The organism is Pelistega ratti, from assembly GCF_009833965.1.
GTDB classification, from domain to species: Bacteria; Pseudomonadota; Gammaproteobacteria; order Burkholderiales; family Burkholderiaceae_B; genus Taylorella; species Taylorella ratti.
On the sequence record NZ_CP047165.1, the window covers coordinates 1,787,819 to 2,249,191 of the forward strand.

A 461,373-nucleotide genomic window follows, 5' to 3' on the forward strand; every position below is an offset into this window, starting at 1 on the left:
GGTTTCTGGTTTTTTCAGTTCCTGCTTTGATAGAGTGGGGGATTATTAATGCGAATTTTGTGGCTAATACTGGCAGTGAATGTCAGCAGACAACAGGTGCTTGTTGGTCATTTTTAACGCATAAATACCGTATTATTTTATTTGGTATTTACCCTTTTGATGAGCAATGGCGACCTTTTGTGGTGGTGCTATTACTTATTGCCTTACTGGTCTATAGTGCTATTCCTCGGTTTTGGCATAAATCCCTTATCGCTATTTGGCTAGTGGTGATAATGCTTTGCGGTATGTTAATGATGGGCGGTATTGGGGGATTAAGTTTTGTGGAAACGGCAAAATGGGGCGGTTTACCGATTACATTAATACTGTCTATTTTTGGGATTCTTTTTGCGACACCTATTGGTATCTTATTAGCATTGGGTCGCCGTTCAGAAATGCCTTTAATCCGATCGCTTTGTATCGTTTATATTGAGTTAATTCGGGGTGTTCCTTTTATCAGTTTATTATTTATGGCATCTGTGATGGTTCCTTTGTTTTTCCCTGAAGGAATGTCTATTGATAAATTATTGCGTGCGCAGATAGCGGTTATTATTTATGTATCGGCTTATATTGCTGAAGTCGTACGAGGAGGGCTACAAGCTATTCCTAATGGTCAGTATGATGGTGCTAAATCATTGGGATTAAGTTATTGGCAAATGATGCGTTTAGTGATTTTGCCACAAGCACTTAAAGTTGTTATTCCACCCTTAGTCAGTATTTTTATTTCTATTTTCAAAGATACGTCTTTGGTCGTGATTATTGGTATCTATGATTTAACCTTATCCGCCAAAGTCGCTCTAGCCGATCCTTTGTGGCAGGGATTTAGCGTAGAGGCTTATCTTTTTATTGGGTTTATTTATTTTGTCTTCTGTTATGCAATGTCTAAATATTCTCAGTTTATTGAACAACGTTTAACATTGAACCATCAGCATTAGGAGTGTGTCATGTCTAAAATAATGATTGAACTAAATGATGTGAATAAATGGTATGGTGATTTTCAAGTATTAAAAAATATTAATTTACACGTTAAAGAAGGTGAAAAGATAGTGATTGCAGGGCCTTCTGGTTCAGGTAAATCCACTTTAATCCGATGCATTAATGGGTTGGAACACCATCAGTCAGGGATAATTAGGGTGGATAATACGATCCTTGACCATAATATTAAGCACTTAGAAGCTATTCGCAAAAAAGTAAGTATGGTTTTTCAGCACTTTAATTTATTTCCACATTTAAGTGTGATAGAAAACTTAACTTTAGGGCCTATTTGGGTATTAAAAAAGAGTAAAAAAGAGGCCTATGATATAGCGATGCATTATTTGGAACGTGTCAAAATTGCCGATCAAGCCAATAAGTTTCCGGGGCAGTTATCGGGCGGACAGCAACAAAGGGTAGCCATTGCACGCTCTTTGAGTATGTCGCCATCCGTGATGCTTTTTGATGAACCAACCTCTGCTTTAGATCCAGAGATGGTGAAAGAGGTGCTAGATGTCATGGTAGAGTTAGCGGAAAAAGATAAAATTACGATGCTATGTGTAACGCATGAAATGGGGTTTGCTCAGCGAGTAGCAGATATGGTTATTTTTATGGATCAAGGGGCAATAGTGGAACAATCTTCACCTAAAGAGTTCTTTCATCAACCGAAAACGGAAAGAGGAAGACAATTTTTGGCACAGATTTTGTAGTGAACTTAGGCATAAATTGTCTGCTGTTGCTTTATTAAATTGCTTAGTAGTGCTTCTGCCATATTTTAGAAAGTTTACTTTATTATCAAAGATTTTTAGGTTTTTCTAAGAACCTATTTCTATCAATTGATATAAATCTCTAGCAGAAATTCCAAATAATTTAGTATTTGAGGGTGATATAATAAGCACTTCACTATCTTTTTTAGAGATTCATCATGGCAAACAAAAACTATGAATCAGAAGCAACCTTGTTTTTGAAACAGTACAAAAAAGATCACCCAGAGACAGATACTAAGCAGCTTGAAGGTCGAGCGCGTTTATGGGATAAAAACGTTGATACAGAACAGCAAGAGCAATTTGCGGCTGCTCGTGTTTATCAAAAGCCCTATGTTTATCAAACCAATAAAGAATGAATCCTGTACAGGCTGAATTAGATGCCTTAATGGAACCAAGTGTAGATAGCACTCCCGATGTGGTTGATTCGGTGGCTTTTGCTCGTCTGTACGGAGAACCTTTATTTAATCTTCCCCATGATTTATATATTCCGCCTGATGCCTTAGAGGTTTTTTTAGAAGCCTTTGAAGGACCTTTGGATTTATTGTTATATTTAATCCGCAAGCAGAATTTTAATGTACTCGATATTCCTATGGCAGAGGTAACTGCTCAATATATGCATTATGTAGAGCAAATTCGCCTTAAAAATTTAGAATTAGCCGGTGAGTATCTTCTGATGGCAGCGATGTTGATTGAGATTAAATCACGAATGCTATTGCCTGTTAAAAAGAGTGATACAGGGGAAGAGGTTGAAGACCCAAGGGCAGAGCTTGTTCGCCGATTATTGGCATATGAACAGATGAAGCTGGCGGCAAAACAATTAGATGAAATGCCATTGTTGGGGAGAGATTTTGAACGCGCTAATGCACAGCTAAATATCAATATTCAACAGATGAAACCTGATGTCAATCCAGAAGATTTACGATTGGCATGGTTGGATATCTTAAAACGAGCCAAACTGAATCAGCGCCACCATATCAGCAGAGAGCAGTTATCGGTAAGAGACCATATGACGCATATCTTACGGCGACTATCGAATGTCCGTTTTATGGAGTTTACCGAGCTTTTTATGGAGCGCATTAATGAGGGAGCGCCACCTGCGGTTATCGTGGTGCATTTTATTGCAATGTTAGAACTCAGTCGTGAGTTATTAGTAGAAATTACACAGGTTGAGCCGTATGCGCCGATTTATGTACGCTTAACCTATACCGCCAATACCACTATTTAAAAGGACAGATTGTGAAAGTTGTTCATACTATTGAAGAATTAAGAGACCAATTACGAGGGCAGTTAAGAACGGCTTTTGTACCAACTATGGGAAACTTGCATGAGGGACATTTATCCTTAATGCGTTTAGCACGTCAGCAAGGTGATCCTGTGGTCGCCAGTATTTTTGTCAATCGTTTACAATTTGGGCCGAATGAGGACTTTGATAAATATCCGCGTACGCTACAGGAAGATATTGCTAAGTTAGAGGAGCGTAGAGATGTGTATGTCTTATTTGCCCCCAATGAACAGGAAATGTATCCAGAACCACAAACCTATCGTGTACAACCGCCGACTGGTTTAGGGGATATTTTAGAGGGTGAGTTCCGTCCTGGCTTCTTTGAAGGGGTGAGTACCGTTGTATTAAAACTCTTCTCTTGTGTACAGCCGAAAGTTGCCGTATTTGGTAAAAAAGACTACCAACAGTTAATGATTGTGCGTAGTATGTGCTGTCAATTTCAATTACCCGTACAAATCTATGCCCATGAAACCGTGCGTGAGGCAAATGGTCTTGCTTTGTCTTCTCGTAATCGTTATTTGAATGCGACAGAGTATGCCGAAGCACCTATGCTATATGCCACATTAAATGAGGTCAAAAATCGGTTGTTAGCAGGTGAATTTAATCGAGAGGAGCTAGAGTATCAAGCCACCAAAACCCTTAATGATAGAGGTTGGAAAGTCGATTATGTTGCTTTGCGTAAACAAAGTAATCTGCATATTCCTACACAAGAAGAGATCGCTAATAAAGAACCTTTAGTAGTATTAGCAGCCGCTAAACTGGGGCAAACACGATTGATTGATAATTTGGAAATTTTTTAATCGTATTTTATGGATGATATTTCCGTATAAAAAGTATCTTGTGGTAAATTAATGATCCTTGATTTTACAAGGTAATTACCATTTTTATAAACAAAAGCATTATCCTGTTAGAATGGGATAATGCTTTTTTGTATAGCCTAAACCTAGATGGGAAATAAGTAAAATCAATTCCCCCTCAAATAAATATTCTCTAATAATTTATATACCAATAATACCCTTTTAGCCGTAATCGCTTGCCACGGGCGATATAAGTAATATGCCCATTTTTGGGATTCACTACGTGGAAAAATATTTACCAATTCGCCCGTTTCAATATAAGGCTGACAATCCATATAAGGAATAGGTGCAAAGACTCTACCCGCTAAAACGGCTTGTAGTAACGCTTTATTATCATCTGTAATAACATGGGCTTGATAAATAGGAAATAATTCATCATTGATATATAAAGGGTAAGGACGGTTAGTCTTGGTATTTAGTAAACTCCCAACAGGAAACCGTTCAACTAGCGCATTGATATTTTCTGGTCGCCCTACTTTTTCAATCAGTTTAGGTGATGCCACAATAGGCTCATTAAACATACGAATTTTCTTTACTATCCAGTTTTTATCAGGGGATTGGGTAATTCTTACACCAATATCAATTTGATCCTCCACTGGCTTTAAGACATTAAACCCTGTTCGCCAGTCAATACGGATATTAGGATAAGGGGCTAACTCTATTAATAACTGCTTTAATACCCAATCGCTATACGCGGAAGGAGGGGCTGTAATCCGTACAATACCAGATAGTTCACTATCATTGGTTTTTGATAGCCCAAATAAGGAATGTTCTTGTTGTAAGAATTGTTCTGCTTTAGGTAACCATTGTTCCCCAAAATCAGATAATCGGATAGAACGGGTATTGCGTTTAAATAATAGTTCTCCAAGCTCAGTTTCTAATTCGCTGATAACACGTGTAATCACTTGTGGTGATACAGAGAATCGTTCTGCCGTTGCTCTAAAACTAAGCGTTTCTGCAGCAACAATAAAATATTTTATTGCATCTAATCTATTCATAATCTCATTTTTTGGAATTGTGTTTTCTATATTTATTCATTTTAATGAGATTAAAAGAGTTTTACAATAGAATAAGTTAGTCTAAAAGTAGATAGTTAATTGATATTTTTATTCACTTAATAAGGAAAATACAATGAAGAATATTCAAGGTAAAGTAGTTATTATCACAGGTGCATCTTCAGGTATTGGTGAAGCAACTGCCTACAAATTAGCAGAGCAAGGTGTAAAGCTAGTGTTAGGGGCTCGCCGTGAAGAAAAATTAAAAGTGATTGCTAATAATATTTTAGCCAAAGGTGGTGAGGCGGTTTACCGTGTAACGGATGTCGTAAAAGCAGAAGATAACACCGCATTAGTAGCGTTAGCTAAATCAACTTTTGGTAAAGTAGATGCTATTTTCTTAAATGCAGGGTTGATGCCAAACTCTCCTTTTTCTGCCTTAGAAACAGATAATTGGAATGCGATGGTTGATGTGAATATCAAGGGGGTATTAAATGGTATTGCTGCCGTATTACCTACGTTTGAAGCACAAAAATCAGGTCATATTATTTGCACTTCATCGGTGGCAGGACTAAAAGTCTATCCTGGTGGGGGCGTGTATTGTGGGACTAAATGGGCGGTTAAGGCGATTATGGAGGCTTTACGTATGGAATCTGCTCAAGCAGGTACTCATATCAGAACCGCTACTATTTACCCTGCGGCGGTACAATCGGAATTAGTCGCTGGTATTAGTAATGAAGCGACATCAAGTGCCTATCGCCAACTTTATGATACATATGAAATTCCAGCAGAGCGTGTTGCCAATGTTGTAGCATTTGCACTTGCTCAACCTGATGATACTACTATCAGTGAATTTACTATTGGTCCAACAACACAACCTTGGTAATAATGATGAAGCATTACTTAAAAACTTTTATGATTTTTACCTCTCTTTTGGCATTGAATACAACAGATGTTGTTGCTCACAATACGGATCAGTTATCTACTATCACTCAACAAGGAGTTAAGCAAATGGCTCTTTCAAATAAACAATATCATCTTGCTCAAATAGCTACCTTTACATCAACAGGTGATATGGCAGGTTTGAAGAAGGCAATTGATGAGGCTTTAGATAATGAATTAACCGTCAATGAAGTGCAAGCAGCAATTGTACAACTTTATGCTTATACAGGATTTCCTCGTAGTTTAAATGCACTGACTGCCTTATCAGAGCGAGTGAAAGAAAGGCAGGCTCAAGGTTTAAAAACAGCGCAAGGAAAATCTGCTACTCCTTTAGCAGAAGATACCGATTTGTTGATGTTGGGGACAAAGACACAGACAGCACTTGTTGGGCAGCAGGTTGATCTTTCAGGATTATCGCCCGATATTGACCGCTACCTCAAGACACATTTATTTGGTGATATTTTTGCAAATGATTTACTCAATTGGCAAGAGCGAGAAATTATTACGATCGCTGCATTAAGTGCAATGCAAGGTGTTGGGAATCAGTTAGAGGCACATATTCATATTGGTAAGAAAAATGGTTTAACAGATGAACAAATCAAGGAAATTATTCAATTACCAAAACAAGAAATGAGCCAGTTTCCAATGGGTGATGATAATACAGCGTATGCAAAATATTTTGTCGGTAAAAGTTATTTAAATATGCTTTCTACTGATCAAATACCGATAGGGAATGTTACCTTTGAGCCAGGAACACGCAATAATTGGCATATTCATCATGCCAGTAAGGGTGGCGGACAAATCTTATTAGTAACGGCTGGTCGAGGTTATTATCAAGAGTGGGGTAAACCAGCACAGGAACTTAAAGCGGGAGATGTTGTTCATATTCCTGCTGAGGTTAAACATTGGCATGGTGCAGCACCAACAGAGTGGTTTCAACATTTGTCTATAGAAGTACCCGGTGAAAATACACGAAATGAGTTTTTAGAACCTGTTGCTGATGCAGATTATAATCAATTGAAATAAGGCTCTTTATAAATGGGTTTCTATAACCTTTAATGAGAATATGATTTTAATTTCTTAGGTAATAGCGATATGAAGAAGGAGAAGTAGTGTATGAACCGCCGTCATTTAATCAAAGCGGGTGCAGTGCTTACGGCTTCCGTCTTAGCTAGCCGTTTTATAGAGGCAAGAGAACGTACTATGATTAAAACTTTAGTGATTGTGTCGCACCCTTATCCTGAGCGTTCTACCTTTACCAAAGCACTACAGCAAGCCGCAGAAAGTGTAGAAGGAGTAACGGTACGTAATTTAGAAACGCTTTATGGCTTTGATACTCGTGCTATTGATGATGAGAAAGAACGCCAAATAACGCGTGAGCATGATCGAGTGGTATTTATTTTCCCTACACACTGGTTTAATATCACCCCCATGATGAAAGCCTACATGAATGATGTATGGGGTAATGTGGGGCCTGGGTTATGGGAGGGAAAAGAGTTTTTAGCTGTTACACAGGCAGCTGGCGGGTCAAGTACCTATGGTAAGAATGGGCGAATTGGTGTGGACTTAAAAGATGTGTTTCTACCACTTAAAGCGAGTGCATTACATTGTGGTATGACATATCTTGAGCCTCTTGCTTTTGAGGCAGCAGACAGATCAAAGATTCCTGATTATCAACAAGCGCTAATAGCACGTTTACAGCAATAGAGGAGGTAAAATGTTTAAACAACTTTTACTATCTACTTTACTGACATTAGGTTTAGGAGTGATGCCCTCAAGTGAGGCGCAGACAACTAAACCACAAGCTAAAGCCCCTACGTTTAATTTTGAAAAACGTACTGTTACCTTAAATAATGGTCAAGAAATGCCGATTATTGGACTTGGTGTACTGATGCTGTCAGATGAACAAACAGAGGTCTCTATACTGGCTGCTTTAAAAAATGGCTATCGTCTTATTGATACTGCTCATGCTTATAATAATGAAGTAGCCGTTGGTCGTGCTATTAAAAAATCAGGTGTACCACGAGAAGAAATCTTTTTAACTTCTAAGCTATGGATGGATGATTTTCCAAATGCAGCAACAGAAATTGATCATATGTTAGAGCGATTAGATACCCCTTATATCGACTTATTATTACTGCATCACCCTGCTGCACATGATAAAGAAGCATATAAAGCTATGGAGCAAGCGGTAAGAGATGGTAAGGTAAAGTCTATTGGTTTATCTAACTATTATGAGAAAGAGTTTGCAGAGATTATGCAGATTGCAACCATCACACCAGCGGTCGTGCAAAATGAAACGCATCCATATAATCAATGGATTTCACTTAAACCTTATTTTGATAAATATGGTACGGTGATTGAGTCTTGGTATCCGCTTGGAGGACGTAACCGTTGGGGGCGTGGTGGTAAAGAAGATTTATTTCATGATCCTGTTATTGTAGATATAGCGAAAGCGTACCATAAAACACCGGCACAGGTTATTCTAAGATGGCATTTGCAGTCAGGTTATATTGCGATTCCTGGTTCTAGTAATCCAGCACATATTAAAGAAAATATTGATATTTTTGATTTTGCACTCAGTGACAAAGATATGATGGAAATGCGTAAATTAGATAAAGCACGTCGTTTTTCAACCTTTTAAATAAAATAGTGTCCTAGGGTGATTGTAAAAGGATACGTACCATCCCTAGGACAAAATTATCATATTGAATACCTGTATATCCTTTGATATAGTAAATCTCTATCCCTATTAATTAAAAATAATATTTAGTTTTCCATACATATTCTAAGATAAATGGGGGTGCTTATTAAAAAAGGGAGGTTTTATGTCGTGGTATTGGTATTTCTTAGTCGTTATGATGGGTATTGCTGTAAGTGTGGTATACCGATACACGGTTTTAAGTTTTTATCGGGCTTACCCTAAAGACCCACATTTTTACCAAAATAAAACCTATCAGCGTTCGTACCATCACTTATTTTGCAGTGCTTTATTCTTTCTTTATATATTGGTCTATATTATTTTTGCTTATCTATCCATTATTCCTAATATCGGCATAAAGCACTATATAGCATTACCATTCGCTTTTTTCCTAACCATTATTGCCTGTGTTGATTGTAAGCTTTACCTTATTCCCTTTTGGTGTTTAGTAGGGGTATTAATAATAGGTGGTTTATATCATTTAGGGCAGGTACTATTTATTGATACGGAAGTATCGCTGATAGACTTAATGTATATAGGGTTTCAAGAAAAAATCCCTTTTTTTATCGGTATAGGTGTGCTTTATTGGCTTGTTCTCAGAAATCGTATCGGTTTGGGCGATATTTATTTTTTAATGATTTTATTAATTCTTTTCTCGGTAGAAGTTTGGTTATATGCAGTCCTTCTTGCTTGTCTGTTAGGCATACTCTTTGCGTGTATACTAAAGATAGTTAAAAAATCCATAGGGTATATTGCTTTTGGTCCTTGGATAGCGTTATCAACATGGTTGATGTTTTTGGTGGTATTAGATGGAAAAATATAATCAGTTTTGTGTCGGTTTAACAGGGGGAATAGGTTCTGGCAAGTCAACAGTAGCTGGATTACTGGAGCAATGGGGGATTAAAGTTATTGATGCAGACCAAATTTCACGGACATTAACACAGGCAAATGGGCAAGCTATTCCTGCTATTCGTGAAGTATTTGGTGATGGAGTAATTGCTCCTGATCATAGCTTAAATCGAGATGCTATGCGACAGCTTATTTTTTCTGATGTGTCGGTTAAAAAAAAATTAGAAAATATCCTACATCCCATGATAAAACAAGAAATGCAAAAACAATGTCAGCAAGAAAAGCAAAGCCCTTATATTGTCTTTGATATCCCCTTACTAGTGGAATCAATTGATTATTATCGTTCATGGTTAGACCGTATTTGTGTTGTTGATTGCGATGAAGCGACACAAATTAAACGAGTTAGTAAAAGAAATGCACTTTCTCAAGAAACAATTCAGCGGATTATCCAACAGCAAGTACGGCGAGAAGAACGATTATTATATGCAGATGATATTATTTTCAATGGTGAGGGTATAACTTTGGATAATTTACAAGAACAGGCATATAATTTTCATATGAAATGGTCATTGATGGTCAATAAAGGAGTTTGAGTTGATTTTATATGAACATCCTTTCAACGAAAGAATACGCTATATGATTCGTTTGGAATATTTATTCCAGCAATTATTGACATTTAGTAAAAGTCCTTCAGCAGAGGGTTTGCACGTTGCGTTTGCCATTCTTTTTCAGATTATGGATGTTTGTGATCGTGGTGATTGTCGTAACTGGGTACTTCAAGAAATTGAGAAACAAAAAGCAAGTTTAGAAAGCTATCGTACGTTTCCTGATATTGATGAACAGGTATTGAATGCAACAATCCAAAAATTAAATCAAGTATCTCAACAATTAGCGAGTGCTAGAAAACCGGGTAGCCATATCCGAGAGAATGAATGGTTACTTTCTTTAAAAAATCGTTTTTTAACTCCCGGCTCTACCTCTGCTATGGATATTCCTTCTTATACAGCATGGCTAAATGGGAATCATCAAGACTGCTTACATATTTTTCATCAACTGATAGTGCCGTTTATGCCACTTTATAATGCGGTGAGCCAAGCACTTTCTGTGATTAGAGAGGCTGCGATTCCCCATATGGAAAGTAGTAAAACCAATGGTTTTTTTGAGAAAAATATTGGAGGAAGAATTTATCAGATGGCAAGAATTTGGCTCTCTGCCAATCAAAGGATTTATCCCGAAATTAGTGCGAATAAACATGTTGTAATGATTCGTTTTTTTCGGATTAATGATCATTTTAAACAAATTCTTATGACTGAGCCGATTGGTTTTAAAATAGCGCTATGCCAGATTTAGGTTTTATATAAGGAAATGTTTTTGTTTCAATGCATTGCCCCGTCTAGTATCTTTTTCTTGAATAAGGGACAATAGCAGCCAATCATTTATGTGATATTTCATTTGTACACGGTATGCGTAAATATCTTTTATTACTTTTAATAGCCATCTTAGGGTTTGGCTATTATTTTTTTATTGTTTCGTCTCGTGATAATAATACCTCATCATCAGATACGAACACTAGCCCAAATAAACCCTCTACACAGACGAATAATACCGCTAAACCGACTACACAACGCGGAAGGGGAGCAAATAACTTTCAACGTAGCCTTGTTAAGATTGTTTATGCAGAGGAAAAACCAATTCAAGAAGTGGTATCTAGTCTAGGTACTGTTATTCCTTCTCAGTCTGTAATAGTTAATAGTCAGGTAGGCGGTGTTTTACAAGCTATTTTTTTTGAAGAGGGGCAATATGTTAAAAAAGGGGATTTATTAGCTAAGATTGATCCCAGAACCTATCAGGCAGCACTTGACCAAGCAAAAGGTTCTTTAGCAGAAAACCAAGCAAGACTAGTGAATGCTCGTCAAGATTTAAAACGTTATCAAACTCTGTATAAACAAGATTCTATTGCACGCCAGCAAGTAGATACCCAACAAGCATTAGTTCGTCAGTATGAGGGATCTTCTGTCAATTTACAAGCAGCGGTTGAGCAAGCACAAATTAATCTTAACTATACAGATATTGTTGCGCCTATTGATGGAAGAGTTGGTTTACGCAAGGTAGATGTTGGTAATCTTATTGCTGCAAATAGTACAGATGGATTGGTGTTGATTACACAAAATCAACCAATTGATGTGAGTTTTTCCGTCCCAGAAATATATATTGCTAAATTAGCAGCCCCTTTTTATCAAGGTAAGTCATTAGCAGTGAGTATTCTCAATAAAGAAAATGCAACGATTCTAGCAGAGGGAGTGCTGGTTTCTATGGATAACCAAGTTGATACCACAACGGGGAGTGTTAAATTAAAAGCACGTTTTGATAATCATGATTATCAACTTTTTCCCAACCAATTTGTTAATGCCAAAATTATCTTACAACAAGTTGATGATGCCATTGTATTAAGTAATGATGCTATTCAATATAGCGATGCTGGTGCTTATGTGTATATTGTGCAGGAGGATAATACCATCAAAACACAAACGGTACAGACTGGCATTGTAAATGAGGGGTATACACAAATTTTATCGGGACTAAGCCTTACAGATAAAGTAGTCATTGAGGGGCTTGATCGTCTGCGTAGTGGTTCTACCGTAGAGATTGTGCCGTGAATATTTCTCGTCAGTTTATTTTAAGACCTGTAGCAACTGTTTTATTAATGATTGCTATTGTTATGGGTGGTTTATTAGCTTATAAACAATTATCTGTTTCCGCATTACCGCAAGTTGATTACCCAACGATACAAGTAGCGACACAGTACCCCGGTGCAGGCCCTGAGGTGATGCAAGCGTTGGTAACGAGTCCACTTGAGAAGCAATTTGGTAAGATGGCAGGGCTAACAGTTATGCGCTCCTCAAGTTCAGAAGGGTATTCATTGATTACACTACAGTTTTCATTAAATATATCTATGAATGTGGCAGAGCAACAGGTACAGGCGGCTATTAATGCGGCGAGTAATTTATTACCCTCTGATTTACCGAGTACCCCTGTGTATAACAAAGTTAATCCTGCGGATACACCGGTGATGACATTAGCCATTCTTTCTCATAGCCTTCCCTTATATGAGGCACGTGATATTGTTGAAACAAGGATTGCACAGAAAATTGCCCAAGTAGATGGAGTGGGTTTGCTTAGTATTTCAGGAGGACAAAAACCAGCCATTCGTGTACAAGTGAACCCACACCAATTAAATAGTGCTGGTCTTAGTCTAAGTGATATTTATACCAGTATTACTAGTAATAATGTGAATTCACCGACAGGTAATATTGATGGGGAGAAAAGGGCAACAACCATTTATGCTGACGGACAATTACGAACACCAGAAGCCTATAAAGAATTAATTATTCATTACAATAATGGAGCTGCCTTAAAACTAAAAGATATTGCTCAGGTGGTGAGTGATGCCGAAGATATTCGACAAGCAGCGTGGTATGGTACACAGCCTGCACTTTTACTCAATATTCAACGACAACCCAATGCGAATGTCATTGAGGTGGTAGAACAAATTCAGCAATTACTTCCTACTTTAGAAGCTAGCTTACCAGATTCAATTGATATTGCAGTGGTATCAGATAGAACGGTATCTGTTAAACAATCTATCAGTCATGTACAAAATGAATTAATAATGGCGATTGGTTTGGTGGTATTGGTAACATTCGTTTTTTTGAGAAGTTTTACGGCAACATTTATTCCCTCTATTGTTGTGCCATTGTCTATCATAGGGACATTTGGCGTGATGTATTTTTTAGGCTATAGCTTAAATAATTTATCCTTAATGGCATTAACGATTGCAACAGGTTTTGTGGTAGATGATGCGATTGTGATGATTGAGAATATTGCAAGGTATATGGAACAGGGAGATTCGCCATTGCAAGCGGCTTTAAAAGGTTCTCAAGAGATAGGGTTCACTTTATTATCATTAACTATTTCTTTAATTGCGGTATTAATCCCTCTTTTATTTATGGGTGATGTTATTGGGCGATTATTTCAAGAGTTTGCCGTTACATTAGCCGTAGCTATTTTAATTTCACTGGTCATTTCATTAACATTAACCCCTATGTTATGTGCCAAATTATTAAAGGCAGAACATCATCAGCAAGAAAAACCGTGGCAACAATGGCTACGCCGAGGGGTAGATAAAATTTTTCAAGTGTATGAGTATGCACTAAATAGAGTATTGCAACATCAAACAGTAACCTTATTGGTATCGCTAGGGACACTACTCTTGACAGCAGTATTGTATATAGTGATTGATAAAGGGCTTTTTCCAACACAAGATACAGGTTTAATTCGTATTGTAACGGAAGCACCACAATCCGCTTCTTTTAAAAGTGTAGCAGAACGACAATTAAAAATTGTTGAAATGATACAAGAAGATCCAGATGTTGATACCGTGTCATCTTTTGTTGGGGTAGATAGCACTAATGCGACCTTAAATACAGGGCGTATTCTTGTGCAACTACATTCTGATAAAGCGAGGGATTCTGCTCAAGTTGTTATGGATCGCCTACAAGAAAAGTTATCACAGCAACATGAAATGCAGGTCTTTATGCAAGCAGTCCAAGATTTAACGATTGATACACAAATATCTAGAACACAGTATCAAATGACATTAAGTGTGGTGGATAATCAGCTTTTAAAAGAGTGGGTGCCTATTTTTGTAGCAAAAATTCAATCTTTATCAGGGTTATGGGGTGTTACTGATAATTTTCAGGTAAATGGTGCACAGGTAACGGTTACGGTTAATCGAGAAGAAGCCTCTCGCCTTGGTGTATCGATGTCTGCTGTAGATGATGCATTGTACAATGCCTTTGGACAACGACTCATCTCAACTATTTTTACTCAATCCGCACAGTATCGTGTCATATTGGAGGTAGAGAATCACTTTAGCCAATCACCCGATAATCTAAAGGATATTTATGTGAAAGGGACAAGTGGCTTAGTACGTTTAGATCAGATTGCACAGATAACATTAGAGAATGCTCAACTCGAAAAACAACGTATTGATCAATTTCCTGCTGCCTTAGTTTCCTTTAATCTGGAAGAGGGATATGCTTTGTCAGAGGTCGTTGATGAGATTTTTGCGGCTGCACAAGCAATAGGACTTCCTGCAAGTATTGATTTACAGCTACAAGGATCGGCAAAAGCCTATGAAAGCTCATCAAGTAATACCCTATGGCTTTTATTAGCGGCTGTTTTTACAATGTATATTGTACTGGGTGTTTTATATGAGAGCTATATACACCCCATTACTATTTTATCGACTTTACCCTCTGCAACAATTGGGGCTTTTTTAGCTCTAATGCTGACTAATCAAGGGTTAAATATGATTGGGATTATTGGGATTATCCTGTTGATTGGTATTGTCAAGAAAAATGCGATTATGATGATTGATTTTGCATTACATACCGAAAGAGAAGAGGGCTTATCACCACGAGAGGCGATACATAAAGCGGCCTTACTACGATTTAGACCTATTTTAATGACAACATTAGCCGCTTTATTTGGTGCTATTCCATTAATGTTATCTTCAGGGTTAGGGGCTGAGTTACGAGCCCCTTTAGGATTAGTATTAGTAGGAGGGCTATTGTGTAGCCAATTATTAACAGTCTTTACAACCCCTGTTATTTACTTATTTTTCCATCGTTTTCAGCAAGTAGGTCGTTTAAAAACAGAGTAAGTATGAGTTTATCCACCCCTTTTATTCAACGACCGATTGCGACCCGATTACTGGCATTGGCAATTAGTGTGATGGGAATAATTAGTTTTTTCTTATTACCCGTATCACCATTGCCTAATATGACCATTCCAATGATTTCTGTTAGTGCTTCTTTATCAGGGGCGAGTGCAGAAACAATGGCAAGTAGTGTGGCAACACCCTTAGAGCGTTCATTAGGGGGGATTGCTGGGCTAAATGCAATGAGTTCTAATAGTTCAGAGGGGAGAACAAGTATCTTTCTAGAGTTTGACCTGGATAAAGATATTGATGAGGCAGCACAAGAAGTACAAGCAGCGATTAATTCAGCTCGTTCTTTATTGCCTAGTGGGATGAAAACACCACCTACTTATGAGAAATTAAATCCTTCTTCTATGCCCATCATGGCATTAGCAATTACCTCTGATGCCTATAACCCCGGGCAATTATATGATTTTGCCAGTAGTTTATTGAGTCAAAAAATTGCACAAATAGAAGGGGTGGGATCTGTTACTGTTGGCGGAAGCTCATTACCAGCGGTTCGTGTTGATTTGAATCCTTATTTGGTGAGTGCCTATGGTGTTTCATTAAGTGAAATTAGGCAAACTATTACGCAATCGAATACCCTCGGGCCGAATGGTATGATTGAGAATGATCAATACCGTTGGCAGATTAAAACCAATGCTCAGTTACGTAAAGCGGCAGATTATCGTGATTTAGTGGTGAGATGGAATGGAGAGAATGCGTTAAGATTAAAAGATATTGCCCATGTCTATGACTATATTGAAAATGAGTTCAATAGTGGTTTTTATAATGATAAACGCGCTATTACCATTCTTGTAAGGCGTGAGGATCGAGCCAATATTATTAAAACAGTGGATTTGATTAAAGCAAATATACCGGCTTTACAAGAAATGCTACCTGATGATGTTGCTTTAACCTTGGTTCAGGATAGAAGTCCCAGTATTAGAGCGACACTACATGAAGCTGAGCTAACATTGATGATAGCCATTATATTAGTTATTCTGGTGGTGTTGTTTTTCTTGGGTAAGTGGCGAGCAACCTTTATTCCAGCAATTAGTGTACCGGTTTCTTTATTGGGGACTTTTATTGTTATCTATTTGCTAGGTTATTCCTTAAATACCATCTCTTTAATGGCGCTGATTGTTGCAACAGGTTTTGTGGTTGATGACTCTATTGTTGTTCTTGAAAATATTATGCGTTATATAGAGCAGGGGAAAAGCACCTATGAAGCCGCTTTAATTGGGGCAAAAGAAGTTGGTTTTACTGTATTGAGTATGAGCCTTTCTCTGATTGCTGTTTTTATTCCTTTATTATTTTTGAATAATTTGCTGGGTGTTCTTTTTAAAGAGTTTGCTGTTACGTTGTCAGTAGCGATTTTAATTTCATTAGTTGTTTCACTGACACTAACACCTAGTTTATGCGTACGATGGTTAAAAGAAGAGAAAAAATCTCAACCCTTTATTCTGTTTAGGGGATTTGAATATGCTTTTGCATCTGTTCAGCAATTTTATAAAAAAACATTAACTATTGCTTTAAAGTTCAAGTTTATTACTTTATTCGTTTTTTTGGCAACAATTGTTTTAAATATATACTTATTTATAGTAGTGCCTAAAGACATTTTTCCTACTCAAGATACAGGTGTTGTGATGGGATTTTTCCGTGTAGATAAGGGGACATCTTTTCAAGCAATGATGCCAAAACTGGATTATTACCGTCAGATTATTCTTGATGACCCTAATGTAGAAACAGTAATGGGATATGCAGGGGGTAGAGGGGGATCTAATAGTAGCTTTTTATTAATTCAATTAAAGCCCTTTGAAGAAAGAACACTCTCTGCACAACAAGTGATTGATGGCTTGAGAACTAAATTTGGTAAAGTAGCGGGTTCTCAAATATCTTTAGTCGTTCAACAGGATATTCATACGGGAGGAGGCCCACCAGGCGGTTCTACAGGCTCTTATGATATCGTATTGAAAGCAGGTGACTTAGAGGTACTAAGAGAATGGACACCTAAGGTCAAAACCGCTTTAGAACGTATTCCTGAGATTACAGATGTGATGCAAGGCATACAAGATAGTGGGCGGCGTTATGAGTTAAAGATTAACCGTGATGCAGTGACTCGTTTAGGGTTAAGCATGAATTTAGTAACGAGTACGATAGGTGGTTTTTTTGGTAGTGCACAAATCGCTGTCTTATATGAAGATTTAAATCAATATTATGTTGTTATGCGTGCTGCGCCAGAATTTGCACAAGACCCTACTATATTGAAAGATATTCATTTAATTAATAATGAGGGTAAGATTATTCCTTTAAGTGCGGTAGCCGAGTTTACCACTGGGAGTGCGCCTTTATCTGTACGACATCAGGGATTACAAGTATCTGATTCTCTTTCGTATAACCTTATGCCTAATGTTACTTTAGAGCAGGCGATGCAAGTGATTCAAAGAGCGATACAAGAAATAGGTTTACCCTCCCATTTAATCGAAGTAGGATCTAGTGGAGATGCACAGTTACTTCAAGAAACGGAAAAGCAACAACCTCTTTTAATTCTTGCGGCTATTGTGGTGATGTATCTGGTCTTGGGTATTTTATATGAAAGTTTTATTTTGCCATTAACCATTTTATCTACCTTACCATCGGCAGGTGTTGGGGCTTTACTTGCATTATTGGCGATTGATATGGAATTTTCACTCATTGCTTTAATTGGTGTGTTTTTATTAATTGGGATTGTGAAGAAAAATGCCATTATGATGGTCGATTTTGCGGTGAGTAGAGAAAGAATGTTTGGAGAAACGCCTGAACAAGCAATTTTTACAGCATGTTTAATCCGATTTAGACCAATTATGATGACGACCATTGCGGCTATTTTTGGGGCAGTTCCTCTTATTTTAGCGACAGGTGCCGGTGTAGAAATGCGTCAGCCTTTGGGTGTAACGATTGTGGGAGGGTTATTGTTGAGTCAGTTACTTACACTTTATTCTACGCCAGTTATTTATTTGTTATTGGATAAAATGCGTCACCGTTTTATTCGTCAATCATCAGCTTCTTAAAAAGTGAGCCATAGAATGCGAAAAATAAGCCTTTTTTTATTCCCTTTTCTACTAAGTGCGTGTGCAGTTGGTCCTGATTATAAGGAAGCTCCTTCATTAGATATTAGGCAAAACTATAAAGCTTCTACTCTTCCAGAGTGGTCACAATCAACAAATGATTGGGTGCAAATTACCCAAGATGATTTATCTCAAGGGGATTGGTGGCGACGGTTTCATGATTCAACATTGAATACTTTAATGGCTGAATTGAATCAATCTAATTTTCAGATTGAGCAAGCATTAGCAAGTTATGATGTTGCATTAGCCTCGTTAAGATCCTCTCGTGCCGGTTTATTTCCTGCTTTAAACACTAATGCTAGTGCAACACGTTCAGGAGGGGATAATCAAATAACTAATTCCGCTTATAGTGGTAGTATCAGTGCTGCTTGGGAGCTTGATTTATGGGGAAAAATTCGCCGAGAAGTGCAAGCAAGTAAAGCTTCTGCACAAGCCAGTGCAGCCGAACTCGCTAATATGAAACTAAGCCTACAGGGGCAGTTAGCAAAAGCTTATTTTAATTTACGGTTAGTGGATGCAGAATTAGATTTGCTGAATCGTATCGTGGGTAGTAATGAGCGTTCCCTCAAGGTAAATGAAAACCGCTATCAACAAGGTGTATCAGCAAGAGCAGATGTTGTCAGTGCGATGAGTGCCTTAGAGCGAGCAAGAGTCAGTGCGATTAATATGAAGGCTTCTCGTCAGCAATATGAAAGTACCATTGCTGTTTTACTGGGTAAAGCACCGAGCCAATTTAGCCTAACTCCCGAACCGTTTATGGCAAATATACCAACAGTACCTGTTTTACTACCTTCTGCTTTATTAGTAAGAAGACCGGATATTTATATAGCAGAGCGAGCTGTCGCAAAAGCGAATGAAGAAATAGGAATAGCTCAATCAGCATGGCTACCTACCTTGAATCTGAGTGCAAGTACTGGTTTAAGAGAAAGTTCATTTTCTGATTGGCTATCTGCCCCTTTAAACTTTTGGTCATTAGGCCCTGCTTTAGCGTTGAGTATTTTTGACGGGGGAACTCGTCAAGCGGCTATTGCCAGTAGTAAAGCAGAATATAGGGGACGAGTGGCAGCTTATCGCCAAACGGTACTGAATGCCTTAAAAGAGGTAGAAGATAAAATGACCCTTATCAGTGTATTAAATGAACAAGCACTTGCTCAACAAAGGGCATTATCCTCTGCTCAAGAGTTTGCCAAAATTACACGAAATCAGTATTTAGCAGGATTAGTAGATTATTTGAGTGTTACGCAAGCGGAGGATACTGCTAACAATACCGAGATAAGTACGCTACAATTAAACAATCAACGTTTAGAAGCGACAATAGATTTAATCATGGCTTTAGGAGGTGGTTGGTCTGTGTCTCATGATTCTACCAATCAATAGGGAAGAGAGAATATGCCTTTTTATAAATGTGATGGACAACACCCTTTAACTTTTGATCAGGAAGAAATTGTTAAAGGATTGAGAGAAGCACGTCAAGCATGGCGAGCGCAATATAATCGTTTAGATGAAGTGGGTGAATGGCATTTACCCTCACCGCAAGCGGTTGATCAAGCGATTAAACAATTGAGTGGTGCTTTATTCCCTATGCGTTTAGGGCCCGATGGTTTGGTTAAGGAAAATGAAGATTTTTATGTAGGTTATACCATTGGGGTAGCACTTAGTACATTATTATCTCAAATTAAACACGAAATTAAACACCGCCACCATGAAGAAGAAATTGATGAGTGTGAGGTAGATAACTGTGCCTCTAAGATTGTCAGAGAATTTGCAAAGCAATTGCCCCGTATTAGAACATTATTAGATTCTGATATTAAAGCGGCATATGCAGGTGATCCTGCTGCACGTAGTGTTGATGAAGTCTTACTATGTTATCCAGGGGTGCAAGCGATGATTTATCACCGTTTAGCCCATGAATTATATAAATTGGATATGACACTAACTGCACGTATTATTGCTGAATTATCCCATAGTATGACGGGTATTGATATTCATCCCGGTGCACAGATTGGTCCTGGCTGCTTTATTGATCATGGTACAGGTGTTGTGATTGGCGAGACAGCTATTATTGGTCAAAATGTTCGTATTTATCAAGCCGTAACATTAGGTGCAAAAAGTTTCCCGGCTAATGAAGATGGTACATTACACAAAGGTCTTGCACGTCACCCGATTGTAGAAGATGATGTGGTTATTTATGCCAGTGCTACGATTTTAGGTCGTATCACGATTGGTAAAGGTGCAGTGATTGGGGGTAATACTTGGGTAACACAGGATGTAGCCCCCGGTGAATTTGTCAGTATGAGCGGTTCTTCTCGTACCAAAAAACAAGACTTTTGGGGAAGTGGTTTTGGTGAAGGGATTTAACGAAATAGGTAGGGTATGAGAGAAAAAGAATATAGATTTCTATTTAATCTAACCCTACTTTAATCCTTATTCCCCACTCAATATAGCCACCCCATGTGCACCATAGGTTTTCGCTTGGGCGAGTGTTTGGCTTGTTTGTCCGCCGATAGCAAAAACAGGTCGCCCAGCTTCTATTGCTAATGCACTAAACTGTTCCCAGCCCAGAGGTGCTTGATTAGGGTGAGAGGCGGTTGCTCCAACATGACCTAGTATAATAAAATCTGCTTTTAATTGATGAGCATATAAAATATCGGCTAAGGTGTGGCAAGAAATCCCTAATAATTTATCTTCAGGGATAGGGCGTTCATCTAATTGAACAGCATCTTCTGCGCGTAATTGTACCCCATCTGCCAATGCCCACCAAGATCTAGGATGACGACTATTTATTAATAGCTTTACACCATGCTCATGGCATTTTTGTCGTGTTTTTTCAAAAAGATGGTGTAAAGAACTTGAACCAATCCCATCTGTCCAGAGAGGTTCTCTGAATTGAAAAAGTTGAATGCCTGAGGCAATAAGACGGTTGAGTTTTTCCCAATAAACAGCTTCATTTTCTACTTGCTGAAAATGTGTAATAGCATAGCGATCAGGAAGTTGTAGCCATTTTAAAGGAGTGAGTGAGGCAGGTAATAAATCACCTAGCTCATGTGCTTGTTGTGGTGTTGTCCATGCAAATGCTTGTTTTTCTAAGCCTTTAATATCCCCTTGCCAAGCATATGTCTTACGAAAATGCAGTTCAACAATAGTGGTAGGATACTCATAAACAAAACTCACCCAAGGATAAGATTGATCAATACTAATCCCTAACTCTTCTTTTAACTCACGGGCGAGTGCTTGATGTATGCTTTCGTCTTTTTCAATCTTTCCACCGGGAAATTCCCACCAACCTGCCCAAGGTTTGCCTTCTGGCCGTTGAGCGAGTAAAACTTGCTTTCCTTTTAAAATAACGCCAACAGCAACACGAAGATAAGGTTTATTTGACATAAATAGATATTCCTTTAAATAATCATTATGCTTTACTTTAGTCTATATGTCGGGCTGTCCAATCACTGGCAAAATGACGAGCAACCCGACCAGATCGAGAACCACGCTGAATCGCCCATTGTAAAGCTTCCGTATGGCTTTCTTCAATATATTCTTGAGGACAACCTAAGGTATTTAACCAATAATCAACAATGGCTAGATAATCCTCTTGTTTAAAAGGATAGAATGCTAACCATAGACCAAAGCGTTCGGATAAAGAAATTTTTTCCTCAATGGCTTCCCCTGGGTGTATTTCCCCATCTGCTTGATGATGTGTAGAAAGATTTTCACGCATATACTCTGGCATTAAATGACGGCGATTAGAGGTAGCATAAATCAATACGTTTTCACTGCGTGTAGCAATAGAGCCATCTAATGCTGATTTTAGGGCTTTATAACTGACTTCTCCTTCATCAAAAGAAAGGTCATCACAAAAGATAATAAAGCGTTCAGGACGATGACTGATTAAATCAATAATATCACTTAAATCACCCAAATCTGATTTATCCACTTCAATAAGACGAAGCCCTGCGGATGCATATTTGGTGAGCATTGCTTTGACCAGAGAGCTTTTACCTGTACCTCTTGCACCTGTCATTAGGATATTATTAGCTGGTTTGCCTTGTAGAAAAAAGCGTGTATTGGTGTCAATGGCTTGCTTTTGTTGAGTAATATGTAGCAGGTTATCCTCTTTAATCGTATCAATGACTTTGATAGCCTCTAGCCATGCTGTTCCTCCCTTTTTTCGCCAACGAAAGGCTTTAGCATTCCAGTCTATTGCTTGGGGTGCAGGAGGAAGCCACGCCTCAAGTTGTGCTAAAACACCAATCGCTTTTTGTATCAGTTGTTGTATTTCTTCTTGTTGCATATAAAATCCTTCTGTCAAATGATTTACCTTACTTTTATAGTAATGTTAATCCCTATTTTGTTTCATCTGTAAAATGCATATAGTAGAATATACAAATATTTTATTTTTATCATAGGTTTGCCGTGAATATTCAAGAAATTATTAGCCCTATTGCTGAGGATATGCAAAAAGTCGATACGGTAATTCGTAATCGCCTAAATTCTGAAGTCGTGATGATTCGTACGATTGGAGAATATATTATTAGTGCTGGGGGTAAGCGTATGCGTCCAGCAATGGTGCTAATGGTTGCTAATGCGTTAGGCTACAAAGGTGATTTGCATCATATCTTAGCAGCGGTTATTGAGTTTATCCATACTTCCACGCTTTTGCATGATGATGTGGTGGATGAGTCTGATATGCGGCGAGGAAGAGAAACGGCTAATGCTGTTTTTGGGAATGCAGCGAGTGTATTAGTGGGGGACTATCTCTATTCACGCTCTTTTGAAATGATGGTTGAAGTTGATTCTATGCGTGTGATGCAGATTATATCGGGAGCAACAACTGTTATTGCAGAGGGTGAGGTATTACAGTTATTGAATATTCATGACCCTGATGTGTCGGTTGAACGCTATTTGCAAGTCGTACGGTATAAAACAGCTAAATTATTTGAAGCCGCGACACAGGTAGCCGCGGTGATTGCTGGTGCTAGTGCTGAAGTAGAGCAAGCGGCAGCAGCTTATGGTCGCCATGTGGGAACAGCTTTTCAGTTGATTGATGATGTGTTAGATTATTCAGGTTCAGCCGATGCTTTGGGTAAAAATGTGGGTGATGACCTTAGAGAAGGTAAACCTACTTTACCCTTAATTCGTGTTATGGAAGTGGGTACACCAGAACAACAAGCGATGATTAAAAAGGCGATTGAAACAGGCGAGGCTGATTTTGAAGCGGTAGTTGCTGCTATCCAAGCAACAGATGCACTAGATTATACGCGTCAGATGGCGATTCAGGAAGCAGAAATTGCTATGCAAGCATTAGCCCATTTCCCTGATTCTGTTTTTAAACAATCATTGCGAGATTTCTGTCAATTCTCTGTAGAACGTGATAGATAATAGATACAATTGACATACACAGATTATTTGTTTAAATAGTAAGTATTGTAAATATTAGGTGCTTTGAAGGATAAAAGGTCTTACTTTTGCGTAAGACCTTTTTTATTAGGTAGAAACAGTATTAATCTATTAAGGTGATAAACGTACAAGATGCCATTCACCATTCGATTGGCGGATAAATTTAAGACGATCATGAAGACGAGAAGGGCGACCTTGCCAGAACTCAATACTTTCAGGTACAACACGATAGCCTCCCCAATTATCGGGTTTGGGAACATCTTGAGCAAATTGTTTTTCATATTGTTGGTAGCGTGTTTCTAATTCTTCTCGGCTTATTTCTTGGCTTTGTTTTGATGCCCATGCCCCAATTTGTGATCCTAAGGGTCTTGACTTGAAGTAAGCGGTAGATTCCGATTCAGAAATCTTTTCTGCACGTCCAATAATATGTACTTGACGTTGTTGAACCATCCAAAAAAACAATAAACTCACATAAGGGTTTTGAGCAATATTCTGTCCCTTGGCAGACTCATAGTTTGTAAAAAAAACAAATCCGTTTTCATCAAAGTCTTTTAATAGGCAAATACGAGAGCTTGGTTTCCCTTGCGTATTCACAGTAGAAACAGTCATTGCATTTGGCTCTAATCCACCCTCTTTGGCGGCTTGGTCAAACCAGCGTTGAAATTGCACAAAGGGATTGGGATCAATACTGGTCTCTAATAGAATATCTTTGTCATAATTTTGACGTAAATCAGCAATGGACATAACAAATACCTCTCAAAAATCTAGTAATAAGAGTATAAGCCTAAAAAAGAAAGGATGCTAGTTATTAGCTTATTTTATTTTTAATGGGTAGGGAGAAACAATAATTGTTTATATATTAATAAGCATCATAAGAGGTTTTGTTTTATTATAGTAGGGAAATGTTTATATCATAAAAAGTATTCCTTATTTTTCCAGGATTTATCATGTGTTCAAATAAATTACTGAAAACCCTCTTGATAAGTTTCACTGTATTGCTTATGCCTACTCAACTTTTTGCTGATACACAAGCAGATATGAAGCAAGCAGAGCAGTATCTTGATCAAGAAAACTATAGTAAAGCATTCACTATTCTTCAACCATTAGCAGAGCAAGGGAATGTAGAGGCCCAATTTTATGTGGGAACAATATTGTTTATAGGGGCGGGTGTAGAGCCAAATTATGAAGAAGGATTAAAATGGTATAAAGCTGCGGCGGATAAAGGGAGTGTACCTGCACAAATAAGATTAGGAGAACTATATAAAGGAGGAGTAGGGGTACCTAAAGATTATCAAGAAGCATTAAGATGGTATCGAGCAGCGGCTAAACAAGGAAATAAATATGCACAATATCAAGTCGGTCTTATGTATGATGAAAGTAAATGGGGTTTTCAAAATTATACGGCAGCAGCGATATGGTATAAAGCAGCTGCCGATCAAGGTTATGCTGAGGCTAAACTAAAATTAGCCCGTTTATATGCAAGAGGTAATGGTGTTGAAAAAAATAATGAGGAAGTACTTAAATGGGTTAAATCAGCTGCGGAGCAAGGATATACAGAAGCTCAGTTTTTATTAGGGACTGTTTATGAAGATGGTGATATCGTTAAACCTGATTATACAGAAGCGATTAAATGGTTTCAGGCTGCCGCAGAACAAAATCATGCTGAAGCCCAATTGCATTTAGGTATGCTATATAAAGAGGGTAAGGGAACAGAGAAAAATCTTACTCTTGCTAAAAAATGGATTAATAAGTCTTGTGAAAATGGGCGACAAAAGGCATGTGATATAAAAGATACGCTTTAATACTATGCCCCTGTCGCTAGCCTTGCTTTAATTTTTTGGCTAAGCTGAGTAAGCCCCTCATCTTTAATACCTGCTGCGGTTAGTGCTTCGGCAGTTTGGGTAACATATTCATGACATGGGCCATAAGTACCACTTGCCGTAAGGGCAATAGCAATCATTTCTTCTTCGCTGAGTTCACCAGTATAAGCACAGCTTTGGGTATCCATGACAAAAACAAGTGCTTTAACAATCCCCTCTGGTGTTTGACAGTCTAACCACATAGGAATATAGGATTCTGATGGCATTTCTCGTTTCCATAAGGCACGGAATTGTCCCACTATATCTTCATTAGGTAGTCTGAATACACGTCCCTCACATATTCCCCCGGATTTAAGCCCGAAGACTAAACCGGGTTGTTCTGGTGTGCCTCTATTAATACATGACCATAAACATAATGACCGGCTATAGCCGTGTAAGGTAGCAGGTCTTGCTTCTTCAAAAGCAAATTCTGGTCGCCAAATTAATGAACCATAGCCAAATATCCAAATATCCTTTTGTTCTTCTAACGCACTAAGTGTATCAAACATGGAGGTTTCTCGCTCTTCTTCTGTCCATGTACGAAAGGTGAGTAAATGCTTTTGAGCTTTTTGGATAGCGGAGGTTTGATAAGGTGACACGATAATTTTCAAAATAAAGCTGATACAATAAGGGCATATTATAGTCAATTCTGTAGATGATGGAAAATACAAAAGAATTAATCGCCCGCCGCTTTAGTAGTTTAGAAAGATTATATGGTGAAAAAGCAACAAAACAACTTGCTCAATCGCATATTTTTATTGCAGGTATTGGCGGGGTTGGATCATGGGTGGCAGAAGCCTTGGCTCGATCTGGTGTGGGTACATTAACATTAGTGGATTTGGATCATATCGCTGAATCAAATATTAATCGTCAGGTACATGCTTTGGGTAGTACGATAGGTAAGGCAAAGATTGAAGCGATGAAGGAACGTATTCTGGATATTAATCCATTCTGTACGGTAAATATTATTGATGATTTTGTAGAAGAAGATAATATTGGTTTATATTTAAATCAATATAAGCCTGATATGGTCTTAGATTGTACGGATCAGGTTAAGGCAAAGGTAGCGATGTTATTGGCGGCTAAAGAAGTGAATATTCCCTTTTTAATGTGCGGTGGTGCAGGGGGAAAGATGGATGTGTTTAGTCTGCGTTATACCGATTTGGCTTTTGTAAAAAATGATCAGTTATTAGGGCGTATTCGTCAGATTTTACGAAAAGACTATCAGTATCCTAAAGGATCGGATCAAAAGGGACGTGCTTTGAAGAAACCGCCTAAGATGGGGGTGTCTTGTATTTGGTATGATCAGGTGGCTCAGCTTCCTACCTTGTGGGCTAGTCCTGATAAAGCACCGCAAGGGCTATCATGTGCAGGGTATGGGTCAAGTGTGACGATTACGGCAAGTATGGGATTAGCGGCAGCTAATTTGGCAATAGAGGCTTTATTGCAAAAAGTAGCGTAAGCATTGTTGAGTTAGGTGTTTATTTTTTAGCAATAAAACGGTATTTATAAAAGCACTGCAAATAATGTTGAGTCGCAGTTGCTCGCTATGCTCGCAAAACTCGCTTTGTCATTCATTATTTTTCCGTGCTTTTGATGTAATTTATTTTTACTTGATAAAAATAGGATTAGAAGCTTATTTTTAGCAATAAAACGGTATTTATAAAAGCACTGCAAACAATGTTGAGTCGCAGTTGTTCGCTATGCTCGCAAAACTCGCTTTGTCAATCATTATTTCTCCATGCTTTTGGTAAAGTTTATTTTTCCTTATTATAAAAAATTATCGCTTATTACCAAGGATGATAATAAGCGATAAATATGAGGCAAATTATGCCTTATCTTTTTTCGCTTTTCTTGCTGGTTTCTTTGTAGTAGTTACTTGATGACTATTCTGCATAAACTCAGCTAAAACAGCCCCTGTATGGGAGTGTTTTTTCTGTTTAATTAGTGTTTCTGGGCTACCACTAGCAACTAATTGTCCACCACCAGTGCCGCCTTCTGGTCCCATATCAAGAATCCAATCTGCTTCTGCCATAATATCAAGGTTATGTTCAATAACAACAACGGTATTGCCGGTATCCACAAGGCGGTGAAGAACATGGATGAGTTTCTCTACGTCTGCCATTGATAAACCCACTGTTGGTTCGTCTAAAACATAGAGGGTATGAGGCTGACGAGAGGCTCGTCCTGTTTTTATCACACCTGTATCTAAACGTGCTTTTACAAGTTCTGAAACGAGTTTAATACGCTGTGCTTCACCTCCTGATAGGGTAGGAGAGGCTTGTCCTAGGGTGAGATAACCTAAGCCAACATCTTGCATGAGTTGTAATGGGCGTAATACTTTAGGATGGGCTGCAAAATAAGGGATAGCATCATCAATTTCCATACGAAGCACTTCGCCCACTGTTTTTTCACGAAGACGTACATTTAGGGTGTCGGGGTTAAAGCGATTGCCATGGCAGGCTTCACATGGTACTTTAATATCAGGTAAGAAACTCATTTCTACCGTCCGCATACCTTGTCCTTCACAAACAGGGCATCGACCAGCCCCTGTGTTAAATGAAAAACGAGAGGCTGTCCATCCGCGGATTTTGGCTTCTTGTGTTTGTGCAAACTGTTGACGAACATCATCCCAAAAACCAATATAGGTAGCAGGGCAAGAGCGAGGTGTTTTTCCAATCGGGGTTTGATCGACCTCTAATACTCGGTCAATCTGTTCCCATCCGACTATTTTTTGACAACCAGTCCATGATGGTTTGTCTTTACTACCCACAACTTGTTTAAGGTTATGGAGCAGAACATCTCTTGCTAAGCTAGACTTACCAGACCCAGAAACCCCTGTAATGACACTGAGTTTCCCTAAAGGAATCTGTGCATCCACTTGTTGTAAATTATGTAAATTAGCCCCTTTAATTTGAATCCATGCTTGATCATCCGTTATTTCCCGTCTTGGTTTAATGGGGTGTTGAATAGGGTGTGCTAAGAATTTACCCGTGAGTGATTGAGGATTATTAATAATATCTTCATAACTTCCTTGAGCAACAACCGTCCCACCTCTGACACCAGCACCGGGGCCTATATCAATAATATGCTCTGCCTTACGGATAGTATCTTCATCATGTTCAACCACCACTAAGGTATTACCGTTACCTTCTAGTTTGCTAAGTGCTTCTAAGAGAATACGATTATCCCTAGGGTGTAAACCAATAGTAGGTTCATCTAGAATATAGCAAACCCCTTGTAAATTAGAACCCAGTTGAGCGGCAAGGCGAATACGCTGAGCCTCTCCTCCCGATAAGGTGGGTGATGAACGGTCTAGTGTTAAGTAATTTAACCCTACAGATTGCATAAAACGTAAACGATTTTTGATTTCTACCAGAATATCCCGAGCAATCTCTGTTTCTCTTTTATCAAGCTGAACATGCATGAAGAAATCTTGAGCCTCTTGTACAGAGAATTGGCTAATATCGGTAATGGATTTATCTTGCCAACGAACGGCACGAGCTACAGGATTAAGACGAGTGCCTTGGCATGATACACAAGTACCTAGATATTCTCCGTTTTCTTCATGTTGTAACCAAGCGTTTTCTTCCCCGGTTTGTTCTGCATCAAATCCTGCAATGGTTAAACCTGTACCAAAACAACTCGTACACCAACCATGTTTAGAGTTATAAGAAAATAAACGTGGATCAGGTTCAGGGTAACTGGTATGACAAGAGGGGCAAACACGCTTACTAGAAAAATGCCGTTGTTCGCCATAAAGCTCGGTAAAAGAGGCTTTTTTGAGGAGTTGATGTAAGATACTCATTACCCCCTCACCATGTTGTAGGCTAAGAGCTATCCCTTGAATAAGTGTTTTTTCTTGCTGTGGTGAAACCATTGTATCGAGTACCGGTAATTCAATGGTATGTTCCTTGTACCTATCAAGACGAGGCCAAGGAGATACAGGAATAAACTCACCATCTACCCGTAAATGTGTGTAGCCTGCTTTTTCAGCCCATTTAGCGAGATCCGTGTAATACCCCTTACGTGCAGTAACCAGTGGTGCAAGTAAAATAATACGTTCACTCTTATAGTCATGCATAATATGTGCAAGGATTTGTTCTTTGCTAGAGGGAACAACAGGGACATTACAATTAGGGCAATATTGTGTACCAAGTTTAACGTAGAGGAGACGTAAAAAATGGTGAATCTCAGTCATTGTTCCAACGGTTGATTTTCGACCGCCACGACTGGTTCTTTGCTCTATCGCTACAGTAGGTGCAATACCGTAAATGGCATCAACATCCGGTTTACCTGCAGGTTGTACAACGGCTCTTGCATACGCATTAAGTGATTCTAAATAACGGCGTTGTCCTTCATTAAATAAAATATCAAAGGCTAAGGTAGATTTACCTGAACCTGATACACCCGTAATGACCGTAAATTTCTGATGAGGGATATTCACAGAAATATTTTTAAGATTATGTTCTCTTGCATTAAGAATTTCTATCTCTTTAGGCTGATTATGCTGTATTTGATAAGAAATTGTTTGATCAGATAAATATGCTTTGGTATGAATAACAATCTCTTTTTCGTAATTTTTAAGCGCAACGCCTGTGAGGGATTGAGGATGGTGACTTAAATCAATCGGTGTTCCTTCGGCAACAATCATCCCACCGTTTTCACCGCCCTCTGGGCCAAGATCAATAATCCAATCTGCGGCACGAATAACATCAATATTATGCTCAATAATAATAAGAGAATGCCCTGCTTCCAATAGCTTACGGAAGGCTCGCATTAAACGTGCCACATCATCAAAATGTAAACCAGTAGTAGGTTCATCAAATAAGAAAAGATTACCTTTATAAGCAAGGGTCTTGGCTTTAGCACTAAGTTTTTCTGCTTCTACTAAATGCCCTGCTAATTTTAACCGTTGTGCTTCCCCTCCAGATAGGGTAGGAACAGGCTGACCAAGGCTAACGTATTCTAAACCGACATCAATGAGAGGTTGTAATTTACGTTTAATTTCTTTTAATCCTTTAAAGAAATCCAGTGCCTCACTGACTGTCATAGCTAATACATCAGCAATAGAGGCAGAATGACCAAGGTGTTCTAGTTTAACCTCTAATATTTCAGGTCTAAAGCGTTTTCCATCACAATCAGGACAACGTAAATACACATCAGAAAGGAATTGCATTTCAACGTGTTCAAAGCCTGTTCCACTACAGGTGGGGCAACGTCCATCACCACTATTAAAGCTAAATGTTCCCGCAGTATAGCCTCTTTCTCTGGCAAGTGGTGCTTGTGCAAATAGTTGACGAATTGTATCAAATGCACCGACATAACTTGCAGGGTTAGAACGAGTTGTTTTGCCAATAGGTGTTTGATCGACCATAATCACATCAGCGATTTGCTCTGCACCTAATAGTTGCCGGTATGCACCAGGTGATTCGGTGGGTTTGCTGAAATGTTTGAGTAAGGCTGGATATAACACATCTTGGATAAGTGTTGATTTACCTGATCCTGATACACCTGTTACGCAGACAAGACGATTGAGCGGAAAGGCAACATTAATATTTTTGAGGTTATGTTCTTTTGCTCCTTCCAATATTAGTTTGGGTGTATTGGGTAGCACTTTCATAGGAAGGGGAGATTCAACCCGTAACCGTCCACCTAAGTATTGTCCTGTTAATGTATTGGCTTGGCGTAATTGTTCGGGTGTTCCATCAAAAACAATTTCTCCGCCACGTTCACCGGGGCCAGGGCCCATATCAAGAATACGGTCAGCAGCAACCATCACTTGTGGGTCATGCTCAACGACTACTAAGGTATTACCTGCTTGACGTAAGCGTTTCATGACTTGCACAATTCTGTCCATATCATGAGGGTGTAAACCGATAGAGGGCTCATCTAACACAAAAAGTGTATTGGTTAAGGATGTTCCTAAGGCGGTTGTGAGATTAATTCGTTGAACCTCTCCGCCAGACAGGGTGCGACTTTGACGATCAAGACTGAGATAAGAGAGTCCTACATCATTAAGGTAGTTTAAACGTGTACGAATTTCTGTTAAGACAAGTTCAATGGTGCTATCTTCGCCAAAATCCTCTTCGTTAAAGAATTGTTGAATATTCGCAATGGGTAATCTCATTAAGTCATGGATACATAGCCCGGGTAAAGCATCTAGTTGCTCTGGTGTCCATGCCGTACCGACTGGCATAAAGCGAGTATAATTTGCTTGTCTTTCTGCTGTTTGTGTGCCAATTCGCCAGAGGTTGGCTTCTGGTTTTAAACGAGAACCATGGCAGGTTTCACAAGGCTGATAACTCCGATACTTAGAGAGCATCACACGGATATGCATTTTGTAGGATTTACTTTCTAAGTAGTCAAAAAAACGAGCTACCCCATACCACTGGGTTTTCCAACCTTGCTTGCTATCCACAAAGTCTTCATCCCCTTGGATAATCCAATGTTTTTCAGCTTCTGTTAAGTTTTTCCATGGAATATTGGTACGAATACCTGCTTTTTTAGCATATTTCATCAGTTCATCTTGGCATTCGGCATAGGTGGGTGTTTGCCAAGGTTTAATAGCACCCTCTGCTAGTGTTTTATTTTCATCAGGGACAACTAAACCGTAATCAATCCCCATTGTGCGTCCAAAACCTCGGCAAGCCTCACAAGCACCTAATGGTGAATTAAAGGAAAAGGTGCTAGGAAGTGCTTCTGAATAGGAAATATCACATTTAGCACAATGTAGATGTTGGCTAAAGTTCCATTGATAAGCATTGCCCCCCTCATCATTAAGGGCATAGATACGGAGTTTGCCTTGTCCGTAAAGAAACGCTGCTTCAATAGCTTCTGTTACGCGTGTTTTTTCTGCCTTGCTAAAGCGGAAGCGATCTTGTACAACATAGAGTTCACGGAAACTTTCTTCATTTTTTTTCTTAGCGGTAGAGGTTGTTACAGTATGAATCTGTTCATCATGAATGCGTGTATAACCTTGTTGCTCTAAAAAACTTTTAACTTCTTCTTCGGTGTAATTATTAGGGATACGAATAGCAAATGTCAGAATAAGACGGGGGTCTCCTGCGGCTTGACTTAATGTTTTAAGTTGTGTGTAAATGGTCTCACTGTTGTCGTGCTTTACTTCTTGTGCACATTGTCGGCAGTAGAGTTTAGCGGTACGGGCAAATAATAGTTTGAGATGATCATTTAATTCGGTCATTGTCCCTACCGAACTACGAGAGTTGCGGACAGGGTTGGTTTGGTCAATAGCAATTGCTGGAAGAATACCATCAATATGATCCACATTGGGCTTATCCATCCGATCTAGAAACTGTCTAGCATAGGGGGAGAATGTTTCTACATATTTACGCTGACCTTCTGCATAGAGTGTATCAAAGGCTAAGGAGCTTTTTCCTGACCCTGAGACACCAGTAATAACGGTTATTTCACCCGTATTAAAAGCAACATTAAGGTTTTTTAGACTATTTTGTTTTGCGCCGAAGAGTCGAATTTGATGATCTGACATAATGCGTATTGATAAGGTGAAAGTAAAGGGTTATTTTAACAGATGGGTAATTTATAGATAAAGAATATATGGGAGATAATGAGGGATATTAAAGAGAAATTTTATGTGTAATCGTTACAAATTGTTTGGGTGTATATTATTATTGAGTATATAAAGAGTAGTTAAGAAAATTATTATAAATAGTTTAAATATAAATTTTAAAATTAAACAGATCATTTTATGAAGAAAACGCTTTATAAATAATGTTGTTTCTCTGGTTGTTTTTTGTGCTACTGACAAAATTTGTTTGATTAATGGCTATTACGTTGTGTTTTTTATCAATAGTATTGATTAGAGTGAGTGGGTTTTCTTTATATACTTTTATTTGAATAATAGAAAAATTTATAGTGCTATTTAAAATATATATCCTAATTTTGAGTGAATAAATAGCCATTTTATAAAAGTGTTATAACAAAAGTATCACTATAGTGATAGACTATATTGACCAATGGATAAGGGGAAAATGATGCATAAAAGATTACTTGGTATTACGATGGGTGATCCGGCAGGGATTGGTCCAGAGCTAATTGTAAAGTTACTGTATAAGGGCGTTTCTGTTCCTTTTGTCGTGTATGGTGATGAACAGAGTCTTTATCGTGCGGCGGCATTTTCAGGTTTACCCTGTCCATTTATTTATCACTGCCAATCGCCAGAGGAAGCAAGTGCTGTATTATTAGATGCTTCAGAACAGTTTATTATTCCCTTAATAAATGCAGGTATCGATTTAGGACAAGATTTTGTATTAGGGCAAACAAGCCGTGAAGGGGGGGAAGCAAGCTATGCTTTCTTAAATAAAGCGATTGATCATGCCTTGAGTGGTGAAATTGATGCTATCGTAACAGCCCCTTTACATAAAGTATCTTTAAAATTAGCTGGATATCATTTTCCCGGTCATACTGAAATCTTAGCGTATCGAGCTGGTGTGGATCATGTGGGTATGATGCTCTTAAATGATGAAATCCGGGTTATTCTGGTAACGATTCATATGGCATTGGCTGATGTCCCCCACTATATTACCCCTGAAAATGAAGCGATAGCAATTCGTTTGGCACACAAAGCTTGTCAGCAATTAGGTTTAGTACAAGGGCGGATTGCCGTTGCTGGCTTAAACCCACATGCAGGGGAAGAAGGACGTTTTGGACGAGAAGAGATAGAAGTCATTAAACCGACCATTGAAGCGCTACAAGCAGAGGGAATTTTAGTCAGTGGGCCATACCCGGGAGATACTATTTTTATGCGAGCCAGACAAGGTGAGTTTGATATTGTAGTGGCACAGTATCATGATCAGGGTTTAATTCCCGTGAAGTATTTGGGGGTTGATTCTGGTGTAAATGTAACGGTAGGACTTCCTTTTATTCGGACTAGTGTGGATCATGGGACGGCATTTGATATTGCGGGTAAAGGTATGGCGGATGAATCTTCTTTGCGAGAAGCCTTTATGTTAGCGGTAAAAATGCTGGGAAGTGCCTAGTGTTTGTTTCACCATAAGCGATTATTTTGTACTCAATAGGCGATAAAACAACATATTTCGGTGTAAAGTATCAGAAAATATCCTTTTCTTTTAAAAATAGGCTAAACTAGAGGATTACTTAGTCTGATGTTCGGAGAAGAAAATGGCAGAAGTTAAACGCAATCGCCGTAATACTCTAGAGCGCCGTTGTTTAAGCAAATCTTTCAAACGTTTGTTTGTAGGCTCTCCAAAGGGTACATTTAAAATGCTAGAAAAAGTTAAACGCGTATAATTGGGTTTAGCATCTAGTCGATAACACATTGTATTGACAATGTTGTTAGTAGAATTGAAAGCCAAGATTCCTTGTGATTCTTGGCTTTTTGCCTTTGTTTTATATACTTTTAATCTTATGCTACTATAAATATCGCTTGCTTTTATCTCGATTGGACTGAATATGCTACCCTTTACGGTGATGACACCTACTTTTAATCGGGCAACGACTTTGCCTCGTGTTTATGAGAGTTTATTAGCTCAAGATTTTAAGGATTTTGAGTGGTTGATTGTGGATGATGGTTCTACCGATCATACGAAATCACTGGTGGAATCTTGGATAAAGGAACAAAAAATAAAGATTCGCTATGTTTGGCAAGAGAACCAACATAAAAAAGTTGCTTTTAATCATGGCGTGCGAGAGGCAAAAGGGGTATTACTTGTTGCCTTAGATAGTGACGATACCATGTGCCATGATGCCTTAAAGCATATGTGGTCAATATGGTTATCACTAGAGAATAAAGAGAACTACATTGGCATTACAGGGCTTTGTGCAAGACCTACAGGTGAAGTAGTCGGTGATGAGTATCCACAAGATAAAATGACACTAAGCTCATTGGATATGTATTTTAAATATAAAGTAAGGGGTGAGAAATTTGGGTGCTTGCATACAGCCGTTTTACGACAATTTCCTTTCCCAGAAGATATACAAGGTTTTGTACCTGAAAGTCTTGTTTGGAGAGCCATTGCTAGAGCAGGGTATAAGACATTATTTATTAATCATATTTACCGTATTTATTTTGAGAGTGGAGATTCTCTTTCTCATGAGGGGAATATTAATGTGGAAAAGCATGCGCTGGGTTTGTTATTACTTGCTAAAGATATGGTAAATGATTGCTTGCCTTGGTTTCGCTATCAACCTAAAGAATTTATTAAGGCGGCTATTCGTTATAACCGCTTTGTGCGTATCTTAAAGAAAAGAGGGGATACTATTCCTCCTCAAGCCCAACTGACACATTGGCAAGCCAAATTATTGGTGGGTATGACTGCGCCTGTTGCTTATTTCTTGTATAAGTAGTGTTACTTGTTATATTACTCGATAGGGTTCTTTTATTTACAAAGATTTAAATGTAGTTAATAATTATCATTTTTATTTATATAAAGGAGAACTTATGGTGGGTATAGAAATAGTATTAGTATTGATTAAGGCTTTCGTGCTGTATCTTATTATTCCACTTTTTCTAATAAGAATGGTAGGTGACAAAATTATTGCTTTTCTGTGTATAGATAGAGAAGATCAAAAGAGTACAGATTTACTGTTTATGGCTATTGGTATAGTTGTGCTAGTAGGTATATCTTTTTTAGATTCTAATGTAGAGTCTATGAGGCGGGGTTTTATTATTGTAAGTTTATCCGTAATAGTAACTATTATTCTTCATAAATCTATACTAGGGTTTATGGTGTCAAATCTGGATAAAGAGTATATCGACTCACAAAAGGGAAGGGTATTATTTTTTGTACTGCTTTTTATAACAGTGTCGGTAAGTACTGTTATTACTAGAAAATTCTATCTGCTTTATCAATAAAAATATTTTTTGACCGTAAAGGAGGAAGAAAGCGCAGGACTATACAAATATTAATTTAGGGTTAATCAAATAGAATTCTGTTTTACTTTCTTTTAAAGAGAATTCATTTGTCATATTTATAAAAATAATTTAGTATTAATTGGTTTCTTTTATTTACAAAACATTAAAAAATAATTATAATGAGAATTATTTTCATTAACGAAATATTACATGGGAGGGTTAAATATGGGGCAAGAAATTGAATATAGTTTATATCTTATTGAAAATATTAAATTTCTCTTCCTTTGTGTTTTTCTTCCTGCTTTTATAACTCGTATTATTATAAAGGGAATAATGATTTTACGGTATGGAGAAGAAAATAATAAAAAAATACATGAAAATTTAGTGTTATTTATTTTTCCTTTAATGGTGGTTTTGTCTATCTTTTTAACAAAAGATTCTGTTTTTAGTTAAAAATAGATGAATATTATAAGGTAAGTATATGAATTATTAGATTATATGAATGTAACAAGATAGTAGGTTATTTTAGAAGAAAGCCTTTATTGGATATTTTTAGTATGGAATATTTAAAGAATTTAGTTATTGGTTTTATTATACCGATAGTTTTGACGATTTTTGTTGTTAGAGGAGTAAGTTTTATATTATATGGTAGTAAATCGGATATAGATATAAGAGTAAGAGGGAGAAAATTTATGGAGATGGTGCTATGTGGATTGGTATTAGGAGGCTTTCATGGATTAAGTAAAAAATTCCATTTGATTAAAGATGTATTTCCTTTTTTTTAATATCAAGTATAGCAAAGGCGATGGATGTAGTTATTGCTAGAGATAAGGATGAAAAATGTTAAATGATTTATTCACTATTATATTTAGTTTTGAATATTTTAAACGAGTTATGGTCTTTATTATTCTAGCTGTTATAACTCGAATAATTACCAGAGGAATAATGTTTAAATTATATGGAAGTGAAGATAATAAAGAAGTTAAGGAAGTTTTAGGAATCTTTATATTTTTTATTGTTATATTATGTGCCCATTTTATTAATAGAACTTTTCATTTAATAGAACTCTTCATTTTTTGATTAAGTAAAAATAATAGTAAATACAATAATATCAGCTAGTTAGTAGATTTTATATAAATTATTATTATAAATAACCATTTATATAAAATATAAATATTTTGTAACTTTAAGTGTTTTATTTATCAGTATTAAAGGGAGGAATAAATGTTAATTAACATTCCTGTATCGGTTAAGCAGTTTAGAGAAGAGTATTTTTAGTAAAAAACTTTTTTGATTCTAACTTATAAAATTAAACTACTAGGGTTTATACTTATTCACAAATTATTTATAAAAATTAATAATTATACAAATAAAAATTATTTGCAATAATTTATTATATTTTTATTTTGTGTAGTTTTTAGTATAGTTAATAGCTTATTTTAGGAGGCTTTATGAGAGAACTAAGAATAGATGAGTATCAATTAGTTGTGGGTGGATTGATTCCTTTAAGTGCGGGTGGTGGGGGACCTGCAGGAGGAGGTGGTGGAGGTATTGGAATTTCGGCTGGTATAGGTGCATTTACAGGTGCAGGATCTTATATGGGGGGTTCAGGAAAGAAAGATCCCATAGAATTAAGTACTGCGATGCTTAGTGGTGCGTTAGGGGGAGCTATTGCTGGTATTTCTCAATCATTTGGGACTGTAGGTGCAGGTGCAGTAGGAGGTTTTGTGGGAGGTTATGCTGACAGTATTTTAAAAGGGATGTTCCAAAATAATAATACATCTAATAAACCTGAGCATGGAGAGGGAGATGGGTGTGATTATTGCTAGATATAAGATTGGGGGAAAGTATGTTAGTGGATTTTTTCTTTGCTATTTTTAGTTTTAAATATTTAAAATTTATTGTTATTGCCGCTGTTATTCCTGTTATGTTAACAAGTTTTATTACAAAAAAGATAATGTTTTGGTTATATGGAGATGAAGGAGATTTTCAACTTAGAGATTCTATATCAGGAGTTGTCGTTATTATTATTTTATTTTTTGTACAACTCTTAAATGAAAAATTTCACTTATTTTGATAGAAAAGTTATTGACGGTTAATTTTATCAATTATGAAGAAATCTTGCGAAGTTGCTTATTTCAGGATGGTTGTTAGTTGGGATATACGCATTCTGTTTGTAGTAGGTATTTTCAACAGTGTTATCTATCAATAATTAATGGGAGGAATAAATGTTAATTAACATTCCTGTATCGGTTAAGCAGTTTAGAGAAGAGTATTTTTAGTAAAAAACTTTTTTGATTCTAACTTATAAAATTAAACTACTAGGGTTTATGCTTATTCACAAATTATTTATAAAAATTAATAATTATTGCAAATAAAAATTATTTGCAATAATTTATTATATTTTTATTTTGTGTAGTTTTTAGTATAGTTAATAGCTTATTTTAGGAGGCTTTATGAGAGAACTAAGAATAGATGAGTATCAATTAGTTGTGGGTGGATTGATTCCTTTAAGTGCGGGTGTGGGGGACCTGCAGGAGGAGGTGGTGGAGGTATTGGAGTTGCTGCTGGTACAGGTGCATTGGCAGGTGCAGGGTCTTATATGGGAAGTTCTGGAAAGAAAGATCCCATAGAATTAAGTACTGCGATGCTTAGTGGTGCATTAGGAGGAACTGTCTCCGGAATTTATCAATTAGGAGGTGTAGTTTCTGGTGCATTCGGTGTTTTTTTTGGAAGTTATACTGAAAGTGTTTTAAAGGGTACATTCCAAAATAATGATACATCTAATAAACCTGAGCATGGAGAGGGAGATGGGTGTGATTATTGCTAGATATAAGATTGGGGGGAAAGTATGTTAGTGGATTTTTTCTCTGTTATTTTTAGTTTTAAATATTTAAAGTTTATTGTTATTGCTGCTGTTATTCCTGCTATGTTAACAAGTTTTATTACAAAAAAGATAATGTTTTGGTTATATGGAGATGAAGGAGATTTTCAACTTAGAGATTCTATATCAGGAGTTGTCGTTATTATTATTTTATTTTTTGTACAACTCTTAAATGAAAAATTTCACTTATTTTGATAGAAAAGTTATTGACGGTTAATTTTATCAATTATGAAGAAATCTTGCGAAGTTGCTTATTTCAGGATAGTTGTTAGCTGGGATATACGTATTCTGTTTGTAGTAGGTATTTTCAACAGTGTTATCTATCAATAATTAAAGGGAGGAATAAATGTTAATTAACATTCCTGTATCGGTTAAGCAGTTTAGGGAAGAGTATTTTGAGCAAAAACCCTTTTTGATAAAGAATGCAGTTAAAAAGGAGAATTTACTTTCTTGGAAACATATCAATGAAATACTACCAAGATGTAATCTTATTTCTGAGAGTAAAATTAAGCTGATGTACCAAGGGAATAAGCTCGCTAAAGAAGCGTACCTAGAGCAATATGATGATTTAGGAACTATTCGATATAAGTTTCATCAAGAATCCTTGTATAACTTTATGCGTGCAGGGGCAACTTTAGTCGCTAATGGTATTGTAAATGAACCTCACCTAGATATATTTTGCCAAGAGATATCATCTTTTTTAGGATGTCATACTTTTGCCAGCCTGTATATTGCTTTTAATTCAGAACGTTCTTTTAAAAATCATTGGGATAGTCGAGATATTTTTGCGATACAGATGAAAGGTAGAAAAAGATGGTTAATCTATAAGCCTACTTTTCCTAATCCGCTCTATATGCATAAAAGTAAAGAAATGCCTTTATATCAGTGTGATACTTCAGAGGTTTATATGGATATTATGCTAGAAGAAGGTGATGTCTTATACTTACCTCGTGGGTGGTGGCATGATCCTATTCCTGTAGGAGAAGAGACTGTCCATTTGGCAATTGGTATATTTCCTCCTTATGCAAATAATTATTTAAACTGGATTACTAAAAAAGTAGTAGATAATGAGGTAGCAAGAAAATCATTACACTCTTTTGCTCAAGATGAAGTGTTGCTTGAGGAATTAGCGAAAGTAACAAGTGATAGCATAAAGGATAGAGCAAACTATATGAGATTCTTAGAGGAGTTTTATGATTCAAAAAGAATAGAATCTCCGTTAAATCTTGAAATATTTGCCAATCATAAAAATACTTCATTGTCAGAAGATACAAAGATAGGGTTTATCAGTAAAAATCATTGGCATGATAAATACCAAAAGATTATTGCGAATGGGTATGGTATTGCTATTGATGAAAAATTTAAACCTATTTTAGAACACTTACAACAGCCATCAAGTATTGCATTACCTGATTTGCTTAATTCGATAGAGAATGAAGAGGATAAACAAAGTATTTTGGATTTACTTTGGAGTCTTTCATACTTAGGTATTTTAAAAATACAGAGTTAATTTATTCATAAAATTGTCTTATTGATTTTACTTATTATTTATTAATCATTTTATGTTGTTTAGACAAGAAGCTTTAGATAATCGTAAGTGGAAAAGTAGGGCAATTTTAGACTCTAAAATACCTGCTTGGGTAATATGTACAGTTAGTTTTTCATTCATTATATTCTTTATTTTATATCTCATTTTTGGTAGCTATACTCGAAAAGAAGCCGTATTAGGTGAGATTGTTACAGATCCTCATGCAATTATATTGCCATCGCTCAAGTCAGGATATATTTCTGAGGTGATAGTATCTGTAAACCAATCTGTTCAGAAAGGTCAGGCACTATTTAAAATTAAAGTAGAACGGGTGACTGATAGAGGTAATATTGATAGTAATTCAATAGCATTTTTACAGCATCAAATAGAAGAAATAGAAAAAACAATTACATTGTTAAAAGAGAATAAAGAACAAATGATTGTAAATATGGAACAACAGTTAGCCAATAATAGGTCTGTATATCAGGATACTAAAAATTACTTAGAGGAAACCAAGAAAACAGCGATTAGCCATCAGAAATTAGCTGATAAATATCGGCAGTTACTCAAGCAAGGTATTATCAGTAATGATGAATATCAATTGCAAGTCAGTCGATATTTCCAAAGTAAGGATACAGGAAGTGATTTACAGATACAGCTGATGCAACTAGATGCCACAAAGCTTAATCTGCTTAATGATGTAGAATCTAAAAAGATGGATTTTGATAATCAAATACTTCAGTATGCTGTACAAAAAAGTAATTTACAAATTCGGTTAATGGAACTAGAGGCATCTTCTGAAATAGTTATTAACTCGCCATCTGCAGGAAAGATAGAGTCTGTTAGTGTTACACAAGGTCAAATGATTAGAGAGTCTGATACATTGGCACAAATTATTCCTGCTACGAATAGTGAATATAAATTAATTATATGGGTTCCTAATAGTGCAATTCCTTTTGTAAAAGAAAATGATAAGGTAAGTATTCGTTATGAGTCATTTCCTTTTGAGAAATTTGGGCAGTTTAAGGGAGTTATAGAATCTATTTCGACCTTACCAGCTACTGCACAAGAGTTGTCTTTATATAAAAATGTTCCTCTTTTAGAAAATCCAAATAATTCATTATACAAAGTCATTGTTTTAATTGATGATCAAATTGTTCGCTATCAAGATAAACAATTTCAGTTTATTAATGGTATGAAAGCAGAGGTAACTTTATTTTTAGAAAACCGTAAATTGTATGAATGGATATTTAAGCCTATCCACCATTTAACAAAAAATATGGAATAACTACTATGCATAAATTAAGTTTTGATTTTTTTAGAAAAGTACCTGTTATTCTTCAATCAGAAATTAATGAATGTGGATTAGCTTGTTTAGCTATGGTAAGAGGATTTTATGGGGATAATTTAAGTTTATCTGATTTAAAAAGGCAATATGGTTTTTCGTTATCAAGAGGTATGAATTTAAAAAATCTTATTGATATAGCTCAACAACTAAATTTTATGACGAGGGCAGTGTCATTAAATTTAGAGGAGCTTTATCAATTAAAGTTACCTTGTATATTACATTGGGATTTTAATCATTTTGTGGTATTGGTAAAAGCAAGTAAAAATACCTTTACTATTCATGACCCTGCATTTGGAAAAAGAAAAATAACAAAAAATGAATTATCAATGCATTTTACAGGGATAGCACTTGAGATATGGGCAAATATACAATTTAATAAGAATTCAATAAAATCAGACAAAATAAATCTTTATGAATTATTTAAAAATATTGTAGGTTTAAAGTCCTCATTGTTAAAGATTTTTGCTTTGTCATTATTAATTGAATTAATTGGCTTACTTATGCCAATGGGAATGCAGTTAGTAACTGACCATATTATGCATGCAAAAGATAAACCTTTATTGCTTGTTGTTTGTCTAGGTTTATTTTTCTTTATGTTTTTTCGTAGTAGTGTGAGTATGCTTCGGGCTTGGATATCTTTAAAAATGAATTATTTAATAGATTTTCAATGGACAGCTAGTTTTTTCTCTCATTTGCTAAAATTACCTTTAGATTTTTTTGAAAAAAGACGAGTGGGTGATATTCAATCAAGATTTGCTTCGTTACGAACAATACAAAAAACGCTAACAGGTAGTGTGGTCTCATTTATTATTAATACCATTATGGTTATTAGCTTATTTACCATGATGCTTATTTATGGTGGATGGCTAACTTGGATTATTTTTGGTTTTTCTTTTCTTTACTTATTATTACGTGCATTTACTTATTTTACTTATCGTCGCTTGAATGAAGAGCAGATCATTAAACAGGCAAAAGTTAGCTCTCATTTTATGGAAAGCTTATATGGTATTACTACTTTAAAATTAGGATTAAATAAAAAAAGAGAAGAATATTGGATGTCCCTAAATGCTGATACTTTTAATACATCTATACGAATAGCTAAGTTCGATATGATGTTTTCAGGGATATATACTTTTATTGAAACTTTTGAACAAATATTAGTTCTAGGGTTAGGTGCTTTATTGGTAATAGAGAATCAAATGACATTAGGAATGTTTATTGCTTTTAATGCATATAGAGGTTCTTTTTCAGGAAGGATAGAGAGTTTAATTAATATTATTTTCAGTCTAAAAATGTTATCTCTTCACTTAGATAGAATTTCAGATATAGCATTACAGGATACTGAAAAGGATAATCTAAGATATATTGTGGATAATAATGAAGGTAGGCAATTAGGTAAAATAGAAGTAAGGAATTTATGCTTCCAATATGATCAACTAGGTAAAGAGCTATTTTCTAATCTTAATCTAACGATTGATTCAGGAGAGAGCGTAGCTATAGTAGCACCTTCAGGCTATGGTAAAACAACTTTATTAAAATTAATGGCTGGATTATTAATTCCTAATAAAGGAGGAGTTTATTTTAATGAGAAAGATATTATTCATCAAATAGGCGTTAATAATTACCGTCAATATATCGCTTATGTCCTACAGAATGATAAATTCTTCTCTGGGACTATTTTAGAAAATATTACTGGTTTTGAAGATGAATATGATATGAATTGGGTAATAGAATGTGCAAGGATAGCTAATATACATGATGAAATTATGTTAATGCCTATGCAGTATGAAACAATATTATCAGAGTTAGGTGGTAACTTATCTGGAGGACAGCAACAACGTTTATTTATTGCAAGAGCAATTTATAAGAAGCCCCAAGTCATTTTTATGGACGAAGCGACTAGTCATTTAGATAGAGAAAATGAAAAAATCATCAATAAAGCTATCAAAAATCTAAGTATTACACGAATAATTATTGCTCATAGAGAATCTACTTTACAATCAGTTGATAGAATTATTCATTTGCCAACCTAATAAATGAAAAGAATACTACCTTAATTAATAGTATTCTCTATTTTAAATTTAGAATATATTTTATCCTAGAAATATGCTTTATTATTTTCACCTATTATCTGTAATTGGGTTTATCACACATTAATACTTCTAATGCCAAATCTTCCTACCTAAATAAGTCCCCTTATTCGGCTGAGAAGCTGATTCTTCAGCGTTATCCTCATCAAGATCATCATCGTCAAACTCACCATAATCATCTAGCTTATCTTGTAGTGCCATTTCTTCTATTAAATCGGTGTCTGTCATACCAAAAGGTAATAATAAGCTAATATCATCTGACCAATCGACTTCTTCGCCTTGGTAGTCAATACGTGTATAGGTGAGAGGGGGTTCACCAACTTGGATCCCCCAAAGAAATTCACAGTTATAAATACTACGATTAAAGTCTTCTAATAAGGCTGACGCACCAATTAGGCGGGCAGAGGGACCTCCCATTTGCATAATAACCGCTTCTGGATCAACGTCTTGATTAACCTCTAATGGGGTACCAAAAGCAATCCATTCATAACCCTCTTCGGTTACATCTATTTCAGCCAGTACAGGTTTACCCATATAAGCACTGAGTGCTTCAACGGTTTTAGAAAGGAGTTCAATATCTTCTTTGGTAAATGTTTGGTTCATTGTTTTACAACCATAATAAGCAATAGTTAAATTGTAGCGAATCTGTCAATACTTTACCATACCTGAAATAGCAGAGAGAGTGATCAATAGTTTGGTAAAATAGGCTTTTATAGACAGGTATGTAATCGTTTTTATAAAAACAGTACCATCATATATTATTAGATTAATTTATTTTTAGTGATTAGATATGGCTCAATACGTTTTTACTATGAATCGTTTAGGTAAGATTGTTCCGCCTAAGCGTCAGATTCTTCGTGATATATCGTTATCTTTTTTCCCGGGTGCTAAGATTGGTGTATTAGGGTTAAATGGTTCTGGTAAATCAACACTTTTAAAAATTATGGCAGGTCTTGATAAGGACATTGAGGGTGAAGCTACCCCTATGCCTAATTTGAATATTGGTTATCTACCACAAGAGCCTCAATTAAACCCTGAGCATACTGTCCGAGAGGCGGTAGAGCAAGGGTTGGGTGCTGTCTTTGCAGCGCGTAAACGATTAGAAGAAGTCTATAATGAGTATGCCGACCCTGATGCTGATTTTGATAAATTAGCTGCGGAACAAGCTGAGTTAGAAGCCATTATTGCAGCAGCGGCTTCTAGTGGAGCAGACGATATTGAGCATCAAATGGAAATTGCGGCAGATGCCTTACGGTTACCGCCGTGGGATGCGGTAGTAGGGCATTTATCAGGTGGTGAAAAACGCCGTGTTGCTTTATGTGCCTTACTTTTATCTAAACCAGATATGTTGTTATTGGATGAGCCGACTAACCATTTAGATGCAGAAAGTGTGGATTGGTTAGAGCAATTCTTACAAAAATTCCCGGGAACTGTTGTTGCTGTTACGCATGATCGTTATTTCTTAGATAATGCGGCTGAGTGGATTTTAGAGCTTGACCGTGGTCATGGCATTCCGTGGAAAGGTAATTATAGTTCTTGGTTAGAGCAAAAAGAAAATCGCTTAAAACAAGAAGAAAACCAAGAGTCTGCTCGTCAGCGTACGATTAAAAAAGAGCTGGAATGGGTACGTCAAAATCCTAAGGGTCGTCAAGCAAAATCTAAAGCACGTCTTGCTCGCTTTGAAGAATTGTCTTCTTATGATTATCAAAAACGTAATGAAACACAGGAAATTTTTATTCCTGTCGCAGATCGTTTAGGTAATGAAGTGATTGAGTTTAAAAATGTGAGTAAAGCCTTTGGAGATCGCTTACTCATTGATAATCTAAGTTTTAAAGTGCCAGCTGGGGCTATTGTCGGGATTATTGGTCCTAACGGTGCGGGTAAATCGACCCTCTTCCGTTTAATTACTGGAAAAGAACAACCCGATTCAGGTGAAGTGCTTATTGGTAAAACAGCCAATATTTCTTTTGTAGATCAATCCCGTGAAGGGCTTGAGAATGAGAAGAGTGTCTTTGAGTATATTGCAAATGGGGCAGATTTATTAACTGTTGGTAAATTTGAAATGCCTGCTCGTGCCTATTTGGGACGTTTTAATTTTAAAGGATCTGATCAGAATAAACAGGTTGGTTCATTATCGGGTGGTGAGCGTGGTCGTCTGCATATGGCAAAAACCCTTATTAAAGGGGGTAATGTTTTATTATTAGACGAGCCTTCTAATGACCTTGATGTGGAAACATTGCGTGCTTTAGAAGATGCTTTACTTGAATTTGCAGGTAGCATTATGGTGATTAGCCATGACCGTTGGTTCTTAGATCGTATTGCTACTCATATTCTTGCTTTTGAGGGAGATTCGCAAGTGGTCTTCTTTGATGGTAATTATCAAGAGTATGAAGAGGATAAAAAACGTCGTTTAGGGGTAGAGGGTATTCAACCTAAACGTATCCGTTATAAAGCCTTGAAGTAATTTATTTAGTGTTAGAAGGGGAAAGCATATTTCCCCTTCTTTAATGGAAGATAGTATTTTGATAATAGATTGATACAATTTTTTGTTACTAAGGCTAGCATAGAAAGAAAATTTTTGTTAAGCTAGTCAGGTAGATAGATGTTATTCCTCAAGGAGTTTATGATGAAAATATTTACTAAAATTGTATTGGTTTCAACCGTTGCAGTAGCATTATCAGCATGTGGTAATTTGAGTACTCGTGATAAAAGCACTATTGCTGGTGCAGGTATCGGTGCTGTAGCTGGTTCTGTTCTTTCTGGCGGTAGTGGCTGGGGAACTGCTGGTGGTGCTGCGGTAGGCGGTGTTATCGGTAATCAAGTGGGTAAATAGATTTATCCTTTAGTAAATAGTATAGTTAAAATACCCTGTAAGATAAAATCATTTTACAGGGTATATTTTTGGGAAGTTGCTCATAAAAATACATTGGAAAGTTTGTATTGATACTAAGTCTGTAGGGTTTCGATATATTGGTGAAATAAGGGGGTTAAGCGTAAACCATAGGTTTAATACAATATATTTTTTAACCTTTTACAGCAATAATAATTTACTAAAGATAAACTTTAATCCTAAAAATAAGGTTTTATTCTGATGATAGGGTTAAATCCAATGTACAATGAATAATTAGCTTATTGAATGTTATATTGAACGCTTATGTTGCAAGAATTGGATCAAGTTACTGCCCGTGTGGTGCAAGTTACCGAAATGAGTCATCGCTTACTTACAGAGCGAAATCATTTATTAAATCTTCTCAAATCGACTGAAGAAACCGTTAGTCAATTAAAAGAGCAATTAACGGCTCAGCATCAAGAGATTTCTGTTCTAAATAGTGAATTGAGTACACAGAAAGAGACGGTACTAAGTGAAAACCAGTCTCTGCATCAGCAGGTAGAAACGCTTACTCATAAGGTACAAATGTTAGAATCGACACTAAGTCAAGCCAAGTCAGAAATACAACATTTGCGTGAAAATGCGCGTTCAGTCCGAAATCGAGTATCTCATGTTCTTGAAAATTTACCGCATAATAGTGCAGCAGAAGGGGTATAAAAATGGAACGTGTAGAAGTGAGTATTCTTGATCGTCAATTAACATTGAGTGTAGAGAGTGCAGAGAAAGAGAAATTACTATCTTCTGTCAAGCATGCGGATCAGTTGATGCAAGCGATTAAAGCCTCTTCACCTAATCTATCACCAGAGCGTATTGCGATTATGGCAAGTATTAAATTAGCCTCTGATTTAATGAGTATGGAATCAGGCGATGGCCCTTTTAAAGGCGTGCAATTTGGTGATTTTAAGAGTAAAATAGAGGATATCAATGCAATGCTTGATAAGAGCATTAATGCATTAAAAACCATTGAATAATGGTACATACTGTTTTGCCCTGCTGTAGTCGTGACCTTGGTCATTCATCTCTTACCTATGCGTATGGCACAAGGTGGTACATTTGTGAAGTGGGAGCGATTGTCGTTTACCGATGAACCCGAAACTTTACTCTATTCCGCTAAAATTGAACTTTAGGGTTCGAGGTGCCGACCTTGACGCTATAAGCGGGGCTTCTTAATTTATATAGCGAGTCCTTTTTAGGGCTCGTTTTTTTTGATTTATATTGTTTTTCAAGGAGTTTTTATGCGTCAAACAATAGCAAAAAAAATAGTAATGGGAGCCATTCCTTTTCTACTATGGCAAAGTTCATTAATGGCTCAACCCCTTGTAGAGTCTGCTGATTCACGAACAGAATTAAATTTTATAACAACAATTTCTGAAGAAGTAGATGCAGATACCGTTAAACTGACTTTTTCAAAAAAATTAACAGGTAAAAATCAAAAATCTCTGACAGAAGAATTAAATAAATCCATTAATGCAGTTATCGAAAAAGGTAAGCAAAATCCAGCATTAACAGTGCGTACGGGTGATTATAATTTCTGGAGTCGTAGTGATAAAGATAAAAGTATCATTTGGGAAATGCGAGGTGAGGTAGATGTGATCAGCCGTGATTTTGAAAAAGCACGAGAATTTATCGTGAGTACCAAAGATGATATGACGTTAGATGGTATTCATTTTAGCTTATCAAAAGAGGCTCAAAAAAGTACGGAAGATGCTTTGCTAACTAAAGTAGCAGAGGCCTTTAAAGTAAAAGCAGATGCAAGTGCTAAGGCATTTGGTTTTCAAAATTATACAATTAAATCCATCCGTTTAGATACAAATTCAGCACAAAACCGCCCCTTGTTGATGAGTGCGCCTAAGATGATGAGAGCCGCCTCATTTGATGCTGAGGCGGGAGATGCGGTGCGTTTATCTGGTGGTAAGATTGATGTAACGGTTAGTGCTGATGCTTCGATTGTTTTGTACTAAGTACAAAGATAGCTATTCCAGCCAGAATCATGGGCAATGATAACCATTGTCCCATGCTAAACCCTAGTGCTAAAAAACCAAGGTGTGCATCAGGTTCACGGGTAAACTCTACAATAAATCGGAAGAAACCATACCCCATTAGGAATACCGCACTGACTTGACCTGTAGGGCGTTTTTTACTTGAAAAAATCCAAAGAATAATAAAAAGACTAAACCCTTCTAATGCCATTTGATAAAGTTGAGAAGGATGACGAACAGCCCCATCACTATAAGGGAAAATCATTCCCCAAGGTGCATCAGTTACTCGACCCCAAAGTTCCCCATTGATAAAATTACCAATACGACCAGTCGCTAGTCCTAGAGGCACGAGAGGAGCAACAAAATCACTGATTTGGAAGAAAGTTTTTTTCTCTTGACGGGCAAACCAAAGCATAGCGATTAATACACCGATTAATCCACCATGAAATGACATTCCCCCATCCCATACTTTGAATATATCAAGAGGATTTTGTAAATAAAACAAAGGTTTATAAAATAGGACATAGCCTAAACGACCACCAAGGATAACGCCTAAAATACCATAAAAAAGTAGGTCTTCAAAACGGGTTAGACTAATATCTAATGCCCCTTGCTTCACACGGTAGCGTCCTAATAACCAAGCAAAGAAAAAGGCTAATAGGTACATAAGTCCGTACCAATGCACAGGGATATAGAGTGTGCCGATAATGGGTAGCTCAAAAGGACCTATAGCAATAGCAACAGGATTAATATGAGGGAAACTTAGCATAGGGTCTATTCCATAGAGATTGATGGTATGATTAAAGATTAAAGTAAAGAGCCTACCATTTTAGCAGAGGATACTATGATGATAAGATTGTTTTTTAGACTTGCCTTTCTTTTTTTCTGCTGTTCACCGCTTGCCTATGCAACAGATAATGATGCGGAAATGTTGAAACTTTTTAAAAATAAAATTTGTTTAGGCTGTCATCAAGTGGATGCTAAAAGAGTAGGGCCTTCATTCAATATGGTACGCGAAAAGTATCAACAAGATAGTGAGATGACAACAGATATATTAGCAACCCGTATCCGTAGGGGTGGTAGTGGTGTATGGGGGGCATTACGGATGCCACCACAACCTAAAGTTTCTCAAGAAGAGGCGCTTTTAATGGCACAGTGGATATTGGGAAAGGGAGAGTAACTATTTCCCGGTATTTTTCTTGGGCTAGATTGAAGTAAATACAGAAACGACTAATATGTTATTTTGTTTAAATAAGTATTGTCTGTGTTCAAATGAGAGTGGTATTGTTTGAATAAGCTGTTTTTACCATATTACTTTATAATGAGAATATTAATACTTTCAGTAAGTAGGGTTGATAAATTCAATAAAAAGGATAGTTAAGATGAAAGAAAATATAGCAGTTTTTGGTGGTGGGTGCTTCTGGTGTACAGAGGCGATTTTTTCTCGCTTAAAGGGTGTGCATCAAGTTGTTCCGGGTTATTGTGGTGGTCATGTTGAAAACCCTCGCTATGAAGAAGTCAAAGCGGAAAAAACAGGACATATTGAAGTAATTAAGATTACTTTTGATCCTACCGTTATTTCGTATGGGGAATTATTAGAAGTATTTTTTAATACACATGATCCAACCACTGTAAATCGTCAGGGTGAAGATGTGGGATCGCAGTATGCTTCTGTTATTTTTGCACAAAATGAAGAACAAGCACAGTTAGCTGTTGAGGTAAAAGATAAGATACAAACAGAATTTGAAGCCCCTATTGTGACCAAAATTTTACCAGCAGAGACATTTTGGACGGCAGAAGAGTATCATCACCGTTATTTTGAACAACATCCTAATCAAGCCTATTGTTCATTAGTCATTGCACAAAAAGTACAAAAATTTATGCAAAAATATGCGGATAAATTGAAATAAGTATTTTGGTTTATGCTTACTACACCATAAACGGTTGCATAGAAAGAGAATAATTCGTGTATTTTATGCTCTCTACCACTTTAGATAAGATAGTGATAGAGAGCTAATCATATTACTTAGGGTAGCTTTTCTTATTTGTATCTTTTTCCATAATAGAAAGCACTTCAGCGGCACTTAGTGTATATCGATTGTTCCTATAGTGTAGTGAGGCTTCATGTAGAGTAATTAAGGCATCAGGAAGGTCAATTTGTAATAGTTCCCTCTTGAGTGGTTCAAAGGTCGTATCACTATACAGTTGAGTCACCTCTAATCCATGTTTTTTAAATATGGCTTCAATATGTTGATCGATTGAGAAAGTCAGTAAGGTACCTTTATAGTCAATAGTAATGATTCCTTGTGGATCAGGTGATATAGATAATGAGACAGGATAAATGATACGTTTAAAGGTATCTAATTGGTCTTGCTCAATCACCCAATCTTGTCTATTTTGCGTATAGAAAAAATTAGTATAAAATCCTGTTGTGGTGGGTTCAATGCTAGACTGACAATGGTTACTTTCAGTGCATTTCTTGAGATCTATCCTTTTTAAGGAAAGAAGTTGTTTAAACTTTTCTTCCCCATAAGTTAATACTAAGTTGTCTATTTTACGCTCATAATCTTTATAATATTTTGCCAATACCAATACATTAGCCGCTCGACTAGCATATAGTAGGTTTTGTGTATGATGAGGTTGTTGATATAAGGCGAGTAAATCTATCTCTTTAATACGCCCAGATGAATCGACTATATCGGCTTTTTTCAAATAATATGCTAATCGCTGTGTTTGTAATTGATAGCTCAAAGAACGGGTATCGAGTATAAAACCAAATAGAATAATAAAAATAATGCTAATCCCTGCTAGTTGACGGTATTTTATCCAAGAGAGAGAAAGATTTAAAAAGGCATAAATACTGATATAAAGTAAAATAGCACCAAGAAAAATACGTTGGCTACTAAATCCATAAGACTGAATACGAATATAAAAACTGAACCACGCTAGTCCTAAAGGCAGTAGTATTAAATAGCGATTTAAGCGCAGAATAAAATGATTTTCTTCTTTAAGTAAATAAGCCAAATATTGTGCTAAAAAACTCAGTATAAAATAAGGTATGACAACCATCATAATACGGTTAGATGGAAGCTCCCCTGCTAATAAAATACGGATAGTATAAAGTGTTAAAAACTCAAGCGTTGTTTACACTATTTGCAAAATAAATTTCTAAATATTCGTAAGGTGTCAGTGTCCGTTTATGACCAAGTTGATCTTGGTAAACAAGAGCACTATGTGGTTTTACGGTGTTGTAGAAATTAATAAATCGGGTAAGCTCCTGTTTTCTATGCTGGCTATCGGTAAATTCATGTTTATCATGCCACATTTGCATCAAGGTTCTAATTACCCGTTCTGCTTTTCCATTGGTTTTAGGATTGGCGACTTTAGTAAATTTTTGATTGATATGATGTTGATAACAAGCTTTACCAAACTCATGTTCTTTTGTTCCTTTATATTCTGTTCCATTATCTGAGTAAATAACCTCTATGGTATAAGGACAAGGGTCTATCAGATGTTGGGTTAAGAACGTAGCTGCGCTAAAGGCGGTTTTATCTGGCATAATAGCCGCATATAATTCACGCGAGTAATCATCGATAGCCACAAACAGATATTCCCTTTGACTTTGCGTGTGTTGTCCTTTCAGTAAAGGCAAGCGTTTTGTATCGACATGAACCATTTCGCCAGGATAGGATTTATTATAGCGTTTAGCTTGTTTCTTTAATCGTTCTTGGATGGACTTTTCTACTTTAGCTAAGCGCTTAATCCCAAATTTAGCCTGTCTAAACCGATTATTGATACTGGTCTGAGGTTTTAATAATCGACCACGAGCGAGTTTGAGTATCTTATAGATAGTGGGGCGAGAAACCTTGTATTCTTTCGCTAAAGAAGTGACATTTTGTTTGTTTTGAGTATAGGCTAGCCAAATCTCTTCTCTTTGGCGAGGTAATAAGCGAGTGTTTTTGTGTATATTCATCGTACTATTATCTTAAAATAATGTAAACAACGCTAGTTTATTCTACATATAAAGATATAAGACAAGTGTATAAGCAATCAGAGAGGGGAAAAAAATATACTTTACGATAATAGAAAGAAAATTATTCTGATTGGTAGAAGTGCTAGATTTATTTTCAAGTATAAGGAAAAAGAAAGGTAGTGCCAGTGATAAGGTGACGAAAGCACTTCTAAAATAAATAAATTCTCTGATGGTATTTTTTAGAATGAGTGTGTCAATGCTGAATAGAATTAATAGCACAATAGTCGTAATAAGTCCGCTAGCAATATATCCTAGTGCAAAGTGAATAAAGGTCTTTAGGGACTGTTGAATAAAATAAAGATTATTTTTATCCCAATTATTAGCAAGCAAGAGAATAAAAGCCATTAAGGTAGCTGAATAATAATATGAACTCTCCAGTACATCTTGTGCGGTAATATCTAATGAAAAGAGGAATGCCGTCCCTATCAGTGGTAAGAGTGCAGAAAGATAATAGTATCGTTTGAAATAGGTTGATTGATGAATTCTATAAATAATGGCGAAATAGATAGGACATAATAACCAAATAGATAAACGAGTATCATAATAATACTCAGGTAGAAATAGTAATCCTATAGCGAAAAGGATTGTCCAGATGAGTTCTACGGGATATTGACGTAAAAGAGTTATCGTCTTGTTGAGTGAAAAAAATTGTGCCATATATTTATTTTTCCCTTAGTTTATGTTTTAGCTATTTAATAATATAGCTTTTTATTAAGAGTATATATTATTCTATAACCTACTCGTTGTGTAGGCGGTGATGTATCTTATTTAGTAAAGTAGGGGGGTAAGAAAGTTTTATTGGTTTTAGTGTATTTATATACATAAATATTTTATCTATTATGAATAGCTTGCCTAAGATAAACGGCATAAATAAAAAGTAATTAAGTTATGTATCTAAAAACAACAGATCGTTAAAAAAGCGACTATTGCTAAAAAGCAACAGGTTAAAAGAAAGTATGTGTCTTTTTAACGACATTTTATGGAATACTAAAAAGAGATGATAAATCAAGGTATTACAGCATTACTTTGAGGTGTTAAACGGAAGGAAAATCTACCTGATAGCAAGGTTTTCGATCGAAACCACTTGCTAAAGCGGGTAGAAGTTGGCATAATTACATTTCTTCGCTGCACAACAGTGTTTGTGCCAAGCGGTCAAGTGAAAAAAGAATCGTCGTAATGTGTTGTTTCTTTTTTCGTTTTTTAAAAAAGATTTTAAATTTTTTAAAAAAACACTTGACAGAATGTAGTCAGTTAGTTCATAATTACATTCTTTCGTTGCTCAACGCAACGTCGCCTCAAAGCGAATCTGTTCTTTAACAACTAACAGCCGATAAGTGTGGGTGCTTGGAATGCAAAGCTCATTACCCTATCACGGGGTAAGCTTACAAGTTATTTTAAGTGCTTACACTACATATATGAAGAAGTAAGGTTTTATACATAAAACGTTATTTCTTTTGAGTGAAGCAGCGATGATAGATTTTTCTATCACAAGAAAACAGGAATTGAACTGAAGAGTTTGATCCTGGCTCAGATTGAACGCTAGCGGGATGCCTTACACATGCAAGTCGAACGGTAACAGAAGAGAGCTTGCTCTCTTGCTGACGAGTGGCGAACGGGTGAGTAATGTATCGGAACGTACCCAGTAGCGGGGGATAACTACGCGAAAGCGTAGCTAATACCGCATACGCCCTACGGGGGAAAGAGGGGGATCGCAAGACCTCTTACTATTGGAGCGGCCGATATCGGATTAGCTAGTTGGTGGGGTAACGGCCTACCAAGGCAACGATCCGTAGCTGGTTTGAGAGGACGACCAGCCACACTGGGACTGAGACACGGCCCAGACTCCTACGGGAGGCAGCAGTGGGGAATTTTGGACAATGGGGGCAACCCTGATCCAGCCATCCCGCGTGTGCGATGAAGGCCTTCGGGTTGTAAAGCACTTTTGTCAGGGAAGAAAAGCTTTTTGCTAATACCAAGAAGTCATGACGGTACCTGAAGAATAAGCACCGGCTAACTACGTGCCAGCAGCCGCGGTAATACGTAGGGTGCAAGCGTTAATCGGAATTACTGGGCGTAAAGCGTGCGCAGGCGGTTCGGAAAGAAAGATGTGAAATCCCAGGGCTCAACCTTGGAATGGCATTTTTAACTCCCGGACTAGAGTATGTCAGAGGGGGGTAGAATTCCACGTGTAGCAGTGAAATGCGTAGAGATGTGGAGGAATACCGATGGCGAAGGCAGCCCCCTGGGATAATACTGACGCTCATGCACGAAAGCGTGGGGAGCAAACAGGATTAGATACCCTGGTAGTCCACGCCCTAAACGATGTCAACTAGCTGTTGGGTCCTACGGGACTTAGTAGCGCAGCTAACGCGTGAAGTTGACCGCCTGGGGAGTACGGTCGCAAGATTAAAACTCAAAGGAATTGACGGGGACCCGCACAAGCGGTGGATGATGTGGATTAATTCGATGCAACGCGAAAAACCTTACCTACCCTTGACATGTTCGGAATGCTAAAGAGATTTGGCAGTGCTCGCAAGAGAACCGAAACACAGGTGCTGCATGGCTGTCGTCAGCTCGTGTCGTGAGATGTTGGGTTAAGTCCCGCAACGAGCGCAACCCTTGTCATTAGTTGCTACGCAAGAGCACTCTAATGAGACTGCCGGTGATAAACCGGAGGAAGGCGGGGATGACGTCAAGTCCTCATGGCCCTTATGGGTAGGGCTTCACACGTCATACAATGGTCAGGACAGAGGGTTGCCAAACCGCGAGGTGGAGCTAATCTCATAAACCTGATCGTAGTCCGGATTGCAGGCTGCAACTCGCCTGCATGAAGTCGGAATCGCTAGTAATCGCGGATCAGCATGTCGCGGTGAATACGTTCCCGGGTCTTGTACACACCGCCCGTCACACCATGGGAGTGGGTTTTACCAGAAGTGGCTAGTCTAACCGCAAGGAGGACGGTCACCACGGTAGGATTCATGACTGGGGTGAAGTCGTAACAAGGTAGCCGTATCGGAAGGTGCGGCTGGATCACCTCCTTTAAGAGCAAGAGCTTTAAAGCCAAAGCATCCACATTTATCGGTTGTTCATGAAAAACGTAGCTAGAATTTGGGTCAGTAGCTCAGTCGGTTAGAGCACCGTCTTGATAAGGCGGGGGTCGCTGGTTCGATTCCAGCTTGACCCACCAATCACGGGGGATTAGCTTAGTTGGTAGAGCGCCTGCTTTGCAAGCAGGAGGTCATCGGTTCGATCCCGTTATCCTCCACCACTCTATTCGGTGACTAGGTAGCGTTTTTTAAAAAACAACGAACAAGTTTTTATTGTCTATTGCAGCAGGATATGCTACAATAGTCGGCTGTTCTTTAACAATTTGGAAGAAGCACAACAAGTAAATAAAGTGAACTTAAATTTCACCAGGAATTTAAGCCAACTTATTGATGGGTTGTGATTGCATTATTATTTTTGAAGTTCTCAACGCATATAGGATAACCCCTATATGAATAAACATTGATGAACGGCATAAACACGCAAACTCAAGCAAATGGGTGTTAACGGGTACGAACCAGTACCAAAAAGGCGTTAATATCCAAGGTAAATGGAAAGATGAGTGTATTTTACTTAATTTTTATTTATCTAAAACCGTAAAGTTAACTTATGCTATAGCAAAGTAGGCATTAAGCCGATAAAGTTATAGGATCAAGTGACTAAGTGCACATGGTGGATGCCTTGGCGATCACAGGCGATGAAGGACGTTATAGCTTGCGATAAGCTGCGGGGAGCTAGCAAATAAGCTTTGATCCGCAGATTTCCGAATGGGGAAACCCACTGCTTTTGCAGTATCATTATCTGAATACATAGGGTAATGAAGCGAACCGAGTGAACTGAAACATCTAAGTAACTCGAGGAAAAGAAATCAACCGAGATTCCGACAGTAGCGGCGAGCGAAATCGGAAGAGCCTAGACGAGATAGCGTAAAAAGCAGTCGAAGGTGTTGGAAACCACCGCCGTAGCAGGTGATAGCCCTGTAGACGAAACTTTTTACGTGGTACTAAGCGTCAGACAAGTAGAGCGGGACACGTGTAATCCTGTTTGAAGATGGGGGGACCATCCTCCAAGGCTAAATACTCGTGATCGACCGATAGTGAACCAGTACCGTGAGGGAAAGGCGAAAAGAACCCCGGGAGGGGAGTGAAATAGAACCTGAAACCGTGTGCATACAAACAGTCGGAGCTCCAGATTAAAGCACCTTGGGTCTTTAGGAAAAATGGACGAAGGCCATTTTTTCAAAAGATATAAAAGGAGTGAATAGCTTCTTAATCCTTTAGGAAAAATGGACGAAGGTCATTTTTTTAAAAGAGATAAAGGGAGTGACAATTGGCATTCAAGTCAGGATGCTTTAATCTGGAGTGACGGCGTACCTTTTGTATAATGGGTCAGCGACTTACATTCAGTGGCAAGCTTAACCGAATAGGGAAGGCGTAGCGAAAGCGAGTCCGAATAGGGCGATTTTAGTCGCTGGGTGTAGACCCGAAACCAGATGATCTATCCATGGTCAGGTTGAAGGTATCGTAACAGATACTGGAGGACCGAACCCACTAATGTTGAAAAATTAGGGGATGAACTGTGGATAGGGGTGAAAGGCTAAACAAATCTGGAAATAGCTGGTTCTCTCCGAAAACTATTTAGGTAGTGCCTCATATATTACTGTCGGGGGTAGAGCACTGTTATGGCTAGGGGGTCATGGCGACTTACCAAACCATGGCAAACTCCGAATACCGACAAGTACAGTATGGGAGACAGAGCACTGGGTGCTAACGTCCAGACTCAAGAGGGAAACAACCCAGACCGCCAGCTAAGGTCCCTAAAATTGGCTAAGTGGGAAACGAAGTGGGAAGGCATAGACAGTCAGGAGGTTGGCTTAGAAGCAGCCACCCTTTAAAGAAAGCGTAATAGCTCACTGATCGAGTCGTCCTGCGCGGAAGATGTAACGGGGCTAAGCCAGTTACCGAAGCTGCGGGTGCATAGGCAACTATGCGCGGTAGGAGAGCGTTCTGTAAGCCTGAGAAGGTGGCTTGAAAAGGCTGCTGGAGGTATCAGAAGTGCGAATGCTGACATGAGTAGCGATAAAGGGAGTGAAAAGCTCCCTCGCCGTAAGTCCAAGGTTTCCTGCGCAACGTTCATCGGCGCAGGGTGAGTCGGCCCCTAAGGTGAGGCAGAGATGCGTAGCTGATGGGAAGCTGGTTAATATTCCAGCACCGACATTAAATGCGATGGGGGGACGGATTGCGAAATGTTATCGAGTGATTGGTAGTACTCGTTGTTGATTTTAAGGTGGCTGTTAGGCAAATCCGGCAGCGAAATCCAAGAGATTGACCCGAAGGGGATTTATTCCCCGAAGTAACAGGCAGTGGTCCCAGGAAAAGCCTCTAAGCTCTAGTTTAATGTTGACCGTACCGCAAACCGACACAGGTGGACGGGATGAATATTCCAAGGCGCTTGAGAGAACTCAGGAGAAGGAACTCGGCAAATTGATACCGTAACTTCGGGAGAAGGTATGCCTTTGTAGCGTGTAAAAGCGCCAAGAGGCCGCAGAGAATCGGTGGCTGCGACTGTTTATTAAAAACACAGCACTCTGCAAACACGAAAGTGGACGTATAGGGTGTGACGCCTGCCCGGTGCTGGAAGGTTAAGTGATGGGGTGCAAGCTCTTGATCGAAGCCCCAGTAAACGGCGGCCGTAACTATAACGGTCCTAAGGTAGCGAAATTCCTTGTCGGGTAAGTTCCGACCTGCACGAATGGCGTAACGATGGCCACACTGTCTCCTCCTGAGACTCAGCGAAGTTGAAGTGTTTGTGATGATGCAATCTCCCCGCGGCTAGACGGAAAGACCCCATGAACCTTTACTGTAGCTTTACATTGGATTGTGAACCGGCCTGTGTAGGATAGGTGGGAGGCGCAGAAGACAGAACGCTAGTTTTGTTGGAGCCGTCCTTGAAATACCACCCTGGTTTGTTTGCGGTTCTAACCTAGGCCCGTGATCCGGGTTGGGGACAGTGTATGGTGGGCAGTTTGACTGGGGCGGTCTCCTCCCAAAGTGTAACGGAGGAGTTCGAAGGTACGCTAGGTACGGTCGGAAATCGTGCTGATAGTGCATTGGCATAAGCGTGCTTGACTGTGAGACTGACAAGTCGAACAGGTGCGAAAGCAGGACAAAGTGATCCGGTGGTTCTGAATGGAAGGGCCATCGCTCAACGGATAAAAGGTACTCTGGGGATAACAGGCTGATACCGCCCAAGAGTTCATATCGACGGCGGTGTTTGGCACCTCGATGTCGGCTCATCTCATCCTGGGGCTGTAGCCGGTCCCAAGGGTATGGCTGTTCGCCATTTAAAGAGGTACGTGAGCTGGGTTTAAAACGTCGTGAGACAGTTTGGTCCCTATCTGCCGTGGGCGTTGGATACTTGACGGAGGCTGCTCCTAGTACGAGAGGACCGGAGTGGACGTACCGCTGGTGTATCGGTTGTCATGCCAATGGCATTGCCGAGTAGCTAAGTACGGAAGAGATAACCGCTGAAGGCATCTAAGCGGGAAACTCGTCTGAAGATAAGGTATCCCGGGAACTAGATTCCCCTAAAGGGTCGTTCGAGACCAGGACGTTGATAGGCTGGGTGTGTAAGTGCAGTAATGTATGCAGCTAACCAGTACTAATTGCCCGTGAGGCTTGATCCTATAACTTTATCGGTTAACGAGAAAAGTGTGGGTATGCCCCATTAACAGAAAACTTCAAAATAACCATAACCCTCAATTCCTACAAGCTGTGTTTCTTCCAAAGGGCTAAAGCAACAAGCCTAATCCGTTTACGCTTGACGACCATAGCAAGGTGGACCCACTCCTTCCCATCCCGAACAGGACAGTGAAACGCCTTTGCGCCGATGATAGTGGGTGGACACCTGTGAAAGTAGGTCATCGTCAGGCTCTTATTCCCTAAACCTCTCAATCCTAGACCGATTGAGAGGTTTTTTATTGCCCATCTTTTCCTCCCTGCCCCTTATCGTATCGCCACGTTATATCTATCTCGTTAATGGGTGAATCGTAACGCTATCGCCACCAATAAATCGATATCTCTGATTATCCCTACCTCCTTCGATAACCTCATCGCCCAGTTTAGCCATCTCTCTATTCCCTAACACCTATACCGCTTTCTCAGTGAATCATCATGTTTTATTATTAATTGCTATACAGTCCTTATTGTATACTCCCATTATATTTATTTAATCCTTGTAGGTATACTCACTAGGCTATAATGCTGCTTTCTACTATTCGCTTCCACTTACTATTAATAACCCCTCATATTCTTTCTATATATCTTTATTCATATGACCTCTCTTGTCAGAGTCAATATCGTATAGCTCATATTGTTCATTCATAATTTGAAATCTTGCCCCTTTATCTTGAATTTAAAGTCATTTTTAATCCCCTCTAATTATTAAATAAATTTATGTAATGTAAATTAAATGTTTTTTTTCGTAAAATTACAGAAAACCTAGTAGAAACCCTAATTACTGAAAAATTTAGATAAAGGTATTATGCTAGGCACTTAATTATTGGATATACCAATCATGAATTGGTAATACCAATTCATACTGTTTATTTATTAAATGCCTTGGAGGGCAATAACAATATGCAATGGCAACAACTCTATGATCCATTTGGGAATATATGGCTATCTAGTTTAGTCGCACTTATCCCAATTATTTTCTTTTTCTTAGCATTAACTGTTTTTCGTCTAAAAGGTTTGATGGCGGGTACGATTACCGTTATTCTTGCTATTTTAGTCGCTTTATTTGCTTATAAAATGCCTGTAGGAATGGCATTATCTTCAGCTGTATATGGTTTCTTCTACGGTCTATGGCCGATTGCATGGATTATTATTGGTGCGGTATTTCTTTATAAAATCTCTGTTAAAACAGGGCAATTTGATATTATCCGTTCAAGTATTTTATCTATCACAGAAGACCAGCGCATGCAGATGCTCTTAGTTGGTTTTGCGTTTGGAACATTCTTAGAGGGGGCTGCCGGTTTTGGTGCGCCTGTTGCGATTACAGCTGCTTTATTAGTGGGCTTAGGATTTAACCCTTTATATGCCGCAGGTCTTTGCTTAATTGCTAATACTGCCCCTGTTGCTTTTGGTGCAATGGGTATTCCAATTATTGTGGCAGGTCAAGTATCTAACTTAGATCCTATGCACATTAGCCAAATGGTAGGTCGTCAATTACCGTTTGTTGTACCAATTGTTTTAGTATGGTTAATGGCGATTATGGACGGTTGGCGTGGTGTTAAAGAGATGTGGCCTGCTATTTTAGTGGGTAGCTTATCATTTGCAGTTACACAATGGGCTACATCAAACTATTTAGGCCCAGAGCTACCTGATATTACCGCATCTATTGCGACTATCATAAGTTTAACTATTTTATGCCGCTATTGGCAGCCTAAAACGATTTTCCGTTTTAACCAAGATGATAAATCATCTGATAAACATTCTTATACAACGGCTCAAATTATGAGAGCATGGATGCCATTTGTTATTCTAACCGTTGTAGTAACTGTTTGGAGTCTTAAATCTTTTAAAGATTTATTCAAAGCAGGTGGAGCGTTAGAACACTTTATTATCAATATTGAAGTGCCAGGGTTACATAATTTAGTTCAGAAATTACCACCTGTCGTTGCTGAAGTAACAAATTATGCGGCAGTTTATAAGTTTGACTGGTTATCGGCTACAGGTACAGCTATTTTAATTGCGGCAATCATTACAATTATTTATTTACGTATGAAACCCTCTCAAGCCGTTGCTACTTTTGGTGAAACATTAAAAGAATTACGTGCATCAATTATCTCTATCGGTATGGTGCTTGCGTTTGCTTTTATCGCTAACTACTCAGGTTTATCAACAACCTTAGCCTTAGCGCTAGCACATACAGGCGGTGCGTTTACGTTCTTCTCACCATTCTTAGGTTGGTTAGGCGTATTCTTAACTGGGTCAGATACTTCTGCAAATGCCCTATTTGGTGCATTACAGGCAATGACAGCACATCAAATTGGTGTATCTGATATTTTATTAGTAGCAGCGAATACAAGCGGTGGTGTAACAGGTAAAATGATTTCACCACAATCTATTGCAATTGCTTGCGCAGCAGTTGGTATCGTGGGTCGTGAGTCAGATTTATTCCGTTTCACTGTTAAACATAGCTTAATTTTTGCGGTAATTATTGGTATTATAGTAACTGTACAGGCATATTTATTGCCCGGAATGATTCCTCACTAATTTCTCTAAGGCAGGTTTATGGTTGCAACAGAATCACTCATTGCTTCTCTATGTGATATGATTCAATCTCAAGGAATTGAAGTTGGAGACCGTTTACCTGCCGAAAGAAAACTATGTGAGATATTATCTGTCTCTCGTACAAGATTAAGAGAATTATTAAAGCAATTAACGGCTCAAGGTATTATTGAAACCAAAGTTGGTTCTGGTACGTTTTTAAAACAAAATCCTGTTATCCAGAAGATGGATGCTAATCTACAACAGATAGATAATCTTTTATTACAGGATCCTGATTATCGCTTTGATGTACAAGAAGCCAGAGCTGTATTAGAAAGTGGTGCAGCATGGTATGCGGCACTTCGAGCGACAGATGAAGAAAAAAACCATATTCGGGCAGTGTATGAAGAGTTACAACACTATCAGAATATAGGCGACTTAGAAAAGGCGGCTCATGCAGATGCTAAATTTCATCTAGCCATTGCAGAAGCTAGCCATAATATTGTGCTGATTCAATTAATGCGCAATGTGTTTGAACTATTGCAACATAATGTCGTCTTAGCACGTCATAAAATGTATACCGATACGTTGATGGTTGATCAATTAAATCATCAACATTCGACACTCTTAACGGCGATTGAGCAAAAAGATGCGACCAACGCTTTAAAGAGTGTACAACAACATATTCATTATGTAATTGACCAGGTAAAGCAAATTGATGAGGAAATTGCTCGTCAAGAACGTAAAAACCGGTTAAAGAAATTTTAGGATAGAAAAAATGATTATTTCATCAACGAAAGACTATCGTGAAGCGGCTAAACGCCGTTTACCTCCCTTTTTATTCCACTATATTGATGGTGGTGCTTATGATGAAGCCACATTAAGAAATAATGTGAGTGATTTATCAACAATTGCTTTACGGCAATTAGTGCTTCGTGAGGATATGACGAATGTTGATACTTCTACCCAAATTTTTGGAGAACAATTTTCTTTACCTCTAGCATTAGCACCTGTTGGTTTAACGGGTATGTATGCAAGACGTGGTGAGGTACAAGCTGCTAAAGCCGCTGATAAAAAGGGTATTCCCTTTACGATGTCAACGGTATCTGTTTGTCCGATAGAAGAGGTTGCGCCTGCGATTAATCGTCCTATGTGGTTTCAACTTTATGTACTACGAGATCGTGCCTTTATGAAAAATGTCCTAGAACGAGCTAAGGCAGCAGGATGCAGTACATTGGTCTTTACGGTTGATATGCCTGTTCCAGGGGCACGTTATCGTGATGCACATTCTGGTATGAGTGGCCCTAATGCGGCAATGCGTCGATATATGCAATCGGTTTTCCATCCACATTGGGCATGGGATGTAGGTGTCAATGGTCGTCCGCATGACTTAGGTAATATTTCTAAATATCGTGGACAGCCAACAGGCTTAGAGGATTATATCGGCTGGTTAGGTGCTAATTTTGATCCTTCTATTTCATGGAAAGACTTACAATGGATTCGTGAGTTCTGGGAAGGCCCGATGATTATTAAGGGAATTCTTGATCCAGAAGATGCCTTAAAAGCAGCAGAATTTGGTGCGGATGGTATTATTGTGTCTAATCATGGTGGTCGTCAATTAGATGGTGTTTTATCGAGTGCAAAAGCCTTACCTGCTATCGTAGATGCGGTTAAGCCTAAGTATCCAGAGTTCAAAATTTTTGCAGACTCTGGTATTCGTAATGGGCTAGATATTGTGCGTATGTTGGCATTAGGGGCTGATGCGTGTTTAATTGGTCGTGCCTTTGTCTATGCCCTTGGTGCAGCAGGTCAAGCAGGTGTAGAAAATTTACTTGATTTAATGAAAAAAGAAATGCACGTTGCGATGACGCTCACAGCAGCTAAAACTGTCTCTGAAATTACGCGTGATAGCCTCGTTAGAACAGAGAAACAACTTGTTGAGGCAGCCAGTGATCTTACTTAACAAATAAATAGTTTAGATATAAAACAATCGGTTGACTTATACTATGACATAATAGGTAATCAACCGATTTTTTATTTTGATGAAGGATAAGAAAATGAATACCTCTATAATTGATGTATTAAAACAAATCGTAGGTCAGAAATATGTTTTAACAGAGGATAATCAAACCCGTCTTTATCGTCAGGGTAAACGTTATGGGTCGGGTGAAGTATTAGCCGTTGTTCAACCCGGAAGTTTATTAGAGCAATGGCAAGTGCTAAAAGCAGTAGTGCCTCATTGTATTGTTATTATGCAAGCAGCAAATACAGGGCTGACAGGCGGTTCGACACCTTTTGGCAGTGATTATGATAGACCTGTTGTTATTTTAAATACTACTCGATTAAAAGGGGTGCAGTTAATTAATCAGGCAACACAAGTAGTTTGTTTACCAGGGGCAACCTTAAATGAATTAGAAAAAGTGCTTGCACCACATAATAGAGAGCCGCATTCAGTGATAGGTTCTTCTTGTATAGGAGCTTCTGTGTTGGGTGGTATTTGTAATAACTCAGGCGGTGCTCTTGTCAGACGAGGTCCTGCCTATACCGAATTAGCTTTATATGCAAGGTTGAATGAAGACAATGAATTAGAGTTAATTAATCACTTAGGGATTGATTTAGGTGATACCCCAGAAGAAATTTTACAACGCTTATCTACTGCTCATTATAGTGAACAGGATATTGATAATAATACTCAACGGGTTGCTTCTGATCATCGTTATGCACATGATGTGAAACAAGTTGATGCGGATACTCCGGCTCGGTTTAATAATGATCCTTCTCGCTTATTTGAAGCATCAGGCTCTGCCGGTAAAGTTTGTGTTTTTGCAGTGCGATTAGATACCTTTGAAAAAGTAGCGAGTGAGGTTTTTTATATTGGGAGTTCAACACAAGATGATTTAACCGCAATTAGACGGTACCTTTTAAAAGAGTTACCCAATTTACCGATTGCTGGTGAGTATATTCATCGCACTGCCTATGATATAGGGGCAGAGTATGGTAAGGATACTTTTTTATTTATTGAGAAATTTGGTACAGATAAAGTGCCACAAGCGTTTGCCCTAAAAGCAAAAGTAGATGGTGTATTAGAAAAATGTAAACTTAAAGGATGGGGTGATAAACTGATTCAGTTTTTCATGAAATTCTTACCAAACCATTTACCTGAGCGCATGAATCAGTACCGTGATTTATATCCGCATCATTTAATTATTCGTATAGAAAAACAAGATGTAGAGCAAGTCAAAGATTTTTTGACTACTTATTTCAAAGAGCATACAACAGGAAATTTTTTCCTATGTAATGCCGATGAAGGAAGAAAGGCTTTTTTACATCGCTTTGCTATAGCAGGGGCGGCTATTCGCTATCGGGATTGTCATCAAAAAGAAGTAGAAGATATAGTAGCATTGGATATTGCTTTGCGTAGAAATGATAGAGAATGGGAGGAAGAGTTACCAGAAGAGTTGAATAAGGATATTATTCATAAGCTCTACTATGGTCATTTTTTCTGTCATGTATTTCATCAAGATTATATTGTTCGTAAAGGGGTTGATCCGCTTGCTATGGAGCATAAGATGTGGACCATATTAGATGGTAGGGGGGCAGAATACCCTGCTGAACATAATGTAGGGCATTTATATTTAGCAAAAGCTGCCTTGGTGAACCATTATCGCCGATTAGACCCAAGCAATACGTTTAATGTCGGGATTGGTCATACCAGTAGAAAGCGTTATTGGAAAGAGTAGGGGAGTGGAGGATTATTTTATAGAAAGTATCGCTACTTGTATTTATTATGATTGATGGTATAAGTCAGATGATGTCTAAATTATAGCGTAGATATTGATAACCTTTTATGGGGTTTAAAGCGTTTTCAATATCTACGATAATATTACAGAAAAATAATTTAAATATAAACTACTATTTAATTAATAATACAAACCTATTGCCTTGGTGTACGAATAGATTGATCATAGTGAGTATTCGCTTGTATAGGTACAAAATTAGGGCTTTGGCGGCGAGGGTTAATATCTAATCCCCCACGGCGAGTATAGCGAGCATAGACCTCTAAGGCGACAGGATTACATTGTTGCATAATATCACAGTAAATCTGTTCTACACATTGTTCATGAAAACCATTATGATGGCGATATGACACAATATATTGCAGTAATGCTTTGTGATCAATCGCTGATCCCTCGTAACTAATCACAACTGTTCCCCAATCGGGCTGGGAAGTAACAGGGCAATTACTTTTGAGTAAATCAGAGATAAGTACTTCTTTAACAATACGTGAATCATCTTTTTTTAATAAGCTCGCTGTTGGCTCATAGATATGGCATTCAATATCTAAGTCATCTAGCAGGATAGCGTGAAGAGAGGGGGTAATAGTAAGTGTGTCAGTATCTGGTGTAGCTTGTTCTAAAGCAGTATTTTGAACAATAGCCGTATGTGCTTGCTCTCGTTTAATGCTTACTTCTGCTCCTGCTGCTTGGCTAAGATCTTTTTTTAACCTTTCCAAAAGCACTTCCCATGTTATTTTTTCTTGGTTAAAAGAATTAAGATAAAGTTTAAAAGATTTGGATTCAATAATATAGGTTGAAGAGGCAGGAATGCTAAAGGTTAAGATAGCAATCTCTGGTTTGCCTTTATGATTTAACCAAGAAACTTCAAATGCTCTCCATATATCTTCCCCTATCCATTCGGGTGTTGGCTGCATACTCAAATACTGGCGACCAATAGAGCGAGGGATAGGGTAAAGTAAGCTAGGATCATAGTGATCTGGGTATTCACTACTTTTACCAAGTGGTGCGTGATTAAGTTCTTGTTCGATAGTCATAAGGTTTCCTTACTTTATACTTAAAGTTTTTGGATGCTAATAATTTTTTGACGAGTGGTATCAGGGGGTGTTGTAGAGGAAGTAACCATATTCTCTGGTGAGTCTTCGTCTTGATGATCAGGGAATGTCTCTTCATCAAATGCTTTATCCCCATTCTCATCTGCAATACCTGTAGGACGCAAATTGATAAAATCAAAAAGATTTTTATCCATTAAGTGAGAAGGAGCAACTGCTGCCAGTGATTTAAAAATATTCCATACTTTTTTGGGGCTTTCTTTTTCCCATGCTCTAAGCATATTAGCGACTTCTTTCCGTTTAAGGTTCTCTTGTGAACCGCATAAATTACAGGGAATAATAGGGAATTTTTTCAATTCTGCATAGGCGATTAAATCTTTTTCTGTTACATAAGCTAAAGGGCGAATGATAGTATGCTTTCCATCATCACTCACTAATTTAGGTGGCATGGTTTTTAATTTAGCCGCATAAAATAGGTTTAAGAAAAAGGTTGCCAAAATATCATCACGATGATGCCCTAGTGCAATTTTTGTACAGCCTAGTTCATCTGCCACACGGTATAAAATCCCTCGTCTTAAACGTGAACAAAGTGAACAGGTTGTTTTCCCCTCGGGGACAAGACGTTTGACAATAGAGTAGGTGTCTTTGTTTTCAATATGAAAAGGAACACCTACTTGGGTAAGATAGGTGGGTAGGACTTCTTCAGGAAACCCCGGTTGCTTTTGATCAAGATTAACGGCAATTAAATCAAAGTGAATAGGAGCGCGTGTTTTAAGCGTCATTAACACATCTAGTATGGCATAGGAGTCTTTACCGCCAGAGAGACAAACCATTACTTTATCACCGTCTTCAATCATATTGTAATCGGTGATGGCAGTGGCTGTTTCTCGAATAATACGTTTACTTAATTTATTATTATCTTGGCGTAATTTTTCTTTTAAAGCAGGATCAATAGTCATATAAAAATTATTTATTTAAAATTAACGGGAAGCAGAAAATTCAAGCCCTACAGCATCACAATCTGAAAAAGCGGCAGGTTTACTAATACGCAATTTAACGTGTTTAACTTCAGCAAAATCATTTAACAGTCGGCGTGTAATCTGACGGCCAAGCACTTCGACAAGGTGGATATGTTGGCGAGTCGCTTCTTCAATAATGGTTTCACGAATTTTACGATAGTCTAAGACGGTTGATATATCAAGGTCATCAGGCTCACCCATTTCATCAATATCAAGTTCTACATCAATATAAATAATTTGGGTTGCTCGTAATTCATGCTCTAAAATCCCTATACGCGCATCTAGTCGTAAGCGATTAAAAAAAATCTTTTGTGTTGGTGTCATGATATAAAAATAATGCTTAATATCTAAGAGTAAATTGTAATGTTTTCTATCTCTAAATTGGCTACAATACGGCTTATTAATAAAGAAACTTTATATGTGAGCGACTATGAACGCAATGATTTATGATGCGGTAATTATTGGTGCAGGCCCAGCGGGTGCGTCCTGTGCTGTTTGGCTATCATTATTAGGGTTTAAACCGATTATTATTGATAGAGCCTCAACAGTAGGAGGGTTATGCGCTTTAAATCCTTTTCCTGATCCGTGGAATATTACTGCCCCTGATTTGACTGGTGAGGAGGTTTCTGTACAAATTAAAAAGAGTTTAGAGTCTGCGCGTGTACCTGTTCTATTGGAACAAATGGTTAAAAATATTCAACGTGAAGAAGCAAGTGAAACGCTTTTATTTAAAGTTTTCTTTGAAGATAAAGAAAAACAACTTCATGCTATTAGGGGGCGTAATATAGTGATTGCGAGTGGTGTTAAACATAAGCGCCCTGTGCAGATGAAAGAAAATGAACGTTATCCCAATATTCTACTGGGGCCGGGAAAACATGTCTATAAGCAAGACTTTGTGATGAAAAAGGTTGCTATTCTTGGTGGTGGGGATAATGCCTTGGAAAATGCAGTATATGTGATGGATAGGGGCGTTCGGACGGTTGATATTTATGCGCGTAGTATTCGTGCTCAGAAAAAGTGGTTAAATAGTATTAACCCTAAACAATTACATATAGGTGAATATGAATTTGACCCTGATAATATGTGTATTAATGGGGAAAAATATGAGATTATTATGGTTTTTTATGGCTATGAACCTCAGTTAGATGGGATTACGCATTTAAATTTAAAACTGAAAGAAATGGGATATATTTGGACAGAAGAAAAAACAGCACAGAGTAGTATCCCCGGAATTTATGCGATTGGTGAATCTGCTAATCGTATGCACCCTTGTGTGGTAACGTCAATGGCTGATGGTATTGTCGCGGCTAAGGCAATTCAGCGGTCTTTAGAGGGAATCGAGAGGTAAATAGCTTATAAAATATTAGCTAGCGTTAAGTCGCTCGAGCGGTTTCTTGCTACGTTCGTAAAACTCATTTTGTTAATCACTATTTTTCCGTACTTTGGGGAATAGTATTATGATGGGTTTTGTGAAAAATTAGTTTAAATATTAAATAAATAGATTGCTATTGCTCTACTTTGTGTTGTTGTATCGCTTCACATAGTTGAGGTAGATGATTTAAGAAACGAATACTGGGTCTAAATAAAATATCTTCATCAAAGAGTAAAATATTATTTGAATGAATATTAACACCAATTTTTTCAAGTGCTTTTTGTATTTCTGCTTGTTTGGTTGGATAATGCTCAGAAGAGGCTATACCGGCAATAATGATGTCGGGAGGATTAAGGATAAGTTCTTCTGCGGAGAGAATAAAGGCACTTTGTTTGATATGAGGAAACATATTTTCAGCACCACAGGTTTGTAGGCTCTGGCTAAGAAAGGTTTCTTTCCCTAAGGCATAGATAGGTTGTGTGCCTAAGAAAACAAATGCTTTTTTCTTTGGTGCTTGGGTATATTGTTTTTTAAGTGTATCCCATCTGTGTTGCCATTGTTTAATGGATTGTTGTGCTTGTTGTTGATTATGGTTTGCTTCTTCCGTAGGCTGTTTGGTTTTTGTTATTTGTTGTGCCAAACGCTGTGCTTGTGTGAGTAGTTCATCGATGTTTTTAGGTTGCATGATGAGTAGCTTAAATTGGAGCTGTTGCTGTGCTTGTTCAATAACAGGAGATAATGAAAAGCTAATAACGATATCAGGATTTAGTAGAGTGAGTAATTCTCTATTAGGTGAAAAGGCATCACCGATCGATTGAAGTTGTTTGGTTTGTTCAGGGTAATTACTGTTTTTATCAATAGCTAGCAAATGGTTTTCTAAACCAAGGTCATAGATTAATTCTGTTGCGGCGGGTGAAAGGCTGATAATACGTGGACTAACAGCTAATGTAGTAGCGGTATTTTCTACTGCTGAATGGTTTATAGTAGAAATACCCTGCTGATCTATTAACGTATCAGCAGCGTTTGATGGGGTATTTGCAAAAGCAGATACCCCAAAGGATAGTAGTAATAAAACTATTCCTTTTTTCATCATTAGTGTTGATAAGCTAAGTTTAAGAAGTAGGTACGCCCTTCGCCTTTATAGCCGTAAGCAGGGGTGTAGTGCTTATCGAAGAGGTTGTTAATGCTGAATTGAGCAGATAGCTGTTCATTGAAGTTTACAGATGCTCGAAGATTCACTAAACCATATCCTCCTAAGCGTACAGTACGACTTGTATTGAAATCAGTATCTGTACGATGACCTACAAATAAATAGTCAGCACCTACTTCATAGTTGCCGATTTGTTGTGTGATACCTGCTCGGTAAATCGCTTTAGCTCGGCGAATTAAGCGTTCACCCGTAATATCATTTTTGGCATTTAGAAAATCAGCACCTGCATAAATCTGGGTACTACCAAAATCATGTTCAGCGGTGAGACTAATACCTTTTATTTTTGCTTTACCAATATTTTCTAGGCGATTGTTAGGATAAGATTGCCCATTAGAAATAATGAGATCTTTGATGGTATTATGGAAAACCGTTGCTTGTAAGGTAGTGCTATCTGTACGGTAAGTAATATGTGCTTCTATATTACGTGATTTCTCAGGGGCAATGGTTTTGTTACCACCATAAGTTCCAAATTGTTCTTGGAATGTAGGTGCTCTAAAACCCGTATTACCTGCTATACCGATAGATAAAGCGTTAGTAATATCAAAATCATAACCCAAACTACCTGTTACTTTATGACCATAGTCAGAAAAATTATCATTACGAATACTAGCTTGAATATGATGGCGGTTAAAGTGTCCTCGATAGATTAGTCCTAGTGCGTTTGTGGTTCGATGAGATTTTGTAGGAGCATAGTTATTTGCGACACCACTCTCAATATTACGTTCTACGATTGTTGATAGGGAATTATTAGCATCTAAACTAAAATTATTTTGCCATGTGAGTTGGCGTTGGTAAGAATTAGCTCTATAGGCGGGATTTGTACTTACACCGTATCCGTAATCAGCATCATATGAAGGGGTAAAATAGCTCGTTTTACTAAAGCCAAAACGAAGAATACTTTGCCACCATGGTGTTATTTGATTAGTAGATGTAACGGTATAGACTTGTTGGCGAGTTATATCATAGATATTGTTGGTGAGTAATCCTGCATCATAGTCATTATGGCTATAACCATTAAAAAAAGTAATACCAATATGCTGACCATCTGCCCATTTATATCCTAAAGCGCCATTAAGCGTAGCTTGTTTATAACCATCCCTATCTGCATTATAAGTAGAAGTACCGCTTTCTGGTGTGGTTGCATTAAAACCATCTGCACGAGCAAAAGAACCTGCTAGATGGTAGTCAAAATTGCCTTGTACACCATTAACACCAGCATAGGTATTGACTTTGCCTCGGCTACCTGCACCGATACCAGCAAAGAAATGATTACCTTGTTCTGTTGTATCTGCAGGTGTACTAATGGCATTGATAACACCACCTAATGCACTAGAACCATATAAACTGCTGCTTGCACCACGGACAATTTCTAAACGGTTAAAAGTGGCTGGGCTAAGTGCTGACCAGTAAGCCCCCCCATTAAAGGTTTCATTAATGCGAATACCATTAATCATAATAAGGGATTGTTTTTCAGCGACACCACGAATAAAAACGCCTGTTGTTGTTTGTGAACCGCCATTGTTATAGGTTTGTATCCCTGCTTGTTTTTTGAGAATGTCGGCAATAGTCAGTGAGTGGCTATTACGTAGTTGATAACTATCTACAACCGTTACATCCCCCACCACATTCTTCAATGTTTCTGGTGTGCGAGAAGCGGTTACAACAATAGGATCTAATTGTTCAGATAATGGCGTTGTATTTTCTTGTGCAAAGGCACAGACAGGTACAAAGGCTGCCATAATGGCAACTTTTAAAGGAGAAATATTCATAAAAAGGTATCTTCTAAAAATGTGCGTCCCCGCACAAAGTTAAAGGAAGTATCACTGATGTGATTATCTTTAAAAGGCTGGTATCGGACTCGCTTTTATGAAAAAAGCCTACCGTTGCGGGGGCAGTACAGGTTAATTACATTGAATATCTGTTTCCCATTTACTTTTACCCCATAGTCGTTACTTTTGGCTATGTTAAAAGCACCTCTAAAGATCATTGATGGAGGGTGTAAAGTTGTACGACATTTTTATCACCCAACCGAGTATCAATTGAGATGATGTATTAAAAGATACGTAGAATTGGATTTACTCTTTTTCTGTTTTCTTCGCTTATATAGGACACAAACCCATAAGCATAAGACTTTTAATACATCATCTTTTACAAGAGGTTACTATTGTAGCGTAAACTGTTTTACCTATAAAGCATTGAATGTGAATAACAGCACTCTATAGGGAAATTATTAAGTTTTTGTTGTGTAAATGGTAAAATTTTCTATCGTTAAAATTTTAGAAGTGATGATTATCGTGAAATATCCTAGCTTACCTTATCCTATTGATGCTTATACACATGGTGCTGAGTTTGCACGCCGTTTGAATCAAGGCAAGATCCTGATTCTGGATGGAGCAATGGGTACAATGATTCAACGCTATAAGCTAACCGAGCAGGATTTTAGAGGGGAGCGTTTTGCCGATCATCAACAAGATGTCAAAGGTGATAATGAGTTACTAAGCCTTACACGCCCTGATGTTATTTTAGAAATTCATCAACAATACTTAGCGGCTGGTGCAGATGTGATTGAAACAAATACCTTTGGGGCAACTTCTGTTGCGCAAGGGGATTATGATTTATCTCATCTTGCGTATGAGCTAAATGTGGTATCGGCTCAATTAGCGCGTCAGGCTTGTGATCAGTATAGTACCCCTGAACACCCTCGTTTTGTCGCTGGTGCTTTGGGCCCTCAGCCTAAAACGGCTTCTATTTCCCCTGATGTGAATGATCCGAGTGCACGTAATATCACGTTTGATGAGTTGGTTGCAACCTATACTGAACAGCTAAATGGTTTATTAGATGGGGGTATTGATATTGTTTTAATTGAAACAATTTTTGATACTTTAAATGCAAAAGCAGCTATTTTTGCGGTTGAAACGGTTTTTGAAGAAAGAGGTATTCGTTTACCCGTTATGATTTCGGGTACGGTTACTGATGCATCAGGCCGTATTTTATCAGGGCAAACGGTTGAGGCATTTTGGAACTCTGTTCGCCATGCTCGCCCCATTACGATTGGTCTAAACTGTGCTTTAGGGGCAGCATTAATGCGCCCTTATGTAGCAGAGCTTTCTAAGATTTGTGATACTTTTTTATGCGTTTATCCTAATGCCGGTCTGCCTAATCCTATGAGTGAAACGGGCTTTGATGAAGGGCCACAAGATACTTCCGCTCTTTTACAGGAATTTGCTCAAGCAGGTTTAGTCAATATGGTTGGGGGGTGCTGTGGTACAACACCAGAACACATTCAAGCTATTCGAGAAGCGGTGCAGTCCCTTGATGCCAGAGAAGTACCAGAAGTTCCTATCAAAACACGATTATCAGGTTTAGAACCTTTAAATATTGATGATCAAACACTATTCATCAATGTAGGAGAACGTACTAATGTGACGGGTTCTAAGATGTTCCTACGACTTATCAAAGAAGAAAAATTTGATGAGGCGTTGGCAGTGGCTCGACAACAAGTCGAAAATGGTGCGCAAATTATTGACATTAATATGGATGAGGCGATGCTAGATGCCAAATCCAGTATGCGTCGGTTTTTAAATCTTATTGCTTCAGAACCTGATATTTCTCGTGTCCCTATTATGATTGACTCTTCTAAATGGGAAGTGCTAGAAGAGGGGCTTAAATGTGTGCAGGGCAAGTCTATTGTAAATTCTATTTCTATGAAAGAGGGGATTGAGCCTTTCTTGGCTCAGGCTCGTCTTTGTCGTAAATATGGGGCTGCTGTTGTGGTGATGGCATTTGATGAGCAAGGGCAGGCGGATAATTATGAAAGACGAAAAGAAATTTGTGCTAAGGCTTATCACACCTTAGTAAATGAGGTGGGCTTCCCACCAGAGGATATTATTTTTGACCCGAATGTCTTTGCTGTGGCAACAGGTATTGAAGAGCATGATAATTATGCACTTGATTTTATCCATGGGGTGAAATGGATTCATGAGAATCTACCTTATGCACGCATTTCAGGTGGTATTTCTAATGTGAGCTTCTCTTTCCGTGGAAATGAACGTATGCGAGAAGCGATTCATACGGTTTTCCTCTACTATGCAATTAAAGAGGGCTTGACAATGGGGATTGTCAATGCAGGGATGTTGGGTGTATATGCCGATTTAGATACAAAAACACGTGATTTGGTTGAAGATGTGATTCTTAACCGAAAAGACCCTGTAGGAAAAACTGATGCCAATGATGACCGTACCTCTACAGAACGGTTGGTTGAATATGCTGAACAGATAAAAGGCTCTACAGAGAAAAAAGAAGAAAACCTTGCTTGGCGAGAGTTACCTGTTGAAGAACGATTAACCTATGGGTTAGTCAATGGTATTACCCAGTTTATTGTGGAAGATACAGAGGAAGTCCGTTTAAAAGTGGCTGAAAGAGGGGGACGTCCTATTGAAGTGATTGAAGGCCCTCTGATGGATGGAATGAATGTGGTGGGTGATTTATTTGGTGAAGGGAAAATGTTCCTTCCTCAAGTGGTGAAATCAGCTCGTGTGATGAAGCAGGCGGTTGCCCATCTTATTCCTTTTATTGAAGAAGAAAAACGTCAGATCCAAGCTGCAGGTGGTGATGTTAAGGCAAAAGGCAAGATTGTTATTGCAACAGTTAAAGGGGACGTACATGATATTGGTAAAAATATTGTTTCTGTTGTTCTACAGTGTAATAACTTTGAAGTAGAAAATATGGGGGTGATGGTACCTTGTGCTGATATTTTGGCAAAAGCTAAAGAAGTGAATGCCGATATTATTGGCTTATCAGGGCTTATTACGCCAAGTCTGGAAGAAATGGCTTATGTTGCCTCTGAAATGCAACGAGACCCTTATTTTAGAGAGAAAAAAATCCCCTTAATGATTGGGGGAGCAACAACGAGTCGTGTACATACAGCGGTTAAAATTGCACCTAATTATGAAGGCCCTGTTATTCATGTCCCTGATGCTAGTCGTTCGGTTGGGGTATGTACTAATTTGGTATCAGACAATAAAGAAAAGTTTCTTAAAGAATTAGCGATTGAATATGAGCAAGTGAGACAACGCCATGCTCATCGCCGAGCGAACCCTGTTATTCCTTTAGAAGAGGCGAGAGCAAATAAAGAACCTATTGATTGGGCTAACTATACACCACCTAAACCTAAATTTATTGGTCGCCGTATTTTTGAATCGTATGATCTTAAAGAAATTGTGAAGTTTTTAGATTGGTCGCCTTTCTTTATGACATGGGGATTGATGGGTAGTTTCCCTAAAATTCTGGATAATGAAACGGTTGGAGAGCAAGCGCGTAAGATTTATGCTGATGGGCAAGTGATGTTACAGAAAATTATTGATGGTCGTTGGCTCACAGCAAGTGGTGTGGTTGCTTTTTATCCTGCGAACTCGGTGAATGAAGAAGATATTGAAATTTATACGGATGAAAGTCGTACAGAAACTCTCTTTACATGGCATTTACTTCGTCAGCAAAATAAAAAACGCGATGATATACGCAATAAATCGTTAGCTGATTATATTGCACCTAAATCATCAGGTGTTAAGGACTATATTGGTATGTTTGCGGTAACGGGTGGACTTGGTATTGAAGTGCATGAAGAACGATTTGAAAAAGATATGGATGATTATTCCTTAATTATGGTTAAGGCATTGGCAGATCGTTTGGCAGAGGCTTTTGCTGAGTGTTTGCACCACCGTGTTCGTACAGATTTATGGGGTTATGCACCTAAAGAGGATTTGTCTTTACAAGCTATTATTGGTGAGGAATATCAAGGTATTCGTCCTGCTCCCGGTTATCCTTCATGCCCTGATCTAAGTGTTATGATTCCGATGTTTGAGGCAATGCACCCTGAGGATGTGGGTATTCATGTTACAGGTAGTCATGCTATGATTCCGGCTTCAAGCGTATCAGCTTTTTATTTTAGCCACCCTAAAGCTAGTTACTTTAGTATTGGTAATATTGGACAAGATCAATTTGATGATTATTGTGAACGAACAGGTTTTGAAGTCGCTAAGGCTAAACGTGTTTTACATAATGTATTGGAGTAATTGAAAGCTTGCTGATGGATAGAGAAAAAGATGAAAACTTCTCGAAAAAAGCAACTACTGGGTGAATTTGTTCGCCATGCTCGTGCGCGTATTACCCCTCAGATGGCAGGATTGAGTGGTGGACAGCGTCGGCGAACACCGGGGCTTAGGCGAGAAGAGGTTGCCTTGCTGTGTGATATTAGCGTTACTTGGTACACATGGATTGAGCAGGGGCGAGATGTTGCCGTATCTGCTCATGTTTGGTCAAAGCTAGCAGATGTATTACATTTAAATAAGGTAGAGCGAGCGTATCTTTTTGAGTTAGCTGATGTTATAGATCCTGATGTTGCTAAATCACAGTATGGTAGCCTGCCAAGCCATTTAGCCGAGTGTGTTAATGCGGTAAATGGGCCTTGTTATATTCTGGATAAATATTGGAATATTCTCTATTTTAATCCGCAATTAGACCAGCTTTTTGATGGTTGTCTCTCTCAAGTAGAACAGGCTAATTTATTGGTCTTTATTTTCCAAGAACCTAAGGCAAAAAGTATTGTATTAAATTGGGAAGAACGTGCCAAGCGAGCTGTATCAGAGTTTCGTGCGGATATAGTCGCAAGTATTGAAGAGCCTGAGGTGGTTCGCTTTATTGATGATTTATCCCAAAAAAGTGAGACGTTTAAATACTGGTGGGATAGACAAACAGTATTGGCAAGGGAAGGAGGGTTGAGAGAGTTTATGCACCCTGTTTTAGGGTATCAGGAATATGAGCAATTAACCTTCCGATTAGCAACGCATTTAGAATATAAATTGGTAATGCTATTGCCTCATTAGTCTTATAGTTGAATGGTTTAAATATCAAATAGCTATTTAGTTTGAGTATTAATATTAAGTTAGCGATTGTACTTAATTCGCTTAGAAATGATTTAACATAATGCTACCCTATAATCTATCTTATAGAAAATGCTATGTGGTAATATTAAATGTTATATATTTTTATAATTTGATAGTGATGAAACTAGCAAATTATGGATAGGTATTTTATCGTCATTACTTGTATAGCTAGTTATCAAGTGAAATTGTCTCTCTTTTTGGAGGTTTTATGAAATATACAAAATTAACCGCTCTTTTATTAACGACCACCATTTTTGCCGGTTGTGCTTCAACTGCTGGTAATACAGCAACAGGTGCTGGTGTTGGTGCAGCTATTGGTGCTGGTCTTGGTGCATTGATTGGAGACTCTTCTAAATCAGCTTTAATTGGTGCGGGGATTGGTGCTGTAGCAGGTAGTATCACGGGTTATAACTGGGATCGTCTTGTTGGTAAAGTAGATGAGACAGGTTCAAAATTGGGTGTTTCAACCACTCAATTACCTGATGGTAGCCTAAAAGTAAATTTCCCAGAGGGAGCTACATTTGATAGTGGTAGTTATCAACTTAAATCTGGTTCTTTCCCAGTGTTAAATGCCCTAGCAGAAGAGATGCAAAAATCACCCCAATTACGTGTAAAAGTAGTTGGGCATACAGATAATACAGGTTCTGCACAATTAAACCAATCTTTATCTGTTAATCGTGCGAATAGTGTGGTGAATTATTTATCTTCTCATGGTATTGAGGCATCTCGTCTTTCAACGGAAGGTCGTAGTTTCCATGATCCTATTGCTGATAATGCAACCGTAGAGGGTCGTGCACAAAATCGCCGAGTAGAAGTTTATTTATATGCCGTGAAATAAGTATTCATACATTTTTCCTCTTTTGATTTCAAACGGTTTTTTACTGAAAAAGAGGATCAATATACTAAGCAATCAAAAAAAGTGGATGTTATAAGTCCACTTTTTTTATGTCTGTTAGTAATGTAAAAGAGATGTTTTCTCACCATTTATTCTACTTTTATTATGGTTATTACTATTAAGGTTAATACTAAGTGGATTTCTTTTCTGTTTCGATTAAGATGGTGAAATGTATTTTTTAGGAGTTTTTATTATAAGTTTAAGCCTTGATTTTGTCGGCTAGTTAGGTACATAACATATGAAACTTGCTAATCAACAAAATTATCTATTTAATTTAATTTGATGATGGAGGAAGATAATGCGTAATCATCAAGAACTTAAAGAAGAAGCTGTTGCTGAGAAGATTCTATCTCATCCAAAATTTCAGCAAATGTCACGCCAAAAAAGTGTATTTGGCTGGAGTTTCTCTTTTATTATATTTGTGATGTATGTTGCTTTTATTTGGGTAATTGGGACAAATCCCGAATTATTTGCGACTAAAGTAAATCCTGATGGTGTTACTACTTGGGGTATCTATGTTGGGATATTTGTGATTATTTTTTCGTTTGTGATAACCGCTATTTATGTATATTTTGCAAATGGTAAATTTGAAAAAATAACACAAGATGTTGTTAAAGAAGTCATGGGAGCAGAAGATGAAAAATAAATGGATAACAACCATAGCAGGATTACTCTGTTCAGGTGTGGTATGGGCAGATGCTTTTACAGGTGAAGTTGAAAAACAAAATCTTAATATAACCGCTATTGTCATGTTTATTATTTTTGTGGGTGCGACATTAGTGATCACAAAATGGGCAGCGGCTAAAAGTAAATCGACCAAAGATTTCTATACAGCAGGCGGTGGTATTAGTGGTTATCAAAATGGTCTGGCCATTGCAGGCGACTTTATGTCAGCGGCTTCATTCCTCGGTATTTCCGCTATGGTATTTACCAAAGGGTTTGATGGTCTTATTTATTCGACAGGTTTCTTGGTTGGTTGGCCAATTGTGTTATTTCTTGTGGCTGAGCGATTACGAAACTTAGGTAAATTTACTTTTTCAGATGTGATTGCCTATCGTTTACAAGAGACCCCAGTGCGTTTATTTGCAGCGACTTCTTCGCTTATTGTGGTACTTTTATATTTAATTGCACAGGTGGTAGGTGCTGGTAAGTTAATCCAACTATTATTTGGAATGAATTATCTTTCAGCGGTCATTATTGTGGGTATCTTGATGGTTGCCTATGTATTATTTGGTGGTATGCTAGCGACAACATGGGTACAAATGATTAAAGCTGTCCTTTTACTAGGAGGGGCAACCTTTATGTCATTTATGATTCTTTATACATTTGACTTTAGCTTTGAAAGTATGTTCCAAAGAGCAACAGAAATTCATGAAAAAGGGATTGCTATTCTTGCACCTGGTGGTTTAGTGCAAAATCCCATTGATGCTCTTTCTTTAGGTCTCGGTTTGATGTTAGGAACAGCTGGATTACCGCATATCTTAATGCGTTTCTTTACTGTACCAGATGCACGAGAAGCACGTAAATCAGTTGTGGTAGCAACAGGTTTGATTGGTTATTTCTACTTATTAACCTTTATTATCGGTTTCGGTGCTATTGTCTTTATTATCAAAGGAAATCCTGAATTCTTTACGGCTATTTTCCAAGATGGTAAAACCGTCTATGAAATGATTGGTGGTACAAATATGGTTGCTGTCCACTTATCTGGTGCATTGGGTGGTAATACTTTCTTAGGCTTTATTTCTGCTGTTGCCTTTGCGACAATCTTAGCGGTAGTAGCTGGTTTGACTATTTCGGGTGCATCAGCGATTAGCCATGATATTTACTCTTCTGTTGTCCGTAAAGGTAAAGCCACGCAACGTGAAGAAATCCGAGTGACCAAGTTAGCGACCTTAGGTCTTGGCATTGTTGCGATTGTTTTAGGTATTACATTTGAAAATCAAAATGTTGCCTTTATGGTGGGACTGGCTTTTGCGGTTGCTGCTTCGGCTAACTTCCCGATTTTAGTGTTAAGTATGTTCTGGAAAGGACTCACTACACGTGGTGCGGTATTAGGTGGTTTTGCTGGTTTAGTAGCGGCTATTGTCTTGATTGTATTAGGACCAACGGTATGGGTGAGTGTATTACATTACCAAGAGGCGATCTTCCCTTATAGTAATCCGTCCATGTTCTCGATTCCATTAGCGTTTATTGTGGCATGGGTAGTTTCTATTACGGATAAATCAGCTCAAGCAACTAAGGATAAAGCAGGTTTTGTAGCACAATATGCTCGTTCAATGACAGGTATTGGTGCAGCAGAAGCGAGTGACCATTAATAATATTATTCTTTAGCTTTAAACTAAAATCGCCCAGATTATTATTTGGGCGATTTTTGTTTGTTATTAAAAGAGTGGGTATTTACTGGAAGTTATGGGTTTGCGAGGTTTAATTTTGTTTTAAGTTATCGATAAATATTCAATAGGAATGGCATTATTTTATAAAGTTTAAATTCAAGATAGAAATGTAATTTTTTAAAAGATTTTTATAGAAAATAAATAGTATATTGTCCTTGGTTATTAATATTATCTAACAAGATTTACATTTCATTAAATAATTTAATAATAACACAAATGATATTGAGAATTGTTTCTATTCTATTTAAAATATTATTGACTACTATTAATACAGTATAGGTAGTGCTTTATTAAAGAAAATCAAATTTCTTTATGTCTATAAGAGGTAATGAATTCTAATGAATGGTTACCTCTTGTTTTTTTAATATGAATATAGAGGAAATATTGAATGTTATTCAGTAAGCAAATTAAGTATAAAAAAGTAATAATAGCGGTAACTGGTGTGTTTACACAGTTACCCTTTTCTTATGTTTATGCAAATGTGCAGGAAAAGGATGTAGATAATCCAACAGAGTTAGCGGAGATTAGTGTTACTGCAAATACGGAGGAGCTTTTAAGTAATTCAAAGATTGTGAAAAATATTGAACAATTAGAAAAACAACAGGTTAATAATATTAGAGACCTTATTCGCTATGATGCTGGGGTATCGGTTGTTGAACAAAATAGGGGAGGATCTGCAGGTTTTGCGATACGCGGTGTGGATAGTAATCGAGTAGCTATTAGTGTCGATGGACTTCCTCAGCTTCAATCGTATGTAGCCGCTGGGAGTGCTTATTATTGGCAGCCAGCAGGTAGTGGAGCAAGAAATGAAGTTGAACTGGAAAATCTTTCAAAAGTCGAAATTAATAAAGGGGGAGATTCTTTAACAACAGGGAGTGGTGCATTAGGTGGAAGTGTTAATTTTAGAACTAAAAATGTAGATGATATTTTATCACCTGGAGAGAAATTTGCATTGACGAGTAAAACTGCTTATAGTGGAAAAGATAGTCAGTGGATGCAATCGGTAGGTGTTGCGTTTGACATGGATAAACTAAAAGGGCTTTTCCAATATACTTATCGTAATGGTAAAGAAACAAAAGTACATGATAATGTGGCGAATAAGAAATATGAGATTCAACGATTGGGTGCTTTTGTTGATAAATATAAGTTATATACTGATAAGCCTAATGAAACTTGGGGGAAAAATAGTCTATTTTATAAGTGTGAAACGTGTACAGACCCTTTTTATCTCGCTAAATTAACAAGGTTTCATACATTAGAGGAGGCGATGAAAGAGTATAAAAGTCAACATCGTGATCCAAATAGGCAGTTTACACCAGAAGAATTAGAACAGCTAAAACAAATGGTACATCCCAAAGAGGTTGTTTCTGCTAAAGATTATACAGGTCCAGATAGAACAATGCCTGATCCATTGAAGAGTACTAGTCATTCTTATTTAGCTCGCCTCACCTATCAACTAACGCCTAATCAATCCATCGAGGGGATTTTTGAAGATACAAAACAGCGTTATCTGACGCGTGATATGACACTTCAGGCTTATTATGATATATCACCTCGCCGTCCAGATTTTGATGATCCGCGTCCTAAAAGACCGAGAGAACCCAAATATGATGACGATATTTATAAAGACCGTAATTATCCTGATGGATTTAACTGGGATTTATTTGAAAAAGATATTCAAGAATTTATGAAAAAAAATAGAGAGTTTTATGCCAAAATGAAAGAATATAATAAAAATCATATTGATAGCAAGGAGGATAAGGCTTGGCGAGAATATGACAAGAGAAAACAAAGATATGATGAAATGATGAGTGACTTCTTAAATACGACACCAAATCCTAGTAGTGGGGGAAAATATCTTGACGATATTATGATGGGTGCGTATGCTCCGATGGTTTATACAAAATCTCGCTTTAGTACAGAAGTACACCGTAAACAACGCCAAAGTCTAAGATACGTTCTTGAACCGCAATCTAAATGGGGAGATAGGCTTGAATTAAGTTTAGATTTCCAAAAAATTGGTATTAATTCAGATTACCGAGAGCTTAATTGTAGTAAGTACCCTAAAGCAGATAGAAATTGCCGTGCTAGTAAGGATAAACCAGGGTCTTCTGAGGATATTCAACAGGTAAGTTATCAAGAAACACATAAACACGTTGGTTTAAAATACAATAAAAGTTTTAACTTTGATAATTGGGCTTATCGTCTGAATATTAGTGGTGGTGGATCGCACTATAAAGTTAAAGAAAATGAAGCCTTTTATTTTATTCGATATGGAGGATTACCTGACGAGAAGAATAAGAATGGTGATATATATGTTCCTGGTCCTTTAGGGCGAGAAGATGCACGGATTATAAGAAATGCGGATAGATGTCAGTGGCAGAGAGATCTTTGTTCCTTTAAGATTAAAGGGAAAAATAGATATTTCAGTATAAATAATCAAATTACTATTGGTAATTGGTTGGATATTGGTGCAGGTTTCCGTATAGATCGAGATAAAGTATGGGGGAATAGGGTATTTTTAACAAAAAGAAAGTATAAAAATACATCGTATCAGTTTAGTACGATAATAAGACCAATAGAGAATATTAGTATCGGTTATAACTATTCTACTGGTTTTAGAAACCCAAGTTTCCAAGAAATTTATGGTTGGTCAGGATTGGATAAACATCCAACGGATCATTTGAAGCCAGAAACATCTACTCACCATGAGTTTAATGTAAGTGTTAATGGCAAGTGGGGTTATATAGAAGCAAATAAATTTATTAGTAATTATAAGGATTTAATTAGTTTTGCTTTTCATAAAACTAAACCAATTGCTCAAAGCTATAATTTTTCTAATGCATCTATTGAGGGCTATGGTATTCAGGGATGGTTTGATCTTCATTCAATTATTAGTGCCATTCCGTCAGGGTTTAGTACACGGATTACTTATGAGCGAACAAAACCTAAAAAAGCAAGTGTTGTAAATGATGAACTAAAATTGGGATTATTATATCCGTTTGATGCGATACAACCTCCTCGCTTTGTGGTATCACTTAATTATGATGACCCTTCAGAAAAATGGGGAGGTTCTTTAATTGTGACACATTCAAAAGAAAAAGATGTAAGGGAATTAGCAACAAGACGAGTTAATCCTAAATATCAAGATCATTCATCTACACATGTTAAAGTAACTAATTTTGATTCTAAACCTTGGACAACGGTAGATTTACTAGGTTATTATCAAATAGGAAAAAATATGACACTGAATGTAGGTGTTTATAATCTCTTTAACAAAGAGTATAGCACTTGGGAGTCTGTACGCCGTAGTTCTAGTAGCTCAGTACATAGGGAAAGAGAGGGTGATATTGCACGCTATACAGCCCCGGGGCGGAACTATTTTGCGAGTTTTAGCATGAAGTTTTAGATAGGTTATTATTACTATTATCTAATATACTAAAAAGGTAGATAATAATTTTAAGGCTATGTTTAGTTAATTACTAAACATAGCTTTTTAAATATCCCTCTAGTTTACCAATGGTATGCCATACCTAACCAAAATTGACGACCTAATTCATAGCTTGTAGGGCTTTGGGTTTCTGTTCCGCCTAGGTATTGAGAGTTTGGGCTAGCGGTGGCTACTCGGCTATTAAGTACATTGAGAACATCAAGACTAACTTCTAATTTTTGCTGTTGATGAATGGTCAGCGTCCACTGTAAATGCCAGTCTAATGTTGCTTTACCTTTATACTTTTTAAGTCGATAATCATAAACACCGCCTGTATGATTACCGCAGGCTTGAGGTTGGCTAGATAAAGCACAATTTTCTACGGTATAACGATTATAGGATTTGTAGCCTGTTCGATAATTTAAAGAATGTGTCCATTTAAGATACCAGCTCGGTATATCGGTTTGTAATTCTAAGAAAGCTTCCCATGGTTGATTAAAGTTAAAAGGAGGTAGATCACTGGCTGACTCATAGCGTTTTCCCTCAAATAGATAATAGGGGTAGCGACTATTGGTGACATCAGCTACTAGGCTTTCATCATAGTTACCGTGGTAATTTGTCTTACGATGTTGATAACGAGCACCTAGGCGATAATTGAGTACAATACCACCCACTTGATAGGGTTGGTTATTTTGTAAACTAAGTGTAAGGGTATTCGTAAGCCCTTCACCATCATTTGACATGATTTTTTTACCTTCTTCAGTGGTAAATGGTGTAAATTGGCGCTGGCTCTTACGGTGTACCCAGTTAAAGACGACGGTTTGGTTAGCAAAAGAATAGTTAAAGCCTACATTATATTCATTACTATAGGGTGTTTTTAAATCTTGTGCATTTGCCCAAGAAGGAGAGTTTTTTGTACAATCTCCCATCTGCCATTGTCCCTTACCTGTTTTATCCACAAAACGATGCATTTCTCGGTTGCAAGGAATATTTGCTCTAAGTGCGTAGGTGAGTAAGTTGCCAGCAAAATAACGATTAAAGCCACCTGTAATATTAAAACTATCATCTTTTAATACATTGATATTAAAGGCAAAGCGGGGAGCAATATTAAGATTTTTTAAGAAACTATCATAATTAATATTTACCCCTGGAATGAGTTTAAAACGATTCCAATATATTTCATCTGATAAATAAAGATTATAGTTATTGACGTTGGCTTTTGCTCGGAATGCTGGATAATATATCATTCGGTTTTGAAATTGCTCGCCAGGAATACAATCTACACAATCTATTGCTGTATTTTTGGAAAGTGTGGAGTAATTAGGGGCAATTTTGATTGTTTTATTCTTGTTATTTTTATAATGAAGTATAGATTGCATATATCGTACTGCTTCAGGGCGTTCTGATTGAGCTCGAGAAAAATCAACTGACCAACCAAAAGAAAGTAGATGTTCCGTATTACCTAAATTAAGGGTATTAAGTTCATAATCTTGTTTAAGTGTCCACGTATTTAAGTGAGAAGAGAGTTCTCCAATACCGCCCTCACGTTTATATAAGCATTTACCTGTTTTGGCATTTTTTGTAGTGCACCATGTTGTATTTGCTTTAGGTAACAACTGATTGCCAACCCAGTTATAGTAATTAGCCCCTGCATCATAAGCAATTTTATTTAAATTATATTGGTAGGCAAGATCAGATTTTACCGTTCCCCAATCAGCATGGTAGCGTGAGTGTAGATTGACTCGCCAACCCCCGCCTTCACTCACATAACGTCCATTTTTCACATTGTCATTGTAGTAAATATTTTTATGGGGTGAGTAGAGGATAGTACCTAATAGCGTATGGTTATCATGCAGTTGGTAAGAACCTTTTAATAAGTAGGTTTCTGCTAATCGCCTTTCTTTTTCCCAACGATCTAATCCTTGATGATATTCAGGCATTTTAGACTGTGTACGGTTATAGCTAAATAAAAGACCGCTTTTATCTGAAAGTGGGTGATTGAGTGTTAAATCAACAATATGTTTGGTAAATTGTGGTTGAAGATTATTTTCTGCAAAGGCATTTTCAAAGTCTATTTGTTCTTGTTCATTAAGTTGGAATTTTGTCCAGCTATCTCGAGTAGTACGATAACTAATAGAGCCACTATGACGGGATAATTCAGGGTCTTTAATTTCTGCATCAATTACGCCGCCCGTGAATCGAGCGTATTTGGCAGGAGCATTGCTATCATAGACGGTAATATTTTTGAATAGAGAGCTATTAATATAAAAGGATTCAGGAGAGCCAGGGGCAATATACATAGAGGTTGGTTGTGTGAAATCTTCTGCCGATTTATAGCCTCCATTGCTAGACCCAGGATTGAGTAGGTCATTATTAGATAAACCATCAATCAAGTAACTATTATTATAGTAAGGCTCACCATGAAAACTGACTAAATCAGGAGCAATTTCACCTGCTTGGGTTGAACTATTACTTGTTCCGCTAAATTGAACGGCTGGATTATTTTTTAATAGCTCGGTAATATTTCCCGTTCGTGTTGGTTTGCGAGCAATATCTTCAGCTAGCATGACGGATGCACCTGCCTGAATAGGCGCTGTATTACTAACAACAGAAATTGTTTCTAATGTCTCTGAATTATTTTGTGCGTAAGTGGGTATATTGATAAGAAAAGTGCTGGAGATAAGGAGTGTTATTGTTGATTTTTGCATTGAAAAGAATACCTTTACATAGTTTAAATGATAACCATTCTCATTCTAAGATATAAATTAAATTGTTTCAACATAATTAATTACAAATTAAAATAAATTTTGTGCTTTATTTATAAAGGAAATAAATATTTTTACAATGCGATATAAAAAGAAGATGTTTAATTGAATAATACAAGGTAGAGGGGTAAGGACTTTTAGGGTAGGAGGAGTTATTTCTAGGAAATTATCTAAATAATTTGAATTTGACAAGATATAAGAAATTGTTTACTGTTTAACTATTTGTTTTTATTAAGTGTTTACCATATATCAATTAGAGGAGATATGATGAAAAAATTAATGAAAAAATCTATAGTTAATACCTTAGTCATTGCTATTGCATTAAGTGGTTATACGGCTGTAGCAAGTACATCCAATAATTCTCTTTCTAGTACCCAGTTAGCGGCAGCTCGTTATGACAGTGCACATGATATTTTTTATCCTGTTTATGCTAAAAAGGGTATGGTTGCGAGTGAACAAGCATTGGCAAGTGAAGTAGGGGCGATGATTTTACAGCAAGGAGGAAATGCTGTTGATGCTGCGGTAGCGGTAGGGTTTGCTTTAGCAGTTGTTCTGCCCAATGCAGGAAATATTGGCGGTGGTGGTTTTATGGTCTTACATGATGCCCAAAGTGCTGAAAGTTTTACAATTGATTTTCGAGAAACTGCCCCAGCTAAAGCAAGTCGAGATATGTATTTAGATAAAGAGGGGAATGTTATCGATGGCTTATCTTTATATAGCCATATGGCAGTGGGTGTTCCCGGTACGGTAGCAGGATTAGAGTATGCCTTGCAGAAATGGGGTTCTTTATCGCTTGATAAGGTATTAAGTCCAGCGATTAAATTAGCTGAACAGGGATTTATTGTTGGTCCTATGCTTGCAAAAACATTTGAAAATGAAAAAGATAATTTAGCTAAATGGGAAGAAACAAGAGCTATTTTCTTTAAAGATGGAGAGCCTTTAAAAGAGGGTGATTTACTTGTACAGAAAGATTTAGCCAACTCTTTAAAATTGATTGCCGAGCAAGGTTCTCATGCTTTTTATCAGGGGGAAATTGCCCAAAAGATAGTTGCTGAAATGCAAGCTAATAAGGGCTTAATTACGTTGGAAGATTTAAAAAATTATAAGGTTATTGAGCGTAAACCCATTATAGGAGAATATCGAGGTTATAAAATTGTCACAATGCCTCCGCCAAGCTCAGGTGGTATTCATTTAGTACAAATATTGAATATGTTAGAGCATTATCCTATAACGGAATATGGTGTTAATAGTGCAAAAAGTATTCATTATCTTGCTGAAAGTATGAAACTTGCCTATGCGGATCGTTCAGAATATTTAGGTGACCCTGATTTTGTAAAAATTCCTGTGTCTGGATTAATCTCTAAGCAATATGCTAATACATTAGTACAAAATATAAGTGACAATATACGTCCTGCATCAGATATTAAACCTGGTAAACCACAACCTTATGAAAGTGATCAGACAACACATTTTTCAGTGATGGATCAATATGGTAATGCGGTTGCGGTAACCTATACACTCAACTTTAATTTTGGTAGTGGTATTGTGGCAAAAGGGACGGGAATTTTATTAAATGACGAAATGGATGATTTTTCTGCTAAGCCAGGTGTTCCTAATGGTTTTGGTTTGATTGGGGGTGATGCGAATGCTATTGCGCCTTATAAACGTCCACTTTCTTCTATGACGCCAACTATTGTGATGAAAGATAATAAACCTTGGTTAGTAACAGGAAGTCCGGGAGGGGCTCGTATTATTACAACTGTTTTACAAAGTATTATTAATGTGATTGATCATGGGATGAACCCAGCAGAAGCTATTGTTACGCCACGGGTACATCATCAATGGTTGCCTGATGAGTTACGGGTAGAGGAAGGGCTAAGTCCTGATACATTAGCCTTACTGAAAGCCAAAGGCTATAATGTCAAAGAAAAAGCACCAATGGGAAGAGTACAGATTATTCAAGCAGGACGTAATGGATTTTACGGATATTCTGATCCAAGAAATCCAGAAGGTAAAACTATTGGTTATTAAATGGGATAGTGATATAAATCTCCCTAAAAAATCCCCATCAATTGAATATCAATGATGGGGATTTTTGTATAACTATTTGATAGTTTATAAGATATTTTTCTTGGCTTTATGATTAACAAGCTCTATCTTAACTTTATCTGATCCTTTTTTATCAATCCCTAACTTTTTGGCTGCAGCATAAGAAAGGTCAATGACACGATTACCATGGAAAGGCCCACGGTCGTTAATGCGTACGATAACACTTTTACCTGTAGAAACACGTGTTACTTTTACAACACTGTTAAGCGGTAATTCTTTGTGTGCCGCCGTTAGGGCATGTTGATTATAAGATTCACCATTGGCTGTCTTACGTCCATGAAAACCAGGTCCATACCAAGAGGCAACTCCTTCTTGTGAGAACTCACTGATTTTAGCAAATGGTACATAACGTTTTCCATTAACGGTATAAGCCTTACCGCGTTTGGCATGAGAGGCATTTAAACGAAGTTTAGGCTCATTATGTGGTTTAAGTGCTGAATTACTTAGTGAAACAGCCACCTCTTTGCTATCGATAACCTCATCGTCTTCTGATGATAAATCAATCCCTTGAAAGCGTTTATCTGCATAATCAGGTGATTCAGGGAAGATACCATTTACGGTGATACGAAAATGGTTTTTATTGCCTGCCTCAACTGTGGGTGAGTTTTGGGCAAATACTGTACTTGAAAGAAGTGTACAGGTTAGTATCATTAAAAATTTATTTATCATAATATATCACTATAAAACTGTGCTTGGGCACGGTGTCTTACGCATAATGGCTGATGATGACTAAAGCGTTTTGCAAGTGCTTCGGCAACGTAAACGGATCGATGCTGACCACCAGTACAGCCAATTGCTACGGTTAGATAACTACGAGTATCCTGCATATAAAAAGGAAGCCATTTTTGAATATAGGCAGTAATATCGTTAATCAGGTCATGTACGCAATCGTACTGGGATAACCAATCTACTACTTCTTTGTCCCGACCTGTTAGTTGTCTTAAATTAATATCATAATAAGGGTTAGGTAAACATCTTACATCAAAAACAAGATCAGCGCTACTAGGTAGCCCTTTCTTAAAAGCAAAAGATTCAAAAGTGAGTAACATTTCTCCTGGTTGAACTTCGCTTAATTCTTGTACCCATGCACGTAACTGGCTAGGAGCAAGGGTTGAGGTATCAATGGTATGTTCTGTTTCTTTTAGTGGTTGTAATAATTTTTTTTCGTGTTTGATGCATTCTTCCAACGATGGTGTATATCCTAGCTCGTGTTTGAGCTTTTGCGTAAGAGGGTGAGCACGTCGTGATTCAGAATAACGGTGCAATAATGTCTCGGTATTGGCATCTAAAAAAATTACTTTAATGGGAATGCCTTTTGCTCGGAGTTTGTTAATAATTTCTGGTAGATGATTAATATTGCCATGAGAGCGAATATCAATGGCTACAGCAATTTGAGAAATATCATTTTCAAGGGTTTGTTGAATATAGGCTTGGAGTAGTGCAACAGGAAGATTATCTACGCAGTTATAGCCTAAATCTTCGAGCTTTTTAAGGGCAACAGATTTACCAGAGCCAGATATGCCTGTAATTAAAACGACAGAACTCATTATATATCCTTATAAACGGGTATTTTCCAGAATAGCTTTTGATTGACGCTCCATAAACTCACTGAGTGTATCAATCCCTCTTAGTTTAAGAATAGTATTGCGTACAGCCGCTTCAACCAATACAGCTAAGTTACGTCCAGCTGCCACCTGTAGCATTACACGACGTACAGGTAATCCTAATAAATCTTGTGTTTGATCCTGAATAGGTAAACGTTCAAATTTTTCATTATTCGCACGGACAAGATGCACAATTAATTTTAACGACATTTTGCGGCGAACAGATGTTTCACCAAAGATTGTACGAATATCAAGTAGCCCTAACCCTCTAACTTCTAATAAATTACGGAGCAATTCAGGGCATTGTCCCTCTATAAGTGTGGGAGTTGTGCGAGAAAACTCTACTGCATCATCTGCTACTAAACCATGCCCACGGGAAATAAGTTCTAAAGCAAGCTCACTTTTACCTAAGCCAGACTCACTTGTAATGAGTACGCCAAGCCCCAATACGTCCATAAAAACACCATGTACGGTTGTTGTGGGAGCATAACGGCGTGCTAAATAAACACGCAAAACATCAATGACTTTGGCTGAATTGAAAGGAGAGTAGAGTAAAGGGATTTTGCTTCGTTGGCAGAAGAGAATGATATTTTGAGGGGCTTCTGATGTCTCTGCCATAATTAATGCAGGAACGCCTCCTTCTGCCAAATCAATTAAGGCTCTCTCTTGATGAACGGGGGAAAGTTGATTAAAAAAGTCAATTTCCTCTTTTCCAAAAACTTGAATGCGAGCAGGGTGAATAAAATTAAGGTGTCCTACTAAATCAGCAGCGGCATCAATTGATTTTGGTAAAGATCGCCCAGCGGATACTTGACCCGCTTTCCATGAAAATTTAAGGGCTTCAGCGTTGTCATCAATAAGTTCTTGAATAGATAGCATAGCGATAGCTCACTCAAAAGAAAAAATAAAGACCAACGCTAAAGGCATTGGTCTGTCTGAATTAGCTTAGTAGGTTAAGAATGGTTTGAGGATCTGTTTCAGTGAGCAGTTGCTGATAAATCGTATCATCAGAGAGTTTCTGCGCAATAGCCGCTAGTAAGTCTAAATGCTGTTGTGTCGCACTTTCAGGTACGAGTAAACAGACTAATAATTGCACATTCTTACCATCAGGTGCATCAAAAGGAATAGGTGTTGATAGACGAACAAAGGCGGCATGGGGTTTTTCCAGTTTTGGAATACGTCCATGCGGAATAGCCACACCGTGTCCTAGGGCTGTTGAGCCTAGGCGCTCACGAGAAAATAAACCATCAAATACTGTTGAACGGGCAATCCCTTCATTATTTTCAAACAGTAAGGCCACTTGTTCAAAGGCTCGTTTTTTGCTTGTCGCAGTAATATCCAATAGGATATTCTGGAGCGATAATATAGAAGATAATTGATTCATGACCATGATTATAAGATGAATTTCCTCAGAAAGGATAAAAAAATAAAAAAAGCTGTCGTTTGTTTACACTATTGTCGTATAGATGTCTCAGAAGAATTAAAATAAATGATTATGACAGCATGGTTAAATCGTATCAATATACTTAGCTAACAATAACCAATGAATGATAACAAGCCTTTATACCATAAAATATCGTAAAGTAAAAGCATACCCATTAGTATGACCACTAATGGGTATTTTTGAGTATTTAAAAAAGTATTCAGTGAATGGTATCTTGAGTAATCAACAAATAAGCGAGTGTTGTTGATTAAACAAAAATACGACTGAATAAGGGTTTAGACAAACTTTTTCTGTTTTTCTTTGTGTTTAACGACAAGACGATCAATCTTGTCAATCAGTAAATCAATGGCAGCATAAAGGTTGTCATCAATAGATTCAGCATGAATATCTTTACCCGGAACGCGTAGTGTCATTTCTGCTTTTTGTTTAAGTGGTTCTTTTGAGAGAATGACTTGTATATCAATGATATTATCAATATGTCGTAGTACACGGTCGAGTTTTTTCTGTACATAATCATTGATGGCAGGGGTAATGTCAAGATGATGACCAGAGATGTGTAAATTCATAAGAATGCTCCTTTATGATGTTATTTGTCAGAATAAATTACTGACGTAAATCATAATGAATGAATGCCACTCATTAATTTGAATACTACTCCTCTAGTTTATACTGATTCATAGATTTATCAAGGGTGTTGATAGGGGAAATAGGGTTAGAAGAACGTTACAGTAGCAAAAATAGGAACTAAGGTATTGATTTATCAATCTATTTATTGAAAAAATTAAATTGTAAATAAATAATAAGTAGTTATAAAATTTCTTATGCTATCGTCATAAAGAGGTAATAGTCGGCTTATTACCTCGTTTTCTGGTGTGACAGAGTATTTTTACACCATCTAAAAGGGGAGAATAATTTTTTACCTGTGTGGTACTGGATGTTATTCATCTAGGCAAGATCATTAAAACCTACTTTTTTGCCGTTATTTTGCAAAAATAATTTTGTATTACCTAAAGGCTCTTATAGGAAGAGAGCCTTTTTACATCTTAAAGTGTTCACCAAGGTAAACTTTGCGTACATCTGGGTTATTGATGATTTCATCAGGTGAGCCACTAGTTAAAACTGTTCCTTCAGAGATAATATAGGCACGATCACAAATACCAAGTGTTTCTCTTACATTGTGGTCGGTAATTAAAACACCGATATTACGTTCTTTCAGGAAACGAATAATCCGTTGAATTTCAATGACAGCAATAGGGTCAACGCCAGCAAAAGGTTCATCTAATAAAATAAAACGAGGGTGTGTGGCAAGTGCCCGAGCAATTTCGACACGGCGGCGTTCGCCACCTGATAAAGAGAGGGCTTGGTTCTCACGAATATGCGTAATTTGTAATTCTTTGAGTAAATTCTCAAGCTCTTCATTAATTTGTGTTTTATTAAGTTTTTTTCCTGTTTGAGGGTTTTCACGAAGCTCTAAAACCGCACGAATATTTTGTTCAACACTCAAACGGCGAAAAATAGATGCATCTTGAGGTAGATAGGATAAACCGATTCTCGCACGGCGATGAATTGGAAGGGCAGTAATATTATGCCCATCAATTTCAATGCGACCAAAGTCAGCAGGAACAAGCCCTACAATCATATAAAAGCTGGTTGTTTTTCCTGCCCCATTTGGGCCAAGTAAACCGACTACTTCACCGCTAGATACTTCAAGGGTTACATCTTGAACAACCGTCCTTTTGCCATAAGTTTTACGTAATCCGACTGCGGTTAATTTGCCTGAATCGGTATAATGATCTAGTGTAGCTGTCATAGTAAATTATCGAGTAAGTTTTGAGGGCATGGGTTTGCCTTGGTATCGTTTTTGGCATTCAGCAATAGCGGCATCTGCTTTAGAACGAGCTTGGAAAACAGAGCGAACACGCGTTTTATCAGGCGCATTAGCACCACCTGTGGCAAGATATGTCCCTTTCTTGCTATTGTAGGTAATGGTATCGCCTCTTAGCAGATCAATTGTTTTTCCACAGATTTGACGTGTAACAACAGCTTGCCCTTTAAGATGCATGATTTCGGTGTCTTCATCATATGTCGCTAGTTTTCCCTCAGCATTGATGATTTCATAGGTATCGGGGCGTTCCTCATAAATGGTAATTTTGGGAGAGGTGGATACGGTTGCTTGAGCGTGCTGAGCCCCCTTATCATCTGTAGTGATATGAAGTGTATCTGCAGTTAGGCGCATTAATCCTCTGGTGAGAATAACATTTCCCGTAAATTGGCTTGTTTTATTAATATCATCATAGCTAAGTGAATCAGAAACCACTAAAATTTCTGGCTCTTCAGGTGCTGTTGTTTGTGCATTAACCAAAAACGGTACACTCATTAGGCTTAATGTTAGTATAAGCTTCTTCATTATGGTTTATCCTTGTTTGCTTTATTAATATCTTGTGGAGAAATAACAACATCCGTATTGGCAAATACTTCTAAACGACGTGTCTTATTATTGTAAATCATTCCTTTCCCTTGCATACGAGAATTGCCTTGAAGTACATCAGCTGGTTTATCTGTTTTAATAATACTCTCATTAGGTAAAACGGTGAGTTCTTCACTACGAATATCTAATGCGGAGGTATCTTCACTAGGGAAGCGGTGAATATGGGCATTACCTTGCATTAGAATAAAATCACCTTTGTCTTTTAGTGTTACTTTATCGGCACTTGCTTGTGTACGAGGCGTATCAGGACGAATCCCAAATAAGGTAGCATGACTTGCTTCATAAGAATCATCATCAGGATAGTGTACCAACTGTGTTCCAGTTAGCCGATTGGTTGCAATACCTTGATTATCAGATGAAATCATTACAAAATTACCTGACCATGCATCAGGTTCATGGGTAATTTGCACAGGTGGTTCAATAGGTATGGCTCTTTGTGTATAATCCGCAGCCCACCATGTTGCAATAACAAGGATAATCAATAAAAATAAGGCAATAAACGTAGGAAGTCTTTCTTTCATAGTATTTATTGTATCGCGATACCACGGACAAGAGTGCTACCTTGTAAAAATGCACCTAATAGCCCTTGAGCAGAAAGAATAATATCAGTTAGTTCTCGAGCTGCCCCTTGCCCTCCTGCAATCGTACTTACCCAGTGAGAGGCTTGTTGAATATAGAAAGGAGCATGAGGAACGGTTGCTGCCAGACCGACTTTGCGTAAGGCTTCTAAATCAATAATATCATCACCCATATAGGCAATTTGCTCAAGCGTGAGTTGATGCTCTGTCGCAATGTCTTCAATTAGTTTGCCTTTATCGCGTGCATCTTGGTAAAGTAAACTAATCCCCAGTTCGGCAGCTCGGCGAGTAACAATGCCGCCACTTCGACCTGTAATCAGTGCGACTTTAATTCCACTTTGTTGCAGCATTCGGAAACCATGTCCATCTAAGGCATTAAAGCGCTTTAATTGTTCCCCTGTATCACTATAAAAAAGTGAGCCATCGGTGAGTACGCCATCTACATCAAAAGCAATAAGACGGATATTTTCAGCACGAGAACGGATCGTTTCTGGAATTTTAGAGAGAATAAGTGTTTCAGAAGGATGTCGTAGTTTAGTCATTTATATTTGCCTCTAAATTACTTTTTTAACCATAAGGTCATGCATATGAACTGCACCAACTAGCTTACCCTTGGTATTAATAACAAGAATATGTGAGATTTTCTCAGATTCCATTATACTGGCTGCTTCTATAGCAAGGGTGGTATCAAGAATAGTTTTAGGAGATTTAGACATCACTTCTCCCAGTGTATAGGGGCGAATATCCCCTTTCTTTTGGATGAGTCGCCGTAAATCACCATCTGTAAAAATACCCATTGGCTCGTTATCTGGATTGATAATAATCACCATTCCCATATGTTTTTTAGACATAACCTCAAGGGCTTGGGTTAGTGGTGTATCGGGTGAAACAATAGGGAGAGTATCCCCTTGGCGCATCACATCATAGACGTGTGTTAATAAACGTCTTCCTAATGCACCGCCGGGGTGAGAGCGAGCAAAATCAGATGCACCAAAATGACGTGCTTCTAGGCAAGCGACTGCTAAAGCATCGCCTAATGCCAGCGTTACTGTTGTACTAGCGGTGGGTGCAAGACCAAGAGGGCAGGCTTCTTTCTCAATATGAGCATTTAGGAAAATATCACTTAATTTTGCTAAATCAGAGTCCTTATTCCCACAGATACAGATGATTTTAGTACCTAAACGGCGAATAACAGGAAGAATAGTCGATAGCTCATTGGATTGTCCTGAATAGGAAATGGCAATAACAACATCTTCACCAGTAATCATACCCAAATCACCATGTACGGCTTCTGCAGAATGTACAAAAAAAGCGGGAGAGCCTGTAGAGGCAAGGGTGGCGGCAATCTTACGACCGATATGACCTGATTTACCAATACCCGTAACAACAACCCTCCCTTTGCAATCAAGTAAGGTTTGAACGGCTTGTGTAAATGCCTCATCTAAGCGATTTGCTAGTAACAATAAGGCCTCTGCTTCAATCGTGATAGTTTGACGACCTGTTTGGAGGTATTGTTGAGAAAGTTTCATAACCCAATATCCAGTTTGTTATTGGCGATTATTTTACCCTAGATTAGGAGAAAGAAACAAAGAGAATGGTATTGGTAGAAATGCAAGTGATATGCTTTTGTTTCAATTGATGTTAGCAGAAAGTTACTATGATGCTGGGTGAGATGTGATGTGGTAGAAAAAGTAGTGTATGACAGTTAGTGTTGGTTGTATAAATACCTTTAAAAATAGTTTGGTAACTTAGTATCAATAGCGTGTTTTATGCTAGCTCGGTGTAGTTGTTTATATGTAGTAAATATACCCTCTTATCAAAATCTGGTAAATAGCTTGTTTTTACTGCGGAATGAATTGCTACAGGCTATAATTTGGCGTGAATTTTTAGGAACGATACCATGCAATATAATCCTGTAGAAATGATTGGTCAATCTATTCGCTCTATTCCTGATTGGCCTAAACAGGGCATTACTTTTAGGGATATTACCCCTGTCCTTCAAAACCCCCGTACTTTCCGTATGCTGATTGATATTTTTGTAGCTCGCTATATGCAGCAACAATTAGACTTGGTGGCTGGTGTTGATGCAAGAGGGTTTATTATTGGAAGCGTTATCGCCTATGAGCTTAATCTTGGCTTTATTCCTATCCGTAAGAAAGGTAAACTTCCTTTTGAGACGGTTGGTGAAGAATATCATTTAGAGTATGGGCAAGCCTCGGTTGAGATTCATGTCGATGCGGTAAAAGAAGGGCAACGTGTTTTATTAATTGATGACTTAATTGCAACGGGTGGAACGCTACTAGCGGCTAATCGTCTATTAAACCGTTTGGGGGCTAATGTCGTAGAAGCGGCTTCTATTATTGATTTACCCGATTTGGGTGGTTCTACCTTGATTAAAGAAACAGGCTTACCCGTATTTAGTCTTTATTCTTTTTAAAAAGTGTGTGTGGGTGTTTATTGAAAGAAAAGTATTTGAATTAAATACCCTTATCAATAGAAGCGTAAAAATAATATAAAAATATTCAAATACAGGAAAAATAGGGTTCGCATACTTATATTTTCCTACTATAAATTGAGAAAACCAGATTAAACGTTTTATCCTATATTTAATCTGGTTTTCAAGAGTGAGCTTACTTTAAATTCTGAGTATCAATATATCTCTACTGACTATAAGAATAAACGATAAGCAGGGTTATTGGATTCATTGATATAGGGATACCCTAAATTATTGAGAAAATCCTTAAAGGCTTGTTTATCCGAAGGAGGAACTTGCATACCGACTAAGACATGACCAAAATCACCGCCCATATTACGATAGTGGAAAAGGCTAATATTCCATTCTGGACTCATTGAGTTTAAAAAGAGTGATAATGCACCGGGACGTTCAGGGAACTCAAAGCGATAAAGCACTTCATGTACGGCTAAATCTGATTTTCCGCCCACCATATAACGTAAATGTGTTTTAGCTAAATCGTCATTGGTAAGGTTATAGACAGTAAATTTGCGTTTTTCGATTTGTTTACGGATTTTATCTGCTTCATCAGGATGGCTAATTTGCACCCCTACAAATACATGTGCTAAAGATTCATTGGAAATGCGATAGTTAAACTCTGTGACGGCACGATTATCTAGGGAAGCCAAGAGTTGTTTAAAACTCCCCTTGATTTCAGGCATAGTAACAGAGAAAATTACCTCTTTATTCTCACCGACTTCTGCTCGTTCAGCCACATAACGTAAACGATCAAAGTTCATGTTTGCACCAGAAGTCACTGCTATGAGCTGTTTCCCTTCCCAGTGATGTTGTTGAGCATATTTTTTTGCCCCCGCTACCGACAAAGCACCAGCAGGTTCTAAAATATTTCGTGTATCTTGAAATACATCGCGTAGTGCGGCACAAATCTCATCGGTATTAACGGTGATATAGTCATCTACAAGTGTTTTACAGAGTTTAAATGTCTCTACACCGACTTGTTTAACGGCAGTCCCATCAGAGAATAAACCTACATCATTGAGCGTAATACGGCGATTACTTTTAACGCTCTTAATCATGGCGCAAGAATCTTCAGTTTGTACACCAATGATACGGATAGTGGGGTCTAATGCTTTAATATAAGCTGCAACCCCTGCAATAAGACCGCCTCCACCAATAGCACAGAAAATTGCATCTGGTTTTTTATTGGCTTGACGTAGAATTTCTATTGCTACTGTCCCTTGCCCTGCAATGACATAGGGATCATCAAAGGGGTGGACAAAGGTTAATTTTTCTTTTTTCTCTAGTTCAATGGCATGATTATATGCATCGGTATAACTTGTTCCCGCCAGCACCACTTCTCCGCCTAGTCGTTTAACCGCATCAATTTTAACCTGTGGGGTAGAGATAGGCATGACAATGACCGCACGACAACCTAGTTTTTTGGCTGAAAACGCAACTCCTTGTGCATGATTTCCTGCTGATGCAGCAATCACCCCTCTATCGAGTTCTTTGCGAGAAAGATGAGCCATTTTATTGTAAGCCCCTCGAATTTTGAAACTAAAAACTTGTTGTTTATCTTCTCTTTTGAGGTAAATATCGTTATTAAGTCGAGCTGATAAAAGTTTGGCATAATCTAGGCTTGTTTCTTGCGCAACTTCATAAACTTTTGCCGTAAGAATTTTTTTTAAATAAGTTTCGTCCATTCTGGTATCTCTGTTTTTATGGTGAGTAGCATTTTGTTGGATGAATAATAAAACAAGCCTTGTATTTTGGGATAAAAGGTTTTGTCAATATATTCAGGGGAGAGAAACTATTATAAACAGTTTCATTAAAACGTCAAATACTTATATTCAAAACAATATATAAGCCTACTTTTTATATATGCTCATTACATAAGTGTATTTAATAAGTATTTATAAAGTGTACTATGAGATAAGTATATATTAAAAAGAAGTCCTATTATGGATATTATGCCAATAGGTGTTGTGGATAGTGTAGTATAAGAATGAATAAAAAAAGATTTATGCTTAAAATAATTTACTGCATCTGGTTTTTATATGAAAGTAATGGCATCAGTAAGTGTTAAGTGTGATAAGAATATTTTTCTGAATTTATATTATCGTTTAATGATAAGAATAGTTGAGGGCATAATAGAGTACAATACAAGCAGTATATAAAAGAAAGATAGGTGTAAAGGTATAGTGAGTGATGTTACCGTCTATCTTCTTATCAGAAATGTAATTGCTATCATCTTGATGGTCATTGAGTGTGAGTATTATGGATATTGAAAATAAACCATCTGAACAAGAAACAACCCATTTTGGTTTCCAAACAGTAAAAGAGGGAGAAAAAGCCCAAAAGGTCGCTAATGTTTTTCATTCAGTGGCGCAACGCTATGATGTGATGAATGACTTTATGTCAGTAGGATTACACCGCATTTGGAAAGTATTTACGATTGGTAAATCACATGTTCGTCCTGGTATGAAAGTATTGGATATTGCGGCAGGAACGGGTGATTTAACCCTTGCTTTTGCCAAAAAAGTGGGTAAAACAGGCGAGGTATGGCATACCGATATTAATGAGTCTATGCTGAGTGTTGGGCGAGATCGTCTTATTGATAAGGGATTTAGCTTGCCAAGTGTTGTCTGTGATGCAGAAGCGTTACCTTTTCCCGATAACTACTTTGATATTGTAACGGTTGCTTTTGGCTTACGAAATATGACGCACAAGGATAAAGCATTAGCAGAAATGTATAGAGTGCTTAAACTAGGTGGTAAGCTACTGGTGCTAGAGTTTTCGCATATTTATAAACCACTTGCTCCTGCTTATGATTGGTATTCTTTTAATATTCTTCCGTGGTTAGGTAAAAAAGTAGCGCAAGATGAAGAGAGTTATCGTTATTTAGCGGAATCTATCCGTATGCACCCTGATCAAGAAACATTAGCGAAGATGATGCAAACGGTCGGGTTTGAGCGTGTTAATTATCATAATATGACTGCTGGTATTGTGGCATTGCATGAGGGGGTTAAATTAAAATAGCTGGCGGTTAAAAGTCGAAATCACTTGAAAAACAATTGTCAGCACTTATATACTGTTATAAGCAGGTTATGATAAACTTGTGTGAAATTAACGAAATTTAAAGGATATTCATGCGTCATTCTTGGACTAAATTTTTATTAGCTGCAATGGTTGTTGTTTCTTCGGTTACTGTTGTGAGTGTAGAGGCAGAGGCAGCTCGAATGGGGCGAGGTGGTAGTTTTGGTCGCCAATCAAGCAATATTATGCGTACACCAGCTACACAAGCACCTACAGCACCGGCTATGCGTAATAATGCAAACAATACGAATAATGCTGCTACTTCTCGTGCTACACCGAATACTGCGGCGACACAGCCTAGAAGTGGTTTTTCTCGCTTCTTAGGGCCTATTGCCGGTATTGCTGCAGGTTTAGGTATTGCGGCTCTTTTATCTAGCCTAGGATTAGGGGCTGCAGCGGCAGAATTTTTCTCTAGCTTGATTTTAATCGGTCTTGTGGTGTTTGGTGTTATGTTTATTATTCGCCGCTTACGAGCTAATTCTTCCCCTCGTTATGCCGCAAATGGTCCACAAGCGAGTGCTTATGCGCAGGATAATACTGTACAGGCAAAGGATTTTTTCCAGCAACGTACTACAACAACATCTCCAAGTGTAAATGAAGGAATTAATACCCTGTCTTCTCCTTCGGTTGCAGAGACGGTTTCACAGGCTATTGATAGTAATTGGTTTATTCCTAGCGATTTTGATAAAACGGCTTTCTTACAAGAAGCTAAAAAGCAATTTATGCATATCCAAGCACTATGGGACAAAGGGGATGTTCAACAATTACATCAATACCTTACTGATGATTTGCTTAAAGAGTTAGCCCCTCAGATTTCTGCACAAACAGGGACAACACAGACAGAAATTGTATTATTAAATGCAGAATTACTGGGTATTGAAAAAATTATGGATACGGACGGAGAAGGGCATTTAGCTAGTGTGCGTTTCTCTGGCATGATTCGAGAAGAAGCTAATCAACCGACAATGCGATTTGAAGAAGTATGGAACCTTTATAAAACAGCACAAACAGGTTGGTTGCTTGCAGGTATTCAACAAATACAATAACCGTATTTTTTAACTTATCTATCTATTCAATCCCATCAGTATCTTTCTCTGGTGGGATTTTTTGTTAAACTAAACGCTTATTGTATTTAATGAGTAATCACCATGTTTCCTACTTTTTTTCGTCCACAGTCCGTTGTGGTTAAAGTATTAAATAGGCTTATTTCAAAAGAAGAATGGGCACTTAAAAAAACAAAAATACATGCCAATAAAAATATTCGTTTTAATATGGGATCTTTCCATATTATGCTGACAATTTTACCGAGTGGACTCCTTACATTAGCACCAGATACGGTAAAAGCAAATGTAATCTTAACAGTACAAGATGAAGCAATAAAATTATTTCCAACGATACTTTTTGAGAAAAAGGGTATCGATGAATTTGATGCGTACTTACATATTGAAGGTGATGCAGGATTAGCTCGACTGGTATCAGAGTTAGCCCATGATTTACGCTGGGATATTGAAGCAGAAATAGTGTATTTATTTGGCCCTTTTATAGGATATTTATTGGTGGATAGTTTTAAGAAAACTAAGACGCTAGGTGCAAAGGGCTTAGAGAAAACAAAAGATTTTTTAAGTCAAGACTACCATGTCATTGTACAATCACCCGTAGTGCAACAACTCAAAGAAGAAACACTTTCTTTACAACAACGTTTAACTCGCTTAGAACAACGACTCCAACGATTACAGAAGGTATAGATGAAAATTTTACGATTAATACGTATCAGCTTTATTTGCTGGCGTTATGGGTTAGATGAACTGTTATTAGAAAATATCCGTCATCCCTTTGCGGCTAAACTACTCAAAATTACACGCTTTGGTCGTCAATATACGAAATCAAGGGGGCAGCGACTAAGAGAGGCTCTTGAAACATTAGGGCCTATTTTTGTAAAGTTTGGGCAAGTGCTATCAACCAGACGAGATGTAGTACCGCATGATATTGCTGATGAATTAGCCCTTTTACAAGATAAAGTACCACCATTCCCCTCAGAACAAGCGGTAGCCACCATAGAACAATCACTAGGTAAGCCAATTAGAGAATTATTTGCTGAATTTGAGCTAACACCTCATGCGTCTGCTTCAGTCGCGCAAGTGCATATTGCTTACTTATTTTCAGGGCAAAAAGTGGCTGTTAAGGTACTTAGACCGGGTATGCTGAACGTCATTGAGAAAGATATTGCTTTAATGCGTACGTTTGCTCGCCTTGTTCAGCGTTATATTCCTGATGGAAAACGTTTAAAACCCAAAGAAGTGGTGGATGAGTTTGACCAATATCTACATGATGAATTAGATTTACAGGTAGAAGCGGCAAACTGTAGTCAATTACGCCGTAATTTTAGCCATCCTAAACGAGCAGGCTTATTGTTAGTACCAGAAGTCTTTTGGTCATATTCTTCCAAAGAAGTTTTTACGATGGAGTGGATGGAAGGTATTCCTATCAATAAAGTCGAAGAATTACGAGCAAGAGGTGTTGATATTGCCAAATTAGCCAGAATGGGGGTTGAGATTTTCTTCACGCAAGTATTTGAAGATGGTTTCTTTCATGCTGATATGCACCCTGGCAATATCTTGGTTTCTTTAGATGAAAAAAGCTTTGGGCAATATATTGCAGTGGATTTTGGGATTGTAGGCTCTCTCTCTGAATTTGATAAAAACTATTTAGCGCAAAATTTCCTTGCTTTTTTTCAGCGTGATTATCGCCGTGTTGCTCAATTACATATTGAGTCAGGGTGGGTACCTGCGGATACACGAGAAGAATTATTAGAAGGAGCTGTGCGTACAGTATGTGAACCTCATTTTGATCGACCCTTATCTGAGATCAGTTTAGGACAGGTATTGTTACGACTCTTCCAAACATCTCGCCGCTTTAATGTAGAGATTCAACCGCAGCTTGTACTGCTTCAAAAAACACTATTGAATATTGAGGGAATGGGTAGAGAGCTTGATCCTAACTTAGATTTATGGAAAACGGCTAAACCTTTCCTTGAAAAATGGATGTGGCAACGGGTAGGCCCTAAAGGCTTTATGGAGCAATTACAGAAAGAATCTACACAATGGGCAAATATCTTGCCAGCATTGCCTCGTTTATTACAACAACGCTTACAGCAAGAAAATCATTCGGAAGCATTACTTCAAACATTAACTAAAATCCAAAAACAACAAGAAAAAGCAAATCTATTAAATGCTGTTGCGATAGGTGTTTTTATGGTAAGTATTGGGGGGCTTGTCTATTATTTTTTAAGATAATGGAGAGATGTTTAAATGGATAGTGTAGAGAAATAAAATACAGGTAGAGAATATTTATGATATAAAACGTTGTACTTTTATTTTAAATGTAAACCTAAGGAATAAATATGGTGAGTTTTGAAAGAAAAATACTGCCCCCATTACAATTAAAAGAGCTTATTCAGCAAGGACAGTTAGCTCGTCCGATTATTTTTACAAATGGTGTATTTGATATTCTCCACCGAGGTCATGTGAGTTATTTGGATCAGGCTAAGCAATTGGGTGGCTCTTTAATTGTAGCGGTTAATACAGATGCCTCAGTCAAGCGATTAGGTAAAGCGCCTGACCGCCCTTTTAATACGATGGAAGACCGTCAAGCCTTATTAGCTGCTTTAGAAAGTGTAGATGCGGTAACCTATTTTGCAGAGGATACCCCCTATGAATTAATTGATCTTTTACGTCCTGATGTGATTGTAAAAGGAGGGGATTATGATATGCAAAAATTACCTGAAACAGCTTTAGTGGCATCATGGGGAGGTAAGGCAATCGCTATTGATTTTGAACATGATCGCTCAACGACTGCTTTGGTGAATAAAATTAAACAATAAATTAACTCCGTTTTATAGGTAATTTATTTATTGCTTAAATTAAGTGAGCTATTTAAAAAGGTCTTTTTTATAGTGGGGAAATCTTATAAGAAAAATCATTGACGCTATTGTTTATCTACTTATGGTTAAACAGAAAATCACTGCAAATAACGTTGAGTCGCTCGAGTAGTCCTTACGCTACGATCTAGAAAACTCGCTTTGTCAATCGTTATTTCTCCGTTCTTTTCCTTGCCCATATTGGGATGAAATAGAGTATATAAATTTGATTAGCTTAATTGAACAAATTGGGCAGCATATAGTTTCACATTTATCCTATTCACACCATACAACTAGCACTTTGTCTTTTATAAAAGGGTGAGGGATAGTTTTTCCTGTTATACCATACGTTTGTAGAAGATTTTGGGGGGTAAGGACTTCTTTGGGTGTCCCTTGAGCAATTAATTTTCCTTCTGCGAGCAGAATAAGGCGATCGCAGTATAAAGCGGCAAGATTAATATCATGTAATACAATAAAGATACCCATATTGAGTGTATGGGCGAGTTTTTGAAGTGTTTTTAATAAAGTTTGTTGGTGTTTAGGATCTAAACTAGATGTGGGTTCATCTAATAAACAATAGCGTGGTGCTTTTTGTGGATGATATAAAGCAAAAAGTTGTACTAAGATCCGTGCAAATTGAATACGTTGTTGTTCCCCTCCTGAAAGTGTTTGGTAAATACGATTTTCAATGTTTTTAATATCTGCCCATTCTATTGCTTGCTGAATAATTTGCTTAACTTCTGTTTTATTTAGTTCAGGAAAAGGATAAGTACCCATTTCTAAAATATCATATACACTTAAATCAAAATTTAAGCTAGGGGATTGAGTGAGTACAGCTCGATAACGTGCGAGATCTTTTTCTGGTGTGTTGAGTACTTCTATATTGTTAAGAAATACCGTGCCTTTTTTTAAAATATTTGAACGTATATCACCTGCTAATACACTGGATAAGGTTGATTTACCTGCACCATTAGCGCCTAGTAAAGCAACTACTTCGCCAGCATGAATGGTTAAATTAATATCCTTAATAATCGGTTGATGTCGTTCAACAATAATGTGTGTCGCTTGAAGATGATACTGAGGCATAATATATAAATAATATCGGCTATTGGATAGTGAAAAGAGTATCTATTTAGTTATTTTGTTTATGGCTTAATAATAAATAGAGGAAAAAAGGCCCACCAATAAGACTGGTGAGTAATCCTACGGGTAATTCAGCAGGACTAATAAGTGTTCTGGCAAGAGTATCAGCTCCTAAAAGTAATAATGCTCCTCCAAGCATACTAGCAGGAATAAGATATTTATGATTAGCCCCAAGTATCATACGCATGATATGTGGAACAACAAGACCAATAAAGTTTATGCCACCAGTAATGGCTACTAGAGGCCCTACCAATAAGGCTACACTAAGGATTAAGTGACGACGTAAATTTTTGATGTTAAAACCGAGATGAATAACTTCTCTTTCACCTAGCAGTAAAGCGTTTAATGATCGCCATTGAAAACTTAATATACTTAATAAAATAAAAGACCAAGGTATTAAAAAGAGTAATATTGTCCAAGAGCTTGTGGCTAAGCTACCCATACTCCAAAAAATTAAATCGCGCAACTGATGATCATTGGCCATGTAGGTGAATAAGCCAATGATACTAAAGGAAATCGCATTTATAGCAATCCCGGCGAGTAATAATCCTGCAGAATGCCCAAACCGTTTTCCGATAAGGTAAGCGAATAGTGTGGCAACTAAACTTCCTGTAAAGGCGAAAGTTGTTATCATAATAAAGCCAGAGCCTAGCAATACAATAGCGATAACAGCTCCGAGTGAAGCACCCGATGAAATTCCCATTAAACCTGGCTCTGCGAGAGGGTTTCTAAATAATGCTTGCATGATCACCCCAGCCACGGCAGTAACAGCGCCTGCTACCATAGCGAGTAAAACGCGAGGAATACGAATGTTTAGCAGTAAATTTCTTAATGTTTGTTCTGTATCAGCTATATCACCAAAGAGTAGATAGGGGAGATTATTTAAGGGTGTATTAACTGTTCCTATACTGATAACCCATATCGCACATAGCAAAAGTATTATACTCGTGATGAGTATGAAAGTAATTTTATATTTAAATGTTTGTATCATATCCTGAACTATTGTGAGAGGTAGTGTGTTGATAATAAGGAAATTATAGCAATGCTTTAGTGGGTAAGAATGGCTTAGAAAATTCTCTTATAAAATGAATAGGGTATTTATACTTTTTGTAAAAATTAAAAAATGAATATCAAATCCTCATGAATCAAAAGGCTCTTGGGGATTTTTATTGATATTACGACTATGTTTTAAGGTAAAAATTATTTATAAAAATAGGTATATATGGTGAATTTTTAGCTTGTTTGCCGGTTAATTCGTTTATATAAAGGTAGTATTTTATAAGTGGTTGCTATATTAAACTCTACTATATTTTTGATTGTTTAGTGATAATACATCATTATCTTACTATCAGAAAAAGCATGATAGAATTTTGTCAAATAGATAGTGATATAGGAAAAAGCATAATGAATTCATTAAAAATAGTCTTTGCTGGAACACCAGAATTTGCTCGAATAGCGTATAAGGCAATGATAGATGCAGGATTTTCTGTTCCTTTAGTAATGACACAACCTGATCGCCCTGCTGGTCGAGGGATGAAACTACAGGCAAGTGCTGTTAAACAAGAAGCTTTGATACAGGGGGCTGAGGTGTTACAACCATTAAGTTTACGCTTAGATGGTAAATACCCTGAAGAGGCTGCTTATGCCAAAAAAGTGCTTGAACAATTACAGCCTGATGTAATGGTAGTAGCCGCCTATGGGTTGATCTTACCGCAATGGGTACTAGATCTTCCTAAATATGGTTGTTTAAATATTCATGCGAGTTTATTACCACGTTGGCGAGGGGCAGCACCTATTCAGCGAGCGATTGAGGCAGGGGATACACAGACAGGTATTGGCATTATGCAGATGGCTTTAGGTTTGGATACAGGTGATGTATTATTGGAGAAAAGCCTATCAATAGACACACAAAATGCGACACAACTACATGATCAATTAGCCGTATTGGGTGCTGAAGCAATTATTGAAGTATTACACCAGTTAGGTAAAAATACGCTAGTGGCTAAGCCTCAAAGCGAAGAGGGGATAACATATGCGCATAAGCTAGAAAAAGCAGAAGCACAATTAAGCTGGGATATGGATACGCTAACGTTATGGCGTAAAATCCGAGCATTTAATCCTGTGCCAGGAGTAACATTGCCTTTAGTGGGACTTCAAGATCCTGTTAAAGTATGGGAGGCGGAGGTATTATCTACTGAGCCTAAAGCGGAGGCTGGTACTGTGTTATCAGTAAGTGCAGAAGGGATTGATGTGGCAACCGCTAATGGTGTATTGCGCTTATTAGTTTTACAAAAAGCAGGATCAAAGCGACAAATGGTGAAAGAGTTTGTCAATGGCTATCGGATAGGGTGAGTGGTTTTATTCTTTATGTGTATTTTTTAATGAAATATTAATGTCTTGTTTTTCATCTAATAGTGTTTTACAATGCAAATAGATTTACGTACAATGTGAGTGCATTATGACTACTTCAAATTTAAATATCCGTATTGATGATAACTTGAAAAAACAAGCGAAGATAATTCTAGATGGTTACGGTATTTCACCCTCTCAAGCGGTTAAAATGCTGTTTTTAGAATTAGTGGCTACACGAAAATTTCCCCTGAATCTTAGTTATCAAGCAGAATATGAACCAAACTTAAAAACTATTTCGGCTATGAGAGAATTAGATAATGGGGAGGGTGTGTCTTACGTCAATCTTACTGAATTTTTGGCGGAGCATGGCAATGCTACAAATAAAGACAAGTAAGGATTTTGAGCGTGATATTCGTAAATTTAAGATAACCACAAACTTGGTAGAAGTCTTGGCTTGTTTAAGTCGTAGAGAAACTTTACCAAAAAGGTATAGAGACCATGCATTAACAGGGAATTGGCAAGGTTGGCGAGATTGTCATATAAAGCTAGACTTGGTATTAATATACAGGGTTGATGATGAAATATTATATTTAGCTCGTTTAAATACCCATTCAGAGCTTTTTGGATAAATTAGAAATAATTCAAGTAGTTTTAAAGGGTTTTCATGTTTATCTATATAGGTTTCCCAATACCGTCCAAATTATAAATTTAAACTAGATAAAAGATTAAATGAAATATTTATAGCTTAAAAAGTAAGTCTGATAAAAATAGAGTTTAAGTAGTAAATAGGGTGTCTAAATATAATAGACACCCTATTTACTTTAAATTATACGAATAATATCGGCAAATAAATCATATTCATCGGCATCCATTACTTTGGCATAGACTTTATCGCCTACTTTGACAGGGATTTCTTTGTCAAGGTAAACAACGCCGTCAATTTCGGGTGCATCTGCACTAGAACGACCAATGGGGAAACCCTCTTCATCTATTTCATCAATCACAACTTCAATTTCTTTTCCTATCTTTAATTGAAGACGTGCTGCAGAAATAGCTTGTTGATGTGCCATAAACCGTTCCCAACGCTCTTGTTTCACTTCTTCAGGAACATGGTCTGGAAGGTCATTGGCACTTGCACCTTCTACATCAGAGTATTTAAAACAGCCAACACGATCAAGCTGTGCTTCAGTGAGCCAGTCTAGTAAGTATTGAAAATCCTCTTCTGTTTCTCCTGGAAACCCAACAATAAAGGTTGAGCGAATGGTTAAGTCAGGACAGATTTCTCGCCATTGTTTAATCCGAGCAAGAGTTTTATCCTCAAAAGCAGGGCGTTTCATTGCTTTAAGGATTTTGGGGCTTGCGTGTTGGAAAGGAATATCCAGATAAGGAAGAATTTTACCGTCTGCCATTAAAGGAATAATTTGATCAACATTTGGATAGGGATAAACATAGTGAAAACGTACCCATACCCCAAATTTGCTTAATGCTTCAGCTAGAGCAACCATATTTGTTTTGATAGGACGACCATCCCAGAAACCACTACGGTATTTTACATCTACACCAAAAGCACTCGTATCTTGAGAAATGACGAGTATTTCTTTGACTCCTGCATTTACAAGACGTTGTGCCTCTTCCATAATATCGCCAATAGGACGGCTGACCAGCTTGCCCCTCATGGAGGGGATAATACAGAAACTACAATGATGATTACAACCCTCAGATATTTTTAGATAAGCATAATGGCGAGGGGTTAGTTTAATGCCTTGTGGTGGTACTAAATCAACAAAAGGATCGTGTTCGATATTAGGGGGGACAACTTCATGTACTGCTCTAACCACTTCTTCATATTCTTGTGGCCCACTGACAGATAAAACACTAGGGTGAACTTTACGAATGGCGTTCTCTTCTACACCCATACAGCCAGTCACGATGACTTTACCATTTTCAGCAAGTGCTTCTCCAATCGCATCTAACGACTCGGCTTTAGCGCTATCAATAAAACCGCAGGTATTGACGACCACAACATCAGCACCATCATAGGAGGCGGATATTTGATACCCTTCTGTACGGAGCTGAGTCAAGATTCTTTCTGAATCGACTAATGCTTTGGGACAGCCTAAGCTAACGAAACCTACTTTGGGTGTAGAAGACATACAAAAACCTTTATAGTAAAAATAAATATGAGAATACTTATACGATAAATAGATTGATACAAAACTATCGAATACGACAGTGGCAAAATAGAACCTATTTTATCAGATTGCTATCTAAAATACCGTTCTTTAAAGAGGATAGTATGGGGTATTTATCTTTTTTCTTATGGGAATAAAAACTATTTTATCATTTGATAAAGCGTGATAAGTGGTACACTAACAAAGGCTTATTTAACGAGAAAATCTTGATAATATAAAGAGATTTCTTGGTGTTTAATATCCTTTCTTCTATGATTCACACTAATATATCGATGATGAATAACGATAGGAAGAAAGGATATTTTAAGGTTTAATCATCAAAGGTGTTATAGCGGATGAATACGGTTGTATCTCCAACATTATCAGTAGCGATTTTTGCTGCCGCACAAGCGGTTAAATCGGTACTGGCAGGACAGTCATTAACAGAAGTATTAACAACAGTACCTAAAGAGCAAAAGGCTGTGGTGCAATCGATTAGTTTTTATAGTATGCGTCATTTGATGTCGGCGCAAGCCCTTGCTCAGCAGTTATTAAGTAAAAAAGCACCGAATACATTGGTACATGCTTTATTATTAGTGGGTCTCAGTTTATTAATAGTCCCTCGTAAGCGAATACATGAGGATTTTACACAAGGTATTCCTTTCTATCAGGATTTTACGATTGTAGATGAAACCCTAAAAGCGGCACAACGACATAAAAAGTCCGCTTCTTTTAAAGGTTTACTTAATGCCTGCTTACGCCGTTACTTACGAGAGCAAGATAAGCTCTGGGAGATAATTGGTCAGCAGGAAACAGTACAGTTTGACTATCCTCAATGGTGGATTGATCTCATCAAAAAAAGCTATCCTCAAGAATGGAAAGCGATTCTACGCACTGCAAATATTCCGGGACCTTTAACCTTACGGGTGAATCGCCGAAAAATAACACGAGAAGCCTATTCAGCGGAGTTAAATCGTTTGGCGATTGCACATCAATGCGTAGGAGAAGATGCCATCATACTGGAAAAAGCTGTTCCTGTTGATCAAATTCCATTTTTTCAGCAAGGCTATTGTGCCGTACAAGATGCGGGTGCACAGATAGCTGCGAGTTTACTTCCTTTGCGAGATGGTCTGCGAGTATTAGATGCGTGTGCTGCGCCAGGAGGTAAAACGGCTGCAGTATTGGAGCGAGCTAATATTGATATGACAGCCATTGATATTGAAGAAAAACGCTTAGCACGTGTTGCTGAAAACTTAAAGCATTTAGGACTTTATAGTGATAAAGTGAGTTTATATACAGCAGATGCGACAACACAGTCTTGGTGGAATGGAGAGCCTTTTGATATCGTGATGGCTGATGTTCCTTGTACGGCTTCTGGGATTGTTCGCCGACATCCTGATATTAAATGGTTAAGAAAAGAAAGTGATATTGCCAAAACAGCTCGCTTACAACGAGAGATTGTCCGTAATCTGTGGTCTGTTTTAAAACCGGGGGGGTATTTTTTATATATTACTTGTTCGGTCTTTCCTCAAGAAGGGCAAGAGCAGGCGACTTTTATTGAAAAGTACTTTTCAGATGCTATTCGTTTGGAAGCACCGGGGCAATTATTACCTTTAGCTACAGATCAGCAACCAAGACCTTGGCATGATGGTTTCTTTTATGCTTTATTCCGTAAAGCAGAGGGTACGCATGTCTAGAATAGGATTGATAATAAGTATGGTGATAGCATTATGCTTTTCTCCTTTATCCTATGCGGAAACAAATTCGCAGGCATTCTTTCATCGAGTAGAAGCAAAAGTTATTAACCCACAACAGCTTCAACTGGGTGTAGATATTGATTTGCAGTTAAGTAATGAGCTAAAGTCTGCCTTACATAAAGGGATGCCTTTATTTTTTACATTAGATGTGAAATTATATGAACCACGACAATTTTGGTTTAATCGATTAATTCACCAAGATTCCTATACAATGGGGCTTCGCTATAATATGCTACTAAGGGAGTGGCGTGTTTCTTCTAATCAACGAGAGTTTAAAGCTTTTTCCCTAGAAGATGCGGTTAAATATATTACGCATTTAAATAATTGGCGAGTATTATTAACGCAATCATTACAAACATCGCAAATGTATGAGGGAGATATTCGTCTTCGCTTAGATACCTCTTTATTGGCAAGACCTTTTCAGATAACCGCTTTTAATAGTAGTAGTGCTTGGTCATTTTCATCATCATGGGTAAATTTCAATTTTCATTCTTTGGATCAAAAGCAAAACAAGTGATTAAGTGGTCACTCAGGATTTGTTTTTTTGTTGTACTTATCGCTGTATTTGTCTTGTTGGCACTCTTGATTGGTGCGGCAGGCAATACCTCTCGTTTTGCCGAACAATTTGATATTTTATTTTTACTAAATGGTGTGTTAGCACTTGCTTTGCTCATCTGGGTGGTGAGTTTGGTGATGGGGCTGTATAAGCAAATTAAGAATAAAAAATTTGGGGCTAAACTCACCTCTCGTTTTGCCTTTTTCTTTGCGATGATTGCCATTATTCCCGGAGTGATGATTTACTTATTATCCGTGCAATTTATGTCTCGGTCAGTAGAGTCTTGGTTTAATGTAAAAGTGGATAGTGCGTTGGCTTCTGGTCTAACATTAGGGCAAGCATCACTTAAAACAATGACAGATGATCTATTAATTGCTGCACGCCGATTAGCGATTAATTTGAATAATGTATCGGATAATAATCTGCCAGCGGCACTTAATCAATTAAGAGGTGATAATCAAAATACGGATATTTTGGTATTTGCGGCAAATGGTACTAAGGTAATTGCTTTTTCTTCTTCTACTTTTGGATCGCTTCTTCCTCAGTTACCCCCCTCTAATGTATTGAATCAATTACGATTATCACGCCAATATGCTAGTACAGAAGAGGTGCTTGTTATGGGTGAAGATGCTGAAAGACCCCAATATCAAATACGAGTGATTCTGCCTTTATTCACCAATCGTTTAGACTCTTCGCTAAGTGCAGGTAATGAACCTCATTGGTTACAGCTTACGCAACGAGTGCCAGAGGATTTTGCCAATAACTTAAATGAAGTGCAAATGGGATACCGTAATTATGAGGAATTGGCTTTATCGCGTGTTGGTATTCGTCAGCTATTCTCAATTACTCTAACGATGGCATTATTATTAACAGTCTTTGCTTCGTTAGGAATTGCATTATGGCTAGCTAAGCGATTGGTCGAACCGTTATTAACCTTAGCAGAAGCGACGCAAGATGTAGCGGCTGGCGTTTATTCACAGATTCCAGAACCAAAACAAAGTGATGAGGTGGGGCAACTGAGTCGAGCCTTTAACTTAATGACAAGCCAATTAGAAGAGGCAAGGCGTCAAGCACAAAATAATCGTTTAAAACTTGAACGTTCACATTTATTTTTAGAGAGTATATTGGCAGGGCTGACTACTGGTGTTGTTGTATTAGATCATGAGTTCTTGGTAACGATGGCAAATAAAGGTGCTCAAGCAATATTGCATGATGATCTTTCTTCTTTAAAGGGGTCTCCATTAAGTTCAAAGGAATCATTAAAGGCTTTTGATCAACTGCTTCGCCGTGCTTTTTCTCTGCATACAGCGGTGGGATCAGAACGGCTTTATTGGCAAGAGCAAATGGAGCTGCAGCAAGAAGATAGCCAAGGGGAAATGCGAGAAGTAACACTCTTAGTAAGAGGAACACAGTTGAAAAATACAGAAAATCTTACTAACTATTTATTAGTTTTTGATGATATTTCTGAGGTAATTTCTGCAAATAGAGCCGTAGCTTGGGGTGAGGTTGCTCGCCGTCTTGCACATGAAATCAAAAATCCACTAACACCTATTCAGTTATCTGCAGAACGTATCCAGATGAAATTATCACCAAAATTAGATGAGCAGGATAGGCAGTTCTTAGATCGTCTGACGAATACGATTGTTAATCAGGTATTTTCACTCAAAACGATGGTAGATGATTTTCGTGAGTATGCACGAACACCACCAGCACAATTTCAATCTGTTAATGTCAATGAGTTGATTACCGATATTGCCATTCTTTATGGTTGGACACCAGAGGGGCAACAAGAAGAGTTGTTATATCGTCAGATTAAGTTAGAGTTAGATCCTACTATTCCTTTAGTTGAGGCAGATGTCACGCAATTAAGACAAGTTTTTAATAATCTGTTATCAAATGCTCGTGATGCAATGGAAGACCTTTATCTGTCAGGTGATGAACCGGGTATTTCTATTCAGACGCAATGTACTATTATGGAGGATTCTTTATCAGAGGATAACCGAGCTGTATTAATTACAATTAAAGATAGAGGAAATGGTTTTCCTGCACAAATATTACAAAAAGCATTTGAACCTTACGTTACCACTAAGCCACACGGCACAGGGCTAGGTTTAGCGATTGTTCGTAAAATTATTGAAGAGCATCATGGTAAGATTGAACTCTCTAATAGTCGAGAAGGGGGGGCTAAGATTTCTATCCTTTTATCACGGATTGTTAAAAAATAATATGTGCCTTTGTTATAATCAAAAGGACGACACTTGAAAACCGAAAAGGATGTGTTGTCAGTCTATTTTAATTAAAAATATATAGGTAGGTTATTTATATGGCCAAGATCTTGGTGGTAGATGATGAGATTGGTATTCGTGAGCTTTTACAGGAGATTCTGTATGAGCAAGGACATGCTGTTGAATTAGCGGAAAATGTTGCTCAAGCACGCAACGCACGCTTAAATGGTCGTCCAGATTTAGTTCTTTTGGATATTTGGATGCCTGATGCGGATGGTGTGAGCTTGCTCAAAGAGTGGAGCTCTCAAGGTTTATTGGATATGCCTGTTGTAATGATGAGTGGGCATGCTACCCTAGATACTGCTGTAGAAGCAACGCGTATTGGTGCGGCGGATTTTTTAGAAAAGCCCATTACATTAACCAAATTATTGACAACAGTTCAACAGGTGCTTCAGCGTCCTGTCGTGGTTCGCACACCTAATTCGCCAACACCTACTTATAAGCCTGTTACGCCTGCCAGTGTCGCTGCTCCTGCTACTACGGGTGTTGCTCGCCCTGCACAACCTTCTGTACCTGTTAGTCCAGTTGAAGACGTTGCTCGTCAAGGTTTCTTAGGCAATATCACGTTGGATCAACCATTGCGTGAGGCACGTGATGAGTTTGAACGTGTTTATTTTGAATATCATTTACAAAAAGAAAATTATAGTATGACACGCGTCTCAGAAAAAACAGGTTTAGAACGGACGCACTTATACCGTAAGCTTCGCCAATTGGGGATTGATTCTTCTCGTAAACGTAATGCTTAAATATCATTATGAAAATTCTGCTAATTGGAGCAGGGCGAGTAGGCTCTAGTGTTGCTGAAAACCTTGTTTCTGAGAAAAATGATATTACGATTGTTGATACGAATAAAGAACAACTAGCTTATCTTCAAGAACGCTTTGATTTAAAAGTTATATATGGAGATGGCTCGTCACCTGATATACTAGCACAAGCAGGCGCAGAAGATACCGATTTAATGGTTGCCTGTGCCGCCACTGATGCGGTTAATTTGGTCGCATGTAAGTTAGCTAAAGATATTTTCAATATCCCACGTCGTATCGCCCGAGTGCGTGGACGTTATTATGCAAAACATCCTAATATCTTGCAGGATCATTTTGGGGTTGATTCTACTATTAGTCCTGAGGATAGTGTTACACAGTATTTACAAGGGTTAATTGCGTTCCCTGATGCATTACAAGTAGTTAATTTTGCAGATGGCAAAATTAGTGTTGTTATTATTAAAATTAGTAAGCGAAGTACCTTACTAGACTATCAAATTGATAAGCAACATTTAAATCTACCGCATGGACGAGGACGTATTCTTGAGTTGGTGCGTGATGGTGAATCATTACCTTTAGACAGATTATTTAATCTTAAAGTAGGTGATGAATTGGTTTTATCTATGGATACCACTGAAATTGATAAAGCCGTTGCACGATTAACGAAGGCAAATAAAAAAGCACGATCAGTCATGATTGCTGGTGGTGGAAATATCGGTGCTCAGTTAGCGATGGTTTTAGCTCAAACAAATTATAACGTCAGAATCATTGAGCAAAACCGAGAACGTTGTGAACAACTTGCTTCTATCCTTCCTGAAAATGTATTGGTACTGCATGGCAATGGAACAGATGAGTCTTTGCTCGTCAGTGAAAATATTGATGAGATGGATACATGGGTATCTACAACCAATGATGATGAAGACAATATTATGTCAAGTCTCTTGGCTAAGCGTTTAGGTGCGCATAAGGTGATTGCATTAATTGCGCGGCATGCCTATGGAGAGCTAATGGAGGGGAGTATGATTGATGTAGCTGTTTCTCCTTCTCAAGCCACTATTGGTGCATTGTTACATGAAGTAAGGCAAGGAGCAATTGTAAAAGGGCATCGCCTTCGTCAAGGGAAATCAGAGGTGATTGAGTTTGAAGTAATTGGTGATGAGAAAAACTCTAATGTTGTTGGTCGTACCGTTGAGGCTATACGTTTACCTTCTTCTTCAGAAATAGCGGCTATTTTGCGTGATAATGATATTATTATTCCAACCAGTGATACGGTTATCCAAAGTGGTGATCATGTTATTGTTTATGCGGCAAATAGGAATACGATGAAGCGAATAGAGAAGCTTTTTCAAGTATCCCTTATGTTTTTCTAAGGGTACTGAAGGTGAAACGCTTCTTTTATATATTTCATTCTTTAGGGATACTAACGCTCTTTTGGGCGGTGATGTTGGTTATTCCCTATATTTTCTCATTGATATATGAAGATGGTTGGGATAAGAACTTTCTCTATGCGATAGGGATTACGGCTGGTATTGGTGCATTTTTCTATCTTATTGGTTTCCCGTTTCATCGTGAGTTGAGAATAAAAGATGGGCTTTTGCTGGTTTTCATGGTGTGGCTACTGTTTCCTGCGGTAGGAACGATTCCTTTTATGTTGCCTTACCACCCCGGCGATTTTTCTTTAAGCTTTACACATGCCTATTATGAAGTGATGTCAGGACTAACAACAACAGGCTCAACCGTTATTGCTGATGTTAGCAGTTTGCCCAAATCGATTAATGCGTGGCGACATGCTTTGATTTGGGTCGGTGGTATGGGTATTTTGGTGTTAGCGGTTGCTATATTGCCTTTATTGGGGATTGGTGGACATCAAGTGATGCGTAGTGAAGCAACAGGCCCAATGAAAGAAGAAAAATTAACACCTCGTATTGCAGGGACTGCCAAGATTTTATACATGCTGTATTTATCTAGTACATTATTCTGTGTATTATGCTACCGTTGGGCAGGATTAAGTTGGTTTGATGCATGGTGTCATGCAGGTTCCACAATGGGATTAGGTGGGTTTTCAACTTATACCAATGGCTATGCGGATATTAATAATCCTAGAGTAGAGTTAGTTGCTTGTATTTTTATGCTTATTGCAGGGATTAATTTTGCAACCCACTTTACTGCTTTGAGAACGCGTAGTTTAAAAGCCTATCTACAATGTCCTGAAGCAATACCATTTTTAACAGTGGTATTATCAAGTGCTTTTTTAATTAGTATGTACTTATTTTTATCAGGTTACTATACTAATATAGAAAGTGCGTTTCGGTATGGTTTTTTTAATACTATCTCATTAGCCACAACAACAGGTTATGCGAATATTGATTATGCTTTATGGCCTATTGTATTACCGATTTGGATGTTGATATTAGGTAATTTCTCTAGTTCTGCTGGTTCTACTGGTGGTGGTGTCAAAATGATCCGTATGGTCATTTTGTGTAAGCAAATAGGTATTGAGTTAAAAAGTCTTATTCATCCTCGGGGTGTTTTTCCTTTAAAGATTAAAAAACGTATTATTGATCGTTCGGTTGTTGGGTCAATTTTGCTCTTTTTAATTCTTTATACCTTGATATTTATGCTTTTTTCTATACTCTTATTAATTAGTGGTTTGGATTATGAAACAGCTTTGTCTGCCACATTAGCGAGTATTAGTAATATAGGACCAGCATTGGGAGAAGCGGGTCCAATGGGTAATTATGGGGTATTAAATGATTTTTCTATTTGGGTATGTACCTTTGCGATGCTCGTTGGGCGGTTAGAGTTATTTACAGTGCTTATTATTTTTACACCTGTCTTTTGGAGAAAGTAAGGGTAGTTATTAGGTGTTGTTATTATAGTATTGTTAAAGCCCTATAAAATACTTTGTGAGAGGTGTTCTTCTGCTTTTTCCCAGAAAATTTGTTGGTTTATCGAAGATTTTATGGGCTTTTTGGGTACTTTTTATAAACGCACTATACAGCACCTTCAAAGTTAATTTGTCGCCATGCATCGTAAATGGTAATGGCAACAGCATTAGAAAGGTTTAGGCTACGAGAGTTTGCTTGCATAGGGAGTCGTATAGCCGCATCTCGTCCAATGATGTCCCATTCTTCAGGTTTTAAGCCTGCTGTTTCTCTCCCAAAGATAAAGCAGTCTCCTTTTTGGAAAGGTATTTCACCTATGCGTTTTTGCCCCTTGGTGGAAATGGCAAATACTCTATGGTTTGCTGCGCCTGTGGATGCAATTGCCTCGGGTAAACTATCATGTACTTTGAGGGTGGCATATTCATGATAATCTAAACCAGCCCTACGTAGTCGTTTATCATCTAATGAAAAGATAAAGGGGCGAACAAGATGCAGTTGTACACCTGTATTGGCAGATAGTCGAATAATATTACCCGTATTAGCAGGCATTTCAGGGGAAACAAGAATAATATGAAACATGATTTTATTTGTATGGTTTTGATCAGATTTAAACTACCTAAATCCCAAAAGAGAGTATCTTTTCGACAGGGAGTTTTCCCATATTGGTTTATTCCTCTTATTATAAGCAATTCTTAATAGGAATAAATAATAAAGAGTTAATTGATAAAGGATCTCTATTAACTAAGTAGTACCTGTATAACTATTAAGGGGTTTCGCTGTTCTAGCGATGACAAAGGCATCTACTTTTTCTACTCCAGCGGCAATTAATGCTCTAGCGGCACAATCTAATGTGCTGCCTGTTGTTAAAATATCATCGATAAGGATAACGTGTTTTTTAGGATAACGTTTAATGCAGTAATATAAGTGACTACTTTTGGCGAAGCGATCTTCTCTATCAAGTGATTTTTGATGATGTTGTGTGGGATGTTTATAAAGTAGGCTTACATCAAGCTGACAGCCTAATTGTTTTGCTAAGTCTTTGGCAAATAAAGTTGCTGGATTAAAACCTCTTTTTTGTAGAGATTGTTCACTACTTGGAATGGGTATTAGTATATCGGTAGGGGATAAGGATATATTTTGTTGTTTAAGTTGCTGATGAAATAGATGTGCAAAGGCTCGGCTAAGATGAGGTTGATAACTATTTTTGAATCGCAGTAATAAGCTATTTAAAGGCGGGATATAATCAAAACCTATAAAAATACGATGTAGAATAAGGCGATGTTCACGGCAGTTTTCACATGGGGTTTCTTTATCAAGAGGTAAAAGGCAATGTGAGCAACGATGGGGGTAGTGGTTAAGACTATATAAAATATCGTGCTGGCATACAGAGCAAAATAGCCCTTTTGTGCTAGGTTCTTGACAGAGAGGGCAAGGAGTTGATAAGAAATTCATCCAACTTTTAAACATAATACCCTTTTATAAAGTGAACATTTTAAAATAGTGGCTACACGCTTTTTAGGTATAACTTTGTATAAGCCTAAAGGATTTTTTTAGTAATTACTAGCCCTAAGGATAAAAATGTCCGACCATTTATCGCCAGATACTTCATCTCTTCAGGAACGTTCTATTAATGCTCGCCATGTTGCTTTACAGTTTGCTCGGCGGCGGTCTTTAGCACAGGCAAGATTTATTCTGGATGAAATTGCTCAGCGAATGATAGATCGCTTATCGTATATTCGTATGCAACCTACCACTTTAATTGATATGGGGTGTGGACCGGGTTTACGTCTTTCTGCCTTACAAGAAAAATACCCTAAGATGAATTATATTGGTGTTGATAGTTGCCCTACTTTTATCCAAGAAGCAAATGATATGCTTAAGAAAAAAGGGGTTAAATCTTTGTTAAACCATATTTTATCGTCTAAATCAGTCTCTTTTATTCAGAAAGATATGGCGGAGACAGGGTTAGCACCAGAGAGTGCCGATATTATTTGGTCTAATCTTGCTTTACATTGGCACCCTTTACCTGAGCGAGTGATGGCTGAATGGCGACGACTATTAAAAGTGGGGGGACTGTGTATGTTTTCTTGTTTTGGTCCCCATACTTGTATTGAGGTCAGGGAAGCCTTAGGGCGAGCAGGGTTGGTGACACAAACCATGGACTTTGTTGATATGCATGATTTTGGTGATATGATGATTGATCAAGGGTTTTTAGATCCTGTGATGGATCAAGAAATTATTACCTTAACTTATAAAACCCCTGAGAAACTACTAGCAGATGTTTATCATTTAGGTGGTAATCCATGTATAGGACGCTCTGATGGATTAAAAGGTCGTCAATGGTATCAAGCCTTACTCGACGGACTAGAGCAAGGACGAAAAGAAGATGGTTTATTACACCTTACATTAGAGCTTTGCTATGGTCATGCTTGGCGAAGTGCAACGACTAAAGGAAGCCAACCTGGGGAAACGCGTATTTCGATTAGTAGTATTGGTTATCGATCATAACGGTATTAGGGAAAAACATACTAGGTTTTTTTCGTAAGAATATAGTATAGTAACAGAATGTGTGAAGAAAATAGTAGATACTATTTTATTTTAATCCTATATGAATATGTTTAACGATGCATGAGAGTGAAAATATGGAGAAAAAATCATTAATTGAGATGTCACCTCGACAAGCCCTTTTCTTTGCTACGATTATTGTGGCAATTCTGGGTTATACGATGATTAATTTAGAATGGGCACCACAGATTTCACTTGTTCTAGTGATCTGCTTTCTCTTGTTATTAGGTGTCGTTAAAAAAGTACGATTTAAAGCGATGCAAGATAGTATGGCTGATGGTGTGATGACAGGTATTGGTGCTTTATATCTATTCTCATTTATTGGCTTATTGGTTTCAGCTTTAATGATGAGTGGGGCGATTCCAACGCTTATGTATCATGGTTTTGACTTTATTTCACCTCATCTTTTTTATGTCTCTGCTTTTGTATTGACTTCTATTGTGGGTGTGGCGATTGGAAGTAGTTTAACCACGTGTGCGACGATTGGTGTGGCATTTATCAGTATGGCAGGTTTTTTTGATGCGAATCTAGCGATTACGGCAGGGGCAATTGTATCGGGTGCTTTCTTTGGGGATAAGATGTCGCCTTTATCGGATACGTGCAGCATTGCATCTTCAGTGGTAGGGATTGATTTATTTGAACATATCCGTAATATGATGTACACCACTGTACCTGCGTGGATTTTAACCGTGCTTTTCTTATGGTTTTTATCGCCAGAGGCTGGTGTAACAGATTTAAGCAAAGTAACCGTTTTACAAGACCAGCTAATAAATAGTGGTTTAGTACATGATTATGCCTTGATTCCTTTTGTTGCTCTTGTTGTATTGGCAGTGCTTAAAGTTCATGCTATCTATACAATCGCCTTAACGATTGTCTTATCCATTATTATTACCTATATACATAGTAGCCCCTCTATGGAACAGTTAGGTGCTTATTTTTTTGTTGGATATAGTTTACCAGAGGGCGTTGATTTGGGTGATGTGGGTAAATTACTCTCTCGTGGTGGCTTAAAATCTATGTTCTTTTCTCAAGTATTAATTATCTTTGCATTGAGTGTAGGGGGATTATTACAAGCACTAGGTATTTTACCCGCGTTATTACGAGGTATTCGTCATCTTATTACAAGTGCTGGACGGGCAGTAGCTGCCGCCGCATTAACTTCTTTAGGAGTGAATGTATTAATTGGTGAGCAGTATTTAAGTATCTTGTTATCAGGAAATGCGTTCCGACCAGAGTTTATTCGATTAGGATTGCATCCTAAAAATCTAGCACGAACGATTGAAGATGCGGGTACGGTAATTAATCCACTCGTGCCATGGAGTGTATGCGGGGTGTTTATTAGTAATGTATTGGGTATTGCTGTATTAGATTATTTACCTTATGCGTTCTTTTGTACCCTTTCGTTAGTATTAACGCTAATATTTGGCTTTACGGGATTAACGATTAGTCGCTTATCACCAGAGGAACAAAGGGCTTTGGCATAGAATAGTGAGTATATGCTATGGTGTTATTGGTATTTATCACACCTTAAATAGGGTATAGCCTATTTTTCCTTATCTAAAGAGGGGAGTTGCTATATTGTTGCTAGCGGAGTTTGGGTAATTATCCTATTCCATAGATAATACAACAACTATATGTAACTCTCTTTTTTTGGGCTATATCGTGTTGTGTTAGGTATTTTTATCCATAAAAATGCCTATATTAAGTTTGACGAGCAAATGGGCTTAATAATAATGCTTGAATAGAGTGTACTTTGATATCAACATAAGATGGTCTGCCATCATAAGCTGTACTAAAAGGGGTATATTGATTAAAAATATGGGCACACTGCATACCAAGATATTTGGCGGTTTTTAGATTTTTAAGTGTATCTTCAACAAGGGTAATATGGTGTGCAGGACAGTTTAACTCTTTTAAAAGTGCTTGCATAAGCTGTAAAGAGGGTTTAGGGCGATATTGACCATTTAAACACATTTGATCAATTGCACAGATACCTTTAAAGCAGTGCTTGATATGTAATGCCTCTAATACTGTTATGGCATAATGATAGGGTGCATTTGTTAGAACGTATTTAACCCCTGGCGTTTGTTGGAGTAAATAGGCTAATCGTGGTTCAGGTTTAACAAAAGCGGTAATATCAAAATCATGGCTTTGCTTTAAGAATTCTATCGCATTAACACCATGGTGTCGTTGCATACCAATCATTGTTGCGCCATAACGTTCCCAATAGCGTTGGCGTAATTGAGTAGCTGCCTCAAAATCTATCTGTAATGCTTGCATAACTGCCATTGTCATACTTTTATCAATTTGAGAAAATACGGCATGAGAGGCATCATGTAAGGTATTATCAAGATCAAAAAGCCATACTCGTTTGGACGTAGGCGATGATTTTATGGTGTTAGATAGTGGGTGAATTAATCGCATTTGTCTTGTTTAAGCGGTAATCATTGTGCCAACATGATTATCTGTTAGCATTTCTAAAAGTAAACAATGAGGAATACGCCCATCTACAATATGTACGGATGGTATGCCTGATTGTGCCGCCTCTAATGCGGATGTAATCTTGGGTATCATTCCGCCAGAAATAGTGCCATTTTTAATGAGATTATCTATTGAGGCGGTAGAGAGATGGGTTAGTAAATTCCCGTCTTTATCTAAAACACCGGGAATATTTGTCATCAGGAGTAGTTTTTCGGCATGTAGTATTTGAGCCATCTTACCCGCAACAACATCAGCATTGATATTATAGGTTGTACCTTCTTCTGGATTAAATCCTATCGGGGAAATAATAGGGATAAATTGGTTTTCTACTAGCGTGTGGATAAGAGAAGGGTTAATCGCCGTTACCTCACCGACATGACCAATATCAAGGGGTTCAGTAGGGTTTTCTTTATTGGACATAAGTTTTTTGCGTGCTTGAATAAGATTGGCATCTTTTCCTGTTAAGCCAACTGCTTGCCCACCTGCTTGATTAATCATACTCACAATATTTTGCTGTACTTGCCCACCTAGTACCCACTCTACCACATCCATGGTTTCTTTATCAGTAACACGCATTCCTTGGATAAAATGACCTTTTTTCCCTAAGCGATTGAGAGCCGAATCAATTTGAGGCCCTCCACCATGTACGATAATGGGATTTAAGCCAATGAGTTTAAGAAATACAATGTCCTGAGCAAAGCTTTTTTGAAGATGCTCTTCTGTCATGGCATTGCCACCATATTTTATGACAATGGTTTTCCCATAAAAATGTTGGATATGAGGAAGCGTATTGGCCAAAAGCGTTGCTTTTTCTGTAGGTGATAGAGTGGTTGTCATTGGCTATCCTTATGATGGTTTGGCTAATGTTTTTTCAAGGGTTTGGATAAACTCTTCTTTATCATATGCACCAATATAGCGTTTGACAATATTACCTTTCCTATCTATTAAAAAGGCAACGGGGGTAAAGCGAATATGCCCAAAAGCCTTAGCAATTTCTCCTGTTTTATCATGTACAATGGTAAATGGTAACTCACGATCTTGGCGGAATTTTTCTATAGCAGCAGGTTTGTCATAGTTCATTGCGACAGCGATTGTATCGTATCCTTGATCTTTATATGTATTGTAGTAGTGGATGGTATCCGGCATTTGGCGAATACAAGTGACACAAGTAGTTGCCCAGAATTTAACCAGAACAACCTTACCTTTTAAATCATTAGACGTAATATCTTTCCCATCTATTGTATGATAGGTGATGGTGGGCTTATCTTCTTGAAAAGCAAAATAAGCCCCTGCAGCAATAGCAATAATAGTGATAAGGGATAAAATTATTTTTTTCATTACTTTATCATTAAATTAAAGTTTAACGTAATGGAGAGGTTGTTACGCTAGAAGATTGATTGGTATTTGTTGAGGTAGTGGCATTACTACTAGCAGCGGTATCTGAAATAATATCAAAAACCTTAACAACACGAACAACACCATCAATAGAGGCAGCGGTTTGTGCTGCAATATTCCCTTCTTGCTGAGTAACTTGCCCCATCAAATAAACAACTCCTTGTGAAGTGGTAATCACAATAGTGCGAGAAGGAATTCCTTTGGTAATAATTAATTCACTGCGTACTTTGGAGGTAATCCAAGAGTCTCTTGAGCGAGAATTAAAGTCTGCAGGAGAGGAGATAACCAGTTCATTGACGACATCTTTTACATCTGCTACGCTTCGTGCAATTTGTGTGACTCGCTCTTTATCTGCTTGTGAGGCGACTTGACCAGTAAGGAGTACTCGTTGGTTAAATGATGTCGCAATGACACGGGTAATATCTGTATTGAGTTGGTCTTTCACTCGGTTTTCAATCGTAATCCCATTGGTTTGATCGGTTAATTGCATCCCTGCTGATCGGCGATCTGATAATACGACACCTGTTGTAGCGGCAGCACCTGCAATCAGAGAAGTGACACACCCTGCTAATAGGGTTGTACTAACTAATAAGGCAATTAAAGAGGGGCGAGAAAAGGTTTTCATCTTAGTTATCTCCTAGAATGACGGCATCTAATCCATCACACATAATGTGAAGTAAAAGAATATGAATTTCTTGAATACGCATGGTGCGGTTATGTGGCACACAGAGATGAATATCAGAGGGTTTTAGAATATCATTTAAAGCACCACCTCCTTTGCCACTTAGGGCAATCACAGTGAGTCCCTTTTGATGGGCGGTATGAATTGCTTTAATGACATTAGGTGAATGACCACTTGTACTAATAGCTACAAGAAGATCGCCTGCTTGTCCTAAGGCACGAACTTGACGCTCAAAAACATCATCAAAACCATAGTCATTGCCCACCGCAGTCAGAATAGAGGTATCTGTATTTAGTGCAATCCCTGCTAGAGGCATACGGTCTCGTTCAAAGCGTCCTACTAATTCAGCGATAAAGTGTTGTGCATCGGCTGCTGAACCACCATTACCACAAGCGAGAACTTTTTTCCCTTGCTGAATAGTTTGAGTCAGTTTTTCTGTGGCTTGGGCGAGAGGTGTACTTAATGCTTCTGCGCTGAGTTGAAGGGCTTTAGCATTATCTTCAAAATGCATTGAGATACGAGTCAGTAAATCCATGTCTTGGTTATGTGATAAGTTTAGAAACTATTAGTATAACCCTGACAGTGTATAAGGTCTGTAAAATTCTTATTTTCGCTTAAATCAAATCTTTCAATAAATTCCTATGCCGAGTGATTATTGGCTATCAAAAGCATATACTAAACATATAGGGTATATTCGATAAGTTCATAGGTAAACAGGGTATAGTTTCTTGCTTATATTAGGTAAGATAAATATTATGTTAATAGTGAGATGCGTTTTTTTGAGCCATTCTTTAACAGGTTTATGCGTATGTTTTATTCATCACTATTTTCCTTACTTTAATAATATCTGGTTTACAGAAAAATAATAGCATGATAAAAACCTATATTTTAATCTCTAAAAAGTAATATTTTTAAGCCAAATTTTCTCGTTATTTTCAATACAAACGGCATCAAAACGACAAAAGGGAGTTTTTTGCTGAAAATAGGTATAAGAAAGAAAGGGGAGAAAGTATTCTGCCGTACGGATAAGACGTTTGATTTTATGAGGGGTGATACTTTGGATAGCACCACCATAGCGATTATGCTGTCGAAAGCGAACCTCAATAAAAACAAGCGTTTGTTTATCTCTCATCACTGCATCAATTTCACCAAGAGGGCAGGCTAAGTTTTTATGGAGTAATTGTAATCCCTGTGATTGTAAATACTCAATGGCGATATCCTCATAGGAAAATCCCTTTTCTTGGGATATAGAGTAATGGTGATTTTTGAATAAGGTGTGAGGTTGTGTATTTTTTGAGTGAGAAGGTTTAATCGTACGGAGTTGATTTTGCTGGAATATCTTTGTCATTGAGGTTATCCTAGGTGCTGATGAATAAAAGTAATAAATAACTTAAATAAGTGCTAAACCTATCAAATATCTGCAAATTTCCTAGGTTTCGCCCATAATACTATATCTATCTTTTATTGGATTGAATACCCTATGTCAATGTGTACTGGACAATTTAGTCCTATTATTGAAAAAAATATTGAAGAGTTATCACGACAATATTGGTCTGAAGCGACTTTATATGTCGTGGCAACACCTATTGGTAATTTAGGTGATATATCCTTACGAGCGCTATACACTTTGCAGTTGGTTGATGTGATTGCATGTGAAGATACAAGAACGTCTAAGGCGTTATTAAATAGCTGGGGGATTGAAAAGCCTTTAATGGCAGCGCATCAACATAATGAAGTACAAGCGGCACAACAGATTATTATGCGTTTATCACAAGGACAGCGAGTTGCACTTATTTCGGATGCGGGTGCACCGGCGGTAAGTGATCCCGGTGGAAAATTGGTCTCTTTAGTCAAAGAGGCTGGGTTTGAGGTAAGAGCTATTCCAGGGGCTTCAGCGGTAATTACCGCATTAATGAGTGCAGGTGTAACAAGTGATGAAAATCCTGCTTTTACCTTTGCAGGATTTGTTCCTCCAAAGGCAAAGGCACGTCAGCAGTGGTTTGATCAATGGTCAAAAAGCGCTGCCGTGGTATTGATGTTTGAGTCACCTCACCGTATTGTGGATAGTGTAAAAGATTTTATATCCATATGTGGTGAAGAGCGCCCATTGGGGATTGGAAGAGAACTGACTAAGCGATTTGAGCAGGTCACTATATTACCAGCAAAAGCACTGTTAGCATGGTTAGAGGAAGATATAAATCACCAAAGAGGAGAGTTTGTATTAATTCTACCGCCTGTGAATCATCAAGCTACTATTGATGAGCAAATGGGTGAGTTAGATCGTTTATTAAAAGTGATGCTCCCTGTTGTGTCAGTCAAAGATGCAGTGAGTATGGCGACATCATTAAGTGGTTTATCAAAGGATATTGTTTATAAAAGAGCATTAGTATTAAAGGATAAGTGAATTTTTTTAGGTTAATACTTAGTTTTTTATGAGAAACGACTGATTAAAGTGGTGGTAAATTGGTTTTCGTTTAATGAACTTGTGATATAGTAAGATTCATTCAGTAAGGATATTTCGGTTTAACTGTAGTCACTCTACTTTATATAACATTTTTAGGTAAACATGAAAAAGGAAGAATTGCTTGAACTGCTTCAAAACGGAGAGAATTCAGGTATTGAATTTAAACGAGATGATATTCGTCCAGAACAATTAGCCAAAGAAATTGTTGCCTTAGCTAACTTTCAAGGAGGTAAGATTCTTCTTGGTGTAGAGGACGATGGTTCGGTCTCAGGGATTCAACGAGAAAATCTTGAAGAGTGGGTAATGAATGTTTTTCGAGATAAAATTCATCCAACAATTCTACCCTTTTATGAAATAGTCAAGTGGGATAATAATAAATCAATCGCTATTATTTCATTTCCTCAGGGTACGGCAAAACCTTATGTTTTAAGAGATAAAGGGCGAGAAGAGATTTATATCCGTATGGGTTCTACCTCTACACTGGCAACAAGAGAGCAAATTGGTCGTTTATATGAAATTGGAGGTATCTTACACACTGAATTATTGGCTGTACCACGGACGGATATGCAATGTTTGGACTTTGTCCGCTTAGAAAATTATTTGAGAGAAGTTTTGCATGACCCAAGTATTCCTATATCTGAAAAAGAATGGCAAGATCGGTTGCTGGCATTAGGTTTTTTGACTGAAGTGGCAGAAACCGTTTACTGTACCATTGCTGGGCTTGTGCTGTTTGGTAAGCGTCCTCGGCGTTATTTACGACAAGCAGGTATTAGAGTAATGGCATTTGATACCTTAGATAAAGACTATAAAGCAAAACTAGATGTTATTCTTGATGCCCCACTCGTTGCCCGAAAAGAAGTAGATGGACAAATTATCGATGGTGGACTGATTGAAAAAGTAATGGAGACTATTATTCCTTTTATTACAGAACAAACAGATAATATTACACCAGACCTTAGAAGAGAAATTATTAGGTATTATCCTCTTGAGGCAATCCGTGAAATGCTTTTAAATGCCTTTGCGCACAGAGATTGGACAAGATTTGAAGATATTGAGCTAGTTATTTATGCTAATCGGCTTGAGCTACTTAGCCCTGGACGATTACCTAATTCAATGACGATTGAAAAGATGAAAGCAGGGCAACGCTCTCCCCGTAACCCGATTATTATGGAAGTTTTAAGAGATTATGGTTATGTGGACGCACGAGGAATGGGTGTAAGAACCAAAATTATGCCTTTAGTGAAAGCAGCGAGCGGTAAAGAGCCAGAGTTTGTTTTAACCGAAGATTATTTGAAAACAATCATCTATCGATAAAATTAGTTGTATTTTTGTAAAAACTAACAATATTATTTTGTAACGACACAACCTGTCACTTGAATCGTTATACTAGCTTATATGTAATAACACGATTTATAAGGAAGTTTTATGTTAGGTGCAATTATAGGTGATGTGGTAGGATCTCGTTTTGAGTTTAATAATTACAAAGCAACAGATTTTGAGTTAATAACACCAAATTGTCGGTTTACAGATGATACGGTATGTACGATTGCCGTAGCAGATTGGTTAAACCACGGCGCAAAAGAAGACTTAGTAGAGAGAATGCGTTATTGGGGACAGCAATACTATAATGTAGGATATGGTCCAACGTTTTATCAGTGGCTTAATCCTGCCATTGAGCCACAACCTTATAATAGCTGGGGAAATGGTTCAGCAATGCGGGTATCCCCCGTAGGGTGGGTATTTAATACACTCGAAGAAACTCTTGATTATGCAAAGCGTTCTGCTGAAATTACCCATAATCACCCAGAAGGGATTAAAGGGGCGCAAGCGACTGCGGCAGCTATCTTTCTAGCGAGAACAACAAAAGATAAAGCTAGAATCAAAACATATATTGAACAAACTTTTGGCTATAACTTATCACAGACGTGTGATGACATTCGTCCTACCTATGTGTTTAATGAAAGCTGCCAAGATACTGTACCACAAGCGATAGTGGCATTTTTAGAAAGTGATGACTTTGAACATGCTATTCGTCTTGCTGTTTCTTTAGGTGGAGATAGTGATACGCTTGCAGCGATTACAGGGTCAATTGCAGAAGCCTACTATCAGCAAATTCCAGAAGAAATTGAAGATAAAATAAGAGCGATGCTTCCTCAACCCTTTTTAGTTGTTCTGGATAATATGTGTAAGGAATAAGGATTGATAAAGGGTTGATATTGGTATGGCTAATTCAGCCCTTTTCTTTTGAAAGCAAGTTATTAAGAGAGTCATCCGTATCATCAAAAATAAATAAGCGAGTAAGTATTATTTTACTCGCTTATATTCATTTTGAGATAGGGTGTATTATTTACGCTTTATCATCAATAAGTTATCTTTTTAGATAAGGTTTATTAATATTTTTAACGCTTGGCAAACCCTTGCTTTTGTAGGAAAGGTAGAATACCAGGACGTACTTCTGTACAAAGATTATTACGAATCTGATCGCTCCAACTGAGGTCTAAATTACTACGCTCTTTGTAGTATGTTTTAACAACATCATCATATGTTTTTAGTGCTTCTTCTGGTGCGGCTTGATAGGTATTTTCAGAAACAATAACATTAGCCGGTAAGCGAGGACGTTGGTTGGTTTCTTGGTCGGGATAGCCTAGGCACATACCGAATAAAGGAACAACTCCTTGAGGAATAGAAAGAATATCCGCCACACCTTGTATATCATTACGAAGGCTACCAATATAAACACCGCCTAAACCGAGTGATTCGGCTGTTAATAATACATTTTGTGCCAAAATTCCTGTATCAATTGCACCGATAAGTAGCACTTCTGTCCAGTCCACTTGTGCATCAGGCGCAAGTTGAAGATGGCGTTTAGCATCTAAGCAAAATACAAGAAATTCTGCACAATGCTCAACATAAGCATGTCCCATTTTACCTTGGTAGGCATTGGCACAGATTTGACGAATTTTTTTGCGTTTTTCTATATCTGTTACACGAATAATACTGACGTTTTGCATATAGCTAGAGGTAGAAGCCATTTGTCCCGCTTGAATAATAGCGGCTAAAACATCAGCAGGAATGGCTTCATTTTTAAAACGGCGGATAGAGCGGTGTGCTAGTGCAGTTTCTAGTGTAGGAAGGCTTTTTAGCATAAGGTGTCCTTTATAAGAAAATATATTCTAATCACTATTCTACTTAATATAAAAATAAGTATTGTTGTTATAGCTATGTACTGCGTATAAGATAAGCAATTATACTTTTTAAAAAGTCATTGATTGATAAAAAATAGGTGTTACTTAGGTAAAAATATGTAGATTTACTATTCTTTTTAGCGGCTATCTCTCCCATACTAAGAAATGGTGTATATGAAAGAGAAAAAAGGTAAGAAAGTGTATTTCCTACCTTTTAAATTGATCATAAATTATGCCATTTGGCTAAGAACGGTATCATAAATAGCCAATGCCTGATGAATTTGTGCTTCTGTTACGATAAGTGGTGGAGCAACATGGATACGATTTTCTGCGATAAAGGGTAGTAAACCATTATCAAGACAGAGTTGTTTTACCTTATTCATTTCTGCTAAGGTGAATTTAGTTTTTTGTTCTGGGTTGCTCACTAACTCAATCGCCCAGAATAAACCAATGCCACGAACTTCACCAATAATAGCGTGTTTTTGTGCCAATGTTTTTAAGCCTGTAGCTAGGATTTCACCCATTTTTTCGGCATTTTCTACCATTTTTTCTTCTTGCATGGCAGTGATATTCGCTACAATAGATGCCATAGCAAGAGGATGTCCTGAGTAAGTCAAACCACCGGGGAAATATTTATCATCAAAATATTGACTAATGGCATCAGAAATAATCACACCACCTACGGGAATATAACCAGAATTGACACCTTTTGCAAAAGTGATCAAATCAGGTGTTACGCCTTCATAGTGTTCTTGTGCAAACCATTTACCTGTACGACCAAAGCCAACCATCACTTCGTCAAGAATGAGCATAATACCAAATTCATCACATAATTGACGAACGCCTTGTACATAGCCTTTGGGGGGTACAAAAACACCCGCTGTTCCAGGAATGCTTTCAAGTAGAATGCAGGCAATATTAGCAGGGTTTTCACATTCTACGATACGACGTAAATGGTGTAATGCTCTTTCGCATTCTTCTTGTTCAGTAGATGACCAAAATTCTGAACGATAGAGATAAGGTCCAAAGAAATGGACATGATCCTGTGCATATTCATTATTAAAGCGGCGAGTATCGCCTGTTGCACTAATAGCGGCACCTGTATTGCCATGATAAGAACGATAGGCAGATAAAACCTTACGTCTTCCTGTAAATAAGCGTGCCATGCGGATAGCATTTTCAATAGCATCGGCTCCAGCATTCGTAAAAAAGATTTTCTTAAACCCCTTGGGCGCAACTTCTAGAATCTTTTGTGCGGCTAATCCACGCGCTTTATTAGCATGAGCAGGGGAAATAGTACATAGTTCTTGTGCTTGTTGGATAATACCTTCAATGACTTTGGGGTGTTGATGCCCTACATTGGTATTGACGAGTTGGCTACTGAAATCTAAATATTCTTTACCGTCATAATCAATGAGTACGCAACCTTTACCTGTTTTGAACGCTAAGGGGTTGAGTTGGTTTTGCACTGACCAAGAGTGAAAAACATGATGAATATCGGATTGAATAATAGATTGATTGGTATCTGCTGACATAAGTAAGCTCCATGAATAGTTGTCTCTACCATAATATAGTAAGCCTAAGTCATTTACTTGACAAGTAAATAAGTTAGGCTTTAGGGTTAGTGCTAGGGCAGTAAAGCCTTATTCTACTGTAACGCTTTTGGCTAAATTACGCGGTTTATCAACATCAGTTCCTCGAGAAACAGCAGTGTGATAAGCCAATAATTGTAGTGTGATAGTGTGTAGAATAGGGGATAATTTACCATAATGCTCAGGCATACGGATAACGTGTATGCCCTTACTATTGGTCATTTGGGTATCTGTATCGGCAAAGACGTAAAGTTCACCGCCTCGTGCAGCAACTTCCTGCATATTTGATTTAAGTTTTTCTAAAAGCTCATCATTAGGGGCAATGATAACAACAGGCATCGCTTCTGTAACAAGAGCGAGTGGACCATGTTTTAGCTCTCCTGCAGGGTATGCTTCGGCATGAATATAACTGATTTCTTTGAGTTTTAATGCGCCTTCTAAGGCAATAGGATAGTGCATCCCCCTACCAAGAAAGAGCACATTTTCTTTAGGGACAAAGCGATCTGCCCATGCCATAATCTGTGGTTCTAAGGCAAGTGTTGCGGTAATAGCAGAGGGTAGATGTCGTAATTGTTTGAGGTAACTGTCTTCTTGCTCTACAGAGAGATAACCTTTAACTTTAGCTAAGCACACTGAAAGCATGAATAAGGCAACGAGCTGTGTTGTAAAGGCTTTGGTAGAAGCAACACCCACCTCAACACCTGCTCTTGTAATATAGTTGAGCTTACATTCGCGTACCATAGCACTACTGGCGACATTACAAATAGTGAGGGTATTTTCCATGCCTAGCTGATGAGCGTGTTTTAAGGCGGCTAAGGTATCAGCCGTTTCACCTGATTGGGAAATGGTGATAACCAGTGTTTTAGGGTTAGGTACGCTATCACGATAGCGGTATTCGCTGGCGATTTCAACATTAACAGGTATTTTTGCCATTGACTCTATCCAGTAACGGGCAGTCATTCCTGCATAATAAGAAGTACCGCAAGCAAGGATCAGTATATTATCAATATGTTTGAACATAGTATTGGCTTCTTCACCAAATAAAGCAGGTACGATATCATCTACATCTTGTAAAGTATCGGCAATTGCACGTGGTTGCTCAAAGATTTCTTTTTGCATATAGTGACGATACGGCCCTAAATCTGCGGCAGCGGTATAGGCAGTAACGGTATGTACTTTGCGTTCAACAGCTTGTAATTGACTATCAACAATCCAGACATTAGAGACTTGTAAATCAGCAATATCGCCATCTTCCAAATAAATAATTTGATCCGTTGTGCCTGCTAAGGCAAGAGCATCTGAAGCAAGAAAATTCTCATGTTGACCAATCCCAATGACGAGAGGAGAACCTTGACGAGCACAAATAATACGGTGAGGTTCATCACGGCAAAGTACAGCAAAGGCATAAGCACCTGTTAAGCGAGAAACCGCTTGTTGTACTGTATCAAATAAGTCGCCGTTGTATAGATGGTTGATTAAATGAGCAATGACTTCGGTATCGGTTTGACTTTCAAAAACAAAGCCTTGAGCGGTTAGTTCTGCTCGTAGTTCTTCGTAGTTTTCAATAATGCCGTTATGAACAAGTCCAATACGAGGTGAGCCTTTGTCTTGCCCTGAAAAATGGGGGTGTGCATTATAAGTAGCTGGTGCACCATGTGTTGCCCAACGGGTATGGGCAATGCCTGTAAAGCCTTGGATATGATCTTTTTTGACTTGTTCATCAAGTTCGGCGACACGGTGGGTGCTACGAGTACGGCGTAATTCTCCATCCATATATACTGCAACACCGCAAGAGTCATAACCTCGATACTCTAAACGACGTAAGCCTTCTACTAAAACTGGGGTAATATCTCTTTGTGCTACAGCACCAACAATTCCACACATGGTGTTCTCCAAAAAATAGATATGCCTATTATGCTATAAAAATAAGAAATTTAATTTTATTTTTTAATTAAATTATTTTAATTTATTTCATTGTATAATATAATGGAATATTAATACATAATATTTATATTTTATGAAAGATTATTTCTTATTTTAATAGATGAACTTTCTAATAATAAAAGTTAATAGAAGTGGTTTTTGGGGAGTCCATGCCCTATATAAAAATAAATACTTAGTAAATATTTCATAGCTGATAGAGAGAAAATACAATGGTGACATTAGATGATTTAGATAGACGTATATTAGAACAGTTGCAAAGAGATGCTTCTTTAACGAATCAAGAATTAGCAGAAAAGGTATTTGCTTCTGCTCCTACCTGTTTAAGAAGAGTGCGTTCTTTGGAACAGATGGGGATTATTAAAAAGCGAGTGGCTTTATTAGATAGTGATAAACTTTCCCCTCGTTTAACAGCTATTGTTGAAATTAATTTAACACAACAATCAGCTGAAGTCTTTAACACATTTGAGGCTTTATTGGTCAAAGAAGAGGCGATTAAACAATGTTACCGTGTCTCTAGTGGGCCTGATTTTATTGTTTTTATGCAAGTACCTCATATGAATGCTTATCATGATTTGGTCAGTCGATTATTTACAAGTATGCATCATGTGCGTAATATTCGTACCTTTTTTTCGACTCATTGCAGCAAATTCGATACCAGTGTGGCTATTGAAGAATATTAAGAATATGTTTTGTTATTACTTTGTCGTATAATCTCTTGCACCAAAAATAGCACTACCTATTCGTACTTCTGTTGCACCCTCTTTAATAGCAAGAGCATAATCACCACTCATACCCATCGATAAAACAGGTAAAGGAAGCCCTGTTTTTTGACGCATTTTTTCTGCCAGTTCACTTGTTTGGCGAAAGCAAGCACGAACAATATCAGGGTTATTGCTATTTTCGGCAATGGTCATAAAGCCTTTAATATGTAGGGTATCAAAAGACTTTAGTTGCTCAAGGAATATGGGTACTTCCTCTGGATTTATCCCACTTTTACTTTCTTCTGTACTTGTTTTTACTTGAATCAAGGCGTCTAAGACTCGACCCTCTTGTTGTAAGCGTTTATCTAGGGCAATGGCTAAATCTAAACGATCTAAAGATTGAATTTCACTGGCATATCTAGCAACCTCTTTGGCTTTATTGGTTTGAAGATGGCCGATAATAACCCATGAAAGAGGATATTGTTGAAGCTCGATTGCCTTTTGTTTGAGTTCTTGTGCTTTATTTTCACCAAACCGTTGATAACCGAGTGCAATCGCTTGCTCAATAATAGAGGAAGGAAAAGTCTTGCTAACAGGTAATAATGACACAGATTGCGGATCTCTTCCTGCGTTAATACAGGCTTGTGCTAATTGTTGTGTGATGCGGTTAAAATTCTCAGCTAGCATATTTTCTCCAATCTCTAACGATTTTATATGGATAGATAAGTTTATTCAGTTATGAACGATACATTGCATCAATTTGTGTTTTGTATCGTTCTAGAATGACCTTACGTTTTAATTTAAGGGTAGGGGTAATTTCATTTAATGCGGTTGAAAAGGCTTGGGGTAATAGGGTGAATTTTTTGATTTGCTCAAAAGATGCTAGTTCTTTTTGATGCTGTTGAATACGTTGCTCAATAAGTTTGAGTATCTCTGTATTTTTGATTAAATCAAGGCGTGTTTGATAATGAATATTGACTTGTTTTGCATAGTCTTCTAGGGCTTCAAAACAAGGAACAACTAGAGCTGATACGTATTTTTTAGCATCAGCAATAATAGCAATTTGCTCAATAAACTTATCTTTACAAATAAGATTTTCTATACGTTGAGGAGCAATGTATTTACCCGTAGAGGTTTTCATGAGTTCTTTAATACGGTCAGTCATGTAGAGATTGCCTTCGCTATCTAGTTTACCGGCATCTCCTGTTTTAAAAAAACCGTCTGTGGTAAATGCCGCTGCTGTCGCTTCAGGGTTTTTATAATAACCACGCATGACGATATTGCCACGGACAAGAATCTCATCCTCTTCTCCAATGCGAACCTCTACTTCAGGAAATAACTTACCAATAGAGTCAAAGTGCGTTTCTCCATCTTTCCAACAAGAAATACTGGCGGTTGTTTCGGTCATTCCATAGCCCGACTTAATATTAATGCCTATACTGTGAAAAAAGAGAGCAATTTCAGGTTCTAATCGAGCACCACCACTTGGCATAATACGGATTCTTCCTCCTAAAAGAGATCGTAATTTGGATAAAACAAGTTTATCGGCGATCGCATATTGTAGGGAAAGTAAGGGTGAAATGGTTTTTTGCTGGGCTTGGCGTAAGAGTCGCTTTTTACCTACATTAATCGCCCAAAAGAATAACCCTCGCTTAAAGAGAGAGGTTTGTTGCACCTTATCTAATACGGCGGTATAAATTTTTTCATATAAACGTGGTACAGCACACATTAAAGTAGGACGAAGCTCGGTGAGTGCGTATCTAACTTGATTAGTATCTTCTAAATAGCAGTTTGTAATACCCGAATGTATCATAACGGCTAACCAACCCCGTTCAAAAATATGAGAAAAGGGAAGAAAAGAGAGAGAAAGATCATCTTCTCGCAAATCAATCGTTTGCTCATGAACGCGTAATTGATGTCCAAGATTAGCGTAATCTAGCATAACTCCTTTAGGTTCGCCCGTTGTCCCTGAGGTATAAATTAAGGTGAAGAGGTCATCCATTTGTTTGCTATCAAGGCGTTGTGTTAGGGTAAGTGGGTTGGCTTGTGTACTTTCCGCTAAAAAGTCTGACCAATGGATACCAATAGGGCAATCTTTTAGCTGAATGCTGTCCTTCATGGCAACTATTCTTTGGAGTTGAGGGCATTGATCAAGAATAGTAATAATATGATCCCATTGTGTTTGATCGCCAATAAAGAGGATTTTAATATCCGCATCATGAATAATAAATTGTGCCTGTTGTGCGGTATTGGTCGCGTAAATGGGAACGGTAACTGCACGGATTTGTAAGCTGGCAAAATCAGCGATAGTCCATTGTGGCATATTATTGGCAAAAATACCGATTTTGTCTTGAACATCAATATGATTTGCTAATAGTGCAAGCGATAAAGTATCTATTTGTGTTTGAAAATCTGTCCAAGATATATCATGCCATTGATTATCTTTATGATACCGTAAAGCTGTTTTTTTGCCAAGTTTTTGTGATTGATAACGGATACGATTAACGAAATGGAAATCAAGCGCGTTCATGGATTACTTATATTCCTACAGAGGCTAATGGCTGACAATATACATGGAATAGTGTAAAAAAACCAGTCAAAGCGTAAATAGTCGTAAAAATAGAAAAAGCCTTGAAAAGAGAAAAAAGACGAGTAAAACATCCATCACTCTTTTGTCATGCTAAGTTAAATTTAGATGGTATATGTGGTAATTATACACCTTAGAGAATTACTTTCTACGAGATAATTTAAGTGAGTAATAGTAACTAACGATTGTAGCAAAAATAATTGAGTGTGGTCGTTTTTACTAGGTTTAAGAAACTTACTTTATTATCTACTCTTTTCTATCTCTTTAGTGATAATGAATATATTATATCAATAAGAATAAACCTTTCTCATATATTAATCTAGGTTAAAATCAATAGCATCTTTATTTATTTGAATGATAGTAGAAATGACAAAAGCACTTGAGACAATGATCAAGCAATTATCCCTAGAACCCGTTACTACAGATATTTACTTGGGAGAAAGTCTGGATATTTTAAGATCTGGGCGTATCTTTGGTGGGCAAGTTTTAGGGCAAGCCTTAATGGCATCTTCATTAACAGTTGTTCCTGAGCGAGATATTCATTCTTTACATGCGTACTTTATCCGTCCAGGCGATGTGAATATTCCGATTCGCTTTGAAGTAGAGCGTGTGAGAGATGGTGGCTCTTTTTCTAACCGTCGTGTGGCGGCTTATCAACATAATCGTCATATTTTTACAATGGATGCGAGCTATCATATTGAAGAAGAGGGATTTGAACATTATGATGCTATGCCTGATGATATTAAAGGCCCTGAGAACTTTATTAGTGAGCGGCAATTAGTGGAACAACTTGCTGATAAACTTCCCCCATCAGTAGTTAAGCGTTATTTAGTAGATGGTAGCCCTATAGAAATTCGTTTGGCTCACCCTGAACGCTATTTAAAAGGTGGAGATTTCCCTGCGAAAACATATTATTGGTTTAAAGCAGATGGTCATATTGAAGGGACAAATAGTTTGATTCATAAAGCTGCTTTAGCTTATGTGAGTGATGCTTATTTTATGTTTACGAGTTTATTTCCTCATCATCAAAGTAGTTTTGATCCTCATGCACAATTAGCCAGCCTTGATCATGCTATTTGGTTTCATCGCCCTATTAATATGAATGAATGGCATGTCTATGTTATGGAATCATCAAATGCGGGTAGTGCGAGAGGGTTGACATTTGGGCGTATTTATAATCAGCAAGGTGTGTTAGTTGCTTCAACGGCACAAGAAGGGTTGATTCGCCATCCTGTACGATTTGGAAATGTGAAATAGATTATGTTAGATTTACTGATTATCTTCTGTTTAATTTTTGTCAATGGCTTATTTGCTATGTCAGAAATTGCTGTTGTGTCTTCCAAGCGATTACGATTACAAAAATTAGCGGATGAGGGGAGTAAGGCAGCTAAAGCTGCGTTAAATCTTGCTGATGTGCCAAGCCGTTTCTTATCAACAGTACAAATAGGGATCACCTTAATTGGCATTTTTAATGGTGCTTTTGGTGAGGCAGCATTAGTTTCTCGTTTAGAGCCTGTATTAGTGCCTGTATTTGGTACGTTTTCCTATCAAATTGCCTTGGGACTTGTTGTGATAGGAATTACTTTTGCCTCTTTGATTTTTGGGGAGCTAGTTCCTAAGCGTATTGCCATGCATTATCCTGAACGTGTTGCAATGTTTATTGCTATTCCTATGACGGTATTATCGCGTTTGGTATCCCCTTTTGTGTTTATTCTTTCGATTAGTACAGATTTTATCTTACGTCTTTTGGGCATGTCTGGGGATAAAGGTGATACACTGACGGAAGAGGATATTAGTGGTATTCTCAACGAAGGGGCAACAGCTGGTTTATTTGAGAAAACAGAGCATGAGATTGTTGCGCGTGCATTAAGTTTAGATGATAAGCATATTGCAACAATTATGACACCTAGAAGTGAAGTGCATTATATTGATATTAATGCACCGTTAGAGGAAACCTTAAATATTATTGCAGATAGCCCGTATTCACGCTTTCCTGTTGTTGAAAATGAATTAGATAATATTCTTGGTATTGTTGATGCAGGGAGTTTGTTTGAGCAGCAAATTCGTGGTGAGACAACGAATATTCGGGCGGTTATGAAACAGGTGCGTTTTGTGCCAGAAACGATTAGTGCTATGGACTTACTAGAGTCTTTACAACAAAATCGTTCTGAAATTGCTATTGTTGTTAATGAATATGGCGAGGTAGAGGGGGTTGTAACATTAAGGGATATTCTGAAAGTATTGGTGGGCAATAGTATTCCTATCAATGAGGATCAGCATTCAGATGCTATTCAACGCAAAGATGGTTCTTGGTTGATTGATGGGGCAATGTCTTTAGATCGATTCAGAGAGGTATTTAATATGAAATTATCTTTCCCTGATGAAGCGTTAGAACATTATCATACGTTGGCTGGTTTTGTGATGTATCAGCTAGGACATATTCCTAAAGAGGCGGAAAGTTTTACATGGCAAAACTTTTATATTGAAGTAATGGATATGGATAAACATCGGATTGATCGTTTATTAGTGAAAGAGGAGTCTCAAGAAAAATTGCATCATGGGGAAAATGAATAGGGGGATAAGAGGATTAGTAAAATTTTCTTAGCCCTTTGATATATTTTCCTGCTTAGCTTCTCGCATTAATAACTGTTGCACAGCCTCTTTAGGTGGCATGGCTTCAAATAAAACACGACAAATCGCTTGTGTGATAGGCATTTCAATGCCTAAATGTGTTGCGCGTGCTAAAGTATCCCTCGCACAGCGAACCCCTTCTGCGGTAATCCCTGAATCCATAATGGTTTGAAGTGTTTTACCTTGAGCAATAGCTAACCCTACTTGACGGTTTCGAGATAAATCGCCAGTTGCTGTTAATACTAAATCCCCCAGCCCTGTTAGTCCTGTAAAGGTAGAAGGCTCTCCTCCCATAGCAGAGCCTAAACGAGTAATTTCAACTAAACCACGGGTAATGAGTGCTGCTCTTGCATTATTACCTAGTTGTAAACCATCGGCTATACCACAGGCAATAGCAATAATATTTTTGAGTGCGCCACCGACTTCGACCCCTATAATATCTTGACTATGATAAATACGACAAAAAGAATTATGTAGAATATCTGTTGTCCGCTGTTGTACTAGATAGCTATGGCTTGCTACAGTGAGTGCAACGGGTAAATGTTGAACCACTTCCTTGGCAAAAGATGGGCCAGATAAAACACCTGTATGTGGAAAATGGCTAACTTGATGGATAATCTCATGAGGCAAAGCCCCTGTAGATTGTTCAAATCCCTTACATGTCCAAATAATGGGAATGTGTTCTAGTTGTGCTTGTTGTAATAGAGTAAACCATTGTTGACAGGTTTCTCTCATAGCGATAACAGGGACACCTAGAATAATTAATGATTGTTGAGGGGCTTGTTGTAAATGATGGATTGCTACAGAAATATCACTGGTGGCATGTAACGTAAGGGGGAGTAAAAGATCACTAAGATAACGAGGGTTATAGTGATGCTTTTCTATGGTTAAAGCTTGATCAGGATGACGACAAAACAAAAGACTATGACTATTATGAGTCGCCGCGGTAGCAAGAGCGGTGCCCCAGCTACCTGCACCGATCACGAGTGTTCGTAAGGGTGGTGTGGCGACAGTCATATTATTGTTTCGTTTCTTCTTGTGCTGCTTGTAGATTTTGCTCATACAGTGCTTGGAAGTTTACCTCTGCTAAGTGTAATGGAGGTAAGCTAGCACGATTGATTAAATCGGCAATATTAGCACGAAGATAAGGGAATAACATAGAAGGGCAAACAATACCAAGTAGCGGATCAACTTGATCTTCTGGGAAGTTAGCTACTTCAAAAATACCTGCTTGAGTGGCTTCGATAAGGTAAACCACTTTATCACCAATTTTGGTTGTTACGGTTGCACGTACAGAAGATTCATAAACAATTTCTGCTAAACGTTGAGCACCAACATTTAATGATATTTCAACTTGAGGTGCTTCTTGCTCTAGAAAAATCTGGGGAGCGTGAGGCATTTCTAGTGAAACGTCTTTCAAATAAACACGTTGTAGTGAAAATGAAGGCTGTTGTTCAGCTTCAGGAGCGGCTTTTGTTTCTTCAGACATTTCGTTTCCTTTTGTCAGTAGTCAATAATAAATTAAGTGAATGTTATTTATAGATAAAAATATCCACTTAATATGAATTTAAATAGCTTATGCTTCGAGCATTGGTACTAATTTACCTTGGGCATCTAGTGCATGAAGATCATCACATCCCCCCACATGAACACCATTAATAAAGATTTGAGGTACAGTGGTACGTCCACCTGATCGTTCAATCATCTCTGCTCGTGCTTCACGGTTAGTATCAACGCTAATCTTTTCAAGATCAGTAACGCCACGTTCTCTTAGTAGCTTTTCTGCGCGAATACAGTAAGGGCATGTAACTTTATAATACATGGTTACTTTGCTCATGATCTTTCCTTTAAATATAAAATAATTGGTTAAATAAGAAAAATTAAATGGATATACTCTCTATATCATAGTTGTATTAAGATTTACTACTTTTAAGGGGAAGTCCTTCGGAACGCCAAGCCGCTAATCCATCTTGAATCCAGAATACTTGTTCAATATTCTTTTTCTTGAGTAATTGTGCGGTTTGTTGAGCGGTGCGTCCATCTTCACCAACCAAAATTAATGGCTTTTTAGGTAAAGCATTTATTCTGTCTTCAATGCTTTCCTTTGGAAAGTTTTTAGATTGGGGTATAGAGGCTTTTTTAAAGTCCTCTGGTGAACGAATATCAATAAATTGTGCGTGTTCAGTATTGCTTAATTGAATAGCCTCTTTGGCACTTAATGCGCCCGATCCTGCTTGGGAACGTTTGCTTGTTGCTAAGAGAATTCCCCCTGAAATCACTGCAAAAATTAAGAAATAAATCGTGTTTTGGTAAAATAAAAAATCCACAATAGGTCCTATTTTAATCGTGTTTTTAAAACTTAATTTAGAGATTATAAATGAGCTAAAGACTTATGGATAAGAGTTCGCTAAAATATAAGAAAAATTGTTTTAATTATCTGTGGTGTTTAAATGTATAAAATCGTACTTATGCGTCATGGCGAAAGCCAATGGAATCTTGAAAATCGCTTTACGGGCTGGGCAGATGTTGATATTACTGAAACAGGCCGTCAGCAAGCGTGGGAAGCAGGGAAATTATTAAAAGCAGAAGGCTATCAATTTGATATAGCGTATGTTTCTGTATTAAAGCGTGCTATTCGTACCCTCTGGACGGCACTTGATGCAATGGATGCTATGTATCTACCAGTGGTTAAAAGCTGGCGTCTTAATGAGCGTCATTATGGGGCATTACAAGGGTTAAATAAATCAGAAACAGCAGCTCAGTATGGTGAAGAGCAGGTTTTAATTTGGCGACGTGCATATTCCATTGCGCCTAATCCATTATCATTAGACGATGAGCGCCATCCTCGTTTTGATCCTCGTTATGCGGCGTTAAAACCAGAAGAATTGCCCGCAACAGAATGCCTTAAAGATACGGTCGCGCGTGTGATTCCTGTGTGGGAAGAGTCAATTGTGCCTGATATTAAAGCAGGTAAACGCGTTCTTATTACCGCACATGGTAATAGTTTACGTGCATTAATCAAGTATCTTGAGGATATGACAGAAGAAGATATTCTTAAACTGAATATTCCAACAGGGCAACCTTTGGTTTATGAATTAGATGAAAATCTTAAACCTATTCGCCACTATTATTTAGGTGATCAAGAGGCGATTGCGGCAGCATTAGCCGCAGTAGCAGCTCAAGGTAAAGCAAAACAGTAAAGATATAGCGGTGAAGAATAAACTTTTTTTATTGTGTTTATGGGTATTGACTGTGCCAGTGCAAGCACAGTCAATTTCTCGTTTAAGTGAACAGCAAGCACAGGTAGAAAAACAACGAAAAGCCTTGCAAACACAAATTGAGCAGTTAAATAAGCAGATTAATGCACAAGAGTCAAACCGCAGAGATGTATTGAGTGATTTACGCGAAGCTGAAAGTACGCTTTCGACTATGGAGCGTAAGCTAGATCGTTTATTAGACCAGGAACAAGCGGCTAAAGATGATTTGGTTGATATTCGTCAAGAAGAAAAAACACAACAACAAGTTTTGCAAAGTGTTCAAGAAGAATTATCTGAACAGCTGTATTTACAATATACGAATGATTTATCCCCTTGGTCAGCTTTGTTGTCTGGGCAGGATGTGCAGAAGATCAGTCGAGATTTAAGTTATCTTGGTTATGTATCTAAAGCGAGAACAAGAACAGTTGCAACCCTAAATAAAGAGGTTGATAGACTAGCTCAGGTCCGCAAGAAGGCACAGGAACGTCAGAAACATTTAACCAAGCTAACAAAAGAGGCAAAGCAAGCAAAATCAGATTTAGAGAAAGAACAAAAAAGCTATCACCAAAAATTAGCCAAAATTGAGGGTGATATTAAGCAAAGACGACAAAAAGCTAGCACGCTTAAAGAAGATGATGCTCGTTTAAATCAATTAATTACTCAAATTGAAAAAAATATTCGTCAGCAACGAGAAGCATTACGTCGTGCAGAGATAGAGCGGCAAAAGCAAGCAGAAGCCCGTCGTAAAGCAATGGCAGAAGAGCGTAAGCGTCAAGCTGAAAAAGCATTAGCACAAGCAAAAGCGGCACAAGAACAAGCCGAAAAAGCAAAAGCCCTGCGTGAGAAAGCTCGTCAATCTCAATTACAAGCTATTGAAGAGCAAAGACGTGCGATAGAGCGAGTGCAGAAAGCAGAGATGGCAGTGAATAGGGCTGTCAATCCTGTTGAACAAAAGCAGGCAAGAGGGCGACTACAACAAGCGTTGTCTTATCAAGAGCTGACAAAATTATCATTAGATAATGCACGTCAGCAAGCAGAAGATGCAGAGATTGAACGTGCTAAAGCGAAAATGGCACAAGAAAAAGCGAGAGAATCTCAACGGCTATTACAAAAAGCAAAAGAGGATGAAAAATTAGCAAGTGCGGCGGCAAGCACTGATATTAGTGCTGGGTTAAAGAAAGGAGCGCCTTGGCCATTGCGAGGGCGATTATTAGGACGTTTTGGGCAAACACGGCCAGATATGGGAAGTGCTTGGAATGGGATTTTAATTGAATCATCAGCCGGTGCTGCGGTAAAAGCCATTGCTTCAGGGCAAGTGGTTTTTGCAAGTTGGGTGCGTGGTTTTGGTAATTTAATTATTGTTGATCATGGTCAGGATATGTTAAGTGTCTATGGTTATAACCAAAGTCTGTCTTATGGTGTAGGTGATAATGTGCGAGTAGGGCAGACAATTGCTAGAGCAGGCTCTACAGGGGGACAGGTTGAACCTGCTTTATACTTTGAAATTCGTCAGGGAAGTCGTCCTGTTGATCCATTGCAGTGGTTGGCGAAGTAAGGGGGTATTGGATGAAAAAAAGGATTTTTTGGTTAAGTATTTTCTTCTACTGTATAACAACACATACGATATGGGCAAAAGAAGAGATTGATAGTACACAAGTCCCTCAACAAGTAGCCTCAACCTTAAATAATCAAGAGGATGAGCCTCCTACTTATGAAGAGTTACGGCGATTTGCCAGAGCCTATGCATTAGTTAAAAATCAGTATGTAGAGCCCGTCAGTGATCAGCAATTAATTGATGATGCGATTGAGGGGATGTTACGAAAACTTGACCCTCATTCAAACTATCTTAATAAAGAAGATATGATTGATTTACAAGAAGAAACAGAGGGAGAGTTTGGTGGTTTAGGGATCGAAATTGGTAATGAAGAAGGTGGATATTTTAAAATTATTTCACCTATTGAAGATACCCCAGCGGCAAAAGCAGGTATTTTACCGGGGGATTTAATCGTCAAAGTCAATGGCACTAGTATGAAAGATAAGAGCTTGCGTGAAATGGTTAAGTTCTTACGTGGAGATCCTGGGACTAAAATTACGCTAACGATAAGACGTAAAAAAGAAAATATTGATGTGAATATGATACGAGAGCTTATTAAAGTAAAAAGTGTTCGTAGTAAGATGATCGGAGATATTGCCTATTTTCGCTTGACGCAATTCCAATTGAATACTGTTGATGATTTGGTAAAACAAATTAAGGCAATTAAGGGAACTCCGCGAGGAATTATTTTAGATCTTCGTAATAACCCTGGTGGGCTATTAAATACATCAGTTGGTGTAGTGCAAGTTTTTAGTAACCCTAATAAGGGAGTGATTGTTTCAACTAAAGCACGTCATCAAGTGGTTGAAGAGTTTTCTCATTATATGCCAGATAATATCCTACAGACGGATACCTATCTTAAAAATCTACCTGCTTGGCTAAAATCTGTACCGATGGTTGTATTGATTAATGTAGGATCTGCTTCTGCCTCTGAAATTGTAGCAGGTGCTTTACAAGACTTTAAACGTGCAACCATTATGGGAAATAAGAGTTTTGGTAAAGGTTCTGTACAAGTCGTTATGCCGATTGATAATGAGACAGGCATTAAGATTACGACTGCACGATATTACACGCCAAATGGTCGTTCTATTCAGGCGATGGGCATTACCCCTGATATTGTGGTTACGGATACAGAAAAAGGGGATTTATTTAGTTTTCCTCGAGAGGTAGATTTAGAGGATCACTTGAGTAATGATACAGTTGCAGAAGAAGAACAAACGGCTGATAATAAATCGGTTAAAACAGAAATTTCTGATCAACTTATTGAATTTGGTTCAGATAGTGATTTTCAGTTACAACAAGCTATTAATCACCTTAAAGGTAAGCCTGTTAATAGCGGGGGAGCGCCTTTAAAGGAAAAAAGTACAACATTGTCTATTGATAAAGATGCATCGTCCATAACGGCTAAAGAAGTATTGCCTACACAAGATAAAAAGGAAAAAAATCAACCCAACATAAGAGAAGGGCAATCAACTTTCCAAAAGGGGAAAGATAATACCGCTTATCATACCCCCATTATTCCTAACTTGTCTATGCCTCTAGAAGCAATAAATATCAATAGTGAAACAATTGTTCCTTTATCGAAGCAGTATCCATCCGATATGAATACTCCTACATTGGATAAAGCCTTGGATAAGGTAAGGGTGCTAGAACCAAAATGAATGATAGTCAATTACTGCGATATGCACGCCATATCATGTTAGAAGAGTTTGGCTTTGAGGGACAAGAAAAACTTGCTAGCAGTAAGGTATTAATTGTCGGTATGGGAGGACTTGGTTCTCCTGCCGCTATGTATTTGGCTGCTGCGGGTGTAGGTACATTAATACTAGCAGATGATGATAAGGTTGAATTAAGTAATTTACAGCGACAGATTATTCATCAAACTAATAGTTTAGGTTTGATGAAAGTGGATTCTGCTTCTCACCGGCTTAACGCATTAAATCCTGATATTCAAATACAGACTATTGCAGAAAGAATGACGGAAGAAAGGGCGCAAGTCTTGTTGCAAACCGTTGATATGGTATTGGATTGTAGTGATAATTATGATACTCGACAAGTATTGAATCGCTTATGTTTTAATGCTCATATTCCTTTGATAGCAGCAGCAGCTATTCGATGGGAAGGTATGGTAACTAGCTTTGATTTTCGACAACAAAGTAGTCCTTGCTATGCCTGTTTATTTGATCCTGATGATAATCTTAATCCCGATAATTGTGCTACATTAGGGGTTGTTTCTCCCTTGCTTGGTGTTATGGGGAGTATGCAGGCATTAGAAGCAATTAAGTTATTAATAGGTGCTGGAGAGAGTTTGGTTGGGCAATTAGCCATGTTTAAGGCTAAAACAAGCCAGTGGCAATACTTGAAAATTAATAAAAACCCACATTGTAAAGTATGCTCAAAATCATCTTAAAATAGTGTTTTACTTTAGAAAATACAAAAAAATAAAATAGGTGAGATATAAACAATTATTATTTAAACTAAAAGTAGGGAGATAAAATGACAGGGATGAACTGATACTTTTCTTCTCTTATAGAAAGTTTGTATTGGTGCTTTAACTGCTTTAACTGCTTTAACACAATCGTGGCTATAGTGTTTGAATTCAATATTTTTATGGATGCTATGAGTTGAGTTGATAATTTTTTGCTAATAAGATAGAAGACCAATAGAATATGTATTGGTCTTCTGTAGGGATAGTAAATACGATAATGTACTAAGGAATACGTTTAAGGGTATAGCTTGTTAATGCCGCTAATAGTTTAATATTAAACTTTCTAAGTTCGTCTCTACGGAAAACATAAATTTCTACAGTATCATGAATACGATAACGATTTAATAATATATCGAGATTTTTATCATCTACACGAATCCCATCTATCGCGACTAATATATCACCAGCAGAAAGTCCTCCTTGATGGGCAGAACCACCTTCAAATACTTGGCTAATTTGGCAATAATTATGCTGTGTTTTTGTCCGAATATGGAGAGAGGGCTTATCACTTTCCTCGGCAGATAAAAGAATCCCATGAGGTAAGCATAATTCTGCTAAAGGAATATCTTCTGTTCCGTAGGCATAACGTTGTATAAAAGCTGTTGTATCGACACCTGTTGCTTCTTTAATAATATTAATAAATTCTGTTTCGCCTAACCCTTTAGACGCTGTTTGACGGTAGAAATGACGACCATATTTTTGCCATAATAAGCGCATGACATCATCAAGCGAGTAAGAACTATGTTGTCGAATGAATAAATCTAATCCGAGCGCGACAAGAGAACCTTTGGTGTAATAGCTAACAATACTATTGATAGAGTTTTCATCTTGTTTATAGTATTTTGTCCATGCATCAAATGAGCTTTCTGCGACACTTTGCTTGAATCGTCCCGTACCTGAATAGACACTGTTAATGTTTTTTTGAACTAAAGATAAATAACGATCCTCATCAATAAGTCCTGCTCTAAATAGGATAAGATCATCATAGTAAGATGTAAATCCCTCAAAAATCCATAGTAAATGGGTTGGTGTGGCTTGGGATAAATTGTAGGGTGCAAAAACTTGAGGTTTGATACGTTTTACATTCCATGAGTGAAAGTATTCATGACTGACTAAACCAAGAAATTGGCAATATGCTTCACTCATTGTTTCTTGCCCTATTACGGGAAAATCTTGACGTGATGCCATTAAGGCTGTGCTGGCACGATGTTCTAAGCCACCATAATCATTACCTGTTACCATTGTCATAAAGACATAGCGATTACTGCTATCAAGGAAGGGTGCTTGATGGGTTTCTGGTTCAAAGAATTTAATTTGGTATTCACAGATTTTAGCAATATCATGTGTTATACGTTCGGTATCCATATTGGGAATTAATCCCGTAAAGACCATTTCATGCGGTATGCCACATACGTCAAAAGATAAAACAGTCGGTGTGCCGATTTCAACAGGATGATCGATTAGTGCGTCATAATTAGGTGCGACATAAAGACCAAATTGGTGGTGTTTTGTATTTTTAGCTTCCGGTAAACTGGTATAAACCTTCCAGTATTGTTTCTGAGGATGAGGGCAAATATCAACATAGCAAGGCTTATCCTCTTGTCCATGTACTTGTAGAAATACACTGGTTCCATTAAAGAATGCGTGTGTTTCATCAAGATGAGCGGCACGAACAGATAAATCCCATGCATATACAAGATATGTAATAGTAATGGGTAAGGAGCTAGGTTGGACTTGCCATGTATGGTTATCTTGTTTTTTTATCGAAAGAGGTTGCTGGGTATTGTTAGCTCTTACTTGTTGTATATGACGAGAGAAATCGCGCACAAGGTATGAACCGGGAATCCAGGTAGGAAGGCTTAAATATTGTCCATTAGGATCGGGATGCTGAATTTGGAGTTCTACCGAAAAAAGATGTCCAGCTAGGTCAATGGGTGTAATACGGTATAAAATATCTTTCATAGTAATGCCTTAAAACAAGCGTAACAACTACCGTTATGGGTAATAGTATTGCTTAGTAGAATTTTTTAGTCCATAAATGATTTTTTTCATTAGGGTTTTTACAAAAATATCTTTTGATGATAATACGAAAAAGTATTTTTACTTCATTCTAGCTATATCGTGTGTTTCATGCAACATCAAAAATAAAAAATAGTAAGCGCGTTATTGTATGAGAGAATTAGATATAAGCTTTAAAAATATGTAAAAACCTTTTCATGTATTTACTTTAATTCATAAAACACGCTATAATTGACGAGATTGATGTTAATTAGCCTAATTGCGTGTAGATTTGCAGAGATGTTAATGATAAATGCAAGTTTATATGTATTGGATAATAGGCATATTTGATAGATTACAACATAGGACCCAGTTTATTGGAAACCGTTACACTTAGTTCAGAAGAGCGTGCTCGTATGAATATACAAGCAGCCAAGGGTTTACGGAATATACTGGTCGCCCAATTGATTCTGTTAATGATTATTACTTGTTTGGCAGGATTATTTGGAGGGTGGATGTCGATGTTGTCTGCTTTTGCGGGAGGGATGGCTTATGTATTACCCTCTACCTTTGTGATTGTGCGAATGCTGATACGGTTATTCGCCAATACAAACGCTTCAGCAGGTGCTCTCTTTATAGCAGAGGCAATCAAAATAGCAGGGACAATCGTTCTGCTTCTACTTTTTGTGAAGTTGGCAGGAAGTCTAATCGTGTGGCCTGCTTTGCTACTTGGATTAATATCAGTCATGAAAGGTTATGTGCTACTACTTATTTTTAATAAATTATAAGTAGTGGTCTTTGGAAAGTTGCTTACCTAACTTGTGTAAATAAGTTAGTATTTTGGAGAGTAAATCAAATGGCTGCAGCAGGTGTATCGCCACAGCAAGATTATATTCAGCACCACCTTGTGCATTTTAATAATATTGCTGAAAAACAAACCCAAGTAGTAAACTTTGATATTGTTAACTATGACTCATTGTTTTGGTCAATTTTAATGGGTTTGATCGTTATTACATTTCTTTATCTTGCTGCTCGTAAAGCGACTAGTGGCGTACCAGGTCGATTCCAAGCAGGTGTTGAGATGGTTGTTGAGATGGTAGCCGATCAAGCTAAAAATATTGTACACAATGCTGAGTCTCGCCGTTTTGTTGCTCCTCTTGCACTAACCGTGTTCTTATGGATTATCCTAATGAATGCTCTTGACTTAGTGCCAGTAGATTTGGCAGGTCAAATCTTTACATGGTTAGGTTGGGCTGGTGATCATCACCATCATGGTGTTCTTTATTATCATCGTATTCTGCCTACTGCGGATTTAAATATTCCGTTAGGTATGTCTCTATGTATTCTTGTGCTTTCTTTCTACTATGGTATCAAGGTTAAAGGTGGTGGCGGTTTTATCAAAGAACTGTTTACTGCGCCTTTCCATGCTCATGGTATAGCTGCAATTTTTTTAGCACCAGCAAATTTTGCCTTAAATTTAATTGAATATGGTGCCAAAACTGTTTCACTTGGTATGCGGTTATTTGGTAATATGTTTGCAGGTGAGTTAGTATTTATGCTTATCGCCTTATTAGGTGGTGCATGGACAGGTTTCAATGCGTTAAGTGTTGGATTAGGTGTCGGTCACATTGTGGCTGGTTCGATTTGGGCAATTTTCCATATTATGATTGTGTTGCTTCAAGCGTTCATCTTTATGATGCTGACTTTAGTATATATTGGTCAAGCTCACGAGGGGCACTAATAGGTTTGGGGTACTGATTTTAACGAATGAGTACCCTCTAAATTTGATAATCATCTGGTTATCGTTAAGTAGTTTTTATCTTTTTATTAATTTTTGGTTCATTACCACAAGGAGTTGTTATGGCCACATCAGCTTTCGTAGCTCTTGCTTGCGCTTTTATTATTGGTTTAGGTGCTATCGGTGCGTGCATCGGTATTGCTATCATGGGAGGTAAATACCTCGAAGCTTCTGCTCGTCAACCTGAGTTGATGAATGCATTACAAACCAAAATGTTCTTGTTAGCTGGTCTTATCGACGCTGCCTTCCTAATCGGTGTTGGTATTGCCATGTTATTCGCTTTCGCAAGTCCATTTGGTGCTTAATTAAGCAAATAATAAGGTTTAACCATCGCTTGATGGTTTGTGAACTGAATCAAGTGGTGTAGGGTGTTTTCTCTACACCTCATAAATTCAGTAAAGGATTCCAGGTGTTGCACGTTGTAGCACCTTAACATAGCAAAAGGGAAACGACCGTGAATTTAAACGCGACGCTCTTTTTCCAGATGATCGTCTTCTTTGTGTTGGCATGGTTTACGATGAAATTCGTATGGCCTCCTCTTATCAAAGCAATTGACGAACGTCGTCAAAAAATTGCAGAAGGCTTAGCTGCTGCCGATAAAGGTAAGACAGACTTAGCTCAAGCTCAAGCTCGTATTAGTCAAATTGAACAATCAGCCAAAGCTGATAATCAGGCTCGACTCGTTGAAGCTGAGAAGCAAGCGACTTCTATTGTTAGCGCGGCTCGTGAAGAAGCTGAAGCCGAGCGTGCTCGTATTATTGCTCAAGCAAGACAAGATGCTGAAGTAGAAGTGGAACGCTTACGTGGTAGCTTACGTGATGAAGTAGCTGTACTCGCTGTTAAAGGTGCAGAACAGATTCTTCGCCGTGAAGTTGATGCAAAAACCCATGCTGAGTTGTTAAATCAACTTAAAGCACAGCTTTAATCCAGGATCATCATGGCTGAATTATCAACAATTGCTCGTCCATATGCAGAAGCCTTATATGCCACTGCTCGTGATAAAAACACAGTAGCACAGTGGTCTTCTGTACTCAGTGAATTAGCTCAAATTTCTTCTAATGAAGACGTTCGAGAGGTGATGGCTGACCCACGATTGTCAAAGACTCAGCGCAAAGATTTATTGCTTGGTTTAGTAAAAAATACACTACCAGCAGACGCATCTAACTTTCTTGATCTTTTAGTAGAAAATGATCGAGTAATTACTCTTCCCGAAATAGCAGAGCAATTTGAAGATTTAAAAAATCGCCATGAGGGTTCTGCCATTGCCAAGATTGTAACGGCTTTTGAATTGTCAGAAACTCAAGTGCAAGAACTCTTAACGGGATTAGAGAAAAAGTTTGGTGTTAAACTCAAGCCCGAGATTACAGTCGATAACTCAATTATCGGTGGCGTTCGCGTTACCGTGGGTGATCAGGTATTAGATACTTCGGTGCAAGCACAATTAACTCGCTTGCGCGATACATTGGCTACTCAATAAGTGGCCGTATAACAGGATTTCAGGAGTCTGAATATGCAACTCAATCCGTCAGAAATCAGCGAATTACTCAAAAGCCGTATTGAAGGCTTGGGTGCTTCAGCCGATATTCGTACACAGGGGACTGTCGTTTCAGTAACCGACGGTATTACTCGTATCCACGGTTTATCCGATGTGATGCAAGGTGAAATGTTAGAATTTCCTAACAATGTATTTGGTCTTGCGCTTAACTTAGAGCGTGATTCCGTAGGTGCGGTAATTTTAGGTGACTATACTGGTGTGTCAGAAGGCGATGCTGTTAAAACAACAGGTCGTATTCTTGAAGTACCTGTTGGTCCAGAATTACTAGGTCGTGTGGTTAATACACTCGGTCAGCCTATTGATGGTAAAGGTCCTATCAACGCAAAAGAAACAGATATTATTGAAAAAGTAGCGCCAGGTGTTATTGCGCGTAAATCTGTGGATCAACCATTACAAACAGGTGTTAAATCAATTGACTCAATGGTACCCATTGGTCGTGGTCAGCGTGAGTTAATCATTGGAGACCGCCAAACAGGTAAAACGGCTGTTGCTATTGACGCTATTATTAACCAAAAAGGTACTGGCGTTAAGTGTGTATATGTAGCGATTGGTCAAAAAGCCTCTACCATTAATAATATTGTTCGTAAATTAGAAGAGCATGGTGCATTAGAGTACACTATTGTTGTGGCTGCTGCTGCTTCTGATTCTGCTGCGATGCAATATTTAGCCCCTTATGCGGGTTGTACAATGGGTGAGTATTTCCGTGATCGTGGTGAAGACGCATTGATTGTTTATGATGATCTGACCAAACAAGCATGGGCATATCGTCAAGTATCACTTCTATTACGTCGTCCTCCTGGTCGTGAAGCATACCCTGGTGATGTATTCTACTTACACTCTCGTCTATTAGAGCGTGCGGCTCGTGTAAATGCTGAGTATGTAGAAAAATTCACAAAAGGTGCTGTAACTGGTAAGACAGGTTCATTAACGGCATTACCTATTATTGAGACACAAGCAGGTGACGTATCTGCATTCGTACCTACTAACGTGATTTCTATTACTGACGGTCAAATCTTCCTTGAAACAGACTTGTTTAATGCAGGTGTACGTCCAGCGATTAATGCGGGTATTTCTGTTTCTCGTGTGGGTGGTGCAGCACAAACTAAGGTAGTTAAGAAATTATCGGGTGGTATCCGTACTGACTTAGCTCAATATCGTGAGTTAGCTGCATTTGCTCAGTTCGCATCTGATCTAGATGAAGCAACCCGTCGTCAATTAGAGCGTGGTAAACGCGTTGTTGAATTGCTTAAACAACCTCAATACGAGCCTCAAAAGGTATGGGAATTAGCTGTTGTACTATATGCAGTGAATAATGGCTACCTAGATGATGTTGAAGTAAGTAATATATTAGCTTTCGAGAAAGCCTTCAAAGACGATATTAAGCATAATCACGCTGATTTAGCTGATCGCATTGAGAGCACAAAAGAGCTATCTAAAGATGATGAAGCTAAACTAAAAGAAATTTTAGTAAACTTCAAAAAAACGAGCTCTTTCTAAGACTCAAGGTGGAGCATGTCTAAAATAGATTTAGGCATGCTTTTGTAAGCAATATCCTAGGAAAGCAACATGGCTGGAATTAAGGAAATCCGTACTAAGATCAAAAGTGTACAAAATACACGTAAGATCACCAAAGCAATGGAGATGGTCGCTGCTTCTAAAATGCGTAAAGCGCAAGATAGAATGCGTGCTGGTCGTCCATATACGAAAAAAGTACGTGAAATTGCCATGCACATGATGCAAACCAACCCTGATTATTCTCATCCTTTTTTAGAAGAGCGTAAAGAAATCAAGAGTGTTGGTGTTGTGCTGGTAACAACAGATAAAGGTTTATGCGGTGGTTTAAATACCAATATCACGCGTTTAGTATTAAACCGTCTTAAAGAATTTGAATCACAAGGCATTAATGTTCAAGCAACCGCTTTTGGTAACAAAGGTTTAGGCTTCTTAACTCGTTTAGGGGTTCACTTGGTTTCTCAACAAGTTAATCTTGGCGATAAACCAAATTTAGAGGCATTAATTGGTGCGCTTAAAGTGCAACTTGATGACTATATCAATGGTAAGATTGATGCACTTTATATTGCCACAAGTGCTTTTGTTAATACAATGCGTCAGGTGCCTACATTTGTACGTATCCTACCATTACCTGATGGGTTGGCTGATCCATTTGCAACAGAAGAGACACTTCTTAAAAACGATCAAGAAAAGTCTAACTATACTTGGGACTATATTTTTGAGCCTAGTGCTAAAGAAGTTATTGATAATCTTCTACACCGCTATATTGAAGGTGTTGTCTATCAAGCTGTTGCCGAAAATATGGCATCTGAGCAGTCTGCGCGTATGGTTGCGATGAAGGCAGCATCAGATAATGCGAAAAAAGTTATTGGTGATTTACAATTGGTGTATAACAAAACACGCCAAGCCGCAATTACCAAAGAAATTTCAGAAATCGTGGGAGGAGCCGCTGCAGTTTAAGCGGTTACTTTCAAGCGTTAAAAGTAAGGAAATAACATGAGTAACGGTACCATCGTTCAGTGCATCGGCGCCGTGGTGGATATTCAGTTCCCACGCGACAATATGCCTCATATTTATGAAGCTCTTGTACTTGCAGATACCAATGAATCTGGTTATGCAGAAAAAGGTCTCACTCTTGAAGTACAACAACAACTCGGTGATGGTGTTGTGCGTACAATTGCACTTGGCTCTAGTGACGGTTTACGCCGTGGTATGACGGTAGAGCGTACGAATGCAAAAATTTCAGTACCAGTGGGTAATGGCACCTTAGGTCGTATTATGGACGTATTAGGTCGTCCGATTGATGAAGCTGGTCCTATTGAGCACGATGAAAAACGTAGTATTCATCAACCAGCCCCTAAATTTGATGAGTTATCACCATCCGTTGAATTATTAGAAACGGGTATTAAAGTGATTGACTTAGTTTGCCCATTTGCAAAAGGTGGTAAAGTGGGCCTATTCGGTGGTGCTGGCGTGGGTAAAACCGTCAATATGATGGAATTAATTAATAATATCGCTAAACAGCACTCTGGTTTATCTGTATTTGCCGGTGTAGGTGAACGTACCCGTGAAGGTAATGACTTCTATCATGAAATGGAAGAGTCTAACGTACTTGATAAAGTAGCGATGGTATTTGGTCAGATGAATGAACCACCAGGAAACCGTTTACGTGTTGCGTTAACCGGTTTAACAATGGCTGAAAAATTCCGTGACGAAGGTCGTGATATTCTTTTCTTCGTTGATAATATTTACCGTTATACGCTAGCAGGTACAGAGGTATCAGCACTTTTAGGTCGTATGCCTTCTGCGGTGGGTTATCAACCAACACTTGCTGAAGAGATGGGGGTATTACAAGAGCGTATTACTTCAACCAAAACAGGTTCTATTACGTCTATCCAAGCGGTATATGTACCAGCGGATGACTTAACAGACCCATCACCAGCAACAACTTTCTTACACTTAGACTCTACTGTGGTATTATCGCGTGATATTGCTTCTTTAGGTATTTATCCAGCGGTTGATCCATTAGATTCTACTAGCCGTCAGTTAGACCCACATATTGTTGGTGAAGAACACTATGCTGTAGCGCGTGCCGTACAACAAACACTACAACGCTACAAAGAATTGCGTGATATTATTGCGATTCTTGGTATGGATGAGTTATCTCCAGAAGATAAGCAAGTTGTTGCGCGTGCTCGTAAGATTCAGCGTTTCTTATCTCAACCATTCCATGTAGCGGAAGTGTTTACAGGTTCTCCTGGTAAATATGTTCCTCTATCAGAAACAATCCGTGGTTTCAAAATGATTGTAGATGGTGAGTGTGATGCTTTACCAGAGCAAGCATTCTATATGGTTGGCTCTATTGACGAGGCTTTTGAGAAAGCTAAAACCTTATAATAAGGATTGATTATGTCGGCTAAAACACTACATATTGACGTGGTAAGTGCAGAAGAATCACTTTATTCTGGCAAAGCCAAAATGGTTGTTCTTCCAAGTGTTTCTGGTGAACTAGGTGTTTTACCAGGGCATACGCCACTGATTTCTCTTATTCGTCCAGGGCAAGTAAAAATTGTTTGTGAAGATGATTCAGAGGAATATGTGTTTGTTGCAGGTGGTCTATTAGAGGTTCAGCCTAATGCGGTTACTGTATTATCTGATACAGCAATTCGTGCAGCAGATCTTGATGAAGCGAAAGCAATGGCAGCACGTGAGAGAGCAGAAGAATCTCGCCGTAATGCTAAGACGAAAGAAGAGATTGCTGTGGTTGAAGCTGAGCTTGCTATGTTGGCAGCACAAGTACATGTTGCTCGACGCTACCATCAAAGCAAAAATCGCCACTAAACCGCGATAGCGAAACGCATAAAAACTCCACATCATTATGGTGTGGAGTTTTTTATTGGGTAGTTTTTATTGATAGCGTTTTAATAAATTCCCTAGAAATGCCTTTGAGAAGATAAATAATATTATGTAGATGATGGTTTTATTATTTTGAGTATTGATTTATCTATAAGCATTCATATAGCTATTATGGAGTTAGTAAGTAGTTATGACCTATATAAGCTACAGTAAACTTCCTTATTCGTATCCATCTCTTAATGACTATAAAAATACAATTACTCTTTTATGGTTTTTGAATCATCTGCTTTAGTTGAGCTAAACGCTCTTTTGCACTCATTCCTTTAAAAGGGTCGCTGAGGCGCTGTTGCTTATCTTCTAGCCCCATTTCTGCAATAAAACGAGAGGGTTCTCGATTAAGTTCTTCTCTATTACGTTTGCGTTTCTTACACCAAGTCAGTGTGAGTTCATATTGTGCTCGTGTAATCCCTACATACATTAAACGGCGTTCTTCTTGAATACGTTGAATATATAATTCTTCATTATCTTTATTCGGATCTCCATATTCGTCTTCCTTTCCCATATGGGGGAGAAGCCCTTCTTCTATACCTACCATATGGACATAGGGAAACTCTAAACCTTTAGAGGCATGGAGTGTACTTAGGGTAACCGCGTCTTGCTCCTGTTCTTGTTCATTACGTTCTAGCATGGTGATTAAAGCAATATGCTGTACTAAATCAATTAATCGCATATCGTCTTCTTCTGCTTTGCGTTTGAGCCATTCATTTAAATCTAAAACATTTTGCCAACGATTTTGGGCCGATCTATCATCATGATGTTCATAAAGAAAATCCTCATAGCGAATATATGCCATCAATTCATCTAGTAAAACAGTAGGATTTTGTATTTCAACAGCTTGGTGGGCTCGTTTTTGTATATCTTGAATAAAATCAGCAAAAAGGCGAAGGGATTTTAATTGTCGTTCTTGAATAACTGTATCGACATTTTCATGAAAAATAGCTTCAAATAAGGCACATTGTTTACTGACCGCAAATTCACCTAGGTGCTGTAGAGTCGTTTGTCCTACACCACGTTTAGGTGTCGTAACGGCACGAATAAAGGCAGGATCATCTTGATGATTAGCAATAAGACGAAGATAAGCAAGAATATCTCGAATTTCTGCTTTATCAAAAAAACTTTGTCCCCCTGAGATGGTATAGGGAATTCTAAGTTGTCGAAAGGCTTTCTCAATAATTCTTGCTTGGTGATTCCCTCGATACAATACGGCAAAGTCTTTCCATTGTGCTTTTTTATTAAAATGAGCGGCAGAAATTCGCATACCAACGGTTTCTGCCTCAGCCTCTTCATTCTCCATACTAATAACCTGAATAGGTTCACCCTTACCTAAGGTTGACCAAAGTGTTTTTTTAAAGAGGTTCGGATTATTAGCGATGACTTGATTTGCTGCGTTTAAGACAGTATCGACTGAGCGATAGTTTTGTTCAAGTTTAATAATTTTTAAATCAGTATAATCCTGAGTAAGTTTGGCAAGATTTTCGATAGTTGCACCACGCCAAGCATAAATAGCCTGGTCATCATCACCGACGGCTGTAAACCGGCGATGCCAAGCCGTGAGTAATTTTACCCATTCGTATTGGCAAATATTGGTATCCTGATATTCATCAACAAGGAGGTATTTAATACGTTTTTGCCAACGGTCACAGACTTCTTTATTATGGCGCATTAATAGGACAGGTAAACGGATTAAATCATCAAAATCAACAGACTGATAGGCTTTGAGAGTGGCTTCATAGTTACGGTAAATCCGTTGTGCTTCTTTCTCATCAGGTGTTGCTGGTTGAATATCATCTGGTTCTAAGAGATTATTTTTCCAGAGAGAAATTTGTTGTTGAATAATACGGATACGAATTTTATCGGTTGTCCCTACCATTTCTTGGATAATCTGTCCTGCATCGGTTGTATCTAAAATAGAAAAATGTTCTTTTAGTCCAAGGTGTTTTGCTTCTTGTCGTAAAAACCGTACGCCTAAAGCATGAAAAGTACAAACGGTTAATCCTTTACTCAACCGTTTATCAACAATTTGGCTAACCCGTTCCACCATTTCTTTTGCTGCCTTATTTGTAAAAGTAAGTGCAACAATAGATCGAGCCTCATAACCACATTGATTAATCAAATAGGCAATTTTCTGGGTAATAACACGCGTTTTTCCACTACCTGCACCCGCAAGAACAAGGCAAGGTCCATCTAAATAAATGGCTGCTTCTTTCTGCGATGGATTTAATTGATTAATCATAAGAATGCGTAGGATAAGAAAAGGAATACAGGTTAGATATTATATGATGAAATTTATCTGTCGTAATAAAAGTCTTATAAAATACGGTGTGAGTTTAAATGCTAAAAAGTGGAATCTTTACTAAGGATCGTTTGCTAACTTATACTGTTCTTTTGTGTGCTTTAGAAAATATACTTGATAATTAATATTTTTACGCTGTCATTAGGATTAAATATCTAAAGGATCGACTTCAACAAAGTATTTGACTTTTGGCGTTCTAAAAAATTGATAAACACGCTGTAACCAAATCTGCATAAAATGGTGTAAGCGAGTACGAGATTCACTCTCAATCAGTAGTTGAGCTCTTTCGATATTGGCGACTCTAATAATTTTAAGTGGTATGGGATCATAGAGTTGAATGCCCTCCAGATAATCAGGCATATCTTCTTTTGCCATATGGATAATAGTTTTTAGAAAATCAATAGCATCTTCTACTTTTTTTGCTTGTGCTGAGATAAGCACTTGATAAGAAAAGGGGGGAAGTTTAGCGATTTTTCGTTCTTCTAAGGTTGTTGAGGCAAACTCAGCATAATCATGTTTTAATAAGGATTGATAGAGATTATGCTCAGGAAACTCTGTCTGTAATAATACTTCGGCATCTGGGAGATGGCGACCTGCTCGTCCAGATACTTGTATGAGTTGTGCGAATAAGCGTTCTGGTGCACGGAAATCCCCACTAAAAAGCATCATATCCGCGTTTAATATTCCTACAAGACTAAGCCGCTTAAAGTCATGCCCCTTGGCAATCATTTGTGTTCCTACAATAATATCAACATCGCCTGAATGGGCTTCAGTAAAGAGTTTCTCTGCACTTCCTTTTAAACGTGTACTATCTGCATCGATACGTTGAATTTTGGCGTGTGGGAATAAGTGTCCAAGCACTTCTTCAATTCGTTGTGTTCCATAACCTAAACCACTTATATCTTGATTACCACATTCAGGGCATTTATAAGGAACACGAGTGGTGTAACCACAATGGTGGCATTGTAAGGTTGCAGGTTTTCCTGCAGATTGATGTAAAACGGTATGTACAGAGCAACGAATACATTCACTCGTCCATGAACAAGAAGAACAACGTAGGACAGGTGAAAAACCGCGGCGGTTAAGGTAAATCATGGATTGCTCGCCACGCTGTAACCGCTCATCAATAGCACTTATTAAATCAGGTGATAAGCCTTGATTTAATGGCATTTTCTTGGTATTAATGAGTTTGATATGGGGGAGATGTGTTACCTTAGCCCGTTGAGTAAGACAGAGTTTTTCATACTTTCCTGTTAAGGTATGTTGCCATGATTCCAGTGATGGAGTTGCTGAACCCAGTACCACAGGAATCGTTAATTGTTTTGCTCGCCATATAGCTAAGTCGCGTGCAGAATAACGTAAGCCATCTTGTTGTTTATAGGAGGCATCATGTTCTTCATCGACAATAATTAAACCAATATTTTCAAGTGGTGCAAAAATAGACATTCTTGTCCCTAAAACAATCTTGGCTTCTTGGCGTTGCATACGTAACCAAGCGAGTAAGCGATCTCCATCTGATAAGCCACTGTGCATCGTAACAACGGTATTCTCACCATAAAGAGGGCAAAATCTATCTTTAAGAATCTGCTCAAATTGAGGGGTCAGATTAATTTCAGGTACGAGAAAGATAACTGATTTTCCTTCCGCTAATTTCTGTGCAAGGGCTTGTAAATAAACCTCTGTTTTGCCGCTACCTGTAATACCATGTAGTAAAAACGTTTTAAAGTGTTGTGTTTGGCTAATGACTTCTACCGCAATACGTTGTTCTGTATTGAGCGTAAGGGAGGTAGAGTGAGCAGAGGGGGTGATCGTTTGATGTGTGCTAGATTGTTTTTTTTGTTGCTCTTTTTTTTGTTGATTTCGTATTTTTTTATCTAAACGCTCTACAGGACTACTGGCTGTTTTACCTGTATAAGCGGTAATTTTGCGTAAAGGAGGAGGTAAAACAGGAAGAATAACTTCTCCGATAGGACGTAAGTAGTATTTGGCAGCAAACTCACATAAATCAATCCAAGTATCAGAAAAGGGAGGGAGATCGTCAAGAACTTGAATAATATCTTTTTGTTTATCCAGAGGAATATCGGTTTTATCTAAGATAGCCGTAACAACCCCAATAATTTGTTTTTGATGTCCAAAAGGTACGATAACGCGTTGCCCTCTTTGTGGTGAGAGGGTGGGGGGAACATGATAATCAAAAAAAGTTTCCAGAGGAATATCAAGAGCGACTCGTACCCAGTAATTACGCATGGATTATCTTCTTATTGGTGTTTTGTTTTACTGTACTCATGTACTTCATCAATAAGATAAGCAACATGATCAGGATTGGTAAATTGAGAAATACCATGTCCTAGATTAAAGACATGACCACCATTACCAACCATACCAAAATCATCAATAACACGGCGGACTTCTTGGCGAATAGCTTGTTCAGTACCAAAGAGTGCCATTGGATCAATATTGCCTTGAAGAGCGACTTTATCATTTGTTAATTGGCGAGCTTTTGATAGGCTCATTGTCCAATCTAAACCGACAGCATCACAACCACTATTCGCAATCTCTTCAATCCAAAGCCCACCACCTTTCGTGAAAACAATAGCAGGAATAGCTTGTCCATCGTGATGACGAATTAATTGATCTAAAACCATTTTGATATAGTGTAGAGAAAACTCTTGGTATTTTCCATCTGCTAATACACCGCCCCAACTATCAAAAATCATAACGGCTTGCGCTCCTGCTTTGATTTGTTCATTGAGGTATAAAGCAGTTGATTGAGCGGCAATAGTTAGAATACGTTTTAAAAGGTCAGGCTGTGCGTACATCATTGATTTGATAATACGGTATTCTTTAGAGCCTTGACCTTCTACCATATAGCAACTGATTGTCCATGGACTTCCTGCAAATCCAATTAAAGGGACTCGACCATCTAGGGATTGGCGGATAAGGTGAACGGCATCAAATACATAACGTAATTTTTCCATATCTGGTACAGCTAATTTGGCTATCTCAGCTTCTGTACGAAGAGGGTGCGCAAATTGAGGGCCTTCGCCTGCGACAAAATCAAGTCCTAGTCCCATCGCATCAGGAATCATCAGAATATCAGAAAATAAAATAGCGGCATCAAGTGGATAACGATCAATAGGTTGTAGTGTTACTTCACAGGCAAATTCAGGATTTTTAGCAAGACCTAAAAAAGAGCCTGCTTTTTGGCGAGTTGCATTGTATTCTGCAAGGTAGCGACCTGCTTGACGCATTAACCAAACAGGGGTGTAATCAACTTTTTGTCGTAATAATGCACGTAAAAAGGTATCGTTTTTTAAAGAAGCGAACATATCATATTCTCCGAAATTCTGCTTTCAACGATTATATGCGATTTGCTATGTATTTGGTTTATCTTATTTAAGAAAAAGAGAAGTTTGTTTATAAAATATTGGTGGTATGTCTTTATTACTTTTAAGAAGATAAATAGATAAGATGATGCTATAAAAAGTGCTTTTGTAAGGAAATACTTAGCTATATAAGAGGTGGAATAGTTTTTTTATGAGTTTTTAGGGTAAAATCATACCGTTAAAATTTTAATGAATCTCATGTCTGAATTTTCTATTGTTGCTCAATATATGCCAAGGATATTGAGTGGAGCGGTCTTGACTATTCAACTGGCTGTTCTCTCACTTTTCTTATCAATCCTAATAGGGCTGGTAGGTGCGACGATGCGTCTATCAAAAAATGTATTTTTATCAGGTATCGCTACAGTGTATTCAACCATTGTTAGGGGAGTGCCTGATCTTATCTGGATGTTAATGGTTTACTATAGCGCTCAGATAGGAATTAATGCTTTGACAGAAAGTATGGGGTTAGGGTCATTTGAAATTAGTCCCTTCTTTGCGGGTGTGTTTACGTTAAGTTTTATCTTTGGGGCTTTTTTTACAGAAACTTTCCGAGGGGCAATGTTAGCTGTGCCATATGGACAGATTGAAGCTGGTTATGCGTATGGATTTAGTAAGGTTGCCGTTTTACGCCGTATTACTTTTCCTTTGATGATGCGGTATGCTTTACCTGGAGTTCGTAATAATTGGTTGGTACTCACTAAGGCAACAGCATTGGTTTCTATTATTGGCTTAGATGATATGACAAGAATTGCTCATCAAGCAGGAAGCTCTACACAGCTACCCTTTTTATTTAATATGATATCAGCAGGGTTATTTTTGGTACTGACCTTTGTGTCTTTACGCGCTTTTAATTGGCTAGAAAAACATTATCAACGTGGTGTTAGACAGGGGGTGAGTGATGAGTGAGAGTCTTGACCTTTTCTGGATTGCTTTGCAAGATTGTATTGCTGCATTACCTGTTACCTTATTTTTAACAGTGGTATCTGTTTCGATTGGCTTATTATTAGCTATCCCTTGTGCGGTAATGGTTCAAAAGAAAAATACCATTCGAGCTAAACTAATTAATGGTTTTGTCTATTTCTTTACAGGAACTCCCTTACTGATTCAGTTATATATCTTTTACTATGGGATTCCTAGTTTGAGTGTTGTGAATGAGCTGATGCACCAACCAGCTTTTAGCTTTTTAAAGGGAAGTTATATTTATGTATTAGCAGCATTGGCATTGAATACAGCTGCCTACTCAACGGTTATTTTCTCTGGTGCGATTCGTAATACTGATAGGGGAGAAATTGAGGCTGCCTATGCTTATGGTATGTCCCGTGCTCAAGCAATGCGACGGGTTATTTTACCCTCTAGCTTACGACGTGCTTTACCAGCGTATAGTAATGAGGTGATTATGACGATGCACGCAACAGCATTAGCTTCTACGGTAACCATTATGGAAATTACCGGTGCTGCTAGTTTTTTTAATAGTACCTATTACGAGCCTTTTATTGCCTATGCGGCAGCGGCGGTATTATATTTTGTATTAAATGGTTTATTGGTATTAGGGTTTAGACAAATCGAGAAACGTTATCTTGTACATCTTAAAAGTCGCCTCGTATCTGCCTAATTACTCATTTATGTAGTAGGATATAACCTAATTATTGAAGTATGAGAAAATAATATGCTGTTTTCTCATACTTTCTTTAAATATAAAATATATTAATAGCATAATAGCATAATAGAATAAGACAGAATAAGGACTATCCATGCGAAGAGAACAGATTCTACTAGAGCGTATGCCACTTGGCTCTCAAGCGTCTATTACGGCATTACATTTTGGTGATGAGTCTCTACCCAAAGTGTATATTCAAGCTAGCCTACACGCAGATGAAATGCCAGGGTCTTTGGCAGCTTATTATTTGCATCAACAGTTTTTACAACTCGAAAAAGAAAATCGTTTAAATGCACATATTGTGCTTGTGCCTCTCTGTAATCCGCTAGGGTTAGGGCAGCTGATAGATTATATGCCTATTGGTCGATTTCATTTGGGGACAGGACAAAACTTTAACCGTTTATTTACCGTACCTTTAAAGCAAAAACTAGAAGAGTACCTTGAGAAAAAAGCCCTTGTATTGTGTCATGATGCACGTAAAAATACGGTTGCTTTACGTGAAGCGATAGGGAATATTTTGGTAGAAATAAAGCCAAATAATGCGGTTCATTCTATGCATCTATCTTTACTACGTCTTTGTTATGATGCAGATATTGTGCTTGATTTACATTGTGATAATATTGCGACTGTTCATCTTTATACCTTACCGAGTACATGGCATGACTTTGAACCTTTGGCTCGTTATTTAGGATCAAAATGTCAGTTATTATCAATGGATTCAGGGGCTGATTCGTTTGATGAAATCCTATCAACACTATGGGTAGGTTTGCAAGAGCGTTATCCTAGTATTCCTATTTCTCAAGCATTGATAAGTGCAACTGTTGAGCTGCGGGGAGAACGTGATTTAAGCCATGAGATGGCACAAAAAGATGCTGAGGGGATTATTCAATTTTTAGCCCATAAGCAGTATATTTCACTTGATAAGGTGTCTGCTTTACCCCCTTTACTTAATCCGCCTCATCCATTGGAGGGCTTATATTATGTACCTTCCCCTTGTTCAGGTATTATCGTCTATCGTGTTGGAGTAGATGAATGGGTTAAGGTAGGACAGCCATTGGTGGATATTGTTGATCCTATTTCACTACATATTACTACAGTCAAAAGTCCTTATGAGGGATATATCTTTGCTTTGAGTGGCGTGCGAGTAGCTCATGCCGAGAATAAGCTATTAAGTATTTCTTGTTCTCATGATATTGGTAGTCAAGGATTGTCGCCTTAGGAGGTGATATTTAGCCCCAATCTGTTGGTATTGGTAGGCTAAGTTTCTAATCTGCTATTTTCCTGTTAATAATATACCTCCTCTACAAATCTATCACTTATCGTTAAACCTATTGTGAAAGTGATATTGTATCTATTGAAAGATGGGAAGATGATTTATAGTTATTTTCAAGAGAGTATAAAGTGTATTACTTAATAGATGAGTAGCAACGTATAACGATATCAATTATTTTAATTAGTGAAATATTAAAAATTATCTGAGTATCTGGAGGTAATTAACCAGGTATCAGTCTTAGTACTTTTGGAAAAATCTGTAAGGAGTAGATGAGTAGTGAAGGAAAACAATTAACCACCTAAGAAAGGTGGTTTTTATTACCTTTTTTCATCATATATCTTGATTCTTGATTAAATGAGGTATAATATTGTATAGACATTGTCATACACTTTAGGAGTATATTATGAGTACAAGCGTTATTGTTCAAGCAAGAGTAAACCCAGAGATTAAAGAAAATGCTTCTGTTGTACTGGAAAGTATAGGTATGAGTTTATCAGATGCCATCCGAATTACTTTAACGGCAATTGCCGAAGAAAAAAGTTTCCCTGTTAAATTCTGTTCCCCTCGAGAAGAGACTTTACTTGCGATTAAAGAGGCACGCGAAAATAAATCAGCAAAACGATATTCTGATTTAAACGCATTAATGGAAGATTTAAATGCGTGATGTAATCTTTACTTCTCGTTTTAAAAAAGACTTTAAACGTGAAAAATCTAGTGTATATAAGTTATTTTTAGAGTCTGATGAGTTTATGGATATTCTAACGCTATTGCGTACAGATACTCCATTAGCTGAGAAGTATTGCGACCATGCAATGAAAGGACAATTTAAAGGGTTAAGAAATTGTCACCTAAGACCTGACCTTGTATTGCTATATGAGTTACCTGATAAAAATACGTTGATATTGGTTCGAATGGGCTCGCATTCACAGTTGGGTATTTAATGCATAGCAGACCTATGTTTTCATCTTTTAATCATAACCGACACTAGGTACTTGGAAAACCATTGAGATGGTACAAAAATATGCTCACTTATCGGCTAATCATTTAGAGGAACATGTGAAAAATGTCACAATTTGGACACATAGCTCATAAATGATAATGGAGGAATAAAAAAGAGACTTTTCTAATTTATTGATTTTATTAGAAAATTTGATGGTGCCCAGGGCCGGAATCGAACCGGCACGCCTTGCGGCGGGGGATTTTGAGTCCCCTGCGTCTACCAATTTCACCACCTGGGCAAATAGGAGTGAATAGGTTGTTAATTATACTATACTTAAATGAAAATATCTTTAAAAATTATTATTTTGAAAAATAAGTAACGATTCCCTTGAAAATAAGATGACCTATCTCTATCTATAAGGACATCTATTTAAAGAGGAATTAATAATGTCAACAACTATGGGTTTTCAAACAGAAGTAAAGCAATTACTTCAGTTAATGATTCATTCACTTTATTCTAATAAAGAAATTTTCCTCCGAGAGCTTGTCTCTAATGCATCAGATGCTTGTGATAAATTGCGATTTAATGCTTTAGATAATCCAGCTTTATTATCGGAAGATAGTGATTTGCGTATTCGTATCAGCTTTGATGAAGCGGCTAAAACAATTACTATTGATGATAATGGTATTGGGATGAGCTATGATGAGGTCATTGCCAATCTGGGTACGATTGCACGTTCAGGAACAAAAGAATTCTTTGCTTCTTTAACAGGAGACCAACAAAAAGATGCGCAATTGATTGGTCAATTTGGTGTAGGTTTTTATTCTGCTTTTATTGTGGCACAAAAAGTGGAAGTCCTTACACGTAAAGCAGGGCTTAATGCAGATCAGGCAGTCCGTTGGGTATCAGAAGGGCAAGGTGAGTTTACAATAGAACAAACAGAAAAAGCGAACAGAGGTACGACCATTACCTTATATGTTAATGAAGAGGGAGAAACATTCTTAAATGAATGGAAATTGCGTGATGTGCTTCGCCGATACTCTGATCATATTTCTATTCCTATTCAGATGGAAAAGAAAGAGGAGGACAAAACAGAATGGGAAGTGGTTAATCAAGCAAATGCTTTATGGACACGTAGTAAAGCAGACATTACTGATGAACAATACAAGGCCTTTTATACGCATTTAAGTCATGATTATGATGAACCACTCGCATGGACACATAACCGTGTAGAGGGACGTAGTGAATATACACAATTATTATATATTCCTAAACATGCTCCCTTTGATCTATGGGATCGTGATGCGAGACGAGGTGTTAAGCTCTATGTTAAACGTGTTTTCATTATGGATGATGCGGAGCAATTATTACCTAGTTACTTACGTTTTGTACGTGGGGTGATTGATTCTTCAGATCTACCACTTAATGTATCACGTGAAATTTTACAAGAAAGCCGAGATGTTAAATTGATCCGTGAGGGGTCTGCAAAACGTGTGCTTGGTATGCTAGAAGATATGGCAGAAAACCGCCCTGAGGATTATGCATTATTCTGGACAGAGTTTGGTCAAGTCCTTAAAGAGGGGCTAGGTGAGGATATGGCAAATCAACAACGGATTGCCAAATTAATTCGTTTCTCTTCTACCTTTGATGATCAGGCAACACAGACGGTGTCATTAGCAGATTATGTTGCTCGTATGAAAGAGGGGCAAGATAAGATTTACTATATGGTTGCCGAAAGTTTTGCCAATGCGAAGAGTAGTCCCCATCTTGAAATCTTCCGCCAAAAAGGTATTGAAGTATTATTGTTATCGGATCGTGTGGATGAGTGGATGCTAACTTACTTTAGAGAGTTTGATGGTAAATCCTTAGTTTCTGTTTCTAAAGGTGGTTTAGATTTAGACCAATTTAGTAATGAAGAAGAGAAAAAGCATCAAGAAGAAGTCACAGAGGCATATAAACCACTAGTAGAACGTTTGCAAGAAACACTTAAAGAGCGTGTAAAAGAAGTTCGTGTAACAACACGCTTGGTGGATTCTCCATCTTGCGTTGTGGTGGGGCAAAATGAATTGAGTCCGCATTTACTAAGAATGTTAAAGCAAGCAGGTCAAGAAGTGCCTGATGTTAAACCTATCTTAGAAATTAATCCTGACCACCCTTTAGTACAAAAAGTGAAGGATTTAACCGATGCAGACTTTACGGATTGGGCGAGTGTATTGCTTGATCAGGCGATGTTAGTAGAGGGTGCTCAAATTGATGACCCTGCTGCTTTTGTGAAAAAATTGAATAAATTATTGATTCAAGCATAAAGTAAATAAACGACTTAGCCAAAAGCCCCTTATCTTTTTAGGTAAGGGGCTTTGTATTTATACGATTATTAGGAAGATATATTAAAAATGCACCGCTATTGGTATATTTTATAGCTGAAATGCAGGGGTTGATGAAATTTAAATTACCGCATTATTGATCACCGAATATAGTTCCATTATTTTAGTGTAAATAAGGTAATTCTCTCCAAGACCAGTGTGCGGATTGACGATAACGATTCCAATCAAAGAAAGGGCCGGGATCTGTTTTTCGATGAGGGGCTATATGTTCATGCCCCCTGACGGCTCGTAAGGGATAACGAGCACGAAGAACAGTGCTTAGTGCCGCTAATTGATGGTATTGTGCATCTGTAAAGGGGGTGTAATCACTTCCCTCTAACTCAATCCCTAATGAGAAATCATTGCACCCATCCATACCATTAAAATGTGATACACCAGCGTGCCATGCTCTTTTTTCTGTACTGACAAATTGTATGATTTCACCATCACGGCGGATAAGAAAATGAGCGGATACACGTAGATGTGCAATCGTTTGAAAATAGGGGTGTTCCTCGCTTATCAACGTATTTGTAAAGAGCTGTTCAATATAAGGCCCACCAAATATACAAGGGGGTAGGCTGATATTATGGATCACTAATAAGATAGGTGCTTGGCGATAAGGACGCTCATTATAATTAGGAGACGGAACTAACCGTACCCCTTGTTGTGGTAGTAACCAACCATGGCGATCTAAATGGAGAGGAGGCGTACTCATCATTGTTGTGTTCCCCTTTTCTCATGATCTGCATTACACCAAATATGACCGTGGCGAATAAGGGCTTCATTTTCAGGTAGGTGGATACCGCAATATTCACATTGAACCATTTTTATGGTCAGTGGATTAGGTTTGGTGGTTGATTGAGGGCGTGGCTGCTTTTTAATACGAAAGAAGTGCCAAACCAGACCTAAAAAAAGGATAAGTAATAAATACTTCATTTAAGCCCCACGGTGTAAAATTTCTTCAAAAATAAGTCGAGTACCTGTATAGGCAAGCATCAGTAAAGCAAATCCTAATAGTGTCCAGCGAAGTGCAATACGTCCTCGCCACCCCCATATGGAACGACCGAGTAAAAGAATACCAAAAATTGTCCATGAAATGAGTGTAAAAAATGTTTTGTGATCATTGGGAAGAAGTTCTCCAGATAATCCCATTGAAACAAACATACCCGTTATGATGGAAATGGATAGCAGTATAAATCCTACCCAAATTAAGCGAAATAGCAAACGCTCTTGCACCAGTAACGGCGGTTGAGCATCCAGTACACGAGATAATAGATTAGGCTTTTGGCTAAAATGCTGAGGGCGATGAAGATAGTTATCTAGGCTTGTCATAATCAGTGCCTGTAATGCCCCTAAAGCAATAAGACTATACGCAAATAAAGAGGTAACCAGATGCACCATAAAGAGTTGTGTATTTAGAAAAATAATCGTGCTTGCTTCTGATGTAGGGATAAGGGCGGCTAATAAACAAATAATAAAAGCAATCGGGAAGAGTAATAAGAAGAAGCCCCCCATTTTTCCGCGGTAGCTCTCTACCCAATATACCATTAAACCTAACCATAGGGTGAATGATAAACCAAGTGTCCAATTCAGGTGAAGTTGATCGCCTGAAAGCATACCAATATGAATGGCAATACCTTGAATAATAATCACAAATAGGAGGAAAGCAGACATAATCAATGGTCGCTTATTTAAATCTTTATTGTTTAATAATGCGAACCAAATTGAGATGCCAAGCCCAAGATAGACCACTGCGGCTAAATAGTGCAATACAATATCGTATGACATAGATAAAACGAGCCCGAAATTAAAAAGGGAATTGTTTACAGTATAACACTTACATTTTACCGAAAAAATATGTTTGATAATTTAACTAATCGTCTTTCTAAAATTATGAAAACCATGCGAGGTGAAGCTCGCTTAACAGAATCCAATACAAAGGATATGTTGCGTGAAGTTCGCATGGCACTTATTGAGGCAGATGTTGCCTTGCCTGTTGTTCGTGAATTTATTGAACGCGTCAAAGATAAAGCGATGGGGCAAGAGGTTGCGAGTAGTTTAAACCCGGGGCAAGCACTTGTTGGCATTGTACATAAAGAATTAACAGCTTTACTAGGGGGCGATTTAGGTGAATTTGCGTCTGAGTTATCACTTGCTACCCAACCACCAGCAATTATTTTGATGGCAGGCTTACAAGGGGCAGGTAAAACAACGACAACAGGTAAGTTAGCTAAATTATTAAAAGATGCTCAGATTAAGCAACAAGGGCGTAAGATAAATACCAAAAAAGTTTTGGTGGTGAGTGCTGACGTTTATCGTCCTGCAGCGATTGAACAATTAAAAACAGTGGCTGAACAAGTGGGAGTGGATTTTTTCCCATCTGATCCTACACAAAAGCCTAAAGAGATTGCGATATCAGCACTAGATTATGCAAAACGTCATTTTTATGATGTTTTACTCGTGGATACAGCAGGTCGTCTAGGAATTGATGAAGCCATGATGAAAGAGATTGCGGAGTTGCATCAAGTGCTGAATCCTATAGAGACACTTTTTGTGGTAGATGCGATGCAAGGGCAAGATGCAGTCAATGTTGCTAAGGCTTTCTCTGAAGCATTACCGCTAACAGGGGTTGTACTCACGAAATTAGATGGTGATGCACGTGGGGGGGCGGCATTATCCGTTCGTCATATTACAGGAAAACCGCTTAAATTTATCGGGGTTTCAGAGAAAATTGATGGTTTAGAACCCTTTTACCCTGATCGTATGGCACAACGTGTTCTTGGTATGGGTGATATTGTTTCGCTTGTAGAGCAAGTGCAGAGCAATATTGATATGGCTGAAGCCGAAAAAATGGCGAAAAAGCTAAAAAGCGGTGATAAATTTGATTTAAATGACTTTTTAGAACAGCTACAGCAAGTTAAGAAAATGGGCAGTATGAGTAGTTTATTAGAAAAACTCCCCGGACAATTTGCACAAGCTGCCAGTCAATTACAAGATGGCGCAGCTGAAAAGCAATTACGCCGAACAGAGGGTATTATTCATTCTATGACTCCACTAGAGCGCCGTAAACCTGATATTATTAATGGGAAGCGTAAACAACGTATTGCCGCAGGTGCTGGTGTACCAGTACAAGAAGTAAACCGCCTTTTAAAACAATTTGATCAAATGCAAGGAATGATGAAACAATTTAAAAAAGGTGGTATGGGTAAACTCATGCGTGGTATGGGGGCATTAAAAAATATGGGTGGTTTTAGTGGCTTCGGAAGAAAGCATTAAGATAGTAACTTAATCTAAGTTGCTATTTAATAAATATTATTTAAATATAAACTATATTATTAATGATTGATATAGGTATAAAGCTCACCAAGGTGAGCTTTATTTATGAAGAAGAGGTTTAGTATTCGTAAAAATAATGTCTATATCAGCTAGGAAATATTACTTTCTATCTAAAGCAAAAGCACCAGGACCTGTAAATACAAATAAAAAGAATACGACAGAAAATAAGATGGCTAATTCACCGCTATTGAGTATAGGCATACCAATACTACCGTTGGCGGCATGAATAAAGAAATAAGCATAAGCCATTTGACCCGATAGAATAAAAGCGACTGGGCGAGTAAATAAACCAAGTGCTAATAAGATACTTCCCACAATTTCTAAAATACCCGCAAATCCAAAGATAGAAAATAAGGCTACAGGGCCATGACCATTTGTCATTGACATAGGATATTCTGTAAATTTAGCAATACCATGCCAGATAAATAAATAGGCAGTAATAAGACGTAAAAGTGTGAGTGCATAAGGGGCATACTGATTTAAGCGGTTATCCATAGCGTGGTTCTTTAAAAAATAATAAATGAGTGGAAGTATTGTACAGAAAAAAGGAAAAGAATAACGTGATTATGTATTGAAATGTGCTTTCCTATAAAGGAATGTATATTCAAGAGGGTAGAAAGTTCATTATATTCAGTTAAGGTATATGACTATAATTTTTGTATTTCCATTTTATAATTTTAATTTGTTAAATTGGGAAGAAAAATATATATCCAAAAGAGAGGGAAAATAAGATGAAAAAAGACGAGTTATTTATTGAAAGTATTATTTAGTCCGAACTCGTTTCACAAGTAAAGCGAACAGAGGAGATAATAAAAAAATACTTTTTTCTTAATGAAAGGGAGAAAAAAATAGCGCTTTATTTTATAAAATCATCCGTTATTGACTGTCTAGGAAAACTCTTTGGAATAATAGATGGTGTAAGCCCTTTAAGTGGTTTATCTGAAAATGATAAAATTAAATTACTGATTAACGATAAAGAAATACAAGGTGATTTACATGATATTTTTAATGAAAAAACAGATTCCTTCCTAAATGAATTAAATAATGACCTATTGAAATAACTAGTATGACAAACAAAGGTAACAAAGCAAATCAAATTGCTAAAGAGGTAGGTATTCAAGCCGAGTTAGTAAAAAAGTTCCGATGTATTTGTTAGACATCCAAAAACTAGAGAACTAATTCCAATTCAAGGTACATTTAAAGTAATAGGAGTTCGCTAAATGAGTAATTTTATCTTATATGATTATGCTGCTTTATTATCAGCTAACCCTAATAAGTGGTGGCAAGATTATATTATCAATTCAACAAATATTTTGTTTAAATTTTTATATAAGGAAAATTTAATATCCGTATTTCCTTTTGATGAAAATGGAAATGTTATAGAAAATTTTATATTAAATAGTTGTGATGTTGATAGTGCATGTATTGAGTTATTTCGAAAAAGTGTCCCTAATTGGAGAAAGGCTCACGATCGTGGAACACCTATTGAAAAGATCACTATTCTAGAAAAAGGGCTAGCCAAAATTAGAACTGCTAATAGTTTAAAGTAATAAAATCTTAATGGTAGACAAATTGGCTAATACAATCAGTGTATATCTGTAGGAATTTCAGTAGAAGTGAGCGACCAGACGCATTAACTGATTTCTATAAAACAACAGGAGGCAAATACGCTGAAGCTACTAGTGCTTTTTAAGCAACATCCAAACTTGAGGTAAATAGTATGATTATTGGTTATGAATTAAACGGAATAGACAACCACTCTTATTTTTTTGATAATGCGCCTAATAATATTTTTTGTAATATTTGTGGGAGCTGTATAGATAGAAAATATTTGGAAATTTTAATGAGTTATTAACAACTAAATATGTAAATGACCTAAGATCTCAAACCATAGATTTTATAAAAGCTAGTAATATTATTTCTTGTAGAGGGTAAAATTATGAATAACGAATATTACAGCGATGTTGTTGAATATGATCAAAACTATTTAGGGCGTATAGGCGGAAATATTCCAGAGTCACTAATTTCAATGGTAAGTACAGAGTATTATTTTTATGCAACCCTACCATATCCAAACAAAGAAAGAATAATGTTTTCTATTTTTACACCTAAAAATTTTGAAGTAATGAATGATAAAAATATTTACCCTGACTGTTCGATTAAAGTTATAACACATGTATTCAGTCCAGAAAGTCTAGAACCATTATTTAATAATCCAGACCTAACTCGCATGTCTATCACCAGCTATAGTACATTAGAAAGTAACTATTATTCTGTACGAGAAGAGAACCAAAAAAATTTTGATTTTGGTGATGACTTTGAAGAGTTAGATGAACCATATCATTCTATTGTTATTGGAAGAAAACCGATGCTGATTCAAGAAGATGATATATATACGTATGCCCTCAATAAAGATGACTATACATTCTTTATGCAAATTGATGAATCAGGAATGCCTAGTGATTTATTTAGGAAAAATTATATTTTTGGGTATGGTGCATTGTATTTGTATATGAATCCTAAGAAAGAAATTATTGCGGGATTTTGGCAAAATTAATACCTGTTCACAAAAAAGCAGTGATGCTGTCTGTAGGTTTTAAAACTTTAGTAATGTAGATTTATTCTATACCTAGAGAAATACAAAATAAAATACACAATAGGATTGAAATTATGACTAAAAAGAAATTAGATAAAAAACAAGCAATAGAGGATTTTGACTTATTTTTATTCCACATTGATGACTATCTAGATGAATTAGTTGAAAAAGCTGAAAAGTAAGGTTTTAATTTGGATTATTCTTTAGAGAGTCTTATTGATTTGGCAAAATATATAAGAAAAAATAAGATTATTAATGACTGACATCATATTGCTGATTTTGCAAATTGTTAGGTCTATTTAGGTGAAGTTTTTAGAAAAAAGGCAGAAAATTCGTATTGGACAGTTGGAATTGATGATATAAAAAATATGAATTATGGTTTATATTTTCTAACTGGTTACGATGAGGAAATGTCAGAGTTTATTCCTATTCTTTATGTAAATAATTTTACATTAAGTAGTATAGAAGATTTAGATAATAAATTTTTTTATGAACTTATTGAGTTTGAGCTAAATCCAGTTATACCAGATTTCGATGATTTTCCCCAATAATTAGAAATGTAGCAAATAACTATGAAACAAATATATCTAAGAGAAGTGTATCTCAATCCTAATATGAATTTTAATTTAAACTTTAAATTTATTAAATTTTTAAGAGAAAAACTAAATGAATTTATTTATATTGAAAAGATTCCCTATAGAAAAGGATTTAAAACCGATACTTCGGATTATTCTCTGACATTAAATATAAATTGTCATGATAAAGAATTTGAAGTAACTGGACCAACTATCTATAGAAAAGACAAAGAAATTGATTCCTATTTAAACATACCGTATAAAGAAATTAGTGATGTAAAAGAACAGGCTATTTATCTATTAAATTATTTAGAGTTGGGATTAAACAAAATATTACTAGATGATGCCTTTAAATATGATTTAAAGAATACTTTTTCTAAAATTAACCACGAGGTTGTATCTATTGATGATTCTAGTGAATTATTGATACCATTTAAGTCTTACGAGGGGGAATTGTAATACTATAAATATGATGCAGTCGAATTTCAAAAGAATATCCGCAACAGCACCTACGCATTGAATCGCTGTGGGACGGTAACCAAATCGCCTACACCTAAATATTTAAAAATGATCCAAAATGAGGAACTACAAAATGTCGGAAATAGTATTAAATTTTATTAAGAAATCTAGACCAAAATTAAAATGTGGCGATGTTTTTTATTATCATATTGATAATAAATTCTATTATGAAACCAATTATACTGATTTTAATGTAGATAGGTTTAAAGAAAAAATAATCCTCCGAGATATAATTGCACCTCCTATTATCATAAATAAAAGAGCATGGACTCAGGGTTATTTTTGTAGTTATACCAACATAAACTTATCTTTTATGAAAGATATCCTAAGTGATTGTCGTTTTGCCTATTTTGATGAATTATATGATGTTAATTACAAAATAAAAGATGATCTTCCTGATTTAAAATTAGTTGGGAAAATTGGTTTATTCGGATACGAAGGAGTTCAATATCTTATTCAAATAGGGCTAGGGTTATATATTGATAAGGAAGAAATAAACTTTACTTATCGTCAATATCGGGATCTTGAAAAATATATAAAAGGACGTGAAATTCCTTATTGGTACTATAATGCTATCGGACAAGCTAAAATAAAACCTTGAATTTTTATCTCTGATAGAGAAAAAGCTAGTTTGTTAGCGTTTGAAAAACTGGAGATATAAAGATGGCTTTATTGTGTAGGTTTTATAGGAATTTATCTTAGGTACTAAAGAATAAAAAAGTAAGCTGTACTAGTTTAATATCTAGAACTAGATAAGAATTAGCAAGAGATATAACTCTTATGAGAGAAGGAAAATTGGATAGTGTAGAGTGGGTATTTACAAGAAGCCCAACAACAGGGAAAATAGGTCCTACAGCCACTCTAGAAAGCAAGTTAAATAAATTTGGCATACCTATAATATACAGGTGATTAAATGAATGATATAAAAAAAATTTTATTACAAGAAGGATATCAGCAGATAAATAGAACTAATAACTTTTATAAGTTAAATAATGATTTTTATATGGTTGTTTATCTTCAACGAAAATCAGATGGGAGTTTGTATTTTTTTAATGTTGGCATTCATCCAATGTTTCTATTTGATAGTACAAATGATGTTATTGAAGAAGTTGATTGTGCGCTAAGAACTAGAATTGGAATGTTGAGCGTTGTTGAATCAGAGCGAAAAGAAAATTTAAGTAAATTATTAAATGATTTACATCAATTTTCTACTCATTATTCAAACTATAAATCTATTTTTATTAGCCATAATCCTAATGATTTAACCTCCGAAGATAAAATCTTAAATGAATTCTCAATAACACAGGTGAATTTGTGTAAATTATATGTTGAGTATTATGATTTTTTAAATAATAAAGATACAGCATTGCTCTTCGCAAATTATGGGTTATCTATTGCACCTAAACTTGCAGTAATCCCTAAAAAGTTTTTTAAAGAATATATTAGGCTATATACTCAATTTGAAAATGAGTAAAAATCTACCCTAATTACTAGACTATATCCACAATGACTTTCTGACTTACAAATCATTTCATACTTATTTGATGAGTATTGTTACTTCTTTCCCGCTGATTTTATCATTTTGCCCAATTAAAATAATCCTTTGGGAAAAAAATTATCTTGTCAATTTCTTCAACACCTACATCAATATTAAGTAGTAATGCCAATACCGCACTTTCAAATGACCAATAGCCGAAAAATAATTTCCCCTTATTGCTTCGATGGTAATCATACCAATAGGTATCTTTATTACTCTTATACCAACTTTTAAGATACTTTTTCAGCAATTCCCTTTTTTTATTTGCATCTGCTTCAATCATTTCGGGAATTAAAGGGTAAACGGATTTCGGGAAAAGGGCTTTTTCTTCAACTTGCACTTGCCCTTGATAACCCACTAAATCTAAAAAGGCTTTCATCGGTTTATCCACAAAAGGCAAATCAGTATGTTCATCTTCCGAACCAATCCATGTAGGAATAATTTGAAGATATTCTGGACTATCCGATAACACGGCTAAACTTAATAGCCAAAGGATATAAATATAACTGTCTGCTTCCCATAAATATAATTTTTCTTTGGGAAAATCTTGACTAAAATGTTTTTCAAAGCGAGCTAACATAGATTTTGTTTCTTCTGTAATCTCGTTCATCTCAATACCAGCAGAATATTTTAGCTGCATAAATTCTAAATGATTAGAAATTTGTCGCCAACTTAATCCTCTATAATAAACATAAACCGCTTCTTCCCCTCTATTTTGGATATATTCAGGTGGAATAATGGAGAAAACATCTTCTTCTTTATCTTCTAAGAAATAAGGATATAGATAGTTAAATTTTTCTTCTGTTATAAAAGCGGTTCGTTTTTTTATTTCAAATTCACTCATTTGTAATCCTCTCTGTTTTTGATAGTTTTTATCTTTATCGATATTAAGAAAAAAAGCTATGCTTAATAAATAAGGAATTAAACATAGCCTTTTATGGTTGTATATAGTATAAATTCCTATACTTTTTTAAATACAACATCCCATGAATGATGTCCTAGTCTAAATCCTCGTGTTTCAAATTTAGTCTGAGGACGATAATCAGGTTTAGGGGCAAAGCCTTCTGCGGTATTTTCTAATAAAGGCTCTTCACTAAGTACCGCTAACATTTGCTCTGCATAATTTTCCCAGTCTGTGGCACAGTGAATATATCCTCCCTTTTTTAACCGTTGGGCAAGGAGATGCACAAAAGGTGCTTGAATTAAGCGGCGCTTATGATGACGCTTTTTAGGCCAAGGATCGGGAAAATAAATATGGATACCAGCTAGGCTGTCTAGTGGAATCATATGGTTAATGACATCAACGGCATCATGCTGGATAATGCGAACATTATTTAATTGGCTATTCTCAATACGATTAAGCATAGCACCAACACCCGCATTAAAAACTTCTACCCCTAAGAAGTTTTCTTCATGACGTAACTGGGCTATTTTTTCAGTGGTTTCACCCATACCAAAGCCAATTTCTAGTATGGTAGGGGCATGACGCTGAAATACCGTATCAAAATGAAGCAATTCTGCGTGATATGGTATTGCCCATTTTTGCATTAGGGTATCAAGTGCTTGTTGTTGCCCCGGCGTAATATGTGCTCGGCGGTGTACAAAGCTACGAATTCGACCAAAGTTAGGGTGCTGATGTGTAGAGGATTCGGTTTCCTGTAAATTTTTATCGTCAACAGCAGAGGTGGTTCCCTGAAGTTCTTTACTCATATTATTTACCCTTAACGTACTCGCATACCCGGTGTTGCCCCTGTAAATGGCTCAAGTACATAGATACCGGGGTTGTTTTTCTCGTCTGCATCACTAGCTGCCAATACCATTCCTTCTGAAATACCGAATTTCATTTTGCGTGGGGCAAGATTGGCGACCATTACAGTGAGTTTACCAATCAGATCCTCAGGTTTATACATAGATTTAATACCAGAGAAAACATTACGGTAACGACCTTCTCCAACATCTAAAGTGAGTTGAAGTAGTTTGTCAGAGCCTTCTACATAGCTACAGTCAATGATTTTAGCGATACGCAAATCAATTTTAGCAAAATCGTCAATTTTGATGGTATCGGCTATCGCTTCACCACCCGGTTTGGGTGTTTCTACAATAGGAGCAGGTGCTTCTAATAAAGCATCAACTTGTTTTTCATCGACACGTTGCATGAGATGTTTAAATGGTGCAATATGACGAGGAAGATCCGTGGCATCAGACCATATAAAGGTACGGTTAATGCCAAAAAGCTCTTGTGCAATACGCTCAGATAAAGCAGGTAATACTGGACTTAATGCAACAGAGAGTGCTTTAAACCCAGCAATAGCACGAGAACAAATATCTTGTAACTGTGCTTTTGTTGCTTCATCTGCTGTACTGATGCCTTTAGCGAGTACCCATGGTTGTGCTTGGTCAAAGGCTTGATTCACACGATCTGCATAAGCCATAGCGGTACGGATAGCACGGCTATATTCTCTGGCTTCTAAATCGTTGCTAACGCTTTGAATAAGGGTATCAATCTCTTGTTGTAAAGCGTGTTCATCACCGATATAGGCAAGTTGTCCGCTAAAGTGTTTGCTGATAAAGTTGGCGGCACGACTGGCAATATTAATGTATTTTCCAATTAAGTCTGCATTAACACGTGCGATAAAATCATCAGGGTTAAAATCAACGTCTTCTACTTTGGCATTTAGTTTGGCTGCAATATAATAGCGCATCCATTCTGGGTTCATACCAATATCGAGATAGCGTAAAGGAGAGATACCTGTTCCGCGGCTTTTTGACATTTTTTCACCGCTGACAGTAATAAAACCATGTGCACATAATTGATCGGGTGTTTTGCGACCAGAGAATTTCAGCATGGCAGGCCAGAATAGGGCATGGAAATAGGTAATATCTTTACCGATAAAGTGAATTTGTTCTGTATCGCCATTGGGATCTAATAAAGCATCAAAATCAATCCCTTTTTTATCACAATAGGCTTTGAGTGAAGCCAGATACCCTACAGGTGCATCTAACCATACATAGAAGTATTTACCTGTTTCTCCCGGAATTTCTATGCCAAAGTAAGGGGCATCACGCGAAATATCCCAATCATTAAGGTTATTGTTCTCAATACTTTCCCCTAACCATTCACGCGTTTTACCAAGAACTTCACTTTGTAAGTGTGCATACCCAAATTTACTACTGCCTTGTGTCCATTCATGAAGGAATTGAACGCAACGAGGATCTGAAAGGTTAAAGAAAAAATGTTCAGATGTTTTTAAAACAGGGGTTGCATTCGTAAGGGTAGAGTAGGGATTAATTAAATCGGTTGGTGCATAAACAGAACTGCATACCTCACAAGAGTCACCATATTGGTCCTTAGCATGACAGGTAGGGCATTCTCCCTTGATATAGCGATCAGGAAGGAACATTCCTTTTACTGGATCATAAAACTGTTCAATGGTACGTTGGCTAATAAGCCCATTTTTTTTGAGACTAGTGTAAATAGCACCTGATAATTCGATATTTTCTTTGCTATGCGTGCTATGCCAATGGTCAAATTTGATATGAAAACCATTTAAATAAGTAGGGCGTTCTGCCGCAATACGGCTAACCAGTGCTTCGGGTGTAATGCCTTCTTTTTCTGCTTTTAGCATAATAGGAGCGCCATGAGCATCATCTGCTCCTACAAAATGTACGGTATGACCTGACATACGCATGGCTCTTACCCAAATATCTGCTTGAATATATTCCATAATATGACCAATATGGAAAGAACCGTTTGCATAAGGAAGTGCTGTAGTAACAAAGATAGTACGCGTCATCATGAATAATTTGGTAAAAAAGTAATGTGTTATTGTAAACGAAAAAAGCTCTCTGGTAGAGAGCTTTCTTTTATTATAAGGAATAAGTATAAAGGGATAAAGGTTTATTTTATCTCTCTAATCTCGGCATCACTCACTTCTTGTTGTGGGCGGCGACTATAATTAGGTTGCTGGAAGCGAGCATTAAATTTTGAACGTGTTTGCTGGGCTCTTGCACGTGATTGTTGCCAATAGGAAGCAGCAGAAAATTGTTTCCCTCTAAAAAGACTCATAAAGTACATAGCAATAAGGGTAAAAAGCCCAAACACCAACAATAAAAAAGCAATACCAAGACCGACTAATGTTAGTATAATAAATAAGACACCTCGGAATAAATTGCTTAAAAAATCCATAAAAAACTCCAGTGTTATTAGGGTGTTTAAGGACAGATGGCATTAAACACGTTATGATTAACCAATTTTAACACCTACTTTACTGTATTATGTCAGCAACTCTCAATTCAACACATATTCTTGAACAATTAAAAGTTATCAAAGATCCTTTAATTGGAGAAGTCATTGGTCATAACATTAAAGCCAGTGATATTCATATTACGGGTACATCAGTGGCTATTCAGTTTGACTTAGGTTATTACCTTAGTACAGAAGAACAGCAAGATATACAGAAACAATGTATTGAATGTTTATCACCTTTAGGCATCAGTCAAGTCAATGTCAGTTTTATAGGTGGTGTACAAATACATAAAGTTCAAGATGGTTTAAAACCAATTGAAACGATTAAAAATATTATTGCGGTTGCCTCTGGTAAGGGGGGAGTCGGTAAAAGTACGACTTCAGTTAATTTGGCCGTTGCTTTAGCTCAATCAGGTGCGAGAGTGGGTATATTGGATGCGGATATTTATGGCCCATCCCAACCCTTACTATTAGGGGTTAAAGGTAAGCCAGAACTCAATGCAAAACAACATATGATTCCACCTAAAGCACATGGTGTTTGGGTCAATTCGTTTGGTTTTTTAGTAGAAGAAAATCGTGCTGCTATCTGGCGTGGTCCTATGGTTGTACAGGCAATGAATCAATTATTGAGTTTAACTGAATGGCCTGATTTAGATTATCTCATTGTCGATATGCCACCAGGGACAGGGGATATTGCATTAAGTCTTGCCCAGAAAGTACCCGTAGTAGGGGCTGTGATTGTAACAACCCCTCAGGATATTGCGCTGCTAGATGTCCGTAAGGGAGTGTCTATGTTCCAAACGGTCAATGTTCCTGTCTTAGGAATTGTGGAAAATATGAGTGTTCATATTTGTAGCCAATGTGGTCATGCTGAACATATTTTTGGTCAGGATGGGGGTAAAGCATTAGCAGAAAGCCAATCTATTGATTATTTAGGTGGTTTGCCCCTAGATATTAAAGTACGTGAACAGTCTGATGGTGGCGTACCTATTGTTGCAGCAGATCCTCAATCAAAAATTAGCCTTATTTATCGACAAATGGCTCGTCGATTAGCGTTGAATATTGCATCTTTACAAAAGGATACTACCCATAAATTCCCACCCATTGTCATAAAGCGTTAAAATTAGGCATTACCTTGGTATAGTGATATACCACTGATTAAATGTTTACTTTTTATTGACTTTGAATGCATACGCTTCGTCTCTTATTTTTTTTATGTTTATTTGGTGTGCCGATACTCTCATTGGCACAAGCAGCAGAGGAACTCCCTAAAAATGTAAAGCCTGAAGTGGTGATTGATCCGAGTGGTCTTTCACCCGATACGTTGGTTGCTGTACAGAAAGGTATTTCAGCGATTGTTCGTCAAGCAGATGATCAAGATGCTGGAGAAGCAGAAAGGATTCGCCGTAAAGGGCGGGATGCCGTTATTTCTGCTTTGGCAACCAAAGGTTACTTTTCCCCTGAAGTAACCTTAGAGGTAGGGGAAGATATTGGTGGTGATACATGGGATATTTCTATTGAGCCGGGTGAGGTATCTAAGGTTAGTTCTGTTAATAATATCTTTTTTGGTCGTATTACCGAGCCAGCTTATACCGATAGGGTTGAGGCATTACGCCAGTCATGGGGATTACCTGTTGGTGAAGATTTTATTAATGAGAAATGGAGCAATTCCAAAACGGCTTTGCTAGATAAGACACAAGAAAAAGATTTTTATCTTGCCAGAATGACACAAACACAGGCAGTCGTCAATCCTGCGACAGCAACAGTAGAAACAACGACTATTGTGGATAGTGGGCCAAGTGTGACATTAGGTCATGTGGAAGTAATTGGATTACGACGTGTACCACTTAGCTTAATTCACCGCTATATTCAATATACTCCTGGTATTCGGTATGATCAGGATCAAATTGATGAATGGCAATCTAAACTTCAATCGACTAATTTTTTTAGGGGTGTTTTTATCCATCCCAAAATACCGAGTGGTGAAGCGATTTATTCAGAAGCAACGGCACAACTACCTTTGCAGGTGCGTGTAACAGAAGCACCAGCCAAAACGATTACAGGCTCTTTGGCGGTGGATGATTCTGTCGGACTTCGGGCAGAGGCGGTTTATCATCATCAAGTGGTATGGGGTAAGCCTATTACTTTAGAAGCTGGTGCAGGGGCAGATATTGAAACACAGCGTGCATACCTTGATTTTTATTTACCCCCTAATCAAAATGGTTCGGTTGATAGCTTTGGGTTGATGTTACGCCATTCCGATATTAATGATGAAGAGGTTTATCGATTAGGGATTGGTTGGCGACGTAAGCGAGAGTTTAAATTAGACCCCAATAGCCGTGTTGAATTTGAAAATAGCTGGGCTGCGATGTTTAATTATGATAGGGTAAGACGTAAAGATGATCCTTTACACCCTGATTTTATATTGCCAGCACCTGTATTAACTTATGATATTTTGCGCCGAGATGTGGATGATAAATATAATCCTAGATCAGGTAATCTTATTGCTTTAGGTGTGGGTGTTGGTAGAAATCTTAATCAGCACAAAAATTTCTACCGAGCAGCAGCAAGAACACAAGTATGGTTTCCTGTGGGTAAACGGGATATTATTACGGCAAGAGTCGAAGTGGGTAAAGTTTGGGCAGATGAAGATGCCTTATTCCCTGATGATTTTGGTTATCGTACAGGGGGGGCAAGAACTATCCGTGGCTATAAGTATTATGGAATTGGTGATAGAGCAGGGCGTGCCATTATTGGTACAAGGGCTTTAGCCGTGGGTAGTGTTGAGTATATGCGCTACTTTAATGATACTTTGGGTATGGGCGTCTTTGTGGATGTGGGTGATGCTGCACCTTCTTTCCGAGAAATGAGTATGCATATAGGATATGGGGTAGGTGCTTTAATTAAAACACCTGTTGGCCCACTTAACTTAGATTTAGCTTACGGACAAAAAGATAGACGAATTCGTTTGCATTTTTCATTAGGGATTGCGTTTTAAATGAGTGGATTAACGCGAAGTTTAAAAATATTGGGAAAGTCGTTTTTTTTCCTTTTATTGTTATTGTTGCTTATTCTTATTTGGATAATTAGTTCAGCATCAGGGACTAGCGTTTTATTCAAACATATCCTACCCCATGTGGGGATCCAAACTGAAAATGTACGTGGCTCACTTATGAGCGGAGTACAGGTTGAAAAGTTTGCTCTTAAACTATCATCTGTAGAAGTATATATTGATAATATTGATTTAAAAGTACAGTTGCAAGATTTATTAACGCGTACAGTCTATGCTAAAAATCTAGCGGTAGATAATGTAGAGGTACGTTTATTACCGAGTACTGAGGCAAAAGAAACGGTGAGTAGTTCCTCAGATACTTTATTCCCTCAGTTACCTATTAATCTGAAAGCAGATAAGGTTGCGTTAGGTCATTTCTCTTTATTACAGGCTAATGCAGAGGCACTACCTATTACATTTTCTCAATTAGAGGCAAATGATTTTGTGTGGAATCAGCAAGTTGCTAGGCTTGATTTAGTTAATTTAAATACACATCATAAAGAGGCAGATAGTCAGCTTAAAGGGTATATTGAATTTAGTGATATTACACAAAATAATCTACCGTTAAATATACAGCTATCAACACAACATAGTACACAAAATCCACAATCTTTCCTTTGTATGAGTTTGCCAAAACCTGTTACAGAGATGTTAGATGATGCCAGTTGTGCTTTAGATCTACAAATCGTGGCAAAAGGTAATCTGGATGCATTAGATCTAACACTTGATGGAAATGGCAAGGATATCACGATACAGGGTCAAACTTTACTCAGTCTATCGGATATTATTCCTGTTCATACTTTGCAAGCGGATATTGCTATCCAGAATGTTGCCAATATTAAGGCAAATGCACAGTTACAAAAGGATAGTACGGCTAATCGACAGTTAGTAGCGGATATTGTGGTTCGCCAAGCTAATTTAAATGGAGTCATGCCTAAGTCGCAGCTGAATGCGGATATTCATTTACAAGCAAATAGTCCTTCAACAACGCAATTAGATACCTTAAATACGCAGGTTAATATTCATGATGGTAGTCTTTGGAATGGAGAAGTTACCAAGGGTACAGTAGATTTGGGGTTAGATTTTAAAGAAGTTTTTTCAGTAGAGAATGCACAAACTCTTTTAGAAAATCTTCATATTCATAAAGCAGATATTGATTTATCACTTGGGAAAAATACCCTTAAAACAGAGGGACGTTTAGGGCATGAAGATGATATATTTTCTTTGAAGGCTCAATTCCCTACACTATCCACTATTTATCAAGGTATTGGGGAGTCTGCATCCGCTGAGATATATGCCAAAGGGGCATTAAGCAAACATCAGTTAAATGCCACAGTAGGCTATACGCCCGGGAAAACACAAGATTTTGGGAGTGCTCCTATTACGGTAGTGCTAGAAATGCAAAATCGATTAAAAAATTTATTGCAAGATTTTCAATGGGATGCAGAGATTGTTGCATTAAATGCTCAACATAAAGATTATCGTTTAGACTTAGAAGATAATTTGGCATTGAGTTTTCAAACGGGAGATATGCTTAAATGGTCTCTAGGTAAGACTACTTTTTCACTACGCCCACCGCAAGGAAAAACGGCTAATATTGTCCATTATGCGTCTTCTCAGGAGGGGGATAGGATTACTTCTTCGGGAGAGGCTCAGAATATTACCTTTGAAAAGAGTATTTATAATGCCACTTGGGATATTCAGCAACAAGCGGACTTACAAGCAGGAATAACTATTCATCGACAAGGTGAGCAAACCTTAGGTTTACAAGCAAATCCATTGGCGAATATTCGTCAATTAGTCGTTAAGGCAAACTCAACAGGACAGCGTTATCATTTAACAGCAGAAGGAGAGGGGGAAAATACAGTTATCCATGCTATTGTAGATGCTAATATGGATAAACCATTAGTGCTTGATAAAGCTGATTTTAATATTACCTTATCAGATGGTACCCAATTAGTGGGGAATGCAGTTATTCAACCTACTGAAAATCAGCAGGGGGATTTGATTGATATTGATCTTCAGGCTCAAAAATTGGTACTGAATAAATGGACAACAATCCCTTTAGTGTTTAACGGTAAGATTAAAGCGAATGCCCATCTTTCTCAACAGCAATCCTTGGTAGATGTTAAGGTAAATGCTACTGTTGATGAGGGTAGTACATGGAATAAGCAAAAATTACAAGGAAAGATGGATGTTCTTATTAAACAAAAATCACCTGAAGTGCTTACTGCACAGCATTATGAGCCATCTGAAAAGTTGGTAACACGTTTTAATCCTAACCTTTATCATATTGAACAATTAGATACAGATATTCGTTTAGGGCAGTCTTTATTATTTACTAAAGGAAGTTTTGGGCAGGAGGGGGATACCTTATTGCTAGATGTTCAGTTGCCTAAATTTGCTGATATTGACCCCATATTAAACGGAGGATTAATGGCAAAAGGAACGCTATCAGGATCTATGCAAAATCACCTAGTAGATGTATCAGCAGAGTATGCTCTAACAGGGCAAGTCAGTGCAAAAAGTAGTGATTTAATTCGAGCCAGTGTGAAAGCAGAGGGTGGTTGGCAGACCTTGTCTGATCAGAAAAATGGTTGGTCAGGGCGTATCCAAACACTTGATGGTAGTTATGAAGGTTATCAACTGAATCAACAAAAAACACTTGATTTAACCGTTATTCCGATGGGTGAAAATGATCTGCCAGAGTGGAAAGTGGGTGAAACCATTTGGCGAGTTTACTTAACCCCTAAAGATTTTGTTGATATTCAGCAGCTTGGTTCTACAGGACAAAACGGTCAATGGACAACGAAAGGGGCTATCCATGGTTTTGTATTTAATCAGCGCTTGATTGATACCTTAAACAAGTTTATGCAGGCAACAGAAAGTAATAACGGTATTGTTATTCGTAACCAACATAAAGTGTCTGTCCCTAATCTTGTTTTTGATGTGGATTGGGATTTGGCATTTAATAAAGCACTAAAAGGAACAGCAAATATTGTTCGGCGATCTGGGGATTTTATTGTTCCTCTCCAACAACAGCAACTGGTACTTGGTTTAGAAAACCTAGCTCTTCATTTAACCACAGAGCCTAAAGGGGCTGAAAATAGTCTTATTCATGCGCAATTAATTGTGGATACTAAGGAAAAAGGAGATGCGCAGCTCACATTACAATCTATGCTGAAAGGGCTTAATCCTGACTTGAAAGGAGGGACACAACTCTCTGCTAAAGGGGGAATTAAGGATATTGCTTGGGCTTCTGTTTTTACGAATGATTTATTGTCTTTAGGGGGAGCGGTTAATTTTGATCTTGCATTAAAATCAACACCTCAAGGGAAATGGGTATCATCTGGTTTTTTAAATGGAGAGAAGTTAAGAATTGTTGAGGGTGAAAATGGTGTGCGTCTCTTAAATGGTACATTAGAAGCAAGTTTTCATGATTCAACTGTCCGTGTGAATAAGCTCCATTTCCCTGGTATTATTCGTGTTACACCAAATGAGTGGCGTACACGTCAATGGATTGAAGAAAATCCACCTGCTCAAAATGGTAGTCTTGATATTACTGCAGAATGGGATATTGATAAGTCAAAAGGTTTTGTAAAAACAGTGTTAGATCATTATCCTATTGTACAGCGATCAGATCGTTTTGCCATGATGAGTGGGGCTGTGGATATGGATATTGATTTACCTAAAATTAAGTTGGATGGTAAAGTAACGGCTGATGCAGGTTGGGCAAGTATTGACATTAGTGAAACAGCGCCTAGTGTTGATGGTGATGTGATTGTTCTTAAACCAAATCAGGTGCAATTAGATGCAGCACAATCCAATACGTCAAATCAATTAGATATGCGTTTAACCGTTGATTTAGGCCCTCGATTTTACCTAGTGGGTATGGGGCTAAACTCAGGGCTTATTGGAGCGATTACATTAGTACAGGAAAAGGGACGTTTAACGGCAGAGGGACAGTTTAGAACGCGTGGTGGTGCAATTGAGGCTTATGGTCAGCGACTACAAATTGCAAGAGGGGAAATTGATTTTAGTGGCAATATTGCTAACCCTTCTTTAAATATTGAGGCAATTAGACGAGGACAAGAGGTAGAGGCAGGCTTGCGTGTACAGGGAACTGCCAAGAAACCGAAGATTGTGCTTGTTTCTTATCCTGATGTAAGTGATGTAGAAAAGTTATCCTGGTTAATTATGGGGCGAGGGCCTGATAGTAGTGGGGCAGACTTGGCTTTACTTTTTTCTGTGGGTAGTTCATTAATTGGTGGTAATTCAGAACCTCTTTATAAGCGAGTGGGTATTGATGAGATTGGTGTTCGTTCGGGAGGGGTTGGTGATACGGATAATATTCTACCTGATAGAACGGTGGCAGATAGCACTGCCTATAAGGGATCTGATGAGGCGAATCAGCTTTTCTATGCGACTAAAAAATTTGGTGAAAATTGGCGAGTGAGTGTAGAGCAAGCCTTGACAGGTACGGGTACGGTAGTTAGGGGTAGTTATAATCTGATGAAATATTTAACGGTGGATTTAAAATTTGGTACGTTAAATGGTTTAGAGTTGGTGTATAGACGTATTTTTAAAGATTAATATAAAACTTGTTAAAGTTATAAGGTATTTGAGTAGCAACGTAAATGAAAGGCGGTAAAAGCACTGCAAATAGTGTTAAATCGCTCGAGCAGTTTCTCGCTTTGCTCGAAAAACTCGCTTAGTTAATCACTATTTCTCCGTGCTTTTATAAAACCTTATTAAGGATAATTTGCATATCAAAAAATAGATAGATTTTAAAAAATAGTTTGATGACTTTTTATAAAAATTCGTTAAGGGTTATTAAGGTATTTGAGTAGCAACGTAAATGAAAGGCGATAAAAGCACTGCAAATAGTGTTAAGTCGCTCGAGCAGTTTCTCGCTTTGCTCGAAAAACTCGCTTAGTTAATCACTATTTCTCCGTGCTTTTATAAAACCTTATTAAGGATAATTTGCATATCAAAAAATAGATAGATTTTAAAAAATAGTTTGATGACTTTTTATAAAAATTCGTTAAGGGTTATTAAGGTATTTGAGTAGCAACGTAAATGAAAGGCGATAAAAGCACTGCAAATAGTGTTAAGTCGCTCGAGCAGTTTCTCGCTTTGCTCGAAAAACTCGCTTAGTTAATCACTATTTCTCCGTGCTTTTATAAAACCTTATTAAGGATAATTTGCATATCAAAAAATAGATAGATTTTAAAAAATAGTTTGATGACTTTTTATAAAAATTCGTTAAGGGTTATTAAGGTATTTGAGTAGCAACGTAAATGAAAGGCGGTAAAAGCACTGCAAATAGTGTTAAGTCGTTTGAGCAGTTCTTATGCTTTGCACCAGAAAATTTGCTTGGTTATCAGATATTTTTATGGATTTTTTATTTTTATGGATAATTACTCAATTAAAAATAGTATTGTTCTAATGCGTAATTTGTATTAAATATTCTATAATAGTTGGAATAGTTATTAGCACTTAGTAAATAGAGAGTGGATATGAGTATTAAAAATGATCGTTGGATTCGTGAGCAAGCACAAAAGGGTATGATTGAGCCGTTTGAGCCTAACCAAGTACGCAGTATTAATGATAATAAAATTGTGAGTTATGGTACAAGTAGTTATGGTTATGATGTCCGTTGTGCGAGAGAATTTAAAATATTTACAAATATTAATTCTACGATTGTTGATCCTAAGCAATTTGATGAAAAATCATTTATCGATTTTGAAGGGGATGTCTGCATTATTCCGCCTAATTCTTTTGCATTGGCCCGTACGGTTGAATATTTCCGTATTCCAAGAGATGTATTAACTATCTGTTTAGGCAAAAGCACTTATGCACGTTGCGGTATTATTGTGAATGTAACACCTTTAGAACCTGAGTGGGAAGGTCATGTTACCCTTGAGTTTTCTAATACAACACCGCTACCTGCTAAAATCTATGCTAATGAGGGATGTGCTCAGTTCTTATTCCTTGGTGGAAATGAAGTATGCGAGACTTCTTATAAAGATCGTGGTGGTAAGTATCAAGGTCAGCAAGGTGTTACTTTACCACGGACATAATCTAATCCTATTTTTAATCTTAGTGCAGATGATGAAAGGGTACGCTTTTATACTTTTATAGCGTACCAATTTTTTGCTGTGTATCATTTATTACTTATCGTAGCTTCATCATTATCGGTGGTGATGACTTATTAAAAATCCTATTTCTTCGGAGGAAATAATACATGAAATTTCGTTTCCCTATTGTCATTATCGATGAGGATTATCGTGCAGATAGTGCGTCTGGTTTGGGTATTCGAGCATTAGCAGAAGCTATTGAAGCAGAAGGAGTAGAGGTTTTAGCGGTAACGAGTTATGGGGATTTAAGCTCTTTTGCTCAACAGCAAAGTCGGGCAAGTGCCTTTATTCTGTCTATTGATGATGAAGAGTTTGATGTGGATTCTCCAGAAGATGTTGCATTAGCCATTAAAAATCTTCGACAATTTATTGGTGAGTTACGCTTTCGGAATGCGGATATTCCTATCTATTTATATGGTGAAACACGCACGTCAGAGCATATTCCTAATGATATTTTGCGTGAATTGCATGGGTTTATTCATATGTTTGAAGATACCCCTGAATTTGTGGCGCGACATATTATTCGGGAAGCAAAGAGTTATTTAGATACTTTAGCCCCTCCTTTTTTCAGAGAGTTAGTAAAGTATGCTCAAGATGGTTCTTATTCTTGGCACTGTCCGGGACATTCCGGTGGTGTAGCTTTTTTAAAAAGTCCTGTGGGTCAAATGTTTCACCAGTTTTTTGGTGAAAATATGTTGCGTGCAGATGTATGCAATGCGGTAGAAGAATTAGGACAATTGCTTGATCATACTGGGCCTGTGGCGGAATCAGAGCGAAATGCTGCGCGTATTTTTCATGCAGATCATTGCTATTTCGTGACAAATGGTACGTCCACCTCTAATAAAATAGTGTGGCACGCTAATGTGGGGGCAGGTGATGTTGTCCTTGTTGATCGTAACTGTCATAAATCTATTCTTCATGCGATTACGATGATTGGTGCTATTCCTGTTTTCTTACGTCCAACGCGTAATAATCTAGGTATTATTGGTCCAATCCCATTAGAAGAGTTTGAACCTGATAATATTCGCCGTAAGATAGAAGCAAACCCTTTTGCTCGAGAGGCTGTCAATAAGAATCCACGTATTCTAACCCTAACACAAAGCACTTATGACGGGGTTATCTATAATGTGGAGATGATTAAAGAAAAATTGGGTAGTATGGTGGATACACTACATTTTGATGAAGCATGGATTCCTCATGCCGCTTTCCATGAGTTCTATCAGAATATGCACGCAATTGGAGAAGGTCGTCCTCGTCATAAAGATGCTGTTGTGTTTGCAACCCATTCAACGCATAAATTATTAGCTGGGATTTCACAAGCATCACAAATTATTGTACAGGAATCTGAAAATCGTCAATTAGACCGAAATATCTTTAATGAATCCTTTTTAATGCATACCTCTACCTCACCGCAATATGCCATTATTGCTTCATGTGATGTTGCTGCTGCAATGATGGAACCGCCTGGGGGAACAGCACTCGTTGAAGAAAGTATCAAAGAGGCATTAGATTTCCGCCGTGCGATGCGTAAAGTAGCCTCTGAATACGGGCGAGATGATTGGTGGTTCAAAGTATGGGGGCCTAATCGTTTACCCTCTGAAGATATTGGAACACAAGAAGATTGGATACTAGAGTCGAATGCAGAATGGCATGGTTTTGGGCCATTAGCAGAGGACTTTAATATGTTAGATCCTATCAAGGCAACGATTATTACACCGGGGCTTGATGTGAATGGGACATTTGCTGAACGTGGTATTCCTGCTTCTTTGGTGAGCAAATATTTGGCGGAACATGGTATTGTGGTTGAGAAAACAGGGCTATATTCTTTCTTTATCATGTTTACTATCGGCATTACAAAAGGACGTTGGAATACTTTATTAACTTCCCTACAGCAATTTAAAGATGATTATGACCGTAATCAGCCTTTATGGCGAGTAATGCCTGATTTTTGTAAAGCCTTTCCTCGTTATGAACGTATGGGATTAGCGGACTTATGCCAAATGGTACATCAAGCGTACCATGAGCATGATGTTGCACGTTTAACGACAGAAGTTTATCTGAGTGATATGATTCCTGCCCTTAAACCATCAGATGCGTTTAACCGTATGGTACACCGAGAAGTAGAACGAGTGGGTATTGATGATTTAGAGGGGCGTGTAACGGGTGTGCTATTGACCCCTTATCCTCCGGGAATTCCTTTACTTATTCCCGGTGAGCGATTTAATAAAACAATTGTGCAATACCTACAGTTTGCACGTAAGTTTAATAAACAATTCCCCGGGTTTGAGACGTTTATTCATGGTCTGGGTACTGAAATCCTACCGGACGGGACAGAGCGACTCTATGTGGATTGTTTGATTGATGAGTAAATTGTGAAGCAATCTGATGTGATCGTGATTGGCGCTGGCGCAGCGGGTATGATGTGTGCTGCTCAGCTAGGTGCAAAAGGATATAAGGTTAGACTTATAGACCATGCCCATAAGTTAGCAGAAAAAATTAGAATTAGTGGGGGTGGTCGGTGTAACTTTACGAATATAGGGGCAACATGGGAGAATTATGTTTCTAAAAATCCTCGGTTTGCTAGATATGCACTGAATGAATATACCCCTCAAGATTTTTTATCTTTACTAAAATCATATGGGGTAACTTGGCATGAAAAACACCGAGGGCAACTCTTTTGTGATGAAAGTAGTGAGGTAATTATCCATGTGCTTTTTCAAGAGTGCCAAAAGAGAAAAGTGAAATGGCATATGCCTTGTTCAGTATTAAGTGTTCAGCAATATGATGAAGGATTTATATTAGATACAAGTGAGGGACTTTTTCAGGCAAGCCACTTAGTGATGGCAACGGGTGGTATGGCTGCACCAGCGATTAAATCGACTGATTTTGGTTTGGGTATTGCTCGTCAATTTGGTCTAAAGGTGGTAGAGCCTCGTCCTGCACTTGTTCCTCTTATCTTTGATGGGGAAGAGTGGGCTGCTTATCGGGAATTAGCAGGGATTTCTCTGGAGGCATGTATAGCCACTGGGTTAGATAAGAAAGCAGTAAGTTTTATTGAAGATATTTTATTCACACATAAAGGATTATCTGGACCGGGGATATTACAGATTTCTTCTTATTGGGATGGTCATTCGCCCTTATATCTGAATTTATGTCCTGATAAGGATTTAGCCAAGGTTCTTACTGAGCAAAAGCAGGGGAGTAAACAACAATTATTAACGGTACTTAGTCATTATTTACCTAAGCGTTTGGCAGAGCATTTTTTACAACAACAAGGGTTAAAAGAAACACTTAATTGGGCAGAAGTACCTGATAAGCAGTTACGACAATTAGCATTAGCTATTCAATCATGGCAAATTCAGCCTAAAGGTACAGCAGGTTATAAAAAAGCAGAAGCCATGCGTGGAGGGGTAGATACGGCAGAGCTTAATCAAAAAACGATGGAGAGTAAAAAAGTTCCTCAACTGTATTTTATTGGTGAGGTGGTAGATATAACCGGTTGGTTAGGTGGATATAATTTCCAATGGGCTTGGTCTAGTGCAGTGGCGTGTGCGAGAGGGATAGGGGTGTCTGCTCGTTATTCCATTAATGTTACTTAAAAACAACATTATTTTACCTAAAAGATAATTTTTAAAATAAATGTAACAAATTATTGATAAATTTATCTATTCTTTCTATGATACTTTTGTTTTTATGTGTAGTTGTTGTTACGTAGATAAGAAATAGAAAATTATTCCGTTATTTTTATTCCTTAGTTTGTCTCTTTATGTTGAACCATCGTCCCCTCTTATTTATTCTCGGTATATTGGGTTGTCATTCGGTAGCATTAGGGCAATCCATTGATTTTAAATTAAGGCAAGAGGTAGATGCTCAGCAGCAGCAACAACAGAAGCAATTAGATACAGCTATTTATACGCAGCAAGTACAAAGACCTACTATTCACTTAGATACGCCAAAAGATTCTTCCTACACTTTTCCTCTACAGGAATCCCCTTGTTTTCCGATTCATCACATTACGCTCACCGATTATCTTTCCGCTGATTTTCCCCATACTTCTTCTATAGATACACATTTACAAACAAGGGGACCTAGTCAATTTCAATGGGTATTAAAAACGGTCTATACTTCACAGGACTTTGTTTTGCCGCATTGTATAGGGGCTGAAGGTATTAATGTATTATTACGACAGATTCAAAACCGTCTGATAGAAGCAGGTTATGTGACAACGCGTGTTGTGGCTGAACCGCAAGATTTACGTTCTGGTCAATTAATATTAACGGTTATTCCCGGAAAAGTGGGAGATATTCAACTACAAGACCATAGTGCTATCCCCTTTGCTACCCGTGGGACGTTATGGTTTGCAATGCCGTTATCAAAGGGGGATATCTTAAATATAAGAGATATAGAGCAAGGCTTAGAAAACCTTAAGCGTGTACCAAGTAGTGATGCAAATATTGAGCTAGTGCCGAGTGAGCAGATTGGTGAAACAGATATTATGGTGACGTACCAACAACGTTTTCCTTTTCATTTGACCTTAGGACTGGATGATGCTGGATTTAAAGCAACGGGGCGTTTACAAGGGTCAGCCACATTTTCTTGGGATAATGTTTTCACCTTAAATGATATGTTTTATATTAGCGGTACACGTAGTTTTCGCCGGGGCAGTGATGATGCGATGGGTAATTATGGTAGTAAAAATATCAGTTTATATTATTCTATTCCATGGAAAAATTATTTATTAACACTTTCCGGCTCTCGATACTATTATCATCAAACGGTTGCAGGGGCTTTTGAATCTTATACCTATTCAGGTAAAAGTCAGCAAATAAAAGCGACTCTCAGTCGATTATTGATGAGAGGAAGTCATTATAAAACCTATATGAATGTGGGGTTATGGGCAAAACAATCATCTAATTATGTCAATAACGTAGAGGTGGCTGTACAACGTCGTCGTACAGCAGGTTGGGAAGTGGGTTTTCATCATACGCAGTACATTGGGGATATAACATTACAACTTTGGGGAAATTATAAAAGAGGGACAGGGGCTCGTCATGCTTTAAAAGCACCAGAAGAACTCTTTGGTGAGGGTACTTCACGCATGAAAATCATCACAGGCGGTGTTGATATAACTTATCCCTTCAAAGTGGGGCAACAGTTATTTCGTTTTAATACCGCATGGAATGGACAATATAGACGAACACCGTTAGTACAGCAAGATAAATTCAGTATTGGTGGACGATATACGGTGCGAGGATTTGATGGTGAGCTTACTTTAAGTGGTGAATCGGGTTGGTTATGGCGTAATGAGCTCGCTTGGAATGTGAACGGTAAAGGACATGAACTTTACGTAGGTATTGATAAAGGGGTTGTGCATTCCCACCAAGAAGAGTTACAAGTAGGTAATCGACTGGTAGGGGGAGTGATAGGGGTGCGTGGTAACCTATGGGGACTACAATATGATTATTTTGTAGGTACACCCCTTAAAAAACCAAAAGGATTTAAAACAAGTCATATCACCACAGGTTTTAATATGAGTTATCGTTTTTAAGTTGTATAGCAAACGAGCGTGTTATATCACCGATGGATGATAAAAGCGTAGCGTATTTTACCCTATCATTTTAGAAAGAGGAAAAGTGGGTTTTATGAATAAACATTGTTATCGGGTTATCTTCAGTAAGGTATTAAATCAGTTTGTAGTGGTATCAGAACTTATTAAATCCCGGGGTAGAATAGTACAAGCCTCAGCGCAAATGAGCTACCCAACTCAAAATAGTCTATGTAGTAGTGTGATAAAAACAATATATTTCGCTCTTATGCTAGCATGGGGTGCTGTGGTCATATCACCTGTTTATGCTGATGAGAGGGCGATTCGAGCAGATAAGCAAGCGCCTGGACATCAACAGGCGACTATTTTACAAACGGCAAATGGATTGCCACAGGTTAATATTCAAACACCCAATGCACAGGGACTCTCTCATAATCAATACAGTCAGTTTGATGTAGCAGAAAAAGGTGCTATCCTCAATAATGCACCTAAAGCGGTACAAACCCAACAAGCAGGTTGGGTGCAAGGGAACCCTAACCTTGCTAGTGGTGAGGCAAAGATTATTTTAAATGAGGTCAATTCAAATCATCCTAGCCAACTAAAGGGCTATATTGAAGTAGCAGGTAAAAAGGCAGAGGTGATTATTGCCAATCCATCAGGTATCCATTGTGATGGTTGCGGTATGATTAATGCGAGTAGAGGTACTTTTACAACGGGAAAACCACAATTTCATCAAGGAGAATTACAAGGTTTTCAAGTGGAAAGAGGGACGTTGAGTGTGGCTAAAGGAGGGATGGATAATAGCCGAGTTGATTATACCGATATTATTGCTGAAAAGGTTCTTATAGAGGGTGGTATATGGGGAAATGATCTTAAAGTGACAACAGGCAAAAATAAGGTTAATCGTACCCATGAAAAAATAGTACATATTGCACCCTCTCAAGAGAAAAATCAGTTAGATGCTACTTCAAATTCACCGACTTATTCGGTTGATGTCAGTCAGCTAGGCGGTATGTATGCACAGCGCATTCAATTGATTGATAATGGTGATGGGTTGGGTGTGCGTAATACAGGACATATTGGTGCATCTGCTGGTCAAGTGGTGATAGATTCACAAGGCAATATTACGAATAAGGGTATTATTAATGCCAAAAATCATATTGTTCTTAATGCCAAAAAGCAGATTCATCATCAAGGGGATGTAGATAGTCAGCAAGGTAATATTCGTTTACAAGCAAAAAATATTACACAGCAAGGACTCGTGATTACTCGTCAAGAAAATATTGATATTAAAGCAAATGATATGATTGAACAACAAGGGATAACGGTTGCAAAAGGTCATATTCATTATCAAGCCCCCTTTATCCAAGCAAGCAAAGAATCTGCTATTGCGGCGGGTGTGAGTCTTCAAGAGGAATATGGACAAACACATCTTACCTTTGACCCGTCTTCTCAATCACGTGATATATTACTAGAAGCAAAACAGGATTTGAGGGCAAACGGAAAAAATATCGCAACAGGGCAATTCAAGGCAAGTGCTAATAAAGTCGATCTGGCAGAGAGTCAAACCCGTGCAAAAGCCATTATACTTGATGCACATCAATCGACAATGACTTTAGATAAAGCGACAGTAGTAGCGAGTGATACATTACAGTTAAATACACCTCAGTTACTTAGTACCCAGCAAGCTAAGCTAAAAGCAGAATCAATTAAAGCCAATGCAAAGCAAGTAGATAACCAACAGGGACAATGGGTAAGTAAAGGTAGTCATCCACTGACGTTATCATTAGCGAAAGGATTAAATAATCAGCAAGGGCTTATTTTTACGGGAGGCAACTTTACCTTATCACAACAAGCAGAACACTTGAATAACCAAGGCGGTAGTTTATTAGCAGGTGAATCACTGACTATTAAAGCGAAATCGCTGGATAATCAAGAGGGTTGGATGGTATCTGATAAAAATATGCAATTCAGTATTACACAGCATATTAATAATCAAAAAGGTCATGTGGCAAGTGCAAAGCATTTGGATATAGAAGCGATACGTTTGGATAATAAAGAGGGATTTATCATCGCAGATGAAAATGCCCGTTTAGCGGTAACGCAACAAATTGATAATCAGAAAGTGGCTGAAAAAGGTTCATTTATTCAAGCCCAACAACAACTTTCTATGACGACACAGCACTTGAATAATCGAGATACTAAAACACAGCAGATAGTTCTAAAACAGGGGGTATCTGGTGATCATATTCAAATAAATACGGCTACATTGGATAATAAGGGAGGAGGCATTTATGCACTCTCTGATATGGTACTGACACTAGCCGATACGTTACAGAATACTCACGGTGAATTACTGGCTACCCAAAACCTTACCCTGACAGCACCTAATGTGTCTATTATCAATACAGAAGGTATTATTCAAGGTGTCGATTCATTAAAGATTAATGCCAAATCTCTAACGGGAGATGGTGATATTGGCTCTGAAAGAACCCATATTCTTTTAAAAGAGGATATGGAGGTACATAAAGATATTATCGGTCGAGCGTTATTGTCTATTCATACTTTAGGTCAATTTATTAATCGTGCAGGACTATTATCCGATGGGAAAGTAGAGGTGACCGCTCAAGCGATGAATAATACACCAACAGGGAAAATACAAGGAAAATCAACAACCCTTGTTACTCAATATGATATCGTCAATCGAGGGCTTATCCTGGGTACAGAGCAAACCATACTTAAGACAGGAAATAACCTTAGTAATATCGGTACAGGGCGTATTTATGGTGGAAAAGTAGCCTTACAAGCCGGGCATAAGATTATCAATACGGATGAATTACAAGCCGATGGAGTGATAAAGTCTGCTGTGATAGCGGCTAAAAATCGTTTAGATATAGCGAGTGCTGAGATTGAAAATAGTAAAACGGTTTTTACACAAGATGATACCTTTAATGGTGTGGGCGGTACGATAACGTCTCAAGGACAACTTGTTTTTGGTCGTACACTTGATACGCAACACCAAGCGCAAGGGCAAAGTGATCGCCTCACTAATCTGGGCGGTTTGATAGAGGGGCGTGGTGTCATATTAAATAGTAAAAAGGTAGAAAACCAAAATGCCCGTTTGCGTACAGCACTCGAAGAGGTAGATAATCAGGAGGTTGATGAACATTATTTAGTCAGTGATAGAGATCCCCAATCAAAAGAGCGTATTTCTTTTGACCAGTTACGCTGGGCACCATATAGCCGAGCGGGTAAAGTGGTGTATAAAAATGCTAAACCCAAAAAGCGACCTGCTGATGGTAGTATTGATGGTGTGATGTTACCTATGCCGAATGAAGAGGTATGTGCAGATGAAGCAACCCGTAGTGGTTGTGCACCCTCACCAGAGGCAATTTATAAGACTAATGACCCTGTTTGGGCAGCATTTAATATTACACCACCGAAGACAGATATGCCTAACTTACCCTCGTTATCACAGGAGCTGCATGAGTTAGAGGAACCTGAAGAACCTAAAAAACCGAGAAGAAAAGGTAGAAGAGAGAGTAATGAAAGCTATCAAAAACGCGTAAAAGCGTATGAAAATGCGGTAGAGCAGTATAAGAAAGCCATGGCAGACTATATGGCTAAATTGATAGCCTATTCAGAAGAGATGAAACCCTATATGGATTGGATGGCAGAAAATGGGGAGGTATTTGAGCAATTAAATAACGCTATTGATCAACATAATCGAAAATTAGCCGGTAGAGAATTTTATGATTTTTGGGATATTTATATTACACAGCGAATTAAGCGACAAACGCAGGTAAAAGAAACCCATCCCGGTAAAATAGTGAGTGAGGGAGATCTTACTTTTAGCGGTGATATCGAAAATAATCGTAGCCAAATAGTCGCATCGGGACGTATCTACAATCCTGATAATTTTACAGCAATGGTTCATAATGAAGAAGAGTGGGGCATTATCCAAGTGGATGATATTGGTAATCAAGAATGGACACGAACAAAGTGGAGAGGAGGCGTCAAACGTTATCATCAACGCAAATGGGGTGGTCGTCAGTCGCATTTAAGAAGGACAGAAACACCGTTATCACTTAATCAAGCTTCAACCCAAGCCTATACCGTGATGACCCCTATTACAGAAAAGGCTGATCTACAAAAAGAAACTATTTCAATCATTTCTCCACAACACGTGATGGGAGAAAAAGATACGGTGCATACAGATAGACAAAAACAAGAAATTCGTTATATGCGTGCGGATACGCATTTACCGACAAGTAGTTTATATCGACTTAACCCAGCCGTAAATAGTCATGTATTGATAGAAACAGACCCCTACTTTACGAATCGTCAAAAGTGGTTAAGTAGTGATTATATGTTTAAAGCCCTTCGAGTAGATCCAACCAATGTGTTAAAACGATTAGGAGATGGATACTATGAACAACGCTTAGTGAGAGACCAAGTCCATCAACTGACAGGGAGAATGTTCTTAGGTAATTACCGTGATTTAGAAATGCAATACAAAGCCTTGATGGATAACGGCATTCATTTTGCGCAGCGGTTTAATTTAACACCGGGTATTGCCCTAAGTGCCACCCATGTTGCTCAACTGACTTCAGATATCGTGTGGTTTGAAGAGCAAGCTGTTAGCTTACCCACAGGAGAGAAGATTAAGGTTATCGTGCCTCGGGTCTATGCGGTTGTACAAAAGGGAGATTTAAATGGACAAGGTAGTTTACTGTCAGGTGATGTGATTGATTTATCTGTGCATGCCTTAGCAAATAGGGGTACGATTGCCGCCAAAAAATTAACACACTTAACCGCAAAAAATCTATTAAATGAAGGACATATTCAAGGGGATACTGTCAGTATTAAAACAGTAGAGAATCTGGTCAATAAAGGCGGTGTTATCGAAGGCACTGATGCCGTATTGATGCAAGTAGGGGGTGATTTTACCCATGAAAGTACGAGTATAACAAACCATATTAACCTATCACACTTTACGCGGAGCAGTACCCACTTAGCCCGTCAAGCCTTAGTCTATACCAAAGGAGAGAATGGGACACTTCAGATCCAAGCAGAAAATATTTATACTAAGGGTGCGGATATGATTAATGCAGGAAAAGGGCTTACCTATCTTGGCGTGAATCAAACCCTTAAGCAAGATACACTGCGTGTCGGATTTGATGAAAAGATGGGTAAAGGAAACCACTACCGCCATGAAAAAGAACAAAAGGCAATCATTAGCCATATTAAGGGTGGCGGTAGTGTTGTGTTAAAAGCAAAAGATATTCAGACAGAGGGTGCGAGTTGGGAAGGAGCTCGTCTTATTGCTCATGCAGAGAATGATATGGTGCTGAAAGGGGCAACCACTCACCAAGAAGTAGAAACCTATCATCATTATAAAAGTGGAAATACGGTTGCTAAGCGTAGTGAAACAGTCTTTAACCAACACCAAGCGATAACCCAAGAAGGAACACAACTTCAAGCAAAAGATATAGTACTTTCCGCAGGTCATAATATACAAGCAACAGGCTTACAAGCGATAGCGGATAATGACCTCTTTATCCAAGCCGGCAACAATATTGACATCACTGCCGATACCAACTACCAAAAAGAGATCCACTATACCCAGAAAACCCGTTCAGGTATTTTACCGAGTAGTGGCGGTGGTGTAGGCGTTACCATTGGCAAACAATCCCAATCACGCCGTACCGAACAAGAGGGTTGGACACAAAGTGATGCCAGAAGTGTGGTAGGCAGTATTGGGGGTAATGTGACCGTACAAGCAGGGAATCACGTCAATGTTATAGGTACGGATACCATCGCAGGCAATACCCTTACCCTACGAGGTAAAACCCTGTCGATAGAAGCAGGCAAAGACCATTTTAAACAGAAAGAAGAGCATATCGTTAAACAATCAGGCATCAGCCTATCACTTTCTGCGCCAGCGGTGGACATGATACAAAAAATGAACCGGAGTCTGCAACGTAGCCAATCGGTGAAGAATGATAAATTGAGTAGCTTGTATAAAGTCAAAGCCGCTCAAGAGCTAATACTGGCAGATAGAGCCGCTGGGGCAGCCGTCAATACCCTTGATGCCTTAATGGGTAATGAAGCGATGAGCAAAGGGGATATTAGTAATCCCTCCTTTAAACTGGCGGTGAGTATCGGGTCAAGCCAATCTAAGCAAACGAATCAAGTGGAACAAATCCTGCACCAAGCGAGCAATCTTAGTGGTAAACAAGTGCAGCTTACGACCACCCAAGGGGATATACAGCTTAAAGGGGCTAACCTGACAGCCCAAGATACCCTTGATATAAACAGTGCCAACGACCTACACCTACAATCGATTGCCGATACAGTAAGCCAACGTAGCCAGAGTAAGCACAGTGGTTGGAATGTAGGTGGCTTTGTGGCGGCATCAGGCTCACACTATGGTGTAGGGATAGAAGCCTCTGCGCAAAAAGGCAAAGGGCGAGAAAACACCGATACCGTTACCCATCAGTTGACCGAATTAAAAGCCAATACCCTAAACATCAGTACACAAGGGGATACCACCCTTAAAGGGGCAAGCATTCAAGCCGATACCATTAAAGCGGACATTCAAGGCAACCTCACCATTGAAAGTGAGCAAGATACCCATCGCCATAAGAGTAAACATACCCAAGGCAGTGTCGGGGCAAGTGCCGTTTTCTCAGGCACAGGATCAGGGGCATCCTTTAATGCCTCACATAGCAAAGCCAAACTGAACTACCAACAAGTACACACCCAAAGTGGTCTTACCGCAGGGCAAGGGGGAATGACGATTACCGTAGGGAATAATACCCACCTAAAAGGGGGTATGATTGATAGCACTGCTCCAGCGGATAAAAATACCTTTACTACTCAAACCTTAACGGCAGAGAATATCCTGAACCAAAGTGAAATTAAGGTACAAAGTGCCAGTGTAGGGGTATCCACTAATCCTCTACAAAATGCCTGGTCAGCGGTAGGAACAGCAGCCAGTGTTGTAGGAGGTAATATCCATCAAGAGGATAGCAGTACCACCTATAGTGTGATAGGTCAAAATATCTCGCTCAATGTGAAAGAAGGCTCAATCCCTGATCATCTCAGACGAGATAAAGAAGGAGCAAATAATAAGGTACAGCTCTTCGATAAAGCAGATGTGCAAGAGCGAATGGAGATGGCACAAGTGATAGGTGAAATCAGCCAAAATACAATCACGATTGCCTTACAACCCATGTTGGATAAAGCCGAAGCACAAAAAGCAGAGGCAGAAAAAGCCCTAAAAGATAAATCGCTAACCGCTGCTCAAAGAGCGTACTATACAGAGCAACTTAACCGTAATATAGAAACAATTAATACCTATGGCAAAGGCAGTGACCTACAACTGGGTATCCGAGCAGCAACGGGTGTATTACAAGGCTTAGCTACCGGTAATACCAATGCGGCAATTTTAGGAGGCTTATCGCCATTCTTGAATAAAGCGATTAAAGAAGCCACCACCGATAAAGCGACCAATAAAGTGAATCTCTTTGCCAATACCGTCGCCCATGCCATACTGGGTGCAGTAGAAGCTAAGATGCTGAATACCAATGTAGCGGCAGGTGCAGCCGGTGCCGTGGTAGGAGAAACAACCGCCCATATCATTGCGGATAAACTCTACCAGAAATCCCCAGAAGCCCTCACGGAACAAGAGAAAGAAACCATCTCAGCCCTCAGCCAAGTGGTGGCAGGATTAAGTGGAGTAGCGGTAGGGGATAACTTCCAGAGTGCGGTGGTGAGTAGTGAGATTGGTAAACGGGCGGTTGAGAATAATTTCCTAAGCCAACAAGAGCTGAAAGAACGTAATCAATTAGTGGATACTGCTTCTCGAAGAGGTACATTAACTGAGCGGGAGGCAGAAAAATTACTGCAACTCAATGATAAAGATAATATATCGGATATGCTATTAGCACGGTATCAAGAAAACCCTAATAGCTTAACAGCACAGGAAAAAGAGCAACTTGCTATTTATCTTGATGTTGCCTCACAAGGTAATGTAGAAGAGGTACAACGTCTTTTATCAACCCCTGTTAAATGGGGTAAAGTAGAAAGAGGCGAATTAAGTAAAGCCTTAGAGGCGGCAAGAAAGAGAATCGGCTGGTCAACTACGTGGGAATATAAAGTATCCAATGAGCTTAGTCCTTTTATTTTAACGTCTAGCGGAGGTACTTTAGCTAAAGTAGGTGCAACAATTGATGTTGTAGCAGGTAGTTATATACTAGGGCAAGGGGTAAGCCAAATTTATAAAGGTAATGTATTAGAGGGTACAGTACGGGTTATAGAAGGTGCGCTAGTGGTAGCCCCTGCAGTGCCTGTTGTTAATAAAGTAGAACAATTTTTAAAACATACCACTACACAGATAGATAAGTTACAGGTTTATCCTAAACCTAATGTAAATGTTGCATCTCAGAAGAAAATGAGTGAAATATGCCCTACTACAGCATGCTTTGTAGCAGGGACAATGGTACAAACGAAGAAAGGCTTAAGACCCATTGAACAGATCCAGCTTGGAGAATTAGTCTGGTCACGAGATGAGTTTGGAGAGATGTATGACTATAAACCCGTTATTGCCCATAAAGCAACACCAAACCAATCCTTATATGAGGTAGTGATTGAAAATACACAAAGAGAGGTAGAAAAACACTATACCACAGCAGAACACCCGTTTTATGTAGAGGGGGAGGGCTGGGTAAAAGCTGCTTTACTCAAAGAGGGAATGGTACTACTTGACCGAGACGGTCAAGAGGGATTACGAATTGTTAGCCAAAAAGCGTTAGAGGAAAAAGCAACAGTTTATAATATAGAAGTGGAATCTTTTAGAACCTACCATATTGGACAATGGGGAATCTGGGTTCACAATGCTAATTGTTGTGATTTTAATCAACGATATGGAAATCTGGATGAGAAGTGGCATGGTAGATGGGTGAATGAGAAAGGACAAGTAATGTATAGAGACCCTATTGATGGTCAGTTAAAACCATTTCCAGATGGCTCAATACCCTCAGTGGATCATGTCTTATCGAGAGATTATATTAAAAACTATATCCCTGATTTTCATAAATTATCAAAAGCAGAACAGAACCAATTAATTAATCATGCAGATAATTTGCAACCTATGCCTTTACCTCTCAATATATCAAAAGGAAAAAAAGTTGAGTTTATTAATGGCGGTTGGACAACGATTAATCAAAATGGTCAAAGAATACCTGTGAGTCCTGAATATAAAATGATTCTTGAGGGACAGCAAAGATTAATAAAAAAGATGATTGAAGATGAATTAAAGCAAAAAGGAATTAAAAAATGACTTATTTTAATCAAGAGAAGCTTGAGAAATCGTTTGATTATGTTTTTTGGGATTTACAAAAAGCTTTAGAAGCTGAAATTTATTGGCGAAATGATTCTGATAAATCATATGATCCAATTAATTATCTTTTAGAATATGACAATGTAAAAGATAGCTTAATTGAACCCTTTAAAACATATCAACCTAAAACTTATCAGGTATTATTGGAGTCTCAATTTTTTTATGCGATTAAGAAAATAACACCTGAGAATCGTCCTTTTATTAGTGATATTACCCAGATGGGGTTTTTAATAAATGAAAAAATATTTTATATAGAATATACAAAAAATCCTTATGAAAAAATAGGGAATTCATTAATATTGGATGATAAAATTATTCCAAAAGAAATCCTAACCTCTTGGCTCTATCGTATTGACGAATGGAATCAGGCAGAAGATGTTACTATGCCTATTTTTAAAAGTCGCTTACCAAAATCTTCTCAAGGTCTATTAGGGGGGGTGTTATATTGTAATGAAGAAGCAGATGCCTTAAAGATAAAAGAATATGCTTTTTTAGAAGAAAAGTTTAATAAAAAAGTTGTTTCATTGAATAATTTTGATGATTATACAGCGCATGAAGAGAGATATATTTGTTTACGAAACCTCTTTGATTCACGACCCAGTGCGAGTTTTGATCCTATCGGTTCGCAAGTTTTTGTTAGTTCATTTGTAGGACAAACTTCTCCTGAGTTGTATGTTATTAAAAATGCAGATGTTTTTACTATTAAAAAATTAGTTGATCCTGTAACAGCTATTGATCACTATGGTGCACATATTTTTTCTGGAAGTAATGAGGAGTTTGATTTTTCACCTTATATGGAAAATTTTTAGTAAAAGTGCATTATATCCTATGCTATATAATACTAACCAAAAAATCAGTTATATTAAGGGGAAAGGCTTTGTGGCGGTATCAGGCTCAAATTATGGTGGCGGTATAGAGGCAAGCGCCCAAAAAGGCAAAGGACGAGAAAACACCGATACCGTTACCCATCAGCTGATAGCACTTAAAGCCAATACCCTAAACCTTAGTACCCAAGGGGATACCACCCTTAAAGGGGCAAGCATTCAAGCCGAGACTATCAAAGCGGATATTCAAAAAAATCTGACGATTGAAAGTGAGCAAGATACCAATCGCCATAAGAGTAAACATACCCAAGGCAGTGTAGGGGCAAGTGCGGTTATCTCAGGCACAGGATCAGGGGCATCCTTTAATGCCTCGCATAGCAAAGCCAAGCTGAACTACCAATAAGTACACACCCAAAGTGGTCTTAACGCAGGACAAGGGGGAATGACGATTACCGTAGGGAATAATACCCACCTAAAAGGGGGTATTATTGATAGCACCGCTCCAGCGGATAAAAATACCTTTACTACTCAAACCTTAACGGCAGAGAATATCCTGAACCAAAGTGAAATTAAGGTACAAAGTGCCAGTGTAGGGGTATCCACTAATCCTCTACAAAATGCCTGGTCAGCGGTAGGAACAGCAGCCAGTGTTGTAGGAGGCAATATCCATAAAGAGGATAGCAGTACCACCTATAGTGTGATAGGTCAAAATATTTCGCTCAATGTGAAAGAAGGCTCAATCCCTGATAATATCAGACGAGATAAAGAAGGAGCAAATAATAAGGTACAGCTCTTCGATAAAGCAGATGCGCAAGAGCGAATGGAGATGGCACAAGTGATAGGTGAAATCAGCCAAAATACAATCACGATTGCCTTACAACACATGTTGGATAAAGCCGAAGCGGACAAAGTAGCGGCAGAAAAAGCCCTGAAAGACCAACCACTGACCTCTGCTCAAAGAGCTTACTATACAGAGCAACTTAACCGTGCTACAGAAACGATTAACAGTTATGGCAAAGGCAGTGACCTACAACTGGGTATCCGAGCAGCAACGGGTGTATTACAAGGCTTAGCCACCGGTAATACCAATGCGGCAATTGTGGGTGGATTATCCCCATTTTTAAATAAAGCGATTAAAGAAGCCACAACCGATAAAGCCACCAATAAAGTAAATTTCTTTGCCAATACCGTCGCCCATGCCATACTGGGGGCAGTGGAAGCCAAGATGCTGAACACTAATGAACTAGCAGGTGCAGCAGGTGCCGTGGTAGGAGAAACAACCGCCCATATTATTGCCGATAAACTCTACCAGAAATCCCCAGAAGCCCTCACGGAACAAGAGAAAGAAACCATTTCAGCACTTAGCCAAGTGGTAGCAGGATTAAGTGGCGTAGCCGTAGGGGATAACTTCCAGAGTGCTATTACCAGTAGTGAGATTGGTAAACGGGCGGTGGAGAATAATGCACTTGTACCTAATTATGGAGCATGGAGCAATATATCCAATTGGGGACCTGGAGCTACTTCTTTAGTACAAGTAGGTATTGAGAATGGAAAAACAGTAGAACAAATTAATCAGGATTTACAAGCCTATACAAGAAGAGATGGATTTGATGCCGGCATGAAAGATGGTATTCTTGTAATGGCAGGTATCCCTACAGTGGCAGGAACATTGGTCGTACCTGGATCTTGGGTAGGATATAGTAGATTCTTAAGTCCTTCTATTATTAATGGAGTATTAAATGTAGGTAAATCATATGGTGTAATGGCATCTGAATCAGTATCATCAGGTATAGCAACAAGTTATATTTTGAATTCTGATTATAAACAATCTAACTTATTATATGATTTATCTCTTGGTATATTAGTAGGTAAAAAATATGATGTAATGCAAAAATCTATGGGAACATCTAATTTCCTTATTAATAAATCTATGAGTGGATTAGGTTTTATAGAAAATTATTTTCTTGGTGAGGGGGTTTCAAAAAGTGCCTCTTATTATTTAGATGATAAAGATAAGATAATTTTTAATTTTTCTAAAAAAATAGAGGATAATGAATAAAATGTTAGTCTATCAGTCTCAAAGTAATAAAAGCAAAGGAAGGTTATCCCAAATTGCAGATTTTTTTGTAGGGGTAATAGTTTTTTTATTATTAAAACTTATCAATATTATCCAAAAACCTATTCAAAAAGATATTTCTAATAGTTTAAAATTAGCAGTATTTTTGTCCTTGATAATAGTCTTTTATGCAATACATTGTATAGCAATACAGACGTATAAAATTGAAATTGAAAAAATAATTTTTATTATTGTGTTAAGTTTTTTATTATGCTTTTTGGGGAGAGGACAGTTCCCTATTTGGATAAAAGTGAGTGACTTTCCAGATTTAATTCAAATTAAAGAAAATAATATTTCTTATCTTTCACATAGAAATAAACAAAAAACTATTGAAGAAAGTTTATATAAAATATTGTCAGAATTATACCCTGATAATATTGATACTAAAATTTCAGAAATAAATAAACTGTTTTTTAAAGGAATAACATTATCAATAGTTAGAAATGTTAGTTATTATATTTTGCTTCCAGAAAGAATTGATAATCAAAAAATTACTTATGATGATATCTATTGGTTTGATGAATTGATGCTTTCTAAATTAAAAGAGTATCCTTTTATGGTTAATTTTTTATCTTTTATTCCTTCAACGGTAAATACTCGATATGAAATTTTAGAAATTAAACCAAAATATTTATCAACTTTAAGTATTTTTAAAGGTGATATTTATTTTGAAAAAAAGATAGAAAAGTTAAACGAAAATATAAATATAGCATTCCCTAATGTATTATCTGTTGCAATTATTCTTGACTATCAAAAGTGGACAAAACCGACTCATAAAGGTTATTTATATTGTGGTTTATAGTTAAATCATATATTTAAGAGTGTATTTTATAAAACTTTCTTTTAGATATTTTATTTAAGATAGTAGCCCCCTACTTTTTATAAACCCTAGGGAAATCCCTGTAATACAAAGTAAAAACACCATAGAAATCGTGAAAATAGATTACAATATGCTTACTTATGAAATGCTGTGTGGGAGAGTGCAGTTTAGCTGCCACCGAAGGCGTAAAAACCCATAATCGCTCAGGTAAAAGTACGGCACAGCAAGCATAAAAATACTTCCCTATACTTTGAGTATTTTCAATGCAATGAGTACTCTGGAGAGACTTGCGTATAGCAAGCGCCGAAGGTGAATCATAAACTCTCAGGCAAATGGACAGAGGGGGCTTTTTTATATACAAGAGCTAGTCTCTATGTATCCTCTATAGTTTTTGTTTAGGAGCTTTTATGACTTCTGCTTCTTTAAAGCGTACAGCTTTATTTGATACCCATTTAGAATTTGGTGCCAAAGTAGTTGATTTTGGTGGTTGGGAAATGCCTATTTCGTATGGTTCACAAATTGAAGAACATCATGCTGTACGTAATAAGGCGGGTATGTTTGATGTTTCCCATATGCTTAATGTTGATGTGGTAGGGGCAGATGCTTATGCTTTCCTACGTAAATTGGTGGCTAATGACGTACAAAAATTAATTGCAACACCAGGTAAAGCACTTTATAGCTGCATGTTAAATCCATCAGCAGGTATTATTGATGATTTGATTATTTATTTCTTTGCTTTAGACCAATGGCGTGTAGTTGTCAATGCGGGTACAGCCACAAAAGATTTAGCATGGATGCAAGAACAAGCAAAAGGTTTAGATGTAACTATTACACCACGTCATGATTTGTCAATGGTAGCTGTTCAAGGACCACAAGCGCGTGAGATTGTATGGTCTATTCGCCCTCAATGGAAAGCAGCTTCAGAATCACTTACCCCTTTTAACGCTGCTCGTATTGATGAAAATACGATGGTAGCACGTACAGGCTATACAGGTGAAGATGGTTTTGAAATTATTGTTCCAAGTAGTGATGTAGTTGCTTTCTGGAAAGACCTTGCCGCTGCTGGTGTTCAAGCGTGCGGATTAGGAGCGCGTGATACTTTACGCTTAGAAGCAGGTATGAATCTCTATGGTCAGGATATGGATGAAGAGATTCAACCCTTCCAAGCCGGTTTAGCATGGACAGTAAGCCTTAAAGATGAGTCACGTGATTTTGTAGGACGTGATGTATTAACAAATAATCCCAAGCGTAATGCCTTCTTAGGGATTAAATTATTAGAGCGTGGCGTTGTTCGTGCACATATGAAAGTACGTGGAGCCAGTGGAGAAGGTGAAATCACCAGTGGTACAATGTCGCCTACATTGGGTTTTTCAATTGGTTTTGTTCGTATGCCAGAAGCGGCTAAGGCGGGCGATACTGTTGAGGTAGAAATCCGTGGTAAATGGCTGCCTGCTGTACTAACAACATTACCATTTGTTCGTAATGGTAAGGCCTTAGTGGAATAGTTTTTTTGTTTATGTCACGTGTGCAACGTGGCTTTTAATCTAGGAGTTAAAAAATGAGTTTACCTGAAGATCGTAAATATACAGCATCACATGAATGGGTTTTAAAAGAAGGTGATGTATTTGTTGTAGGTATTACACATGATGCACAAGACCAATTAGGTGATTTAGTGTTTGTGGGTGATGCTAAAGTAGGCGAAACACTTGCTGCTGGTGAAACAGCTGCTGTAGTTGAGTCTGTTAAAGCGGCTTCTGATATTTATGCCCCTGTTGCAGGCGAAGTGGTTGCTTTTAATGAAGCATTAGAAAGTAGCCCTGATTTAGTCAATCAAGATGCGTATGCTAACTGGATTTTCAAAATCAAACCAAGTAATCCAGCTGATTATGATGGTTTATTAAGTGCTGCTGACTATCAAGCACAAGCTTAGTTTAACCTTAAAATAAAGATTGGAAAAAATCATGTTGCACACACATATTGATCAAACAGAAGAGTTTGTCGGTCGTCATATTGGACCAAATGCGGAAGAGCAAGCTCATATGCTCAAAACGATTGGGGTTAATTCTTTAGATGAATTGGTTGATGAAATCGTTCCCAATAATATCCGCTTAAAAGAAGAGTTAGCTTTAGAAGAATCACGTACAGAGCCTGATGTATTGTCAGAATTACGTGAGATTGCGAGTGAAAATGTCGTTTATCGTAGCTATATCGGGCAAGGGTATTATGGTACAGATACACCCAATGTGATTCTTCGTAATGTTTTAGAAAATCCAGCTTGGTACACGGCTTATACACCTTATCAACCAGAAATTTCTCAAGGTCGTTTAGAAGCCTTATTAAACTACCAAACTATGGTGGTGGATTTAACAGGTTTAGATGTAGCTAATGCGTCGTTATTAGACGAAGGTACAGCCGCCGCAGAGGCAATGACATTAGCTCGCCGTTCATCTAAATCGAAAAGTAATGTTTTCTTTGTTTCTCAACACGTTCACCCACAAACACAAGAAGTGGTTCGTACACGTGCAAAACCATTAGGTATTGAGGTTGTTATCGGTGATGAGTTAGAAGGTCTTCCAGAATGTTTTGGTGTATTATTACAATACCCTCACAGCTTGGGTGAAGTCGTTGATTATCAACATTTTTGTGAACAGGCTCATGCTCAAAATACCATTGTAGCTGTTGCCGCTGATCTATTATCTCTGGCTATTTTAAAAGCGCCGGGTGAATGGGGTGCTGATATTGCAGTCGGTAGCGTACAACGTTTTGGTATTCCACTTGGTTTTGGTGGGCCTCATGCAGGTTATATGGCAACTAAAGATGCTTTAAAACGTACTATGCCTGGACGTTTAGTAGGGGTATCTGTTGATGCTCAAGGTAAAAAAGCATTACGTCTTGCGTTGCAAACCCGTGAACAACATATTCGCCGTGAAAAAGCCACTTCTAATATTTGTACTGCTCAAGTATTGCTAGCTGTAATGGCAAGTATGTATGCAGTTTACCATGGTGCTAAAGGTATTCGTGCGATTGCTCAGCGTATTTATTCAAGTACCTTTATTCTAAATGAAGCATTGGCACAAATGGGTGTTAATGTGGTGAATGAGCGATTCTTTGATACGCTACAAATTGAATCTGAAAAAGCACAGACTATTTTAGCGGTTGCTCTTGAGAATGGTATTAATCTTCGCAATGTAAGTCCAACAAGTGTTGCAATTTCATTAGATGAAACAGTTTCTTTGGCAGATGTACAAGAGTTAATTAATATTATTGCAGAAGCATTGGCTGTTGAGCCTGTTGATATCGATGATGTGATTGATTCAGACGCAGATATTGCTGTTCCTGCAGAAGTGGCTCGTCAAAGTGCTATTTTGACACAAGCTATTTTCTCAAGCATCAATTCTGAAACAGATATGTTGCGTTATCTTCGCCACTTATCTGATATGGATTTAGCGCTTGATCGTAGTATGATTCCATTAGGTTCATGCACGATGAAGCTCAATGCAACCGCAGAAATGATTCCTATCACTTGGCCAGAATTCTGCAATATCCATCCTTTTGCTCCTGATGATCAAGCAGAAGGGTATAGCATTTTATTTGAGCGTCTTAGCGAAGCACTTTGTGAAATTACAGGTTATGATGCGATTAGCTTACAACCTAACTCTGGTGCGCAAGGTGAATATGCTGGTTTATTAGCGATTCGTGCTTATCATCAATCAATGGGTCAAGCACAACGTAATGTTTGCTTAATTCCTGCCTCTGCTCACGGTACTAATCCAGCATCAGCTACTTTAGCGGGTATGGATGTTGTGGTAGTTGCTTCTGATAGTCAAGGTAATGTTGATGTAGATGACTTAAAGGTCAAGATTGCTCAAGTTGGTGATCGCCTTGCTGCCTTTATGATTACTTATCCTTCTACTCATGGTGTATTTGAAGAGCGTATTGTTGAAATTTGTGATTTAATCCATGCGGCAGGAGGTCAGGTTTACCTAGATGGGGCAAATATGAATGCCCTTGTTGGCTTGGCAAAACCAGGTTGGTTTGGTTCTGATGTATCACACTTTAACTTACACAAAACATTTAGTATTCCTCATGGTGGTGGTGGCCCAGGTGTAGGTCCTATCGGGGTGAAAGAGCATTTAGCACCATTCTTACCCGGTATCGTAGATGAACAAGGTAAGTTATCAGAAGATGAGGTAGTGGGGCCTGTATCATCAGCTCCTTTTGGTTCAGCAAGTATTCTACCTATCTCTTATGTTTATATTGCCCTAATGGGTGTCAATGGGCTGAAGAAAGCAACACAGGTGGCTTTATTAAATGCTAACTATATTGCGACACGCCTAGCACCTTATTACCCAGTGCTTTATAGTGGTCGTAATGGTCGAGTAGCACATGAGTGTATTCTTGATGTACGCCCAATTAAAGATAGTTCTGGTATTACGGTAGATGATATTGCAAAACGCTTAATTGACTATGGTTTCCATGCTCCTACCATGAGTTTCCCTGTTGCTGGTACTTTAATGGTAGAGCCTACTGAGTCAGAGGGTCTAAGAGAATTAGATCGCTTTATTGATGCGATGATTGCGATTCGTGCTGAGATTGCTCAAGTGGAAAAAGGTGAAGTAGATGCCAATGATAATGTGTTGAAAAATGCACCTCATCCTGCAGAAAGCTTATTATCAGAAGAATGGACTCATCCGTATTCTCGTAAAGAAGCGGCATATCCTGCAGGTATGGACCCACTCAATAAATACTGGAGTCCTGTTGCTCGCGTGGATAATGCATATGGTGATCGTCATTTGATTTGTACTTGCCCCTCAATTGAGGAATATGAATCAAAATAGATAAAGCATAATCTACAGTCAATAAAAAGCGGTGTATTAACACCGCTTTTTTATTTTGGCATTTTGTAGAAAAGAGAGTATTAAATACTTAAAACACACATAATTAAAATTTGTCTTGATCTTTAGTATATTGATTTTAGGCTTCTTCTTGATTGGTTTAAGATAAAAATAAATAGATAGAAAGCATGGTAATGTATAGTATTTTCTTGTTTGGTTTAAAAACTTGCTGATTTGTTATGATGCCCTTTTGAGTAAGGAACTATATTTTTCTTATAAGCAATAGTTAAATAAATATCTATTTTTATTATTTATCAATATAAACCATAATGTGGTGTAAACCTTTATTGAGATTTAATGGGGGGATTGCTACAATCATAGTACACAAATTGATTTGTTTATCACTTACTTATTTAGGACTTAAAATAATTGTCGTAAAAAGGGTGTAGATACAATAAATTGATTTTGTGCTTATTTAACGAAAGACAAAAGGAGTCTGGTTATGCGTTATGTTGATCCCAATAAAGAAGGTTCAAAAGTTCATTTTAAAGCCGTTTATGATAACTTTATTGATGGTAAATGGGTGCCGCCAGTAAAAGGCAGATATGTTGATAATATCTCACCTGTTGATGGGAAAGTATTTACAAAAGTCGCCTTATCAAGTGTTGAAGATTTGGAATTAGCACTAGATGCGGCACATAAGGCAAAAGAGAAATGGGGTAAAACCTCTCCTGCTGAACGAGCGAATATTTTATTGAAAGTAGCTGATCGTCTTGAAGCCCATTTAGAAACACTTGCTGTTGCTGAAACATGGGATAACGGTAAACCTGTTCGTGAAACATTAGCAGCAGATATTCCTTTGGCAATTGATCATTTCCGTTATTTTGCCGGTTGTATCCGTGCTCAAGAAGGGCATTTAGCTGAAATAGATGATGATACTGTGGCTTATCATTTCCATGAGCCACTTGGTGTTGTGGGTCAGATTATTCCGTGGAATTTCCCTATTCTGATGGCAGCATGGAAGATTGCTCCTGCACTAGCGGCAGGTAATTGTATTGTGATGAAACCTGCATTGCAGACCCCCGTAAGTATTTTGGTGTTAGTAGAGCTTATCCAAGATTTATTACCACCCGGTATTTTAAATATCATTAATGGTTCTGGCGAAGAAGCAGGTGCAGCGTTAGCAAGTAGCCCTCGTATTGCTAAAATTGCCTTCACTGGTTCTACACGTGTTGGTCAATTTATTATGCGTGCAGCAGCTGAAAATATCATTCCTATAACATTAGAATTAGGGGGTAAATCACCTAATATCTTCTTTGAAGATGTGATGGATAAGGAAGATGAATTCTTTGATAAAGCGTTAGAAGGTTTTAGTATGTTTGCCTTAAATCAGGGTGAAATTTGTACTTGCCCATCACGCGCTTTGGTGCAAGAAAGCATTGCGGATAAATTCCTTGAAAAAGCTATTGAACGTGTTAAAAGGATTAAAACAGGTCATCCATTAGACACTGAAACAATGATTGGTGCTCAAGCTTCTTTGGAACAACAGAATAAAATTCTGGGTTGTATCCAAATGGGTAAAGATGAGGGTGCTGTTTTATTAACAGGTGGAGCAGAGCGTAAAGAAATAGGTGAAGGTTTCTATATCGAACCGACAATCTTTAAAGGTGATAACTCAATGAAAATTTTCCAAGAAGAAATTTTTGGACCTGTGTTATCCGTAACAACCTTTAAAGATTTTGATGATGCTATGCGTATTGCGAACGATACAATGTATGGATTAGGGGCTGGTGTATGGTCTCGTTCTATTCATACCGCATATCGTGCAGGACGTACTATTCAAGCGGGTCGTGTATGGACAAATTGCTACCATATCTATCCAGCTCATGCGGCATTTGGTGGGTATAAAAAATCAGGTATTGGTCGAGAAACACATAAAATGATTCTTGGATATTATCAACAAACGAAGAATTTATTAGTAAGCTACTCACCAAAAGCGTTAGGATTCTTCTAATTCGTATTGTAGTATTCTCTTAATATTGGAATAGGGTGGGCTTATTAGCTCACCCTATTGTTTTTCTTATGTATTCTTTATGCTCTGAAGATGGGTAAGATTTTTAATGTTTCTCTATATCAGATTTTTTAACTTTAGGATTTGAATTTCCCCAGACCGTATAAAGATCTGCTAATAATGCACCATTAATTTCTTCAATATCTGCTTGAGAGACTTCTATATTACCTTGTTTGCCAAAAATAACCACTTCATCTCCTTCTTGTATATCAGGAAAATCAGTCACATCCACCATAGTGGTATTCATGGAGACTTTCCCGACTACAGGGACTTTATGACCACGGATAAGGACATAGCCTTTATTGGTAAAAGCACGGCGATAACCATCAGAATAACCAAAGGGTAAATTGGCGAGTAAAGAGTCCCTTTGTAGTGTAAAGGTACGATCATAACCAACGGTAGAACCTTTAGGGTAATGATTAATGTTGGCTACTCTTGATTTAAAAGACATAATTTTCTTATATTCAGTATGACTAGGGATAGAATCACCATAAAGCAATCCTCCAGGGCGTACCATATCTAAATGTGATTCTGGTACAGTTAGCGTTGCATAAGAATTAGCGGCATGTAATATTAATTGTTGGCGATTAAGTTGAGCATTACTGATAAGCCAATCAGTATCATGTGTAAATTGAGCTAAATCTTTTTGAATAATATCTTTATCTTCCTCGGGGAAATGCGTCATTATGCCTATGATAGAAAGATGGGGAAGTTTGGTGATATCAATCGCTTCTTGCCTACCCCTTTCTGTTGTCATATCTATTCCATTTCTATCCATACCTGCTGAATTAAGGGCAAGATGAAAATGTATTGTTTTTCCTGCTTCTTTTGCTAAGTGATTGATAGATTGAGCTTGCGTTAAATCACCAATGAGTTCTTCCATATCGTACTGCATCCCATCTTTTATTTCATTTAAGGTAGCTGAACGAACACGGACAATTTTTCCTTTGTAATGATGAGCACGAATAATACGTGCTTCTTCATTACTGGCAATACCGATACAAGGAATATCCATTTTAATAATAGAGGGCATTAATAAATCAATACCATTTCCGTAAGCATCTGCTTTCATAATGGCACAAATTTGAGATTTCCCCTTTAGTTGCTTTTGTAAGGTGGCTAGATTATCTTCAAAAGCTTGTGTATCAATTTCGAGCCACGCATTGGCATACTGGTTAATAGCTTGAGTAGGTAATTGCCCTTTAAATGAGAGGGGAGGGGCTGCAAATGTAGTTGATGCAAAAGAGAAAGTAAGACAAATAGCTAATACTGAATAAGAAAACTTCACTATAAACTCCTAAGAAAATAAGTAAGTGATTTTAGTTATTCTATAGAAAGTATTTTCCTATTGATATGCGTATTTATCCTATTATATTGTTCAGAGGTAATTATCTTCTATTTATATAATCACTAAAGGAATACCGAATTACCGATTTATTGAGTTGAGAGAAAAAGGTATAGCTATACCTATATCGTATTGGTGATAATAGAAGAGGTGATCAAAATATACTAAAAATTTGTACTTTATGAATATGAACTATTTATGGTGGTGTTCTATCACTATAGACTATCAATACCTAACGTTCATAAACCACAAAGTCAAATGCTAAGCCGTTTTGAGGGGGTTGTGAATGACGTGATACTTCTTTCCATTGTGTTTTATCAAGAATAGGAAATGCCGTATCGCCATCTATATCAGAATAAATTTCAGTCGCATAAACCTTATCGGCAAAAGCGAGTGCTTGTCGATAGATTTCACCTCCACCAATAATAAAGATAGTGTTGTTTTCAGCTTGTGCCAGTTTAATAGCTTCTTCAAGTGAGTGGGCAATCTGTGTCCCTTCTGCTTGATAATGTGTATCACGGGTAATAGCAATATTAAGACGACCCGGTAGAGGGCGACCAAGGGATTCTCTTGTTTTTCTTCCCATAATAACAGGATATCCCATCGTTGTTTTTTTAAAATAAGCTAAGTCAGCAGGTAAATGCCATGGCATTGTGTTGTCTTTACCAATAATATGTTTTTGGTTATAGGCGACAATAATATTAATACTCATTTGATACACTTTATAAAAAATCTACACGGCAACAGGTGCTTTAATATGAGGGTGATGTTGATAATTCAGAATCTCAAAATCCTCATATTCATAATCAAAAATAGAGGCAGGTTTACGTTTAATATGTAAAGTAGGATAGGGAAAGGGATCTCGAGAAAGTTGCTCTTTGACTTGTTCAAAATGATTGCTATAAAGATGGCAATCACCCCCAGTCCAAATAAAATCCCCTACTTCAAGATCACATTGTTGCGCCACCATATGTGTTAATAAAGCATAGCTTGCAATATTAAAAGGAACGCCCAAGAAAATATCGGCACTACGTTGATAGAGTTGGCAAGAGAGTTTGCCCTCTGCTACATAGAATTGGAAAAAAGCATGGCAAGGTGGGAGTTTCATTTTACTGATTTCAGCAACATTCCATGCAGAAACAATCAAACGGCGAGAGTCAGCATTATTTTTAATTTGCTCAATAACTTGGCTAATTTGGTCGATATGCTGTCCATCAGGGGTAGGCCAGCTCCGCCACTGTACCCCATAAACAGGGCCTAGATTACCGTCTGTATCTGCCCATTCGTCCCAAATAGTAACCCCTCTTTCTTGTAACCAACGAACATTAGAATCGCCACGTAAGAACCAGAGTAATTCAATAAAAATACTTTTCGTATGAAGTTTTTTGGTCGTTACCATAGGAAAACCTTCTTGAAGGTTAAATCGCATTTGATAACCAAAGACAGACCGTGTTCCTGTACCCGTTCGATCTGTTTTACTCACACCATGTTCAAAAACATGACGCATTAAATCTTCGTATTGGTGGGAGCTCATAATAATCCTTGACTAAGAGTGTGTTTCTTCAATAGAGACGCTATAGCTAATAGTGGCTGTTTTTTCGAGCATCGCAATAGCTGAACAATATTTATCATGTGCACGTTTGGCGGCTCTATTTACAATATGTGCTTCTAATGCTTTTCCTATTACCGTAAAGTGAAAGTGAATATGGGTAAATACCTTTGGGTGTGTACTATTCATCTCTGCGGTGATATTGACTAGGCAACGACTAATATCTTGTTGGCTATGTTTAAGAATAACAACCACATTTGATGCTGCACAACCGCCAGCACCACTCAGTAATAATTCCATAGGACTTGCCGCTAGATGCTGATGGCTATCTAATGCACTATCCATCGTGATACGATACCCACTATCTGTTTGTGCGATAAAGAGCATACCATTGGCATTATCCCATTCAATAGCACATTGCATGAAGATGCCTTTTACAAGTAATGAAATACGTTTATTATACCCAGAAACTTAGTCGATAAGCAGGAAAGCGATACGATGAAATAAGTCTTTTCAATATATAAGTGTTAAAAATTATTTTTATCCATTGATATTAGGGGAGGTAGCTGTTTTATTTTGCCAATATGATGTTGGTGCTTGTCTGTTTTTATAGTGAGTTATTGTAAATAAAGGATAATAAGCAAAAAAAAGCCCAAAACCTTGCGGCTTTGGGCAAAATCCACCAAAGGAGGAGGGTGGAGGAGACAACTGTAGATGGACCTAACCATCAATGATTGTATTATGACAGCTTTCAAAAAGAAAAGCAAGAAAAAATAGGTAGAAACCCTAATAAAGTTGTAAAAAAGCACTAATGATAGTAGGGATTTGATTTTTTACATTTATGGTTAAGATGTATAGGAGTCTCTCAAAATAGATTATCCGTAAGAAGGATTTTGAAATATTTTCTTATGCAGATTACACACGAACAGTGTAATTCAAGCTAATATAATAGACAACAGAATGGTACTTACTTATTTAAATGATACTATGTACTGATTAATTAACTCGTATAGATGGGTAAGATAAAGGGTTATTGATACCCTTATTATTGGATAAAGTTGTGTCAATATCATTACATTATTTATATGTTGCTTTAACCGCCTTTATGGTAGGTGGGTTAATTGTTTTATCAGAGCGTTGGCATGGGCGTTTTACTGGGGATTATGATCTTGATAAACCTCAAGCGTCTCATAAAACATCAACCCCTAGAGTAGGGGGACTTGCTGTATTTGCAGGTACGTTGGCGGGGTTATTGGTTTGGGGAAAACCAGACAATATGACCTTACATTGGTTATGGCCTGCGTTGTTTGTGGCTTCTTTGCCTGTCTTTGGTGCGGGTATTCTTGAAGACGTTACCAAAGATGTTGGGGCGGGTAAACGACTTTTAGCTGCCTTTATCTCTGCGGCGATTGCATGGTGGTTCTTTGGTGGCGTTAGCCGTGTGGGGGTAGAGGTATTTGATTATCTCTTTAGTTTCTGGTTTGTTTCTTTACTCTTTACGGTGGTTGCTGTTGGAGGCTGTACCCATGCATTAAACCTTGTGGACGGGATGAATGGGCTTGCCTCTATGGTATCGGTATTGATGTCAGTATCCATTGCTTTAGTCGCCTATCAAGTAGGGGATATGGCTGTTTTCACAATTGCCTTGTCGATGTCTTCTGCTATTGCAGGGTTTTTTGTGTGGAATTTTCCTTTTGGACGTGTTTTTTTAGGAGATGGCGGCGCTTATTTTATTGGATTCGTATTGGCAGAGTTAGCTGTCTTGTTAGTGATGCGTAATCCATCTGTTTCTGCGTTCTATGCTTTGGCTGTCTTGTTTTACCCCGTTTTTGAGACCCTATTCTCTATCTGGCGACGCAAATTTAAACGAGGTGTACCAGTCGATCAGCCTGATGCCTTACATTTACATCAGCTTATCTTTCGCCGTTTAGTACAGAAAACATTTAATCGAGAAGGAAAAGAAATTCCTCTTTATCTTTGCAATGCCTTAACATCGCCTTATCTCTGGATATTAGCTTTAGTGAATCTTGTCCCAGCTACTTTATTTTGGGATAATACCTTATTATTGTGTGGAGGAATGTTACTTTTCTCTGTGTTATATGTTTGGCTTTATTCAAGATTGGTGAAGTGGCGTAGTCCTAAATGGCTTTTATTGTCATCAGGGTTGGATAAACGGTAATAAATAGAACTATAAATGCGTATTTTTAGGGATACTTTGCATTTATAGATAATGTGATTTTGCTAAAATTATTTTTTGCTCTCTAAGAGGTTTAAAGTGCAATTACAAGATATTAAGTTAGCCATTGTTGGCTTAGGTTATGTAGGTTTACCATTAGCAGTTGAGTTTGGTAAAAAACGTGATGTATTAGGTTTTGATATTAATAAAAAACGGATTGCAGAGCTACAATCAGGAGTTGATCATACGCTAGAAGTCTCTTCGGAAGAGTTAAAAGAAGCAGTACATTTAACATTTAGTGCTGAAAGTGATGAACTGGCTAAGGCAAATACATTTATTGTGACAGTACCGACCCCTATTGATGATTATAAGCAACCTGATTTAACCCCTTTAGTCAAAGCAAGTGAAACGATTGGGAAGGTGCTTAAAAAGGGTGATATTGTTATTTATGAATCAACGGTTTACCCGGGGGCAACAGAAGAAGTTTGTGTGCCTATCTTAGAGAAAACATCAGGACTTAAATATAATGTTGATTTCTATGCAGGTTATAGTCCAGAACGTATTAACCCAGGGGATAAACAACACCGAGTTTCTACCATTAAGAAAGTAACCTCTGGTTCAACACCAGAAATTGCAACAGTAGTCAATGCCCTTTATGCATCTATTATTGTGGCAGGAACACATAAAGCAAGTAGTATTCGTGTGGCAGAAGCCGCAAAAGTAATTGAAAATACACAGCGTGATGTTAATATTGCCCTTATTAATGAACTGGCACTTATTTTTAATCGTCTTGGTATTGATACACAAGCGGTATTAGAAGCCGCAGGTACTAAATGGAATTTCCTGCCTTTCCGTCCAGGACTTGTTGGTGGACATTGTATAGGTGTTGATCCTTATTACCTCACCCATAAAGCACAATCCATTGGCTATCACCCAGAGATTATTTTGGCAGGTCGCCGTCTTAATGATTCAATGGGTTCTTATGTCGTTTCGCAATTAGTTAAAGCAATGACTAAGCGCCGTATTCAGGTACAAGAAGCCCGTGTTTTAGTGATGGGATTAACATTTAAAGAGAATTGCCCAGATATTCGTAATACTCGTATTGTTGATATTGTCAAAGAGTTAGCGGAATATAATATCCATGTTGATGTTTATGACCCATGGGTAGATGCAGCAGAGGCAGAGCATGAGTATGGTATTACCCCGATTAAAACACCTGATATAGGGGCATATGACGGTATTATCCTTGCGGTTGCACATGAACAATTTGCACAGATGGGTGTAGAGGCAATTCGTGCATTTGGTAAGCCAGAGCATATATTATATGATTTGAAATATCTGCTTAAACCAGAAGATGCTGATATTCGTTTATAGGATAGCAAAATGAGTCAATCTTTTGAGCAATTACAAGAAACCTTAAAAGCAAATCCGCGTACATGGTTAGTAACAGGTTGTGCTGGTTTTATTGGATCCAATCTTATTGAAACGCTACTTAAATTAGAGCAGAAAGTAGTGGGATTAGATAATTTTGCAACAGGACATCAGCGCAATTTAGATGAGGTGCAGTCTTTAGTTTCACCTGAACAATGGGCAAATTTTACATTTATTGAGGGAGATATCCGTCATCTTGATACATGTCGTACCGCTGTAAAAGGGGTTGAATACGTTTTGCATCAAGCAGCATTAGGTTCAGTTCCTCGCTCTTTAAATGATCCGATAACCAGTAATGATGTCAATGTCGGCGGTTTCTTAAATATGTTGGTGGCGGCTCGTGACGAAGGGGTGCAGTCTTTTGTATTTGCTGCTTCTAGCTCTACGTATGGAGATCACCCAGATCTTCCTAAAGTCGAAGATAAAATTGGTAATCCTTTGTCTCCCTATGCGGTTACTAAATTAGTCGATGAACTCTATGCGCGTGTTTTTGCACAAGGTTATGGATTTAAGTCGATTGGTTTACGTTATTTTAATGTTTTTGGTAAACGACAAGATCCTAATGGTGCTTATGCCGCTGTTATTCCAAAATGGGCTTCAGCAATGATCCACCAAGAGAATATTACCGTCAACGGTGATGGTGAAACAAGCCGTGATTTTTGTTTTATTGAGAATGTTGTTCAAGCTAATTTATTAGCTGCGGTTAATATGCCAGAAAGTGGCTTTGAGGTTTACAATGTCGCCTATCATGCTCAAACTACATTAAATACCTTATTTAGCTATATTAAAGAGCAGCTTTTAGCCAATGGTATCCATTATGATAAAGCCCCCATTTATGCGGATTTTCGTAAAGGGGATGTGCGTCATTCTTTTGCCAATATTGACAAGGCTAAAAAACAGTTAGGGTATGAACCACATTATTCCATCGTACAGGGTTTAGCAAAAGCAATGCCTTGGTATATTCAGTTCTTGAAATAAATTGAGTGCAATACATTCCTCTAAAAGCGACCACATGCGCATTGTCTCTGGGGCGGTGCGGGTCGCTTTTTTCTTGATTATCGGTAAGTTGGCAGGTGCTATCAAAGAAATGGCTATCGCACATCGCTATGGGGTGAGTGATGTGGTAGATGCCTATCAGTTTACACAAAGTATGGCAAACTGGCTTCCTACAACGATTGTTGGTGCTTTTTCGGTGGTTTTAATTCCTGTATTAGTTAAATTAAGGCACTTGGGACGAGAAGAAAAAAATAAATTTGTTGCCGAACTACAAGCATGGATTTTCTTTATTGGCATACTTATTATGTGCTTTACGTGGTTTGTATGGCCTTGGGTGATTGAATATACTTCTGGTAAATTAAGTGAAACCGCCAAAAGTTATACCAACGAGATGATAGGGGTATTTGCACTAACCGCTTTATTAATCTTATTGATAGGGGTTAATATGGCGAGGCTAAGAGCGCTTGAACGCCATATTAATAATTTATTGGATAGCCTCCCAGCGTTATTTATTTTTGCGTGGGTTATATTATCTCCGAATGATGTTTCTATTTGGCCTATTTTATGGGGAACATTAAGCGGTTATCTTCTACAAACTATCTTATTATGGTATTTGGCTGATAAAGCAGAAGGAGAACGATTTATTTTCCCCAAATGGCAGTTTCAATCTGAACATTGGTCGATGCTAGTACAGGCAGCAGGCTTTATGTTGATTGGGCAGATTGCATTAAGTTTTGTTGCGCCTATGGATCAAATATTTGTTGCTCAAATAGGAAATAATGCGAATGCGACAATGGGGTATGCGACACGGTTAGTGGCGGTTATTATTGGTATTGGTGCTGCCTCAGTTGGACGAGCCGCCTTACCAGTATTGGCAGATGTGCAGTATAGGGGAGATGCTTATCAGGCTAAGGTCATGGCACTTAAATGGTCGCTTGCTATGGTGGGATTGGGTGTATTTTTCTTAGTTATAGCTTGGTATCTTGCGCCTTTTATCGTAAAAATTGTTTTTGAGCGAGGTGCTTTTACGGCACAAGATACCATTGCCGTAGCAGAAGCCTTACGCTATGGTTTAATGCAAGTCCCCTTTTATTTTGGGGTACTTATTTTAGTACAGTTATTAGCGAGTCAAAATCGGTATAAATTAATGGCAGGCATTGCGTTAATTAATTTTGCCGTAAAATTCCTGATGAACTATTTACTTGCCCCTCATTATGGTATCCAAGGGATTATGCTAGCAACGGCAGCGATGTATCTATGTTCGTTTATTTGTTATTTTATCGTAGCATGGCGACTACCTTTACAACCTTCTGCTACACATTCTTCAGTATAGTATGGCTAAAGATAGAACACTCTCTTTAATGATCGTTATTCCTTCTCTATTAGGGGGTGGGGCAGAACGTGTCGCTGTTGATTTGGCAACGTATTGGCAACGTAAAGGCTATGAGGTTACGTTATTAACACAATCAGATAGCGGTACGGATGTGTATCATCTCCCTTCTACTATTTGCCGTATTTGTACCCATCAGTTAGGGCAGACTGGTATAGTGGCACAGATTAAAAAAGTATGGGCTATTCGCCGAGCGATTAAACAATACCGTCCTGATATTGTGATCGGTATGATGACAAGTTCATCAGTAATGTCTATTCTTGCTAGTATTGGTTTATCTGTCAACGTGATAGCAACAGAGCATGCGCACCCACCTTCACAACAACTTTCTTTTTTTTGGCAGAAACTAAGGCAAATGACCTACCCTCGAGCGGCAAAGGTACTTGCGCTTACAAAAATGAGTGCGGATTGGATTCATCAGCATATCCTTCATACTTCTGTTGCTGTTATACCTAATGCTGTACGCTTCCCTTTACATAATCAGCCTCCGTATATTCCTGTGCAAAAACCTGATCAAACTAAATTGTTATTGGCGGTAGGACGATTGCATACTGAAAAAGGATTTGATGTGTTGTTAAACGCTTTTGCACAAATTGCAGATGCGAATAACCAATGGCGTTTGGTTATTTTAGGTGAGGGTGGGCAACGACAAGCACTAGAGGATCAAATACAGCAATTAGGGTTAGAAAATAAAGTTAGTTTACCCGGTCGAGTAGGTAATCTTAAAGATTGGTATGAACAAGCCGATATGTTTGTGCTATCTTCTCGTTATGAGGGGCTTTCTAATAGTTTGCAAGAGGCAATGGCAAGTGGTTTGTGTGTTGTTTCATTTGACTGTGATACGGGCCCTAGAGAGGTGATTAGAGAGGGGATTGATGGTGTATTGGTAAGACCGGTATCCGATAGTAAGGCATTAGCAGAATCTTTAAATCAATTAATGCGTGATGAAAACTTACGACATTATTATGCGAGTAATGCACCAGAGGTGATTCATCGTTTCTCTGCACAGGAAATTAGTGAAAAATGGGATGATTTATTTAGCACTTTATTAGGTTGTCAATAGATTATCTAAAAATAATCTTATGATTTTATAAGAAGTCACTCATGATAATAAAAGCACTGCCAATAGTGTTAAGTTGCTCAAACAGTTCTTACATTTCATTCTAGAAAACTCGCTCGGTTAATCACTATTTCTCCGTGCTTTTTAAAAAGAGTTTAATGAATGATTTTTTTATAAGGAATAAGTTTAAATATCAAATAGGTGCTTTTATTTACGAAAAATAGAGCAATAAATGAATCAAAGAAGTAGGTCATTTGGGCAATATAGCCATAATATCAAATAATTCTCAGCATAAAATGATAAGATTTTATCCCGTATTGATATGAAAAGGTTATCGGTATTGTTACCCTTTTGCTCATAGGTAATCTAGGATAAAATGGATAAACAGTATTCCTCTTTAGGGTAATAGATAGAATAGGGGATAAAAGTAATGTGTGGCATTATTGGACTAATAGGGTCATTTGAACATAAGCAACAGGTTTTAGAGCAAGCTTGCAGACGAATTAAAGAGCGAGGACCAGATAGTGAGGGTGTATGGTTAAGCCCTCAGCAGCATATTGGTCTTGCTCATGTACGATTAGCCATTCAAGATTTATCTCATCAAGGTCATCAACCTATGCATAGCGAGAATCAACGCTATGTTTTGGTCTTTAATGGTGAGATTTATAACCATCTGAGTTTACGTGGACAGATTAACGATAAACAATGGCGAGGGCATTCTGATACGGAAACCTTACTGGCTTGTTTTGAACAATGGGGGGTTGAAGAAACGCTTAAACAGGTAGTAGGTATGTTTGTGTTTGCTTTGTGGGATAAAGAAAAAGAAACATTAGTGTTGGGGAGAGACCGCTTTGGAGAAAAGCCTTTATATTATGCACGAAGTGCGAAAGGGCTTTTATTTGCATCTGATTTAAAAGCCCTCATGCCGATTGATGGATTCTCTCGTACGCTTAATAAAAAAGCGGTTACATTATTCCTTCGTCATAATTATATTCCTGCACCTTATACTATCTTTGACCAAACCTATAAATTGCCTCCTGCCAGTTATTTGGTTTTTACAAAAGATCAGCTCTTTCATCAATATGAATGGTCTATGCCTAAGGAATATTGGTCAGCATATGAGGTAGCAAAACGTAGTAGTGATCGTTTGTTTACGAGTGATGAGGCGGCAATAGATGCTTTTGATGGGGTGTTGTCATCAGCGATTAAAGATCAAATGCTTGCCGATGTTAAACTGGGGGCTTTTTTATCAGGGGGAACAGATTCTTCACTTATTGCCGCATTAATGCAAAAACAAAGTGATGTACCTGTCAAAACTTTTTCTATTGGCTTTAAAGAAGAACAATATAATGAGGCAGATTATGCGAAAGCAGTTGCCCAGCATTTACAAACAGACCATACAGAACTTTATATGGGTGCTGAAGATAGCCTAGCCTTAGTTGAGTATTTACCTAGTGTTTACAGTGAACCCTTTGCAGATTCTTCACAACTACCTGTTTTAATGATGATGCAGATGACTGCTAAACAGGTTAAAGTGGCTTTATCAGGTGATGCTGGTGATGAATTATTTGGTGGCTATAATCGTTATCATCGAGTCTTAAAATGGTGGGATTATCGCCACAAAGTACCTAAGATTTTGAGACCGATTTTAGCAGATATTTGTATGGGTATGTCTAAACAGTTTACTTCCCTAGAACGACAAATAAAGTGGCAACAGCTTGCGATGGTACTTAAAGCCAAAAATAGTGTGGCTTTTTATAAACCTTTTGTTTCATACTGGAAAAAACCAGCACAACTTGTTCCTGGAACACAAGAGTTACCTGATCCTTTTACACATCATCATTTACGAAGTGTATTAGAGACAATGATGATTACGGATACACTATCTTACTTACCTGATGATATTTTAGTGAAAGTAGATAGAGCCGCCATGTATTATTCATTAGAGACACGTGTTCCTTTATTAGATCATCGGGTTTTTGAGTTTGTCTGGGATATTCATCCTAGCTATAAATGTCGAGAAGGAACGAGTAAATGGTTAATGAAATCTTTGCTCTATCGTTATGTTCCTCCTGCTTTATTGGATCGACCTAAAAAGGGCTTTTCTGTGCCTTTAGGGCAATGGTTAAGAGCCCCTCTGAAAGCGTGGGCGACTGATTTATTAAGTAGCCAGCGGATTAAGCAACAAGGTTTATTAAATGATAAGTTGATTCAGCAAGTATGGCAAGAACATCAATCAGGGAAAAGTGATTGGAGTGCTCAATTATGGGGGCTATTAATGCTTCAAGCATGGTTAGATGCTTATGATATTTCTGTGTAGTGGTAGTGATGAAGATACTCTTTTTACTTAGTTCATTAAATGCGGGAGGTGCAGAAAGGGTAGCGTGTACACTGGTGAATGCTTGGGTGGAAAAAGGGTATGAGGTTGTACTTGTACCTTGTTTTTCACAAGGCAATGGTCAGTCTTTTTATCCGTTAGATCCAAGGGTAAAAGTGCATTGGTTAGCGAATGATTTACCTCGTCTAAAATGGTTAGCAAGAATCGTTAAACCGTGGATATTAAGAAAACTAATGCGTAAGGAAAAAGCAGATGTGATGGTGTCATTTTTGACGAATGTGAATGTCATCAGTTTAATGGCATCAAAAGGACTTCATATCCCACTTATTGTATGTGAACGTTCTGACCCTTCTTTTCAGAAAATTAGTGCATTATTACGGGTTTTAAGGCGTTATTTATATCCGCAAGCAAGGGTAGTGATGCTACAAACAGAGCAAGCGGCACAACGATTTGCTGAAAAAATGCCTCCTTTGGCTCAGATAAGTGTGGTACCTAATCCTCTACCTTTAACATTAGAACGTATTTCACCTAATCAACAAGCACCAAATATCGTATTGGCGATGGGAAGATTAGTCCCTAGTAAACAGTTTGATCGTTTAATTCAGTGCTATACCTCTCTTGCGGATGCGTTTCCAGATTGGGTTTTACATATTTATGGAGAGGGGCCTGAAAAAGGGGCTTTAATAAAGCTTATCCAAGATAAGGGTTTACAGCATAAAGTGTTCCTAAAAGGTAAGACAAACGTACCATGGGAAAAAATGCGGCAAGCACGTATTTTGGCGATGAGTTCCCGTTTAGAGGGATTTCCTAATGTTATGTTAGAAGCGATGGCATGTGGGTTACCAGTGGTTTGTTATGATTGTCCAAGTGGCCCTAGAGAAGTTAGTATGGACGGTACTGTTGCAAAATTAATTCCGCTTAATGATGAGATTGCTTTTCAAAATGCCCTGCGTGATTTAATGCAAAATCCTTTATTAAGAGAACAATTTGCAAGACAGGGGCAAGAGAGTGTTTATGCCCGCTTTTCACAAGAACAGGTATTGCAACAATGGGATACTTTATTACAAGAGGTTATCCTAAAGGGGTAAGTATATGAAGAAACCACTAACGATTATTCATCTTATTAGCGGATTAGGACAAGGTGGTGCAGAGACGGTACTCACTCGACTGATTACCCATTCTACCTATCAGCATTGTGTTGTGAGCTTTAGTGATGAAGGGGTTTATGGAGAAGTATTAAAAAAAGCAGGAATTCCTGTCTATACACTGAATATGCAAGCGGGTAAGTTTCGCTTGAGTGATTTTAAACGTTTAGTGGCTTTATTAAAGACGCTAGAGGGTGATCTTATTCAAACATGGATGTATCACGCGGATTTTTTTGGGGCTATTGCGGCTCGGAAAGCAGGTTTTAGGCATATTGCATGGGGCGTGCGTAATTCAGGAGATAGTTTAAAGAATAGCTCTCGCCTTACCTATTATTTAGCACGAATCAGTGCCATAGCGTCTCGTTTTTTACCTGAAAAAATTATTGTGTGTGGAGAACAGGCAGCCAGAATACATATGGCATGGGGATATGATCAACATAAAATAAAAGTTATTCAAAATGGTTATGATTTAAGCCGTTGGCAAGCAAATCCTATCGCTGGTCATGCGTTAAGGCAAGCATGGGGATTAGCCGATACAATCCCAGTGATTGGTTTTGTGGCAAGATGGAATCCATTAAAAGACCATGCGAGTTTATTAGCCGCTTTTGCTATGGTTAAGGTAAAATACCCGTCAGCCGTTTGTATTTTAGTTGGTAAGGGATTAGACGTACAGAATACAGTATTACTGTCAATGCTCGATAGACAAGGTTTAACGGTTGGTAAAGATGTGCTATTAATGGGTATGCGGACAGATATTCCTGAGCTTATGTCGGTTTTAGATGTTCATGTTTTATCCAGTATTGCAGAGGGATTTCCTAATGTAGTCTGTGAATCAATGGCTTGTGAAGTCCCTAATGTGGTTACAGATGTAGGCGATGCCGCTTTAATTGTGGGGCAATATGGGTGGATCGCACAAGCGGCTAATCCAAAAGATTTAGCACAAAAAATAATAGAAGCCTTGGATTTTGTAGGAAAGCCTAAGCAAAGTATGGCACATATTCAACAGATTAAACACTTAGGTGAGCAGGCAAGACAGAGTGTACTTGAACGATTTAGTTTAGCTAAAATGGTTGAGCAATATGAAAGAACATGGGCTCAAATGGTAGAGAAAACAGAAATACATGAGTAATAATTATCGGTAAATGATGTAATGGTATTTCTCTCTCAATAATAATGAATAGATAACAGTGGTATAGGATATTTTATGCTTAAAATATTATTTGTAGTGAATAATCCAGATTTCTTCTTATCGCATCGAGTAAAGATTGCGCTAACGGCGAAAGAGAAGGGATATGATGTTCATGTTGCTACTATGCAGGGAGAATCTGTTAAGGTAATAGAAAGTTTAGGGTTAAAGCATCATGTGTTGATGATGTCGCGTAGTGGAACAAACCCTTTGTCAGAATTAAAATCTTTGTTTTCCTTATATCGCTTGTTTAAACGTGTTAAACCTGATTTAGTTCATCTTGTAACAATTAAACCTGTTTTATATGGCGGTATAGCTGCGCGATTAGCACGTGTACCTGCGGTGGTTTATGCGATTTCGGGATTGGGTTTTATTTTTATCCGTCAGAAAAAGGGAGTAGATTTTCTTAAAGGGTTAATTAAATATTTATATCGAATAGCATTGGGACATACGCATAGTCGTGTTATTTTTCAGAATAAGGATGATTGTGCAACCTTAATGCAGATGGGTGCTATTCAATCTCAACAAGTGGTGATGATTCGTGGTGCTGGGGTTGATACGGAGGAATTTGCTCCAACACCTAATGAGCCTTCTTTGCCTATTAAGGTGACAATGGTTGCACGATTATTAAAGGATAAGGGTGTTCAAGAGTTTGTTGAGGCGGCTAAGCTGGATGTTGAGAAAAAATTCGTTTGGCAAATAGCAGGTGGGATTGATACAGGAAATCCTGCTTCTATTACTCAGGCAGAGTTTAATAATATGCAGTCTTATGTCAATATGCTAGGGGAACGTAAAGATATTGCACAGCTTTATGCTCAATCCCATATTGTGGTATTGCCGTCTTATCGTGAAGGTATTCCTAAATCATTATTAGAAGCGGCGGCAAGTGGTAAACCTATTATTACAACAGATGTACCGGGGTGTCGAGATGCTATTATTCCAAATGAAAGTGGTTTATTGGTGCCGGTGAAAAATGCCCTCGCTATTTATGAGGCAGTGATGTATTTAGCACATCGGGCAGACTTACGATTATCTATGGGGAAAGCAGGTAGGGCATTAGCTGAAAGGGAGTTTGCAATGCCGATTATTATTGATAAGCATTTAGCGGTTTATCAGGCATTATTAGAAAAATAATTTAAGTAAATATTAAATCTGTTTTTATTAAAGCACTACAAATAATGTTGAGTCGCTCGAACAATTCTTTCGCTACACTACAGAAAACTCGCTTGGTCAATCATTATTTCTCCGTGCTTTTTAGTCTAATAATCTTATGATTTTTTATAAAAAATTAGAGTGAAGATTAGGTATTTTGAATAAATATTAAACCTGTTTTTATTAAAGCATAGCTGATAACTAACCCCATAGGGATTCAGGGGTTAGTAAAAATTAAGTATTAATTAAACTTGGGTTGTACTTGCTTTTTCGTGGGGATTTCCTTTTATCCCAATATGTGAAATTTCACCGGTTGGTGTAATGGAATAGGCTTGACCAAAACCGTGTACAAAACGTCCTGTACCAAAAGTTAATTCAATAAGGTCAAAATCGGTAAATTCTCGGATGGTTTTAATCCCTCCTACTTTATTCATTATTTCAGCTAATTTATCCAGAACTTTTTCTACAATGGGATCTTCTCTTGGTATAAATCGGGCAGTAGCTTTGTAACGAAGACGAGTGCGTACAATAATGGATTTGGCTTGGCTTTCATCTTCTAAAAACATGACCTCAACTTGACTGGGGTTTCGTTTGATATTGTCGTAATGTTCTGCAATAGCACTGATATAAATATAGTTTTTCCCATCAAGTGAGACAATGGGGGCATAAGAGGCAATGGGTGATCCTTCTGTATCCAGCGTGGCAAGTATGCAGCTATTGACACTCTGACGGAAGGTATCAATTTTGGCTTTGATGCGGTGATGATTAGTGAAGGGTTTACTTTCGGTACAAAGTTTAATAATGGCTTTTTTGATTGTGTTTTCATCTGCTGTTTGGGGAAATTCTACTCGCAGTTTTTTACCATTATTGTATTCAAAATCTAAACCATCGAAATCGACATGAGTTAGTTTAACATCGGTAACGGCTTTCTCTGCGCCAAATTTTTGGCAAAGTATCATCATATCATCTTGGTGATGATCATTCATATGCGTAATAATTCGATTGAAATCCATTTGGACTCTCCCTATTAACGAGTTGTTTCAGGCTACCTTTCTGTTTTGTTAATAAGAAAAATAGTGATTATTATACAAAAGAAAATAAAATATTATAAAAAATTACAATTATAATAATTATTATTCTCATTTATAAAAATCTATTAGGATAAATGGATGGTTAATCCGTCATCATAAAAGTACAGTAAGATAGTTGGTGTATTATGTTATTAAGTTTGAATCGTTTTTGATGATAGAGAGAATATCCCCTGTCAGCAGAGATTTTCTTAGTTTTTAGTCATCATATCTTATGGTTAAGTATCTATCAACGTGCTGCAAAGTGTGGTAAGTTGCAGTTCTTTTGCACCTTGCTCCTGAAAAATCGCTTAATTCTCTATGCTTTCTCTGTGCCTTTTGGTGGTTTTATTGATTTTATAAAAATTTGTTCTTCTATTGTTGATATTCCGCTATAAAAAATACCGCCTCGTTGTTAAGGCGGTATTTTGCTGATATGAAGAGTAATTATTTAACGGCTTTTAATAATTCTTCTGCCGCTAAAATGCCGAGTTTATTCCCTGCAAGGGGGCTATCACCCGTTAGTAATTTACGATCTTTATGTACTTGGCCAGTGATACCTTGATTCATTACTTTCATACCGAGTGTTTCAAGGCGTTTAGCTAATAACCAAGGTAATTTACCCGGCATATAGCCAATATCAATATTTGCCCCTTCATCTAAAGCATCTGGGAATACGCATAACTCATAGCCTTTGAACGGAAAATCACTATCTGCACGCTCAATAGCAGCTGCGGCTAAGGCGGCAGGGCCATGGCAAAGGGTGATTATAAATTTATCATTGTTAATTGCCCAATCAAGTATTTTTTTATTTCTCTACTCTCAGGTAATTTATTAAAAGCACCATGACCACCGGGGATTAAGACAGCAATATAAGGAGAGTCTTCTGCGGTAACAGTATCCATAATATCGGCTAATTTATGTGGTTTATCAAGTTTAGGTAGATAGGTTGTATAGATTTCAGCTACTGCTTTATCTTCGGCGGGCATTGCCCACATTTCAAATTTAGCATGATTACCTGATAGTGTCGCAACATCAATTTCAAATCCTGCCTTATGAATATGTAGCATAGGCAATAATGTTTCTACAGGGTGATTACCCGTTGAGAACCATGTTCCGTTTTGCATTTGTAAATAACGTTCATCCGTAGCGATCATTAATACTTTATGTTTGCCACCTGTATAAGGTTGATCAAATTTTACGCCATCAAAATCAGTTACTTTACTAGTATATTGGCTTAAAGAGTATTCAGAAGGGAAAAAGGCATTATGTTCTGTACGGTCAGGAACGGGTTGTTTACTTAATTCAGCCATTTTATTCTCCAAAAGAGTGATAATGAAAGGTCTCGTTAGAAAGCGAGAGTTAGATGGATATACCTTACAATAAGGTGAGGTAATAGGTTGGTTTAATAATGCTAGGTATATCTGATTATTAAACTGAAAATAAGGTTAATAAGAAATAATGTAAAACCTTAAAAACTTAATCTGTAAAGGGATATGCTAGTCCTCATTTATTCATAAATGAAGAGTGGTCTGTAAGTGGGGTATTTTAAAGGGATTTCAACGCAATTAGCGGTAACTGTTTGTTCTTTTTATTAGGAGATTGTAAGGGATATATAAGAAAAAATATTACCATATCCTTATATAAACCGCCTTAATGGATAAGACGATTTATGATAAGGCAATAGGTTATTTTTACAGTGTATTACACTTCTTGACGAGTCAAGAGAATGATAAATATAGTGTCAATTTCCTTTGGTTAGATAGAGAATAATAAAATCTTATAAGAATAGTCTATAAAAGATAAATAATTATGCATAGAATAAATGGATTTTTTGGATAAGTTCAAAAGCATACGCTTTGGCTTCTGCACGCTGTTGTTGAATCATTTGAGTATTACGCCCTACATAACTAACACCATTTAAACAGCTTGGGGGAATAAAGACTAAATTACACAAATCGGCGGTTGTTTTGAAGGCGGTAAGATAGTCATTAATATAATGCCTAAAAATACCATTGGTATGGTAAGCCTCCTCTGGAGCACCAGTGGTAAATGAGATAAAGAGTCTTTTCCCCGCTAATTTGGCACTAGAACCATGAGCAAAGCCGTATGTAAATACATCGTCTAACCATTTTTTCATTAAAGCAGGCATGGCATACCAATAAAATGGGAATTGCCAGATAATAAGATCTGCTTTTAATAGTGCTTTTTGCTCTGCTTCAATATCAATATGATAGTCAGGGTAAAGTTTATCAAGCTGTCGCATATCGGCTTGAGGAAAAGCTTTTGTTAATTCCTCAAGGATAGTACGATTAGCAACAGAATGATTTAAGTCGGGATGACCTGAGATAATTAACATAGATGACATAGTAATACTCCATACATAATGAATACTGCAATATTAAGTGAGAGTGGTGTCAAATAAGAAAGTAATCAGGTTATTGAATGTCTCCTAAATATGGAATAATTTTTCTACATTCTGATGGGCAATCATTGCTTTTTCTTGGACTGAAATAGGTAGTTGATGGAAAAAGTCATGTATGCCATCTAAACTCTGATAAGGGTAATCGACAGAAAAAAGAATACGCTCCGCACCTAAAAGGCTATAAATAAAATTAAAATGTGGCTGCGTTAGCATACCACTAGGGGTTACAAAAATCTGATCTTTAAAGGTCTGTGTTAGGGTTCTTTTTAGACCAGAAGCGGCTAGAGGAATAGAATCATCTAATCGCTGTAAATAAAAAGGTAGCATTTCTCCCCAATGACCACTAATGACGGTTAAGTGAGGATTATTATCAAAGGCACCAGACAACATTAAACGCAATAGTTGTATCCCTGCTTCATTATGCCAACCCCAAGCAAAGGTTGATAAACGATTGCTTAATTCAGGATTAAAGCCACTGTAATAGGCTTGTTGTACAGCGGGAACAGGAATCCCGGGGTGGATATAAAGAGGTACTTTTAATGTATTAAATGCACTAAGTAGCTCTTTATATTGTGGTGCATCTATAAAACTATCACTTGGGCGACCATTCAATAAAGCTCCTTTTAATCCTAATTGCGTGACGGCACGCTCCAATTCTTTAATCGCTATATCAGGACTAGACCATGGTAGTGTTGCAAAGGCTAAAAAACGATTAGGATGAGCCGCTACCGTAGAGGCTAAACGGTCATTCACTTCTTGGCTGAGTGATAGTTGGTCTTGTATAGGTGCAAACTGAGGAAAACCACCAAGCGATAGTATTTGCATATCAATACCTGCCTTGTCCATATCGTTAAGGCGTTCTTTCTCCCAGTCTAAGGCTTTACGAGATGAGTCTGTGTTAGCAATAACCTGAGGGCGACTATGATCAGGATTGTTACCGTCTTGAACTGTTTTACCCCAATCAGGTAAATAAGGAGCTACTTTTAAAGCATTTGGCATAGAGGCTTGTAATGTTGCTGAATCAAGAACATGCTCTTCTAAACAAATAATTTTCATCTTTGTTTGACCTTGTTGTGTTGAAGATTGAACGATAGGGGAAAGAAAAGTGCTTGAAGAAATAGCAATACTACTAGAGAGAAATTGTCGGCGAGTGATAGGCATGATAATAGTTTGCTAATATCATTAATAAAGTGGATGAATTTATTTGTGAGTAAACAAACGATCCATCCACTTACTTGTCTATTTATGCTGTTAGTGCTTTAACAATGGCTGTCCCTACTGCTTTAGCAGAGGCAGGGTTTTGTCCAGTGATAAGGCGACCATCTACAACGACATTTTCAGCCCAGTTTGGTGCTGCTTGGTGTTGTGCTTTATGCTCAATTAATGCTGTCTCTAGTAAGAAGGGAACGACCCCAATACCTTGTACTTCTTTTTCCTCTTCATTGGTAAAAGCAGCTACTTTTTTATTGGCAACAAGATATTCTCCATTACTTAATTTAGCATTAACGAGAGCGGCAGGTCCATGACAAACGGCAGAAACGATTCCACCACTTTCATATACCTCACGGATAATACGTTGTGCTTCTACACTATCTTTGTAGTCCCACATCGTACCGTGACCACCTGCAAAAAAGACTGCAGAATAATCAGCACCATTTAGCTCAGCAAGGCTTGGTGTCTTCGCTAGACGTTGTTGAAAATCTGTATCTTTCCAGAAGTGTGCATTGACTTCATCACTTAAATCAAAGCCATCAATAGGCGGTTGACCACCACGAATAGAAGCGATCACAGTCTTGAATCCAGCCTCTTCAAGTTCTTTTAAAGGATGGGTTAATTCTGCTAGCCAAAAACCTGTTGGAATACCAGTAGCTCCTTTAATAGGATGGCTTGTTACAACGCATAATACGGGTTTTGTCATGACTATTTCCTTATATTTTGTGCTGTTCATCGAATAAGTTTTCCCATAAGGTGTAGTTACCAAAGGGAATATAGGTAAAGTCAATTAATCCTGCTTTAGCGAGTGGAAATTGACTACATGCTTCTTTTGCTTTTTCGATGCTTTCCGCTTCGACAATAACGACTACACCAGGGCGATCCTGACGGAAATAAATTTCACGAATAACATCAGATTTGAGCAAAGACCAAGCATGCTTTGTTTCATCTAATAAGTATGGAAGGTAGTCTTCAAAAACAACACCTTCTTTTGGAACATCAAGAACTAATATACGCATTTTTTCTCCTTTTTATGAAGGTTTAATGAATTAATTTATATGAAATTTCATTGACTGAATATTCAATTTAATAAATTTTAATAGTTGAAATTCCATTTTTCAAGAAATTGATTGAAGATTGAGGAAGTAGATAAATTTAGTAACAAAGGGAATAAATGGCACAACTTACACCCTCAATTGCCGATACTTTAATAGGGAAGAGAATGCAGCTTCGACGTAAAGAACGTGGTTTAACGGCAGACCAACTTTCTGAGAAAATTGGTATTTCTCAGCAGCAGTTACTTCGTTATGAACGAGGTGATAATAAGATTAATATTAATCATTTGATGCGAGTAGCAGAGGCTTTAGAAACACCACTTAATTGGTTTTTTCTGGATTGCTGTTCAAAGGCGACTTTAACCAATGAAGAATTAAAAGCACGCTATGATTTTCACTGGCAGCAGTTTGATGCGCAGCAACGTCAAGCTGTTGTAAACTTCTTGGATTTTCTAAGTATAGGTTATCGTCAGAAAGAAGAAAAGTGAAGAGTATAACGGTTAGTCTGCGTTATGATAGGATTGATGACGGCAAAATAGTGGCAGTATGCCGATGAAATCGTGTATGTAAATCAAGTAAATGGTTTAAAGTATTTCAATTAATTGCTTTAATAAAAATCGTTGTTAGTATGACGCAAAATGTAGTGTTATATGTCAAAGTTTAATATATTTTTATTCTTTGAAATAGGATATTTCAGAGGGCTATTTTTGAATACCTTGAGTCTATAAAGATATACCTTATATTGATAGCGAAGAAAAGTTATCTTGATGATGAATATAGCGGATATTGTCTCTCTCCATCTTATAATAGGTTTATGGAGGGTTGCCGACTGAGTAAAAGTAATAAAAGAGGACTTATTTTCCTACCATAAGTCCTCTTTTACTCTTTAGAAATTAACCTGAATATCAGGTGCATATTCTGCTAATAGGGCTTTAAACTCTGCTTTAATACGAGCAAGGCTATCCTCATTGCGTCCTTCAAAACGAAGTACGAGTACAGGGGTTGTATTAGAGGCACGAGCTAAACCAAATCCATCTTCGTATTCAGCACGGATACCATCAATCGTAATTAATTGTTTAGCTGTTGGTAGCTTAGCTTTTTCTTGAAGAATTTTAATTAAGGCATGAGGTTGTCCTTCCTGCATTTCAACCTTAATTTCAGGCGTGTTTTGGTCTTGAGGTAAGGCTTCTAGTACCACCGAAGGATTTTGCTCTTTAGAAAGAATTTCGAGTAGGCGTGCGCCAGTATATAAACCATCATCAAAACCATACCAACGTTCTTTAAAGAAAGTATGTCCGCTCATTTCGCCACCAAGCGCCGCATTTAATTCTTTCATTTTTTGTTTAATGAGGGAATGCCCTGTTTGCCACATGACAGGTTTGCCTCCTGCTTGTGTAATTTGTTCAGCCACATGGCGGCTACATTTCACATCAAAAACAATTGTCGCATGAGGTACACGTTTAAGAATATCTTGACTATATAAGATCAATTGACGGTCAGGCCAAATAATTTGTCCTGATTTTGTAACGACACCAAGACGATCAGCATCACCATCAAAGGCAAGACCTAATTCACAATCGGTTTGTTGTACGTGTTTGATTAAGGCTTCTAAGTTGTGAGGATCGGCTGGATCTGGGTGATGATTAGGGAAATTGGCATCTACCTCACAATATAAGGTATCCACTTGACACCCTAAGGCTTTAAATAAGGCAGGTGCTACTTTACCCCCAATCCCATTACCAGCATCAATGGCAATATGCATTGGACGAGAAAGTTTTACATCAGTGGTAATACGTTGGATATAATCAGGGACAATATCTAGTATGATTTCTTTACCTGATGCTTTTAGTAAAGGTGTATCTGCAAGGGCTATCATCTCTTCTTTTAAACGAGTGACATTTTCCCCATAGATAGCTTGACCATCTAGCATCATTTTAAAGCCATTGTAGTTAGGGGGATTATGACTTCCCGTGATGGCAACACAAGCACCAATATCGTTAGCATAAGTATAAAAATAGACAAGAGGAGTAGGGACCATACCAATATTAATGACTTCTAATCCCTGATCTTGTAAACCTGCTGATAATTGTTGAGCAAGAGAAGGGCTACTATGGCGACCATCAAAACCAATAACAAATTGGGTATGACCAAGGGATTTTGCCCGTTGCCCTAATGCTCTTCCCAATAAAAAAGCAAAATCATCATTGATTTGTGAGGGAACAATTCCTCGAATATCGTAGGCTTTAAAAACGCTAGAATGGATCATAAAGACACCTTCTTATAAGAATAAAAGCAAATAATGCCATATTATGCGTTTTTTTTCGGTAGAATGACTTATCTTTTCAATAAATAGACAAAATATTTTTAGGTGATTTATGTCATTAATTCCTCTTCTTAACGATATTGTTGGTGCAGAACATGTATTAACGGGTGATGATGCTACGGCTTACCTCTCGGATTGGCGCGGCCGTTACACAGGTAAGGCATTAGCCGTTGTTCGTCCAGAAAATGCTGAAGAAATTGCGGCGATTGTCCGTCTTTGCCAACAGTATGAAACACCTATCGTCACACAGGGAGGCAATACAGGTCTCTGTGGTGGTGCTACGCCTAGCAATAAAGGGGATGCTATCGTTATCCTAACCACACGATTGAATAAAATTCTTAGTATTGATACGGATAATGATACGATAACTGTTCAGGCTGGGTGTATTTTACAAGCTGTGCAGGAAGCAGCTGCTAATGTTGGACGACTTTTTCCGCTTAGTCTTGCCGCAGAAGGAAGTTGTACTATAGGTGGAAATTTAGCGACTAATGCAGGTGGTACACAAGTGTTGCGCTATGGTAATGCACGTGATTTAGCCCTAGGTCTTCAAGTGGTAACGGCTGAGGGCGAAATTTGGAATGGTTTGCGAGGTTTGCGTAAAGACAATACAGGCTATGATTTACGTGATCTTTTTATTGGCAGTGAAGGAACATTGGGTATTATTACTGCAGCAACCTTAAAACTTTATCCCCAACCAGTTGCCAAAAGTACCGCTTTACTGGCATTTGAAGATATTCAAAAAGCCGTTAAAGTCCTTTCTCGTGCAAGACAAGGATTTGGCTCAGCCTTAACAGGGTTTGAATTAATGTCTGCGTATTGTTTAGAGATCGTGCGCCGTATATTCCCTCAAATTAAAGTGCCTTTTGCACCAGAAACAGCACCTTGGTATGCATTGATTGAAATTTCAGATAGTGAAAGTGCTGAACATGCGAGAAACCGTTTTGAAGAGGTGATCGGAGCTGCCTTTGAAGATGGGGATATTGTTGATGCTGTTATTGCAGAGTCAGGGCAACAAAGCCATGAAATCTGGCATTTGCGAGAAAGTATTCCTTTAGCAGAAGCAGAAATTGGTAAAGGGATCAAAAATGATATTTCTATCCCAGTTTCTAAAACAGCAGCATTTATTGAAAAAACAAATGCTTTACTACAAGCACAGTTCCCTGGTATTCGCCATATTATTTTTGGCCATTTGGGAGATGGTAATCTACATTACAATATAGGTGCGCCAGATGGGCAAGAAGAGGGTTTTTTAGACTATCAGAAAGATGTTTACAAAATTGTCTTTGATAGTGTTGCTTCTTTTGAGGGATCTATTTCAGCTGAACATGGCATTGGTCAGTTGAAAAAAGATATATTACCTGATTATAAAGATGAAGTAGAGTTAGCTTTAATGCGTAAAATTAAGCGAGTGCTTGACCCCAATGCGTTATTAAATCCGGGGAAAGTCATTAATAGTGTTGAGTTGTACTAATGAAAGGATATGGTGAGGATTAACCGTTTTATTACCTATCTATTGAGTATATGCTTACCGTTGGGTATTGCGTATGCTCAAATCCCTGATGTCTCTCATACTGATAAGGTAGAGGCATCAGAGGATAAGTCTATTACAATACCGATAAAAAAGAGTATTTTTCAACTAGAGGCGTTTATCAATACGCTTAGTGTGGTAGAAGATGATTTGCTGGAAGAAGAGCCTGCAATAGATTATCTTTATTCTCTATTAGAGGAAAATTTTCAGCAATTATTTGGTTTGCGTTTACCTGATAAAGATAGTACAGATCCCGAAGAGGTTTATCATGTGCTAGCTATTGAGGCAGCGATGGTCGATGGCCATTATGAATGGGCGGCACAGAAGGCGCTTAACTTTACGTTACATCATAAAGTTGTGTTATCTACGGCGAAGTTGGCAATTAGCTATTACTATATGCAAGGTCAATACGAAAAAGCGTTTGAGGGTATAAAAGCCGTTTATAACAGTGATGTAAAAGATGAATCGGTGAGTAAGCTTTATGCGCTGTTATTAGGATTAACGGGAAGAGAAGAGGCGTTTATTCATACCTTGCAGGATAATATTCGTACCGCAACAAGAGAAACGTTATCAGAGCGGTTACTACTAAATGCGTCTATCCTAGAAGAATTAAAAGATGCTGAAAAAGCCTTGCGTTTATTTGAAGAAACAAGCGCTCCTTTTTTTAATAGTGAGTGGCAAAAACTTAGCAGTCGTTCCGCCTATCATCTCTACTATGCTGATTTTGCTATGGCAGCTAATTATACGGATTTGGCATGGAAAGAGGCTTTTGAGGCGATTCATTTGGATCGACAATCTGCTGAGGCAGCAAGTCGAATTCTTCGTCTTTCCTTGGGCCCACGTCGGGTACAGGGGATGAATTTTGTTCGTGATTTTTTACATAAACATCCACAGAATCGGCGGTTATACCTTGATTATATTAATGAGTTAAGTCGTGATGGGCGCTATACAGAGGCTATTCAAGAAATTAAAAAAATGCAAAAAAATGCACCAGAGGATTTTGAGCTGTTATATTTTCAGTCTTTAATTCATTTTGATGCACAGCAGTGGGTGCAAGCACGTCAGGTGCTGACACAGTATATCAGTATTCAACAACAAAGAGTTAAATCGCTTCCTAAAGAAAGTAGTAGTGCAGATGGTCTGTTGTTGGATGCGAGAAAATTAATGGTAGTTATTCTCAAGGCAGAGAAGAAATATCGTCAAGCCCTTAATCAGCTAGCATTAATTCCTCCAGAGGAAGTTGGTGTAGATGTTATCATGGAAAAGGCTAGGCTTTTGGTTGAGGTAGGCGAGATTAAAACGGCATTAACCGTATTAGAAAAGGCTGCCGATGCTTTTCCTGAAAGTCGAGTAAATTTTCTCTGGCTAGGAGGTAATCTATTAAATGAATCAGGGCGGACAGATCAAGCTGTTGTTTATTTTAATGAGGCTTTAAAGGCATTTCCTGATGATATTGAGATTAAATATGCCCTTGCTATGCTATATGAAAAAAGAGGAGAGTTATGGCCAGCAGAAAAACTATTAAGAGAAATTATTAAAGAAGATCCTCAAATGTCAGAGGGTTATAACGCATTAGGTTATATTTTTGCGGATCATCAGTATAACTTAGAGGAGGCGAAAGAATTATTAAATCAAGCCTTACGTCTTGATCCCAATAATCCATATGTATTAGATAGTATGGGGTGGTTACATTATCGCCTCAGAAATTATGATTTTGCGTTACGTTATTTAGAGCGTGCTTTTGAGATAGAACCACAAGCAACGATTGCTGCTCATCTGGCAGATACTTATATGGCACTTGGTAACCAGCAACGAGCAAAAGAAGTGTTAAAAATGGGCTTAGAAGACGACCCACAAGATACAGTCTTACAAGACACCATAAAACGGTTAAATTTAGGAGTGAAGTAGTGTATAAAAAAATATTGCGTTACTTGTGTATAGGGGTAAGTATTACCCTTGCTGCTTGTACAACAACATCTCCCGTTAAGGAAGATACTTTTTCTAATGAAGAGCAATTACACCGTACAGGGAAATTTGCTGTATTGGTGTACGATAAAACAATTGATAGAAATAGTGATTCTGTACAAGGTAATTTTAACTGGCTATCGACAACACAACAAACAACATTGGATTTAAGTAGTCCTCTTGGACAGGTATTGGCAAGAGTGATGGTGTATCCAGACTATGCGGTATTAGTTCGTGCAAATCAGGAAAGATTAGAAGCAAGTAATCCAGATGCTTTGGTGAAATATGTATTAGGGCGAGAGTTTCCTGTGAGTGGATTGAAATATTGGATTCGTGGTGAAGCTATGCCGAATATAGCGGTAGAAAAGGCACAATACAATGAGCAAAAACAACTGAGCCAGTTTGTACAAGCAGGTTGGACAGTTTCATTAAGTGAATATGATAAGTATGGCCCTAAACGTTTCCATCTATTAAATAATCAGACGACTGAGCGTATTACGATTCGTATTGTGATGCGATAATGATTTTTTAGATGGTTAAAGTTGAGAGAGATATTTTTAGATAGAAGGACAATATTTTAAAGGATAATATAAGGTCTTATAGTATTGTCTTTTATCTTTAAATTAATGGTGGATTATTTTAAGTTTGAATAAAAAGGATAAATATTTTGTCTCCTATCCATAGCATTACAGCACAAGCACCCGCCAAATTAAATTTATTTTTACATATCACAGGGCAACGAGCGGATGGTTATCATTTACTACAATCGCTATTTACCTTGATTGATTTAGAGGATACGCTAACATTTACGTGCACAGATGATGGTCGAATTTATCGTATAAATGAGATAGAGGGGATTCCTGAAGAACAGGATTTAGTGATTCGTGCAGCACAGCTATTACAAAAAACGACATGTGTTACCAAGGGGGTAGGTATTCAAGTTCTTAAACGTATCCCCTCTGGTGCAGGGCTTGGTGGTGGGTCAAGTGATGCGGCTACTACACTTAAAGTGCTTAATCAATTATGGGAAACAGGTCTATCACAAGAGGAATTGATCCATCTCGGGGTGCAATTAGGGGCAGATGTACCATTTTTTATTTTTGGTCAAACGGCTATTGCTCAAGGGATAGGGGAGTTACTTCAATCTTATCCTTTAAAACCTATCTATTATCTTATTTTACGGCCTGCTTTATCCATTCCTACCGCACAGATTTTTAAGTCGCCAGATTTGGTTCGTCATAGTCCGCATTTATCGATGAGTGAATTGGTAGTTTTGCGTGAATCATTAGAAAAGGGGCAATATGTTGCTCGAAATGATTTAGAACCTGTTGCTCTTGCTATTTTTCCGAGCTTGCGTATTTTAATAGATGCTTTGCGAGAGGCAGGGTTTCATTTTAGAATGACGGGATCGGGGTCTTGTTTTTTTATGCCCTTTTTATCAAAAGAAGCGGCTGAAAAGGCTAAACAGCAAATAGAGTCATGGGATAATCCTTCTGATCTAGCTATTCAGGCACTTTTTGTGGTGAAGGCATTAGGGTAGTTTTTGTATTTTTGGAAGAATAGTGCTTTTGCTTCGCTCCAGAAAACTCGCTGGGTTAATCACTATTTCTTTGTGCTTTTAGAATAGTTATAAAAGTGGGGCTATGGTTTCAATATTTTTTAAGTATTTATAGAATAGGATATAAATTGTTGCTTTAAACCAACAAAACAACTAAAAAATATATTTTTCTCTAAAAAGGGCTTTTCAAAAAATAAAAAATACTGCATAATTTAGTTCTTATCAGGCAGGCAATTTAAGCAGTCTTGATAAAAAGAAAGTGTTGGGGCGTCGCCAAGCTGGTTAAGGCACCGGATTTTGATTCCGGCATGCGAAGGTTCGAATCCTTCCGCCCCAGCCAACCAATGACCGTTTATGCTACTCCTTTGAGGTTGTTAGGTAAGCGGTTTTTTTATTGTTAATTCTTTATCACTTCCCCGTCATCATGTCCGATAAAAATTTCATGATTTTCACAGGCACTGCTAATCCTAAGCTTGCCGTTGATGTAGCTAATCACTTAGGTATGCCATTAGGTAAGATGACGGTAGGTCGTTTTTCCGATGGTGAAGTGATGGTAGAAATTCTCGAAAACGTTCGCGGTCGCGATATCTTTGTTCTCCAACCGACTTGTGCACCTACTAATGATAATTTAATGGAAATCATGGTAATGGTTGATGCGTTACGTCGTGCTTCTGCAGGTACAATCACAACCGCTATCCCTTATTTCGGTTATGCACGTCAGGATCGCCGTCCACGCTCAGCACGTGTAGCAATTACCGCCAAAGTAGTTGCTAATATGCTACAAGGCATTGGTGTTGATCGTGTACTGACAATGGACTTACATGCAGACCAAATTCAAGGTTTCTTCGATATCCCTGTAGATAATATTTATGCAAGTCCTGTTTTATTAGCAGATATTGCACAGCGTAAATTTGAAGATTTAGTCGTGGTATCACCTGATATTGGCGGTGTTGTTCGTGCGCGTGCCTTAGCAAAACAATTAGAGGCAGAGCTAGCCATTATTGATAAACGTCGTCCACGTGCTAATGTTTCAGAAGTGATGAATATTATCGGTGAGATCGAAGGTCGTACATGTCTCATTATGGATGATATGGTGGATACTGCAGGAACTTTAACAAAAGCTGCTACCGCTCTAAAAGAGCGTGGTGCTAAAGCCGTCTATGCTTATTGTACACACCCTGTGTTATCAGGTGTAGCGATTGAGCGTATTTCGACTTCTGATATTGATGAATTAGTTGTTACCGATACAATTCCGCTTACGCAAGCCGCAATCGATTGTGGTAGAATTCGTCAGTTATCAACCGCTGCTTTATTGGGTGAAACAATTTTACGTATTTCTACAGCTGAGTCTGTTAGCTCAATGTTTGCAGAATAATTAGATTTTATGGGTTGTTACTGGTCGCGGTGACAACCTTTTTCTTGCTTTGAATAGATCAAAGCTTAACCTTTAGCGTATTTTACGCTTTTATATTTGGAGTTTTCCATGCAATTTACAGCAACTACACGTAGCGTTCTAGGATCGAGTGCGAGCCGCCGCCTACGCCGTGCTGGTCGTTTACCTGGTATTGTTTACGGTGGTAAAGGCGAAGCATTAAGTATTGAATTAGACCACAATGAAATCTATCATGCCGTGCGTAAAGAAGAATTCCACGCATCTGTATTAGAAATGGTTTTAGATGGTAAAGTAGAAACAGTGTTATTGCGTGCCGTTCAATGGCATGCTTATAAACCACAAGTATTACATATTGATTTCCAACGCGTTGATGCTAACCAAAAAATCACCACTAAAGTGCCTCTACACTTTATCAATGAAGAAGAGTCTCCTGCGGTTAAATTATATAGCAACAATATTTCTCGCGTGCTTAATGAAGTTGAAATTTCTTGCTTACCAAAAGACTTACCTCAATTCATCGAAGTTGATCTATCTAAATTAGAAGATGGTGCTGCGGTTCATTTAAGTAATGTTGTTGCTCCAGCGGGTGTTGAGTTTGTTATCCACGGTGATGATCCTGTGGTTGCAACAGCGGTTTCACCAAAAGGTGCTTCTGCTGATAATGCTGAAGAATCTGCTGAGGGTGAAGCAAGTGCTGAATAATTAATTTAGCCTTACATATTCATCTATCATAGACCCCCGTGGCATCACGGGGGTTTTCTACATAAAAATTATTTATATAAACAGCGTTTTCTAATCTGTAATCTGGGATAAAATGTGTTCTCCCATATTGTATATTCAATGGAAGAAATAAGGAGTGCTATTAACAATGATTCGTTTAATTGTAGGATTAGGAAACCCTGGCCCACAGTATGAGGCAACGCGTCATAATGTGGGGTTTTGGTTGGCTGATCAATTGGCAGAAGATGTTAAAGCAAGTTTTACCGTAGAATCAGGTTTTTTTGGGCAACTTGCTAAGACTAAAACGATAGAGGGAAATCTCTATATCCTTAAACCTTCTACCTATATGAACCGTTCGGGGCAGTCTGTTCGAGCAGTAGCACAGTTTTATAAAATCCCTGTAGAAGAAATCCTTGTGTTACATGATGAGTTAGATATTCCTTCAGGGCAAGTAAAGTTAAAAAGAGGGGGCGGTCATGCAGGTCATAATGGATTGCGTGATATACAAGCTCAAATGGGAAGCCCTGATTTTTGGCGTCTTCGTATTGGGGTGGGACATCCAAGAGCATTAGGATTAAGTCAGCAAGTGGCGGATTATGTGTTACACCCTCCTCGTAAAGAAGATATGCCTTTACTTGAAGAAGCATTAAGACGCTCAAGAGTAGCTGTATCGGCTTTATTAAAAGGGGATAAGAATTTAGCATCTCGTTCTTTAGCAGAACCAAAGGAAACGGCAACATGACATTTAAGGAAGATTTAAAAAGTTTTCTACATTATATTCGCCATCCTCATTTAAATTATCGCTTACCCTATCGAATAGGTGATGGTTGGTGGAATGATATTATTAAAATTCATACGCCTTTTCGGTTGTTGTTGAAATGGGTCTTTTTTCTGTTAACTGTTAATATTTTTATATTTGGCCCTATTGCTTTAGTAGTGGCAACACAAATAGGTGCAAGTAATCGATTGAATATTAATATTCCCTATCTTTTTTTATTAGCTGCTATCTGGGCACCTATTGTTGAGGAATTCCTTTTCCGATTTGGATTAAGAAAACCTAAAATGGCTTTGTATATCGTACCTTTGCTAACAAGTGTTATCTTGATGGGACGAGGGGTGTTAAGTATAGGGATTGTTGTGGTATTATTGAGCTTATTACTGATTTTAGATTTATCGCGTCAGACAGGGAATAAGCAAGCATTACCTTTTAAATGGCGCCGTTGGTATCGACATTATTTCCCTTGGTTTTTTCATGGCTCTGTATTGCTATTTGCTATGATGCACTTGGGTAATTATGATTTCAAACAAGGCATATCATTTTTATTATTACCATTGCTGATTTTACCACAATGGCTATCAGGGTTAGTATTAGCGTGGATGCGTGTCAGGGATAGCTTTGCTTGTGCTGTAGTGATGCATTCCCTTTTTAACGGTATTCCCGTACTATTTGCGTGGTTAATCAAAACATTTTTACCTTTAGAACAAGTGTCTTTGATATTTTTCTAAAGATAGACTAAAAACAATTTATTTTAAGGATAATTATGGCTTTACAATGTGGGATTGTGGGTTTACCCAATGTTGGAAAATCAACGCTTTTTAATGCATTAACCAAAGCAGGTATTGCAGCAGAAAATTACCCGTTCTGTACGATTGAACCTAATGTTGGTATTGTTGAAGTACCTGATGATCGTCTCAAAAAATTAGCAGAAATTGTTAAACCTGAACGTATTTTACCTGCAACAGTAGAATTTGTGGATATTGCAGGGCTTGTGGCGGGGGCTTCTAAAGGTGAGGGTTTGGGTAATCAATTTTTAGCCAATATCCGAGAAACAGATGCGGTTGTTCATGTTGTGCGTTGTTTTGAAGATGCCAATGTCGTACACGTAGCAGGTAAAATTGATCCAATCAATGATATTGAAGTAATTAATACAGAATTAGCTTTAGCAGATTTAGCAAGTGCAGAAAAAGCCTTATTAAAATCACAAAAAGTAGCACGAGCAGGCGATAAAGAGGCACAGAAACTGGTAGCGGTGCTTGAGAAAATTGTTCCTGTTTTAAATGAGGCGAAAGCTATTCGTTCAATTGGATTAGATCCAGAAGAATTAGCCTTATTAAAACCTTATGGGTTTATCACTGCAAAACCAGCTATGTATGTAGCAAATGTTAAAGAAGATGGTTTTCAGGATAATCCTCATCTCACGGCTGTTCAGCAATATGCCGCAGCAGAAAATGCTCCTGTTGTAGCGGTATGTGCAGCGATTGAAGCAGAAATTGCTGATTTAGAAGACGAAGATAAAGAAATGTTCCTTGCTGACATGGGTATGGATGAGCCGGGACTTAATCGTGTGATTCGTGCTGGATTTAAATTATTAGGGCTACAAACTTACTTTACCGCAGGTGTAAAAGAAGTGCGTGCTTGGACAATCCATATTGGTGATACAGCACCTAAAGCAGCAGGTGTTATTCACTCTGATTTTGAGCGAGGCTTTATCCGTGCACAAACCATTGCTTATGAAGACTTTATTCAGTATAAAGGTGAGCAAGGGGCAAAAGAAGCAGGTAAGATGCGCGCTGAAGGAAAAGAATATATCGTAAAAGATGGAGATGTATTAAATTTCTTATTTAATGTGTAGTAGCGTCAGTACAAAAGGGATTGAATGATCCCTTTTGTGCCAGCAATAGTAGTAAAAATTGGCTAAAAGGCTAGATATACATGAAAAAGTGGTTTAAGCGAATTGTTATCGGTTGTGTCGTGTGTTTAATTGCTGCCTTTATTGGGATAGCGATTTTTATTTTAAATTTTGACCCATCAGCATATAAAGATAAGCTCGCAAAGATGGTGAAAGAACAGTACAACCGAGAATTAGTGGTCAATGGTAAGATTGAATTATCCTTATTTCCCCGGATAGGGCTGACCGTTAATGATATTGCTTTATCTGAGCCTAATAGTCCCATTATTTTTACTGAAGTCAAAACGGCTCGTATGGCGGTTGCTTTATGGCCGTTGATAAGTAATCGGTTTTTAGTGGATCATCTTGATGTAAACGGTTTTACAACAACCATTAGTCGAGATGAGCAAGGTAATTTTAATTTTGAAGATTTAATCCGTTATTCTTTATTTCAGCAACAAGAGATAGCCTCCTCTAAAAACACCTCTCTTGAAGAGCGTGTGGCGAATACTGACTTTAAAATTGATATTGCAGGTCTTACACTCAATGATGGTCAAATAATCTATAAAGATGGAAAATTTAATAGTCAAACCCAACTAAACAATATGACCATTAGAACGGGGCGTATCACCGCTGGACAAGCCTTTGATTTGAGCTTAACAGCCGATGTGGTAGGTGATAAGCCACAACTAAAGAGTCAATTAGAAATAAATGGGTTAATGTCACTAGATCCTATTGCTAAACGCTATGCTTTTAATCGCCTAGAAGCGAATTTTAAAGGACAATGGGATCAGCTTAATCTTAATCAGGCTACGGTTAAAGGTAATGTTGTTATTGATGTGCTAGCAGATGCCTTAACAGGGACAGATATAGATGTTAGTGTTCGTGGTCAAGGAACAGATACGTCTAATATTAAACAGTTTACAACTAATCTAGTTGCACCAACACTTGAATATAATATACCTAGATTAAGCCTTGTTCTTAATGGATTTAAATTAAATTCTACTTTAGAGCGTAAAGATAGCCAGGGATTGTCGCTAGAATTAAGTGCGCCTACGTTAAATATTTCACCCTCACAAGCAGGGGGGGATCCGTTGCGTGGAGAGCTGACATTAAGTAGTAATGTACAACGGGCAAATTTAGCCTTTTCATTAGAAAAAATAACAGGTACAGCCAGCGAATTAAATGTCGATAATATCAATTTATCAGGTATTTACTATATTGCACCTGAGCGATCATTGGCAATTAATCTACAATCACCTGGTACGATTTCTTTATTAGAGCAGTTAATTGCATTGCCCTCTATTGAAGGAGAATTAAGTCTTCGTGAGCAAGCAAAAGGAGAGCAAACTATTCCCTTGCGAGGAAATGTACAGACCTATGTACGAGATCAAAAAAGTCAATTCTTCCTAACAGCTCAATTGCCACCTGGTAATGTTGATGTAAAAGGCAGTATCCATAATTTATTTCACCCTAAAGTATTTTTTGATGTATCAGGTGAAAAGCTTGATTTAAAAGCCTTTTTAGAGGATATACGCTTACCATTAAGTGGTTTAGCAAGCTCTTCTTCTGATAGACAGCAAATAGAGCGCGCTCAGACAATATCGGATAACCGTACAGAAGTTGTTGTGCCAGAAAGTGTTATATCAGCTTCTCGCCCTACATTAACATTTAAGCAAGAATTACTTTCTCGATTAAGTGGTGTTGGTACATTTAACTTTAAACAAGTATTTTATGATGATATGACACTTGAGCATTTGGGGGCGACCCTCAACTTTAATCATCATGATATTGAAGTGAAATCAGTAAGAGCCAAGCTATTTAATGGTGATCTCTATGCAAATGGTGAATATGCCTTGGGTAAACAAACGCTTAAAGGCGATATAAAACTATCCAATCTACAATTAGATACTGTGTTCCGTGATATGAATGTATCACCTATTATGAATGGTACAGCTGATGCTAATATACTTTTTTCTTCTTTTGGAGAAACAGAACAAGTATTACGAGAGCATTTACAGGCAGAGATTAAATTAACCGCGACTAAGGGACATTTTAATGGTATCGATGTTGATGCCATATTAAATCACCCCGATGATTACATTGACCCATGGGAATTATCAGCTCCTTTTGTTTGGGTAGATGGTGCTCAAACACCCTTTGATCGGATGACATTTGATGGTCGGTTAAATAATAAACAATTGCAAATCAATCAATTAGAGATACTTTCACCCGTATTTACCTTATCAGCTAAACCAGACTTTGCTAATTACCATATGGATATGCAATATTTGTATTTACCCTCAACATTAAAAACTAAAAAAGCGTTTAAAGTTAAAAAAGGAAAGGTAGTGGCTGATGTGAAAAGTGTATCATTACCTGTACTTATTTTTGGACAACTATCTGCTTTAAATGCAAAATTACAGGTAGATAATTTGGTGAAATAGTATAGGTTTTGATCGATAGGCTAAAAAATGTTTCATTTGAGTAATATTTTGGTAGTATGCTTATGTATGATTTAGCTTATCTTAAAAGTATCTGGCTATTTAATCGTATAGTCATATTAAGGTATGGTGATTGAGGAATAATGACTAAATTATTAACCTATTAATCATTCTTTTTGTAAAAACAATTTGTATCGTATCTGTAAAATGTTATATACCCCTATTATTCAATGTCCTGCAATAATGCATCGTACAGTTGATGAACGTTATCAATCTCGTTGGTTGATTGTGACAGCAGATCAGCAAGCATTCACCAAAGATAATCCTTTACTAAAAAAAATAAGGATTGATACAAAGTTTGGTTATCTTGTAATTCAGGCAGAAGGTATGCTACGCTTGGATATTCCCTTGGAAGTAGAGGAAGATGACGAGAGTGCTTTTGAGGATATAGATGTCTTTGGTGAAAAGATAAAAGCCGTGAGTGAGGGAGATTTAGCAGCACAATGGTTTAGTGTTTTTTTTAATCAACCACTTCGACTAATGAAATTATTTCCTTACGGTATATAGTTATTTTTCTATTTTTTGTAAAAGTCGAATGAAATAGTCTATTCAACAAAAAATATAACGATATATATTAGAAATTAGGTAATATAAAAAGGGCTGTAGTAGATTGACTGTTATATTAGTCTATAAAAATAAGTCATTGTAAATTAAAGAGGTTTATGCAAAAAGATAGGGTTGTAGTCAATTAGCCTTTTTAAGAGAAATAATGCTTAATAGACGGATAAAGTTGTCTCTTTTAATAATAAGCAGTCAACATAGCTTAATGAAATAGCGCTCCCCTATATTTTGAATTAAATCGAATAGGTAATATGCTGTATTAATAAAGAGGATAATGGCATAAATAAATAATATGAAATTACAATGTTGTTGATTAGCAACAAATAAATATTTATTTAAGAAAATTTTTAATCATTTAAACACCTCTTTTTAAAGATGATGCTTTTTTATTTATATATTAAAATACCCTTACATTAAGGTCTATTCTGCCAAAAAAGTAGCAGGTTTCCAACATAAATCCTTTATAGATCATCGTTTTTATCTAAAAATATTGACAGTGCTTATCCTTTCATAATACTATCACCCATTCAAGCAATTTGCTTGGGGGTATAGCTCAGTTGGTAGAGCGCTTGCATGGCATGCAAGAGGTCAGCGGTTCGATCCCGCTTACCTCCACCAAAAAGTGCTTGCTTTTTATAAGATAACTATGTTATAGTTATGGTCTTGACACAGTACAGTCCCCTTCGTCTAGAGGCCTAGGACACCACCCTTTCACGGTGGGTACAGGGGTTCGAATCCCCTAGGGGACGCCAGTTAGACTGTTTATCCTACTAACCAAGGATAGTGTTAAGCAAGGTTTATCGCTGCGGAGCGGTAGTTCAGTTGGTTAGAATACCGGCCTGTCACGCCGGGGGTCGCGGGTTCGAGCCCCGTCCGCTCCGCCACTTATTATATTGTCCAAGTCCCCTTCGTCTAGAGGCCTAGGACACCACCCTTTCACGGTGGGTACAGGGGTTCGAATCCCCTAGGGGACGCCACTCATTATAGTGGCAAGACATAATACCGTTTTGGAGCGGTAGTTCAGTTGGTTAGAATACCGGCCTGTCACGCCGGGGGTCGCGGGTTCGAGCCCCGTCCGCTCCGCCAAAAATAAGACCTCATTGCATATTGCAATGAGGTTTTTCTTTTTATCCCATAGCAAATCTAGATAGCTTGCTAATTAATCCTACGCATTACAACTTTTTCTATATTAATAGTAACTTACCGATAAAATAGATAAAAAGATGTAATACGCCAATCTTATTGGTGAAATAGTAAGGCTATACAGCAAAATAGCCTATTCCCTAAATGGGGCAATACATAAAAATACCTTTAGTAATGAATAAGCTATTTATTTTTTCGTTTATAGAAAGCGAATATCAATATAATCCCCATTAATAGTAAAAATGGGTAGTTTTTCCCATAAGCGTATGGGGTAAGTCCACTCATTCCTTGCGCTTCTACATCCAATATGCCTGCGGAGAGATACGGAAGACTTGCAAGCACAACACCTTTTTCATTAATATGGGCGGTTGCACCCGTATTGGTTGCCCGTAGTATAGGTCTTGCTGTCTCAATAGCACGCATTCTTGCCATTTGAAGATGTTGGTGAAGTGCTGCACTATCACCAAACCAAGCAAGGTTACTAATATTAAATAGAATCGTAGCACCGGGGTCGATTTGCTTATTTTCCTTTTGGTAGGGGAATAAGCTATCTAATAGTTCATCGCCAAAAATATCTTCATAACAAATATTGGCAGCAAAAACTTGATTATGAATAATAAAATTATCTTGTCGATGAGTGCCAATATCAAAATTCCCTAAAGGGATGCCTAATGCATTAACAAACCATTGAAAACCATAAGGAATATATTCCCCAAAGGGTACAAGATGCTGTTTGTCATAGTGTTGAATATGATGTCCTGCATAAATATCATTGGCTTGTGTTTGTCCGTTAAGAAGAATAACACTATTGGTTATTAAAGATTTTTCGGCTGTATCTATAAGGTATGGTGTTCCAATGAGGTAATGACTTTGTTGTGTTCTTGCTTGCTGAATAATACTTTCCCAAAATTCAATAGGTAACTGAAATTGAAAAGAGGGGATAATGGTTTCTGGGAAAATAACAATTTGAGGTGGGCTATCCTTATTGGTGGTCTCTTGTGCGGCGAGCGTAAAGTTTTTCATCATACTACTATATTTTGTAGTAGGGTGGAATTTCTCATGCTGATCAATATTGCCTTGCACTAGGCGTACAGAAAGAGGATCTTGAATGGGAACAGACCAATCAATATATTGTAGCCCCTTACCTATACTAATGATACTGAAAATAATAAGAGCAGGTATTCCCACTTTCTGGATAGAAGATTGTTTTATATAAATAAAGCATAAGGCCAGTAAGCTGGCTATCCATGCGATAAGAAAAGCAAGACCATATGTACCCCATAAAGTTGTCCAAGCACTTAAAGGGCTATCAACATGAGCATAAGCAATATTTAACCAAGGAAATCCCGTGAGTAGTGTTGCTCTTAACCATTCCCCTGTTGCCCATGTGGTAGCCAACAATAAGGTGGCATAGATAGATACTTTAGGGTTAATATATTTAAATATAAAACTAGCAAAAGCAGGATACAAACAAAGGTAGCACGATAATAAAAAAACACCACCTGCAGCTAAGGGAGGGGGCAAATTACCATAGGTATTCATGCTGATATAAAGCCAGTAAATACCTGAACAAAAAGATGCTATCGAAAAGATAAAGCTGTATTTAACAGCTTGCCATTTATGCTGACTTTTAAGGATATAAAAGAATAAAACGGCTAATGTAATCAGTTGAAGAGGGGAGGCGATATTAGTATTTGCTGAAAAAGATTGGGCGTGTAAAACGCCCATCGTTAATAAGATAATCCAATACATCATTACTCATTATATTCGGCTGGTGATGTAGGTGTTCTACGGATATGAATCCATAGCGCCCTTTTTTCATCAGCTCTTAAAACTTTAAAGGTTAAGTTTTCAAAAGTATAGGTATCGCCCCGTTTAGGAATATGGTCAAGTGTAGAGGCTAGCCAACCACCAATGGTGTCATGTTCATCTTCAGGAATATGACTTTTTAATTCTTCATTGAGGTTGCGTATCATACTAATCCCCATTACTCGCCAGCTATGAGCTGACTCTGGGAAAATAGTCTGTTCTGCCTCTTCATCATATTCATCTTCAATTTCACCTACAATTTGTTCAAGCAAGTCTTCCATAGTGACTAAGCCTGTTAGACTGCCGTATTCATCGACCACTAGAGCAATATGATTGCGTGTTGTTTTAAACTCTTGCATCAAATTATTAAGTGGTTTTGTCTCTGGTACAAAATAGGCGGGTCGAATTAAGGAACGAATATCTAAGTCAGGATTTACCACATAGCGAAGTAAATCCTTGGCAAGAAGTAAGCCAATAATATTATCTCGTTCGTCCTCATAAACAGGAAAACGAGAATGTGCTGTCTCAATAATAAAAGGTACTAACTCTTTAATGGGCTGATTGATATCAATACAATCCATTTTTGAGCGAGAAACCATAATATCGCTAGCAATTTTTTCTGAAAAAGAAATTGAACCCAAGACCATCTTATAAACGTCTTGATCAATAATGCCTCGCGTATGAGCACTGGTTAATATTTCATTAATATCTTCTCTATCTTCCGGCTCATGCTGTAAGCTGAAGAGCCCTTTCACTTTTTGTGTTAGTCGTTGAGAGAAAGATTTTTTAGCCGTTTTGATTTTGTCCGATTCGGCTACTGCGGACGGATAAGGTTCTGTTGACATCTCTGGACGTCGAGTTAATGGAAGTTTAAGCATAACCTAAAATGAAAGAATTTTGGTTAAAAAAGTAAATTTACATATAATTTATTTAAGGTTGTCGTCAAATAACCTCATTTTAAGTAAAAGGTAATGGATATAAGGTGTATTTTTTGTAGTAAAAATACATTGAATAATGAAAATGACGTAAGTATAAAGAGGCTAAAGGTAATGATACTTATTGATGGTTGAGGGGAAAGAAGATACTTTGCTGTGATAAACAATGATAGCTATTTGTAGGGTGATAGCTATTTTAATTTAAGTGCTAGCTCAACGGCATTACGAACATTGAGTTTTTTAAAAATTCTTGCCCGGTGCGCTTCAACGGTACGAATAGAACAGCCTAATAAAAGAGCAATAGCTTTATTTTGAGTGCCTTGTGATACTAACCACATAACTTCTTTTTCTCTGGGAGTGAGGACATCTAAAAAATGAGAGTGAGTTGGCATAATATACCTCTATTGATAAAAGTTATACGGTAGTAATAATTTATTTAGTGAGAGAAAACAATCATCTTATTCAATATAGTAAATAAATAGAGCAATACTTGTTGTGTTAATAATATAGTGAGAAGATGAGTTTATTTCTTGCGAGGTGGTTTATTAGGGGGAACAGGCGTAGAGGGGGTTGTTGCATTGGCGATATATCGCTGTGCTTGCTGTTGAAGTTGTTCAGAGAGCGTTCCACTGGGTTGATATGTATCGGTACTGCTTTCAGCGAGGGCAGCGATTGATGAGGTACTAGCATCATAAAACGGATGCCATATGGTATGGTCTGGTGTTTCTTTGTTGGTGTGATACAAAAGACGGTGTGTTTTTTCAACAAAAAGTCTTTCTTTGGCGGGGCTAGGAGGTGTGCGTAGGAGATGCTTAATAAATATGGATAGGGCTAATGTGCTATGAAGATTTAGTTTTTTCAAGATATGCTTTCGGTGGTATTCAACCGTTCGAGAAGAGCATTCTAATATTAGGGCAATATTACGCGTGGGAACACCTAGCACGATTAACCACATGACTTGTTTTTCTTTTATAGTGAGTTGATGGCATAACTCAAATTGATCCCATATCTCGTCTTGCATAATCTCTCCTGTTCGCTATCATTGCCTGAATTTATCAAAGGGGTAATCTGTTGTTTTATCGGTTATAGCAGACTGTTTGGGCTCAAACCAATCCGTGGAAAAAGGGGGGATTTTGTCGCGATTTTACGAAAGCGATTTTCCACACAAAAATGATAAAAAGTAATCCTATTTTTTGCTATAAAGATAAAAACACGCTATTAACAGCCCCTAATCTAACACAAAGAAAAGGCTTTCTCTATAGGCTTTTTGAGAAGTAGGCTAATAATATCCTAGTGGAGAGAGGTGGAAAAGAGGTTTGTGCCGTAGATTGTTATGGACAAAAAAGGGAATGGGTAAGTCGATGAAAGTGGTTAATATAGGACATTTTGATATCGATTTAGACCAGTAGTGGTTTTTAGGTATAGAGGATTATAAGAATAAAACAAATAGTTACAAGTAGCGTGTAATCAATCACTTATTGCTTGCATTAGGCAAAAATAAATGGGGGCATGGAATAGGGTGCTGATTGTGAAGGGAAGTAAAAAGGCATTAACGGATTATCGTATAGCCCATCAAAAGAGAGTATCAGAAAAGCGTTCAAGGGGGGTGTAAAGAAAGCCGTGTAGCGAATAAAATAATTTCGATGAATTTGTTGTATAAAAGCTACTTTATGAGTGAAATAATGAATAGATGATAAGTGAGTGGGAGCGATTGGTTAATAAAGGTACTTTTAATCAGGATAATAAACTTTTTATTAGGGTAATCATTTATTAGGGTAATCATTATCGTTATCTTATTATCTTATGCTGTGATATTAACAAAGAGGGGGGTATTACTACCATTGAGATGCTTATTGTTGAAGTACGTCTATTTAGATATGGGGTTCATTTATTCGTTTGATGGAGAGATGAGGGTGCTCTTCTATTTTTATTTTTATGGCTAAGATAAAACGAATTATATAACAGAGAAAATGAGCCTATCGCTATCCCTATATCAGAGAAAAGGAGTTTATCACGGTCTCTATATACTAGATACAACATATACTAGATACAATAGGCTATTTCTTTATTAAGATTTTCTTTCATTAAGAAAAAGGGTATATGTATCTCTATATACCCTAATACCCATAAGATAGCGTGATGCCTAAACAATATATAATCGCTATTTCTCACCGCGTATGTATATTATGTATATGATGAGGGTCTATAACGCCAATAAAAGGATAAGCTATTAAAAATACAGTGTGCCTAAAAACAACAATGATAAAAAAGAAGTTCAGTTAAAAAACAATAATGATAGAAAGGGGGGCTATAAAAAATAAGTTGTAAAAAAATTATTGATAGCTAAAAAGCAACAGGTTAAAAGAAAGTATGTGTCTTTTTAACGACATTTTATGGAATACTAAAAAGAGATGATAAATCAAGGTATTACAGCATTACTTTGAGGTGTTAAACGGAAGGAAAATCTACCTGATAGCAAGGTTTTCGATCGAAACCACTTGCTAAAGCGGGTAGAAGTTGGCATAATTACATTTCTTCGCTGCACAACAGTGTTTGTGCCAAGCGGTCAAGTGAAAAAAGAATCGTCGTAATGTGTTGTTTCTTTTTTCGTTTTTTAAAAAAGATTTTAAATTTTTTAAAAAAACACTTGACAGAATGTAGTCAGTTAGTTCATAATTACATTCTTTCGTTGCTCAACGCAACGTCGCCTCAAAGCGAATCTGTTCTTTAACAACTAACAGCCGATAAGTGTGGGTGCTTGGAATGCAAAGCTCATTACCCTATCACGGGGTAAGCTTACAAGTTATTTTAAGTGCTTACACTACATATATGAAGAAGTAAGGTTTTATACATAAAACGTTATTTCTTTTGAGTGAAGCAGCGATGATAGATTTTTCTATCACAAGAAAACAGGAATTGAACTGAAGAGTTTGATCCTGGCTCAGATTGAACGCTAGCGGGATGCCTTACACATGCAAGTCGAACGGTAACAGAAGAGAGCTTGCTCTCTTGCTGACGAGTGGCGAACGGGTGAGTAATGTATCGGAACGTACCCAGTAGCGGGGGATAACTACGCGAAAGCGTAGCTAATACCGCATACGCCCTACGGGGGAAAGAGGGGGATCGCAAGACCTCTTACTATTGGAGCGGCCGATATCGGATTAGCTAGTTGGTGGGGTAACGGCCTACCAAGGCAACGATCCGTAGCTGGTTTGAGAGGACGACCAGCCACACTGGGACTGAGACACGGCCCAGACTCCTACGGGAGGCAGCAGTGGGGAATTTTGGACAATGGGGGCAACCCTGATCCAGCCATCCCGCGTGTGCGATGAAGGCCTTCGGGTTGTAAAGCACTTTTGTCAGGGAAGAAAAGCTTTTTGCTAATACCAAGAAGTCATGACGGTACCTGAAGAATAAGCACCGGCTAACTACGTGCCAGCAGCCGCGGTAATACGTAGGGTGCAAGCGTTAATCGGAATTACTGGGCGTAAAGCGTGCGCAGGCGGTTCGGAAAGAAAGATGTGAAATCCCAGGGCTCAACCTTGGAATGGCATTTTTAACTCCCGGACTAGAGTATGTCAGAGGGGGGTAGAATTCCACGTGTAGCAGTGAAATGCGTAGAGATGTGGAGGAATACCGATGGCGAAGGCAGCCCCCTGGGATAATACTGACGCTCATGCACGAAAGCGTGGGGAGCAAACAGGATTAGATACCCTGGTAGTCCACGCCCTAAACGATGTCAACTAGCTGTTGGGTCCTACGGGACTTAGTAGCGCAGCTAACGCGTGAAGTTGACCGCCTGGGGAGTACGGTCGCAAGATTAAAACTCAAAGGAATTGACGGGGACCCGCACAAGCGGTGGATGATGTGGATTAATTCGATGCAACGCGAAAAACCTTACCTACCCTTGACATGTTCGGAATGCTAAAGAGATTTGGCAGTGCTCGCAAGAGAACCGAAACACAGGTGCTGCATGGCTGTCGTCAGCTCGTGTCGTGAGATGTTGGGTTAAGTCCCGCAACGAGCGCAACCCTTGTCATTAGTTGCTACGCAAGAGCACTCTAATGAGACTGCCGGTGATAAACCGGAGGAAGGCGGGGATGACGTCAAGTCCTCATGGCCCTTATGGGTAGGGCTTCACACGTCATACAATGGTCAGGACAGAGGGTTGCCAAACCGCGAGGTGGAGCTAATCTCATAAACCTGATCGTAGTCCGGATTGCAGGCTGCAACTCGCCTGCATGAAGTCGGAATCGCTAGTAATCGCGGATCAGCATGTCGCGGTGAATACGTTCCCGGGTCTTGTACACACCGCCCGTCACACCATGGGAGTGGGTTTTACCAGAAGTGGCTAGTCTAACCGCAAGGAGGACGGTCACCACGGTAGGATTCATGACTGGGGTGAAGTCGTAACAAGGTAGCCGTATCGGAAGGTGCGGCTGGATCACCTCCTTTAAGAGCAAGAGCTTTAAAGCCAAAGCATCCACATTTATCGGTTGTTCATGAAAAACGTAGCTAGAATTTGGGTCAGTAGCTCAGTCGGTTAGAGCACCGTCTTGATAAGGCGGGGGTCGCTGGTTCGATTCCAGCTTGACCCACCAATCACGGGGGATTAGCTTAGTTGGTAGAGCGCCTGCTTTGCAAGCAGGAGGTCATCGGTTCGATCCCGTTATCCTCCACCACTCTATTCGGTGACTAGGTAGCGTTTTTTAAAAAACAACGAACAAGTTTTTATTGTCTATTGCAGCAGGATATGCTACAATAGTCGGCTGTTCTTTAACAATTTGGAAGAAGCACAACAAGTAAATAAAGTGAACTTAAATTTCACCAGGAATTTAAGCCAACTTATTGATGGGTTGTGATTGCATTATTATTTTTGAAGTTCTCAACGCATATAGGATAACCCCTATATGAATAAACATTGATGAACGGCATAAACACGCAAACTCAAGCAAATGGGTGTTAACGGGTACGAACCAGTACCAAAAAGGCGTTAATATCCAAGGTAAATGGAAAGATGAGTGTATTTTACTTAATTTTTATTTATCTAAAACCGTAAAGTTAACTTATGCTATAGCAAAGTAGGCATTAAGCCGATAAAGTTATAGGATCAAGTGACTAAGTGCACATGGTGGATGCCTTGGCGATCACAGGCGATGAAGGACGTTATAGCTTGCGATAAGCTGCGGGGAGCTAGCAAATAAGCTTTGATCCGCAGATTTCCGAATGGGGAAACCCACTGCTTTTGCAGTATCATTATCTGAATACATAGGGTAATGAAGCGAACCGAGTGAACTGAAACATCTAAGTAACTCGAGGAAAAGAAATCAACCGAGATTCCGACAGTAGCGGCGAGCGAAATCGGAAGAGCCTAGACGAGATAGCGTAAAAAGCAGTCGAAGGTGTTGGAAACCACCGCCGTAGCAGGTGATAGCCCTGTAGACGAAACTTTTTACGTGGTACTAAGCGTCAGACAAGTAGAGCGGGACACGTGTAATCCTGTTTGAAGATGGGGGGACCATCCTCCAAGGCTAAATACTCGTGATCGACCGATAGTGAACCAGTACCGTGAGGGAAAGGCGAAAAGAACCCCGGGAGGGGAGTGAAATAGAACCTGAAACCGTGTGCATACAAACAGTCGGAGCTCCAGATTAAAGCACCTTGGGTCTTTAGGAAAAATGGACGAAGGCCATTTTTTCAAAAGATATAAAAGGAGTGAATAGCTTCTTAATCCTTTAGGAAAAATGGACGAAGGTCATTTTTTTAAAAGAGATAAAGGGAGTGACAATTGGCATTCAAGTCAGGATGCTTTAATCTGGAGTGACGGCGTACCTTTTGTATAATGGGTCAGCGACTTACATTCAGTGGCAAGCTTAACCGAATAGGGAAGGCGTAGCGAAAGCGAGTCCGAATAGGGCGATTTTAGTCGCTGGGTGTAGACCCGAAACCAGATGATCTATCCATGGTCAGGTTGAAGGTATCGTAACAGATACTGGAGGACCGAACCCACTAATGTTGAAAAATTAGGGGATGAACTGTGGATAGGGGTGAAAGGCTAAACAAATCTGGAAATAGCTGGTTCTCTCCGAAAACTATTTAGGTAGTGCCTCATATATTACTGTCGGGGGTAGAGCACTGTTATGGCTAGGGGGTCATGGCGACTTACCAAACCATGGCAAACTCCGAATACCGACAAGTACAGTATGGGAGACAGAGCACTGGGTGCTAACGTCCAGACTCAAGAGGGAAACAACCCAGACCGCCAGCTAAGGTCCCTAAAATTGGCTAAGTGGGAAACGAAGTGGGAAGGCATAGACAGTCAGGAGGTTGGCTTAGAAGCAGCCACCCTTTAAAGAAAGCGTAATAGCTCACTGATCGAGTCGTCCTGTGCGGAAGATGTAACGGGGCTAAGCCAGTTACCGAAGCTGCGGGTGCATAGGCAACTATGCGCGGTAGGAGAGCGTTCTGTAAGCCTGAGAAGGTGGCTTGAAAAGGCTGCTGGAGGTATCAGAAGTGCGAATGCTGACATGAGTAGCGATAAAGGGAGTGAAAAGCTCCCTCGCCGTAAGTCCAAGGTTTCCTGCGCAACGTTCATCGGCGCAGGGTGAGTCGGCCCCTAAGGTGAGGCAGAGATGCGTAGCTGATGGGAAGCTGGTTAATATTCCAGCACCGACATTAAATGCGATGGGGGGACGGATTGCGAAATGTTATCGAGTGATTGGTAGTACTCGTTGTTGATTTTAAGGTGGCTGTTAGGCAAATCCGGCAGCGAAATCCAAGAGATTGACCCGAAGGGGATTTATTCCCCGAAGTAACAGGCAGTGGTCCCAGGAAAAGCCTCTAAGCTCTAGTTTAATGTTGACCGTACCGCAAACCGACACAGGTGGACGGGATGAATATTCCAAGGCGCTTGAGAGAACTCAGGAGAAGGAACTCGGCAAATTGATACCGTAACTTCGGGAGAAGGTATGCCTTTGTAGCGTGTAAAAGCGCCAAGAGGCCGCAGAGAATCGGTGGCTGCGACTGTTTATTAAAAACACAGCACTCTGCAAACACGAAAGTGGACGTATAGGGTGTGACGCCTGCCCGGTGCTGGAAGGTTAAGTGATGGGGTGCAAGCTCTTGATCGAAGCCCCAGTAAACGGCGGCCGTAACTATAACGGTCCTAAGGTAGCGAAATTCCTTGTCGGGTAAGTTCCGACCTGCACGAATGGCGTAACGATGGCCACACTGTCTCCTCCTGAGACTCAGCGAAGTTGAAGTGTTTGTGATGATGCAATCTCCCCGCGGCTAGACGGAAAGACCCCATGAACCTTTACTGTAGCTTTACATTGGATTGTGAACCGGCCTGTGTAGGATAGGTGGGAGGCGCAGAAGACAGAACGCTAGTTTTGTTGGAGCCGTCCTTGAAATACCACCCTGGTTTGTTTGCGGTTCTAACCTAGGCCCGTGATCCGGGTTGGGGACAGTGTATGGTGGGCAGTTTGACTGGGGCGGTCTCCTCCCAAAGTGTAACGGAGGAGTTCGAAGGTACGCTAGGTACGGTCGGAAATCGTGCTGATAGTGCATTGGCATAAGCGTGCTTGACTGTGAGACTGACAAGTCGAACAGGTGCGAAAGCAGGACAAAGTGATCCGGTGGTTCTGAATGGAAGGGCCATCGCTCAACGGATAAAAGGTACTCTGGGGATAACAGGCTGATACCGCCCAAGAGTTCATATCGACGGCGGTGTTTGGCACCTCGATGTCGGCTCATCTCATCCTGGGGCTGTAGCCGGTCCCAAGGGTATGGCTGTTCGCCATTTAAAGAGGTACGTGAGCTGGGTTTAAAACGTCGTGAGACAGTTTGGTCCCTATCTGCCGTGGGCGTTGGATACTTGACGGAGGCTGCTCCTAGTACGAGAGGACCGGAGTGGACGTACCGCTGGTGTATCGGTTGTCATGCCAATGGCATTGCCGAGTAGCTAAGTACGGAAGAGATAACCGCTGAAGGCATCTAAGCGGGAAACTCGTCTGAAGATAAGGTATCCCGGGAACTAGATTCCCCTAAAGGGTCGTTCGAGACCAGGACGTTGATAGGCTGGGTGTGTAAGTGCAGTAATGTATGCAGCTAACCAGTACTAATTGCCCGTGAGGCTTGATCCTATAACTTTATCGGTTAACGAGAAAAGTGTGGGTATGCCCCATTAACAGAAAACTTCAAAATAACCATAACCCTCAATTCCTACAAGCTGTGTTTCTTCCAAAGGGCTAAAGCAACAAGCCTAATCCGTTTACGCTTGACGACCATAGCAAGGTGGACCCACTCCTTCCCATCCCGAACAGGACAGTGAAACGCCTTTGCGCCGATGATAGTGGGTGGACACCTGTGAAAGTAGGTCATCGTCAGGCTCTTATTCCCTAAACCTCTCAATCCTAGACCGATTGAGAGGTTTTTTATTGCCCATCTTTTCCTCCCTTCCCCTTATCGTATCGCCACGTTATATCTATCTCGTTAATGGGTGAATCGTAACGCTACCGCCATCGATAAATCGATATACTTTGCGTTATCTGCTGAATGACGCTGACTACATTATGCTGACTTAACGCATTAAACTCGCAATTTTTTCCCCTTTTGGATTCAATACTGAAGACTAACATCGACAAAGTTTATAAAAAAGACTATTGGATTCTCTTCTCATTTAGAAAATAAAATACTTCCATGACATATCTATTTTTATATTAAAATATTTAAATTAAAACTATTAATTTAAAATTTTTAATAGATATTATTCATTGTGTAAACCATTGAAATAATCATATCTTTTTGTATGATTATTTGCTAATACTCTATGCTATCTTATGAGAACTACATATATGATTAAAAATTATATGTATAAAAGATAGTACCGTCATCTATCACTAGATAGTAGTAATAAATACGGTTTTAGCCTATCTAATAGTGAAAATAATGAATTATTTAAGGATGATAAATCGAATGATTACACTTTATCATTTAACCCAATCGCGTTCACAACGTATTGTATGGCTTTTAGAAGAGTTAGATTTGGAATATGATTTACAGGCGTTTGACCGTAATCCAGAAACAGGTCTTGCTCCTGATATTTTTAAAACTTTCCATCCTTTAGGTAAAGCACCAGTGTTAGTTGATGGAGAAGTTACATTAGCAGAAAGTGGTGCTATTGTAGAATATTTAATTGATAAATATGGACAAAATAGGCTAAAACCTAATTTTGCAACAAAAGCATATTATCAATATATTCAATGGTTGCATTATGCTGAAGGTTCGTTAATGATGGCATTAATGGTGTTTCGATTGGCAAAAGAAGAGGTTAAAGAGCGCTATGCCTTGGATAATGCTATGACACATTTATCTTACTTAGATCAGCATTTGATGCATCATCATTGGTTACTTGGAAAAGACTTAACTGGAGCTGATTTTATGGTGAGTTTCCCCGCTCAGTTTGTGACGGCTATGATGGGTGATAAGTTTCCAAATATAGCCCGTTATGCAGAACAAATTGCTTCATACCCTAGCTATCTTAAAGCAATTGAAAAAGTAGGGCAATTAGATTTTTCTCAACTAAAAGGATAATAGATATGAAAATTTTTTATCATACAAGTGCTACCTCTATTGGAGGACGTTCTGGTCATACACAATTAGATGATGGAACATTAGGATTTGATTTAGTATCTTTTCAAGAAAAAGATAAAAAAGGAGTAAATCCTGAACAATTATTTGCAATGGGTTATGCAGCGTGTTTTGATAGTGCTTTATCACTTGTTGCTACACAAATGAAATTACCTGTCCAATCCTCTAAAACTTCAGTAGGTGTTGGTCTTGGTCAAAAACCAGATGGTGCATTTAGTCTTGATTTGGATATTACTATTGAAGTGAGTGGTTTAAGCCAAGAACAGGCACAGGCATTGATTGAGCGAGCTCATCAAGTATGCCCTTATTCTAATGCAGTAAGAGGTAATGTAGATGTACGCCTACATGTAAAAGTGGTATAAAGCAACCATTGTATTAAAAGAGGTATAAGTCATCGATTAGATGACTTATATTTTTTGTAGAGTACTGATAAATTTATTGTAATGATAGTAGGCTATGCCTTTATGAAATAAAGTAAATATTAAAAATAATTTTCTACTTACCTTATTGAATACAAGTATTTTTATAAAAATAGGCACTTAGAATAATGAACTATAGAGTTATTGCTTATTTACCGATAATATTTATTTCCCTTTTCTATTATTTGTACAGAAAATCTACATATTATTGCTATAAAAAGGGGGGTATAAGATTAAATAATTAATGTTCGTCAGGCATAAACCAATTAATTACAGCATCCAATCCACAGTGATTAATACTAAAACGGGCTTTGTCTTGTACAATAGGTTTAGCTCGGTAAGCTACAGAATAGTAAGCTTTTTCCATCATGAGTAAATCATTTGAACCATCACCAATAGCGATACATTGCTGAATACTTGCCCCTGCTTTTGCTGCTAGTGCTTCTAAATAATGCGCTTTCGCTTGTGCATCGATAATAGGTCCAAGAACTCGTCCAGTAAGAAGACCTTTTTCATCGATTTCTAATGTATTGGCATGCGTTTCAGATAAACCTAAACGTGCTTGTAGTCGCTCTGTAAAAAAGGTAAAACCACCAGATACCAATAGTGTTTTAATACCTGCCTCATGGGCTTTTTGGAGAAGATATTCTGCACCGGGATTAAGGAATAGCTTTTCTTGATATACTTTTTCAAGTGCGCTAGCGGGGACACCTTCTAACATAGCGACACGCCGGCGAAGACTTTCAGCAAAATCAGTTATTTCCCCTCGCATGGCTGCTTCTGTAATGGTGGCAACTTGCGCTTTACGACCTGCGATTGCCGCAATTTCATCAATACACTCAATATTAATGAGTGTTGAATCCATATCCATAGCAAGGACTTTTATGTCGCTCCAATTTGCTAAGGACTGTGGAAAAAAAGCAAAATCTGCCTTACTTACTTTTGCTAACAGCTTGACTTCTTCAATACTATTTATATCTACATCTACTAATAATCCTGCATGAGCTCCCTGTAAAATAAGCTGATTTGCTTGAGCAATCGCAGCAATTTGTTCCATTTTTGATAGAGTGAGTGTAGGTGATTGAATAACAATACAAGGGTGAGTCATAGTCGTCCTTAACAATAAGAGAGATTTATTATAAACCTAGATTAGGTGTTAGGAAGATAAAGTAAAAATAGAATCGTATTTTCCATTAGATTAAGTAGGGGAATACGATATGAGAGAAACAATATTTACTGTAAAAAAGTAGTAATGATTTGAGTATATGGATTGGTAAAGTGTCGTATTTGCTTTGTTTATATACAACTCCCATATGTTATATCAGGAAAATAAGCACTCTTTTTTGGGTAATAGTAGGTTAAGCTTGATATATCATATGGGCTTATTCGATATAAAGAAAAGGATAGGGGACTAGTGTGTAAATAGTAGTCCTCTACCCAAAGTCCCTACGAGGGTTTTGTTTTGTCCTTATATTCACATAAGTCTGAAATATTACAATGAGGGCATTTAGGTTTTCGAGCAACACAGATATAACGACCATGAAGAATTAACCAATGATGAGCATTGAGTAAATATTCTTTTGGGACAACTTTAAGTAATTTTTGTTCTACTTCGAGTACATTTTTCCCTGGAGCAATCCCTGTGCGATTAGATACTCGGAAAATATGTGTATCGACTGCCATTGTTGCTTGCCCAAAAGCGGTATTAAGGACAACATTTGCTGTTTTACGACCAACACCAGGCAATGCTTCTAAGGCTTCTCTCGTTTGAGGTACTTCACCATTGTATTGATTGACTAGTATTTCACAGGTTTTAAGTACATTTTTAGCCTTTGTTTTATAAAGACCAATAGAACGAATAGCTTGTGTAAAGTCATCCAGTCCCATATCCAGAATATCTTGTGCTGTTTTACGTGTTGAAAAAATAGGACGAGTTGCAATATTGACAGATTTGTCTGTTGCCTGGGCAGAAAGAATCACCGCAATTAATAGCTGAAAAGGATTCTCATAAAGTAATTCTGTCTTAGGATCTGGATTTGCCGCTTGAAAGCGAGCAAATATTTCGGTACGTTTTTGTTTATTCATAAATACATTCTACTGTATCAGGATTATCAATATTTATATCAATACTTTTATGGCAAGTAGAGAATGGTAAAAACTATTTGTTTATTGGGCGGATTGGCGTCTTGCTCTTGCCCGTGCTAATGCCATAGCAATAGCGGCTGATTTTGCATGACTTGCTTCTTGATTATTTTGTAAAATCCCTGATTGTTTATCCTCTTTATGGAGCTTTTCGGCAACTGTATCAGCAGAGGATAATATATCTGTTGGTCGGGAAGAATGTTGATTTAAACGTTCCTCTTCATTTGCCGCTAAATCTGCTAAACGTTTTGTTCGGTGCTCATGGCGTGCTTTGGCATCATCTGCATCAAGTTGAGTCCATTCTTTGGGCGCAGGAATCATTTGAATACAGTCAACAGGACAAACGGGAACGCATAATTCACAGCCAGAGCATAAGTCTGAAATGATGGTATGCATAAATTTATTTGCCCCCATAATGGCATCCACAGGACAGGCTTTTATGCAGAGGGTACAGCCAATACAGTGATTTTCATCTATTTTTGCCCAATGTAGGGGGGTAGTCTCCCCACAGCTTGTATTTAGTGGAAGAGGGGGAGTATTGAGTAATGCTGCTAGTTTGGCAATACCTGCTTCACCGCCAGGGGGGCATCGGTTAATGGATTCACCCTTTGTAGCAATGGCAGTAGCATAGGCATGACAATCTTCATAACCGCATTTGGTACATTGTGTTTGCGGTAGGATAGTGTCAATTTTTTGAATCAGTATTTGTGTTGATTCACTCATACAATAGAAAATCCTTAGAGGGGTATAGATATATCAGAAGGCAGACTTTACGTTAGAGTGCAACATGGGGGTTCTACATTGATTAATGGATTATTTATGTTGCACTTCTATTTTAAATTTAAGGGTGTATCAATACTTACCAATACTTCTCAACAGCAAGATTACCGATATTACCTCGGCGACCTGCAGCAAATCCTTTTTCACTTAAGATTTTACGAGCCTCTGTTAGCATATCGGGATTACCACATAACATCACACAATCCGTTGCAGGGTTTAAATCTACTCCTGCTAGTTTAGCTAACTCATCGTGTTCAATCAGGTGTGTTAGGCGTTTTTGAGGGTAATGTGCATGAGGTTCACGCGTAGGAAGTGGTAAGTAAATAAAACGATCTCCCCATTGGGATTTCCATTGGGCAATGGTTTCTTGATAACTAAGTTCGTTGATATAGCGAACCCCGTGGCATAAAACCACTTGATCAAAACGTTCCCATGTGGTGGCATCATGAATAATAGATAAATAAGCGGATAAACCCGTCCCTGTTGCCAGTAACCAAAGGGTTTTACCACCATTAGGAAAATTATCAAGTGTTAAAAAACCAACAGGTGTCTTATCAATGTAGAGTGAATCACCAATCGATAAAGCGGCTAATCGAGGGCTAAACTGCCCATCAGGTACGACAACTGCATAAAATTCTAGGTCAGTGCTATCAACAGGGTTTACCATTGAAAAACCACGCCAAAGAGTAGGTTCTCCATTTTCTTGTTCTGGCAAACCTAAACGCGCAAATTGCCCTGGTTTAAACTGAAACTCAGGAGACCGAGTTGTTTTAATAGAAAAGAGTTTATTATCTACCCAATAGCGAATATCTGTAATGGTTTCTTTGGTATATCGTTGTTCAGTTGACATATTAAGGCTTTTCTAAATAGGGAAGTTTATCAGGAACACCATTCCATTTGTCCGCATCTTCAAGCGGTTTTTTAGAACGATTAATAAAACCAAAAGTAGGTGCTAATTCTTCATTGATTTTGATAAAGTTAACTTGATCTGCTGGTACATCTTCTTCAGCAAAAATAGCATTAGCAGGGCATTCTGGTACACAAACACCACAGTCGATGCACTCATCGGGGTCAATAACTAAAAAATTAGGACCTTCTTTGAAACAGTCCACCGGACAAACATCAACACAGTCAGTATATTTACATTTGATGCAATTTTCAGTTACTACATGGGTCATTTGGATTTCCACAAAAAAGAAATTGATAATGTATGATTTTACTCTTTATTTTCTAAAAAAGTACCTAAAACCCTAAAGCTATGATAACGTTATAGTAGTTTTATGCAAAAAGGTAATGGAATGATTATTAATTCACTATTAGATACTGATTTGTACAAGTTTAGTATGATGCAGGTGGTATTGCATCAGTTTCCTAGTGCGCAAGTAGAATATCTTTTTAAATGTCGTACACAAGGGATTAATTTACGTCCGTTTATCAAAGAAATTCGAGAAGAAATTCATCATTTATGTCAATTAAGGTTTTCTGATGATGAGTTGGAGTATTTGAGAAATTTACGCTTTATTAAAGAAGATTTTGTAGAGTTTTTAGGATTATTCCATTTGCCTGAGCGCTGCATTACTGTTTCTGAAGCCCCTGAAGATGGCGAGATCAATATTCAAGTTAAGGGGTCGTGGTTGCATACGATTCTTTTTGAAATTCCTGTTCTCGCTATTGTGAATGAAGTGTATTTCAGAAATACTTATCCAAATATGGATTTTGCAGAGGGTCGCCGGCGATTAAAAGCAAAGATAGACTTGGTCAAAAATGCAACGGATATAGCTGACTTTAAATTTGCTGATTATGGGACACGTCGCCGTTTTTCTAAAGAATGGCATGATGAGGTTGTATATACCTTAATGCAGCATTTACCTGAGCAATTTGTCGGCACTAGTAATGTATGGTTAGCTAAAAAATATAATATTACACCATTAGGGACAATGGCTCATGAATACTTACAGGCTTGCCAAGCATTAGGGCCTCGTTTGAGAGATTCGCAAGTCTTTGCTCTTGAAAAATGGGCACAAGAATATCGAGGAGACTTAGGCATTGCCCTATCAGATGTATATGGGTTAAATGCTTTTTTGCGTGATTTTGATATGTTCTTCTGCAAATTATTTGATGGTGCGCGTCATGATTCAGGTGATCCATTTGAATGGGGAGAACGATTATTACAGCACTATCTCAATAATCGGGTTGATCCTCGTATGAAAACATTGGTTTTCTCAGATAGCTTGAATTTTGAGTTGGCATTAGAAATCGCTAGACGATTTAAAGGACGTTGCAAAACCTCTTTTGGTATTGGTACAAATCTGACAAATGATATTGGTGTACCTCCCCTACAAATTGTGATGAAGATGGTAGGGTGTAATGGACAACCTGTTGCAAAAGTATCGGATGAACCGAGTAAAACTATGAGTGTTGATCCAGAGTATTTAAGTTATTTACGTCATGTGTTTGATTTACCAAAGGGGTAATGTGTATATAGGACTTCTTCTTCGCCATAGAAAATTTATTAAGTGAATGGCTATTTATTCGTACTTTATTATAGGGGTTAAAGTCATTTCTTGATATAGGTAGAGAATACTGCTTGGCTGTATGGTGAAAGGATGGGTATAGAAATCTTGTATATGTTTTTTTAGATGTGATTTAGGGTAAATAAAATATATTATTATTGTATGATTTGGGATAAACAGTATAGATAAAAGGAATGTTTGATGAGTGATATAAAACGAACAAATGTAGAAGTACGCTATTCAGATATGGCGGTATATAATGGAGTGGCTTATTTAGCAGGGCAAGTACCTGATGATGCTAGTTTAGATATGCAGGGGCAAACACGACAAGTATTAGAAACCATTGATCGCTTATTGGCACAAGCAGGGACGAATAAAGACCGTTTGCTTATGGTACAAATCTTTATCAGTAATATCGCAGAGATTGATGAAATGAATAAAGCCTGGGATGCTTGGGTATCTAAAACAAATGCGCCGCCACGAGCAACCGTGGAGGCTCGTTTAGCCAATCCTGATTGGAAAGTGGAAATTATTGTTACTGCGGCAGTTTAAAAGGCTGTATTATGTAGGCTAAAAATAGCCTATGCTAAATTTATCCAATTTCTTTTTTTCAAAAAGTCATTAACAATAATACTTATTGCCTTATTCATTTTGTATGAATAGAGGTAGGCATAGTGAAGAAAAGAGTTATAGACAATGTCTTAGGATAATATTTTACGAGCAAATATCTTTTTCTTCACTTAAAAATAAATAAAAGCTAAGTTGGGATACGCCAAATCAGGTGTATCGACTGACTTAGTTTTTATAGTGCTACTATTTTTTGGTGAGGTAAGTGATGAAGTATATTTGGTGGGGGCTTTTTGTCTTTTTGATAGTAAATAATACCGTTGCACAAGAGGTAAAAACGTGTTTAGCCGCTAAAACAGGCAATCCTTGTGCCTATCATGCATTTGAACCTAAACTGAATTTGGGGGTGGGTAACCCCATTCATTTAATGAGTGGTAATAAGTTTCAACAAGAAGAAGATGTATTGATGCGTCCTTCAGGCTTAGAAATGACACGGTATTACAATGCCATGGCAACAGTGGCTAATCCAATGGGGGCAGGGTGGACACATTCTTATTCAACACATTTATACCCTTTTTCGCACGCTTGGCAGATTGTATTAGATGATGGGCAAAGAATTCTGTTTAGCTCTCCCAAAAATGGGAAGGCAGTAGCACAAAATACTAATGAAGGTTATATCCAACAAAACACGCAAGGAAATTGGGAGTGGCATAGACCAGAAGGTAGCCTGCGAGTTTTCAATGCACAAGGTTATTTGATTGAATTAGCGTTATTTGGTTTTCCTAAAGTGTATATTGATTATCAGCTATTAGATGGTAAACCGTATATTTCTCGTGTCTTTAATGAACAGGAAACCTTAACGTTTCACTATGCATTACAAGGTCAACATTATGTATTAAAACAAGTGGAAAGCCCTGTAGGTATATTTAGCTATCAATATGATATACCGACTGATTTTTCTGCTACGCGTTTATTAAAAGTTGTACGTGCTGATAAATGGCAACGAGAATATCTCTATGAGGAAATACATCAAGCAGGTGATCCTTATCGTTTGACGGGGATTCATTTAATCACACCAGAAAGCAAAATATTACGCCTAAATGAATGGCATTATCAAGCAGATGGAAAGGCAATTTATAGCTATACAACATTAGTAGATGAAGCATTAACCATTGATTATCAGCAAGAAGCAACACAAAATAACACACACAGCCTAACCGTAGTAACAGATAAAGAGGGACAACAAACATTCATTAAAGGAGTGATGAAAGCTGGGCAGTATTTGCTTGAAGAGGTTTCTGGTGTAGGGTGTTATCTTTGCCCTCAAGTGGGAACAAAAGCGAGTTATAACGCACAGGGACAGTTAAGCTACATCAATGGGTTTTCTATTTATCGAGATCAACAAGCTAATGTAAAGTCTATTGATTTTGAACACCCTACATGGGGTAAGACAACTATTTTTTATCATTCAAATGGGATGCCTATTGAATGGGAAAATGTTTTAACAGGTAAGAAAAAAGTTGGTTTTCAACATAGTATTCTGCTGGAAGAAAATAAGGATAATGTGGCCCAGCCGTTTGTTAAGCTAGAAGAGGATAAACTTATCTTTAAAAATAATTTATATTTAAAGCAAAATAATAAAAACTTTCAAGACCGACATCTCATCTTAGAAAAAGCAGGAAAACCAATTTGGACACAACAACGACAATATAGCCCTGAGGGTATTTTGCTCGCTGAAAAAATTATTTTTCATGAGATGAATAAAACAGTATATCAACAGTATTCTTATGATAATAAAATACGATTAATAGTAGGTTTACAAAATATTTATGATGGCGTGGATAGTGAAAAGTTATATATACCCAATCAGAAAAAAGTAGTACCCAATAAGGGAGAACAACAAGTATTTAATACAGTTGATGTCAGTGAGTTATCTGCTCATACTACCAGTATAAATAATAAATCTACGGTAGAAACTAAAGAAAAAGTGCAGGTAGAAGAACCCCCTCAACATACAAAGCCAATAGCCTCTCATACGTTTTATTATGCTTGGCAACGAGAAGGGAATAGTGCTGCTTATGCTATTGATGGAAAGACAGAGAAACCTGTTGTATATCATCCGCAAAAAGAGCGTATTATTGAGGTGAATAATCTACGGTTACATTATCAAATAATGCAACGAACTATCTCTGTAGAAGAGGGTAAATTGGGTGATAAGCAAAAAGGAGCAGTAATTCGTGATAGAGAGAATACACAAGAAGATAAAAATAACCGTACAGAAGCAAATGCTAACCTTACAGATTCATCCTATACTTTATGGCGGATTGACTCGGTTAAAAAGGGTAATGAGCTTATTGCAAAATATGATTATGAGGGAGGTATCCGTACGAAGAAAACATTGAAAGATAAAGTCATTTATTTTAAGTATAAAGAAAATAAATTAGTAGAAGAAATCATAGAAAGACAAGGAAAAGTAAGTTTAAAAAGACACTATTATTATTCAGGCATAATGCCTATTGCTTTTACAGAAGAAGTGATTTCTCTTAGTGAAAGGGAGGATACTGTTTTTGGTAAAAGGATAAAAGAGAATAATGTTTCTACTCAAGGAAAGAATGAAGAGGGAATTGTTGAGCATCAAGATACACTAAAAGTATTTTATATTCATAATGATCACCTTGGGCAACCCTTTTTAGTATCAGATGAACAGCAAAATATTCAATGGGCAGCCTATTATAGCCCTATGGGAGAGGCAACTATTATCAAAGAGAATATTGAATTTAATCTACGACAACCTGGGCAATACTATGATGTAGAAACACAATTGCATGATAATTATTTTAGAACCTATGATCCTAAAGCAGGACATTATTTAGAGCCTGACCCTCTAGGGCCTACGCTAACAAATGACCCTTATGGTTATGTTGCTCAACAACCCCGCCATTTTATTGATCCATTAGGGTTAGAGTATATTAATTGGTTAGAACAAGAGTTAGATTGGACTTCTCATTTAGAAGTAGTAGAATAAGTGAATTTGAATCTACTATATTTATATAAAACCTATTATATAAGATTTATATAATAGGTTTTAATATTTTATATTTAAAATTTTATAGATTATTTATAAGATTTTATAATCTTTTTTAGAATCAAAATGATAAAGAAACAACGGCATTTGCAATTGTTTTTAATTTAGTTGTCGGCATTCAAAGCTCTCTGCTTTATTTTCATCACCACCTATATAAGTTGCAATTTTAGGATAAGCACAAATTGGCATTTGCTTATTTGGATAAGTTTTACTTTTCGCCAACAGACTTTCTGGTGCTTGATGATTATCATGCCATTGCTCTAATGCTGTCAGAGGATCAAAATCATCTAACCCATTGCCACCGCCACAATGGGTTAACCCCGGAGCAACGAAAAGTCGGGAAAATTCCTTCACATTTTGGGTATCTTTTTGAAATTCATTAAACCATGCTACTTGGTCTTTTGCTGAAAATACTGGATCAGATACCCCTGTTACGATAATCAATTTACCACCGTTGGCTTTAAAGCTACTTAGATCTGTGGAAACTGCATCGTTTATTGCGCCGGTTTGATATACACGAGGCGTATCTTTGTCAAAGTCAAACTTATGCCAATTAAAGTTCGGATTATAGGGTGTCATAAAATACATTGTCAGTGAACCTGCTCCTAAGGTTGCACTTAATGCATTAATTTCACCTGTTTGTGAAGAACCTAATTTCCAATTACGCCAATTAGGCTGATTAATACCTGAATCATAGTACCAACCGCTATAAATTTGATTTCCTTTACTATCTTTTGCACCATCAAATACCGATTTTAATACTGTAATTTTCTCTTTCGGTAAGTCAAGGGAATCTGGTGAAAAATCACAACTCTCCCATGCATTAATAATGCCATCTTTTAAACCATCTTTGGCATCACAGTGTTGCAATACACCGTTAGATACTTTATCTAACTCTTCTTGGGTAAATGCGTTAGATAAGACTTTTTCGCCTTGAGCATTGATTGGTGCTATACTCATAAAATGCTGTAGATCCCATTGTTGGGCGATATTTGCACGAGATAAACGAAAACCAGCATTGGCTGCCACGATCCCATCAAACTCCAGAGGATAACGTTGTACCGCAATCATTGCCTCACGTCCTCCATTTGAACATCCCATAAAGAAACTATGTTTAGGTCGTTGTTGATAAATCTGCTGAATAATTTGTTTTGCGACTGTTGTCACTTTACCTATAGATTGGTAAGCAAAATCAAGTCGTGCTTGTTGATCTGCTCCAAATTCAGGCGTTGGCGTTGGATGTCCTCCATCCATGCTGACTACCGTATAACCACGCATTAAAGCTGGTGTTGCCGTTGTCGTGTTAAATGGAATATTACCAACAGCAGGTGCAACAAAGCCATCTACTCCACCCCCTCCTTGAAATAAAAATTTATTATTCCAATTTTTAGGCAAGCGTAGCTGAAAACGAGTGCCATAGTGTTTGCCGTCCACACCAGTTCTCGCACCAATTTCCCCCTCCACAATACAATGTGGTGTGGTATATAAATTTTTTGCAGCTCCTCCAGTAAACGCTGACATTTTATCTGCAGGGATTTCACCATTTGCATTCCATTCGACTCTTTGAATTTCAGTATTAAGAATTGATGTTTCTTTTAATGCAAGGCACTTCGCCTCATTAATTGCGATTGAGTTTTTTAAGGATGAGGCAAAAGAAGAATAAGAAACACTGAGTAAGACAAGTGAAATTAAAGAAAAAGAAAATTTATTCATAGTGACTCCGAAAGAATAAAAATCCACTACTGTAGTCTGTCATAAAAAGCATTTAATAATAAGTTCAAGTGTTTATAACAACTATAATTAAATAGCCGCACTAAATAGTACATCAACAATTATTAATTTCTTTAATTTTAAACTTTTTTATTTGGCTGATTCAAAAATGAAGTGCAATACTACACATCTTACCTTATCAACTCAGTTTTTAAAATGTTATATTTCTATCTTAAGATTAAGTTGCATAAAAAAGCAATCTATAGTTTATTTTTAAAATAAAACTTAACCATAATAGTTGGGATTACTAAAAAACTGAGGTTGAATAATGGATTACTAAAAATAGATAGTTATTGCTATATCTCTATTTTGTTGTTGAATACGGTACTGCTTTTTCATTGTATTCTCTCTGTTTTTAATAATCTGTTAAGTGAATTTATTTCTACTTCAAGAATCTATTTACAATAAAGTTTTTTAGTTTTACCCATAGTGCATACAATAAATGGCTTAGTCCTTCACTAAAGCTTAACCATAGTAAGATAATCCCAAGCTCGTAGAGATATTTTACAATGTGAAAAATAAGAGGAGAAAGGGTGAAAATATCGTAGGCTATTAATAAGAATACACTTGCTAATAAGGTTTTGAGTAAATAGTCTTCAAAGTTTTTAGCATAATATTTAATAAAGACAGCAATAAAGGTTAGAGGTACAAATTTTATAATATATTGTAGAGGAAATGGTATATCATTTAAAGAAGAATAGTTTAAATAGGCATCATATAAATCAAAATAAATGAATGAGAAAAGATAATATGGTGAGTTGAGTTATCAAAAAGCAGATATATAGGGGTATATTTTTTATAGATAAGGAAACTGATTTCTCTGTTTCTATATTCTGTATTCTTTTCTGAGGGATTTCACAGAGTAATAATGTTCCTATTACTAAAGAAAATAATTGTAAGAATAAATTGATTACGTCAGAAGAGGTTCTACCATGACTAAATGTAAAAGCTAATTGCATAAAGAAATAGATTGGAAAGAGGGAAATAAAACTATTGATGAAAAATGCAGTTTTTGGTTTTTTTCTACATTTATACCGAATAAGTGTCATAATAAAAAGGGGTGGGATGACTAAGGGACTCAGGTTGAAGAACATACCAATTACTTCTGCTATTGCTTCTATAAAATTATGGTTGTCTTTATTATTTATCCAATACTCGTAAATAAATAATAAAAAATAAAAAGAAACTATGGCTGAAAAAGAATACTTAACCATAAAATCTATTTTCTTAGAAGAGTCTTTTTGATTTGTGGAATTGTGTCCTATTGGTTTTGTAGGAATAGAATTATCTACCCCAAATGATAAGTCTTCGTGATATTTATTATTTATCTTATTTTTTCCAGTGTTCATTATGTTTCCTTTTTGATAGTAATCTGAATTCCTAGTAAAAGTAATAATGTTGCTATTCCTTCACTCAATAATGACCATAAGAGAATAATTGTTGTCCAATATATATAGCAAAGAGGATTGCCTTTAGTGAAGGGAAGGTTAAATGCTAAGAGGTAATAGCTAGCAAATAGTAGAATAATTAATAAAGAAAGACTGAAAAGATAGGAGCGGATACTTTTAGTGTAATATCGGATAAATAAGGAGATAGGGATAAATGGTATCAGTTGAATTCCATATTGTTGAGTAGCTTGTCGTATGGTATCAATATTGAAGTATTGTTCCTTACCAAATTGATAATCAATCCCTATAAAAATAAAGGGAATAAGTAGAGTTTGTACTATAAAAAGTAAAGCATAATAAGAAAATCTTTGTATAGGGGTTATTTTGTTATAAGAAAAATTTATCCATTTGAGTAGGATTTCACTGAGTAATAATGTTCCAATGACTAAAGATGTTAATTCTAAGAATAAAATAATCCCTTCAAATGATTTTTGATGACCGTTCCATCCTGTAGTAAGCTGTACTAAGAGCATAATGGGAAAGAAAGCCGTGGTCATATTAAGGAAAAAGGTTGTTCGCTTGTCTGATCTATATCCAAATCGAAAAAGTACCATAATCATCAAGATAGGGATAAGGAAGGGGATAAAGTTATATAGAATATCGCCTACTTCTACGAGTGATTCTGTAATATGATTGCTTTTTTTACTACTCCAATATTTATAAATAAATAATAAAAAGCAAAATGAAATCACCATAAAGAAAGTATGTAGTCCAATAAGACTTATTTTTTGTTGAAGAGGTTCATTATTTTGGTGGTTATTGATAATATACTTTTTATTGGGATTGACTATAGATATATCTTGTTCTTTTAAATAAGATATGGTCTTTATTTTATCTTTTATCTTTTTCTCCATGTCTTAATCTCCTTTGAGTATATAACCATATATTTTGCGGTGTACACCGTTAATCTGCTTTATCCATACTATCGTATAAATAAGTCAAATAAGTGTCATAACCTCTTTATAGTTATACACCTTTTCTTTTCAAAATGTAAGGGTATAAAAAAACACTAGGATAAATTTATCCTAGTGTTTTGGGTATTAGTGGCTATTCGCTTATATCGACACACATATACTTCATTTCTAGGTACTCATCAATACCATATTTACTGCCTTCTCTACCTAAACCACTTAATTTAACACCACCAAAGGGGGCGACTTCATTACTAATAAGCCCTGTATTAATACCTACCATACCGTATGCCAAGGCTTCTCCCACACGCCATTGACGAGCGGTATTTTGGGTAAAGAGATAGGATGCTAAGCCAAATTCTGTATCGTTAGCCTGAGCAATGACCTCTTCTTCTGTATCAAATGGGAAGAGAGGACAAAGAGGACCAAATGTTTCTTCTTTGGCAACTTTCATATTTTGGGTAACGTGTGTCAGTACAGTTGGTTCAAAAAAAGTACCGCCTAATACACTTCGCTTGCCCCCTACCATACATTGTGCACCTTTACTTAGTGCATCAGCGATATGTTCTTCGACTTTGCTAACGGCTTTTTCATCAATAAGCGGGCCTTGCTGAACACCATCTTCTAAGCCATTACCAAGTTTAAGATTTGAGGTTTTTTCAGCAACAATCTTAGCAAATTGTTCGTAAATAGAGCGGTGTACATATACACGGTTTGTACATACACATGTTTGCCCACTATTACGGAATTTACTCTGAATAAGACCTTCGGCAGCTTTTTCTAAATCGGCATCTTCAAAGACAATAAAGGGGGCATTACCACCAAGTTCTAGGCTTAATTTTTTGATATGTTTAGCACTCTTTTCAAAAATTTTAATTCCTACATCTGTTGATCCAGTAAAGCTAATTTTACGAATGATCGGGTTATCTGCAAAGGCTTGGCTAATGTCGGCAGCCTTGCCATTTATAATGACAAATAAATCATTAGGAATACCTGCTTCATAGGCTAATACTGCTTGTGCATAAGCACTAAGTGGTGTCTGGCTAGCTGGTTTAACAATCATCGCACATCCAGCAGCAAGGGCAGGGGCGGCTTTACGAGTAATCATTGCCGCCGGGAAATTCCATGGGGTAATGGCGGCTGTTACACCAATGGCTTGTTTAATTACCAGTAATTTTTGGGTTTTCTTAACACTGGTAAGAATATCGCCATCCATACGGCGTGCTTCTTCGGCAAACCAACGAATAAAGCTGGCGGCATAATCAATTTCCCCACGAGATTCTGTTAGGCTTTTGCCTTGTTCCATAGTCATAATGCGAGCAAGATTTTCTTTATTCTCTTTTAAGGCATAGTACCAATTCCAGAGAATATCTGCTCTTTCTAAGGCAGTTTTTTGTTGCCACACTTGTTGTGCTTTTTCGGCTTGATTAATTAATGTGTGAAGTGTGGGTATTGATGTCGTACGAACATAGGCTATAGGGGTTTGTGTAGCAGGATTAACCACTGTTATAGCGTTATCAATAGGGGTGAAGGTAATATCGGGGTGCTGTAAGAGTTGTTCAATCGTTTTCATCATCTATCCTTATAAAATAAGCGTTGATTAATTAAGGTAATACAAGGTGTAGAGGAGGGGGAGTTGAGTGTGGATAACACTCTATATAATAACGTAATGTTTTTTCGACAGTTGGAAAAGCAATTTCTGCCCAAGGGATATTTTCAAAAGAAAATAATTGAACCTCTAAAGATTCTTCACCTGGGGTGAAATGAAGATTTTGTAGTGTGGCAAGGTAATAGAGGTGTACTTGGCTGACAGAGGGAACATCTAAAATAGTGAGTAATTGTTGTAGTTGGATATGAGCCCCTGCTTCTTCAAGGGTTTCTCGTATTGCCCCTTGTTCTGTACTTTCGTCTAGTTCCATAAAGCCTGCTGGTAAAGTCCATTTTCCATAGCATGGTTCAATCGCTCTTTTGCAGAGTAAAATTTTATCTTCCCAAATAGGTAATGTGCCAACTACAGGTAAAGGGTTTCGATAGTGAACTGCCCCACAGTGAGTACAACAATCTCTTTCTTTGTTGTCAAGTGGTGGTCGCATTCGAGTGAGTTGATGTCCGCATTGGGTGCAAAAGTGTTGTGTAATTGGTGCAGGGAAATAAAAAGTAGAATTGGATGTCATGATCAACTCACTTAACTAATAGTCGTTAATGATAAGTTTAATCAGTTTCAGATAGTTTTGCAAAGAAGGGAAGTGATAAGGATAGACTTTCTCTTAAATTAAGGTTTTTACAGGATGGGATAAGCGAGTGGCATCATCAAATTTTAAATTTGATTCGTTACGTTAGAGGGAATGAAGGTAGGTTGATGGGTAATAATTTTATAGGGTGTAAAATAAATTGACTAAGGTAAATTGACTAAGGGGGAACTACATTTGATAGAAACAAAAAAACCTCCAATAGCGGAGGTTATTTATCTTTATATTGGCGGAAGCTGTGAGATTCGAACTCACGGAGGGCGCAAACCCTCGCCGGTTTTCAAGACCGGTGCATTCAACCGCTCTGCCAAGCTTCCTATCACACCAATAAAATTGGTGCACTCGGCCGGAATCGAACCGGCACGGGCGTAATGCCCGAGAGATTTTAAGTCTCTTGTGTCTACCTATTTCACCACGAGTGCGTTTTGTGAAAGATGTAATTATGCCTAATCTAAAAAATATTGTCTAGTCTTTTGGGTTGTTTTTGATAAAAAAATGATGTTTGTATAAAAAAAACAACAATAATTATTGATAATTCACAAGAAAATCTTGGGGAAGAAAATAAATAGCAAAGATATACTGAATATCGTTTTTGTTTCTTTCTTGTTAGAGGATATATTAAAGAATAATCTGTAGAGAGAGCTGAACTTATTTTTAAATCGAAACGTATAAAAAATATTATGCTATTGAAATAGTGTAATACAGGAGATAAAACAATTATTGTATAACTTCGCTATTCGTTTATTTTTAGTAGTGTATTTTTTAAGTTTGAATATAAGTGGAAATTTTTATTTAAGCATAGATTTTATAGTAAGTAGCGATAAAACAACAAAAGTGAAATAAAAGACTTGCATAATTATGTAATTAGCGTATAATTTATATTCTTGATTGAGATAACTCAATTTTGAAGTCGGGGCATAGCGCAGCCTGGTAGCGCATCTGGTTTGGGACCAGAGGGTCGTAAGTTCGAATCTTACTGTCCCGACCATTTTGAAGAATTACCGCCTAGAGGGCGGTATTTTTTGTCTAAAATATGTTTGGGTTATCTATAAAACCTGAAAACGACACTTTTCTACATGATAAAAATACTCAATATTTAAAGTCTAGTTATCGTGTCATTGATACACTCTTATGGCATTTTGCTCGTAAAAAGTTGCTATTTCTTAGTTTAATCGTATAAATATTATTTTGGGGTGGTAAGCAACTAAGATGTTTATTCCTTTTTAGGTATTATTGAGACTTGTTGAGAGAGATTTTTCTATATGCACTATGTTTGTTATAGTGATAAGTGGTGTGATGATTTAGGGTATCAGTTTAATTAAGCACCTAAATTCAAACAATAATAAGAAGAAAATTATATTTTCCATAACAGAAATAGTCGTATGTGTTTTGTGTCAATAGTTCACATGGTAAAATAACCCCTTTTAGCCGAATGCCCTATGAGATGGCAACAATCCCGTCCTTTTCCTCCCAACGTGCGTTAGAAGTACTCAAAAATATATTTGGTTATCATCATTTTCGAGGTAATCAAGAAGATGTTATCCAACATTTAATTAATGGAGATGATTGCTTAGCGTTAATGCCAACAGGTGCAGGTAAATCGCTTTGTTATCAAGTGCCAGCGTTGGTTCGCCCAGGCTCGGGGGTAGTGATTTCTCCTTTAATCGCTTTAATGAATGATCAAGTACAAGCCTTATTAGGACTGGGGATAAGGGCTGCATGTTTAAATGCCACGATGTCGTTAGATGCTCTCAAAGCGGTTGAAAATGCATGGGTACAGGGTCATATTGACTTACTTTATATTACGCCAGAACGGTTATTGACCGCTCGTTGTTTGTCTTTGTTAAAGCGTGCGCCTATTTCACTATTTGCGATTGATGAAGCACATTGTGTGTCTCAATGGGGGCATGATTTTCGTCCTGAATATTTAGGTTTATCTGAGCTTCAGCGATTATGGCCCCATGTTCCTCGTATAGCTTTAACGGCTACGGCAACGAGTACAACACGGCAAGAAATAGAAGAACGACTACAACTTAAAAAAACCTTTGTATCTAGCTTTGATCGTCCAAATATTCGGTATGAAATAGTTGAGAAAAATCAGGTTCGCAAACAACTTGTTCAGTTTATTAGTGAGAAGCACCCCAATGAATCAGGGATTGTTTATTGTTTATCGCGTAAACGTTGTGAAGAGATAGCGGCTTTTTTGAATAAACAAGGGATACCTGCTTTACCATATCATGCGGGTATGGATGCTCAAGTACGGGCAGATCATCAATACCGATTTCTACATGAGGATGGGCTAGTTATGGTAGCGACGATTGCCTTTGGTATGGGGGTAAACAAATTAGATGTACGGTTTGTGGCACATATTGATATTCCTAAATCTATTGAGGGTTATTATCAAGAAACGGGTAGGGCTGGGCGTGATGGTTTACCTGCTACCGCATGGATGGCATATGGACTACAAGATGTTTTACAGCAATATAAAATGATTGAAACCTCTCAAGGTGATGAGTCATTTAAACAAAAAGCACGTTATCAATTAAATGCTATGTTGGCATTATGTGAAACCGCTTCTTGTCGGCGAGTGCAATTACTTTCTTATTTTGGTGAGGTAAGTACCCCCTGTGGAAATTGTGATGTTTGCCTTACCCCTCCAGAATTATGGGATGGTACGCAGGTAGGACAAAAAGTATTATCAACGGTTTATCGTCTTTATTATCAATACCATCAACGGTTTGGGGCACAATATATCATTGATATTTTATTGGGTAATCAGACCGATCGTATTAAGGAGTTTTCTCATACTGCATTGAGTACGTTTGGGATTGGTAAAGAGTATAGTAAGGAACAGTGGAATAGTATTATTCGCCAACTCTTAGCGCAAGGTTATTTGATGGTCGATTTTGAGGGGTATTCTACCTTAGCATTAACTGAGCGTAGTCGGGCATTATTAAAAGGTGAGGCAGTATTAATGCTTCGCCAAGAATCTATCTTACTAACGGGTAAATCAAAAAATATTATGCCTACACGTAAGAAAACTTTCCAAGAGCAATACCCCGATGCATATGAGCGTTATCTCAAATTAAAAGCATGGTGTGTCGCAAGGGGTCAGCAAGATGGTTTGGATGCTCAATTTATTTTTAATGATACTACTTTAAAAAATATTGCGATTGATAATCCATCCAGTTTAAAAAGGTTATCTTTAATTGATGGGGTAAATTTATTTAAATTAAATACGTATGGGAAAGAAGTATTAGAAGTTTTAGCGTAACGGATAGATGTGTTTTTTCTCTCATCAAATCGCTTGGTAGTAGAAAATATACTGTATTTTTACGCTTGAATATACTATCTAGTATAAAAATAATTGAGCAAAGTGACTGTAACTGGCATAGAGTAGGTAAGGGACTACTCTATGGTATGCTCTTAAAATAACTCTGGGTGTATGTCCTTTTTAGGTGGTATTAATTCAAAATGTAGCCAAGCACTTTGTGTGGCAATCCGTCCACGTGGTGTACGTTGGATAAGCCCTCTTTGGATAAGATAGGGTTCAATGACTTCTTCAATGGTATCGCTTTCTTCGCCAATCGCTGCGGCTAAGTTATCGACACCAACAGGGCCTCCATCAAATTTATGGATAATGGTTTCAAGGAGTTTTCTATCCATTAGATCTAAACCGTGGGGATCAACTTCTAGCATACTTAATGCATCAGCAGCGCAAGTATCAGAGATAATCCCGTTATTTTTAACTTCAGCATAATCACGAACACGGCGAAGTAGGCGATTGGCAATCCGAGGTGTACCACGAGAACGGCGGGCAATTTCAGTTGCACCTTCAGGGGTAATTTCACAGTGGAGTAGCCCAGCACTACGCGTTACAATCTTGGCGAGATGTTCGGTGGAGTAAAATTCAAGACGAGAAATAATACCAAAGCGATCGCGTAAGGGGTTAGTGAGCATCCCTGCTCGTGTAGTGGCACCGACAAGGGTAAAGGGTTGAAGATCAATTTTGATACTACGGGCGGCTGGACCATCACCAATCATAATATCAATCTGAAAATCTTCTAAGGCAGGGTAAAGTATCTCTTCAACAACAGGGGATAGACGATGTATTTCATCAATAAAGAGGACATCATTTGTTTGTAAATTTGTCAGAAGAGAGACCAGATCGCCCGGTTTTTCAAGAACGGGGCCTGATGTTTGGCGCATTTGAGACCCCATTTCATTGGCAATGATATGGGCAAGCGTGGTTTTACCCAATCCCGGGGGACCAAATAGGAGAACATGGTCTAAGGGTTCTTGTCGCTTTTGTGCGGCAGCAATAAAAATGGCTAATTGCTCACAGACCTTATCTTGCCCTGTGTAGTCTTTGAGGTACTTAGGCCGTAAGGCTCGCTCAATAGATTCTTCTTTCGTATTATGGCGCTCAGGGCTGATAATACCGCGAGAGGGTTGAGAAGATAAGTTGTCAGGCACAATAGGCATAAGTATCTATGAAATGATTGATTACTGGATTATTATACAGTATTTTAATATTTAAAATAGAGAGAATGATAGTGTACTAATAGGAAGACTTAACCGTATGATTTATTTTGCAAACTGCTGTAGAGCTAATCGAATACCATCTGAGACCGATATATCAGCAGGAAGTTGTTTAACCGCATGACGGCTTTCTTTTTCAGAATAACCCAGTGCCATTAAGGCATTAAGAATATCGCTTTGTACGCTTGGTTGCTGGTTTTCGGTAGTATGGCTACTTAAATCAAATTTGCCTTTTAGCTCAAGTAAGAGACGAGCAGCTGTTTTAGCACCGATACCTGGGATTTTGACGAGTAAACTAGCATCTTGTTGTTGAATAGCTTGTGATAGGGTTTGATTACTCATTCCCGATAAAATAGCGAGTGCGGTACGAGCACCAATACCGCTGACTTTGATGAGTGAACGGAAAGCGATACGCTCTTCTGCGGTCAGAAAACCGTAGAGAATATGTGCGTCTTCACGAATGGCTAGATGTGTAAAAAGAGAGACTTTTCCCCCTAGATCGGGTAAATCGTATAGGGTACTCATAGGCACTTCAAGATCATATCCCACACCATTGATATCAACACAGATATGAGGGGGGAGTTTTTCAATTAATATACCTGTAATACGACCAATCATAATACGATTTTCCTATAAAACAAACCTTAGAAATGTAAACGACCATGACGTAATCGGGCGGTATGGGTCGTATCCATGTCTAAATCCTGTATTTTTTGTGTAAGAGGTAAGGCATGAGCGTGTGTAATGGCGCAGGCGAGTGCATCCGCAGAGTCTGGCTCGGGGCGACCATTAAGATTTAAAAGATGTTGTACCATAAATTGTACTTGATCTTTAGAAGCATGACCACGACCTACTACGGCTTTTTTGATTTGTAATGCGGTGTATTCTGCGACAGATAAACCCGTATCGGCTAAAGCACACATAGCTGCTCCACGAGCTTGTCCTAATAATAAAGTGGTTTGTGGATTGGTATTCACAAATACTTTTTCTAAGGCTGACTGAGAGGGCTTGTAATGGGCAATAACCTCTCGGATAGTATCCATAATATATTTGAGACGGCGATGTAGCGCAAGATCGGTTGGAATTGTAATCGTGCCACTACTGATATAGCTCAATTGAGCATATTGTGTATCAATAATGCCATAACCTGTTTTCCGTAAACCAGGATCGATCCCAATGATTCTCACGCTACTTATCCTCTATCTTTATTAGTGACGGAAGTGGCGAGTACCTGTATAAACCATCACAATACCATGTTCATCTGCGGCATTAATGACTTCTTCATCACGAATACTGCCACCGGGTTGAATAATACAATCTGCACCAGCTGCCACAATCACATCTAAACCATCACGGAATGGGAAGAAAGCATCGGACGCTGCTGCTGTATTTTTTAAACTCAAGCCATTGGCTTCTGCTTTAATAGAGGCAATACGTGCTGAATCTAATCGGCTCATTTGACCTGCACCGACACCCATTGTCATCCCATTAGCACAGAAAACAATAGCGTTAGACTTAACATATTTAGCAACTTTCCATGCAAACATGAGATCTTTGAGTTGTTGTTCAGTAGGTTGTTTTTTTGTGACGACTTTGAGTGATTCAACAGGAACATCAAATGCATCATGGTCTTGAACTAACCAACCACCACCAACACGTTTAACATCAAATGGATTTTGAGCTGTCCCTTGTGCTACTTTAAGTACACGTACATTTTTCTTAGCGGTGAGTAAAGCAAGGGCTTCTTCTGTATAGTCTGGAGCAAGTAGCACTTCCATAAATTGTTTACTGACTTCTTCGGCAACGGCTAGATCAACCGTGCGGTTAAAAGCAATAATGCCACCAAAAGCAGAGGTAGGGTCTGTTTTAAACGCCTTTTGGTAAGCGGCAAAAGGCGTATCTGCAATGGCAACACCGCAAGGATTAGCGTGTTTTACAATCACGCAAACAGGGACATCAAAACTACGAGAGCATTCCCATGCCGCATCTGCATCGGCAATATTATTATAAGAAAGCTCTTTTCCTTGTAATTGAACATAATTCCCTAATAAACCTGCTCCACGACTAGGATCAATATAGAAAGCAGCTTGTTGGTGGGGGTTTTCACCATAACGTAAGTTTTGGTGTTTTTGAAGTTGTAAGGTTAGGGTATCAGCCCAAGGTTGGCGATCAGGTGCTTTGTCTTGTGCAGGTTCTGCTTCAGTAATACTGCTAAGATATTGTGCAATAGCGCCGTCATAAGCTGCAGTATGCGCATAAACTTTACCGGCTAATTTAAGGCGTAAACCGTAAGAAGGTTGTCCTAAGGTATCAATTTCTTGTAGGACTTGAGCATAATCGCTTGGATCAATTACAACAGTCACACCGCCTTCTGCTGTTCCATGATTTTTGGCGGCTGCTCGTAACATAGCAGGCCCACCAATATCAATATTTTCTACCGCATCAGCAAAAGAACAATTTGGCTTAGCAATCGTTTCACGGAAAGGATATAAATTGACTACTAATAAATCAATGGGGGCAATATCATGTACTTGCATGGTGGCTAAATGCTCTGCATTGTCTCGGCGACCCAGTAACCCTCCATGAATTTTAGGGTGGAGTGTTTTAACGCGTCCATCTAAAATTTCAGGTGATCCTGTGTGTTCAGCGACTTCGGTGACCGTTAAGCCAGCTTGTTTGAGAAGGGCAGCTGTGCCACCAGTCGATAATAGTTTAATGCCACGAGCAGCAAGTGCTTGTGCAAACTCAACAATACCCGTTTTATCAGAAACGGAAAGTAAGGCGGTAGAAAGTTTCATGTTTCGTTAATAAGATGGTTAGAAATAAGTTTTTTGCGAAGAGTATTACGGGTAATACCAAGAATTTCAGCGGTTTTGGACTGATTCCCATTGGTATATTCCATGACTTTTTTAAGCATGGCTTTTTCGACACTACCCATGACCATATCCCAGACATGACAAGTAGGGTTGCCCTCCAACTCTTTAAAATAAGCGTCTAAATTCGCACTTATGCATTGATCGATTGAATCTAAATTCTTCATTGTTCTAATCGTGTGATACGTTCGTTAAACCAAGCCATAACGGCATTATATTGCTCGGCACTATTATCAATGGTATTCATATGAGTGATAAAGGGCTTGCTGTTTGGTATATTGGCAATGTACCAAGCGATATGTTTACGTGCTGTACGTACACCCGTATATTCACCATAAAATTGATAATGTTCATGCAAATGATCGAGTAAAACCGTTTGCATTTCTTGAAGGCTTGGAGGTGCCATCTCCTTACCATGTGCTAAGAAATAATTGATTTCTCTAAAAATCCATGGATTCCCTTGTGCTGCTCGTCCAATCATAATGGCATCAGCACCGGTATAATCGAGGACATATTTTGCTTTTTGGGGTGAATCAATATCACCATTGGCAATAACAGGGATAGATAAAGAGACTTTAACCTTTTTGATGGTATCGTATTCGGCTTTTCCTTTGTAGAAATCGGCACGCGTACGTCCGTGAATGGTTAAGGCATGGATACCTATATCCTGAGCGAGATGGGCAATGCGTAAGATATTTTTATGTTCGTTATCCCAACCAGTTCGTGTTTTTAGGGTAACGGGTACATCAAAAGGTTTACAGGCATTGACCACTGCTTTTAAAATCGAGACGACCAAATCTTCATGTTTAAGCAGGGCTGAGCCTGAGGCAACATGACAGACTTTTTTGGCTGGACAACCCATATTAATATCAATAATCTTAGCACCTTTATGGATATTAAAAATGGCGGCTTGTGCCATCATCTCTGGATCTGCCCCCGCAATCTGTACGGTAATAGGATTGACTTCTCCGTCATGGTTAAGCCGTCTTGCTGTTTTGACGCTTTCCCATAGCGCGGGGTTGCTTGCTGCCATTTCAGATACTGCATAACCTGCACCTAATCGTTTGCAAAGCTGACGAAAAGGGCGATCAGTTACACCTGCCATTGGGGCAACAAATACAGGGTTGGGGATTGTCCATTGTCCGATTTTCATTCGTGAGATTTTAGCCGATTTTGGGGTTTTCTTTGTTGGTTTTTGTGGAAAACCATAATATTTATTGGTGTGATGATGTTAATAGCATTTTGGGTTTTTCTGGTGTATAAAAAATATAAGGTTTGTTGAGATGGTTGTTTATTTGAATGCCTATTTATCGATGTATAGGAGGTTATTGTTTAGATGGTTTATAGAGAAGAGAAACCCCTCTTTGGGAGGGGGTTAGTTTTAAAAAAAATTATAATTTTTCACAAATTTCTAAGTTAATTTTTATAAAATCATCCCATTCATATTTATCAGAAAGATAGGTTTGATAGTATTGTTCCACTCGGCATACGAGAGGGCGTGTTTCATAAATATTACAAAGGTTGGTTGATTCATTAAAATAGTGGCAAATGCCATCGCCACGATCTAGAAACTTTGTTTGTTCGCTTAAATGAACGTTTCGACAGCATTTACCACAAGCATTACAAGGAAAAGGTTTATTTTTGACTGCATTCATGTTGCTTTTTTAAGAGCATTTTTTTAAATGCACCTTCTTCATTAATATCATATGGTAGAGTGATATTTCTGGATTGAATTTCTTTTTTCAAAAAAGTATTTAATTCAAGTTCATCATTAATACTATTTAATGTAAGAGCAAATTGTGTTAATTCATTAGCATTAAGATTAAATTCAATCTTTGTTAGTTCCTCTAAATAACGATCAAGCTCTGCATTTATTTTAATCATTGCATCTTTCATTTGTTCGTATTTAGATTTTAAGCTATTTAAGAATGTCCAAATCTTATTAGCTATTTCACTATGTTCTAGAAAATAAGTAAAGCCAAGTGTAAGAATTCCAGATAACATACCACTAATAAATACTGAAATTTCTTCTCCAAATGGTATTACTAGGATGGTTGATAAATAGTTATTTACAATAGCACCAACTGCAATCGATACTCCGACACTTAGTAGCTTGAATACTTCTTTGATTAAATCACCTTTTTTAAGATTTTGTGGATTAAAGAATAATAGTTTTCCAACTTGTACCAGGCTGTTCCACATCTCACGGATTAATTTACCCACTAGAGAGGTTGTGGTTTTAAAAATATTTATAAAGGTAGTAGAAAGACTTGATAAAATTCCTCCTAAAAAACCTTCTTTAAATTGGGTAAGTAAATCAGAGAACCGTTCTTTTAACCTGATAAAAATATTTGCTAATGTTTCTTTTATATGGGATAAAAATTCTTGAAAATTAAAACTTGTTTTACAATGTTCATATATTTTAGGGATTTGTGTTTTTAATTCAAACCAAACTTCAGCAAACACTAATCCTAATGCTTGGCGAACCCCCATTTTTACACCCTTATTTCCTGCGGCACTTGCTGTATTTTTGAAAAATTTGCTACTAGTGTAATAAGTATGATTTATTTCATAGTCAATAGCTGCTCGTGCTTTCTTATCTGCTGCTAACATTTTTTCTCGATCAGCAGACTCAAAGTTTTCAATATAGTCTTCAGCATTTTTAATTTTCTTTTCTAGTTCCTGTCGTTTATGCAATGGCATATCTTTTTGAGTAGTTAATTTTTCTTTTAATGTAATTAATTCATTCTTTTTATTTTCTACGCGAGCATCCATAGAGGCGACAAAATCAGACATTTTAGAAGCATTTTTTGCTTTATTTAATGATTGATTTGTCATTGCAAAATTAATTTCTTGATTAGCTAAATCAGCACCATTTATTTCAGCTAAAACACGTCTAGGATCATTATGAATTTCATGTGCAGAAACAATATGATCAAGATTTTTCTTTTCATTAAGCTTAATTTTTTTATCGGTATATTTATCTACAAGTTTACCTTGTTGTTGTAAATTATGTGATTCTCTATTTTTAGCAATGTAATTTTGATGGGTATGATATTCATGTGAATTATATTGCCCACGATTTTCATAACGAGATCTTTCTTCTTCTGTTGCATAGACTCCTTGAGCAACATTGTTTATCGTATCAACATCACCTCCTTTTTTATCGTTTAAGAGCATGAAGTCTAAATGAAAAGAAGTGGCAATATTTTGTAGTAAGGTTTTCTCTAGTTCTTGTACAAAATTAAACTCTGTTGTTGCTGTCGCCATAATATATTCCTTTTTAGATAAAAATAGCAGGAATAAGTCCTGCTATTTCTTTGTTGCTAAAGATACTATTAATATTGAGTAGCTTCGTTTAATGCTGTTTGAATATCTGCATCAATTTCTTTTTTATTGATAATTTGTTGCCCATTAGCATCTACTTCTAATTGAACAGCTTTATCCTTTAAGATAGGATTCCCATTACTATCTTTTTTAACTACAAATAGTGGTGTATCAATAATATCAGTAAGAAGAGCGGCAACGAGATAACCATTTTCAACAATACGGAGGGTAGCATCCTCTAATTCCTCTATGTTACCACCGTAACGAACTGATAAATCAACACGCTTTAAATCCTCAAAATAGTGGGTAAATTTAGCATAGATATGTTGTAGTGCCTTCTCAATTTTAGCTGCATAAAGATCAATTTCTTTGAGGTGTGTTGCTGCTAAAGCAAGTTTTTTTACTGCTCTGGCGGATTCAGTACGAAAATCTCTTGCATTCTCTAATGCTTCTTCTGCATGATTATCATAGGCAAAACCTGCTACGGCAATAATAGGTGCAGCTACAACACCACCTAAAATTGCTGCTCCGCCAGCCATACCTAATCCACCTGCTGATAATGCACCGCCTCCAATAGCAGCCATTGTAGCATTATATGCAGCTGCTCCTGATAGGGCTGCAATAGGAGTTCCTGTTGATGCCGCAGCAAGTGCCATCACACCCCCATAGGTAGCATAAGCGGCAGCGGCACCGGCAACACCAGCTCCTGCTAATTGTGTCATATAGGTTGTTGCTGAAAGAGATAAATCCGCTACTTTGTTAAGACGATATGGGGGGACGTTAATCTTAATGTCCTTATTAGAGGATTTAGCGAGTTTATTTAATAACTCTTCTGCTATTTTTTTAAACTCTGCAAAATCTGTTCCGATTTTTAATTGTAATTTACCAAGGCTCTCTAGCTGTTGGTCAGTTTTTTTCTCTACCTTATCAAAATCAGATCGAGCTTTATCATAAGCTTGTTGGGCTTCTTTTGTAATATCCTCAGCAATTGATTTTTTCTGATAACCTTCATAACCTTTTTTGATACCTGCTACGGCAGCGGCAGCCGCAGCTGCTCCAAGAATAAATGGTAAAGGCATTTTAATCTCCTATTATTGATTCATAAAAATTAACTGTACTTTCTTCTTAGCATAGCAATTTGAATAACAGCTGGTATTGTTACTCGTTTTGCAGGTCCTGCTAAATCACTTACTGTCCACATGGTGGTTAGTCCCCACCCTATTGGTCCTGTTGCAATACCTAATAAACGTCCTAATAAGGTTTGTTGTAGAAAAATAGGGGCAAAATTCATAAAAACGATAGGTGAAAAATTTACATTCAAAAGAGCTGCTTGTAAGCTAGCTGTTAATGCTTGATTACTAAGATTTGTGGTAGGTAAATCTAAACTTTGTAATACTTCTTTCTTTTGTTCTTCAGATAAATCCTCAATGGCTTGTGTATAAACTTTATCTAATAAGTTTTTTTCAATAGCTTTAGTAGAAGAGCTTTTATTAAAGTTTACCTTCATATCTTCACATGCATCACAAAGAATTTCTTTATACAAGACTCCTTTACCTAACCTAAAGATTGTTGCGATAGTATTTGCCCCAAATGTTTGAATTTCTGCGGCAATGTCTTGCCAGTATTTTTGATGGTCTGGATAATATCGCCTATAGTTTTGTGATGATGTGAGTTCTTCCGTATTACGAGTTTTTCCATCTTCAGGATCATGTGTCAATAAATATACAAGATCATTTAAATCTTCATTTGAGCAATAAGCTAAAAACTCAAGGTCTCTGTCCTCTCTATAAGCCATTATTTTTCCTTTATCAGTTGATAGAATATCTATTACGATTAATTCAAAAATTAATACTTATTCCTTCTAAGTTTGAGGATATAAGCATTTATTAGCATTACTTCTTATGTATTCTTTAAAGATAAAAATCCTATTTGTCTTGAGATATATAAGGATTCTAGCTTAATTTCTTGCAAGGTTATGTCGCAGTCATTAATTTATTTTTGTATTTTTTTTTTTTTTTTTTTTTTTTTTTTTTTGAGGGGATTGTTGATTTTATTTTTAATATCAATAGGTTATGTATTAAGAATACAAATTGTAAATTATTTTGATGTGTGTAATTTATACAACAATTAGTAAGAAATTTTAAATTGATATTCTATGTTTTAAATAATAAATAAATTCTATAAGGGATAAATAGCAGATATATTTACCTAATACTTTAATTAGAGTTTATTAATTTGGGAAAAAGAAGATTTAGATAGTTTTGCATACAGTTAAGCAATATATAAAGAAATCTCTTAAATATGTATTGCTAAAAGTATTAACTAAACAACAGGATAAAATGGTTTTCCCCAATCAATTTCATTCGGATTATCAATCATAATATTTAGTATTAGGGGCATAAGTGTTGTTAGAATAGCACAGGCATCTTTAACTTGTGAGCGATTAACTGAGCTATTAAATGTAGAGCTACCATGTAGAATTTGATTACGAAGCGTATAGAGTCGCTGACAAAGAATAATTAAGATTTTAGCAGTATCCTGATTGGAAAGAGCGTATTGTAAGCTTTTTTTAGATTGTTTAAAATTGCTTAACCACTCTTGCTCAGTAATCTTATTATTATGAAAATCCCAAAAGGGTTGGAAAATATAGGGATTGTCTAATAGAGTACGGATGCTTCCTGAGAAAGTATGCCAAATAAGATGATAAATTTTTTGATTTTTATCAAACTCACAGATTCGAAAAATTAACTCATTAAAAGCAATTTTTTCACTTAATTTATCATCTATTTCTTGAGCATAAGCAGCATTAAAGGATACCCATAAGGCAATAAACTTAAAATCTAACTCTTCTGTTTGTTCAGCTTGTTTTAACCAGCTTAGTGAACGATGGATGCGTAAACGAAAATTATCTGAATAGTGTTCTTTATTTTGTTTATAAATTTGTTCAAGTTGGGTAAGTTGCATAATTAACAGGAGAATGAGAAAGATTATAATTAAGTAAAAATTGAAAGCTAGTAATAATACATTTTATGATAAGGTGAGCAATAAGAGCTAACCATCTATAAAGTAAGTGGTTAGCCTTTTATTATATTTTCATTTGTCAAATTAAGCTAGACATTTTTAGACATTGCTTTTTTAAGAGCCTCTTTTAAATAGATCAGAAAAACATGGTAAGGGGTTTTATAACCGAGAGATTTTCTAGGTATCATATTTATTTTATGAGCAATACTGGACAAATATGATTGAGTCATTCCTATAAAATCAGTCTGTTTCGGTAGTCCATGTCGGCGTAATAATCCATTAGAATGTTCATTAAGTCCTCTCTGACTTGGACAGCCTGGATCGGCAAAGAAAATATCAATATCATGTGCATTGGCAATCGTTTTCCAGTCAGAGAACTCTTTGCCTCTATCAAAGGTGATGGATTTAAATAAATGAGGTAGAGTTGAAAAAGAAGACATCCAGCGACTGATTGCCTTTTGTATATCCTGTGCTTTTCGTCCATCTGTTTGTAAGGTAATAATAGCTTTAGACTTTCTCTCAACCAGTGTTATCACCGCACTTTGATGATTTTTCCCTACGATAGTATCGCCTTCTAAATGTCCAAATTCTTCCTTAAACGCTGGATAATATTTGGCTCGTTCATGAATATCCCTTACAAAAGCTTGTTTACCCCGTGTTTCTTTTCGTCCATTGGCTCTACGCTTACCTTTCCAAGGTAAATCCTCTTTCTTAAAAACACCTCGTTCCACTAAGCGATACAGTGTTCTCATTGAGCAAGAAATCTTCTTGCGATAGACCCCTTTAATCACATCAAAGTTCCACCCCTTATTCAAATGGGCTTGTATCAACGCTCTCTCTTTCTTGGATAATTGGGTTTTACCTTGTCCACAATAGCGCTTATTCTTTTTATACTGTTCATAATATTCATAGGCAGAGTAACCCTTTTTTAACATCGCTATTACCTTATAGATCGTTTGCCTTGACCGATTTAATGCCTTAGCTATATCTATTACTTTTTTACCAATTTGGTAATATGCCTCTATTATGACCAATTCATTTATGCTAAGATGTCTATAAGTCATTTATGTTAGTTCCTTTTCAGTAAATGTGGTGTTTATCTGAATCTAATGTAAATGGCTTTTTTGTCTAGTCTTTTGTCTAACTTAATTTTACAAATTGGGTGTATTGATATCTTTCTCATTTAATAGAATATCTGTGCTATTTGAATAGGATTAAGCACGACTATTACTTATTCGTTCTGATAGGAATGTTGATAATATATTGACTTTTGCACTATGTCGTAAATGGGGTGGATAGATAAGATAGATACCATCTTCCTCAAGAGTATCTGTTGGGGTAATTTGCCAGTCAATGAGAAGAGGGTGTAATTCTCCTGTTTGTAGGTAAGGCATGATGAGCCAGTCGGGCAGATGTGTGATTCCTTGTCCATTTAATGCACTAGAAAGTAAAATATGAACGCTATTTGTACTGAGTGAACTATTTATTGGTATAAATTCACTTTTGCCCTTTTGTCGGAAAAACCATTTAGGAGCATAGCCGTGATAAATATAAGGTAAACAGCGGTGATTCGTTAAATCAGATGGTGTTTTAGGGATACCGTATTGTGAGAGATAGTCTGGGGAGGCGACTAAGAGACGTTTTTGTGTGGTGAGTTTCTTGGCAATGAGCCTATCATCTGCTACTCTTCCTAGGCGAATGCCTATATCAAAGCCTTCTGTTATAAGATCAATAAATGTATCTGTTACTAAGGCTTCTAATTCAATTTTTGGGTATTGTTGGGAAAATTCGATGATTAATGTACTTAATTTACTATTCCCATAATCGATTGGAAAGGTGATGCGTAGTTTACCTTGTGGCTCTGCTTGTTCGTTTTGTAATGATTGATTGGCATCAGCTAAGTCCGCTAGAATAGGGCGTATTTTAGTGAGATAACGTTCTCCTGCTGCTGTGAGGGTGAGTTTACGTGTAGAGCGTGTAAATAGTGTAACACCAAGATGATTTTCTAGTGTATCAATTTGGCGAGTGACTGAGGATACGGCAATGCCCATCAGTCGAGCTGTCGCAGTAAAACTACCATTATGAGCAATATGTTGAAAAATTGTAAGGGCATGAAAATAGTCCATTTTTATTCCTTTTATTATTGCGTTTTTTGCAAAACTATTTGTATTTTAAAACATATTATCATTTTAAATAATAAGAAATATAATATCTTCTATTGAAAAGGAGTACTAAGATGAAAAATGTACCAAATTTATCGATTTTAGGAAAAGACGATAGCCATTTATTTAATAATGCTGAAAGGGTAGCATCTAAAACAGATCTTTCACCTGACCTTGCTGATCATCGTGCTTTTTCTCGTGTGTTTCAACGTGATAAGCTTACCTTTGGGTTAATTGCACCATTTAAAGGGTATGCAGATGTGCCTATTCCAAGTATTGAAGACTTAGGGGATATAGCAGTATTAGCCGATCAATTAGGTTTTGCGGCATTATGGTTACGTGATGTACCTTTTTATGATCCAAACTTTGGTGATGTCGGGCAAGGATTAGATCCGTTTGTATCGCTAGGCTATTTAGCGGCGAAAACAAAAGATATTGCTTTGGGTACAGCAGGGCTTGTTTCTCCTTTGCGTGAGCCTATTCATATCGCTAAAGCAGCAGCGAGTACAGATGTTTTAACAAATGGTCGGTTTATTTTGGGTTTATCGAGTGGTGATCGTCCTGTGGAGTATCCTGCATTTAAAGCAGATTTTGAGAATAGAGCAGAGCGTTTCCGTGAAAGCTGGGAAATGATAGATACCTTATTACGGAATGACTTTCCCCGTTTTAAAGGAAATCACTATGGGGATTTACAAGGGAATATTGATTTTATTCCTAAAATTAAACACCGCCTACCAATGGTGGCGATAGGACGTGCTAGACAAGAATTGAGTTGGTTAGCCAATCGTGCGGATGCGTGGATTTGGCATGGTGTTGATCCTAAAGATACCGCTAAAATAGTGAACACTTTATCGACTCTCAATCAAGATGGTACATGGCATCCTTTTGGCTATGCTAATTTTATTGATTTGTCTGAGGATAGAAATGAGCCTGTGCGTCTTTTTAATAAGATTTATTTGCGAGGTGGTGCAAATGGTTTGAGAGAGTTCTATCAAGAGCAAAAAGCACAAGGTTTGGCTCATGTAACGCTTAACCTAAAACCTACGCGTAGAGGTAGTGTAGAGGTATTGCAAGAGCTAGCGGAAGAAGTGGTAGGGAAAGTGTAGTGGTTGGATTGTTAATCCCTATCTATTAGCATATTATAGCTATTATAGTAAAAAGCACGGCAAAATAGTGTTAAGTCGATTAAGTTGTTTCTCGCTATGCTTGAAAAACTCGTTTGATTAATCACTATTTTCTGTGTTTTTTGCTACTAATCAGATAAATGAAATAAGTAAAGTAGAATGCTCTATTACCGTAGGTTAAATATGAATTATTTGAGTCTTTATAAATTTTGAGAAAAGGAAAACAATACTGAATCATATCTTATAGTGATTATCACTATACAAAATATATTTCTAAAATCAATCCTTAAAAATCTCCTTATCAAATATTAACTACATCTCCCTCATTTGATTTTTGTTAAAAAATATTTAAAAATAATTCTTTTTGTGGTTTAATTGTAAAAGAATTTACCGTACTATTATCAGATAGACTTTGTATTCTGATAAAATAACCCCTTTAAGTAAGAGAATAAAAATAACTCAGTTGTTTTTAATATGAGTAGATAAGGATTTTTATGGATTTAACGCTCGCACAGTGGCTCACACCTTGGGAGTTTTCCCCTACACTGATGATTTGTTTTATAGTGAGTGCTTATCTATTTATTAAAGGCACATTGACTAGGCATGTGAGCTTCACTCGTCAGTTATTATTCTGGTCAGGTTGGGTGATGCTTTATTTATCTTTACATACCCATGTTGATTATTTTGCTGAAAGGGTATTTTTTGTTCATCGTGCTCAGCACGTTTTTTTACACCATTTAGCACCTCTATTAGTGATGGCAGCCTATCCGGGTCAGGTGATGCGTGTAGGGATGCCTCGTTCTTGGCGAGTGGCGTTACGGCGGTTTTTGGCGAGTAGAGTAGGGCAGATTGTAGAGCGTATTTGTACGGATAAATACTTTGTTCCTTTCCTTTTTGTCTTTTTAGTGTTGGTATGGTTGATACCAACGGTTCAATTTTATTCTATGCTGGATATTTACCTTTACCGCTTAATGAATTGGTCGGTAGTGGTCAGTGGTTTTATGTATTGGAATTTGGTGCTAGATAGACGTCCCTCTAAACCAGCGGCTATGTCGCCAAGAGGAAGAATTTTATCCCCTATCTTTACGATGATTCCACAAATTATTGCCGGTATTTATATTGCACTTGCCCCTAATGATTTGTACCCTTTATTTGATTTATGCGGAAGAGCCTTACCGATTTCTGCGAGTAAAGATCAGACTTTTGGTGGAATTATTATGTGGGTGCCTGCGGCAATTGTTGAAAGTTTTGGTATTTTGGTGGCATTGTCTAATTGGATGCGATTAGCGGCAAAAGGTCGTTTAGCAAAAAGATAAATGCTACAAAAGAGGGGCTAAATTTACCTACACATTACACCCTACACCCATTATGTAGTAGGAAAATCATTATCAATGTATATAGGTTCTATGCCCTCTAAATTATTTATACCCTATCGCAGTGGTATTTTTTTGCGCTACTTTTCTTGTATCGTACGTTACCCTCTATTTAGTATGTTTACTTAAACGGGTTACTTCCTTATTATTGCTTATCCTCAAAAAAGCGGAGCACTCGCTGGCTTAGCCAACCTAAATGAGAGGGAAATCTTCCTTGAGAAAAACCAACATGCCCCCCATGTAAGGGTTGATGTAATAGCACTTCGCTTGATACCTCATCTACTGTCGGTAGGCTATTTGCAGGAATAAAAGGATCATTTTTAGCGTTAAGAATCAGTGTAGGGGTATGAATATTTTTTAATACGGGTTTAGCAGAGCAACGTCTCCAATAATCTTCAGCATCTTTAAAACCATGTATAGGGCCGGTATAAATATCATCAAATGCTTTGAGGGTTTTAACCGCTAAGATTTCTTTAATAGGGATAAGATCGGGAAACTGTTGGTATTTTTGTTGTATTTTGTGTTTCATACTACTGAGGAAATAGTTGGTATAAACCACTTTCCCAAAAAAGCCTGTCCCTAGCTGCTTACCGGCGGCAGATAAATCAGTAGGTGCTGAAATACCCACTGCTCCTTTTAAGAATATAGTTTGAGGTGATGCTTCACCGAGGTATTTTAAGAGGACATTACCCCCCATAGAAACCCCTGCAGCATACCATTGTGCATGAGGTAGTCGAGCCTTGATAGCGGACATCACTGTAGCAACATCGGCAATATCGCCTGAAAAATAGGAACGAGCAAGTCGATTGGGTTCACCTGAACAGCCTCGAAAATGTGCCACAACAACCGCCCACCCCGCCAATCTTAAATCATGGCAAAGGGATTGTGCATAATGGCTTTGACTAGATCCTTCTAAACCATGAAAGAGAACAAATGCCTTGCCTGTATAATTTGGTATAGGGGTGGTATTTTTATTAGAAGTATCTATAGAAGAGGGGGTAAAAGTATTGCTCTTAACTGAGGCGGAGTGGAAAGCGTATTGCTCTATCGTATCAGTCGGATAGGGAGGAATATTCCAATCTAAATCAATAAAATCCTGATCTGGCGTAGTAATACGTTGTCGCTCAAATGCAATTTTGGGATAGCGGGCAAACTTGCTACCTATAATTGTTTGGCTTTGCCCCTCAGGCAACCAAAAGGGTGGATAAAATTCGCTCGTATCAATACGCCCAGCCATTATTAATGTCCTTTTAGTTTTTCACCTGCTTTGAGTGTGTAAGTGGTTGAACAGTAAGGGCAAGTTGCAGAGTGATCAGGTGAATGTGCAATATCTAAAAAGACACGCGGATGTAAGCGCCAACGAGGGGCGTTAGGTGGGGGACAGTATAAGGGAACGTCTTGGGCGGTTATTTCAATAACTTCAGGTTTTTTTTGATCTGCCATGATAATTCTCCACAAATGAAAACTATTTTACCATATATACAAGCATATCTTTTTGATAAAGGTTACAATAGTAGCTTATGTGTAGAATCTTTGATTAACAGGGCTTTTATATTAAAAGCGCATATTTTATGGATAAGTAGTGTTGTTTCTCAAAGATTTTCTTCTTATAAAAACTGAGCCTTATAATGAGTGCAAACGAACACAAAAATAATTTAACTTTTAATGATTTTGGGTTGCATCCAGATTTACTTAAAGCGATTCAATTAAGTGGCTATACCAACCCTACACCTATTCAAGCACAAGCCATTGGTCCTATTATAGATGGATATGATGTCATGGGAGCTGCACAGACGGGTACAGGTAAGACAGCTGCATTTACACTACCGCTATTACATCGTATGATGCCTTTTGCGAGTACGAGTACATCGCCAGCACGCCACCCTGTGAGAGCATTGATTTTAACCCCGACAAGAGAGTTGGCAGATCAAGTTGCAGATAATGTGAAACGCTATGCTGAAACATCACCCTTACGATCTGCCGTTGTTTATGGTGGGGTAGATATTCACGCTCAGAAAGAAGAGTTGCGCCGTGGTTGTGAGGTATTGATTGCTACTCCCGGAAGATTGCTTGATCATATTGAGCAGAAAAATATTTCATTGGCACAAGTCAATGTGTTGGTATTAGATGAGGCAGATAGAATGTTGGATATGGGATTTATGCCTGATTTAGAGCGTATCCTACACCATCTACCTGTACAACGCCAAAGTTTATTATTTTCAGCGACATTTAGTCCTGACATTCGTAAATTAGGGCGAACTTTTTTAAAAAATCCTATTGAAATTAGTGTGGCAGCGAGTAATACTGCTGCTTCAACCGTTACACAGATTGCCTATAAAGTACCGAATGAGCATAAAAAGGCGGCATTGGTTTTTTTATTAAAAACGCGCAAATTGTCTCAAGTCATTATTTTTTCAAATACCAAAATAGGTACGGCACAAATTGCACGTGATTTAACGCAAGAGGGAATTACTGCAGAGTCGATTCATGGTGATAAATCGCAAATGGAACGAACACGTGCCTTAGAGGCTTTCAAAGAAGGGCGTGTGCAAGTGTTGGTGGCAACAGATGTGGCGGCTCGTGGTTTAGATGTAGCAGGTCTGGACTGTGTGATTAATATGGATTTGCCCTATAACCCTGAAGATTATGTTCATCGTATTGGGCGAACGGGTCGTGCGGGTGCATCAGGTATTGCGATTGCTTTTTATGGTGATCACAATGAAAAACAATTAGGGGATATTGAGGCGTTAATGAAAACCGCTGTTCCTAAAGAAGATTTATATATCCCTGATGTTTTTTTAGAGCGCTATCACCCTGGTCGGAAGAAAGATACCTATCATCGATATAGTAAGCAAGAACCTATAGATCCTTTTTTCTATGCTCCGTATGACCCAGAGGAAGATGATGGATTATTAGAGTCTTCTACTATTGAGAAAAGAGATTTCCCAGAGGTCAATGCACCACCGCTCGCGGTTTTATTAGGTGGTCGTCCTAAGCCTAGAAAATAATATAATTGATTTTTGCTTATATAAATCGTCATTTATAGATACCCTCAGTATTGGATTTTCTATATTGGGGGTATTGTTTTGTGGGCTAGAGTATTACTATTTTGAAAGGGATAAAAGAATATTAAATGGTCTTCATCGGTACTTATGGGGTTGTATTCCTATAAAAGCGTTTATTCTTTAGGATTAAATATTTTGTATAAGAAGAAACCTATCTAAAAGAGAATAGCTATACTAAAATATCTTTTAACCATAAAATAAATAGCCTGTTACGTTTTTATCCCTCCAAGAGATTGGCTAAATTATCAGGCCCATTCTGTATGGTGTAAGTTGTCGCGAGATTTTCTTCAGTGGTTTGGATTAACCGCTTTAGGTGTTCGATATGCGGTAGCATAGTACCAAAGAAAAAGTTTTTATCTTGTTGTTGAATAAGGATGGTAGGAAAGTTTTCTACATCTATATCATCTAATAATTCAGGTGAATCTTCTATATCTATCCAAACAAATAGATGCTGTGGAAATTGCTGGCTAAGTTGTTCAAAAGCAGTCAAGTAGGTGGTACAGGTATTGCACCATTGCGCACAATAGCAAGCAATCGTCAATCCTGTTGAGTGTGTAAGTGCTGTTTTAAGCGTTTCTGCTTGAGTGACAATATCATTAATAAACATAGAAAATGGTTATCCTTATCATGCACAAAGATATGCTTGTGCTATTATAAAATAATTGCTTGGATATAAAATTTCTGATGAGGTTATTATATCTGTAAAAAGAGGTATGGCTATGCATTGATAAGGTAGTGTAACTTATTTAATCCAGTGGATAATCTGGTGTCGTGAGCTATTTTTTAGGATAGCGAAGATGTGAAGCAATAAAGATAAATGTAGGTAAAAAAATGTCTCAGCAAAGAAAGTTTGGTTTAATTGTAGTGGGTGATGAGATTTTATCGGGTCGCCGTCAAGATGCGCATTTTAGCAAGGTGATTGAACTACTAGGCAAAAGGGGACTTCAGCTGTCATGGGCACATTTTGTTCCTGATGATTTTGATGCGTTAGTGCAAGAGTATCAACGCTCTTTTGCAAGTGGTGATATTGTGTTTTCTAGTGGTGGTATTGGTTCTACTCCTGATGATAAAACACGGGATGCGGTTGCTCATGCTTTAGAATTACCGCTACAGTTACACCCAGAGGCTGCCGAATTAATTACACAAAGAACGTTAAAAATGGCAGAAAAAGGTGTCTATAGTTCAGATATGGGAACCCCTGAAAATCAACGCCGTTTAGCAATGGGTTTATTTCCTCAGGGGGCAGAAATAGTTCCAAATGCCTATAATCAAATTCCCGGTTTTTTTATTAAAGATCATACCTTTGTACCGGGTTTTCCAGAAATGGCATGGTCAATGATAGAGTGGGTATTAGATACACATTATGCCTATTTACACAATACGCAGATAGAGCAAAGTCAGTCGGTATTTGTATATAACTTACCAGAGTCTCGTATTACGGCAACACTTGAATTTATTGAAAATAAATGGCCATCGGTTAAAACATTTAGCCTACCAACGGTAGAGCGTAATGGACAACCTCCTTATATTGATTTAGGGGTTAAGGGTGCTGACCAACAAGCATTACAAGAGGCTTTTGATCATCTCAAGGAGGCTGTGCTTCGTTTGGGTGGGCATTTTATGGATAAACTAGATAATTAAAGAGGATATTTATAAAATACGCAGATAATAGTTTAAATATAAAATTAAATACTATTAAAAATATAAAAGGTATCTTACTATGCCTGTAGTGAGATACCTTTTCTGTAATTGCTTACTTAAAGCATTACCCTCTTAGTGCTTCTACACATTCTTGCACTAGTTTAGGCCCTTTATAAATTAACCCAGTATAGAGTTGTACAGCATTAGCCCCAGCATTGACTTTTTCAATGGCTTGTTGTCCTGACATAATACCGCCAACACCAATAATTGAAAATTCTTGCCCTAAGGCTTTTCGTAAGGTTTCAATCACGCGTAAAGAGAGTTCATGTACCGCAGGTCCTGATAAGCCGCCTGCTTCAGTCGCATTGGCAAATCCCTGAACATAGTCTCTAGTGAGTGTTGTATTGGTCGCAATAACCCCATCCATTTTATGGGTTGTGAGTAAATGGGCAATTACATTCACTTGTTCACTATCCATATCTGGGGCAATTTTAATGGCAATAGGAACATAGCGTTGGTGCAAATCAGCGAGTGCAAGGCGTTTTTCTTGTAATTGTTTTAGTAAAGTACTTAACTCATCTTCCCCTTGCAGAGAGCGTAGATTTTTTGTATTGGGGGAGGAAATATTAATCGTAATATAGTCAGCAAAAGGATAGACCCCTTCTAATCCAATAAGGTAGTCACCACTTGCTTTCTCGATAGGTGTATCTGCATTTTTCCCTAAATTTAACCCTAGTACGCCCCCTTTTTGCCTAAATGTACTTTGTTGTACATTACGCAGAAAGGTCTCTAATCCCTCATTATTAAATCCCATGCGGTTAATAAGACTTTCTTTTTCAGGGATTCTGAATAGGCGTGGTTTAGGATTGCCCGGTTGTGGGCGAGGTGTGACTGTTCCTACCTCTATAAAACCAAATCCCAAACTGGATAAGGGATCAATAAATTCCCCGTTTTTATCCAGCCCTGCCGCTAATCCGACAGGGTTTTTTATGTCAATCCCCATGATTTTACTAGGTAAGGGAGCTATAGTATTCTGGGTAAAGGTCTTTAATAAAGGGTTTTGATAATGTTTTTTGAGTTGTTCTAAAGTAAAGTGGTGTGCTTTTTCAGCATCCATTGAAAATAAAACAGAACGTGCTAAGGTATAAGGGTTTAAACGGTCAAACATAGGGGTTATATGAGTAGAATAAATGAATGGTAACTATTGTAGAATAATCAAGGTCTTTAGTGGTTCGTAAAGGGTGAATATAGGGAATAAATACGCGTATTAATATGATAAATTTATTGATGGTAAGAATAAAGTATCTAATATTTGTGGATGAATAATGCCTTTTTCCCATATGATAGGTGGTTGAGAGCAGACTTTATCAAGATGGAGCGAAAAATCTCTTCGACTAATACAAGTCCCTCCCATACGAGTAAGATGCCCTGTTTCTTGCTGGCAATCAATGAGAAATACTTGCTGTTTTGCTAAGTAGTACATCAAAAAAATAAGGGCTAATTTAGAGCTATCGGTTTGGTGTGAAAACATAGATTCTCCAAAAAACATTTTCCCTATGCTGACTCCGTATAACCCCCCGACTAGCGTATCTTCATACCATGTTTCAATACTATGGGTGATCCCTGCATGATGTAGTTGTGTATAAGCTATTATAAAGTCTTCACTAATCCATGTTCCTTGTGCATATTCTCTTGTACTAGCACAGTGTTGAATCACAGAAGAAAAATCCGTATCAATTTTAATTTGCCAAGGCCCATCAGGGTTTCGATAGAGTTTTTTAAGTAATTTGCGCATACTATGTGAGATGTTTAGTTGCTCAAAAGGTAAAACCATTCGTTGGCTAGGATTCCACCATAATAAGGGTTCATCAGGCATACTCCATGGAAAAATACCTAAACGATAAGCGAGTAATAGCCGTTGTGGTGATAAATCACCGCCCCACGCTAATAAACCATCAGGTTCTTGTAAGGCACTTTCTACAGGTGGGAATGCTAGTGTGGTAAGTTGCGGAAGATATAACTGTGTTGGCATCGTAAGCAAAGAAGTAAATAAGTATCGTTAAAATTTTATCAAATGTTTAGGACATAGTAGAGAGAATAAAAAAGGGTATGACAATAATGTCTCAAATAACATTTCAAAGGGTTTTTATGGATATAGTTGATATAAAATCCCATATATAATAGTGGGGGGGTTGTAGATGCTTTATTGTTATACTTTTTACGAAACCTTATTTTTAGTTAGTAAAAGTGGTGAGGTTTAGTTATTCTAAATAAGCCACTTTTATATATCATCCAAACAAAATATCTACAGATCCTAATATGAAGAGTTTTCTAAAGAAGCGTAGGGTAGTTTAATGACAAGTGCTTTTGATACTGCTTGGCGTGCCGAAGTATTTGAAGATTTTAGTGATACAGATAAGCAATTTTTAGATAAAGTTATTGCTTGGGTAGAGCCTTATATTGCTGATAAGGTTTTATTTACGCAAGAATTAGCTGTCCATCATGTTAAAGGTACGCTGAAAGTGCTATCTTTATTAGAGATGGATGTGGCGACAATGGCGGCAGCGCTTATCTCAACGATTACCTTAACGCAAGAGGGTAGCCATCTACTGGAAGATAGTCAATTTACCACCAAAATATTAGATGAGTTTGGGACGGAGATTTTTGATTTGGTTGAGGGAGCTCAAGCTTTAATTCGTATTGGTACGGTTGCCTCACAAGCCACATTAGCGACAGAAGAGCAAGAAAAACTGCAGCAAGAAATGCTACGTAAAATGCTATTAGCGATGGCAACGGATTTACGAATTGTTTTAATTCGATTAGCGGCACGTTTGCAGACTTTACGTTGGTATGCTGAAAGTAAATTACCTTGTCCTCCAGAAATTGCTTTACAAACAAGTAATATTTATGCCCCTTTGGCAAACCGTCTTGGTATTTGGCAAATTAAGTGGGAAATGGAAGATTTATCGCTACGATTTTTAAAACCTGAGATTTATCGAGAAATTGCTCAAAAATTAGAAGCAAAACGTACAGAAAGAGAAGACTTAGTTAATAATTTTATTGCTAAATTACGCCAATCACTAGAAGAGCAACATATTAAAGCAGATGTCGCAGGTAGGGCAAAGCATATTTATAGTATCTATAATAAAATGCGTAATAAATCACTCGCTTTTGAAGAGTTATATGATTTATTAGCAATTAGGATTATTGTTAAAACTGAAAGAGATTGTTATACCGCCCTATCATTGGTGCATTCTTATTGGACACCGGTGATGGAAGAGTTTGATGATTATATCGCTCGACCAAAACCGAATGGTTATCGTTCATTACATACGGTTGTGAAAGATGATAAAGGCCATATTTTTGAGGTGCAAATCCGTACGCATCAAATGCACCAATTTGCTGAATATGGGATGGCTGCCCATTGGCGTTATAAAGAAGCAGGAAAACAAGGCGGTAAAGTCAGTGCTTCTAGTCTATATGATCGCCAGATTTCTTGGATGCGCCAACTCCTCTCATGGCGTAAGGAAGTGGGTATTACCGAGCAAGCCGAAAAAAACCAAACGGCTTCTCAAGCAGATATTGCGCGTAAAAAAACAGCGCTTGAGAAAGAAAAAGAACAACTTATTAAAACAAAACCAACGCAAGATAAACCTGATCGTATTTATGTGATGACCCCACAAGCTCGATTATTAGAGCTACCAGCAGGTAGTACGCCTGTCGATTTTGCGTATTTACTGCATACGGATTTAGGACACCGTTGTCGTGGAGCAAAGGTAGATGGTCAGTTAGTGGCATTAAATACTCCCCTAAAAACAGGGCAAACGGTAGAGATTATTGCGGCTAAATCGGGAGGCCCCTCTCGCGATTGGTTAAATCCCCAATTAGGGTATTTACATAGTCCCCGAGCTAAAGCTAAGGTGCGATTGTGGTTTAATGCAATCGAATTACAGTTGCGGATTAATCATGGTCAAGAATTAGTTGAAAAAGAATTACAACGTCTTGGTAAAACCTCAGTTAATCTTGAACATTTAGCGAGTAAACTGGGTTTTGCTCACCCTGATGACTTATATGTGGCGGTGGCTAAGGATGAATTTAGCTTACGACAAATTGCACAAGCCTTTGTAGAGGTAGAACCTTCTACCACTGAGGAAAAAACCTTGTTTTCGCCTCGACAAAGTGCGGCAACCAGTGCGACAACAACAGGTAAAAGTGGTGTCCTAGTGGTTGGGGTTGATTCTCTAATGACACAATTAGCACGTTGTTGCCATCCTGCACCGCCTGATGCGATTGGTGGTTTTGTGACAAGAGGAAGAGGGGTTTCTATTCATCGGATTAATTGCCCGTCTTTTAAAGTGATGCAACAAAAAGACCCTGATCGTATTATTGAAGTAGATTGGGGAAATACGAATGAAACAGTCTATCCTGTCAATATCAAAGTTGTTTCTATGGATAGGAATGGTTTACTGCGTGATATTTCAGAAGTATTTGCTAAGATGAAGTTAAATGTTATTGGCGTGCATACGCAGACAAAAGAGTCTAATGCTTACCTGAATTTTACCGTTGAAATCTCTAATGGTACGCAATTAAATAAAGCATTAAAAACGATTAGTGATGTTTCTGGGGTTATCAGTGCTCACCGTGTGTAGTTGCTTTGATTTTTAAGGGGTATTCTCATGTTAGAGCGTACTAATTTACGCTACAATAGTAGTTTATTAAATGAAGACCAGGGAGTTATCTTGGATACACCATTACCTGATGAAAGAGGACATTTTGCTCAGTATGGCGGGCTTTTTGTGGCGGAAACCTTGATGCATGCGATTTCCGAACTAAAAGAAGCCTATGAACGCTACAAAGATGATCCTGATTTTTTAGCTGAATTTCACCATGAGTTAGCCCATTTTGTAGGTCGTCCCAGCCCTATTTATCATGCGAAACGATGGTCAGAAACCCTTGGTGGTGCACAAATCTGGTTTAAACGTGAAGATTTAAATCATACAGGGGCTCATAAGGTCAATAATTGTATCGGTCAGATGTTACTCGCCAAACGGATGGGTAAAAAGCGCATTATTGCTGAAACTGGCGCTGGTATGCATGGTGTCGCCACAGCAACAGTAGCCGCTCGTTATGGGTTAGAATGTGTTGTCTATATGGGGGCAGAAGATGTTCGCCGTCAAGCTGCCAATGTTCACCGTATGAAGTTATTAGGAGCAAAGGTTATCCCTGTTACATCAGGCTCTAAAACACTTAAAGATGCTCTTAATGAGGCGATGCGAGACTGGGTTGCACATATTGATGATACATTTTATATTATTGGTACAGTAGCAGGCCCTCACCCTTATCCTATGATGGTGCGTGATTTCCAAAAAATAATTGGTGAAGAATGTATCGAACAAATGGCATTATTTGCTGGTCGCCAACCTGATTATGTTGTTGCGTGTGTGGGTGGTGGCTCTAATGCAATGGGTATTTTTTATCCTTATATTCCCTATGAAAATGTTCAACTACGAGGTGTTGAAGCAGGGGGTGATGGTCTTGAAACAGGGCGACATGCCGCATCCATTAATGCAGGGAAAGTAGGTGTTTTACATGGTAATCGTACCTATGTGATGCAAGATAAAGATGGTCAAGTACAAGAAACACACTCTATTTCTGCAGGACTAGATTATCCTGGTGTTGGGCCTGAGCATGCTTGGCTAAATGATACGGGGCGAGCTACATATGAAGTGATTAAAGATGATGAGGCACTAGAGGCTTTTCAGGCTTGTTGCCGATTAGAGGGGATTATTCCTGCCTTAGAGTCTTCTCATGCATTGGCTTATGCCGCTAAATTAGCACCCACGTTAGCAAAGGATAAGATTATATTAGTTAATGTTTCAGGCCGTGGTGATAAAGATATGCATACGGTAGCGGAATATTTACATATGGATTTATAAGGGAGTTGTATGGCAATGGCTCGAATAGAAAAAACATTTGCAGGAATACAAGACCGTGCAGCACTGATTCCTTATATTTGTGCAGGGGATCCTAATGCAGAAACCACATTAGCGGTTATGCATGCCTTAGTCCGTCATGGAGCGGATATTCTTGAGTTAGGGATTCCTTTCTCTGACCCTATGGCAGATGGCCCTGTGATTCAGCATGCAAGTGAACGTGCTTTAGCTGCTGGGATGACACTAGAAAAGGTTCTGAATATTGTTGCCCAGTTTCGTCAAACCGATACATCAACCCCTGTTGTACTGATGGGCTATGCCAATCCGATTGAAGCAATGGGAAGAGCAATATTTGCTGAAGCAGCGACAAAAGCGGGTGTTGATGGTGTATTGATTGTAGATTACCCACCAGAAGAGTATGATGAGTTTGGTATTTTGCTAAAATCTAAACAGATTGATCCTATTTTTCTGCTTGCCCCTACTTCTACGGTTGAACGTATTCAACAAGTAGCGAGTATTGCAAGTGGTTATTTATATTATGTTTCACTCAGAGGGGTAACAGGATCGGCACAGTTGAATATTGAAGAAGTTGAACAACGTGTCAAATTAATTAAACAATATGCTAATATCCCTGTTGGCGTAGGATTTGGTATTTCTGATGCACAGAGTGCTAAACGTATTGCTTCTGTTGCAGATGCTGTTGTCATTGGTAGTAAATTAGTAGATACAATGCATCAAGCAAGTAATGACCAAGTCATACAGGGTGTTTCAGTTGCTGTTGAACAGGCGGCTACTGAATGGATTGCCACTATCGCTCAAGCATTAAAAAAGGAATAGAAAATGAGTTGGTTAGATAAAGTTTTTCCACCTAAGATTAAAAAATCTGAAAATAGTAATCGTCGTGTCCCTGAGGGGGTTTGGGTAAAATGTCCTTCTTGCGAAACGGCACTTTATCATGAAGATTTAACTAAAAATCTTAATGTTTGCCCTAAATGTAATCACCATTTGCGTATTCGGGTGCGTGAGCGTATTGATACTTTATTAGACCCTGAAAATAGAGTGGAAATTGCGGCTAATATCCGTTCAACCGATCCTTTAAAATTTAAGGATTCTCGTAAATATCCTGAACGTATTAATGAAGCGACTAAAGCAACCAATGAAAAAGATGCTTTAGTGGTGGTTCGTGGAACCATTTCTGATGTTCCTGCGGTTGTTGCTGCATTTGAGTTCAATTTTATGGGTGGCTCTATGGGCTCAGTCGTTGGTGAAAAATTTGTACGAGGCGTACAAGAGGCTATTGAACACCGTGTTCCCTTTATTTGTGTGGCTGCCTCTGGTGGTGCGCGTATGCAAGAGAGTCTATTCTCATTAATGCAGATGGCAAAAACAAATGCAATGCTTACTCGTCTATCTGAAAAAGGGCTTCCTTTTATTAGTGTGCTAACTGATCCTACTATGGGTGGTGTTTCTGCGAGTTTTGCTTTTATGGGTGATGTTGTGATTGCTGAACCTAAAGCATTAATTGGTTTTGCTGGACCTCGTGTGATTGAGCAAACTGTGCGTGAGCAATTACCAGAAGGTTTCCAAAGAGCAGAGTTTCTTTTAGAGAAAGGAGCGGTTGATATGGTGGTTGACCGTAAAAACTTGAAAGAAGAAATTGCTCGTATTATTACCTTATTAATGCGTCAATCAGTAGAGGTTGTTCATTAATAACGTTATACCTATTTTATTGAAAGATAAATGATTTATCACAGAGATATTTAATGTCTTATGAGAGGAGTCAATTTATTGGATTTTCTGTCAATATTCTTAGAGACGGTCATGTTTTTTTAAGACGTGACCGTTCGTCATTGTATGTTTTCAATTAATCATTTAGGAATGTGTGGTATATGATTAAATCAATTTTTGAATGGTTTGAAAATCGTATTGATCCTTATCCTGAAACCAAACCTATTTCACCTAAAAAGGGACTTATTCCTTTTATTTGGTCAGGATTAGAGGGATTAAAGATTTATTTTTTATTACTGGTTATTTTTGCGGCGGGTGTCGGTATTTTTGAAGCTGTTCTCTTCAAATTTATGGGGTCGCTTGTGGATTGGATGGAACAGTATCCTGTGAGTCAATTATGGCAAGAGAAATCTCATACGATTATTGGAATGGGGGTTTTACTATTGCTGTTTCCTTTATGGATAGCCATATCTTGCAATATTCGTTTTCAGAGTTTGCAAGGTGTCTTCCCTATGCGATTACGCTGGAATTATCACCGTTTAATGTTGAGACAAAGCCTTGCTTTTTACCAAGATGAATTTGCAGGACGAGTTTCTGCTAAAGTAATGCAAACAGCACTAGCCGTACGCGATACCGTTATGATTTTAGCGGATATGATGGTATATGTGGTGGTTTATTTTTTAAGTGTTGGTATTATATTATCGCAATTTGATAGTTGGCTTATTTTACCTTTTGCTGGTTGGTTATTATTATTTGGTTGTGCTTTATATTGGTTTATCCCTCGCTTAGAAGAGTCGGCACGTTTACAGTCAGATGCACGTAGTTTGATGACAGGGCGAATTACAGATGCATACGCGAATATTCAAACTGTCAAACTATTCTCTTATGATGGTAGAGAAACAGCTTATGCTAAATTATCTATGCAAGAATTTATGGGGACTGTTCATAAACAAATGCGCTTAGTCAGTCAATTAGAAGTAACGAATCAAACCATTAATATGCTATTGTTAGCAAGTACAGCTGGACTTGGTTTATATCTCTGGACACAAGGGCAAGTCGGTGTAGGTGGGATTGCTGCGGCGACAGCGATGGCACTACGGGTTAATTCTTTATCGCATTGGATGATGTGGGAATCTGCTCGTTTATTTGAGAATATTGGTACTGTTCAAGATGGTATGAATACCTTGAGTAAACCACAAAAAGTTTTAGATGCTCCTGATGCCACTACGCTTAAAGTCAGTCAAGGAGAAATCGTTTTTGACCATGTAAATTTTATGTATGGTGAGAATAAAACGCTCTTAAATGACTTTAATCTTGTTATTAAACCGGGAGAAAAAGTTGGTTTAGTCGGACGTAGTGGAGCAGGTAAATCTACGCTGATGAATTTATTGCTACGTTTTTATGATATTAATGGAGGTCAAATTCGTATTGATGGTCAAGATATTAAAACGGTGAAGCAAGAGTCTTTACGTCGTCAGATTGGTTTAGTGACACAAGATACTTCTTTATTACATCGTTCTGTGCGAGATAATATTAAATATGGTCGAGTTGATGCGAGTGATGAAGAAATGTATGAAGCGGCAAGACGTGCACAGGCAGCTGATTTTATTCCACTTTTACAAGATAATAAGGGTCGTACAGGATATGATGCTTATGTTGGAGAACGAGGGGTAAAACTATCAGGAGGGCAACGTCAGCGGATTGCTATTGCACGGGTGATGCTAAAAGATGCCCCTATCTTGATTTTAGATGAAGCAACCAGTGCGTTGGACTCAGAAGTAGAAATTGCTATTCAAGAGAGTTTGAGTGAATTGATGCAGAATAAGACAGTCATTGCGATTGCTCACCGGCTTTCAACCATTGCGGCAATGGATCGATTAATAGTGATGGATCAGGGACGTATTGTAGAGCAGGGAACACATGAAGAGTTACTGGCGATGAATGGTGTTTATGCTCGATTATGGTCTCACCAGAGTGGTGGATTCTTAAATATGCACTAATTGTGTAGTGTTGATAGTGGGAGAGAAAAGTAGTGGATTTTTATTCACTACTTTTTTTCGTTCAATAAAAACAGATAAAAATAATTTTAAAAATTAGAAACTTATAGAGTGAATAAATAAAATAGCGACACTTTGTTAATAATACTTCTATTTGGTTTTAGCAATAATGATGTGATGATTAATTCTACTTAATCATATATTTTTTAAAAGGAATAGCCGTTTTTTAATAGGTAGTACGAATTTATTACTTGAGATTTAGTTTAAATTTATACGAAATACGGTTATTGTATAAAAACAGAAAACAATAAAAAACCACTCATGATAGTATGAGTGGTTTTTATCTTAATACATCATCAAATCTTAATGATTTTTTGATGTTTCGACTAATACTAGCGGTTCATCACTGCTTGTCGTAGTGGTTACTTTACGAGGACGACCGAGTTTAGGTGCTGGAATTACCACTGTTTCAACCAGTTCTTGCTTGGTTTCTACCCATTGCATACCTGCTTGATTAACGACTTGTTCAAGCACCTGTTTATTCACAACTGGATCTGATGAAGGTGTAGTGATTTCCTCTTGTTGGGTTTGAGTGGTTATATCCTCTGTAGTCGTAGTTACTACACTTTGTGTAAAGGTAGTCGAATGTGTAGCTGTCAGCTCAATTCCTTTATCACCATCAGTCGTCGCTACATTATTGACTTCTGTATCCGTTGTGATGGTAGAAGAAGGGAGTATTTCTTCATTTGAATGGATAACAGATGTTTCTGTTGTTGCTACGGTTACAGGAGTATTATAGCTATCTTCGGTGCTAGCTGTTTGTGCTACTGATTCTGTTGTTGAAAGAGTGTCTGTGGCGCTATGTTCTACGGTTTTATGTGTAGCCGTAGCAAGTGCCATTTTAACCGCATTGGTCAGTGGATTAATAGCATACTGATCAATCTGTGGATAAGCTAAGGTAATAGGTGTTTGTGATACAACGGTATCATTGACTTTATGGGTAGTGGTTTGTTGTGATGAACCCACTGTCAATGTTTCACTTGTCCCTTTATCATCTGTGTTAGTAACAGATTCTATTGGTGCAACTATCTGTGTTGTTTCCTCGGTAATTGTGGTTTGTATAGCCTTTTCAGAAGATTCTGATTGTACTTTCTCAGAAACAGCTTTAATGTGCTGATCAGCCACAGGGTCAGGTTCTGTAATATTTTCTGTAATGACGACAGGCGCTTGTTGTGCAAGGCGTTTTGCTTGCTCTTCTTGCTCTAGTAATACTTCGTTAGGGATAAAGGCTAGATTTTCAGTATCTACTACTTTGGTATCATCTCGGCGACTACGACGGTTACGGCGACGACGGCGACGACCTTCATCTTGATCATTATTCGTATCTATCGCTGTATCTACAGAGACATCAAGTGTTTTTTCCATTATCTCTTCTGCTGGAAGAGGTGTTGTAGTCGGTATGACAGTAGGAGCTGATAAGTCTTTTTCTACTTTGTCATTTGATTTATGACTTAAACGTTCTGCTTTAGGTTTATCAACCGATTTCTCTTGGTGTGATTTTACGGCATTACGTTTAGGTGGAATATTAGGTAACTGTACTGGTGTGTCAGTTGTATTGGTATGAGTTGTACCTTCATCTTCCTGTGTACGGCGAGTACGACGGGGACGATTTTCAGTAATATCTTTAATCGTTTCTTTATCTGACTTATGCTCAGAACGTTGTTTAACTTTGCGAGGAATCGCCTTTTCATCGTCTTTTTCATTGCGACGGCGATTGCGTTGTTTTGGATTATTTTTTGTTTTTGTTGTAGCCTCTTTGCCTTCTGCCATTTCTGGTGTTGGCGTATAAGGTTTACGTGTAAACCATGATTTAATACGTTGGAAGAAACTAATAGTTTGTTCCTCTTCTTTGGGGGCAGGTGCAGGGGCTGGGGTCTCATGGTTGATACCCTTAATAATAGCTTCCTGACGTTGTTTTTCTTCGTCTTTTTCTTTTTTGTCTTGCCAAGTGAGTGAGGTATTTTCAGGGACTTCAATCATCTCAAGGCTAGATTTTTGCTCATCTAAGCGAGGGTCGTCATAACGCACACGCTCGATATGGTGGTGAGGGGTTTCAAGATTTTTGTTAGGAATGAGATAAACACGGATTTTCATGCGTGCTTCCATCTTAACAATATCTGTCCGTTTTTCATTGAGTAGATAAGTAGCAACATCCACAGGCACTTGTGCATAGAGGGCTGCGGTATTTTCTTTCATGGCCTCTTCTTGAAGCAGACGCAGAATATTGAGTGCGCTAGACTCTACATCACGAATAACACCCGTACCATTACAACGAGGGCAAGTAACATGAGAGCCTTCGTTAAGTGATGGGCGTAAGCGTTGGCGAGATAATTCCATTAAGCCAAAACGCGAGATCTTACCCATTTGGACACGGGCGCGATCCATATGAAGGGCATCCCGTAATTTTTGTTCAACACTGCGTTGGTTTTTGTTATCTTCCATATCAATAAAGTCGATAACAATGAGTCCCCCTAAGTCGCGTAAGCGTAACTGACGGGCAACTTCTTCTGCAGCTTCAAGATTGGTACGAAGTGCTGTTTCTTCAATATCGCCACCACGAGTAGAGCGAGCAGAATTGACATCTACAGCGACTAATGCTTCGGTATGATCAATAACGATAGATCCACCAGAGGGTAATTGTACGGTACGAGAATAGGCTGTTTCAATTTGGTACTCAACTTGGAAGCGAGAAAAAAGAGGAACAGCATTACGGTAACGTTTGACCTTGCTGATATTTTCAGGCATCACATCTTGCATAAAGGCTAATGCCTGATCATGAATAGCATCTGTATCAATGAGAATTTCAGCTATATCTGATGAAAAATAATCACGGATTGCTCGAATAACAAGACTAGATTCTTGATAAATTAAGACTGGAGCAGGATATTGTTGTGCAGCATTATAAATTGCTCGCCATAATTTAAGTAGGTATTTTAAATCCCAGTCTAGCTCAGGGGCGGTACGACCAATCCCTGCTGTACGAGCAATCATACTCATGCCTTCAGGTAAATCAAGCTGACTCATGGTTTCTCGGAGTTCTTGACGTTCTTCACCATCAATACGGCGAGAAACACCGCCACCACGAGGATTATTAGGCATTAAGACAAGGTAACGACCAGCAAGTGAAATAAAGGTAGTAAGTGCAGCCCCTTTGTTGCCACGTTCTTCTTTTTCGACTTGAATGATGAGTTCTTGACCTTCGCTTAGTGCTTCTTGGATACGTGCATTACGAACATCTATCCCTTCTTTAAAATAGCTACGAGCAACTTCTTTAAAGGGTAAAAAACCATGACGTTCGTGTCCATAATCTACAAAACACGCCTCTAGGCTAGGTTCAATACGGGTAATAACCCCTTTGTAAATATTGCCTTTACGCTGTTCTCTACCAGCTGTTTCGATGTCAATATCAAGCAGTTTTTGCCCGTCCACAATAGCAACACGTAATTCTTCTTGATGTGTTGCATTAAATAGCATACGTTTCATATTTTGGTTCTCATAAAAATTCTAATGTATTCACCATAAATACATTAACCCTAGGGAACTACGGGCGAACCAAAAAACGTCATGCAATGACTAAACGAGCGATAGCATCAGCTATCACTTGAGGTATCATAATTTAAAAAACTCAAACAGTTGAGTTATATTACTTAGATTTAAAAATCCAGACCACGTTGACAAGTGGTACAACAGTGTATCTGTGATGGTAATAGGTTACAGTGCATAAACAAGGTTCTAACAAACGGATATATGCATTTATGTGGGTAGGAGACTAAACAAGGACTACCGCATTCAAAACATAAATAAGCATGCGTTTGCAACCAGTAAGCACCCAAACGGAGACACCTACGCGATAAAAAATTCAACGTGCCAATTTATGAGCGGTATCTACGGAGCTAAGGGGGTTGTTATCATCTCTTGCTCGACGTATATCTGCTATTGGCCCTTGGGTTAAGCCGTTTTTGTTTGGGTAAGTCATTATAGCATAAGCCTTTTAAATAGGGATAGGAATTTAGGCTTATATAGAGGATTGATAATGATAATTAATATATAGGAATAATATTAGTTATATAAGATGTTAAAGCACGACAAATAATGTTGAGTCGTAGTTGCTCGCTCTGCTAGCAAAACTCGCTTAGGTATCCTCTATTTTTCTGTATTTTTAAGCAATACCAATAAAAACTCCTCCGTAAGGGAGGAGTTAAAGAGGAATTTACCTAATATGTGCTTTAGAGATTTTTCTTAAAGAATTCAGAGAATTTTCCCATTGCTTGTTGAACATACTCAGGTTTCCAGTAGGTTTCAATATGGGTTGCATCAGGGATGAGGAACAATTCTTTATTTTGTGTTCCTGTGGCATTTTCAAACACTTCTTTCGTCATATAGAGGCTATCAGCCTTATCACCTGCAACCATTAGTAAGGGTTGATTAATTAAATCAACATTCGTATTAACATCAAATTCCATTAAATCTGCCAAGCTATCCATTGTACTATTGGTTTGTGAGTTAGGGTGGGCATGGGTTTGTGCGTAATACTCATAACCTTGACGATATAAATCAAAAGGTAAGGCGGCGACTTGTTCAGGGGTTAGTCCTGCACCGAAAGAGGGGGTGTATTGTACTTCGCCTGTTTGTGCTTCTTTTGCTCGAGCTTGGGCAATTTGAGCAAGTCGTTCTTGAATACTATCTTTTTGACTTCTCATAAAACCATTTCGGCGAGCATCGCCTGAATTAAACATACTTAGTGTTGCTACTGCTTTAAAGCGCTTATCCGTTTGTGCCGCTTTAATAGAGTAGCCTCCGCCACCACAAATACCGAGTAATCCTAGATGGTCAGGATCTACTCCTTGGTATTGGCTAATAAAGTCTGCTGCTGCACGAATATCTTCAATACGATTTTGTGGTTTATCGGTATAACGAGGTGTACCTTGGCTTCCCCCTTGATAGGCAGCATCAAAGGCAATGGTAATATAACCTTGTTCGGCTAATCGTTGAGCATATAAACCAGCCACTTGTTCTTTCACTCCTCCATTTGGGTGAGCAACTACAATGGTAGGGTATTTTTTATTGGCATCAAAATGAGCTGGGGTATAGACATTGGCAACGACTTCAATCCCCGTTTGTTTTTGTACATACTTAACGGGATGAATCTGTACTTGACCTGCTACATTTTCGGTAATAGCGCCTTCATAAGTAAGGGTAAAGGGATTTTTTGCATAATCAGCTGCCATAGTAACTCCTGTTGTCGCTAAAATAAGTGATGTGCTTAATAGTGTTTTTCTTAACATAATCATTCCTTATATTCATTAAAACCATAAGAAAAGTATAAAAGGTTTTAGGGTTTTTGATTAGAGGGCTAAAAATGAAAGGGCTTTTGAATTGTATTCAATAATGAAGATGTTCTTTTATCCTATATGTAGTAGTAAAATAAAATGAAAAGCATATAAAGCGGTCATCATATTCTATGCCATAAATCATCAGGGGGAGTATGAAGTTTTTTAATTTGGCTATGGTAAATTAAATTAATAAAAAGATGAAATCAGGTAATATGATTGGGTTTACTATGTATATGGAGAATCAGATGGAAAATGAAGTTGTCGTTATAGATGATAATAAGAGCCTAGAGCCTCATAAAACAATGATGTATGCTACTTATATTTTGTATGCACTTGGGATTTTTACGGGAATACTTTCTATCGTAGGACTTATTATTGCTTATATAAAAAGAGATGAGGTAAGAGGGACGATTTATGCATTACATTATACTTGGCTTATCCGCACATTCTGGATAGGGATACTTTTTTTCTGTGTTGCTTGGGTTTTAGCCTTTGTTTCCTTTGGCTTACTTGGTATTTTGTTTTTTGTTCCCTATATTTGGTATGTCTTCCGTGTGGTTTACGGTTTTGTTAAATGTATTGATGCTAAGCCAGTGAACGCTGAGTCTTATTTTGCTTAAAAATAATAGCACTTCATGTTATAGCAGATGATATGGTTATAGTCGTATGAAATAGTTTGGTAAGATATGGTATGTTTTTCTATCATTAGCTGAATAGATGCGTTAATGATAATTAAGGATCTATCAAAATACTCACTTGGATAAATTATTTTATCTATCTTTAACTTTTATGGGTGTTAATATAAAAAATCTTCTCTTATAACAATAAGAGAAGATTTTTTGTTAGTAGAACAGGCTTAAAGATTAAATCACAATTTTTAGTTTTTTTAACAGATTGAATTTATTCTCTATAAAGGTTTTCGCTTGTTGGTTAAAGACATTAAGGTGTTCCTGATCTGTCTCTAGTGTTCTACCTTCATGAATTAACTGTTGTCCTCGCTCTTTTAGTGTATTCCATACATACGCACCCCATTGTTCTTGAGGAATTCCTTCTTGGTAAGCCGAGAGGAAAAGTTGCTCAAATCGAGGAACTGTAATCGCACCACCCGTCATAGGACTGGCTAAATACTCTATTTTATGACCATCTTTAGCAAGTGCCATAATAGCTTGGTTAAATGCTTGGCAACGAGGTAAGGCGGTTTGGGCTTTTTTATCGTCTTGAATCAGTAAAAGATGTCCATGTGCATATAGAATAGCAAGCACTTCAAAGATAACTTCATGCTGATTGAGTTGTTGGCAAATATTCCCTACTTGATGGATTTGACCGTCTTCTAAAATGTCTAAAATTGGATTAGCAATAGATGCATTTAAGGAAATACTAATATGACGAGAAATATCCAGTGAGAAATCCTTGCGTGGAGTGATAAATAAAACCCTTAATTGATGCCATGCGTTTCTTCGTGCTGAGGGTTCAAAAGAAACATTGCCTTTTACCCAAAAATCAGAGCGGAATTGTTTATTCAGCATAAAATCTTTCATGGTTTCTATTTGTGAAGCATGAGAGAATTGACTGATAAAGTTTATTTGCTCTTGATTGAAAGAAACAGGATAGAAATCATCTAAGAAATTGGTAGAGCAGGCAAATTTAACTTTTGCTCCTTCTAACCATTGCTCCATTTCAGTAAAGTACATAGGTTGCCAGTCTTTATTAAGATATTCATGAGCAAGGTAGTTAATGTTTGTATTTTTTAAATCCTCAATTTTGGTGAGCAATGAGGGTGTTTCTTTAGTGAGTAATTGGCTAAGTTTAAGGGTTTGTTCACTCAGACGAAGCGTTTCTTTTACATTGTCCTCATGTGATTTTGATGAGGTAGCCGTTGTTTGATGGAAGGTTGATAATAAATGGCGAATCGGTGATTTACCTGACCAACCGGGTAAGGTATTATAGCTAATAGATAAAACACCACCGACTTTTAGTTTTCGACGAATAAAATCAACAATAATATGGCGGTTTTCATCTGAAATCCATGACCAGATACCATGTAAGGCAATAAAATCAAAATCGGGTAAATCGTCTCTTTGGCAAAATGCTTGAAAACTTTGGTCGGCAATTAAAGCCCCAGATTCAAAAGAAGAGGCTAAATATTGTGCAAATCTTGCGTGTGAAGGATTAAAGTCTGTTCCATACCAATTGGCTGAACCTGCCGCTGAGTGTATATTAAAAGAGACACCTTGTCCAAAACCTAATTCACAAGCATTGATAACGGTCGGTGGAATTAATCCTTTCATTAAAAAAGGAATAGTAAGTGCTTCAGGTTGTATATTCTTGTAATAACCATAGGTATAGACGACATTATCGACATATCCTTCAGACCAATTTGACATAAAAACTCCTAGAGTAAATAGTTATATAGGGCTAGAGAGTTAATTGACTACAGCCCCTTATATGTTATCGTGCTGATGGGGTAATGAATAATGGTATATCCCAGCGTGTCTTAGCAAGATACAATACAGGTGCTAAGTGATTCATTTTTCCAAAAAGCAATACCATTTTAGCAAAGAATGTGCTTAAAAATAAGTTAATAAAAGTAAATGCTGTTTTGAATTATATTCAATATTTTGAAAAATTTATTGTAGGGTTGGTAAGTGTTAGGTAGTTATTTCTATATCCTAAAAAATAACGTAAAAAGTATATTGGATTTTGATTTGGGTGAAAAATAAGCAGAGAGAGGCTTTAATAAGAGAATGAATAAGGTAAAATAATAACTCTTTCCACTCATTGAGTAAATATTGTGTCAAGTTCTTATCAGCCCTCTTCGTTGTTGCAACAAGTCCGCTTTGTCAAAGTAGATATAGAATCGGACGGGCAACGTATTGATAATTTTTTGGTACGACACTGTAAGGGTGTTCCTAAAAGCCATCTTTATAAAGCGATTCGTTCAGGGCAAGTCAGAGTGAATAAGGGAAGAATTTCATCAGAATATCGTTTGCAAGTTGGTGATGAAGTCAGAATCCCACCTTTGCGCATGCCTGATCCTACTCAGAAACCGATTGCACCTAAAGCAGAGTTTCCCATCATTTATGAAGATGATGCCATTATCGTGATTAATAAACCTGCTGGTGTCGCCGTACATGGGGGAAGTGGGGTTTCCTTTGGTGTGATTGAGCAGTTACGTTCTGCTCGTCCAGAGAGTAAGTTTTTAGAATTAGCGCATCGCTTAGATAAGGAAACATCTGGTTTATTGATTATTGCGAAAAAAAGAAGTGCTTTAGTTGTTTTGCACGATATGATGCGTCAGTCAGAAGGGCATAAGTATTATCTTGCTTTAGTGGTGGGGCAGTGGCAAGCAAAAAGGCAAGAAATTAAATTACCCCTCTATAAATATCTTACGGCTGATGGTGAACGCCGTGTGCGAATTGATAAAGAAAAGGGTAAATATGCCTATACCATTGTCACAAAAGTACAATCCTATTCTGGTTATACTTTAGTTGGCGCACAATTAAAAACAGGACGTACCCATCAAATACGTGTACATTTAGCCTCACAAGGGCATCCTATTGTGGGCGATGAAAAGTATGGTATAGATGAAGTACGAGAACAGTTTTTTAAACGTGGCTTTAGGCGTATGTTTTTACACGCTTATCGTTTAAGTTTTAACCATCCTTTGACGGGAGAAAAATTAATACTTGAAGCACCGCTACCTAAAGAGTGCCAACAATTATTAGATATATTGTGATGTATCGGTATGGTTAAATAAATAGTGATGATGTATTGGTTACATTAGCTTATTGCGTAGTAGGGTTTATAAAAATATTTTGTACTATGTACGATATAGTATTCACTTGGTATAGATTAAAGGGTTGTGATGAAATTTTCTTTAGTGGTATTTGATTGGGACGGAACATTAATGGATTCTACACATTCTATTGTAGTGGCTATCCAGAATACGTGCCGTGATTTGGGGTGGACTGTACCAACAGATGAACAGGCAAGTTGGGTAATAGGGCTTTCTTTGACTGAAGCGCTCAAACGAGCAATTCCTGATTTACAGGACGATCAAGTGAATATATTTATTGATCGTTATAAATACCATTATTTATTACGAGACCCTGATTTACGTTTATTTCCCGGTAATATGGCTATTCTTGATGAGCTAAAAGCAAAGGGAGTGATGATGGCGGTGGCGACAGGGAAAAGTCGAGTAGGCTTAAATCGAGCATTAGCGAACCACCAACTAAATCCTTATTTTGATGCCACAAGAACAGGTGAGGAAACGGCAAGTAAGCCTAATCCTTTAATGTTAAATGAAATTATGGATGAGTTAAATATACCTGCTTCTGAAGTCGTTATGGTGGGTGATACAACACATGATATTGAGTTAGCTAAAAATGCAGGCGTACAGAGTATTGCTGTTACTTATGGTGCACATTCTAAGGTTGAATTAGAACGTGCTAAACCAGATTTTTTAGTAGAAAATGTCTCTGCGCTTCATCGTTTATTATCGGTATATTGCTAGTGATGCGAATAGTAAAGCGACTGTTATTCTGTGTATGGATGTTAGGCGTAGTAGCTTGTACACATACGGTAGTTGATGAAGTCTATTCGGCTAGAGGGCAAGACAGTCGTATTAAATATATTATTATTCACTATACGGGGGAAAACCAAGAAGATTCTCTTCGTATTTTGACAGAACAACAAGTATCTGCTCATTATTTAATTACGGATGAATCTCCTGTGCGTGTTTTACAACTTGTGCCAGAAAGCCAGCGAGCATGGCATTCAGGAGAGAGTTATTGGGGAAAAGATAGCCAATTAAATGGTATTTCTATTGGTATTGAAATCGTCAATAGCGGTCAGCGTAAGAATGCTATGGGTGATGAGGCATGGCAACCTTATTCAAGTGAACAAATTGAACGACTTATCCTTTTGTTAAAAGATATTCAACAACGACATCAGATTATTCCTGAGCATATTCTAGGGCATAGTGATGTTGCCCCTTTGCGTAAAATAGATCCTGGGCCAAACTTTCCATGGCAGTGGTTGGCTCAAGAGGGATTAGGGCGATGGTATGATGAAGACCGTGTGGCACAGTTAATGCAATACTATCAACAAAAGGGACTGCCTTCTGCCGAAAAGGTTCAGCAAAACCTTAGAAAATTAGGTTATTTTATTGAACCTCATGGGAAATGGGATAGTGATAATCGTAAGGTACTTCAGGCTTTTCAAATGCACTACCGCCCATTGCGGTATGATGGGGTATTGGATGTGCAAACAGCAGCGATTATAGAAGATTTAATACAGACAGATAAAAAGTCATTATTCAATAATTAAACATAAGCAGAAAAATTTAATAATTAATATTTTATAGATATAGGGTTAAGGGTAAATTTGTTCGATTATAACGAGGAATGACCGAGAAATTTACGCCTTATTTATCGTACTTTGGTTAAACTATTTTTAGTTTAAAGAAAATAATAGAAACCTATATACTATGAATACCTTATCTGTTCTGTCTCAAATAATATTCTTGCTTAATATTGTTATGCTAAGAATAAGAATAAAGTAGCTTGTTTATCAATATCTGGGATAGGGCGTTTTTTCCATTCCGCAATGGTATGTGTTTGAATCCATTCTTGATTAGTCGTCAATGAACGAGCAATACAAAGACGTGTAGAGGATTTGAGTGTTTTAAGTAAAGCCTCAAACATAGCGATATTACGATATGGGGTTTCAATAAATAATTGTGTTTGATTTAATTTTGCGGATAAGCTTTCCCATTGTTGAAGTTGTTTGATACGCTCTTGTCCCTGAACAGGGGCATAACCGTGAAAGGTAAAACGTTGTCCGTCAAGTCCGCTTGCCATTAATCCTAGCAAAATAGAAGAAGGGCCTACCCAAGGAATAACCTGAATCCCCATACGGTGTGCTTCTCGTGCGACTAATGCACCGGGATCTGCCACCGCAGGACAGCCTGCTTCTGATACTAAACCAATATCACCCTGTTTCCCCGGTGCTTTTAGCCATGAGTGGATTTCTTCTGTGCTTGTTTTGGCAGTAAGTGTATGAATAGTAATCTCTTGAATAGGTCTTACTGTTCCGATTTGTTTTAAAAATGCACGGGCAGTTTTTGCATTTTCTGCAATATAAACGTCAATATTTCCTGCTATGGTTTGTACCTCAGGAGGAAGCCAACGTTGTACAGGAGAATCTCCAAGACTAACGGGAATAAGGTGTAGGCGAGTCGTATTCATCGCAATCCTTGATGGTATCTATGTGGTAACGGTATATAATCAAATGGTCGTTGTGGCTAAAAGTGTTGGATTTATACCAAACTCTCTTAGCATATTGGCAAGAGCAATCAATGGTAATCCGATAATGGCGGTAGGATCATCGCTACTCATACGTTCCATGAGTGTAATGCCAAGACTTTCTGCTTTAGCGCTGCCTGCCGTATCAAAAGGTTTTTCCGTATGAAGGTAATGGATAATTTCTTCTTCACTTAATGTACGGAAATAACAATGCGTAATGACATTAGTATGTAATAGTTTTTCTCCATCCGTAACGGCTAAAGCAGAGTGAAATTGTACATGCTGTCCGCTAAGTTGTCGCAGTTGTTGTTGCGCTTTTACAAAATCACCAGGTTTACCAATGGGGGCATTTCCTAATGTAGCAACTTGATCGGAACCGATAACAATTGCCCCGGGAAATTGACGACTAACTGCTTTTGCTTTTTCTATAGATAACCGTATAGCTAGCTCTACAGGAGTTTCATTTATTTTTGGGGTCTCATCAATTTGTGGTGAGTGTGTTGTAAAAGGTAGCTGAAATCGTTCTAACATCATTTTTCTGTACGGAGAAGATGATGCTAAAATTAAAGAAAAAGATGCTTTTTTCATTGCATGATTTGACCAAAATTAAATAACAGGTTATTATTTCATGTTTTACGGAATTTGTGTATGTTCTCTTTTAAAAAAGAAATTTATTCTTTTGAGGGGAATACATAATAAATGGATTGACTAGTTTGACAGAAAGCAACTTTCATTGAGTTAGCGAGTAGCAAGATTAGTAAATTGAAAAGGGGATATTGTGGATAAGTACATAGATCTGATGGATTTAGTGCGGCTTTCGCAAGAAGTCCAAGGGAGTGCTGATATTACTGCATTTAACCGTTTATCTGAGGATCTGCCTCAGCAAACGACACAAACGCAGGTAGAATGGCATATAACAGGTCATCAAAAACCACATGGGCCAGCACTTATTCAATTACAAATTAAAGCTAACCCTCAGTTACAGTGTCAGCGTTGTATGAAGCTTTTTCATTATCCCATTGCGACTGAGGTTGAACTAGAAGCAGTTACATCACAAAAAGCACTTGATGCAGATGTCGCTGATTCTGGAGAGATAGATAGTCAAGCCTATGAAAAAATTTTGGCTCATCAGCCCGTCAATATTATAGAATTGGTCGAAGATGAGCTTATTCTAAGTTTACCTTATATTCCTAAACACGAGGTGTGTCAGGATTTGGTAGAATTACCAGAAGATAACTTAGCAAAAAAACCTTCTCCATTTGCTATATTAGAGAAGCTTAAACATTAACTTTTATTGTCTGTTTCATAGCGATACAGTATTTTTTGGAGTCATCATGGCTGTTCAACAAAACAAAAAAACACCTTCTAAACGTGGTATGCATCGTTCACACGATTTTCTAACAAACCCACCAACAGCAATTGAGCCAACAACAGGTGAATTGCATTTACGTCATCACATTAGTCCTAACGGTGTTTACCGTGGTCGTAAAGTGTTAAAAACTAAAAACGACGAATAGTTGATATAAGTTTTAACTTATTAAATCTTATCCAATCGTGATACGTATTGCTATTGATTGTATGGGGGGAGACTTTGGGCTCCCCGTTACTGTTCCTGCCGCAGTCAATGTAGCAGAAAAGTACGCAGATTTGCATTTTTTACTCGTTGGTCGAGCAACAGAAGTAGAGAATGCCCTTCAATTAGCAAAGCCATCTCGTCCCTCACAGTTTTCTATTATTGATGCTGAGGACGTGATTAATATGGACGATCCGATTGATGTCGTTTTACGTCATAAGCGTAAATCTTCTATGCATCATGCCTTACATGCTGTTCGTGAACAGCGTGCCGATGCGTGCGTCTCTGCTGGTAATACAGGGGCTTTAATGGCGGTTGCTCGGTTTATTCTTAAAACCCTTGAAGGAATTGATCGTCCAGCCATCGCTACCTCTCTGCCTAATCAATTAGGTAAAGGAACAACTGTCCTAGACTTGGGTGCTAATGTTGATTGTACCCCTGAGCATCTTTTACAGTTTGCTATGATGGGTTCGGCACTTGTACAAGCGGTTGAAGGTATTGAACAACCCAAGGTGGGGTTACTCAATATTGGTCATGAAGCCATTAAGGGAAATCAGCTTGTCAAAAAAACAAGCGAACTATTGCAAGCAACCTCTCTTAATTTTATTGGTAATGTAGAAGGTGATGATATTTTCAAAGGTACGGCTCATGTGGTTGTCTGTGATGGATTTGTTGGCAATGTCTTACTGAAATCTATCGAAGGACTTGCCAAGATGGTGAGTAGTAAATTGAAAGAAAATTTTCTACGGTCTCTCTATAGTAAAATAGCTGCCTTGATGGCAAAACCCGTCATTAACCAGTTCCGTAAAGATATGGATAATCGCCGTTATAACGGAGCTGCTTTATTAGGATTAAAAGGGGTTGTTTTTAAAAGCCATGGCTCTGCTGATATATTGGCATTTAGCTTTGCGATTGAACGTGCGCGTATGGCGGTACAGAGTCAATTACTACATAAAACACGTCTTGGAGTAGAAGCGATATTGACATCTCAACAAGAAAAGACTATTGTATTGCACCAAGAACATGATAAAAATCCCCCCAATTGATAAGGAGTCCATATGCCATTTACAAAAATTATTGGATCGGGTAGTGCATTGCCTGAAAATGTTGTTTCAAACGATGTTTTAGCTCAACAATTAGCGGAAAAAGGGATTGAAACATCAGACGAATGGATTGTGACTCGAACGGGAATTAAGCAACGTTATATTGCAGATAGTCATATTAAAACAAGTGATTTAGCAACACAAGCTGCTCAAAATGCTATTAAAGAGGCAGGCATTCAAGTTGAAGATATTGATTTAATTATTGTGGCAACTTCGACTCCAGACCATATTTTCCCCAGTACTGCGTGTATCGTACAATCTAAGATAGGTAATAAAGGCGCTGCTGCTTTTGATGTGCAAGCTGTTTGCAGTGGCTTTGTCTATGCATTAACAACGGCAGATAGCTATATCCGTGCGGGTAATGCTAAATGTGCCTTAGTGATTGGTGCAGAAACTTTTTCTCATATTATTGATTGGCAAGATCGTAGCACTTGTGTTCTCTTTGGTGATGGGGCAGGTGCTTTTATTGTTAAAGCATCAGATGAGCCAGGTATTTTAAGTACACAGCTTAATGCAGATGGTAGTTTGCATACGATTCTACATGCTGAAGGGACGATTTGTCATGGTAAAGTGCAGGGCGATCCTTTTCTTCGTATGGATGGGCAAGCTGTATTCAAAAAAGCAGTGGTTTCTTTAGAACAGTCAGCATTAGAGGTTTGCAAAAAAGCTAATATCGCATCAACAGATATTGATTGGATGGTGCCTCATCAAGCGAATGTTCGTATTATTCAGTCTTTAGCGCGTAAGCTAAATATAGATGAGAATAAAGTTGTTATTACCGTTGATCATCATGCAAATACCTCAGCGGCAAGTGTCCCATTAGCATTTGATGTAGCACGTAAAGATGGGCGAATTAAATCAGGTGATAAAGTGCTATTGCAAGGTGTAGGTGGTGGTTTTACATGGGGTTCTGTATTAGTTCAAATGTAAACTTTTTATAGCTGTACATTTTAAATATAAGGATATAACATGAAATTAGCCTTTGTCTTTCCTGGGCAAGGATCACAATCAGTGGGTATGCTAGATGCGTGGGCTGACAATAAGACAGTGCAAACGGTTATGCAAAAAGCTAGCGAAGCATTAGGTCAAGATTTAACTACCTTGATTGCTCAAGGCCCTGCTGAACAATTAAACTTAACGACCAATACACAACCAGTGATGTTGGCAGCAAGCTATGCTATGTATCAAGCCTATCTTGAACAAGGGGGTACTCAGCCTGTATTAGTAGCTGGGCATAGCTTAGGTGAATACACGGCATTAGCGGCAGCAGGCGTGTTGTCCGTAGAAGAAGCTGTTCGTTTGGTGCGTATTCGTGCTAATGCAATGCAAGAGGCAGTACCTGTAGGAACAGGAGCAATGGCAGCCATATTGGGTCTTGATGATGATACTGTTAAAAAGGTATGTGCAGAAGCCGCTCAAGGTGAAGTAGTTGAGGCAGTCAATTTTAATGCACCAGCCCAAGTAGTCATTGCTGGTCATCAATCTGCAGTTGAACGTGCGTGTGAATTAGCAAAAGCAGCAGGAGCAAAGCGTGCTTTGGTATTACCTGTATCTGCACCTTTTCATTCTTCATTACTTGAACCAGCTGCTGTGATTTTACAGAAAGCATTGGCTGAATTATCATTTGCTTCTCCAGCAATAGATGTTATTAACAATGTAGATGTTGCTGTACAACATGATCCAGAAGCCATTAAAGATGCGCTTGTGCGCCAAGCATGGCATGCTGTACGTTGGGTAGAAACTATCCAAAAAATGCAATCAGAAGGTGTTACGCATATTGTGGAATGCGGTCCTGGTAAAGTATTAACGGGTCTTGTTAAACGCATTGCACCTGAGATAAATGCCTTATCAATTAACGATCCAGCTTCATTAACAACAGTATTAGAAGCGATTAAGGAATAAAGATGAATAAAGAATTAACAGGTCAAATAGCCTTAGTAACAGGTGCAAGCCGAGGTTTAGGTCAAGCCATTGCTTTAGAGCTTGCACAAAGAGGGGCAATTGTGGTTGGTACAGCAACATCAGAAGCAGGTGCTGACGGTATTAATAAACAGCTTAATCCTTTCGGTGGTAAGGGTGTTGTGCTTGATGTAACAGATGCAACTGCCAGTGATGCATTATTAGCAGAATTAGCCAAAGAGGGAGGCCCTCATATCTTGGTTAATAATGCGGGTATTACTCGTGATGGGCTTATTATGCGTATGAAGGACGAAGACTGGGATGCGGTGATTAATACCAATCTAACAGCAGTATTCCGTCTTTGCCGTGGTGTCGTAAAACCTATGATGAAAGCAAGAGGTGGACGTATTATTAATGTTACCTCTGTTGTTGGTGAAAGTGGTAATGTGGGTCAAGCAAACTATGCTGCGGCTAAAGCAGGTGTGGCAGGCTTAACACGAGCTTTAGCACGTGAAATTGGTAGTCGGAATATTACGGTTAATTGTGTTGCACCGGGCTTTATTGATACGGATATGACCCGTGCTTTAGGTGAAGAAGCAACCAATGCCTTAATGAGTCAAATCCCAATGGGACGTTTGGGGCATGTGCAAGATATTGCTCAGGCAGTGGCTTTCTTAGCGAGTCCTGCTGCAAGTTACATTACGGGAAATACCCTACATGTCAATGGTGGCATGTATATGGCATAATAAACAGGTAAAATATGGTTTTACTGTTTAATTGATTTTTTTGTTTTTTGGACTCTTTTTACCAAAAAAGGGTACAAATTTTTATAAAATGCAAACTAGCAATTTATGTTTGCAGTTCGTTTAGGTTAATACATGGTGTATTAACTGATTTTCTTCTTTAATCAGCCATGCTTTGCATAGGCAATAACTTTGGGAATAATCCCTATTGGAGATTTACATGGATAGCATCGAACAACGCGTCAAGGCAATCGTCGCAAAACAATTAGGTGTGAACGAAGCAGATATTAAAAATGAGTCTTCATTCCTTGACGATTTAGGTGCCGATTCACTAGATATGGTGGAATTAGTGATGTCTTTTGAAGATGAATTTGAAGCAAGCATCACAGACGAGCAAGCTGAAACAATTACTACTGTTCAGAAAGCGATTGATTTCATTAACGCTCAAAAAGCATAATGAAATAATATAGAGTACGAAGGGTTGTGAGACAGTATTTAATTAATGTATCACAACCATTATCGTACTTATTTTTATAATGAATACATAACGTAGAGCGTCTTTGAAAAAGATTTAAATCTTTATTAAATTTATTTCCAAAACGCTTTGTGACAGCTTATGTCACCTGCCATTAAATAGAATAGGAGTCTTTTGTGAAAAGACGTGTTGTGATTACCGGTTTAGGAATTGTATCACCTGTAGGCAATACTATTGCGACTGCATGGGATAACATCATTAACGGACGTTCAGGTATTGGTCATATTACTCGTTTTGATGCGAGTGCTTTTAATGCTCAAATTGCGGGTGAGGTTAAAGACTTTAATCCAGAAACCTACATTAATGCCAAAGAAATCCGCCAAATGGATACTTTTATTCATTATGGTATTGGGGCAGCTATTGATGCTTGGAAAGATTCAGGTTTAGAAGTAACCGAAGAAAATGCGCATCGTATTGGTGCGATTGTTAGTTCAGGTATCGGTGGTCTAAAACGTATTGAAGAAACACAAACAGATTACCTAGAAAAAGGGGCTCGCCGTATTTCCCCATTCTTTGTACCCTCTTCATTAATTAATTTGATTTCGGGGCATCTCACCATTATGTTGGGGCTTAAAGGACCAAGTTATGCGGTTGTCTCAGCTTGCACAACGGGGTTGCACTCGATTGGTGATGCCGCTCGTCTTATTGAATATGGTGATGCGGATGTGATGTTGGCTGGTGGTGCAGAAGCAACTGTATCGCCTTTAGGTATTGGTGGGTTTGCTTCTATGAGAGCCTTATCAACACGTAATGATGATCCAACAACAGCATCACGTCCTTGGGATAAAGACCGTGATGGTTTTGTACTTGGAGAAGGGGCAGGTGTTCTTGTTTTAGAAGAATATGAACATGCGGTGAAACGCGGTGCTAAGATTTATGGTGAATTTGTCGGATATGGTATGAGTTCTGATGCACATCATATTACGGCACCTGATAGTGATGGTCCTCGTCGTGGTATTGCTAATGCTTTGCGTAATGCAGGGATTAATCCTGATCAAGTCAATTATGTCAATGCTCACGGTACATCAACCCCATTAGGCGACAAAAATGAAACCGTAGCACTTAAACTAGCTTTAGGTGATCATTCGTATAAAACAGTGGTTAACTCTACTAAATCAATGACAGGGCATTTATTAGGGGCTGCAGGTGGTATTGAAGCTGTCTTTACAACCTTAGCGGTATATCATCAAATTTCACCACCTACTATTAATATCTTTAACCAAGATCCTGAATGTGATTTAGATTATTGTGCTAATGAAGCCAGACAAATTAAGATTGACTATGCGCTATCTAATTCATTTGGTTTTGGTGGTACTAATGGCTCAATGGTTGTTAAGAAAATGTAGGTAAGAGTATGTATGCTGCACTACAACAAGCGTGGACACAAGAAATTGTATTATCGGATAGTGCAGTAACATACCGTATCAAAGCCCTAATGGTATTTTTAGCAGGGTTTAGCCTATTAGGTTGGACATATGCTTTAATCAGTTTAGGGCTTTTTTGTACCTATACTCGGTTAAAGTATTCTGCACAAGATAATCATTTGCTCATTATTAGTCCTTCTTATTGTTTGCTAAATACACCAAACGGTGTGATTAGGGGAACAATGGCTAATGTCAGTAAGGGCTTTTGTTGGATACAGTTTACTATACAGACGACACAGCATTATCCCTCATCAAAACAGACCTTTTCAGGGCAATATCAGCGTAAACCCATTCTCTTGTGGCAGTGGCAAATACCATCTGAGGCATGGAGGCGGTTATGTGTATTAATATATGCTTATAAGGTTAATTAGTATAAATTTAATGTTTTTTATGATAATAAAAAGAAAGGGTATATAAATACGCTATTGAATGCTAAAAATAGTTTGGTGTTGTTGATCAAAATATTGATAGTTACTTAATCAATATACTATTTTCATTTACGCATTAATTTGAGGAAAAGATGGATAGCAAAAAGACAAATATTGCTTATATTGGATTAGGTTCAAATTTAGGTGAATCTGAGAATTTTTTAAAATTGGCTTTAGATACCTTATTGCAGCATCAGGATATCAAGGAGCTTATATCTTCTTCATTCTATCGTACATCACCAGTTGATAGTACAGGGCCTGATTACATTAATGCAGTGGCTTGTCTTAAAACGTCATTAGATGCGTTTTCTCTATTAAAATTGCTTCAAGCGATAGAGTTAAAATATGGGCGAGAGCGTCCTTATCGCAATGCTCCTCGTACACTGGATTTAGATATTTTATATTTTAATCAAGAGCAGTATGATACGCCTGAATTAATCATTCCTCATCCTCGCTTACATACTCGATTATTTGTGTTAGTGCCATTAAGAGAAATAGCCCCTGATTTAAAATTACCCCAAGGTAGTTTTGATGAGCTTATTCAGATCGCAAAAGAGAGTGGGCAATTGATTGAGGTGATATCTATTGAGTAAATTTGTGTAATATAATTTTCACTAGTTATTTTAAATTTAAATAATAGAGTAGAAATTTGTATCCTATTTGTCTATACTCTAAGTAATAATCACTATACTCTTTAAAATGTTTAATAAAAATAATCCCCCATAGTAAGATTCAATCGCTATGGGGGATTTTTATTTTAATACCTTAGAAAAAACTGATTATTTTTTCGGTGTTAAGGTAATCCATTGCGTCATATTATTACGGCGAATCAACATGGCGGTAATTTTATCATTAGGTAGTTTTTTGATAATTTGTTGATATTGTTTGATAGAGACAATATCTTGATTATCAACAACCATAATAACATCATCTTTAAGTAAACCAGCTTCTTTTGCAATACCATCTACTGCGGTGACTAATACGCCATTACTGATACGTAGCTCATCTTTTTGATCACGAGTAAGTTCTTCTACGGTTAAGCCCAAGCGATCTTTACTGGCATCAGAAGGAGAACTCTTACCTTTAGATGCACTTACTTTTGTATCTGGATCTGTTGAGTCAAGTGTGATTTTTAAGGTTTCTACCTTACCACGTCGCCAAATTTTAATATCGGTTGTTGTTCCCGGTTTATTTAAACCAACTAGACGAGGAAGGTCGTTCCATTTATTAATAGCTTGATTATTAAAACCAATAATCACATCACCAGACTTGATGCCTGATTTCTCTGCAGGACTATTGGGCTCTACATTGCTAACTAGTGCCCCCTTGGTATCTTTTAGACCTAGTGCGTCAGCGACTTCTTTTTTAACCTCGCTGATAACGACACCAATACGCCCCCGTTGAACAGAACCTGTTTCTTTCAGTTGATCAACAATTTTCATGGCTTCATTAATAGGAATAGAGAAAGAAATTCCCATAAAACCACCACTACGCGTATAAATCTGGCTATTTACACCAATGACTTTACCATTTAAGTCAATAAGTGGGCCACCAGAGTTGCCGGGGTTAATAGCAACATCGGTTTGAATAAAGGGAAGATAATCACCTGTATCACGGTTAATAGCACTTACAATACCTGATGTAACGGTAGATTCAAGCCCATAAGGAGATCCAATTGCTAATACCCATTGTCCCTTTTTCAGTTGTTCTGAATCACCAACAGGTAGTGCTTTTAGATTATTAGCATCAATTTTTAAAAGAGCGATATCGGTACGCTTATCTGAACCAATGACTTTAGCATCATACTCTTTACCATTATTTAAGGTAACAATCACACGAGAGGCACCATCAACAACGTGTTGGTTCGTGATGATATAACCATCAGATGAAATAATAAAGCCAGAACCGACACCACTGGGTTCAATACGTTCTGTATTGGGTTTAGAGCGGCGTTTAGGTTGTTGAAACTGAAACTCTGGCTCTATAGGAAAATCAGGCCCAAAGAAAAAACGGAACATATCATCAGGGCCACCAAATTCAAAGGATTGCATAGGTGAACGCACGGGACTCATGGTACGAATGTTGACAACACTGTCCTCTGTTGATGTCACGACAGAGGTGAAATCAGGTAATCCCATTGATGATTGTGTTGAAGAGGGGAAAAGTGAGTTTGTTGTAGTATCTGCTACTGCATAGTTCAGTGGAAGTACACCAAGCGATAGTGCAATAGCCGTTGATAAAACTTTTTGACGAATTAACATTATGTATCCTTTTGTAGTCAAATAAATTGTTAATCCTCTTAGGATAGCGATTATTTATGTTTTTTCAATAGGATTGAAACAAAAGGAAATTTTTTATTTTAAAGTATTGGTGGGTAAGAAAGGGGGTTAGCAAAATAATGGCAGCGTAAAAAACTAATTTTTATAAAAATCTTCTTTTTTTATCAAAGAGATAGTATTTTTAAAAAATATCTGGATAGGTTTGTGAAAATAATCGCTATCTAAAAAATGAAAAATAGTGATAAATTCTTCCTTATTTTTAAGTAAAAAAATTATCTTGGTAGAATAAACTAACGTTATTGGCAGTATTCTAAGATAATGCTATGATAAATATATATATAAAATACTTGACTATTATCTTGGCAATAAGAGGTGATTTAGATCGCTTGTATATAAAATAAATAGCGTATTTTCTTAAACCTAATATTTTAGGGGAAAGAGATTTTGAAAAAATATAGGGTAAAAGAGGGGTATATTATCCATAAATAGCCTATGCTATACTGATGAGCTTCTATAAGAAAGGTATTTTTAAATATAGAGTATTACTTTGTTGGAAGTAATATGCTTTTTGATTGATATAAAATGACAAAACAAGTATTAGATTTTTCTTTGGGGCAATATGAGTATATTGCCTTATGTGATTTGCTTAAATTAACTGGTGTTGTTGATAGTGGTGGGCAAGCTAAAGTATTGATTACAGAAGGTTATATCTTGCGCAATGGTGAAGTTGAAACAAGAAAAACAGCCAAAATTAGAGCGAATGAATGTATTGAGCTTGATGGGATGGTAATTAATGTACGCGAGTAAATAAGTATGGATCACGATAACATACTCACTGATCATCAAGATATTCCCTCAAACCAACATAATACTTCTTCTGATGAAAATTCAGATGCGACTGAACTATCACGCTTACTCGCTGAGCTTACTCCACCTAAATACCCTGAGAGTTGGGAATGCTGTGGGAATGATTGTGGCGATGCCTGTGTTTATTCTGTCTATAATCGAGAAAAAGCCGCATATGATCAAGAGGTAAAAAATTTAAAAAGTTTATTTGGGCAGGAGTAGTGCTATGGTGATACGTCCAGCGATCCTTTTAGATATTCCTCAGATACTTGACTTACAGCGTATTTGCTATGAGGTAGCTTTTCAAGAAGATTCAGCTGCTTTTTCCAGCAAGATTAATCAACCCGATTCGCTATGTTGGGTCGTGGAGAAAGAGGGGGAACTGCTTGCTTATTTTATGGCTATAGCGACTAACCGAGAACGGTTCCCTTGTTTAAATACAGGGCAATATGATGTGCTGGGGCATACAGATATATTGTATCTTCATGATATGGCGATTTCCCCTCAAGCACGAGGACAGGGTTTATTAAAACAGCTATTAGCAAAAGTTTGGCAACAAGCAGAACAATTAATGTTAAAAGAGGCTTTTCTTATTGCTGTTCAAGGCTCAAGCAATATGTGGGCAAGTAAGGGATTTATCGTGGTAGAGGCTAAACAATATGGATTAGAAGCCCAGTTACGCACCTATGGGGAAGGGGCTGTATTGATGTATAAAAAGATAGGGAATAGTGTTTTGAAGTAAATGGGTTCTTTAAATTTTATGTTTTAAATGAAAGAGACTAAAAGAGTCCTTAGTGTATCAATGTAGAATAAAAAATGATAAAAGACATAAAGTGATGACAAATAGATACACTTCATTTTATAATACTTGGTTAAATTTTAATTGAATTATTGGAAAGGTTGGTTATGCGTCAGCGTTTAGTCATGGGTAATTGGAAAATGAATGGCAATTTACGGTCTAATAGTGACTTATTGTCTGCCATTGCTCGTGCAGAACCTGAATCGGCACAAGTGGTAGTTTGTCCTCCCTTTCCTTATCTTGCTCAAGCACAAAGTGTGCTATCAAACACGCCTATCCAATGGGGGGCTCAAGATATAAGTCTTTATGAAAAAGGGGCTTATACAGGCGAAGTATCTGTGGGTATGCTTAATGATTTTGCGTGCCAATGGGTGATTGTAGGGCATTCAGAACGCAGAGCGTACCATGCAGAAACCAGTGATACTGTTGCGGCTAAAGCAAAAATTGCTTTACAACATGGATTAACGCCAGTGGTCTGTGTGGGAGAGCTTTTATCTGAACGAGAAGAGGGGCGTACCTTATCAGTCATTGAAGCACAGTTATCGCCTGTATTGGCATTAGGAACAGAGGCGGTTAAGGCTTTAGTGATTGCGTATGAGCCTGTTTGGGCTATTGGAACGGGTCTAACGGCAACGCCAGAGCAAGCACAAGAGGTACATGCATTTATTCGCCAACTACTTTCTCGTGTAGGTGCAGAGCAAGTACGTATTGTATATGGTGGAAGTGTTAAAGCGAATAATGCTTCTCGTCTTTTTTCTATGCCTGATATTGATGGGGCATTGGTAGGTGGTGCGGCACTAGATGCTAAAGAGTTTTTAGCGATTGTCGCTGCCTAAATTTATTCGGATGATTTGGAGTTTTTATGTCAGTATATTTATTTCCTGCTTTAGTGGCGATTCAAGTCATTAGTGCATTATCTATTATCGGTTTGGTTTTACTGCAACAAGGTAAAGGCGCTGATATGGGGTCTTCTTTTGGTAGTGGGTCTGCGGGTAGTTTGTTTGGTTCGGCTGGTTCTGCGAATTTTTTCTCTCGTTTAACCAAATGGGCAGCAGTTATTTTCTTTGCGAGTACTTTAGGTTTGGCTGTGGTCAGTTCTCAATCATCAAGATATGAACCAACAGATGCGGGCAGTGTGATGGAAAACTTTACTGCTATTCCTACAACAGATAGTGCGGTGCCTGTTGCTCCAGTACCAAGTGCTACACCTAGTGCGCCAGCGGCTGCTACTCCTAGTGTTGAGCCTGCCCAACCATCTTCAGCAGAAGTTCCTAGTGCGCCAGCCTTGATACCGGCTGAAACACCCGCAGTAGAGGTAGCGCCTACAACTGAAGATACACCAGCAACAGAAACAAATACAACACCAGAAGGTCAATAACTATTCTTTTTTTAAAAATTGTAGTATAATCACTTTCTTTGCTCACGTGGTGGAATTGGTAGACACGCTATCTTGAGGGGGTAGTGGCGAGAGCTGTACGAGTTCGAGTCTCGTCGTGAGCACCAAGATTAATAGAAAAGTGAGTTTTTCACTTTTATCCAAAAGCCTTAGATTATCTAAGGCTTTTTTGCTTTGTAGGTAATAAGCGTATCGTATTTGTTCTAAGATCTCTTAATATATTATCTATATTTAAGTACAAGTAATATAGATGGCTTAGTAAATAGTATTATGTAAAATAAAGTAATTAAAGATACATAAATCACTAAACTATTAACAAATTAGCCCCTTTAAGTAGCAATAGATATAAAACATCACAAAACGTTACAAATATTTGTAAATAAATATTTTTCCTATTGTTTTTCAAGTGCTTAGGTGTTAAATTAATATTAATTTCTTATAAATACACTATTGGATTGTTGTTTATTGTTTGGTAGAATAGCGAAGATTTCCGTTGGGTGTATTGACATTCAGGTTTGATCAAATTAATCATTGCGTATATCTACTGATGGTAAGTTAAGACTGATGGTACTCTACGCAATATTTTTCATTCTCATACAAGGAGTATTTACTATGTCTATTAAAAAATTTGCTTTAGCTGCTTTATTATCTATTGCTGCTGCACCTGTAATGGCTGCTGAGTGTTCAGTAGTAGTTGAGTCTAATGATGCTATGCAATTTAATACAAAAGAAATTGCTATTAGCAAAGCATGCTCTTCTTTTGAAATTGAATTAAAACATACTGGTTCTATGCCTAAAGCAGCAATGGGTCACAATATCGTTATCGGTAAAACAGCTGATATGCAAGGTATCCTAACTGATGGTATGGCTGCTGGTGCAGATAAAGATTATGTAAAAGAAGGTGATGAGCGTGTTATTGCTCACTCTGCTTTAATCGGTGGTGGTGAATCAACTAAATTTACTGTTGATACAGCTAAATTAGAGAAAGGCGGTGATTACGAGTTCGTTTGCTCTTTCCCAGGTCATGCTTCTATCATGAAAGGTGCTGTAAAAGTAACTGACTAATCACGTCATTATTTTTTCATTATATAAGTCCGCTTTGTATCCGTACAGAGCGGATTTTTTTATGGGTAGTTTATTTTTTAGTTATCCGCTTATGTGTTTTGATTGTATTTGATGGTATTTTGAGCTTATTTAAGGACTGATAACCCTAAAATCAAAATGGTTTAAATAAGCGTAAATTAATTGAAATTTAAAAAAATGTTGTTTTTTGGAGATAGGCTTACAAATACGCTTTTTACAGAGGGAATAGGCTATTTCTTTTAGCTTTATTTAATTAGAAAAATAAAAAATATCTTTTAAGAAGTCTAAACTCATTAATATTTATACTCATAAAATGATACAATCTAGGAGTTTACAAAATCTTATCTATTTTCTTTTCCTCAAATAGGCGGCTATACATGATGAATATTGCTGAATATTTTCCTGTGCTTCTTTTTATCTTGGTAGCATTGGGACTAGGCTGTTTTCTCTTGTTTGCAGGTTCTTTTTTAGGCCCTCGCAAACCTGGAGCAGAAAAAAACTCACCGTATGAGTGTGGTTTTGAAGCCTTTGAAGATGCCCGTATGCGTTTTGATGTACGGTATTACTTGGTGGCTATTCTCTTTATTTTATTTGATTTAGAGTTGGCTTTTTTATTTCCTTGGGCGATCGCTAATGGTCATGTTGGTATCGTAGGTTTTACAACAGCAATGTTGTTTTTGGTGATTCTAACCATTGGTTTTATCTACGAATGGAAAAAAGGCGCCTTAGATTGGGATTAATTTTCAGCTAATCAGTATCTATTATGGAAGAACAGTTAAACAATAAAGGTTTCTTGGTCACAAGCGCTGATGCGGTGATGAACTGGGTAAAAACAGGCTCTATGTGGCCAATGACATTCGGTCTCGCCTGTTGTGCCGTTGAGATGATGCACGCTGGTGCTGCTCGTTATGACTTAGACCAATTTGGTATTATTTTCCGTCCTAGCCCACGTCAGTCTGATGTGATGATTGTAGCTGGGACTTTGTGTAATAAAATGGCCCCTGCTTTACGTAAGGTATATGACCAAATGGCAGAGCCTCGCTGGGTCGTATCAATGGGTTCCTGTGCGAACGGGGGTGGTTATTATCACTACTCCTATTCTGTTGTACGCGGCTGTGATCGTGTTGTGCCTGTTGATATTTATGTTCCAGGCTGTCCGCCAACGGCTGAAGCACTCGTATATGGACTATTGCAATTACAAAACAAAATTCGTCGTACCAATACGATTGCTCGAGAAGCATAGTATAGACACGCTTATTTATACGGTATCAATATGACGCGTTTACAAACTCTTGAACAAAACCTACTTGAACGCTTAGGCGATACGTTCCCTATGCATAATCAGTACGGTGAAATTACTCTTGAAATTCCTGCAGAGCAATGGGTCAAATGCTGTACTACATTGCGTGATGATCCTGCACTTAGTTTTGAAGTGGCAGTCGATTTAGCAGGTGTTGACTACTTAACTTACGGTCGCCCTGGTAATGGGCCTAAAACACCTTTTCCTGGTCGTTTTGCTGTAGTTGTTCATCTTCTTTCTATTAAACATAATTGGCGACTTAGTGTAAAAGTATTTGCGCCCAATGATGATTTGCCTATGGTTTCTTCTTTGGTAGAAGTATGGCCAAGTCTTGGTTGGTTTGAGCGAGAAGCCTTTGATATGTTTGGTATTGTGTTTGATGGACACCCAGATTTACGCCGTATTTTGACTGATTATGGTTTTATTGGTCATCCATTCCGTAAAGATTTCCCATTATCAGGTTATGTTGAAATGCGTTATGATGAACAAGCACAGCGCGTTATTTATCAACCTGTGTCAATTGAACCACGAGAGCTTATCCCTCGTGTCATTCGTGAAGAAGGTTATGGGAAAGGAGTATAAAGATGTCAGATATTAAAAACTATACCCTTAACTTCGGTCCACAACACCCTGCTGCTCACGGTGTATTGCGTTTAATCCTTGAGTTAAGTGGTGAGGTTATTCAACGAGCAGACCCTCATATTGGTCTTTTGCATCGTGGTACTGAAAAGCTAGCAGAGCATAAAACATTCTTACAAGCATTGCCTTATATGGATCGTTTAGACTACGTGTCTATGATGGTTAATGAGCATGCTTACTGTATGGCAGTTGAGCGTTTATTGGGTATTGAAGTGCCACTTCGTGCGCAGTATATTCGCGTTATGTTTGATGAAATTACCCGTATCCTTAACCATTTAATGAGTGTGGGATCACACGCACTTGACGTGGGTGCGATGGCGGTGATGCTGTACGCTTTCCGTGAACGTGAAGATTTAATGGACTGTTATGAAGCGGTTTCTGGGGCACGTATGCATGCAGCTTACTATCGCCCTGGTGGTGTTTATCGTGATTTACCCGATACAATGCCTAAACATGAGATTGACTCTAAGTACCGTAGCGTGCGAGAGATGAAACGTCTTAATGCTAATCGTGAGGGATCATTATTAGATTTTATTGAAGATTTTACAAAACGATTCCCAACCTATGTAGATGAATATGAAACCTTATTAACAGATAATCGTATTTGGAAGCAGCGTTTAGTGGGTATTGGCGTAGTCGATCCTGAGCGTGCCAAGGCATTAGGGTTCTCTGGTGTGATGTTACGTGGTTCAGGTGTAGAATGGGATTTACGTCGTAAACAACCTTATGAAGTGTATGATCGTTTAGATTTCAATATTCCAGTAGGGGTAAATGGCGACTGTTATGATCGTTATTTAGTGCGTATTGCTGAAATGCGAGAGAGTAATCGCATTATTGCGCAGTGTGTGGAATGGTTAAAAAATAATCCCGGTCCTGTTATTACCGATAATCATAAAGTCGCGCCACCAAAGCGTGAACAAATGAAAACAGGTATGGAAGATTTGATTCACCACTTTAAACTCTTCTCTGAGGGATATCCTGTTCCAGCTGGTGAGGTATATGTGGCTGTTGAGCATCCAAAAGGTGAGTTTGGTATTTATATGGTATCTGATGGGGCGAATAAGCCATATCGCTTAAAAATTCGTGCCCCTGGTTTTGTGCATCTACAAGCACTAGACGAAATGTCTCGTGGTCATATGTTAGCTGATGCGGTAACTATTATTGGTACTCAGGATATTGTATTTGGTGAGATTGACCGCTAATCGCTAAGCGATGAGCAAATTATATGGAACAATGAATATGTTGCTTTCAGAACAGGCTTATAAATTAATAGATATTGAGTTGGCGAAGTATCCAGAGGATCAACGACAGTCTGCTGTTATGTCCGCACTACGGATTGCGCAAACTGAAAAAGGCTGGGTATCTCCAGAAGTTATTGATGACATAGCAAAGTATATTGGTATGCCAGCTATTGCTGTGCAAGAAGTGGCGACCTTTTACAATATGTATGACTTAAAACCCGTAGGGCGTTTTAAAGTAACGGTGTGTACAAACTTACCCTGTGCGCTACGAGAGGGTGAAAAAACATTAGATTACCTCAAAGAAAAATTAGGAATTGATGTTAATGAAACTACTCCAGATGGATTAATTACCTTGAAAGAGGGTGAGTGTATGGGGGCTTGTGGTGATGCACCTGTATTATTGGTGAATAACCATCATATGTGTGTGCGTATGTCCAGAGAACGTATTGACGAAATGTTAGAAGACATTCGTAAGGAGGGGCAAGCATGAGCTTTTTAGCAAAATACTCTCAAGGCTTAGATCATAATCCAGGTAATGACTTAGCCACCAGTATGGCTTTACATGGTCGCCATATCAAACCACAAATTCTAGCAGATTTAGATGGAAAAAACTGGCATATTGAAGACTATATTAAACGCGGTGGTTATGAGGCTTTGCGCAAAATTCTAACAACAGGAATGACGCAAGAAGATATCATTGCTGAAATTAAAACATCTGGTTTACGTGGTCGTGGAGGGGCAGGTTTCCCTACGGGACTAAAATGGAGCTTTATGCCACGCTCTTTCCCTGGACAAAAATATATTGTCTGTAATTCGGATGAGGGTGAGCCAGGTACGTTTAAAGACCGTGATATTCTTCGCTTTAATCCTCATGCTGTTATTGAAGGTATGATTATTGCAGGCTATGTCATGGGTGTTAGTGTTGGTTATAACTATATCCATGGTGAAATTTTTGAAATTTACCGCCGTTTTGAAGAAGCCCTTGTTGAAGCACGAGAGGCAGGCTTTTTAGGCAATAATATTCTAGGAACTGACTTTAGTTTCCAATTACACGCACATCATGGTTATGGTGCTTATGTTTGTGGTGAAGAAACGGGTTTATTAGAATCGCTAGAGGGTAAAAAAGGTCAGCCACGCTTTAAACCACCTTTCCCTGCTAGTTTTGGTCTTTATGGTAAGCCAACAACAATTAATAATACAGAGACTTTTGCTGCTGTTCCTTGGATTATTCGTAATGGTGGGCAGGCTTATGCCGAAGTGGGTATCCCTAATAATGGTGGTACAAAATTATTCTCTATTTCTGGTGATGTAGAGCGTCCCGGTACTTATGAGATTCCGCTAGGAACACCATTTTCTACCTTGCTTGAGTTAGCCGGTGGCGTACGTGGTAATCTAAAAGCGGTTATTCCTGGGGGGTCAAGTGCACCAGTTATCCCTGGTCATATTATGATGGATTTAACCATGGATTATGACTCTATCGCTAAACAAGGTGGCTCTATGTTGGGGTCTGGTGCAGTGATTGTAATGAATGATACACGTTGTATGGTGAAGTCTTTACTTCGTTTATCTTATTTCTATTACGAAGAGAGCTGCGGACAATGTACGCCTTGTAGAGAAGGAACAGGTTGGTTGTATCGTGTTGTCAATCGTATTGAGAATGGTCAAGGTCGTCAAGAAGACTTAGATATGCTTGATACGATTGCGGGTAATATTATGGGACGTACAATTTGTGCGTTGGGTGATGCGGCAGCGATGCCTGTTCGAGGCTTCCTAAAACATTATCGTGATGAATTTGCTTACCACATTGAACATAAAAAATGTGTGGTAGCTCCTTACAAATAGGTCAGAATGATGGTTGAATTAACTATAGATGGTAAAACCGTATCCGTTCCTGATGGTAGCATGGTGATGCACGCAGCGGAGGAATTGGGTATCTATGTTCCTCATTTTTGCTATCACAAAAAGCTATCTATTGCGGCTAGCTGTCGTATGTGTTTAGTAGAGGTAGAAAAAGCCCCTAAAGCGTTGCCAGCCTGTGCAACCCCCGTTACACAAGGAATGGTGGTACATACAAACTCAGAAAAAGCTAAGGCTGCTCAACAAGCGGTAATGGAGTTCTTATTAATTAATCACCCATTGGATTGCCCTATTTGCGACCAAGGGGGTGAATGTCAGCTTCAAGACTTAGCGGTAGGTTATGGTAAAACAACCTCTCGTTATCAAGAAGAGAAACGTGTTGTTGTTCATAAGTCAACAGGGCCTTTAGTATCTGCTGAAGAAATGTCGCGTTGTATTCTATGTACACGTTGTGTGCGTTTCGGTCAAGAAGTAGCAGGTCAAATGGAGCTAGGGGTATTAAACCGCGGTGAACATTCTGAGATTGCCTCATTTGTCGGTAAAGCGGTTGAATCAGAGCTTTCTGGTAATATGATTGATATTTGCCCTGTAGGTGCATTAACATCAAAACCTTTCCGTTATTCTGCTCGTACATGGGAATTAGCTCGTCGTCGCTCTGTTAGTCCACATGATAGTGTTGGTGCTAATCTTGTTGTACAAGTCAAGGGTGATAAAGTTATGCGTGTCGTTCCTTTTGAAAATGAAGAGGTGAACGAATGCTGGATTAGCGATAAAGATCGTTGGTCTTATGAGGGGCTTAATGTAGAAGATCGCTTAACAGTCCCTATGGTACGCGATGAAAATAATGTTTGGTGCGAAGTATCTTGGGAAAGTGCCTTAAAAGTTGTTTCGGATGCACTAGGACAGATTGCACATAAAGATGGCCCTGAATACTTAGGTGCATTAGCAACAGAATCTGCAACATTAGAAGAGCTAGCATTATTAAAACGTATTATGACTGGACTTGGTTCTAGCAATGTAGATACCTTGTTACGTAATAATGATAATAACTTTGCTCGAGCCTTTGATGGTGTACCTTGGTTGGGTATGCCATTAGCTGATTTAAATCATGTTGATGGTGTGGTTGTCATTGGTTCTAATTTACGTAAAGACCACCCGCTTATGGCACAACGCTTGCGTCAAGCGGCTAAAAAAGGTGCTCGTATCACACTTATTGATAGTTATGGTGAAGATCCATTATTCCCTGTTGCGGCTCGTTTAACAGTAGCACCTTCTGCACTAGTAAAAACACTTGAAGAAGTAACAAAAGCAGTGGCACAGTTGAAAGCAGGGGAACAAGCTGATTTATCTAATCCTATACACGCATTAGCAGCACAGTTAATCAATGGTACAAAACCAGCTGTTTTCGTGGGTAATGCGGCAGTAGCAGCCCCAGATGCGAGTCAGATCGTAGCACGTGCACAAAACCTAGCGGATGCTTATGGTGCGACACTTGGCTTCCTTACAGCAGGGGCAAATACAGTCGGTGCTTATATTACAGGTGCTGTTGCTCGTGGGGATGGTTTAAGTGCTAAGCAAATGCTTGAAAATCCATTGAAAGCAATGGTTGTATTACACGCAGAGCCAAAATTTGATATTGAAAATGGAGTTGCGGCTGAGTATAGCTTAATGGATACATTTGGTATTGCATTAACCTCTTATAAATCAGCAGCGACCAATTGGGCAAAAGTGATGTTGCCTATTGCACCATTTACGGAAACATCAGGTACATTTATTAATGCTGAAGGTAGAGTACAAAGCTTTAAAGGAGTTGTTCCTGGCAAGGGATTGTCTCGTCCAGCATGGAAAGTGTTACGTGTTTTAGGTAATTTACTGCAGTTTACTGATTTTGATCAAGAATCTTCTGAACAAATCCGTGATGAAGTGATAGGTTCAGGTATTACCAGTAAATTAAGCAATAAAGTTAATGTGATTGGACAAGAAATACGCCGTTATAATGCACATGATGGTGGATTAGAGCGAGTAGCAGAAGTAGCGATTTATCGTACTGATGCTGTTGTTCGTCGAGCAGAAGCTTTACAAGAGACTGAAATTAGTCGTACACCAAAAGTACGTCTTAATGCTGTAACATTAACAAATTTACAAGTTGCCGAGGGTGAGAAGGTGAAAGTAAAATCTGCGGTAGGAGAGGGCGAGTTTATTGTCGCTCTTGATAATAATCTAGCAGATGATACGATACGTGTTGCCCAAGGGTTTGATGCAACTGCGGCGTTAGGTAATGCCTATGCCCGTTTAACTGTGGAGCGAATCTAAAATGGATATTTGGTCTTGGTTCACAGATGGTATTGCTGCGCTGAATGTCTGGGGGACAAACCTAGTCGGTGAAACAGCATGGCTCATCATTTGGTCTATTATAAAAATTTTAGTTATTGCATTACCGATTATTATCTGTGTGGCATTCCTAACATTGTGGGAACGTCGTATGATCGGCTATATGCATATTCGCCGAGGACCTAACCGTGTGGGTCCCGGTGGTATTCTTCAACCGTTTGCTGACGTACTAAAATTATTAACAAAAGAAGTGATCGTTCCTACAAAATCAAACAAGATTTTGTATATTGTTGCCCCTATCATTACCTTAGTACCTGCCTTGGCAGCTTGGGCAGTTGTGCCTTTTGGCCCTGAAGCGGTGCTAGCGAATGTAAATGCTGGTTTACTGTTTATTATGGCAGTAACTTCTCTTGGCGTTTATGGTGTGATTCTTGCGGGTTGGGCATCAAACTCTAAATATCCCTTTATTGCAGCTATGCGTGCTTCGGCTCAGATGATTTCGTATGAGTTAGCAATGGGTTTTGTGTTACTCACCGTTTTATTAGTGTCTGGTACATTAAATATGAACGGTATCGTTACGGCACAAACGCAAGGTTGGTTTGCTGATAAAGGGCTAACTTTCCTTTCTTGGAACTGGTTACCGTTATTACCTTTATTTGTTATTTATGTGATTGCAACTGTTGCAGAGACAAACCGTCACCCATTTGACGTGGTGGAAGGGGAGTCTGAAATTGTAGCAGGTCATATGGTGGAATACTCGGGTATGGGTTTTGCGATGTTCTTCCTTGCTGAATATGCCAATATGATTTTATTATCGGCAATGGCATCTATTATGTTCCTTGGAGGATGGTCTAGTCCTGTTGATTTTGCCCCCTTTAATTTAATTCCTGGGTGGCTATGGTTAGGGATTAAAGCCTTTATCGTTGTTTCTTTCTTTATTTGGTTCCGTGCATCATTCCCACGCTATCGTTATGACCAAATTATGCGCTTGGGTTGGAAAGTATTTATTCCACTCACTGGTATTTGGTTAGTAGTCGTTGCCATTTGGATGCAAACACCATTTAATATTTGGAACTAGGGGTAGGTAGTATGAGTTTTAAAAATCATTTTGCAAGCCTATTCTTGAAAGAATTAATCAAGGGTATGGCACTAACAGGTAAATATTTCTTTAAACCAAAATTTACCTTACGTTATCCATATGAAAAAACACCTATGTCGCCTCGTTTCCGTGGTTTACATGCACAACGTCGCTATGCGAATGGTGAGGAGCGTTGTATTGCCTGTAAATTATGTGAAGCAATCTGTCCAGCGATGGCGATTAGTATTGAATCACATGTTCGTGAGGACGGTAGTCGCCGTACCTCTCGTTATGATATTGATTTAACAAAATGTATTTTCTGTGGCTTTTGTGAAGAAAGTTGTCCAGTAGATGCCATTGTTGAAACACATATTCATGAGTATCATGGTGAAAAACGTGGGGATTTATACTTCACTAAGCCAATGCTATTAGCGATTGGTGATAAATATGAACCAGAAATTGCTGCGCGTCGTGAAGCTGATGCGCCTTATCGATAGGCAGGTGCGTAAAAATGTTTTCAACCGTATTATTTTATATCTTAGCCTTTGTGCTACTGTATTCAGGGATACGAGTCGTTCTTGCTCGACATCCTGTTGTTGCTGTGTTACACCTCATATTAGGTTTTTTTACAGCGGCAATGCTATGGATTCTTATCGGTGCTGAATTCTTAGGCTTACTCTTGGTTGTCGTCTATGTAGGGGCAGTGATGGTACTTTTCCTCTTCGTTGTGATGATGATTGATGTTGTACCTGAGTCTTTACGACATGATTTCCGTACTTTCCTACCTGTTGGTTTAGTGGTTGGTGGGGTAATGGTGGCTGAGATTGCTTTTGTACTTAGCTCTGCTTATCTTGATACACCAAGTCCAGCCAGTGTACCTGATGACTATAACAATACCTTAGCATTAGGTATTGCCATGTACACTGAATATTCTTTTGCTATTCAAGTAGGGGCATTGATTCTTTTAGTGGGTATGATTTCTGCTATTGCATTAACATTGCGTGATCGTAAAAATCGTAAATATGTCTTGGCAAGTGATCAACTTTATGTAAAAGCGAGCGAACGTGTTCGTTTGGTGAATATCAAATCAGAAGTAGAAGTGCCTGAAACACCTAAAGAAGAGGGAGTTGAATAATGGGTATTACACTAGCACATTACCTCATTCTTGGTGCGATATTATTCGCCCTAGGGGTGTTTGGTATTTTCTTTAACCGCCGAAACCTCATCAGTTTATTAATGTCGATTGAATTGATGTTATTGGCTGTTAATATTAACTTTGTGGCTTTCTCTGTCTGGAACCCTGTTAATGGTTTACCTGACACAGCAGGTCAGATTTTTGTGTTCTTTATTCTTACAGTAGCAGCCGCTGAGGCAGCAATTGGTTTAGCTATCTTAGTCTTGTTATTCCGTAAGATTAATTCTATTAATGTTGACGACGTTGCTCGTCTCAAAGGGTAGGGGAAAGCTATGACAACATTTTCTCCCGTTCTCTTAATGTGCATTGCTTTAGCACCGTTATTAGGGGCTATTTTGGCGGGTCTATTTGGTACGGGCTTTTTAGGTAATTTTGTGAGTCGCCGAGGCGCTCATATCGTCACTATTGCATTAGTGGCATTTTCTGCCTTTGCCTCTATTTTTGTACTCTACAATGTGATGGTGAATGATGCCTATTTTAATGGGGATATTTACACATGGAGTATGATCGGATCTATCAAGCTAAGTGTAGGTTTCCTTATTGATCCATTAAGTGCCTTAATGATGGTGGTGGTGACTTCTGTCTCGTTAATGGTGCATATTTATACCATTGGCTATATGGTCGATGACCCAGGATACCAACGTTTCTTTGCATATATTTCACTCTTCACTTTCTCTATGTTGATGTTAGTGATGGGTAATAATATGTTGCTTTTATTCTTTGGTTGGGAAGCTGTAGGTTTAGTATCTTACCTATTGATTGGTTTCTGGTACACCAAAGATACGGCTATTTTTGCCAATATGAAAGCATTCCTTGTCAATCGTGTCGGTGATTTTGGTTTTGTGTTAGGTATTGGCTTATTATTTGCCTTCTCTGGTTCAATGAACTATACCGATATCTTTGCTAAAACAGAAGAACTAAATCAAGTGACTATACTTGGTGATTGGCATATGCTGACTTTAGCGTGTATCTGTTTATTTATTGGTGCAATGGGTAAATCAGCTCAAGTGCCTTTACATGCTTGGTTACCCGACTCTATGGAAGGTCCTACCCCTATCTCTGCTTTAATTCACGCAGCAACAATGGTGACGGCAGGTATTTTCATGGTGTCACGTTTTTCACCTATTTATGAGTTAGCGCCTAGTGCATTATCATTGATTATTATTGTGGGTGCGATTGGTGCTTTATTCTTAGGGCTTTTAGGCTTAATACAGAATGATGTTAAGCGTGTTGTGGCATATTCTACTTTATCACAATTAGGTTATATGACAGTGGCATTAGGTGCTTCTGCTTATTCTGTTGCTGTTTTCCATTTAATGACACATGCTTTCTTTAAAGCCTTGTTATTCTTGGGGGCAGGTTCTGTGATTATCGGTATGCACCATGATCAGGATATCCGTAATATGGGTGGATTACGCAAGTATATGCCTATTACATGGATTACTTTCCTCATTGGTACTTTATCGTTAGTGGGTACACCATTCTTCTCAGGATTCTACTCTAAAGAACACGTTATTGAAGCGGCACACTTCTCAACAGTGTGGGGATCAGGTTTTGCATACTATGCAACGCTTATCGGTGTATTTGTTACTTCATTGTACTCTTTCCGTTTATATTTCCTTGTTTTCCATGGAAAAGAGCGTTTTGATACAACGGCATCACATGGACATCATGATGATCATCACCATGGTGGAACCCCTCATGAATCGCCTTGGGTGGTTACCTTACCATTAGTAGTATTAGCTATCCCTTCTATCGTTATTGGTGCATGGGCAGTTGATACATTATTATTTGGTGGTTATTTTAAAGATGTAATTTTTGTCGGTGAGCATAGTCCAGCAATGGCAACTCTTGCACATCATTTCCATGGTTGGGTAGCATATGGTTTACATGCCTTTACAACGCTTCCTTTCTGGTTGATGATTGCAGGTCTTGTGGTGGCTTGGTATGGTTATATTGTTAATCCATCTTTACCGCCTAAAATTTATCAAGCCTTCTCGGGTATTAATCGTATTCTAGAAAATAAATACTATGTAGATTGGGTATATGAAAATATCTTTGCTCGTGGTGCACGTGCGTTAGGTAATTTCTTCTGGAATATTGGTGATAAAGGTATTATTGAAGGTATCTTTATTGGTGGTTTCACACGCTTGGTTGGTGCGGTAGCTTCAGTAAGCCGAGGGCTTCAATCAGGACATATCTATTATTATGCTTTTGCCATGATAGTAGGTTTGATTGTGTTAATTTCTTTATTTGTATTGGTATAGTAAGGGCGGCGAAATGACATCAACTATTCCATGGCTTTCCTTATCCATTTTTGTACCGATTATTGCTGGTATTCTTGTATTAATTTTTGGTCGTGATGATCGAGCAGAATATACGAGAAAAATGGCATTAATTGGTGCGGTGGTAAGTTTTTTAGTAACATTACCAATCATAGCAGGGTTTGATGCAACAACCGCAAATATGCAGTTTGTTGAGCAACTTGCTTGGATTGATGCGTTTAATGTAACCTATCATCTTGGTGTAGATGGTATTAGTGTGTGGTTCGTTATTCTGACTGCTTTTATTACGGTTATTGTGGTATTGGCAGGTTGGGAAGTAATTAAAACACGAGTTGCACAATATATGGCTGCTTTTTTAATCCTTTCAGGATTAATGGTTGGCGTATTTGTTGCCTTAGATGCCTTACTCTTTTATGTCTTTTTTGAAGCAACCCTGATTCCGATGTATATTATTATCGGTGTCTGGGGAGGGCCAAACCGTGTGTATGCGGCATTTAAGTTCTTCTTATATACCTTATTAGGTTCATTGCTGACATTAATTGCATTTATCTATCTCTATACCCAAACAGGGACATTTGATATTGCAACATGGCAACAAACCCCACTAGGTATGACACCGCAATTATTTATCTTCTTTGCTTTATTTGCTGCCTTTGCGGTTAAAGTACCGATGTGGCCAGTTCATACATGGTTGCCAGATGCGCACGTAGAAGCTCCAACAGGAGGGTCTATTGTGCTTGCTGCGATTATGTTGAAATTGGGTGCATATGGTTTCTTACGTTTCTCTTTACCAATTGCACCAGATGCCTCACAAAGTATGGCAGGATTTATGATTGCTTTATCATTAATTGCTGTTATTTATATTGGTCTTGTTGCAATTGTTCAAGACGATATGAAGAAACTCGTGGCTTATTCTTCTGTTGCTCATATGGGTTTTGTTACACTAGGCTTCTTTATGTTTAATACAGCTGGGGTCGAAGGGGCAATTATTCAGATGATTTCACATGGTTTTGTCTCTGGGGCAATGTTTATGTGTATCGGTGTGCTTTATGATCGCTTACATACTCGAAAAATTGCAGATTATGGTGGTGTGATTAATGTAATGCCTAAGTTTGTTACCTTCTTTGTCTTATTCTCTATGGCAAATAGTGGTTTACCGGCGACTAGTGGTTTCGTGGGTGAGTTCTATGTAATCCTTGGGGCAGTCGATTATAATTTCTGGATTGGTTTATTAGCCGCCACTGCCTTAATCTTAGGTGCATCTTATTCATTATGGATGGCAAAACGTGTGGTATGGGGTAATATTACTAACCCAGAAGTAAAAACAATATCTGATATTAGCAAACGTGAATTTACTATTTTAGGTATTTTGGCGATATTGACACTCTTTATGGGTATTTATCCTCAATTCTTTACCGATGTTATTCACGTGTCAGTACAAAACTTACTTGAGCATGTAGCGCAATCTAAACTGTAAGGTCAGGACAATAATGGATAATCAATTTAATTTTATACTCGCATTACCGGAAATTGTTCTCTGTATTTTGGCGACCGGTATATTACTTGCGGATGCAATTTTTAAAACAAAAGATAGTTCTCTGAGCTATACACTTTCTTTATTTGCCCTTGTCGTTACGACAATTATTACATTGGTTCAATGGAATAGTGGTGTAGTAGGAACAACTTTTTACAGTCAGTTTACGATTGATCCGCTTGCCTATTTACTAAAAGTATTCTCTTACCTAGCGGTATTGGCTACATTGATCTATAGCCACCAATATTTGATTGAGCGTCAAATGGTTAAAGGAGGGGAATACTATGCACTTAGTCTGTTTGCTTTATTGGGGCAAATGATTATGATTTCAGCGACCAGTATGCTAACAGTGTACTTGGGTCTTGAATTAATGTCATTAGCTTTATATGCCTTAATTGCTGTTCGCCGTGAGCATTTAACTAGTATTGAATCGGCAATGAAATACTATATTTTAGGTTCATTAGCATCTGGTTTTATGTTGTATGGTATGTCAATGGTATATGGGGCAACAGGTTCTGTTATCCTATCAGATATCGCACAAGTCTTACAAAATGGTCAATTTAATCAAATGGCTTTTGTATTAGGTGTTGTTTTTGTAGTAGGTGGAATTGCCTTTAAATTAGGGGCTGCTCCTTTCCATATGTGGATTCCTGATGTGTATCAAGGTGCGCCAACAGCGGTAACATTAACGATTGCCGCCGCGCCTAAACTTGCTGCTTTTGCTATGGCATTACGTTTATTAGTAGAGCCAATGATTACATTAGCATCAAGCTGGCAACCAATGTTTATTATCTTAGCGGTTTTATCACTTGCCATAGGTAATTTAACAGCGATTATGCAAACAAATTTCAAGCGTATGTTGGCATATTCAACTATTTCACATATTGGTTTTGTCTTCCTAGGCTTACTATCAGGTGTTACCGATAGCCAGTTAGCAAGTGGTGCGTATGGTTCAGCCTTATTCTATATGCTGACTTATATTCTTACGACATTAGCTTCTTTTGGTGTTATTCTTATTTTGAGTCATCAAGGGTTTGAGTGTGAAGAGATTAGCGATTTAGCAGGGCTAAATAAACGTAATCCATTATTGGCGTTTGTGATTCTGGTGTTAATGTTCTCATTAGCGGGTATTCCGCCTTTTGTGGGATTCTATGCAAAATTAGTTGTTCTTCAATCGGCATTAGCAGCAGGGCATATTACCCTAACGGTTGTAGCTATCCTATTCTCATTAATTGGTGCATACTACTATTTACGCGTTGTAAAAACAATGTATTTTGATGAACCAGCTAAAGATGTACATATAGTGGGTAATAAGCTAGACTTCCGTAGTGGCGTTCTTTATATTAATGGTTTATTGATTTTATTATTGGGTATTTTACCGGGTGGTTTGTTGGCACTTTGTGTACAAGCTATTGATGCTTCTTTAAAATTCCCTTATTAATTATAAATAGTTCTATATTATGTATCCAGAAACATCCGTTTGGTTAATTATTATTTTAGCGATGATTAGTGCTAATTTACCGTTTTTAACTGAACGGATGTTTGCTTTCTCGCCATTTCGACTAACAGGTGAGCCTGAGAAATTTATTGGTTTTTATCTATTAAGGGCATTAGTGTCTTATGGATTAATTGGTTTTGTGTTTTATTTGCTTACTGAACCTGCTTTTCCAACAAGTGCTAAATTATTTGCTATTGTTGTTTATATTGTACTTTTTACTATTCCAGGCTTTATCTATAAAGGTATTGTTCAGCATAAGCATTTAGGTTTACATTTTATTGAATTAATTGTTTTTATCGTATTTATTGTGAGTATTGGTTTTTTTATTGAATCTCACTATGCTAATCGTTTCCCACAAAGCTGGCAATTTTATGCCATAGGAACTTGTTTATTTCTTGTTCTTGCTTTCCCTGGATTTGTATGGCGTCATTTGATGCGTCATGCCTATAATAAAAATATATATATGGAATAACCCTTTCCATCAAAATATTATCCTAGATAATGTGCTAAGACAAAATAAATAAGGTATCATTTCTTAATAGAAAAAGAGAAAAATATATTAATAAAAACTATAGACCGTTATATATCAAGCAACGTGTTTCATTAATCAAGTTTTTGCTGTGATGCATTATTTACCATGCTTTCCACCTATATTCGTATATAAAGAAAATAAATCAAAATAAAGTAAAAGTTTTTAAAATGTAACTAGTTTTTAATTTATATAATCACTCACAATTGACGTTTTTTTTATTTTATAAAATATGTTACTCTTTGATAATGCTATATGTAGCATATTTTCTGGAGTGATTGTTCAGGAGAGATTATGAATAAGGTTAAACAATTTATCATTTGGGGAATAGTCGTACTTGTTGGATTAGCCTCATTTACTACACTTGCCCTTTCCAGAGGAGAGCAGGTGAGTGCCATTTGGATGGTGACGGCAGCGGTATCTATTTATACCATTGCTTATCGCTATTATAGTCTTTATATTGCGAAGAATGTGATGCAATTAGATGCACGTCGCTTAACGCCTGCTGTACGTTATAACGATGGTTTAGATTATGTTCCTACACATAAAGGGGTATTATTTGGGCATCATTTTGCTGCTATTGCTGGTGCTGGTCCGTTGGTTGGTCCTGTATTAGCTGCACAAATGGGTTATTTACCAGGTACGCTATGGATTATCTTTGGTGTGGTATTTGCAGGTGCCGTACAAGATATGATGGTTCTTTTTATCTCTATGCGCCGAGATGGTAAATCATTAGGTGATATTGTTAAACAAGAGCTAGGTCCTATCCCGGGTGTAATTGCCTCTATTGGTATTTTGATGATTATGGTCATCATTATGGCAGTATTGGCATTGATTGTGGTTAAAGCACTTACCCATAGCCCTTGGGGAACGTTTACCATTGGGGCAACAATTCCGATTGCTTTATTTATGGGAATTTATACCCGTTATATTCGCCCAGGTAAAATTGGTGAAATTTCTATTGTTGGTTTTGTGCTGCTTATGTTAGCTATTGTTTATGGTGAAGATGTGGCTCAAAGCTCTCTTGCCCATTACTTTGACCTAACAGGTATTGAGCTAACATGGGCTATTATGATTTATGGTGTTGTTGCTTCTGTTTTACCTGTTTGGCTTTTATTAACACCACGAGATTATCTTTCAACTTTTCTCAAAATAGGTACTATTGTTGCACTGGCATTAGGCATTTTAATCGTAAGTCCTACCTTACAGATGCCAGCAGTTACACGTTTTATTGATGGTACAGGCCCTGTTTTTTCAGGTAGTTTATTCCCATTCTTATTTATTACGATTGCTTGCGGTGCAGTATCAGGTTTCCATGCCTTAATTTCTTCAGGGACTACCCCTAAAATGCTCGAAAATGAAACCCATGTTCGTGCTATTGGCTATGGTGGTATGATTATGGAGAGTTTTGTGGCGATTATGGCATTAGCCGCTGCTGCCTCACTCGATCCAGGGGTTTATTTTGCCATGAATAGCCCAAGTGCCTTGATTGGAACAGATGCGGCAACTGCTGCTCATGTTATTACCAATACGCTCGGTTTTCCTGTTACAGAAGAAACCTTATTATTAATGGCGAAGGATGTGGGTGAAAATACAATTCTTTCCAGAGCAGGTGGTGCACCGACATTAGCAGTTGGTATGGCACATATCATGAATCAAGTCATTTCTGGTGAAGGAATGATGGCATTCTGGTATCACTTTGCTTTATTATTTGAAGCCTTATTTATCCTTACCTCTGTTGATGCGGGTACACGAGTAGCACGCTTTATGATTCAAGACTTTGGTAGTGTGTTTTATAAACCTTTTGGTAATACCGATAACCTTGCTTCAAACCTTATTGCGACTTTATTAGCTGTTGCTTTATGGGGATATTTCCTCTATACCGGTGTAACAGATCCACTAGGGGGAATTAATTCCTTATGGCCGTTATTTGGTATTGCAAATCAAATGCTTGCGGGTGTAGCACTTATCTTATGTACAGTAGTATTGGTTAAAATGAAACGAGAGCGTTTTATGTGGGTAACATTCGTACCTGCTTTAGCTATCTTATTTGTAACGTGCTATGCAGGTTTACAAAAACTGTTCCATCCAGATATCAAAATTAGTTTCCTAAGTCATGCTAATAAATACAGTACAGCGGCAGCAAATGGTGAAATCTTAGCACCAGCTAAAACACTTGAAGAGATGTCTCGCATAGTATTAAATGACTATGTAAATGCAGGTCTTACCGTCTTATTTTTAAGTGTGGTTGCAATTGTGGGCATATATGGTGTGCGAGTGGCTTTAAAAGCACGTCAATCACCTACACCTACCTCAACAGAAGTCCCTGCGGTGTATGCTACAGAATAAAGGAGTATGGTATGAAAGATAAGTTATTCCTTTTTATGAAAACGGCTAAGGTAACGATGAATTTAATGGCAGGTATCCCAGATTATGATAATTATGTTGCTCAACAACGCAAATATAATCCAGATGCCCCTGTGATGAATAAAAAGGAATTTCTTGAGTATATTAGTAAGCGCCGCTGTAGTTGTGCAGGGCGTGGCGGTTGCTGCTAATAGTCCTTAGTAGTACATTGTAAAACTGTTCTTATTCTTTTGGGTAAGAACAGTTTTTTATTTAAATAGTGTAAACATTATGATTCAAAGTAAAAAACCTTCCTTATATAAAAAGGAAGGTTTTTTTATGGTAGGAATATTGGCAAATAGCCATATTCCACTAAACCTCTACGATAATAAAGGATTAAATATTATCAATAATCGCATTTAAAGTCGCAGAAGGGTGCATAGCCGCAGAAGTTGCTGTTTCTGCTGGTTGATAGTAACCACCAATTTGTTGGGGTTTTCCTTGTGTACTCATCAATTCTTCATTGATTTTGGCTTCAGATGCTTGCATTGCTTCAAATACTTTTGTAAAGCGTGTTGCTAATTCAGCCTCTTTGCTTTGTTTCGCTAAGGCTTCTGCCCAGTACATAGCAAGATAGAAGTGAGAGCCACGGTTATCAATTGTACCTAATTTACGACCAGGTGATTTGTCATTATCTAGGAACTTAGCATTTGCCTCATCTAGTGCATCAGCTAAGACTTGTGCTTTAGCATTCTGTTGTGTTTGAGCAATATGTTCTAAAGAGGCTTGTAATGCTAAGAACTCACCGAGAGAATCCCAGCGTAAATACCCCTCAGTAATAAATTGTTCAATATGCTTAGGTGCAGAACCACCAGCCCCTGTTTCAAATAAACCACCACCATTCATTAAGGGAACGATAGAAAGCATTTTGGCAGATGTACCAAGTTCAAGAATAGGGAATAAGTCTGTGAGGTAGTCGCGTAAAACATTCCCTGTTGCTGAGATAGTATCTTCGCCTTTACGGATACGAGCAATGGAGAATTTGCATGCTTCAATAGGAGAAAGAATACGAATATCTAAACCAGTCGTATCAAATTCTGGTAGATAAGCATTAACTTTTTTGATAATTTCACGGTCATGTGCGCGATTTTCATCAAGCCAGAAAACAACAGGTGTATTAGAAAGGCGAGCACGATTTACCGCTAATTTTACCCAATCTTTAATAGGGGCATCTTTTGTTTGGCACATACGGAAGATATCGCCTGCTTCTACCGTTTGTTCCATATAAACATGACCACTTGCATCAACTGCACGGATAATGCCGTCAGCTTCTGCTTGGAAAGTCTTATCATGAGAGCCATATTCTTCTGCTTTTTGAGCCATTAGACCCACATTGGGTACAGAACCCATGGTGGTTGGATCATAAGCGCCATTAGCTTTACAGTCATCAATAACTGCCGTATAAACACCTGCATAGCAACGGTCAGGAATCAGTGCAAAGGTATCTTGTAATTTGCCATCTTTATTCCACATCTGACCAGATGAACGAATCATGGCAGGCATAGAGGCATCAACAATAACGTCTGATGGCACATGTAAATTGGTAATCCCTTTATCCGAATTAACCATCGCAATATCAGGGCCATTGGCAATTGCTGCCTCTACAGCTGCTTTAATCTCTGCTTCTTTAGGATGACCCGCAATCTTTGCAAATAATTCACCAAGACCGTTATTAGGATTAATCCCTAATTGTGCAAAAAGATCAGCATATTTTGTAAAGACATCTTCAAAGTAAACTGAAACAATCGCTCCAAAGATAATCGGATCAGATACTTTCATCATGGTTGCTTTTAGGTGTGCTGAGAATAATACACCAGCTGCTTTTGCTTCCTCTTTAACTTGTTTTACAAAAACTTTTAGTGCCTTTAGACTCATCACAGAAGAATCTAATACTTCACCTGCTTTGAGGGGGGCTAATGGTTTTAATTCTTTAATAGCACCATCTTTAGCAACAAATTCGATTTTGAACTGTGTATCGTTAGCTAGTGTAACGGATTGCTCTGTACCATAAAAATCACCCGCTGTCATATGAGCTACTTTAGTTTTAGAGTCTTTAGACCAAGCACCCATTGAGTGAGGATGTTTTTTTGCATAGTTTTTAACGGCTTTTGGCGCACGGCGATCAGAATTTCCTTCGCGTAATACAGGATTTACAGCTGAACCGAGCACTTTAGCATAAGCCGCTTTAATAGCTTTTTCTTCTTCGTTTTGAGGATCTGCTGGATAGTTAGGAACCGCATAGCCATGTGCTTGTAGTTCAGCAATAGCGGCATTTAATTGAGGGATAGAAGCAGAAATATTAGGTAGTTTAATGATATTGGCTTCAGGTTTTTTAGCTAAATCACCTAGTTCAGCTAAGGCATCTGCAATTTTTTGATCTTCTTTTAAAAATTGTGGCACATTAGCAAGGATACGAGCGGCTAAGGAAATATCTTTCGGCTCAACTTCAATATCTGCTGTTGCTGTGAATGCTTTAACAATAGGTAAAAAAGAATGAGTCGCTAGCATTGGCGCTTCATCAGTAAGTGTATAAGTAATTTTTGCTGACATAATATAAATCAATAAGAGTGAGGATTGATAGGAATAAAAAGTATATTCTTTTCAATATCAATTATTATTAAAAGACGCTTAAATTTGTGGTTAAACTATTTTAAGCGGTGTAAATCCCCCCTATTTTACACGGAAATTTTTACAAAATGAGAGCAGTAAAGAACTCCTTCAAAAATTCTTATATAAGACTTAGTGAGATATGATAAATATCAATTATTTATATCTTTCTCCGAGTGATATATTTTTAAAATAGCGATTCAACTAAAAAGTTATTTTTAAAAAGTGGATTAAACAAAAAGTGTATCTGTAAAATCCACTTGCTGTTAAATGTGAGATGCTATTGTTCTTCGGTATATTCTTTTAAAAAGAAGAGTGTGGGGCAAGTGAGGAATAATATAATACCGACAGAAAAATAGAGTTCTTCCTTACTCCAACCGTTTAATAGGAGTTCTCCAGCAATAATAGGTGAAATAATAGCACCAATACGTCCAAGACTGATAGCAACCCCAGATCCTGTACTACGGAAATAAACAGGATATAAAGATGGATTAAGCGTAAAGAGACCAGCAATACAGCCATTCATTAAACCACCGATAAGAATAGCCAGTATAATCGCTATGCTTAATGATTCAGTGAGTACGAATAAAATAGTTGATATACCAAATAATATCATAAAGATAATGAGTAAAAATCGTGTTGCATAACGGCTTACTATCCATCCAAATAAAAGAGAACCCGCTGTTCCACCTAGTGCAATAGCAATACCCACTGTTTGGCTTAGCGCTTTGGATAATCCTGCGGTTTCTAATAGTGCAGGTGTCCATGAACTGATAAAGTAAAAACTTGCCATGACACCGAAGAAGGGAATCCATATAAAGATATATTTTTTGATATGGTTAAAGGTGAAAAACTCGAATAAAGAAGCTTGTCTCTCTGTGGTGTGCTGAATGGGTAATTCGTCTAATGCATCATGCCAAGGTTGGCGAATGTGTTGTGTAATTGTACGTAGTTTTGCTTTGGAAGAGGCATCTTTTTGGGTATGGAGATAATCCACTGATTCAGGTAGCACAAAGTAGAGGAGTAAAGCACTGAGTCCTGTAAGTATGGCACCGACCAAGAAAACAGAACGCCAACCATATATTTCTTGTAGCAAAATAGCCGTCATACCACCGAGACTCGCCCCAATACCGAAACCAGCCACATAAGCAGAGATAGATAACCCTCGCCATTTTTTATTGGTGTATTCACTGACAATGACATTGATACAAGGTAATATACCACCAACACCTAATCCTGTTACGATACGCCATAGAATAAGATAGTTTAACTGTGAACTAAAGCATACCATCAACATTCCAAGCGAAGCAAGAAAGGTAGAAAAGATAAGTAAGGGACGGCGACCATATTTATCAGCAAAGGGTGAAAAAAGTAAAGATCCCAATGCCATACCAATAAACCCAGCACTCATTAACGTACCAATTTGGTCAAAATTAAGCTGTAAATCGGTACTAATACTCTTTGCTGTAAAGGAAATAGCAAGGACATCATAGCCATCTAAAAAGTTTAATAAAATAGCGAGACCAACCACCATCCATTGATACCGTGTCATTGGACTTTGATCAATTTGTGTGCGTAAAGACATTGTGCCTCTCTTTTGGGTTATCGTAAAAATAGCTGTATTGTTATGATAAATTTTTATACTAAGCGTAGTAAACAGTATTTAAAATAATATAACTTATTCAAGAATGAGATAGTATAAAAATTGAGAATTATAAATAGATTTATGTTATTTATTTAAAAATAGTGCTTTTTTATTTTATATTTAAGGTATTAAAAAAGACTACTTCCCATTTTGTTAGAAAGTAGTCTTTTATACCTTTTTATAAGGTAATTTATTTTATGCTACAAAATTATTTAAGGTGTTGACTAACCAATTTTGTCATTTCAAACATAGATACTTGATCTTTGCCAAAAATAGGGCGTAATTTAGCATCTGCATTGATATTACGGCGATTAGCAGGGTCTTGTAGATTATTGGCTTTAATATAGTCCCAAATTTTCTTAGTCACTTCTGTACGAGGTAGGGGAGTAGCACCAACGATAGCGGCTAATTCTTTACTGGGTGTAAGTGGTTTCATAAAAGCTGCATTAGGTTTGCGAGCTGGTTTTTTTTCGACTGTCATATGTATTTCTCCAGAATAATATCATTAGAGTGGATAGTCCTAGATTGATTATTGTATTGGTAGGCTAGGGAAGTCATCTTTAGCGATACCGTCTAGGAATGAGCAAAGAGTGTAAAACACATTTGACAAAATTACAAGCGTTCAGAGTGGACTGTCATGAATGTGCATAGAATGATTTTAATAGATTATGAGGTTAAGTGCCTCAGTTGCCTAAAGAATTTGTAAAATAGAGCATCGTCAATTTATGATAATGGATAATTTATTATGCAGATAACGTCAGCGTCTATTACGCTTATTCGTCCAGATGATTGGCACCTTCACCTAAGAGATGGTGAGGCATTAGCAGCCGTGGTAGCAGATTCTGCTCGTCAATTTTCTCGTGCTATTGTGATGCCAAATCTGAAACCGCCTGTAACGACTGTAGAGATGGCAAGTGCTTATAAGGCACGTATTGAAGCGGTATTAGCACAACAAAATCTTCATTCATTTACCCCCTTGATGACGTTATACTTAACAAATAATACCTCTGTAGAGGACGTAAAAAAAGCAGCAGAAAGTGGGTTTGTAAAAGCATTCAAATTATACCCTGCTGGTGCAACAACCAATTCAGATGCGGGAGTAACCGATCTTTTGGGGAATTGTTCTCGTACACTAGAAGCCATGCAACAATATGGTATGCCTTTGTTGGTGCATGGTGAAGTAACTGACCCTCGAGTTGATTTATTTGATCGTGAGGCTGTTTTTATTGATCGGGTTATGTTGCCACTACGCAGAGCATTTCCTGCACTTAAAGTGGTTTTTGAGCATATCACCACCAAACAAGGCGCTCACTATGTACGTGATGCAGAAGGCCCGATAGGGGCAACGATTACTCCCCAGCATTTATTGTTTAATCGTAATGCTATTTTTCAGGGAGGGGTTCGTCCTCATTATTATTGCTTACCTGTTCTTAAACGAGAAGAGCATCGTATTGCTTTAGTTGAAGCAGCAACAAGTGGTAATCCTCGCTTTTTTCTGGGTACAGATAGTGCGCCTCATGCTAAGCATGCAAAAGAGGCATCCTGTGGATGTGCAGGCTGTTATTCTGCGCTTCATGCGATGGAACTCTATGCGACTGCTTTTGAAAAAGCGGGTAAATTAGATCAGTTGGAAGGATTTGCTAGTCTTCATGGGCCTCAATTCTATGGATTACCTGTTAATACAGAGACAATTACCTTAGAGCGTAAAGAGTTTGAAATTCCTCAGCAAGTTCCTTATACAAAAGATGCGCCATTAGTACCTTTATCGGCAGGTGAAGTGCTTCCTTGGCGATTTGTAGCGTAGAATTATCTTAGTTTGATGATATTGAGTGTGTAATAGGGTTAAATAAAGTAAAAAGTAGGGTCTATTTTTAATGTATTTTTAGCCTTATTACATCATTAATTCATTCTTCATAAGTATAGAAATAAAAGAGAATACAATGCGAAGTTCAGTTATTCCTTCGGATTTGCCTGATCAGGTAGATGAGTTTATTTTTAAGCACTTGCATCATGAAGACAGTCGATATGATGCCGTGTTAGCTTTTCATCGAACAAAGCCACTCCCCAAAATTAATGTTCCAGCTAATCATGGTAAGTTTTTGCATTTTTTAATTCGTATGATGGGTGCAAAAAATATCCTTGAAATAGGAACTTTGGCAGGCTATAGCACGATATGGATGGCAAAGGATTTACCTGAAGGAGGTAAAGTAACAACAATTGATTTTGATGAGCATCATATTAAGATTGCTGAACAGACATTTGCCATGATGGCTTTGCAAGATAATATTCGTCTTATGCAGGGTAGGGCAATGGATTGCTTGGAAACTTTGCTCAAGGAATATAAAGCAGGGCAGATTCCTAGTTTTGATTTTATTTTTATTGATGCGGATAAAGAAAATAATCCCTATTATCTGGATTATTGTATTGAATTAAGTCGTTCTGGTACTGTAATTGTGGCAGATAATATGGTACGAGATGGTAAGGTGATAACGGAAGAGGATAAAGCTCCTAATATTCGTGGGATTCGACAGTATTTTAAAAAATTACAAGAAGATCCTCGCTTGGACTCTACTGCTTTACAAACGATAGGGCATAAGGGGTGGGATGGTTTTGCTATTACGATGGTGAAATAAAATAAGATGATAAATGAGTATTTATTAAAGCACTACAAATAATGTTGAGTCGCAGTTCTTCCGCTTCTCACCAGAAAACTCACTTGGTTAATTAATATTTCTCCGTGCTTTTAAAAATATATTTTCTTATAAAAGTTATTTTAAATAACGATAAATTATCTATTAAAGCACTCATTTTTTTATCTGTTTCAAAATAAAACCCCTATAGATAAATATCCGTAGGGGTTTTGTGTGTATGACCCTAATTGCTTAGGGATACTTTATCGTATGATGTTTAAATCTTACGCTTTTAATGCTTCAACGGCTTTACGTACGCCTTCACCATAAGCAGGATCACATTTTGTACAGTTATCAATATGACGTTGCTTGATGAAATCAGGAGCATCACCTAAGGCACGAGCGGTATTCTCAAATAATACTTGCTGTTGTTCAGGTGTCATTAAACGGAATAATGCACGTGGTTGTGAGAAGTAGTCTGCATCATCTTCACGGAAATCCCAGTGAGCAGCATCACCTGAAATTTTAAGAGGAGGCTCTTTGTATTGAGCTTGCTCTTGCCACTGACCAAAGCTGTTTGGTTCATAGTGTAATGTACTGCCATAGTTACCATCCATACGACCTTGACCATCGCGGTGGTTGCTATGTACAGGGCAACGTGCACGATTTACAGGGATTTGGTGATAGTTTACACCTAAACGATAACGTTGAGCATCGGCATAGTTAAAGAGACGTGCTTGTAGCATACGATCTGGTGATACGCTGATACCCGGTACTAAGTTGCTTGGAGCAAAAGCAGATTGCTCTACGTCCATAAAGAAGTTTTCTGGGTTGCGGTTAAGTTCAAATTCACCTACTTCGATTAATGGGTAGTCGCTTTTTGGCCATACTTTAGTTAAGTCAAATGGGTGATAAGGTACTTTGTCCGCATCGGTTTCTGGCATAATTTGAACATACATTTTCCATTTCGGGAAATCACCGCGTTCAATTGCTTCATATAAATCACGTTGGTGGCTTTCGCGATCTTTACCAATAATAGCTTCTGCTTCAGCATCGCTTAGGTTCTTGATGCCTTGTTGAGTACGGAAGTGGAATTTAACCCAGAAACGTTCGTTATTTGCATTAATAAAACTGTAGGTATGTGAACCATAACCGTGCATATGACGATAAGTTGCAGGGATACCACGATCAGACATTACGATAGTGACTTGGTGGAATGCTTCTGGTAATAATGTCCAGAAATCCCAGTTATAAGTAGCACTGCGTAAGTTGGTACGAGGATCGCGTTTTACGGCTTTATTTAAATCAGGGAATTTACGAGGATCACGTAAGAAGAAAACAGGTGTATTATTACCTACTACGTCCCAGTTACCTTCTTCTGTATAGAATTTTAAGGCGAAACCGCGAATATCACGTTCTGCATCGGCTGCACCACGTTCACCTGCTACGGTAGTGAAACGTGCAAACATTTCGGTTTTCTTGCCTACTTCACTAAAAATCTTAGCACGTGTATAAGCAGTAATATCATTAGTAACGGTAAATGTACCAAAAGCACCAGAACCTTTAGCGTGCATACGGCGCTCTGGAATAACTTCACGAACAAAGTTAGCTAATTTTTCATTTAACCAAACATCTTGTGCTAATAGTGGGCCTCTTGGACCTGCTGTTAAGCTGTTTTGATTGTCCACCACAGGTGCACCGAAAGCTGTTGTGAGGTGGGTTATAGGGCATTTTTTAGTATCATCCATCATTATATTCCTTAATAAGTAAAAGAGAGAGGTTTTGTTTACTACAGGATAAGTATAGAGAAAAAATGATTAATAGTAAAATTCTATTTTTTTATAAAACCAATTAATAAAATTAATAATTAAGACATAAAAAATGGTAGTGTGATAGATAAAATAAATAACTATAGTTGTTACAATATTATTAAATTTGCAAAAAATAATACATTAATTGATATTAATCAAAAGAAACTGTTGTTTATAAACATAAAAAAATACTTATTTTGGCATATTCTTGTTACCATATAACATTAATATGTAATAAATTTATTGTTTTGTTACATTTTTAGAGCCAAGAAAATTCTTAACATTATTAGGAAATTTAATATCTTGGGGTATTTATCCAAATTTGGTTGATGGAGAAGAGATAATGCGAAATACTTATTGGGCTTATTCTTTGCTGGTTGTTGCTATTTCAAGTGCTTATGCTGACGATAGCACAAAAACAACAGTATTAGATCCGATTGTTATCATGGGAGCAAGTCAAGATAGTGCAAATACTGTCAGATTTAATCCTAAAAAAACATTACAACCCTTACCGGCAGGAGATGGTGCAGACTTATTAAGATCTGTACCAAGTATGAATATTATCCGTAAGGGTGGTTCATCAGGTGATCCTTTATTTAGGGGCTTAGGTGGTTCTCGTTTAGCTATCCGTGCAGATGATCATTTCCTTTATGGTGGTTGTGGTGGTCGTATGGATCCGCCAACAGCGTATATTTTCCCGAATAGTTTTGATGAAGTGGTTGTCACTAAGGGTCCTCAATCTGTTACACAAGGGTCTGGGCTAGTAACAGGGTCTGTCAGCTTTGTGCGTAAAACCCCTGATTTTAGTGAAAAGAATTATTATTTAGAGGCAACGGGTACACTAGGTAGTCGAGATCGCCGAGATGCTTCTGTAGAGGGGGCGATAGGTAATAAATATGCGTATCTACGTTTAAATGCCTCACATAATGAGTCGGATGATTATCGTGATGGGGATGGTAATAGAGTGCATTCTAATTTTAAGCGCGATAATCAAATGATTCAGCTAGGGTTGACTCCAACAGAAAATACAGAGCTTGTTGCAACATATGAACGTAGTCGAGGGGAAGCCGCTTATGCTGACCGTATGATGGATGGTAGTCAGTTTGATCGTGATGCGTGGAATGTTCGCTTTACGCAGCGTAATATTACCCCTTGGTTTAGTGCTTTAGAATTAAACTATGGTCAAAGTGAGATTGATCATGTGATGGATACTTATAGTTTGCGTACACCACCAAGAATGCCAAATGGTATGAGAATGATTAGAGCAAGCAATCCCAAACGTAAAACCAATAGTGGTCAGCTTAAAATGACCTTTGATTGGGATAATGTGAATCTACAAACAGGCTTTGACTATATGTATGATAAGCATACTATTAGAGTAGGTGATGCCAATTTTAAACGTAAACCCTTTTTATCTCGTCAGAAATTTAATCAATGGGGTGTTTTTGCAGAGGTTGCATGGCAACGTACAGAAGATCAAAAATGGATTGCTGGTTTACGCTATGATGAAATAGATGCACGTTATTACAAATCAGGGAATGCAGACTATAGAGGTGTATTGCCTAAATATGAAAAACAAACCTATCATCTCACCTCTGGATTTATCCGTTGGGAGCAAATGGTGGGTGATATTCATTATTATGCTGGTTTAGGTATTGCAGAGCGTTCACCTGACTACTGGGAGCGTAATCGAGCCCAAACAGGTTATTTACGTCCAGAACAAAACCGTCAATTAGATATCGGTGCGCTTTGGTCAACTGATAAAATCCAAACTAGTGTATCCCTATTTGCTAGTGATATTAAAGATTTTATCATGATTGATTGGATGCAAGGCAAGGCTCGTAATATTGATGCTCGCCGCTATGGTGTAGAAGCTGATGTTAAATGGAATTTTGCTCCTAATTGGACAGTGGGTAGTAATATTGCTTATACCTATGGTCGTAATCGTACTGATGATAGACCATTGGCACAGACACCACCACTTGAGTGGAATAATACCTTAACATGGGATAATGAAACATATAGTGTAGGCTTACTCTGGCGTGTTGTTGCTAAGCAAACTCGTTTTGCAAAAGGACAAGGTAATATTATTGGTCAAGACATTGGTGAGAGTGCTGGATTTGGGGTGCTATCGCTTAATGCAGGGTGGAAAATCAATCAATACGCTACCTTACAAGCAGGTGTTGATAATATCTTTGATAAAACCTATGCTGAGTTTATCAGTAAAGCGGCTAACCCAAGTGCAGGTATGCAAACCTTACGCGTGAATGAGCCTGGTCGTACAGCATGGTTACGCTTACAACTTTCACTGTAAAATGATACAATACGCATGCAAAGCAAGCTGGGCAATCGCGAGTAATCGAGGAAAGTCCGGACTCCATAGAGCAAGGTAGCGGCTAACAGCCGTCCATTCAGCAATGAATGAGGAATAGGGCCACAGAGACGAGTTTACTATGTGGGCTTAATGATTTCGGTCTTTAGGCTCTGGTACGGTTAGTCCCGTATGGCGTTATATTTATAACAGCATAGTAAGGTGAAACGCGGTAACCTCTATCTGGAGCAACATCAAATAGGCATATGGGCTGCTCGTCCTATGTATGCGGGTAGATGGCTTGAACTTTATAGTAATATAAAGTCTAGAGGAATGATTGCCGACCTTTTAGGTTTACATAATCCGGCTTATAGGCTTGCTTTGTCTTATTTTAATATCCCTACTGTACTTATGGTATGGTGGGGATTTTTTATGGAGATTAAATAGAGAGAGTACCTAATGGGGATTATGTATATAGTGTTAAGATAAAAATTAATAGATTAAAAATTACTCCAAATAGATAGCAGTTCCCCTTAATAAATAGCTCAGTTTATATCTTAAGTTATTAGAGAGCCAGTTTTTTTATAACCTTAGGGAATAACCGCTCTCATTAACTATTTTCATCATTAAAATCGCCTTGTCTTTTTATAAAAATGTAAAAGTTTTTACGCTTAAAAAAGTAATATTTAGTGTAATACTTTTAGTATATTTTATAACCCATTGATTTTAATCATTATTAATAAATGCTCTGCATTTTCTGATTGTAAGCTAAGCCTTTATTTTTATTGAAGAAAACAAAAATTAACTTGAAAAATAATTCTAAATGGCTTAAAGTGGAGATTAGTAGGAAATTGTGTGAAAAAGTGGGACAAAAGTGATTTTTCAAGGAAACAGTGCTCTCTCATTAGATGCTAAAGGACGGATGACTATTCCGGCCCGGTATCGTGATGCGCTGTTGACAGACTCCCATGGCAAGATAACCATTACCCGAAACCTTGATGGTGGCTTGTTAATCTACCCCCGATTTGAATGGGAAGCCAAACGAAAAATCATTATGGATCTGCCTTCTTCTCAGCGTGGTTTGCAACGCCTTTTATTAGGTAATGCACAAGATGTTGAGTTAGATGGTTCAGGTCGTGTCTTAATCGCTCCGGAACTGCGTGACGTTGCGGGGATTGTGAAAGACGTTGTCCTTGTTGGTATGGGTCAGCGATTTGAATTGTGGGCAGCAGATAAATTTGCTGCTCAACAAGAAGAAGATTTGGCAAGTATCGATTTATCTAAATTGGATGATTTCTCATTGTGATGGATACTGCATTTACTCACACAACGGTCTTACTGTATGCCACCGTAAACGCATTAGTGAATCCAGATTTTTATAGTAAGGATTCAGCTATTCATTTGTCTTTATCAGGTATGAGGGCAAAGGGAATTTATGTGGATGGTACTTTTGGCAGAGGAGGGCATAGTCGTTATCTTCTAAGCCAATTAGCACCTGATGCTCAGTTATTTGTATTTGACAAAGATCCTTTAGCAATAGAGGAGGCTAAACGATTACAGGCAACTGATAATAGGGTGCAAATTATTCATGGTGGGTTTTCCACAATGAAAGAAGCATTGCATGCTCGTGGTATTGATCAGGTGCAAGGGATTCTGTTGGATTTAGGTATTTCATCTCCACAGATTGATGATGCTCGTCGAGGCTTTTCTTTTATGAAAGAAGGGCCTTTAGATATGAGAATGGATACTACACAAGGCATGACAGCACAAGAATGGCTGGAAACAGCTGATGTAGAACAAATTAAAGAGGTTATTAAAAACTATGGCGAAGAACGGTTTGCTTTCCAGATTGCAAAGGCGATTGAAAGTCGCCGCCAATCCAACCCATTACGGACAACGCTCGAACTTGCCGAGCTCGTTGCTGCCACCGTCAGGACGCGTGAAAAAGGGCAGCATCCAGCGACGCGGACATTTCAAGCTATACGGATTTACCTCAATGACGAGCTTGAAGAGCTTTCACGCACCCTCGCGTCAATATTGAGTTTATTAGTGCCTGAGGGACGTATGGCGGTTATTAGTTTTCACTCATTAGAAGATAGAAGAGTGAAACAGTTTATCGCACAGGCGGCAAATCCTGCTGCTGCTTTTGCACGTATGCCTTTAAGAGAAAGTGAGTTGCCTCAACCGACTCTCAAGAATCTGGGTAAGGTAAGTGCTAGTAAGGAAGAGGTAGCGGCGAATCCACGGTCGCGCTCAGCCATATTGCGTGTTGCTCAACGTACAGAGGTTTCGCTATGAAAGGGATAGTAGCAATTTTTGTATTGTTAAGCTTTTTTGTGTATAGTGCCATGGAGTTGATTACGGTGCGTTATCAACAACGGTTACTGTATAACGATTTAGTGCGAACACAAAATGTAGAGCAAAAACTAAATCAAGTCTGGAGTTATTTACAGTTAGAGCGTGCTAATTTAACCAGTACCGCTTATATTAATACCGTAATGGCACAAAAATTAAATTTAAAGCCTGCCGATATAAATCAAATTATTTATATCAAATCATCAGAATGGCAACAGTCTACATCAGAAGCGACTAAGCAGTAATCAGCAAGGTGAATAAGATGAAAAACTGGTTTGGTTTATCTCGTCAGAGAGTAAAAAAAAGTCATAATATTGTCCGCTCCTATGAAACAGCAGGAGAAAAGGCCTCTTTTAAAGCAAGAGGCACTTTGCTTTATACTTTGTTGATTTGTGGTTTTGTGGCTGTGGGCGTTCAGGCATTTTACCATCAAGCGGTTAATAGTGATTTTTTACGAAAAAAAGGGGATGTGCGCTATGAAGCACGTATTCCTTTACATGCAGAGCGTGGGCGTATTGTTGACCGTAATGGAGAGTTTCTCGCAACAAGTATTCCTGCTAGTAGTATTTGGGTTGTTCCTGAGCAACTGTTAAATGCACCTGCCGAGAGTAGGGCGGCTTTAGCAAAGGTACTGGGTGATTCACCGAAACAGCTAGAAGAAAAATTAAATGCCAATAAAAGTAAACCTTTTCTCTTTTTAAAACGGCAAATTACATTAGAAACCTCTGATCAAGTACGTGCTCTCAAAATTAAAGGGGTAAATATTGATGCAGAGAGTAAGCGCCTTTATCCGCAAGGCTCATTAATGAGTCATATTGTTGGGTTCACAAATATTGAGAATAATGGTATTGAGGGTTTAGAGAAACAATACAATAAAGTGCTAGAAGGCTCCGATGGTTCTCGAGTGGTTATTCGTAATCGCTTGGGAGATATTATTGAAGACGTTGCTTCTAGTGCAAGTATTCCTGCACAACATGGTGATAATATTCAATTAACTATTGATAGTCGTATCCAATTTATCGCCGCTCAAGCACTGGAGAAAGCCATTAAAAAACATGATGCTGAATCAGGTGGTGTTGTAGTAGTTGATTCGGTAAGTGGTGAAATTCTTGCTATGGTGAGTATGCCGACATATGATCCGAATAATAATAAAGATCGACGTGGTGCGGCTTTGCGTAACCGTGTGATTACAGATACTTTTGAACCGGGATCGATTATTAAACCTTTAGTTGCTGCTTTAGCATTAGATGCAGGTGCTATTACACGTGATACTAAATTTGCAACAGGTAATGGTTCTTGGCAGTATCAAGGTGCAAGAATTACAGACGTTAGTAATCATAATGGTACTTTAAATGTTGCTGGTATTTTACGCCGTTCAAGTAATATCGGTATGGCAATGATTTCAGAGCGTTTGCGTGCACAGCAGATGTGGACGGTATTTAATGCATTAGGGTTTGGTCAAGCCCCTACAATGGGTTTCCCTGGTGCGGCAGCAGGTCGTGTACGCCCATGGAAAAACTGGCGTCTTATTGAAAAAGCCACCATGTCATATGGATATGGTTTATCGGTATCTCTTATTCAAATTGCACAGGCTTATACCGCATTAGCCCGTGATGGTGATATGATTTCCCTTTCTTTAGTGCGTAACCAAAATCGCCCTAGCAGTATTCAGGTTTTCTCACCCAATGTTGCACGTGATATTCGGGTAATGCTTGAAGGAGCGGCTGGTGCTGAAGGGTCTAAGGTTCAAGCACAAGTCAGTGGGTATCGTATAGGTGGTAAATCAGGTACAGCACGTCAAATCGTTAATGGACAGTATTCTAAATCAGCCTATCGTGGCTCTTTTGTGGCGGTAGCGCCTATCTCAAACCCTCGTATCGTTGTTGCTGTTACGTTAGATAAACCGAAAAAGGGTGGGTATTATGGGACTATTGTATCAGGGCCTGTAGTAGCAGAAGTGATTGAACAAACCTTAAAATATTTAGGTGTTCCGCCAGATGCACCTATTGCCCCTCCAAAAAATAAAATGGAAGCACATAATCAAAAGAGTAATAAAAGAACACAAGGATAATTTAAATGATGATTGATTGGCTAAAACAATATATATCCGAAAAAGCAGATCTTCGCCTTGATAGCAGAGACATCCAAAAAGGGGATGTCTTTGTTGCATGTAAAGGGACTCACACGGATGGTACGCAATATATCCATCAAGCGGTTAATAAAGGAGCAGCAGCAGTTCTGATTGAAAAGGGTTTAGCATATCCCTCTATTGAGATCCCTGTTTTAGAAGTTGATCAGCTACGCACGCAATTAGGTGCTTTAGCAGATGAGTGGTATGGTTTTCCCTCTGCTTCGATGACGGTTATTGCGGTAACAGGTACAAATGGAAAGACCTCATGTACAAATTGGATTGCTCAAGCACTTAATCAACAAGGAGTAGCGTGTGCTACTATCGGTACGCTAGGGACTATTTTGCCGAGTGGGGAAAGTTTAGGTGGATCACTCACTACGCCAGATGTGTTGAGTATGCATCGTTTATTAGCGGTATTAAAGGCAAAAGATATTCATACTGTAGCGATTGAGGCATCATCTATTGGGTTAGAGCAAGGTCGTTTAGATAATATACAGATTAAAGTGGCAGGGTTTACTAACCTTACCTTAGATCATTTAGATTATCATCAATCAATGCAAGAATATGAGCGTTGCAAATCATTGCTATTCACCAGAAAAGATGTAGAGTACGCTGTGATTAATATTGATGATTCGGCAGGTGAGTGCTTTTTTACACAAAGTACAGCAAAGGCGACAATGGCTTACTCGCTTAAAGATCATCCTAAAGCAAGTATTTATGCTAAAAACCAACAATTTACAGAAGCAGGTTTAATTTTTACCTTGTCTTTACCAGAAGGAGAGACACAGATATTAGCCCATTTAGTGGGTGAACATAATATCGCAAATCTTTTACTAGTGGCTGGTGTATTGAATGCTTTAGGGTGGGATATTAGTAAAATAGCCAAAAGTTTAGCGCTATTAAAGGCTGTTCCTGGTCGTTTAGAAATTGTTAAACCGCCTATAACGGCAAATATACCTTTAGTCGTAGTAGATTATTCACACACCCCTGACTCATTAGAACAAGCGTTAAAAGCCTTACGACCTTCTGCACAGACCCAACAAGGAGAGTTAGTGTGTGTGTTTGGTTGTGGGGGTGATAGAGACCCAACTAAACGTCCTGTGATGGGTAAAATTGCTTCAGAACAAGCGGATAAAGTATATGTTACCAGTGATAATCCTCGTACTGAAGAACCACAACAGATTTTAAATGATATTCTCCAAGGAATGCCAGAGGGTAGTTTTGCAAATACTGACCGTGCTTATACTATCCTGCATGCTATTTTTCATGCGAAAACAAATGATGTCGTGTTAATAGCAGGTAAAGGACATGAAACCTATCAAGAAATTCATCATCAGAAATATCCTTTTGATGATCGTCAGTGGGCATTATTGGGTTTACTCTTAAAAGCAGGCTACAAAATTAATACTGATTCTCGCACCATTCAAGAGGGTGATATTTTTGTTGCGCTCAAAGGAGAGTCATTTGATGGGCATGCTTTTTTAACCGATGTTGCCCAGAAAGGAGCTGTGGCAGCTATTGTTTCTAGTCCCGATACAACCTTAGCTTTGCCACAAATTGTCGTAAAAGATACCGTAGAAGCCTTGTCTGTGGTGGCAAAGGCATGGCGAGCTCAGTTTTCATTACCTGTCATCGCCGTGAGTGGTAGTAATGGAAAGACAACATGTAAAGAAATGATTGCTTCTATTCTACAAGCATACGTTGGTAAAGAGAATGTTTTAGCAACAGCAGGTAATCTCAATAATCATATCGGTGTTCCTTTAAGTCTTTTGAAATTAACCGCACAACACCAAGCGGCTGTTTTTGAATTGGGAATGAATCATCCTGGCGAAATGGCGGTTTTATCGCAAATAACGCAGGCTGATGTTGCGCTTGTCAATAATGCTCAGCGAGAACATCAAGAATTTATGAAAACAGTAGAAGCGGTTGCTTATGAAAATGGTGAAGTTCTAAAAGCTTTGCCAGAAAATGGTATTGCCGTTTATCCTGCTGATGAAGAATATACCCCCGTTTGGCATCGTTTATCGGGAACACATCAACGTATTTTGTTTGGAGAAAAAGGGAATGTCTTTGCTTCTCAGATACAGTTAGATGCATTAGGTTCTTCCTTTATTCTACAGTATGAGCCTTTGCCCGGTTTATCCAAAGTAGCGAGTACACAAATACCTGTACGATTATCTATCGCAGGGTATCATAATATCCGTAATGCTTTAGCCGCAGCGGCATGTGCTTTGGCAATCAAAGTACCATTGGCAACTATTGCAGAAGGATTAGCACAATTTAAAGCCGTTAAAGGACGTATGCAACTATACAACCGAGAAGACGGGGGGGTGATTATTGATGATACCTATAATGCAAATCCTGATTCAGTAAAAGCCGCTATTGATGTTGCTTGTCAGCTTCCTCAACCTGCGGTACTTGTATTGGGGGATATGGGAGAAGTGGGTGATGATGGTCCAGCTATGCATGCTGAAATAGGTGCTTATGCAAAGGAAAAAAATCTTTTTGCCGTATTTGCCGTAGGGACATTAACACAGGAAACCGTTAAAGTGTTTGGAGAGGGTGCACAGCACTTTAATGCTATAGATATATTGGTAAATGCATTACAGGAGCTACCTGTCAAAACAATTATTGTAAAAGGTTCACGTTTTATGAAAATGGAACGTGTGGTTCAAGCATTATTGGATAGTGCTAATAAGGAATAAAAATGTTGTATGAGCTATTTAAAGCACTATCTGATACATATAGTGTTTTCTCTGTTTTTGAATATATTACTTTACGCGCTATGTTGGCGTGTGGTACAGCTTTATTAATTGGTCTTATAGCAGGACCGCGAGTTATTCGTAAACTAACGGAGCTTAAAATAGGGCAAGCTGTCCGTGCGTATGGCCCTAAAGATCATTTAGCCAAAAATGGTACACCAACAATGGGAGGAGTATTAATCCTCATCAGTATCGCTATTAGTACATTGCTTTGGGCTGATTTAAGTAATCGTTTTGTATGGGTTGTTCTATTGGTAACCTTAGGATTTGGTGCGATTGGTTGGGTAGATGATTATCGTAAAGTGGTCTATCGTAATCCAGAAGGGATGTCTTCTCGGGAGAAATTTTTCTGGCAAACTTTGGTGGGGGTAATTGCAGCCGTTTATTTAAGTTTTGCCGTATCTGTTCCTGCAAATGCGGAGTTATGGCCCCTATTTAAAGATTGGTTGCTTAGTGGTTTTACTATGCCATTACCATCTCGTGCAGATTTAATTGTCCCGTTCTTTAAAAATGTCAGCTATCCTTTGGGGGTATTGGGTTTTGCTACCTTAACATGGATTGTGATTGTAGGGGCTAGCAATGCGGTTAATCTTACTGATGGTTTAGATGGTTTAGCCATTATGCCAACCGTTATGATTGGGGCTGCATTGGGTATTTTTGCTTATGTGGTAGGACGGGTAGATTACTCTAGCTATCTTTTATTCCCTTATATTCCCGGTGCATCAGAAATGATGGTGCTATGTGCGGCATTAGGTGGGGCTGGTTTAGCCTTCTTATGGTTTAATACCTATCCTGCTCAGGTATTTATGGGGGATGTGGGGGCATTGGCATTAGGTGGCATGTTAGGGACAATTGCTGTTATTACCCGTCAAGAAATTGTATTCTTTATTATGAGTGGTGTATTTGTGGTTGAAACACTATCCGTTATGCTACAAGTTACTTGGTTTAAATACACTAAAAAACGTTACGGAGAAGGACGGCGTATTCTAAAAATGGCACCTTTACACCATCATTTTGAAGTGGGTGGTTGGAAAGAAACGCAAGTGGTGGTGCGTTTTTGGATTATCACGATTATGTTAGTATTGATTGGTTTATCCACATTAAAATTGCGTTAATAAATATAATCTCTATCGTGATAGTAGGTGAAAGGATATTTTAACTATGAACCATTCCGTTAATTTCGATTTAAATCAAAAAACGATTTTAGTGCTAGGTCTAGGAGAAACAGGCTTAGCGGCTAGTCGATGGTGTGTACAACAGGGGGCAACTGTTAAAGTTGCCGATACACGAGAAAAACCGAGTGGTTTAGAAGCGTTACAATCCTTAGGTATTCCAACAGAAAATTATTATTTAGGTGAAACTAAAGCCCTATCAGATGATGCATTGCAATCGGTTCATTGTATTGTGTTAAGTCCGGGGTTATCGCCTTTTCAACCTGATCTTCAACCATTCTTAGAAAAAGCGGTATCACAGGGGATTGAGGTCATTGGAGAAATAGAGCTTTTTGCACGTGCATTACAATCCTTAAAAGATCAGATAGGATATGCTCCTAAGGTATTGGCAATCACAGGGACAAATGGTAAAACAACAGTAACGACAATGGTGCGTGATATGTGTTTACAAGCAGGTAAACAGGCTATTGCAGCAGGTAATATCAGTCCCTCAGCATTAGATGCTTTGCAACAAGCATTAACCCATCAAACATTACCTGATGTGTGGGTGCTAGAGTTATCAAGTTTTCAGTTACATACAGTGGTGAGTTTACATCCCCATGCTTCTGTCGTATTGAATATTACACAAGACCATCTTGATTGGCATGGTAGTATGGCGCATTATATACAATCCAAAGCCAAATTATTAGCGTTAAGTGATACCGCTATTGTCAATCGTGATGATGATTATACATTGGGTATGGTTTCGGCAATTGATGATGAGCATATTTGTTCTTTTGGTAGTGATGAACCACCGCTAGCGAATGATTTAGGCATTGAACATATCAATGGTATGGCATGGTTATGTGTGAATGAGCAAGATGATTTTGATGTCATACCCCATACCAAAGCTAAGAAAAAAGTACAAGAACGCCCTACCCGTCAAAAAACAATGATTAAACGTTTAATGCCTGCAGATGCGATGCGTGTTAGAGGTCGTCATAATGCGTTAAATGCCTTGGCAGCGATTGGATTGTGTCGTGCAATTGATCTGCCTTATGCACCTTTATTAACAACATTACGTCATTATGAAGCACAAGCGCATCGTAGTAATTTTGTGCGAATGATTCAAGGGGTTGAGTTTATCGATGATAGCAAAGGAACGAATGTTGGTGCGACACAAGCTGCTCTCGTTGGGCTGGGAAGACCTGTGGTTATTATTTTAGGTGGATTAGGGAAAGGGCAAGATTTTTCACCTTTATTTCTACCGATTAAACAGTATGCAAGAGCTGTATTGCTGATTGGTCAGGATAAAGAAATTATTCGAACAGCGCTAGAATCAACAGGTGTTCCTATGGAGGCATTTGATACATTAGAAGCGGCTGTACAGTCTTCTATGCAATATGCCAAGGAGGGTGATATTGTTTTATTATCCCCTGCTTGCGCGAGTATGGATATGTTTAAAAATTATCATCATCGGGGTGAAGTATTTGTTCATGCGGTCAATCAACTTGCGGTAGAGATGGGAGAGTTGATGTGAGCGAATTAACACAAGGTGGGTTTGCTAGAACCACACGTACTAATATGCGGGATTATGACTTATTGCTGATTTGTGCCATAGGGACGCTATTAGTATTTGGTTTAATTATGGTGTTTTCTTCTTCTATTGCATTAGGAGATGGGCCTAAATTTGTCAATGCGGATCGTTATTATTTTTTCAAACGACATTTCTTGTTTTTGGCAGCAGGTATCGTGATTTGTATGTTAGTTACGCAAATTTCTATGCCATTCTGGGAAAAATATGCCTTACACCTTTATGTGTTGGCGGTGATTACATTGATTGCCGTCTTTATTATTGGGGTGAAGGTAAATGGGGCATATCGTTGGATTTCATTAGGTCCTATCCGTTTTCAACCCTCTGAGCTAGCTAAGTTGGTGATGATTATTTTTACTTCTTGGTACACAGCACGCAAAAAACAATATATGAAAGAAATGAGGGGGTTTGCACCTATTATTGTTTTTGCTGGTATTATCTGTGGACTTCTTTTTATTGAACCTGATTTAGGTGCTACTATTGTTGTGGTAGCCATTGTCTTTGGTTTAATTTTTTTAGGTGGCGTAAGTTTAAAGGTTTTTGTTGGGCTCGTTATCCTTGCTATCGCCGGAGTTGTTTTTGCTATTATCCTTGAGCCTTTTAGGGTACAACGGTTTTTTGCTTACTTAGATCCTTTTAGCGAACAATATGCTCAATCCACTGCCTATCAATTAACACATTCACTGATTGCTGTGGGACGAGGTGAGATATTTGGTGTCGGTCTAGGTTTTAGTATTGAAAAATTACACTACTTACCAGAAGCCCATACAGACTTTATTATGGCGGTCGTTGCAGAAGAGCTAGGTTTTGTGGGTATTTTGGGTGTTATTGTTCTTTTCTCTATCATTATTAAAAAGGGATTAGAAATTGGTCGTCAATCTATTGCAATGGATCGAGAGTTTAACGGTCTAGTTGCACAAGGTGTTGCCATTTGGTTTGGGGTACAAACGTTTATTAATTTGGGTGTTTGCTTTGGCTTACTACCGACCAAAGGGCTAACATTACCGTTTGTGAGTTATGGTGGTTCTGCACTCGTGATGAATTTAGTTGCTGTGGGTCTATTATTACGGGTAGATTATGAGAACCGTTGTATGATGCGAGGGCAGCGTCCTTATGAAAGGAGAACATAATATGACAAAAAAAATATTAATTATGGCGGGTGGTACTGGTGGTCATATTATGCCTGGCTTAGCCGTTGCAGATACTCTTAAAAAACGTGGTTGGCAAGTTAAATGGTTGGGTAATCCTGCACGTATGGAAGGACGTTTAGTTCCTGCTCAGCATATTGAGTTATTACCAATGACTTTTTCTGGACTAAGGGGAAAAGGTATCGGCGCAATGCTTAGATTGCCTTTTACCTTATTAAGTGCTTGTCTTGATGCCAGAAAAGCTATTAAAATGGCACAGCCTGATGTGGTATTAGGTATGGGAGGATATGTCTCTTTCCCTGGTGCTTTAATGGCTAAATTATCAGGTATTCCTATTGTGGTGCATGAACAAAATGCTGTTGCTGGCACTGCTAATAAAATGATTGCTCAGTTTGCAACAAAAATTCTAACAGGGTTTCCTGATGTACTGCCAAAAGCAGAGACTGTCGGTAATCCTGTTCGTCAAGACTTATTGCATATGGCTTTACCAGAGCAACGCTATGCTCAACGTCAAGGGCCTTTGCGTATTTTAGTGGTTGGTGGTAGTTTAGGGGCAATGGCATTAAATACTTTAGTACCAGAAGCAATCGCTTTAATACCCGAAGCACAACGCCCTTCTATTAAACATCAAGCAGGAGAGCAGCACTTAACCATATTGCAGCAAAATTATCAAAAAGTAGGGGTACGGGCAGAATGTGTCGCTTTTATTGATAATATGGCAGAAGCACTAAGTCAAGCAGATTTGCTTATTTGTCGAGCAGGTGCGATGACCGTTGCTGAAGTGGCAGCAACAGGTGTTGCCGCATTATTTGTGCCATTACCTCATGCGATAGATGATCATCAAACGGTTAATGCTAGATGGTTAAGTCAGCAACAGGCGGCATTTAGTCAAGCACAAAAAGATTTAAATGCAAAACAATTAAGTGATTTTTTACAAACGCTTAATCGAGAACAACTTGTACAGGTTGCCCAACGAGCCAGAAATATGGCCTATACACAGGCAACAGAAGATATTGCTAATGCGTGTGAGAGCGTTATCAAAGGATAAATATGAAACATAAAATTCACCATATACATTTTATCGGTATAGGTGGCTCTGGAATGAGCGGTATTGCAGAAGTGTTATTGAATCTTGGTTATCAAATCAGTGGTTCAGATATGAATGATACAGCCGTTACACGGCGATTGGCAGCGTTAGGGGCTACGATTTATGATAGTCATCAGGCAAGTCATATTGACGGAGCGCAAGCAGTGGTGACATCAACAGCTATTTTGGGGAGTAACCCTGAAGTGTTAGCTGCCCGAGCTAAGGGGATTCCTGTTGTTCCTCGTGCGATTATGCTAGCAGAACTTATGCGTTTAAAAAGCGGTATTGCTGTGGCAGGAACACATGGAAAAACCACCACAACAAGTCTGGTGGCGAGTATTCTAGGGGCAGCAGGTATGGATCCCACTTTTGTGATTGGGGGCAAGTTAAACTCAGTAGGTGCAAATGCACGCTTAGGGACGGGGGATTATATTGTTGTTGAAGCAGATGAGTCTGATGCGTCTTTTTTAAATCTTTTACCTGTGATTGCCATTATTACCAATATTGACATGGATCATATGGATACCTATGGACATGATGAAGCCAAACTGAGAGCGGCTTTTATTCAATTTGTTCAACGCCTACCCTTTTATGGTAATGTGGTAGCTTGTACCGATGATGATAATGTACGTAAAATACTTCCATTAGTATCTTGCCCTGTTACCTCTTATGGTTTTAATGAAGAGGCTGATTTTCGAGCGATGAATGTACGTGCAGAAGGAACGCAAATGTTGTTTGAGGTACAACGCCGTTCCGCTATACGTAAAGATTTACCTGATTTATCTGTCGTGTTGAATACACCGGGAAAACATAATGTCTTAAATGCATTAGCCGCTATTGCAGTAGCGACTGAAGTTGGTGCTTCTGATAAAGCCATACAGAAAGCATTAAAAAGCTTTAATGGCGTAGGAAGACGCTTTACGCAAATAGGTGATTTTCCTGTTCCTGATACGCAAGGCGGTGGTACTTTTACCTTAATTGATGATTATGGTCATCATCCTGTTGAAATGGCAGCAACCATTGAGGCGGCAAGAGGAGCGTATCCGAATAATCGTTTAGTATTAGCTTTCCAACCCCACCGTTATACAAGAACAAGAGATTGTTTTGAAGAGTTTGTGAATGTACTAAGTACGGCAGATATGGTATTACTCACTGATGTATATCCTGCTGGAGAAGCTCCTATTCCCGGTGCTGATGGGTTAGCCCTATCACAAACCTTAATTGAAAAAGGGGCTGTACAAACCGTATTTATCAAAGATGTTTTAGACTTACCTCATACCATGCTTCAACACGTTAAAGAGGGTGATATTGTGGTCTGCATGGGTGCAGGTTCTATTAATAAAGTACCGAGTTTGATAGGAGAATTGCAATGACAAGTCAATTAGGTAAAGTGGGGGTGTTGTATGGTGGCAAATCGGCTGAACGCCCTGTTTCTTTACAATCTGGTCAGGGTGTATATGAAGCCTTGCGTAGTAAAGGAGTAGATGCTCATCTCTTTGATACGGGTGAGCAGGGGCTTGCACAGTTAGAAGCACAACAGTTTGATCGTGTTTTTATTGCCTTACATGGACGTTATGGTGAAGATGGGTGTATGCAAGGTATTTTAGAATATCTTGGTATTCCCTATACAGGCCCTAGTGTGATGTCTTCTGCTATTGCAATGGATAAGATAATGACAAAGCGTATCTTACTAGAAAAAGGCATCCCGACACCACGTTATGCCGTTGCCTATACACAAGACGATTTGTATAAAGCGGCAGAGACGTTAGGCTTTCCAATGATTGTAAAAGCACCACATGAAGGTTCAACATTAGGATTGAAAAAAATCCTGACAAAAAGTGATATTCCTGAAGCCTTTACCTTGATCAAAACCTATGATAGTGAGTTATTGGCAGAGCAATTTATTGTGGGTCGAGAACTAACAGTGGCTGTTTTGGGTAAAGGGGAAGATGCACGTGCATTGCCAATAATTGAAATTATTGCACCGGATGGGAATTATGATTTTAATAATAAATATATTGCCAATGATACCCGTTATGAATGTCCAGCCAATCTTTCACCTGAATTAACAGCAAAAATTCAGCAATATTGTGTACAAGCCTATAAGGCAGTAGGGTGTGAGGGTTGGTCGCGTGTTGATGTAATGCTAGATGCCAAACAGCAACCGTGGATTTTAGAGATTAATACTTCTCCTGGTATGACAAGCCATTCACTTGTGCCAATGGCAGCGAAAGCAACGGGTATGGCATATGCAGATTTATGTGTTTATTTGCTTGAACAAGCGAGTACAAAGGTATAAATAAGGAATATCTGTGTTTAACAATCCGCGATTAGCTAATTTTATTGCAAATATCATTGTAACCGTAACAATATTGGCACTACTGATAGGGATTGGCTATTGGTTTGTACATCGACCTATGTTTAATATTACACAGATGCGCCTAGAACCTAAAGAGGGTAATAGCTTACAACACGTTTCTCCAGCGAATATTCAATCTGCTATTGCTGGATATGTATATGGTAATTTTTTTACGGTTGATTTACCAGAATTAAAAGCCCATATTGAACGTTCACCTTGGATACGGCATGTGGATATTAGTCGTATGTGGCCAAATGGTTTAATTCTTCGTATTGAAGAGCATGAAGCATATGCGAAATGGAATGAAAACCAGATGATTAATACATGGGGTGAGATTTTTACGGCTAACCGAGAAGAATTAGATGATAATGTTTTTTATCCTCAATATAATGGGCCCGATGGTTCTGAAAAACTGATGGTTCAACGGGCTGGAGAGTTAGCTACACTACTTTCCCCCTTAAATTTGCGAATTGAGACGATGTCGCTTAGTGATCGCTACGCTTGGCAAGTTAAATTAAGTAATGGTTTAACACTTATTTTGGGGCGAGATGGTGGTGCTGAGGTTGTTGATCCTTTGGGTGGAAGTCAAGAGGCAGTGAGTTTTGCAGAAAATGTACAGAGATTTGTGCAAGCATGGCCTATTTTACTCAATAAAACCAAAGGAAGAAATATAATAAGAGTTGATCTTAGGTATGCTAAGGGTTTTGCAATAACCTTTGATTCAGTCGTTAATGAAGAGAGTGCAGAGAAAAAATGAGTCGGGATTCTAAAAAGAAGTTGATTGTTGCCTTAGATATTGGTACAAGTAAAGTGGTTGCTGTCGTGGCAGAAGCCCTTGCTGATGGAAAGTTTGATGTATTAGGTCTTGGGCAAGCACCTACACAGGGCGGTATCCGTAATGGTACAGTGATTAATATTGATACAACGGTTAAAGCTATTCAAAAAGCGCTAGAAGAAGCCGAGCTGATGGCTGACTGCAAAATTCGTGATGCTTGGGTTGGTATGGGAGGCGCACATATCGTTAGTTTTAACTCAAGCGGTATGGTGGCTATCCGAGATAAAGAAGTCACCAACTATGATATAGACCGTGTTATTGATACGGCAAGAGCAGTAAATATCTCTAATGAACAACGTATTTTACATGTGATTACGCAACAATTTATTGTTGATCGTCAAGAGGGAATTTCTCGTCCTGAAGGGATGTCTGGTGTACGCTTAGAAGTCCATGTGCATATTGTAACAGGTGAAGAAACAGCGGCTCAAAATATTCTTAAATGTGTTCGCCGTTGTGGATTAGAACCTCATCAACTAACCTTAAATCCACTTGCTGCAAGTGAAATATGCCTCACTGAAGATGAAAAGCAACAAGGGGTGTTGTTAATTGATATTGGTGCAGGTACAACAGGTATTGCCATGTACAAGGATGGGTTTATTCGTCATAGTCATATTTTCCCTGAAGGAGGGCAATTGGTGACCAATGACTTAGCGACTATTCTACATATTCCAGCGACAGAAGCGGAAGATCTCAAATTGGAACATGGTATAGCGAAAGGTAGTCTAGTACCAACTGATGCACATCCTATTACGATTTCTCCCGTAGGTGATCAGGAAAGAAAAGAACGTGTTGTCTCTCCTCATATTATTGGTGAGATTATTAATGCCCGATTAGTCGAAATGTTTGATGCCATTCAAGATCATCTTCATGAACATGCACTCGTTCCAAATTCAGTGGTATTAACAGGAGGTGGTGCATTACTAACAGGAATTGCCGAGTTAGCCGAAGAAGTTTTTCAAATTCCTGCCAAGGTGGGTAAGCCGTTATATTACAATAGTTTGTCAGATGTGGTTGCTGGACCTCGTTTTGCGACAGTGATGGGATTGTTGTTGCAAGCACGGTTACAATTAGATAATTTACCGTCAGAATCTAGTAAACAAAACTTTTTTAAGAAACTCTGGAATTACGTAATGAATTAGTTATAATTTCAGTATATAATTAGGGTGGGTAAATATGAGTTTACCTACCTTTAGTTGATTTAGGCGACTAAAGCAGTGGAGGCAGTTCAAAGATAAGATCGAGTAGTCACGCACTGGGCTTTTCTTTGAGATGTCATCCAATATATGAAGGGGGCTTCATTAATGGTTTCGTTTTAGGAGTTGATCAATGGCTGTAGGATTCAACATTATAGACGAAGATGACGTTTCGTCTCAAAAGACGTCTGAATTAGGTTTTGATATTATTGATGATACTTTACCAAGTAAGACGCTTATCAAAGTTATCGGTGTTGGTGGTGCCGGCGGTAATGCCATCAATCATATGATTGAATCAGGTGCAAGAGGCGTTGAGTTTGTATGTGCAAATACAGATTCACAAGCACTCAAACAATCTAAAGCAGAAACAAAAATCGCATTAGGAACTTCAGGCTTAGGTGCAGGTGCTAGACCAGAACAAGGTAGAGCAGCGGCTGAACAAGCTAGAGAGTCAATTCGTCATGCGTTACAAGGTGCTCAAATGGTCTTTATCACTGCTGGTATGGGTGGTGGTACAGGTACAGGAGCTGCACCTGTTGTTGCTGAAATAGCGAAAGAATTAGGTATTCTAACTGTTGGTATCGTGACCAAACCATTTGCCTTTGAAGGGGCAAAACGGATGGAAACCGCTGAAGAGGGTATTAAGGCACTAACTGAACATGTGCATTCATTAGTAGTTGTTCTCAATGAGAAACTTTACGAAATCATGGGTGATGATGCTACATTGGAAGAGTGCTTCAAAGAAGCAGACAATGTCTTAAATAATGCGTGTGCTGGTATCGCTGAAATTATTAATATCCAAGGTAATGTAAACGTTGACTTTGAAGACGTGAAAACGATCATGGGTGAATATGGTCAGGCAATGATGGGAACGGCGACAGCCTCTGGTCCAAATCGTGCAGAAACAGCAGCGCGTGAAGCCATTGCTTGCCCATTGCTTGAAGGGGTTAATCTTAACGGTGCGCGTGGTATTCTTATCAATGTTACCGCCAATCGTAGTAACCTCAAAATGAGCGAAGTTCGTAAGATTAATGATATTATTAATAGCTATGCTGATCGTAATGCGATGATTATTTCAGGTACAGCTTATGATGAAAGCATGGGTGATAGTGTTCGCGTAACCGTTGTTGCGACAGGTTTAGGTCGTGCTCTTCAATTGGTAGAAGACGAAGTTTCTGAACAACAAGCGACACAGGCTGTTGCAACAGGTACAGATGGTGTAACCTTATTCACACCATCAACAGAACAAATGGCATCTATTGATATTCGTGGCGGTCGTGCATTTGGACGTGGACGTCCCTTTGCAGCAGATCGTAATGAACGAGATGTACCTGCTTATTTACGTAAACAGGCAAATTAATAACGACTCTTTTATCGTTATTAAGTAAAAATAGTAAAACGGAGACAGTATTTTGGTACTGTTTCCGTTTTATGTTTCTTAACGTTGTTGCTTCCCCCAGATAATGTATGCTGCTTAAGTTAAGGTGAAGTTATAAAACAGATACATTTTCAAAAGGGTATATTTTGACGTAATATATTGTAGTATTTTTATTTGTCATAAATATGAAAGAATACGCTTGAATCAGCGTACAATTAGGCGTGTAAATAAATCTTTTTATTTAAAGGTTGTTGAATATGTTAAAACAAAGAACAATTAAAAAAGTGGTTAAAGCAACAGGGGTTGGTGTGCACTCAGGATTACGTGTGCAGCTTACCTTACGTCCAGCCGAGCCTAATACAGGTATTGTTTTTCATCGCGTAGATACGCCAGAGGTATTAGATTTTCCTGCAAGTGCCTTTAAGGTAGGGGATACAAAAATGGCATCTGTTTTACAGAATGGGCAGTATCGTGTATCAACAGTAGAGCATTTAATGAGTGCTTTGGCAGGGTTGGGGATTGATAATCTTCATATTGATGTGGATGCAGAAGAAATCCCTATTATGGATGGTAGTGCGGCGACCTTTATTTATCTGTTAAAAGATGCAGGGATTGAAGAGCAAAATGCCCCTAAACGGTTTTTGCGTGTGAAAAAAACGGTTGAAGTATCAGAGGGAGAAGGGGATCAAGCAAAATGGGCAAGATTAGAGCCTTATGAAGGTTTTTCACTTGCTTTTACGATTGATTTTAAACACCCTGCTATTGATTCAACAGCAAGTTTTACCGAGATTGATTTTTCTAAAGATTCCTATATCGACCAGATTGCAAGAGCTCGTACCTTTGGTTTTGCTAACGAGGTTGAAATGCTTCGTGGTATTGGCTTAGCAAGAGGGGGAAGTTTAGATAATGCCATTGTATTAGATGAATACCGTATTCTGAATACAGATGGTTTACGCTATGATGATGAATTTGTTAAGCACAAAATTCTTGATGCGATAGGTGATCTTTACCTTATAGGTCATCCTTTATTAGCACGTTATGTGGCTTGCAAATCAGGGCATGGCCTCAATAATAAACTTGCGCGTGAACTTTTAGCACAAGAAGATGCATATGAGATTGTGACTTTTGAAGATGAAGTTAATCTACGACAAGCGGATGCTTTAAATCGGGATTGGCGTCTGGCTTAGTGTGATAGCAGAATATTGATTAGGTCTTTTTATCTAAGTAAGTATTAAGTAGTTTTATCGTTTAATACCTTGCCTAAAAGACCTTTTTATGGGTAGTGGTTGGTATGTTTATAACGTCATCGTCTTTTCGAACACTTAAAAAATCACTCAAAAAGGACTTTATAAAACCAATGGTTGCACTTGAAAATAGTCATTCTCCTATTCATAATACATTAAAAACAGCGACGACTTTTATAACCATACAACAAATATTACAGGACATATTGCCACAAGGTAGTATTTGTCATGTCGTACGATTTCAGGAGGGAGAGTTAGTGGTTGCGGTAGGTAATGCAGCGATGGCAAGTAAACTTAGACAGCTTGTTCCTTCGATTGCGGCCCACCTACACCAACAATCTTATCCTATTACTAAACTAAAAATCAAAGTAATGGCAAGCCTTGCCCAACCGATTGAGCAACAAAATACCCCCACCATAAGCACGAAACAAATATTGCAGTCTTGCCATCAAGCGTATCAAACCTTATTAGATACTTATCCTGACGGGCCATTGGCAGAAACACTAAGAAAGATATTATCAAAAACGGCTATGTAAGTTTAGACTTTAGCCAAATAATGATTATTAGGTGTATTGATAAAAAGATAGATTTTTATCATATGATTGACGGCGCTGGGGTAAATCATCATAAATTGCCGTAATGTATGGTGCTTGTAAAATTTGTTGAGTGGTTTATCAATTACACGATACTTTTTCATTATAATGGATATATTGTTTAAATCAGCATAGTATTTCCCTCTGTGTAATCTGGGTTAAAAGTTGAAATATGCTGTAAAGAGTAGCAAGTATCGGTATAATAGCAAAGGCTATTATCTTTGTAGATTAATTTATTATGGTTTAGTGTATTTATTATCTAAGCCTTTTTATTGAAGTAGAAAAATGATTTCTTTATTAAAAAAACTTGTTGGTAGTCGTAATGATCGTTTGCTAAAACAATATCGTAAAGTTGTTCAAAAAATTAATGCACTTGAACCGAGTATGCAGGCATTAAGTGATGAACAACTTGCCAATAAAACAGCAGAGTTTAAAGAGCGTATTGCCAATGGTGAAAGTCTTAATGCCTTGTTACCAGAGGCGTTTGCCGTTGTGCGTGAATCTTCATTGCGTGTATTAGGTATGCGTCATTTTGATGTACAGCTAATCGGTGGGATTGTATTACATAACGGTAAAATTGCCGAAATGCGTACAGGTGAGGGTAAAACGTTAATGAGTACATTAGCGATTTATCTCAATGCCTTAACAGGTGATGGTGTACACGTTGTTACCGTTAATGATTATTTGGCACGGCGAGATGCTGAGCTAAATGGACAGTTATTTAATTTCTTAGGGTTGACTGTAGGTGTTGTTGTACCCAACCAAGACAATGAAGAAAAATATGCGGCTTATCGTGCTGATGTCACCTATGGAACAAATAACGAATTTGGTTTTGATTATTTACGCGATAATATGGAACATCGTGCTAGTGATCGCCGCCAACGTAAATTAGCTTATGCGATTGTGGATGAGGTGGATTCTATTCTTATTGATGAAGCCCGTACTCCTTTAATTATCTCAGGGCAAGCTGAAAATAATACAGAACTTTATAAGCGTATGAATGAAGTTCCTCCTTTATTAACACGTATGAAGGAAGAGCCAAAGCCTCATGAACCTGAACCAGAGGGTGATTTCTGGATTGATGAGAAAGCACAACAAGTTTATCTATCAGAAGCAGGTCATGAACATGCTGAACAGATATTAAGACAATTAGGTATCCTACCAGAAGGTGAATCGCTTTATGATCCACGTTATATCACCTTATTGCATCATTTAACGGTAGCATTACGTGCGCATAATCTTTTCTTTAAAGATCAGCATTATGCGATACAAGATGGCGAGGTCGTGATTGTCGATGAGTTTACTGGACGCTTTATGACAGGTCGCCGTTGGTCAGATGGTTTACATCAAGCGGTTGAGGCAAAAGAGGGAGTAGAAATCCAGAATGAAAATCAAACACTGGCATCTATTACCTTCCAGAACTATTTCCGTATGTATGGAAAATTAGCGGGTATGACAGGAACGGCAGATACAGAAGCCTATGAGTTTCAGGATATTTATGGTATTGAAACCGTTATTATCCCAACTAACTTACCGATGCAACGTATTGATCAAAATGATCAAATTTTCCTAAATGATAAAGAAAAATACAATGCGATTATTCGTGATATACGAGAATGTTATGATCGTAAACAGCCTGTATTGGTTGGTACAACAAGTATTGAAAACTCTGAATTATTATCTGATTTACTCAAAAAAGAGAATCTTCCTCATGAAGTTTTAAATGCAAAACAACATGCACGTGAGGCAGAAATTGTTGCTGAAGCAGGTATGCCTGGGCATATTACGATTGCGACTAATATGGCAGGACGCGGTACAGATATTGTACTGGGGGGCAATATTTCTAAGCAAATCAATATGATTAAAGCGGATAGTAACCTTACCGATGCACAGAAAGAGGAAGCTATTGCTAAGGTCAGAGAAGAATGGAAAGCACGGAATGAGCTTGTAAAAGCCGCTGGTGGTTTGCGTATTATTGGTACAGAACGCCATGAATCTCGCCGTATTGATAATCAGCTACGTGGACGTGCTGGTCGTCAAGGTGACCCTGGTTCATCACGTTTTTATCTTTCTTTAGATGATTCACTCATGCGGATATTTGCAGGAGATAGGGTTCGTGGTTTAATGGAGCGCCTTGGTGTACCGGGTGAGCCGATTGAAGCCAAAATGGTCTCACGTTCAATTGAATCTGCTCAACGGAAGGTAGAGGGGCGTAACTTTGATATTCGTAAACAATTACTTGAATATGATGATGTAGCCAATGATCAACGTAAAGTACTTTATGGGCAGCGTAATGAGGTGTTAGAAGAAGATTCTGTACGCGATATGATGACAGAGCTTCGTAATAATGCACTTTATGAATTTGTACGTGCATATGTGCCTGAAGAATCGCTTGAGGAGCAATGGGATCTTGATGGTTTAGAGGTGGCATTAGCTTCTGAGTGGGGGATTAAACTTTCTATTAAAGAAGCGGTTGATAAGAATCATGATTTAGATGATAACGATATTACCAATATGGTGATTGATGAGGCTGAACGTGTCTATCAAGAAAAGATTAATCTTGTTGGTGAAGAGGCGTGGAGCCAGTTTGAACGTTCTGTCTTATTAGATCGTCTTGATTCTGCTTGGAGAGAACATTTAGCTTCTCTTGATCATTTACGACAAGGTATTCATTTACGTGGTTATGCACAAAAAGATCCAAAACAAGAGTATAAAAAAGAGGCCTTTGAGTTATTCAAATATATGCTAGAGCGAGTGCGTAATGAGTCTGCTAAAATCTTATTAAATGTACAAATTCGTTCACCTGAACAAGTGAATGTGGTTGAAGAGGCTCAGCTTGCACGTGCACAAGAACAAGCAGATAAATTAAATTATCATCATGCTGATTATGATGAAGCATTAGCAGAAGATAATATTGCAACTAGCACAGCAAATACTCAACAGGATAGTACCTTTGTCGGGGTGGGGCGTAATGATCCTTGCCCATGCGGTAGTGGCAAAAAATACAAACATTGCCATGGAAAACTTGCGTAGTGTTTGCTATTGACTAGAAAATGATAATTCCCCATTATTATGTTTCAATAATGGGGATATTTTTTAAGAGTAATATTTTTAAATCTCTATAATGTATGAACTATTATTTTGAGTATTTATTAGATCAGTGTATTTATAAAAGTTCCGTAAAATGTGTTGTGCGTTACATAGTCTAAGATTAAGAAAGTAAGAAAAGACTTGATAATCCTAAGAAAATAAAGAACCCTAAGGCATCTGTTGCAAATGTGAGTAGCACAGAAGAACCAACCGCAGGGTCTTTATTAAAGTGATGACGAACAATAGGAATAATAACACCTAGTAGCGCACCAATTAACATATTACAAATCATGGCGACCACCATAACAATCGCAATTTTATAAGAACCTGATACTAGCCATGCGAAGAGGGAGGCGAGAATACTGCCAGTTAAACCGACACAGACCGTAACAATGGCTTCACGTTTTAGCATACTGAGTGTGCTTTTGATATTGATACGTTTCATTGCCATTGCACGGATAACTAAAGTAAGTGTTTGGTTACCTGAGTTACCACCAATTCCTGCCACAATTGACATCAGAAAAGCAAGAATGACAATTTGATCTACCGTACTTTCAAATAAAGAGGCAATATAAGAAGCAGTAGAAGCTGTGCAGAGATTAATTAATAGCCAAGGAGTACGGTTACGAACAGCCTGTTCAACGGAAGCAAAGGTATCTTCTTCGGCAAGACCAGCACGAGCAAGGTCTTGTTCTTGTGAATCTTCTTGCATCACATCAACAACAGCATTGATGGTAACGCGACCAATTAAGCGATTTTCTTCATCAACCACAGGCGCTGAAACCAGATCATAACGTTCAAAGGCAGAAGTGGCTACAGTGTCGTCTTCTTCTGGTGTAAGTGAGAAAAATTCTGTTTTCATTAACTGGCTTACATTTGTCTCTGGGTCATTAATCAGTAAATCAGCTAATGAGAGTACCCCTAATAAATGCTCTTGCCTGTCAATAATAAAAATTTGATCGGTATGATCAGGCATATACTCTAGTCGGCGTAAATATCGCAATACGACTTCAAGGGTAATATCATCACGCACACGAACCATCTCAAAGTCCATCATAGCCCCTACACTACCTTCACGATAGCCCATAGCAGCTAGTAACTGTGTACGTTCTCGTTCCGTTAAACCTTTTTGTACCTCAGCAACGACCTCAGCAGGTAGATCAGGGGCTAAGTCGGCTAATTCATCTGCATCTAGCGTTTCTGTTGCGGCTAATAAATCCGCATGGTTCATGGCAGCAATTAAGTCTTCACGAACCCAATCATCTACCTCAAGAAGAATATCACCATCATATTTAGAGTTTACTAATTCCCATACACGGAGACGTTCTTCATGAGGAAGAGACTCTAATATATAAGCAATATCAGCAGGATGTAGCGGTAAGAGATAATTGGCTAATTCTGTATCATACTGCTGTGTAAGGAGTGATTTATCTAGCGGTTCTTGTTCTATGCTGCCTTCTGAATGATGAAGATGACTTTCTGTATCTTCATATTTTTTTAAGAGTGCTTTAATATCTTCTAGCACCATTTGAGTTTCTTCCGTATCGAGTCGTTTAGGGACTTGGATAGGGGTCACTTTTTGATCGTGGTCGAACTCACTCATAGTTTTTCCTCTTTATAGGTGCATAAATATTATAGACGCTTAGTCATTCAGAGATGAGGGATAAAGATTTGATAAAAAGCTAAAAACAATTCAATTTGCAAATACTTACGAGTATGATTTCTCTATTAAAATCTGCGTTACAATGTTATTAAGTAAACAAATGCAAAGAATGGCTTTAGCAAAAATATATAGAATGTTCAAGATTATAGCATTAGCACATGATTTGCTTAAATAGAGAAGGCTTGGTAGTGATGAAAAATACGGTTTTATTCTCTCAATATGAGGCATTGCAAAAAACATATCAATATTATGCTTCATCTTTATTAACATATAGTCAAACAATTTCTACGGATGCTCAAGCCCCTTTAACAATAGCTATTTTATCTTCAGACTATTTTTTACATATTGATGCTTTATATACACTGTGGCAACAGCAAGATCGTCCTTGGCATATCGTATGTATTGCAGATGATTATCAAGAAAGTCGTCTCGCTTTAAATAAATGGTATGCTGATTGGCAAACGCCGTGTTTGCAGAAATTACATGAACAATGGGCTTTACCACTACCTGGATTACACCGTATTGATATTGAACCATACCGTTTTAGTATTAATATGCTATTTTGTGAGGATAATACGGCATGGAAACAGTTTGTAGGACAAGTACATTGCTTTATCGTGGATAAACAGGCGGGATTGTCGGAAGCACTTCGACTAAGTTATCCTTCTCCTTGCTTTCTTGCTCATTCAACACAGTTTACGCCTTTAGTAGAGAAAATACGCTATCATCAATTAGCGTTAGTATCAGAAGTACAAAGTAGCGTAGTCCAAGATAATTATGTATTTTGTACGGCAACAAGTAAAAAACCTACTATCACCTCTCGAATCGAAAAAGGACGTAAAATAGCCGTTATTGGTGCAGGTGTAGCTGGCGCAGGTGTGGCTTATGCCTTAGCTAATCGAGGATGGACAGTAACAGTTGTTGATCCTATTTTTGCACTTCCCCCTGATGAAGCGTTATTACGCTATTCATCTGGGGCAGTTACCCCCTTATTAACGGCGGATGATAGTCATAAAGCAAGGCTGAGTCGGGCGGGTATTTTATTAGCACGACAACGTTGGCAAGCGATTAAACATCTGGCAAATATTCGTTTTTGTGGCACACTTGAACTTAATCGGGATAAGGGGCATGCGAAGGATTTATTAGAAGCCGTATCCACATTAAATTTCCCTAAAGAATGGGTAAGATTAGTATCTCCAGAAGAAGCCTCTGACATAGCAGGGATTCCTGTTGATCAAGAAGGGGCTTATTTTCCTTTAGCCATGCAGGTTGCCCCTTTGCAATTAAGGCAGGCATTATTACAGCACCCTAATATTCGTTGTCAAAGTTTTACGGTAACACATATTCAAAAAGAGGATCAGGTGTATCGTTTGATGGGGGAAGAAAATGGTACTCAAAAAGTTTTAACGGAAACATTTCCTCATATTGTTGTTGCTAATGCTATTGAGAGTGCTACTTTATTAAAACAGAGTGGCTTTGATGAAAAAATACTTAAATCAGGGCAACGGGTGAATGCCTTAACGCGATTAGATTCTTTACATGCTTTATCGGGAGAGGTGATGATTATTCCTCAACACTTTGTTAAGGGTGGCCCACAGTGTGTGATTGGTGGTCAAGGATATTATTTGCCTCAGCAAGAAGGGTTTTGTGTGATGGGTAGTACCTATGTTCATGGTGATTTATCGCCTAAAATAAGTAAAAAAGGTCAGACAATTATCTGGGAGAAAATTCCTTTAACCTTGCCTGTTACATTGGAGCAACTGCAAGAAAGTGGTGAATTAAAAGGGCGAGCTTGTGTGAGAGCGGTGGTACAAGGGCGTATGCCAGTAATTGGTGAATTAGAACATATGAGAGGAATTTGGTTAGCGTGTGCCTATGCTTCACATGGTATGACATGGAGTAGTCTAGCGGGTGAGATTATTGGGGCGAGTTTAGAGGGAGAACCGTTACCGATAGAGCGAGACTTATTATGGAGTATTATGCCCAAGTAATTGAATTTCAACCGTAAACTATTTCTTGATAATTTGTGTATTGGCTTTAAGTTTTCATAAAAATCAGTCAAAATAATGGTTTGATGCGGTGATAAGATAGTTTTTGTACAAATAGTAGTTTGTTGAGAAAAGATTTGTACGGATTGCCCCTAATAAAGGGGAGTACTTATGCGAATAGCGCATTTTTCTTTACAAACCATACTTTATTTGAAAGTAATATGGCGATTCAACTAAAACATCTCGCTTTAAGCGAACAACAAGCAGGTTTTTGTGTATTTACAACAGAGCATGATTGGGTGCTTCGTATTGAGGCGACCGCATTGGGTGTGTTTCGTTTACGTTGTGGCTTAGCGACTAAATTAGATGATAGTGCATTAAATACTAAAGCCCAAGCAAGACGAGACTTACTATTAGCTCGCCAAGAACAAAGTAGTGAATTTATTGTAGAAACACTTAAACCTAAACAAGCATGGCGACTTTCTCAAGGTAATACTGCTGTAGAGATTCATACAAATCCCTTTTCTTTGCAATTTTTCAAAGATGAGCAGTTAGTGTTGTGTACAAAGGATGTACTAGGTTTTGATTCCTCAAAAGAACAATGGACATTGCAATTTGCTCGATCAGAAAATATTTATGGCTTAGGTCGTACGACTGATCGTTATGCAAGATATGGAGAGATCTATTCTGATGGTAATAGCGAATATGTTCCCTTTGCATGGAGTCCGCAAGAGTGGGGGATTTTTGTTAATAGTTTATTGCCAGTAACACATCATCTTGGTGATACAGCAGATAGTGACTATACTATCAATATTTATGATAAAGCATTAGATATTTTTATCTATATTGCTTCACCTAATGATATTTTTAACCAGTTTAGTGCAACAGTAGGACGTGTTGTTCAGCCACCTTTACGTGCAATGGGTGTTTGGTTTGCTCAAGCAGATCAGCAATCTTTAGTTGATTTTACACAACAAGCACAAGAAATGACAAAAGCAGGGTTTGCGGTAGATACACTACAGCTTGCTCCTCCGAGTGTTTTTCCGTTTCAGGAAGATAAACCCTCAATGGATTGGGATGAAAAACGCTTGGGTGATATACGTACCTTTATGACAACTTACCTTAAAGGGCATTATCATCTTTGTTTACCGACTTCTTTAGGTGTACCTGTAGGGACAGCGTTATTTGCTGATTTAGAAGATAGGGCATGGTTGTTGTTAGATGAAACAGGTAAGGCGGCTATTTTTCATACCCCTTATGGTGATGTTGGTTTATTAGATCTAACGTATAAAGATGCGTATAAATTATGGTCATCTCGCCATCAACAGCTATTAGATAATACAGATGCCGCATTAAGTTTAACAGATACACTTGATATTGAAGATGGTATTAGTGCTAGACAGGGTGAAGAAGGTGGTTTTTTACGTGCATTGTATCCTTTATGGGCTGAGCAAGCCTTAATAGAAGCACTATCGGCAAATAAAACACCTAGTGAGGCATATATTCGTCGGCATACATTAAGTTTAAACAGTGCTAGAGTAACAGGGCTATATACAACAGCAGATGTTCGTCATTTTGAAGATTTAAGAGCCTTATTAAGACAACATTTAACGGTTCAGGCTAGTGCAATAGTATCGCAAATGCATACTATAGATTTACCTCGCTTGGATAAACAACTATATTTGCGTTTTTTAGCTTTATCTGTGTTTAGTGCAGGGTTTGTGATTCCTGCTGAATCGGTTTGCTTACCCATGATGTTTGACAAAGCAACACAAAAGATTATTAAACAGTTTTGGTTACTTCGTTCTCGTTTAATTCCGTATGTATTGGGTATTATTGAAGATGCCAATCGAACAGGTTTGCCTGTACAGCGTATGATGCCTTTAGCCTTTCCACAGGATAAAACAGCATGGGCATATGAAGACCAATTTTTATTTGGTCCTGCACTATTGGTTGCCCCTATCCTTGATAAAGGAAATACAGTTAATATTTATTTACCTCGCGGTGAAGCATGGTGGGATCTGAATACGGGTATTCGCTATGAAGGTGGGCAGATTTTAGCCTATCAATGTGAGGTGGATAGTATTCCTGTCTTTGGACGAGAAGGATATATGCTATGTTTAGGGCCTGAGTTAAGCAGTTTAGCAGAGTTTAATTCTGCTCGTGTATTAGATGAAGTATGGCTATTTGGTATGCCTATCCATAACCCAGTAGTGATGCGTAATAAAATACGGGTAATGCAGATGCAAGGATCAAGTTATATCAAAGGGTTTGAGGGATTACGCATTCTACAGTCAGAGGGGCTTGAGGTAAAACGCCGTGGCGCTGAGGTTCGTATCTCAAGAGAACGTTAAAGAGGTGATGGATCATCATTGTGATACGTTGATTTTGTGTTAAGGTCAATATACATAGGATAAAGAGAGTGACGACATCAGCAAAAATAGTTCCTGTCTTACGCTATAGGCATATCACCCCCAATGGGGGTGATTTCAATTGTTTACCGACATATTTTGATGAGCAGATGGAGCATCTTGCCTATCAAGGGTTTACGACCTTATCCGCTACTGAATTTGCCTCTTTTCTTAATGGTGGTGAAGTACCTGCTAAGTCAGTCTTTATTACATTTGATGGGGGATTTTTGGATAATTATGTTTTTGCTTACCCTATTTTAAAAAAATATATTTTAAAAGCAAGTGTTTTTCTGAGTGCCTCTTTTATCAAAGAAGGTATTATCCGCTCAACCTATGAGAGTGGTGAAATATTACCCTTTTGTCCACCCCATGATGAATGTAAACGAAGAATCTATGCAGGGCATCCTGAAACGGTTATGATGAATTGGGATGAAGTGAGATATTTAAAATCAAGTGGTATTTTTGATTTTCATAGCCTTGGCTATACCCAAACACGGTGGGAGCAACAAGTAAATGAAGAGGGAAAAAATATGGCAATGACAAAAGAATTAGAAATGAGTCGCGCCATTTTACAACAAGAATTAGGTGAGGTAAGTGAGCATTTTTGTTGGCCAAATGGCTATTTTGATGAAGACTATATCACGCTAGCGAAAGAAGCAGGATTTCATTATTTATATACAACTGATTTTATGGGAGAGAATTATCCTCATATGGATAGTACCCATATCTATAGAATAGATGCCCCTAATAAAGGTGGTTTTTTCTTTTCTTATCGTTTATGGTTAGCAAGACATCCTAAAATAGGGCATATTTACAACAGATATGCCTTAAAGAGACTTGCCAAATAATATATTTAAGCGTAGAATGCTTCTTTCTGTTCTTTTATGGAAAACACTAAAGAACATGAAGTAGGCGTTTTGCCAATAATCATTAAGTCAATATTGATTTGTTGCTTTAAAGATACAAATTAATATTAAAATTTAAAAATGCTTGACAGGTTATTTAAATTACTTCATAATTATATTCTTTAGCGGGTTGGTAGCTCAGTCGGTAGAGCAGCGGACTTTTAATCCGTTGGTCGGGGGTTCGAATCCCCCCCAACCCACCAAAACAAATAAACAGCAAGCCTTCAGTGATGAAGGCTTTTTGGTTTTTTAGGGGTACGCTATAACGTTAGCGAGTGATTAGAATAATGATGACAACTATCGCTATTCCTCTCTATCATAAAATTCTGTGCAGAATTTGTGTATTTTATTTTTAATTTACACAAAATAGATTCAAAGTTTATTCTATCATCTAACCGTACTTTCCGATTATTAAAATTTAAAAAAGAAATGCTATAGCTAGTATTTATTACATGAATGGTAATAAATGTAGAGTGTAGATTGATAGTATATAGACACTTTATTTGATGTGGTAATTACTGTTTTACTATTGTGATTAAATTATGTACTTAATCCCTTAGTGATATATAATTAAATTATGTGGAAATATTAGGTAAGTTTTCTCATTAAGGATAAAAATATTTGAATGAGTAATATTAATTGGAGTAAATTATCATTTATTGATTTATTTGCAGGTATTGGTGGTTTCCATCAAGCCTTAGGTTCATTTGGGGCTCAATGTGTTTTTGCTAGTGAAATAGATAAGTATGCAAGTCAAACATATTTTGAAAATTATGGTATAAAACCATTTGGTGATATAACAAAAATTAATGAAAGTGATATTCCAAAACATGATATTTTATGTGGAGGGTTTCCGTGTCAAGCTTTTTCTATTTCAGGTAAACAGCTAGGCTTTAGTGATACTAGAGGAACATTATTTTTTGAAATAGCTCGTATTATTAAGTACCACTCTCCTAAAATTATTTTCTTAGAAAATGTAAAAAACTTCGCAAAACATGATAGTGGAAATACATTAAATATAGTATTAAAAACATTAGATGAATTGGGTTATAACGTTTTTTATAAAGTATTAAATGCTTCTAATTTTAAATTGCCTCAAAATAGAGAGAGGGTTTATTTTGTGGGTTTTAGAAAAGATTTGAATATTAATAATTTTTCATTTCCTTTAGGAAGTGGTGAACCAGTAGCATTATGTGATTTTTTGGAAGATAATCCAGATGATGTAAAATTTATACAGCGTGATGATATTGTATTTAATAAAAAAATTGAAATACATAGTGATCTTATAGATGATATTGTATTACCAAATAAACCAATTCAAATAGGGATTGTAGGTAAAGGAGGGCAAGGGGAAAGGATTTATCATCCATTAGGTCATGCGATAACTTTATCTGCATATGGTGGAGGAGTTGGTTCTAAAACAGGGTTATATCAAATTAATGGAAAAATAAGAAAATTATCACCTCGAGAATGTGCGAGAATACAGGGTTTTCCTGATTCATTTAAAATTATTTCTAATAAAACACAAGCGTACCAACAGTTTGGTAATAGTGTAGCTGTTAATGTCTTAAAGGCGATTGTAGCTAAAATTGAAGAAGTTTTATACGATAAATTATAAGGGTATAAAAAGTGAATAATATAGATTATAGAAGATTAGTTGGATCAAGAACTGCTAAGGATGGATTTAAAACTGAGGGAATAGTTGCAGAAAAATTTAAAAATTATTTATTAGATGAACAAGCAATAGAATGGCTGAGTATTATGGGCTATGATATTGGTAGAATTGAGAATATTGAGGCTATACAAATTCCTACAAGATTGAAATATTCTGATATAGAAAAGTTTGGGAGTTGTGATAATTTTGAGTTTGTTCAGAAATATAAAAAAGCTGATGTTCAAGTTCAGTTAACTATAAAAATAAATGGTGTTATTTATAGAGAAAATATATCTATTAAGAAAGCTAATATAGACTCTAACTTTAATCAAATTGATAAACGTTCTGTAGATACTTATCAAAAAATGTGGAAGTTTGATGAGGATATTGCTTTTGTTTTAAAAAAATTTACTGGAGAGATTCAACCAAGCATTTATGAATCTTCACAGTTAAAAAATAAAAAGAGATGGTATTTGGATGAATTACCTATCAATCAAGTTAATAAATTAATTAAATTTTTTGAGAAAAATAGAGTATTAATTTTTTCAGATATCCTTAAAGGGAGGGGAATGCTGAGTGCAGAATGGTTTTTAGTTGTAAAACAAAATATAGATGGTAGCTATAATTGGATTTTTAAAAATATAAATGAAGTAATAAATTTTTATTCTCAAGGAGAAATATCTATAAGTAAAAAAGGGGGACTAAATTTAGGTAAATTAACAGCACAAAGAAAAGGAGGAACGCCAGATCCAACCTCCTTACAATTTAAAATAAAACCTCTAGATTTATTTAATATTGATAATTTTTGAGTTTAGGGTGTTAGTTATTTAATAAGTATTCGGACTGTTGCATTAAGAATTAAATTTAAGAGTAAGGAATGAATAATATGAATCTATTTCAACCAGAACATAAAAATACTTCTCTTAATGCATATGTCGGAAATAATCCTTGGGTTGATATAAATACCCATATAACAGGTTATCAATCCGCTACTATTGTAATGTTAGATACTATTTTAGGTTCTAATTATAAACAGTATGATGGAGCATTTTCATGGTGTAATGATACCTCTATTTATCCTATTTTATTTTGTGCTAGACATTTTATAGAATTGTACATAAAACAAAAAATTTATGCTATAAATTTTTTAAAATTAAAACAAGATATTAATGAAAAGTTAATTAAAACACATGATATTAGAAAATTATGGAAAATGTTTGTTTCCATATCAAATGAAACTAAAGATTATCGAATAGAAGAATTTATAGATTCATTAAAACCATATATTGATGAGTTTGGAAATATTGATCCGATAGGAGAAACATTCAGATATCCTTATAGTCAAGACAATGAAAAGCATTTATTGAATTTTCAGTGTATTGGAATTTATAATTTTAGTAAGAAGTTTAAAGATTTTTCTAAAATATGTGGGGGATTTACGCATTTTATGGATTATCTAGTAGATGAGTATCGTGTTAAAACATTTACTAAAGTACTTAGCAGATCAGATATAGAAAAAATAGCAAAAAAATTACCTACTAATCAAGAATGGAAAAATTTTAGCTTTAATAATATAAAAAATGAAATTAAAAAAGAATTTAATATTAGCTCAAATGAATTAACTAAAGCTATAAATATAATTAAGGGACATATTGAGTTTAAACAGTATTTATATCCTGAGGTTTATGAGTTACCTATAGAAAAAAATAAATTAGTCTTATTTATGAATGAAACTTTTAAAGAAAGTGATATAGATAAATTTTCTTTTGAAGAAATTGCTTGTTTAAGGGCAATCTGTGAGATTGGAACTGCTTTCATGAACGTAAGATATTATTCAGAAGACTATTTTTGGTTATATAAATTATTCTTAGAAAAATATAAAAAAGGTAATTATTATGAATTTAAAACAGATTATAACTGTATTATTTATAATATTTATCGTATTAAGTTGGGGATAGAAAAACTAAATTATATTCACCATATTCAGTAATAATATATTCTCTCTTTAACAAGATATGAAATAAAACCTCTATAGTTATTATTTCTATATTTCTAACTATAGAGGTTTATTATGAATAAGATATTGATGTAAATAACTATTTAAAACTACTTACTAACTTTACTTAATACAATACCAATAATAAAACCAGTAGCTGCTGGTAAAATCCAGCCTAAACCTTGGCTATAAAGAGGTAATTGCGTATTTAAGAATGCATCAATTTGCATCACTAAAGCCTCTGCACTTTGTTGTTCTTTTGGAATTAACATGGCATAAGCTGTTTTCCAACCATCAATTAAAGCAACAGGCAATGTACCGAGAATAGTCATAATATAAACAATACGCTTACCACCAAAAAGATTATTGAGGAAAGCCAATGCAATAATGGCGACTGTTAATGGATACAATAGCATTAATACAGGGACTGAGAAGCTAATAATGGTACTTAATCCAAAGTTAGATAGAGCAAATGAGATAATAGTAAAAATAGTGACCCATACGCCGTAAGAAACGGATGGAATAAGACGATTGAAATATTCACCGCAAGCGGTAATTAACCCTACAGAGGTCGTTAAGCAAGCAAGGAATACAATAATAGCTAATAAAGTCTTACCTGCATCACCAAAGTAATATTCTGCGCTTTTAGAAAGGACTTGTGCGCCTGTTTCTACTGTGCCAATCCCTGCGACACTTGTAGCACCCATATAGGCAATAAAGACATAAACAACCGCTAAGAAGAATGCCGCAACAAAACCAGCACGAGCCGTTAAACTAAGCACCTGACGGTCATCATTAATACCTTGGGAACGAACGGCATCAATCACAATAATCGCAAAGACAAGTGAAGCAAGGGCATCCATCGTTTGGTAACCATCAAGAATACCTTGTGTAAAGGCACTACCTCCTACATAACTATTGGTTGGTGTTTGTGGCGCACCCATTGGTGAGAAAGCCGCATAAATAACAAGAATAGCAATAGAAATTAAGAGGGCTGGTGTTAGAATGCGTCCGATACGATCCACTAATTTGCCCGGATTAATCGCTAACCAATAAGATAATCCGAAGAAGACAAAGGCAAAAACAGCAAGTGATATTTTAGTAACTGATATTGGTATATTACCACCTAGAAATGATAATAGCTCAATGATTTGACTTTCTTTACCACTTATAAATGGTAATAGTCCGATTTCAAAAGAAGTTGTTGCTGTCCGTGGAATAGCAAAAAGAGGACCAATGGCTAAGTAGAGTGATACGGTAAACAAAATACCATACCATGGTGTAACACGAGATGCTAAGTCTTGTAAATCGCGAGAGCTTGAGTAGCCTACGGCAATAATCCCTAATAGGGGAAGCCCAGCTCCTGTAATTAAAAATCCTGCCATTGCAGGGAAAATATTCTCTCCGGCGTGTTGTCCCATTAAGGCTGGGAAAATAAGATTACCTGCACCGAAGAAAAGTGCAAATAACATTAAACCTGTCGCCACAAAGGCTGACTTATTTGTATGATTAGACATTATGTTTATCTCTGACAAAATAAGTTAATAAAAAGTCTATAAGACCGTCCCAGTATTCTTTTTTAAAGAATATGGTTATCTATTCTTAGAGGCAATGGGGTAATACATAACTATCAATCATTCATCAAATAATACGTATTATTGAGAATAATTGGTGCTATCCAGAATAATGACCATATGATTGTTTACCTATATTGGATAAAGGATAATTATCTAAAAAGTAAACGTATATCAGTTTTGGGTAAAAACTGCTTGTGAATTATTAAGGTAAATCATAGCGATAGAGTTATATTAAAGAGTACCTTAATAAATACATTTTATGATACTAGCAGACTTTAGAAATAAGATGAAGTATTTTTCTGCTTTTTTAATAAAACAAATGATAAAAAGTAGAGAGAAAAAACATCATAATGTTGTATTTTTTTCAAAACAAAGAGAATGAATGTATAAAAATTGATTTATTATCAGTAAATTACCATAAACTGTCATATAAATATGATTTTCATAACACAGAAAATAGAGTAAATCATATATAAAGTTGCTATTGCTACACAATTATTTTAATCTACCTGTACAAATAAAGGAGGATATAATTGTTGAGAGGTTATAGATATTGGGTCTTTTAAGAATAGTATCAATTTCTTTTTTTCTTATTGACAATAAAAACCCCCTCTATAAGAGGGGGGTTAACGTTTTTATCTATTAGAGTAAAAAAGGTCTGCCAGTGACTTGTGTACTAGGAACAGCCATATCTTGCTGATCCATAATGCCGGCTTCATAGGCTAACCGCCCTGATTGAATGGCTAATTTAAAAGCAGTAGCCATTTTTACAGGATTATGTGATTGTGCTACGGCTGAATTTAGTAGTACCGCATCAAATCCAAGTTGCATTGCCATAACAGCATCTTTGGGTGAACCAATACCAGCATCTACCACTAAAAAGGCTTCTGGTAATCTTGCTCGTAAGACGCGTAATGCAAAAGGATTTACCAATCCTTGTCCTGATCCAATAGGCGCACCCCAAGGCATAAGAATACGGCAACCTGCATCTAATAAACGTTGGCAAGTAACTAGATCATCCGTGCAGTAGGGGAAGACTTCAAACCCCTCTTTAATAAGTTCTCGTGTGGCGACTAATAATTCAGTAGGATCGGGTTGTAAGGTATAGTCATCACCGATAACCTCTAATTTAATCCAGTGAGTATCAAAAATTTCTCGTGCCATATGTGCTAATGTGATGGCTTCACGAGCGGTTTTGCAGCCAGCGGTATTAGGTAATAAACGGGCACCGCTTTCTTTGAGCATTTGAAAAAAAGTATTTTCCACTCCATCGGTAGTGCTTTTGGTTAAGGTATTTTGATGGGGGGATAACTGGCGTTTTAGTCCTACAGTAACCACCTGTGCCTCTGAGGCAATAATGGCATCATTTAATACTTTGGGTGAAGGGTAAGTGGCTGTTCCTAAAAAAAATCGGCTAGTTAATGAAACATCGGCTAAGGTATAAGACATTATGAATCCTTTAGAAAAGTTATCATTGAGTATAGACAGATTAACCACCAGTAATGGGTGAAAACGTCATAATATGATCCCCTTCTTTTAAATAATACTGCTCTCGTGCTGTACGAGGAATAAATTCTTCATTTACAGCAGTAGCAATACTTTTAGGGTCATCCTCTTCACCAGATGCTATTTGTAATTGTTGAATAAATGTCGCTAAAGAGGTTTGATCTGTAATCTCTTTGGCTTGCCCATTAATATATACAGTGATTATCATGATACGACTATTTAAAAGTGAAACAATAGCGATATAAAGGGTTGTTGATTATTAATATCGCTATTTTATGGTTAATTGATTATAACAATTTAGTGACTATTAGGACATGGCGGAGTATTGCTCTCCTAGCATCGCTTGTAAGGCATTTTCTACAATGGCAGGAGCAATTAACCAACCATGACGGAAAAGACCATTAATACGGCTTAATCCTTGTTCAGTCTCAATACGAGGGAAATTATCAATTAATGCAGGTCGTAAATTGGTTTCTGTATGAATAATCCGAGCTTCTGCAATTTCGGGTAATACGCTATGAGCAGCGGTTAATAGTTCGACAGTTGTTCGTACCGAAATAGGGGAACGATCTTCACTTTCAATCTCACTTGCCCCAATAAATAAAATATCGGGTTTGCGAGGAACGAGATACACACAATAACGAGGGTGAAGTAAACGAATCGGTCTGCTAAGTGACAGAGTAGGGGCTTGTAACCATAGCACTTCACCACGTACTCCACGGACATTTTGGCAAGAAAGGGTATGTGCATTAGGGAATTTAACTTCACGAGCACCTAAACCACGCGTATCAAAAACCCAGTCAAAATGATGTTCCCCTTCTTGAGTAAAAATAGTTTGTGGGGATAGTTTATTGACGGGTGTTTGCCAATGCCAATGTGTATTGGCACTTGATGCATATAAAGCGTGCATTGCTTGTCGCGTATGAATATGCCCTTCGTTGGGTAATGCCCATGCATGAGCAACACCTGAAATAGAGGGTTCTTCAATTTTCAATTGTTCAAGTGAAATTTTTTGTGGCTGTTGATCAGCGGGTGCTTTATGTGATAAAAGAGAAATCAGACGATTGGCAGCCCCTTCATCGCCACGGTGGGCAAGCATAAGGCTACCGTTATAATGTAATTCAACGGGTTCAACCAGTTGAGGGACAATATGCTTCCAGAGTTCAAGGGAGCGTACGCCTAAGTTGTAGATATTATTATCCCCTTTTTCTAATTCTGCCACATGGCTGAGCATACCTGCTGCTGCAAATCCTGAAGCGACTGGATCTGATGGCCCACTTGCAGGGTCAAAAACCGTTATTTCATGCCCTTGCTTGGATAATAAAAATGCACATAAACGACCTGCAAGTCCAGCCCCAGCAATACCTATTTTCATAAAAACCTCCTATCTAAAAATAAGTGCTTAACCAGTCAGACTATTCTACCACCTTTAAGCAATAATACCGTTGAATCATTTTAAAAAGGGTAAAAAATCAGGGGTATAAAAATAAATAATGTCTATTTTTCTTTAGATGAAAGCGCAATAATGGATAAAAAGATAAATCGCTTTTCTTTAGTAATAAAATACTGAAGCTAGTTTCTTGCTTGTACTACCTGAAAAACGGCACTGTGATGGATGTAGTTTTGTTTTTCTAGGGATAATAGTTTACTGAAATAAAAAGGGTATTCTCTTATCTATTATTTAAATAGAGGATACTTATGGGTTGTAATCATCTATGACAAAGAAAATAAAGGTTAAATAGCGTATCATTTAGCGTATAATATACCTTTATGTAAAAAATTTACATGATAATAATAGGCTAATTTGATAATGGTAATGTAATAGCCATTGATAGGGTTTTATCCCTACATAATTGGTAATGATTAATTTTTTTGATTGATTTCTTGAATGCAACATATACGTAACTTCTCTATTATTGCGCATATTGACCATGGTAAATCTACGTTGGCTGATCGTTTAATCCAACGTACAGGGGGATTGGCAGATCGTGAAATGTCTGCACAGGTTCTTGATTCTATGGATATTGAACGTGAACGTGGTATTACCATTAAAGCTCAGACCGCTGCTTTGCAATATAAAGCACAAGATGGCAAGGTCTATAATCTTAATATTATTGATACCCCGGGGCATGTGGACTTTTCTTATGAAGTGAGTCGTTCTTTATCTGCTTGTGAGGGGGCATTATTAGTGGTAGATGCCAGTCAGGGTGTAGAAGCACAAACTGTTGCCAATTGCTATACCGCTATTGAGCTAGGTGTTGAGGTGATTCCTGTTCTAAATAAAATGGATCTACCATCAGCAGAGCCAGAGCAAGCAAGAGCAGAAATAGAAGATGTGATAGGTATTGATGCGAGTGATGCTATTTTAGCCAGTGCTAAGACGGGAGTGGGAATTGATGATATTCTTGAAATGATTGTCAAAAAAGTACCCCCACCTAAAGGTGATCCCACCGCACCTTTACAAGCCTTAATTATTGACTCATGGTTTGATAATTATGTGGGTGTAGTAATGTTGGTGCGTATCGTTAATGGTACACTCAAACAAAAAGATAAAATTAGTTTTATGGCAACAGGTGCTTCTCACTTGGTGGAGCAAATTGGTGTCTTTACTCCTAAATCATCATCAAGACCACAACTGTCTGCGGGCGAAGTAGGTTTTGTGATTGCTGGGATTAAAGAATTAGCTCACGCAAAAGTAGGGGATACTATCACCCTAGCACAAGCACCTGCAGCTGACCCACTTCCAGGATTTAAAGAGGTTAAACCTCAAGTTTTTGCAGGGCTTTATCCTGTTGAAAGTAGTGAGTATGATCAATTAAGAGATTCACTTGAAAAATTAAAATTAAATGATGCCGCCTTAATGTTTGAGCCTGAGGTATCTCAAGCGTTAGGCTTTGGTTTCCGCTGTGGGTTCTTGGGTTTATTGCATATGGAAATTGTGCAAGAACGGCTTGAGCGTGAGTTTGATATGGATCTTATCACCACAGCACCATCTGTTGTTTATGAGGTTGAAAAAACAGATGGTGAAGTCGTCATGATTGATAGCCCCTCGCGTATGCCAGATGTGGGTATGATTCGTGATATTCGAGAGCCTATGGTGAATGTGACCTTATTTATGCCACAAGACTATGTTGGTCCAGTGATGACCTTGTGTAATAATAAGCGTGGTATTCAGAAAAATATGAGTTATCATGGTCGCCAAGTGCATCTTACATATGAAATTCCACTGGCAGAGATTGTTTTAGATTTCTTCGATAAACTTAAATCGGTCTCTCGTGGTTATGCTTCAATGGATTATGAATTCTTAGAATATCGTAGTGCAGATGTTGTACGGGTAGATTTACTGATTAATGGTGATAAAGTAGATGCTTTATCGATGATTGTTCACCGTTCGGTTGCTCGCTACCGTGGGCGAGAGGTGGTGAGTAAAATGCGTGGTTTAATCCCTCGCCAGATGTATGATGTGGCGGTACAAGCAGCAATTGGTGCTGAAATTATTGCTCGTGAAAATGTAAAAGCTTTACGCAAAAATGTCTTAGCAAAATGTTATGGTGGTGATATTACACGTAAACGTAAATTACTTGAAAAACAAAAAGCAGGTAAAAAACGGATGAAACAAGTAGGTAGTGTAGAAATTCCTCAAGAAGCGTTCTTAGCCATTTTACAAGTTGAAGATAAATAGGAGAGTAGTGAATTATGGATTTTGAAATTATCTTTTTTATATTACTCGTTGTCGCATGGGGTATTAAATTATTAGATAAATGGGTTTTAAAACCTCGCCGTATTAATCAATATGGTGCGAAAGATGCTGATAATCATCGCGCTAAAATAGTTGATTATGCAGTGAGTTATTTCCCTGTTATCTTATTTGTATTTATTTTAAGATCATTTATATTTGAACCATTCCGTATTCCCTCTGGGTCTATGCTACCTACATTAGAAAGTGGCGATATGATTGCGGTAAGTAAGTTCTCTTACGGTATTCGTTTACCGATTGTTAATCAAAAAATTATTCCCTTTTCTTCTCCTGCTCATGGTGATGTAATTGTTTTCCGCTATCCTGTGGATACCTCTATTAACTATATCAAACGTGTTGTAGGTGTACCAGGTGATGTGGTTCGTTTTGAAAATAAACATTTATATTTAAATGGAAAAGAGCTTCCATTAGTTGAAAAAGAGCCTTATATTAATCCAAGTCAGCAAGGTGGTAGCCCTGTACGATATGAGGAAACATTAGGTGATAAAAAACATGATATTTTATTATTACCTATGTTGAGTCAGATTCGTCCTATTATTAATTTCCCTTATATGGAAAACTGCCAGTATTTATCTTCAACGGCGGTAGAGTGTAAAGTACCAGATGGACATTATTTTGTCATGGGTGATAATCGTGATAATAGCCAGGATAGTCGTTTTTGGGGCTTTGTTCCTGATCGTTATATCCTTGGTAAAGCCTTTGTGGTTTGGATGAATTTTAGTGAGTTTAACCGTATTGGTACGATGATTAAATAATGAAATATCAAAAATTACAAGCGCGTTTATCGTATCAGTTTAATAATAAAGAATTACTGATGCGTGCTTTAACACACCGTAGTTATGGGATTAATCATAATGAACGGTTGGAGTTTCTAGGGGATTCAATATTGAATTTCTCTGTGGCGGCTTTGCTTTTTTCTTTATTACATAATCAAGATGAAGGCGATTTATCTCGTATTCGCTCTAGTTTAGTTAATCAGCAGACATTGGCAGATTTGGCGATAAAATTACAATTGCCTGATGTGGTATTGCTTGGTGAGGGTGAATTAAAAAGTGGAGGATTTCGGCGCCCTTCAATTTTAGCCGATACCATGGAAGCAATTTTTGGGGCGATTTACTTGGATAGTAATATTGAACAGGCTCAACACGTTATTGAACATCTTTATCGACCCTTATTGAAAGATGCTGATTTTTCTACTTTAGGTAAAGATGCTAAAACCTTATTACAAGAAATGCTACAAGCACGTAAATTACCCTTGCCGACTTATACGGTATTAGCAACAACAGGGGCAGCACATGATCAACAGTTTGAAGTGGAATGTAGTGTGCCTACGCTTAATCTAGCGGCAACCGCATTAGGTGCAAGTCGTCGTTCAGCAGAGCAAGCCGCAGCTAAGATTGTAATTGAGCAACTTAAACAAATTGCCCCTACTCGAAAAGCGATGAAGTCTAAACGTATTGTCACGCAATTAACATTACCTGTTGCTGTGGAGCAAGAAAATAAATGATAGAAAATACCCCTTTTAAAACAGGCTTTATTGCCGTTGTCGGACGACCCAATGTTGGTAAATCAACATTAATTAATGCCTTAATTGGTAGTAAAATTTCCATTGTTTCACGTAAAGCACAAACAACACGACACCGTATTCATGGGGTACTTACACAAAATAATACACAATTTGTTTTTGTGGATACCCCGGGTTTTCAAACGCGTCATGGCGGTGCAATGAATCGAATGATGAATCGGGTGGTTACACAAACATTGGCAGATGTGGATGTTGTTGTTCATGTTGTAGAAGCAGGCAAATGGAGTGAGGGTGATGAAAATGTAGTGCCTTTACTGCCTTCCTCTAAAAAGTGTATTTTAGTGATTAGTAAAGTAGATTTACTCAAGAATAAAAATGATATATTTGCCTTTACCACTAAAATTCTTCAAAAATTCCCCTATGATGCTATTGTGCCATTAAGTGCCGTCAAAGGGGTTCAGCTAGATATTCTACTGGATGAAATTGCACAACGCTTACCTGAGGGTGAACCTATGTTTGATGAAGAGGCGATGACAGACCGTTCTGTTCGCTTTATCACGGGTGAGTTAATTCGAGAAAAAATCTTCCGTTTAGTTGGTGATGAGCTTCCTTATGCAAGTACGGTACAAATTGAAAAATGGGATGAAACAGAAGAAGGTGTTCATATTAATGCCTGTGTGGTGGTTGAAAGAGAAAGCCATAAGCCCATTTTACTAGGTGCAAAAGGTTTACATATGAAGCGTATTGCGACAGAAGCAAGACAAGATATTCGAGAGATGTTAGATAAACCTGTTTTTTTAGAAATTTATATTAAGGTGCGTAAAGGCTGGTCAGATAAAGAAAGTGCTTTGCGTGATCTTGGTTATGAATAAATATAAGGTTCTTGAAACACCTGCTTTTTTATTACAAGCAAAACCTTGGAGTGAGACTTCCTGTATTGCAACGGTATTTAGCCGAGAGTATGGTTTAGTGGCAGGTATTGCCAAGGGGGCAAAACGACCCTACTCTGTGATGAGGCCTATTTTGTCGCACTTTCAGCCCTTATTAATTTCTTGGAGTGGAAAAGCAGAAGTTAAGACAATTACACAGGCTGATTTTGATGGTTTTTTGGCTATTCCTTCTAAAATATTGATGTCTGGGTGGTATATGAATGAGTTATTACTTAGAGGATTGCCTAAAGAAGACCCACACCCTATTATTTTTGATGAATATACCTACGCACTTGAAAGTCTATGTGCAGGCATTGATGAGCGAAGTGTGCTAAGGCGGTTTGAGTGGTATTTACTTAAAGAATTAGGGTATGGGGATAGTGAAGTTGCACCTGATTTTCATGATTTGTCTTCTGAGCTTGCTTTACGTCAGCACTTACGAGCAAAGATAGAGACATATATTTTTCAGTATGAGCTTAATACCCGAAAAGTAGTGCAATCCATACGATAGTATCGTTGGGGATAAGTCAATATTTTTACGATGAATAACTGTTTTATAAAAAAGCACTGCAAACACTATTAACTCGTCGTTCTTTTGCGTTATTTCAGAAAACTCACTTACTTATCTACGCTTTTACTGCATTTCACCTCTAATAAATATATATTTATTAAGTTGAGTTTTCATAAAAAAAGAGGGAAATGAATAAATCTCCCTCTTAATGTGTCTTAGATAATAATTAGATATATGATAGATGTAATTTGTAATTAATCATCGCCACCAATGACACCAAAAATATGTAATAAGCTTTGGAAAATATTATAAATATCTAAGTATAAAGCTAATGTTGCAGAGATATAGCTTGTTTCACCACCATTCACAATACGTTGAACATCAAATAGAATGTAGAGTGAGAAAATAACGGTTGCTGCTGCAGAAATCGCTAAAGATAAAGCAGGAATTTGGAAAAAGAGATTAGCAATAGCTGCTAGGATAAGGACAATAACACCCATAAAAAGTGTTTTACCTAAGAAACTAAAATCTCGTTTACTAGTACTTGCAATCGTTGCCATCACACCAAAAATAATAGCGGTACTACCAAATGCCATAGCAATAACATTTTCTCCGTTATTTAAAGCAAGTGTATAGCTTAAAATACGAGAAAGCATCATACCCATAAAGAAGGTAAAGAGTAGTAGGAAACCAACCCCTGCGGCATTATTGCGGTTTTTCTCTACTAAGAACATTAAACCAAAAGCACCTGCAAAAAAGATTAATGTGCTTACCCATGGATTAAGGTTACTAAAAAGATTGAGCTGTAATGCTAATACCGCACCTAACACGGTAGGTATCATAGAAATAGCCAATAAGAGGTAAGTATTGCGTAGTACGCGGTTCTTAGCCATCAGGGAATCGGCTTGTTGGGTTTGGATAGTGTGTTGATCGTAAGAATTCATATCTTCTCCATAATAATGATAACAACCTTAGTGTCAATAAGGCTATTGCTAAGTATAGCAAGAGTACGAAAAAAAACAATAGTCGAAAAAGGGTGAAATAAGAAATTTATGTATTTAAAGCATGATAAACCAGCTCATTACCCTCTGTCTTATAGTGTATCATTCGTTCTCTTGCATACTTTTTATCTTCCTCATGATTAGAAACAATTTCAAGAATGCGTGTAAATTGTTGATAATAGGGTGGGCATTCTATATCAAGATTCATTAACCATGTTGGATTTGAGGGGGTAGCAAGAGGATGCTCTATTTTTTCTGAAAGATGTGTGCAAAGCATAATCCATGTTGGTATGCTTTCACTTGCATACATAGGATGGGGAACAAAGGCAGTCTTCTCAACTGCCCAAAGTGCTTTACTAAAGCCAGATAGGCGTTTTTCATCTGAACAATAGACAAATAGGGGGCGACCTGCCAAAAAATACTTATAAGCTGTTTGGCAGGCTTGTTGAATGCGGTGTTCTACCCCATGAGCAATTAAGATGGTACTCATTGTGTTAATAAAAAATCAACTAAAAGTGGTACTGGACGACCAGTCGCTCCCTTTTGTGTTCCCGATAACCATGCAGTTCCTGCAATATCAAGGTGAGCCCAACGATAGTTTTTGGTGAAACGTGATAAGAAGCAAGCGGCGGTAATCGAACCAGCACCAGGCCCACCAATATTGGCTATATCGGCAAAGTTACTTTGTAAACGTTCTTGATAAGCCTCTTCAAGTGGCATTAACCAAGCGGTATCACGGGTATTTTTACCTGCTTGTAGTAAGGCTTGGGCTAGGTCATCATCATTACTGAAAAGCCCTGTATTAATATTTCCCAATGAAACAATAATAGCCCCTGTTAGTGTAGCAATATCAATCACTAATTTTGGATGATAGCGTTCTGCATAGGTGAGGGCATCGCATAAAATAAGGCGACCTTCGGCATCTGTATTGAGAATTTCGATGGTTTGACCTGACATACTGGTAACGACATCACCGGGTTTTGTTGCATGACCACTTGGCATATTTTCAGTGGCTGGGATAAGTGCAATCACTTCACGATTAATGCCAATTTCAGCGATAGCACGCATCGTACCAAATACAGAAGCGGCACCACACATATCAAACTTCATCTCATCCATATTGAGACCTGGTTTAAGCGAAATGCCACCGGTATCAAAGGTAACACCTTTACCGACTAGGACAATAGGTTTTTGTGATGTGGATTTTTTGGTAGCAGGGCGATAGTGCATAATAATAAAACGGGGGTCTTGATCAGAACCAGCGGCAACGGATAAGAATGCCCCCATTTTTAGGGCTTCAATTTGTTTTCTTGCTAAAACATCTGTTTTAATTGTTGGAAAGGTTTTTGCTAAAGATTTTGCCTGCTCTCCAAGATAAGCTGGTGTGCAGATATTGGCAGGTAAATTACCGAGTTCTCGAGTTAAGTTCATTCCATTACCGAGGGCTTGACCTTGTGCTAAACCAATTTTTGCTTCTTTTTCTTGTGCTTTAGGTAGTGTAAAGCTAAGTTTTTTGAGTGCAAAAGGTTCGGGTGCTTTACTGAGTGTGGTTGTATATTGATACGTAGCCAGTACGATAGCACGAGCTGCAAAACGGGCGGCATCAAGTGTACTGATTGAGGCTGTTTCTTCTAAAAGTGTACTAATGCCTTCGCTTAAACTACTTTGTTTTAAATATTCTGTGATTGTAGAATGAGCCGTTAGTAATGTATTCGGGTTATAATTCTCTTTGTTTCCAAGGCCTACCAAAACAAGACGTTCGGCAGCAATGCCATCAATATGGCGTAATACGAGTGTACTACCTAGTTTTGCCTTAAACTCTTTTTTTAGGATTTTTTTAATATTTGCCTTAGAATCAAGCTGTGTTGCAATGCTGCCTAATAAGCCATCTTCAAAGACACCTACAAAAAGTGCAGGGGTTTTTAATTGTTCGATTGAACGGTTTGTTTGTATTGTAAATTGCATTTTAATCACCTAGTTGTTGTATAACTATATTATTACCTAAGTTTTGTTATGTCGCTATTCAAACGCTCAATTGTTGCTGAAATTTTAAGTCATGCCGGTGTCGTTTTTTCTACACTTATCATTGTTTGGCTTAGTGTGTTATTAGTGAGATTATTAGGTCAAGCAGCTGCTGGTACAATTGGTGCTGATGTGGTGATAGCCATTTCTACCTTTTCAAGTATTACCGCATTACCGATTATTTTAATTGTTTCAGTCTTTATTGCGATTCTAACAACTGTTTCACGCAATTATCGTGAGCAAGAGATGTTTGTTTGGTTTTCAAGTGGGGTGTCTTTATTAAATTGGATAAATCCTGTTTTACGAGTGGTGATTCCAACTTCAGTATTGATTGCTGTTTTAACGATCATTAGTTCTCCATGGGCATATCAACAAGTGGCAGAATATCGACAGCGTTACGCACAACGCTCTGACCTTTCTAAAGTAGCGACAGGACAATTTATTGAAACTGTTGGGGGAAATAGGGTGTTTTTTATTGAACCCTCTACTAACCCTGATCATGAAATGGGTAGAATCTTTGTGCGAGAACTGGGTAAAGAAGGGGGGATTAGTGTGATTAATGCTGCTCATGCTAATTTTTCAACCAATGAAAAAGGGGAACGATTTATTAATTTAGGTGCAGGAAGTCGTTATGATTTAGTGCCTAATTCACCAGAGCTTCGTGTATCTTCATTTGATGATATTACATTAAGGGTTGAGAATAGCAATGCCGTTTCTGAAGATGAAATTAGAGAGAAAGCACTTAATGAAATGAAAGCAAGACCGTTGATGGCGTTACTTGCCGATAATAATAGTCGAAGTGATTCGCAATTAATGTGGCGGTTTTCTTTACCTATTGCGGTTTTAAATCTCGCCTTATTAGCGATTCCATTGGGATCTGTTAATCCACGTATGGGTAGATCGGGTAATGTGATTATTGCAGGTTTAGTAGGCTTACTTTATATGAATTTACTTAATATGATGAGGGGGTGGATTAGTGCTGGTAAGGTTGATTTTTGGATGGGGATTTTATCTGTTAATGGTTTAGTATTTTTAGCTGTCGTATTTGCATTTTGGCTAAAAATGCGTGTCAAAGCCCCTCGTCAAGCGTAGAATAGTGTCCATATTTCGTATGAATAAAAATAGTGTAGTGAATTTGGCATGAATACCGAGCAACTAAAACTCTTGCGTGATTATGCAAAATCAGCAGATAGTGATAAAACATGGTCGTCTTTGTCGAAGTTTTTATCATTAGTCAATCCTCAAGATATTATGACTATCTGTGATGAGCTATTATTATTGCGTGCAGGTAATTCTAAAACACCAAGTATTCGACCCTCTAAACAAGCACTTGAGCAGTTATTACAAGCAGAAGTCCTTGTGCCTTCCTATGACAAAATTAAAAATGGCTATGCTATTCGATATGCTGGTTTTTCATTTGATGCTACCAAAGAGGGGCCGACAGAGGGTGTTTTATGGACAGCTCAAGAAAAATATATTTATGAGTTACGACAACAAGGGCGTTTAATTTCTTTTATTCAGCAACTTGAGCATCAAGCCGCTATCCCAACATGGCATTTAACTGTTGAGGTAGGTAAACGCAAAAATTATGAGGGAACGCTGATTTTTCGCTATATTCGAGAAGATCATGCCAAGATACAGCAGTTAAGTTTTTTCCCGTAAACGTAAATATTTCTTTACATTCATCCGTAATATGAAAAGAAGATGTTATGTAATGTTTACGGTATTTTAACTAAGCGAAGTGTTAGTATTTTTCTCGTTATAATACGCCACAAGATTTTTATTATTGACTATTTTGGGCATAATGATGACAAATTCAAACAGTCCAATCCGTTATGGATTTTATCTTGCGGGTATCTATAATCTGATAGGTATTTTAGGGTTTACCCAGTTTTTTACAAATCAAACGCTAGCAGAGCTTGATCCAATAGTCTTTTCTATTATGGGACAAATAGGGATTATTTTATGGGGGCTTGCTTATTTATCTGTTTCTCATCAGTATTTTACTGTGCCTAAATTGATTGCTGTATTCTGTATCGAAAAAATGGTATATGCTGGAGCATGGATTTATTGGTTACTTACACAAGCAGAGAAGCTAGAGAGTTTACCTGCATCACAACTGTATATAGATATATTCTTTCGTACCTACGGTATAGGGGATTTTTTATTTGGTATTTTCTTTGGGTATATTGCCTATAGGGGATTTAAGCAATTAAACCAATCAGCCTAATTGTTAATAATAAGTTCTATTAAATCATTATCTGCAAAATAGTTAAAAATACAATGAATAACGTTAATTCTAAACTCTTTTTAGTCTTATTACTTGGGGTATTATCGGCATTTGGTCCCTTTGTTGTTGACTTATATTTACCTGCTTTACCTGAATTAACCCTATTTTTTGCTACTTCTGTTTCAATGACACAGCTGACACTGACAACGGCTATGATTGGCTTAGCCGTTGGTCAGCTCTTTTTTGGCCCGATTAGTGATAAGTTTGGTCGTAAAAAACCATTAATAATTTCCTTACTTATTTATATCCTCAGTACGGTATTGATTATATTTTCACATACAATTGAAAGTATGATTGTGTGGCGTATTGTCCAAGGGTTATCTTCCGCAGGGAGTGTGGTTATTTCTCGAGCAATCGCAACAGACCTGTATCGTGGGCGAGAGATGACCCGTTTTTTTGGATTATTAATGACAATTAACGGTCTTGCACCGATTATCTCACCTATTTTAGGGAGTTTGTTATTAGCGTATATTAGCTGGAAAGGGATATTTGTTTTCTTAACCTTGATAGGGGTTGTTGTTCTGTTATTTTGTTTCCGACTACAAGAAAGTTTAAAAGAAGAAAACCGTTTACAAGGTTCTGTTTTATCGTCTTTTAAAACATTTAGTATTATTATTAAAAATCGCTTATTTATGAGCTATGTGGGGATTGAGAGCTTTTTACTGGGTGCAATGTTTGCCTATATTGCGGCCTCTCCTTTTATTTTGCAGACGTTTTATGGGTTAAGTGCTTTTGCGTTTAGTCTTTGCTTTGGTGCGAATGGGGCAGCATTAGTCCTAGGGGCTAATATGGGGGGAAGAATGACGAATCGCAAAGCCTTAGCGATAGGGGTACTTGGTTTTTGTGTGGCAGCACTTTATACGATAGCTGTCTTAATCACTCAACCTTATTGGCTCTTTGTAGAAATTGGCTTTTTTATGATGTTGCTATTAATGGGATTAACTTTTCCTGCTATTTCTTCTTTGGCGATGGAAAGCGAGCGTCAATATGCGGGTAGTGCCTCTGCTTTATTGGGTTTTGCTCCCTTCTTTCTAGGAGGTATTGTTTCTCCATTAGTCGGTATCGGTGATATTTTTTACGCAACGGCTATCGTGATTTTTGTATGCGGTTCATTTGGTTTAGCAATTTATATTGCTATTTATAAAAAAATCCAAAATGCAGAGGAGGGATAATCATGATAGGAGATTACTTATTGGCTATTTGATGTGCAACCATTTTGTCATTCTATGTAAAAAATAGAAAAGTGCCATTTTGCATTTAAAATTTAATATAATGAGAATTATTATCATTTAATAATATTATTTAAAGGGAGTTTTATCAATGCAAAAAGTAGCGGCTTTTATAGCGTTAGCATTAAGTACAAATGCTTTTGCTCAGCAAGATCAGCTTGAAACGATTTATGTAACTGAGGTGGAGAAAAGTGATACTTTAGTCAATACAAGGGTAGATCGTCAGAGTATCTTTTTACGTCAGGTAAAAGATGTTAGGGATCTTTTTGCGAATAAAATGGACGTTTATGGTAGTCAATTACAAAATACACGTTCTGGCGGAGAGGGTGTAAATATTCGTGGTTTACAAGGGAACCGCATTACTTCAACGATTGATGGTATTCCCCTACCAGAAACACAAGAGAGTAAGCACTTTATTTCTTATGGTAGTGAGTTTGGGCGTGATGATTATATAGAAGTGACAGGTTTGCGTAGTGCGGATGTACAATATGCAGGTTCTGCCAATAGCCTATCGGGAAGTGTGAATTTTGTTACCTTAGAACCAGAGGATTTATTAAAGGGACAACAGACAGGTGGCTTTATTGGTACGGGTTATAACAGTGTTGATCGTTCTGTGTATGGTACGGTAGGGGGAGCAATTAAAGTAGGTGATTATCAAGGCATGTTAATGACAACGATACGTGATGGTCATGAAACTAAAAATAAAGGGACTAACGGTAGTCGTGGTGCATTACGAACCGAGCCTAATCCTGCGGATACGCGAAGTTATTATGTATTGACTAAGCACTATTATCAAATGAATCCTCATCATCGGATTGGTGCCGCTTTTGAATATCAACGTAAAAAAACAGATACAAATTTATTGAGCCTTGATATGACCAATATTGATAGTGGTACAGGTGTACAGCAATATGGCCATTCATCGGATAAAGTGGATAGGACTCGCTTTTCTTTAAGTCATGAATATAGTAATGAGCATGGTTGGTTACAGTATGCTAAAACGCAAGTGTATTATCAAGATGCCACATTTGATAATTATCGTTTCCGTCAGGGTTTGCGTAATTATCGCCGTGAGATGACAGATACAACACATAAGGTTTATGGTATTAATAGTGATTTTATGACGTTTATTGATGGGGCGGTTCCTCAAGTATTACGTTATGGTTTTACTTATAGTCATGCAAAATCTAGCAATCACTTAATATATGAGCGTCCTGCTTATCGTCATCCACGTTTAGCTGGTTTGGGGCGTGCGTATTTTAACGGTCATCCTACAGCAGATACTTCACAAGATAAATTGACGGTATATTTTGAAGATGAGTTGTCTTTTGGTAAATTTGTTGTTACCCCACAAATTGGTTTTGTTCACTATCGTATGAAACCTAAAAATGCGGTGAGTGACATTGCACAATTTCAATATGCTAAGCAATCAGAAACAAAGTTTACACCTAAAATTAGTTTTGAATATCGAGCATTGCCAGAGTTTATCCCCTACATTCAATACTCTCGCGGTGTTCGTACGCCTTCTCCCCAGCAACTAACGTCTTACTTTTTTGAAAGTGTGAGTTTTTTTAATCCTATGACTGGACGACCGCAAACGGTTAATGTTGCTGTTGTGGGTAATGCTAAATTAAAGTCAGAAACAGCGGATAATTTTGAGCTTGGTATTAAGGGTGAAAAAGCAGGTTTACGGTATTTAGTAACAGGTTACTATAACCGTTATCATCACTTTATTGACTGGGTAGCTAAACCAACACAAGGTTATGCATCCTTTATCCAATATGATAATCTTGATAGTGCTAAGGTGTATGGTATAACAGCGGATATGAAGTGGAATTTCTACGGTAATTTCCATACTAATGCAGGGTTTGCTTATGCGCGAGGTAGAGCTAAGAATAATGGCGTAAAAACACCGATTAATAGTATCCAACCGCTCAAAACTCGCTTAGGCTTTAGCTATGAAGGGGAAGAATTTGGTGCTAATGTACAATGGACGTATTCTCAAGCCAAAGCCGATAAGGATATTGAACAATCTTCAGCTTATCTTTATAACCCAACCCGTCGTTATTCTATTTTTGATGTAGGTATGTATTGGAAACCAATTAAAAATCTTACGATTACCGCTAATGTGAATAATGTATTTGATAAAAAATACTGGAACTGGAATGATATTTCTTATTTAGCCTTGATTTCTAAAGCAACACAAGATCAAGGACGACCAACGGCGAGTATTCCATTAGCGATTAATGCAGCAAATGCAGATCGTTTTACTGCACCGGGTAGGAATATTAATATTGGTTTACGGTATGAATTTTAGTATTTAAAAATAACTTAGGTACTTTTAAATAAATTGATTGATTTCATAAAAGCATAGCAAATAGTGATAAGTGGCTTGGTTGTTGTCGTTATGTGCTATTTTGCTGTGCTTTTTAGGAATATAGTTTTTAAAAAAATAGTTTAAGTATAAGGTATTTTTAAATCACTTTATAAGTTGTTATTACAAGTCTTGTCGAATGCTTTGTAGTTACTCAGTAGTTTCTTACTTTCCCTAAAACTTATGTCATCATTAAAGATTTTTATGGATGTTTAAACAATAGTCATATCATTTTATATAAAACTAGTTTAAATATTAAGTATTTTTAAATCACTAAACTTGATAAGTAGTTATTAATATCAATTTTAAAAATACATAATAAAAATAAGTGATAAATGAGGAATATATCAATAGTGAGAGCTATATCGAATCATAAAGCGATACAATAGGTTATTGTATTTTTTATTAGACTGTATGGATCAAGAATATATTGATGCTTTTTTAGATGCTTTATGGCTAGAAGATGGCTTATCTAAAAATACACTAAGTGCTTATCGTCAAGATTTAGAAGCCTTAGTAGATTATTTACATATACAAAAACCTCCTATTGGGTTAATCCAATTAGATGCCAATAAAGCACAACAATGGTTTATTGCGATGGGAGCTGAGGTAAAACCCAGTACGGCGAATAGACGGTTAGCGAGTTTAAAACGATTTGCTATTTGGGCTTTACGAATGGGTTATTTTACGGAAGATCCGACACTTTCTTTACATTCTTCAAAGCAAGGAATGCGTTTTCCCAAAACCATTAGTGAAACGCAGGTGGATGAATTATTAGAAGCACCTGACTTGGAGAGTGCTGCTGGTTTGAGGGATCGAGCCATGTTAGAAACTTTATATGCGACTGGTCTTCGAGTGACGGAGTTAGTCACCTTAAAAACATTACATCTGAATCTTGATGAGGGGGTTATCCGTGTGATAATGGGTAAGGGAGGGAAGGATCGTATTGTTCCTATTGGAGAAACGGCAGAATATTATTTAAGAGAATATATGCAAAAAGCACGTCCTGAACTATTGGGACACCAGGTGAATGATGATTTATTTTTATCTCGCTTTGGAACGGGTATGACAAGACAGGCTTTTTGGCAGATTATTAAAAAATATGCTTTGCAGACAAGTATTAAGATTCCTTTATCCCCCCATGTATTGAGGCACGCTTTTGCAACGCATTTACTTAACCATGGTGCTGATTTAAGAGTTGTGCAGATGCTATTAGGCCATGCGGATATTTCTACTACGCAAATTTATACGCATGTTGCTCGAGAGCGATTAAAGCAGTTACATCAAAAGCATCATCCAAGAGCGTAGTGGTTATTTTAAATAACGATATATTGAGGCTAAATTAATTAGCGTTTATTAAAAGCACTACAAATAATATTAAGTCGCTCGAACAGTTGCTCGCTCTGCTCGCAAAACTCGCTTGGTTAATTATTATTTCTCCGTGCTTTTTATAAAAAGGTTTGCTTATAAAAGGTTATTTTAAATAACGATATATTGAGGCTAAATTAATTAGCGTTTATTAAAAGCACTACAAATAATATTAAGTCGCTCGAACAGTTGCTCGCTCTGCTCGCAAAACTCGCTTGGTTAATTATTATTTCTCCGTGCTTTTTATAAAAAGGTTTGCTTATAAAAGGTTATTTTAAATAACGATATATTGAGGCTAAATTAGTTAGCAGTTATTTTGAAAGCACGATAAATAATATTAAGTCGTAGTTGCTCGAGATACTTGCAAAACTCGCTTGGTTAATTATTATTTCTCTGTGCTTTTAAAAAATTATTTTAAAATAATTGATTAGTATTTTTAGGTGGGTAGGTATTTATGAGTAAATCAAAACATATTTCTGAAACGCCTGCAACGCAGTTTTTAAAAAAACATGGGGTTCTTTATGATGAATATATTTGTGAATATATTGAACATGGGGGAACGGCTGAAACGGCTAAGCAGTTAGGGGTTGATGAGCATCAGATTATCAAAACATTAATTGTTGAAGATGAGATGGGAAAACCTCATATTATACTGATGCATGGTGATCGTGAGGTATCCACTAAAAATCTTGCCCGTCAGCTTAAAACAAAAAAAATCCAAATGGTTGATCCTATGCAAGCACCTAAACATTCAGGTTATCAAATTGGGGGAACTTCGCCTTTTGGTACGCGTAAGAAAATGCCTGTTTGGATAGAGAGAACTATTTTGGATTATGAAAATATTTATATTAATGGGGGGAGAAGAGGGTATATTTTACGACTTAATCCTAACGTTATTGTCGATTTACTAGGGGCGACACCTGTAGAAGTAGCTATAGAGGGGTAGTGCTTTTAAGGTATTAGATGAAAAGACCCACTCATAAGAGTGGGTTAATGAGGGAAAAAACGTTATTTTAGAAAGGTATGATTAAATCTCTATTTATATTTATGTTGTAGTTTTTCCTTAACGTCTTTCATCTCAGCCATAGCAATATTTTTAGGATTTAGGTAGTCTAATAATAAGTGTATATAGAGATCCATTGATATTCCTTCAACGTCAGATGTCAATTCTTCTTTTAATTTATTTAAAAATTGAATATCCAAATAAGTCGCATTCAAATATAAATTGGCTAAATAAGCCATTTCTGAATCTTTAAACGAATGCGTTAAGATTGCTTGAGCTTCTTCCTTTTTGTTTTCAAGAGAAAGATGAACCTTTTGTATAAACTTTTCTAAATCTTGATCGGCGATATTTTCAAAATCAAGTAAATGATTTTTAAATTGCTTGAGTAAGGTTTCAAATTGCTCAAACTCTGTTTTTCCTTCTGATGTAGGGGTATCAGAAATAGTTATCTTAGGTAATAATTCAACACCAAATAGTGTTTTATTATCCTCTAACTTTTGTAAATAACTTGCCGGATATTTTCCTTCTGTCGTTATGAAAATAAGCTCATTATGCCATTTTGTTGAAAAGAGACCGTGACTTAATACGATATTAACCACAAATTCTGTATCATATTTAATATCAGTCATAAATTGATGTCGGTTAAGGTCAAATAATCCCCATTTACCTTCTTTTTTAAGGAAAAGATATTGCTGATACTCCCTTAATTCCTCATAAATAAGGGGAATAATGATATTTCCCTTTATATCGATCACTCCTGATTGATTATTTTGTTTAACAAAGAACAAGTGAGGATTATAATAACTATACTTAATATCATCATAAACAGCATCAAAAATAATATGTTTATTGATGTCAAATATACCGAATTTACCATTAAGTTTAAAGGCAAATAAATTATCGGTTAGGTAGCGTAAATGTTCATACTCAAAGGGGATAATGATATTGCCTATTGAATCAATTACCCCATATTTACCTTGTATTTGAGCAAAGGCTAAATCTCCTGTGTGATATGGATGATTTACGGTATTCTCTTCTTTATTCCTTAGTGTAAATATATGAATACTTGCTTTATCATATTCAAAGGGGGTTAATGCTTTACCTTCAGAAGAAAGTAAGGCTTCTTTTTTATCTCTACCTACTATGATAAAGTTCCCTTGTTGATAAATATAGTTATGAGGAATCTTAGTAAAAGGTCTTCCATCTAAGGTGAATACTGTTGTTTTATTATATTCATATTGGGACACAAATAATTTGTTATCTCTTATCGCAATATCATCATAAATAGCGGGAAAAATAATATCCAAACTTGTATCCATAACCCCTTTTTTACCATTAAGAAAGAATTTGAAGAGATTATGCTTTTCATCTAAACTACTGAGTCCATCATATGTAAAATCAGTTAGTAGATTACCTTTTAGATCTATAATGGCTTCTTTACGGTTGTGGTTTTCCAGTGAAAATAGAGAATCAGTAATTTTACTTACATTATAGATATCGGAGAAAAGTATTTTTCCTGAGGTATCAATTAATTTATTTTTCCCTCTCCCTACAAAAGACTCGATATAAATAAGATCTGAGTTTGGAGATAAGATGCTAATATAGCTATTATCTGCTTCAAACAATAAATGCCCATCTAATGAATAAATCTTTTTGTGTAATGTTTCACGACTTTCCACAAGAATAAATTTATCACGGATAGAAAAGTATACTTTGTCATCCAGTACAATGATTTCTTTTTGATCTTTTAATAGGATAGATTTATTGTCTTGATAGACCGCAATATAGTGTTCATCTAAAATATCGTAAAAATCTTTTCCATATAAGCTAGGTTTAAAAATAGTTTTACCTTGTTGATTGACTAAAATTTCAGAAATCTCATTACCTTGCTCATCTTCTTCAATGAGCAAAATATAATCCTCTCGTAAATGAGGTAGCTTATATTTAAATGGAATAACTTCTTGACCTGTTTCGAGATGGATACCACCCCATTTCCCATTAGCATCTTGTAAATAGATAACAGGGAATAGGTAACTATAATGATCAATAAGTGGATTAGGTATATTAGGTATATTAGGTATATTAAGGTAGAAGCTGTTATAGTAATAATCAGCGTAAGGAATGAGAGGTTTTTTGGTTTGTATCTGTGCAAAATCAAGGTATTTAGGCTCAATGATTTCTTTCCCGTTGGGGTCTAATATACCAATTTTATCCCTTTGTATGGCAAAAAAAGGTTTTTTTATGGCCAGCCAGTATCCGTTAGTATAAGGCTTAAGTTCTGAGTAATTACCCCCAAATTTAGCCTTATAAATTTCTTGATCAATATTTTGAAGTTGATGAGTGAGTTCTTTTTGGCAATCATTTAGTTTTTCTGCTTCTGTGGTATTATTCTGCGTTTCAGAAGGAGGACATTGTTTTAATTGAGAAAGCAAAGCCTCTTTTTGTGCTTCTAAATCAGAAAGAGGGTTACAAGCAACACAACATAAAGCCACCATTAGTGAGATAAACGATTTTTTAGAGAGATATTTCATAGAACATTTGATGTGAAATAAAGCAGAGAATAAGAGACTCTTTCGGAGGTTTTATAAACTTCCTACCTATTTTAAGCTATTGATAAATAGGATAAAATTACCCTTTCTTTTGTATTAAATTTTATATCCTTTTGAGAATAAGAGAAAGTCTTTTTATTTTTCTTAATATTTTTGTGTTTAATTTTATAAATTGAAATAGAAGTGAGTAAAGAAGGCTCTTTAGTGAGTAACTATAATTTATTACTTACAAAATTATAATGCTTTAAATTCGGCTGGCTCAAAACGTGCTGGATAAAACATAAATATTCCTTTTCAATCATTAGAGAGAGATATAGTATTTTAGTATTAATCACTTTATTGATGGCTTATTTTGATCTTAATTACTTTTTAGTCTTTTCAAATAGTCCTATTTTAAGAGTTATTAGTTGGGTATTTGAAAGTAAATAGTAGAAAACTATCTAGTGATAATTTATACATACAAACACAACAAAAATGTTGTGTTATAACAATTTTGTTGTTATAATAGAACCGCTGTATCTAATAAGGAGGCCTACTTATGAAATACAGTGAATACCTAAGATATTTGATTTCTCTAGGATGTACTGTTGAAACCCACAAACGTGGTAGTCACCGTAAGGTAACGTTAAATGGTAAACAAACAGTTTTCCCTTATCATGGTAGCAAAGAGATGGGTAAATTTTTAGAGAATAAAATCAAAAAAGACTTAGGCATAAAGTGAAGTAAAGACAGCCTCTTTGGGGGGCTGTCCCTTCTAGGAGTACGCAATGTTACAATATCCTGTTGATGTTATTCAAGATACTAATGGCTCTTATCTGGTTACTTGCCCTGATATTCCAGAGATGGCAAGTGTGGGTGATGATATAGAAGAAGCACTATTAGAGGCAGAAGAGGGTTTACAAACTGCACTTGAATTTTACTTTGATGATCGTCGTTCTATTCCTCTACCTAGTAAGGTAAAATCAGGACAATATCTTGTATCGCTATCTATTTTACAGTCAATGAAAGTTTTTTTACTAAATGAGATGGTTGCTCAAGGGGTAAAAAAAGCAGAGATGGCTAGACGTTTAGATGTGCATCTTCCACAAATTGATCGTTTGCTTGATTTTCGCCACGCTACTAAAGTTGAATTTGTTGAAAAGGCTTATAGTAAGTTAGATAAGCATTTTAATATATTGCCCTATTGATTATAGGGTGTATGCATACTCTTTATACCCAGTAGAAATTATCTGTGAAGGTGTTTGCCTGACCTTTATTTAAGTGTGACTAATATAATTTAATAGCTTGGTGGTTAGGTAAGAAAATAGTCCTAGTCTTGACATTTATTCTCATTAGGAAATGCATGGGTTTATGCAATAGTTATTGCATAAAGGATAGTTATAGTATCAGAAAGAAATATTATTAGTTTTTTAGGGTTTTTGATGATCTATTTAAACAATCGCTGATTTAGGTTTACCTATCAGAAAAACCTTTTGATTGGGTTCATTTTCTAGAATTTCTTGATGAATACTAAGGGATTAAACTAGTAAAATTATTTGTATGCCAAGGCTTTAATTTCTTTTTGATGTATTTTGATGACACGTCTTGCAGCGGCAAGAACCACACGTTTTCCTGCTTCTCCATCAAGCTCAAATTTTACGGCTTGTGTATTGAGTTGAGAGGTTTTTTTATTTTGTACTGATTGTTGAGACATTATCTTTCCTATTTTATTGATGATAGATACAATAAATATAAATCGCTCCTATTTGATTTCTTTTCTATTTTATTAGCTATTTTAAACGTTTTAATTTTTGAATCAGTTAATGCACTCATTTTATAAAATCCTCTCGTTATTAATTATTGAGATTTTACCAATATTTGTACCAACGCTTTAGGTTATTACCATTTAATTCCTATAATTTCCTTTTATTTTGTTTTTATAAAAATATGTTTTAAATCAATTGGTTATTCTCTTTATTTATTCCCAATTATTACCTATTATTTTTATTTGATGGTCTCCCCAGCCAGAATCGAACCAGCATCTAATTCTTAGGAGGAATTTGTTCTATCCATTGAACTATGGGGAGATAGGTTCGTATTATAGCTTATCTTTGTATGAAGAATGCTATTAAGCATTGTTTATGATGATGAATACTTAAAGTAAGTGGGTATCTCTTAGGATAAAAATACTCCCCATTTAAACGTAAAGAAGAGTATTTTAAATGATGGAATCATGCTGTAAGCGGTGTGACTTTACTTTAGTGATTAATTTCACTAGGGATAAGAAATAGATAGTCATTTTCTTATTATGTCCAATAGGATTTAAATCAGTTGTATTTTCTGAAGTCTATAAAAAGTCTATAAAAAGTCTAGAATTAGTAATTATATCTATATAACCAAATGAAATATAAAATAATGTTTTTATTTATTATAATAATATTGTTATAAAGAGGTATCATATGAATTTGCAACAATTTCGGTATATTAGGGAAATTATTCGACGTAATTATAATTTAACAGAAACTTCACAGGCACTTTATACATCGCAGCCAGGGGTATCAAAAGCAGTTATTGAGTTTGAAGATGAATTGGGCTTGCAGGTATTTGAGCGTCATGGAAAGCGGATTAAGGGTTTAACAAAACCCGGACAAACGGTAGCTGCGGTGATTGAGCGCATTATCCGTGAAGTGGATAATTTAAAACGTGTTAGTGATGAATATGCGAAACAAGATGAGGGGGAACTTATTATTGGTTGTACGCATACTCAAGCGCGTTATTTTTTACCTGAAATTATTGTCAATTTCAAGCAAAAATTTCCTAAGGTAAGAGTGTCTTTAGCAGAAGGGAGTCCACAACAGTTAGCCAATATGCTTTTATCTGAAGAGGTAGATGTTGCTGTGGCAACAGAGACCTTGGGACTTGTTTCTGGTATTGTTACATTCCCATGTTATGAGTGGAGTCATACGGTTGTAGTAAAACCAGATCATCCTTTGACTGAATTAACCTCTAGTCAAGCTCGTAATATTACTGCAGCACAAATTGCACAATATCCTATTATTACTTATGATAGTGCTTTCTCTGGTCGGAAGTCTATTGATGCTAGCTTTGCAGTCGCTGGTGTGAAACCTGATATTATTTTAGAGGCGATTGATGCGGATGTCATTAAAACCTATGTAGATGTTGAACTTGGTGTAGGGATTATTGCAGGGATTGCTTTTAACCCTCGCCGTGATACAAATTTAGTTGGTATTCCGGTAGGGCACTTGTTTGGAAAGCATATCTCGCGTATCGGTCTGCGCAAAGGTATTTTTGCACGAGATTATATTTTTGATTTTATCCAAATGTGTGCACCAAACTATAAACGAGAGCAAATAGAAAGAATGTTAAATCCAACAAAAGAGTAGTTTTCTGTGGGGTTATAGTAGAAAAGGGGGCTATAGTAAATTAGCCCTAAATGTTGTACCTTATTTTGATACTATTTTTATGCTGATAAAGATTAGAAAAAAGAGAGCTTAATTTAATAACAGTAAGTTTTTTGAAAAAACAAAGGTTAAGTAAACTAAATAAAAGGGGCTATATAGCCCCTAATTCTATTAATGATAATCTATTAAGTATTTCTCTTGTATTGGACAAGAATATATTACTTATCCCGTAATTGACGTCTTAAAATCTTGCCGACATTATTTTTAGGTAGTTCATCAACAAAAGCTACTTGTTTAGGGACTTTGTATTTGGTTAAGTCTTTACGGCAATGGGCAATAAGCGCTTCAGCACTTAGGTTAGGATCTTTACGAACAACAAATAACTTGACCAACTCTCCAGCTGGGCCATTATCAACACCGACAGCGGCAACTTCTAATACCCCAGGGTGTGAAGCGGCGACATCTTCCACTTCATTAGGATAAACATTAAAACCAGAAACAATAATCAGATCTTTTTTGCGATCAACAAGATACACAAAACCGTTTTCATCCATATAGCCAACATCACCGCTACGGAAATAGCCTTCTTCATCAAAGACTTTTGTGGTTTCATCAGATTTTCCCCAATAACCTTTCATCACCTGAGGGCCTTTAATCAGAATTTCACCAACCTCATTAATAGGTAATGCTTTACCATCATCATCTACAATCTTAATATAAGTAGAAGAAATCGGTAAACCAATAGAACCATTAAAAGTCTCTAAATCAAGCGGATTAACCGTTGCCGCAGGGCTAGTTTCTGTGAGTCCATAAGCTTGTACTAACGGTACTCCTGTAACGGCTTTCCATTTTTCTGCGGTATTATTTTGTACTGCCATACCACCGCCTAGTGTAACACGCAATGAGCTAAAGTCAATTTTACGGAAAGCTTCATTATTAAGTAGGGCATTAAATAAGGTATTAACACCTGTAAAAGCGGTAAATTTATATTTGGAAATTTCTTTAATAAATCCTTTTATATCGCGAGGATTAACAATTAAGAGATTGGTTGCACCAAAACGCATAAAGGTAAGGCAGTTGGCAGTCAGTGCGAAAATATGGTAGAGCGGTAGTGCTGTTACGATAAGATCTTCACCTTCTTTTATATAGGCTTGTACCCATGCATGAGCCTGTAAAACATTAGCAACAATATTACCATGAGTAAGAATAGCGCCTTTAGGTACACCTGTTGTCCCCCCTGTATATTGTAAGAAAGCATGGCTATCATGGTTAAGTGCCATTGGTGTAAAGGTTGCTTTTGCTCCTTCTTTAAATACACTACTCATACGAATATGATGAGGAATATGCCAAGAAGGAATCATTTTTTTAATATACCGCAGTACAAAATCAATAATAGATCCTTTGATACTTCCTAACATATCACCAATTGAAGTCACAATAACTTTTTTAAGGTGGGGGGTATGAGGTAGGGCAGCTTCAACAGTAGCCGCAAAGTTTTCAACGACAATCAGAACTTCTGCACCAGAATCATTTAACTGATTAGCTACCTCATGAGCGGTATACATGGGATTAAAATTAACAGCAACACAGCCTGCTCGCAATGTACCAAATAAACAGACAGGATACTGGAGGATATTTGGCATCATCAAGCCTACTCTTGTTCCCGGTTGAATATTTTGCTGTTGTAGCCAAGCAGCAAAGTAACGGGAATACGCATCAAGTTCTTTATAAGAAAGCTTTGTTCCCATTGAAATAAAGGCAGTATTTTCTGCAAATTTTTTAGCGCATTGCTCAAAAATATCAACTAATGAGGGGTGCTGATTTAAATCAATATCAGCAGGAATACCTTTAGGGTAGTTTTTTAGCCAGATTCTATCCATTTTTATTATCCTCCAGTTTAGAAAAGGGGGTGTTGGATAGAAAGTCTATCCAACTGTTATAGTGTAGGATTTAGAAAAAACGATGTGATAATTGTAAGCCGAAGATATGACCATTTGCTTTATATTTACCGCTGAGATGACCAAATACAAGGCGATCACTGTTATTGACATTATTCACTTTTGCTTTACCTAGCATTTGAAGATAGGTATAGCCAACATCAATGGTTGTATTTTCACTCGGTTTGTATTGAGCACCGATACTTAACCAGAGACGGTCTTTATCAGGTAAAGAAGCAGGACGATAGGTAGCTTTTTGTACGGGTGATTGATCCCATGCAATACCTGTCTTAAGTTTCCATGCATCTGTTAATTGATAATTTGCACCAACAGCAATACGCCAAGCATCTTTAAATTTTAAGTAAAGAGTCGTTGAATGTTGGATAGGAAAGTCTGGTGTTTTAATCGTTAATTTTGGAATACTACTCCAACCTGTCCATGATACATCCGCTAATAATTCCCATTTAGGATCTAAGCGTTGATAAAGTGATAAGATGGCCATATCAGGTAGAGATACGGTTGCATAGGCTCTACTATGAGGAGGCGCACCTAGTGCTGAAGTAGAGTAACCAAATTGTGCTAATAAGCCTGTTGTTGGTGCAGGATATTCTACATTAGTATCACCATCGGCTTTATGCTTGATGCGTGAACGATAAGAGAAACCAATGCGCGTATCTTCACTCGGCGTATATAAGAAACCAATATTCCAACCATAGGCAGTATTTTTGATTTTTGTCTTGGTTTGGGCATCAAGTGAATTACAATCGTTTTGTGAGCAATGATTTTGTAAAGCACGTTGTGCAAAACCGAGTCTTTGTTGTGTTGCGACATCGCCTTGAGCAATGGCATTTCGCATACCTGCTTCTAATCTCGTTCTAATCCCTTGATATAAAGGTGCTGTGTTTTGTGCTTTTTCGTAAGTGGCTTTGATATGTTGAATATTAAAACCCGCACCAATAGAGAAAGTATCTGATACTTTAAATGATAGGGATGGATTAATATTAATCGTTTCAATTTCAAAAGATTGAGAGTGATAACGACCTACCCAATCTTTGTCATATTCTGTTTTAAGTCCAAAAGGTACGCTAATACCAAGACCAACATGAATACGATCTGTTGCTTGATAAGTCATATGAAGATTAGGCACAAGTGCAAAGCTACCTGCATCGCCACCATTGCCACCTACTCTACTAATACCATAAGCCCCTCGTGATTTACCATCATTTTTAAATTTAAAAGAAGGCCCTATAAGATTAGCCCCTGCAGAAATCTGTAGCCCGGGTAATTGACTCATACCAGCTGGGTTAAAATAAATGGTTGATGCATTATCAGCAATAGCAGCAGAACCTGCATAGGCATTTCCTAGACCGCTTGCATTTTGTTCTAAAAGGTTAAAACCAGCGGCATTGGCTAAGCTCGCACATCCGAATAATCCAATACATGCTGATAAGGTACGTAATTGAAATGATCTTCTCATCATCTTCTCCTTCTGTGAAAGCAATATTTTAAACGGAAAATAAAACATTGTTTGGATTTTTATAATAAGTAATGATTTATTCTCCTGTATTATGGGGGTGTAGGTAATTAGCATTATTACTAAAGTGTTGTATTTTATAAACATAAGAGGCTATTTCCATCTTATCTGCTGTACACAAAAAGATGATGGGTATCTGAGTAATAGTCCTATTATGATGACAAAATATAAAAATAAAGTATGACAGGGTGAGATTTTTGAGGGTAGTGAGAAACTATTTGCTTTGTGTAAGCTATATGAGTAGAGTAATGTTAAAGATTAATTTTTTGATGAACTCTTACTCTCTAAAAGTAAAAGTAGCACAGTGTAGATTACTACTAAGGCTATTTATCCATACTATGCTACTACCTAAAAATAGCTGTATTTATTGAGGGTAGATTGTTTTTCGGTAGTTAAGTGGGCCGCCTCGGAATGGCGCAAAACCCGTACCAAAAATTATACCTGCATCAACTAAATCAGCATCTTCTATAATACCCTTATCAAGCTGTGCTTGTGCTTGATTAATAAAGGGGGTAATTAAACGTAAAGCGAGGTGTTCGGGAATATCTTTCTGACTAAACTGGCTAGTTTTGCGATTTTTCCATTGATAGAAACCTTCACCTGTTTTTTTGCCTAGTTTGTGTTGGTCAACGAGCTGCGTTAAGCATGATGGTACTTGGCTTGTTCCTGATAATTGTGTACCTGCTGCTATAGCAATATCTAATCCAACGGTATCAGCGAGTTCTATAGGCCCCATTGGCATACCAAATTTAAGCATAGCGGTATCAATCACTTCGGGTTCAATCCCTTCATCAACACAACGCATCGCTTCTAGCATATAAGGTACAAGGACAGCATTCACTAAGAACCCGGGAGAGTCTTTTACTAATAAAGGTAATTTTCCGATGCGCCCCACAAAAGCGCAAGCCTGATGAATAACATCTTTATTAATGCCTTCTGCCGTAATGACTTCAACTAATGGCATTTTGGCAACGGGATTAAAGAAATGAACGCCTATAAAACGCTCTGGGTGTGCAAGTGGTTTGCGTAAATCTGCCAAGGATAGGCTAGAAGTATTGGTGGCTAAAATAGCACTTGGTTTGATGCGTGATTCAATTTCCCGATAGAGAGCGTGCTTTGCATCAAGGTTTTCAAAAATAGCCTCAATAATAATATCAGCTCTTTCTATCCCTAAACCTTGAGGATCGGGGATAAAATTGTCGCGTGCTTGTTGTGCGGTATGCTTATCTTTACGAGCAAATAGTGAAGAGGCTTGCTTTAAAGCATTGGCGATGTGCTTATAGTTGGTATCTTGTATAGTCACTTTGAGGCCTTGTAAGGCACACCATGTGGCAATACCGCCTCCCATAATACCAGCACCAATGACATGAACATGTTTGATGGTGTTGGCATCTCCCTTTTTACTATATGATTTCAATCGTTCTTGTAAATGAAAAACACGAAGAAGATTTTTAGTAGTAGGGGATAAGAGTAGTTGTTGAATAATAGAAGAATCTTCTAAGCCATTACCACCATGTTTTTCCCAAATATCAAGAATAGCAAGAGGAGCAGGGTAGTGACCTAAAGGGTCTTTTTTTTGTACCTGCTGACGCGCCATATGTGCCAGAATTTTTTTGAAAGGATAAGTATTCAGTAATTTGCCTATTCCTTTCGCTTGGTGTGGCATTTTACCTGATAGAACAACTTGTTGTGCTGTTTGTAGCGCAACACGAGGAGCAACTACATAATCAACTAACCCGGTTGATTTTGCTTTACGAGCATCCAAACGACGACCTGTTAGCATCATATCTATTGCTGTTTTTGCCCCTACTATGTCAGGTAAGCGCTTAACACCGCCCCATCCAGGATAAATACCCAACATCACTTCTGGTAAACCTAAGCTGGGTTTAGGTGTATCAACTAAAACACGATAACGGCAAGCGAGGACTAATTCTAATCCTCCGCCTAAGCAAACGCCATGGATAAGTGCTAGTGTTGGATAGGGGACTTTAGCAAGGCGATTAAATAAGTCCCAACCGCGTTGGATTAATACCTCACCTGCTTTAGGCTCTTGCTCAAAAGCAGAAAATTCATTAATATCTGCCCCTGCAATAAAACCATTTTCTTTGCCTGAACGAATAATCAAGCCAGCAGGTTGATGCTTATCAAGATAATCTACTATTTGAGTGAGTTCATCCATTACTTCTGCTGATAAAGCATTCATTGATCGGTCAGGACAATCAATGACTAAGTAAGCGATGTTTTTTTCATCACGGCTAAGTATCCAGTTTTTTAGGGTTAATTCACTTATCATGATTTTACTCCTCCATAATTTCGATAAGCATAGCACCACCTTGACCTCCACCAATACAAATACTGGCTAAGCCACGTTTTAACTGACGTTTTTTTAGGGCATGGATCAGGTGTAAGACAATTCGTGTACCTGATGCACCCACTGGATGACCTATGGCAATTGCCCCCCCATCGACATTCAGTTTATCTTGGTCAACTAAACCGAAGGCATGATGTGCAAAATGGGTTTGACAATAAGTCTCATCATTAAATGCTTTAATGCAAGCTAGGGTTTGTGCGGCAAATGCTTCATTGATTTCCCATAGATCAATATCATCAATGCTAAGCTGATGCCGTTCTAAAATAGGTGCGCACGCATGTACAGGACCTAGCCCCATTTCACCGGGGTCTAGTGCTGCCCATTGTGTATCAATAATTTTGGCAATAGGTTGTAGATTCCATTTTTTGATAGCTTCTTCACTGGCTAAAATTAATGCGGCAGCACCATCAGTAACTTGTGAACTATTGCCCGCGGTAATATTTCCTGCTGGTTTATCAAAAACAGGTTTAAGTTTACTTAGTTTATCAATGGTAGAGTCAGAACGAATACCATCATCTACTTGATATAGCTTGCCTTTTGTGTCAATGATAGGAATAAGCTCTGCTTGAAAACTTTTATCATTTTGTGCTCGAATAGCACGTTCATGGCTACGAGCGCTGAATGCGTCCATTTCTTGTCGAGAGATATTAAATTTGTAGGCAAGGTTTTCAGCGGTTTGCCCCATAGATATGCCTAAAATAGGATCTGTTAAGCCTTTGAGTAAACCAAATACAGGACTTAAATAGCGTAATTTAAAGGTTTTTAGAAGAGAAAATTTTTGTCCTAATGATTTTGCACTTTTAAATTTAGCTAGAAAATCAACGGCTTGTTCAGAAAAGAGAACAGGTGAACGGGAAAGTGCTTCCGTACCAACTGCAAGTACAAGATCTGAACGTCCTGTTTGGATATTGGCAATAGCAGAATCTATGGACTGCATACCTGATGCACAATTACGCATGACAGTCCAAGCAGGGACTTTATACCCTGTTCCTATCCGAAGTCCTACTACTCGTCCAATATTTGTTTCATCAGGAGTAGGGCTAACACAACCTACAATCACTTCTGAAAAATCAGAAGCCTTAAAAGGTTGGCGTAGCATAAGGGGATTTATCGCTTGAACAGCTAGGTCAGCCGCAGAAAAAGGCCCTCTACCACCACGCATTTTTAAGAAAGGAGTGCGTGCCCCATCTATGATATAAACAGCTTTAAATGACATGGGTTTTCCTTATGAATGAAATTGCATAAAAGCAGTAGGTTTGGTTAAATCAAAGGGGAAATCATCTACTTTAATAACAGCATCTCGTAAACGGTTACGTTCTTGAAGTAGTTGATACTCTTCTTCATTAATACGACCATACTCAAAAGCGATATCTGCTATATCGCGAACATTAGCACGAGCATCATTTTTAAAGATGCCGTTTTTGTTATCTTGACGGATACGTGCATCTAATGGTTCACATTGAATAGCGATAACTAAGGCTTTTTCCAGTAAGGCAATAGGTTCTTTTTCTGCCTTAGGGATAAAGCAATTAGCAGTAAGACGCTCTCTTGTGGCACTAGGTTGCAGTAATTTTTCAACAATCTGGCGGTCTAGTTTATCAGATGGTTTGGTAAAAACACGTCCCCACATAAAACCCATTATGCGCAAGATACCGCCAATTAAACGGTTTGGAAGATTAGCATAAATACGAAATAATGCTTCTTGTGCAAGGTATAACTGCTCTTGTACTGCTTTGTGAACAATGGGTAAATCTTCTGTAGGACGTCCTTGATTCTCATGATATTTTAGAGTGGCGGTTGCTAAATATAAATGAGAAAGAATATCGCCTAAACGAGCAGAAATTTTTTCATGTTTTTTGAGATCCCCACCATATATTGCAATAGACATATCGACCATAAAGGCAAATAGACTAGAAAGTCGGTTGATATATCGGTAATAATGACGTGTGGCAGGATCTACCTGAATGGGTACTGATGTCCACCATGACCCAATAAGACTGGATAAGAGGCTACGTCCCATATTTTTAAAGGTATGCGTAATATGTCCCCATATATTAACATCAAAATGTTTGAGTGCTAATTCCTTATCGGTTTCTTTTGCCGATTGCATTTCTTTCAGAATATAGGGGTGACAACGGATAGCCCCTTGTCCAAAGATGATAAGATTGCGTGTCAGGATATTCGCCCCCTCTACCGTAATGCCGACAGGAAGTTGTTGATAGCCTCTACCTAGGAAGTTTGAAGGGCCTAAGCAAATGCCTTTTCCGCCAATAATATCCATCCCATCATTAACGACTTTTCGACCCATTTCGGTAACATGGTATTTGGCAATACCCGATAGGATAGAGGGTTTTTCACCCAAATCGACTGCTCCTGCTGTCATAACACGTACGGCATTCCCCGTATAAGTTTGGGCTGCCATACGAGAGAGAATTTCTTCTACCCCTTCAAAGCGGCCAATACTTAAATTAAATTGTTGACGTACTCTTGCATAGGCACTTACGGTACGGAGGGCAAGTTGACTAATACCTACATTAGCAGAGGGTAGTGAGATAGAGCGTCCTGCGGCTAAGCATTCCATCAGCATTCGCCAACCCTTACCAACCATCTCTACACCACCAATCACAAAATCCATGGGGATAAAAACGTCATGACCACGAGTAGGGCCGTTCATAAAGACGGTATTTAGTGGGAAATGTCGCCGACCAATTTCAACACCCGGGTGATCGTGAGGGATTAAGGCACAAGTAATACCGATATCTTTTTTGTCGCCTAGTAAACCATCAGGGTCATAGAGGCGAAATGCTAAGCCTAAAAGGGTGCAGATAGGAGCAAGGGTAATATAGCGTTTGTCCCAAGTGACTTTAATACCGAGGATTTCTTCCCCTTGCCATTCTCCTTTGCAGATAATCCCTGAGTCTGGAATGGCTGCGGCATCAGAGCCTGCCCATGGACTTGTGAGTGCGAAGGCAGGAATTTCTCGTCCATCGGCTAAACGAGGAAGATAATACTCTTTTTGTGTTTGAGTACCATAATGAATCAGTAGTTCAGCAGGGCCTAGTGAATTAGGTACCATAACAGTAACAGCTAGTGCCGAGCTACGAGTTGATAATTGTGTGATAACTTCCGCATGAGCAAAGGCAGAAAAACCAAGTCCACCATACTCCTTAGGAATAATCATCCCCAAGAAAAGATTCTTTTTAATATAGTCCCATGTAGCACTATCTAAATCATAGTCAATAGTGGTGGCTTTCCATTCATCAACCATCGCACATACTTGCTGTACTTCATTGTTGATAAAGGCTTTTTCTTCTGCTGTTAGTTGGGGTTTAGGAAAGGATTGAAAGCGTTTCCAGTCGGGTTTTCCACTGAATAAATCCGCATCCCACCAGACTGTGCCTGCTTCGATAGCATCTTTTTCAGTTGATGACATCGCAGGTTGAACGGTTTTAAAAAAACTAAATAAACGCTTACTAATTTTATCCTTACGGAACTGTTTCAAATTCTGGTAAAGGCGCACGTAAACCTCCTAAAATAAAACTTAACAAACGTGGTTTTAGTTTGTTGTCGTAATGATCATATAATTTGGTGGAATTGGGGCTGTGTTCAGCCGCTTCTAATAATGCTTGAATGCCTGAGATAGCATAAGAGGTTGCGCCCAACATAAATTGGAATCGCCAAATGATTTCTTCTTCGGGTACGCTTGGGAGGGCATTAAAAAAGGCTTGTTTATAGCGTTTAAATACTAATGCATTTTCTTTTGCCACAATAGCGCTAATAAAGCTGCTGGGGTTTACCATCGTTTGTTCAAGAAGACGTAAAAAAATACCGCCATCATGGTGTTCATCACCAGCATGCTCAAGTAATGACCCAAAAAAGGCATTGACGAGCTGAGAGGGCTTAATTAAGTGCCCTGTTCGTGCAGATTCTGCCTCTAATGCATCTAACAAACGTAATCGTTCATTGTTAATCGCGCCTAAACGACGTTTCATTACTGCAATAATCAGTTGATCTTTACTGCCAAAGTGGTAATTGATTGCGGCAAGATTAACTTGTGCAGTTTGTGTAATATCACGCATTGATGTCCCCTCATACCCTTTTTCGACAAATAAGCGCTCTGCTGTGTCTAGAATGGCTTGTTTCGTGATATCTGCTTTACGTAGTTTAGTCATAGAATTTAAATAAATATCATTAACATTTAAATAGATAAGATTAAAACAAACGTTTGTTTCATTATAAGTATATTATGTTACTACGATAATTGTGGTTTTCCCTAGGCGATTATAAAAAATTATTAAAATAATTGAGAAAAGCTATTGAAATGATAATAATTCTCATTTAGAATATAAAAACATGATAAACATATCTGAAATTATTTAGGAGATAACATGGATTTACCTTTATCAATGAGTGCAGTAGTGGTGGGGGCTGACCGCTTAGGTAATTTACCTGATGTATTAAAAGCTCATAATATTAAGATTAATAAACATATTACGGGGAGAGACCCTTCTCATCAGAAGAAAAATTTATCTTTACCGAGTGGTACACAGTTATTAATTTTATTAACGGATTTTCTTGGGCATAATGTGATGAAGTCTTTTCGTTCTGCTGCTGAGAAACAAAATATCCCCATTGTGGCTTGTAAACGTTCTGTTTGTAGTATGCAACAAGCGTTAGAGCAATGCCCACATGTATGTGCACAATGTCCTAATCGTAAAAAATGATAGATAACATTGAGTAATGTGGTTTGTAGAAAATTGGCGAAAAGGAAATCAAAATGCGTTTATTAAATCATGTATTAATGGCGATTGTAGGGTTGATGGTGTTATGGTCATTGATTGGCATATCAGCTAAGCAGATTGGTGAACAAACACAATACTCAATTTTTATTAAAAATCAACCAAGTGTACAAGTATGGTTTGGTGATGACTATCAGGGATAATTTATGGTGAGTGATAAGTAGCGTGATAACTGATCGTATTTATCCTTTATGTGGTAGTCGTGATATTCCTTTAGGGGAGAGTGCCTTACTATCTATTGATATTAGAAGCCTAATTGAAAAATCCGTAAATTTGATAACCCTCATGAAAATGAGGGTCTTTTTTTATTAATTTATAAAGAGACAGAGATAGTGGGTAATATGGCTATTTAGTATAAATTTTATAGATGGTAAAAAGACAAAAAGCACATTGCTGACTAATGCATAATGTGCTTTTATTAATGAAATGAGTAGGTTTATCGATAAAACTTCTTAACTCTCATTAATTAATGTTGTGCTAGGCTAGATGCTTTAGCGGTTAAACGGCGAGCACCGTTAAAACGCTTATCCCAGTAACCAGCAATCTTTTCGACTTGAACAGGTTTACCTGTACGAGGGGCGTGTAGAAATTTGTTATCACCTAAGTAAATACCGACATGAGAATTACGGAAACCGCGAGTGTTAAAAAAGACTAAATCACCGGGCTGTAAGTCATCACGTGTAACGGATTCTCCTACTTTTGCCATTGAAGCACTGGTACGAGGTAACTCAATACCCATATATTTATTGGCGGTGTAGTAAATAAGACCTGAACAATCAAATCCTTTAGGCGTAGCCCCACCGAAACGGTAACGTACACCAACGTAATTTAAAGCTGCTTGAGCAAGAGTGCTTGAATTTGAAGAATCAGATACACTAATAGAGGCATCTTTATTCAGACGATCAATCTTTGCTTGATTGATTAAGTTACCAATAGGATCTGAAACTTGAACTGACCACTGTGCATCAGAGGTATCGGTTGCAGATAAAAACTGTCCTATTGGATCTATATTTTGAGCATAGCTCGTTGACCAAATCGTAGGAAAGGTTATTATGCTCCCTATCAAAAAATATCGAGCAGGAACACTTAACCTTTGGGTTAAGGAAGAAATAAAGCGCATAGTAGGATATAAATTGTAGTAGTAGGGTTACTATGGATTCTTTGGGAGTAAAGAACCTTTTTCCATTCTACTGAAAAAAAGGTATTGTCTCAAGGATTTTTACAAATTACTGAAAATAAAAATAGTTTTCTATTATCTCGCTTAAATATGGGAGTTTTATTAAAAATATACTGCTATATTGTTTAAAAGCCCAATTTGTAAAAATAGTTATAATCCCCTTATTTTCTTGCAATGAAGAATAAAGTTTAAATAGTTAAAAGACACATTGCAGAGCTATCTTAATATTGGTATCATTGATGCGGTTAGTATGGATTATATACGCTAAAAAAGCAGCAATAAATAGTTATGATGCTCTTATATTTTATCTATAGATAAGAGATAGCGTGGTTCTAGTAAACAGTATCAATAAAGGTAGCATAAGGAGTTTCTCTCAAATGTCAGAACGTGAATCAATGGATTATGATGTAGTGGTGGTTGGTGCAGGTCCTGCGGGTTTAGCGACTGCTATCCGAATTAAGCAGTTAGCACAAGAAAATCAGCAAGATATTTCTGTTTGTGTGCTTGAAAAAGGAAGTGAAGTAGGGGCTCATATTCTTTCTGGTGCTGTGATGGATCCGCGAGCATTGACTGAGCTTATTCCCGACTGGAAAGAAAAAGGTGCACCATTACATACTAGTGTAACAGAGGATGCTTTCTTATTTTTAACGGAAAATAAAGCGTATAAGACACCGCATAGTTTACTACCAGACTGTTTTAAAAATGAGGGTAATTATGTGGTGCGTCTTGGTCATGTGGTACGTTGGCTGGGAGAACAGGCAGAGCATTTAGGGGTAGAGATTTTTCCGGGGTTTGCTGCCACTGAAATTATCTATGATGAAAATGGTGCTGTCAAAGGGATTGCAACGGGTGATATGGGTGTAAATCGTGATGGTTCGTATTCTGCCCATTATCAACAAGGTATGGAGCTACACGCAAAATATACGATTTTTGCAGAAGGATCACGAGGTCAGTTAGGGCGAGAATTAATTGAGAAATATCATCTTGATGAAGGTAAAGATCCTCAAAGCTATGGTATTGGTATTAAGGAAATGTGGGAAATTGACCCTGCTCAATCAAAACCTGGTTTAGTTATCCATTCGGCAGGTTGGCCTTTAAAGAGTGATACTTACGGTGGTGCATTCTTATACCATTTAGAGGGGAATCTTGTCGTTGTTGGTATGATTGTTGGTTTGGATTATGCCAATCCTTGGTTATCTCCATTTGAAGAGTTTCAGCGCTATAAGACACACCCTAGTATTAAACCCTATTTTGAGGGGGGTAAGCGTATAGCCTATGGTGCGCGTGCAATCACAGCAGGAGGGTTATTATCGCTACCTAAAACGGTATTCCCCGGTGGTATTTTAGTAGGTTGTGATGCGGGTTTTCTTAATGCCTCTCGTATTAAAGGTAGCCACGCAGCAATTAAGAGTGGTCAGCTAGCAGCAGAGGCGATTGTTGAGGCATTAAAACAAAATCGTTCTCGAGATGAATTACTGTCATTTGTGGAGACTTTCCAATCGTCTTGGTTATATGAAGAACTTAATAAGGCACGTAATTTTAAACAATGGTTTAAAAAAGGGCTTGTGGTAGGTACAGTGATGACGGGTATTGAGCAAAAAGTCTTTAAGGGTAAAATGCCTTGGACAATTCACCGCCAGAAACCTGATTATGCCTGTTTACAGCCTGCTGCCCAAATGCCTAAGATTGGTTATCCGAAGCCAGATGGTGTATTAACGTTTGATCGATTAAGCTCAGTTTTTCTGTCTAATACTAATCATGAAGAGAATCAACCCGTGCATCTAACACTTAAAGATCCAATGATTCCTGTTAAAGTGAATTTAGCAGTATATGCAGGGCCTGAACAACGTTATTGTCCTGCGGGAGTGTATGAGTTTATTAAGGATGAACATGGTGAGGATAAGCTACAGATTAATGCACAAAACTGTGTTCATTGTAAAACCTGTGATATTAAAGACCCCTCTCAAAATATTATATGGATAGCTCCTCAGGGTGGAGAAGGGCCTGTGTATAATGGCATGTAGTAGTTTAGAAAATTATTTATGGTGATACATCATTTTGTAAAACGGTATTCTAATCAAATACCGTTTTTTTATGGATAATTAAAAAAGCTTTTATCAAACAATGATAAATCAAATTATGTATTGGATTTTATTGGTAAAGCACTTAATGCTAAACATAGCCACCCAAAAATAAAACATAGTCCTCCCATAGGTGTAATAAGGGCAAATTTACCAATACCATCAGCAAGTACAAGCGTATAAAGGCTACCTGAAAAGCATAGTATGCCCAATATAAAAAGGAGAATGCTTTTTTTCCAAAGTGGGCTGAGATGATGTGAAAGAGCGATAACACCAATAATCGCTATGGTATGAATAAATTGATAAAATACAGCCGTTTGCCAAGTAGAGAGTCTTTCAGGAGATACGACTTCTTTAAGTGCATGCATACCAAATGCACCCAATGCTACAGCGATAAGACCAGAGAGAGCCGCAAAAATAATCGCAAAACGTATCATAAATAATCCTTGTAATAAGCGTAATTTTTGTAGAAAAAGTATATCAAAGATTGATGAAAAATAATCATTGAATTTGATAAAACGTTTGGAGAAAGGTTATTTTTGTATAAAACAATGGTGAGTGGAAGAGCTAAATAGAGAACAGATTTTTATCTGTATAAGTTGCTTGAATAATTGCTCTGCTGAAGGCATGATATATTTATCTATATAACTTTTATCATGTCATAAAGTTATAGCTTATTCTTTTTGAATGTAAACCAAGTGAAATGTAATGCATTATTCTGCAACTATTTATGTGAATTAGTTATACAATACTATATCTTTTGTTTTTATATGGGAGGAATATATGTCGAGCCAACTTATTCAAGAACGATTAACCCAATTGCGTCAACTTATGAAGAATCATCAAGTTGATGCATGGATTGTACCTTCGGCAGATCCGCATTTATCAGAGTATTTACCAGACTATTGGCAACAACGTGTATGGTTGAGTGGATTTACAGGGTCAGTAGGAACAGTTATTGTTACAGAAAACTTTGCTGGATTATGGGTGGATAGTCGTTATTGGGAACAGGCTAAAACCCAGCTTCAGGATACGGGTATTGAGTTAATGAAATCGGGTGAGCCAGATGTATTGAATATGGATGATTGGCTTGCTCAGCACCTACCCAAGGAAGCACGTATAGGTTTTAACCCCTTTATGATGTCGTTAAAGCAGGCGGAGCAATTAGAAGAAAAATTAGCGCCATTATCAGTCAGTCTTTTTATAGATGAAGATTTTATCGCTACATTATGGCAAGACAGACCAACCTTACCAACACAGACAGTTTATGTTCATGATAAAACGTTTGTTAGCCAAAGTCGTCCAGAAAAATTAGCGAATGTGCGAGAAATGATGCGAAAAGAGGGAGCAGATTGGCATTTTATTTCTTCTTTAGATGATATTGCTTGGTTATTTAACTTACGTGGGTCTGATGTTGAATATAATCCTGTTTTTTTAGCCCATGCCTTAATTTCACAAAGCTATGTTGTACTCTTTGTACCGAGAGGGAAAATCAGCCGAGAGATTGAAGCAGAATTAGCGGGTGATGGTGTTTTAGTAAAAGACTATGTATCAGCAGGGTTAATGCTTAGAAATCTACCGAAAGAGCAATCGCTATGGATTGATCCTGATAGAGTAGCACTTGCTTTAGGGGTAACCTCGTGCGAGAAAGTGATTAGAAAGGTAAATTCAACCCGTTTGTTAAAAGCAGAAAAAACCCCTCAAGATATTGCCCATATTCGACAAGCAATGGAACAAGATGGGGCTGCATTATGTGAGTTCTTTGCGTGGTTTGAAGCAGCACTAGAGCGTGGTGACACCATAACAGAACTAACCATTGATGAGCAAATTTGTCAAGCACGCGCCCGTCAAGCACATCATATTAGTCCTAGTTTTGCCACCATTGCTGGGTTTAATGCAAATGGTGCTATGCCTCATTATCAAGCAACATCAGAAAATTTTGCTGAAATTAAAGGTAATGGCCTATTATTAATTGACTCAGGAGGTCAATACCTTAATGGTACAACCGATATTACGCGTGTTGTACCAGTCGGTGAAGTAAGTGCAGAGCAAAAACGAGATTATACTGCGGTATTAAAAGGAATGATTGCCTTATCAAGAGCTGTTTTCCCTCGTGATTATCCCTCTGCTTTATTAGATACGCTTGCGCGTACCCCGTTATGGCAGATGGGTTTAGATTATGGGCATGGAACAGGGCATGGTGTAGGGTATTTTTTAAATGTACATGAAGGCCCTCAAGTGATTGCACACCGTGCTTACCGTGCTTCTCATCTTGAGATGAAAGAGGGAATGGTTACTTCTAACGAACCCGGTGTTTATCGTGCAGGAAAATGGGGTATTCGTATTGAAAATCTTGTGGTAACGGTAGCACATCAGAAAACAGAGTTTGTTGATACCTTAAAATTTGAAACCTTAACCTTATGCCCTATTGATACACGTTGTATTGATAAGCATTTAATGACGCAAGAAGAAATTGATTGGTTGAATACTTATCATGCTGAAGTTTTAGCACGATTAAAACCTTTGGTTAAGGGTGATGCATTAGATTGGTTAGTGCGTAGAACGCAAGCTATCTAAACAATAGTGGTTGTAAATTGATGCATTCAGTTTATCTAGGTGTCTCTTAGGTAAACTGAATAATCATCATAAAAAGAGATTATTTTAGAGGAAATTATGTCATATCCAAATTGTCCACAATGTCATTCTGATCTTACTTACCATGATGGGATGCAATTAGTCTGTCCTGAATGTGCCTATGAATGGCAAGAAGGAGAGATGCTTGATACGCTTGATGAAGGGTTCGTGGTTAAAGATGCTAATGGTACCGTTCTTCAAGATGGAGATACGGTTGTTTTAATCAAAGATTTAAAGGTAAAAGGTAGCTCTTTGGTGATTAAACAAGGGACTAAAGTAAAAGGAATCCGTTTACAAGAGGGCGATCATAATATTGCGTGTAAGATTGACGGTAGCGGTATGGATTTGAAATCAGAATTTGTGAAAAAGGCTTGAGTTTTTTCGTTATTCTTGGCATAAAACCTTATGATAGCGAGGGTATTTTTGTTTAGAAATAAATTTGTATCGTAAGAAGTGGTGATAGTGCCTAGCAACAAAAAACCTCATCAATTTGATGAGGTTTTTTTGACTAAATGCTTATTTCAATTTAGTTTCTTTGTACTCAACGTGTTTACGAGCAACGGGGTCGTATTTTTTGATGAGCATTTTGTCTGGTGTGTTACGTTTGTTTTTGGTCGTTGTATAGAAGTGACCTGTACCAGCTGTTGATTCTAGTTTGATTTTTTCACGAATACCTTTTGCCATTTTAAGCTCCTAGGGAATAATAAAATTTAAGCACCCGAGGCTTAAACTGATTGACCGTTAGCACGCATTTCAGCAATTACTGCATCAATGCCTTTTTTATCAATGGTGCGTAAAGCATTAGTAGAAATGCGTAAACGAACCCAACGGTTTTCGCTTTCAACCCAGAAACGGCGAGTTTGTAGGTTAGGTAAGAAGCGACGCTTAGTTTTGTTGTTTGCATGAGAAACATTATTACCGGTCATTGGGCGTTTACCGGTTACTTGGCATACTTTTGCCATAATTAACACCTCGTTAAGTTAAAAGATCTGATTGTTGGCCCAGACCTGCCTTCGTAGAAAATTAACCCTTTAAAGGTTAGTCTGCCATTCTATAGGAAAAACTAAAAAAAGACAAGAAAAATAAATAGTTAATTTATAAAAATAAAAGGGGTATGAGTGAAACAGTGGTATAAATAGAACATTAATACCGTGAATAGCTATTTTTCAATCATTGAATAGAGTGAAGAAGGAGAAATGACTTAAAATTGTGATACGCTAATAACCGCCTCTAATGGGGTAGTATGAAGAATTACGCTATAGGGCGATTTTTGTAAAAATTTATCTTTTATAGGAGATTGATAATGGGTTTATTTGATTTTGCTGCTGACATTGGTCGTAAATTATTTAGCAAAGAAGAGGAAGCCTCTAAAGCAGTAACAGAACATGTGGCTGAAGATAATCCAGGGGTTGAAAATGTTCAAGTAACCGTTGAGAATGGTGAAGCGAAGATTACGGGTGTTGCAACCACAGCGAGTGCGCTTGAAAAGGCGGTACTGATGGTCGGTAATGTAATGGGTGTTACACATGTTAATGCAGATGCTGTCGTTGTTGCCAATGGTGAAAAAGTAGCTGGTGATGAAGAATTCTATATCATTCAAAAAGGTGATACACTTTGGAAAATTGCTGAAAAAGCATATGGTAATGGTGCAAAATATAAAGCGATTGTAGAAGCGAATAAAGAAGTGATTAAAGATGAAAATAAAATTTTCCCTGGTCAGAAAATTCGTATTCCTAAAGGTTTATAATGGGTGCTATTGTTTATTGATGAATAATATATAAATAGCACATAAAAGAAAATGACCGTCTATATTTAAAATAGACGGTCATTTTTTTAGAGGGAAATCATTGTGTTAAAAGGTAGTTTACCTTGTCATAATGATTATTGATGGGATTATTTCCCCTCTAACGCTTCTTTGATAATAAAGAATGTATCGGTTTGATCAAGTAAACCAGAGAAGCGATAGGCTTTAGGACCATAAGCAGCAATACGTAATTGGCTACCTGTATGTGTTTGCTCATCCGCTTCTAGACTAGTGCCATAACTGATTGTCATGATAGAACCGTCTTTTGCTTTGAGTGTTTGATGTAAACCAGCTGGTTTTGCTTTATTAGGAACAAGCTGACTAGTGTGAGCATGGTCAGCCGTAACAATAACTAAAGTTTCACCATTTTTACGTGCAAAATCAAGTGCGACTTGAACCGCTTCGTCTAAATCAACAGTTTCACCCATTTGACCGCATGGATTGGCTTTATGATTTTGTTTATCAATAGAAGCACCTTCAACTTGTAAGAAGAAGCCATTTGGATTTTCTTTTAAAAGTTCAATTGCTTTTCCTGTCATTTGTGCAAGGTTTGGAATATCTGCTGTGCGATCAGGATTTGCTTGACATTCAATAGGTTGCTCTTTATTGCCTTCGATAGTGGCTTGACCACCTAACCAACGAACAGGTAGATTACCTTTGGCAAATAAACCTAGAATAGGGAACTTAGTTTGTGGTGTTAAAGCGTTAAGTGCATCGGTATTTTCAACAATATGGATACCCTTTTGTTGTGCTTGTTGCCATAATGTTTGACCTTTTGAATCGCCACCTTGGCTGACTTCATCAAATGTTTTGCGTCCACCACCTAACACAATATCAGGAGGAGAAACTAGGTATTGCTCTGTAATAGAGCCTAAACCGCCGTTTTCTAAAGCATTTTCTGGACAACGTTCAGCAGTTGCTACAGGACCATAACATTTACGTTGGCTAACGTGAGCTAATAGTGCAGCAGGTGTTGCATCTTGAATTTCAGAGGTAGTGACGTTTCCTGTTCCTTTGCCTAATTCTTTGGCAATTTCAATTAAATTAGGTACAGCTTTACCATTGACATCAACACCAATTGCACCATTGTAAGTTTTGATACCTGAGTTCCATGCAGTAGCAGAAGCTGCAGAATCAGTTACATGATCAATAAGTTTTGTCTTTTTATCAATAGCATATGTGGTGATTTGGCCAGAAAAGGGAAGTACGTCTAACCCTTTAAAAGCACCAGCAGCCCCTTCAGCATAATTACGAGCAATGGTAATTTCAGAGTCACCCATGCCATCACCAATAAGCAGAATAACATTCTTAGCTTTATGCTGCGTTAATAGTTGTGCTAATTCATCATGATTATTTTGAGTTAAACGTTTAGCACCACCGATAGTTAGAATATCACCACTCGCTACGCGTGGCATCTCTGCATGAGCAGTAGTTGCCATTAAACCAAAAGAAAGACCTAATAAAGCAAAAATAGGATTGAAAGTTTTAGTCATTGTTTTCTCCTGTTAAGACTGATAAACTTCGCTTCCTATTCTAAAAATAGCGTGTGAAAATTTAATGACAATAATAGGGTTATACTGAGGTAATATGGTAGAAAATATACAGCTTACCTTTGTAGATTATAAACAGTTATTAAAGGGGAGAATCTAAGCTATTTTTAATAACCCTCAGGCTAAAGTGAGGGTTAGATATACAAGGCGTTTTATTGTAAAGCGGCTGCTCCTATTTTAGACTTTTTAAGATGGGGTTGAATAATAATATAGTACCAAATACTAAGGATAAAACCACATAGCAATAGGGCAGCACAACACATTATCCATAGGCTTGAAACCCCAACAGCCGCACCGGGGGTAAGTATATCACCTAACCAAGTTAATTCTCCTTTGCCTGCTCCATAGCCAAAGTAATAACCACCGCCAAGCCCAAGACCAATGAGTAATACAGCTTGTGTAATAAAGGGGATGGTAGCGACTTTATGGGCGCGTAGAATATAGGTAATATCGCATTGAAAATAATCCAGTAAATGAAATAAAGGCACGATAGAAAGTAGGCTAGCTGCCATTATGGCGACCTGTGGATCATTTGTATAAAGAGAGACAATATAAGGCTTACCAAAATAGATAACTAGTATGGTGAGTATTGCACCTAAAAGCCCAAGCCATAGCCCCTGTAGGCTAATAAAATGAGATTGAATATAATTTTGTCGTCCAATGGCTTGTGCAGAAAGTGCTGCGGTGGCAACACCAATAGACTGCGGTAGCATATAAAGTAGGGCGACTAAGTTCATTTGAATTTGTTGTGCGCCTGATACATGTACACCTTCACGAGCAGCAAGGAGTGCCATAAAGGTAAAAGCACTAATTTCTACAAAGTAAGAACCTCCCATCGGAATACCTAATTTAAGAATATCTTTACAGTACTTCCATTGTGGTAATCCTAATTTAAGGGAGAATTGGTGATAATAAGTATCTGAGAAAATAAGCCATAATCCGAAAAGTAGGGTAAACCAACTTACGATTAAAGTAGAGAGACCTGCTCCTACACTTCCTAAGGCGGGTAAACCTAAATGCCCAAAAATAAGTACCCAATTAAAAAATGCTTTAATAAAGATACTTGCCACATTGATATACATAATGAGTTTAGGGCGTGAGGTTGATGTACATAAGGCATAAACAGCACGGAACATCAACGTTGCTGGCATGGCAAAGAAAGTGATGCGTAAATAGGTTTTAATTTCTTCTTTGACATTCTCTGCAATATTACCCGAAATACTTAACCAAATATCAGGAAAAAGTAGTGCAAGCCCTACAATCAGTGAAATAATAAATGCTAACCAAATCCCTTGTCCCCAGAGTATGCCGATTTCTGTTTTTTGATTTGCACCGAATAATTGAGAAAACATAGGGATAAGCGCATGGATAACCCCCATTAAACTAACGGTTACAGTAATATAAATAGAAGCCGCTAAACTGATAACCTGTAAGGACTGTGCATTAAAATTCCCTAACATCATGGTATCTAATACACCAAAAGAGACACCAGCAAGACTGGCAATAAAAATAGGCCATGCCTGATGAATAAGGTTTTTTTGGATACGTCGAGTGATTGTGCTCATAGGAGAGTATAAAAGAAATAGCGTCGTTCTATGCCATTATAAAACGACGCTTGGAAGAAAGTAATTATTTTTGTGTTTTTAAATCAATCAAGAGGAAAGTTTCCCCATGCCGTTCGCTATCACGTTGTCCTTGCCAAATAATGCTAGGATTTTTGAAAGAAGAATTCAGTAATGATTCTTTATTGGTTTGGAGTAGCATATAACGGCAAGCTTCATCTTGAGAAAAATGCACATTACCGAAGAGGTAAAAAGCAGCCCGTTGCCCTTCACCGAGATTTTCTCCTCTAATACACGTTTTTGCAGGTAATTTAAGTTGTGCAAAAGATTCACCAACGGTGCGATAAGAACGGTTATAGTTAATAGCAGGTAGCCATAAAGCCGATAGTAAAAACCATGTGATGGTTGTACCTGCTGCTGCAAGTGTTAATCCTCGCCACATCGCTTTAGGATTGGATTTAATTCGCCAAGCGACTAATCTATACCAGAAAATACAAATAATAATCCCTGCTATGACGTTAATCCATAAAATACGGGTATCAAACCCCGGAATTAAACGCATAATATTGTGGTGAATTTGTTGAGGAATACCAAAATGCAGGGCTACCCAACCGACCCAGATAGCGATTAAGGCAAAAGAAACCACCATAATCGAATACCAGTCAAGTAAATTGATAAGGCTACGTTTTAAGGTAGGGATAGCTAATGCTGCCAAAATAGCAAAAGCAATGGTTAATGGTGCATATTCGGGTTCAAATGCGCGTGCCGTGGTAAAGATAACTAGTAGATTGGCAATAACAAAACTGGTTGGAATAAAAATATGAGGTGTATCAAACCATTGGCGCCAGTTCCATAAAGCCAGTAATGCAAAAGGCCAGCAAGGCCATAAGAACCAAGATAAGTCTCTTAGATTTTTAGGGGTTTCTAACCAATGGGAAAGAGAAAAAAGCTGACGTTGATAATCCCACCAGTTTACTACCCATTCAGGGTCGATATTATAGGTACTTGCTAGCCATACAACACTTAATAAAGTGGCTAAGAGAAGACTAATAAATAAGAAAACCTTTAATCTGAGGTTATAGATACGGGTAATAAATAGAGAAAGTGAAACGAGCAATAAGGGTGTTACACCGACTACCCCTCGTGTCATAAAGGCCGCCACTAACATAGTACCTAGCACCAAGCTACCTTGTGTGGGGTGATCTAAAAAGCGTACAAAACCATAAAAAGCAACACCGTAAATTGCCATTAAAAGGGGAAAATAACTGGTTTCATGTAAACGAATGACAATGCCAACTGAAGCTAAAAGGAATAATAGTGCAACATCAGCAATCATTCGTCCATAATCACGGGGGTTTGGTTCTCCACCAAAAGGAAGATGTAACGGTTGTGCTTCTGGTCTTCTGGCTAATAGATACGTTCCATACCAAACACCCCATAGCATACTAAAAAAATAGAAAAAATTCGGCAAACGTGCGGCAAGAATATTATGTGCCTGTGCAGGGGAGACAAAAAACTCAAATAAGGGACTAAAAAGATAGATAAAAACGCCACCGATAATATGCGTTAGAGGGCCTAGTTCAGGGTAAGGTAATACACCAATATAAGTGCTTAACCAATGATTCTCTTCTAAAGCAGACATCATGGTTGCAATACCTACAAGATCATCTGTTTTCCATGGATCACGACCATATAAACCAGCGATAATATAGGCAATCATTACCCAAAATAATATTTTTCTGGGTAGTTTTCTGGCGGCTGGACTAGCGAGTCTGGCAGGAGTTTTTCTTTCAGCAAATGTCATTCAATATTTATTAGTTTTAAAATTTAAGTGAGCTTATTATAAAGCAAATTTTCCCTAGAATAAATGTGACACCAAAAGGTGATTAAGGCATAGGGAAAGGGTATATCATCAATAAAAAAAGCAGCCTATTAAGCTGCTTTTCTAGGCCTGAAAGGCGAAAATTATTTTTTGAGTGTACCCGCTGTACGAGCAAAACGAGCGCGGAATTTCTCAACACGACCAGTTTCAACGATACGTGTTTGTGCGCCAGTATAGAATGGGTGAGATTCTGCTGTTACGTCACATTTGAAAAGAGGGTATGTTTTGCCATCAATTTCAGTTGTTTCACGAGTTTGTACAGTAGAACGAATGATGTAGTTATTACCTGTTTGTAGGTCTAAGAAAACTACTTCACGGTATTCTGGGTGAATGCCTTCTTTCATGTTTAAGTCCTTAAAGATTGAATGGGTCGCCAGCCAATCGTCTGTGATCAGCAACGTATCCAAGTTTGGAATTGGCTATTATATCAAAAAATAAATGAAAAATTTCTACTTAATAGATAAAAAGTAGTTTTATTAATATTTTGGTTGCTCATAGACAACATAAGATAGGGGATATTTTACTTATTTTATGAAGAAATATACCCTAACTCTGCTAAAGAAACCGCTTTACCATTGGCAATAATCATATGATCCAGTAATTTTATATCAACGAGTGCTAAAACTTCTTTTAGATGATCGGTAATCTGTAAATCAGCATGACTAGGTTCAAGAGAGCCTGATGGGTGGTTATGTGCGAGGATAATATAAGTGGCATGAAACCGTAAGGCTAACTTTAATACTTCTCTTGGGTAAATTTGTGCCTGATCAATTGTCCCTTCTGCCAAAATAGCCGTATGTATCAATTTAAACCCTTTATTGAGGAGTAAGGCATAACAATGTTCAACCTCTAAATGCCCTAAATGGTGAATACAATAATTTTTAACAGCGGTGGATTGATTGAGTATATTGTCTTGTCGAAGCGGTTCTTCCAATGCTCTAGCGGCTAATTCTTTTAGTGCAAGTAATTGAGAAATTTTGGCATTACCTAAGCCTTTAATATGGCTTAATTCTTCACTAGAGGCATTGAGTAAGGCTCGGATACCGCCAAAATGCTCTAATAAGGTATCACAAAAGTTGAGAACATTATTGCCCTTTGTGCCTGTACTGATAATAATCGCTAATAGTTCGGCGGTACTAAGTACTTTTGGACCATGCTTAATCAGTCGTTCTCTAGGACGCTCAGAAAGAGAAATGATGGGTAAAGAGGTCATATTATAAAAATACCTGTGAATATTTGATTAAAATAGAGTTTATTTAGATTTTCCGTTAGCGTGCCAGAAAATGAGTGAAAATAATAGTACTTTGCATCAAATTGTCCACCCTCAATCTTATTTAACCTTAAATTACCGTATCACACTTGACTCTGGAGAGGGTAAGGGGTCTGTATTTATCGATACGTATAATGGTAATCCTGCAACACTTCAGATGGGAATGGGGCAGTGGCCTGAGTCTTTGGAGACCCCTTTAGTAGGGCATCAAGAAGGGGATTCGTTTACCTATTACCTTAAAGCAGCCGAAGCCTTTGGTGAGAAAAATCCTGATTTAATCCAAGCGGTTACTAAAGCTATGCTCTATGCTAATGCTGGAGAAAAAGCCGTTTTTGAAGAAAATGATTTAGTGGAGTTTACTGCACCTAATGGCGGTAAATTCTCAGGCCTTTTTAAACGATTTGAAGGGGATAATGCTATTTTTGATTTTAATCACCCTTTATCGGGGATTGATTTAAAAGTAGATGTTACCATTATTGGAGTACTTTAATGCCACAAAATGCTGAAATTTTACTGGCAGAACCAAGGGGGTTCTGTGCAGGTGTGGATCGCGCGATTGATATTGTAGAGCGTGCATTAGAGCTACATGGCGCACCTATTTATGTTCGCCACGAGATTGTACATAATCGTTTTGTTGTGCAATCTTTAAGAGATAAAGGCGCTATTTTTGTAGCGGAGCTAGATGAAGTGCCTAAAGGGTCTATCGTTGTGTTTTCTGCACATGGGGTTTCATTAGCTGTACGAGAAGATGCTGAAAAAAGAGGGTTAAAAGTCTTTGATGCGACCTGTCCTTTGGTGACAAAAGTGCATGTAGAGGTTAAAAAAATGCATCAATCTGGTCATGAAATTATTATGATTGGGCATAAGGGACATCCTGAAGTAGAGGGGACGTTAGGTCAAGCGACAGGACGTATGTATTTAGTTGAAACCCCTGAAGATGTTGAAAATCTTGTGGTGGAAAACCCAGAAAACCTTGCCTATGTTACCCAGACCACTTTATCAGTAGATGATGCGGCTAAGGTAACTCAAGCCTTACATAAACGCTTTCCTACTATCGTAGCTCCTAAGAAAAGTGATATTTGCTACGCGACACAAAATCGTCAAGATGCAGTCAAGATGATGGCACCACAATGTGATGTATTCTTTGTTGTTGGTAGTGTGAATAGTTCAAACTCTAACCGGTTACGAGAAGTAGCGGATCGTTTGGATTGCCCTTCTTATTTGATTGATGATCCCGATATGATTAAACCTGAATGGTTAGAGAATAAAAAATCAATTGGTATTACTGCTGGTGCATCTGCGCCAGAAGTGCTGGTTCAGAATGTTATTAATCGCTTAAAAGCATTAGGGGCAATCTCTGTGCGTAAAGTGGCAGGTATTGAGGAAAATGTTTCTTTTCCTCTACCTAAAGAGTTATCACGAAAGTTAAATGAGGGGTGATGGGATATCTATCTCCCCAATTGCTGCAATAAACTCCATGTTTCATATAGCGGTAATCCCATTACACCGCTATAGCTACCCTCTATTTTTTCAATAAATACAGAGGCTAAACCTTGGATACCATAAGCACCGGCTTTCCCATCATATTCTCCGCTTTGAACGTATAGTGCAATGTCTTTAACACTAAGTGGTCGCATGGTTACTTGTGTAATAGAAACCGTTTTGAGTAATTGTTGGCGATAAGCAAGTACAACGGCAGTATGGACTTCGTGTGTTTTCCCTGAAAGCTGGCCTAGTATTCGTGCTGCGTGTGACGCATCAACGGGTTTGCCAAGAACCTGATTATTCAATATCACACAGGTGTCTGCTGATAGAATAGGGCGTACCCATAGTTCTTGTTCTTCAATATAGGCTTTGGCACGAAGTGCTTTTTTTAAGGCAGTGCGTTGTACATAGTCTTTTGCGAGTTCATCAGGAAGTTGAGGTTCATCTTCGCCAAGAGGTTGAGGCACCTGTAATACTTCATGAGCAATACCAATTTGTTTCAGTAATTCGTGTCGTCTGGGGCTAGCAGAAGCTAAATAAATCATAGGAAAAAGGGCTTCTATATGATTTAAATGATGCATGGTAAAAATATCCTTATTATGCTCGGTGATAGGGGTGATTAACGGTAATACTCCATGCACGGTAGAGTTGCTCGGCTAATAAAATGCGTACCATAGGGTGGGGAAGTGTAAGGGAAGATAAACGAAGTTTAAGATGACCTGTATTTTTGATGGTGTTATCTAAACCATCGGGCCCACCGATAATAATAGCAATATCCTGTCCGCTGTTTTTCCATTGTTCCAGATGTTGAGCAAGTTGTACCGTGGTTATATCTTTACCATGTTCATCAAGAATGACCTTTAAGGTTTTTTCAGGGATGGCAGCTTCTATGCGTTTGGCTTCTGCTGCCATCATTTGAGTAGGTGTTTTACCACTTGTCCGTGGTTCTGGCTTGATTTCTTTTAGCTCAATCGTACAATCGTTAGGCATACGTTTAGCGTAATCCTGCCATGCTTCCTCTACCCATTTGGGCATACGATTGCCTACGGTGATGATGTAAAGTTTCATTTTTTAGTCGTTATCATCAAAAGCGCTATCGTTATAAAGTGGTGTTGCAACAGGTTGGGTAGATTGTGGAAGTAATTTCACACGTACAGGCTTACCACCCCAAATTGCTTCTAAATTATAATAAGCGCGGATAGCAGGCTGCATACAGTGGATTACAATATCACCAATATCGAGTAATACCCATTCACCACTTTCTTCACCTTCTAAGGCAATAATTTCTATATCATGTTCCCGTACGGCATCAATAACGCTACGTGCTAAGGCACGTGTTTGGCGATTGGAAGTACCGCTTGCAATAATGACCCGATCAAATAAGCCCGTCAAGTGGCTTGTATTAAAAATTTTAATATCTTGTGCTTTGACATCTTCAAGTGCATCAATCACAAGACGTTGTAGTTTTTGAATATCCATATGTAATACTAAAAATTATTGATATAAATGATGTTGCTTTATATATTGTAAGGCATCAGGGTGCATAAAAGCACTTACATCTTCATGTGCCATCAGTTTATTTCTAATCATGGTTGAGGATAAATTAATCTCATCAAAAGGTAAAAAAATAAGTGACTTTTGCTGCTTCTGTAATTCCTCTTGTAGAGCCTGTGGGGCTGTAATATCGTAGTGGGGTCGTTTGATAATCACTAATTGCACATACTGTAGAATGGATGCCCATTGATGCCAAGTACAAAAATTATTGAGTTGATCCGTCCCCATTAGCCAGTAGTATTTGGCCCTTATTGGTAATGCTTTTACCGTGTCAATAGTATAGCTTGGCCCATCACGTTCGATTTCAATGGTGTTAATACTCAGTTTTGGAATATCTTGAATAGAGCGTGATAAGATGGCTAAGCGGTGTGAAGCATCTAATACCCCTTTTTTTTGCCAAGGTTGACCAGCAGGGATAAATTGTACCTCATTTAAGTCTAAATGCTGAATAGCCGCTAAGGCAAGGTGTAAATGGGCTAAGTGGAAGGGATTAAAACTCCCTCCTAATAGCCCGATTTTGGGTATCACACTTTATCCTTTTTTAAAGCACGCCAAGCAATATCGGTACGATACTGCGCTCCATCGAAGTGGATATGCTGAATCGTATCATAAGCCGTTTGACGAGCTTGCTGAACCGTATCACCAATTGCTGTAACACATAAAACACGACCACCACTGGTGACTAAGGTATTATCAACTAAACGTGTTCCTGCATGGAAAGTCACACAGTCTTGGGAAGTAGCTGGGATTCCTGTAATCTTATCACCTGTTTTAGGTGAGGCGGGGTAGTTTTCAGCTGCCATAACAACACCTAATGTTGTGCGTGGATCCCAGTCAATCGTTGCCTGATCTAATTGACCTGCAATAGCTTTTTCAACCACTTCTGCAAAATCATTACGAATACGCATCATAATAGGCTGCGTTTCGGGGTCTCCCATACGGCAATTGTATTCGAGTACCTTGATTGAGCGGGTAGTATCATCACCTTCATCAATCATTAGTCCAGCATATAAGAATCCCGTAAAGGTAATCCCATCAGCGGCCATTCCTTTAACGGTTGGATAGATAATTTCCTGCATAATACGGTCATGCAAAGTAGGACTAACAATGGGAGCTGGGGAGTAAGCACCCATACCGCCCGTATTAGGGCCTTGGTCATTGTCTAATTGACGTTTATGGTCTTGGCTACTGGCAAGAGGAAGTACATTTTTACCATCTACCATTACGATAAAACTCGCTTCTTCTCCTTTAAGAAAAGCCTCAATCACTACTCGTGCACCTGCTGAGCCGAGCTTGCCATCGCCTAGCATATCATCAATGGCTTGATGGGCTTGTTCAACGGTTTCGGCAACCACAACACCTTTACCAGCAGCTAACCCATCGGCTTTAATCACAATAGGAGCGCCTTGCTCTTCAATATAAGCATGAGCTTTTGCTGCCTCGGTAAAGGTTGCATAAGCGGCTGTTGGGATATGATGGCGGAACATAAAGGCTTTAGCAAAGTCTTTGGAACTTTCTAGTTGTGCAGCAGCTTGAGTAGGGCCAAAAATAGCGAGACCTTCTTGGCGGAAGGTATCCACAATGCCATCTGCAAGTGGTGCTTCAGGGCCGACTACGGTAAAAGCAATATGATTTTCTTTAGCAAACTGTACCAACTCTTCTTTTTTGCTTAATGCAAT

General features: G+C 37.8%; 384 protein-coding genes, 17 tRNA genes, 6 rRNA genes, 1 other RNA gene and 3 riboswitches (2 of these 411 only partly in view). Of the genes, 260 read left to right on the forward strand and 148 right to left on the reverse strand.

What is annotated here, in order from left to right; genetic code table 11:
- The 5 genes from F9B76_RS07810 to panC all read left to right on the forward strand — a co-directional run.
- Positions 1–971, forward strand: the 3' portion of a protein-coding gene (locus tag F9B76_RS07810; protein WP_159991612.1) for an amino acid ABC transporter permease. It extends 106 nt beyond the left edge of the window; the window shows 971 of its 1,077 coding nt (coding positions 107–1,077); the start codon falls outside the window, past its left edge; the stop codon is at positions 969–971.
- 9 nt (positions 972–980) lie between these two features.
- The gene (locus F9B76_RS07815; RefSeq protein WP_279267981.1) at positions 981–1,718 is read left to right on the forward strand and encodes an amino acid ABC transporter ATP-binding protein; all 738 of its coding nucleotides are present in this window, start codon (positions 981–983) and stop codon (positions 1,716–1,718) included.
- A gap of 215 nt (positions 1,719–1,933) precedes the next feature.
- The gene (locus tag F9B76_RS07820; RefSeq protein WP_159991613.1) at positions 1,934–2,131 is read left to right on the forward strand and encodes a DUF3460 family protein; all 198 of its coding nucleotides are present in this window, start codon (positions 1,934–1,936) and stop codon (positions 2,129–2,131) included.
- The gene (locus F9B76_RS07825) at positions 2,128–3,000 is read left to right on the forward strand and encodes a segregation and condensation protein A (protein WP_159991614.1); all 873 of its coding nucleotides are present in this window, start codon (positions 2,128–2,130) and stop codon (positions 2,998–3,000) included. The genes F9B76_RS07820 and F9B76_RS07825 overlap by 4 nt, the downstream gene beginning before the upstream one ends.
- Positions 3,001–3,011: 11 nt before the next feature.
- A complete protein-coding gene (gene panC, locus F9B76_RS07830; RefSeq protein WP_159991615.1) occupies positions 3,012–3,857 on the forward strand; it encodes a pantoate--beta-alanine ligase in 846 nt (281 codons plus the stop codon).
- Between the two features lie 164 nt (positions 3,858–4,021).
- On the opposite strand, the gene F9B76_RS07835 is transcribed toward panC, so the two are convergent.
- The gene (locus F9B76_RS07835) at positions 4,022–4,912 is read right to left on the reverse strand and encodes a LysR family transcriptional regulator (protein WP_159991616.1); all 891 of its coding nucleotides are present in this window, start codon (positions 4,910–4,912) and stop codon (positions 4,022–4,024) included.
- Positions 4,913–5,045: 133 nt separating this feature from the next.
- Between F9B76_RS07835 and F9B76_RS07840 the strand changes: the two genes are divergently transcribed.
- The 12 genes from F9B76_RS07840 to epsC all read left to right on the forward strand — a co-directional run bounded on the left by F9B76_RS07840 (position 5,046) and on the right by epsC (position 20,630).
- Complete coding sequence (locus F9B76_RS07840) at positions 5,046–5,795, forward strand: SDR family oxidoreductase (RefSeq protein WP_159991617.1); 750 nt, start codon at positions 5,046–5,048, stop codon at positions 5,793–5,795.
- A 2-nt stretch (positions 5,796–5,797) separates the two neighbouring features.
- Positions 5,798–6,877: a carboxymuconolactone decarboxylase family protein gene (locus F9B76_RS07845; RefSeq protein ID WP_201289300.1), complete on the forward strand. Its 1,080-nt coding sequence runs from the start codon at positions 5,798–5,800 to the stop codon at positions 6,875–6,877.
- A 90-nt stretch (positions 6,878–6,967) separates the two neighbouring features.
- The gene (locus F9B76_RS07850; protein WP_159991618.1) at positions 6,968–7,558 is read left to right on the forward strand and encodes an NAD(P)H-dependent oxidoreductase; all 591 of its coding nucleotides are present in this window, start codon (positions 6,968–6,970) and stop codon (positions 7,556–7,558) included.
- A gap of 10 nt (positions 7,559–7,568) precedes the next feature.
- Positions 7,569–8,495 carry an aldo/keto reductase gene (locus F9B76_RS07855; RefSeq protein WP_159991619.1) on the forward strand — a complete coding sequence of 309 codons (927 nt, stop codon included), beginning with the start codon at positions 7,569–7,571 and terminating at the stop codon, positions 8,493–8,495.
- A gap of 184 nt (positions 8,496–8,679) precedes the next feature.
- The gene (locus tag F9B76_RS07860) at positions 8,680–9,375 is read left to right on the forward strand and encodes a prepilin peptidase (protein WP_159991620.1); all 696 of its coding nucleotides are present in this window, start codon (positions 8,680–8,682) and stop codon (positions 9,373–9,375) included.
- Positions 9,362–9,994: a dephospho-CoA kinase gene (gene coaE, locus F9B76_RS07865; RefSeq protein WP_159991621.1), complete on the forward strand. Its 633-nt coding sequence runs from the start codon at positions 9,362–9,364 to the stop codon at positions 9,992–9,994. Before F9B76_RS07860 ends, coaE begins: the two co-directional genes overlap by 14 nt.
- Before the next feature lies 1 nt (position 9,995).
- Positions 9,996–10,751: a cell division protein ZapD gene (gene zapD / locus F9B76_RS07870; RefSeq protein WP_159991622.1), complete on the forward strand. Its 756-nt coding sequence runs from the start codon at positions 9,996–9,998 to the stop codon at positions 10,749–10,751.
- 113 nt (positions 10,752–10,864) lie between these two features.
- Positions 10,865–12,058, forward strand: a complete 1,194-nt coding sequence (locus F9B76_RS07875; RefSeq protein ID WP_159991623.1) for an efflux RND transporter periplasmic adaptor subunit — start codon at positions 10,865–10,867, stop codon at positions 12,056–12,058.
- A complete protein-coding gene (locus F9B76_RS07880; protein WP_159991624.1) occupies positions 12,055–15,126 on the forward strand; it encodes an efflux RND transporter permease subunit in 3,072 nt (1,023 codons plus the stop codon). Before F9B76_RS07875 ends, F9B76_RS07880 begins: the two co-directional genes overlap by 4 nt.
- Positions 15,127–15,128: 2 nt before the next feature.
- Entirely contained in the window at positions 15,129–18,215 is a 3,087-nt protein-coding gene (locus tag F9B76_RS07885) for an efflux RND transporter permease subunit (protein ID WP_159991625.1), read from the forward strand.
- A 15-nt stretch (positions 18,216–18,230) separates the two neighbouring features.
- Positions 18,231–19,649 carry an efflux transporter outer membrane subunit gene (locus F9B76_RS07890; RefSeq protein ID WP_159991626.1) on the forward strand — a complete coding sequence of 473 codons (1,419 nt, stop codon included), beginning with the start codon at positions 18,231–18,233 and terminating at the stop codon, positions 19,647–19,649.
- A gap of 12 nt (positions 19,650–19,661) precedes the next feature.
- Positions 19,662–20,630 (forward strand): serine O-acetyltransferase EpsC, encoded by a 969-nt coding sequence (epsC, locus tag F9B76_RS07895; protein ID WP_159991627.1) that lies wholly within the window; start codon positions 19,662–19,664, stop codon positions 20,628–20,630.
- 66 nt (positions 20,631–20,696) lie between these two features.
- Here epsC and F9B76_RS07900 read toward each other — a convergent pair whose 3' ends face one another.
- Positions 20,697–21,653 carry a Nudix family hydrolase gene (locus tag F9B76_RS07900; RefSeq protein ID WP_159991628.1) on the reverse strand — a complete coding sequence of 319 codons (957 nt, stop codon included), beginning with the start codon at positions 21,651–21,653 and terminating at the stop codon, positions 20,697–20,699.
- 37 nt (positions 21,654–21,690) lie between these two features.
- Positions 21,691–22,560: an ATP-binding protein gene (locus tag F9B76_RS07905; RefSeq protein ID WP_159991629.1), complete on the reverse strand. Its 870-nt coding sequence runs from the start codon at positions 22,558–22,560 to the stop codon at positions 21,691–21,693.
- Between the two features lie 122 nt (positions 22,561–22,682).
- Between F9B76_RS07905 and ispB the strand changes: the two genes are divergently transcribed.
- On the forward strand, positions 22,683–23,648 hold the full coding sequence (gene ispB / locus F9B76_RS07910; protein WP_159991630.1) for an octaprenyl diphosphate synthase: 966 nt from the start codon (positions 22,683–22,685) through the stop codon (positions 23,646–23,648).
- A gap of 129 nt (positions 23,649–23,777) precedes the next feature.
- Here the strand turns inward: ispB and pdxH are convergent, their stop codons facing one another.
- Positions 23,778–24,410 carry a pyridoxamine 5'-phosphate oxidase gene (gene pdxH, locus F9B76_RS07915; protein WP_159991631.1) on the reverse strand — a complete coding sequence of 211 codons (633 nt, stop codon included), beginning with the start codon at positions 24,408–24,410 and terminating at the stop codon, positions 23,778–23,780.
- 203 nt (positions 24,411–24,613) lie between these two features.
- Here pdxH and F9B76_RS07920 point away from each other — a divergent pair, with 203 nt between their 5' ends.
- A complete protein-coding gene (locus F9B76_RS07920; RefSeq protein ID WP_159991632.1) occupies positions 24,614–25,468 on the forward strand; it encodes a tetratricopeptide repeat protein in 855 nt (284 codons plus the stop codon).
- Between the two features lie 2 nt (positions 25,469–25,470).
- On the opposite strand, the gene F9B76_RS07925 is transcribed toward F9B76_RS07920, so the two are convergent.
- Positions 25,471–26,034 carry a gamma-glutamylcyclotransferase gene (locus F9B76_RS07925; RefSeq protein WP_159992159.1) on the reverse strand — a complete coding sequence of 188 codons (564 nt, stop codon included), beginning with the start codon at positions 26,032–26,034 and terminating at the stop codon, positions 25,471–25,473.
- A 149-nt stretch (positions 26,035–26,183) separates the two neighbouring features.
- Between F9B76_RS07925 and F9B76_RS07930 the strand changes: the two genes are divergently transcribed.
- On the forward strand, positions 26,184–26,987 hold the full coding sequence (locus F9B76_RS07930) for a tRNA threonylcarbamoyladenosine dehydratase (protein WP_423805515.1): 804 nt from the start codon (positions 26,184–26,186) through the stop codon (positions 26,985–26,987).
- A gap of 366 nt (positions 26,988–27,353) precedes the next feature.
- Here the strand turns inward: F9B76_RS07930 and uvrA are convergent, their stop codons facing one another.
- Entirely contained in the window at positions 27,354–33,035 is a 5,682-nt protein-coding gene (gene uvrA / locus F9B76_RS07935; RefSeq protein ID WP_159991634.1) for an excinuclease ABC subunit UvrA, read from the reverse strand.
- A gap of 502 nt (positions 33,036–33,537) precedes the next feature.
- Here uvrA and pdxA point away from each other — a divergent pair.
- The 14 genes from pdxA (at position 33,538) to F9B76_RS08000 (ending at position 44,173) form a co-directional block, all read left to right on the forward strand.
- Positions 33,538–34,545, forward strand: coding sequence for a 4-hydroxythreonine-4-phosphate dehydrogenase PdxA (gene pdxA, locus F9B76_RS07940; protein WP_423805506.1), 1,008 nt, complete (start codon positions 33,538–33,540; stop codon positions 34,543–34,545).
- Positions 34,546–34,687: 142 nt separating this feature from the next.
- A complete protein-coding gene (locus F9B76_RS10445) occupies positions 34,688–34,816 on the forward strand; it encodes a hypothetical protein (RefSeq protein WP_268895672.1) in 129 nt (42 codons plus the stop codon).
- A gap of 162 nt (positions 34,817–34,978) precedes the next feature.
- On the forward strand, positions 34,979–35,872 hold the full coding sequence (locus F9B76_RS07945) for a glycosyltransferase family 2 protein (RefSeq protein ID WP_159991635.1): 894 nt from the start codon (positions 34,979–34,981) through the stop codon (positions 35,870–35,872).
- 94 nt (positions 35,873–35,966) lie between these two features.
- Positions 35,967–36,380 carry a hypothetical protein gene (locus tag F9B76_RS07950; RefSeq protein WP_159991636.1) on the forward strand — a complete coding sequence of 138 codons (414 nt, stop codon included), beginning with the start codon at positions 35,967–35,969 and terminating at the stop codon, positions 36,378–36,380.
- Between the two features lie 225 nt (positions 36,381–36,605).
- A complete protein-coding gene (locus F9B76_RS07955; RefSeq protein WP_159991637.1) occupies positions 36,606–36,833 on the forward strand; it encodes a hypothetical protein in 228 nt (75 codons plus the stop codon).
- Between the two features lie 104 nt (positions 36,834–36,937).
- Positions 36,938–37,165, forward strand: a complete 228-nt coding sequence (locus F9B76_RS07960) for a hypothetical protein (protein WP_159991638.1) — start codon at positions 36,938–36,940, stop codon at positions 37,163–37,165.
- A 666-nt stretch (positions 37,166–37,831) separates the two neighbouring features.
- On the forward strand, positions 37,832–38,209 hold the full coding sequence (locus tag F9B76_RS07965; RefSeq protein WP_159991639.1) for a hypothetical protein: 378 nt from the start codon (positions 37,832–37,834) through the stop codon (positions 38,207–38,209).
- 20 nt (positions 38,210–38,229) lie between these two features.
- Positions 38,230–38,457: a hypothetical protein gene (locus F9B76_RS07970; protein WP_159991640.1), complete on the forward strand. Its 228-nt coding sequence runs from the start codon at positions 38,230–38,232 to the stop codon at positions 38,455–38,457.
- 379 nt (positions 38,458–38,836) lie between these two features.
- Entirely contained in the window at positions 38,837–39,013 is a 177-nt protein-coding gene (locus F9B76_RS07975; protein ID WP_159991641.1) for a hypothetical protein, read from the forward strand.
- Positions 38,983–39,210, forward strand: coding sequence for a hypothetical protein (locus F9B76_RS07980; protein WP_159991642.1), 228 nt, complete (start codon positions 38,983–38,985; stop codon positions 39,208–39,210). The genes F9B76_RS07975 and F9B76_RS07980 overlap by 31 nt, the downstream gene beginning before the upstream one ends.
- Positions 39,211–39,231: 21 nt before the next feature.
- Positions 39,232–39,459 (forward strand): hypothetical protein, encoded by a 228-nt coding sequence (locus F9B76_RS07985; RefSeq protein ID WP_159991643.1) that lies wholly within the window; start codon positions 39,232–39,234, stop codon positions 39,457–39,459.
- Between the two features lie 151 nt (positions 39,460–39,610).
- Positions 39,611–40,774 carry a cupin domain-containing protein gene (locus F9B76_RS07990; protein ID WP_159991644.1) on the forward strand — a complete coding sequence of 388 codons (1,164 nt, stop codon included), beginning with the start codon at positions 39,611–39,613 and terminating at the stop codon, positions 40,772–40,774.
- A 52-nt stretch (positions 40,775–40,826) separates the two neighbouring features.
- The gene (locus tag F9B76_RS07995) at positions 40,827–42,080 is read left to right on the forward strand and encodes an HlyD family secretion protein (RefSeq protein WP_201289301.1); all 1,254 of its coding nucleotides are present in this window, start codon (positions 40,827–40,829) and stop codon (positions 42,078–42,080) included.
- Between the two features lie 5 nt (positions 42,081–42,085).
- Entirely contained in the window at positions 42,086–44,173 is a 2,088-nt protein-coding gene (locus F9B76_RS08000) for a peptidase domain-containing ABC transporter (protein WP_159991645.1), read from the forward strand.
- A gap of 129 nt (positions 44,174–44,302) precedes the next feature.
- Here the strand turns inward: F9B76_RS08000 and F9B76_RS08005 are convergent, their stop codons facing one another.
- Positions 44,303–44,833 (reverse strand): hypothetical protein, encoded by a 531-nt coding sequence (locus F9B76_RS08005; protein ID WP_159991646.1) that lies wholly within the window; start codon positions 44,831–44,833, stop codon positions 44,303–44,305.
- Between the two features lie 187 nt (positions 44,834–45,020).
- On the opposite strand from F9B76_RS08005, the gene ettA reads away from it, so the two are divergent.
- The 5 genes from ettA (at position 45,021) to F9B76_RS08030 (ending at position 49,081) form a co-directional block, all read left to right on the forward strand.
- On the forward strand, positions 45,021–46,694 hold the full coding sequence (gene ettA, locus F9B76_RS08010) for an energy-dependent translational throttle protein EttA (RefSeq protein ID WP_159991647.1): 1,674 nt from the start codon (positions 45,021–45,023) through the stop codon (positions 46,692–46,694).
- 162 nt (positions 46,695–46,856) lie between these two features.
- Positions 46,857–47,063 (forward strand): glycine zipper 2TM domain-containing protein, encoded by a 207-nt coding sequence (locus F9B76_RS08015; RefSeq protein ID WP_159992162.1) that lies wholly within the window; start codon positions 46,857–46,859, stop codon positions 47,061–47,063.
- Between the two features lie 321 nt (positions 47,064–47,384).
- Complete coding sequence (locus F9B76_RS08020; protein WP_159991648.1) at positions 47,385–47,777, forward strand: hypothetical protein; 393 nt, start codon at positions 47,385–47,387, stop codon at positions 47,775–47,777.
- 2 nt (positions 47,778–47,779) lie between these two features.
- Complete coding sequence (locus tag F9B76_RS08025) at positions 47,780–48,091, forward strand: cell division protein ZapA (protein WP_159991649.1); 312 nt, start codon at positions 47,780–47,782, stop codon at positions 48,089–48,091.
- 264 nt (positions 48,092–48,355) lie between these two features.
- Positions 48,356–49,081 carry an SIMPL domain-containing protein gene (locus F9B76_RS08030; RefSeq protein WP_159991650.1) on the forward strand — a complete coding sequence of 242 codons (726 nt, stop codon included), beginning with the start codon at positions 48,356–48,358 and terminating at the stop codon, positions 49,079–49,081.
- Here the strand turns inward: F9B76_RS08030 and lgt are convergent.
- The gene (lgt, locus tag F9B76_RS08035) at positions 49,050–49,868 is read right to left on the reverse strand and encodes a prolipoprotein diacylglyceryl transferase (protein WP_159991651.1); all 819 of its coding nucleotides are present in this window, start codon (positions 49,866–49,868) and stop codon (positions 49,050–49,052) included. The two genes, F9B76_RS08030 and lgt, sit on opposite strands and share 32 nt — an antisense overlap.
- Before the next feature lie 75 nt (positions 49,869–49,943).
- Between lgt and F9B76_RS08040 the strand changes: the two genes are divergently transcribed.
- Both F9B76_RS08040 and msrA read left to right on the forward strand, forming a co-directional pair.
- Complete coding sequence (locus tag F9B76_RS08040; RefSeq protein ID WP_243140627.1) at positions 49,944–50,279, forward strand: c-type cytochrome; 336 nt, start codon at positions 49,944–49,946, stop codon at positions 50,277–50,279.
- Positions 50,280–50,481: 202 nt separating this feature from the next.
- Positions 50,482–51,009 (forward strand): peptide-methionine (S)-S-oxide reductase MsrA, encoded by a 528-nt coding sequence (msrA, locus tag F9B76_RS08045; RefSeq protein ID WP_159991652.1) that lies wholly within the window; start codon positions 50,482–50,484, stop codon positions 51,007–51,009.
- 112 nt (positions 51,010–51,121) lie between these two features.
- Here the strand turns inward: msrA and F9B76_RS08050 are convergent, their stop codons facing one another.
- The 3 genes from F9B76_RS08050 to F9B76_RS08060 all read right to left on the reverse strand — a co-directional run bounded on the left by F9B76_RS08050 (position 51,122) and on the right by F9B76_RS08060 (position 53,789).
- Positions 51,122–52,171 (reverse strand): hypothetical protein, encoded by a 1,050-nt coding sequence (locus F9B76_RS08050; protein ID WP_243140628.1) that lies wholly within the window; start codon positions 52,169–52,171, stop codon positions 51,122–51,124.
- Between the two features lie 61 nt (positions 52,172–52,232).
- Positions 52,233–53,072 (reverse strand): integrase core domain-containing protein, encoded by an 840-nt coding sequence (locus tag F9B76_RS08055; protein ID WP_159990754.1) that lies wholly within the window; start codon positions 53,070–53,072, stop codon positions 52,233–52,235.
- 42 nt (positions 53,073–53,114) lie between these two features.
- Positions 53,115–53,789 carry a DUF4153 domain-containing protein gene (locus F9B76_RS08060; RefSeq protein WP_159991653.1) on the reverse strand — a complete coding sequence of 225 codons (675 nt, stop codon included), beginning with the start codon at positions 53,787–53,789 and terminating at the stop codon, positions 53,115–53,117.
- Between the two features lie 847 nt (positions 53,790–54,636).
- Between F9B76_RS08060 and F9B76_RS08065 the strand changes: the two genes are divergently transcribed.
- The 9 genes from F9B76_RS08065 (at position 54,637) to dld (ending at position 66,189) form a co-directional block, all read left to right on the forward strand.
- A 16S ribosomal RNA gene (locus tag F9B76_RS08065) occupies positions 54,637–56,173 on the forward strand.
- A 69-nt stretch (positions 56,174–56,242) separates the two neighbouring features.
- A tRNA-Ile gene (locus F9B76_RS08070) sits at positions 56,243–56,319 on the forward strand.
- 5 nt (positions 56,320–56,324) lie between these two features.
- Positions 56,325–56,400: transfer RNA gene (locus F9B76_RS08075), tRNA-Ala, on the forward strand.
- Positions 56,401–56,826: 426 nt separating this feature from the next.
- Positions 56,827–59,862: ribosomal RNA gene (locus tag F9B76_RS08080) — 23S ribosomal RNA — on the forward strand.
- 133 nt (positions 59,863–59,995) lie between these two features.
- Positions 59,996–60,108 (forward strand): 5S ribosomal RNA (gene rrf, locus F9B76_RS08085).
- The 16S, 23S and 5S rRNA genes sit together here with 2 tRNA genes alongside, the layout of an rRNA operon.
- Positions 60,109–60,814: 706 nt before the next feature.
- Positions 60,815–62,455 (forward strand): L-lactate permease, encoded by a 1,641-nt coding sequence (lldP, locus tag F9B76_RS08090; RefSeq protein ID WP_159991654.1) that lies wholly within the window; start codon positions 60,815–60,817, stop codon positions 62,453–62,455.
- Between the two features lie 18 nt (positions 62,456–62,473).
- Positions 62,474–63,217, forward strand: a complete 744-nt coding sequence (locus F9B76_RS08095) for an FCD domain-containing protein (RefSeq protein ID WP_159991655.1) — start codon at positions 62,474–62,476, stop codon at positions 63,215–63,217.
- A 10-nt stretch (positions 63,218–63,227) separates the two neighbouring features.
- Positions 63,228–64,412 (forward strand): FMN-dependent L-lactate dehydrogenase LldD, encoded by a 1,185-nt coding sequence (gene lldD / locus F9B76_RS08100; RefSeq protein WP_159991656.1) that lies wholly within the window; start codon positions 63,228–63,230, stop codon positions 64,410–64,412.
- A 94-nt stretch (positions 64,413–64,506) separates the two neighbouring features.
- The gene (gene dld / locus F9B76_RS08105; protein ID WP_243140629.1) at positions 64,507–66,189 is read left to right on the forward strand and encodes a D-lactate dehydrogenase; all 1,683 of its coding nucleotides are present in this window, start codon (positions 64,507–64,509) and stop codon (positions 66,187–66,189) included.
- Positions 66,190–66,383: 194 nt separating this feature from the next.
- Here dld and queF read toward each other — a convergent pair whose 3' ends face one another.
- From queF to F9B76_RS08120, 3 genes are read right to left on the reverse strand one after another with little or no spacing between them, the layout of a single operon-like run.
- The gene (gene queF, locus F9B76_RS08110) at positions 66,384–67,280 is read right to left on the reverse strand and encodes an NADPH-dependent 7-cyano-7-deazaguanine reductase QueF (RefSeq protein WP_159991657.1); all 897 of its coding nucleotides are present in this window, start codon (positions 67,278–67,280) and stop codon (positions 66,384–66,386) included.
- Between the two features lie 20 nt (positions 67,281–67,300).
- The gene (gene ttcA / locus F9B76_RS08115; RefSeq protein WP_159991658.1) at positions 67,301–68,254 is read right to left on the reverse strand and encodes a tRNA 2-thiocytidine(32) synthetase TtcA; all 954 of its coding nucleotides are present in this window, start codon (positions 68,252–68,254) and stop codon (positions 67,301–67,303) included.
- A 21-nt stretch (positions 68,255–68,275) separates the two neighbouring features.
- Positions 68,276–68,638 carry a dihydroneopterin aldolase gene (locus tag F9B76_RS08120; protein ID WP_159991659.1) on the reverse strand — a complete coding sequence of 121 codons (363 nt, stop codon included), beginning with the start codon at positions 68,636–68,638 and terminating at the stop codon, positions 68,276–68,278.
- A 106-nt stretch (positions 68,639–68,744) separates the two neighbouring features.
- Between F9B76_RS08120 and F9B76_RS08125 the strand changes: the two genes are divergently transcribed.
- Positions 68,745–69,662 carry an NAD(P)/FAD-dependent oxidoreductase gene (locus F9B76_RS08125; protein ID WP_159991660.1) on the forward strand — a complete coding sequence of 306 codons (918 nt, stop codon included), beginning with the start codon at positions 68,745–68,747 and terminating at the stop codon, positions 69,660–69,662.
- A 157-nt stretch (positions 69,663–69,819) separates the two neighbouring features.
- Here the strand turns inward: F9B76_RS08125 and F9B76_RS08130 are convergent, their stop codons facing one another.
- The gene (locus tag F9B76_RS08130; protein ID WP_159991661.1) at positions 69,820–70,779 is read right to left on the reverse strand and encodes an ABC transporter substrate-binding protein; all 960 of its coding nucleotides are present in this window, start codon (positions 70,777–70,779) and stop codon (positions 69,820–69,822) included.
- Positions 70,779–72,665: a TonB-dependent receptor domain-containing protein gene (locus tag F9B76_RS08135; RefSeq protein ID WP_159991662.1), complete on the reverse strand. Its 1,887-nt coding sequence runs from the start codon at positions 72,663–72,665 to the stop codon at positions 70,779–70,781. Before F9B76_RS08135 ends, F9B76_RS08130 begins: the two co-directional genes overlap by 1 nt.
- Before the next feature lie 58 nt (positions 72,666–72,723).
- Positions 72,724–72,888, reverse strand: a riboswitch (cobalamin riboswitch).
- Positions 72,889–73,190: 302 nt separating this feature from the next.
- Between F9B76_RS08135 and metH the strand changes: the two genes are divergently transcribed.
- From metH to F9B76_RS08165, 6 genes are all read left to right on the forward strand, one after another.
- The gene (gene metH / locus F9B76_RS08140) at positions 73,191–76,967 is read left to right on the forward strand and encodes a methionine synthase (RefSeq protein ID WP_159992166.1); all 3,777 of its coding nucleotides are present in this window, start codon (positions 73,191–73,193) and stop codon (positions 76,965–76,967) included.
- Between the two features lie 30 nt (positions 76,968–76,997).
- Positions 76,998–77,777, forward strand: a complete 780-nt coding sequence (locus F9B76_RS08145) for a helix-turn-helix transcriptional regulator (RefSeq protein ID WP_159991663.1) — start codon at positions 76,998–77,000, stop codon at positions 77,775–77,777.
- 268 nt (positions 77,778–78,045) lie between these two features.
- Entirely contained in the window at positions 78,046–78,675 is a 630-nt protein-coding gene (locus F9B76_RS08150; RefSeq protein ID WP_159991664.1) for a YiaD family glycine zipper/OmpA-like lipoprotein, read from the forward strand.
- A 355-nt stretch (positions 78,676–79,030) separates the two neighbouring features.
- Positions 79,031–79,378 carry a DUF485 domain-containing protein gene (locus tag F9B76_RS08155; protein ID WP_159991665.1) on the forward strand — a complete coding sequence of 116 codons (348 nt, stop codon included), beginning with the start codon at positions 79,031–79,033 and terminating at the stop codon, positions 79,376–79,378.
- Positions 79,368–81,047 carry a cation acetate symporter gene (locus F9B76_RS08160; RefSeq protein WP_159991666.1) on the forward strand — a complete coding sequence of 560 codons (1,680 nt, stop codon included), beginning with the start codon at positions 79,368–79,370 and terminating at the stop codon, positions 81,045–81,047. The genes F9B76_RS08155 and F9B76_RS08160 overlap by 11 nt, the downstream gene beginning before the upstream one ends.
- 466 nt (positions 81,048–81,513) lie before the next feature.
- Entirely contained in the window at positions 81,514–84,534 is a 3,021-nt protein-coding gene (locus tag F9B76_RS08165; RefSeq protein WP_159991667.1) for a lactoferrin/transferrin family TonB-dependent receptor, read from the forward strand.
- 104 nt (positions 84,535–84,638) lie between these two features.
- On the opposite strand, the gene F9B76_RS08170 is transcribed toward F9B76_RS08165, so the two are convergent.
- Positions 84,639–87,263, reverse strand: coding sequence for a TonB-dependent receptor (locus tag F9B76_RS08170; RefSeq protein WP_159991668.1), 2,625 nt, complete (start codon positions 87,261–87,263; stop codon positions 84,639–84,641).
- Between the two features lie 321 nt (positions 87,264–87,584).
- On the opposite strand from F9B76_RS08170, the gene ggt reads away from it, so the two are divergent.
- Positions 87,585–89,351, forward strand: a complete 1,767-nt coding sequence (ggt, locus tag F9B76_RS08175) for a gamma-glutamyltransferase (protein ID WP_423805507.1) — start codon at positions 87,585–87,587, stop codon at positions 89,349–89,351.
- An 84-nt stretch (positions 89,352–89,435) separates the two neighbouring features.
- Here ggt and F9B76_RS08180 read toward each other — a convergent pair whose 3' ends face one another.
- The 10 genes from F9B76_RS08180 to F9B76_RS08225 all read right to left on the reverse strand — a co-directional run bounded on the left by F9B76_RS08180 (position 89,436) and on the right by F9B76_RS08225 (position 97,072).
- Positions 89,436–90,098 carry a septal ring lytic transglycosylase RlpA family protein gene (locus F9B76_RS08180; protein ID WP_235914839.1) on the reverse strand — a complete coding sequence of 221 codons (663 nt, stop codon included), beginning with the start codon at positions 90,096–90,098 and terminating at the stop codon, positions 89,436–89,438.
- Complete coding sequence (gene rapZ / locus F9B76_RS08185) at positions 90,095–90,976, reverse strand: RNase adapter RapZ (protein WP_159991669.1); 882 nt, start codon at positions 90,974–90,976, stop codon at positions 90,095–90,097. The genes F9B76_RS08180 and rapZ overlap by 4 nt, the downstream gene beginning before the upstream one ends.
- A 9-nt stretch (positions 90,977–90,985) precedes the next feature.
- Positions 90,986–91,912 (reverse strand): HPr(Ser) kinase/phosphatase, encoded by a 927-nt coding sequence (gene hprK, locus F9B76_RS08190; protein ID WP_159991670.1) that lies wholly within the window; start codon positions 91,910–91,912, stop codon positions 90,986–90,988.
- A 61-nt stretch (positions 91,913–91,973) separates the two neighbouring features.
- Positions 91,974–92,417, reverse strand: a complete 444-nt coding sequence (locus F9B76_RS08195; RefSeq protein ID WP_159991671.1) for a PTS sugar transporter subunit IIA — start codon at positions 92,415–92,417, stop codon at positions 91,974–91,976.
- 335 nt (positions 92,418–92,752) lie between these two features.
- On the reverse strand, positions 92,753–93,043 hold the full coding sequence (gene hpf, locus F9B76_RS08200) for a ribosome hibernation-promoting factor, HPF/YfiA family (protein WP_159991672.1): 291 nt from the start codon (positions 93,041–93,043) through the stop codon (positions 92,753–92,755).
- Between the two features lie 470 nt (positions 93,044–93,513).
- Entirely contained in the window at positions 93,514–94,287 is a 774-nt protein-coding gene (lptB, locus tag F9B76_RS08205) for an LPS export ABC transporter ATP-binding protein (RefSeq protein ID WP_159991673.1), read from the reverse strand.
- A gap of 6 nt (positions 94,288–94,293) precedes the next feature.
- Entirely contained in the window at positions 94,294–94,884 is a 591-nt protein-coding gene (gene lptA, locus F9B76_RS08210) for a lipopolysaccharide transport periplasmic protein LptA (RefSeq protein WP_159991674.1), read from the reverse strand.
- Positions 94,884–95,486 (reverse strand): LPS export ABC transporter periplasmic protein LptC, encoded by a 603-nt coding sequence (gene lptC, locus F9B76_RS08215; RefSeq protein ID WP_159991675.1) that lies wholly within the window; start codon positions 95,484–95,486, stop codon positions 94,884–94,886. The genes lptA and lptC overlap by 1 nt, the downstream gene beginning before the upstream one ends.
- Before the next feature lie 5 nt (positions 95,487–95,491).
- Positions 95,492–96,085: a KdsC family phosphatase gene (locus tag F9B76_RS08220; protein WP_159991676.1), complete on the reverse strand. Its 594-nt coding sequence runs from the start codon at positions 96,083–96,085 to the stop codon at positions 95,492–95,494.
- Between the two features lie 12 nt (positions 96,086–96,097).
- Positions 96,098–97,072 (reverse strand): KpsF/GutQ family sugar-phosphate isomerase, encoded by a 975-nt coding sequence (locus F9B76_RS08225; RefSeq protein WP_159991677.1) that lies wholly within the window; start codon positions 97,070–97,072, stop codon positions 96,098–96,100.
- 371 nt (positions 97,073–97,443) lie between these two features.
- On the opposite strand from F9B76_RS08225, the gene F9B76_RS08230 reads away from it, so the two are divergent.
- Positions 97,444–97,980, forward strand: coding sequence for an adenine phosphoribosyltransferase (locus tag F9B76_RS08230; RefSeq protein WP_159991678.1), 537 nt, complete (start codon positions 97,444–97,446; stop codon positions 97,978–97,980).
- Between the two features lie 230 nt (positions 97,981–98,210).
- Here F9B76_RS08230 and ilvA read toward each other — a convergent pair whose 3' ends face one another.
- Positions 98,211–99,719: a threonine ammonia-lyase, biosynthetic gene (gene ilvA / locus F9B76_RS08235; RefSeq protein WP_159991679.1), complete on the reverse strand. Its 1,509-nt coding sequence runs from the start codon at positions 99,717–99,719 to the stop codon at positions 98,211–98,213.
- 574 nt (positions 99,720–100,293) lie between these two features.
- Between ilvA and ubiE the strand changes: the two genes are divergently transcribed.
- The 5 genes from ubiE (at position 100,294) to rfaE2 (ending at position 104,992) form a co-directional block, all read left to right on the forward strand.
- Positions 100,294–101,055 (forward strand): bifunctional demethylmenaquinone methyltransferase/2-methoxy-6-polyprenyl-1,4-benzoquinol methylase UbiE, encoded by a 762-nt coding sequence (gene ubiE / locus F9B76_RS08240; protein WP_159991680.1) that lies wholly within the window; start codon positions 100,294–100,296, stop codon positions 101,053–101,055.
- A 110-nt stretch (positions 101,056–101,165) separates the two neighbouring features.
- Positions 101,166–102,158, forward strand: a complete 993-nt coding sequence (locus F9B76_RS08245) for a Tim44 domain-containing protein (protein WP_159991681.1) — start codon at positions 101,166–101,168, stop codon at positions 102,156–102,158.
- Between the two features lie 102 nt (positions 102,159–102,260).
- Positions 102,261–102,857: a ubiquinone biosynthesis accessory factor UbiJ gene (locus tag F9B76_RS08250; protein WP_159991682.1), complete on the forward strand. Its 597-nt coding sequence runs from the start codon at positions 102,261–102,263 to the stop codon at positions 102,855–102,857.
- Entirely contained in the window at positions 102,858–104,405 is a 1,548-nt protein-coding gene (gene ubiB / locus F9B76_RS08255) for a ubiquinone biosynthesis regulatory protein kinase UbiB (protein WP_159991683.1), read from the forward strand.
- Positions 104,406–104,512: 107 nt separating this feature from the next.
- Positions 104,513–104,992: a D-glycero-beta-D-manno-heptose 1-phosphate adenylyltransferase gene (gene rfaE2 / locus F9B76_RS08260; protein ID WP_159991684.1), complete on the forward strand. Its 480-nt coding sequence runs from the start codon at positions 104,513–104,515 to the stop codon at positions 104,990–104,992.
- Positions 104,993–105,304: 312 nt separating this feature from the next.
- On the opposite strand, the gene F9B76_RS08265 is transcribed toward rfaE2, so the two are convergent.
- Both F9B76_RS08265 and F9B76_RS08270 read right to left on the reverse strand, forming a co-directional pair.
- A complete protein-coding gene (locus F9B76_RS08265; RefSeq protein WP_159991685.1) occupies positions 105,305–106,114 on the reverse strand; it encodes a heme ABC transporter ATP-binding protein in 810 nt (269 codons plus the stop codon).
- Between the two features lie 46 nt (positions 106,115–106,160).
- Positions 106,161–107,162, reverse strand: a complete 1,002-nt coding sequence (locus F9B76_RS08270; protein ID WP_159991686.1) for a FecCD family ABC transporter permease — start codon at positions 107,160–107,162, stop codon at positions 106,161–106,163.
- Positions 107,163–107,575: 413 nt separating this feature from the next.
- Between F9B76_RS08270 and fmt the strand changes: the two genes are divergently transcribed.
- The 3 genes from fmt to F9B76_RS08285 all read left to right on the forward strand — a co-directional run bounded on the left by fmt (position 107,576) and on the right by F9B76_RS08285 (position 109,152).
- On the forward strand, positions 107,576–108,523 hold the full coding sequence (gene fmt / locus F9B76_RS08275; protein WP_159991687.1) for a methionyl-tRNA formyltransferase: 948 nt from the start codon (positions 107,576–107,578) through the stop codon (positions 108,521–108,523).
- A 106-nt stretch (positions 108,524–108,629) separates the two neighbouring features.
- Positions 108,630–108,917, forward strand: a complete 288-nt coding sequence (locus tag F9B76_RS08280; protein ID WP_159991688.1) for a type II toxin-antitoxin system RelB/DinJ family antitoxin — start codon at positions 108,630–108,632, stop codon at positions 108,915–108,917.
- Positions 108,889–109,152, forward strand: coding sequence for a type II toxin-antitoxin system YafQ family toxin (locus F9B76_RS08285; RefSeq protein WP_243140631.1), 264 nt, complete (start codon positions 108,889–108,891; stop codon positions 109,150–109,152). Before F9B76_RS08280 ends, F9B76_RS08285 begins: the two co-directional genes overlap by 29 nt.
- Before the next feature lie 192 nt (positions 109,153–109,344).
- On the opposite strand, the gene rimO is transcribed toward F9B76_RS08285, so the two are convergent.
- A complete protein-coding gene (gene rimO, locus F9B76_RS08290) occupies positions 109,345–110,676 on the reverse strand; it encodes a 30S ribosomal protein S12 methylthiotransferase RimO (RefSeq protein WP_159991689.1) in 1,332 nt (443 codons plus the stop codon).
- A 374-nt stretch (positions 110,677–111,050) separates the two neighbouring features.
- Between rimO and rsmB the strand changes: the two genes are divergently transcribed.
- The 6 genes from rsmB to F9B76_RS08320 all read left to right on the forward strand — a co-directional run bounded on the left by rsmB (position 111,051) and on the right by F9B76_RS08320 (position 118,904).
- The gene (gene rsmB / locus F9B76_RS08295) at positions 111,051–112,391 is read left to right on the forward strand and encodes a 16S rRNA (cytosine(967)-C(5))-methyltransferase RsmB (RefSeq protein WP_159991690.1); all 1,341 of its coding nucleotides are present in this window, start codon (positions 111,051–111,053) and stop codon (positions 112,389–112,391) included.
- A gap of 19 nt (positions 112,392–112,410) precedes the next feature.
- Positions 112,411–112,968: a DUF4390 domain-containing protein gene (locus F9B76_RS08300; protein WP_159991691.1), complete on the forward strand. Its 558-nt coding sequence runs from the start codon at positions 112,411–112,413 to the stop codon at positions 112,966–112,968.
- Complete coding sequence (locus F9B76_RS08305) at positions 112,965–115,232, forward strand: sensor histidine kinase (RefSeq protein WP_243140632.1); 2,268 nt, start codon at positions 112,965–112,967, stop codon at positions 115,230–115,232. Before F9B76_RS08300 ends, F9B76_RS08305 begins: the two co-directional genes overlap by 4 nt.
- Positions 115,233–115,330: 98 nt before the next feature.
- Positions 115,331–116,038 (forward strand): response regulator, encoded by a 708-nt coding sequence (locus tag F9B76_RS08310; protein ID WP_159991693.1) that lies wholly within the window; start codon positions 115,331–115,333, stop codon positions 116,036–116,038.
- A gap of 8 nt (positions 116,039–116,046) precedes the next feature.
- Positions 116,047–117,423: a Trk system potassium transporter TrkA gene (gene trkA / locus F9B76_RS08315; RefSeq protein ID WP_159991694.1), complete on the forward strand. Its 1,377-nt coding sequence runs from the start codon at positions 116,047–116,049 to the stop codon at positions 117,421–117,423.
- Positions 117,424–117,434: 11 nt separating this feature from the next.
- Positions 117,435–118,904: a TrkH family potassium uptake protein gene (locus F9B76_RS08320; protein WP_159991695.1), complete on the forward strand. Its 1,470-nt coding sequence runs from the start codon at positions 117,435–117,437 to the stop codon at positions 118,902–118,904.
- A gap of 142 nt (positions 118,905–119,046) precedes the next feature.
- On the opposite strand, the gene F9B76_RS08325 is transcribed toward F9B76_RS08320, so the two are convergent.
- A complete protein-coding gene (locus tag F9B76_RS08325) occupies positions 119,047–119,517 on the reverse strand; it encodes a tRNA (cytidine(34)-2'-O)-methyltransferase (RefSeq protein WP_159991696.1) in 471 nt (156 codons plus the stop codon).
- Between the two features lie 162 nt (positions 119,518–119,679).
- A complete protein-coding gene (locus F9B76_RS08330; protein ID WP_159991697.1) occupies positions 119,680–120,405 on the reverse strand; it encodes a ComF family protein in 726 nt (241 codons plus the stop codon).
- Positions 120,406–120,516: 111 nt separating this feature from the next.
- Here F9B76_RS08330 and F9B76_RS08335 point away from each other — a divergent pair, with 111 nt between their 5' ends.
- Entirely contained in the window at positions 120,517–121,446 is a 930-nt protein-coding gene (locus tag F9B76_RS08335; protein ID WP_159991698.1) for a methyltransferase domain-containing protein, read from the forward strand.
- Positions 121,447–121,580: 134 nt separating this feature from the next.
- Entirely contained in the window at positions 121,581–122,987 is a 1,407-nt protein-coding gene (nhaC, locus tag F9B76_RS08340) for a Na+/H+ antiporter NhaC (RefSeq protein WP_159991699.1), read from the forward strand.
- A gap of 217 nt (positions 122,988–123,204) precedes the next feature.
- Here nhaC and F9B76_RS08345 read toward each other — a convergent pair whose 3' ends face one another.
- The 6 genes from F9B76_RS08345 to F9B76_RS08370 all read right to left on the reverse strand — a co-directional run bounded on the left by F9B76_RS08345 (position 123,205) and on the right by F9B76_RS08370 (position 127,409).
- Positions 123,205–123,927 carry a pyrimidine 5'-nucleotidase gene (locus F9B76_RS08345; protein WP_159991700.1) on the reverse strand — a complete coding sequence of 241 codons (723 nt, stop codon included), beginning with the start codon at positions 123,925–123,927 and terminating at the stop codon, positions 123,205–123,207.
- 9 nt (positions 123,928–123,936) lie between these two features.
- Positions 123,937–124,821, reverse strand: coding sequence for an acetylglutamate kinase (argB, locus tag F9B76_RS08350; protein WP_159991701.1), 885 nt, complete (start codon positions 124,819–124,821; stop codon positions 123,937–123,939).
- A gap of 9 nt (positions 124,822–124,830) precedes the next feature.
- A complete protein-coding gene (locus F9B76_RS08355) occupies positions 124,831–125,322 on the reverse strand; it encodes a peroxiredoxin family protein (RefSeq protein ID WP_159991702.1) in 492 nt (163 codons plus the stop codon).
- A 22-nt stretch (positions 125,323–125,344) separates the two neighbouring features.
- On the reverse strand, positions 125,345–126,004 hold the full coding sequence (locus tag F9B76_RS08360; RefSeq protein ID WP_159991703.1) for a BON domain-containing protein: 660 nt from the start codon (positions 126,002–126,004) through the stop codon (positions 125,345–125,347).
- 1 nt (position 126,005) lies between these two features.
- Positions 126,006–126,596 carry a phosphoheptose isomerase gene (locus F9B76_RS08365; RefSeq protein ID WP_159991704.1) on the reverse strand — a complete coding sequence of 197 codons (591 nt, stop codon included), beginning with the start codon at positions 126,594–126,596 and terminating at the stop codon, positions 126,006–126,008.
- Positions 126,597–126,956: 360 nt separating this feature from the next.
- Positions 126,957–127,409 carry a YraN family protein gene (locus F9B76_RS08370; protein ID WP_159991705.1) on the reverse strand — a complete coding sequence of 151 codons (453 nt, stop codon included), beginning with the start codon at positions 127,407–127,409 and terminating at the stop codon, positions 126,957–126,959.
- Positions 127,410–127,541: 132 nt separating this feature from the next.
- Between F9B76_RS08370 and rsmI the strand changes: the two genes are divergently transcribed.
- From rsmI to F9B76_RS08385, 3 genes are all read left to right on the forward strand, one after another.
- Complete coding sequence (rsmI, locus tag F9B76_RS08375; protein ID WP_159991706.1) at positions 127,542–128,465, forward strand: 16S rRNA (cytidine(1402)-2'-O)-methyltransferase; 924 nt, start codon at positions 127,542–127,544, stop codon at positions 128,463–128,465.
- 162 nt (positions 128,466–128,627) lie between these two features.
- Positions 128,628–129,839: an RNA-binding domain-containing protein gene (locus F9B76_RS08380; RefSeq protein ID WP_159991707.1), complete on the forward strand. Its 1,212-nt coding sequence runs from the start codon at positions 128,628–128,630 to the stop codon at positions 129,837–129,839.
- 111 nt (positions 129,840–129,950) lie between these two features.
- On the forward strand, positions 129,951–130,721 hold the full coding sequence (locus F9B76_RS08385) for an ADP-ribosylglycohydrolase family protein (RefSeq protein ID WP_159991708.1): 771 nt from the start codon (positions 129,951–129,953) through the stop codon (positions 130,719–130,721).
- Between the two features lie 203 nt (positions 130,722–130,924).
- Here the strand turns inward: F9B76_RS08385 and nfsA are convergent, their stop codons facing one another.
- The 3 genes from nfsA to glmS all read right to left on the reverse strand — a co-directional run bounded on the left by nfsA (position 130,925) and on the right by glmS (position 135,186).
- A complete protein-coding gene (gene nfsA, locus F9B76_RS08390; RefSeq protein ID WP_159991709.1) occupies positions 130,925–131,671 on the reverse strand; it encodes an oxygen-insensitive NADPH nitroreductase in 747 nt (248 codons plus the stop codon).
- A gap of 269 nt (positions 131,672–131,940) precedes the next feature.
- Positions 131,941–133,245 carry an aspartate aminotransferase family protein gene (locus F9B76_RS08395; protein WP_159991710.1) on the reverse strand — a complete coding sequence of 435 codons (1,305 nt, stop codon included), beginning with the start codon at positions 133,243–133,245 and terminating at the stop codon, positions 131,941–131,943.
- A gap of 108 nt (positions 133,246–133,353) precedes the next feature.
- Positions 133,354–135,186, reverse strand: a complete 1,833-nt coding sequence (gene glmS, locus F9B76_RS08400; protein ID WP_159991711.1) for a glutamine--fructose-6-phosphate transaminase (isomerizing) — start codon at positions 135,184–135,186, stop codon at positions 133,354–133,356.
- A 269-nt stretch (positions 135,187–135,455) separates the two neighbouring features.
- On the opposite strand from glmS, the gene F9B76_RS08405 reads away from it, so the two are divergent.
- A complete protein-coding gene (locus F9B76_RS08405) occupies positions 135,456–135,926 on the forward strand; it encodes an Lrp/AsnC family transcriptional regulator (RefSeq protein WP_159991712.1) in 471 nt (156 codons plus the stop codon).
- 15 nt (positions 135,927–135,941) lie between these two features.
- Here F9B76_RS08405 and F9B76_RS08410 read toward each other — a convergent pair whose 3' ends face one another.
- Together F9B76_RS08410 and F9B76_RS08415 are read right to left on the reverse strand one after the other, a co-directional pair.
- Complete coding sequence (locus F9B76_RS08410) at positions 135,942–136,634, reverse strand: YggS family pyridoxal phosphate-dependent enzyme (RefSeq protein WP_159991713.1); 693 nt, start codon at positions 136,632–136,634, stop codon at positions 135,942–135,944.
- Positions 136,635–136,683: 49 nt separating this feature from the next.
- A complete protein-coding gene (locus F9B76_RS08415; RefSeq protein ID WP_159991714.1) occupies positions 136,684–138,477 on the reverse strand; it encodes an AMP-dependent synthetase/ligase in 1,794 nt (597 codons plus the stop codon).
- Between the two features lie 423 nt (positions 138,478–138,900).
- Here F9B76_RS08415 and F9B76_RS08420 point away from each other — a divergent pair, with 423 nt between their 5' ends.
- Together F9B76_RS08420 and F9B76_RS08425 are read left to right on the forward strand one after the other, a co-directional pair.
- On the forward strand, positions 138,901–139,791 hold the full coding sequence (locus tag F9B76_RS08420; protein ID WP_159991715.1) for an acyl-CoA thioesterase: 891 nt from the start codon (positions 138,901–138,903) through the stop codon (positions 139,789–139,791).
- Between the two features lie 3 nt (positions 139,792–139,794).
- Positions 139,795–141,108 (forward strand): hemolysin family protein, encoded by a 1,314-nt coding sequence (locus tag F9B76_RS08425; protein WP_159991716.1) that lies wholly within the window; start codon positions 139,795–139,797, stop codon positions 141,106–141,108.
- Between the two features lie 27 nt (positions 141,109–141,135).
- Here the strand turns inward: F9B76_RS08425 and F9B76_RS08430 are convergent, their stop codons facing one another.
- The 4 genes from F9B76_RS08430 to F9B76_RS08445 form a co-directional block, all read right to left on the reverse strand.
- Positions 141,136–142,182, reverse strand: coding sequence for an NAD(P)H-dependent glycerol-3-phosphate dehydrogenase (locus tag F9B76_RS08430; protein WP_159992170.1), 1,047 nt, complete (start codon positions 142,180–142,182; stop codon positions 141,136–141,138).
- Position 142,183: 1 nt separating this feature from the next.
- Positions 142,184–142,654, reverse strand: a complete 471-nt coding sequence (gene secB, locus F9B76_RS08435; protein WP_159991717.1) for a protein-export chaperone SecB — start codon at positions 142,652–142,654, stop codon at positions 142,184–142,186.
- Between the two features lie 87 nt (positions 142,655–142,741).
- The gene (grxC, locus tag F9B76_RS08440) at positions 142,742–143,002 is read right to left on the reverse strand and encodes a glutaredoxin 3 (protein WP_159991718.1); all 261 of its coding nucleotides are present in this window, start codon (positions 143,000–143,002) and stop codon (positions 142,742–142,744) included.
- A 76-nt stretch (positions 143,003–143,078) separates the two neighbouring features.
- Positions 143,079–143,492, reverse strand: coding sequence for a rhodanese-like domain-containing protein (locus F9B76_RS08445; RefSeq protein ID WP_159991719.1), 414 nt, complete (start codon positions 143,490–143,492; stop codon positions 143,079–143,081).
- Positions 143,493–143,615: 123 nt separating this feature from the next.
- On the opposite strand from F9B76_RS08445, the gene gpmA reads away from it, so the two are divergent.
- From gpmA to F9B76_RS08465, 4 genes are read left to right on the forward strand one after another with little or no spacing between them, the layout of a single operon-like run.
- Positions 143,616–144,365 (forward strand): 2,3-diphosphoglycerate-dependent phosphoglycerate mutase, encoded by a 750-nt coding sequence (gene gpmA / locus F9B76_RS08450; RefSeq protein WP_159991720.1) that lies wholly within the window; start codon positions 143,616–143,618, stop codon positions 144,363–144,365.
- A gap of 10 nt (positions 144,366–144,375) precedes the next feature.
- Complete coding sequence (locus tag F9B76_RS08455) at positions 144,376–145,977, forward strand: murein hydrolase activator EnvC family protein (RefSeq protein WP_159991721.1); 1,602 nt, start codon at positions 144,376–144,378, stop codon at positions 145,975–145,977.
- A gap of 11 nt (positions 145,978–145,988) precedes the next feature.
- A complete protein-coding gene (locus tag F9B76_RS08460) occupies positions 145,989–147,677 on the forward strand; it encodes a S41 family peptidase (protein ID WP_159991722.1) in 1,689 nt (562 codons plus the stop codon).
- Positions 147,674–148,426, forward strand: coding sequence for a HesA/MoeB/ThiF family protein (locus F9B76_RS08465; protein WP_159991723.1), 753 nt, complete (start codon positions 147,674–147,676; stop codon positions 148,424–148,426). The genes F9B76_RS08460 and F9B76_RS08465 overlap by 4 nt, the downstream gene beginning before the upstream one ends.
- A 300-nt stretch (positions 148,427–148,726) precedes the next feature.
- On the opposite strand, the gene F9B76_RS08470 is transcribed toward F9B76_RS08465, so the two are convergent.
- Positions 148,727–150,472 (reverse strand): M61 family metallopeptidase, encoded by a 1,746-nt coding sequence (locus tag F9B76_RS08470; RefSeq protein WP_423805517.1) that lies wholly within the window; start codon positions 150,470–150,472, stop codon positions 148,727–148,729.
- A gap of 407 nt (positions 150,473–150,879) precedes the next feature.
- Here F9B76_RS08470 and F9B76_RS08475 point away from each other — a divergent pair, with 407 nt between their 5' ends.
- From F9B76_RS08475 to F9B76_RS08515, 9 genes are all read left to right on the forward strand, one after another.
- Positions 150,880–151,290: an ATP synthase subunit I gene (locus F9B76_RS08475; protein WP_159991725.1), complete on the forward strand. Its 411-nt coding sequence runs from the start codon at positions 150,880–150,882 to the stop codon at positions 151,288–151,290.
- A gap of 68 nt (positions 151,291–151,358) precedes the next feature.
- Positions 151,359–152,243: a F0F1 ATP synthase subunit A gene (gene atpB, locus F9B76_RS08480; RefSeq protein ID WP_159991726.1), complete on the forward strand. Its 885-nt coding sequence runs from the start codon at positions 151,359–151,361 to the stop codon at positions 152,241–152,243.
- A 119-nt stretch (positions 152,244–152,362) separates the two neighbouring features.
- Complete coding sequence (gene atpE / locus F9B76_RS08485) at positions 152,363–152,605, forward strand: F0F1 ATP synthase subunit C (protein ID WP_159991727.1); 243 nt, start codon at positions 152,363–152,365, stop codon at positions 152,603–152,605.
- 149 nt (positions 152,606–152,754) lie between these two features.
- Positions 152,755–153,225 carry a F0F1 ATP synthase subunit B gene (locus F9B76_RS08490; protein ID WP_159991728.1) on the forward strand — a complete coding sequence of 157 codons (471 nt, stop codon included), beginning with the start codon at positions 152,755–152,757 and terminating at the stop codon, positions 153,223–153,225.
- 12 nt (positions 153,226–153,237) lie between these two features.
- A complete protein-coding gene (locus tag F9B76_RS08495; RefSeq protein WP_159991729.1) occupies positions 153,238–153,777 on the forward strand; it encodes a F0F1 ATP synthase subunit delta in 540 nt (179 codons plus the stop codon).
- A 33-nt stretch (positions 153,778–153,810) separates the two neighbouring features.
- Positions 153,811–155,352 carry a F0F1 ATP synthase subunit alpha gene (atpA, locus tag F9B76_RS08500; protein ID WP_159991730.1) on the forward strand — a complete coding sequence of 514 codons (1,542 nt, stop codon included), beginning with the start codon at positions 153,811–153,813 and terminating at the stop codon, positions 155,350–155,352.
- A gap of 69 nt (positions 155,353–155,421) precedes the next feature.
- Positions 155,422–156,327, forward strand: a complete 906-nt coding sequence (atpG, locus tag F9B76_RS08505; protein WP_159991731.1) for a F0F1 ATP synthase subunit gamma — start codon at positions 155,422–155,424, stop codon at positions 156,325–156,327.
- A gap of 36 nt (positions 156,328–156,363) precedes the next feature.
- Positions 156,364–157,764: a F0F1 ATP synthase subunit beta gene (gene atpD, locus F9B76_RS08510; RefSeq protein WP_159991732.1), complete on the forward strand. Its 1,401-nt coding sequence runs from the start codon at positions 156,364–156,366 to the stop codon at positions 157,762–157,764.
- A gap of 12 nt (positions 157,765–157,776) precedes the next feature.
- Positions 157,777–158,208, forward strand: a complete 432-nt coding sequence (locus tag F9B76_RS08515; protein WP_159991733.1) for a F0F1 ATP synthase subunit epsilon — start codon at positions 157,777–157,779, stop codon at positions 158,206–158,208.
- Positions 158,209–158,488: 280 nt separating this feature from the next.
- On the opposite strand, the gene F9B76_RS08520 is transcribed toward F9B76_RS08515, so the two are convergent.
- From F9B76_RS08520 to hemE, 3 genes are all read right to left on the reverse strand, one after another.
- Entirely contained in the window at positions 158,489–160,516 is a 2,028-nt protein-coding gene (locus F9B76_RS08520) for a UvrD-helicase domain-containing protein (RefSeq protein WP_159991734.1), read from the reverse strand.
- A 207-nt stretch (positions 160,517–160,723) separates the two neighbouring features.
- The gene (locus F9B76_RS08525) at positions 160,724–162,823 is read right to left on the reverse strand and encodes a primosomal protein N' (RefSeq protein ID WP_159991735.1); all 2,100 of its coding nucleotides are present in this window, start codon (positions 162,821–162,823) and stop codon (positions 160,724–160,726) included.
- 11 nt (positions 162,824–162,834) lie between these two features.
- The gene (gene hemE, locus F9B76_RS08530; RefSeq protein WP_159991736.1) at positions 162,835–163,905 is read right to left on the reverse strand and encodes a uroporphyrinogen decarboxylase; all 1,071 of its coding nucleotides are present in this window, start codon (positions 163,903–163,905) and stop codon (positions 162,835–162,837) included.
- Positions 163,906–164,160: 255 nt separating this feature from the next.
- Here hemE and F9B76_RS08535 point away from each other — a divergent pair, with 255 nt between their 5' ends.
- The 5 genes from F9B76_RS08535 (at position 164,161) to F9B76_RS08555 (ending at position 167,833) form a co-directional block, all read left to right on the forward strand.
- Positions 164,161–164,868, forward strand: coding sequence for an ABC transporter permease (locus F9B76_RS08535; protein WP_159991737.1), 708 nt, complete (start codon positions 164,161–164,163; stop codon positions 164,866–164,868).
- Positions 164,861–165,574 (forward strand): ABC transporter permease, encoded by a 714-nt coding sequence (locus F9B76_RS08540; RefSeq protein WP_159991738.1) that lies wholly within the window; start codon positions 164,861–164,863, stop codon positions 165,572–165,574. The genes F9B76_RS08535 and F9B76_RS08540 overlap by 8 nt, the downstream gene beginning before the upstream one ends.
- 139 nt (positions 165,575–165,713) lie before the next feature.
- The gene (locus F9B76_RS08545) at positions 165,714–166,838 is read left to right on the forward strand and encodes a succinylglutamate desuccinylase/aspartoacylase family protein (protein ID WP_159991739.1); all 1,125 of its coding nucleotides are present in this window, start codon (positions 165,714–165,716) and stop codon (positions 166,836–166,838) included.
- 457 nt (positions 166,839–167,295) lie between these two features.
- Positions 167,296–167,556, forward strand: a complete 261-nt coding sequence (locus F9B76_RS08550; RefSeq protein ID WP_159991740.1) for a type II toxin-antitoxin system RelB/DinJ family antitoxin — start codon at positions 167,296–167,298, stop codon at positions 167,554–167,556.
- Positions 167,549–167,833, forward strand: coding sequence for a type II toxin-antitoxin system RelE/ParE family toxin (locus F9B76_RS08555; protein WP_159991741.1), 285 nt, complete (start codon positions 167,549–167,551; stop codon positions 167,831–167,833). Before F9B76_RS08550 ends, F9B76_RS08555 begins: the two co-directional genes overlap by 8 nt.
- Positions 167,834–168,045: 212 nt before the next feature.
- On the opposite strand, the gene F9B76_RS08560 is transcribed toward F9B76_RS08555, so the two are convergent.
- A tRNA-Leu gene (locus tag F9B76_RS08560) sits at positions 168,046–168,130 on the reverse strand.
- A gap of 148 nt (positions 168,131–168,278) precedes the next feature.
- On the opposite strand from F9B76_RS08560, the gene htpG reads away from it, so the two are divergent.
- Positions 168,279–170,138, forward strand: coding sequence for a molecular chaperone HtpG (htpG, locus tag F9B76_RS08565; protein ID WP_159991742.1), 1,860 nt, complete (start codon positions 168,279–168,281; stop codon positions 170,136–170,138).
- 181 nt (positions 170,139–170,319) lie between these two features.
- Here the strand turns inward: htpG and ampD are convergent, their stop codons facing one another.
- Genes ampD through F9B76_RS08580 form a run of 3 tightly spaced genes read right to left on the reverse strand, consistent with a single transcriptional unit; the run spans position 170,320 to position 171,983 of the window.
- The gene (gene ampD, locus F9B76_RS08570) at positions 170,320–170,913 is read right to left on the reverse strand and encodes a 1,6-anhydro-N-acetylmuramyl-L-alanine amidase AmpD (protein ID WP_243140633.1); all 594 of its coding nucleotides are present in this window, start codon (positions 170,911–170,913) and stop codon (positions 170,320–170,322) included.
- Entirely contained in the window at positions 170,910–171,131 is a 222-nt protein-coding gene (locus F9B76_RS08575) for a PP0621 family protein (RefSeq protein WP_159991743.1), read from the reverse strand. Before F9B76_RS08575 ends, ampD begins: the two co-directional genes overlap by 4 nt.
- Positions 171,132–171,983 (reverse strand): cytochrome C assembly family protein, encoded by an 852-nt coding sequence (locus F9B76_RS08580; protein WP_159991744.1) that lies wholly within the window; start codon positions 171,981–171,983, stop codon positions 171,132–171,134.
- 69 nt (positions 171,984–172,052) lie between these two features.
- Between F9B76_RS08580 and ffh the strand changes: the two genes are divergently transcribed.
- Positions 172,053–173,471: a signal recognition particle protein gene (gene ffh / locus F9B76_RS08585; protein ID WP_159991745.1), complete on the forward strand. Its 1,419-nt coding sequence runs from the start codon at positions 172,053–172,055 to the stop codon at positions 173,469–173,471.
- Positions 173,472–173,630: 159 nt separating this feature from the next.
- Here the strand turns inward: ffh and F9B76_RS08590 are convergent, their stop codons facing one another.
- Positions 173,631–174,026, reverse strand: coding sequence for a DoxX family protein (locus F9B76_RS08590; RefSeq protein ID WP_159991746.1), 396 nt, complete (start codon positions 174,024–174,026; stop codon positions 173,631–173,633).
- A gap of 725 nt (positions 174,027–174,751) precedes the next feature.
- Here F9B76_RS08590 and F9B76_RS08595 point away from each other — a divergent pair.
- From F9B76_RS08595 to F9B76_RS08620, 6 genes are all read left to right on the forward strand, one after another.
- A complete protein-coding gene (locus tag F9B76_RS08595) occupies positions 174,752–175,081 on the forward strand; it encodes a DNA polymerase III (protein ID WP_159991747.1) in 330 nt (109 codons plus the stop codon).
- Between the two features lie 389 nt (positions 175,082–175,470).
- The gene (locus F9B76_RS08600) at positions 175,471–176,088 is read left to right on the forward strand and encodes a hypothetical protein (RefSeq protein ID WP_159991748.1); all 618 of its coding nucleotides are present in this window, start codon (positions 175,471–175,473) and stop codon (positions 176,086–176,088) included.
- A 407-nt stretch (positions 176,089–176,495) separates the two neighbouring features.
- Complete coding sequence (locus F9B76_RS10295; protein WP_207708266.1) at positions 176,496–176,678, forward strand: hypothetical protein; 183 nt, start codon at positions 176,496–176,498, stop codon at positions 176,676–176,678.
- A 21-nt stretch (positions 176,679–176,699) separates the two neighbouring features.
- Positions 176,700–177,161, forward strand: coding sequence for a hypothetical protein (locus F9B76_RS08610; RefSeq protein ID WP_159991749.1), 462 nt, complete (start codon positions 176,700–176,702; stop codon positions 177,159–177,161).
- Positions 177,162–177,294: 133 nt separating this feature from the next.
- Positions 177,295–177,822 carry a hypothetical protein gene (locus F9B76_RS08615; RefSeq protein ID WP_159991750.1) on the forward strand — a complete coding sequence of 176 codons (528 nt, stop codon included), beginning with the start codon at positions 177,295–177,297 and terminating at the stop codon, positions 177,820–177,822.
- Between the two features lie 312 nt (positions 177,823–178,134).
- Complete coding sequence (locus F9B76_RS08620; protein WP_159991751.1) at positions 178,135–178,695, forward strand: DUF4304 domain-containing protein; 561 nt, start codon at positions 178,135–178,137, stop codon at positions 178,693–178,695.
- Positions 178,696–178,798: 103 nt separating this feature from the next.
- Here the strand turns inward: F9B76_RS08620 and F9B76_RS08625 are convergent, their stop codons facing one another.
- From F9B76_RS08625 to F9B76_RS08640, 4 genes are all read right to left on the reverse strand, one after another.
- Positions 178,799–179,602, reverse strand: coding sequence for a PoNe immunity protein domain-containing protein (locus F9B76_RS08625; protein WP_159991752.1), 804 nt, complete (start codon positions 179,600–179,602; stop codon positions 178,799–178,801).
- A gap of 116 nt (positions 179,603–179,718) precedes the next feature.
- Positions 179,719–180,468: a tRNA (guanosine(46)-N7)-methyltransferase TrmB gene (gene trmB, locus F9B76_RS08630; protein WP_159991753.1), complete on the reverse strand. Its 750-nt coding sequence runs from the start codon at positions 180,466–180,468 to the stop codon at positions 179,719–179,721.
- A gap of 11 nt (positions 180,469–180,479) precedes the next feature.
- The gene (metG, locus tag F9B76_RS08635) at positions 180,480–182,552 is read right to left on the reverse strand and encodes a methionine--tRNA ligase (RefSeq protein ID WP_159992172.1); all 2,073 of its coding nucleotides are present in this window, start codon (positions 182,550–182,552) and stop codon (positions 180,480–180,482) included.
- Positions 182,553–182,656: 104 nt separating this feature from the next.
- Positions 182,657–182,944: a hypothetical protein gene (locus F9B76_RS08640; RefSeq protein WP_159991754.1), complete on the reverse strand. Its 288-nt coding sequence runs from the start codon at positions 182,942–182,944 to the stop codon at positions 182,657–182,659.
- An 89-nt stretch (positions 182,945–183,033) separates the two neighbouring features.
- On the opposite strand from F9B76_RS08640, the gene apbC reads away from it, so the two are divergent.
- From apbC to exaC, 16 genes are all read left to right on the forward strand, one after another.
- On the forward strand, positions 183,034–184,125 hold the full coding sequence (gene apbC / locus F9B76_RS08645; protein WP_159991755.1) for an iron-sulfur cluster carrier protein ApbC: 1,092 nt from the start codon (positions 183,034–183,036) through the stop codon (positions 184,123–184,125).
- A gap of 65 nt (positions 184,126–184,190) precedes the next feature.
- Positions 184,191–186,002, forward strand: a complete 1,812-nt coding sequence (locus F9B76_RS08650; RefSeq protein ID WP_159991756.1) for an autotransporter assembly complex protein TamA — start codon at positions 184,191–184,193, stop codon at positions 186,000–186,002.
- A 174-nt stretch (positions 186,003–186,176) separates the two neighbouring features.
- Positions 186,177–190,649 carry a translocation/assembly module TamB domain-containing protein gene (locus tag F9B76_RS08655; protein ID WP_159991757.1) on the forward strand — a complete coding sequence of 1,491 codons (4,473 nt, stop codon included), beginning with the start codon at positions 186,177–186,179 and terminating at the stop codon, positions 190,647–190,649.
- Between the two features lie 926 nt (positions 190,650–191,575).
- Complete coding sequence (gene dcd, locus F9B76_RS08660) at positions 191,576–192,139, forward strand: dCTP deaminase (RefSeq protein WP_159991758.1); 564 nt, start codon at positions 191,576–191,578, stop codon at positions 192,137–192,139.
- 164 nt (positions 192,140–192,303) lie between these two features.
- Entirely contained in the window at positions 192,304–194,565 is a 2,262-nt protein-coding gene (locus F9B76_RS08665) for an arginine/lysine/ornithine decarboxylase (RefSeq protein WP_159991759.1), read from the forward strand.
- A 48-nt stretch (positions 194,566–194,613) separates the two neighbouring features.
- Complete coding sequence (locus F9B76_RS08670; protein WP_243140711.1) at positions 194,614–195,795, forward strand: BaiN/RdsA family NAD(P)/FAD-dependent oxidoreductase; 1,182 nt, start codon at positions 194,614–194,616, stop codon at positions 195,793–195,795.
- Between the two features lie 167 nt (positions 195,796–195,962).
- On the forward strand, positions 195,963–197,744 hold the full coding sequence (locus F9B76_RS08675) for a ShlB/FhaC/HecB family hemolysin secretion/activation protein (protein WP_159991760.1): 1,782 nt from the start codon (positions 195,963–195,965) through the stop codon (positions 197,742–197,744).
- A gap of 94 nt (positions 197,745–197,838) precedes the next feature.
- On the forward strand, positions 197,839–207,087 hold the full coding sequence (locus F9B76_RS08680; RefSeq protein ID WP_159991761.1) for a two-partner secretion domain-containing protein: 9,249 nt from the start codon (positions 197,839–197,841) through the stop codon (positions 207,085–207,087).
- On the forward strand, positions 207,084–207,956 hold the full coding sequence (locus F9B76_RS08685; RefSeq protein WP_159991762.1) for a hypothetical protein: 873 nt from the start codon (positions 207,084–207,086) through the stop codon (positions 207,954–207,956). The genes F9B76_RS08680 and F9B76_RS08685 overlap by 4 nt, the downstream gene beginning before the upstream one ends.
- Positions 207,957–207,975: 19 nt before the next feature.
- Positions 207,976–208,374, forward strand: a complete 399-nt coding sequence (locus F9B76_RS08690; RefSeq protein WP_159991763.1) for a hemagglutinin repeat-containing protein — start codon at positions 207,976–207,978, stop codon at positions 208,372–208,374.
- A 39-nt stretch (positions 208,375–208,413) separates the two neighbouring features.
- Positions 208,414–210,030 carry a VENN motif pre-toxin domain-containing protein gene (locus tag F9B76_RS08695; RefSeq protein ID WP_159991764.1) on the forward strand — a complete coding sequence of 539 codons (1,617 nt, stop codon included), beginning with the start codon at positions 208,414–208,416 and terminating at the stop codon, positions 210,028–210,030.
- Positions 210,023–210,889 (forward strand): hypothetical protein, encoded by an 867-nt coding sequence (locus F9B76_RS08700; protein ID WP_159991765.1) that lies wholly within the window; start codon positions 210,023–210,025, stop codon positions 210,887–210,889. The genes F9B76_RS08695 and F9B76_RS08700 overlap by 8 nt, the downstream gene beginning before the upstream one ends.
- A gap of 161 nt (positions 210,890–211,050) precedes the next feature.
- Positions 211,051–211,136, forward strand: a riboswitch (glycine riboswitch).
- A gap of 38 nt (positions 211,137–211,174) precedes the next feature.
- Positions 211,175–211,257, forward strand: a riboswitch (glycine riboswitch).
- Between the two features lie 57 nt (positions 211,258–211,314).
- On the forward strand, positions 211,315–212,412 hold the full coding sequence (gene gcvT, locus F9B76_RS08705) for a glycine cleavage system aminomethyltransferase GcvT (RefSeq protein WP_159991766.1): 1,098 nt from the start codon (positions 211,315–211,317) through the stop codon (positions 212,410–212,412).
- A gap of 53 nt (positions 212,413–212,465) precedes the next feature.
- Positions 212,466–212,837, forward strand: coding sequence for a glycine cleavage system protein GcvH (gene gcvH / locus F9B76_RS08710; protein ID WP_159991767.1), 372 nt, complete (start codon positions 212,466–212,468; stop codon positions 212,835–212,837).
- Positions 212,838–212,868: 31 nt separating this feature from the next.
- A complete protein-coding gene (gene gcvP, locus F9B76_RS08715; protein ID WP_159991768.1) occupies positions 212,869–215,745 on the forward strand; it encodes an aminomethyl-transferring glycine dehydrogenase in 2,877 nt (958 codons plus the stop codon).
- A gap of 499 nt (positions 215,746–216,244) precedes the next feature.
- Positions 216,245–217,756 carry an acetaldehyde dehydrogenase ExaC gene (exaC, locus tag F9B76_RS08720; protein ID WP_159991769.1) on the forward strand — a complete coding sequence of 504 codons (1,512 nt, stop codon included), beginning with the start codon at positions 216,245–216,247 and terminating at the stop codon, positions 217,754–217,756.
- A gap of 103 nt (positions 217,757–217,859) precedes the next feature.
- On the opposite strand, the gene alr is transcribed toward exaC, so the two are convergent.
- The 4 genes from alr to F9B76_RS08740 form a co-directional block, all read right to left on the reverse strand.
- A complete protein-coding gene (gene alr / locus F9B76_RS08725; protein ID WP_201289302.1) occupies positions 217,860–219,101 on the reverse strand; it encodes an alanine racemase in 1,242 nt (413 codons plus the stop codon).
- 289 nt (positions 219,102–219,390) lie between these two features.
- Entirely contained in the window at positions 219,391–219,870 is a 480-nt protein-coding gene (locus tag F9B76_RS08730) for a dihydrofolate reductase (protein ID WP_159991770.1), read from the reverse strand.
- A gap of 21 nt (positions 219,871–219,891) precedes the next feature.
- Positions 219,892–220,692 carry a thymidylate synthase gene (locus F9B76_RS08735; protein WP_159991771.1) on the reverse strand — a complete coding sequence of 267 codons (801 nt, stop codon included), beginning with the start codon at positions 220,690–220,692 and terminating at the stop codon, positions 219,892–219,894.
- 12 nt (positions 220,693–220,704) lie between these two features.
- Positions 220,705–221,130 carry an OsmC family protein gene (locus F9B76_RS08740; protein ID WP_159991772.1) on the reverse strand — a complete coding sequence of 142 codons (426 nt, stop codon included), beginning with the start codon at positions 221,128–221,130 and terminating at the stop codon, positions 220,705–220,707.
- 682 nt (positions 221,131–221,812) lie between these two features.
- On the opposite strand from F9B76_RS08740, the gene F9B76_RS08745 reads away from it, so the two are divergent.
- The 9 genes from F9B76_RS08745 to F9B76_RS08780 all read left to right on the forward strand — a co-directional run bounded on the left by F9B76_RS08745 (position 221,813) and on the right by F9B76_RS08780 (position 233,563).
- Positions 221,813–222,886 carry an MraY family glycosyltransferase gene (locus F9B76_RS08745; RefSeq protein ID WP_159992175.1) on the forward strand — a complete coding sequence of 358 codons (1,074 nt, stop codon included), beginning with the start codon at positions 221,813–221,815 and terminating at the stop codon, positions 222,884–222,886.
- Between the two features lie 96 nt (positions 222,887–222,982).
- Complete coding sequence (gene tviB, locus F9B76_RS08750) at positions 222,983–224,257, forward strand: Vi polysaccharide biosynthesis UDP-N-acetylglucosamine C-6 dehydrogenase TviB (protein ID WP_159991773.1); 1,275 nt, start codon at positions 222,983–222,985, stop codon at positions 224,255–224,257.
- 9 nt (positions 224,258–224,266) lie between these two features.
- Positions 224,267–225,292, forward strand: coding sequence for an SDR family oxidoreductase (locus F9B76_RS08755; protein WP_159991774.1), 1,026 nt, complete (start codon positions 224,267–224,269; stop codon positions 225,290–225,292).
- A gap of 34 nt (positions 225,293–225,326) precedes the next feature.
- Positions 225,327–226,643, forward strand: coding sequence for a murein biosynthesis integral membrane protein MurJ (murJ, locus tag F9B76_RS08760; RefSeq protein WP_159991775.1), 1,317 nt, complete (start codon positions 225,327–225,329; stop codon positions 226,641–226,643).
- 1 nt (position 226,644) lies between these two features.
- A complete protein-coding gene (locus tag F9B76_RS08765) occupies positions 226,645–227,763 on the forward strand; it encodes a glycosyltransferase family 4 protein (protein WP_243140634.1) in 1,119 nt (372 codons plus the stop codon).
- A gap of 427 nt (positions 227,764–228,190) precedes the next feature.
- Positions 228,191–230,080, forward strand: a complete 1,890-nt coding sequence (asnB, locus tag F9B76_RS08770) for an asparagine synthase (glutamine-hydrolyzing) (protein WP_159991776.1) — start codon at positions 228,191–228,193, stop codon at positions 230,078–230,080.
- A gap of 8 nt (positions 230,081–230,088) precedes the next feature.
- Positions 230,089–231,186 (forward strand): glycosyltransferase family 4 protein, encoded by a 1,098-nt coding sequence (locus tag F9B76_RS10390; protein ID WP_243140635.1) that lies wholly within the window; start codon positions 230,089–230,091, stop codon positions 231,184–231,186.
- Positions 231,187–231,190: 4 nt separating this feature from the next.
- On the forward strand, positions 231,191–232,372 hold the full coding sequence (locus F9B76_RS10395) for a glycosyltransferase (RefSeq protein ID WP_243140636.1): 1,182 nt from the start codon (positions 231,191–231,193) through the stop codon (positions 232,370–232,372).
- A gap of 75 nt (positions 232,373–232,447) precedes the next feature.
- A complete protein-coding gene (locus F9B76_RS08780; protein WP_159991777.1) occupies positions 232,448–233,563 on the forward strand; it encodes a glycosyltransferase family 4 protein in 1,116 nt (371 codons plus the stop codon).
- A gap of 263 nt (positions 233,564–233,826) precedes the next feature.
- On the opposite strand, the gene F9B76_RS08785 is transcribed toward F9B76_RS08780, so the two are convergent.
- The 7 genes from F9B76_RS08785 to F9B76_RS08810 all read right to left on the reverse strand — a co-directional run bounded on the left by F9B76_RS08785 (position 233,827) and on the right by F9B76_RS08810 (position 239,304).
- Positions 233,827–234,594 carry a HugZ family heme oxygenase gene (locus F9B76_RS08785; protein WP_159991778.1) on the reverse strand — a complete coding sequence of 256 codons (768 nt, stop codon included), beginning with the start codon at positions 234,592–234,594 and terminating at the stop codon, positions 233,827–233,829.
- A 501-nt stretch (positions 234,595–235,095) separates the two neighbouring features.
- On the reverse strand, positions 235,096–235,278 hold the full coding sequence (locus F9B76_RS10470) for a type 1 glutamine amidotransferase family protein (RefSeq protein WP_341477960.1): 183 nt from the start codon (positions 235,276–235,278) through the stop codon (positions 235,096–235,098).
- Between the two features lie 137 nt (positions 235,279–235,415).
- Positions 235,416–235,961, reverse strand: a complete 546-nt coding sequence (locus F9B76_RS10475; protein WP_341477961.1) for a type 1 glutamine amidotransferase family protein — start codon at positions 235,959–235,961, stop codon at positions 235,416–235,418.
- A gap of 497 nt (positions 235,962–236,458) precedes the next feature.
- Positions 236,459–237,016: an NAD(P)H-dependent oxidoreductase gene (locus F9B76_RS08795; RefSeq protein WP_159991779.1), complete on the reverse strand. Its 558-nt coding sequence runs from the start codon at positions 237,014–237,016 to the stop codon at positions 236,459–236,461.
- Positions 237,017–237,100: 84 nt separating this feature from the next.
- A complete protein-coding gene (locus F9B76_RS08800; RefSeq protein ID WP_243140637.1) occupies positions 237,101–238,234 on the reverse strand; it encodes an amidohydrolase family protein in 1,134 nt (377 codons plus the stop codon).
- Between the two features lie 82 nt (positions 238,235–238,316).
- Positions 238,317–238,991, reverse strand: coding sequence for a type 1 glutamine amidotransferase domain-containing protein (locus F9B76_RS08805; RefSeq protein WP_159991780.1), 675 nt, complete (start codon positions 238,989–238,991; stop codon positions 238,317–238,319).
- 10 nt (positions 238,992–239,001) lie between these two features.
- Positions 239,002–239,304: a superoxide dismutase gene (locus tag F9B76_RS08810; RefSeq protein WP_159991781.1), complete on the reverse strand. Its 303-nt coding sequence runs from the start codon at positions 239,302–239,304 to the stop codon at positions 239,002–239,004.
- Positions 239,305–239,459: 155 nt separating this feature from the next.
- Between F9B76_RS08810 and F9B76_RS08815 the strand changes: the two genes are divergently transcribed.
- Positions 239,460–239,828 carry a helix-turn-helix domain-containing protein gene (locus F9B76_RS08815; RefSeq protein ID WP_159991782.1) on the forward strand — a complete coding sequence of 123 codons (369 nt, stop codon included), beginning with the start codon at positions 239,460–239,462 and terminating at the stop codon, positions 239,826–239,828.
- 398 nt (positions 239,829–240,226) lie between these two features.
- Here the strand turns inward: F9B76_RS08815 and F9B76_RS08820 are convergent, their stop codons facing one another.
- On the reverse strand, positions 240,227–241,606 hold the full coding sequence (locus tag F9B76_RS08820; RefSeq protein WP_159991783.1) for a phosphomannomutase/phosphoglucomutase: 1,380 nt from the start codon (positions 241,604–241,606) through the stop codon (positions 240,227–240,229).
- Positions 241,607–241,715: 109 nt separating this feature from the next.
- Between F9B76_RS08820 and F9B76_RS08825 the strand changes: the two genes are divergently transcribed.
- From F9B76_RS08825 to F9B76_RS08905, 17 genes are all read left to right on the forward strand, one after another.
- Entirely contained in the window at positions 241,716–243,134 is a 1,419-nt protein-coding gene (locus F9B76_RS08825; protein ID WP_159991784.1) for an FAD-binding oxidoreductase, read from the forward strand.
- 9 nt (positions 243,135–243,143) lie between these two features.
- Positions 243,144–245,099 (forward strand): tetratricopeptide repeat protein, encoded by a 1,956-nt coding sequence (locus F9B76_RS08830; RefSeq protein WP_159991785.1) that lies wholly within the window; start codon positions 243,144–243,146, stop codon positions 245,097–245,099.
- Positions 245,099–245,677: a lipoprotein insertase outer membrane protein LolB gene (gene lolB / locus F9B76_RS08835; RefSeq protein WP_159991786.1), complete on the forward strand. Its 579-nt coding sequence runs from the start codon at positions 245,099–245,101 to the stop codon at positions 245,675–245,677. The genes F9B76_RS08830 and lolB overlap by 1 nt, the downstream gene beginning before the upstream one ends.
- 146 nt (positions 245,678–245,823) lie before the next feature.
- On the forward strand, positions 245,824–246,696 hold the full coding sequence (gene ispE, locus F9B76_RS08840) for a 4-(cytidine 5'-diphospho)-2-C-methyl-D-erythritol kinase (RefSeq protein ID WP_159991787.1): 873 nt from the start codon (positions 245,824–245,826) through the stop codon (positions 246,694–246,696).
- 281 nt (positions 246,697–246,977) lie between these two features.
- Positions 246,978–247,054 (forward strand) — tRNA-Gln (locus tag F9B76_RS08845).
- A gap of 84 nt (positions 247,055–247,138) precedes the next feature.
- The gene (locus tag F9B76_RS08850; protein WP_163764842.1) at positions 247,139–248,089 is read left to right on the forward strand and encodes a ribose-phosphate pyrophosphokinase; all 951 of its coding nucleotides are present in this window, start codon (positions 247,139–247,141) and stop codon (positions 248,087–248,089) included.
- Between the two features lie 108 nt (positions 248,090–248,197).
- The gene (locus F9B76_RS08855; protein WP_159991789.1) at positions 248,198–248,809 is read left to right on the forward strand and encodes a 50S ribosomal protein L25/general stress protein Ctc; all 612 of its coding nucleotides are present in this window, start codon (positions 248,198–248,200) and stop codon (positions 248,807–248,809) included.
- Positions 248,810–248,975: 166 nt separating this feature from the next.
- Positions 248,976–249,569, forward strand: coding sequence for an aminoacyl-tRNA hydrolase (pth, locus tag F9B76_RS08860; protein ID WP_159991790.1), 594 nt, complete (start codon positions 248,976–248,978; stop codon positions 249,567–249,569).
- Complete coding sequence (locus F9B76_RS08865; RefSeq protein ID WP_159991791.1) at positions 249,566–250,333, forward strand: CPBP family glutamic-type intramembrane protease; 768 nt, start codon at positions 249,566–249,568, stop codon at positions 250,331–250,333. Before pth ends, F9B76_RS08865 begins: the two co-directional genes overlap by 4 nt.
- A gap of 35 nt (positions 250,334–250,368) precedes the next feature.
- The gene (ychF, locus tag F9B76_RS08870) at positions 250,369–251,460 is read left to right on the forward strand and encodes a redox-regulated ATPase YchF (RefSeq protein WP_159991792.1); all 1,092 of its coding nucleotides are present in this window, start codon (positions 250,369–250,371) and stop codon (positions 251,458–251,460) included.
- An 80-nt stretch (positions 251,461–251,540) separates the two neighbouring features.
- On the forward strand, positions 251,541–253,943 hold the full coding sequence (locus tag F9B76_RS08875) for an AsmA family protein (protein ID WP_159991793.1): 2,403 nt from the start codon (positions 251,541–251,543) through the stop codon (positions 253,941–253,943).
- A 204-nt stretch (positions 253,944–254,147) separates the two neighbouring features.
- Positions 254,148–254,507: an MOSC N-terminal beta barrel domain-containing protein gene (locus tag F9B76_RS08880; protein ID WP_159991794.1), complete on the forward strand. Its 360-nt coding sequence runs from the start codon at positions 254,148–254,150 to the stop codon at positions 254,505–254,507.
- Positions 254,508–255,103: 596 nt separating this feature from the next.
- Positions 255,104–255,179, forward strand: a tRNA-Ala gene (locus F9B76_RS08885).
- Positions 255,180–255,237: 58 nt separating this feature from the next.
- Positions 255,238–255,313 (forward strand) — tRNA-Glu (locus tag F9B76_RS08890).
- 55 nt (positions 255,314–255,368) lie between these two features.
- Positions 255,369–255,445, forward strand: a tRNA-Asp gene (locus F9B76_RS08895).
- A gap of 17 nt (positions 255,446–255,462) precedes the next feature.
- Positions 255,463–255,538 (forward strand) — tRNA-Glu (locus tag F9B76_RS08900).
- Positions 255,539–255,570: 32 nt separating this feature from the next.
- Positions 255,571–255,647: transfer RNA gene (locus F9B76_RS08905), tRNA-Asp, on the forward strand.
- A gap of 240 nt (positions 255,648–255,887) precedes the next feature.
- On the opposite strand, the gene lnt is transcribed toward F9B76_RS08905, so the two are convergent.
- The 4 genes from lnt to F9B76_RS08925 form a co-directional block, all read right to left on the reverse strand.
- Positions 255,888–257,459, reverse strand: a complete 1,572-nt coding sequence (lnt, locus tag F9B76_RS08910; protein ID WP_159991795.1) for an apolipoprotein N-acyltransferase — start codon at positions 257,457–257,459, stop codon at positions 255,888–255,890.
- Complete coding sequence (locus tag F9B76_RS08915) at positions 257,459–258,358, reverse strand: HlyC/CorC family transporter (RefSeq protein ID WP_159992178.1); 900 nt, start codon at positions 258,356–258,358, stop codon at positions 257,459–257,461. Before F9B76_RS08915 ends, lnt begins: the two co-directional genes overlap by 1 nt.
- 281 nt (positions 258,359–258,639) lie before the next feature.
- The gene (locus tag F9B76_RS08920) at positions 258,640–258,840 is read right to left on the reverse strand and encodes a LuxR C-terminal-related transcriptional regulator (RefSeq protein WP_159991796.1); all 201 of its coding nucleotides are present in this window, start codon (positions 258,838–258,840) and stop codon (positions 258,640–258,642) included.
- Between the two features lie 131 nt (positions 258,841–258,971).
- Positions 258,972–259,469 carry a LuxR C-terminal-related transcriptional regulator gene (locus F9B76_RS08925; RefSeq protein WP_159991797.1) on the reverse strand — a complete coding sequence of 166 codons (498 nt, stop codon included), beginning with the start codon at positions 259,467–259,469 and terminating at the stop codon, positions 258,972–258,974.
- A gap of 1,897 nt (positions 259,470–261,366) precedes the next feature.
- Between F9B76_RS08925 and F9B76_RS08930 the strand changes: the two genes are divergently transcribed.
- The 7 genes from F9B76_RS08930 (at position 261,367) to F9B76_RS08960 (ending at position 268,461) form a co-directional block, all read left to right on the forward strand.
- Positions 261,367–262,903, forward strand: a 16S ribosomal RNA gene (locus F9B76_RS08930).
- A 69-nt stretch (positions 262,904–262,972) separates the two neighbouring features.
- A tRNA-Ile gene (locus F9B76_RS08935) sits at positions 262,973–263,049 on the forward strand.
- Positions 263,050–263,054: 5 nt separating this feature from the next.
- Positions 263,055–263,130, forward strand: a tRNA-Ala gene (locus F9B76_RS08940).
- 426 nt (positions 263,131–263,556) lie between these two features.
- Positions 263,557–266,592, forward strand: a 23S ribosomal RNA gene (locus tag F9B76_RS08945).
- Positions 266,593–266,725: 133 nt separating this feature from the next.
- Positions 266,726–266,838, forward strand: a 5S ribosomal RNA gene (gene rrf / locus F9B76_RS08950).
- Positions 266,839–267,424: 586 nt separating this feature from the next.
- Positions 267,425–268,042, forward strand: a complete 618-nt coding sequence (locus F9B76_RS08955) for a glutathione S-transferase family protein (protein WP_159991798.1) — start codon at positions 267,425–267,427, stop codon at positions 268,040–268,042.
- A gap of 5 nt (positions 268,043–268,047) precedes the next feature.
- Positions 268,048–268,461 (forward strand): organic hydroperoxide resistance protein, encoded by a 414-nt coding sequence (locus F9B76_RS08960; protein WP_159991799.1) that lies wholly within the window; start codon positions 268,048–268,050, stop codon positions 268,459–268,461.
- A 298-nt stretch (positions 268,462–268,759) separates the two neighbouring features.
- Here the strand turns inward: F9B76_RS08960 and serB are convergent, their stop codons facing one another.
- From serB to fdxA, 5 genes are all read right to left on the reverse strand, one after another.
- On the reverse strand, positions 268,760–269,626 hold the full coding sequence (gene serB / locus F9B76_RS08965) for a phosphoserine phosphatase SerB (protein ID WP_159991800.1): 867 nt from the start codon (positions 269,624–269,626) through the stop codon (positions 268,760–268,762).
- Positions 269,627–269,964: 338 nt separating this feature from the next.
- Positions 269,965–270,603 (reverse strand): endonuclease III, encoded by a 639-nt coding sequence (gene nth, locus F9B76_RS08970; protein WP_159991801.1) that lies wholly within the window; start codon positions 270,601–270,603, stop codon positions 269,965–269,967.
- An 81-nt stretch (positions 270,604–270,684) separates the two neighbouring features.
- Positions 270,685–271,383, reverse strand: a complete 699-nt coding sequence (locus tag F9B76_RS08975; protein WP_159991802.1) for an RnfABCDGE type electron transport complex subunit B — start codon at positions 271,381–271,383, stop codon at positions 270,685–270,687.
- A 136-nt stretch (positions 271,384–271,519) separates the two neighbouring features.
- The gene (locus F9B76_RS08980; protein ID WP_159991803.1) at positions 271,520–272,290 is read right to left on the reverse strand and encodes a ferredoxin--NADP reductase; all 771 of its coding nucleotides are present in this window, start codon (positions 272,288–272,290) and stop codon (positions 271,520–271,522) included.
- Between the two features lies 1 nt (position 272,291).
- Positions 272,292–272,618: a ferredoxin FdxA gene (gene fdxA / locus F9B76_RS08985; protein ID WP_159991804.1), complete on the reverse strand. Its 327-nt coding sequence runs from the start codon at positions 272,616–272,618 to the stop codon at positions 272,292–272,294.
- 120 nt (positions 272,619–272,738) lie between these two features.
- On the opposite strand from fdxA, the gene pncB reads away from it, so the two are divergent.
- The 3 genes from pncB (at position 272,739) to F9B76_RS09000 (ending at position 277,545) form a co-directional block, all read left to right on the forward strand.
- Complete coding sequence (gene pncB, locus F9B76_RS08990; protein WP_159992179.1) at positions 272,739–273,914, forward strand: nicotinate phosphoribosyltransferase; 1,176 nt, start codon at positions 272,739–272,741, stop codon at positions 273,912–273,914.
- A gap of 240 nt (positions 273,915–274,154) precedes the next feature.
- The gene (locus F9B76_RS08995; RefSeq protein ID WP_159991805.1) at positions 274,155–274,505 is read left to right on the forward strand and encodes a RidA family protein; all 351 of its coding nucleotides are present in this window, start codon (positions 274,155–274,157) and stop codon (positions 274,503–274,505) included.
- A 283-nt stretch (positions 274,506–274,788) separates the two neighbouring features.
- Entirely contained in the window at positions 274,789–277,545 is a 2,757-nt protein-coding gene (locus tag F9B76_RS09000; protein ID WP_243140713.1) for an RHS repeat-associated core domain-containing protein, read from the forward strand.
- A 159-nt stretch (positions 277,546–277,704) separates the two neighbouring features.
- Here the strand turns inward: F9B76_RS09000 and F9B76_RS09005 are convergent, their stop codons facing one another.
- From F9B76_RS09005 to F9B76_RS09035, 7 genes are all read right to left on the reverse strand, one after another.
- The gene (locus tag F9B76_RS09005; RefSeq protein WP_159991807.1) at positions 277,705–279,318 is read right to left on the reverse strand and encodes a tannase/feruloyl esterase family alpha/beta hydrolase; all 1,614 of its coding nucleotides are present in this window, start codon (positions 279,316–279,318) and stop codon (positions 277,705–277,707) included.
- A 779-nt stretch (positions 279,319–280,097) separates the two neighbouring features.
- Complete coding sequence (locus tag F9B76_RS09010; protein ID WP_159991808.1) at positions 280,098–280,724, reverse strand: hypothetical protein; 627 nt, start codon at positions 280,722–280,724, stop codon at positions 280,098–280,100.
- The gene (locus F9B76_RS09015) at positions 280,724–281,677 is read right to left on the reverse strand and encodes a hypothetical protein (RefSeq protein WP_159991809.1); all 954 of its coding nucleotides are present in this window, start codon (positions 281,675–281,677) and stop codon (positions 280,724–280,726) included. Before F9B76_RS09015 ends, F9B76_RS09010 begins: the two co-directional genes overlap by 1 nt.
- 193 nt (positions 281,678–281,870) lie before the next feature.
- Positions 281,871–283,307 (reverse strand): NAD-dependent succinate-semialdehyde dehydrogenase, encoded by a 1,437-nt coding sequence (locus tag F9B76_RS09020; protein WP_159992180.1) that lies wholly within the window; start codon positions 283,305–283,307, stop codon positions 281,871–281,873.
- Between the two features lie 31 nt (positions 283,308–283,338).
- Positions 283,339–283,908: an NUDIX hydrolase gene (locus tag F9B76_RS09025; RefSeq protein WP_159991810.1), complete on the reverse strand. Its 570-nt coding sequence runs from the start codon at positions 283,906–283,908 to the stop codon at positions 283,339–283,341.
- Positions 283,909–284,210: 302 nt separating this feature from the next.
- Positions 284,211–284,300, reverse strand: a tRNA-Ser gene (locus F9B76_RS09030).
- 17 nt (positions 284,301–284,317) lie between these two features.
- Positions 284,318–284,405: transfer RNA gene (locus F9B76_RS09035), tRNA-Leu, on the reverse strand.
- 489 nt (positions 284,406–284,894) lie between these two features.
- Between F9B76_RS09035 and F9B76_RS09040 the strand changes: the two genes are divergently transcribed.
- Together F9B76_RS09040 and recQ are read left to right on the forward strand one after the other, a co-directional pair.
- Positions 284,895–284,971: transfer RNA gene (locus F9B76_RS09040), tRNA-Pro, on the forward strand.
- Positions 284,972–285,427: 456 nt separating this feature from the next.
- Positions 285,428–287,257, forward strand: coding sequence for a DNA helicase RecQ (gene recQ, locus F9B76_RS09045; RefSeq protein ID WP_159991811.1), 1,830 nt, complete (start codon positions 285,428–285,430; stop codon positions 287,255–287,257).
- 152 nt (positions 287,258–287,409) lie between these two features.
- Here recQ and ruvB read toward each other — a convergent pair whose 3' ends face one another.
- From ruvB to F9B76_RS09110, 13 genes are all read right to left on the reverse strand, one after another.
- A complete protein-coding gene (gene ruvB / locus F9B76_RS09050; RefSeq protein ID WP_159991812.1) occupies positions 287,410–288,468 on the reverse strand; it encodes a Holliday junction branch migration DNA helicase RuvB in 1,059 nt (352 codons plus the stop codon).
- Positions 288,469–288,570: 102 nt separating this feature from the next.
- Positions 288,571–289,143, reverse strand: coding sequence for a Holliday junction branch migration protein RuvA (gene ruvA / locus F9B76_RS09055; protein ID WP_159991813.1), 573 nt, complete (start codon positions 289,141–289,143; stop codon positions 288,571–288,573).
- A 26-nt stretch (positions 289,144–289,169) separates the two neighbouring features.
- On the reverse strand, positions 289,170–289,712 hold the full coding sequence (ruvC, locus tag F9B76_RS09060) for a crossover junction endodeoxyribonuclease RuvC (RefSeq protein WP_159991814.1): 543 nt from the start codon (positions 289,710–289,712) through the stop codon (positions 289,170–289,172).
- 21 nt (positions 289,713–289,733) lie between these two features.
- Positions 289,734–291,323 carry a bifunctional phosphoribosylaminoimidazolecarboxamide formyltransferase/IMP cyclohydrolase gene (purH, locus tag F9B76_RS09065; RefSeq protein ID WP_159991815.1) on the reverse strand — a complete coding sequence of 530 codons (1,590 nt, stop codon included), beginning with the start codon at positions 291,321–291,323 and terminating at the stop codon, positions 289,734–289,736.
- Positions 291,320–291,463, reverse strand: coding sequence for a helix-turn-helix domain-containing protein (locus F9B76_RS10400; protein WP_235914915.1), 144 nt, complete (start codon positions 291,461–291,463; stop codon positions 291,320–291,322). Before F9B76_RS10400 ends, purH begins: the two co-directional genes overlap by 4 nt.
- 98 nt (positions 291,464–291,561) lie before the next feature.
- Positions 291,562–292,551, reverse strand: coding sequence for a tRNA dihydrouridine synthase DusB (gene dusB / locus F9B76_RS09075; protein WP_159991817.1), 990 nt, complete (start codon positions 292,549–292,551; stop codon positions 291,562–291,564).
- 238 nt (positions 292,552–292,789) lie between these two features.
- Positions 292,790–293,053: a YkgJ family cysteine cluster protein gene (locus F9B76_RS09080; RefSeq protein WP_159991818.1), complete on the reverse strand. Its 264-nt coding sequence runs from the start codon at positions 293,051–293,053 to the stop codon at positions 292,790–292,792.
- Positions 293,034–294,668: a GtrA domain-containing protein gene (locus tag F9B76_RS09085; protein WP_159991819.1), complete on the reverse strand. Its 1,635-nt coding sequence runs from the start codon at positions 294,666–294,668 to the stop codon at positions 293,034–293,036. The genes F9B76_RS09080 and F9B76_RS09085 overlap by 20 nt, the downstream gene beginning before the upstream one ends.
- A gap of 68 nt (positions 294,669–294,736) precedes the next feature.
- Positions 294,737–295,804 carry a chemotaxis protein gene (locus tag F9B76_RS09090; RefSeq protein ID WP_159991820.1) on the reverse strand — a complete coding sequence of 356 codons (1,068 nt, stop codon included), beginning with the start codon at positions 295,802–295,804 and terminating at the stop codon, positions 294,737–294,739.
- A gap of 29 nt (positions 295,805–295,833) precedes the next feature.
- Positions 295,834–296,520 carry a YaaW family protein gene (locus F9B76_RS09095; protein WP_159991821.1) on the reverse strand — a complete coding sequence of 229 codons (687 nt, stop codon included), beginning with the start codon at positions 296,518–296,520 and terminating at the stop codon, positions 295,834–295,836.
- A 527-nt stretch (positions 296,521–297,047) separates the two neighbouring features.
- The gene (locus tag F9B76_RS09100; protein ID WP_159991822.1) at positions 297,048–297,689 is read right to left on the reverse strand and encodes a HEPN domain-containing protein; all 642 of its coding nucleotides are present in this window, start codon (positions 297,687–297,689) and stop codon (positions 297,048–297,050) included.
- A 146-nt stretch (positions 297,690–297,835) separates the two neighbouring features.
- Positions 297,836–298,810 (reverse strand): IS30 family transposase, encoded by a 975-nt coding sequence (locus tag F9B76_RS09105; protein WP_159991823.1) that lies wholly within the window; start codon positions 298,808–298,810, stop codon positions 297,836–297,838.
- 150 nt (positions 298,811–298,960) lie between these two features.
- Positions 298,961–299,872, reverse strand: a complete 912-nt coding sequence (locus tag F9B76_RS09110) for a LysR family transcriptional regulator (RefSeq protein ID WP_159991824.1) — start codon at positions 299,870–299,872, stop codon at positions 298,961–298,963.
- Positions 299,873–299,982: 110 nt separating this feature from the next.
- Between F9B76_RS09110 and F9B76_RS09115 the strand changes: the two genes are divergently transcribed.
- Positions 299,983–301,014, forward strand: coding sequence for a TIGR03571 family LLM class oxidoreductase (locus tag F9B76_RS09115; protein ID WP_159991825.1), 1,032 nt, complete (start codon positions 299,983–299,985; stop codon positions 301,012–301,014).
- Between the two features lie 512 nt (positions 301,015–301,526).
- Positions 301,527–302,348: a cytochrome c oxidase assembly protein gene (locus F9B76_RS09120; RefSeq protein WP_159991826.1), complete on the forward strand. Its 822-nt coding sequence runs from the start codon at positions 301,527–301,529 to the stop codon at positions 302,346–302,348.
- 202 nt (positions 302,349–302,550) lie between these two features.
- Here F9B76_RS09120 and F9B76_RS09125 read toward each other — a convergent pair whose 3' ends face one another.
- Positions 302,551–303,642 carry a YheT family hydrolase gene (locus F9B76_RS09125; protein WP_159991827.1) on the reverse strand — a complete coding sequence of 364 codons (1,092 nt, stop codon included), beginning with the start codon at positions 303,640–303,642 and terminating at the stop codon, positions 302,551–302,553.
- A 2-nt stretch (positions 303,643–303,644) separates the two neighbouring features.
- Complete coding sequence (locus F9B76_RS09130) at positions 303,645–303,848, reverse strand: zinc-finger domain-containing protein (RefSeq protein ID WP_159991828.1); 204 nt, start codon at positions 303,846–303,848, stop codon at positions 303,645–303,647.
- A 185-nt stretch (positions 303,849–304,033) separates the two neighbouring features.
- On the opposite strand from F9B76_RS09130, the gene F9B76_RS09135 reads away from it, so the two are divergent.
- A complete protein-coding gene (locus F9B76_RS09135) occupies positions 304,034–305,413 on the forward strand; it encodes a DEAD/DEAH box helicase (protein WP_159991829.1) in 1,380 nt (459 codons plus the stop codon).
- Between the two features lie 274 nt (positions 305,414–305,687).
- On the opposite strand, the gene F9B76_RS09140 is transcribed toward F9B76_RS09135, so the two are convergent.
- Positions 305,688–306,077, reverse strand: coding sequence for a thioredoxin family protein (locus F9B76_RS09140; RefSeq protein WP_159991830.1), 390 nt, complete (start codon positions 306,075–306,077; stop codon positions 305,688–305,690).
- Positions 306,078–306,301: 224 nt separating this feature from the next.
- On the opposite strand from F9B76_RS09140, the gene F9B76_RS09145 reads away from it, so the two are divergent.
- Entirely contained in the window at positions 306,302–307,111 is an 810-nt protein-coding gene (locus F9B76_RS09145) for a competence/damage-inducible protein A (RefSeq protein ID WP_159991831.1), read from the forward strand.
- A gap of 124 nt (positions 307,112–307,235) precedes the next feature.
- Here F9B76_RS09145 and F9B76_RS09150 read toward each other — a convergent pair whose 3' ends face one another.
- The gene (locus F9B76_RS09150; RefSeq protein ID WP_159991832.1) at positions 307,236–308,279 is read right to left on the reverse strand and encodes a quinone-dependent dihydroorotate dehydrogenase; all 1,044 of its coding nucleotides are present in this window, start codon (positions 308,277–308,279) and stop codon (positions 307,236–307,238) included.
- Positions 308,280–308,378: 99 nt separating this feature from the next.
- Positions 308,379–309,143, reverse strand: coding sequence for a leucyl/phenylalanyl-tRNA--protein transferase (aat, locus tag F9B76_RS09155; protein WP_159991833.1), 765 nt, complete (start codon positions 309,141–309,143; stop codon positions 308,379–308,381).
- Between the two features lie 322 nt (positions 309,144–309,465).
- On the opposite strand from aat, the gene F9B76_RS09160 reads away from it, so the two are divergent.
- The 5 genes from F9B76_RS09160 to F9B76_RS09180 all read left to right on the forward strand — a co-directional run bounded on the left by F9B76_RS09160 (position 309,466) and on the right by F9B76_RS09180 (position 316,772).
- Complete coding sequence (locus tag F9B76_RS09160) at positions 309,466–311,760, forward strand: RelA/SpoT family protein (RefSeq protein WP_159991834.1); 2,295 nt, start codon at positions 309,466–309,468, stop codon at positions 311,758–311,760.
- Between the two features lie 162 nt (positions 311,761–311,922).
- Positions 311,923–313,047 (forward strand): tryptophan synthase subunit beta, encoded by a 1,125-nt coding sequence (gene trpB, locus F9B76_RS09165; protein WP_243140715.1) that lies wholly within the window; start codon positions 311,923–311,925, stop codon positions 313,045–313,047.
- Positions 313,048–313,062: 15 nt separating this feature from the next.
- Entirely contained in the window at positions 313,063–313,881 is an 819-nt protein-coding gene (trpA, locus tag F9B76_RS09170; protein ID WP_159992181.1) for a tryptophan synthase subunit alpha, read from the forward strand.
- 3 nt (positions 313,882–313,884) lie between these two features.
- Positions 313,885–314,754, forward strand: coding sequence for an acetyl-CoA carboxylase, carboxyltransferase subunit beta (gene accD, locus F9B76_RS09175; RefSeq protein WP_159991836.1), 870 nt, complete (start codon positions 313,885–313,887; stop codon positions 314,752–314,754).
- A gap of 179 nt (positions 314,755–314,933) precedes the next feature.
- Positions 314,934–316,772 (forward strand): ABC transporter ATP-binding protein, encoded by a 1,839-nt coding sequence (locus tag F9B76_RS09180; RefSeq protein ID WP_159991837.1) that lies wholly within the window; start codon positions 314,934–314,936, stop codon positions 316,770–316,772.
- Between the two features lie 360 nt (positions 316,773–317,132).
- Here F9B76_RS09180 and F9B76_RS09185 read toward each other — a convergent pair whose 3' ends face one another.
- Both F9B76_RS09185 and F9B76_RS09190 read right to left on the reverse strand, forming a co-directional pair.
- Entirely contained in the window at positions 317,133–320,312 is a 3,180-nt protein-coding gene (locus F9B76_RS09185; RefSeq protein WP_159991838.1) for an Rne/Rng family ribonuclease, read from the reverse strand.
- A 743-nt stretch (positions 320,313–321,055) separates the two neighbouring features.
- Positions 321,056–322,114 carry an alpha/beta hydrolase gene (locus tag F9B76_RS09190; protein ID WP_243140638.1) on the reverse strand — a complete coding sequence of 353 codons (1,059 nt, stop codon included), beginning with the start codon at positions 322,112–322,114 and terminating at the stop codon, positions 321,056–321,058.
- Between the two features lie 293 nt (positions 322,115–322,407).
- On the opposite strand from F9B76_RS09190, the gene F9B76_RS09195 reads away from it, so the two are divergent.
- Positions 322,408–322,782, forward strand: coding sequence for a DUF4870 family protein (locus F9B76_RS09195; RefSeq protein WP_159991840.1), 375 nt, complete (start codon positions 322,408–322,410; stop codon positions 322,780–322,782).
- Between the two features lie 243 nt (positions 322,783–323,025).
- Here F9B76_RS09195 and F9B76_RS09200 read toward each other — a convergent pair whose 3' ends face one another.
- Positions 323,026–324,546, reverse strand: a complete 1,521-nt coding sequence (locus tag F9B76_RS09200; RefSeq protein ID WP_159991841.1) for a class I SAM-dependent methyltransferase — start codon at positions 324,544–324,546, stop codon at positions 323,026–323,028.
- Between the two features lie 434 nt (positions 324,547–324,980).
- Here F9B76_RS09200 and F9B76_RS09205 point away from each other — a divergent pair, with 434 nt between their 5' ends.
- From F9B76_RS09205 to F9B76_RS09215, 3 genes are all read left to right on the forward strand, one after another.
- On the forward strand, positions 324,981–325,898 hold the full coding sequence (locus F9B76_RS09205; RefSeq protein ID WP_243140717.1) for an RluA family pseudouridine synthase: 918 nt from the start codon (positions 324,981–324,983) through the stop codon (positions 325,896–325,898).
- Positions 325,899–326,027: 129 nt separating this feature from the next.
- Positions 326,028–326,678 carry an HAD-IIIA family hydrolase gene (locus F9B76_RS09210; protein WP_159991843.1) on the forward strand — a complete coding sequence of 217 codons (651 nt, stop codon included), beginning with the start codon at positions 326,028–326,030 and terminating at the stop codon, positions 326,676–326,678.
- Positions 326,679–326,680: 2 nt separating this feature from the next.
- Entirely contained in the window at positions 326,681–327,493 is an 813-nt protein-coding gene (locus F9B76_RS09215) for an N-acetylmuramoyl-L-alanine amidase (protein ID WP_159991844.1), read from the forward strand.
- Between the two features lie 209 nt (positions 327,494–327,702).
- Here the strand turns inward: F9B76_RS09215 and F9B76_RS09220 are convergent, their stop codons facing one another.
- Complete coding sequence (locus tag F9B76_RS09220; protein WP_159991845.1) at positions 327,703–328,413, reverse strand: SAM-dependent methyltransferase; 711 nt, start codon at positions 328,411–328,413, stop codon at positions 327,703–327,705.
- Positions 328,414–328,452: 39 nt separating this feature from the next.
- Positions 328,453–329,004 (reverse strand): Maf family protein, encoded by a 552-nt coding sequence (locus F9B76_RS09225; protein WP_235914885.1) that lies wholly within the window; start codon positions 329,002–329,004, stop codon positions 328,453–328,455.
- 244 nt (positions 329,005–329,248) lie between these two features.
- Here F9B76_RS09225 and F9B76_RS09230 point away from each other — a divergent pair, with 244 nt between their 5' ends.
- The 10 genes from F9B76_RS09230 (at position 329,249) to folK (ending at position 336,768) form a co-directional block, all read left to right on the forward strand.
- Positions 329,249–329,758, forward strand: a complete 510-nt coding sequence (locus F9B76_RS09230) for a YceD family protein (RefSeq protein ID WP_159991847.1) — start codon at positions 329,249–329,251, stop codon at positions 329,756–329,758.
- Positions 329,759–329,804: 46 nt separating this feature from the next.
- Positions 329,805–329,987, forward strand: coding sequence for a 50S ribosomal protein L32 (rpmF, locus tag F9B76_RS09235; protein WP_023949147.1), 183 nt, complete (start codon positions 329,805–329,807; stop codon positions 329,985–329,987).
- A 37-nt stretch (positions 329,988–330,024) separates the two neighbouring features.
- Positions 330,025–331,089, forward strand: coding sequence for a phosphate acyltransferase PlsX (gene plsX / locus F9B76_RS09240; protein ID WP_159991848.1), 1,065 nt, complete (start codon positions 330,025–330,027; stop codon positions 331,087–331,089).
- Between the two features lie 12 nt (positions 331,090–331,101).
- Positions 331,102–332,076 carry a beta-ketoacyl-ACP synthase III gene (locus F9B76_RS09245; protein ID WP_159991849.1) on the forward strand — a complete coding sequence of 325 codons (975 nt, stop codon included), beginning with the start codon at positions 331,102–331,104 and terminating at the stop codon, positions 332,074–332,076.
- Between the two features lie 39 nt (positions 332,077–332,115).
- Entirely contained in the window at positions 332,116–333,048 is a 933-nt protein-coding gene (fabD, locus tag F9B76_RS09250; RefSeq protein WP_159991850.1) for an ACP S-malonyltransferase, read from the forward strand.
- Positions 333,049–333,050: 2 nt separating this feature from the next.
- A complete protein-coding gene (gene fabG, locus F9B76_RS09255; protein WP_159991851.1) occupies positions 333,051–333,791 on the forward strand; it encodes a 3-oxoacyl-ACP reductase FabG in 741 nt (246 codons plus the stop codon).
- 217 nt (positions 333,792–334,008) lie between these two features.
- Entirely contained in the window at positions 334,009–334,245 is a 237-nt protein-coding gene (gene acpP, locus F9B76_RS09260; RefSeq protein ID WP_159991852.1) for an acyl carrier protein, read from the forward strand.
- Positions 334,246–334,439: 194 nt separating this feature from the next.
- Positions 334,440–335,669 carry a beta-ketoacyl-ACP synthase II gene (gene fabF, locus F9B76_RS09265; RefSeq protein WP_159991853.1) on the forward strand — a complete coding sequence of 410 codons (1,230 nt, stop codon included), beginning with the start codon at positions 334,440–334,442 and terminating at the stop codon, positions 335,667–335,669.
- Positions 335,670–335,677: 8 nt separating this feature from the next.
- Positions 335,678–336,118 (forward strand): hypothetical protein, encoded by a 441-nt coding sequence (locus F9B76_RS09270; protein WP_159991854.1) that lies wholly within the window; start codon positions 335,678–335,680, stop codon positions 336,116–336,118.
- Positions 336,119–336,267: 149 nt separating this feature from the next.
- A complete protein-coding gene (gene folK / locus F9B76_RS09275; RefSeq protein ID WP_159991855.1) occupies positions 336,268–336,768 on the forward strand; it encodes a 2-amino-4-hydroxy-6-hydroxymethyldihydropteridine diphosphokinase in 501 nt (166 codons plus the stop codon).
- Between the two features lie 186 nt (positions 336,769–336,954).
- Here folK and F9B76_RS09280 read toward each other — a convergent pair whose 3' ends face one another.
- A complete protein-coding gene (locus tag F9B76_RS09280; RefSeq protein WP_159991856.1) occupies positions 336,955–338,436 on the reverse strand; it encodes a DegQ family serine endoprotease in 1,482 nt (493 codons plus the stop codon).
- A gap of 600 nt (positions 338,437–339,036) precedes the next feature.
- Here F9B76_RS09280 and F9B76_RS09285 point away from each other — a divergent pair.
- From F9B76_RS09285 to F9B76_RS09400, 24 genes are all read left to right on the forward strand, one after another.
- Positions 339,037–339,261 (forward strand): RNA-binding S4 domain-containing protein, encoded by a 225-nt coding sequence (locus tag F9B76_RS09285; protein WP_159991857.1) that lies wholly within the window; start codon positions 339,037–339,039, stop codon positions 339,259–339,261.
- A gap of 6 nt (positions 339,262–339,267) precedes the next feature.
- Positions 339,268–339,522 carry a hypothetical protein gene (locus tag F9B76_RS09290; protein WP_201289304.1) on the forward strand — a complete coding sequence of 85 codons (255 nt, stop codon included), beginning with the start codon at positions 339,268–339,270 and terminating at the stop codon, positions 339,520–339,522.
- Positions 339,523–339,526: 4 nt separating this feature from the next.
- A complete protein-coding gene (locus tag F9B76_RS09295; RefSeq protein ID WP_159991858.1) occupies positions 339,527–340,042 on the forward strand; it encodes a GNAT family N-acetyltransferase in 516 nt (171 codons plus the stop codon).
- Between the two features lie 164 nt (positions 340,043–340,206).
- Positions 340,207–340,935, forward strand: a complete 729-nt coding sequence (gene tpiA, locus F9B76_RS09300) for a triose-phosphate isomerase (protein ID WP_159991859.1) — start codon at positions 340,207–340,209, stop codon at positions 340,933–340,935.
- Between the two features lie 26 nt (positions 340,936–340,961).
- A complete protein-coding gene (secG, locus tag F9B76_RS09305) occupies positions 340,962–341,477 on the forward strand; it encodes a preprotein translocase subunit SecG (protein WP_159991860.1) in 516 nt (171 codons plus the stop codon).
- Positions 341,478–341,517: 40 nt separating this feature from the next.
- Positions 341,518–341,602: transfer RNA gene (locus tag F9B76_RS09310), tRNA-Leu, on the forward strand.
- A 505-nt stretch (positions 341,603–342,107) separates the two neighbouring features.
- Positions 342,108–342,560 carry an azurin gene (gene azu, locus F9B76_RS09315; RefSeq protein ID WP_159991861.1) on the forward strand — a complete coding sequence of 151 codons (453 nt, stop codon included), beginning with the start codon at positions 342,108–342,110 and terminating at the stop codon, positions 342,558–342,560.
- A 398-nt stretch (positions 342,561–342,958) separates the two neighbouring features.
- Positions 342,959–343,318: an NADH-quinone oxidoreductase subunit A gene (locus F9B76_RS09320; protein ID WP_159992183.1), complete on the forward strand. Its 360-nt coding sequence runs from the start codon at positions 342,959–342,961 to the stop codon at positions 343,316–343,318.
- A gap of 23 nt (positions 343,319–343,341) precedes the next feature.
- Complete coding sequence (locus F9B76_RS09325; RefSeq protein WP_159991862.1) at positions 343,342–343,821, forward strand: NuoB/complex I 20 kDa subunit family protein; 480 nt, start codon at positions 343,342–343,344, stop codon at positions 343,819–343,821.
- A gap of 30 nt (positions 343,822–343,851) precedes the next feature.
- A complete protein-coding gene (locus tag F9B76_RS09330) occupies positions 343,852–344,460 on the forward strand; it encodes an NADH-quinone oxidoreductase subunit C (RefSeq protein WP_159991863.1) in 609 nt (202 codons plus the stop codon).
- Between the two features lie 2 nt (positions 344,461–344,462).
- Entirely contained in the window at positions 344,463–345,719 is a 1,257-nt protein-coding gene (locus tag F9B76_RS09335; RefSeq protein ID WP_159991864.1) for an NADH-quinone oxidoreductase subunit D, read from the forward strand.
- A 37-nt stretch (positions 345,720–345,756) separates the two neighbouring features.
- Complete coding sequence (gene nuoE, locus F9B76_RS09340; RefSeq protein ID WP_159991865.1) at positions 345,757–346,248, forward strand: NADH-quinone oxidoreductase subunit NuoE; 492 nt, start codon at positions 345,757–345,759, stop codon at positions 346,246–346,248.
- On the forward strand, positions 346,245–347,600 hold the full coding sequence (gene nuoF, locus F9B76_RS09345) for an NADH-quinone oxidoreductase subunit NuoF (protein ID WP_159991866.1): 1,356 nt from the start codon (positions 346,245–346,247) through the stop codon (positions 347,598–347,600). The genes nuoE and nuoF overlap by 4 nt, the downstream gene beginning before the upstream one ends.
- Positions 347,601–347,609: 9 nt before the next feature.
- Positions 347,610–349,928 carry an NADH-quinone oxidoreductase subunit NuoG gene (gene nuoG, locus F9B76_RS09350; RefSeq protein ID WP_159992184.1) on the forward strand — a complete coding sequence of 773 codons (2,319 nt, stop codon included), beginning with the start codon at positions 347,610–347,612 and terminating at the stop codon, positions 349,926–349,928.
- A gap of 1 nt (position 349,929) precedes the next feature.
- Complete coding sequence (nuoH, locus tag F9B76_RS09355) at positions 349,930–351,024, forward strand: NADH-quinone oxidoreductase subunit NuoH (protein ID WP_159991867.1); 1,095 nt, start codon at positions 349,930–349,932, stop codon at positions 351,022–351,024.
- Between the two features lie 11 nt (positions 351,025–351,035).
- Positions 351,036–351,521, forward strand: coding sequence for an NADH-quinone oxidoreductase subunit NuoI (gene nuoI, locus F9B76_RS09360; RefSeq protein WP_159991868.1), 486 nt, complete (start codon positions 351,036–351,038; stop codon positions 351,519–351,521).
- Positions 351,522–351,535: 14 nt separating this feature from the next.
- On the forward strand, positions 351,536–352,159 hold the full coding sequence (locus tag F9B76_RS09365; RefSeq protein WP_159991869.1) for an NADH-quinone oxidoreductase subunit J: 624 nt from the start codon (positions 351,536–351,538) through the stop codon (positions 352,157–352,159).
- Positions 352,159–352,482, forward strand: coding sequence for an NADH-quinone oxidoreductase subunit NuoK (gene nuoK, locus F9B76_RS09370; protein ID WP_159991870.1), 324 nt, complete (start codon positions 352,159–352,161; stop codon positions 352,480–352,482). The genes F9B76_RS09365 and nuoK overlap by 1 nt, the downstream gene beginning before the upstream one ends.
- Positions 352,483–352,491: 9 nt before the next feature.
- Positions 352,492–354,486 carry an NADH-quinone oxidoreductase subunit L gene (gene nuoL / locus F9B76_RS09375; RefSeq protein WP_159991871.1) on the forward strand — a complete coding sequence of 665 codons (1,995 nt, stop codon included), beginning with the start codon at positions 352,492–352,494 and terminating at the stop codon, positions 354,484–354,486.
- 13 nt (positions 354,487–354,499) lie between these two features.
- Positions 354,500–355,981 carry an NADH-quinone oxidoreductase subunit M gene (locus F9B76_RS09380; protein WP_159991872.1) on the forward strand — a complete coding sequence of 494 codons (1,482 nt, stop codon included), beginning with the start codon at positions 354,500–354,502 and terminating at the stop codon, positions 355,979–355,981.
- A 13-nt stretch (positions 355,982–355,994) separates the two neighbouring features.
- On the forward strand, positions 355,995–357,479 hold the full coding sequence (gene nuoN, locus F9B76_RS09385; RefSeq protein WP_159991873.1) for an NADH-quinone oxidoreductase subunit NuoN: 1,485 nt from the start codon (positions 355,995–355,997) through the stop codon (positions 357,477–357,479).
- Positions 357,480–357,498: 19 nt separating this feature from the next.
- Positions 357,499–358,008, forward strand: a complete 510-nt coding sequence (locus F9B76_RS10405; protein ID WP_243140639.1) for a DUF2818 family protein — start codon at positions 357,499–357,501, stop codon at positions 358,006–358,008.
- A gap of 351 nt (positions 358,009–358,359) precedes the next feature.
- Positions 358,360–360,414: a carbon starvation CstA family protein gene (locus F9B76_RS09395; RefSeq protein WP_159991874.1), complete on the forward strand. Its 2,055-nt coding sequence runs from the start codon at positions 358,360–358,362 to the stop codon at positions 360,412–360,414.
- Between the two features lie 11 nt (positions 360,415–360,425).
- On the forward strand, positions 360,426–360,623 hold the full coding sequence (locus tag F9B76_RS09400; RefSeq protein WP_159991875.1) for a CstA-like transporter-associated (seleno)protein: 198 nt from the start codon (positions 360,426–360,428) through the stop codon (positions 360,621–360,623).
- Between the two features lie 184 nt (positions 360,624–360,807).
- On the opposite strand, the gene F9B76_RS09405 is transcribed toward F9B76_RS09400, so the two are convergent.
- The 3 genes from F9B76_RS09405 to F9B76_RS09415 all read right to left on the reverse strand — a co-directional run bounded on the left by F9B76_RS09405 (position 360,808) and on the right by F9B76_RS09415 (position 365,204).
- Positions 360,808–363,021, reverse strand: coding sequence for an NADP-dependent isocitrate dehydrogenase (locus F9B76_RS09405; protein ID WP_159991876.1), 2,214 nt, complete (start codon positions 363,019–363,021; stop codon positions 360,808–360,810).
- A gap of 337 nt (positions 363,022–363,358) precedes the next feature.
- Entirely contained in the window at positions 363,359–364,663 is a 1,305-nt protein-coding gene (locus F9B76_RS09410) for an MFS transporter (RefSeq protein WP_159991877.1), read from the reverse strand.
- A 268-nt stretch (positions 364,664–364,931) separates the two neighbouring features.
- The gene (locus F9B76_RS09415) at positions 364,932–365,204 is read right to left on the reverse strand and encodes an SWIB/MDM2 domain-containing protein (protein WP_159991878.1); all 273 of its coding nucleotides are present in this window, start codon (positions 365,202–365,204) and stop codon (positions 364,932–364,934) included.
- 264 nt (positions 365,205–365,468) lie between these two features.
- On the opposite strand from F9B76_RS09415, the gene pyrC reads away from it, so the two are divergent.
- Positions 365,469–366,527, forward strand: a complete 1,059-nt coding sequence (pyrC, locus tag F9B76_RS09420) for a dihydroorotase (protein ID WP_159991879.1) — start codon at positions 365,469–365,471, stop codon at positions 366,525–366,527.
- Between the two features lie 136 nt (positions 366,528–366,663).
- Positions 366,664–367,356 carry an O-methyltransferase gene (locus F9B76_RS09425; RefSeq protein ID WP_159991880.1) on the forward strand — a complete coding sequence of 231 codons (693 nt, stop codon included), beginning with the start codon at positions 366,664–366,666 and terminating at the stop codon, positions 367,354–367,356.
- 281 nt (positions 367,357–367,637) lie between these two features.
- Here F9B76_RS09425 and F9B76_RS09430 read toward each other — a convergent pair whose 3' ends face one another.
- Positions 367,638–369,101 carry a catalase gene (locus F9B76_RS09430; RefSeq protein ID WP_480285507.1) on the reverse strand — a complete coding sequence of 488 codons (1,464 nt, stop codon included), beginning with the start codon at positions 369,099–369,101 and terminating at the stop codon, positions 367,638–367,640.
- A gap of 406 nt (positions 369,102–369,507) precedes the next feature.
- On the opposite strand from F9B76_RS09430, the gene F9B76_RS09435 reads away from it, so the two are divergent.
- The 19 genes from F9B76_RS09435 (at position 369,508) to secA (ending at position 394,338) form a co-directional block, all read left to right on the forward strand.
- On the forward strand, positions 369,508–371,478 hold the full coding sequence (locus F9B76_RS09435; RefSeq protein WP_159991882.1) for a TonB-dependent copper receptor: 1,971 nt from the start codon (positions 369,508–369,510) through the stop codon (positions 371,476–371,478).
- A gap of 19 nt (positions 371,479–371,497) precedes the next feature.
- Positions 371,498–371,862, forward strand: an RNA gene (rnpB, locus tag F9B76_RS09440) — RNase P RNA component class A.
- 490 nt (positions 371,863–372,352) lie between these two features.
- Positions 372,353–372,781 carry a division/cell wall cluster transcriptional repressor MraZ gene (gene mraZ, locus F9B76_RS09445; RefSeq protein ID WP_159992186.1) on the forward strand — a complete coding sequence of 143 codons (429 nt, stop codon included), beginning with the start codon at positions 372,353–372,355 and terminating at the stop codon, positions 372,779–372,781.
- Positions 372,781–373,773 (forward strand): 16S rRNA (cytosine(1402)-N(4))-methyltransferase RsmH, encoded by a 993-nt coding sequence (gene rsmH, locus F9B76_RS09450; RefSeq protein WP_159991883.1) that lies wholly within the window; start codon positions 372,781–372,783, stop codon positions 373,771–373,773. The genes mraZ and rsmH overlap by 1 nt, the downstream gene beginning before the upstream one ends.
- Entirely contained in the window at positions 373,770–374,075 is a 306-nt protein-coding gene (gene ftsL / locus F9B76_RS09455; RefSeq protein ID WP_159991884.1) for a cell division protein FtsL, read from the forward strand. The genes rsmH and ftsL overlap by 4 nt, the downstream gene beginning before the upstream one ends.
- A 17-nt stretch (positions 374,076–374,092) precedes the next feature.
- Positions 374,093–375,901: a peptidoglycan D,D-transpeptidase FtsI family protein gene (locus F9B76_RS09460; protein WP_159991885.1), complete on the forward strand. Its 1,809-nt coding sequence runs from the start codon at positions 374,093–374,095 to the stop codon at positions 375,899–375,901.
- Between the two features lie 5 nt (positions 375,902–375,906).
- Complete coding sequence (gene murF, locus F9B76_RS09465; RefSeq protein WP_159991886.1) at positions 375,907–378,666, forward strand: bifunctional UDP-N-acetylmuramoyl-L-alanyl-D-glutamate--2,6-diaminopimelate ligase MurE/UDP-N-acetylmuramoyl-tripeptide--D-alanyl-D-alanine ligase MurF; 2,760 nt, start codon at positions 375,907–375,909, stop codon at positions 378,664–378,666.
- Positions 378,667–378,668: 2 nt separating this feature from the next.
- Complete coding sequence (gene mraY, locus F9B76_RS09470) at positions 378,669–379,838, forward strand: phospho-N-acetylmuramoyl-pentapeptide-transferase (protein ID WP_159991887.1); 1,170 nt, start codon at positions 378,669–378,671, stop codon at positions 379,836–379,838.
- A 46-nt stretch (positions 379,839–379,884) separates the two neighbouring features.
- Complete coding sequence (gene murD / locus F9B76_RS09475; RefSeq protein WP_159991888.1) at positions 379,885–381,414, forward strand: UDP-N-acetylmuramoyl-L-alanine--D-glutamate ligase; 1,530 nt, start codon at positions 379,885–379,887, stop codon at positions 381,412–381,414.
- A 44-nt stretch (positions 381,415–381,458) separates the two neighbouring features.
- Entirely contained in the window at positions 381,459–382,598 is a 1,140-nt protein-coding gene (gene ftsW / locus F9B76_RS09480; RefSeq protein ID WP_159992187.1) for a putative lipid II flippase FtsW, read from the forward strand.
- 1 nt (position 382,599) lies between these two features.
- Positions 382,600–383,664 (forward strand): undecaprenyldiphospho-muramoylpentapeptide beta-N-acetylglucosaminyltransferase, encoded by a 1,065-nt coding sequence (murG, locus tag F9B76_RS09485; protein ID WP_159991889.1) that lies wholly within the window; start codon positions 382,600–382,602, stop codon positions 383,662–383,664.
- A 2-nt stretch (positions 383,665–383,666) separates the two neighbouring features.
- Entirely contained in the window at positions 383,667–385,076 is a 1,410-nt protein-coding gene (gene murC / locus F9B76_RS09490) for a UDP-N-acetylmuramate--L-alanine ligase (RefSeq protein WP_159991890.1), read from the forward strand.
- The gene (locus F9B76_RS09495; RefSeq protein ID WP_159991891.1) at positions 385,073–386,002 is read left to right on the forward strand and encodes a D-alanine--D-alanine ligase; all 930 of its coding nucleotides are present in this window, start codon (positions 385,073–385,075) and stop codon (positions 386,000–386,002) included. Before murC ends, F9B76_RS09495 begins: the two co-directional genes overlap by 4 nt.
- 13 nt (positions 386,003–386,015) lie before the next feature.
- Complete coding sequence (locus F9B76_RS09500) at positions 386,016–386,819, forward strand: cell division protein FtsQ/DivIB (RefSeq protein WP_243140640.1); 804 nt, start codon at positions 386,016–386,018, stop codon at positions 386,817–386,819.
- Complete coding sequence (ftsA, locus tag F9B76_RS09505) at positions 386,816–388,036, forward strand: cell division protein FtsA (protein WP_159991892.1); 1,221 nt, start codon at positions 386,816–386,818, stop codon at positions 388,034–388,036. Before F9B76_RS09500 ends, ftsA begins: the two co-directional genes overlap by 4 nt.
- 187 nt (positions 388,037–388,223) lie before the next feature.
- Positions 388,224–389,450, forward strand: coding sequence for a cell division protein FtsZ (gene ftsZ / locus F9B76_RS09510; protein WP_159991893.1), 1,227 nt, complete (start codon positions 388,224–388,226; stop codon positions 389,448–389,450).
- A gap of 275 nt (positions 389,451–389,725) precedes the next feature.
- Positions 389,726–390,655: a UDP-3-O-acyl-N-acetylglucosamine deacetylase gene (gene lpxC, locus F9B76_RS09515; RefSeq protein WP_159991894.1), complete on the forward strand. Its 930-nt coding sequence runs from the start codon at positions 389,726–389,728 to the stop codon at positions 390,653–390,655.
- A 104-nt stretch (positions 390,656–390,759) separates the two neighbouring features.
- Positions 390,760–391,248, forward strand: coding sequence for a DciA family protein (locus F9B76_RS09520; protein WP_159991895.1), 489 nt, complete (start codon positions 390,760–390,762; stop codon positions 391,246–391,248).
- A gap of 342 nt (positions 391,249–391,590) precedes the next feature.
- The gene (secA, locus tag F9B76_RS09525) at positions 391,591–394,338 is read left to right on the forward strand and encodes a preprotein translocase subunit SecA (protein ID WP_159991896.1); all 2,748 of its coding nucleotides are present in this window, start codon (positions 391,591–391,593) and stop codon (positions 394,336–394,338) included.
- Between the two features lie 178 nt (positions 394,339–394,516).
- Here the strand turns inward: secA and mgtE are convergent, their stop codons facing one another.
- Complete coding sequence (gene mgtE / locus F9B76_RS09530) at positions 394,517–395,998, reverse strand: magnesium transporter (RefSeq protein WP_159991897.1); 1,482 nt, start codon at positions 395,996–395,998, stop codon at positions 394,517–394,519.
- A gap of 251 nt (positions 395,999–396,249) precedes the next feature.
- Between mgtE and mnmC1 the strand changes: the two genes are divergently transcribed.
- The 7 genes from mnmC1 (at position 396,250) to F9B76_RS09565 (ending at position 405,006) form a co-directional block, all read left to right on the forward strand.
- Positions 396,250–398,049: an FAD-dependent 5-carboxymethylaminomethyl-2-thiouridine(34) oxidoreductase MnmC1 gene (gene mnmC1, locus F9B76_RS09535; protein WP_159991898.1), complete on the forward strand. Its 1,800-nt coding sequence runs from the start codon at positions 396,250–396,252 to the stop codon at positions 398,047–398,049.
- 218 nt (positions 398,050–398,267) lie between these two features.
- The gene (locus F9B76_RS09540; protein ID WP_159991899.1) at positions 398,268–400,400 is read left to right on the forward strand and encodes a TIM-barrel domain-containing protein; all 2,133 of its coding nucleotides are present in this window, start codon (positions 398,268–398,270) and stop codon (positions 400,398–400,400) included.
- Between the two features lie 68 nt (positions 400,401–400,468).
- Positions 400,469–401,305 (forward strand): polysaccharide deacetylase family protein, encoded by an 837-nt coding sequence (locus F9B76_RS09545; protein WP_159991900.1) that lies wholly within the window; start codon positions 400,469–400,471, stop codon positions 401,303–401,305.
- 184 nt (positions 401,306–401,489) lie between these two features.
- A tRNA-Lys gene (locus tag F9B76_RS09550) sits at positions 401,490–401,565 on the forward strand.
- A 422-nt stretch (positions 401,566–401,987) separates the two neighbouring features.
- A complete protein-coding gene (dcm, locus tag F9B76_RS09555; protein ID WP_159991901.1) occupies positions 401,988–402,980 on the forward strand; it encodes a DNA (cytosine-5-)-methyltransferase in 993 nt (330 codons plus the stop codon).
- A gap of 11 nt (positions 402,981–402,991) precedes the next feature.
- Complete coding sequence (locus tag F9B76_RS09560) at positions 402,992–403,825, forward strand: PDDEXK family nuclease (protein WP_159991902.1); 834 nt, start codon at positions 402,992–402,994, stop codon at positions 403,823–403,825.
- A gap of 77 nt (positions 403,826–403,902) precedes the next feature.
- Positions 403,903–405,006 carry a hypothetical protein gene (locus F9B76_RS09565; protein WP_159991903.1) on the forward strand — a complete coding sequence of 368 codons (1,104 nt, stop codon included), beginning with the start codon at positions 403,903–403,905 and terminating at the stop codon, positions 405,004–405,006.
- A 116-nt stretch (positions 405,007–405,122) separates the two neighbouring features.
- On the opposite strand, the gene brnQ is transcribed toward F9B76_RS09565, so the two are convergent.
- The 4 genes from brnQ to F9B76_RS09585 all read right to left on the reverse strand — a co-directional run bounded on the left by brnQ (position 405,123) and on the right by F9B76_RS09585 (position 409,470).
- Positions 405,123–406,529 (reverse strand): branched-chain amino acid transport system II carrier protein, encoded by a 1,407-nt coding sequence (gene brnQ / locus F9B76_RS09570; protein WP_159991904.1) that lies wholly within the window; start codon positions 406,527–406,529, stop codon positions 405,123–405,125.
- Between the two features lie 702 nt (positions 406,530–407,231).
- Complete coding sequence (locus tag F9B76_RS09575; RefSeq protein WP_159991905.1) at positions 407,232–408,038, reverse strand: thiazole synthase; 807 nt, start codon at positions 408,036–408,038, stop codon at positions 407,232–407,234.
- A gap of 40 nt (positions 408,039–408,078) precedes the next feature.
- A complete protein-coding gene (thiS, locus tag F9B76_RS09580) occupies positions 408,079–408,303 on the reverse strand; it encodes a sulfur carrier protein ThiS (protein ID WP_159991906.1) in 225 nt (74 codons plus the stop codon).
- A gap of 99 nt (positions 408,304–408,402) precedes the next feature.
- A complete protein-coding gene (locus tag F9B76_RS09585; protein ID WP_159991907.1) occupies positions 408,403–409,470 on the reverse strand; it encodes an FAD-dependent oxidoreductase in 1,068 nt (355 codons plus the stop codon).
- Between the two features lie 513 nt (positions 409,471–409,983).
- On the opposite strand from F9B76_RS09585, the gene lepA reads away from it, so the two are divergent.
- Genes lepA through recO form a run of 5 tightly spaced genes read left to right on the forward strand, consistent with a single transcriptional unit; the run spans position 409,984 to position 414,817 of the window.
- The gene (lepA, locus tag F9B76_RS09590) at positions 409,984–411,777 is read left to right on the forward strand and encodes a translation elongation factor 4 (protein WP_159991908.1); all 1,794 of its coding nucleotides are present in this window, start codon (positions 409,984–409,986) and stop codon (positions 411,775–411,777) included.
- Positions 411,778–411,791: 14 nt separating this feature from the next.
- Complete coding sequence (gene lepB / locus F9B76_RS09595) at positions 411,792–412,607, forward strand: signal peptidase I (RefSeq protein WP_159991909.1); 816 nt, start codon at positions 411,792–411,794, stop codon at positions 412,605–412,607.
- A complete protein-coding gene (rnc, locus tag F9B76_RS09600; protein ID WP_159991910.1) occupies positions 412,607–413,359 on the forward strand; it encodes a ribonuclease III in 753 nt (250 codons plus the stop codon). The genes lepB and rnc overlap by 1 nt, the downstream gene beginning before the upstream one ends.
- Positions 413,356–414,249, forward strand: coding sequence for a GTPase Era (gene era, locus F9B76_RS09605; RefSeq protein WP_204319056.1), 894 nt, complete (start codon positions 413,356–413,358; stop codon positions 414,247–414,249). Before rnc ends, era begins: the two co-directional genes overlap by 4 nt.
- Positions 414,242–414,817 (forward strand): DNA repair protein RecO, encoded by a 576-nt coding sequence (gene recO / locus F9B76_RS09610; RefSeq protein ID WP_159991911.1) that lies wholly within the window; start codon positions 414,242–414,244, stop codon positions 414,815–414,817. Before era ends, recO begins: the two co-directional genes overlap by 8 nt.
- Before the next feature lie 254 nt (positions 414,818–415,071).
- On the opposite strand, the gene F9B76_RS09615 is transcribed toward recO, so the two are convergent.
- The 3 genes from F9B76_RS09615 to F9B76_RS09625 form a co-directional block, all read right to left on the reverse strand.
- Entirely contained in the window at positions 415,072–415,761 is a 690-nt protein-coding gene (locus F9B76_RS09615) for a Bax inhibitor-1/YccA family protein (RefSeq protein ID WP_159991912.1), read from the reverse strand.
- Positions 415,762–415,867: 106 nt separating this feature from the next.
- Positions 415,868–416,308 carry a DNA polymerase III subunit chi gene (locus F9B76_RS09620; RefSeq protein WP_159991913.1) on the reverse strand — a complete coding sequence of 147 codons (441 nt, stop codon included), beginning with the start codon at positions 416,306–416,308 and terminating at the stop codon, positions 415,868–415,870.
- Positions 416,305–417,783, reverse strand: coding sequence for a leucyl aminopeptidase (locus F9B76_RS09625; RefSeq protein WP_159991914.1), 1,479 nt, complete (start codon positions 417,781–417,783; stop codon positions 416,305–416,307). The genes F9B76_RS09620 and F9B76_RS09625 overlap by 4 nt, the downstream gene beginning before the upstream one ends.
- 48 nt (positions 417,784–417,831) lie before the next feature.
- Between F9B76_RS09625 and lptF the strand changes: the two genes are divergently transcribed.
- The 7 genes from lptF to F9B76_RS09660 all read left to right on the forward strand — a co-directional run bounded on the left by lptF (position 417,832) and on the right by F9B76_RS09660 (position 426,047).
- Positions 417,832–418,932 (forward strand): LPS export ABC transporter permease LptF, encoded by a 1,101-nt coding sequence (gene lptF / locus F9B76_RS09630; protein ID WP_159991915.1) that lies wholly within the window; start codon positions 417,832–417,834, stop codon positions 418,930–418,932.
- Between the two features lie 48 nt (positions 418,933–418,980).
- A complete protein-coding gene (locus tag F9B76_RS09635; protein WP_159991916.1) occupies positions 418,981–419,502 on the forward strand; it encodes a hypothetical protein in 522 nt (173 codons plus the stop codon).
- 142 nt (positions 419,503–419,644) lie between these two features.
- Positions 419,645–420,070, forward strand: a complete 426-nt coding sequence (locus F9B76_RS09640; RefSeq protein ID WP_201289305.1) for a hypothetical protein — start codon at positions 419,645–419,647, stop codon at positions 420,068–420,070.
- A 53-nt stretch (positions 420,071–420,123) separates the two neighbouring features.
- Positions 420,124–421,302 carry a multidrug effflux MFS transporter gene (locus tag F9B76_RS09645; RefSeq protein ID WP_159991917.1) on the forward strand — a complete coding sequence of 393 codons (1,179 nt, stop codon included), beginning with the start codon at positions 420,124–420,126 and terminating at the stop codon, positions 421,300–421,302.
- A gap of 148 nt (positions 421,303–421,450) precedes the next feature.
- Positions 421,451–423,676, forward strand: coding sequence for a TonB-dependent receptor domain-containing protein (locus F9B76_RS09650; protein WP_159991918.1), 2,226 nt, complete (start codon positions 421,451–421,453; stop codon positions 423,674–423,676).
- 471 nt (positions 423,677–424,147) lie between these two features.
- Positions 424,148–425,041: a site-specific tyrosine recombinase XerD gene (gene xerD, locus F9B76_RS09655; RefSeq protein WP_159991919.1), complete on the forward strand. Its 894-nt coding sequence runs from the start codon at positions 424,148–424,150 to the stop codon at positions 425,039–425,041.
- A 514-nt stretch (positions 425,042–425,555) separates the two neighbouring features.
- Complete coding sequence (locus tag F9B76_RS09660) at positions 425,556–426,047, forward strand: aminoacyl-tRNA deacylase (RefSeq protein ID WP_159991920.1); 492 nt, start codon at positions 425,556–425,558, stop codon at positions 426,045–426,047.
- An 89-nt stretch (positions 426,048–426,136) separates the two neighbouring features.
- Here F9B76_RS09660 and F9B76_RS09665 read toward each other — a convergent pair whose 3' ends face one another.
- Positions 426,137–428,635, reverse strand: coding sequence for a WG repeat-containing protein (locus F9B76_RS09665; protein ID WP_159991921.1), 2,499 nt, complete (start codon positions 428,633–428,635; stop codon positions 426,137–426,139).
- Positions 428,636–429,191: 556 nt separating this feature from the next.
- On the opposite strand from F9B76_RS09665, the gene F9B76_RS09670 reads away from it, so the two are divergent.
- Positions 429,192–429,374, forward strand: a complete 183-nt coding sequence (locus F9B76_RS09670) for a type II toxin-antitoxin system HicA family toxin (protein ID WP_159991922.1) — start codon at positions 429,192–429,194, stop codon at positions 429,372–429,374.
- Between the two features lie 46 nt (positions 429,375–429,420).
- On the forward strand, positions 429,421–429,840 hold the full coding sequence (locus F9B76_RS09675; RefSeq protein ID WP_159991923.1) for a type II toxin-antitoxin system HicB family antitoxin: 420 nt from the start codon (positions 429,421–429,423) through the stop codon (positions 429,838–429,840).
- 344 nt (positions 429,841–430,184) lie between these two features.
- Here the strand turns inward: F9B76_RS09675 and F9B76_RS10285 are convergent, their stop codons facing one another.
- Positions 430,185–430,346 (reverse strand): hypothetical protein, encoded by a 162-nt coding sequence (locus F9B76_RS10285; protein ID WP_201289306.1) that lies wholly within the window; start codon positions 430,344–430,346, stop codon positions 430,185–430,187.
- A 298-nt stretch (positions 430,347–430,644) separates the two neighbouring features.
- Positions 430,645–430,719: transfer RNA gene (locus F9B76_RS09680), tRNA-Arg, on the reverse strand.
- Between the two features lie 372 nt (positions 430,720–431,091).
- Here F9B76_RS09680 and F9B76_RS09685 point away from each other — a divergent pair.
- On the forward strand, positions 431,092–432,036 hold the full coding sequence (locus F9B76_RS09685; RefSeq protein ID WP_159991924.1) for a CysB family HTH-type transcriptional regulator: 945 nt from the start codon (positions 431,092–431,094) through the stop codon (positions 432,034–432,036).
- Positions 432,037–432,272: 236 nt separating this feature from the next.
- On the opposite strand, the gene F9B76_RS09690 is transcribed toward F9B76_RS09685, so the two are convergent.
- The 6 genes from F9B76_RS09690 to F9B76_RS09715 all read right to left on the reverse strand — a co-directional run bounded on the left by F9B76_RS09690 (position 432,273) and on the right by F9B76_RS09715 (position 442,068).
- On the reverse strand, positions 432,273–433,934 hold the full coding sequence (locus tag F9B76_RS09690) for an AMP-binding protein (RefSeq protein WP_159991925.1): 1,662 nt from the start codon (positions 433,932–433,934) through the stop codon (positions 432,273–432,275).
- 70 nt (positions 433,935–434,004) lie between these two features.
- A complete protein-coding gene (locus tag F9B76_RS09695; protein ID WP_243140641.1) occupies positions 434,005–435,471 on the reverse strand; it encodes an OmpP1/FadL family transporter in 1,467 nt (488 codons plus the stop codon).
- Between the two features lie 418 nt (positions 435,472–435,889).
- The gene (locus tag F9B76_RS09700; RefSeq protein ID WP_159991926.1) at positions 435,890–437,818 is read right to left on the reverse strand and encodes a 3-hydroxyacyl-CoA dehydrogenase NAD-binding domain-containing protein; all 1,929 of its coding nucleotides are present in this window, start codon (positions 437,816–437,818) and stop codon (positions 435,890–435,892) included.
- A 4-nt stretch (positions 437,819–437,822) separates the two neighbouring features.
- Complete coding sequence (locus F9B76_RS09705) at positions 437,823–439,112, reverse strand: acetyl-CoA C-acetyltransferase (protein WP_159991927.1); 1,290 nt, start codon at positions 439,110–439,112, stop codon at positions 437,823–437,825.
- Between the two features lie 9 nt (positions 439,113–439,121).
- A complete protein-coding gene (locus F9B76_RS09710) occupies positions 439,122–441,416 on the reverse strand; it encodes an acyl-CoA dehydrogenase (protein WP_243140642.1) in 2,295 nt (764 codons plus the stop codon).
- Entirely contained in the window at positions 441,382–442,068 is a 687-nt protein-coding gene (locus F9B76_RS09715; RefSeq protein WP_159991928.1) for a TetR/AcrR family transcriptional regulator, read from the reverse strand. The genes F9B76_RS09710 and F9B76_RS09715 overlap by 35 nt, the downstream gene beginning before the upstream one ends.
- Positions 442,069–442,284: 216 nt before the next feature.
- On the opposite strand from F9B76_RS09715, the gene F9B76_RS09720 reads away from it, so the two are divergent.
- The gene (locus tag F9B76_RS09720; protein ID WP_159991929.1) at positions 442,285–442,620 is read left to right on the forward strand and encodes a DUF2325 domain-containing protein; all 336 of its coding nucleotides are present in this window, start codon (positions 442,285–442,287) and stop codon (positions 442,618–442,620) included.
- A gap of 53 nt (positions 442,621–442,673) precedes the next feature.
- Positions 442,674–442,838, forward strand: a complete 165-nt coding sequence (locus F9B76_RS09725) for a hypothetical protein (protein ID WP_159991930.1) — start codon at positions 442,674–442,676, stop codon at positions 442,836–442,838.
- A gap of 323 nt (positions 442,839–443,161) precedes the next feature.
- Here the strand turns inward: F9B76_RS09725 and F9B76_RS09730 are convergent, their stop codons facing one another.
- Positions 443,162–443,815 carry a C40 family peptidase gene (locus F9B76_RS09730; protein WP_159991931.1) on the reverse strand — a complete coding sequence of 218 codons (654 nt, stop codon included), beginning with the start codon at positions 443,813–443,815 and terminating at the stop codon, positions 443,162–443,164.
- Between the two features lie 434 nt (positions 443,816–444,249).
- On the opposite strand from F9B76_RS09730, the gene F9B76_RS09735 reads away from it, so the two are divergent.
- Complete coding sequence (locus F9B76_RS09735; RefSeq protein ID WP_201289307.1) at positions 444,250–445,896, forward strand: electron transfer flavoprotein-ubiquinone oxidoreductase; 1,647 nt, start codon at positions 444,250–444,252, stop codon at positions 445,894–445,896.
- Between the two features lie 113 nt (positions 445,897–446,009).
- Here the strand turns inward: F9B76_RS09735 and F9B76_RS09740 are convergent, their stop codons facing one another.
- Positions 446,010–446,390 (reverse strand): DUF423 domain-containing protein, encoded by a 381-nt coding sequence (locus F9B76_RS09740; protein ID WP_159991932.1) that lies wholly within the window; start codon positions 446,388–446,390, stop codon positions 446,010–446,012.
- A gap of 346 nt (positions 446,391–446,736) precedes the next feature.
- On the opposite strand from F9B76_RS09740, the gene F9B76_RS09745 reads away from it, so the two are divergent.
- Both F9B76_RS09745 and F9B76_RS09750 read left to right on the forward strand, forming a co-directional pair.
- The gene (locus tag F9B76_RS09745; protein WP_159991933.1) at positions 446,737–448,530 is read left to right on the forward strand and encodes an aminopeptidase P family protein; all 1,794 of its coding nucleotides are present in this window, start codon (positions 446,737–446,739) and stop codon (positions 448,528–448,530) included.
- Positions 448,531–448,626: 96 nt separating this feature from the next.
- Entirely contained in the window at positions 448,627–448,962 is a 336-nt protein-coding gene (locus F9B76_RS09750; RefSeq protein WP_159991934.1) for a zinc ribbon domain-containing protein YjdM, read from the forward strand.
- 141 nt (positions 448,963–449,103) lie between these two features.
- Here the strand turns inward: F9B76_RS09750 and rpmG are convergent, their stop codons facing one another.
- Together rpmG and rpmB are read right to left on the reverse strand one after the other, a co-directional pair.
- Positions 449,104–449,271, reverse strand: a complete 168-nt coding sequence (rpmG, locus tag F9B76_RS09755; protein ID WP_159991935.1) for a 50S ribosomal protein L33 — start codon at positions 449,269–449,271, stop codon at positions 449,104–449,106.
- Between the two features lie 41 nt (positions 449,272–449,312).
- Positions 449,313–449,549, reverse strand: coding sequence for a 50S ribosomal protein L28 (gene rpmB, locus F9B76_RS09760; RefSeq protein WP_159991936.1), 237 nt, complete (start codon positions 449,547–449,549; stop codon positions 449,313–449,315).
- 341 nt (positions 449,550–449,890) lie between these two features.
- Here rpmB and lysM point away from each other — a divergent pair, with 341 nt between their 5' ends.
- On the forward strand, positions 449,891–450,334 hold the full coding sequence (gene lysM, locus F9B76_RS09765; RefSeq protein WP_159991937.1) for a peptidoglycan-binding protein LysM: 444 nt from the start codon (positions 449,891–449,893) through the stop codon (positions 450,332–450,334).
- 146 nt (positions 450,335–450,480) lie between these two features.
- Here lysM and phoA read toward each other — a convergent pair whose 3' ends face one another.
- From phoA to radC, 5 genes are all read right to left on the reverse strand, one after another.
- Positions 450,481–451,884, reverse strand: coding sequence for an alkaline phosphatase (gene phoA, locus F9B76_RS09770; RefSeq protein ID WP_159991938.1), 1,404 nt, complete (start codon positions 451,882–451,884; stop codon positions 450,481–450,483).
- Between the two features lie 209 nt (positions 451,885–452,093).
- Positions 452,094–453,506, reverse strand: a complete 1,413-nt coding sequence (locus tag F9B76_RS09775; RefSeq protein WP_159991939.1) for an MATE family efflux transporter — start codon at positions 453,504–453,506, stop codon at positions 452,094–452,096.
- Positions 453,507–453,570: 64 nt separating this feature from the next.
- Positions 453,571–455,307, reverse strand: a complete 1,737-nt coding sequence (locus tag F9B76_RS09780) for an ArnT family glycosyltransferase (RefSeq protein ID WP_159991940.1) — start codon at positions 455,305–455,307, stop codon at positions 453,571–453,573.
- 161 nt (positions 455,308–455,468) lie between these two features.
- Positions 455,469–455,729 (reverse strand): type B 50S ribosomal protein L31, encoded by a 261-nt coding sequence (locus tag F9B76_RS09785; protein WP_159991941.1) that lies wholly within the window; start codon positions 455,727–455,729, stop codon positions 455,469–455,471.
- Positions 455,730–455,914: 185 nt separating this feature from the next.
- Complete coding sequence (gene radC / locus F9B76_RS09790) at positions 455,915–456,598, reverse strand: RadC family protein (protein WP_159991942.1); 684 nt, start codon at positions 456,596–456,598, stop codon at positions 455,915–455,917.
- A 70-nt stretch (positions 456,599–456,668) separates the two neighbouring features.
- Here radC and F9B76_RS09795 point away from each other — a divergent pair, with 70 nt between their 5' ends.
- Positions 456,669–457,145 (forward strand): FKBP-type peptidyl-prolyl cis-trans isomerase, encoded by a 477-nt coding sequence (locus F9B76_RS09795; RefSeq protein ID WP_159991943.1) that lies wholly within the window; start codon positions 456,669–456,671, stop codon positions 457,143–457,145.
- Entirely contained in the window at positions 457,145–458,095 is a 951-nt protein-coding gene (gene ispH / locus F9B76_RS09800) for a 4-hydroxy-3-methylbut-2-enyl diphosphate reductase (RefSeq protein ID WP_159991944.1), read from the forward strand. Before F9B76_RS09795 ends, ispH begins: the two co-directional genes overlap by 1 nt.
- A gap of 8 nt (positions 458,096–458,103) precedes the next feature.
- On the opposite strand, the gene F9B76_RS09805 is transcribed toward ispH, so the two are convergent.
- The 5 genes in view from F9B76_RS09805 to purD are tightly spaced (at most 16 nt apart) and all read right to left on the reverse strand, a layout consistent with a single transcriptional unit that may run on beyond the window.
- Positions 458,104–458,721 (reverse strand): Maf family protein, encoded by a 618-nt coding sequence (locus F9B76_RS09805; protein WP_159991945.1) that lies wholly within the window; start codon positions 458,719–458,721, stop codon positions 458,104–458,106.
- A gap of 16 nt (positions 458,722–458,737) precedes the next feature.
- Positions 458,738–459,208: a 23S rRNA (pseudouridine(1915)-N(3))-methyltransferase RlmH gene (gene rlmH / locus F9B76_RS09810; RefSeq protein WP_159991946.1), complete on the reverse strand. Its 471-nt coding sequence runs from the start codon at positions 459,206–459,208 to the stop codon at positions 458,738–458,740.
- A 3-nt stretch (positions 459,209–459,211) separates the two neighbouring features.
- Positions 459,212–459,619 (reverse strand): ribosome silencing factor, encoded by a 408-nt coding sequence (gene rsfS, locus F9B76_RS09815; RefSeq protein WP_159991947.1) that lies wholly within the window; start codon positions 459,617–459,619, stop codon positions 459,212–459,214.
- 15 nt (positions 459,620–459,634) lie between these two features.
- Positions 459,635–460,222 (reverse strand): nicotinate (nicotinamide) nucleotide adenylyltransferase, encoded by a 588-nt coding sequence (gene nadD, locus F9B76_RS09820; protein ID WP_243140643.1) that lies wholly within the window; start codon positions 460,220–460,222, stop codon positions 459,635–459,637.
- Positions 460,219–461,373, reverse strand: partial view of a phosphoribosylamine--glycine ligase gene (gene purD, locus F9B76_RS09825; RefSeq protein WP_159991948.1) — the 3' portion only. 135 nt of this gene lie beyond the right edge of the window; 1,155 of the gene's 1,290 nt are visible here — the last part of the coding sequence; its start codon lies off the right edge, out of view — the gene reads right to left on this strand; its stop codon occupies positions 460,219–460,221. The genes nadD and purD overlap by 4 nt, the downstream gene beginning before the upstream one ends.

Bases quoted from the DNA above. Each gene is read 5' to 3' on its own strand.
- F9B76_RS07815 (WP_279267981.1), top strand. From the start codon at position 981: ATGTCTAAAATAATGATTGAACTAAATGATGTGAATAAATGGTATGGT.
- F9B76_RS07820 (WP_159991613.1), top strand. From the start codon at position 1,934: ATGGCAAACAAAAACTATGAATCAGAAGCAACCTTGTTTTTGAAACAG.
- F9B76_RS07825 (WP_159991614.1), top strand. From the start codon at position 2,128: ATGAATCCTGTACAGGCTGAATTAGATGCCTTAATGGAACCAAGTGTA.
- F9B76_RS07835 (WP_159991616.1), bottom strand. From the start codon at position 4,912: ATGAATAGATTAGATGCAATAAAATATTTTATTGTTGCTGCAGAAACG.
- F9B76_RS07840 (WP_159991617.1), top strand. From the start codon at position 5,046: ATGAAGAATATTCAAGGTAAAGTAGTTATTATCACAGGTGCATCTTCA.
- F9B76_RS07845 (WP_201289300.1), top strand. From the start codon at position 5,798: ATGATGAAGCATTACTTAAAAACTTTTATGATTTTTACCTCTCTTTTG.
- F9B76_RS07850 (WP_159991618.1), top strand. From the start codon at position 6,968: ATGAACCGCCGTCATTTAATCAAAGCGGGTGCAGTGCTTACGGCTTCC.
- F9B76_RS07855 (WP_159991619.1), top strand. From the start codon at position 7,569: ATGTTTAAACAACTTTTACTATCTACTTTACTGACATTAGGTTTAGGA.
- F9B76_RS07860 (WP_159991620.1), top strand. From the start codon at position 8,680: ATGTCGTGGTATTGGTATTTCTTAGTCGTTATGATGGGTATTGCTGTA.
- coaE (WP_159991621.1), top strand. From the start codon at position 9,362: ATGGAAAAATATAATCAGTTTTGTGTCGGTTTAACAGGGGGAATAGGT.
- F9B76_RS07875 (WP_159991623.1), top strand. From the start codon at position 10,865: ATGCGTAAATATCTTTTATTACTTTTAATAGCCATCTTAGGGTTTGGC.
- F9B76_RS07885 (WP_159991625.1), top strand. From the start codon at position 15,129: ATGAGTTTATCCACCCCTTTTATTCAACGACCGATTGCGACCCGATTA.
- F9B76_RS07890 (WP_159991626.1), top strand. From the start codon at position 18,231: ATGCGAAAAATAAGCCTTTTTTTATTCCCTTTTCTACTAAGTGCGTGT.
- epsC (WP_159991627.1), top strand. From the start codon at position 19,662: ATGCCTTTTTATAAATGTGATGGACAACACCCTTTAACTTTTGATCAG.
- F9B76_RS07900 (WP_159991628.1), bottom strand. From the start codon at position 21,653: ATGTCAAATAAACCTTATCTTCGTGTTGCTGTTGGCGTTATTTTAAAA.
- F9B76_RS07905 (WP_159991629.1), bottom strand. From the start codon at position 22,560: ATGCAACAAGAAGAAATACAACAACTGATACAAAAAGCGATTGGTGTT.
- pdxH (WP_159991631.1), bottom strand. From the start codon at position 24,410: ATGTCCATTGCTGATTTACGTCAAAATTATGACAAAGATATTCTATTA.
- F9B76_RS07920 (WP_159991632.1), top strand. From the start codon at position 24,614: ATGTGTTCAAATAAATTACTGAAAACCCTCTTGATAAGTTTCACTGTA.
- F9B76_RS07925 (WP_159992159.1), bottom strand. From the start codon at position 26,034: ATGTTTGATACACTTAGTGCGTTAGAAGAACAAAAGGATATTTGGATA.
- F9B76_RS07930 (WP_423805515.1), top strand. From the start codon at position 26,184: ATGGAAAATACAAAAGAATTAATCGCCCGCCGCTTTAGTAGTTTAGAA.
- uvrA (WP_159991634.1), bottom strand. From the start codon at position 33,035: ATGTCAGATCATCAAATTCGACTCTTCGGCGCAAAACAAAATAGTCTA.
- pdxA (WP_423805506.1), top strand. From the start codon at position 33,538: ATGATGCATAAAAGATTACTTGGTATTACGATGGGTGATCCGGCAGGG.
- F9B76_RS10445 (WP_268895672.1), top strand. From the start codon at position 34,688: ATGGCAGAAGTTAAACGCAATCGCCGTAATACTCTAGAGCGCCGTTGT.
- F9B76_RS07945 (WP_159991635.1), top strand. From the start codon at position 34,979: ATGCTACCCTTTACGGTGATGACACCTACTTTTAATCGGGCAACGACT.
- F9B76_RS07950 (WP_159991636.1), top strand. From the start codon at position 35,967: ATGGTGGGTATAGAAATAGTATTAGTATTGATTAAGGCTTTCGTGCTG.
- F9B76_RS07955 (WP_159991637.1), top strand. From the start codon at position 36,606: ATGGGGCAAGAAATTGAATATAGTTTATATCTTATTGAAAATATTAAA.
- F9B76_RS07960 (WP_159991638.1), top strand. From the start codon at position 36,938: ATGGAATATTTAAAGAATTTAGTTATTGGTTTTATTATACCGATAGTT.
- F9B76_RS07965 (WP_159991639.1), top strand. From the start codon at position 37,832: ATGAGAGAACTAAGAATAGATGAGTATCAATTAGTTGTGGGTGGATTG.
- F9B76_RS07970 (WP_159991640.1), top strand. From the start codon at position 38,230: ATGTTAGTGGATTTTTTCTTTGCTATTTTTAGTTTTAAATATTTAAAA.
- F9B76_RS07975 (WP_159991641.1), top strand. From the start codon at position 38,837: ATGAGAGAACTAAGAATAGATGAGTATCAATTAGTTGTGGGTGGATTG.
- F9B76_RS07980 (WP_159991642.1), top strand. From the start codon at position 38,983: ATGGGAAGTTCTGGAAAGAAAGATCCCATAGAATTAAGTACTGCGATG.
- F9B76_RS07985 (WP_159991643.1), top strand. From the start codon at position 39,232: ATGTTAGTGGATTTTTTCTCTGTTATTTTTAGTTTTAAATATTTAAAG.
- F9B76_RS07990 (WP_159991644.1), top strand. From the start codon at position 39,611: ATGTTAATTAACATTCCTGTATCGGTTAAGCAGTTTAGGGAAGAGTAT.
- F9B76_RS07995 (WP_201289301.1), top strand. From the start codon at position 40,827: ATGTTGTTTAGACAAGAAGCTTTAGATAATCGTAAGTGGAAAAGTAGG.
- F9B76_RS08000 (WP_159991645.1), top strand. From the start codon at position 42,086: ATGCATAAATTAAGTTTTGATTTTTTTAGAAAAGTACCTGTTATTCTT.
- F9B76_RS08005 (WP_159991646.1), bottom strand. From the start codon at position 44,833: ATGAACCAAACATTTACCAAAGAAGATATTGAACTCCTTTCTAAAACC.
- ettA (WP_159991647.1), top strand. From the start codon at position 45,021: ATGGCTCAATACGTTTTTACTATGAATCGTTTAGGTAAGATTGTTCCG.
- F9B76_RS08015 (WP_159992162.1), top strand. From the start codon at position 46,857: ATGAAAATATTTACTAAAATTGTATTGGTTTCAACCGTTGCAGTAGCA.
- F9B76_RS08020 (WP_159991648.1), top strand. From the start codon at position 47,385: ATGTTGCAAGAATTGGATCAAGTTACTGCCCGTGTGGTGCAAGTTACC.
- F9B76_RS08025 (WP_159991649.1), top strand. From the start codon at position 47,780: ATGGAACGTGTAGAAGTGAGTATTCTTGATCGTCAATTAACATTGAGT.
- F9B76_RS08030 (WP_159991650.1), top strand. From the start codon at position 48,356: ATGCGTCAAACAATAGCAAAAAAAATAGTAATGGGAGCCATTCCTTTT.
- lgt (WP_159991651.1), bottom strand. From the start codon at position 49,868: ATGCTAAGTTTCCCTCATATTAATCCTGTTGCTATTGCTATAGGTCCT.
- F9B76_RS08040 (WP_243140627.1), top strand. From the start codon at position 49,944: ATGATGATAAGATTGTTTTTTAGACTTGCCTTTCTTTTTTTCTGCTGT.
- msrA (WP_159991652.1), top strand. From the start codon at position 50,482: ATGAAAGAAAATATAGCAGTTTTTGGTGGTGGGTGCTTCTGGTGTACA.
- F9B76_RS08050 (WP_243140628.1), bottom strand. From the start codon at position 52,171: ATGATGGTTGTCATACCTTATTTTATACTGAGTTTTTTAGCACAATAT.
- F9B76_RS08055 (WP_159990754.1), bottom strand. From the start codon at position 53,072: ATGAATATACACAAAAACACTCGCTTATTACCTCGCCAAAGAGAAGAG.
- F9B76_RS08060 (WP_159991653.1), bottom strand. From the start codon at position 53,789: ATGGCACAATTTTTTTCACTCAACAAGACGATAACTCTTTTACGTCAA.
- lldP (WP_159991654.1), top strand. From the start codon at position 60,815: ATGCAATGGCAACAACTCTATGATCCATTTGGGAATATATGGCTATCT.
- F9B76_RS08095 (WP_159991655.1), top strand. From the start codon at position 62,474: ATGGTTGCAACAGAATCACTCATTGCTTCTCTATGTGATATGATTCAA.
- lldD (WP_159991656.1), top strand. From the start codon at position 63,228: ATGATTATTTCATCAACGAAAGACTATCGTGAAGCGGCTAAACGCCGT.
- dld (WP_243140629.1), top strand. From the start codon at position 64,507: ATGAATACCTCTATAATTGATGTATTAAAACAAATCGTAGGTCAGAAA.
- queF (WP_159991657.1), bottom strand. From the start codon at position 67,280: ATGACTATCGAACAAGAACTTAATCACGCACCACTTGGTAAAAGTAGT.
- ttcA (WP_159991658.1), bottom strand. From the start codon at position 68,254: ATGACTATTGATCCTGCTTTAAAAGAAAAATTACGCCAAGATAATAAT.
- F9B76_RS08120 (WP_159991659.1), bottom strand. From the start codon at position 68,638: ATGACACCAACACAAAAGATTTTTTTTAATCGCTTACGACTAGATGCG.
- F9B76_RS08125 (WP_159991660.1), top strand. From the start codon at position 68,745: ATGAACGCAATGATTTATGATGCGGTAATTATTGGTGCAGGCCCAGCG.
- F9B76_RS08130 (WP_159991661.1), bottom strand. From the start codon at position 70,779: ATGATGAAAAAAGGAATAGTTTTATTACTACTATCCTTTGGGGTATCT.
- F9B76_RS08135 (WP_159991662.1), bottom strand. From the start codon at position 72,665: ATGAATATTTCTCCTTTAAAAGTTGCCATTATGGCAGCCTTTGTACCT.
- F9B76_RS08145 (WP_159991663.1), top strand. From the start codon at position 76,998: ATGAAAACTTCTCGAAAAAAGCAACTACTGGGTGAATTTGTTCGCCAT.
- F9B76_RS08150 (WP_159991664.1), top strand. From the start codon at position 78,046: ATGAAATATACAAAATTAACCGCTCTTTTATTAACGACCACCATTTTT.
- F9B76_RS08155 (WP_159991665.1), top strand. From the start codon at position 79,031: ATGCGTAATCATCAAGAACTTAAAGAAGAAGCTGTTGCTGAGAAGATT.
- F9B76_RS08160 (WP_159991666.1), top strand. From the start codon at position 79,368: ATGAAAAATAAATGGATAACAACCATAGCAGGATTACTCTGTTCAGGT.
- F9B76_RS08165 (WP_159991667.1), top strand. From the start codon at position 81,514: ATGTTATTCAGTAAGCAAATTAAGTATAAAAAAGTAATAATAGCGGTA.
- F9B76_RS08170 (WP_159991668.1), bottom strand. From the start codon at position 87,263: ATGCAAAAATCAACAATAACACTCCTTATCTCCAGCACTTTTCTTATC.
- ggt (WP_423805507.1), top strand. From the start codon at position 87,585: ATGATGAAAAAATTAATGAAAAAATCTATAGTTAATACCTTAGTCATT.
- F9B76_RS08180 (WP_235914839.1), bottom strand. From the start codon at position 90,098: ATGATAAATAAATTTTTAATGATACTAACCTGTACACTTCTTTCAAGT.
- rapZ (WP_159991669.1), bottom strand. From the start codon at position 90,976: ATGAGTTCTGTCGTTTTAATTACAGGCATATCTGGCTCTGGTAAATCT.
- hprK (WP_159991670.1), bottom strand. From the start codon at position 91,912: ATGCTATCTATTCAAGAACTTATTGATGACAACGCTGAAGCCCTTAAA.
- F9B76_RS08195 (WP_159991671.1), bottom strand. From the start codon at position 92,417: ATGAATCAATTATCTTCTATATTATCGCTCCAGAATATCCTATTGGAT.
- hpf (WP_159991672.1), bottom strand. From the start codon at position 93,043: ATGAATTTACACATCTCTGGTCATCATCTTGACATTACCCCTGCCATC.
- lptB (WP_159991673.1), bottom strand. From the start codon at position 94,287: ATGACAGCTACACTAGATCATTATACCGATTCAGGCAAATTAACCGCA.
- lptA (WP_159991674.1), bottom strand. From the start codon at position 94,884: ATGAAGAAGCTTATACTAACATTAAGCCTAATGAGTGTACCGTTTTTG.
- lptC (WP_159991675.1), bottom strand. From the start codon at position 95,486: ATGAAAGAAAGACTTCCTACGTTTATTGCCTTATTTTTATTGATTATC.
- F9B76_RS08220 (WP_159991676.1), bottom strand. From the start codon at position 96,085: ATGACTAAACTACGACATCCTTCTGAAACACTTATTCTCTCTAAAATT.
- F9B76_RS08225 (WP_159991677.1), bottom strand. From the start codon at position 97,072: ATGAAACTTTCTCAACAATACCTCCAAACAGGTCGTCAAACTATCACG.
- F9B76_RS08230 (WP_159991678.1), top strand. From the start codon at position 97,444: ATGCAATATAATCCTGTAGAAATGATTGGTCAATCTATTCGCTCTATT.
- ilvA (WP_159991679.1), bottom strand. From the start codon at position 99,719: ATGGACGAAACTTATTTAAAAAAAATTCTTACGGCAAAAGTTTATGAA.
- ubiE (WP_159991680.1), top strand. From the start codon at position 100,294: ATGGATATTGAAAATAAACCATCTGAACAAGAAACAACCCATTTTGGT.
- F9B76_RS08245 (WP_159991681.1), top strand. From the start codon at position 101,166: ATGCGTCATTCTTGGACTAAATTTTTATTAGCTGCAATGGTTGTTGTT.
- F9B76_RS08250 (WP_159991682.1), top strand. From the start codon at position 102,261: ATGTTTCCTACTTTTTTTCGTCCACAGTCCGTTGTGGTTAAAGTATTA.
- ubiB (WP_159991683.1), top strand. From the start codon at position 102,858: ATGAAAATTTTACGATTAATACGTATCAGCTTTATTTGCTGGCGTTAT.
- rfaE2 (WP_159991684.1), top strand. From the start codon at position 104,513: ATGGTGAGTTTTGAAAGAAAAATACTGCCCCCATTACAATTAAAAGAG.
- F9B76_RS08265 (WP_159991685.1), bottom strand. From the start codon at position 106,114: ATGCCTCAGTATCATCTTCAAGCGACACACATTATTGTTGAACGACAT.
- F9B76_RS08270 (WP_159991686.1), bottom strand. From the start codon at position 107,162: ATGATACAAACATTTAAATATAAAATTACTTTCATACTCATCACGAGT.
- fmt (WP_159991687.1), top strand. From the start codon at position 107,576: ATGAATTCATTAAAAATAGTCTTTGCTGGAACACCAGAATTTGCTCGA.
- F9B76_RS08280 (WP_159991688.1), top strand. From the start codon at position 108,630: ATGACTACTTCAAATTTAAATATCCGTATTGATGATAACTTGAAAAAA.
- F9B76_RS08285 (WP_243140631.1), top strand. From the start codon at position 108,889: ATGGCAATGCTACAAATAAAGACAAGTAAGGATTTTGAGCGTGATATT.
- rimO (WP_159991689.1), bottom strand. From the start codon at position 110,676: ATGTCTTCTACACCCAAAGTAGGTTTCGTTAGCTTAGGCTGTCCCAAA.
- rsmB (WP_159991690.1), top strand. From the start codon at position 111,051: ATGAATACGGTTGTATCTCCAACATTATCAGTAGCGATTTTTGCTGCC.
- F9B76_RS08300 (WP_159991691.1), top strand. From the start codon at position 112,411: ATGGTGATAGCATTATGCTTTTCTCCTTTATCCTATGCGGAAACAAAT.
- F9B76_RS08310 (WP_159991693.1), top strand. From the start codon at position 115,331: ATGGCCAAGATCTTGGTGGTAGATGATGAGATTGGTATTCGTGAGCTT.
- trkA (WP_159991694.1), top strand. From the start codon at position 116,047: ATGAAAATTCTGCTAATTGGAGCAGGGCGAGTAGGCTCTAGTGTTGCT.
- F9B76_RS08325 (WP_159991696.1), bottom strand. From the start codon at position 119,517: ATGTTTCATATTATTCTTGTTTCCCCTGAAATGCCTGCTAATACGGGT.
- F9B76_RS08330 (WP_159991697.1), bottom strand. From the start codon at position 120,405: ATGTTTAAAAGTTGGATGAATTTCTTATCAACTCCTTGCCCTCTCTGT.
- F9B76_RS08335 (WP_159991698.1), top strand. From the start codon at position 120,517: ATGTCCGACCATTTATCGCCAGATACTTCATCTCTTCAGGAACGTTCT.
- nhaC (WP_159991699.1), top strand. From the start codon at position 121,581: ATGGAGAAAAAATCATTAATTGAGATGTCACCTCGACAAGCCCTTTTC.
- F9B76_RS08345 (WP_159991700.1), bottom strand. From the start codon at position 123,927: ATGCGATTAATTCACCCACTATCTAACACCATAAAATCATCGCCTACG.
- argB (WP_159991701.1), bottom strand. From the start codon at position 124,821: ATGACAACCACTCTATCACCTACAGAAAAAGCAACGCTTTTGGCCAAT.
- F9B76_RS08355 (WP_159991702.1), bottom strand. From the start codon at position 125,322: ATGAAAAAAATAATTTTATCCCTTATCACTATTATTGCTATTGCTGCA.
- F9B76_RS08360 (WP_159991703.1), bottom strand. From the start codon at position 126,004: ATGAAAACCTTTTCTCGCCCCTCTTTAATTGCCTTATTAGTTAGTACA.
- F9B76_RS08365 (WP_159991704.1), bottom strand. From the start codon at position 126,596: ATGGATTTACTGACTCGTATCTCAATGCATTTTGAAGATAATGCTAAA.
- F9B76_RS08370 (WP_159991705.1), bottom strand. From the start codon at position 127,409: ATGACAAAGATATTCCAGCAAAATCAACTCCGTACGATTAAACCTTCT.
- rsmI (WP_159991706.1), top strand. From the start codon at position 127,542: ATGTCAATGTGTACTGGACAATTTAGTCCTATTATTGAAAAAAATATT.
- F9B76_RS08380 (WP_159991707.1), top strand. From the start codon at position 128,628: ATGAAAAAGGAAGAATTGCTTGAACTGCTTCAAAACGGAGAGAATTCA.
- F9B76_RS08385 (WP_159991708.1), top strand. From the start codon at position 129,951: ATGTTAGGTGCAATTATAGGTGATGTGGTAGGATCTCGTTTTGAGTTT.
- nfsA (WP_159991709.1), bottom strand. From the start codon at position 131,671: ATGCTAAAAAGCCTTCCTACACTAGAAACTGCACTAGCACACCGCTCT.
- F9B76_RS08395 (WP_159991710.1), bottom strand. From the start codon at position 133,245: ATGTCAGCAGATACCAATCAATCTATTATTCAATCCGATATTCATCAT.
- glmS (WP_159991711.1), bottom strand. From the start codon at position 135,186: ATGTGTGGAATTGTTGGTGCTGTAGCACAAAGAGATATTACCCCAGTT.
- F9B76_RS08405 (WP_159991712.1), top strand. From the start codon at position 135,456: ATGGTGACATTAGATGATTTAGATAGACGTATATTAGAACAGTTGCAA.
- F9B76_RS08410 (WP_159991713.1), bottom strand. From the start codon at position 136,634: ATGCTAGCTGAGAATTTTAACCGCATCACACAACAATTAGCACAAGCC.
- F9B76_RS08415 (WP_159991714.1), bottom strand. From the start codon at position 138,477: ATGAACGCGCTTGATTTCCATTTCGTTAATCGTATCCGTTATCAATCA.
- F9B76_RS08420 (WP_159991715.1), top strand. From the start codon at position 138,901: ATGACAAAAGCACTTGAGACAATGATCAAGCAATTATCCCTAGAACCC.
- F9B76_RS08425 (WP_159991716.1), top strand. From the start codon at position 139,795: ATGTTAGATTTACTGATTATCTTCTGTTTAATTTTTGTCAATGGCTTA.
- F9B76_RS08430 (WP_159992170.1), bottom strand. From the start codon at position 142,182: ATGACTGTCGCCACACCACCCTTACGAACACTCGTGATCGGTGCAGGT.
- secB (WP_159991717.1), bottom strand. From the start codon at position 142,654: ATGTCTGAAGAAACAAAAGCCGCTCCTGAAGCTGAACAACAGCCTTCA.
- grxC (WP_159991718.1), bottom strand. From the start codon at position 143,002: ATGAGCAAAGTAACCATGTATTATAAAGTTACATGCCCTTACTGTATT.
- gpmA (WP_159991720.1), top strand. From the start codon at position 143,616: ATGTATAAAATCGTACTTATGCGTCATGGCGAAAGCCAATGGAATCTT.
- F9B76_RS08460 (WP_159991722.1), top strand. From the start codon at position 145,989: ATGAAAAAAAGGATTTTTTGGTTAAGTATTTTCTTCTACTGTATAACA.
- F9B76_RS08465 (WP_159991723.1), top strand. From the start codon at position 147,674: ATGAATGATAGTCAATTACTGCGATATGCACGCCATATCATGTTAGAA.
- atpB (WP_159991726.1), top strand. From the start codon at position 151,359: ATGGCTGCAGCAGGTGTATCGCCACAGCAAGATTATATTCAGCACCAC.
- atpE (WP_159991727.1), top strand. From the start codon at position 152,363: ATGGCCACATCAGCTTTCGTAGCTCTTGCTTGCGCTTTTATTATTGGT.
- F9B76_RS08495 (WP_159991729.1), top strand. From the start codon at position 153,238: ATGGCTGAATTATCAACAATTGCTCGTCCATATGCAGAAGCCTTATAT.
- atpA (WP_159991730.1), top strand. From the start codon at position 153,811: ATGCAACTCAATCCGTCAGAAATCAGCGAATTACTCAAAAGCCGTATT.
- atpG (WP_159991731.1), top strand. From the start codon at position 155,422: ATGGCTGGAATTAAGGAAATCCGTACTAAGATCAAAAGTGTACAAAAT.
- atpD (WP_159991732.1), top strand. From the start codon at position 156,364: ATGAGTAACGGTACCATCGTTCAGTGCATCGGCGCCGTGGTGGATATT.
- F9B76_RS08515 (WP_159991733.1), top strand. From the start codon at position 157,777: ATGTCGGCTAAAACACTACATATTGACGTGGTAAGTGCAGAAGAATCA.
- F9B76_RS08520 (WP_159991734.1), bottom strand. From the start codon at position 160,516: ATGATTAATCAATTAAATCCATCGCAGAAAGAAGCAGCCATTTATTTA.
- F9B76_RS08525 (WP_159991735.1), bottom strand. From the start codon at position 162,823: ATGCGTAATTACTGGGTACGAGTCGCTCTTGATATTCCTCTGGAAACT.
- hemE (WP_159991736.1), bottom strand. From the start codon at position 163,905: ATGTTCGCTTCTTTAAAAAACGATACCTTTTTACGTGCATTATTACGA.
- F9B76_RS08535 (WP_159991737.1), top strand. From the start codon at position 164,161: ATGTCTGAATTTTCTATTGTTGCTCAATATATGCCAAGGATATTGAGT.
- F9B76_RS08540 (WP_159991738.1), top strand. From the start codon at position 164,861: ATGAGTGAGAGTCTTGACCTTTTCTGGATTGCTTTGCAAGATTGTATT.
- F9B76_RS08545 (WP_159991739.1), top strand. From the start codon at position 165,714: ATGCGAAGAGAACAGATTCTACTAGAGCGTATGCCACTTGGCTCTCAA.
- F9B76_RS08550 (WP_159991740.1), top strand. From the start codon at position 167,296: ATGAGTACAAGCGTTATTGTTCAAGCAAGAGTAAACCCAGAGATTAAA.
- F9B76_RS08555 (WP_159991741.1), top strand. From the start codon at position 167,549: ATGCGTGATGTAATCTTTACTTCTCGTTTTAAAAAAGACTTTAAACGT.
- htpG (WP_159991742.1), top strand. From the start codon at position 168,279: ATGTCAACAACTATGGGTTTTCAAACAGAAGTAAAGCAATTACTTCAG.
- ampD (WP_243140633.1), bottom strand. From the start codon at position 170,913: ATGATGAGTACGCCTCCTCTCCATTTAGATCGCCATGGTTGGTTACTA.
- F9B76_RS08575 (WP_159991743.1), bottom strand. From the start codon at position 171,131: ATGAAGTATTTATTACTTATCCTTTTTTTAGGTCTGGTTTGGCACTTC.
- F9B76_RS08580 (WP_159991744.1), bottom strand. From the start codon at position 171,983: ATGTCATACGATATTGTATTGCACTATTTAGCCGCAGTGGTCTATCTT.
- ffh (WP_159991745.1), top strand. From the start codon at position 172,053: ATGTTTGATAATTTAACTAATCGTCTTTCTAAAATTATGAAAACCATG.
- F9B76_RS08590 (WP_159991746.1), bottom strand. From the start codon at position 174,026: ATGGATAACCGCTTAAATCAGTATGCCCCTTATGCACTCACACTTTTA.
- F9B76_RS08595 (WP_159991747.1), top strand. From the start codon at position 174,752: ATGAGTAATTTTATCTTATATGATTATGCTGCTTTATTATCAGCTAAC.
- F9B76_RS08600 (WP_159991748.1), top strand. From the start codon at position 175,471: ATGAATAACGAATATTACAGCGATGTTGTTGAATATGATCAAAACTAT.
- F9B76_RS10295 (WP_207708266.1), top strand. From the start codon at position 176,496: ATGAATTATGGTTTATATTTTCTAACTGGTTACGATGAGGAAATGTCA.
- F9B76_RS08610 (WP_159991749.1), top strand. From the start codon at position 176,700: ATGAAACAAATATATCTAAGAGAAGTGTATCTCAATCCTAATATGAAT.
- F9B76_RS08615 (WP_159991750.1), top strand. From the start codon at position 177,295: ATGTCGGAAATAGTATTAAATTTTATTAAGAAATCTAGACCAAAATTA.
- F9B76_RS08620 (WP_159991751.1), top strand. From the start codon at position 178,135: ATGAATGATATAAAAAAAATTTTATTACAAGAAGGATATCAGCAGATA.
- F9B76_RS08625 (WP_159991752.1), bottom strand. From the start codon at position 179,602: ATGAGTGAATTTGAAATAAAAAAACGAACCGCTTTTATAACAGAAGAA.
- trmB (WP_159991753.1), bottom strand. From the start codon at position 180,468: ATGAGTAAAGAACTTCAGGGAACCACCTCTGCTGTTGACGATAAAAAT.
- metG (WP_159992172.1), bottom strand. From the start codon at position 182,552: ATGACGCGTACTATCTTTGTTACTACAGCACTTCCTTATGCAAACGGT.
- F9B76_RS08640 (WP_159991754.1), bottom strand. From the start codon at position 182,944: ATGGATTTTTTAAGCAATTTATTCCGAGGTGTCTTATTTATTATACTA.
- apbC (WP_159991755.1), top strand. From the start codon at position 183,034: ATGTCAGCAACTCTCAATTCAACACATATTCTTGAACAATTAAAAGTT.
- F9B76_RS08650 (WP_159991756.1), top strand. From the start codon at position 184,191: ATGCATACGCTTCGTCTCTTATTTTTTTTATGTTTATTTGGTGTGCCG.
- F9B76_RS08655 (WP_159991757.1), top strand. From the start codon at position 186,177: ATGAGCGGAGTACAGGTTGAAAAGTTTGCTCTTAAACTATCATCTGTA.
- dcd (WP_159991758.1), top strand. From the start codon at position 191,576: ATGAGTATTAAAAATGATCGTTGGATTCGTGAGCAAGCACAAAAGGGT.
- F9B76_RS08665 (WP_159991759.1), top strand. From the start codon at position 192,304: ATGAAATTTCGTTTCCCTATTGTCATTATCGATGAGGATTATCGTGCA.
- F9B76_RS08670 (WP_243140711.1), top strand. From the start codon at position 194,614: ATGATGTGTGCTGCTCAGCTAGGTGCAAAAGGATATAAGGTTAGACTT.
- F9B76_RS08675 (WP_159991760.1), top strand. From the start codon at position 195,963: ATGTTGAACCATCGTCCCCTCTTATTTATTCTCGGTATATTGGGTTGT.
- F9B76_RS08680 (WP_159991761.1), top strand. From the start codon at position 197,839: ATGAATAAACATTGTTATCGGGTTATCTTCAGTAAGGTATTAAATCAG.
- F9B76_RS08685 (WP_159991762.1), top strand. From the start codon at position 207,084: ATGACTTATTTTAATCAAGAGAAGCTTGAGAAATCGTTTGATTATGTT.
- F9B76_RS08690 (WP_159991763.1), top strand. From the start codon at position 207,976: ATGCTATATAATACTAACCAAAAAATCAGTTATATTAAGGGGAAAGGC.
- F9B76_RS08695 (WP_159991764.1), top strand. From the start codon at position 208,414: ATGACGATTACCGTAGGGAATAATACCCACCTAAAAGGGGGTATTATT.
- F9B76_RS08700 (WP_159991765.1), top strand. From the start codon at position 210,023: ATGAATAAAATGTTAGTCTATCAGTCTCAAAGTAATAAAAGCAAAGGA.
- gcvT (WP_159991766.1), top strand. From the start codon at position 211,315: ATGACTTCTGCTTCTTTAAAGCGTACAGCTTTATTTGATACCCATTTA.
- gcvH (WP_159991767.1), top strand. From the start codon at position 212,466: ATGAGTTTACCTGAAGATCGTAAATATACAGCATCACATGAATGGGTT.
- gcvP (WP_159991768.1), top strand. From the start codon at position 212,869: ATGTTGCACACACATATTGATCAAACAGAAGAGTTTGTCGGTCGTCAT.
- exaC (WP_159991769.1), top strand. From the start codon at position 216,245: ATGCGTTATGTTGATCCCAATAAAGAAGGTTCAAAAGTTCATTTTAAA.
- F9B76_RS08730 (WP_159991770.1), bottom strand. From the start codon at position 219,870: ATGAGTATTAATATTATTGTCGCCTATAACCAAAAACATATTATTGGT.
- F9B76_RS08735 (WP_159991771.1), bottom strand. From the start codon at position 220,692: ATGAGCTCCCACCAATACGAAGATTTAATGCGTCATGTTTTTGAACAT.
- F9B76_RS08740 (WP_159991772.1), bottom strand. From the start codon at position 221,130: ATGCAATGTGCTATTGAATGGGATAATGCCAATGGTATGCTCTTTATC.
- F9B76_RS08745 (WP_159992175.1), top strand. From the start codon at position 221,813: ATGGTAGGTGGGTTAATTGTTTTATCAGAGCGTTGGCATGGGCGTTTT.
- F9B76_RS08755 (WP_159991774.1), top strand. From the start codon at position 224,267: ATGAGTCAATCTTTTGAGCAATTACAAGAAACCTTAAAAGCAAATCCG.
- murJ (WP_159991775.1), top strand. From the start codon at position 225,327: ATGCGCATTGTCTCTGGGGCGGTGCGGGTCGCTTTTTTCTTGATTATC.
- F9B76_RS08765 (WP_243140634.1), top strand. From the start codon at position 226,645: ATGGCTAAAGATAGAACACTCTCTTTAATGATCGTTATTCCTTCTCTA.
- asnB (WP_159991776.1), top strand. From the start codon at position 228,191: ATGTGTGGCATTATTGGACTAATAGGGTCATTTGAACATAAGCAACAG.
- F9B76_RS10390 (WP_243140635.1), top strand. From the start codon at position 230,089: ATGAAGATACTCTTTTTACTTAGTTCATTAAATGCGGGAGGTGCAGAA.
- F9B76_RS10395 (WP_243140636.1), top strand. From the start codon at position 231,191: ATGAAGAAACCACTAACGATTATTCATCTTATTAGCGGATTAGGACAA.
- F9B76_RS08780 (WP_159991777.1), top strand. From the start codon at position 232,448: ATGCTTAAAATATTATTTGTAGTGAATAATCCAGATTTCTTCTTATCG.
- F9B76_RS08785 (WP_159991778.1), bottom strand. From the start codon at position 234,594: ATGGATTTCAATCGAATTATTACGCATATGAATGATCATCACCAAGAT.
- F9B76_RS10470 (WP_341477960.1), bottom strand. From the start codon at position 235,278: ATGCCGGGTAAATTACCTTGGTTATTAGCTAAACGCCTTGAAACACTC.
- F9B76_RS10475 (WP_341477961.1), bottom strand. From the start codon at position 235,961: ATGGCTGAATTAAGTAAACAACCCGTTCCTGACCGTACAGAACATAAT.
- F9B76_RS08795 (WP_159991779.1), bottom strand. From the start codon at position 237,016: ATGTCATCTATGTTAATTATCTCAGGTCATCCCGACTTAAATCATTCT.
- F9B76_RS08800 (WP_243140637.1), bottom strand. From the start codon at position 238,234: ATGCCTATCACTCGCCGACAATTTCTCTCTAGTAGTATTGCTATTTCT.
- F9B76_RS08805 (WP_159991780.1), bottom strand. From the start codon at position 238,991: ATGACAAAACCCGTATTATGCGTTGTAACAAGCCATCCTATTAAAGGA.
- F9B76_RS08810 (WP_159991781.1), bottom strand. From the start codon at position 239,304: ATGCGTATATTAGTTCTTGATGTTCCAAAAGAAGGTGTTGTTTTTGAA.
- F9B76_RS08815 (WP_159991782.1), top strand. From the start codon at position 239,460: ATGGCACAACTTACACCCTCAATTGCCGATACTTTAATAGGGAAGAGA.
- F9B76_RS08820 (WP_159991783.1), bottom strand. From the start codon at position 241,606: ATGATCCATTCTAGCGTTTTTAAAGCCTACGATATTCGAGGAATTGTT.
- F9B76_RS08825 (WP_159991784.1), top strand. From the start codon at position 241,716: ATGTCATTAATTCCTCTTCTTAACGATATTGTTGGTGCAGAACATGTA.
- F9B76_RS08830 (WP_159991785.1), top strand. From the start codon at position 243,144: ATGGTGAGGATTAACCGTTTTATTACCTATCTATTGAGTATATGCTTA.
- F9B76_RS08850 (WP_163764842.1), top strand. From the start codon at position 247,139: ATGTCCGATAAAAATTTCATGATTTTCACAGGCACTGCTAATCCTAAG.
- F9B76_RS08855 (WP_159991789.1), top strand. From the start codon at position 248,198: ATGCAATTTACAGCAACTACACGTAGCGTTCTAGGATCGAGTGCGAGC.
- pth (WP_159991790.1), top strand. From the start codon at position 248,976: ATGATTCGTTTAATTGTAGGATTAGGAAACCCTGGCCCACAGTATGAG.
- F9B76_RS08865 (WP_159991791.1), top strand. From the start codon at position 249,566: ATGACATTTAAGGAAGATTTAAAAAGTTTTCTACATTATATTCGCCAT.
- ychF (WP_159991792.1), top strand. From the start codon at position 250,369: ATGGCTTTACAATGTGGGATTGTGGGTTTACCCAATGTTGGAAAATCA.
- F9B76_RS08875 (WP_159991793.1), top strand. From the start codon at position 251,541: ATGAAAAAGTGGTTTAAGCGAATTGTTATCGGTTGTGTCGTGTGTTTA.
- F9B76_RS08880 (WP_159991794.1), top strand. From the start codon at position 254,148: ATGTTATATACCCCTATTATTCAATGTCCTGCAATAATGCATCGTACA.
- lnt (WP_159991795.1), bottom strand. From the start codon at position 257,459: ATGATGTATTGGATTATCTTATTAACGATGGGCGTTTTACACGCCCAA.
- F9B76_RS08915 (WP_159992178.1), bottom strand. From the start codon at position 258,358: ATGTCAACAGAACCTTATCCGTCCGCAGTAGCCGAATCGGACAAAATC.
- F9B76_RS08920 (WP_159991796.1), bottom strand. From the start codon at position 258,840: ATGCCAACTCACTCTCATTTTTTAGATGTCCTCACTCCCAGAGAAAAA.
- F9B76_RS08925 (WP_159991797.1), bottom strand. From the start codon at position 259,469: ATGCAAGACGAGATATGGGATCAATTTGAGTTATGCCATCAACTCACT.
- F9B76_RS08955 (WP_159991798.1), top strand. From the start codon at position 267,425: ATGATTACACTTTATCATTTAACCCAATCGCGTTCACAACGTATTGTA.
- F9B76_RS08960 (WP_159991799.1), top strand. From the start codon at position 268,048: ATGAAAATTTTTTATCATACAAGTGCTACCTCTATTGGAGGACGTTCT.
- serB (WP_159991800.1), bottom strand. From the start codon at position 269,626: ATGACTCACCCTTGTATTGTTATTCAATCACCTACACTCACTCTATCA.
- nth (WP_159991801.1), bottom strand. From the start codon at position 270,603: ATGAATAAACAAAAACGTACCGAAATATTTGCTCGCTTTCAAGCGGCA.
- F9B76_RS08975 (WP_159991802.1), bottom strand. From the start codon at position 271,383: ATGAGTGAATCAACACAAATACTGATTCAAAAAATTGACACTATCCTA.
- F9B76_RS08980 (WP_159991803.1), bottom strand. From the start codon at position 272,290: ATGTCAACTGAACAACGATATACCAAAGAAACCATTACAGATATTCGC.
- fdxA (WP_159991804.1), bottom strand. From the start codon at position 272,618: ATGACCCATGTAGTAACTGAAAATTGCATCAAATGTAAATATACTGAC.
- pncB (WP_159992179.1), top strand. From the start codon at position 272,739: ATGATTATTAATTCACTATTAGATACTGATTTGTACAAGTTTAGTATG.
- F9B76_RS08995 (WP_159991805.1), top strand. From the start codon at position 274,155: ATGAGTGATATAAAACGAACAAATGTAGAAGTACGCTATTCAGATATG.
- F9B76_RS09000 (WP_243140713.1), top strand. From the start codon at position 274,789: ATGAAGTATATTTGGTGGGGGCTTTTTGTCTTTTTGATAGTAAATAAT.
- F9B76_RS09005 (WP_159991807.1), bottom strand. From the start codon at position 279,318: ATGAATAAATTTTCTTTTTCTTTAATTTCACTTGTCTTACTCAGTGTT.
- F9B76_RS09010 (WP_159991808.1), bottom strand. From the start codon at position 280,724: ATGAACACTGGAAAAAATAAGATAAATAATAAATATCACGAAGACTTA.
- F9B76_RS09015 (WP_159991809.1), bottom strand. From the start codon at position 281,677: ATGGAGAAAAAGATAAAAGATAAAATAAAGACCATATCTTATTTAAAA.
- F9B76_RS09020 (WP_159992180.1), bottom strand. From the start codon at position 283,307: ATGAAAACGATTGAACAACTCTTACAGCACCCCGATATTACCTTCACC.
- F9B76_RS09025 (WP_159991810.1), bottom strand. From the start codon at position 283,908: ATGACATCCAATTCTACTTTTTATTTCCCTGCACCAATTACACAACAC.
- recQ (WP_159991811.1), top strand. From the start codon at position 285,428: ATGGCAACAATCCCGTCCTTTTCCTCCCAACGTGCGTTAGAAGTACTC.
- ruvB (WP_159991812.1), bottom strand. From the start codon at position 288,468: ATGCCTATTGTGCCTGACAACTTATCTTCTCAACCCTCTCGCGGTATT.
- ruvA (WP_159991813.1), bottom strand. From the start codon at position 289,143: ATGATTGGTCGTATTACAGGTATATTAATTGAAAAACTCCCCCCTCAT.
- purH (WP_159991815.1), bottom strand. From the start codon at position 291,323: ATGAAACTTTCTACCGCCTTACTTTCCGTTTCTGATAAAACGGGTATT.
- F9B76_RS10400 (WP_235914915.1), bottom strand. From the start codon at position 291,463: ATGGGTAGTGTCGAAAAAGCCATGCTTAAAAAAGTCATGGAATATACC.
- dusB (WP_159991817.1), bottom strand. From the start codon at position 292,551: ATGAAAATCGGACAATGGACAATCCCCAACCCTGTATTTGTTGCCCCA.
- F9B76_RS09080 (WP_159991818.1), bottom strand. From the start codon at position 293,053: ATGAATGCAGTCAAAAATAAACCTTTTCCTTGTAATGCTTGTGGTAAA.
- F9B76_RS09085 (WP_159991819.1), bottom strand. From the start codon at position 294,668: ATGGCGACAGCAACAACAGAGTTTAATTTTGTACAAGAACTAGAGAAA.
- F9B76_RS09090 (WP_159991820.1), bottom strand. From the start codon at position 295,804: ATGCCTTTACCATTTATTCTTGGAGCAGCTGCGGCTGCCGCTGCCGTA.
- F9B76_RS09095 (WP_159991821.1), bottom strand. From the start codon at position 296,520: ATGGCTTATAGAGAGGACAGAGACCTTGAGTTTTTAGCTTATTGCTCA.
- F9B76_RS09100 (WP_159991822.1), bottom strand. From the start codon at position 297,689: ATGCAACTTACCCAACTTGAACAAATTTATAAACAAAATAAAGAACAC.
- F9B76_RS09105 (WP_159991823.1), bottom strand. From the start codon at position 298,810: ATGACTTATAGACATCTTAGCATAAATGAATTGGTCATAATAGAGGCA.
- F9B76_RS09110 (WP_159991824.1), bottom strand. From the start codon at position 299,872: ATGGACTATTTTCATGCCCTTACAATTTTTCAACATATTGCTCATAAT.
- F9B76_RS09115 (WP_159991825.1), top strand. From the start codon at position 299,983: ATGAAAAATGTACCAAATTTATCGATTTTAGGAAAAGACGATAGCCAT.
- F9B76_RS09120 (WP_159991826.1), top strand. From the start codon at position 301,527: ATGGATTTAACGCTCGCACAGTGGCTCACACCTTGGGAGTTTTCCCCT.
- F9B76_RS09125 (WP_159991827.1), bottom strand. From the start codon at position 303,642: ATGGCTGGGCGTATTGATACGAGCGAATTTTATCCACCCTTTTGGTTG.
- F9B76_RS09130 (WP_159991828.1), bottom strand. From the start codon at position 303,848: ATGGCAGATCAAAAAAAACCTGAAGTTATTGAAATAACCGCCCAAGAC.
- F9B76_RS09135 (WP_159991829.1), top strand. From the start codon at position 304,034: ATGAGTGCAAACGAACACAAAAATAATTTAACTTTTAATGATTTTGGG.
- F9B76_RS09140 (WP_159991830.1), bottom strand. From the start codon at position 306,077: ATGTTTATTAATGATATTGTCACTCAAGCAGAAACGCTTAAAACAGCA.
- F9B76_RS09145 (WP_159991831.1), top strand. From the start codon at position 306,302: ATGTCTCAGCAAAGAAAGTTTGGTTTAATTGTAGTGGGTGATGAGATT.
- F9B76_RS09150 (WP_159991832.1), bottom strand. From the start codon at position 308,279: ATGTTTGACCGTTTAAACCCTTATACCTTAGCACGTTCTGTTTTATTT.
- aat (WP_159991833.1), bottom strand. From the start codon at position 309,143: ATGCCAACACAGTTATATCTTCCGCAACTTACCACACTAGCATTCCCA.
- F9B76_RS09160 (WP_159991834.1), top strand. From the start codon at position 309,466: ATGACAAGTGCTTTTGATACTGCTTGGCGTGCCGAAGTATTTGAAGAT.
- trpB (WP_243140715.1), top strand. From the start codon at position 311,923: ATGCATGCGATTTCCGAACTAAAAGAAGCCTATGAACGCTACAAAGAT.
- trpA (WP_159992181.1), top strand. From the start codon at position 313,063: ATGGCTCGAATAGAAAAAACATTTGCAGGAATACAAGACCGTGCAGCA.
- accD (WP_159991836.1), top strand. From the start codon at position 313,885: ATGAGTTGGTTAGATAAAGTTTTTCCACCTAAGATTAAAAAATCTGAA.
- F9B76_RS09180 (WP_159991837.1), top strand. From the start codon at position 314,934: ATGATTAAATCAATTTTTGAATGGTTTGAAAATCGTATTGATCCTTAT.
- F9B76_RS09185 (WP_159991838.1), bottom strand. From the start codon at position 320,312: ATGAAACGTATGCTATTTAATGCAACACATCAAGAAGAATTACGTGTT.
- F9B76_RS09190 (WP_243140638.1), bottom strand. From the start codon at position 322,114: ATGTTAAGAAAAACACTATTAAGCACATCACTTATTTTAGCGACAACA.
- F9B76_RS09195 (WP_159991840.1), top strand. From the start codon at position 322,408: ATGGAAAATGAAGTTGTCGTTATAGATGATAATAAGAGCCTAGAGCCT.
- F9B76_RS09200 (WP_159991841.1), bottom strand. From the start codon at position 324,546: ATGTCAAATTGGTCTGAAGGATATGTCGATAATGTCGTCTATACCTAT.
- F9B76_RS09210 (WP_159991843.1), top strand. From the start codon at position 326,028: ATGAAATTTTCTTTAGTGGTATTTGATTGGGACGGAACATTAATGGAT.
- F9B76_RS09215 (WP_159991844.1), top strand. From the start codon at position 326,681: ATGCGAATAGTAAAGCGACTGTTATTCTGTGTATGGATGTTAGGCGTA.
- F9B76_RS09220 (WP_159991845.1), bottom strand. From the start codon at position 328,413: ATGAATACGACTCGCCTACACCTTATTCCCGTTAGTCTTGGAGATTCT.
- F9B76_RS09225 (WP_235914885.1), bottom strand. From the start codon at position 329,004: ATGATGTTAGAACGATTTCAGCTACCTTTTACAACACACTCACCACAA.
- rpmF (WP_023949147.1), top strand. From the start codon at position 329,805: ATGGCTGTTCAACAAAACAAAAAAACACCTTCTAAACGTGGTATGCAT.
- F9B76_RS09245 (WP_159991849.1), top strand. From the start codon at position 331,102: ATGCCATTTACAAAAATTATTGGATCGGGTAGTGCATTGCCTGAAAAT.
- fabD (WP_159991850.1), top strand. From the start codon at position 332,116: ATGAAATTAGCCTTTGTCTTTCCTGGGCAAGGATCACAATCAGTGGGT.
- fabG (WP_159991851.1), top strand. From the start codon at position 333,051: ATGAATAAAGAATTAACAGGTCAAATAGCCTTAGTAACAGGTGCAAGC.
- acpP (WP_159991852.1), top strand. From the start codon at position 334,009: ATGGATAGCATCGAACAACGCGTCAAGGCAATCGTCGCAAAACAATTA.
- F9B76_RS09270 (WP_159991854.1), top strand. From the start codon at position 335,678: ATGTATGCTGCACTACAACAAGCGTGGACACAAGAAATTGTATTATCG.
- folK (WP_159991855.1), top strand. From the start codon at position 336,268: ATGGATAGCAAAAAGACAAATATTGCTTATATTGGATTAGGTTCAAAT.
- F9B76_RS09280 (WP_159991856.1), bottom strand. From the start codon at position 338,436: ATGTTAATTCGTCAAAAAGTTTTATCAACGGCTATTGCACTATCGCTT.
- F9B76_RS09285 (WP_159991857.1), top strand. From the start codon at position 339,037: ATGACAAAACAAGTATTAGATTTTTCTTTGGGGCAATATGAGTATATT.
- F9B76_RS09290 (WP_201289304.1), top strand. From the start codon at position 339,268: ATGGATCACGATAACATACTCACTGATCATCAAGATATTCCCTCAAAC.
- F9B76_RS09295 (WP_159991858.1), top strand. From the start codon at position 339,527: ATGGTGATACGTCCAGCGATCCTTTTAGATATTCCTCAGATACTTGAC.
- tpiA (WP_159991859.1), top strand. From the start codon at position 340,207: ATGCGTCAGCGTTTAGTCATGGGTAATTGGAAAATGAATGGCAATTTA.
- secG (WP_159991860.1), top strand. From the start codon at position 340,962: ATGTCAGTATATTTATTTCCTGCTTTAGTGGCGATTCAAGTCATTAGT.
- azu (WP_159991861.1), top strand. From the start codon at position 342,108: ATGTCTATTAAAAAATTTGCTTTAGCTGCTTTATTATCTATTGCTGCT.
- F9B76_RS09320 (WP_159992183.1), top strand. From the start codon at position 342,959: ATGAATATTGCTGAATATTTTCCTGTGCTTCTTTTTATCTTGGTAGCA.
- F9B76_RS09325 (WP_159991862.1), top strand. From the start codon at position 343,342: ATGGAAGAACAGTTAAACAATAAAGGTTTCTTGGTCACAAGCGCTGAT.
- F9B76_RS09330 (WP_159991863.1), top strand. From the start codon at position 343,852: ATGACGCGTTTACAAACTCTTGAACAAAACCTACTTGAACGCTTAGGC.
- F9B76_RS09335 (WP_159991864.1), top strand. From the start codon at position 344,463: ATGTCAGATATTAAAAACTATACCCTTAACTTCGGTCCACAACACCCT.
- nuoE (WP_159991865.1), top strand. From the start codon at position 345,757: ATGTTGCTTTCAGAACAGGCTTATAAATTAATAGATATTGAGTTGGCG.
- nuoF (WP_159991866.1), top strand. From the start codon at position 346,245: ATGAGCTTTTTAGCAAAATACTCTCAAGGCTTAGATCATAATCCAGGT.
- nuoG (WP_159992184.1), top strand. From the start codon at position 347,610: ATGGTTGAATTAACTATAGATGGTAAAACCGTATCCGTTCCTGATGGT.
- nuoH (WP_159991867.1), top strand. From the start codon at position 349,930: ATGGATATTTGGTCTTGGTTCACAGATGGTATTGCTGCGCTGAATGTC.
- nuoI (WP_159991868.1), top strand. From the start codon at position 351,036: ATGAGTTTTAAAAATCATTTTGCAAGCCTATTCTTGAAAGAATTAATC.
- F9B76_RS09365 (WP_159991869.1), top strand. From the start codon at position 351,536: ATGTTTTCAACCGTATTATTTTATATCTTAGCCTTTGTGCTACTGTAT.
- nuoK (WP_159991870.1), top strand. From the start codon at position 352,159: ATGGGTATTACACTAGCACATTACCTCATTCTTGGTGCGATATTATTC.
- nuoL (WP_159991871.1), top strand. From the start codon at position 352,492: ATGACAACATTTTCTCCCGTTCTCTTAATGTGCATTGCTTTAGCACCG.
- F9B76_RS09380 (WP_159991872.1), top strand. From the start codon at position 354,500: ATGACATCAACTATTCCATGGCTTTCCTTATCCATTTTTGTACCGATT.
- nuoN (WP_159991873.1), top strand. From the start codon at position 355,995: ATGGATAATCAATTTAATTTTATACTCGCATTACCGGAAATTGTTCTC.
- F9B76_RS10405 (WP_243140639.1), top strand. From the start codon at position 357,499: ATGTATCCAGAAACATCCGTTTGGTTAATTATTATTTTAGCGATGATT.
- F9B76_RS09395 (WP_159991874.1), top strand. From the start codon at position 358,360: ATGAATAAGGTTAAACAATTTATCATTTGGGGAATAGTCGTACTTGTT.
- F9B76_RS09400 (WP_159991875.1), top strand. From the start codon at position 360,426: ATGAAAGATAAGTTATTCCTTTTTATGAAAACGGCTAAGGTAACGATG.
- F9B76_RS09405 (WP_159991876.1), bottom strand. From the start codon at position 363,021: ATGTCAGCAAAAATTACTTATACACTTACTGATGAAGCGCCAATGCTA.
- F9B76_RS09410 (WP_159991877.1), bottom strand. From the start codon at position 364,663: ATGTCTTTACGCACACAAATTGATCAAAGTCCAATGACACGGTATCAA.
- F9B76_RS09415 (WP_159991878.1), bottom strand. From the start codon at position 365,204: ATGACAGTCGAAAAAAAACCAGCTCGCAAACCTAATGCAGCTTTTATG.
- pyrC (WP_159991879.1), top strand. From the start codon at position 365,469: ATGCAGATAACGTCAGCGTCTATTACGCTTATTCGTCCAGATGATTGG.
- F9B76_RS09425 (WP_159991880.1), top strand. From the start codon at position 366,664: ATGCGAAGTTCAGTTATTCCTTCGGATTTGCCTGATCAGGTAGATGAG.
- F9B76_RS09430 (WP_480285507.1), bottom strand. From the start codon at position 369,101: ATGGATGATACTAAAAAATGCCCTATAACCCACCTCACAACAGCTTTC.
- F9B76_RS09435 (WP_159991882.1), top strand. From the start codon at position 369,508: ATGCGAAATACTTATTGGGCTTATTCTTTGCTGGTTGTTGCTATTTCA.
- rsmH (WP_159991883.1), top strand. From the start codon at position 372,781: ATGGATACTGCATTTACTCACACAACGGTCTTACTGTATGCCACCGTA.
- ftsL (WP_159991884.1), top strand. From the start codon at position 373,770: ATGAAAGGGATAGTAGCAATTTTTGTATTGTTAAGCTTTTTTGTGTAT.
- F9B76_RS09460 (WP_159991885.1), top strand. From the start codon at position 374,093: ATGAAAAACTGGTTTGGTTTATCTCGTCAGAGAGTAAAAAAAAGTCAT.
- murF (WP_159991886.1), top strand. From the start codon at position 375,907: ATGATGATTGATTGGCTAAAACAATATATATCCGAAAAAGCAGATCTT.
- mraY (WP_159991887.1), top strand. From the start codon at position 378,669: ATGTTGTATGAGCTATTTAAAGCACTATCTGATACATATAGTGTTTTC.
- murD (WP_159991888.1), top strand. From the start codon at position 379,885: ATGAACCATTCCGTTAATTTCGATTTAAATCAAAAAACGATTTTAGTG.
- ftsW (WP_159992187.1), top strand. From the start codon at position 381,459: ATGCGGGATTATGACTTATTGCTGATTTGTGCCATAGGGACGCTATTA.
- murG (WP_159991889.1), top strand. From the start codon at position 382,600: ATGACAAAAAAAATATTAATTATGGCGGGTGGTACTGGTGGTCATATT.
- murC (WP_159991890.1), top strand. From the start codon at position 383,667: ATGAAACATAAAATTCACCATATACATTTTATCGGTATAGGTGGCTCT.
- F9B76_RS09495 (WP_159991891.1), top strand. From the start codon at position 385,073: ATGACAAGTCAATTAGGTAAAGTGGGGGTGTTGTATGGTGGCAAATCG.
- ftsA (WP_159991892.1), top strand. From the start codon at position 386,816: ATGAGTCGGGATTCTAAAAAGAAGTTGATTGTTGCCTTAGATATTGGT.
- ftsZ (WP_159991893.1), top strand. From the start codon at position 388,224: ATGGCTGTAGGATTCAACATTATAGACGAAGATGACGTTTCGTCTCAA.
- lpxC (WP_159991894.1), top strand. From the start codon at position 389,726: ATGTTAAAACAAAGAACAATTAAAAAAGTGGTTAAAGCAACAGGGGTT.
- F9B76_RS09520 (WP_159991895.1), top strand. From the start codon at position 390,760: ATGTTTATAACGTCATCGTCTTTTCGAACACTTAAAAAATCACTCAAA.
- secA (WP_159991896.1), top strand. From the start codon at position 391,591: ATGATTTCTTTATTAAAAAAACTTGTTGGTAGTCGTAATGATCGTTTG.
- mgtE (WP_159991897.1), bottom strand. From the start codon at position 395,998: ATGAGTGAGTTCGACCACGATCAAAAAGTGACCCCTATCCAAGTCCCT.
- mnmC1 (WP_159991898.1), top strand. From the start codon at position 396,250: ATGAAAAATACGGTTTTATTCTCTCAATATGAGGCATTGCAAAAAACA.
- F9B76_RS09540 (WP_159991899.1), top strand. From the start codon at position 398,268: ATGGCGATTCAACTAAAACATCTCGCTTTAAGCGAACAACAAGCAGGT.
- dcm (WP_159991901.1), top strand. From the start codon at position 401,988: ATGAGTAATATTAATTGGAGTAAATTATCATTTATTGATTTATTTGCA.
- F9B76_RS09565 (WP_159991903.1), top strand. From the start codon at position 403,903: ATGAATCTATTTCAACCAGAACATAAAAATACTTCTCTTAATGCATAT.
- brnQ (WP_159991904.1), bottom strand. From the start codon at position 406,529: ATGTCTAATCATACAAATAAGTCAGCCTTTGTGGCGACAGGTTTAATG.
- F9B76_RS09575 (WP_159991905.1), bottom strand. From the start codon at position 408,038: ATGTCTTATACCTTAGCCGATGTTTCATTAACTAGCCGATTTTTTTTA.
- thiS (WP_159991906.1), bottom strand. From the start codon at position 408,303: ATGATAATCACTGTATATATTAATGGGCAAGCCAAAGAGATTACAGAT.
- F9B76_RS09585 (WP_159991907.1), bottom strand. From the start codon at position 409,470: ATGAAAATAGGTATTGCTGGGGCTGGACTTGCAGGTCGTTTATGTGCA.
- lepA (WP_159991908.1), top strand. From the start codon at position 409,984: ATGCAACATATACGTAACTTCTCTATTATTGCGCATATTGACCATGGT.
- lepB (WP_159991909.1), top strand. From the start codon at position 411,792: ATGGATTTTGAAATTATCTTTTTTATATTACTCGTTGTCGCATGGGGT.
- rnc (WP_159991910.1), top strand. From the start codon at position 412,607: ATGAAATATCAAAAATTACAAGCGCGTTTATCGTATCAGTTTAATAAT.
- era (WP_204319056.1), top strand. From the start codon at position 413,356: ATGATAGAAAATACCCCTTTTAAAACAGGCTTTATTGCCGTTGTCGGA.
- recO (WP_159991911.1), top strand. From the start codon at position 414,242: ATGAATAAATATAAGGTTCTTGAAACACCTGCTTTTTTATTACAAGCA.
- F9B76_RS09615 (WP_159991912.1), bottom strand. From the start codon at position 415,761: ATGAATTCTTACGATCAACACACTATCCAAACCCAACAAGCCGATTCC.
- F9B76_RS09620 (WP_159991913.1), bottom strand. From the start codon at position 416,308: ATGAGTACCATCTTAATTGCTCATGGGGTAGAACACCGCATTCAACAA.
- F9B76_RS09625 (WP_159991914.1), bottom strand. From the start codon at position 417,783: ATGCAATTTACAATACAAACAAACCGTTCAATCGAACAATTAAAAACC.
- lptF (WP_159991915.1), top strand. From the start codon at position 417,832: ATGTCGCTATTCAAACGCTCAATTGTTGCTGAAATTTTAAGTCATGCC.
- F9B76_RS09635 (WP_159991916.1), top strand. From the start codon at position 418,981: ATGAATACCGAGCAACTAAAACTCTTGCGTGATTATGCAAAATCAGCA.
- F9B76_RS09640 (WP_201289305.1), top strand. From the start codon at position 419,645: ATGATGACAAATTCAAACAGTCCAATCCGTTATGGATTTTATCTTGCG.
- F9B76_RS09645 (WP_159991917.1), top strand. From the start codon at position 420,124: ATGAATAACGTTAATTCTAAACTCTTTTTAGTCTTATTACTTGGGGTA.
- F9B76_RS09650 (WP_159991918.1), top strand. From the start codon at position 421,451: ATGCAAAAAGTAGCGGCTTTTATAGCGTTAGCATTAAGTACAAATGCT.
- xerD (WP_159991919.1), top strand. From the start codon at position 424,148: ATGGATCAAGAATATATTGATGCTTTTTTAGATGCTTTATGGCTAGAA.
- F9B76_RS09660 (WP_159991920.1), top strand. From the start codon at position 425,556: ATGAGTAAATCAAAACATATTTCTGAAACGCCTGCAACGCAGTTTTTA.
- F9B76_RS09665 (WP_159991921.1), bottom strand. From the start codon at position 428,635: ATGAAATATCTCTCTAAAAAATCGTTTATCTCACTAATGGTGGCTTTA.
- F9B76_RS09670 (WP_159991922.1), top strand. From the start codon at position 429,192: ATGAAATACAGTGAATACCTAAGATATTTGATTTCTCTAGGATGTACT.
- F9B76_RS09675 (WP_159991923.1), top strand. From the start codon at position 429,421: ATGTTACAATATCCTGTTGATGTTATTCAAGATACTAATGGCTCTTAT.
- F9B76_RS10285 (WP_201289306.1), bottom strand. From the start codon at position 430,346: ATGTCTCAACAATCAGTACAAAATAAAAAAACCTCTCAACTCAATACA.
- F9B76_RS09685 (WP_159991924.1), top strand. From the start codon at position 431,092: ATGAATTTGCAACAATTTCGGTATATTAGGGAAATTATTCGACGTAAT.
- F9B76_RS09690 (WP_159991925.1), bottom strand. From the start codon at position 433,934: ATGGATAGAATCTGGCTAAAAAACTACCCTAAAGGTATTCCTGCTGAT.
- F9B76_RS09695 (WP_243140641.1), bottom strand. From the start codon at position 435,471: ATGATGAGAAGATCATTTCAATTACGTACCTTATCAGCATGTATTGGA.
- F9B76_RS09700 (WP_159991926.1), bottom strand. From the start codon at position 437,818: ATGATAAGTGAATTAACCCTAAAAAACTGGATACTTAGCCGTGATGAA.
- F9B76_RS09705 (WP_159991927.1), bottom strand. From the start codon at position 439,112: ATGTCATTTAAAGCTGTTTATATCATAGATGGGGCACGCACTCCTTTC.
- F9B76_RS09715 (WP_159991928.1), bottom strand. From the start codon at position 442,068: ATGACTAAACTACGTAAAGCAGATATCACGAAACAAGCCATTCTAGAC.
- F9B76_RS09720 (WP_159991929.1), top strand. From the start codon at position 442,285: ATGGATTTACCTTTATCAATGAGTGCAGTAGTGGTGGGGGCTGACCGC.
- F9B76_RS09725 (WP_159991930.1), top strand. From the start codon at position 442,674: ATGCGTTTATTAAATCATGTATTAATGGCGATTGTAGGGTTGATGGTG.
- F9B76_RS09730 (WP_159991931.1), bottom strand. From the start codon at position 443,815: ATGCGCTTTATTTCTTCCTTAACCCAAAGGTTAAGTGTTCCTGCTCGA.
- F9B76_RS09735 (WP_201289307.1), top strand. From the start codon at position 444,250: ATGTCAGAACGTGAATCAATGGATTATGATGTAGTGGTGGTTGGTGCA.
- F9B76_RS09740 (WP_159991932.1), bottom strand. From the start codon at position 446,390: ATGATACGTTTTGCGATTATTTTTGCGGCTCTCTCTGGTCTTATCGCT.
- F9B76_RS09745 (WP_159991933.1), top strand. From the start codon at position 446,737: ATGTCGAGCCAACTTATTCAAGAACGATTAACCCAATTGCGTCAACTT.
- F9B76_RS09750 (WP_159991934.1), top strand. From the start codon at position 448,627: ATGTCATATCCAAATTGTCCACAATGTCATTCTGATCTTACTTACCAT.
- rpmG (WP_159991935.1), bottom strand. From the start codon at position 449,271: ATGGCAAAAGGTATTCGTGAAAAAATCAAACTAGAATCAACAGCTGGT.
- rpmB (WP_159991936.1), bottom strand. From the start codon at position 449,549: ATGGCAAAAGTATGCCAAGTAACCGGTAAACGCCCAATGACCGGTAAT.
- lysM (WP_159991937.1), top strand. From the start codon at position 449,891: ATGGGTTTATTTGATTTTGCTGCTGACATTGGTCGTAAATTATTTAGC.
- phoA (WP_159991938.1), bottom strand. From the start codon at position 451,884: ATGACTAAAACTTTCAATCCTATTTTTGCTTTATTAGGTCTTTCTTTT.
- F9B76_RS09775 (WP_159991939.1), bottom strand. From the start codon at position 453,506: ATGAGCACAATCACTCGACGTATCCAAAAAAACCTTATTCATCAGGCA.
- F9B76_RS09780 (WP_159991940.1), bottom strand. From the start codon at position 455,307: ATGACATTTGCTGAAAGAAAAACTCCTGCCAGACTCGCTAGTCCAGCC.
- F9B76_RS09785 (WP_159991941.1), bottom strand. From the start codon at position 455,729: ATGAAAGAAGGCATTCACCCAGAATACCGTGAAGTAGTTTTCTTAGAC.
- radC (WP_159991942.1), bottom strand. From the start codon at position 456,598: ATGACCTCTTTACCCATCATTTCTCTTTCTGAGCGTCCTAGAGAACGA.
- F9B76_RS09795 (WP_159991943.1), top strand. From the start codon at position 456,669: ATGAGTGAAAATAATAGTACTTTGCATCAAATTGTCCACCCTCAATCT.
- ispH (WP_159991944.1), top strand. From the start codon at position 457,145: ATGCCACAAAATGCTGAAATTTTACTGGCAGAACCAAGGGGGTTCTGT.
- F9B76_RS09805 (WP_159991945.1), bottom strand. From the start codon at position 458,721: ATGCATCATTTAAATCATATAGAAGCCCTTTTTCCTATGATTTATTTA.
- rlmH (WP_159991946.1), bottom strand. From the start codon at position 459,208: ATGAAACTTTACATCATCACCGTAGGCAATCGTATGCCCAAATGGGTA.
- rsfS (WP_159991947.1), bottom strand. From the start codon at position 459,619: ATGGATATTCAAAAACTACAACGTCTTGTGATTGATGCACTTGAAGAT.